The following is a 461373-nucleotide window of genomic DNA, read 5'->3' on the forward strand; positions in this document are numbered from 1 at the left end:
TAAGAAACCAGTAGCTCAGAAAGCTCAGGCTGCTAAAAAGCACCACAAAGCCGCTAAGAAACCAGTAGCTCAGAAAGCTCAGGCTGCTAAAAAGCACCACAAAGCTGCCAAGAAAGCCGCTGCTCCTAAAGCGTAATTTTTGCAGACGGGCGGACAGCCGCCCGAAACAAGATCCTTAACTCAAACACCCGGATAATCCGGGTGTTTCTTTCCCGGAGTCTCGGATGATGGTGCGCCGCTATTTATTCGAAATTATTCTGGTTGTGATGATCCTTTGCGGTGTGATTGCCGCCAGCTTCTACATCTGAACCCTGTAGCGTGCTGATATTCCAAATTAATCTCCCTTTTTAAGCGCTATCCGTCTATAGTTACTGCATTAGCGTAATCACCTTTAATGCTTCTCCAGCCCGAGAGAAATATGCGCCTGACTGCTGTGTTATTAATGGGTTTCCTCTCCTTTTCGTTCTGTACTCACGCCGATGATGATGCCCAAAGTGAAGCCGACACCAAGACGCTGTTTTTTGGTAAAGATGACCGTCTGCCGGTCAGCAATACCGCCAGCCAGCCGTGGGAAGCGATCGGACAGCTTGAAACGGCCAGTGGCAATTTGTGTAGTGCTACGCTGATCTCCCCTCACCTTGCCCTGACCGCCGGCCACTGCCTGCTGGCACCGCCGGGTAAACTGGATAAAGCTATCGCACTGCGTTTTGTCGCCGGCAATAACGGTAAATGGCGCTATGAAATTCACGATATTGAAGGCCGGGTGAATCCAACGCTGGGGAAAAAACTGAAGGCCGATGGCGATGGCTGGATTGTTCCGGCTTCTGCCGCGCCCTACGATTTCGGGCTGATTATTTTACGTAATCCTCCATCAGGTATTGTGCCGCTGCCGCTGTTTGCCGGTACACGCAGTGAAATGACCGCAGCGCTGAAGGCGACCGGTCGCAAAGTGACTCAGGCGGGTTATCCGGAAGATCACCTGGATACGCTTTATTCGCATAACGACTGCCTGATCACCGGCTGGGCGCAGAAAACGGTGCTGTCGCACCAGTGCGATACGCTGCCGGGAGACAGCGGCTCCCCGCTGCTGCTGAAGGTTAACGGCGACTGGCAGCTGATCGCGGTGCAAAGCTCTGCTCCTGCGCCGAAAGATCGCTATCTGGCCGATAACCGCGCTATTGCCGTAACGGCATTTCGCGATAGCCTGGAAGAACTGGCAAAATAGGCGATGAAGCCCCGGAATTTTTGCAAGCCTCCGCATCACCTGGACTGTTGAAATTTCAGCAGGACCGCAGGGAAAATGTACAGACCGTCAATTGGGGCGAGCGTTAAACTGGCCCCAATATCCGATTCCTTTCTGCGCTGTAAGTATCCCGCTAAAACGTCCCATTCACTTTTAGAGATCTTCCGGCATACTGATAACGTTGCCCCGAGGAGATCGCCATGCGAAAGGCCCGGTTTACTGAGCACCAGATCATCACAGTCCTGAAATCGGTTGAAGCAGGACGTACCGTTAAGGACGTCTGTCGTGAGGCCGGTATTTCTGAAGCCAGCTATTACAACTGGAAGGCGAAGTACGGTGGCATGGAAGCCGCTGATATTAAAAAACTTAAAGACCTTGAAGATGAAAATCGCAGGCTGAAGCAGATGTTCGCCGACCTCAGCCTGGAAAATCGCGCTCTGAAAAACGTCATTGAAAAAAAGCTTTAAAACCAGCGATAAAGCGTGAGCTCGTTAACTGGCTGACAGAACACTTTGCCATGAGCATACGCCATGCATGCAGGACGTTATCGCTGAGCAGGACGGTTTACCATTACCAGCCCGACACCCGGCGTGACGAACCGGTAATAAATGCGCTGACTGAGGCCGCTGAACGCTATCCGCGATACGGCTTCAAAAAGCTCTTTCAGGTGCTCCGCAGGCGGGGAAATGTATGGAATCACAAGCGTGTTCACCGGATTTACTGCCTTCTAAAACTGAATTTCAGGCGTAAGGGAAAACAACGTCTTCCTGTACGAAATCCGGCTCCGCTGGCAACCCCGTCGCGGATAAATCAGAGCTGGTCAGTGGATTTTATGCATGATGCGCTGATATGTGGCCGACGTTTTCGTACATTTAACGTGGTGGATGATTTTAATCGTGAAGCCATAGCGATTGAAATCGATCTGAATATCCCGGCCCAGCGGGTTATACGCGTGTTGGACAGGATCGTCGCTAACCGTGGATATCCGCTGCAGCTGCGCATGGACAATGGCCCGGAATTTATCTCGCTGGCTCTTGCGCAATGGGCAGAAGATCATGGCGTGGCCCTGGAATTTATCAGTCCGGGAAAACCCACGCAGAATGCGTTTATCGAACGTTTTAATCGTACGTACCGGACAGAAATACTGGACTTTTATCTGTTCAGAACGCTGAACGAAGTAAGGGAAATCACAGAGCGCTGGCTGGTCGAATATAACTGCGAATGCCCTCATGAATCCCTGAACAACCTGACGCCGGACGAGTACCGGTTGATGGCGGAAAATACGGAAATCTCAAAAAGTGCCTGGAACTAAATCCGGTCTACTTACAGCAGCAGCGGGAAGGTCTGTAAGCTGTCGGCCCGTAAGCAGCGGCAGGTGACGGAGTTGATCGAGGTGATCAGTAAGCCGCAGGCCAGAACCGGTAACTAACTGAACGACAGATAAAAAATCCCGGCCGGTGGACTACACTTTACTAAGTTAGATATTCAACTTTTGGAGTGTAGCCCATCGCTGGCCGGGATTTATTGGAACGGGCCCTCATAGTCGCGTCTGGATGTTTTTATCATCGTTCAACTTTAATCAGTGAGTCATAGTTACCAAACTCAGGGAAGTGATCATAATTTCCTGATACATCAACCATCGTCTGACTCTCTTCTAAAAGATGGGGGTTGAACTGTTCTTCCCGTACTACAGTATCCCCATCTTCATTAAAAATGTAGGTAGTTCCTCGCGATACATTAAATATACCAGCGCCTTCACCTTCATTTTCAGCGAACTCTCGATAGACAGCCATTGATAAGAAGAGAGCATTATCATTCATTATCTTGAAGCTATATAGAAGATACTCTCTTAACTCCTTGTCCAGAAAACTTACACTAACCCAGCCAGCATTCTTCGTTACATTGATAAAACATGACGGGCTGGAATCGGAACCTACCAACACAGTGTAAGGCTCGCCACTCTCATGTTTTTTAAGCGCTTTACTTTCACTCCATAAATCAATCGGTTTTTTCTTTGCTCTAAACCATGACTTACAGTAAAAGATATTCTTATTCATTGATAAACTTTCCCATTAGTATCTTTGATAGTCACCCCAGCCTTATCTGCCGCTTCTAAAACATTTTTGGGAATAGGCTTAACCTGAGGAGGAACTTCCAAAATATTGATACCTTCTAACTGACTTCCGGCCAGTTTTCCACTTGAAGGTACATCAGCTATAGTCGCACCGCGGATATTTCTTCACTACTTCACCGATATAGTTGCTAGCAGTAACCTCAGTTCTATCAGAGAACTGCGTGAACTTCTGCGACACTATCTCACCTGTTGTTGGGTTATATGAATCAACACGATAATAACCACTTCCATTTGGTTTGTTTACATACTACTCGTTTTATGGATAATAATACGAAAAAATGGTGAATTGGTGATCGGTGGTAGTTGGCTCACCGAGTCCGACATCAGAGGTGTGGAACAACTAAAGATTACCACCGTTCTGGGGATGTTTCAGTTTCAGCAGCGAGGAGAAAAAGTTTTCAAAGACTCGGACAAAGATCCCGACACAAGGTCGGGATCTCAAGTCTATTCATTAGTCTGGACTACCTTTGATATATATTGCCCGACTCTTAGGGGGAATTTCATTTCCCCACCCCATGACATGTAAAATATCTTCAGCCAATCTTCTCATTATATCCCACTCTTTGCCATGGCAAAGAGCTTCATTATTCCAATGTTGAATATTAGCTGGACCACTTATTGATAACATATAATCATCTAACGCTTTAATAGCCTGCTTTTGCTTATCCGTTAGTAACACGTCATCGAACCCTTCTAAAGCCACTTCCCATTCTACAGCTAATTCATCGGCTACATTTGCGAAGTCTGGAAACAAGCTTTTTTGCACTTCACTTGGCTGCGCAAAATACTGCACAATCATTCTGATTTCATCCATATTTTCTACCCTTTAGGCTTATCGATAATTGTAGCCTTTTCCCCTGGAGTAGGCTTGTAGGAACTCGGATCTACGACTTTAATCGTACCTTGTGTTGTAGTTGATACTTTATAGTAACTACCTCCATGACGTCCGCCACCGGGATGATACAGAATTTGACTGATTTGAGGGTGACCTTTGACTTCAATAATGACAGCCTGGCCAGAACCTCTTGTAGAGTTCCGGACATTAACTTGATAGCCCGCAGCCTGGAAGTCTTTAACAATATCATCCGTTGAACGCCCCCAGATAGATTGAGGCGTTTTGGTAAAATCATTCGCTATATTTACTGGTTTTGTTGTGTTCTGAGGAAGTTCAACAGCATTACCAGGCTTAACTGTTTGCCCAGGCTTCGGCAAACTCCCCGCCCCCAACGCGCCATAGACCAGGTTACCTAGCCCATCAGCGCCAGTTTTCAACAACGACGCTTCCAGCCAGCCACACTTCCCGGCGCACTGATCTATGATATCAGCATACCATTGAGCCGAAATTTCATAAGCGTTGCCAGCCATATTATCCTGCTGACGCAGATCTGTATAAGTCTTATCATCCAGTTCTATTTTCGCACGTGTATCTGCAACACAGGCGGCGTTACCTGAATCCCAGCACGATTTCAGCTTCTGAATGTTCTCCGCTGATTCTTTCGCCATATCCTTACGGATATTCTGTTCACAACCTGCATTTCCGTTACACGCCTTGTACTTTTCAGCGTATTCCTGTGGATGCCCCTGGCTCAGAAAGTTATTCTCAGTCGAATTCTTACCCGCCTGCGCCCCGGCCATTCCATCTGCAGCACTGCCGCCCGTTATACCGCCCGCCAGGCCCGCAGCCAGAGTGCCCAGCACACTGACCGTCTGCTTCTCCGTTTCCGTCAGATCACTGACCTGTTTGCCGGGGTACAGCTTATTCATCACCAGCTGCGCCATCAGCTCACCGCTGACCGCTCCGGCTGCGCCCGCTGCCGCACTGTTTCCTGCTTCGTACGACACGATGGCACCCACCACCGCGTGCGCCATGGCACGGCTCGCTTCATCCGGGGCCAGTTTGTGGATCTGCTCTGCCAGATACGGCGCAGCTGCACCGGACAGCAGTTGTCCCACATTGCCGCCCGCAAGCCCCTGTATCGCCGCCGTTGCTGCCTGGATACCCTGCTGGATCGCGCTCCCCGTTCCCCATTCCGCCTGCGCGGTTTTGTAGCCGGACGTTTCCTTCAGCGCCCGGTTGTAAGTCGCTGTCTCGTCTTTCGTGGCATTCGGGCCGGGTTCCCTGATACCTTTTGCAGCCAGCTCAGCCTTCCCTGCTTTTGTTGCCGCAATCTCCCCCTGCGTCCTTGCAATATCACCAACCTGCGAACCAATCTCCCCGATAATCTGCGCTTCCTGCAGCCGCTTCTGCTCTTTCTCCTTATCAAAGATCGGGCTCAGGCCGTTTGCGGCGTGCTCCGTATCGCGGTCCAGCGTTGCCACATCCTGCTGCTGTTTGTCTTTGTCGCGGATAATGATCGTGCCGTCTTCCACCGCCGCGTGCGTGGTGGAGCTGTCGTGCCCGCTGCCGTTGGCACCGACCAGCGTGTTGTTCGCCATATTGCCGACAAACTGCCCGCCCACGCTGCCGCCTGAGCTGATACCCGCGCCCTGATGCGAAACGTCCCAGTCGGCTTTGTTATGGATATCGCTCCAGCCCAGTGTCCCGGTATCCAGCCGGTTTTTCTCTTTCTCCGCCGTGCTGGCTATCACCCCGCCGTCCAGCTGCGTGTGGCTGCCCACGGTGATATCAAATCCGCCTTTCCCGGCGAACAGCCCCGACTGCTCCTTCACGCTGGCGAAGTCGCTGTTCATCTTATCCCGGCTGCCGCTCAGGCTGGCCGATCCGCCGATACCCGCGCCCCCGATGACACTGCCGCCGACGCTGCTGCCGGTCTGCTTCATGTCGTAGTGGTCGCGGTCCTGCTCGCTGGCTATGAGCAGATCGCGCCCGATGTCGGCTTTCACCGACTCCCCGCTGACCTGCGCGCCCTGCAGCAGCGCGTCACGGCCACTGTTCAGCGTCAGGTTCCGCCCGGCGTCCGCCGTTGTCTCCGTATGGGTCAGGCTGCTGCCGTTCTCATGGCCCCGGCTCTGACTGGCACTTGCCGAGAGGCTCAGCCCCGCCGCACCGCCGCCCACCGACAGCCCTGCGCCCACGCTACCGCCGTGGCTGCTGCTGTGCCCACTGCTCTGCGTGCTGTTTTTACCCGAGGTCAGGCTGATGTCCCGGCTGGCCGACAGCGCCATATCCTGCCCGGCCTTCAGCTGCGCACCTTCCACATTCAGGTCACCCGCCGTCGCCGTGATATGCATATCCCGACCCGCCTGCAGCTGACTGCCTGAACTGCTGTGCTCTTCCTGCCGCTGCTCCGAGGTCGATTTCTGCTTACCGTAGCTCAGCGTCAGTCCGGCGATGTTGCCGTCGCTGCTGTTGCCCGTGGCTTCCGCCGCCAGCTGCGCCGCCTGGGCGGCCTGATAGCCGGTCAGCGCCGCCAGCGTGCCCTTCAGCGCCGCCAGACGACCGCTCTCCTCTTTTTTCGCCGCCTTCACCTGATGCACCGCGGTGTTCAGCGCACTGCCCACCGTACCGGATAACCCCACCGTCAGGCCACGGCTTTCTGATTCGCTTTTCGTCAGCGAGGTGTGGCTGTTCTCCGCCGACGTGATGCTGACGTTTTTACCCTGCACCGTCAGATCCTGACCGGCCACCAGGTCGCTGCCGTGCACGGTCGCCGCGTTCCCCGCCTGCAGCGTCAGGCTCCCTGCGCTGCTGCCCGCCACGCTGCCTTTCTGCACGTTGCTGCTTTCATCGTGAGTCAGTTTCTGCGACGAATTCCCCAGCGAGAAGCCTATCCCGCCGCTGCCGCTGAAGCCGGATTTTTTCTTCTGCTCAACCGAGGCAGAGTGATCGGACTCGGCGGCGGTGGTCAGCGTCAGGTTGTTGCCCGCACTCAGCGTCACATCGTTTGTGCCCAGCAGATTACTGCCCGATGAGGTCAGGTCGTTACCCGCCATCACCTTCAGCGTGTCGCCGGAAACGGTACTGCCGATAGCAGTATTCTGGTGCACCTCACTCTGGATTTTCGTGGTGGTTTTCGACAGGAAACCGTGTTTTTCCACTTCGCGCTGGAAGACTGATCCCAGCTCTCTTCCCCGCTTGTCAGATTCAGGTTATTGCCCGCCAGCAGCGTGGCGTCGCCGGTCGCCGTCACATCCGCCGCGCGCAGGTTCATATCGCGCCCCGCCTGCATCAGCAGGCTGCCCCCGGCGCTGACAACGGAACCGATATCACGGCTTTCCAGCGTGCGGTCGTAATTCTCACTGTTGCGGGTGTAGTCGGTGGCGTGAGAGGTCTTCGCCGTGTCCAGGGTGATATCGTTGCCCGCAGTCAGCCTGGTGGTGCTGTCGCGGCCCTGACTGCTCACCACGCTGGCCGTCAGCTGAATATCATGTTTTCAGCTGATCTTGATTATAGAAACCGCACATATTTGAGCAGTTACCGGCTGTCATGCTAAAGGGTAACTGGCTGAGGTGTGATTGACTGGCACCCCACTGGATGTACGGATGAGTACGGATGATGCCGGCCTGTGTGATACTGACGGCACGTGAACCGTTAGCGCCGTCCAAACCGGAGATTATGCAGGCACTAAGGAAGGTCGGTAAGCTGTCGCCTCGCAAGAAGCGGCAGGTGACGAAGCAGATCGAGGTGATTAACCGACCAAAGGTCTGGAGCGGTAACCAAATGAATTACAGACAAAAATCCCGGATCAATTGCCGGGATTTTTTTAGACACTGATCTTTTCCAGTGGGCGATCAAACTGCCTGAGTTCTTCAGAAATTTTAAGACCTTTGCCAGTTAGTTAACCATAGCTTGCAAATATTTTGCGCCCATAAAATAACCTGCTTTTGATCTTGAGTTGAACATATCAAAATCAGAAAATTACACAATCTCGTATATAGGCTCGTTAGCAAGCATAAGGAACCTGATGAGAACCTTCCAACCCATTATATAGATCAATGGCTTCTTGGCCTTCAGCTATAAGCTCTACATTTATTGGTTCAGGTGGATTGTAGCGGTCTTTATAAATCCCCTCCAAACAATCCTTATATTTCCTCAATATAAATAAAAGTTGTTCTTTATTAATAAGAACCTGTTGCCCCTCAACATATTCTGTACCAATAAAAACATAGTTATTAGTAACCAATACCCAATGTGCATTACCTATACCAAACATACCATTTGGCGACCGACTATTTTCCAAGTCTGTCAAGTTATTAATCCAGACATTTACTGAATCAATTCCTGTTGGAAGATCTGTCGCTAACCAAGCAGCTATTTCACATATACCATAACCCTGTTTTGGCACATTCCTGATATCTTCATCTTCAGTTGTTCCTGAAAGAATATATTTCCCCTCGTGCCATATAAAATACATTTTTTTATTAATCATTAATTCTTACCCCCTTGATAAACAGGCCATGCAGTTGCTCCAGCCCCATCAGGTTTTTTATAATACCCTTCAATTTTCAAACCACTAGAGGATATTCCTTGCCACATTTCTTTTTTTCGCGGATCAGTATGAGGCTTTGAATTTTCAAAAGCACTCTTAATTTCCATCTCAGTCTGACGTTTAGACCAATTTTCAGGGAAAAACGTTGTTTCAGCCTGTTTTTTATACCCTTTTCCGGTTGCAGGATCTCTAACTGATATATATCCTGCTTTTACTCCATTAGCATCCGCTGCACCAGACCATTTATCAACTTTAATATTTTGATCTTTGAGATAATGCCCACCAACAGCAACCTTCGTACCATTAGCATAAGTTTTAATCTCACCATTTAAAATATGCTCAGTATTGATTGTTACCTGAGTGCCTTTACCAGCTTGTTGCTGGACTAATTCTGCCGGTGTAGGAGATGGTTTAAAGTCCTCAAGATATTCTCCTGCCTTACTACTCCCTGTACCCGTCGCCCCTTTTCCAGCACTTCCTACTGAACCAACCGCTTTCTCTCCCGGTATTCGGTTTGCCACCCCGATGCCACCGATTGTTCCACCGACTATCGCTATTACATCGCGTGTTGCTGTAAAACGATCATACTTTGCATATGCCTGTTCCAGTGAAATTGTCTTGTCCTTCTTCGCAAGACTATGCGCCACGGCATCCCGTATCGCCAACTGATCCTGCGTTTTCTGGGAAGTTACATTCAGAATATCCTGAATATGCTGGTATTCATCCGGATAGGCATATTTGTATTGACTGTTATACGGACCTTTTTCATATCCCATCTGTGCCAGTACCGCTTCAGCACGTTTATGTTTACAGTCATCACTGGCCGCTGCCGGGCCACTGCAAGCGGCCATCACACCCTTATCGCGTTCGACACTCCGGGCTACAAGCTGTTCTTCTTCTTCACGGGCTTTAGCCCTTTCCTCTGGGTTTTTACTGTTAAGTTTATCTCTTGCAGCCTCCAGTGCTGATTTCTCTTCAGCATGAAGCCAGTTGTTGTCAACCGTCGTCTTACCCGCCTGCGCCCCCGATACCGCCGACTCTGTACTCCCTCCTGCCAGTCCGCCCGCAAGCCCTGCTGCCAGCGTGCTCAGCGTGCTCACCGTCTGCTTCTGCGTCTCGCTCAGGTTGTTCGCGTCCCAGCCCAGACTCGCGATAATCGCCGGAACCATCATTTCCGCTGTCGCGGCTCCCGCTGCACCTGCCAGCGCATTATTTCCCTGCGCTTTCGCCAGAGCCGCATTCACCGCCGCATGCGCCATCGTCCGCGCAGCCAGTGCATCCGCACTTCCCCCGGAATGGCTTTCGCAATCACCGTCGCGATATACGGTGGGGCACCACCGGCTATCGCCGCCTTCAGGTCACTGCCCGCAAGCCCCTGTATCGCCGCCGTTGCAGCCTGGATTGCCTGCTGGATGGCACTGCCTCTTCCCCGCTGTTGCCAGGCCGTTTTATTATATATTTCACTCTTCCAGCATTTTTATGTCCATTCCAGGCTACCGTCACTCAGCACCCATACAGCACCTCCAGGACAAATCTCATCGAAAAACCAGATGCCATCTTCCATCTCTATTTCCGTTTGAGGGAAAACCTGTCGAAAACTTTCCACCTGTTCCTCAATACTCCCTTCGAGAAACTTACCATGCTTGGCAAGTTTTAATCGGCCATCACATAAAAGACGTTCTAACGCCCATAAGAATATTTCCCTTCTATCGGAAAAACTAAACTCTGGTGGGCATAAGTCTGGCATTGAATAGCATAAAACCGCATCAAGAGTTTGGCCTTCAGCGGCATCAGCCAACTCGTTATATTCATTTTCACTTAACACTCTAATCATTTAAACTTAATCTCCACGCGCGAATATTTATTCCCCAACTCAGTTAGCCTTTGACTATTACGTATATCCACTGTCCATCGAGCCCCAGTTTTCGCTTCAGATGTTGATACATTCCTCAGTGTTATGACAGAACCATCCGATAAATTTGCTGTATATATTCCCGACCTAACTTCTTTAAGGGGTGTTTCTCCTGCAAGCTGCTGTGCATACTTCTGGATTTGTTGATCGGTTAAGCTCTGGCTCTCAAACACTTTAGTTGTACCATAATTATTACTCACTTCACCCTGACGGATTGTTTGACCATCTATATTAAGATCCTGTATTGGGTTACTTTTGTCATAAAGTTTGCTCAGCTCATCAAAATGATTTTTCTGCTGTTGCTTAACGGATTCATTGTTTCGAGCATTTTCCTCATCTTCCGGCCCCCAGCCTCCAGGTGTACCCGACCCGGCACCACCCAGCTCTGCCTTGTCTTTATCCGTCAGGTCTTTACCGACGTTTGGCTGACTATCCTTATCATCATCACCTCCGGTTGCCAGCGCACCCGCAGCGCCAGCGCCTCCGGCCCCCACAGGCCCCAGGCCTCCTCCACCGGTTGTGAGCAGGTCTTTTTTACCCACGCAAAGTGGGTCTGACAAGCCTGAACAACCAAACACATTATTCTCAGTCGAGTTTTTTCCCGCCTGCGCCCCGGCCATTCCATCCGCAGTGCTACCTCCCGTTATACCTCCCGCAAGGCCTCCAGCCAGTGTGCCCAGCACGCTGACCGTCTGTTTCTCCGTTTCAGTCAGATCACTGACCTGTTTGCCGGGGTACAGCTGATTCATCACCAGCTGCGCCATCAGCTCGCCGCTGACCGCTCCGGCTGCTCCCGCTGCCGCGCTGTTTCCTGCCTCGTACGACACGATGGCGCCCACCACCGCGTGCGCCATGGCACGGCTCGCTTCGTCCGGGGCGAGTTTGTGGATCTGCTCTGCCAGATACGGCGCAGCCGCGCCGGACAGCGCTTGCCCAAGATCATGACCCGCAAGCCCCTGTATCGCCGCCGTTGCAGCCTGGATACCCTGCTGTAATGCACTTCCCGTACCGTACGGGGCCATGGCGGTATTACGTATCTGGTCGCTCAGCTGCTGTTCTGTCGGGGCGGTGATCCCCTTCGCAGCCAGCGTTTCTCGTGCTGCCTGAACTGCCGCCGGATCTTTCTGGGCTTTCTGCGCCGCAATCTCCCCCTGCGTCCTGGCAATATCACCAACCTGTGAACCGATCTCCCCAATCACCTGCGCTTCCTGCAGCCGCTTCTGCTCTTTCTCCTTATCAAATATCGGGCTCAGGCCGTTGGCGGCGTGCTCCGTATCGCGGTCCAGCGTCGCCACATCCTGCTGCTGTCTGTCTTTGTCGCGGATAATGATCGTGCCGTCTTCCACCGCTGCGTGCGTGGTGCTGCTGTCGTGCCCGCTGCCGTTGGCACCGACCAGCATGCTGTTCGCCATATTGCCGACAAACTGCTCGCCCACGCTGCCGCCTGAGCTGATACCTGCGCCCTGATGCGAGACGTCGTAGTCGGCTTTGTTATGGATATCGCTCCAGCCCAGCGTTCCGGTATCCAGCCGGTTCTTCTCTTTCTCCGCCGTGCTGGCTATCACCCCGCCGTCCAGCTGCGTGTGATTCCCAACGGTGATATCAAACCCGCCTTTCCCGGCGAACAGCCCCGACTGCTCTTTCACGCTGGCGAAGTCGCTGTTCATCTTATCCCGGCTGCCGCTCAGGCTGGCCGAGCCGCCGATACCCGCGCCCCCGATGACACTGCCGCCGGCGCTGCTGCCGGTCTGCTTCATGTCGTAGCGATCGCGGTCCTGCTCGCTGGCGATCAGCAGGTCGCGCCCGATGTCGGCTTTCACCGACTCGCCGCTGGCCTGCGCGCCCTGCAGCAGCGTGTCGTGCCCGCTGTTCAGCGTCAGATTCCGGCCCGCATCCGCCGTCGTCTCACTGTGGGTCAGGCTGCTGCCGTTCTCGTGGCCCCGGCTCTGATTTGCGCTCGCCGAGAGGCTCAGCCCCGCCGCACCGCCGCCCACCGACAGCCCTGCGCCCACGCTACCGCCGTGGCTGCTGCTGTGCCCACTGCTCTGCGTGCTGTTTTTACCCGACGTCAGGCTGATGTCCCGGCTGGCCGACAGCGCCATATCCTGCCCGGCTTTAAGCTGCGCGCCCTCCACATTCAGGTCGCCCGCCGTCGCCGCGATATGCATGTCACGCCCCGCCTGCAGCTGACTGCCGGAAGCACTGTGCTCTTCCTGCCGCTGCTCCGAGGTCGACTTCTGCTTACCGTAGCTCAGCGTCAGCCCGGCGATGTTGCCGTCGCTGCTGTTGCCCGTGGCTCCCGCCGCCAGCTGCGCCGCCTGGGCGGCCTGATAGCCGGTCAGCGCCGCCTGCGTGCCCTTCAGCGCCGCCAGACGGCCGCTCTCCTCTTTTTTCGCGGCCTTCACCTGATGCACCGCGGTGTTCAGCGCGCTGCCCACCGTACCGGATAACCCCACCGTCAGGCCACTGCTTTTCGACTCGCTTTTCGTCAGCGAGGTGTGGCTGTTCTCCGCCGCACTGATGCTGACGTTTTTACCCTGCACCGTCAGATCCTGACCGGCCACCAGATCACTGCCGTGAACGGTCGCCGCGTTCCCCGCCTGCAGCGTCAGGCTCCCCGCGCTGCTGCCCGCCACGCTGCCTTTCTGCACGTTGCTGCTGTCGTCGCGGGTCAGTTTCTGCGACGAATGCCCCAGCGAGAAGCCTATCCCGCCGCTGCCGCTGAAGCCGGATTTTTTCTTCTGCTCAACCGAGGCGGAGTGATCGGACTCAGCGGCGGTGGTCAGCGTCAGGTTGTTGCCCGCGCTCAGCGTCACATCGTTTGTGCCCAGCAGGTTGCTGCCCGAGGCGGTCAGATCGTTCCCCGCCATCACCTTCAGCGTGTCGCCGGAGACGGTGCTGCCGATCGCGCTCTGCTGATGCGTCTCGCTCTGGATCTTCGTGGTGGTCTTCGACATCAGACCGTGTTTTTTCCACTTCGCGCTGGTTGACTGATCCCAGCTCTCTTCCCCGCTTGTCAGGTTCAGGTTATTGCCCGCCAGCAGCGTGGCGTCGCCGGTCGCCGTCACATCCGCCGCGCGCAGGTTCATATCGCGCCCCGCCTGCATCAGCAGGCTGCCCCCGGCGCTGACAACGGAACCGATCTCACGACTTTCCAGCGTACGGTCGTAGTTCTCGCTGTTGCGGGTGTAGTCGGTGGCGTGAGAGGTCTTCGCCGTGTCCAGGGTGATATCGTTGCCCGCAGTCAGCCGGGTGGTGCTGTCGCGGCCCTGGCTGCTCACCACGCTGGCCGTCAGCTGAATATCATGGCCCGCGTTCAGCGACAGCAGGCCACCGTCGTTCGTCACTCCGATCCCCGCCTGGCGGCCCAGCCAGCTCTCGCTGCCCCGCTGTTCGCTGCCGGTCAGGCTGAGAATATCATTCCCGGCCTGCAGGGTGAGCTGGTCGCCGCCTTTCAGCTGCCCGCCCCGGTTGACGATATCCCCGGTCGCCACCAGCTGCGTGATGTTGCCGCTGATATCGCCGGTGTTCAGCAGGCTGCCCGCCGAAACAGCGGTCAGCTCGCGCCCGTTAATGCTGCCGCTGTTAATCACCCTGTCGGCGGTGTTGATACGTACGGTGTTACCCGCCAGCAGGGTGCCGTTGCCCTGCAGATCGCCGGGCTGCACGCGGGCATACAGCTTCGGCACGCTGACCACCTGCGTGGTTCTGTCCGGCAGGGTGACCGTCTGGTTCACCATCAGCACCATATCAGCGGTCACCTGCGCCATCTGTTCCGCAGTGAGGTCCGCGCCCGGAGAAATGGTAAAGCGTTCGGTGAAGGATTTGCCGCTGCTGAGCAGCGCCCGGTACTGGCTTTCATCGTCGCTGTAGCCGGAAAGATAGCGCTGGCCGGTGGCCTTCATCACCTGATCCCGCACCAGCGACTGCTCGTAGAAACCGTCCCCGAGCCGCTTTTGCAGCTGGTCCTGGCTGTAGAAGGCACTGCTGCTCAGCGCCTGTTTACCGTCGGTAAAGCGCGGATCGGTTTCAACCAGGTAATGGCTGTCAGAGCCGGGATGCAGGTTGAACAGGCTGTTATCCGGCAGTTTCACCGGCCCGGTCACGCTGCGCAGCACCCAGTTATCCTGCGAAGGAGACGTCACCGGCAGCCCGCTGTGCGTATCATCAATCTGAGCGCCGTCCTGCGTGCTGCCGGTATTGCCCGCAGAGGTAGCCGTCAGGTCCGTCGCGCCGGTGAGCGCGGCTTCCGCCATGCCGTCCGAGGTTTTCCGCATTTGCAGATCGGCAGCGCCGCTGCCGTCGGAAAGCGCGTCCGACACGGGTTTCAGCTGTGTATCCCCGGACGGCCCGGACGGCAGCGGCACCTCACTCACCAGCGTCTGCTGCCCGAGCTGGGCCAGAGTTTCAGCGCCGTTCAGCCCCGATGCCTGCCCGCCCGCACCGGAGGTTGACTGCTGTTGGGCGATCGTCCGGCCTTCACCCGCTCCCTGCCCCTGTTGCTGAACAGTCAGATGCAGCGGCAGATCCGTTTCCTGCACCGGTGCCTGATTAACGCCTTGCCCCTCAAAGTGGGTCTGCTTGTGACTCTTGCGTTTACCCGCTCTGACCACCACGCCGTCTTTGGTGATTTCCTGCCGGACGGTGGTTTCATCATTATCGACGCTGCCGTTAATCAGCAGATCCTGCCCGGCCACCACCTGGCTGTCTTTATTGTGCAGATCGCCGTTCAGCGTTAAATCGCCGCCGCTGCGGATCACCGCGCTGTCCTGGCCGCTGACCTGCTGCTCTTTAACGCTCTGGGTGTAGGAGAAAATATCGAATCGACGCCCGTCGCTGCTCACGCCCGGCAGGTTAAAGCGGATGATATCCTTATTGTTGTCCTGCCAGAGCCAGATGTACTGCGGTTTGCCGTTAACGTCGACGGTGATACGGTTACCCTGTTCATCCAGCGCGTAGCTGCGCCCGTCCTGGTCGAAGTCAAAGGCAACGGGGCTGGTTTCATCCTGATTAAACTCAACCAGATGCCCGTCAAAACGGTAGTGCTGGCCATCCGTCCTGCCGCAGCCCTCGGTCCATTTTTCCCCGGTGCACAGCTCAACTTCCAGCACGTTCGGGGTCACGGAGACGGTTTTCAGATCGCTGCTGACCGTTAAGTGGATGTCGCGGTTTTCCGTCTTCGCGGCGTCAATGCGCAGATCGCCCATCGCCTCAATGGTGGCGCTCAGGTTCTCAACCTGCGATGCCTGGCCGGTCAGTTCGCCCGTCTCGTTCAGCCTGCCGCCAATGCTCAGCCCGCCGTTACTGTAGATCAGGCCGTGATCCTGATTGCTCAGCCGATCGGTGGCGATCGTCAGATCGTCGCGGGCGGCAATCGTCGCAGCCTTTTCTCCGGACTTATCATTCAGCAGCGTGCGCGCATCAATTACCAGCCGGTCACCGTACAGTCGCCCCGTTCCGGTGTTGTGCAGCGTGTCGGTGCGCAACAGCACATCGCCACCGTCGATCAGCCCCTGATTGAGGATGCCGGAAGCATTGATGTGGGTCGTGCCCGCATTGATGTCGCCGCTCTGCTGATTGTTCAGCTGTCCGGTGGTCAGCGTCAGCTGCTTGCCCGCGCTCAGCGCGCCGCTGTTGGTCAGTGCGTTGCCGTGGGTATTGAAAGTCAGATCGTCACCCGCGGCCAGCGTCCCGCTCTGGTTTACAGCGGAAGTAATATCCAGGCCAAGACTGCCGCCGCTGACGATCCTCCCGGCACCGTCAAACGCCCCAAGCCACAGGCTGGATTCGCCGTTGGCAACGATGTCGCCGCCCGCGTTGCTCAGCACCAGTTTTGAGCCCGGCTGGCCTACGCTCAGGCTGTTCTGCGACGAAATCAGGCCGTTCTGGTTATTGAGCTGCTCGCGCACGCTGGCCTGCAACGTATCGCCCGCACGCAGGGCACCGTCCTGATTGTTGAGGCTGCCGACACTCAGCGTCAGACCCTTCGCCTCAATGCCCTGTTTGCTGCCGCGCGTATGCTGATTGTCAATCTGGCTGGCGCTCAGAATCAGCGCCTGGCCGGCTTTGATCAGCCCCTGTTGGTTTTGTACGTTCTGCCGGACCGCCAGCTGCGCATCCCCGGCGGCAAACAGCAGGCCATCGGTGTTGTTCAGCGAATCCACGCTGGCCGTCAGATCCGCGCCCGAAAGCATCTGGCCGTGCTGATTATCAACGCGGCTCCCCTGCACAGACAGGCCAGCGCCACCCTGGATCAGGCCCTGCTGGTTACTCAGGCTGCCGCTGTTGATGGCAAGCGATCCGTCGGCCAGCAGTTTTCCCTGCTGGTTATGCAGATCGGCACCGTGCGTATCCAGGCTGAGGTCGCCGCCGGACTGGATCGCGCCATTCTGATTATCCAGCGCGCCGCTGGCGATCTTGCTGCCTTCAGCGCTTCCGATAGCACCCGCGCGGTTATTCAGGCTCCTGAGGTTAAGATCCAGCAGTTTCCCGGCAATCAGCCCGGCCTGGTTGATCACATCGCCCGCGCTCAGATTCAGCGCACCGCCGCTGCGTAGCCCGGTTTTCTCACCGTTAGTGTCGCTGTTGTCGAGCTGCTGACCGTGGGTATCAATACGCAGGCTATCGCTGCCCTGAATTAATCCCGCCTGGTTAGTTAACCGCTGGCTGCTCAGATCGAGGGAATCCGCCAACAGCACCCCTTTGCGGTTATCGATATCGCCGCTGTTCAGGGTCAGCGCCCCGCTGGCGACAATGCTGCCCAGCTGGTTGTCCACCGAACCAGCGATCGTCAGCAGCCCGTCTCCCTGAGTGGACTGAATGGTTCCGCGCGCGTTGGTCAGGCTGAGCGTATCAAGTGACAGATCGCCGCTGCTTTGCAGCGTTCCGTCGCTATTGTCCAGGTTCTTCCCGCCGTGAACCGTCAGCGTTTCGTCAACGGCGGTCACTGTCCCCTGCTGATTAATCAGCCCGTCGGCGCTCAGCGTCACGTTTTTACGGGCGGCAATGCGGCCCTGCTGATTGTTCAGGCTCTGCGCGGTGCTGACCGTCAGCGATTCGTTTGCCGAGAGAATTGATGCCTCACGGTTGTCGAGACTGGTACTGCTAATCTGTACCGGTCCGGCGGCTTCCAGCGATCCCCGCTGGTTATCGATCGCGCCGTTAACCTTAACCTCGAGCGCGCCGTTTTTACTGCTGACGGCACCGTCCTGGTTGCTCAGCGATGCGGTGTGCAGCTCGGTCGCCCCGCCGCTGACAATCTGCCCCTGCGCATTATTCAGCTCGTTGCGTACGGTAATCTGATTTTTCCCTGCCACGGCCAGCACTTTACCGCTGCGGTTATCCAGCGATGCGCCGGTAAGCGTGACGCTATTTCCGCTTTGCAGCACGCCGTGCTGGTTATCAATCCCCGCATCCAGCCGGGCATTCAGCGCACCGTCCACACTGGTGATGGTCCCTTCACGGTTATCCAGCGATTGAGCGCCAATCTGCACATCCTTCTGCGCCGCCAGGCTGCCGAGCCGATTGTTCAGGGTTCCGGCTGAGAGGGTTAACGATCCGCTGGTGGATACCATCTGGCCGTTACCGTTATCAATGTTGCCAGCGTTGAGCAGCAGATCGTCCTTCGCCAGCAGTTTCCCCTGCTGGTTAGTCAACGCGTTCTGCACCTTCACGCTGGCGCTGCCGCCCGCCGCCAGCAGAGAACCGCTGGTGTTATTGAGCGCGGCGGCCGTAACGTTCAGGCCCTGGCTGCTCTGCATCGTGCCTTGCTGATTATCAAGGCTCTGGCTCAGCGATATTGTCAGGTCACCGTCTCCGGCGCTAATCAGCCCCTGGCCGTTACCGATCGTGGTTCCGCTCAGGCTCAGCGCATGCAGGCTGTCGATCTCCCCGGCAAGGTTGTTCCACGCCAGACCCTGGCCTGCGAACGTATCGCCGCTGATTAAACCGTTATGGTTATCCACGTTTCCTGCGCTCAGCGTCAACGCACCGCCAGCGCGAATTCCGCCGGTTTCGGTGAGCGTATCAGCGTTAATCAGCGCCCCGCCGTGGGTGTTAATATCCAGTGCCTCGCTGGCCTGGATCAGCCCGCCCGCGTTGTTCATCTCGCGGGTGGAAATCTGCATCGCGTCACCGGCCAGAAGCTGGCCCTGGCTGTTTTTTACGCTCGCGGCATCAAGGGTTAAGCGCTGGCTGCTTTCAATATCGCCGCCCTCGTTATTAATCTGGCCCGCCGTATTCAGGGAGCTGTCTCCGTTGGTAGCAGCAATAACCCCGTTCCGGTTATCAACCGATCCGGCATGCAGCTCCAGCGAGGTGCCTGCCAGCAGGTTTCCCGCCAGGTTAGTCAGCGCGCCGCTGAGCTGGCCGATAATCTGCGCCGTGGCAGACAGCACGGTGCCGCCGTTGTTATCAAGCGAGGCGGCCTGAAGAGTCAGCGCCTGCTGGCTTTGCAGCGTACCCAGCCGGTTGATCATCTCGCCGGACAGCGCCAGCGATGCCGCCCCGTTATCGGCACTCACCATACCCTGCGTATTATTCAGCGAGCTGCCTTTCAGGTTCAGCCGGTCGCTGGCCGCCAGTACACCCGACTGGTTATCGATGTGAGCGGCGGAGAGATCCAGGCTCTGCGCCTGTAGCTTGCCCTGCCGGTTATTGAGGTCGCCGGTGTTAAGCGCCAGCGCCTTTCCGCTGAGAATGCCCAGCCCGTCGGCGTTAGTTTGTGCGTTAATCAGCTCACCGCCGCGCAGATCGAGGCGGATAGCTCCCGGTGTAGCGATACGCCCGGCGGTGTTATCCAGCGAGGAAGCCGCCAGCGTCAGCCCGCTTCCCCCTTCCAGAGTTCCCCCGCGATTGTCCAGCGCGCCCGAGAGGTCCAGCCTGCCCTCGCCGGAAACGGCACCGATCGCGCCCTGCTGGTTGTTAAGATCGGCAGCCTGTATCGCCAGCTGCTGCGCAATAAATTTACCGCTACGGTTATCTACGCTGCCGCTGAAATCCCCCTGAAGCCTGCCGTCGGCCGCCAGCACTCTGCCGTCCTGGTTAGCCAGCTGCGCCGCGCTGAGGTGCAGATTTTTCGCGCTTTGCAGGTTTCCGCCACGGTTGTCGATCTCCCCGCTGACGGACAGATTCGCATCACCGCTATCGGCGCTGATAAAGCCCTGCTGGCTGTCCAGTGAACCGGCGGTAATATTGAGCGACTGAAGCGCTTCCAGCGTGCCTTCGCGGTTGTTCAGCGCGTCCGCGCGGACGTCAAGATGCTCGCCAAGCAGCGTTCCTGAAGCGTTATTAAGATTACCGGTCGCCACCCGCAGCGCATTGTTGCTGGCAATGCGTCCCAGGCTATTGTCCAGGCTGGCCGCACGCAGATCGATGGCTCCCGCACTCTCAATCACGCCCTCGCGAGCGTGAAGATCGCCGGTCGCCTTTATCTGCATCTCGCCCTTACCGGTTTGCAGTAGCTGGCCGTTCTGTATCGACAGCGACGTTCCCTGTAGGCGAACCTGCCGCCCCTGCGTCAGACCGCCGTCCAGCAGGATCTGCTGACCGCCAATCGTCAGGTCCTTAGCCGCAAGAATTTTGCCCTGCGCGCCGCTGATATCATCGCTTTGGATCGCAACACTGCCGTTTTCGGAGCCCAGCTCGCCGCCGGTATTGTCCAGAGAATGGCTGCTGAGGGAAAAATCCCCGGCGCTGGCCAGCGTGCCGCCACGGTTATCTATCCGCTGGCTGTTCAACGCCAGGCCCCGATCGCCGCGTGAAATCAGCGTTCCGCGCGTGTTATCGATCTTTTCAGCCGCATGGATGTTCAGCTGGTCCGCAGCGATAGCGCTCCGCCGCGTGGTTAAGGTATGCGCCGTACTCAGCGTGGCCTGCCGCGCGTCAATCAACGTATCGTCAGCGTTGATATCCCCTTCAAGGGCGGTCACGGTAACCGTTGCTGCCCGGCTCTGACTACCGGAGAGATCCACTTCGCGACCGGAGGCGATAAAGCCGTCGTGGCTCAGATGTGTGCCGTGGCTGGCAAGACGCTGTTCCGCCTTGACCGTCAACTGCCCGGTGCGCGTTGCTTTTCCGCTGCTGTCGACTCCTGCCCCCATCGCACTGCCTGCATCCGCTTCTATACTGCGGGCCGTCACGGTGGCGTTACCGCCCGCCGTCAGCGCCGATCCGGCCTGGCTGTACAGCCTTCCGCCGCTGTCCAGCTGCAGATGACCGTCGGCACTCAGCGCCCCCTTATTCGTCACATCACCCTGGCTGGCAATCTGCAGGTTGCTGCCGGTCGAGATATGCCCCTGGTTATCGAGCTGGGATGCTTTCAGCGCCAGATCTTGCTGCGCATAAAGCGTGCCGCTGTTGGCGATTTTCCCCTGCGCATTGAGCGTGAATTTTCCCTGCATCGCGCCGATTTCTCCGGCGTTGCGCACCCCCACGCCGCGCTCGGTTCCCACCAGCGTGATGCGCCTGCCGTACATGCCGCCCAGCGATGAGGTATCCACCGCAAACTGCGGCCGCCCTTCAGGATCGTCAGCTTTCACTACCACGACGTTGCCGTTGGCATCCGTCTGATTGCGGCCGGTGGTCACCTGCAAATCGCCGGTCTGTAATCGGGCGTTCACCTCCACCGCGCGGGCAATCAGGTGGGTATAATCCTGACGGCTGCCGTCCATACCGCCGCCGCTGATGGTGATCCGCCCGCGATCGACGTCATAGCCTGCCACCTGGCCGTTTTTCACCTGTACGCGCCCGGCCGCCAGGGTGTTGTGCCCGGCGTTAATAAAACCGCATCCACTACAGGTGATCCCCGCCGGGTTAGCGATAATCACATCCGCTTTCTTGCCCGCTACCTCAACAAAACCGTGGAGCTGGCTGGGGTTCATACTGTTGACTTCGTTGAGAATAACTTTGGCCGATCCCTTCGCCAGCCACGGGTTACCCGCTACCTGACCGGCCAGCTGGGTCTGGGTACTGTGCTGGCTGTTATTTAAAATCGCCCCCCGCTCGCCAACGTCAAACTGGCTGTATTTATTGTGGGAAAGCCCCTGGCCGTTAGGGGTTTGAATGTTGATCTGCGGCAGACCGTTGCCGGTTTGCAGTACGGTTGGTCGCTGCCCGCCTGGCGCACCGCGATCGGCGGTAATCGTGCCCGCCTGCGCGGCGCTGACCACTCCCCCGGCCAGCCATAACGCCACGGTAAGAGGCCTCAGAACGGCCACGCAGGAAGCAATGCCACCCGGGCCTCGAGCCGAATCGCCAGCGCGGCAGCGGGCCAGTTCGGAAACGACCATCAGCATGCGACGGGCGCGATTAAAAATGATGCGGTAACAGTGTTTGTTCATGATTCATCCCTGTATCAATACTGCCAGCTGACGCTGAAGCCAAAGGTCACCGGGTCGGTTTTAAAACCCTGTGGCTTATAGATCGGTATGCCGCTAAAGGCGTCGTAGCTGGCCCCGAGCGCGGAGATACTGCCGCGCAGACCTGCCACACCGCCCGCCAGCTGGTGCCCCAGCAGCGTCGAACCGTCGCTGCGCCCGCTCACTTCGCCGTAGTCTGCGCCGAGATAAAACTCCTGGTGCGGCAGCGGTGTACGCCATGCCAGCGTATTTTGGACATACCAGCCGCGACTGGCGCTGAGGGTGCGTTCACCGTCAAAGCCGCGCACCGTCCAGCGGTTACCAATAGCGATTTGATCGGGCGAGGTCAGCGGGGTGGAGCTGGCCTGCTGAAGGTAGTTAACCTGATAAGAAAAGTTTTGATTTCCCAATGTAAACGGCCAGTTCAGGCCCGCCGTCAGGGTGACAATTTTACTTTTTTCGGTGGCATCGTAGCCGTCTTCATAGTGCTCTTCATAAGCGGGCAGCGCGCCAAACCAGCGGGTACCGCGCTGGAAGCTGACGCCGCCGTCAACGGTCACGTCGCCAAAGTAATGACGATGATCGAGCCCAAGCAGCCAGGCGCTGGTGCGCCGACGCTGAACCTCAATTTCGGTACCATCGATGTAGTTACGGATCTCGCGAACCAGCACGCTGCCGCGCATCGTCGTTTTGCCGCTGGCGTTGCGCTGAATAACCCGGCTCAGGCCAACGTTCAGGTTTTTACTCTTACCCGAATAGCGAATGTCGCCATTGAACCCCGCCACATTCTGCACGTAGTTGTACTGCCCGGCGTTGACCTCAAACAGCCAGTAGCCCAGCGGCAGCGAGTAGTGGCCGTTAATATTTTTGCTCTGTTCGTGGCTTTTGAAACCGAGATCGTGGCTGGCGGAAACATACAGCAGATCGCTGAGGGCGAACGGATTATCCAGCGCCAGCATGGCACCGCCCTGATAGCGCCCGGTGCTCTTCGTGCCGGAGTCATCGGCCCACAGATTAACCCGCCAGATTTTGCTCTGCTGTCGGCTGATGATCACATCGCTTTCGCCGGGATTATCGCCGGGGACAATTTCCATATTGTCCTGCACCGTCGGCAGGCGCTGCTGATTCTCCAGCCCCTGCTCAATATCGCGCAGATCCAGCAGTGCGCCTTCACGGGCGGGAATCGAGGTATAGAGTACGGCGCGTTTATCGGAGCCGTCGGCATAACGAACATGGCGAATCATGCCCGGAACAAGGGCAACAATTAGCGTTCCGCTGCTGAGATCCTGCTCGGGGATCAGCACCCGCGACGTTACCCAGCCGCGATCGACCAGCCGGTTTTGCAGCCGGCTCATCAGCTGGTTGATGCCCATCACGCCGAGGCAGTGCCCTTTCGCACCGTCGGCCACCCGCTGTGCCGGAAACCAGTGTGGAAAGGCCTCTCTGCCCATCAGCTGAACGTGGTTGATCGGAAAACAGGGCGTTTCCTGCGGAAACGGACCTTCGGCGTCGGGCTGCGGCTGTTCAGTCAGGGTAATATCCGGCGCATCCGGGGTTAACTGCGCCTCTTTCGCCGACTGCTGGGTTTTAATGTGCTGCTGCTGCTGATCGATAAACGGGGCAGCCTGAGCGGTGAAGTGAAAACAGGTAATAACAGAAAGCGTCGCCAGAATAATATGGCGACACCGGGGGGCATTTGCGATCCTTGCCAAAAGTTACAGCTCCATTGAGTACAAACAAACTTAAACAAATATTAATGTATTTAGGTTTATGAAGCCTGAACGGAACGCAAAATAGCCATAAAATCGTAATTTATCTATAAGCCAGACAACTGGATGACACTCGTTTGCATCAGTCGTCTCGCACACGGTCCTACGGCGCAAAGCATGATTAAACCCGGCAAACGTTTCGAGAGCGATCGCCGGAACGACCGCTCTCTTTTTATGACTAAATGACCAGCTGTTCCATCGCCTGGGTAATCCGCTTTTCCGAAACGGGATACGGCGTGCCCAACTGCTGCGCAAAGAAGCTGACGCGCAGTTCTTCAATCATCCAGCGAATATCCTGCACGTCGTCATCGTCGCGCCGCTGCGGCGGCAGTTTGTTGAACCAGGTGTTCCACGCCTGCTCAACGTTCTGCACCTTGATCATCCTGGCGCGGTCGCTGTGGGGGTCCACCGCCAGCTTCTCCATGCGCCGTTCAATCGCCTGCAAATAGCGCAGCGTGTCCGCCAGCTTTTTCCAGCCGTTGCCGGTGACAAAGCCGCGATAAACCAGCCCGCCCATCTGCGCTTTGATATCCGAAAGCGCCAGCGCCATGGTCATATCTACGCGCCCTTTTAGCCGCTTGTTGATGTTAAACACCGCGGTGAGGATCTGCTCGACCATTTTGGCGATCTCCACCACCGTGTCGTTCAGCTCGGCGCGCACCACATCGTGCAGCCGGGTGTAGCCGGATTCCTGCCAGCTCGGGCCGCCGTGTTCGGCAATCAGTTTATCAATGCCGCAGGCGATGCAGTCGTCAATCAGATCCAGCACCTTGCCGTACGGGTTAAAGTACAGCCCCAGCTTGGCCTTATTCGGCAGCTTTTCATGCAGGTACTTGATCGGCGACGGCACGTTCAGCAGCAGCAGGCGGCGCTGGCCGCGCCACATCGCTTTCTGCTGTTCGTGCTGCGAGTCAAACAGCCGGATGGCCACGCTGTCTTTTTCATCCACCAGCGCCGGCCAGGCTTTCACGCTGTAGCTACCACGCTTTTGCTCGAAGTGGTCCGGCAAATCGCCGAAGCTCCAGATATGCAGACCGCTCTGCTCAAGGCCGTCGTCGGCCACCTGCGATAGCGTTTCCTGCACCTTGCCCTTCAGCTGTAGTTTCAGCGCATCGAGGTCTTTGCCTTCCGCCAGCTTACGGTTGTTTTCATCGATCACCCGGAAGGTGATTTTAAGATGATCGGGCACCTGATCCCACTGCCAGGCTTCGCGGTCCAGCGTCACGCCGGACATGCGGCGGAATTCGCGCTCCAGTGATTCCAGCAGCGGCAGCGCCAGCGGTTCGGCGCGGCCAAGAAACGCTTCCGCGTAGTTTGGCGCGGGAACAAAGTTACGGCGTAACGGCTTCGGCAGGGATTTGATTAGCGCGATAACCAGCTCGCGGCGGATGCCGGGGATCTGCCACTCAAAACCTTTTTCTTCCACCTGATTCAGCAGCGGCAGCGGCACGTGGACGGTCACGCCGTCGGCGTCCGCGCCCGGTTCAAACTGATAGCTGAGCTTGAGTTTCAGGTTGCCCTGATGCCAGAAGTTCGGGTAATCCAGCTTGCTGACGTTCTCCGCGCCCTGGCGGATCAGCATCTCTTTGGCGAAATTCAGCCGCTCCGGCTCCGTACGGCTGGCATTTTTCCACCAGCTGTCGAAATGGCGGGCGGATACCACGTCGTGCGGAATACGCTGGTCGTAGAATTCGAACAGGATCTCGTCATCCACCAGAATGTCGCGGCGGCGGGATTTATGTTCCAGCTCCTCCACTTCTTCGCGCAGCTTAAGGTTGGCCTTGAAGAAGCCGTGACGCGTCTGCCAGTCGCCCTCCACCAGCGCATGGCGGATAAACAGTTCGCGCGACAGCACCGGGGCAATCTGGCTGTAGTTCACCTTGCGCGCCGCGACGATCGGCAGGCCGTAAAGCGTCACCTTCTCGACGGCGATAACCGCGCCCTGCGCTTTCTCCCAGTGCGGCTCGCTGTAACTGCGCTTCAGCAAATGCTGCGCCAGCGGTTCAATCCATTCCGGTTCTATGCGCGCGGCAATGCGCCCCCACAGGCGGCTGGTTTCCACCAGCTCGGCCACCATCGTCCACTTCGGCGGTTTTTTAAACAGTCCGGAACCGGGGAAGATGGCGAAGCGGGCATTGCGCGCGCCGGTGTACTCCTGCTTGTCGCTGTCTTTCTGGCCGATATGCGACAGCAGGCCGGTCAGCAGCGCGGTATGCACTTCGCGGAACGGGGCCGGTTCGCTATTTACCGGCAGCCCCTGTTCACGTACCACCTGGCGCAGTTGGGTATAGATATCCTGCCACTCGCGCACGCGCAGATAGTTAAGATAGTCCAGCTTGCACTGGCGGCGGAACTGGCTGGATGACAGCGCTTTCTGCTGCTCCTGAAGATAGTTCCACAGATTAACAAAGGCGTTGAAATCCGACTCTTTGTCAGCAAATCGCTGGTGTTTCTCGTCCGATGCCTGCTTTTTCTCGGCCGGGCGCTCGCGCGGGTCCTGAATCGACAGCGCGGAGGTAATAATCATCGCCTCGCGCACGCAGCCGTATTTCTGCGCTTCCAGCACCATTTTTGCCAGGCGCGGGTCCACCGGCAGCTGAGCCAGCGATCGGCCGGATGAGGTCAGTTTATAGTGCTGGTTATCATCCAGGGTAATCGCACCCAGCTCTTCCAGCAGGCGCACGCCGTCCTGAATATTGCGCTGGTCCGGTGCTTCCACAAACGGGAAGGCGGCAATATCTCCCAGCCCGAGCGAGGTCATCTGCAGAATGACCGAGGCCAGGTTGGTGCGCAGGATCTCCGGGTCGGTAAACTGCGGGCGGCTGAGGAAATCATCTTCGGAGTACAGACGAATACAGATCCCTTCGGAGACGCGGCCGCAGCGCCCTTTACGCTGGTTGGCTGACGCCTGCGATACCGGTTCAATCGGCAAGCGCTGCACCTTGGTGCGGAAGCTGTAGCGGCTGATGCGCGCGGTGCCCGGGTCGATCACGTATTTGATGCCCGGCACGGTCAGCGAGGTTTCCGCCACGTTGGTTGCCAGCACGATGCGCCGCCCGACGTGTGACTGGAAGACGCGATTCTGCTCGGCGTTCGACAGTCGCGCGTAGAGCGGCAGCACCTCGGTATGCGGCAGATCGCGCTTCATCAGCGCATCGGCGGTGTCGCGAATTTCACGCTCGCCGCTCATAAAGATCAGAATATCGCCACGGCTCTCCTGACCCAGTTCATCCACCGCGTCGAAGATCGCCTGGAGCTGGTCGCGCTCGGTATCGTCGGCATCTTCCACCACCGGGCGATAACGTACTTCTACCGGATAGGTGCGGCCCGAAACTTCAATCACCGGCGCATTGTTGAAATGGCGCGAGAAACGCTGCGGATCGATGGTCGCCGAGGTGATGATGACTTTCAGATCGGGGCGCTTTGGCAGCAGCTCGCGCAGGTAGCCGAGCAGGAAATCGATGTTCAGGCTGCGTTCGTGGGCCTCATCGATAATAATGGTGTCGTACTGCATCAGCAGACGGTCCTGCTGGATTTCCGCCAGCAGGATACCGTCGGTCATCAGCTTCACCTGGGTGGTGTCACCGACCTGATCGTTAAAACGAACTTTGTAGCCCACGCAGCCGCCCAGCGAGGTTTCCAGCTCGGCGGCAATACGATCGGCAACGGTGCGCGCGGCCAGGCGGCGCGGCTGGGTGTGGCCGATCAGGCCGCGAATGCCACGGCCCAGCTCCATGCAGATTTTCGGCAGCTGGGTGGTTTTCCCCGAGCCGGTTTCACCGGCGACAATCACCACCTGGTGGTCGCGGATGGCATTGGCGATGTCCTGCTTCTTCTGGCTGACCGGCAGATTTTCAGGATAGTTAATGGTCGGTACGGCGGCGCGGCGCTGGGAGATTCGCAGCTCGGCGGCGGTAAAATCCTGGTTTAGCTCTTCGGTAATCGCCTGGAGTGCGGCCGGGCTTTTAACTTTTTTTGCCCCGTGCAGACGACGCTGCAGGCGCTGGCTGTCGCGCAGCATCAGCGAGTCCAGGCGCGGCCAGAACGCGGTCAGGGCAGATTGTGGTGTATCAGACATAAGTCAAACTCACTTTGTTGCGCGGTTAACCGACAACATGGATGTATTGTGATAAAAAATTTTGCGTATAGTAGCACAGACAAGAACTTAGCGTTTTACCTGCACGGCTATCCTTATTCAATATTTTCGAACATAGATAACAAAAACTCGCACTTACACTCATCGGCATATCGCAGTAGAGTGTTTCACATCAGGCGGACAGCATTCCGCGACTCAACAGGAAATGAAGACATGAGCAAAGTACTCGTTTTGAAATCAAGCATCCTCGCCGGTTATTCTCAGTCAGGCCAACTGGCCGATCATCTGGTTTCAGAGTGGAAAGCCGCTCATCCTGGTGATGAAGTCACCATCCGCGATTTAGCTGCAAACCCAATTCCGGTGCTGGACGGTGAGCTGGTTGGCGCACTGCGCCCTTCCGACGCTGAACTGACTGCCCGTCAGCAGGACGCGCTGGCGCTGTCCAACGAGCTGATTGAAGAACTGCAGGCGCACGACACCATCGTTATCGCTGCACCGATGTACAACTTCAACATCCCAACTCAGCTGAAAAACTACTTCGACCTGGTTGCCCGTGCAGGCATCACTTTCCGCTACACCGAAAACGGTCCTGAAGGCCTGGTGAAAGGTAAAAAAGTGGTGGTTCTGACCAGCCGTGGCGGCATCCATAAAGATACCCCGAACGATCTGCTGACGCCGTACCTGACCATCTTCCTGGGCTTCCTGGGGATGACCGACGTACAGTTCGTGTTTGCTGAAGGTATCGGTTACGGTCCGGAAGTGGCACAGAAAGCCGCTAACGATGCAAAAGACGCTATCTCTAAAATCGTTGCAGCCTGATTTTAATCACCGGTGGCAAATCGCTGCCGGAACGTAATAACAACGCGATGCCCGCTGCATCGCGTTTTTTTTAGGCCATAGCAATACTTTTCGCTACGGTCATACTTTTCGCTACGGCTGTTTTTTCAGCCACTGACCGTTGATCCCGCGCACGTACTCACCCGGTTTTGCCCGCGTCACCAGTTTTTGTCCGGCGATTCTGGCCACCTCGGCCGCCGTCATATTATTCTGCTCCGCCAGCAGCTGATACTGCCTGCTGCGGCCTTCGTTGATCTGTTTTACCAGCGCCTGAGTTTCCGCATCAGTCTGTCTGGGGGCAATATAGCCGTTAAGCGTTTCGCCCACCCGGCCCTGCTGCCTCGCTTCGTCAAGCGTCAGCGCCATGGCACCGGAAGATATCATCAGACAGCCCAGCAGGAGTGCTCTGTTCAGTAGTTTCATTGTTTTATCCTCAGAACAGGCCGCTCTGGTTTTTTAACAGCGCTTCCACGTCTTTATCGACCTTGATATGGATCTCGTGCTCGATTTTGACGTTCATATTGATGGTGATCGGTTCTTTCGGCGCCGCCACTTCAATGCGCGGAATACATCCGCTCAGCGACAGCATCGCGCCAGCCATCAGCAGGCTATTCAGGGCTTTCATCACGTTTTTCCTTCTGCGACGGCAGGGTGGCGTTATCTTCCACCCAGGATTGCAGGTTATCGCCAAAGCGCAGGCTGCGCCAGAGTTGAAACAGGTTTTCCCGCTGGGAGTAATTCAGCGCAACGCGCTGATCGCGGTCGCTAAATCGACTGGTGCCGTCAACTTTTGCCGTCAGGCTCATCCAGCCAAGGTTATCAAGGTCGAGCGTCGCCCAGCTGCGCGAAATTTCCATATAGCGCAGCCAGTCGATGGCCGCACCGGCAGCAATATTATTGCTGCTGATGGCATCGGCCATATCTTTATCCATCCGTACGGTCAGAGACCCGCTGTTGGCGATCCAGCCGTCCTTCACCAGCCACTGGCTGTTATTGAGGAACAGCGGCAGCTCGCCGTTGATATGGCCGGACAGCGCAATCTGCTTGAGCTTCATCGCCGTAATCAGCTGCGACAGCGCAAGATGCTGCACGCGGATTTTTGCCGCCTCGGTCTGCGGCATCTGTAAACGGTCAAGACTCAGCGTACCGCCCAGCATATCCAGACTGACGTTAGTCAAGCTGAGCGGTTCAGCTTCACTCCACGGATACCAGCCGCGCAGATCGGCGGTGACATTCTGCATGGCAAACTGGTTTTTGATCTCGCCGATGCGCAGCGAAACCGGGCCGTGGGTACCGAAGTACCAGCGGTGGGATTGCAGACGGAACGGCAGCGAGAAATCCACGCCGTTGAATTCATTATCCGGCAGCAGCGCGCGGCCGTTACGTACCAGCCAGTGGCCACCGGCCTCCAGTCCCTGATCGGCCGCGGCTGAAAATGCCACCTGCGCCTTCAGCGTGCCGCTCTGGATCGACAGTTTGAGGTCCGGGCTGAGCAGCGGCTGAAAGACCCGCAGCGACTGTTCCGGCCACCAGGCCTGGCCGCGCAGGCGTTCGCCGTCCCAGCGCCCACGCACCTGAACCGGACCGATTTTTTGCGCCTGGAGTGCACCGTTAAACAGAAACGCGGCCGGATCGCGGCCCTTTACCACCAGGGTTAACGTTGAGGGCGGCAGATAGCCCCCGGCGCTGAAACGGGTTTCCCGCGCTTTTAACGCCAGCTCGCCGTCGAAGGATGGATTCTGCTCATCGCGCTGCCAGCTGACGGGTTTCACCAGTGTGAGGCGCGGCGCAGCCATGTTCACGCTGCCGTAACTGATGCGATCGAAGCCGGTGGAAAGCGTGGAGAGTTCAATCAGCGAATCCTGCCAGCGCCCGGTGCCCGTCACATCCCATTTCGCCGCCAGCGGCTTCAGACGCCCGTCGCCCCAGTAGCGCCAGCGCCATTCACCTTTATCCGGCCAGAAGTCGCTGGCCCGTCCGTCAAGGTGCAGGCGGAAATTGCCCATCTGCGGATCGTGAGCGCTGAGTATCGCCTGCAGGCGGCCGTCGATCCCCGCTGAAGAGATCTTCACCCCGGCCAGCGGCCAGCGGGCTTCATCGACTTCCAGCGTCGACAGCAGGCGGCCTTTCATTCGCAGCAGCGCGCCGGGCAGCATTGCCAGCTGCGGATCGGCCAGCGGCCCGCGAAGTTCGCCCACCAGGCTGGCGTAAAACTGCAGCGCATCGAGTTTGCTTTCGCCGTAAAGGCGCAGCGGCAGGCTGCTTTCCTGCCAGTCAAGATGCCCCGGTCCCACCGACAGCACCACGTTGCCTTTACCACCGCGCCCGGAGGTTAGCAGGTTAAGACGGCCGCTAAGCTGAGTGGCGGTCAGCCCCTTCTGCCAGTCCTCGGCCAGCAGCGAAACCCCGCCGGAAAGCGGCTGGGTGCCCCACGGCCAGCTCCAGCTGCCCTGCTGTATCTGAATATTCTGCGGAGTGATCTGCCACGGCAGGTCCAGCAGCGGCTGCGGCTGATTTGCTGCACTGACGCGTAAGGTGCCGCTCTGCTGCTGCCAGTCAAGCTGCACATTGAGCGGCTCCGCAATGCCGTCCAGCGCCAGATTGCCATGCAGCACGCCGCTCTGCGGCAGCGCATCAGGAATGCGCGGCAGCGTCAGCGTACCGTCAAGCGTGACCGGCTGAGCGATACCCGGTGCCAGTACGGTCAGGGTTTTGAGCGTCAGCTGCTGCTGCCGCAGTTCAGCCTCAAGAGAGAGATTGTCACCTTTATAGTGCAGTTGCTGGCTGTCGGGTTCGAAATCAAGCTGGAGCTGCCCCGCCCACTGCGGCCAGGGTTTGAGGGTCAGCTGGCGGATGGTCACGCTGGCACCGGGCAGCATCTGCTGCCATTCGGCCAGCGTGCGGGGAGCATCCTGGCTGTCACTGGCCGGGAGTTTGGCCGCGCACTCGCTGTCGATAATCACGCTTTCTGCGTCGGCCACCCAGCGCTGGTGGCGGTAGCTGAGCGAGACGTTTTTCACCGTCGCCAGTTCGCAGTCGCCGATAGTGTAGTGGACGCCGGGCAGGCTCAGCGCGCCGTGCTGCCAGCGCGGCCCGCCATCAAGGGAAATGAAGGTATCATTCGGCAGCCACAGCCCTACCAGCCTCGGTAGCCACTGGGTTACCGTGAGTAAAAGTCCTGTCAGCAGCAGGATCGCTGCCAGCAGCGCGGCAAGCGCGCGTTTCCAGCCCCTGTTCATGGCAGCAAAATCCTGTTCGGTCCGTGATTATCAACGAAATGATGGCACGGAATCGCTTCATCGTGAAGTTTTTCACCGTTTTACGGTGGATTCGATGCTTTTTGCAGCAGTAGCCACCATCAGGTTCTCGCTCGCTGAGAATAGTTGATAAACTGAAGCTATTCATTCTGCAGCGGTAAAAGGACCTATAACGATGAAACTTGCGGTGTACAGTACCAAACAGTATGACCGGAAATACCTGGAACAGGTGAATCAGGATTTCGGTTTCGAACTGGAATTTTTCGACTTCCTGCTGACCGAACGTACCGCGAAGAACGCCACGGGATGTGACGGCGTGTGTATTTTCGTCAACGACGACGGCAGCCGTAAGGTGCTGGAAGAGCTGGCGGAACTCGGGGTGAAGTTTATCGCGCTGCGCTGCGCCGGGTTTAACAACGTCGATCTTGATGCGGCCAAAGAGCTGGGAATGCAGGTGGTTCGCGTGCCGGCCTATTCGCCCGAAGCGGTGGCTGAGCATGCCGTAGGGATGATGATGACGCTGAACCGCCGCATTCACCGCGCGTATCAGCGCACCCGCGATGCCAACTTTTCGCTGGAAGGCCTGATCGGTTTTAACATGCATGGCCGTACCGCTGGCGTCATCGGCACCGGTAAGATCGGCATCGCCACCCTGCGCATCCTGAAGGGTTTCGGCATGCGCCTGCTGGTTTCCGATCCCTATCCTAATCCACTGGCGCTGGAGCTGGGTGCGGAATATGTGGATGTGAAAACGCTGTTTGCCCAGTCGGACGTGATCAGCCTGCACTGCCCGCTGACCCCGGAGAATCATCATTTGCTCAACGAGAGTGCCTTCGCTCAGATGAAAGATGGCGTGATGATTATTAATACCAGCCGCGGCGGCCTGATCGATTCGCAGGCAGCCATCGACGCGCTGAAAAAGCAGAAGATTGGCGCACTGGGGATGGATGTTTACGAGAACGAGCGGGATTTATTCTTTGAGGATAAGTCGAACGACGTGATTCAGGACGACGTTTTCCGCCGTCTGTCAGCCTGCCACAACGTGCTGTTTACCGGCCATCAGGCGTTTCTTACCGCCGAAGCGCTGACCAGCATCGCACAGACCACGCTGCAGAATCTGCGGCAGCTGGAAAAAGGCGAACCCTGCGCTAACCAGCTCTGACACCACCACCGCCCCCTGCTGCAACGCGGGGGGTTTAACGGGCGCAGGTGCCGTTAAGTAATGCACTTTCGCCGCAGCGACGGCCGTTCGCCAGCTGACACATCCCTACCGAAGATCCATCCAGCTGACGTGAAAGCGCCAGCGTTCCTCCTGCATTTTCACAATTACTCGCTGCCAGATCGGCCATTTGTACTCTTGCCGGGACGTGTGCGGCGGTTGCCTGCTGCGGCGGTTCGTTGTCGCTGCTACAGGCCGACAGCACCAGCGTTGCCGCTGCAAGCAAAAAAGTGGCTGCTTTCATTGTGTAAACTCCGATCGGTGAAGGGTCAAAGGCGCCAGCCAGCATATGCCAGGTTTTGCGACAGGTCGATAGCTGTCATCCAATTTTACAAAATCAAAATTGATAAAATATCAATACCCTCAGGTCTTAATTTACCATCAATAAGAAGAAATCAAGGAAAATCTCTAAAATACAGGAGGATAGAGAGTGGTCTTCGACTTATTACTGCGCATCGCGCTTGCCGGTGCGCTTGGCGGTCTGATCGGCATGGAGCGGCAGCTGCGATCCAAAGAAGCCGGGCTGCGCACCCACGTGCTGGTGGGGATTGGCAGCGCGATGTTTATGATCGTGTCTAAGTATGGCTTTAGCGATATCCTGGGAGCCTCGCATATTGAGCTGGACCCCAGCAGGATCGCTGCTCAGGTCGTCAGCGGCATGGGTTTCCTTGGTGCCGGTACTATCATCATTCAAAAACAGATGGTCAAGGGGCTGACCACCGCCGCCGGGCTGTGGGTCACGGCGGCTATCGGGCTGGTTGTCGGAAGCGGCATGTATGAGATCGGCATTTACGGCACCCTGCTGGCACTGGTGGTGCTGGAAACCTTCCGCCGCATCAGCTACCGATTTATCGGCCGTAATCTTACCCTGATCTTCCAGCTCAAGCCGAAAAGCGTGCCGCTGGTGCTGATTGCCCTACAGCGTCGGGAAGTACGCACCGGCAAAGTCATCCTCGCCCACCGCGACGCTGAAACCGGACTGTGTGAAATGATGGTGGATGTGACATTGTCACGAAAGGTGGTACCGGAAAAAATGTATGACGTACTGCTGGAGATAAACGGCGTACAGTCGCTGGAAATTCATTAGCCATAAATGCTCATGGCAAAAAAAGCCGAAACGGTTACTCTTACAGCCAGGCCTTTTTGTGTCTGGCCCTGCGCCAGCAACGTTTTTTAAATGGAGATTATAATGTCTGAGAAATCCGTACTGATTATCGCCACATTTTCGGCTAAGCCGGGCAAAGGCGATGCGCTGTTTGACGTGCTGAACCCCTGTGTGGCCCCGAGCCGCCTTGAGGCAGGCAACGTACATTACGATTTGTACCGTAGCGTTGAAAACCCGGATTCGTTCCTGTTCCACGAAACGTGGAAAAGTCATGCGGCTATCGAAGAACATGAAAAGCAGCCGCATTTCCTGAAACTGATTGCCGGCGTTGAATCCCTGCTCGCCGCGCCGCCGGTGATTACCAAAATTTAATCGCCCTTGCGATCGGATAAAAAACGGCCCCCGGATTTCACCCCGGGGGCCGTTTTATTTTGTGCGGCTGACGGCTTTACTTGACGATGCGGGCGCGGCAGGTTTTCCCTTTAATTTTCACCTGCGTAAGCTGCTGCATCACCTTGCGTACCAGCTCCTGGCGAATTGCCACGTAGGCCAGCGTAGGCGCGATATCAATTTTACCCACCTGATCGCCGCTCAGCCCGCCGTCACCGGTCAGCGCCCCCAGGATATCACCCGGACGGATCTTGGCTTTACGCCCGCCGTCGAGGCTGATGGTGGTCATCTCCGCGCGCAGCGGTTTTGGTGCCACGGACTTCAGCTCGCTGACGTTACGCCACGCCAGGCGCTGCTGCAGGAAATCTTCCAGCGCGTGGGCGCGCTGCATTTCATCCGGCGCAACGAAGCTGACCGCACAGCCCTCTGCGCCTGCGCGGGCAGTACGACCAATGCGGTGGACGTGAACTTCCGGATCGAACGACAGCTGGTAGTTCACTACCATCGCCAGCGATTTGATATCCAGCCCGCGCGCCGCAACGTCGGTCGCCACCAGCACCCGGCAGCTGCCGTTGGCAAAGCGCACCAGAACGCGATCGCGCTCGGCCTGTTCCAGATCGCCGTGCAGCGCCAGCGCGCTGATCTGCGCATCTCCCAGCGAGGCAGCAATGTCATCACATTCGCGTTTAGTGTTGCAGAACACCACGCAGGAGGCGGGCTGGCGGTCGCTGAGCAGGCCGATCAGCGCGCTCATTTTCTCACGCGCGCTGGCTTCATAGAAAGTCTGCTCAATGGAGGGCAGATCGGAAACGTCGCCGGTTTCCACCGTCAGCGGATCGCGCTGCACGCGCTGACTGATGCGGGCGATGTCCTCAGGCCAGGTAGCGGAGAACAGCAGCGTCTGGCGCTGCTGAGGGCAGTAGCTGATTATCGCGTCGATATCATCGCGGAAGCCCATCTCCAGCATCCGGTCGGCCTCGTCCAGCACCAGCGTAGCCACGCCGTCCAGCTTCAGGGTTTCACGCTTGAGGTGCTCCAGGATACGCCCCGGCGTACCGACGACCACATGCGGTGCATGCAGTAGCGAATCGCGCTGCGCGTTCATCGGCTGGCCACCGCACAGCGTCAGGATTTTGATATTGGCGGTAAAACGCGCCAGCCGGCGCAGCTCTTTCGACACCTGATCGGCCAGTTCACGGGTCGGGCACAGCACCAGCGACTGAGTGACATACTGGCTGACGTCCAGCCGGTGCATCACACCCAGACCAAACGCAGCCGTTTTGCCGCTGCCGGTTTTCGCCTGCGCGCGTACGTCACGCCCTTCCAGGATCGCCGGCAGCGATGCGGCCTGTACCGGCGTCATGGCCAGATAGCCAAGTTCATTAAGGTTTTCAATCTGGCTGGCGGGCAGCAGGTTCAGGGTAGAAAAAGCAGTCACGGGTATAATCTCTGATAAATCGGGCGGGAATTTTGCCGCTGATTGTAGCAGATAATCCGCTGGAAACGTTACTTTCAGGGGCAAGGCTGCGCAGCGGCAGGGTTTGAGGCTTCGCACAGTTATTATTGCGTAAAGTTTGTACAATACACATGTAAAACAAGCTGGCATTCGTCGCCGGAATCCGTACCATAGCACGCCAGTCAGTTTTCATGCCGGGCCTGCCGATGTTCTCGCCCACTTCTGCAATACGAGATAGCTAATAAATGCAACCGAATCCGGAAACCAGTAAAAAAGAGCAATACAACCTCAACAAGCTGCAGAAGCGTCTGCGCCGTAACGTCGGTCAGGCGATTGCTGACTTTAATATGATCGAAGAGGGTGACCGGATTATGGTGTGCCTTTCCGGCGGCAAGGACAGCTACACCATGCTGGAAATTCTGCGCAACCTGCAGCAGAGCGCGCCGGTTTCCTTCTCGCTGGTGGCGGTGAACCTCGATCAAAAGCAGCCGGGTTTCCCGGGGCATATTCTGCCGGAATATCTGGAAGCCCAGGGCGTGGAATATAAGATCGTCGAAGAAGACACTTACGCCATCGTTAAAGATAAGATCCCGGAAGGCAAAACCACCTGCTCGCTCTGCTCCCGTCTGCGCCGCGGCATTCTGTACCGCACGGCAACCGAGCTGGGCTGCACTAAGATCGCGCTGGGACATCACCGTGACGATATCGTGCAGACGCTGTTCCTCAATATGTTCTACGGCGGGAAGATGAAAGGCATGCCGCCGAAGCTGATGAGCGACGACGGTAAGCACATCGTGATCCGCCCGCTGGCCTACTGCCGCGAGAAGGACATTGAGCGTTTTGCCATCGCCCGCGAATATCCGATTATTCCGTGCAACCTGTGCGGTTCGCAGCCTAACCTGCAGCGTCAGGTGATTGGCGATATGCTGCGCGACTGGGATAAACGCTATCCTGGCCGCATCGAAACCCTGTTCAGCGCCATGCAGAACGTGGTGCCTTCGCATCTTGCTGATACCGAACTGTTCGACTTCAAAGGCATCGTCCACGGCAGCGAAGTTATTGGCGGTGGCGATCTGGCATTCGATCGCGAAACCCTGCCGATGCAGCCCGCCGGCTGGCAGCCGGAAGATGAAGACGACGCGCCCGTGCGTCTTAATGTCCTTCAGGTAGGCTAAGCTCACCGTTTCACGGAGGAAGTGTGTCGCGATCGCAACGTCTGCTGGATCTGCTGCAGCTACTGCGCAATCACCGCTTCCCCGTTCCCGGCGCTCAGCTCGCTGCCACGCTCGGTATCAGCCTGCGTACGCTTTACCGTGATATCGCCACGCTGCAACAGCAGGGAGCGGATATCGCCGGAGAGCCGGGTATGGGCTACGTGTTAAAACCCGGCTTCACCCTGCCCCCGCTGATGTTCAGCGAAGAGGAGATTGAAGCGCTGGTGCTCGGCTCGCGCTGGGTTGCCAGCCGCACCGACACCGGGCTGAGCCAGTCGGCCAAAAGCGCCTTGAGCAAAATCGCCGCCGTGCTTCCCACCGAGCTGCGCCACAGTCTGGACAGCAACGGCCTGATGGCCGCCCCCTCTGCCAGTCCGCTGGTTGAAAACGTCGATTTTGTCGCCATCCGGCGGGCGATCAGGCAGGAGCTGACGGCGACCCTCACCTATCGCGACGGCAGGGATTGCTCCACCCGGCGCGTGATCTGGCCGTTTCTGCTGGGCTATTTCGATAACCTGCATATTCTCGGCGCGTGGTGCGAGCTGCGCGGCGACTTCCGCCATTTCCGCACCGACCGTATTATCTCCCTGGAATTGAACGCAACCCGCTATCCACGCCGCCGTGCCGTGCTGATCAAGCAGTGGCGCGAGCAGCAGTTCCCGGACAGGCCCGCTCAATAGTCAGACGTTAATAATGCGCAGGTGGATCGATAATCGGATCGGGGTCGACCGGCGGCGGATCGGGCATGGGCTGCGGCGTGGGTATCGGCCCGGGAACGGGTACGGGATCGCTCAGTGGTTCAGAACCGCGAATAGCATCAGGCTGCTTAGTCATTTTGCTGTCCCCTCTGTTTTCAACGCGTGAACGTTAAGCGTAGGACATCCTGGCGAGCTGGCAAACGGGCAAAAAAAAGCCGGCTCGGAGCCGGCGTCGTACGAATTAAATGTGCTATGCATTAATTCTAAAAATGAAGTAAGACAATTATGGAGCGCAACGCCCATCGCTTGACGTTGCATTCACCTGCGAGAGAGAGTTTGCCCTTAACACCGTCGCCAGTTATTGACGTCGATCAGTTTTAAACGCCTTTACCCCACAATAATTTGCCCTCTTCACAACCATTTACGCCGCTTTAACCACCACGCAACGCCCAGCACCAGGACAGCTAACAACAGGCAGAACAGGCCAAAGCCAAAACGCCAGCTGCCGCCCGGAATACCACCAAGGTTGACGCCGAACAGCCCGGTCAGGAAGGTGGTCGGCAGGAACACCACCGCCATCAGCGACATGGTATAGGTGCGGCGGTTCATCGCCTCGGCCATCACCGAGCTGATTTCATCGGACAGCACCCCGGTCCTCGCCACGCTGGCATCCAGATCGTCCAGCCCACGCCCCAGTCGGTCGGCAATATCCTGCATACGACGGCGGTCATCATCGCTCATCCACGGCAGCCGCTCGCTGGCCAGCCGCGAGAACACATCCCGCTGTGGCGCCATATAGCGGCGCATAATAATCAATTGTTTACGAATTAAAGCCAGCTCACCGCGCGGCGGCACCTGCTGGTCGACAACGGCATCCTCCAGCTCGATGATTTTATCGTGCAGATCCTCAATAAACTCGCTGGTGTGGTCGGTCAGGGAGTCGCAAACGTCCACCAGCCAGCTGCCGCCGTTATGCGGACCGTTGCCGTTTTGCAGGTCGGTCAGCACTTCATCGATGGCAAATACCTTGCGCCGCCGGGTTGAAACAATCAACCGGTCGTTGATAAACACCCGGATCACCACCAGCTGGTCGGGCCGCGATTCGCTGTTCAGATTGACGCTGCGCAGGGTGATCATCGTACCGTCACCCAGACGGCTGACGCGCGGCCGCATACTGTCACCGCCGAGCGCATCGCGCACGTTGTCCGGCAGCAGCGGCGTGGTGGTCAACCATTCGGCGCTTTCGGGATGGGTGTAATTCAGGTGCAACCAGCATGGATGGTCACACGTGAGGACTTCACTGTCGGCAATCGGGATCATCCCGCCGTGGCCATCCAGCTGACACGAGATAATCGCATCCGATACCTGTAAGGATTTACCTGCTATAGCGTCCACCTTTTTCCCCGCTTTCAACATAATCAATACGATACAGTCTAGCGTGCGGACCAGCAGTTGCAAAATGTTGCACGCAGAGACAATGGTTAGAAAACGTGACTGCGGCAATGTCTTCCGCGACCCGACGCGACCCGCCTTCGCCGCGCTGGCACTTCTGGCACACCCTCTGTCCGCCATAGCATAGCCAGCTTTGTCGCCCTGATTTACGTTGGTGATCAGCATATTGTCTGCTTTCGCAGGCATCATTCCCTTCAGGAGACCAGCCCACGATGAAAAACCTGCATTATAAAAGCTTGCTGGAAACAGGCCGACTGATTCAGTCGAAAGAGATTGCTTCCGTTGAAGTGACCACCGTTCTGCTGGATCGCATTGCCTCGCTGGATGCCGATTTTCACAGCTATTTTTACGTGATGCGCGACAGTGCCCTGCAACAGGCGGCAGAAGCCGACCAGGAAATCGCGCAGGGGATCATCCGCGGCCCGCTGCACGGCGTGCCCATCGCGCTGAAGGATCTGATCTGGACCAAAGATGCCCCTACCAGCCACGGCATGCTGATCCACCAGTCGCATTATCCCACGGAGGATTCCTCCATCGTCACGCGCTTCCGCGCCGCCGGGGCGGTGATCCTCGGCAAACTAAAACAAACCGAAAGCGCCTTTGCCGATCATCACCCGGAAGTTGTTCGCCCGGTTAACCCGTGGGGTTCCGCGCTGTGGACCGGCGTCTCTTCCAGCGGTTCCGGCGTTGCCACTGCGGCCGGGCTGTGCTTTGGCGCTATTGGCACCGATACCGGCGGCTCGATCCGCTTCCCCTCCAATGCCAACGGTCTGACCGGTATTAAGCCAACCTGGGGGCGCGTCACCCGCCACGGTGCTTTCGAGCTGGCGGCCTCCCTCGATCATATCGGCCCGATGGCGCGATCCGCCGCCGATGCCGCGGCCATGCTGCAGACGATCGCCGGTCGCGATGAGCAGGACCCCACCTCCAGCATCGAGCCGGTGCCCGATTACCTTGCCCTGATGACAAGCGGTATAGGCAAAATGCGCATCGGTCTGGATAAAAACTGGGCGCTGGAAAAAGTGGATGAAGATACCCGCCGGGTGCTGCAGGAGGCGATCGCCACCCTGAGCAAGCTGGGTGCGACCTTCGTGGATATCACCATGCCGGACACCGAGCAGGCGGCCGAAGAGTGGAGCCCGCTGTGTGCGGTGGAAACGGCCTTCGCGCATCAGCAGACCTACCCCTCGCAAAAAGAGCAATACGGGCCAGGACTGGCGGGCCTGCTGGATCTCGGCCACAGCGTCACCGCCCTGGAATTCCAGCAGTTACTGCTGAACCGCGCGGCGCTGCGCGGCACGATTTCTGCCCTGTTCGGCCAGGTTGACCTGATTATCGCCCCGGCCACCGCCTATGCCGGATTAACCTGGGACACCATGACCCGCTTTGGTACCGATAAGGCACTGTTTAATGGCGTGCTGCGCTATACCAGTGCATTCGACTCCAGCGGCCATCCGACCATTACGCTGCCCGGCGGCAAAACCGCCGCCGGTGCGCCGGTTGGCTTCCAGCTGGTTGCCGCGCATTTTGATGAAGTCAGTATGATTCAGGCGGCCTGGGCCTATCAGCAGGTCACCGACTGGCATCAGCAGCACCCCGCGCTGTAACCCCCATCCTTTACCGCCCCTGCGTCAGGGGCGGTTCTCCGGCAGGAATGGTCTGGAGTTTGCATGTTTTCTGCTGATTTCACCTTTTACGCCACGTCCGGGGGATCTGACGATGAGAGAAAATTTCACCACGGAGCATTTAGAGAACCGGCACCGCTTCGACGCCTGGCGAGATGCCGTCTGTTCTCGCCTGATCAAGGCAGAGGCAAAGCAGGTGCAGGCGGGCATGTTTTCCGGCCGCTTCAGCTACGGCATGCTGGGCCAGTTCGACATCGCCAATCACGTCTCGCAGGCGTCGATGATGTGGCAGAGGACGCCCGAATGCATTCGCCGCCACCCGAACCCCGATTTTTATCTCGGCTATATTTGCGAAGGCAGCGGCCGTCTGCGGCAAAATAATAATGAAACGCAGGTCAGCGCCGGGGATATGGTGATCTACGACGCCAGCTCGCCGTTCCATTTCGCCATGGAAAACGTGTCGATGAACATCATCCATCTGCCGCGCCATCTGATTGAAAAAGAAGCCCCGGCGATTGCGGCGATGTCCGGGACCTCGCTGGATCTCTCCCGACCGGGCATGGTCGCGCTCAGGCATATGATTGATGAGGCCTTCCGTTTTAATGCCGCCGAAGAAGGCAGCTGCCTGACCGAGCAGTTCGCCAATACGCTGTTTACCGTGATTTCCGTCGGCCTGAATCTGCAAAAAAGCGACGAGGGATTAAAACCCACCCTCTATTCCCGCGTGATGAGCTATATGCGCAAGCATTTACAGGATCACGATCTGTCCGTGGCGCAGATCGCCAACGCCCACCATGTTTCTCCGCGCACCCTCAGCCGGGTATTTGCGGCCAACGGCACCACGCCAATGAACTGCGTCTGGCACGAACGCCTGCTGGCCTGCCATAAAGCGCTGGCGGAAGGCAAAGCGCGAAACATCACCCAGGTGGCGCTCGATCACGGCTTCAGCGATATGTCCCATTTCAGCCTCGCCTTTCGCAAGGCCTTTGGCTATACGCCAAGCAGCCTGCTGCATCCGGCCAGCGGCCAGCCCGGCAGCTGATTACTTTTGCAGACTATTGAGCACCCGTTCCGCAGTGAATTCCAGGCTGCTGCGGGTGTTCATCGCCTCTTTACGCATAAATCCGTAGGCCCCCGACTCATCCAGCCCGAAAGTTTGCATCAGCACGCCTTTCGCCTGCGCCAGACTGTCCTGCCGAGCCCTGGCCTGCTGTTGCTTATGCAGTCGGTCTCGCAGCGTCTGCTGTTCCTGCGCCGCATGCAGCCTGGCTACGATCTGAATAATCAGCGAGAACGGGTCGGCCTCGCGCGCTGAAATCGCATCCGGCTCCAGCGTCAGCAGCAGCGGAAACAGCTGCCCGTCGTGGCAGTCGGCCAGGGCAAGCACCGGGGTCTGTACGCTGCGGTAGTGCCGGAACAGCGGTGCGACCGACGCCTGCTGGTGGCGATCGACGGCAATAATCGCCAGGTCAGCTTCAGGAGGAAGGCTCGCAGGGATCGGCCAGTCGTGCCGCACGTGGCAGCCAAGCTGGGTCAGCGAGGTACAAAAGGCCCGCATACCCTGGGTATGAGGATGGAAAAGATGCAGCCGAACGCCGGAAAGCGCGGCAAGTAAGGATTGCTCAATCATGAATCACCCTGTCTTGTCCGGGATAGTGATGCTTCACAATAAGCAACCCGACAGGCCAGCGCTTTGTTTGCTCTGCCTGCCGCTGTGTCGTTTGGGACAGCGGCAGGCTGCCGATCAGCCAGAAGGATGGCCACCGGCAGCAGCCGACTCAGGCATTAAACCCCAGATATTGTTCCGCTACCCGGGCGCTGGGCGTGGTTGCCGGGTCGATCTGGCGGACGATTTGCCCCTTTTCAATCACGTGAATACGATCGGAAAGCGCGTAGAGGAACTCGATGTCCTGCTCAACCAGGATAATCGAGATATCCATTTCATGGCGCAGCCGCTGGAGCGTGTCGATAATTTCTTCGCAGATATTCGGCTGTATCCCTTCCGTCGGTTCGTCCAGCAGCACCAGCTGCGGCCTGCCGCACAGGCAGCGGGCCAGCGCCAGCAGCTGCTGTTCACCGCCTGACAGTGCGCCGCCCGGCTGCGCCAGCAGCCGCTTCAGGCGCGGGAAAATATCCAGCATCTGCCCGATGATCTCTTCAGCCCGCGAGAACTGCTTAACGCATCCCATACGCAGGTTTTCCTCTACGGTCAGCTGCGGAAAGATTTGCCGCCCCTGCGGAACGAAGCCGATGCCCGCCGCCGCCCGCTGATGCGGCTGGTAGCCGGTGATATCGATACCGTTTAGCGCGATGGTGCCCTGCCAGGCGGGCAGCTCCCCCATGATGGTGCGCAGCAGCGTGGTTTTACCCATACCGTTGCGACCCAGCACGCCGGTAAAGGATTTGGCACCGATAAACAGTTCGGACAGGTGCAGCACCGGAATTTTATTGTAGCCGGAGACCGTTTGTTTCATTTCAAGCATGTTTAATCTCCAGATTGCCAAGGTAGGCTTCTTTGACGCGCGCATCCTGAGTAACCTGGCTGAAGGTGCCTTCAGCCAGTACCTCGCCCTGGTTAAATACCGTCACCTGCTGCGCGATCATGCCGATGAAATCCATATCGTGCTCAACCACCACCACCGTACTCTGCTGGTTAATCCGCTGGATCAGCGCGGCGGTTATACGCACTTCGTGGTGGGTCATTCCGGCGGCAGGCTCATCCAGCAGCACCAGCTGCGGGCGCGAAATCAGGATCATCCCCAGCTCCACCCACTGCCGCTGGCCGTGGGCCATTTCGGAGAGGATGTCATTCTGCCGATCGCTGAGGCCGATATCCTCCAGCACCCGATCGACTTCGCCCGCGACCGCCGCTTTATCCATCTTGTTCGCGGCGGCGAGCCACAGGTTTTCCGCCACGCTCAACCCTTCAAACACGCTGGGGACCTGAGTTTTGATGCCGATACCCAGCCGGGCGATTTCCCACGGCCGTTTACCGGAAATGACCCGATCGCGATAGCGGCACTCCCCGCGCGTGGGCGTCACCTGGCCGCTGAGCATTTTAAAAAAGGTGCTTTTCCCCGCGCCGTTAGGGCCGATCAGGCAGCGCAGTTCGCCCTCGTTCAGAGTGAAGTCCACGGCTTTTACCGCATGAACACCACCAAAGCTGACGCCCATTTGGTGCGTCTGAAGTAATACGGTCATGGTTTCACCTCTTTCACCTGTACGGAGGAAGCCGGCGCGGCAGGCCGACGCGTGCGCCGCCAGATCCGCTGCAGGCCGGGCAGAATGCCGCCGGGAATTAACAGCACGAACAGGGCGAGGATCACGCCAAGGACCAGATTGACATCAACCGTTTGCTGCGCGCCCAGCCGGGTCACCATCCACTGCAGCAGCATGCAGCTGATCACCGGGCCGAGCAGCGTTCCGCGACCGCCGACGATCACCCAGATAATGATCTGCGCTGACTGGCTGATGCTGAACACGCCGGGGCTGACAAACGCCCCCCAGTTAACGTACAGACACCCTGCCAGCCCAGCGACGGCGGCACCGATGGCAAAGGTCACCAGCTTGCGGGCCGGAACGTTATAGCCCAGCAGGCCCGCCCGCTGTTCGTTTTCGCGGATCGCGACCACCGTTTTGCCAAAGCGACTGAGCAGCACGAACTTCAGTAGCGCGTAGCACAGTGCCAGGCAGGCTGCGGTGACAATAAACAACGCTTCCGGGGACAAGATAGCGTCCGGCTGGAACGGGACGTTGAGCGTCGGCACCGAGGGAATGCCGTTAAAGCCGCCCAGCAGCGCCTCACCGATATGGTATTCACTGCCCGACGTGGAGTTGACCCAGTTGAACAGCACCAGGCTTACCGCCAGGGTGATCGCTCCCAGATAAACGTCGCTGACGCCGCCGTAAAAAATCACATAGCCCAGCAGCACGGAGAACAGCGTTGGCAACAGCACCGCCATCACCACAGCCCAGGTCGAATCCCCCCAGTTGATGGCGCAGACCGCATAGGTATAGGCCCCGATACCAAAGAACGCCGCCTGGCCAAAGCACAGAATGCCGCCGTATCCCCAGATAAAGGCCAGGCTTAGCGACAGCAGCCCCATCACCAGAAACACGGTGAGGGACAGCAGCGTGTAAAGCTCAATCACTCCCGACAGCCAGAACGCAGCCAGCACCACCAGCAGCGCGGTCACCACGATCTGTAGCTTTTCAGCAAGCATTTTCATTACAGCGATCTCCTGAAGAAACGACCGGTGATGCCCTGCGGCAACAGGCGCAGCAGCACAATGGCGCTGAGCAGCAGCGCTACGGCACCAAACACCGGCGTGGAGAGATAGGTCACCAGCTGCGAAATGGTGCCAAACAGCGTGGAAGAGGAGAGCGTACCGGCAATAATCGCGCTACCGCCGCCAATCACGGTGATAAAGGCTTTGGCGATAAAGCTGACGCCGATGGTTGGGATCACCCCGGTGATCGGTGCCAGCAGCGCGCCGCCCAGTCCCGAGAGTGCCGCGCCCAGCCCAAACGTCAGGCTGTAAATTTTGCCGGGGTTACTGCCCAGCGCGGCGGCCATTCGCGCGTTTTGCATGGTGGCTCGGGCGCAGAGCCCGAGGGTGGTAAACCGCAACAGCAGCCACAGGGCACCAATCAGGCACAGCGCGAAAAGAATGATAAACAGCGAATAGCCGCTGGTGGTGTAGCTGCCCACGCTCACCGCCGGCAGCGGTGCGCTGATCCCCAACGTCGTGTTACCAAACGCCATCGTCGCCGCGCCAATCAGCGCCAGGCTCAGCCCCCAGGTGGCCAGCATGGTATCGATCATCCGGCCATAAAGATGGCGGATGATAATGCGCTCGATGACGATACCGAAGATGCCCACCGTCAACGGAGCGACCACCAGCATGGACAGCCAGATTGGAACACCAAGGTGGTTGGTGGCCAGAATCGCGCTGTAGCCGCCGAGCATCATAAATTCGCCGTGGGCCATATTGACGATTTTCATCATGCCAAACACCACCGCCAGCCCCAGGCTCATCACCACCAGCACGGCAATGGCATTGAGAACTTCAATGCCGTAGATAATCAACAAATCCATAGCCGTTCTCCTTACAACTCAATCTGATACTGCCTGGTATCACGCGGATTTTTCTTCAAGTCGCAGACCATGGCGGTATCGACCGGTGCCTGGTGGGTGAAGGTTTCAAGAATCTTCATCTGATGATTTTCCACTTCGGCAATATGCACATCCAGCGTGCAGTGATGGGTCACCGGATCGACGATCAGCTGGCCACTCGGCGAGGTTAATGAAATGCCGGATTCCAGCGCTTCAATCACCTTCATGCGGTCGATATCCCCGGCCTTTCTCACCCCTTCCGCCCAGATCAGCATGCCCTGATAGGCTCCCATCGCCAGATCGCTGATGTACGGCACGCTGCTGCCGTAGCGGGCCTGGAATTTTTCCACAAAGGCTTTGTTTTCCGGGGTCGGAATTTCCTGCATATAGTTGGCGCAGACCAGAATGCCGTTGCTTTCCTCCGGCGACAGGATGATATGTTCGTTGCCGCCGCCAAACACGGTAGAAGCAATCGGGATCTTGCCGCTCATGCCCGAGGCGTGCCACTGGCGGTAGAATGAGATATGGGCCCCACCGACCAGCGCAGACCAGACCATATCCGGTTTGGCGCTCTGGATTTTTGAAATGGCGGCACCGAAATCCGTGACGTCCAGCGGGAAGAACTCCACGGCAACGGTTTCACCGTCGTTTTCTTTAACGAATTTTTTCACCCACGCCGAGACGATCTGCCCGTAGTTGTAATCCGCGGCGAGGATATAGACTTTTTTCCCCCACTTTTTCATCGCGTAGGGCACCAGTTTTTCCACGGTTTGCGCAGGCGTTGAGGCGGAAGAGAAATAGTTGCGGTCGCAGACGCCGCCCTCATACTGCGCGGGATAGAAGTAAAGAGAACGGAAACGGTCCAGCACCGGGCGGATCACTTCACGAGACGCTGAGGTAATGCCGCCGTGGACCACCGCGACTTTATCTTTTAATGCCGCCTGCTGGGCATACTGCGCATAAAGCTGCATGTTGGACTGCGCATCGTAATTAATAATCTGTACCGGACGCCCCAGTAATCCGCCTGCCGCGTTAATTTCTTCGGCCGCAAGATTAATGGCATCCGACATCGGTTTACCGTAGATATCAAGACCGCCGGACAGGTCCAGAATACTGGCGACTTTAATCGCCTCTTTCCCGTCAGCCGCCAGGCTGAATTTTGGCGCAATGCCTGCTGCCATGCCCAACGCAGATAATGCAGATCCCTGAATAAATGAACGACGACTAATAGCCATAGCACCCTCGAAGTGAAGTAGTTATGTTAATAAGAAGATTTCCGGGTTACGGACAGAAGCAATCAGAGACACGCAGACGGCGCTGTCTGCACAGGTTTGAAAGGCGGGCCACATCTTTGGGGCCGATGGTATCAAGCAATTAGCGGGCCATATTTTTACGTTTCATGACAAACGCAGCTATTCCGCGGTTGGATCTCACCTGAAAATAAATTATTTAACTGCGAAATTAAAAATGCGCACCAATAAACGACAATCGGCACCAAATCGGTGCATAAATATCGTTATCAATGGATTTTTATACTGGCACTTATAACAAAGTATGTGGCTTGGACAACAAAGAAAATATCATCACCACACCAGACAAAAACAATGAAACCGTTTTAATTCCTGCCATTTTTATCAACGAAGCCTATTCGTTTATATTAATAAAATAACTCAATGACGCTGCCGCCTGTCGTTCGTCAGCATCGCGGGTTGACCAACAACGGCTCAGACTGGAAAAAGGTGAGCCCGCTCACGAAATCCAGTTTTTGCCGTTTCCCCCCCTTGTCAGCCTGCCGTAACTGAGGAACTATTTGCGTCAACAAATCAGGATTGCTACTGAATTTCAGGCAAAACCTAAACAGCTTTTCATGGACCGTGGTCCGTCTGAAGCTGTTTAGGTTTTTTTTTGGCCTGAATTCAGTAACGGCCCGTGACAAGATGTCAGAACCAGGAGCATACGATGAAGTACCAGGCGTTATCAGAAGAGATCCTGCAAGGGGTTGGCGGCAAGGCAAATATCAGTTCGGTGATACATTGCGCAACCCGCCTGCGTTTTAAACTGAAGGACAGCAGTAAAGCCGATACCGCCGGGCTGAAGAACAACCCGGGCGTGATTATGGTCGTGGAAAGCGGCGGCCAGTATCAGGTGGTGATCGGCAATCACGTCGGTGACGTCTATCAGTCCCTGCTCTCCGTGGCGGGCCTGGGTGACGGGAGTGGCGACGGTAGCGATGAGCAGAAAGGATCGCTGCTTGCCCGTCTGATTGACGTCATCTCCGGTATTTTCACCCCGTTTATCGGCGTGATGGCCGCCTCCGGTATTCTGAAGGGATTACTCTCCCTGGCGCTGGCGCTAAACCTGATTAGCGAAGAGTCAGGCCTGTACAAAATTCTGTTTGTCGCCAGCGACGCGCTGTTCTACTTCCTGCCGGTGGTGCTGGGCTACTGCGCCGGTAAAAAATTCGGCGGCAACGCCTTCACCACGATGATTATCGGCGCGGCGCTGGTGCATCCGCTGATGCTGGCCGCGCTTACCGCCGAGCAAAGCGGTGCCGCACCGCTGCACGTCTTCGGCGTACCGGTCATTCTGATCAACTACAGCTCGTCGGTGATCCCGATTATTTTTGCCGCCTGGCTGTCGTGCCTGGTGGAACGCACGGTGCATACCCGCCTGCCGGGCGCGATTCGTAACTTCACCACCCCGCTGCTGTGCCTGGTGATCACCATCCCGCTGACCTTTATGGTGATTGGCCCGGCGGCCACATGGCTCAGCCATCTGCTGGCCGACGGCTATCTGGCAATCTATCAGTTCAGCCCGACTTTCGCCGGTGCCTTTATTGGGGCGTTCTGGCAGGTCTGTGTGATCTTCGGCCTGCACTGGAGCCTGGTGCCGATCATGATCAACAACCTCAGCGTGATCGGTTCAGATACCCTGCTGCCGCTGCTGATGCCTGCCGTGCTGGGCCAGGCCGGTGCCACTCTCGGCGTGATGCTGCGCACTCGTGATGCCAAAACCAAAGGCATCGCCGCCTCCGCCTTCAGCGCCAGCCTGTTTGGGATTACCGAACCGGCGGTGTACGGCATCACCCTGCCGAATCGCCGTCCGTTTATCTTCGGCTGCATCGGCGGCGCGATGGGTGCCGCCGTGCTGGGCTTCTGGCACACCACCTCTTACTCATTCGGCATGCCGTCAATCTTCACCTTCAGTCAGGTAGTGCCGAAAACCGGTTTTGACGCCAGCGTGGTGGCCTCGTTTGCCGGTGCGGTCATTGCCCTAGTGTTTGCCGCCGTTGCCACCTGGCTGTTTGGCCTGCCCGCTGTGAAGGCAGAAGAGGCACCGGCCCCGGTGCCGCAGGCAGTGGTCAACCCTGACCTGCTGGCGAAAACCCAGATCGCCAGCCCGATGACCGGCGCGGTGGTGGCGCTGGTGCAGGTGCCGGATGAAACCTTCGCCAGCGGCCTGCTGGGAAAAGGCGTCGGCATTCAGCCCACCGTGGGCCGCGTGCTGTCACCGGTTAACGGCACCGTGGCCTCGCTGTTCCGTACCCGTCATGCGATTGGCCTTGAAGCCGATAACGGTGCGGAAGTGCTGATCCACGTGGGCATCGACACGGTAAAACTCGACGGTCTGCACTTTACCGCACACGTCAGCCAGGACGACCGCGTCAGCGTCGGCGATCTGCTGCTGGAGTTTGATATCGACGCGATCCGCGCCGCCGGATATGACCTGACCACGCCGGTGCTGGTGAGCAACAGTGATGACTATATCGACGTGCTGGTTGCCAGCCAGCAAAGCGAAGTGACCGCAGGCGATCCCCTGCTGGCGCTGATTAAATAATTTTTCAAAAGGAGAACCATCATGACTCAACGTTTCCCACAAGATTTCCTCTGGGGCGGCGCGGTTGCCGCTAACCAGGTTGAAGGTGCCTGGCAGACCGATGGTAAAGGCCTGTCGACCTCGGATCTTCAGCCACAGGGTATTTTCGGCGAGCGCATGGAACGCCAGGCTGGCGACTCAGGCATTAAAGATGTGGCCATCGACTTCTATCACCGCTATCCGGAAGACATCAAACTGTTCGCAGAGATGGGTTTCACCGTCCTGCGCACGTCGATCGCCTGGACCCGTATCTTCCCGGAAGGCGACGAGTCGCAGCCGAACGAAGCCGGACTGGCCTATTATGATCGTCTGTTTGACGAGATGGCGAAATACAACATTCAGCCTCTGGTGACACTGTCACACTACGAGATGCCGTACGGCCTGATCAAAAAGTACGGCGGCTGGGGCAGCCGTACCACCATCGCCTGCTTCGTGAAGTATGCGGAAACGGTGTTCGAGCGCTTTAAGCATAAGGTTAAGCACTGGCTGACCTTCAACGAAATCAATATGTCGCTGCATGCGCCGTTTACCGGCGTCGGTCTGCCGGAAGAGAGCAACAAACAGGCGGTGTATCAGGCCATCCACCATCAGCTGGTGGCCAGCGCGCTGGCGGTTAAAGCCTGCCATCAGATCGTCCCGGAAGGGAAAATCGGTAACATGCTGCTGGGCGCGATGCTCTATCCGCTGACGCCAAACCCGGCCGACGTGATGGAAACGCTGCAGCAGAACCGCGACTGGCTGTTCTTCGGCGATGTGCAGACCCGCGGCTATTACCCGTCTTATATGACCCGCTTCTTCCGGGAAAACGGTATTACGCTGGATATTACCGAGCAGGACAAAATCGACCTGCGCCAGCCGGTCGACTTTATCTCCTTCAGCTACTACATGACTGGCTGCGTCACCACTGACGAAGAGCTGAACCAGAAAGAGCGTGGAAACATTCTCAATATGGTGCCGAACCCGCATCTGGCGAGTTCCGAATGGGGCTGGCAGATCGACCCGGAAGGCCTGCGCTATCTGCTGAACGTGCTGTACGACCGTTATCAGAAGCCGCTGTTTATCGTTGAAAACGGCCTGGGTGCCCGCGATACCGTGGAAGCCGACGGTTCTATCAACGATGACTACCGCATCGCCTACCTTAACGATCACCTGGTTCAGGTGCGCGAAGCGATCGATGACGGCGTAGAAGTGCTGGGCTACACCTGCTGGGGGCCTATCGACCTGGTCAGCGCGTCAAAAGCCGAGTTCTCCAAGCGCTACGGTTTTATCTACGTCGATCGCGATGACCAGGGTAACGGCACCCTCACCCGCACCCGTAAGAAAAGTTTCTTCTGGTATCAGGACGTGATTAAAACTCACGGCGAATCACTGAAATAAACTATCCGGGCAGTGATGCTGCCCGATTAATTAACGCCCCATAAAAAACTGTTCCGCAATAACGGGAACAGGGGGCGTTGTCGTGCCCTAACCCTTCAGAATGAATATAAAAAATGAACAATATCTCTCTGCGTTTAAATAATAAGAACCGCCTGGCGCTGATCGCGCTCGCCGTTGGAATGAGTACTTCAGCCGCGTACGCGCAGGAGTGGAACGGCACCGCGCTGGGCTTCCAGGCCCCGCAGGAAGGGCTGCTGGGCGATATGCTGGGGATTCGCCCAATTCTGGAAGATAACGGCTTCCATTATAATTTAGGTTATTTAAGCCAGGTCTCCTATAACACCGGTGGCGGATATAATCACGATAAGCATGCCGCCTATATCGACCAGTTCTCTTTAACTTTCGCTCAGGATTTAGAAAAGCTGACCGGTATTCCCGATGCTAAAATTGAAGGAAATATCGTTAATCGTAACCACAACGACAGCCTGACCAATAAGCGCTTAAAAGACGACCGGGTTAATTTCAACGATATTTCACAGGAAAGCTACGGCGGCCAGTCCATTACCCGTCTGGGCTGGCTGACCTTCTCGCGTACCTTTGACGATCGCCGCCTGCAGTGGCGTATCGGTATGATGAATAAAAACCAGGACTTCGACCAGATTATCCCGTGCGACTTCCAGCTGCTTTCGCAGTGCGGCGGCAAATCCGCTAACTCGATGACCTGGTATAACTGGAATGCCCACTACTGGGGAACCACCCTGCAATATAAGCTGACCGACGAGCTGACGATCAAGGGGGGCATCATGGAACAGAACCCTGATGCCACCGCCCGCAGTCACGCGTGGAGCTGGTCAACCAAAGGCAGCAAGGGAATGCTGCTGCCGCTTGAACTGGAGCTGAAAACCCACGTCAACGACCTGCCGGGGATCTATAACGTCGGCGTGCTGTTTACCAATGCGAAGCAGTACGATCTGTCCGAAGGGAAATCGCAGTCGCGCGGTGCCGATGACCCGGAAGGCTACCGCAGCTATAACCGCACGTGGTTCCTCTACACCGGCTTTAATCAGCAGCTTACCCGCCACGCCGATGACGCCACGCGCGGGCTGAGCACCTCATGGAGCCTCGGCCTGAGCGACCAGCGCAGCAACTACATGCATGCCACGCTGGCCGGTTCCCTGCGCTATCACGGTCTGTTCGACGCGCGCCCGGATGACTGGATTGGTTTTGGTGCCAGCTATATCAAAATGAGCGATCACTATCGCGACAATCAGCAGGCGCTGAACGACATTCAGGGCGTGGATGACTACGGCAACCCGCTCTACAGCCCGCTGCCTGGCCACTCGGTGAACGCCGAGCTGTACTATTGTCTGCGCGTGACCTCCTGGCTGGAGCTGCAGCCCGCACTGCAGTACTGGCATCGCCCCGGCGGCCTGAAAGAAACTCAGGATGCGTGGGTCACCGGGCTGAAAACGGTGGTCACCTTCTGATCGACCCGGTCCGTATCTGAGACATAAAAAAGGGTGCTGGCATGATTGCCAGCACCCTTTTTCGTTTCGCCGCTGATATCAGGCTTCGTCGTCGCTCTCACCCAGCGCCAGCGTCTCTTTGCGCACCCGTTCAATATGAATGGTCAGGAACATGCGCTCCTCACTGCCCAGCTTGTACTGATAGTTTTTAATGATGTGGCGATCGATTTTATCCACGCACTTATACGCCTGCGGATAGCGATCGCGAACGACATCGTGCAGAGACTCATCGTCGCTGTAAACGCCCTGCTTACCGAGCATACGCTGGGAAAAAAATTTCAGGTGGGTAACAAAGCGGTTGTAGCTGAGGGAGTCGGTCTGGTAGTCCAGCTGCAGCTGGTATTTCACAATGTGCAGGATCTCCTGCATAAATTTGGTGATATGCATCACCGCCGGCATTTCGCTGTCCAGCTGCGCGTTAACCAGGTGTAGCGCTATAAAACCCGCTTCATCGTCGCTCATCCTTACCTTCAGGCGCTTCTCGATAATATCCAGCGCGGCCAGGCCGATGCCGTACTCCTTCGGATACAGGCTACGGATCTCCCACTGCAGCACGTTGCGGATGGGCAGATTCTGCTGATGGCGGACCAGCGCAAAATGAATATGATCGGTCAACGCAATCGCCACCTGCCCTTCATGCAGTGCGGTCCCCAGCTGCTGACGCGCCAGTGCGATCACACATTCGCTGGTGATGACCACTTCAATGGGGATCTCAGACAGCAGTTCGCTTAAACGGCCGGTCAGCTCGCGGCTTTTCAGGGCGAAGGTTTTCTCCACCAGCTGCGGGTCCAGTTCGTCGTTCGCGCGTTTTTTAAACGCCAGACCGCGCCCCATCACCACCTGTTCATTGCCGTGTTCGTCGTGAACGATCACCACGTTATTATTTAACACTTTCGCTATTTTCATTTCCCGGCCCGAAAACAAAAAAACCTGACCGCCGGAAAATCCGACAATCAGGTTTTGCCTGTATGATTACAGTAACAATCCAATCCCGCTACGATAATGGATAGATTTCGACTCACAAGTTCCTGGCCACCGAATTGTGATGTAACTCCCGATTTAGCGAGTCGGTATTGAATCGTATGCGTGTTCGCAGGTCAATCAGGCGAGGCCTCACCCCACTTGCGATTCGCCCATTTTTGGGTACTATTACCAGATTGGTAACACCTTGCGGGGCGTGACTAACCAACTTATACCCAATGTTCTTCGCAGGATCGGTTCTGACAGGGCACTGGAGGTTTTAAATGAAAATTGCATCTATCATCAAATTTCCTAAATCATTCAACGTGAATGTCTGCCACGATGCAGATGAAGGCGTTTGGGTGGCGGAGTGTGAAGAACTCGGTCTCGTTACTGAGGCCCCCACCTACGAAGAGCTAACCCAGCGTGTATGGGATATAGCCCCAGACCTTTATCGGATGAACGGTCTTGGAGAAAATCCTGAGCATCTCCGCCTGTCGTTCAATCATCAACAATCTTATTCGGAAAGAATTGCTCTCTGAACAATGGGAACGGGACTGTATCCAAAGCTAACGGAACTGCTATCGGCTGCCGGTTGTTTCTTTGACCGGCAGGGCAAGGGTAGCCATGAAATATGGTACAGCCCTGTTACACAGAAAAAATTCTCTGTGCCGTTTACCATCGTTTCGAAACATACTGCAAATGGCATTTTGAAACAGGCAGGTCTGGAAAAAGCTTTTTGACATTAACTCGTTAAAAACCGATCTACCCGTCACCCGTCTGCCACCACTTCTTGCTTTACTTCTTCATCTCTCCAGACATTCGAACCACAAGGATCTGACACCAGCCATTACAGCGGCCAAGGGGATTATGCCGACACCTGTATAGAAAGCCATCCAGCGAAGGTCACATCCTGGAAAACGTTCATTGTCCATAACGCGGAATAATCTACGAGAAAGGCCACCAGCAAATGCTGATGGCCTCTGAGTATTTAAATCGTTGCCGATCGTCTTTGAAGGCTGGTTAATTACTAGTGCTTCAGAATATACATCGTGCGGCTGTAAGCGACGTCTTCCGGGTTGGTAATCGGATAGCCCTTCACGTACGGTTTTATCAGTCGTCCGTTGGTGTACTGATAAATCGGTGCAATCGGCGCGCGTTCGGCAATCATCTGCTCGGCGCGGTTATAGTCGTCGTTGCGTGCTTTCGCGCTGGTTTCCCGGCTGGCTTTATCCATCAGCGCATCATATTCCGGGCTTTTAAAGCGGGCGATATTGCCGCTGTGCGCCGAAGTCAGCAGGCTGAGGAAGGTAGACGGCTCGTTATAATCGCCGACCCAGGAGGCGCGGATAATATCGAAGTTGCCGCTGTTGCGGCTGTCGATGTAGGTTTTCCACTCCTGGTTTTGTAGCTTAACGTTAACGCCCAGATTCTTCTTCCACATCGACGCGACGGCGATAGCGATTTTCTGGTGCGTTTCCGATGAGTTATACAGCAGGGTCAGGTCCAGCGGCTTCGATGGTCCGTAACCCGCCGCCGCCAGCAGAGATTTTGCCTGCGCATTGAGATCCGCCTGGCTGTGTTGCTGCAGGAAGCTTTCCTTCGGCGTAAACCCGGCGGTCACGTCCGGCGTGAAGTGCCAGGCCGGTTTTTCCCCGGTGCCCAGTACCTTTCCAGCGATGATTTTACGATCGATACTCCACGAAAGCGCCTGACGCACGCGCACGTCGGCGGTCGGCCCCTTCTGGGTATTGAAGGCATAATAGTACGTACCCAGCTGATCCGGGGTATACACCTCGCCCGGCAGCTGTTTTTTCAGCAGGCCGTACAGCTCTTTTGGGAAGGATTCGGTGATATCGATATCACCGGCGCGATAGCGTTTGGTGGCGCTCGACTCCTCGCTGATCGGCACAAAGGTGACCTTATTCAGCACCGAGTGGGCGTTGTCCCAGTAGTTCGGATTACGCACCAGAACCAGCTTTTCATTTACCACGCGGCTTTCCAGCTGATACGCGCCGTTGCCGACCAGGTTGCCGGGGCGAGTCCATTGGTCGCCAAACTGTTCGACGACTTTTTTCGGTACCGGGAACAGGCTGAAGTTGGCGGTCAGGCTGACAAAGTACGGCACCGGTTTATCCAGCGTCACTTTCAGGTGAGTGGCGTCGGTTGCCGTCACCCCCAGTTTGTCCGGCGTCATGGTGCCTTTGACGATAGCACCGGCGTTTTCAATACCTGCCAGTTCGGCAAACCACGCGAAAGTTGAGGTGTTTTTCGGATCGACCAGCCGCTGCCAGCTGTAGACGAAATCGTCGGCGGTAACCGGATCGCCGTTGGACCAGCGGGCGTCCTTACGCAGGGTGAAAATCCAGGTTTTGTTATCGTTGCTTTGCCAGCCGGTGGCGACGCCGGGGATGATTTTGCCGCTGGCATCCTGATTAGTCAGCCCTTCAAACAGATCGCGGATCACCGGGATTTCCGGCAGTCCCACGGCCTTGACCGGGTCCAGCGACGCCGGTTCATCTTTAATATGGCGCACAATTTCCTGGCTGGCCGCCAGCTGGGTCCCGGGCGGCACGTCGGCAGCGCGCGCGGCAGAGGAGATACACAGCGCCAGAACGGCGAGCGCGGGAACGGAAAAAGCCTTCTTCATAAAGACATCCTTAGCTGTCAGCAGCAGACGATAAGCGGCGGGTCTGAAATATTGCAGAAACTGTAGCGCAGTTTGTCGCGGAACAGGCATATTTTTCAACGGGCTGTGTCAAAAGCCTCACTTTTTTCTTTTACTGCCTGCCACCCACTCTCTGCTACGCTGATTTGAGTATAGTGTCAGCATGACGCCTTTTTTCTGGAGCCAATTATGTCGTTACTTCACCCCCGCCCGCTGCGTGGCCGCCTGGATACCAACGGAAAACAGTACGGACAGTCGCTGCTCGGCGCACCGCTGCTGTGGTTTCCTGCCCCGGCCGCCGATGAGGAAAGCGGGTTAATTCTTGCCGGCACTCACGGTGACGAAACCGCCGCCGTGGTCACCCTTTCCTGCGCCATGCGTTCTTTGCAGGACCAGTATCGCCGCCATCACGTGGTGCTGGCGGTGAATCCGGACGGCTGCCAGCTGGGGCTACGCGCCAATGCCAATGGCGTTGACCTTATCCGCAATTTCCCGGCGGCCAACTGGCAAAATGGCGACACGGTTTATCGCTGGAACAGCGCGGCGGAAGAACGGGACGTGCTGCTATCCACCGGAGATCGCGCCGGTTCAGAACCTGAAACTCAGGCGCTGTGCCAGCTCATCCATCAGTTGAAGCCACAGTGGATCGTCACCTTCCACGAACCGCTGGCCTGCATTGAAGATCCACATGAAAGCCCGCTGGGGCAGTGGCTGGCGGAGCAGACCGAACTGCCGCTGGTGACCAGTGTCGGCTATGCCACCCCCGGTTCGTTCGGCAGCTGGTGCGCCGACCTTAACCTGCCTTGTATTACCGCCGAACTGCCGCCGATTTCAGCCGATGAAGCCACCGAACGTTATCTGGCGGCGATGGTGGCGCTACTTCGCTGGCACCGCTGACAGCGTGATGCGCCCGCAGCTGAACGGCAGCGTGGGCTCTGCATCCACCGCCAGCCACGTCGGGCCGTCGAGATCCACAAACCGCGCCTTAGGTGCCAGCGGCAGCGCGGCGCGAATGGCGCGTGAGGTACAGAGCATGCAGCCGAGCATAATATCAAAGCCCTGCTGGCGCGCGTCCCCAGCCAGCGCCAGTGCTTCGGTCAGGCCGCCGGTTTTGTCCAGCTTGATATTGACCATCTCATAGCGGCCGCGCAGCCCCGGAAGATCCTGCCGCGTATGGCAGCTCTCATCGGCGCAGATCGGCAGCGGATGAATAAAGTTTTCCAGCGCCGCGTCTTCGCCTGCGGGCAGCGGCTGCTCCAGCATCGCCACCCCGAGATCGGCCAGCAGCTGGCAGCGCGCAGCCAGGCCTTCGGCATGCCAGGACTCATTGGCGTCAATAATCAGCGTGGCCTGAGGTACCGCCGCGCAAATGGCGACCAGGCGCTCGGCAATCAGATGATTATCCAGTTTAATTTTTAACAGCCTTGCCCCGTTTTGCCACAGGGCCAGCGCGCTGCTGGCCATCATTTCCGGCACGTCGATGCTGACGGTCTGCGCCATAGCGATAACCTGCGGTTCCGGCTCGGCGGTCAGCTGCCACAGACTGTGCTGGGTGAGCTGTGATTCCAGCTGCCACAGCGCGCTGTCGACGGCGTTGCGCGCCGCGCCTGCGGGCAGCGCCTGCTGAAGCTGCTCGCGGGTCATACCCTGCTCAAGCTGCGGGATGATGCCGCTAATCAGCGCCAGCACCGATGCTTCACTTTCGCCGTAGCGCGCATAGGGCGAACACTCACCCTGCACCCTGACGCCCTGCTCTTCCAGTTCAACGACCACCACCCCCACCTCATTGCGGGTGCCGCGGGCGATCACAAACGGCGTATGCAACGGCCAGCTTTCCGGGTACACCTTAACTGCTCTCATGCTCATGTCCTTATATGCCCTGGGCTTTTAATTTTGTTATCGTTTTTTACTGTCTCATAGCTTCAGCATGACATACACTGAAAGCGTTTAAACACCATTAACATTAAAAGGATAGTCTATGTCTCAGACCGTACATTTTCAGGGTAACCCGGTTTCCGTTGACGGCCAAATCCCTGGTCCAGGCCAGAGCGCGAAACCCTTTACCCTGGTCGCGAAAGACCTTGCCGATGTCTCTCTTTCGCAGTACGCAGGTAAACGTAAGGTGCTGAATATCTTCCCAAGTATTGATACCGGCGTTTGCGCGGCGTCAGTGCGTAAATTCAACCAGCTGGCTAACGACCTGGACAACACCGTGGTGCTGTGCATTTCTGCCGATCTGCCGTTCGCTCAGTCCCGCTTCTGCGGTTCTGACGGCCTGAGCAACGTGGTGACTCTGTCCACCCTGCGCGGCGGCGAGTTCAAGAAAGACTACGGTGTGGCAATTGCTGAAGGTCCGCTGGCCGGTCTGACTGCCCGTGCGGTAGTGGTGCTGGATGAGCAGGACAACGTGCTGTACAGCGAGCTGGTGAATGAAATCACCACCGAGCCAGACTACGATGCGGCGCTGGCTGCACTGAAGTAACTGTGTTGCAGGCCAGCCGTCCGGCTGGCCTTCTTGTTGTTTCCCGACTACTCGCTGTCCGTTTTCTTCTGGCTCAGGCCATATTCACGCAGTTTATTGGCAATCGCGGTGTGCGATACGCCCAGCCTTTTCGCCAGCTTGCGCGTGCTGGGATAGGAGAGATAAAGACGGGTCAGCACCGAGCGCTCAAAGCGGCTGGTAATTTCATCCAGCGAGCCTTCAATCGCATCATCACCCAGCGGCATTTCCATCGCATACTCCGGCAGCGCAATATCCTGTGGCCGCAGTTCATAGCCCTCCAGCTGGGCCAGCGCGCGGTACAGCGCATTTTTCAGCTGACGCACATTTCCCGGCCAGGTATAACGCGTCAGGAACCCGTTCAGCTGCGGCGACAGTTTCGGCCTTGCCATGCCCTGTTCATCCGCAAAGCGGGCAACGAACATTTCAGTGAGCGGCAGGATATCCTGCGGGCGGTCGCGCAGCGGCGGCAGATTCAGCGTCAGCACGTTCAGCCGGTAAAACAGATCTTCACGGAATTCCCCGCGCTGAACCAGCTCCATCAGGTTACGCTGGGTGGCGCAGATCACCCGCACATCCACGTGTACCTCATGTTCTTCGCCCACGCGGCGGAAGGTGCCGTCGTTCAGGAAGCGCAGCAGTTTGGTTTGCATACGCGGTGACATTTCACCGATCTCATCCAACAGCACCGAACCGCCGCTGGCCTGCTCGAAGAAGCCTTTTTTCCCTTCCAGCGCGTTCGGATAGGCACCGGCCGCGTGACCAAACAGCTCGCTTTCAGCCACATCGTCCGGCAGCGACGCACAGTTCAGCGCCAGAAACGGCTTTTTACCGCGAGCGCTGCGCAGATGGCAGGCGCGGGCCAGCATATCCTTACCGGTGCCGGTATCGCCAACAATCAGCAGCGGTGCGTCCAGCATCGCCAGCTTGCGCGCCTGATCGATGACCTGGCGCATTTTGCTGCTGACGGCAACAATATGCTGGAATTCGCTGTCATCATTCACCGCCAGGTTTTGCAGCTGCTGCCCCATGCGGGCTGTCGATTTCAGCAGAACCACCGCACCGGCAGGCGTGGTGGCATTATTTTCATCGTCACGGGCATAGATCGGCGTCACTTCCATCAGGAAGTCTCGCCCCTGTAGCACGACATGGTGCGCCTGCGCCTCAATGCGCTCACTTTCCAGCCAGCGCTGGAAGTTAAAGCCGGGGATAAGTGCACCCGCGCTGTAATTACGCATTTTCTCTTCATTGAGATCGAATAACGACTGCGCCGCCGGGTTTGCCAGCTCAACCTTGCTTTTTAAATCAATGGAGAATACCGGCTCGGGCAGAGCAACAAGCAGCGCGCTCAGTGCTCGATGCTCGCGCTCGGAAGGCAGAAATGCGACCGTACGCACGTCGGTCACACCAGGGATGCGGCGAATTTCCGCCATCAGCTGACTGAACTGTTCAAAGCTGATGGTGGAAAAATTCAGGTAGATGCGGCCAATAGCGGCAATTTCGATACCGCGTAGATCGATGCTGCGTTCTACCAGCAGATCCAGCAGTTCACGGGTCAGACCAATTCGGTCCTGGCAAAATACTTCGAGACGCATGGATGTAAACCCTTATTGTTGCGGTGTCTGGCACTGTCACAATAATACGCTATCCCGCGGCCACTCAGAAGCATTCTGTCAGGAAAAGTTGACAGCGACTGTAATCAGCCGTGTCATTTTTCGCGATCGGGCGACCGCTTCAGGCTTTCTTTTAGCTGGCCTATCAGTTCACGGCGGAAATCGCCCAGGCGCGGCTTATCATCTTCCAGCCAGGGAAGCGGGCGGCAAAGCTCCATGGCTTTAATACCGAGGCGCGCGGTCAGCAGCCCCGCACCAATGCCCTGTGCGGCACGCGCTGACAGCCGGGCTGCCAGATCCTGCGACATCCAGTCCATACCCACTTCCCGCACCAGCTCCGATGCCCCGGCGAATGCAATATTCAGCAGCACCAGTTTAAACAGGCGCAGACGACTGAGATAACCCAGCTCAATGCCGTACAGCTGGGCGATACGGTTCACCAGCCGCAGATTGCGCCAGGCAATAAAGGCCATATCCACCAGAGCCAGCGGGCTGACGGCAATCATCAGCGTCGATTCAGCAGCGCAGCGGCTGATTTCTCGCCGCGCCTGGCGATCCAGCTGCGGCTGCACCAGCCGGGCATAGAGCGCCACCACTTCGCTATCGTTGTGTGTTTCGTGCAGCGAAGCCTGCCAGCGCTGTAACGCCGGGTTGCCAGTGTCCAGCCCGGCCTGCTGTGCCAGCTTTTCGCAGAAAGCGCGAGCTTTACCCATTCCGTGACTGTGCAGCAATTCGCGGCCGATATCGCGCTCGGTCGCCCGCTCGCGCAGGCGGTAAAGCCGACGCCACTCCACGATGAGCGAACCGGCACCGGCGGCAACAATCAGCCCGCCGGCCACGCTGCCACCGAGGGCAATCCAGTCCTGCGCAATCCACGCCTGATGAGTCCACTGCACGCCCTGCGCCACCACGCTGATACCAAACAGGCCCAACCCGGCGGTAACCATTTTACGCCACAGGCTGCGTTTTGGCCGCAGCGCGGCTTCCACCGCCAGCTCTCCCGCGCTCTCTTCCTGCACGTCAACTTCCGCCTCTACCGCAATAAACCGATCCTGCTGTTCAGCAAATTCCTGCTGCTGCCGCAGGACCGTCGCCTGCTCTTTGGCCAGCGGTTCGGCAAAATCCATGCGCGGTTTAATCGGTGTATTCATCGCAGCTTATCTCCCAGTAAAAATTCCAGCGCGGCATCCATACGGATATGCGGCAGCGGTCTGTCGATATCCAGCGCATGCGGACGGAACTGCTCAAAATGAAAACCCTGCTGCTGCCAGAAGGCGCTGCCGGGTAGACGGGGCGGTACTTCGCCCGGATAGACGGTTAACGGAACACCGTCGGTCAGCCGGTGACCGCGTAATGCCGGGATGCTTTCGCCCTGATGCTCAACGTAGCCGCTCTGCGTCGCCTGCACCGAGGCCAGCCCCACGCAGTCCATGGTGATGCCTTCAAACGCCGCGTTTTGCCAGGCGTCCTGCACCAGCTGCTGCAACAGCGACACCAGGTTGGCGTGCTGATCGGCGGTAACGTGATCGGACTTGGTAGCGGCGAACAGCAGCTTATCAATCACCGGGGAGAACATCCGGCGGAACAGCGTGCGCTGGCCGTAGGAGAAGCTTTGCATCAGTTGAGTCAGCGCCAGCCGCATGTCGTTAAACGCCTGCGGGCCGCTGTTCAGCGGCTGTAAACAGTCAACCAGCACAATCTGGCGGTCAAAGCGCAGAAAATGATTTTTGTAGAAATCTTTCACCACGTGCTGGCAGTAGTATTGATAACGCGCGCGCAGCATGCCGATATTGCTGGCGGCATCCGCCTGCGCCAGCCGGGTTTCACCGCCCTCTGCGACGTCCGGCCAAGGGAAAAACTGTAGCGCAGGGGCACCGGCCATTTCGCCGGGCAGCACAAAGCGGCCGGGCTGAATAAAGTGCAGCCCTTCCTGTTTGCAGCGCTGAAGATATTCGGTCCACGCTGCGGCGATCTCCGCCAGCCGGTTTTCGTCCGCCGGGGCCAGCGGGTCCAAACCGCTGCACAGCTGCTGCCATTTCTGCGACCACAAGGCACGGTCGCCCTGTAACAGCCCGGTCATCTGCCGTGACCAGCTAAGGTAATCCTGCGCCAGCATCGGCAGATCGAGCAGCCATTCGCCGGGATAGTCGACGATTTCAAGGTACAGCGTGGAGGCATCGGTAAAATGGCGCAACAGCGAATCGCGCGAGCGGTAGCGCAGCGCCAGGCGCATTTCGCTGACCCCGCGGGTAGGCGTCGGCCAGTCCGGCGGCGTGCCGTGCAGCTGCGCCAGCCCTTCATCATAGGTAAAGCGGGGAATGCCCAGATCGCGCTGCGGCACGCGCTTCACGCCCAGCAGCCGCTGCTCGCGCACGGCGGTAAACAGCGGCAGTCGGGCGTCGGTATTCACATTCAGAAGCTGGTTAACCAGCGAGGTGATAAAAGCGGTTTTACCGCTGCGGCTCAGGCCGGTAACGGCGAGGCGCAGATGGCGATCCACGCCGCGATTCACCAGCGACATCAATTCATTTTGCAGTCGTTTCATCAGGGGCCAGCTTACCTCAGGTGTTTGATTGTCCTTAGTTTAACACACTGGCGCTAGCGGGCCGATTTCACCCATTTTGCTACAGCTCCACGCATCACGCGGCGGAGCAGCGGTTCCAGCGCCCACGCCAGTAGAATTTTCAGCGGTTTACGCGCCACGGATTTTACCGCCCAGCCACTCAGGCCTGCCGGGCCGTAGGTGATGGCGCTAATCAGAATAAATTTCCCCACCTTTTTTAGCGCGGGTGCGGCCTGATGACGCAGGGTCGATTTCCCGTGACGCATAGTTTTCTCCACGTGAGTAGACACGATCAAAGCTGGCTGAAGCGGCTGCGCACGGTAAAGGTTTCTGACGTGACGTAGCGCTCCACCTCACGCAGCTGCTGCTCGCCGCCGCGCAGTTCGCGGCTAAGCTCATCCAGCAGCTGAGAGGCATTCAGCGGCGGCTGGTTGTCCAGTTCGCTCTGCGGCATTTCATCCAGCACCAGAGCCAGTGCGGCATAGGCCACCAGGGTAAAGACAAACAGCCCGAAGAACATCGACAACACCACAATCACCCGTACCAGCCGCACCGGAATATCCAGATAGTTGGCAATCCCGGCGCAGACGCCCTTTAACTTGCCCTGCTGCGGAATACGGTAAAGCTTATGGCGGTGGTTCATGGCTGCCTCCAGTTCGGATGCTCGGCGTCGAGAATCGCTTCCAGCGCCTGAATGCGCTCACGCATTTTTTTCGCATCGCCGGTCAGCTGTTGCAGTCGTTGCAGATCGCCCTGCGACAGGTCGCCGCCGCGGTTTTGCCGGTTGCTGTAGTGCAGCCACAGCCAGATCGGCGCGACGAACAGCACAAAAATAGTTAACGGTATGGCAAGAAATAACGCGCTCATTGATTCTCCTTAATACAGGCCCGTTGACGGTTGGCTTACTCGCTGCGGTTCATTTTAGCTTTCAGGGCCGCCAGCTGCTGGCTGATTTCATCGTCCGCCTGCAGTTCAGCGAACTGCTGGTCGAGCGTTTTCTTTTTACCAAAGCTGTGGCTTTCGGCTTCCGCTTCCATATGGTCGATGCGGCGTTCGAATGACTCAAAACGCGCCATCGCTTCATCAATTTTACCGCTGTCCAGCTGGCGACGAACGTCGCGAGAAGAAGAAGCCGCCTGATGACGCAGGGTCAACGCCTGCTGGCGCGCGCGGGTTTCATTCAGTTTGTTTTCCAGTTCACCAATCTCGCCTTTCATGCGGGTCAGGCTCTCTTCCACCTGGCCGGATTCCTGATTCAGCACGGCGATCAGGTCGGTGAGTTTTTGCTTCTCAATCAGCGCGGCGCGCGCCAGATCTTCTTTATCTTTGCTCAGTGCAAGCTCGGCTTTATCCTGCCATTCCGCCTGCTGGGTTTCCGCCTGGTCAATGCGGCGCAGCAGCTGTTTCTTTTCGGCCAGCGCGCGGGCGGAGGTGGTACGCACTTCCACCAGCGTATCTTCCATTTCCTGAATCATCAGGCGAACCAGCTTCTGTGGATCTTCGGCCTTTTCCAGCAGCGCGTTAATGTTGGCGTTCACGATGTCGGCGAAACGAGAAAAAATTCCCATAATAAAATCCTCTTCAATAAGATCCCGGCGTCTGCCGTTTAAACACGTTGATCGTGCGGTACGGGGATACACTATTCAAAAGGCGTGCCAGTTTTTATGTTATTGATTTTTAATGCCCAGGCGTATTTACAGCCGCCAGGCTAAACTTTAGATTGGTTAATCTCGCTAAATCCTGGTGAATTTCATTATGAGCGATCGTTCCGATACCCTGCTGGGTGAGTCAAACAACTTTCTGGAAGTGCTGGAGCAGGTATCCAGACTCGCACCGCTGAATAAACCGGTGCTGGTGGTGGGAGAACGCGGCACGGGGAAAGAGCTGATAGCCAGCCGCCTGCACTATCTGTCAGCCCGCTGGCAGGGGCCGTTTATTTCACTGAACTGCGCGGCGCTGAATGAAAATCTGCTGGACTCCGAGCTGTTCGGCCACGAGGCCGGTGCGTTTACCGGCGCGCAGAAGCGCCATCTGGGACGCTTTGAGCGCGCCGACGGCGGCACGCTGTTTCTGGATGAGCTGGCGACGGCACCCATGCTGGTGCAGGAAAAACTGCTGCGGGTCATTGAATACGGCCATCTTGAGCGCGTTGGCGGCAGTCAGCCGCTGCAGGTCAGCGTGAGGCTGGTGTGCGCAACCAACGACGACCTTCCTCAGCTGGCGCAGGAGGGGAAATTCCGTGCGGATCTGCTCGACCGGCTGGCGTTTGACGTCGTGCAGCTGCCGCCGCTGCGCGAGCGCCGCAGCGATATTCTGGTGATGGCGCAGCACTTCGCTATGCAGATGTGCCGCGAACTCGGCCTGCCGCTGTTCCCCGGTTTTTCCTCCGGCGCGCAGCAGGAGCTGCTGGCTTACGGCTGGCCCGGCAACGTACGCGAACTAAAAAACGTAGTGGAACGTTCGGTGTATCGCCATGCGGACAGCGAACGGCTGCTGGATAGCATCATTATCAACCCGTTCAGTAAAACAACGCCGGTGGATCAGCTTGCAGCAAGCGAAGGCGATGCCCTGCCCGACCTGCCTTTTGACCTGCGTCACTGGCAGCTGCGCCAGGAGCGCGCGCTGGTTGAAAAAAGCCTGGCTCAGGCGCGCTTCAACCAGCGCCGGGCGGCAGAGCTGCTGGGGGTCAGCTACCATCAGCTGCGTGCAATGCTGAAGAAGCACGCCATCAGCGGGGATGAATAACGGACAAAAAAAAGCCCACTCAAGGTGGGCTGAAAAATACTGGAAGCAATGTGAGCAATGTCGTGCTCTTCTCCGGTAGAGCCACCGGTGAAGCGCAGGGCAATAATAATCATTCTCACTTCTTTCTGTAAAGCACTTTGTTGAGAATTTTTCTCATTACCGCAGTGATATTGGGTGTATTTTGAACGCCCCTGATAACAGTATGCTCTTTTGCTGGCGAATTAGCCGTCAGTTATCCTGCCGGGCTGTAGCCTTACGACGAGAGTGCGGTACACTCTGCTTATGCCTTAAATATCAGACGAATTATGCGCAAACTATTTTCCACCCTCTTACTCAGCCTCGGCGTTTTCAGTGCCCAGGCGTGGTCGGCAACGCCCGGCGATATCCGCCAGAGCGGGTTTGTCTACTGCGTTAACGGCGTGATGAACACCTTTAATCCGCAGATGGCCAGCGGCGGGCTGGTGGTGGACACGCTGGCCGCGCAGTTTTACGACCGCCTGCTGGATGTTGATCCTTATACCTATCGGCTCATCCCCGAGCTGGCCGAAAGCTGGGAAGTGCTGGATAACGGCGCGACCTATCGCTTCCACCTGCGCCAGAAGGTCGACTTCCAGAAAACCGCCTGGTTTACGCCAACAAGGCCGATGAACGCCGATGATGTGGTCTTCAGTTTCGATCGTGTGTTCAATCGCCAGCACCCCTGGCATAACATTAACGGCGGCAGCTATCCCTACTTCGACAGTCTGCAATTTTCCGACGCGGTACAAAGCGTAAAAAAACTGGATAAAAATACCGTTGAGATCCGCCTGAACAGCCCGGATGCTTCGTTTCTGTGGCACCTCGCCACCCACTATGCGCCCGTCCTTTCGGCGGAATACGCCGATAAGCTGACCAAAAGCGATCGCCAGGAGCAGATGGACCGCGAGCCGGTCGGCACCGGGCCGTTTATGCTCAGCGAGTATCGCGCCGGGCAGTACATTCGCCTGCAGCGTAACGAAAAATACTGGAAAGGCACCCCGCGCATGTCGCAGGTGGTGATCGATCTCGGCGCTGGCGGCACCGGCCGCCTGTCCAAGCTGCTGACCGGCGAGTGTGATGTGCTGGCCTATCCCGCCGCCAGCCAGCTTTCCATTCTGCGTGACGATCCGCGTCTGCGCCTGACGCTGCGCCCGGGGATGAATACCGCCTATCTGGCCTTCAATACCCGCAAGCCGCCGCTCGATCGCCCTGAAGTGCGCCAGGCGCTGGCGCTGGGGATTAATAATGAACGCCTGATGGAGTCGATTTTTTACGGTACGGCGGAAACCGCCGCCTCGATTTTGCCGCGCGCCTCCTGGGCCTATGACACCGATGCGCGCATTACCCCCTACAACCCGCAAAAGGCCCGCGAAGCGCTGAAAGCGTTGGGGATCGAAAATCTGCATCTCAATCTGTGGGTGCCTTCCGCATCGCAGGCGTGGAACCCCAGCCCGATGAAAACGGCGGAACTGCTACAGGCCGATCTGGCGCAGATTGGCGTGCGGGTCACCATTGTTCAGGTTGATGGCCGCTTCCAGGAAGCACGCCTGATGGAGATGAACCACGATCTGACCCTCACAGGCTGGTCTACCGACAGTAACGATCCCGACAGCTTCTTCCGGCCGCTGCTGAGCTGTGCGGCTATCGCATCGCAAACCAACTACGCTCACTGGTGCAATCCTGAGTTCGACGATCTGGTGCACCGGGCGCTGCTTTCCCAGCAGCTCGCCACCCGTATCGACTACTACGATCGCGCCCAGGCGCTGCTGGCAAAAGAGCTGCCGGTGCTGCCGCTGGCCTATTCACTCCGCCTGCAGGCCTATCGTTATGATATTAAAGGACTGGTACTCAGTCCGTTTGGCAATGCGTCATTCGCCGGCGTCCATCGCGACAACGGTGAGGAGACTTCACCGTGATAATTTATACGCTGCGCCGGCTGGTGCTGTTTATTGTGACTCTGTTTATGCTGACGCTGATCGGCTTCAGCCTGAGCTATTTTACCCCCCATGCCCCGCTGCAGGGCGCATCGCTGATCGATGCCTGGACCTTCTGGTTTAAAGGCATTCTGCATCTGGATTTTGGCGTTTCCAGCATTAACGGCCAGTCGATTAACCAGCAGCTGCGTGAGGTGTTTCCCGCCACGCTGGAACTGTGTTTTATGGCCTTTGCGCTGGCCATGCTGATAGGTATCCCATTGGGTATTGTTGCCGGTGTGATGCGTAACAAATGGCAGGACAAGCTGTTGAGCGCCCTTGCGCTGCTGGGTTTCTCCCTGCCGGTGTTCTGGCTGGCGCTGTTGCTGACGCTGTTTTTCTCGCTCAATCTCGGCTGGCTGCCGGTGTCCGGGCGTTTCGATCTGCTTTACCCGGTGAAAAATATTACCGGCTTCGCGCTGATTGATGCGTTTCTTTCGGATTCACCATGGCGACATGAGATGATTGTCAGCGCCCTCACCCATATGATCCTGCCGGTTGCCGCACTGTCAGTTGCTCCCACCACCGAGGTGATCCGCCTGCTGCGCATCAGTACCCGCGAAGTGATGGAGCAGAACTACGTTAAGGCAGCCGCCACGCGAGGGCTGTCGCTGTTCACCATTATTCGCCGCCACGTATTGCATAACGCCGTACCGCCGGTGATCCCGCGTCTCGGGCTGCAGTTCTCTACTATGCTGACGCTGGCGATGATCACCGAGATGGTCTTCAGCTGGCCTGGCCTGGGCCGCTGGCTGATTAACGCCATTCGGCAGCAGGATTACGCGGCGATCTCCGCCGGGGTGATGGTGGTCGGCGCGCTGGTGATCGCGGTGAACGTGCTGGCCGATATCCTCGGGGCGATGACCAACCCGCTGAAGCATAAGGAATGGTATGCCCTCAGATAATATCTATTCAGAGAAGCGCCCACCCAGCCCGCTGCGCCACACGTGGCGGCTGTTCTATCATGACACCACGGCGATGATTGGCCTGTACAGTTTTGGTGCCGTGCTGCTGCTGTGCATCTTTGGCAATCTGATTGCGCCTTACGGCATCGACCAGCAGTTCCTCGGCTATCAGCTGCTGCCGCCGTCCTGGTCGCGCTACGGCGATGTCTCCTTCTTCCTCGGCACCGACGATTTGGGTCGTGATTTGCTCAGCCGCATGCTGAGCGGCGCGGCGCCCACCGTGGGATCGGCGATTGTCATTACCCTGGCCGCCGCAGTGTGCGCCATGCTGCTTGGGGTACTGGCGGGGTTAACGCACGGCCTGCGTTCGGCGGTGATGAACCACGTGCTGGATACCCTGCTCTCCATACCTTCACTGCTGTTGGCGATCATCGTCGTCGCGTTTATGGGACCAAGGCTGGAACATGCCATGCTGGCGGTGTTTCTGGCGATCCTGCCGAGGCTGGTACGCGCTATTTACAGCGCGGTACACGATGAGCTGGAAAAAGAGTACGTGGTGGCATCCCGGCTCGACGGAGCCAGCAACCTGGATATTCTGTGGCACGCGATTTTACCGAATATTCTTGCGCTGCTGGTGAGCGAGTTTACCCGCGCGCTGTCGATGACCATCCTTGATATTGCTGCACTGGGCTTTCTCGACCTCGGCGCACAGCTGCCTTCGCCGGAATGGGGAGCAATGCTGGGGGATTCCCTCGAATTGATTTATGTTGCGCCCTGGACCGTGATGTTACCCGGCGCAGCGATTATGCTTTGTGTACTGATCGTCAACCTGTTGGGTGACGGCGTACGCCGGGCCATCGTTGCGGGAGTCGAATAATGCCGCTGCTCGATATTCGAAATCTGACCATTGAATTTATGACCGCAGATGGCCCGGTCAAGGCTGTCGACCGCGTCAGCATCACGCTGACCGAAGGCGAAATTCGCGGGCTGGTGGGCGAATCCGGCTCGGGTAAAAGCCTGATTGCGAAAGCTATCTGCGGCGTAACCAAGGATAACTGGCGGATTACCGCTGACCGTATGCGCTTCGATGATATCGATCTGCTGCATCTCTCCCCCCGCGAGCGGCGTAAAATCGTTGGCCAGAACGTGTCGATGATTTTTCAGGAACCGCAGTCCTGTCTCGATCCGTCGGAGAGCATTGGCACCCAGCTCAAGCAGGCTATTCCCGGTTCAACCTGGAAAGGCCGCTGGTATCAGCGTTTTCGCTGGCGTCACTACAGGGCGATTGAGCTGCTGCACCGGGTCGGTATTAAAGATCATAAAGATATTATGCGCAGCTTCCCCTACGAGCTGACCGACGGCGAGTGTCAGAAGGTGATGATCGCCATCGCGCTTGCCAACCAGCCGCGCCTGCTGATTGCCGACGAACCCACTAACGCCATGGAGCCAACCACCCAGGCGCAGATTTTCCGCCTGCTCTCCAGGTTGAATCAGAATAACAACACCACCATTCTGCTCATCAGCCACGACCTGCAGATGCTGAGCCACTGGGCCGATAAGATTAACGTGATGTACTGCGGCCAGACGGTGGAAACGGCGGTCAGCGAAGAGCTGATTAGCGCGCCGCACCATCCGTATACCCAAGCGCTGATCCGCGCGATGCCGGACTTTGGCCGCTCGCTACCGCACAAAAGCCGGTTGAATACGCTGCCGGGTGCCATTCCGTCGCTGGAGCATCTGCCGATTGGCTGCCGTCTTGGCCCGCGCTGCCCCTACGCGCAGCGTACCTGTATTGAAACCCCGCGGCTGAGCGGCTCAAAGAATCATCTGTACGCCTGCCACTTCCCGCTGAATACGGAGCAACAGTAATGGACGAAACGCTGCTGGAAGTGCGCAACCTCAGTAAAACCTACCGCTATCGCACCGGGCTGTTTCGCCGTCAGCACGTTGAGGCAGTGAAAGACGTCAGCTTTACCGTGCGCGAGGGCCAGACGCTGGCGGTTATCGGTGAAAACGGATCGGGTAAGTCAACGCTGGCTAAAATGCTGAGCGGGATGATTGAACCCTCCTCCGGCGAAATGATGATTGACGATCATGCCCTGGAATACGGCGATTACGGCTATCGCAGTCAGCGTATACGCATGATATTCCAGGACCCGTCTAACTCGCTGAATCCTCGTCAGCGCATCAGCCAGATTCTGGATTTGCCCCTGCGGCTCAATACCGAACTGAATGCCGAAGAGCGGGAGAGGCGAATTATTGCCACGCTGCGCCAGGTCGGACTGCTGCGCGATCACGCCGCCTACTACCCGCATATGCTGGCCCCGGGACAGAAGCAGCGTATCGGCCTGGCCCGCGCGCTGATCCTACAGCCCCGGGTGATTATTGCCGATGAGGCGCTGGCCTCGCTGGATATGTCGATGCGTTCGCAGTTGATTAATCTGATGCTGGAACTGCAGGACCGGCATCGCATCGCCTACATCTATGTAACTCAGCACCTCGGCATGATGAAACACATCAGCGATCAGGTATTGGTAATGCATCAGGGGGAAGTGGTTGAGCGCGGCAGCACCGCCGACGTGCTGGCCTGCCCGCTGCATGAACTGACTAAGCGTCTTATCACCAGCCATTTTGGTGAGCCACTGACCGCTGACGCCTGGCGCAAAGATCGTTAAGTCTTCATCTTCCCTTTCATAAAAGACGTTTCGGACGCGCGCGGTGGGCCTGCCGCGCCGCTCCGGTGTCCCTGCTGTTTCTAAGCCCTTATATCTTCCAGCTATTTAATAGCACCGATCATTATTTTGCTCGCCACAGCGCTTACGTCAGGATATTCATGCCCTTCAGATCGGCGGTGTGTTTGACCTTAACGGCACCGACGGTCAGTTAACTTGAAAAGGAATGACCATGGAACAACGCCGTTTTCCCGGCAACAGCCACTGGTATCATGAAACCCAGACCAGTCTGCCCGCTCAGCGTAGCGCGCTGGTGCCTGAGGCCGCCGATATTACAGACCGTTTTTTACTTGGTCTGACCCAGCAGGCGGAAGGAGAATTAAAGACTATCGTGCAGCGCGCGCAACCGCTGCATCTGGCGTCACGCGATCTGTATCAGCTGCTGTTTCCCAGCCAGCTGTCCACCAGCCTGACGCATACCCTGACGCTGTACGATCGCATCAGTACCGCGCTGACCGTCGCGCAGGTGACGGGCATTCAGCGCCTGTGCAACCACTATGCGGCGCGCCTGAATCCGCTGCCTGGGCCGGATTCATCACGCGAAAGCAATCGTCGCTTAACGCAGATCACAGAATACGCCCGCCAGCTTGCCGGGCAGCCGACGCTGATTGATTCTGCGGCGCTTCAGCGCCTGGATGAGGTGGGATTAACCGCACCCGACATCATTACCTTCAGCCAGATTATCGGCTTCGTCAGCTACCAGGCGCGGGTCGTGGCGGGTATTCACGCGCTGATGGCGCTGCCGGTACGCTGGATGCCGGGTGTTAGCGTACCGCCCGACGCGGCTTCGCTTCCATCCGGAGCATGGCAGCCCGCGCTAGCGCCGCTGGAACCGCGCTACGCTGCCGCCGATCAGCTGGAAGCGCTGACCTTCTGTCTACCGTTGATTAAGCCTGAAAGCTTTGTCTGGCTGCTGGCGCAGGATGGCGATGTGCTGAACGGCTGGGGGCATCTGCTGTCGGCGCTGGAAAAACAGCACGCGTCGGACGATACCGCCCTTGCCGCCGCGGTCACTGCACGTATCAACGGCAGCAGCATTTGCTTTGCTCACTATCCGGCAGGAAAACTGCGCGATGCGCTGTGGGAAAATGTCGACCAGGCATCAAGCATCGCCACTGAGCGGCAGAAAGCGATCATTCTGCTGGCCACCCAGCTGACGCGCGTTCCCGAACGTTTTAGCGCGGCGCATTTGCAGCCGCTGCGCGAGGCCGGTTTATCGACCGCTGAGATTTTCGATGTGATCCTGAGCGTGGCCGCCGCCAGCTGGTCAAACCGCCTGATGCAGAGCCTGGGCACGGTCAGCGTTGAGAATCATTAATATCTCAGAGGATTGATGCAGGTCTGATGGCGATCGTTGTGTTCAACCGCAGATACCGCAGACCTGATATCCGTACCGAAGCTCAGCAGGAGACATTTCCGGGCTGATAGCACGCTGAAGTCCAGTAAGCGATGTTACCGGCCTGCTGTCAGTTGACCAGCAGGTGCCTGACCTCATCAAAGAAATGCTGCGCCAGCGGCGTGGCGCGTCCAGGCTCAGCGATGACCACCGCGCCGTGGCGCGACATCGGCGGCATCAGCAGCGGACGTCGGCACAGTTCACCAATACTTTCCGGGATCAGATGCCCGACCGGGGAAATCAGGCAGCCCAGCCCCACCTGCACGCCCTGAATTAACTGGAAGATAGAGGTTGTTTCCATTACCACACGCAGATTCAGCCCCGCAGCAAGGAAATGGCTGTCCAGATAGCGGCGGAAATAGCGCGTGCGGTCGGCCAGACACAACGGCAGAGAACCCATCTCTTCCAGAGCCAGCGGTGTGTCTCCGGCCAACTGCGGGAAGTGCTGCGGATGCCAGATCACCTCAACCCCGCGATCGTCGAGCATCTCTGCCTGGAAGTGCAGTTCACGCAGCGTGGCCAGCTCAAAGAAACCGATACCGACATCCACCGTATGGCTGTTCAGCGCTTCCAGCAGCTGGTCGGCGCTGAGCACCGCGATGCGATAATCGAGCTGGGGATAACGATCGGAAACCGCCTTCAGCAGCTGTGGCAGGGAAATACTGCACTGCGGCACCACGCCGATGCGCAGCGTACCGCTGACACCGTGCTTCAGCGATTCCACTTCCAGCTTCAGCCCCTGATAAACCGAAACGATTTCCCGCGCCCACGAGAGCACACGCTCGCCCTCTGGCGTAAAACCGTCAAAGTTATTGCTGCGGTTGATCAGCGAAAGACCCAGCTCGCGCTCCAGATTTTTCAGGCGCATTGAAAGGGTCGGCTGGCTGACAAAACTGGCCTCGGCAGCGCGACCAAAGTGGCGTTCGCGCTCCAGATTACAGAGGTAAATTAACTGCTTAATGTCTATTTTTTCTATTCCACAAAGAGTTAAGACTAAATATTATTCGAAATTATAACGAGGTCATATTCCAGGTACAAACACAACCTTTCCGGTTAATGACGTCTGAGTTTCAGGCGATGCCCAGCGCGCTCTTCACCTCTCCGGCAATTTTCTCCACCTGCGGGCCATAGATCACCTGCACATCCGTATCGCTGACGCGGTTTACGCCGTTCGCCCCGGTGCTCATCAGCGTGGCATCCACCACCTCTTTCATCGTTTTTACCCGAACGCGCAGGCGGGTAAAGCAGCAGTCTACATCCTCAATATTTTCCGCACCGCCCAGACCGCTGATAATCACTTTGATCCGCTCTGCGGCTTCCACCTGCGGCGTCGCGTCCTCTTCTTCCGTTTCACGCCCCGGGGTTTCTACCCGCATGCGCTGAATAATAAAGCGGAAGCTGTAGTAATAGACCGGTATGTAAATCAGCCCCAGCGCGATGCTCCACCACCAGGCGGTTTTTTTGCCGCCGAGGATACCGAACACCACCAGGTCGATCGCCCCGCCCTGCACGTTACCAATCATCAGATGGAACAGCGACATCAGCATAAACGACAGGCCGCTGAGCAGCGCATGCAGGATGTAGAGCACCGGTGAAACGAAGATAAAGCAGAACTCCAGCGGCTCGGTGATGCCGGTGGTGAAGGATGTCAGCGCGGCGGCCAGCATCAGCGCCTTGACGCGCTGCTTATGTTCAGGCCGTGCCGCATGGTAAATCGCCAGCGCGGCAGCGGGCAGGCCAAACATCATTACCGGGATTTTGCCCTGGGCAAGAAAACGCGTAGCTTCCCGCACCGTTTCATCGGGCACGCTGCCGGGATGGGTCAGCGAGGCGTTAAAGATATTCAACGCTCCCACCAGCGTCTGGCCGTCAACGGTGGCAATGCCGCCAATCGGCGTAAAACGCACGGTTTCGTTCAGGATGTGGTGCAGCCCGGTCGGGATCAGCAAGCGCTCGCTGGTGCCGTAAAGAAACGCGCCGTACTGCCCGCTTTTGCCGATCAGTTCACCGACCCATGCAATGCCAAGTCCAATGGTTGGCCAGATCGCCGCCAACAGCACGCCCACCAGCGGCAGCACCAGTACAGTAACAATCGGCACAAAGCGCCGCCCGCCGAAGAAGCTGATGGCCGTGGGCAGCTGAACGGTGTAGCAGCGGTTATGGATCACCGCAGTGAGCAGCCCGGCAATCACCCCGCCCAGCACGCTCATGTTGTAGGTGAAAATGCCCAGCATCTGGATATATTCCGCCGCCGTCATCATCGCCTGAGTCTGGTCCATACCCTGCGCCTGTAGCGCCTGGGCGGTCGTGGTGGTGGCAGTCAGTCCTTTCGCCGCCAGCGTAGCGCTGACGCCAACGTGCATCGTAATAAAGCCAATCGTCGCGGCAAACGCCGCCGTGGGTTTTTCCGCTTTTGCCAGGCCAATCGCGCTGGCAACGGCAAAAAGCAGTGGCAGGTTGGCGAATAGCGCGCCCGCGACCTTGCGGATAAAACCGATAATCAGCTGCGGCACCTGCATCGCGGCAAACGCTTCACCGGTAATCGCCGGATTCTGCATCGCCGCCGCCACGCCAAGGAAAATCCCGGCGGCTGCAATGACCGAAATCGGCATCATCAGCGCTTTACCAAAGGCATGTACGCTGCTGGCAAACTTTTTCATCTGGCCTCTCCCGCGCGGCTTGGTGAACGCTAAGTATTAGACGACAGCGGAGGGAACGCCGTGCATGAAGGAAAAATCGGCGGTTAATATTTGAACAGCATCACAGTTTTAACAATTTCGCGATAAATACTAACTATCGCTCCATCGCTGCAATCAATTAGACAATTCCCACACTGGCTATCACACTAATGCAAAAGGAGTCATAACTTCTTAACATCATTCCAACATAAGCCTGCATATCATGAAATTTAAAGAAGCGATTAAACCCTACCAGGCTGCGGCCGGTGGTTGGGGTTCACTGGAAGCCACCACCCGTTTTGTCTTCGACAGCAAACAAGTATTAAAAAACATGCGCAACCTGATGCGCATGAACAAGGCAAAAGGCTTCGACTGCCCCGGCTGCGCCTGGGGTGATGATAATAAAAGTACCTTCAGCTTCTGCGAAAACGGGGCCAAAGCGGTCACCTGGGAAGCCACCCGCCGCAATATTGGTGCCGACTTCTTCGCGCAATACAGCGTGACTTCGCTGTATCAGCAGAGCGACTATTTCCTCGAGTACCAGGGTCGCCTGACCGAACCCCTGCGCTATAACCGTCAGACCGACCACTACGAGCCAATAAGCTGGGACGATGCGTTCGCCCTGATCGCCCGCCACATCAAGGCAATGGACAATCCACACCAGATGGAGCTTTACACCTCTGGCCGCGCCAGCAATGAAGCGTCCTGGCTTTATCAGCTGTTTGGCCGCATGAACGGTAGTAACAATTTCCCCGACTGTTCAAATATGTGCCACGAGGCCAGCGGCAGCGGCCTGAAGCGTAGCATCGGTGTCGGTAAAGGTACGATTCGCCTTGATGATTTCGATCATGCCGATGCGATTTTCGTCTTTGGCCAGAATCCGGGAACCAACCACCCGCGTATGCTGCACAGCCTGCGCCACGCCGCCGATCACGGCGCTAAAATTGTCACCTTCAATACCCTGCGCGAGCGTGGGCTGGAACGTTTTGCCGACCCGCAGAAACCGCTGGAAGTGGTGACCAGTATTGCCGGACAGATCAGTTCTACCTACTATCAGCCGAATCTGGGCGGAGATATGGCCGCCGTTCGCGGTATGGTGAAAGTACTGGCGGAAAATCACCGCGCGCTGGTTGCCGCCGGTGAAAAAGGCCTGTTTGACGAAGCGTTTATCAATGCCAAAACCGAAGGCGTTGAGGCCTATCTGGCCGAAGTGGATGCCACCGAATGGTCGCAGATCGTCCAGCAGTCAGGTCTCAGCGAGCAGCAGATCCGCGAAGCGGCGGCGATTTATCAGAGCGCCGACCGGGTGATTTGTACCTGGGCGATGGGTATCACTCAGCACAAACACTCCGTGGATACGGTGCGTGAAATCGTTAACCTGCAGCTGCTGTTTGGTCAGCTGGGTAAAAAAGGTGCGGGCCTTTGCCCGGTGCGCGGACACAGTAACGTGCAGGGCAACCGCACAATGGGCATTGACGAGAAGCCGCCTAAGGCATTCCTCGACAGCCTGGGCCAGCATTTCAGCTTCGAGCCACCGCGTGAAATCGGCCACAACACCGTTGAAGCGCTGGAAGCGATGCTGCGCGATGAAATCAAGGTACTGATCGCCCTGGGCGGTAACCTGGCGGCCGCCGCGCCGGACAGCCCGCGTACCGAAGAAGCGCTGCGCCGCTGTGGCCTGACCGTGCAGATCAGTACTAAGCTCAACCGCAGCCACCTCTGCCCGGGCGCGGTAGACGCGCTGATCCTGCCTACGCTGGGCCGTACCGAGCAGGATATTCAGGCAACTGGTCCACAGTTTATTACCGTGGAAGATTCGTTCAGCATGGTGCATGCCTCTGAAGGCGTGGGCAAGCCGATTGCCGATACCCAGCGTTCTGAGACCTGGATTGTCGCCGGTATCGCTAACGCGGTGCTGGGCAACGAGAAGGTCGACTGGCTGGGTCTGGCGGCGGATTACAATCTGATCCGCGACCATATCGCTGCCACCATTCCGGGCTTCGCGGATTTCAACGCGAAATGCGATATCAAGGGCGGCTTCTATCTCGGTAACGCCGCGGCGGAACTGCGGTTTAATACCCTGCATGAGAAGGCGCAGTTCAGCAACGCAGCGCTGCCCGTCTCCCTGTTCCCTGAGCTGGATGACGAGGTGCCGTTCACGCTGCAAACTCTGCGTTCGCACGATCAGTACAACACCACTATTTACGGTCTGGACGATCGTTATCGCGGCGTTTACGGCCAGCGCGAGGTGCTGTTTATCAATGCGCAGGATATGGAAAAACTGGGCTTTGCCGCCGGTGATAATGTCGATATCGAAACCGTGTGGAACGACGGCATCACCCGTAAAGTGCATGGCTTCAAGCTGGTGCCGTACAATATTCCTGCCGGGAATCTGGCCGCCTACTATCCGGAAACTAACCCGCTGGTGCCGTTATCCAGCTTCGGCGACATCAGCGGCACGCCAACCTCGAAGTCGGTGCCGGTGAAAATTTCTCTGTCACCGATCAAGCACGAATTGCGGATTGCGTAAGTGCGGGGGCGGCCGGAAAAATGGCCGCCCTTTTCATACCGGACTTGCCGCGAAGCGGTTAATCGCGTAAAACTGTCTGCCGCTCTTAGGCCACGAAAACTGTTGAAATTATGTTCCAGGATAACCCGCTGCTCGCGCAGCTTAAAGAGAAACTCCACTCCCAGACACCTCGCGTTGAGGGTGTGGTAAAAGGCACGGAAAAAGGCTTTGGCTTCCTGGAAGTCGATGCTCAGAAAAGCTACTTTATCCCGCCGCCGTTCATGAAAAAAGTGATGCACGGTGACCGCGTTTCAGCGGTACTGCAAACCGATAAAGATCGTGAAGTGGCCGATCCGGAAACGCTGATCGAGCCGTTCCTCACCCGCTTTGTTGGCCGGGTGCAGCGGAAGGACAAAGACGACCGTCTGTCCATTATTCCCGATCATCCTCTGCTCAAGGATGCTATCCAGTGTCGCGCTGATCGTAGCGTGAAACATGATTTCCAGAACGGTGACTGGGCTGTGGCCGAGATGCGCCGCCACCCGCTGAAAGGCGACCGCACTTTCTACGCCGAGCTGACCGAATTTATCACTACCGGTGATGACCATCTCGCCCCGTGGTGGGTGACACTGTCACGCCACAATCTGGAGCGTGAAGCACCGGATGTCGCCACGCCGGAAGAGATGCTGGATGAAAAGCTGGAACGTGAAGATCTTACCGCCCTGAATTTCGTCACCATCGACAGCGCCAGCACCGAAGATATGGACGATGCGCTGTACGTGGAAGAAACCACCGATGGCGAACTGCTGCTGACCATTGCTATTGCCGATCCAACGGCCTATGTGCTGCCGGGCAGCAAGCTGGATAAAATCGCCGCCGAACGTTCGTTCACTAACTATCTGCCGGGCTTCAATATCCCGATGCTGCCGCGCCAGCTGTCGGACAACATCTGCTCGCTGCGCCCGAACGAACGCCGCCCGGTGCTGGCCTGCCGCGTGAAAATTGCCGCAGACGGTACGCCTGCCAGCGACATTCAGTTCTTCGCCGCCTGGATCGAATCCAAAGCCAAGCTGGCTTACGATAACGTTTCCGACTGGCTGGAAAACGACGGTGCCGGTGAATGGCAGCCGGAGAGTGAAGCGATTGCTCAGCAGATCCGTCTGCTGCATCGTCTGTGCCTGGCACGCAGTGAATGGCGTCAGAGCCATGCGCTGGTGTTCAAGGATCGCCCTGACTTCCGCTTCCTGCTGGGGGAAAAAGGCGAAGTGCTGGATATCATCGCTGAACATCGTCGCATCGCTAACCGCATCGTTGAAGAGTCCATGATTCTGGCCAATATCTGCGCTGCGACCGTGCTGCGCGATAATCTGGGCTTCGGCGTCTACAACGTGCATTTAGGCTTCGATCTGGTTAACGCCGAGCAGGCCGCTGCCGTGCTGGCCAACCACGGCATTACCGCCGACCCGGCGGCGATTGCCACGCTGGAAGGCTTCCGCGAGTTGCGTCGCGAGCTGGATGCCCTGCCTACCCAGTTCCTGGACAGCCGTATTCGCCGCTTCCAGTCGTTTGCCGAAGTCAGCATTGAACCCGGCCCGCATTTTGGTCTGGGTCTTGAGGCATATGCAACCTGGACTTCACCGATCCGTAAGTTCGGCGATATGATCAACCATCGCCTGCTGAAAGCGATTATTAAAGGTGAAGCAGCTGAGCGCCCTGCTGATGAGCTAACGGTGAAAATGGCCGAACGCCGCCGCCAGAACCGCATGGCAGAACGTGATGTCGGCGACTGGCTCTATTCTCGCTTCCTGCAAAAGGCGGCGGGTACTGACCAGCGCTTCAGCGCCGAGATCATCGATGTTTCACGCGGCGGCATGCGTGTTCGCCTGCTGGACAACGGCGCGGTCGCCTTTATCCCGGCTCCGTTTATTCACGCGGTGCGTGATGAGCTGGTGTGCAGCAATGAAAACGGCTCCGTGATGATCAAAGGCGAAGTGGCTTATCGCGTTACCGACGTTATTGAGGTCACCATCGCCGAAGTGCGCATGGAAACCCGCAGCGTGGTAGCTCGCCCGGCAGCATAAAACTTAATGCGGGATAACTAATCAGGTTATCCCGCATTATTTCTCTCTACTTCCCTGCGTAAAAAATCCCCGACAGTTCACACTTCCTGACTGATTACCTTCCTATTACATTTCATTACACTATTTTTAACTTGCTGATTCCTTCTCCCCTTTGCGGTTCTTACAAGGAGTAATGTGATGAAAAACGTCAAGGCAAGTTTGATCTGGATTGCCGTGGCCATCGTTGGTGCCTGCGCGTTTGCGATGCTGGCATTGAATCGAGGCGAACCGGTTAACGCACTGTGGCTGGTAGTGGCTGCCGTTGCCTGCTACAGCATTGCTTATCGATTCTACAGTCTGTTTATTGCCCGCAATATTTTTGAGCTGGACGATCGGCGTATGACGCCCGCCGAGCGTAAAAATGACGGTCTGGACTACGTTCCCACCAACAAATGGGTACTCTTCGGGCATCACTTTGCCGCTATCGCCGGTGCCGGGCCGCTGGTCGGACCGATCCTTGCCGCCCAGATGGGCTTCCTGCCCGGAACACTGTGGATCTTGATCGGCGTAATGCTAGCCGGCGCGGTACAGGACTTCTTGATCCTGTTTATCTCCACCCGCCGCGACGGGCGCTCGCTGGGGGAAATGGCTCGCCAGGAACTCGGTGCTTTCGCCGGGGTGATCACCATGCTCGGTGCGCTGGGCGTAATGATAATTATCCTTTCTGCGCTGGCGCTGGTGGTGGTGAAAGCGCTGACCAACAGCCCGTGGGGCATGTTCTCCATTGCCGCCACCCTGCCGATTGCTTTGTTTATGGGTATCTATATGCGCTTCCTCCGCCCCGGCCATATTGCGGAGGTGTCGCTGATCGGCTTCGTGCTGATGATGGCGGCGATTATTTACGGCGGTGATATTGCTCTTCATCCCTTCTGGGGACCGTTCTTTACCCTGAAGGGCACCACCCTGACGCTGGTGCTGGTGATCTACGGCTTCGTGGCTTCAGTATTGCCGGTGTGGTTGCTGCTGGCACCGCGCGATTATCTGTCTACTTTCCTGAAAATCGGGGTGATCGTCGGTCTGGCGGTGGGTATTGTTTTTGCCATGCCGGAAATGAAAATGCCGGCGGTGACGCGTTTTATTGACGGCAGCGGGCCGGTGTTCTCCGGCGGCCTTTTCCCGTTCCTGTTTATTACCATTGCCTGCGGTGCCATTTCAGGCTTCCACGCGCTGGTTTCGAGTGGCACAACGCCGAAACTGGTGGAACGCGAAAGCCACATTCGTATGCTCGGCTACGGCGCGATGCTGATGGAATCCTTCGTCGCCATTATGGCGCTGATCTGCGCCTCGGTGCTGGACCCGGGGATCTACTTTGCGATGAATGCCCCGGCGGCGCTGATTGGCACCACGGTAGAAAGCGCCGCGCAGGCGATTAACGGCTGGGGCTTTGTCATCACGCCGGAGGTACTGACCGCTATTGCCCGCGACGTGGGGGAAACCTCGATTCTTTCCCGCGCAGGTGGCGCTCCGACCTTTGCCGTTGGCATGGCGCATATCATCACCGAGGTATTTAACAGTCGGGCGATGATGGCCTTCTGGTATCACTTTGCCATTCTCTTTGAGGCGCTGTTTATCCTGACGGCGGTTGATGCCGGTACACGCGCCTGCCGGTTTATGGTGCAGGACCTGGCGGGTACCGCTATCCCGGCGCTGGCGAATAACCGTTCCTGGTTCGGCAATATTATCGGGACAGCGGTGGCCGTTTCCGGCTGGGGCTTCTTCGTCTACCAGGGCGTCATCGATCCATTAGGCGGGATTAATACCCTGTGGCCGCTGTTCGGCATCGGCAACCAGATGCTGGCTTCGATGGCGCTGATTCTGGGTACCGTGGTGCTGTTTAAGATGAAAAAACAGCGCTACGCATGGGTGACGATTTTGCCGACTGCCTGGCTATTCGTGACCTCAATGACGGCCGGATGGCAGAAAATCTTCCACGAAAAACCGTCGATCGGTTTCCTCGCCCAGGCGAAGAAATTCTCCACCGGTATCGATCAGGGCGTGGTGATTGCCCCGGCAAAAAGCATCGCGGATATGCAGACCATCGTGATGAGTAACCAGATTAACGCAGCGCTATGCGGCTTCTTTATGCTGGTTGCTGTCACTATGTTGATTTCGTCTTTCTTCGTGATCCGCCGCGCTCTGCAAAGCAGCCAGCCAACCACGCACGAAAGCGAGATTGTCCTGCGCGGTGAAACAGCACAGAGTACGGCGAATCGTCTCTGACTTTAGCGGCTAACACGCTGTCCATGCCCGGCACTTGATGCATTATTTTTCTGAGGGCATGTTACACAATCCAACAATTGCGTTATTGTTACTAATGAGTCTCCTCGATCGAACGGTCGGGGAGATTTTTTATTTATCCTGATTTAATCAGTCTGGATTAATTGCTATTGTGTCTCGGGATTCTGCAACCGGCTAATACTGTTGCTAAAATAAGAAGATACCATCTGCACTGCATCACCAAGGAGAAAGAATAAATGACCGATGAACAGGGGCAAACGCTGCTATACGCCTGGTTTGGCACCAGTAGCCCTTATTGGCATTTACGCTCCGACAGCGATGCACTGCACTTCGCTCAGGAAGAGAATGGTGAAACCAATATCGCCGTACCGCTGAATGCCGCACAGGCCAGAATGGTTCGCGAGATGACGGTGGTCACGTCCAGTATTAACCTCTCGCTGTCGCTTTACGGCACCCCGATCTCAATGCATCTGGTTGGCCGTAAAATCAGCCTGACTGACTGGGCAGGTACCGCTTCAGCCTGGGGAGATACCTCCGCAGTTGCGCGTGACTTAGCCTTAGGACTTTCTTTTGCCGAGCAGGTGGTTTCCGAAGCCAACTCGGTGATCGTTATCCTCGATCAGCACGGTAATATTCAGCGCTTTAACCGCCTGAGCGAAGAATATACCGGCCTGAAAGAGCAGGAAGTGATTGGTCGCAATGTGTACCAGCTGTTTATGACTCGACAGGAAGCGGCATCCTCTCGTCGCAATATCAGCACCTTCTTCCGTGAAGGCAGTTCGTATGAAGTTGAACGCTGGATCAAAACGAAGATGGGACAGCGTCTTTTCCTGTTCCGCAATAAATTTGTTCACAGCGGCAGCGGTAAAAATGAAATTTATCTGATCTGTTCGGGCACGGATATTACTGAAGAGCGCCGCGCTCAGGAACGGCTGAGAGTACTGGCTAATACCGATACGATTACCGGACTTCCCAACCGTGCCGCAATTAATGATCGCATCGCCGAGGTACTGGAAACCCGCGACACCGAGCAGGTCGGCGTCGTTTATCTGGATCTGGATAACTTCAAAAAAGTTAACGACGCTTACGGCCATATGTTTGGCGATCAGCTGTTGCAGGCCGTCTCGCTGGCGATCCTGAGCTGCCTGGAGAAAAATCAAACGCTGGCGCGCCTCGGCGGTGATGAGTTTATCGTGCTGGCAGAAGATACGTCTCAGGCCGCGCTGGAAGCGATGGCCTCCCGCATTATCGACCGGCTGAAGCAGACCTTCCGTATCGGTCTGATTGAGGTGTATTCCGGCTGTTCAATCGGTATCGCCATTGCCCCACAGCACGGCGAGGATCGCGACAGCCTGATCCGCAACGCCGACACGGCGATGTATACCGCGAAAGAAAACGGTCGCGGCCAGTTCAGCGTATTCTCTACCGAAATGAACCAGCGAGTTTTTGAATACCTCTGGCTGGACACGAACCTGCGCAAGGCGCTGGAGCTGAGCCAGTTAGTCATTCACTATCAGCCAAAACTGGACGTTGACGGCACCGTCAGCAGCGTTGAGGCGCTGGTCCGCTGGCTATCTCCGGAACGCGGCCTGCTTCGCCCCGATCGTTTTATCTCCTACGCCGAGGAATCGGGGTTAATTGTTCCGCTGGGCCGCTGGGTGATGCTGACCGTGCTGGAACAGATCCTGGAATGGCGCAAACGTGGGATTTTCCTGCGTGTGGCGGTCAACGTCTCCGCGCGGCAGCTCATCGATCAAAGTATTTATACCGACCTCAAGCTGGCGCTGGATGAAGCCGGGCTGGAAAGCTGCCCGATTGATATCGAACTGACCGAAAGTTGCCTGATGGAAAATGAAAGCCAGGCACTGGTGCTGATGGGCGAATTCCAGCAGTTAGGTGCATCTGTGCATCTTGATGACTTCGGCACCGGCTATTCTTCGCTGTCGCAGCTGGCGCGCGTGCCGATTGATGCCATTAAACTCGATCAGAGCTTCATTCGTAACGTCGACGAAAAAGCCGTTTCGCAATCGCTGGTACGGGCCATTGTTGCCGTTGCCCGGGCGCTGGATTTACAGGTGATTGCCGAAGGAATTGAAACCGAAGAAGAAGAGGCGTTCGCACTGGCCTGCGGGGTAGACGTGCGCCAGGGCTATCTGTATGCGAAGCCAATGCCCGTTGATGAGCTTGAGCACTGGCTTGCGCACTACCTTGTTAAAGCCTGATTATGGTTGATTAACGCACTTAACCCGCTTTCAGCAAGGTTTGAGCACTGTGGCGGTTTTGTAAGTTAACCAGACGCTCCATATAGGCGATGTCCTTGGGCTCCAGACTGAAGGCGAAATCAACCCAGTCTTCGGTGATGTCCATCAGTTCAGCGCGGGTCAGCTGAAGCACGCGCTGGCGTGCTTTCAGCATCGCCCGCACGCCGTTCAGCTTCGGTCGCAGCGTATCAATAAAGGTACGCGTACTGTGGTAAGCCTCGTCCGGCTGGAAAAGACGATCAACCAGCCCACGCGTTTCAAACCACTCTGCGGTGTGTGATTCACCTTCGCAAATCAGCTCCTCTGCCAGCTTCATACCTGCCCGTCGGGCAACCAGCGAATAGCCGCCCATCCCGGGGAACAGGTTAAAAGCAATTTCCGGGAAGCCCATCCGCGCGGTGTTCTGCGCCAAAATAAAGTGATGTGCCAGTGCCGCTTCAAATCCGCCCCCCAGCGCACTGCCCTCGACCATCGCAATGGTTACCGCACCGGTATCAAATCCTCTTGCCGCCGCGTGAATGCAGTCCACGCAGGCACGAGCATAAGCCCGCAGCGCCTCGCGGCGGCCGTTTTTGATCGACTCCACAAAGAAGCTGAGATCGCCTCCGGCATTAAACATGCCGGGGACCAGTGAGCCGGTAACCCAAAAATCGATAGCCAGCCCCGACCGCTGTGCCGCATAGCTGAGATTCATGATCTCCTCTATCAGCTGGTGGTTGAAGCTCGGGCGCGGCTGCGCACGCAGCAGCATCCACATGGTCCGGCGCTCCTCCTCATAGTATGCGGAGAGCTGGGTCATCTGTCCGGCTTCACTGAACAGTCTGCAGGTAGTCTGGTTTACAACGGTCATATTATTATCCTCGATTAGTCATGCGTTCAGTACGCAGCTCCAGCCTAATCGACAGGATGTTTACACTAAATGGCTGTTTGATTATTAAAGCAAATTAGTAAATTTTCAGACAAAAAGTGACAATAAACACCCGGATAAAATGGCCGCCGACGGTAAGAAACTCCCGACGTTAAAAATCACTTCTGGCCGTAGTAGGCTCCGGCACCGTGCTTACGCAAATAGTGTTTATCCAGCAAGGTTTGCTGCATCACCGGCAGCTCGGGCGCAAGTTGTTGACTGAAGATGCCCATATAGGCCACTTCTTCCAGCACAACGGCACTGTGTACGGCATCGTCTGCGCTTTTACCCCAGCAGAAAGGACCGTGCGAGTTAACCAGTACAGCGGGAATAGCCAGCGGGTCGATTTCCCGGTCGCGCAGGGTTTCAATAATGACCTGCCCGGTTTCCCATTCGTACCGTTCTTTGATTTCAGCATCAGTCATCTTACGCGTGCAGGGTACGGCACCGTAGAAGTCATCGGCATGCGTTGTCCCCCAGGCGGGAATGTCCCGGCCGGCCTGTGCCCAGATTGTAGCGTGGCGAGAATGTGTATGGACAATTCCACCGATATCTGGCCAGGCCAGATATAAAGCGCGGTGAGTATCGGTGTCTGAAGATGGCCGTTTAGCACCTTCCACCACCCTGCCGCTTTCCAGCTCCACCACCACCATATCGTCACGCTGCATCTGCTCGTAGCTCACCCCGGAAGGTTTAATCACCACCAGTCCCTGCTGGCGATCGATGGCACTGACGTTGCCCCAGGTGAACGTAACCAGGCCGTAGTGCGGTAGCGCGAGATTAGCTTCCAGTACCTGCTGTTTCAGTTGTTCAAGCATCGTTGACTCTCCGATTAGATCCGTGAGTCATTGTCGGCGCAGGCGATAAATGCGGGTATGGAGACAATAGCTGGATAAAGGCAGTTTCCGGCTGTCCACGGCGTTCTGTGCTGCCGGTCCGCGCTAATATTCGGAATTTTTACCTGGGCAGTACAGCTGTAGCTTCTAAAATTAAAGTAGATAGTAAATTTTCGTGATAGTCAGCGGCCTAACTGTTGGCTGTAGCGCTGGAAAAACAGACAGTTTCAGGCCGAAAATCCGGGTATCCACTATACTTAACCGGGTAATCAGTCGCTGCAATTGAGGAGTACTCACTATGACAAACACTGCAAAACGCCTTACCGCTGCAATGCTGGCGGCAACACTGGTTCTTTCCCTCAGTGCCTGTTCAAACTGGTCTAAACGCGACCGTAATACGGCAATCGGTGCCGGTGCGGGGGCAATAGGTGGTTCGATTCTGACTAACGGTAGCGGATTAGGTACCGTGGGCGGTGCTGCCGTCGGGGGTATTATCGGGCATCAGGTTGATTAATATATTTAGCTGTTGATATCTCTGGTCACCTGAGCACATTCAGGAAACATTTGAGGCCGCTTATAGCGGCCTCAAATTTGCTGACTCAGTCTGATTACTGAACTCATGCGGCGGGCTACGCAGACGGGAAGACGATGTATCCTGCACAGGCTACATTTCAGCCTCCGGCGAGTTTAACCTTATGGCCTTTGGCCTCCAGCAGCGTTTTCAGCAAATCGCGCTTGTCGCCCTGAATTTCAATCACGCCGTCTTTTACCGCACCGCCGCAGCCGCATTTTTTCTTCAGCTCGGCAGCCAGCTTTTCCAGTTCGCCATCGTCCATATCAATCCCCGAGATCAGGCACACGCCCTTCCCCTTACGGCCGCTGGTCTGGCGCTGGATTCGAACAATTCCGTCACCTTTAGGGCGCTGCGGTTTCTCTTTAACTTCGTCGATGCGACCACTGGCGGTTGAATAGACCAGCCTGCTGTTATCGTCTGCCATTATGCCTCCCGGATTGAGGTAAGGATGTCTTGCAGCGTCGCCGCAGGATTAGCCGACTGGGTAATAGGACGCCCGATCACCATATAATCAACGCCGGCCTGTGCCGCCTGCTGCGGAGTCATAATACGGCGCTGGTCACCTACATCGCTGCCAGCCGGTCGTATTCCCGGAGTAACTAACTTAAATTCCTGGCCAATAACCTGCTTAAAGCGGCTGGCTTCCTGCGCTGAACACACCACGCCATCCAGCCCGCACTGATGTGTCAGCCGCGCCAGGCGTTCGGCCTGATCGGCAGGAGATAACTCGATCCCCAGACCGCGAAGGTCGTCCGCATCCATGCTGGTCAGCACGGTGACGGCGATCAGCAGAGGGGCGTCTTTACCAAACGGCACCAGCGCCTCGCGGGCCGCGTTCATCATCCGTGCTCCGCCGCTGGCGTGGACATTCACCATCCACACGCCCAAATCAGCCGCTGCGGCCACCGCATGTGCCGTGGTGTTCGGGATATCATGAAACTTGAGATCAAGGAAGACGTCGAAACCGCGCTGTTGCAAATCGCGCACCAGCTGCGGGCCGAACAGGGTAAACATCTCTTTCCCTACTTTCAGGCGGCAGCTGCCGGGTTCAATCTGGTCGACAAAAGCCAGTGCAAGGTCGCGATCGGCATAATCTAACGCTACCACAATCGGTGAGCCGGTAAGCTGAGGTGAATGCATCAATAAACCCTCTTTAGGTGGAGCACCGCATGGCGCAAACGGAATAGTCGCAGGAATTCAGCCAGGCGTCACAGGCCGTTGGCTGAAACGGAAAGCGGAAACGGCAGGCATTTTACCTGCGGATGGCGCAAATTCACAGTTAACCCGTTGAGAATTATTAGCGATGAGCGGTGGATGCCCATTCTTCCCTGCGAGGCCTTACGACTGGGATGCTGCTGGCATCGTACAGTTAAAAAAAACAATTAGTATGTTGTAACTAAGTCGAAACGGAAATGGACAATAAATCGGCGCGGATGCCGGGATTATTGTCCGTCCAGACCACGAATCGGCTTTACCGAAGACCAGGCGCGGCACGACGGGCAGTGCCAGTAAAGCGCATGGGCGGTAAAACCGCATTTGTGGCAGCGATAGCGCGGCTTGGTGCGAATTTGCTCGCCCACCATATCGCGCAGCACCATCAGGCTCTCTTTCGCCCTCCCGTCTTCGGCTTCCTGCAGGTTGAAGTCCATCAGCCGGTGGAATACGCGCATGGTAGGATGTCGCTGTAGCTGGCGGGTGATATAGGTCTGCGCCACGTCCGCCCCTTCGTCGCGGTCCAGAATACCGGCAAGGTAGAGTTCGGCGGCCGCACCCGTATTCTCCTCCACGCAGCGCTTGAGATAATCGCGCCATGCCTTTGGCTGATTCAGGTGTTCGAAGCAGGTTTCCAGCATTTCCAGCGTCTCGCTGACCAGTTCCCTATCCTGTTCAATGACCCGCTGCAGGTGCACTACGGCTTTGGCATAATCGCCTTTCGCCATAAAAATCCGCCCCATCATAATAGAGATGCGGGCGCTGTTGCGATCGGCGGCTTCGCCCTTCTTCAGCAGGTTCATTGCGCGATCAAGATCGTCACTGCCCATGGCCTGCAGCGCCAGCTCACAGTAGAAATGGGCGATTTCCATTTTCTTCTGCTCTTTGCCCAGCTTCACCAGCCGTTCCGCGACTTCGATCGCATTTGGCCAGTCGCTGGTGGACTGATGAATAATCAGCAGCTGCTGGAGTGCGCCAATGCGAAAGTCGGTTTCTTCAACCAGTTGCCCGAACATCTGTTCAGCACGATCGTATAAACCGGCCACCATGTAATCGCGCCCCAGCTGCTGGATTGCAAGCAGCCGCTGATCGTAGGTCAGAGAAGCACTTTCCATCAGGGCCTGGTGGATGCGGATGGCGCGGTCAACTTCACCACGGGAACGAAACAGGTTGCCCAGCGTCAGGTGAGCCTCAACCGTACCGCTGTCTTCTTTAAGCATGTCTAGAAACAGGTCGACGGCTTTGTCCTGTTGATTCGAAAGCAGGAAGTTCACCCCGGCCACGTAATCGCGTGACAGGCGGCTCGCTTCCTGTTGCTTATCCTGTTGCGCACTTCTGCGCCCCATATACCAGCCGTAGGCGGCGGCTACGGGGAGTAACAGAAACAGCAGTTCCAACATAAATGATTATTCCTTGACGGCTGGCGTTCTTGACGCCGTCCCGGCAGCATCCGTCTGCCCGATCTGATGCTGCAATCGCTTAAGCTTACGCTGGCTGTTAGCCAGTGCAACGCGAACACGTAGCCAAAACAGACCACATATTGCCCATCCCAGCAGAAAGCCCACGGCAAACAGCGAAGCCAGCAGTGTAGAGATACGGAATTCACCCTGCGCCAGCAGATAGTTGAAGGTGACGACCTGATCGTTGTGCGCACCCAAAGTGACTGAAATGACGAAGATCGCCAGAACCACTAAAAAAATCAGCAAATATTTCACAGTTCATCCCGTAATCTGATGTTAATCAGATGAATTATGCCAAAAAAAACGCCCTGATGCTTGTGTTGATACTCGCAGATTTCAGGCGCCGCACTAATTCCCTGCCCCCATCACGCCATTATGCAAAGTCGTTGATAGTTATGGGGGCAAAAAATTGACTTACAATCGACATCACTCATTTTCTCGCTGGTTGATTTCCTTCTGTTCCTGCGGCAGCACGCTCAGCGGACCGCAGAAACGCTGGGCGAGCCAGGTTGCCAGGGTTATAAACAGCCAGCTCAACAACGTAGATACGATAAGATCCTGCGGCCAGTGCATGCCCAGCATCAGTCGGCTGCCCATCACCAGCGAGGCCCAGCATAGCAGCAGAATAATTGTGGCATAGCGCCGACGCGGCCACAGCAATCCTACACCAAGCAGCGCCCAGCTGGCAGCAAACATGGTGTGTCCTGAAGGGAATGAAAATCCGGTTTCAAACGCCCAGTGCCGTTTCAGCCAGCCGGGCAGCTGCGTATTATCTTCTACCGCCTCTTCGACCAGGTGACTGCGCTGTTTGCGTTTTAATTCATAAAAGTACTCATTACTGACACCCTCGGCTTTTTCCAGCCACAAAACGTATGGGCGAGGCTCCTGCACCCGATCTTTAATCAGGCTTTTGGTGTACTGGCCGACAAGGATAGTGCCAACCAGAATGGCCAGCAAAAATACCGCCGGTTTGAAGCGGAAACGTAAACACCAGAGGAACCAACCGCACAACACCACGCTGGTAATAACGCCCCACGGACGGGTGACCGTCTCGGTAAACCAGAACAGGATCAGATATCCCCAGCCCATTTCACCAGGCTGCCACTGCCAGCCAGAAAGCGCGATCAGCACGGGCATTGTCAACAGGAGGAGCATCCCGATCGTGGTTCGTCTGAGAATTTCAGGCATCTTTCTTCCTTAAAAAGTTCGGTTATTTCTCTGGATTGATATAACAATAGTAATAAAAATAATAACATATACGTTGAGATGGTGATAATTGTGCGTTATCACTGGATAGCTCAAACATGTTAACCTTCGCACCGCGGGTTATGGCAAAATAGCACGCATTGTTAGCCGTCAGGCAACTGACACTGCGCCATCTGATGATAGCGTACACCTGAAGTTTCTGGAGAGTCACATGCAGCTTAAACGGGTGGCAGAAGCCAACCTGCCCACGCCCTGGGGCGATTTCCTCATGGTCGGTTTTGAAGAACTGGCAACCGGGCACGATCATGTTGCGCTGGTTTATGGTGATGTTTCTAACAGCGAACCGGTACTGGCGCGCGTTCATTCCGAATGCCTCACCGGTGATGCGCTGTTCAGCCTGCGCTGCGATTGCGGTTTCCAGCTGGAAGCGGCGCTGACGCACATCGCCGAGCAGGGCCGCGGGATTCTGCTTTATCATCGGCAGGAAGGACGCGGAATTGGGCTGCTGAATAAAATTCGCGCCTACGCGTTGCAGGACAAAGGCTATGACACGGTAGAAGCCAACCATCAGTTGGGATTTGCCGCCGATGAGCGCGACTTTACCCTGTGCGCCGATATGTTCAAACTGCTTGGCGTTGACGAAGTGCGTCTGTTGACCAACAATCCGCGCAAGGTAGAGATTCTTACTGAAGCGGGCATCAATATCGTTGAACGCGTTCCGCTGATTGTGGGCCGTAATCCGAATAATGCGCACTACCTCGATACCAAAGCCGAAAAAATGGGCCATCTGCTGTCGAAGTAATACCCGATACGGAGCACATTGCTCCTGAAGACGTAAAAAGCCGCTACTTTTGATAGCGGCTTTGTTCTTTTCCCGGCAGTCGATATGGCCAGGGAACTGCGAACAGTCAGTCGTGCAGCATATTACGGATCACGTAATGCAGAATGCCGTCATTTTGGTAGTAGGTCAGCTCGTTGCCGGTATCAATACGGCAGCGTGTATCCAAAACGTCTTTACTGCCGTCCGCTCGCGTTAGTGTCACTTTTACCGTCGTTCCCGGTTTCAATTGCTGGAGATCCGCAACATCAATCAGCTCATCGCCGGTGAGTTTCAATGTTTTCCGGGTTACGCCCTGCGGAAACTCCAGTGGCAGAATCCCCATACCGATCAGATTGGAACGGTGAATGCGTTCAAATGACTCGGCAATCACGACCCGAACGCCCTGCAAACGCGGCCCCTTCGCCGCCCAGTCGCGGCTGGAGCCGGAACCGTACTCTTTCCCGGCAATGATGGCCAGCGGGATGCCTTCTTCCCGGTAACGCATTGCAGCGTCGTAAATCGCCAGTTGTTCATTGCTGGGGATATGCCGCGTAATCCCCCCTTCCACTCCCGGCACCATTTCGTTGCGGATGCGAATGTTAGCGAAGGTTCCACGCATCATCACTTCATGATTACCGCGCCGCGAGCCATAGGAGTTGAAGTCGGTGCGTTCAACACCGCGATCCAACAGATAACGCCCCGCCGGACTTTCGGCCTTGATGCTGCCCGCGGGAGAGATATGGTCGGTGGTGACCGAATCGCCGAGCATCGCCAGAATACGCGCGCCTTTGATATCTTCTACCGGCTCCGGTTCTTTTGCCATCGTGTCAAAGAACGGTGAAAGACGGATATAGGTCGAGTCGTTATCCCACGAATAGGTTGCCGCCTCGCTGACCTGAATTTGCTGCCACTCAGGCGTCCCGGCAAACACTTCGGCATACTCTTTGTGGAACATTTCGGTCGACACCATCTGCACCGCAGCGGCTATTTCTTCCGGCGACGGCCAGATATCCTTCAGATAAATCGGCCTGCCGCTGGCATCTTCACCGAGCGGATCGGTTTGCAGGTTCAATTTCATATTGCCGGACAGCGCGTAGGCTACCACCAGCGGCGGTGACGCCAGCCAGTTGGTTTTCACATACGGATGGATACGTCCTTCAAAGTTACGGTTACCCGACAGCACGGCACCGACGGTCAGATCGCCCTGACGGATGGCACTTTCAATCTCATCCGGTAACGGTCCTGAGTTACCGATGCAGGTCGTACACCCGTAACCCACCAGGTTGAATCCCAGGCGATCGAGGTAAGGCGTCAGGCGGGCGGCAGCAAGGTAGTCAGAAACCACTTTCGATCCCGGTGCCAGAGAGGCTTTGACCCAGGGCTTGCGCTGTAGCCCAAGCTCGGCGGCCTTTTTCGCCAGCAGTCCGGCGGCCATTAGCACGCTGGGGTTTGAGGTATTGGTGCAGGAGGTGATGGCGGCAATGACCACCGCCCCGTCCTCCAGCTGATACTGCTGTCCGCTGCGGGCATCGCGATAGGTGACGGCCTGATGGTCTTTCTGCGCGTGATTAACCTCCAGCTCGTTGCTGGCGCGGAAGGCAGCGGGAACGTCGCCCAGCGCCACACGATCCTGAGGACGTTTAGGACCTGCCAGACTTGATTCCACTTCACCCATGTCGAGAGACAGGCTGCTGGTAAACACCGGTTCGTCGCCGGTATGTCGCCACATCCCCTGCGCGCGGGCATAGGCTTCTACCAGCGCCACCTGCTGGTCGCTGCGGCCGGTCAGCTTCATATACTCCAGCGTTACGCTATCAACCGGGAAGAAGCCGCAGGTTGCACCGTATTCCGGTGCCATATTGGCGATGGTCGCCCGGTCCGCCAGCGGCAGATCCTTCAGGCCATCACCGTAGAACTCAACGAACTTACCCACTACGCCGTGCTTACGCAGCATCTGGGTTACGGTCAATACCAGATCGGTGGCGGTGATGCCGGGTTTGAGCTTGCCGGTCAGCTTGAATCCGACCACGTCCGGGATCAGCATCGAAACGGGCTGCCCCAGCATCGCGGCTTCGGCTTCTATACCGCCCACACCCCAGCCCAGCACGCCAAGAGCGTTAATCATGGTGGTGTGGGAATCCGTGCCGACCAGCGTATCAGGGAACGCGACCTCCCTGCCGTTTTGGTCCTCGTGCCAGACAGACTTGCCAAGGTACTCAAGATTCACCTGATGACAGATCCCGGTCCCCGGCGGCACCACGCTGAAGCGGTTAAAGGCTTTCTGCCCCCAGCGCAGGAAAACGTAGCGCTCGTGGTTGCGCTCCATTTCAAGCTGCACGTTATCTTCGAAAGCATCGTCATCGCCAAAGCGGTCGACGGTAACGGAATGGTCGATAACCAGATCGACGGGCGATAGCGGGTTAACCTTCGCCACATCGCCCCCCAGACGCTTCACCGCTTCACGCATCGCGGCCAGGTCCACCACCGCCGGTACGCCGGTAAAGTCCTGCATCAGAACGCGTGCCGGACGATAGGCAATTTCGCGATCGGCATGCGCGTCCTTCAGCCAGTCAGCAATGGCGTGGATATCTTCCTCGGTAACGGAGTCTCCATCCTGCCAGCGCAGCAGATTCTCCAGCAGAACCTTCATTGACTTAGGCAAGCGGTCGATATCGCCCAGTTTAGCGGCGGCTTTGACCAGACTGAAGATGTGATACGGTTGGCCGTTAACGTTCAGCGTATCCTGGCTGATTTCACGTAGGGTGCTCGACATTGCTCCTCCTTTCTTATTTTGTTCGCTCTCCCTGCCGCATAACCGGACTAAGTGCAGGGTTTGCTTTAAAGATAGTACAAAAAGGAGTTAACAGTTTGATTACAACACAAAATGCCACATTGAAAAACGCAAAACGCCCCGCCAACGTTGTCAGCAGGGCTTCAGGTTAATCACTCAGGTTATTTATATTGATGCGATTATTCTGCATCAGCATGCAGACAGGCGGCGTATTATGATAAGAATTCATAATTCGAATTAAACGCTAATTACGGATAATCATACTGGAATTATTGAGCCATATTCATCTTTGTTGATAACGGTATCTCACGTTATCATTTACACAAAAACCATCTATTTACCGGCAGGTAAAAATACTTCCCAAAGTAATTACATTTCACCTTAAATGTTTACCAGAAGTTACTATTGATAATTAGAATCACTCAGGAAGGCAGAAGCCGGATATGAAATTTCTCATTACCCGGCTTGATTTAGTTGGCTTTTCCATCTTCAATAATTGATTGGATAAATTTTAGCTGCATCTCATTCAGACACCAGGCTGCGGGAATAATCACCTGGGAAATCTTCTCATCATTGCCAAAATCGTCATCGACTTCGGCAATGCGGTTAACGTTCAGCTTGCCGTTCAGGAGCTGCATAGTTAGTTCCAGAGGTTCCAGACCATTGTAACGACCAGTACCCAAAACAGGAAAGAGCCTGCGAAGAGCGCCAGCCAGGCGTTACGCTTGAGGTTGTCGCTGCCGCTATGCTCAGCATCCTGTGGCTCGTGACCGAAGTTGGACTGTACAGATAATCTAGTAGCCATAATTGATACTCACTCTCATTAACACAATGTTTCAACCAGTAATTGGCACAAATCCTAATCAGCCGGTTGCCCAAGATCCAGTCATTTTCATTAAACTAAACGCTTAAAAACATTAGTAAGTCACTGAAGAACTTTAATAAGGTGTTTTAAGTTAATCATTCAGCATAAAAACTTTATCACTCTGGTATGTACCCTGCGTCAACTCGGCAGTGTCAGATATCAGAGCCCCCTTTACCTGGCTAACCAACGCAATCCTCTGCTCGTTGGCGTTGGATATATTATGGGAATAGTCTTAATTTTTCGCAAAGATTAGCGACGAAAAATGTGTACTATTTCTCACTTCATCAATAAGAATGGAAGAACATGTGATAGAGATTTCATTTATTACACAGAAATGAAAGAAACTAACTATGGCAGTGAAAGGCGGGAGCTTTCATTAAGTTCAGACCCGTTACAATCTGAACTTATGATAATTAGAAACAAAGGTAATTATTTGGCCGGCAATTTAATATCTTTAAACATTGCCTCAATATCTTCATTTGAGCGCAGTCCAACGGCGGTGTCGACCACGTCACGCGTCAGATGCGGAGCAAAGCGCTGTATAAAGTCATACATATAGCTGCGCAGGAAGGTACTGCGGCGGAAGCCGATTTTTGTGGTGCTGTAGGTGAACACGTCGGTTGCTTCAATTCGCACCAGATCGGGATCGGATACCGGGTCCACCGCCATGCTGGCGATAACGCCCACCCCCAGCCCCAGACGCACATAGGTTTTGATCACGTCGGCATCGGTCGCGGTGAAAACGATGCGCGGCGTCAGACCAGCACGGTTAAATGCCGTATCCAGTTCGGAACGCCCGGTGAAGCCAAAGGTGTAGGTGACCAGCGGGTATTCTGCCAGCTCTTCAATCGACACTTTCGATTTACCGGCCAGCGGGTGATCCGGCGTGACCACGATTGCACGATTCCAGTGATAGCACGGCAGCATAATCAGATCGTCGTAAAGGTGTAGCGCCTCGGTGGCAATGGCAAAATCCGCATTGCCCTTAGATACGGCTTCAGCAATCTGAGTCGGCGACCCCTGGTGCATATGTAACGAAACGCGGGGATAGCGTTCAATAAAGCCTTTGATCACATTGGGCAGTGCGTAACGTGCCTGTGTGTGGGTGGTGGCAACGTACAGTGAACCTTTGTCCGGCCAGGTATGCTCGCCGGCAACCGATTTAATCGCATCGACTTTTGACAACACTTCGCGGGCAATACGGATGATTTCCTGCCCGGCGGGTGTCACCTGAGTCAGGTGCTTACCGCTTCGGGCAAAGATTTGAATGCCCAGTTCATCCTCCAGCATACGAACCTGCTTACTGATGCCGGGTTGAGAGGTGTACAGCCCTTCGGCCGTTGAAGAGACATTGAGGTTGTGGTTAACCACCTCAACGATGTACCGCAGCTGCTGCAATTTCATTTTTCATTCCGTCCAGGGTCTGAAGCAACGTGCCGAAAACCCTACAGAAGAAGACACCAGAAATCTGGTCAGCGTCAGGTTAGCGGTCTAATGCGATTTAATAATAAGAAGAGGGATATCTATAACAACTATATCAAAAATGTGGGATATGTATAGCGTCAGCAGGGAAACATTCATCAACAATCGGTTAGATTATCAGCAAAGTGACCATTCAGGGACAAACCGCAACGGCCTGCCCCTGAATGGGAGAAATCAGCGTGGATTACTTCTTGCTAACTTCCCATTTTCCATCAACGAAGAAGGCCGACCAGCCGGTAGCTTTGCCGTCTTTTTCTGTGCTGACGTACTGCTGTTTGGTTTTACGGCTAAAGCGAACGACGGCCTTGTTGCCTTCATCGTCCGTCGCTGGCGCATCGGCCAGATAGCGCAGCTTTTCAGGCAGACGGTCGCGGAAGCGCTGCAGCTCTTCAACCTGAGGCGCACGGGTTTCGCGCGATTTAGGGAAGGTGTTGGCTGCCAGGAATACGCCCGCCGCACCATCGCGCAGAACGAAGTAAGCATCTGATTTTTCGCACGGCAGCTCCGGCAGCGGAACCGGATCTTCCTTCGGCGGCGCAACTTCACCATTACGCAGAATTTTGCGCGTGTTCTTACAGTCGTCATTGGTACAGGCCATGTACTTACCGAAGCGCCCCATTTTCAGGTGCATTTCGGAACCACATTTCTCGCACTCCACGATCGGGCCATCATAGCCTTTGATGCGGAATTCGCCCTGTTCAATTTCGTAACCGTCACACTCCGGGTTGCTACCGCAAACGTGCAGCTTACGCTGATTATCAATCAGATAGCTGTCCATCGCCGTGCCGCATTTCCGGCAGCGGCGACGCGCACGCAGCGCGTTAGTTTCCGCATCGTCACCCTCAAGAATATTTAACACTTCATTCTCAGGGATCAAATTAATGGTCTGCTTGCAGCGCTCTTTCGGCGGCAGAGCATAGCCGGAACAGCCGAGGAACACGCCTGTACTGGCAGTACGGATACCCATCTGGCGCGAACAGGTCGGGCACTCGATCGAAGTCAGCACCATCTGGTTGGGCTGCATGCCGCCCTCTTCCGGGTCCTTTTCCGCCTGCTCGAGCTGCTGGCTGAAATCGCTGAAGAACTTATCCAGAACGGCCTTCCACTGCGCCTCGTTATTCGCCACCTTGTCGAGGTTATCTTCCATGTTGGCGGTGAAATCATAGTTCATCAGTTCGCGGAAGTTCTCTTCCAGACGATCGGTAACGATTTCTCCCATCTTCTCAGCATAGAAACGACGGCTTTCCACTTTAACGTAGCCGCGATCCTGAATGGTTGAGATGATCGAGGCATAGGTAGAAGGACGACCAATACCGCGCTTTTCCAACTCGCGCACCAGCGAGGCTTCGCTGAAACGTGCCGGTGGTTTGGTGAAGTGCTGGCTTGGCGTCAGCTGCTGCAGGTTCAGCTCGCTACTCACGTCAACCGGAGGCAGGGTGCGATCTTCATCGCCCTTACGCAGCGCCGGCATCACCCGGGTCCAGCCGTCGAAACGAAGCGTGCGGCCCTTAGCTTTCAGTTTGAAATCGCCGGCCGCTACGGTCAGGGTGGTAGAGTCATACTGCGCAGGCATCATCTGACAGGCCACGAACTGGCGCCAGATCAACTGGTACAGTTTCTGCGCATCCGCTTCCATGTCTTTCAGTTGTTCAGACTGAATGTTCACGTCGGAAGGACGAATCGCTTCGTGCGCCTCCTGCGAGTTGTCTTTGCTGGTATAAACGACAGGAGCTTTTGGCAGATACTTCGCGCCAAATTCTTTTTCGATATAGCCGCAAACCATGCTTACCGCATCCTGACTCAGATTCGTCGAGTCGGTACGCATATAGGTGATATGGCCCGCTTCATACAGGCGCTGAGCCATCATCATGGTTTTTTTAACGCCGAAACCAAGACGAGTACTTGCCGCCTGCTGCAGCGTTGAGGTGATAAACGGGGCACCAGGCTTACTGCTGGTTGGTTTGTCTTCACGATCGGCAACAACATAGCGCGCTTTTTCCAGAAGGCTGACAGCTGCCTGAGTTTGCTCACCGTTCACCGGACGGAAGGGTTTATCACCCTGATGCGTGACCTGCATTGGCAAGTCCGCGCCTTTCGGCGTGGTCAGCGCGGCATTCAGTTCCCAGTACTCTTCCGGAACGAAGGCTTTAATTTCACGCTCACGCTCCACTACCAGACGCACGGCAACGGACTGAACGCGGCCGGCAGACAGGCCACGAGCGACTTTCTTCCACAGCAGTGGTGAAACCATATAACCCACCACGCGGTCCATAAAGCGCCGCGCCTGTTGGGCATTTACCCGATCGATATTCAGCTCGCCAGGCTTTTCGAACGCCTGACGAATTGCATTCTTGGTAATTTCGTTAAACACCACGCGGCTATAGCGTGAATCATCGCCACCGATCACTTCCCGCAGGTGCCATGCAATGGCCTCTCCTTCGCGGTCAAGGTCCGTTGCGAGATAGATGTGGTCAGCGTTCTGCGCCAGTGATTTCAGTTCAGCAACCACTTTTTCCTTGCCCGGCAGGATTTGATAATTTGCCTCCCAGCCGTGATAAGGATCGACGCCCATGCGGTTTACCAACGCCGCCTTTTCGTCTTTTTTGACCTTTTTCGCTGTTTTACTGGTTGTAGAGTCAGCGCTCTTTTTAACCGTTGATCCACTCGTCGGCAAATCGCGGATATGACCGACGCTGGATTTAACCACGTAGTCATTGCCGAGATATTTATTGATAGTTTTGGCTTTTGCCGGGGACTCAACTATTACGAGAGCTTTTCCCATAGTTACCTTTACCTGATTAAAACATCCGAGAGTAAGTAGTGCCGTCCAGGCCTGCGCTGCACATTGAAGATAGAGCTATCGGGAGAATGATACCGATCCCGGATAACTTTTTATCAATTTTCGTGCCATTACAAGTCTTTTAACACATTGATAAACGGTACTATTTACTACCTGTTAAGCGAATCTCTAACAAAGCGTAAACTCACTTTTACGCCCGGAACCCGAAACGCCCACACTCTACCTGATAAAATCTGTTACGCAACTTAATTAGCATCAAGCGCAGATTTCCGCCAGAAAAGGCTGTAAAAAGAGACAGTTTTCTATACCACCACCATGATTGCGGATTTATCAGCCAGGCGTACAATACCCGGCAGCGGAATCACTATAAAGGAGGGAATATGGATCTGGACCAGCAAACTATCGATCGCAGCAGCCTGCTGGCAATCGCCAATCAGATGATTGCCGAGCACAAAGACTTTTTTGACGGCATGGCCACAACGGGCGTTGAGCAAAAGGGTGAAGTGCTGATTTTTAGCGGTGACTACTTCCTGGATGAACAGGGCCTGCCCGGTCCCCACAGTACTGCCGTATTTAATGTGTTCAAATTTTTAGCGGTCGAGCTTTCGCCGAAATACCGACTCGACGAATAACGCCCGCCTGAACGGGCGCTGTCTGACGAATTACAGCAGGGGTTTTTCGCCGCGCTGCCAGAGGCGGAGCAGCAGACGTTCAGCGCTGGCCATCGCACTTTGTGTAAAACGATCCATCATGCGTTTACGTTGAGCAAAACGCACGCCGATGACCTGGCGCTTCTCGATGTGTTCCAGCAGCAGATCGTCACTGGTACCAATGGCATCAACCAACCCTTTCTCCAGTGCCTGGCTGCCGTACCAGTGTTCACCCGTGGCCACGCTGTCAATATCCAGCGACGGGCGCATCTGATGAACAAAATCCTTGAACAGCTGATGAGTTTCGTTGAGATCCTGGCGGAATTTTTCGCGACCGGCGTCGGTATTTTCCCCCAGCATGGTCAGCGTCCGCTTATATTCCCCGGCGGTATGCAGTTCAAGGTCAATATCATTGCGCTTCAGCAGTCGGTTGAAGTTAGGGATCTGCGCCACTACGCCAATCGAACCGATAATCGAGAACGGCGCGGCGACGATACGTTCTGCCACACAGGCCATCATGTAACCGCCGCTGGCCGCCACTTTATCGACAGCAACGGTCAGGGGGATTCCCTTATCGCGCAGGCGCTGCAGCTGCGATGCCGCCAGGCCATAACCGTGTACCACGCCGCCGGGGCTCTCCAGGCGCAGAAGCACTTCATCGCCGCTGCGGGCTACGGCAACCACCGCAGAGATCTCTTCGCGCAAAGAGGTGACTTCTCCGGCGTCCATACTGCCTTTGAAGTCGAGCACAAACAGCGTCGGTTTGCTTTCCGTCTTCAGACCGCCCTGTTTTATCTGCTGCTTAGCCAGCTTGTGCTTCAGTTTTTCTGCCTTCTTTCGTTCCTTGATCCACTGCTTCTGCTGCTCTGGCTCGACCTTAGCCAGTTGCATGTCGTCACGCATTTCGCGGTAACGGTCGCTCAGATGCGTCAGCCGGAGCTGGCCGGTCTGGCTTCGCTTGCGGGCTGCAAGATTGGCAATAACCAATGCAATGGCGGCAATAGCCACCACTACGGTGACGGTTTTCGCTAAAAAGAGTCCATAATAAGAGAGTAGTTCCACTCAATCCGCCTTAATTAACATTGTATTAGTGTTGATCCAGTGTAACCGACTCTCGACGATTGGTCGCCTGCAACCCGGTAACATGGCATTAACGGGCAGGTCCAGGATTGCACTCGCCCCATTTTTCAGGCATAAAGCATTTAATTCTATGTTCTGCAAGAACTTACGCTGGCCCTACTGCCGGCGACGCTGCGGACACTTCATCGCCAGAGGATTCTATCGTGCATTATCAACCGAAAAGCGATCTGCTCAACAACCGAATTATTCTTGTCACCGGTGCCAATACCGGCATCGGTCGCGAAGCCGCTCTCACCTACGCCCGCTATGGCGCACAGGTCCTCCTGTTGGGCCGCAATACAGAACAGCTCCAGCAGGTTTGCGATGAGATTAATCAGCATAACCTTCAGCCTGCTTGCTGGTTCGCGTTAGATTTGGAAACGGCCACGCCGGAAAGCTGCCAACATTTGGCTGAGGATATTGCGCGCGTGGTGCCGCGACTGGACGGCGTGCTGCATAACGCCGGACTGCTCGGCGAAGTGGTGCCGATGACCGAACAAAACCCGGCCGTCTGGCAGCAGGTGATGCGAGTCAATATTGACGGCACCTTTTTCCTGACTCAGGCGTTGATCCCGCTGCTGCTGAAATCCGCGTCGGCTTCACTGGTGTTCACTTCATCCAGCGTCGGCCGCCAGGGCCGTGCCGGATGGGGGGCTTATTCCGTCTCTAAATTCGCCACCGAAGGTATGATGCAGGTTCTGGCGGAAGAGTACGACAGCCGCCAGCTCCGCGTTAACTGCATCAATCCGGGTGGAACCCGCACCCGCATGCGCGCCAGCGCCTTCCCGCAGGAAGATGCGATGAAGCTGAAAACGCCTGCAGATATTATGCCGTTATATCTGTGGCTGATGGGCGACGACAGCAAGCGCAAAACCGGCATCAGCTTTGACGCCCAGCCGGGGCGAAAACCAGGGGCGGCAGAATAATGTCGGAAGAACGCCACCAGCAGCGCCAGCAGCGGCTGAAAGAACAGGTCGATGCGCGGATTGCCGCCGCCACGGAAACACGTGGCATCCTGATGGTCTTCACCGGCAACGGCAAAGGGAAAACCACTGCCGCTTTCGGTACAGCCTCTCGCGCCGTCGGGCATCAGAAACGTGTCGGCGTGATCCAGTTTATTAAAGGTGAATGGCCTAACGGCGAGCGTAATCTTCTTGAGCCACACGGCGTTGAATTTCAGGTCATGGCGACCGGATTCACCTGGGACACGCAAAACCGCGCCACCGACACGGAGGCCTGTCTGAAGGTCTGGCAGCATGGCAGGCGGATGTTGCAGGATGCAACGTTGGATCTGGTGCTTCTGGATGAGTTGACCTATATGGTCAGCTTTGATTACCTGCCTCTCCAGGAGGTGATTGATGCACTACAGCAACGGCCTGCCCATCAGAGCGTCATTATTACCGGGCGAGGTTGCCATCGCGAACTGCTTGAGCTGGCGGATACGGTCAGTGAAATGCGCCCGGTTAAACATGCATTTGATGCCGGAATTCAGGCTCAGCAGGGAATTGACTGGTAAATATAGTGCATAAAAAAGGGCCCTCAGGCCCTTTTTATTCGCGAGACAGCTTACGGCTTGCCCTGCTGACGCTTTGAACCCGGACGGCGGCTGCCGCCGGGCTTCGCAGCTTTGGTGGTGGTCGTATGGCGTTTCACCGCACGACGGATCTGATTCGCTTTGGTACGGCGGCGATCTTTCTCAAGCGGTACTTTGCTGACGGTTTCTGCTTCCAGCCCGACCAGCTCGCGCAGATAGTTGGTTGGCTGCAGATCCAGCTCGGTGTAACCCCCGCGCGGCAGGCCTTTTGGCAGATCGATATCGCCGTAGCGGACGCGGATCAGACGGCTCACCTGCACACCCACCGCTTCCCACAGGCGACGAACCTCACGGTTGCGTCCTTCCGTCAGGGTAACGTTGTACCACTGGTTAATACCTTCACCGCCGGTAAATTTCAGGGTCTTAAATGCTGCCGGACCGTCTTCCAGCTGCACGCCACGGCTCAGCTGTTTGATTTTCTCGTCATCCACCTGGCCGAAAACGCGTACCGCATATTCACGCTCAACTTCGCGGCTCGGGTGCATCAGGCGATTTGCCAGCTCACCGTCAGTGGTGAACAGCAGCAGGCCGCAGGTGTTTACATCCAGACGGCCGACGGCAATCCAGCGCGCGCCACGCAGCTTAGGCAGACGATCGAACACCGTTGGGCGACCTTCCGGATCGCTGCGGGTGCACAGCTCGCCTTCCGGTTTGTAGTAGGCCAGAACGCGGCAAACTTCAGTAATGGATTCACTGACCGGCACAACGTGCCCGTCAATACGAATTTTCAGGGAACTGCTTGGCTCAACGCGGTCACCCAGCGTGGCCAGCTTGCCGTCAACGCTGACGCGTCCGGCGGAGATCATGGTTTCGATTTCACGACGGGAACCGTGCCCGGCACGTGCTAAAACTTTCTGTAACTTCTCGCTCATGGAGCTGCCTCTTTGTCGCCTTCCCAGGCGTCATGGTGAAAGCAAAATTTCTTTTGTTTTCAATAACTTATATTTAAATTCGGAGGATATTATACAGACTTTTACCCCCGCTGTAACCTGTTTGTTCGCAGGATGATGCCCTAATTTTAGCCTGGCTGAGCGGGAATTGCAGAAACGATCGCTCGCCATATTAAAAAATTTATTTACCGGCGCGCGATAAAGTTAAATCCCTTCACATAAAGATAAATAAAAAAACAGCCTTCAGGGTTTACCCCTCCGCTGAGATCTTATTTCCCTGCGTAAACCCCCTTAATTTAAGTCATTATTTATCGCCGGGAAAATAACGCTACAACCCACAAAATAAAAAACACTTAGTCATTTAAAAACATAAACATACAAGAAAAATTGCATTCAAATAAAAATTAAAAACAGTCTTAATGCCATGTTTGTTATTAGATATCATTGTTTTAAGAATGAATAATTACCCTTTAAAACACTTCAGCGAATAAGATTTTTCCAGGAAACAAACAGGTAGTCCCGTGATTTTCGTTTATCTCATCCTTGTTTCCCCTCCCTCGCAGAAATGATAGCGCGCTGACGTCGTTATTTCGTTTGTTATTAATCCGTCGGGTCATCACCCGGCACAGGACCACCCATGTCTTTAACGCGTAAAGGCGATAAACGACGTGGCTGACATGTGAATAAAATGGATATTAAAAAGTGTCTGCTGGCGCTGTCGCTGCTGGCGTTAACCGGTTGCTCCGTGGGTAGCTACAGCTACAGTCGCGAAGCGATGAAGCGGGTCGATATGAATTTTGTCGGCATCCCCACCATTCTTGGCGTCGGTGCGCTTGGTACCAGCATTCCGATTACGCCGGAATACAGCCTTACGGCAGCCCACGTGGCGCGCTGGACAATGCATCTGGTGAAGGCTTATCACCCTTACTGCGATCTGGCGATCATCCATCATAAAAATAACATGAAGAAGCTACCGGAGTTTCGCACCACCAAAGTGGGCGAACCAGTACGGATGTATGGTTACAGCTTCTTCTCAGCCATGCCGGTTGAATCATCCGGCAACAATCTGGCGATCACAGCAATCCGCAACGGCTGGAATAAAAAGCCCTGCGTAGCCATGGCATCGAACGCCGGGGCCGTTCAGGGCATGTCAGGGGGTGCGGTTTATCACAGTGATGACAGCATTGGCGGCGTGCTGGTCGGTTACAGCAGCGAAGTTAAAAACACCGCAACGCAGGAGACAAAATTGAAAGACGTGTCTCTCTATATCCCCTATCAGGTATTCCAGAAGTGGCTGGAGGAATCAACATCTTAACGCCTCCCGGAGAGAGGCAGGACAGGATTAACATCCTGCCTCAACGCTGCTAAAGGAATGGCTGAATATCACCCACACCTTCACGAACAACCACCGGTGAATCATCGGTCAGATCAATCACGGTTGTCGGCTGCTGTCCCAGGTAGCCACCGTGAATAATTAAATCGACCAGTTTGCCAATTTCATCCTGAATGGCTTCCGGGTCCGACTCGGTAAAATCATTGCCCGGGAGCATGAGCGAGGTCGACATCATCGGCTCGTTCAGCGCTTCCAGCAGGGCCAGCGCAATCGGATTCGACGGTACGCGCAGGCCGATGGTTTTACGTTTTTCACTCATCAGGCGGCGCGGAACTTCTTTCGTCGCCTTGAGGATAAAGGTGTAGTTGCCCGGCGTGTTGTTTTTGATTAGCCGAAACGCGGTGTTGTCGACGTGCGCATAGGTCGACAGTTCGGACAGATCGCGGCACATCAGGGTGAAGTTATGGTTGCCATCGAGTTGGCGAATGCGGCAGATACGCTCCATCGCATTCTTATCTTCCAGCTTACAGCCCAGCGCATAGCCGGAATCCGTTGGATAGACGATCACGCTGCCTTTATTCAACATCTCTACCGCCTGCTTGATCAGTCGCGGCTGCGGATTATCCGGGTGAATATAGAAAAACTGACTCATAGAAACCTCTTATCCGTACATCAGCAATGACATTGACGTCGCCTGCTTCAGGCTATTGCTTAACGATTTCTGGAAAACGCTGCCACACGGCATCAACACCGCCGGGTAGCCATAATTTTTTTCCCAACTCAATCCACGCGCAGGGCTGATGAAAATCAGACCCCTGCGATCCCGCCAGTTGATACTCCTGCGCGTATCGCGCCAGCTGCGTTCGTTCCTGCGGAGCCTGCTGACACTGCGCGACCTCCATCGCTTCACCGCCCTGTTCGCTGAAGTGGGCAATCAGGCGTTTCAGCCACTTGGCAGACAGCCCGTAGCGGCCCGGATGGGCCAGTACCGCACGACCACCAGAATCATGAATCGCATCAACGGCTTGTTTAATTGTACACCACTGCGGCGGAACGTAGCCGGTTTTACCGCGAGCCAGATAGTTTTTAAACACCTTCTGCATCGTGTCGGCTTTACCGGCGGCGATGAGAAAACGGGCAAAATGTCCGCGCGTCACCGCGCCGCCCTGAGCCAGCTCAAGGGCGGCTTCCAGTGCACCGGGTATCCCTGCTTTTTCCAGACGCTCAGCGATCATCCGCGCACGCGCCATCCGTCGTTCACCCTGTTCTGCCAGGAAGGTCACCAGTCCCGGATGGGTGATATCCACCCCCAGGCCAACAATATGGATCTCATGGTTCTCCCACAGCGACGACACCTCAACGCCAGCAATCAGCTGCAGCGGCAGCTGATGACGCTCAATAGCCTCACGCGCGGGCTGAACGCCGTCGGTGGTGTCATGGTCGGTGACGGCCAGCACGCCGACGCGATGTTCTACCGCGCGCAGCACCAGCTGCTCCGGGGTAAGTAACCCGTCAGATGCGGTGGTGTGACTGTGAAGATCGAAGATAGGAAAAGAACTGGTTGGTGTGGCTGCTACTGTCAAAACGGCTCCGGCATTGGCGGGAATATCGCAGCATGATAACGTCATTCCTTGCTAAGGGAAAAAGAGTATTGACTTTTTTTCCGCGTTCCAGTTAACTAGTACGCAAGTTCACGAACATAAGGTATCTGTATCATGTCATATTCACTCTCTCTGATGACTGGTTGGTGGCGCACTTCTCCCTGAACGGGCGATGTCGTCGTGCACGGTTACTACGTTGTGCAGATACTCAGGCCCGCTAAATGCGGGCTTTTTTTTGAGCAAAAAACAGAGATCAAACCATGTCGAATGCCAAACCTACAGTGAAGTTGATTACCGGCAATGCACCCTACCGCGAAGATCCAGCCGCCGTCTTCCACCAGCTCTGCGGCGCACGCTCCGAAACGCTGCTGCTGGAATCAGCGGATGTTGACAGCAAGCGTAACCTGAAAAGCCTGCTGATTGTCGACAGCGCCCTGCGCATCAGCGCGCTGGATAAAACCGTGCAGATTCAGGCTCTGTCTGAAAACGGCCGCGCCCTGCTGACGCTGCTGGATGCGGCTCTGCCTTCATCAGTGCAGAATCACGTTCGCCCCGATGGCCGTGAACTGGTCTTCCCGCACAATACCGAAATTCAGGATGAAGACTCTAACCTGCGTGCCCTGTCGGTGTTCGATGCCCTGCGCCTGATCCCGCAGCTGATCAACGTCCCGGCAGAAAATCGTGAAGCCATGCTGCTCGGCGGGCTGTTCGCCTACGACCTGGTCGCGGGCTTCGAATCGCTGCCGGCATTAAAGAACGAGCAGCGCTGCCCGGACTATTGCTTCTACCTGGCCGAGACGCTGCTGGTGATTGACCATCAGCAGCAAACCGCCCGCCTGCAGGCCAGCCTGTTTACCTCTTCTCCGGCCGAATTCATTCGCTTGCAGAGCCGCATCGAACAGCTGCACAGCCAGATGCTTCAGCCAGCACCGGCACTTCCGGTGCAGACCGTTGACGGCATGGCGCTGAGCGTCAGCCAGAGCGATGAAGACTACTGCCAGGTGGTTCGCCAGATGCAGGAAGCCATTCGCATTGGTGAAATCTTCCAGGTGGTGCCGTCACGCCGCTTCTCGCTGCCGTGCCCTTCACCACTGGCCGCCTACGATACGCTGAAAAACAGCAACCCCAGCCCGTACATGTTCTTTATGCAGGACCGCGATTTCAGCCTGTTCGGCGCATCGCCGGAAAGCTCACTGAAGTACGACGCGGAAAGCCGCCAGATTGAAATCTATCCGATTGCCGGTACGCGCCCACGCGGCCGCCACGCAGACGGTTCACTGGATCGCGATCTCGACAGCCGCATTGAGCTGGAAATGCGTACCGACCACAAAGAGCTGGCCGAACATCTGATGCTGGTGGACCTGGCACGTAACGATCTGGCACGCATCTGCGAACCCGGCAGCCGCTACGTGGCGGATTTGACCAAAGTGGACCGCTACACCTTCGTGATGCATCTGGTTTCTCGCGTCGTCGGCAAACTGCGTGGCGATATTGATGTGCTGCACGCCTACCGCGCCTGCATGAATATGGGCACCCTGAGCGGCGCGCCGAAAGTACGTGCCATGCAGCTGATTGCCAAAGCCGAGGGCACCCGTCGCGGCAGCTACGGCGGCGCGGTCGGCTACTTCACCGCCAGCGGCGACCTGGATACCTGCATTGTTATCCGCTCCGCGTGGGTGGAAGACGGCGTTGCTACCGTGCAGGCCGGTGCCGGTGTGGTTCTGGACTCGAACCCGCAGGCAGAAGCTGACGAAAGCCGTAATAAAGCCCGCGCCGTTCTGCGTGCGATTGCCACCGCTCACCACTGCCAGGAGATTTTCTGATGGCCGATATTCTGCTGCTCGATAACTTCGACTCCTTTACTTATAACCTCGTCGATCAGTTACGCACCTTTGGCCATCACGTGGTGGTTTATCGTAACAACGTTCCTGCCGCCACGCTGATTGCGCGCCTGCAGGAGATGGAAAACCCGGTATTGATGCTGTCACCCGGCCCTGGCGCACCGTCTGAAGCGGGCTGCATGCCGGAACTGCTGCAACAGCTGCGCGGACGCCTGCCGATCATCGGCATCTGTCTGGGCCACCAGGCGATTGTGGAAGCTTACGGCGGCCACGTCGGCCAGGCCGGTGAGATCCTGCATGGCAAAGCCTCGGCGATTACCCACGATAACGAAGGTATGTTCGCCGGTCTGAGCAACCCGCTGCCGGTGGCCCGCTACCACTCGCTGGTGGGCAGCAATATTCCTGACGGACTGACGGTTAACGCCACCTTTAATGGCATGGTGATGGCCGTTCGTGACGACGCACAGCGCGTCTGCGGCTTCCAGTTCCACCCTGAATCCATTCTCACCACCCAGGGGGCTCGCCTGCTGGAACAAACCCTTGCATGGGCGCTGGCGTAACCGAGGAGAAGCCTAATGAACACTATTCTGGAAAAATTATTTCAGGCCGAGATCCTGACTCAGGCGGAGAGCCACCAGCTGTTTTCCGCGATTATCACCGGACAGCTGGAACCGACTCAGCTGGCAGGCGCGCTGATTGCGATGAAGGTTCGCGGTGAGCATCCGCAGGAAATCGCCGGTGCAGCGACCGCCCTGCTGGAAGATGCCAAACCGTTCCCGCGCCCGGACTATGACTTTGCCGATATCGTCGGCACCGGCGGCGACGGCAGCAACAGCATTAATATCTCCACCGCCAGCGCCTTCGTGGCTGCAGCCTGTGGACTGAAGGTGGCCAAACACGGCAACCGCAGCGTGTCCAGTAAGTCGGGGTCCTCCGATCTGCTGGCCGCGTTCGGCATCAGTCTGGATTTGCCTGCGGAACAGGCACGCCAGGCGCTGGATGAACTTAACGTGTGCTTCCTGTTTGCACCGCAGTATCACAGCGGATTCCGCCACGCGATGCCGGTACGCCAGCAGCTGAAAACCCGCACCATCTTCAACGTGCTTGGTCCGCTGATTAACCCGGCACGGCCTCCGCTGGCGGTGATCGGCGTGTACAGCCCGGAGCTGGTGCTGCCGATTGCTCAGGCGCTGAAAGTATTAGGCTATCGCCGTGCGGCAGTGGTGCACGGCGGCGGCATGGATGAAGTGGCGCTGCACAGCGTCACCCACGTAGCCGAACTGCGTGAAGGTGAAATCACCAGCTACCAGCTGACCCCGGATGACTTTGGCCTGAGCTATCATCCGCAGGAGGCGCTGGCGGGGGGTTCCCCGGAAGAAAACCGTGACATTCTGGCGCGTTTACTCCAGGGTAAAGGCGAGCTGGCTCATGAAGAAGCCGTGGCGGCCAATGTCGCCCTGTTACTGAAGATTTTTGGCCATGAAGATTTGCGACAGAACGCTCAGCAGGCGCTGGAAACCATCCGCAGCGGCCAGGCTTATAAACATGTGGTCGCACTGGCAGCAAGAGGATAATCATGCAGCAGGAAACCGTACTGAATAAGATTGTTGCGGACAAAGCCATCTGGCTTGCCGCCCGTCAGCAGCAGCAGCCGCTGGCCTCATTCCAGAATGATATCGTTCCGTCTACCCGCAGCTTTTATGATGCGCTGAGCGGCACGCGCACGGTGTTCATTCTCGAATGTAAGAAAGCATCGCCATCTAAAGGGCTGATCCGCGATGATTTCGACCCGGCCACCATCGCCGGCGTCTATAAAGACTATGCCTCCGCCATTTCGGTGCTGACCGACGAGAAGTATTTCCAGGGCAGCTTTGATTTCCTGCCGATCGTCAGTTCGGTCGTGACCCAGCCGGTACTGTGCAAAGATTTTATTATCGACCCTTACCAGATTTACCTGGCCCGTTACCATCAGGCAGATGCCATTTTACTGATGCTTTCGGTGGTCAGCGATGAGCAGTATCGCCAGCTTTCCGCCGTGGCGCACAGTCTGAATATGGGCGTGCTGACCGAAGTGATCAGCGATGAAGAGCTGGAGCGCGCCACCGCTCTGGGGGCGAAAGTGGTGGGAATTAACAACCGCGACCTGCGCGATCTCTCGATTGATCTCGACCGCACCCGCCGCCTGGCGCCGAAAGTGGCGCACGGTGTGACGGTTATCAGCGAATCCGGAATTAACAGCTATGCCCAGGTGCGAGAGCTGAGCCATTTTGCTAACGGCTTCCTGATTGGCTCTGCGCTAATGGAAGAGGCCGATCTGGCCGCAGCGGTGCGCCGGGTGATTATCGGTGATAATAAAGTGTGCGGTCTGACCCGGCCACAGGACGCGCAAAGCGCGCTGGCAGCGGGGGCGATTTACGGTGGACTCATTTTTGCTGAAGGCTCACCGCGCAAAGTAGACCTGACCGTTGCGCGATCGGTGATTGCCGCTGCCGCACTGAAATATGTTGGCGTGTTCCGCAATCAGGCAGTGAGTGACGTTGTCACTACCGCCGGTGAACTGGGGCTGACAGCGGTACAGCTGCACGGCGACGAAGACCGTCAGTACGTCAGCCAGCTGCGCGACGCGCTGCCTGCCGAAGTGCAGATCTGGAAGGCATTCAGCATTCGCGACAGCCTGCCGCAGCGCGACTGGCCGCACGTTGATCGCTACGTGTTCGATCACGGTAACGGCGGCAGCGGTCAGTCATTCGACTGGTCACTGCTGCAGGGCCAGACGCTGAAAAACGTGCTGCTGGCCGGTGGACTGAGTGCTGATAACAGCGTTGAAGCTTCCCGCCTCGGCTGCGCCGGTCTGGACTTCAACTCCGGGGTAGAAAGCGCCCCCGGTATTAAAGATGCCGATAAAATCGCCTCGGTGTTTCAGACGCTGAAAGCCTACTGAAATAGCGAAATACTCAGGCCGGCACAATCATTTTTCGTCGGGCGCGATCCACGCCCGCGCAGAGAGAGAATAAAGAGACGCGATATGACCAAATTAAATCCCTATTTTGGCGAGTTTGGCGGCATGTATGTGCCGCAGATCCTGATGCCCGCACTGCGACAGCTGGAAGACGCTTTTATCAGCGCCCAGAGCGACCCGGAATTCCAGGCTGAATTTACCGGCCTGCTGAAAAACTATGCCGGTCGCCCTACCGCGCTGACGCTGTGTAACAACCTGACCAAAGGTACGAAAACTCGCCTGTACCTGAAGCGCGAAGACCTGCTGCACGGCGGCGCGCACAAAACCAACCAGGTGCTGGGCCAGGCTCTGCTGGCCAAGCGCATGGGTAAAAAAGAAATTATTGCTGAAACCGGCGCCGGACAGCACGGTGTGGCTTCAGCGCTGGCCAGCGCCCTGCTCGGCCTGAAGTGCCGCATCTACATGGGTGCAAAGGACATTGAGCGCCAGTCGCCGAACGTTTTCCGCATGCGTCTGATGGGTGCAGAAGTGATCCCGGTGCACAGCGGTTCGTCGACGCTGAAAGATGCCTGTAACGAGGCGCTGCGCGACTGGTCCGGCAGCTATGAAACCGCTCACTATATGTTGGGCACCGCGGCCGGTCCGCATCCGTTCCCGACTATCGTTCGCGAGTTCCAGCGCATGATTGGCGAAGAGACCAAAGCGCAGATTCTGGAGCAGGAAGGTCGCCTGCCGGATGCAGTGATTGCCTGCGTCGGCGGCGGTTCGAATGCGATTGGGATGTTTGCCGACTTTATTGATGAAACCAGCGTGGGTCTGATCGGCGTGGAACCGGCAGGTCACGGCATTGAATCCGGCGAGCACGGCGCGCCACTGAAGCATGGCCGCGTAGGCATCTATTTCGGCATGAAAGCGCCAATGATGCAAACCGAAGACGGCCAGATTGAGGAGTCCTACTCCATTTCTGCCGGGCTGGATTTCCCATCCGTCGGGCCTCAGCATGCCTATCTGAACAGCATTGGTCGCGCGGATTATGTTTCGATTACCGACGATGAAGCGCTGGAGGCTTTCCAGGCCCTCTGCCGCAATGAGGGGATTATCCCGGCTCTGGAATCGTCACACGCCCTCGCCCATGCCTTAAAAATGATCCGCGAGAACCCGGAGAAAGAGCAGTTGCTGGTAGTGAACCTCTCCGGCCGCGGCGACAAAGACATATTCACCGTACATGACATTTTCAGCGCCAGGGGAGAAATCTGATGGAACGTTACGATCGTTGTTTTAAGCGCCTGGCAGAACGTAAAGAGGGTGCATTTGTTCCCTTCGTCACGCTGGGCGATCCCACCCCGGAGCTGTCGCTGCAAATTATTGACGCCCTGGTTGCCGGCGGTGCGGATGCGCTTGAGCTGGGTATCCCGTTCTCCGATCCGCTGGCCGACGGCCCGACGATTCAGAACGCCACCCTGCGTGCCTTTGCCGCAGGGGTAACGCCAGCGCAGTGTTTTGAGATGCTGGCGGCCATCCGTCAGAAATACCCGGAGCTGCCGATCGGCCTGCTGATGTATGCCAACCTGGTATTTTCCAACGGCATCGATAACTTCTATGCCCGCTGCCAGGAAGTGGGCGTTGATTCAGTACTGGTCGCGGATGTACCGATTGAAGAATCTGCGCCGTTCCGCCAGTCCGCCATGCGTCACAACGTCGCGCCGATCTTTATCTGCCCGCCAAACGCTGAAGACGATCTGCTGCGTGAAATCGCTTCACACGGCCGGGGCTATACCTACCTGCTATCCCGCGCCGGAGTCACCGGTTCTGAAACCCGTGCGAATCTGCCGCTGAAGCATTTGATCGACAAGCTGAAAGAGTATCATGCTGCCCCACCGCTGCAGGGGTTTGGTATTTCAGAAGCGTCGCAGGTTGAGGAAGCGATTCGTGCCGGGGCTGCCGGGGCGATTTCTGGTTCAGCTATCGTCAAAATTATCGAACAGCACCACAAAAACCCGTCGGTGATGCTGACCGAACTGACCGCTTTTGTCAGTAAACTGAAAGCCGGAACGCGCCAGTAATCCTTTCCTGAAACGGTGCCTTATCTGACGGATAAGGCATTATTTCCTTTCTATTTTTAACATTCTGAACTTGCAGAAACATCATCCGTACCTAAGAATTAGTTATCGCCGCCTTTTCAGCGGTTTAAACCTGGACAGGGAGAAATGCAATGAAGCTGTTGAAAACGATATCAGGAACGATTGCCGCTGCCGTAGTTGCACTGAGCGTTAGCGCCTGCGCACCGACCGCAACGCAGGAGGGAACCGGTGGCTATATTGACGATACGGTGATTACCACCAAGGTGAAGGGCGAACTGCTGCACGACCAGTCTCTGAAATCCACCGCTATCAGCGTGGAAACCTTCAAGGGGCGTGTACAGCTGAGTGGCTTTATCAGCTCGCCGCAGATGGCAAACCGGGCGGTTGAAATCACGCGCGGCGTGGCAGGTGTGAAATCAGTAGTGAATAACCTGCAAATTAAGTAACGGTGCAGAGAGCGAAAAAAGGCGCGAGATTCGCGCCTTTTTTCGTTGAGCGGGCTTAGAAGCGGTAGCCAGCGCCAAAGAAGAACACGAACGGGTTAACGTGGGTGTCAATGCTCTGACGCTCTTCCCCGGCGTTAAAGCGTACTTTGGTGTTGATGTCGATGTACCACAGTGAGGCGTTAAGCATCCAGTCCGGGGTCAGCTGGTAGTCGAGGCCAACCTGACCCGCAACGCCCCAGGTATTTTTCACGCTAAGATTGCTCAGGCCCGCATCGCGACCGGTCTGATTGAAATCGGTGTTGTAAAACATCGTGTAGTTCACACCCACGCCGGCATAAGGCTGCCATTTGCTGGTGTTACCCATAAAGTACCACTGTGCCATCAGCGTTGGCGGCAGCTGGTGCACGGTCGCCAGTGTACCGGTGGCACGCAGCCCGACTTTGTGGCGGAACGGCGTCGCACCGAGAAGCTCAATACCGATATGGTCAGTAGCCATATAGGTAAAGGTCAGCCCCAGCTGCGTGTTGTTGTTAATGTCGAATTCGCCAAGGCCCAGGACGTTATCGGAACCGCCTGTAGGCCGCACGGTGGCGGAACCCGCGCGCATAAAGAAATCCCCTGCTTCATGTGCCGATGCGGCGACCGGTAACAAGGTGACGACAGCCAGCGCTAATGCTCTCAGTTTCATGACCACTCCTTTTAAATTTAAAATTGTGTGTAAACATCTGTGTCCTACTGCGAGGACTTGTGCGATATCAGGACACATATTTACGCTGATTTACTGGAAAGGTCATGCGAATCATTTTTTTCATTCTTCTTATAAAACAATGGCTTGATTTAGATCAATTTCCCACGATTTCGGTATTCGAAAAATCCGATTGACCATTTTTTTTGGAAGCCTTAGCTTTCTATTCTCCTTCAATGTGATTTTGGTTCGAAGCCTCAGGAGGGGCGGGTAATCAGATGAGCGATACTCTTAATCCTTGTGTCAGTTGCGGCGCGTGCTGCGGTACGTTTCGCGTTTCATTTTACTGGTCAGAAGCTGAAGACGGCGGCGGCGTTGTGCCGGTTGATCTGACCGAACCCCTCAACCTTTTTATGCGCAATATGCGCGGTACCAACGATCGCGCTCCTCGCTGCGTGGCTTTACAGGGCGAGATTGGCAGCTGCGTCTCCTGCGGTATTTATGAGCAGCGGCCGACACCCTGCCGGGAGTTTGATATGTCCGGTGAAAATGGCATTTATAATGAAGCCTGTGACCGTGCGCGGGCAAAATATGGCCTGCCGCCCCTGTTTACCCCGGTAAAACCTTCTTTAATCGAAAGTTATGTCAATCTGAGTGCCAGCACCCTACAGGAACATGTACAATCTCCCGGTCTATAAAATCGGCTTTTCAAGGAGTTTACATGTCTATCACGGCGGCTTCGCTATACCGTGACACGGGGAATTTTTTCCGCCATCAGATCCTGACCATTGTGCTGATGGCACTGCTGACCTCGTTTATTTCCGTGCTGATAGGTCACGGGCTGACGCCGGATGCCGATCAGATGTCGATCCTGAATGATGGTGCAGCCGGTTCAGCCACCAGCCTGATGGAGATGGTGCAGAATATGTCGCCGGAGCAGCAGCAGGTTCTGCTGCGGGCTTCTGCGGCAGGAACGTTTGCAGCGCTGATTGGCAATACCCTGCTACTGGGTGGAATGCTGAGTCTGATCCCGATGGCATCTGCCGGCCAGCACGTCAGCGCCCTGCGCGCTATTGGTGCGTCCGCGCCGAAGCTGCTGTCGCTGCTGCTGCTGACGTTCTTAATGACGCTGGTTATCCAGCTGGGCTTTATGGTGCTGGTGGTGCCGGGTTTATTGCTGGCAGTGACGCTTTCACTGTCGCCGATGCTGCTGGTGAATGAGAAGGTTGGCGTGTTTGGCGCCATGCGCGGCAGTATGCGCCTGGCCTGGGGGCATATGAAGCTGGTCGCTCCGGCGGTGCTTTTGTGGATCGTTGCCAAGCTGATCGTGCTGCTGATGGCATCATCCATGACCGTGCTGCCGGCAAACGTTGCCTCGGTGCTGCTAAACGGGTTGAGCAACCTTGTTTCAGCGCTGTTGATTATTTACCTGTCCCGCTTATATATGTTGTTACGCTAATTAACCATGAATGCCTCGACAGAGGCATTCACTGGATGATTTCATTACGTACTGGTCTGATACTGGAAGCCGCTATGAAGCAGTTACTCGACTTTCTTCCCCTCGTGGTCTTTTTCGTTTTTTATAAACTGTACGATATTTTTGTCGCCTCCGGCGCGCTGATCGTCGCCTCTGCCGTCGCCCTGGCCGCAGGCTGGGTTATCTACCGTAAAGTAGAAAAAATGAGCCTGGTGACCTTTGCGCTGGTCGCGGTGTTCGGAACATTAACGATTGCTCTGCATAATCCTGACTTCATCAAGTGGAAAGTGACGATTATCTACGGTCTGTTCACCCTTGCCCTGCTGTTCAGCCAGTGGTTTATGGAAAAACCGTTAATCCAGAGAATGCTGGGCAAAGAGATCCAGCTGCCTGCATTCGCATGGCGTCGTCTGAATATTGCCTGGGCGCTGTTCTTCTTCGTCTGCGGCCTGGCAAATATCTACGTTGCCTTCTGGCTTTCTCAGGACACCTGGATGAACTTTAAAGTGTTTGGCCTGAGTGCGTTGACCCTGCTGTTTACGCTGCTGAGCGGCATCTATATCTACCGTCTGATGCCGCAGCAGGAAGAAAAATAACGGAAGCAAAACAATGAGCGAACAACAACGCGTGCCGCAGGGCGAGATGGTGCTGCGCACCCTCGCTATGCCTGCGGATACTAACGCCAACGGCGATATTTTCGGCGGCTGGCTGATGTCGCAGATGGATATGGGCGGTGCTATTCTGGCGAAGGAGATCGCCGAAGGTCGCGTGGTAACGGTACGCGCGGACGGAATGACCTTTTTAAAACCGGTAGCCGTGGGTGACGTGGTGAGCTGCCACGCCCGCTGCATCCGTACCGGCACCAGTTCCATCACCATAAACATCGAAGTGTGGATTAAAAAGGTCTCTTCAGAGCCGATTGGTCAGCGCTACTGCACCACTGAAGCGGTATTTATCTACGTTGCGGTTGATCCGGAAGGTAAACCTCGGCCGCTTCCTGCAGATAAAATCAACTTCACCGCAGAAGGCTGATTTATCTCCTGCCGTCCCGGAGCGGGCCTGAACCGGCTCACTTCCCGGGCAGGGGATTTAACTTGATAAAAAAAGGGCTTTCGCCCTTTTTTTATTCGATGCTACTGCCGCCGTCGATTTTGAACACGATGTTCATGGTGACATCTTTGCCCGGCTTGTTCGGCTCATAGCGCCATCTGCGCATCGCCTGTTTGACTTCACGCTCAAACATGTTGCGCGGCTCGGCGGAAAGAATACGCACGTTATCGACCTGGCCTGAACTGTCAACATCAAACTGTACGCGAACGCGTCCTTCTACACGCAGGGCAAAGGCACGCTGCGGATAGGCCGGCTTGCTCTGGTTTAGCGCGCGTGGACCGCTGGAAACGGCCGTAGACGGCGCCTGAGACAGCTTCGGCGCGGTGGACGGCTTAGGCGGCTGCGGATTGGTTACCGGCTGAGCCTGGCGCGTCTCCTGTGGCTTAACCTCTTTCTTCGGCTTCACCACCTCTTTCTTCACCGGCTTCGGTTTAGGTTTAGGTTTCGGCTTTGGTTCAGGCTTAGGAATCGGCACCGGTTCAGGAATCGGCGGCTCCGGAACGGGTTCAGGCTCCGGTTCTGGCTCCGGTTCCGGCTCAACCTGCGGCGGCACCGGTTCAGGTTCTGGCTGCACTTCCGGTGCGACCAGCGAGACACTGATAGGCTGAGACGCTTTTGGCATATCAACCACCTGGTGAAATGAAGCGTAAAGCAGAGCTGCGATAACCGAGCCGTGCAGTACAACTGAAATCAGCAGAGGCAAAGGAGCGCGGCGTGGTAGTGATGTTGTCAGCGTCGTCATAATCTTTCTGGTCAAAATGTGAAGCACCGAGTTTAAATGCAAATAGCAATCAGTTTCAACAACCTCTCACGGCTTATCCGCGATTTCCCGCTTATAGTTTAACAAACTGACCTTTATCAAGGGCGAATTATCTTTTAATTGCACAAAAGTTAACGATCACTTAACGTGATGCCCGAATCTCAATTCCCGACAGGAGTGCTTAAAGGTGCTTTATGTAATTTACGCTGAAGATCACGCGGATTCTCTGGAAAAACGCACGGCGGTTCGCCCTGCCCACCTCGCTCGTTTGCAGCTTTTACGTGATGAAGGACGTTTGATCGTTGCCGGTCCGATGCCGGCTGTAGACAGCAATGAACCCGGCGTGGCTGGCTTTACCGGCTCAACGGTGATTGCCGAATTTCCTTCGCTGGAAGCGGCACAGTCCTGGGCTCAGGATGACCCTTATATCGCCGCCGGCGTGTATAAGCAGGTTACCGTTAAACCATTCAAAAAAGTGTTCTGATTAAAATCATAATTATTTTATTTCAATAACTTACATTTACACCAGAGAGCAGATTTAAGGTTGTAGTACTTAAATGAGTACACATGATTTTTTCTGCTCACATTCATAGTCGCAATAAGTGTTAGACAGTACGGGCCATAATGGCTGCGAAATCCGCATCCATGGGAAGCTGTAACCGTATAATCTCAATCTCGTCCGTTGCAAGATTCGCCTACTAACTCCTGCAACAAAAGACAAAAACTTACAGAACCGCTCTTTGTATACCAGTAATGATTGTTTATCATCAGCGAGTCTGCTCCTTACTGGCCCACTATGCGTAATCGTCAACGTCTTGCTAAATGGTTTCTGATTATAACCTGTCTGTCGCTGGCTATTTGCCTCGTACAGCGTGTTGTATATCTTCACCATTTTTTTCATCCCGTCGATTACCTGACCACAACATCACTGGTTGCCGATACCGGTAAGGACGTGTCAGAAAGCCAGCTTGGCCCTTCCCCCTGTCAACTCAGTGGCTGTTCACTGCTGAATGCTCAGCCCTTGTTCTTTGACGGTGCTTTACCCGCAGTAATTCTGTTCCTTGCCCTGCTGCAACTGTTTATTGAGCTTCGCCATCTGGCGTTCAGAGACGAACCTGTTCGGGCACCCCCGCTACGTATCCATCTCATAAACTGCGTTTTCCGGGAATAAAAAAACCGTTACCCAACGGAAAATTTTTTTATTTTTGGAGAAAAAACATGCTTAACCTCTTCAGGGGATCTCTCTTCCTGTTGTTGTCGTTTATGGGCGTAGCTCAGGCGGCGGATACAGGATGGCTGAGCTCCCCACAAAACGATCATGCCCGGGTGCGATTCCAGGCACAAAAACAGAACGGTCATATCAATGCACTGCTGTTTATCGATTTGCAACCCGGCTGGAAGACCTACTGGCGATCGCCAGGGGAAGGCGGCGTCGCCCCCGTTATCAACTGGCAGAATGGCGTACAGGCACGCTGGTACTGGCCTGTACCATCACGCTTTGAGGTATCAGGGCTAACCACCCAGGGATATCATCAGCAGGTCATTATTCCGCTTGTCATCAACGGCGATAAGCAGGACATACTGGACGGCACGCTTACTTTATCGACCTGTAGCAACGTTTGCCTGCTGACTGATTACCGGCTGCATGTTGATTTCATTCAGCCTGACGATGCAGATTTCCAGCAGAACTTCAGCCGGGCCATGGACACGATTCCCTCTGAAAAGGGAATTACAGGCAATGTATCCGCTTATCAGGAGAACGGCTCGCTGGTTATCACCGCGACCCGGCAGAATGGCTGGGAAAAACCGGATCTCTTTTTCGACCCGCTGGAAGGCGGCTTTCTGCCCGGTAATCCCACCATTCAAAGTGTGGATAAAACCCTTAAAGTCGTGGTTCCGGTGACTGATGAGTGGGGGGATACGCCAAAGAGTCTGGCAGGAAGGAGGCTGTCTTTCGTACTGACCAACGGCGATAAAGCGCAGCAGGTCACTCTGAACGTCGGTTCTGGCCAACCGCCATCCAGTCTAAAGGACAACGCCGCGCCCGAAAAAAACAGAGCAGCCACGTACAGGATGATCGTTTTCGCGTTCATTGGCGGTCTGATACTCAACCTGATGCCCTGCGTGCTGCCGGTCATGGGGATGAAGCTGAATTCCTTACTTCACCATCAGCATGCTCCAGGTCAGACCCGGCTGCGCTTTCTGGCCACCAGCGCCGGTATTATGACATCGTTTGCCCTACTCGCTGCCATGCTGACGCTGCTCAGGATCACCGGCTCTTCACTGGGCTGGGGGATACAGTTTCAAAATCCCTGGTTTATCGGCATGATGGTGACTGTGACCTTTATCTTCTCACTGAATTTGTTCGGTATTTTCGAGCTGCTGCTGCCCTCATCAGTCGTTAACCGTATGGCCTCAGCAGGAGGCAATGGGCCGATCGGGAGTTTCTTTGAGGGGGTATTCGCAACGCTACTTGCTACGCCCTGCTCCGCACCGTTTTTGGGAACGGCAGTGGCATTCGCGCTGGGAGCGCCTCTGCAACAGCTCTGGTTGATATTCATGGTACTGGGGCTGGGGATGAGCCTGCCCTGGGTGCTGGTTGCCCTGATCCCTGCCACGCTGAAATGGCTTCCACGCCCTGGCCGCTGGATGAATACGCTTAAAAATCTGCTGGGTGTGATGATGCTGGCTTCGAGCCTCTGGCTGGCCTCACTACTCAGTGTTCATCTTGGAGAAGGCATCAGTACGGCTCTTACTCTGCTACTGACGGCTATTGCAATGGGCATCATGCTGCGAGCAAGCCGGGGATGCCTGTCGGCGTACTGGTTGGTCAGCATCGCGCTGGCGATTTTTGCCGGATATCAGATTCATACTCTGTTGCTCAGGGAACCACGCACGGCCACAGAAAGCACTGACGGATATATTCACTGGCAGCCGCTTAGCGAAGAGACCCTTCAACAATCGCTCGCTGAAGGTAAGCGGGTGTTTGTTGATATTTCCGCCGACTGGTGTGTCACCTGCAAGGTCAATGAGCATCGCGTACTGAATCAACCCGAGATTATCACTGCGTTAAATCAGTCAGATGTGGTAGCTCTTCGCGGCGACTGGAGCAAACCCTCCGAGCTAATTTCCACGTTCCTGCATCAAAGAAACAGCTATGCCATCCCCTTCAATCAGGTCTATGGCCCTTCCATGGTCAAGGGGGAAATTCTTCCGCCTCTGCTGGATAAAGCCACGGTTCTCAATACTCTGAATAATGCAAAAGGTTAATTTTCAATGAAAAAGACACTTCTTACTTTGATACTACTGGCGGCTTCACTGCAGGCTAGTGCCGCACCGGCATTTAATGCAGATCAGGAAGCCCGCATACAGCAGCTGGTCAAGGAAACACTGCTGAATCATCCTGAGATCCTTGCCGAAGTAGCTGAAAAACTCGATAGGCAAAATGCCCGTACCAGCCAACAGCAGATGGAGCAGGTTATTGCCGATAATAAAGAGTTCCTTTTCAACGATCCCAATTCACCCCGTATTGGCGCAAAACATCCCAAACTGACGCTGGTCGTTTTTACGGATTACAACTGCCCGTATTGCAAAAAATTTGATCCCTATATGGAGCAGATCGTCAAAAAGTATCCGGATGTCGCCGTAGTGATGAAGTTTCTTCCTTACCGTTCTGAAAGTTCGGTCACTGCCGCGCGGGATGCCTTGACGTTATGGCGTACTCATCCTGAACAGTTCTTGAAATTCAACGATATTCTGATGGCTAAAAAAGGGTATCACGATGATAAAAGTATCGAACAAGCTAAACAGAAAGCCGGAGTGACAGTTACCGAAGCAGACGCTGAAAGTATGGAAACCATCAAGCAAAGCCTGTCTGTGGCTGCGAAACTGGATATTCAGGGAACACCCGCTACCTTGATTGGCCACCAAATGCTTTCCGGATGGGTTCCCTTCTAACAGCTTGACGTGATGGTCAGCGATGCGCTGAAAGAACACTAATCCCAAGGGGTCGCGAGGCCCCGTTAATGAGGTATAGCAATGAAATATTGGACTTTTCTTTCAATGTGGATTCTTCCTGGCCTGGCTTATTCTGCCGAAGCACTGCCGCCGGTGGTCAAAACCTTCAGCGACCAGCAGGGCATCAAAATCGTCAAAAAGATCGACGCCCCCGGCGGCCTACAGGGCTGGGTGGGCCAGTATCAGGATATGGGTGTATCGCTGTTTCTGACGCCCGACGGTAAGCACGTTATTTCCGGTTATCTGTATGACGACAAGGGGAAAAACCTCAGCGAAGGCTATTTCCAGCAGGCGATCTACGTTCCTATGGGCCGCGAGATGTGGAAAACGCTGAACGCGGCGCATCCGATCAAAGAAGGACCGGATTCCGCAGCCAGAAAAGTGATTGTTTTCGCCGATCCGTTCTGCCCTTACTGTAAGCAGTTCTGGTCTGCGGCTCAGCCGTGGGTGGATGCCGGTAAGGTGCAGCTGAATACGCTGCTGGTGGCGTTCCTCAACCCGCAGAGCGGCAGATATGCCACGGCGATACTCAACGCGGCGGACCCGGTACAGGCGTGGAAGGAGTACGAGCTGTCCGGTGGTAAAAAGCTGCCGAAGTTTGACGGTGCCACACCGCGTGAGACGTTTAATTTGCTCCAGCGACATCAGAAGCTGATGGACGATCTCGGTGCCAGCGCTACCCCGGCCATTTATTATATGAATGATAAAAATGAGCTACAGCAGGTTGTGGGTATGCCTGATGAGAAACAGATGGCGGAGATGTTCGGGCCCAAACCCTGACGAGAGTGCGCGTTCGGGCAACCCGGGATAAGTCTGTGCCGGGTTGCCCGCTAAGCCGGAGGTGGGCCTGGCCTCACACGGTGTTCAACAGATGATGAACGGGAGAATCGCGCAAACGGCTTCACGCTGACAACCTGGCGTGAAGCATACCCCTATTGCCGGGATATGCTCTCTGGCAACAGGCCCCCCGGTCAGGGAATCTGGGTGATAAACAGAATTGAGCGGCGCTGCTGCTGGCTCACCTGGTGACGGAAGGAGTGCATACGCCCGTAGCGGCGCGACTGTCCTTCTAACCAGCGCGCCCTGCGACGCTGAACCTGACGCATCATGCGCCAGCGCGCAACTTCATTTCTGCTCCGTTTCATTACACCCTCGGTCTGATATCTGTCGCTTCAAATGTAGCCAAAAATCTCGCGCAGTATTATAGACCTTTCTGTTCCCCGACCAGGTCCGATCTCTTTGCTGTTGAAAATTTCCTTAAAGGTTTCCAGAGTTGCCATCAACACGTAAACTTCCTCTTAACTCGAGCGTGAACAGGACTTCCACTTAATGACCACTTTTTACACCGTGATGAGCTGGCTGCTGGTTTTTGGATACTGGTTACTGATTGCCAGCGTCACGCTGCGCATTCTGATGAAGCGTCGCGCGGTGCCCTCTGCGATGGCATGGCTGCTGATTATTTATATCCTGCCGCTGGTCGGGATTATTGCCTACCTCTCATTTGGTGAACTGCATCTTGGCAAGCGCCGCGCTGAACGGGCACGAACCATGTGGCCATCAACCGCACGCTGGCTGAAAGAATTGAAGTCCAGTCAGCATATTTTCGCCGACAGCAACAGTGACGTTGCGCGATCGCTGTTTCAGCTGTGTGAAAATCGCCAGGGTATTGCCGGGGTAAAAGGCAATCAGCTTCAGCTGCTGACCAACAGTGACGACACGATGAAGGCGCTGATCCGCGATATTCAGCTGGCCCGCCACAATATCGAGATGGTGTTTTATATCTGGCAGCCCGGCGGTATGGCGGATGAAGTGGCAGAATCACTGATGGCCGCCGCGCGACGTGGCGTACACTGCCGGCTGATGCTCGATTCCGCCGGCAGCGTGGCCTTTTTCCGCAGCCCGTGGGTGGCAATGATGCGCAACGCCGGGATCGATGTGGTGGAAGCGCTCAAGGTCAGCCTGCTGCGCGTATTCCTGCGCCGTATGGACCTGCGCCAGCATCGTAAAGTGGTGCTGATTGATAACTATATTGCCTATACCGGCAGCATGAACCTCGTCGATCCTCGCTTCTTTAAGCAGGATGCCGGAGTCGGTCAATGGGTGGACCTGATGGCGCGCATGGAGGGACCGGTGGCGACCACCATGGGCATCGTCTACTCCTGCGACTGGGAGATTGAAACCGGCAAGCGTATTCTGCCGCCGCCGCCGGACGGCAATATCATGCCGTTTGAGCAGGAGAGCGGCCACACCATTCAGGTTGTCGCTTCCGGCCCAGGCTTTCCTGAGGATATGATCCACCAGGCGCTGCTGACCGCTATTTATTCAGCGCGGGAGCAGCTGGTGATGACCACGCCTTATCTGGTGCCCAGCGACGACCTGCTGCACGCCATCTGCACCGCCGCGTTTCGCGGGGTTGACGTCAGTATTATCGTTCCGCGCCACAACGATTCGATGCTGGTTGGCTGGGCGAGCCGCTCTTTCTTTAGCGAACTGCTGGAAGCGGGCGTTAAAATTTACCAGTTTGAAGGTGGGCTGCTGCATACCAAAAGCGTGCTGGTTGACGGTCAGCTAAGCCTGGTTGGCACGGTTAATCTGGATATGCGCAGCCTGTGGCTGAATTTTGAAATCACGCTGGTGATCGATGACGACGGTTTCGGCGGCGATCTGGCTCGCGTACAGGACGATTATATCGCCCGCTCCCGCCTGGTTGATGCCCAGCGCTGGTCGCGCCGTGCTTACTGGAAGCGTATCGTTGAACGACTGTTTTACTTCTTCAGTCCATTGCTGTAAAACGAGCGGAATTGAAATACGACATCGCCCGTCGGCGGAACAGGAAATAGTATGGATTTAAATAACCGTCTTACCGAAGATGAAACTCTGGAACAGGCTTATGATATTTTCCTTGAGCTGGCCGTGGATAATCTCGACCAGGCCGATGTGATTTTATTTAACCTGCAGTTTGAGGAACGCGGCGGCGCGGAGCTGTACGATCCTGCCGAAGACTGGGCTGAACACGTCGATTTTGACCTCAATCCTGACTTCTTCTCTGAGGTGGTGATCGGTCTTGGCGACGCTGATGGTGAACCGATTACTGACGTTTTCGCCCGCGTGCTGCTCTGCCGGGAGAAAGACCACAAGCTCTGCCACATTCTGTGGAAAGAGTAATACCGTCAAACGGCCCGATTTAATCGGGCTTTTTTTCGTCCCGATCTGCCGGCAGGTCCGAGCCACAGTTTTTGCAAAAATGCGCATCATTTTCATGCCCGGACTCCTTACAGTGCGAGCATATACGTTGTTTTCGCCGCCGCTGCATCACTTCGGTCATGTAAGAGCTCATCACCCCGGTCGGAATAGCGATCAGCGAGTAGCCCAGCAGGATCAATATCGATGAAACGATGCGGCCCAGTCCGGTATGCGGCGTGATATCCCCGTAGCCAACGGTGGTTAGCGTGACGGTCGCCCAGTAGAGCGAGACCGGCAGGCTGGTGAATCCGTGTTCAGGTCCTTCAATCACATACATCAGCCCACCAAACAGGCACAGCAGGATTATCAGCACGCCAAAAAACAGCATCAGCTTTTTACGTGCGCTGTACAGGCTGTCCCACATGACGCTGGCAGAGCCGATATAGCGCAGCAGTTTGATTAATCGCAACAGCCGCAGCACGCGAAGCAGGCGCAGGGCCATCATGTATTGCAGGGCGATTCCCGGCCATAAAAAGTAGATGTACAGCGGCAGCGCGGTAATCAAATCAACAACGCCAAAAAAACTGAACGCGTAGCGCAGCGGATGGCGTGAGGTTATCAGGCGCAGCAGATATTCGAGGCTAAAAATGGCGGTAAAGAGATACTCGAGCAGCATGAACAGTGAGATTTCAGCATCAGTCTTGACTATCACATCGGGTGTCCCGGACTCCACAAACACCAGTATCACGCTAATCAACGATGATAAAATCCAAAAACGTTCAGCGTAGTGACCGCTGCGGGTATGACTATCGAACAGCGCCGCATAAATTCGACCGCGCAATCCCTGGCAGTAATCCGGCACACAACCTCCTGCAATCCTTTACGATGCGCTATTACTAGGGTCCTCCAGAGATAAGATCAAGCATTAACCCAGGGCGTAAAAAAAACCCGCATTGAAAGTTCAAAACGGGTTTTGGTATGCAGAGCTCGGCGATCCCTTACATCGGATCAACCTTCAGACAGGACACCGCATGGCGGAAACTGCCCTCAAGCAGCGGCCGGGTTTGGGCACACTCCGGCCCGGCAATCGGGCAGCGGGTGCGGAATACACAGCCCGAAGGCGGATTGATCGGCGACGGCAGCTCGCCGTCCAGCAGCTGGATGACTTTGTTTTTCTCCAGATCGGGATCGGGGATCGGTACGGCAGACATCAGCGCGCGGGTGTAGGGGTGCTGCGGATTCTGATAAACCTGGTCGTAGGTACCCAGCTCAACCGCGTGCCCTAAATACATCACCAGTACGCGATCGGAGATGTGTTTCACCACCGCCAGATCGTGAGCAATAAAGATCAACGACAGTCCCATTTCTCGCTGCAGCTGTTGCAGCAGGTTAACCACCTGCGCCTGAATTGACACATCCAGTGCCGATACCGGCTCGTCGCAAATTATCAGCTTCGGCTCAAGGATCAGTGCACGGGCAATACCGATACGCTGGCACTGACCGCCGGAGAACTCGTGCGGGTAGCGGTTAATCAGGTTAGGCAGCAGCCCCACCTTCAGCATCATCGCCTTAACGCGATCCTTCACTTCCTGCCGCGCCATTTTCGGGTGATAGGTGCGCAGCGGCTCAGCGATAATTTCGCCGATGGTCATACGGGGATTCAGCGAGGCCAGCGGGTCCTGGAATATCATCTGAATGTCGCTGCGTGCTGCGCGCCATTCATCCGCCGTTTGCCCCAACAGGTCACGGCCCAGCCAGGCTACGCGGCCTTCGGTGGCTTTCACCAGCCCGATAATTGCCCGCGCCAGCGTCGATTTCCCGCAGCCTGACTCACCCACTACGCCGAGGGTTTCCCCTTCGTACAGCCGCAGGCTAACGCCATCCACCGCCTTCAGCGTTTTTGGCGGCTGCCAGAACCATTGACGCCCATCTTTGATGTCGAAGTGCACCTTCAGATCGGCGATTTCCAGCAGAACTTTCTTTTCAGCAACCGTTGTCATACCAGCTCCTCCACCGGTTTGAAGCAGGCGCGCAGGCGCCCTTCACCAAATCCCGTCAGCGGCGGCGCAGTGCGGCAGATTTCCATCGCATGCGGGCAGCGAGGCTGGAACGGGCAGCCCTTTGGCAGGCGCAGCAGATTAGGTGGATTGCCAGGAATAGTCATCAGGGTATCGCCCTCTTCGCCATCGAGGCGCGGAACGGCATTCAGCAAACCAATCGAGTAAGGATGAGAAGGATGATAGAAGACATCGCGCGCGTTGCCGTATTCCATCGTGCGCCCGGCGTACATCACCAGTACCCGATCGCAGATCCCGGCCACCACGCCCAGATCGTGGGTGATCATAATAATCGCGGTATTAAACTCCCGCTTCAGCTCGTTTAACAGCGTCATGATCTGCGCCTGCACGGTCACATCCAGCGCGGTGGTTGGTTCATCTGCGATGAGCAGTTTTGGCCGGCACAGCAGCGCCATGGCAATCATCACGCGCTGGCGCATCCCACCGGAAAACTCATGCGGAAACATCTTCATACGCTTGCGCGCTTCCGGCATTTTTACCGCATCCAGCATCCGTACCGACTCTTCAAACGCCTGAGCGCTGCTCATGCCTTTATGCAACTGTAACACTTCCATCAGCTGTTCACCCACGCGCATATACGGGTTCAGCGAGGTCATCGGGTCCTGAAATATCATCGCAATCTGCTCGGCGCGCAGCCGGTTCAGCTTCTTCTCCGGCAGATTGAGGATTTCATTACCGTCGAAGCACGCCGATCCGCCGATCCGACCATTGCTGGCCAGCAGCCCCATCAGGGCAAATGCGGTCTGCGATTTACCCGACCCGGACTCACCCACGATACCCAGCGTTTCTCCCGCGCGCAGCGAGAAATTAAGATCGTTGACCGCCGTAACATCGCCGTCCGGCGTGTTGAAGGTAACCCGAAGATCCTTAACGTCCAGCAGTGCTTCGCTCTGTCTGGCGGATGTTCTGACCGTTTCCAGTTCAATTACGCTCATTGTTATCTCCTTAGCGGTCTTTCGGGTCGAGGGCGTCACGCAGGCCATCGCCGATAAAGTTAAAACAGAACAGGGTGATCACCAGAAAACCGGCCGGATACAGCAGCAGCCACGGAGAAACCTCCATGGAGTTAGCACCGTCGCTCAGCAACGCGCCCCAGCTGCTCAGCGGTTCCTGAGTCCCCAGCCCGAGGAAGCTAAGGAACGATTCGAACAGGATCATGCTCGGCACCAGCAGCGAGGCGTACACCACCACCACGCCCAGCACGTTGGGGACGATATGACGCAATACAATATTCATGGTCGATACACCGCCGACCTGGGCCGCTTCAATAAACTCTTTGCGCTTCAAGCTGAGCGTCTGCCCGCGTACGATACGCGCCATATCCAGCCAGGAAACCATGCCGATGGCGACAAAAATCAGCAAAATATTCTGGCCGAACAGCGTCACCAGTAGGATCACGAAGAACATAAACGGGAAGGAGTTGAGGATTTCCAGCAGGCGCATCATTACCGAGTCGGTTTTTCCGCCAAGGTAGCCCGCCAGCGTGCCGTAAAGCGTGCCGACCACCACCGCTACCAGCGCCGCGGCAATACCGACCATCAGAGAAATTCGCCCGCCGATGGCCACGCGCACCAGCAGATCGCGCCCCGAGGAGTCGGTACCAAAATAGTGGCCGCTGCTGAACTCCGGGGCCGCGGACATCATCGCCCAGTCGGTATCATCGTAGGTAAACTGCGACAGCATGGGCGCGAAGGTGACGAACAGCGCGATCAGCACCAGCACAAACAGGCTGGCTACCGCCGCACGGTTATGAATAAAGCGACGACGGGCATCCTGCCACAGGCTGCGCCCTTCGATTTCCAGCTTTTCAGTGAAATTTTCCAGAGCTTCGCTGTTTTTCTTACTTAAAATCATTTTCAGCCCCTGCTCAGTAACGAATTTTCGGATCGATAACGGCATACAGCACGTCAACAATCGCGTTAAACAGAATCGTCAGCGCACCGACCAGAATAGTCAGGCTCAATACCAGCGAATAATCGCGGTTTAAGGCACCATTAACGAACAGCTGGCCGATACCCGGCAGCCCGTAAATCGTTTCAATGACCATTGAACCGGTGATGATGCCGACAAACGCCGGGCCAAGGTATGAAAGTACGGGCAGCAGCGCGGGCTTCAGCGCGTGGCGCAGAATAATCCGACGCATCGGCAGGCCTTTGGCTCGGGCCGTGCGAATAAAGTTTGAGTGGAGAACTTCAATCATCGACCCGCGGGTGATACGGGCGATGCTGGCGATATAGGCCAGCGACAGTGCGACCATCGGCAGGATCATATATTGCAGCGCCCCGCCGTTCCAGCCACCTCCGGGCAGCCACTTCAGGGTTATTGAAAACAGCAGTACTAACAGCGGAGCCACCACGAAGCTGGGAATAACAATACCGGTCATCGCCACCCCCATCACGGCGTAATCCCATTTACTGTTCTGCTTCAGCGCCGCAATGACGCCCGCGGTCACGCCAAAGACCAGCGCCAGCAAAAATGCCGCTGCGCCCAGCTTGGCCGAAACCGGGAATGAAGAAGCCACCAGATCGTTAACGGTGTAATCCTTATATTTAAAGGAAGGACCGAAATCGCCGTGCGCCAGCTGCTGAAGATAGTTGAGATACTGCTTCCACATCGGGTCGTTGAGGTGATATTTGGCTTCGATATTCGCCATGACTTCCGGTGTTAATGCGCGCTCGCCGGTAAACGGACTGCCGGGGGCAAGGCGCATCATAAAGAATGAGATGGTGATCAAAATAAACAGCGTTGGTATCGCTTCAAGGAAGCGACGGAAGATAAATTTTAACATTGCCCGTACCTGCTGGCTCTAAGCCGCAGAGGCGAACCTCTGCGGTGACATTGCTTTAAATGGGCAGCAGAACTGCCCGTCGTACTTAGTGTTTAATAATGTAGAGGTCTTTATCGTGGCTGTTATCCAGCGGATCTTTGCCGGTGTAGCCGCCCACATAAGGCTTAACTAACCGCAGATTTTTATAGTAATAGACCGGAACAATAGCGGAGTCGGCATCGAGGATTTTCTCAGCCTGCGCGTAAACTTCGGCGCGTTTGCCCTCATCCCCGGCAGCCAGCGCCTGTGCCATCGCCTTATCAAACTCAGGATTCTTATAATGTGAGGTGTTGTTGCTACTGTCCGACAGCATGGTATTCAGGAAGCTGGTCGGTTCATTATAGTCCGCACACCAGGCCGCGCGTGCCACGTCGAAAGTACCCTGATGGCGAGTATCCAGGAAGGTTTTCCACTCCTGGTTTTGCAGTTTCACGTTAACGCCCAGATTCTTCTTCCAGATGGATGCCGCGGCAATTGCCAGCTTTTTATGCAGATCGGAGGTGTTGTACAGCAGGTCAAAGGTCAGGGGCTTATCTGCCGTGTAGCCCGCTTCGGCCAGCAGTTTTTTCGCTTCTTCGTTACGTTTTTCCTGCGACCAGCCGAACCACTCCGGCGGCGTCAGCTTGATGCCATCGGTAAACGGCGGGGTGTAGCTGTAGGCCGGGTCTTCATCCTGCGCCTTCACTTTATTCACCATGATGTCGCGATCCAGACCGAGTTTCAGTGCGGCGCGCACGCGGGGATCGTTAAACGGTGGCTTCTGGTTGTTGATTTCGTAGTAGTAGGTGCAGAGGTACGGATCGGCGTGAATTTCGCCCGGGATCTCTTTTTTCAGCTTCTGGTACAGTTCAATCGGCAGATAGTTATAGGTCATATCGCTGCCGCCGCTGCGGTAGCGGTTGGTGTCGGTCACTTCGGAAGAGATCGGCAGGAACGTGACCTGGTTCAGAATGGTATGGGCGTTATCCCAGTACTGCGGGTTACGTTCAACGACGATTCGCTCGTTAACCACCCACTCTTTCAGCTTGAAGGCGCCGTTGCCAACAAAGTTGGCGGGCTGGGTCCACTTATCACCAAATTTTTCTACCACCGGCTTATAAACCGGGGACATGGATGGGTGGATCAGCAGCTTGTAGAAATAAGGAACGGCATCGCTGAGGGTGACCTCCAGCGTATGATCGTCAATGGCTTTTACGCCCAGGGTGTCGGCAGGTTTTTTACCGTCGATGATGTCATCAACATTGAGTAAATGACCGTATTGCAGGTAACTGGCATAAGGTGAGGCAGTTTTCGGATCGGCCAGGCGCTGCCAGCTGTAGACGAAGTCCTGCGCGGTGACCGGCTCGCCGTTTGACCATTTGGCGTTATTGCGCAGGTGGAAGACCCACACTTTGCCACCCTCTTTGCTTTCCCATTTTTCCGCTACGCCGGGGATAATTTTGCCATCGGCGTCGTTAATCACCAGCCCTTCCAGCACGTCACGGTTAACGTTAGATTCCGGCACGCCTTCAATTTTGTGCGGGTCAAGGGATTGCAGTTCTGCGCCGTTACCGCGGATCAATTCCTGCTTGTCGGCCAGCTGCACACCGGCGGGAACATTTGCCGCGAAGGCAGTACTGAGTGTCAGTGACCCCATAGCGGCCATGACGCCCAGGGCGATGAGACTTTTCTTCGTGATGTTGGTCATTATTTACCTACTCCAGTTTTTAATATTACCTGCGGATCTTCGGCCCGCGGCGATAGCCCTGTCTTCGGGAAACCTTGCCAAATGGCGGAACGACGCCTATTGGTTTGTTGATAAATCGGTACTTCTTTCTGCTACCGCTTTACGAAGCACTCCTGCGTTACCGCTCAGTCAGTCGGGCTGACGATCAGAACATCACATTGGCAATCTGCTGCTGTTCAGTTAAACCCTGCTGCCATCCCTCAAAGTTACGGCGTAATACACTGCACATCCGGTGCCAGTTTTTAACGTGTCACCTGAAAAATTATCAGAAGGGGTAAGTTTGCGCTAAAGCTAAATAGCAAAAATGTTAACCATTTCTACTTTATCATGATAAATCGCAAGGGTAATGAGTTATTACACATCAATAAATAATGAATAACTTACTGATTAATATAAACAAATAATAAAAACAGATGCGAACGGGCGATAAACTGCGCAACGCCTGTAAAAATCAATTTTATGTCGCAAAAAACCATCACTACAGCAACAAATACTGCTATCAGTTACCAGTTAAGCAGTACATAAAACTGGATATGATAAAAATTTAAGGCAGATACAAATGTAATAAAAGTCACACCTGTAATCGCAATACGTCGATAAAAATCCGTTTGCAGTAATTACATTAATAATTTGCACATCGATGTAAGCTAAATGAATAAATGCCGTAAAATGGGGCGAAAAAGAACGAAAACGCACCAAACTAGTGCACCTGTTTTATCTAACACGTAAAAAAAGCGCACAATGTGCGCCTTAATGTTTTTATTTCAGGATGAAATCATCTCAGACGATTCAGCTGGTTAAACCCGGGAACAGTGACCGGATACCGGTAACCACAAACTCAATGCCCAGCGCCATCAATAACAGGCCCATGATACGTGTGACCACGTTAATGCCGGTCTGGCCCAGTACACGAACCATGATCGGTGCAGCGCGAAATAACAGCCAACAGCAGAAGGCGAACAGCGCAATCGCCAGCGAGAAGCCCAGCAGATTCTGCCAACTGTGATAGCGGGTGCTCCAGACGATAGTAGAGCTGATCGCACCAGGCCCTGCCATCAGCGGCAGCGCCAGCGGGACTACGCCGATGCTTTCCCGGTTGGCCGTTTCGGATTTCTCCTGCTTGTTCTGCTTATCTTCCCCCAGCTTACCGCTGATCATCGACATGGCGATGGTGACGACCAGGATGCCGCCCGCGATACGGAATGAATCGATGGAAATGCCGAAAATATGCAGTATACCGTCGCCTAAAAACAGCGCGGTCCACAGAATAATCGCTACGGAGACGTTGGCAGTAAGATTGGTTTTATTCCTTGCCGCAGCAACCTGATAACTCGTCATGCTAATAAACACCGGGATGATGCCGATGGGATTGACCAGCGCAAACAGGCCGACAAAGAATTTGATGTAACCTGACAGATCTAATAGTGCTGAATTCACCCTGCTCTCCTGTGGGCGTCATGATGGCGCTAATGTAATAGAATTCATCCGCACTGACCATCCTGCCTCTCGTGATAATCACCCGAAGTTCTCGTTAAAATCGGGTGAATAAACTCGCTGTTACCGGAATGTTTAGAGCATTATTTCATTGTTAAATCTTGTCATAACTTAATGCGCATAAGTTGAGGAAAAGCACAATTCCACACAAGCTGAAAGGTGTCAGCTTGCAGAAAAGATGATCTAAATCATCATTTTCCTTAGCGACTCCCGTTATGCTCAATGTCATCAGAAGGAGCTGATAACGCACCGAAAGTGACAGTCTGTTTTAAGATGCATTGAGACTCTGTCAGTAAACCATTAGAACGTTTTTCGCATTATCGCAAGCCCGCGTCCGGCAGCAGCAGCGTCGATGACTATACTTGCAAGTTCTGACTTGTTTACTAATAGAGTTTAACTTCCTCAGGAGAGCATTTATGGCCGTTACTAATGTTGCTGAACTTAACGCACTGGTTGAACGTGTTAAAAAGGCACAGCGTGAATACGCCAATTTCACTCAAGAACAAGTAGACAAAATCTTCCGCGCTGCCGCCCTGGCCGCTGCCGATGCCCGAATTCCACTGGCTAAAATGGCCGTCGCGGAATCCGGTATGGGTATCGTTGAAGATAAGGTGATTAAAAACCACTTCGCTTCCGAATATATCTATAACGCCTACAAAGATGAAAAAACCTGCGGCGTTCTGGCTACCGACGACACCTTCGGCACCATCACCATCGCTGAACCTATCGGCATTATCTGCGGTATCGTTCCAACCACTAACCCAACTTCTACTGCGATTTTCAAAGCGCTGATTAGTCTGAAAACCCGCAACGGTATTATCTTCTCCCCGCATCCACGCGCCAAAGACGCCACCAACAAAGCCGCCGATATCGTTCTGCAAGCCGCCATTGCCGCCGGTGCGCCAAAAGACATTATCGGCTGGATCGACGCCCCTTCCGTCGACCTGTCAAATCAGCTGATGCATCACCCGGATATCAACCTGATTCTGGCTACCGGTGGTCCGGGCATGGTGAAAGCGGCCTACAGCTCCGGTAAACCCGCTATCGGCGTGGGTGCCGGTAATACACCGGTCGTGGTTGATGAAACGGCAGATATTAAACGTGCGGTTGCATCAATTTTAATGTCAAAAACCTTCGATAACGGCGTGATCTGCGCATCTGAACAGTCGGTGATTGTCGTTGACAGCGTTTATGATGCGGTTCGCGAGCGTTTCGCCAGCCACGGCGGCTACCTGTTGCAGGGTAAAGAACTGAAGGCCGTGCAGGACATGATCCTGAAAAACGGCGCGCTTAACGCGGCAATCGTCGGCCAGCCCGCGGTGAAAATTGCCGAGATGGCCGGCTTAACCGTTCCGGCGAGCACCAAAATTCTGATTGGTGAAGTCAAACTGGTTGACGAGTCTGAACCGTTTGCCCACGAAAAACTGTCACCTACGCTGGCCATGTACCGGGCAAAAGACTTCGCCGATGCGGTTGATAAAGCCGAGAAACTGGTCGCCATGGGCGGTATCGGCCACACCTCCTGTCTGTATACCGACCAGGACAACCAGTCTGAACGCGTCAGTTACTTTGGCGATAAAATGAAAACCGCGCGTATTCTGATTAACACGCCGGCTTCACAGGGCGGTATCGGTGACCTGTATAACTTCAAACTGGCACCGTCGCTCACGCTGGGCTGCGGCTCATGGGGTGGTAACTCCATTTCTGAAAACGTCGGACCTAAACATCTGATTAACAAGAAAACCGTGGCCAAGCGAGCTGAAAATATGTTGTGGCATAAACTTCCTAAGTCTATCTACTTCCGCCGCGGCTCACTGCCTATTGCGCTGGAAGAAGTGGCCACCGACGGCTACAAACGCGCCTTTATCGTCACCGACCGCTTCCTGTTCAATAACGGTTATGCTGACCAGATCATCCGCGTGCTGAAGTCCCACGGCGTGGAAACCGACGTCTTCTTCGAAGTTGAAGCCGACCCAACGCTGAGCATCGTGCGTAAAGGCGCTGAGAAGATGAACTCCTTCAAACCTGACGTGATTATCGCGCTGGGCGGCGGTTCACCGATGGATGCGGCGAAGATTATGTGGGTGATGTACGAACATCCGGAAACCCACTTCGAAGAGCTGGCGCTGCGCTTTATGGATATCCGTAAACGCATCTACAAGTTCCCGAAAATGGGCGTCAAAGCCAAAATGGTGGCGATCACCACCACATCGGGTACCGGTTCAGAAGTCACGCCGTTCGCCGTCGTAACCGACGATGCCACCGGCCAGAAATATCCACTGGCGGACTACGCCCTCACCCCGGATATGGCGATTGTTGATGCTAACCTGGTGATGGATATGCCGAAATCACTTTGTGCCTTCGGTGGACTGGATGCCGTGACCCACTCGCTGGAAGCGTATGTTTCCGTCATGGCGAACGAATTCTCCGACGGTCAGGCGCTGCAGGCACTGAAACTGCTGCAGGAAAACCTGCCGGCCAGCTATCGTGACGGGGCCAAAAACCCGGTAGCGCGTGAACGCGTTCACAACGCCGCCACCATCGCCGGTATCGCCTTCGCCAACGCCTTCCTTGGGGTCTGTCACTCAATGGCTCACAAGCTGGGCTCGGAGTTCCACATTCCACACGGTCTGGCCAATGCGCTGCTGATTTGTAATGTGATTCGCTATAACGCCAACGATAACCCAACCAAACAGACGGCCTTCAGCCAGTACGACCGTCCGCAGGCACGCCGCCGCTACGCGGAAATTGCCGACCATCTGGGCCTCAGCGCAGCGGGCGACCGTACCGCGCAGAAAATTGAGAAACTGTTGGCCTGGCTGGAAGAGATGAAAGCCGCCCTGGGCATTCCGAAGTCAATTCGCGAAGCCGGCGTTCAGGAAGCCGATTTCCTGGCGAAAGTGGATAAACTGGCCGAAGATGCTTTTGATGACCAGTGTACCGGCGCTAACCCACGCTATCCGTTAATTGCTGAGTTGAAGCATATTATGATGGATACATTCTACGGCCGCGCATTTACTGAGTCTGAAAATGTAGCCACCGAAGCCGCGCAGGAAACAGAAATCAAAAAGGTTGAAAAACGCGCAAAGAAGTAACAGCTAGCTAACGGGTATAGCACTACGGTAAGAAACAATGCCGGTTACTCAACGTAACCGGCATTTTTTTGCCGTCATGAAAAGTATTCTAAACAAAACGGTTAACCTGACTTAACCTCGCCCAGGAATCTTCTCAAGTCGGAAAATTAATCGGGTTTATCCTTCTGTGCCATGCTGATTACCAAAAATAGCACGAGAGGAACCGGTTTCCAGCGCTTCGTAGTAGTGCTTGCGGCAGACGGAAACATAACTTTCATTTCCTCCTACCTGTACCTGCGCGCCCTCTTTAAACGGCTTGCCTTGTTCATTAAGGCGCAGGACCATTCCGGCTTTTCTGCCGCAGTGGCAGACGGTTTTTAATTCCACCAGCTTATCAGCCCATGCCAGCAGGTACTGGCTGCCGCTGAACAATTCACCCTGAAAATCAGTACGTAACCCGTAGCAAAGCACGGGGATATCCAGCAGGTCGACAACGTCGGCCAGCTCTTTGACCTGGGCACGGGTAAGAAACTGGCTTTCATCCAGCAGGACGCAATGAACGGGTTCAAGAAGACTCTCAGCCTTAATTTCACTAAATAGTGAAGTCTCGTTACTATAAAGTCTGGCTGGTGCAGAAAGGCCAATTCGTGAGCCAATCCGCCCCGTACCGAAACGATTATCAAATTCAGCGGTATACACCATCGTACGCATTCCGCGCTCTTGATAATTATAAGAAGACTGCAACAAAGCCGTGGATTTACCGGCGTTCATCGCCGAATAATAGAAATAAAGTTGAGCCATCGGCCCTTACTCCGCAGGTCATAAATGATGCGCGAAGTGTAGCATAATCTTTGCGTTTTGATGGTGATAAGCTAATTATTATTAGGGGTTTAACTGTAACACCCGCCTGTTGGTTTGATAGCCGATATCGATGTTATTTTTGCCATAATCGATAATCACCCGGCTTTAAACTGTGTAATATGTGTCTATTAGTTGTTTTCTATTCCTCGGACAATTAGCTATTGCAGTTAGCTATCGTCACCACTATTATTATCGGGCAAGAAGTATTCCTATCAATATAAATTAGAGAAGTGGACAATGAGCGAAGCACTTAAAATTCTGAACAACATCCGTACGCTGCGTGCGCAGGCAAGAGAATGCAGCCTGGAAACTCTGGAAGAAATGCTGGAGAAACTGGAAGTTGTGGTTAATGAACGCCGCGACGAAGAAAATCAGGCGCAGGCCGAAGTTGAAGAGCGTACTCGCAAACTGCAGCAATATCGCGATATGCTGATCGCTGACGGTATTGACCCGAACGAATTACTGTCCAGCCTTGCTGCGGCCAAAGCACCCGGTAAATCTAAGCGTGCGGCGCGTCCGGCTAAATATCAGTATGTTGAAGAAAACGGCGAAACGAAAACCTGGACCGGCCAGGGCCGCACTCCGGCAGTAATCAAGAAAGCAATCGAAGAACAAGGTAAGCAGCTGGACGACTTCCTGCTGTAATTACTCTTAGAGTCCGCCTCTAATACCGCACAGTGTGTGCGTTTATTTAGTTTTATTTTTTATCACCAGGCATCAGTAAAAAAGGAAGCGTAAGCTTCCTTTTTTTATTCATCATCAGACCTGATAAAAGTCTCTGTACCACGCGACAAAGTGCGCGACACCCTCCGCCACTGCGGTCTGAGGCTTATAGCCAATTGCCTTGTACAGCGCGCTGGTATCCGCACTGGTATCCAGCACATCACCCGGCTGCATCGGCAGCATGTTCTTCGTTGCCGTCTGCCCGAGCGCATTCTCCAGCGCTTTTATATAGTCCATTAACATCACAGGATGGCTGTTGCCGATATTGTAGACCCGATAAGGTGCGGAACTGCTGGCCGGGGTTCCTGTTTCAACCGTCCAGTTTTCATCGCGCTGGGGAATAATGTCCTGCAGGCGCAGGATAGATTCGGCAATATCGTCGATGTAGGTAAAGTCCCGACGCATTTCGCCATTATTATAAACGTCGATACTTTCACCCGCGAGAATAGCGCGAGTAAACTTAAACAACGCCATATCCGGACGTCCCCAGGGGCCATAGACGGTAAAGAAACGCAGTCCGGTGGTAGGAATACCGTACAGATGGGAATAGGTATGGGACATCAGCTCATTGGCTTTTTTGGTTGCCGCATACAGCGATACCGGATGGTCAACGGAATCATCCGTAGAGAATGGCAGTTTACGATTCAGGCCATATACCGAGCTGGAAGAGGCATACAGTAAATGCTCAACCTGGTTATGGCGACAGCCTTCAAGAATATTTAAATGACCGATAAGATTCGCGTCTGCGTACGCCAGGGGATTTTCCAGTGAATAACGCACGCCGGCCTGGGCGGCAAGGTGAATTACGCGCTGGAAATGCTGCTCACGAAACAGACTGGCAATACCTTCCCTGTCGGCAAGATCAATTTTTATAAAGGTAAATTCGGGATGGTTGTTAACCAGTTCGAGGCGGGCTTTTTTCAGATTAACATCGTAATAATCATTCAGGTTATCGATACCGATAACCTGGTGACCGGCATCAAGCAGGCGTTGAGTGACATGAAAGCCAATAAATCCTGCTGCGCCGGTAACCAGATATTTCATACTTGCCTCTTCAATTATGCAATGTTTAGAGATGCTCCGCGGCCGATTGCATAATAGACAAAACCGCGTTTGCTGATTCTTTCTGGATCATACAGGTTACGACCATCAAAAATCACGGCTTCTTTCAGGGCATCTTTAATCACATCAAAATCAGGTGCGCGGAAGTTCTGCCACTCGGTGCAGATGACCAGGCCATCAGCACCCTGCAACGCCGCTTCTTTGGTTCCCATCAGCTTCAGATCGCTGCGGTGACCGTAGATGCGCTGTGCTTCATCCATCGCTTCCGGGTCGAACGCCTGCACGGTCGCCCCTGCCTGCCACAGTGCTTCCATCAGCACGCGGCTTGACGCTTCACGCATATCATCGGTGTTAGGCTTAAATGACAGGCCCCACAGAGCGAAGGTTTTGCCCTCAAGGTTGTCACCGAAGTGATGCTTAATAAAGGTCGGCAGCTTGTTCTTCTGCGAATCGTTCACGTCCTCTACCGCCTGCAGCAGACGCGGCGTGTAGCCAATCTGCTCAGCAGTACGGATCAGCGCCTGAACATCTTTCGGGAAGCAGGAACCACCATAGCCGCAGCCAGGATAGATGAAGGAGTAACCGATACGTGAATCAGAACCAATCCCCTGACGTACTTTCTCAACGTCTGCGCCCAGACGCTCGGCCAGGTTGGAGATTTCATTCATAAAGCTGATTTTGGTTGCCAGCATGCAGTTTGCCGCATACTTGGTCAGCTCAGCACTGCGAATATCCATCAGGATCATACGGTCATGGTTGCGGTTGAATGGCTCATAGAGCTCACGCAGCAGCTCAACAACTTCATCGTTGTCGGTACCAATAACAATACGCTCAGGACGCATACAGTCGTTGACTGCCGCACCCTCTTTCAGGAATTCCGGGTTAGACACGACATCAAAGGTCAGTTCAACACCGCGTCCTTTCAGCGTTTCTTCCATTACCTGACGCACGCGGTCGGCGGTGCCTACCGGTACGGTGGATTTATCCAGCACCACTTTGTGTGAAGTCATGTGCTGGGCGATAGTCCGCGCCACGGCAGTGACATACTTCAGGTCGGCAGAACCGTCTTCATCCGGCGGCGTTCCCACGGCGATAAACTGCATCACACCGTGATTCACCCCTTCCTCGGCGTTCGTGGAGAACTTCAGGCGACCGGCCTCATAGTTCTGCATCACCAGCGGAGTCAGCCCTGGCTCAAAAATTGGAATCTGACCTTTCTTAAGATTCTCGACCTTATTTGCGTCAACATCGATGCAGAGAACGTCATGTCCAACTTCTGCCAGAACAGCAGCCTGCACCAGTCCGACGTAACCGATACCAAATACGGTGACTTTCATTGTGTTGTCCCGGTTAAAATGAAATTATTTTTTACTGCCTACGGTGCTTTCCAGCCACGCTTTGAAATCACTGCCCAGCGTGTTGTGGCGAACACCGTACTCAACGAAGGCCTGCATGTAACCCAGTTTGTTACCGCAGTCATGGCTGACGCCTTTCAGGTGATAGGCTTCAACGGTTTCTTTTTCCATCAGCATAGCGATAGAGTCGGTCAGCTGGATCTCATCACCGGCACCCGGAGGGGTTTTCGCCAGCAGCGGCCAGATGTCCGCAGACAGCACGTAACGACCCACTACCGCCAGATTAGACGGTGCCTGATCGGCTTTCGGTTTCTCAACCACGCCTACCATCGGCGCGCTCTCACCGGCTTTCAGTTCCGCACCTTTGCAGTCAACAACACCGTAGGCGGTCACGTCAGCAACCGGTTCAACCATAATCTGGCTGTGGCCGGTTTCATCGAAGCGGCGGATCATATCGGCCAGGTTATCCTTAGACAGATCGGATTCGTACTCGTCCAGAATCACGTCCGGCAGGATCACCGCAACCGGCTCGTTGCCCACCACTGGCCATGCGCACATCACCGCATGTCCCAGACCTTTTGCCAGACCCTGACGAACCTGCATAATGGTCACGTGCGGTGGGCAAATTGACTGAATCTCTTCCAGCAGCTGGCGCTTAACGCGTTTTTCCAGCATGGCTTCCAATTCAAAACTGGTGTCAAAGTGGTTTTCAATGGAGTTCTTAGAAGAGTGCGTAACCAGCACAATTTCATTAATTCCTGCTGCGATACACTCGTTAACGACATACTGAATTAACGGCTTATCAACCAGCGGCAGCATCTCTTTAGGGATCGCTTTGGTTGCTGGCAACATACGTGTTCCCAAACCCGCAACCGGGATTACCGCTTTCTTGACTTTAGAATTATGGGCAGACATCAAAGTACCTCTCATTTAGGCCGTTCAAGTTATTACTTGATATGTCGAGTTTAAAAACAGAGTGAGTATACCAGTTAGACCCGCGCGGATTTATCCTGGTAAATTCATTTATGCAAAAATTAAGACTATTACCCAAGTGTAAAGCTTATCGATGCCTCTGTCTTGCCGGGCGAATAGAAAGGAGCGTGACTGGTCAATCCGTACTCAGCATTAATCTCAGCCGGCCACCAGCGCCCCACACCTGGCACTGCCAGGCATCACAACGCTGGCTGATTTGATTAAGATGCGTACTGCCCAGCGTACCGAGCGGTACGCCGTTACTGAGTTGAATTTGCTGGCTGTGGATACTGAGCGCGGCATTCAGTCCGGCGGAGACCAGAATCAGATTTTTCAGGTCGCGGTTATAATAACCAACCAGTAAAGGAAATTGTCCTTCCAGATTAACCTGTCGTAATAATTGATTAACCTGAGTAAGCAATCCGCTTAACTCCGGCAAGCGTTGAGACTGACCGGACAATTGCTCCTGAAGCAGGCCATTAAATAATGCACGTAATAACAGTGCGGCCAGCACACCATTATCTCCGGCACGGGTCACATCCAGACAATAAAATGCCAGATCTTTCTCCGATAGTGCCGCCACATCAAGAACCAGACCCGGCTGTTCGGCCATCGTCAGCTGCCGATAGTTTATGCGGCAGTGGGCAATGGTTTGCTGGACCGGCGGCTGCAGCTGCTGCAAAAGTTTAGCTGCGGCAGAAGGGTCACGAACCAGCGCATCCCAGTCCTGGAACAGCTGTTCATCTTCTTCGACTTTCGAGGAAAACATTGAGGGATAAAGGCACTCAAAAACCACTTCGCGCAGTCGGGCCAGATCTTTAACCGGCTTCAGCAACACATCCTGCACGCCCAGCCGCAGTACTTTGGCAATATCTGACATGTTCTCCGTGGCGGAAATCACCAGAATTGGCAGCGTCTGGCCTTTACTACGCAGTTGGCTAACCAGCGTCAGGCCATCCATATGCGGCATGGCAAGGTCACAAATCATCATATCAGGCGTGCTGCGTTGCAGATGTTCCAGAGCCTGAACGCCGTCATCTGCCAGGCTTATTTGCGCGCCGAGTGAGCTGAGGAAGTTATCAAGCAGGGAGCGGAAAACAACTTCGTCCTCAACGATGAGAATGCGTTTTCCACTTAACGGTTTTTCCATTGTTCTCCCCAGCAAAACAGATACCTCAATAGTGGTCTATAAATCGCAGATTTGCCTCTCTGAAATGGCTCTCTCCGCACGATAAATCGATTACGCTATTGTCTGTCGCGGACAAGTGGCAGTAATTCATCCATTTTCTTTTCTACCGACAATCTTCCCGCCTCAATGGCTTCATCAGCGCGATGAAAATCCAGCGTAGAGATTTGTGGGCAAAATGGCTGTAGCAGCACATCCGGCGGGTCACCCGCCATACGGTTACGCTTCAGGCGATTCTCCAGCACCTGTATCGAGGTGGACATAATTTCCATCGCACTGGGTGAATGGTTGACTTTTCTTTGCACCAACCGCCCCAGCCCCTGACGCAGCCGCCCGCCCCAGCTGTGCGGCTGGCTTGCCTCGCTGCCCTCCGGCTGCGGCGTAACGGAAAACAGATCCTGCTGCATCAGATGTGCGTCATGCTGCAGATCGACAGCAATGACAATATCGGCCCCCAGCGCCCGGGTTAACGAAACAGGTACCGGATTCACCACTGCACCGTCAACCAGCCAGTAGCCGTTCCAGGCCACCGGCGACAGCAGACCGGGCATACTGCAGGATGCTCTGACCGCCTGATGGAGATCGCCTTCGGTCAGCCACAGTTCTCGTCCGGTACTTAAATTCGTGGTCACTGCACCGAAAGGCAGGCTGCACTGTTCAATATTGTCATTGGCTATCAGTCGTTTAACGTGGCTAAACACCCGTTCCCCGCGCAGCAGGCCGCCGCGCTGCCACGAAAGATCCATCAGACGAAGAACCTGCCAGTAGCTGAACGACCGCACCCAGGATTCCATCAGCGGCAGCCTTCGACTGGCGTAGGCAGCCCCTACCAGCGCGCCAACGGAACAGCCCGCGACAACATCAATACGAATGCCCGCTCGTTCGAGTGCGTTAATCACACCAATATGCGACCAGCCCTTCGCCGCTCCTGAGCCCAGCGCCAGCCCGATTTTAATTTTTCTCATTACACCTCTGGCAAGAATACCTGTATCCGTTTTACTGCCACACCCTGGCGATAAAGAGACTCAACGAAGGGGTCAGAACGATCAAAATGGCATCGCTGCCTCTGGTCGGTTACCATCAGCGCACAAATTCTGAATTAACCGTCTTGAACGAGCTGGAGCCAACGTGTCTGAACCTTGTCCTTGCGGTAGCGGAATGCAGTATAGCTTATGTTGCGAATCGTATCTAAAAGGTGCGTCACTCCCTGCAACACCAGAAGTATTAATGCGTTCCCGCTACTGTGCCTACGTCAAACGTAATACCCGCTATTTGATCGATAGCTGGCATCCTTCCTGTCATGCGGAGCGTTTTGCAGAGAGTATCGAAGAGAGCTACATCGCCACACAATGGCTTGGACTTAACGTCATTAGCAGTGAAATCATGGCAGATTCCGCTCAGGGATATGTCACGTTTTTTGCGCGCTTTACGGAAAATCAGCGCGAAAGCTTTATTCATGAACGTTCGCGCTTTCTTCGTGAGGAGCAACGCTGGTACTATATCGACGGAACCTTCCCGCCAATCGGGCGCAACGATCAGTGCCCCTGTGGCTCTGGCAAAAAATACAAGAAATGCTGCGGTCAGAACTGACCCTGATTTCCCTTTTGTATCGACAGGATTACCATCGTAATGCAAGCGCAAACACTGCAACGAAAAGTTTTACGCACCATCTGCCCGGATGCTAAAGGGCTGATCGCGAAAATTACCAACATCTGTTACAAACACGAACTGAATATCGTCCAGAACAATGAGTTCGTCGATCACCGCACCGGGCGCTTCTTTATGCGTACCGAACTGGAAGGCATCTTTAACGACACCACCCTGCTGGCCGATCTCGACAGCGCACTTCCTACCGGATCGGTACGCGAATTGCAGCCAGCCGGTCGCCGCCGCATTGTTATTCTGGTGACCAAAGAAGCCCACTGCCTCGGCGATCTGCTGATGAAAAGCGCCTACGGCGGGCTGGATGTCGAAATCGCTGCCGTTATCGGCAACCACGAAACGCTGCGTACGCTGGTTGAACGCTTTGATGTGCCGTTCGCGCTGGTCAGCCACGAAGGACTGACGCGTGAAGAGCACGACAATAATATGGCGGCGGTCATCGATCGCTATCAGCCGGACTACGTGGTGCTGGCGAAATATATGCGTGTGCTGACCCCGGCGTTTGTTCAGCGTTATCCGAACCAGATTATCAATATTCACCACTCGTTCCTGCCGGCCTTTATTGGTGCCCGTCCTTATCACCAGGCCTATGAGCGCGGCGTGAAAATCATCGGCGCAACCGCGCACTACGTGAACGATAACCTGGATGAAGGCCCGATTATCATGCAGGACGTGATCCACGTGGACCACACCTACACCGCCGAAGATATGATGCGCGCGGGCCGTGACGTAGAGAAAAATGCCTTGAGCCGTGCGCTGTATCAGGTGCTGGCACAGCGCGTATTTGTCTACGGCAACCGCACGATTATTTTGTGATGCCGATACTGCTGTTTTGCCTTACAAAACAGCAGTTCGGGCAAAAAATCGGCGAACGCGCTCTTTTATGAATAACGGGGCTTTACAGCGTCAGTTCATTTGATATGATGCGCTCCGCTTAACAAGCGCAGTAGCAAGGCCAGTGGTGGGGTTCCCGAGCGGCCAAAGGGAGCAGACTGTAAATCTGCCGTCATCGACTTCGAAGGTTCGAATCCTTCCCCCACCACCATTTCAACCAGGTTTTTGGCTGAAACTAGGCTTCATTCTTTCTGCGACTGCAGATAGCGATGAGAAAATGAGATCCGTTTTGTTTTCGTTGTACTGTGAATTGTTAACACGCTTCCCCTGGTGGGGTTCCCGAGCGGCCAAAGGGAGCAGACTGTAAATCTGCCGTCATCGACTTCGAAGGTTCGAATCCTTCCCCCACCACCATTTCAAGCATCCTCTCTCTCTATCTTTTTTAACTTCACAACCTGATTTTCAAATACGCCATTGAGTCGATTTTGCCGCACGTTTCATTTCGGCAACAGATGACATTTCTGCCAGACTTCTGCTACCATTCTGTCATCTTTTCGCCACGAAATGGCCCACGCTATGAAATTTGTCTCCTTTAATATCAATGGGCTACGCGCTCGCCCTCACCAGCTCGCCGCGATTGTTGAACAGCATCAACCGGACGTTATCGGCCTGCAGGAAACTAAGGTTCACGATGATATGTTTCCGCTGGAAGAGGTCGCAAAGCTCGACTACAACGTGTTCTATCACGGCCAGAAGGGCCACTACGGCGTTGCCCTGCTCTGCAAAGCCGCGCCGGTTGCCGTCCGCCGTGGTTTCCCCGGTGATGATGAAGACGCACAGCGCCGTATTATTATGGCTGATATCGAAACGCCAGCAGGCCTGCTGACGGTCATTAACGGCTACTTCCCGCAGGGGGAAAGCCGCGACCATCCAATCAAGTTTCCGGCGAAGGAAAAATTCTACCGCGACCTGCAAAACTATCTGGAACAGAATCAAAGCCCGGCAAATCCGGTGCTGATCATGGGCGATATGAACATCAGCAGTAGCGATCTGGATATCGGCATTGGTGAAGACAACCGCAAGCGCTGGCTGCGCACCGGGAAATGTTCGTTCCTGCCGGAAGAACGTGAATGGATGGATCGTTTAATGAACTGGGGTCTGGTAGACACCTGGCGCGCGCAAAATAGCGAAGTTAACGACCGCTTCTCCTGGTTCGACTACCGTTCTAAAGGCTTCGATGACAATCGCGGTCTGCGCATTGACCTGCTGCTGGCCAGCCAAACGCTGGCTGAACGCTGCACGGCAACCGGTATTGATTACGATATTCGCGGCATGGAAAAACCGTCCGACCACGCGCCGATTTGGGCGCAGTTCGCCTTCTGATGTCCAACACTAACGAGCTGGAAGTCGTAGCCGCAATGATTGTGCGAGAGGGTATGCTCCTGCTGGCCCAGCGTGGTCCGCAGGGCGACCAGTCCGGATTGTGGGAATTTCCCGGCGGCAAAGTTGACGCCGGTGAAAGCCAGCCGCAGGCGCTAAAACGTGAGCTGATGGAAGAACTGGCGATCGATGCCGTCATTGGTGATTACATCGCCAGCGAAAGCCGGGTTGTTGGGGAACGCAAAATCAATCTCCATGCCTGGCTGGTGACAGATTTCACGGGTGAACCGACGGCACTCTGCCATCAGTCCCTCGTCTGGGCGGAGCCGCCGGAGGCATTCAGCTTTGCACTGGCTCCCGCTGATATCCCACTACTTGAAGCATTTTTGCAGCGCTAAGCTTTACGGCACGATACTCCTGATTGCCTGATTGCCTGATTGCCTGATTGCCTGATTGCCTGATTGCCTGATTGCCTGATTGCGGGAGTTTATCGCGAATATCCCCCAATGGAATGCCGAAAGGTCAGACTTGATCCTGGCCAGAGTCCACATTGCCCGACCGCCCAGCCTTGCCGCTTCCCGCCTTTGACGAAGCCGCTTTACGACGCGGCTTCTTCGCCTGACCTGACGACGGCGCGGGCAGCCCGCGGAAGGCATGTGCCGCAGGCTGCTGGCGAGCCTGATGAATCAGCGAGTACAGCGTATCCACCAGCGGCTGCATAAAGTCCTGATAGCGGCACTGTTTTTCACTGATTTTCGTTAGCGTGGATTCCCAGTGCGCGGTCATATCCGGGCGGGCGGCCATTTCAGGTAATGAGTGAATCAGCGCCCTTCCCGCCGGGCTGGAGTGAATATAGCGCCCTTTCTTAAACAGGAAAGTGCGTTTGAACAGCAGCTCGATAATACCCGCCCTCGTCGCCTCGGTGCCCAGACCGTCGGTGGCGCGTAGCACCTTCTTCAGATCTTTATCCTGCACAAAACGCGCGATTCCGGTCATCGCCGACAGCAGTGTGGCATCGGTAAAAGGGCGCGGTGGCTGCGTCTGTTTCTCTACCACTTCGCCGCGCTCGCACAGCAGCTCATCACCTTTCGCGACCACCGGCAGCGGCGTACCGTCGTTTTCCTCATCGCGTTCCTTGCTGCCCAGCAGCGCGCGCCAACCGGCCTCCGCCAGGAAACGCGCTTTCGCAATAAATTTTCCTCCCGCGATATCCAGTTCAATCACACATTTGCGGTAAACCGCATCAGGACAGAACTGCATCAGATACTGGGTGGCAATCAAACGATAAATTCGCTGCTCATTTTCATTCAGCGACACCCGACTGCTGCGCGCGGTCGGTACTATCGCGTGGTGGGCATCCACCTTTTTGTCATCCCAGCAGCGGTTACGAATATCGCTGTTAAAATCGGCGGGCGGTGTCAGATCCGGCTGATGGCTGTTAATCGCATTGAGGACTGCGTGCCTGCCGGAGAAATGTTCATCAGGCAAATAGCGGCTGTCCGAACGCGGATAGGTAATCAGCTTGTGGGTTTCATACAGCCGCTGGCAGGTATCCAGCACCATCTGGGCACTCAGGCCAAACCGCTTACCGGCTTCAATTTGCAGGCTGGAAAGTGAAAACGGCAGCGGCGCGGTGTCATTTTCACGTTTGTCGTTATAACTGGTGACCAGCGCTGGCTGACCGCCGATGCGCGCGACCACGTGATCGGCCAGTGGGCGATGCAGCAGACGCCCTTCTTCATCCTGATACGGTTCGCAGGATTCACTGGGCTGCCACAGAGCAACGAAACGCTCATCCTGCGGGGTGACGATGTGCGCTTTCACTTCAAAGAAATCTTTCGGCACAAAGTTTTCAATTTCTTCATCTCGCCGCACTACGAGCCCCAGCACCGGGGTTTGTACCCGGCCGACCGACAGCACGCCGTCATAGCCCGCATTGCGCCCCAGCAGCGTGTAGGCGCGTGTCATATTAATGCCGTAGAGCCAGTCAGCGCGCGAACGCGCCAGCGCCGAGACGCACAGCGGAATAAATTCCCGATTCTGCCGCAGCCGGCCAATGGAACGCTCCACCGCCTGCGGATTAAGATCGTTAATCAGGCAGCGCTGCACGGCGGCACGTTTCTCTGTCGGTAGGGTCAGATAATCCAGTACTTCATCCACCAGCAGCTGACCTTCACGGTCCGGGTCTCCGGCGTGAACCACTTCGCTGGCTTCACCGAGCAACTTTTTTATCACGTTGAGCTGCTTCGCCACCGACGGGCGCGGCTGCAGCTGCCACTTTTCTGGCACAATGGGTAAATCAGCCAGCGACCAGCGGGCAAAGCGGCTGTTATAGCTGTCGGGCTGCGCCTGCTCTAACAGGTGCCCCACGCACCAGGTGACGACCTGATCGTCACCGCAGGCGATGAAACCATCGCCACGGCGGTGAGGTTTCGGCAGGACATCCGCAATCGCGCGGGCAAGGCTGGGTTTTTCGGCAATAAACAGACGCATCCGGGACTCAATTCCTGCTCAGGGTTTAATTTCAATCATGGCTCGTCCGGTTTGAGCCTTTTTCAGTTCACCAATTGCGGTCAGTGAAACCGCATGTTTTTCTGCGGCGGCGTGCAGTGCCGCTTCCGCCTCGGGTAATACCGCTATCAGCAAGCCACCCGACGTTTGCGGATCGCACAACAGCCTGCGCTGTGTCTCGGTCATCTCACCGATCAGCTGGCCATAGCTGGCAAAATTGCGCGCCGTTCCCCCCGGCACACAGCCCAGCTCGATGTAGTCATCAACGCCGGGCAGCCGCGGGATCGCGCTGAACTGCACGTCGGCCTGCAGGCCCGCGCCTTGACACATCTCGCTGAGATGGCCAAGCAGGCCAAAACCGGTGACGTCGGTCATTGCACAAACGCCGGCGATCCCTGCCGCTTCGGCGCCAAGCAGGTTAAGCTGACACATCACCTCCGTCGCCAGTCCCTGATGTTCAGGGCGCAGTAGCGATTTCTTTTCGGCGGTGGTCAGTACGCCAATACCGAGCGGCTTACTGAGCCACAGGCGGCAGCCCGCCTGCGCCTCGCTGTTCTTTTTCACCTGGTGCGTCTCGACCACACCGGTGACGGCAAGGCCGAAGATCGGCTCCGGGGCGTCAATCGAGTGCCCACCGGCCAGGCTAATCCCGGCCTGTTCGCAGACGCTGCGCCCGCCTTCAATCACCCGCCGCGCAACTTCCGGTGATAAAACGTTCACCGGCCAGCCCAGAATGGCAATCGCCATAATCGGTTTTCCGCCCATCGCCCAGATATCGCTGATTGCGTTAGTAGCGGCAATACGTCCGAAATCATAGGGGTCATCAACGATCGGCATAAAGAAATCGGTGGTGCTGACCACCGCAGTACCGTTGCCCAGATCGTACACGGCCGCATCATCCCGGGTTTCATTGCCAACCAGCAGATTAGGATCGCGTCGGAGCGGATGGTCGCTGTGCAGAATGGTATCTAAAACCTGGGGGGAGATTTTGCAGCCGCAGCCAGCACCATGGCTGTACTGCGTCAGGCGGATCGTATTCTGATTCATGAAGAAGGTCCCTTTTAGCTTCACCAGATATTATGGTAGCGGATCGGGCAGACGGGTGTAAGTCTGCCGACCTTAATCGCGGACCATTCGCTTATTATCCCGGCGAATTGCAGGGCCGCTCACAACCCTGACGGTAAAAAGGACCTGATTCAATCAGAAATAGCTGACAAACGGCGCGCTGTCGACCGGTAATACGGTGGTCGCCGCTTTCAGCTGCGGCGTGCCCAGATAGAGGAAGCCGACGATGGCATCCTGAGGACGGCAGCCGAAGGCCTGGCGGACGGATTCATCTTCGGTCCAGGCACCGCTTCGCCAGATGCCGTTGAAGCCCTGAGCAGCGGCAGCCATCTGCATAGCCATCACTGCACAGCCCGCCGAAACAACCTGTTCCCAGCGCGGCACTTTGGGATGGTCCTCGCAACGGGCAACGACGGTGATAATCAGCGGTGCGCGATACGGTGCCTGTTTCGCTTTCTCAATCGCTTTATCATCCAGGCTGGCTTCACGTGACACTTTTTCCAGCAGCGCACTGAGGCGATCACGCCCCTCATTTTCGACGATAATAAAGCGCCACGGCTGAAGCGTGCCGTGATCGGGCGCGCGCATACCGGCACGCAGAATATTGTCCAGTGCACCGCCCGCCGGAGCGGGATCGGCCAGGCGCGAGGCCGAGCGTCGATTAACCAGTAAGTCCAGAGCGTCCATAATTTCCTCCTGATGGGGGCGTAAAGTGGACTGAAACTAGCACAGGATGATGTTTTGTTACAGCATTGTCCTTTTTCATGCTGACAATTCAGCCCCTGCTATTTAGGATGTTGAACGTTACTGTCCGTTAAGGGGCGCGTTAACTTTAACCCTGTACCCTGACGGGCATTTGTTGCGATTACGGAGAGTCTATGCGCATGTTGTGGCGAGCTATCGCTGGTATTTTTAAGTGGACGTGGCGGGGTTTGAACTTTGTCCGCGAATTTATCCTCAATCTGTTTTTGATCCTGCTGATCCTGGTCGGTGCCGGGATCTGGTTCCAGATGAACAGCAGCTCTGCCCCGGCAGAAGTGAAGAAAGGTGCACTGATTGTCGATCTCAGCGGCGTGGTCGTGGATAAACCTTCCGTCAGCAACAAATTCAGTAAGCTGGGCCGCCAGCTGATCGGGGCCAGCAGCGATCGCCTGAAAGAGAATTCACTGTTTGACGTGGTGGATGCCATCCGTCAGGCAAAAGATGATAGCCGTATTACCGGTATTGTGTTGGATCTGCGCAGTTTTGCCGGCGGCGATCAGCCTTCGCTACAGTACATCGGTAAGGCCCTGCGCGAGTTCCGCGACAGCGGCAAGCCGATCTTTGCAACGGGTGACAGCTACAGCCAGTCGCAGTACTACCTCGCCAGCTTCGCCAACAAAATTTATCTCTCCCCGCAGGGAACGGTCGACCTGCACGGCTTCGCTACCAACAGCCTGTACTATAAAACCCTGCTGGATAAGCTGAAGGTGAATTCCCATGTTTTCCGCGTCGGCACCTATAAATCGGCGGTCGAGCCTTTCCTGCGTGATGATATGTCACCGGCCGCTCGCGACGCCGACAGCCGCTGGGTAGGCGAACTGTGGCAAAACTACCTCAACACGCTGGCCGCTAACCGCCAGATTACCGCCGATCAGGTCTTCCCTGGCGCTCGCGGCGTGCTGGACGCTCTGCAAAAAGTGGGTGGTGATACTGCGCAGTACGCTAAAGAGAGCAAGCTGGTCGATGAGCTGGCGTCACCTTCAGTAGTGGATCAGCATCTGGTGAAAACCTTCGGCTGGGATAAAGAGGCGAAGGATTATACCGGCATCAGTATTTATGACTATCCGCTGAACAATACTGAAACCACCGAAAGCAACAGCAAAGGCAACATTGCGGTTATCGTTGCTAACGGCGCGATTATGGACGGTGAAGAAACGCCTGGCAGCGTGGGCGGCGACACCACCGCCAATGAAATTCGCCAGGCACGTCTGGATGACAACATCAAAGCCATCGTGTTCCGCGTGAACAGCCCGGGCGGCAGCGTTACCGCGTCTGAAACCATCCGTGAAGAGCTGGCAGCGGCCAAAGCAGCGGGTAAACCGGTAGTGGTTTCCATGGGCGGCATGGCTGCGTCCGGCGGCTACTGGGTATCCACACCGGCCAACTATATTATCGCCAGCCCGAACACACTGACCGGCTCTATCGGCATCTTTGGCGTGATCAACACGGTGGAAAATTCGCTGGACAGCATTGGCGTTCACACCGACGGGGTTGCCACCTCACCGCTCGCCGATGTCACGCTGACCAAAGCGCTGCCGCCTGAAGTGCAGGAAATGATGCAGTTGAGCATTGAGTACGGTTACAAAAACTTCATCGGACTGGTGGCGAAATCACGTAACAAGACGCCTGAGCAGGTTGACCAAATCGCCCAGGGCCACGTCTGGACCGGCAGCGATGCCAAAGCCAACGGTCTGGTCGATGCGCTGGGTGATTTTGACGATGCCGTGGCTAAAGCTGCCGAACTGGCAAAAGTGAAGCAGCCACAGCTGGACTGGTATCAGGAAGAGCCGGGGCTGCTGAATACATTGTTCAGCCAGATGGACGTTCGCGCCTCGCTGCCAGCGTCGCTGAAAGCGCTGCTACCGGCCCCGCTGCTTGACGTGGTTTCCGCCATGAAAAAACAGCCGGGTCTGATGGGCGATCTTAACGATCCGCAAAATCGCTACGCGTTCTGTCTGAACTGTGGTGATGTGAAGTAGTTCACTAATCAGCCCGACCGTCACCGGTCGGGCTGCTTTTCCCCGGCTTTCCCCTTATACTGCGCGTTTTCGGCAAGTCTGAGTTTACCCATGCAAAAAAAATCGATTTATGTCGCCTATACCGGCGGAACCATCGGCATGCAGCGTTCTGAGCACGGCTACATTCCCGTCTCAGGCCACCTGCAAACCCAACTGGCGAACATGCCCGAGTTCCATCGTGCTGAGATGCCCGACTTCACCATCCACGAGTATCAGCCGCTGATTGACTCGTCGGACATGACACCGGAAGACTGGCAATCGATTGCTGACGACATTCAGAAGAACTACGATCGCTACGATGGCTTCGTCATCCTGCACGGCACCGACACCATGGCATTCACCGCCTCCGCGCTGTCGTTTATGCTGGAAAATCTGGCCAAGCCGGTGATTGTGACCGGGTCACAAATTCCGCTGGCGGAACTGCGTTCTGACGGGCAGCAGAATCTGCTCAACTCGCTGTTCGTTGCCGCTAACTACCCGATTAACGAAGTGGCGTTATTCTTCAACAATACGCTGTATCGCGGCAACCGTACCACCAAAGCCCACGCCGACGGTTTCAGCGCCTTTGCCTCACCTAACCTTGCGCCCCTGCTGGAAGCCGGCATTCATATTCGTCGACTGAACACCCCTCCCGCTCCGGCCGGTAACGGTGAACTGATCGTTCACCCGATTACGCCGCAGCCGATCGGTGTGGTAACGATTTATCCCGGCATCTCCGCTGAAGTAGTGCGCAACTTCCTGCGCCAGCCGGTAAAAGCGCTGATCCTCCGTTCTTACGGGGTGGGTAACGCTCCGCAAAATAAAGAGTTCCTTGAAGAGCTGAAAGCCGCGTCCGATCGCGGTATTGTGGTGGTCAACCTCACGCAGTGCATGTCCGGCAAAGTGAATATGGACGGCTATGCCACCGGTAACGCACTGGCGCACGCCGGTGTCATTAGCGGGGCCGACCTGACCGTAGAAGCGACGTTGACCAAACTGCACTATCTGCTCAGCCAGGATTTGACCAGCGATGAAATGCGTCAACTGATGCAGCAGAACCTGCGCGGTGAGCTGACCGAGGACTAACCGGAGAGAAAAGCATGAGCGCACGCCAGGCACTGGTATTAATCGATTTACAAAATGACTTTTGCCCCGGTGGCGCACTGGCGGTGGCAGAGGGCGATGCGACGATAGCTGTGGCTAACCGACTGGCAGCGGAGTTTCGGCAGCGCGGTGAACCGGTTATTGCCACGTTTGACTGGCATCCTGTCGGCCACGGCAGCTTTGCTTCTACCTGCGGAAACAAACCCGGCAGCTGCGGGGAACTGGACGGTCTGCCGCAGGTCTGGTGGCCGGATCACTGCATTCAGCACAGTGCCGGAGCAGAACTGCACCCGGCACTGGAGCAGTCCGCTATCACACTGCGCGTCTACAAGGGTGAAAATCCACAGGTGGACAGCTACAGCGCCTTTTTCGATAACGGCCGACGCCAGGCAACTATTCTGGAAGGCTGGCTGAAGCAGGAAGGTATTACCTCGCTGACGATAATGGGGCTGGCAACCGACTACTGCGTCAAATACAGCGTGCTGGATGCCCTCTCGCTGGGCTTTGATGTCACGGTAGTAGCTGAGGGGTGTCGCGGCGTGAATTTGCAGCCAGATGACAGCGCTGAGGCGCTGAAAGCGATGCAAAATGCCGGTGCACTGATTCTGTAAGCCAAAAAATTTAGGCAGATGTGCTGAACGCACAACTGCCTATTCTTTGAACGAATTATTCTTGCAGGAATAATTACTGTAATTGGATGCGCGTCACGTCTTCATCGCTGATACCGAACTCTTCTTTCAGCTGTTTTTTACTCTTCATTACGATTTCCCCGCCCTTCGCTACGCTCATATGCTGGGGGTCATCGTTATGCTTAGCCTGCCACAGCAGCACCAGCTGCAGGCTGTTTTCCTTCTGCTCCGGCGTCAGGGCGACACCGTCCGCCCATTTACCGGTTTCAACCGCAGTTGCCAGTCGCTGATAAATTTCCGGAGTCATACCGGCAATGATTTCATCGAGTTCCATTACAGTTCCGTTAACCTTTGGTGATGTTACCGTCATCGTCCGTAAAACTCAGCGATGCGGAATTAACGCAGTAACGTTCGCCGGTTGGCTGCGGGCCGTCCGGGAACACATGGCCCAGGTGAGCGTCGCAGCTGCCACAGCGAATCTCAATACGCTGCATTCCATGAGTATTATCATCAAGATAGCGAATGGCCTCGTCGCTGTAAGGCTCGTAAAAACTTGGCCAGCCGCAGCCTGAATCGTACTTAGACGTGGACAGAAACAGTGGAGCCTGACACACCAGGCAGTGATACAGACCTTGCTCTTTGTTATGCAACAGTTTACCCGAATACGGTGGCTCAGTACCACGCTGCTGGGTCACGTAACGTTGCATTTCGTTCAGTTCATTTTCGGGTGAAATAGGGGATTTCTCATTAGCCATGGTAGACTCTCTGGCAGTGTTATTATGAAGACTTCGCTTAGCATTCTAACAAATACTTAACAAGATCAGGTGAATTTTTCTCTCGCAGTGCGAGAGGAGAATCGTTCAGAGACATAATTGTGACTCAGATCACCTTTTACAATATGACCCCGTTTATATTCGGGTTAAGTGCCTTAAGATCACGGCTGTGTCGGCGTCAAGAAATGGACTTTTTTTTGAATAATTCCTGGTCATGAGTTTGACCTATAGCAATAATTGACACGATTCCGCTTGACGCCTGGTAAGCTTTTTGTAATTTTACTGCCAACCTTTTATTCACTATCAACTAGCTGGTGGAATATATGACTATCAAAGTAGGTATCAACGGTTTTGGCCGTATCGGTCGCATCGTTTTCCGTGCTGCTCAGGAACGTTCTGATGTAGAAATCGTTGCGATCAACGATCTGCTGGACGCAGAGTACATGGCTTACATGCTGAAGTATGACTCAACTCACGGTCGCTTCAACGGCACTGTAGAAGTCAAAGACGGTCAACTGGTTGTTAACGGTAAAACCATCCGTGTTACCGCTGAGCGCGATCCTGCTAACCTGAAGTGGGACGAAGTAGGCGTTGACGTTGTTGCAGAAGCGACCGGTATCTTCCTGACCGACGAAACTGCACGTAAACACATCCAGGCTGGCGCCAAGAAAGTTGTACTGACTGGCCCATCTAAAGATGACACCCCAATGTTCGTTATGGGTGTAAACCACAAGTCTTACGCTGGCCAGGACATCGTTTCTAACGCTTCCTGTACCACTAACTGCCTGGCACCGCTGGCTAAAGTAATCAACGACAAGTTCGGTATCGTTGAAGCACTGATGACCACCGTGCACGCAACTACCGCAACTCAGAAAACCGTTGATGGCCCGTCTCACAAAGACTGGCGCGGCGGCCGCGGCGCAGCTCAGAACATCATCCCTTCATCTACCGGTGCTGCAAAAGCCGTAGGTAAAGTGATCCCTGAGCTGAACGGCAAACTGACCGGTATGGCGTTCCGCGTTCCTACCCCGAACGTTTCCGTCGTTGACCTGACTGCACGTCTGGCTAAGCCTGCTTCTTACAAAGAAATTTGTGATGCAATCAAAGCCGCGTCTGAAGGCGAACTGAAAGGCGTTCTGGGCTACACCGAAGACGAAGTGGTTTCTACCGATTTCAACGGTGAAAAACTGACTTCAGTATTCGATGCTAAAGCCGGTATCGCGCTGAGCGACACCTTTGTTAAACTGGTTTCCTGGTACGACAACGAAACTGGTTACTCTAACAAGGTACTGGACCTGGTTGCTCACATCGCCAAATAAGGCCTGTTGACACAGAACCAGAAAAGTAAGGGCGACTCAGGTCGCCCTTTTTTTATCTCTCAATTTCAGAAGGACCGCTCATGAACGAAAAACTCTTCTCGCTGCCGGTGCTTAACCAGATCTCCCCGTATATTACTCAGCGCCAGATTGGCGAACTGCCGGTGGTGGTCATCACCCACCCTAAGGTCCGCGCAGCCGTCACGCTGCAGGGGGCGCACCTGGTAGCATGGCAGCCTGCGGGTGAAAAGCCGGTTGTCTGGCTGAGTGAGAAAACGGCCTGGACCCCGGGTAAAGCTATCCGCGGCGGCGTGCCAATCTGCTGGCCATGGTTTGGCCCGGCAGGTGAGCCGGCACATGGATTTGCCCGCAATCTGCCGTGGACGCTCTCGGCGCATGATGAAAATGAGCAGAGCGTGATGCTAACTTTCGTTCTGGAAAGCAACGAGCAGACCAAAAAACTCTGGCCGCATGACTTTACCCTGTTCGCTCGTTTCCGCTTCAGCGATACCTGCGAAATTGAACTTGAGGCCCACGGTGATTTCGAGGCAACGGCAGCCCTTCACAGCTACTTTAGCGTTGCCGATAATGCCTCGGTAACAGTCAGCGGCCTGGGGCCGGACTATATCGATCAGGTACTGAAAGGCGCTACCGGCCAGTTGCCTGACGGCAAGCAAACCTACGAACAGCGCGTTGACCGTATTCATACCCAGCCTGCTGAATGCAGCGTGCTGGAAGACCGTGCCGGCAAACGGGTGATTGAAGTGCATCATCACTATCAAAGTGACGTTGTCACATGGAATCCGGGAGCTGAATTGTCATGCAGCATGGGAGATATGGCAAACGAAGGTTATAAAACGATGGTGTGTGTGGAAACCGCGCGCATTTCCCGTCCGCTGATCAGTTCTGGCGAACAGCCTGCCCGGCTGGCAGTAACCTTACGTATTCAGAAGTAATCTGGGCCTGTGCGACCGGTCAACAACCCGGTCGCCTGCTGTGGTCATTAAAGCTATGACTACCCTGCCATTGGCTACACAACATCCAACGGCATTTTAGTCGACGGCGGAGGGAAGGCCTGGTTAATCAGCATCAGATCTTCGCTGCTCAGCGTCACCGCCAGCGCAGCTGCGTTTTCCTCTACGTGAGCAATCGAACTGGCTTTCGGGATAGCTATCACCCCTTCCTTGCGGATTACCCAAGCCAGCAGCAGCTGCGCCACGCTGATGCGCTTGTGTTGTGCAATCTGGCTGAGTACCGGATGTTCCATCAGCTCACGGCGCAGTCGCCCTGCCTGAGCTAGCGGACAGTAGGCCATCACCGGCATTGCCAGCTGCTGACACTGCGGCAGTAAATCATACTCAATGCCGCGTGAAGCGAGATGATAGAGCACCTGATTAGTTGCGCAGTCTTCCCCCCCTTCTTCCTGCAACAGTTCGCTGAGGTCATCGGTATCGAAGTTGGACACGCCCCAGCGACGAATTTTCCCCTGCTGCTGCAGGTTTTGCATCGCGCGCAGCGTCTCTTCCAGCGGAATATTGCCCCGCCAGTGAAGCAGATAGAGATCGAGATAATCGGTTTTCAGGCGGCGCAGGCTTCGTTCACAGGCTTCAACGGCATCCACTTCGCTGGCATTCCAGGGATAGACTTTTGAGACCAGCCAGGCGCGCTCCCGCCTCCCCACCAGCGCTTCGCCAACAATCTGCTCCGCACCGCCATCCGCGTACATTTCCGCCGTATCGATCAGCGTCAGGCCTGCATCAATTCCGCACTGTAATGCGGCGATCTCCTGGTTGCGTAATGCAGGATCTTCGCCCATATACCAGGTCCCCTGCCCGATAGCTGACAGGAGGCTTCCATCAGAAAAGGTCACTGTCCGACTCATTGCTCTCTCCCTGCATCATTATCGCGCCCCGAAATAGCACAAAAGGGCGCACAGCGCCCTTCTTTGGTGCAGATCGCGGCATCAGAAGGTGTAGCTAATACCGCTCCACAGCAGAACCTGAGAACTTTTATCGACCATCGGGCTGTCTTTAATTTCATCACCCAGACGGACATAGCGCCCGGAAACGGTGGCGTTCCAGCTGTCGCTGATTTTCCAGCCACCGGTCAGCTCCAGGTACGGGCTCCAGCTGTCATCCGGATCGTAGCGAGTAAGCCCACTGCGATCGGACTCAGCAGAAGAAATACCATAGTAGTATTTGTTCTGGTTTGAGCTGTTCCATAGCGCACCAATACCCGGCGTCAGGCTGAACTGGCCAAATTCGAAGCGGTAAAGATAGGTCAGATCCCAGATGATACCGTTGCTGTTATCCAGCACGTCGCCAGCCAGGGTAGTACGTACAATCCCCCAGTCGGCCGTATGGCGATAGGATAACCCGCCCATCAGCGTCATATGGCGCTTGTTCAACGATTTCATATCACCGTCGTCGGCATCGTCAGGATCGTAATTCTGCGGTGAACCCAATACCGTCAGCGACAGCTGATCCTGGCTGTCCTTCCACAGGTAATAACCTGCTTGCAGGGTGTTCAGATAGAAACTGTCACCGTCATAGTTAACGATAGGCACAGGATAGTATCGGTCCTGACCGCTTTTGTACGGGCTCTGGCTGTAAATAACGGATGCACCCAGCGTCAGCGGGTTAGCCTGTGCGACAGGGGCCGCAAAATACAGAGGCAAAAATGCGGCAAGCGCGGTAAGTTTGAAATGGTTCACAAATTAATCGTTCCGTAAATATAACAATCAGGTTGATTAGTTTAACCATGATATCCACGGGCGATCATAAATTTACATAACTTGTAGCACTCATAATCAATTTTTAAGCACGAAATATCCGCCTCTTTTCCGCAGCGTTATTTTCCCCAGCGGTGTCGGGCGGGGCTGGAAAAGTGTGCTGCTTAGCGCTTTTCTGACTTTGTTATTGAAATTTCATCGAAAATGCCAGACGGCTCAGGAAATTTTTTACCAAGCGTTCTACGCTTAATCGTAAGATCAAAATTTTAACGAGCAGAGTAACCAAAGAATTGTGTTTCCCGATAAAAAAAGTCAGGTTGGCATAAGGGTTGCTGTACTCATTAATAAGTTCCTTCAGGGGCTATCGCGTTAGGCTCCTGGTACCTGTGCTAAAAACGAAAGGACGGGCATCGCTATGAATATATTCGATCACTATCGTCAGCGTTATGAAGCTGCCAAGGACGAAGAGTTCACATTGCAGGAATTTCTTACCATTTGTCGGCAGGATCGCAGTGCATACGCCAACGCGGCGGAACGATTGCTGATGGCAATCGGTGAACCCGTAATGGTCGACACCGCTCAGGAGCCTCGCCTTTCCCGGCTGTTCTCTAACCGTGTGATTGCTCGCTACCCGGCGTTTGAAGAGTTTTACGGTATGGAAGAAGCGATTGAACAAATCGTCTCCTACCTGAAACACGCCGCGCAGGGTCTGGAAGAGAAAAAACAGATCCTGTATCTGCTGGGGCCAGTTGGTGGCGGTAAATCCTCGCTTGCGGAACGTCTGAAATCCCTGATGCAGCGCGTGCCTATCTACGTGCTGAGCGCGGATGGTGAACGCAGCCCGGTTAACGATCATCCGCTGTGCCTGTTTAACCCGCAGGAGGACGCCAACATTCTGGATAAGGAGTACGGCGTTCCTCGTCGCTACCTGGGTACAATCATGTCGCCGTGGGCAGCGAAACGCCTGCATGAGTTTGGCGGAGATATCACCCGCTTCAAGGTCGTTAAGGTCTGGCCGTCAATTCTGGAACAGATTGCGATTGCCAAAACCGAACCGGGTGATGAAAACAACCAGGACATCTCCGCGCTGGTGGGTAAAGTGGATATCCGTAAGCTGGAGAATCACGCCCAGAACGATCCTGATGCCTATGGTTATTCCGGCGCGCTGTGCCGGGCGAACCAGGGGATCATGGAATTCGTTGAGATGTTCAAAGCGCCGATTAAAGTGCTGCACCCGCTGCTGACCGCCACGCAGGAGGGCAACTATAACGGCACCGAAGGCATCTCTGCCCTGCCGTTTAACGGTATTATTCTGGCGCACTCTAACGAATCTGAGTGGGTCACCTTCCGCAACAACAAGAACAACGAAGCGTTCCTCGACCGCGTGTACATCGTCAAGGTTCCATACTGCCTGCGGGTTTCCGAAGAGATTAAGATCTACGAGAAACTGCTGGTGAATAGCGAACTGACACATGCACCGTGCGCACCGGGCACGCTGGAAACGCTGGCCCGTTTCTCGATCCTTTCGCGTCTGAAAGAGCCGGAAAACTCCAGCAGCTACTCGAAAATGCGGGTCTACGACGGTGAAAGCCTGAAAGATACCGATCCGAAAGCCAAGTCGTACCAGGAGTACCGTGATTACGCCGGTGTGGATGAGGGAATGAACGGGTTATCTACCCGCTTTGCCTTTAAAATCCTCTCCCGCGTGTTTAACTTCGACCATGTTGAAGTGGCGGCGAACCCGGTTCACCTGTTCTATGTTCTGGAACAGCAGATAGATCGCGAACAGTTCCCGCAGGAACAGGCTGAGAAGTACCTTGAGCACCTGAAAGGCTATCTGATCCCGAAATACGCCGAATTTATCGGCAAAGAGATCCAGACCGCCTACCTGGAATCTTACTCCGAATACGGTCAGAATATTTTTGACCGCTACGTGACCTACGCTGATTTCTGGATACAGGATCAGGAATACCGTGACCCGGACACCGGACAGCTGTTCGATCGTGAATCACTGAACGCCGAGCTGGAAAAAATCGAGAAGCCCGCCGGGATCAGCAACCCGAAAGACTTCCGTAATGAAATCGTCAACTTTGTGCTGCGCGCCCGGGCACACAATAATGGCCGTAACCCGAACTGGACCAGCTATGAGAAGCTGCGCACCGTGATCGAGAAGAAAATGTTCTCCAACACGGAAGAGCTGCTGCCGGTCATTTCGTTTAACGCCAAAACATCCACCGATGAGCAGAAAAAACACGACGATTTCGTCGACCGCATGATGGAGAAAGGCTATACCCGTAAACAGGTTCGCCTGCTGTGCGAATGGTATCTGCGCGTAAGGAAGTCATCCTGACGTTTGCGTAAGTGCTTAACCCAGTGGGTCCGACAGAGGTTGCTCTGTCCGGGCCCACAACGGCAGCAAAATCGCAACGAGTGCATCAGCGCGGGTTAAGGCCCGTCTGCAACGTAGTATGGGGGAGCTATGGCCTATTTTATCGATCGGCGTCTTAACGGCAAAAATAAGAGCGCGGTAAACCGCCAGCGCTTTTTGCGCCGCTATAAGTCGCAAATCAAACAGTCGATCTCCGAGGCCATCAACAAGCGTTCGGTTACCGACGTAGAAAGCGGCGAATCCGTCTCAATTCCCGTTGAAGATATCAACGAACCGGCTTTCCATCAGGGACGCGGCGGCCTGCGTCACCGTGTGCATCCAGGCAACGATCACTTTGTGCAGAACGACCGCGTTGAACGCCCTCAGGGTGGCGGTGGTGGCAGCGGCAGTGGCCAGGGTAATGCCAGCCAGGACGGTGAGGGGCAGGATGAGTTCGTTTTCAATATCTCAAAAGATGAGTACCTTGATCTGCTATTCGAAGACCTGGCCCTGCCGAATCTGAAAAGGAATCAGCATCGTCAGCTCAATGAGTATAAAACCCATCGCGCCGGTTATACCGCCAACGGCGTTCCGGCCAATATCAGCGTCGTCCGCTCGCTGCAAAATTCTCTGGCACGCCGCACGGCGATGACCGCCAGCAAACGCCGCACGCTGGCCGAACTGGAAGAAACGCTGAAAACAGTGGAGAAAAGTGAACCGGCTCAACTGCTGGAAGAGGAACAGCTGCGCAAGGAGATCGCTGAACTTCGCGCACGCATCAAGCGCGTGCCGTTTATCGATACCTTTGATTTACGCTACAAGAATTTTGAAAAGCGCCCTGAGCCTTCCAGCCAGGCGGTGATGTTCTGCCTGATGGACGTTTCAGGTTCAATGGATCAGGCCACTAAGGATATGGCAAAACGCTTTTATATTCTGCTGTATCTGTTCCTCAGCCGAACCTATAAAAACGTGGATGTGGTTTACATTCGACACCATACGCAGGCGAAAGAAGTCGATGAGCAGGAGTTCTTCTATTCGCAGGAAACCGGCGGTACGATTGTTTCCAGTGCATTAAAACTGATGGATGAGGTGGTCAAAGAGCGTTACGACCCGGCGCAGTGGAATATCTATGCCGCGCAGGCATCCGATGGCGACAACTGGGCTGATGACTCCCCGCTTTGTCATGAGCTGCTGGCAAAAAATATTCTGCCGGTGGTGCGTTACTACAGCTATATCGAGATCACCCGGCGTGCTCATCAGACCCTGTGGCGCGAGTACGAGAATCTGCAAACCCGCTTCGACAACTTTGCTATTCAGCACATACGTGAACCCGAGGATATCTATCCGGTGTTCCGTGCCCTGTTCCAGAAGCAGGTTGAGGAAAATTACTAAACCCGCATGCGCCGGTAGCGCCCTGCTACCGGCGTAAAACCCCGGGTACGACTGTTCTTTTTGCCCGATTACGGCCTTAATGCGTGCCAGTCAGCAGAAAAATTCCCTTTAGCGCACTCCGCGGTATTCACCGGAGCCGTTTTTACGCTATTTTATCCCCTGAATTCAATCGAGTGAGATCGATTCTAAATTTCTTGCTCTGTCATGCACACTCTGTAAAAAAGTATTTTAATCTGTTGGGAGAAACGCCTTTTGGAAGCCAGCGCGATTTACAATTTATTCATCATTGGTTCAGTGCTGGTTGCCGCAAGCATTCTGCTGAGTTCCTTTTCCTCCCGTCTGGGTATTCCTATTCTGGTTATCTTCCTCGCGCTCGGCATGCTGGCGGGCGTTGACGGCATCGGCGGTATTGTTTTTAACAACTATCCGGCGGCCTATCTGGTCAGTAACCTGGCCCTGGCAGTGATCCTGCTGGATGGCGGTATGCGTACCCAGGCCAGCTCATTTAAGGTGGCACTTGGACCGGCGCTGTCGCTGGCGACGGTGGGCGTGCTGATCACCGCCGGTCTGACCGGTATGGCCGCCGCCTGGCTGTTTGATTTAAATATGATGAACGGCTTCCTGATTGGGGCGATTATTGGCTCGACGGATGCGGCAGCGGTCTTTTCGCTGCTCGGCGGTAAAGGGCTGAATGAGCGCGTCAGCGCTACGCTGGAAATTGAATCTGGCAGCAATGACCCGATGGCGGTGTTTCTGACCATAACCCTGATTGATATGATTCTGAAGGGGCAGTCAGGGCTGGATATGATGTTCTTTGTGCATCTGATCCAGGAATTTGGTCTTGGCATTGCACTGGGGATTGGCGGCGGTTGGGGCCTGCTACAGCTCATCAACCGTATTTCTCTGCCGGCCGGGATGTACCCGCTACTGGCGCTAAGCGGCGGTATCCTGGTGTTTTCCTTGACCACCGCGCTGGAAGGCAGCGGTATTTTGGCCGTGTATCTCTGCGGTTTTGTCCTTGGCAACCGGCCGATCCGCAGCCGCCACGGTATTCTGCAAACTTTTGACGGCATGGCCTGGCTTAGCCAGATCGGTATGTTCCTGGTACTGGGTCTGCTGGTCAATCCGCTCGACCTCTGGCATATCGCCGTACCGGCAATGTTGCTGTCACTGTGGCTGATACTGTTGGCGCGCCCGCTTTCGGTTTTCGTCGGACTGCTGCCATTTCGCGGCTTTAATATCCGTGAACGCTTCTTTATCAGTTGGGTTGGGCTGCGTGGCGCGGTACCGATTATTCTTGCCGTCTTCCCGATGATGGCGGGCCTGCCCCACGCTTCGCTGTTCTTTAATATCGCCTTCTTTGTTGTGCTGGTATCGCTGATCGTTCAGGGAACCTCTCTGGGCTTTGCTGCCCGTAAAGCCAGGGTGATCGTGCCACCGACGGCCTCCCCGATTTCGCGTATTGGGCTGGATATTCATCCCGAAAATCCGTGGGAGCATTTTGTTTACCAGCTCAGCGCCGATAAGTGGTGCGTCGGGGCTGCCCTGCGGGACCTGCATATGCCGCGAGAAACGCGCATCGCCGCCCTGTTCCGCAGCAATCAGCTGCTGCACCCGACGGGCAACACGCGCCTGCGCGAAGGGGATATTCTGTGTGTGATTGGGCGCGAGCGGGATCTGCCCGCCTTGGGCAAATTGTTCAGCCAGTCACCGCCGGTCGATCTCGATCAGCGATTCTTCGGCGACTTTATTCTTCAGGCCGATGCGCGGCTGCAGGATGTTTCTGAAATCTACGGCATCGACCTGGATGAAGAACATGACAGACAGCAAACGCTCGGGCAGCTGGTTTCCGACATCATTGGCGGTGCCCCGGTCGTAGGCGATCAGGTTGAGTGGAAAAATCTGATCTGGACCGTGGCGGAAAAAGAAGACAACACAATTATTAAAGTTGGGGTTCGCGTACAGCAGGATAAAGAGTAATTCTGCGGTGTAAGGAGATAAATCCCTGTCTCCTTACACTTTATGCTTTTCTTTTCCGTGGGTAATCTCTACCCTGTACGGCTTGCTTTAATTTGGATCTTACTTCTGTCATGCAAAAATTCACCCTGCTGTTGCTCAGCCTGGTTCTGCTTGCTCCGCTGGGCATCGATTTGTACCTGCCTACTCTGCCGGACATTGCCGTTGGATTAAATACCCCCGTGGCCAATATCCAGACCACAATCCCCCTGTTCCTGCTGGTGATGGGCCTTGGGCAGATTGTCGCCGGGCCACTGGTCGATAATCTGGGGCGCAAACCGATCGCCATCATCGGCCTGCTGCTCTACGTTGCCGGTAGCGTACTGGCAGCCACCGCTGACGTCTGGCTGCAGTTCCTTGCCGCACGTGTTATCCAGGGCTGCGCCGTGTGCTGTACGGCGGTGGTGGCCTTTAGCGGCGTACGCGATCGTCTGAACGGCGATGATGCCGCCCGCGCCTACGGTTTCCTTAACGGCGCGTTGAATATCGTTCCGGCGCTGGCCCCGCTGCTGGGTGGTCTGCTGGCTGAAGCCTTTAACTGGCGCGCGCCATTCTGGTTCCTGACTCTCTACGCACTGTTTATTGGCCTGCTGGTGGTGTTCTTCCTGCCGGAAACGCGCCCGGCGGATACACAAAAAGTGAAAGGGCTGCCGCTGCGCCAGTACTGGCAGATCCTGCGCCAGCCGCGCTTCCTGGCCTTTGCTTTCGCTAACGCCGGTGCGCTGGGTATGGTGCTGACCTACGTTTCACTGGCACCTAACGTATTGATGACCGAAGGCCGCCTGTCTGCTCTGCAGTTCTCAATTGCGTTCGGTGCGAACGGCTTCTGGATTATGCTGGTCAGCGTGCTGGTCAATAAGGTGATTCGCAAGCTGGGTCGTCCGATCTGTCTGGCGATTGGCGCACTGGCAATGACCACGGGAGCCGTGATGCTGACAGCCGGCATGTGGCTGCTGCCCGAGGCATGGCAGACGCACTGGGCACTGTATATGCTGCCTGTTGCTGTGTCGGTTGCCGGTCTGGCCTTTACCGTGGGTCCGGCCACCAGCTATGCGCTGGAGCCTTACCAGCAGCAGGCCGGTGTAGCTTCCGCGCTGGCGGGCTTTATTCAGATGGCTGGCGGATCGTCAGCGGGATTATTGATGATGGCTCTGCCGCTGGCAGAAAAATCAGCGCTGGCGCTGATGATGGTAGCGGGTGCGCTGCTGGCATTTATCGCCTGGCGCTTCAGTAAAAAAGTGCGCGGCACGCTGACCGCGCTCTGATTTCAGATTATCACACCACAACAACCGGCACTCTCGGTGCGAGCGCACACATCAGCTCATACCCGACGGTGCCGGATGCCGCTGCAACATCATCTATCTTGACGTGATTACCCCACAGCTCCACCGCGCTACCGATGCCGGCCTGCGGGCAGGGCGTTAAATCAACGGTAATCATATCCATGGAAACGCGGCCAACGATGCGGGTCATGACGCCATCAACCATCACCGGCGTACCGGTTGGTGATATGCGCGGATAGCCGTCAGCGTAGCCGCAGGCAACCACACCAATACGCTGTTCCTCACTGGCACGATACAGGCCGCCGTAACCGACCCGTGCCCCTGGCCCCAGCTGCTGCACGCCAATAATTTCACTGGTTAAAGTCATCACCGGCTTCAATCCGTTACCGGCGATGTCCTGCCACTGCCCGCTGGGTGACGCACCATAGAGAATAATACCAGGGCGAACCCAGTCGTGGTGAGTTTGTGGATGCCACAGTGTCGCGGCTGAGTTAGCGAGGCTGCGCGGGCAATCCAGCCCTTCAGCCGCCTGCTCAATGCGTTGCAGAGGCTCTGCAATGCCTTCCGCCGTTTCCGCTTCGGCGAAGTGCGCCATCAGCGTAATTTCACCCACGTTAGGCAGTGAACGCAGTTTCTGCCATGCGTTATGTACCTGCTCCGGCTGGAAGCCAAGCCGGTTCATACCGCTGTTCATCTTGAGGTAAATATCCAGCGGTGCGGAAAGTTTGGCCTTTGCCAGCGCCTGAATCTGCCAGTTGCTGTGCACGCTGGTGGTCAGGCGATAGCGATCGAGTATGTCAAGATCCTCCGGGTGGAAAAATCCTTCCAGCAGCAGGATAGGTTTCTTCCATCCGCGTTCGCGCAGCAGGATCGCCTCTTCAAGATCCAACAGCCCAAAACCGTCGGTTTCCTGCAGGCTCTGCCAGACGCGCTCAATGCCGTGCCCGTAGGCATTAGCTTTAACCACTGACCACAGGCGCGAGCCGCCTGCGGCCTTGCGGGCAACGGCCAGGTTTTGCCGCAACGCGGCGGTATCGATCGTTGCGACAATCGGACGCGACATACTCTCTCCTTAAACTTTCAATACGGTAAGTTAACGGATACTGGCACCGTGTAATGAGCGGGCCGGTGTTGGCGTATAGCCCGGTAAATAGCGCATTACCGACAGATCTTCCGCCATAATTGCCGGCGTTTTACCCGTAAGAATATCCGCCAGAAGCTGACCGGAGCCGCAGGCCATCGTCCAGCCCAGAGTACCATGACCGGTATTAAGATACAGGTTTTTCAATGGGGTACGGCCCACGATCGGTGTACCGTCCGGGGTCATCGGCCGCAGCCCGCTCCAGAATGTTGCCTCTGCAACATTACCCCCGTGCGGGAACAGATCGCGCACCACCATTTCCAGGGTTCCGCGGCGTGCCGGTAATAATTTTGTATTATAGCCAACTATTTCCGCCATTCCGCCGACGCGGATACGATTATCAAACCGTGTGATCGCCACCTTATAAGTCTCATCCAGTACGGTGGAAACCGGCGCTGCGCTCTCGTCGGTAATCGGTACGGTCAGCGAGTAGCCTTTCAACGGATAGACCGGGATTTTGACGATGTCGTGCAACAACGCGGTGGAGAACGATCCGAAAGCCACCACGTAGGCATCTGCGGTAATGATTTCCTCGCCGCACTTCACGCCGCGGATCTGGTTTCCTTCCTGCAGCAGTGCATCCACCTGCATGTTGAAACGGAAGTTCACCCCCGCTTCCGCCGCCATTTTGGCCAGACGTTGAGTAAAGAGCTGGCAGTCACCGGTTTCATCATTCGGCAGGCGCAGACCGCCAGTGAGTTTATGCTGCGTGGTAGCCAGCGCAGGTTCGACCCGAGCCAAATCGGCGGCTTCCAGCAGTTCATAGGGCACGCCCGCGTCTTTCAGCACGGCAATATCCTTCGCCGCGCTCTCATACTGCTGCGCGGTACGGAACAGCTGTAACGTGCCGCCCTGGCGGCCTTCATACGCGATGCCGGTATCCTGACGCAGCGCTTTCAGGCAGTCACGGCTGTATTCGGACAGGCGAACCATACGGCTTTTATTCTGCTGGTAATGGCTCATGTCGCAGTTGCGCAGCATTTTCCACATCCACTCGAGCTGGAAGCGGCTGCCGTCAAGGCGAATCGCCAACGGCGCGTGGCGCTGAAACATCCATTTAACCGCTTTCAGCGGCACGCCAGGTGCTGCCCACGGTGCGGCATAGCCCGGAGATATCTGCCCGGCGTTGCCGGCACTGGTTTCCAGCGCCGCATCCGGCTGGCGATCGATAACCGTAACCTCGTGGCCCGCCTGCGCCAGGTACCACGCACTGGCCACGCCGACCACCCCACTACCGAGAATGACAACACGCATACCGAACCCCACCTGGCTTTCAAAAGAACATTACACTACGTGAGAGCTTTTATTACCGAGTAAACCACCAGGAAAAGCACTCACTCTCCGCTGACAAATTTCACATATTTTTCACCCAGCCAGCGAATAAAAACAAGATATCACTACGAATACAGTTAAAAATTCTTCATTTTTCATAATGACAGCATCTTAAAAACATTTTTTGGAATAAAACGCCTGTTAACAGCACAAACCTTTCACATCATATCTTTTGGTTATAAACAGGATTTAATTCTGAAAAATAGTTACTTTTGGGCATTTCCCATCACGGAAAAATCTTTTTTTAAATCGCGCTCTATTTTTTGTCGAAGATTTCATTTGTTTTCACGAGAGGGATAAGAGACAGTGAACTATCATTGAGATATTGGCTTTTATTCCAGGCTTATCAACGCGGCACGAATGCGGGGGTGAGTTGACATGAAAACGGACATTTTGTCGCTACGTGCTGTATCGCCAGAAACCGGTTTTATAAAAAGGGGTGCGCTATGACAACGATCTTTGACGTTCCAATTACGGACAGCAAACGACTCAATGATGGACCAGACTGGACGTTCGACCTGCTTGATGTGTATCTGAAAGAGATCGATCGCGTTGCCAAATCCTACCGGCTGGATACCTACCCTCATCAGATAGAGGTCATTACCTCAGAGCAGATGATGGATGCTTACTCCAGCGTGGGGATGCCAATCAACTATGCGCACTGGTCGTTCGGCAAAAAATTTATCGAAACCGAACAGCGCTACAAGCACGGTCAGCAGGGGCTGGCCTATGAAATTGTTATCAACTCTAACCCCTGCATCGCCTACCTGATGGAAGAGAACACCATGACCATGCAGGCGCTGGTGATGGCGCATGCCTGCTATGGTCACAACTCCTTCTTTAAAAATAACTATCTGTTCCGTAGCTGGACCGATGCCAGCTCCATTGTTGACTATCTGATTTTCGCCCGTAACTACATCAGCGAATGTGAAGAACGCTACGGGCTTGAACAAGTTGAGCGGCTGCTGGATTCCTGCCATGCGCTGATGAACTACGGCGTTGATCGCTACAAACGACCGCAAAAGATTTCGCTACAGGAAGAGAAAGCACGACAGAAGAGCCGCGAGGAGTATCTGCAAAGCCAGGTCAATATGCTGTGGCGTACCCTGCCGCGCCGTGAGCGCGAGGAAACACAGTATTCAGCCGCCCGCTATCCGTCTGAGCCGCAGGAAAATCTGCTGTACTTTATGGAGAAAAACGCGCCACTGCTGGAACCCTGGCAGCGTGAGTGCCTGCGTATCGTCAGAAAAGTCAGCCAGTACTTTTACCCGCAAAAGCAAACTCAGGTAATGAATGAAGGCTGGGCAACGTTCTGGCACTACACCATCCTGAATCATCTGTATGACGAAGGAAAAGTCTCTGAGCGCTTTATGCTGGAGTTTCTGCACAGCCATACTAACGTGGTGTATCAACCGCCGTATAACAGCCAGTGGTACAACGGTATTAACCCTTATGCTCTTGGCTTTGCTATGTTCCAGGATATTCAGCGCATCTGCCAGCATCCGACAGAGGAGGACCGCTACTGGTTCCCCGATATTGCCGGTAAGGACTGGCTGGAAACACTGCATTTTGCCATGCGCGAGTTTAAGGACGAGAGCTTTATCAGCCAGTTCCTGTCACCGAAGGTGATGCGAGATTTCCGCCTGTTCACCGTAATGGATGACGATCGCAACAATTATCTGGAGATTGCCGCAATTCATGATGAGGCGGGTTATCGGGCCATTCGGCAGCAGCTTTCCGCGCAGTACAATCTGAGCAATCTGGAGCCTAACATTCAGGTTTATGATGTAGACCTGCGCGGTGACCGTTCGCTGACGCTGCGCTACGTGCCGCAACATCGCGCTCCTCTGGATAAAAGTCGCCGCGAGGTTCTCAAGCACGTCCATCGGCTTTGGGGCTTTGACGTCACGCTTGAACAGCAGAATGAAGATGGTAGCACTGAAATTCTTGACCGCTGCCCACCGCGCCCGAGTACCCCGCTCTGACGACGTTTTTTCTGACGCCTGTTTAACTAAAAACGCCCCCGAAGAATAGATTTCATTCGGGGGCGTTTTATTTTGAGCTGACCGTTAGCGGCGCGGCGGGGGCAGTTCCGTCGGCATACTAGTCTGCATAGCATGCCAGATTTCACCGCTGCGGCGACCGTAGTCACGTACGATGTCGGCGATCTGTTCGTGCTCGTGAGAATGACAGATATGCAGCAGGTGCTGATAAAAATCCTGCGCTACGCGGCGGGCTTCAGGGTTGGAGAAATAGTGGCGTCCAACCCGGGTGTACAGCCCTCTTAGCCCATTGAGTATTAAACCGTAAATCGGATTACCGGAAGCAAAGGCAAGACCACGGAAGATACTGTAATCCAGCTCGGTGTAGGCTTCCGCGTGGTCGTCAATATCGCGGGCGGTTTCCAGCACTTCTTTTGCCTTTTCAGGATAACTGCGAATGGCCCGTCGAATAAAGATGGAGGAAATATCGGTACGCACGGAGAGCAGATTATCAATCAGCTGAGGCACGCTGTCATGATCAAGCCGGGCGAGCGTTTCAAGAATGCTCAGACCGGAGGTTTCCCAGAAGTTATTCACTCGCGTCGGTTTGCCGTGCTGAATTGTCAGCCAGCCATCGCGGGCCAGACGCTGCAACACTTCACGAAGCGTGGTGCGCGTAACGCCAATTAACTCAGAGAGTTCACGTTCAGCAGGCAGTATCGAGCCAGGGGGAAAACGGTTATTCCAGATACTTTCTATTATATATTCTTCCGCGAAACCGGCAGGGCTCTGTGCCTTGATGACCATAAGCTTTTTGTTTCCATTGCGTTCATAACTGCAAAAATTCATCTCATCATACCAGAGGCCCCAGGCTACACATAGCTCATGGCAAGAGGAAAATGTCGATCGCCAGCAAAAAAATAAGCTTTATCCTGGTCTTTATCCGGCGTTTTTTCACTTTTGTCCGTTCGGATTGAACACGTGTCTTCGCCAGCGTCTTTTTTCGTACCCGTTTTAATTTAAGTCATTTTACTGCCTAAATTTTTCTTGCCACGAGGCTGGAATACGGCGGCATTTGGTTTACACTGCCGAATCAACGCTTACTACACGGATAGACTTATGTTGAGATACCTGAATCGCTGTTCATATGGCCGGGGTGCCTGGCTGTTAATGGCGTTTACTGCTTTTGCCCTCGAATTGACGGCGCTCTATTTTCAGCATGTGATGTTGCTTAAACCCTGCGTAATGTGCATTTACGAACGTTGCGCGCTGTTCGGTATTATGGGTGCCGGTCTCGTTGGCGCTATCGCACCAAAAACGCCGCTGCGCTGGGTGGCGATTCTGATCTGGCTGTACAGTGCGTGGGAAGGTGTTCGTCTGGCCTGGGAACACACGATGCTGCAGTTGCATCCGTCACCCTTCGTGACCTGCGACTTTGCGGCACGTTTCCCGTCCTGGCTGCCGCTGGATAAATGGCTGCCTTCGGTATTCGTTGCCAGCGGCGACTGTGCGGAACGTTCATGGACGCTGCTGAATATGAGTATGCCGCAGTGGCTGGTAGGCATTTTTGCTGCCTATCTATTAGTGGCCGTACTGGTGCTGATTGCCCAGGCGTTTAAACCGAAAAAACGCGATTTGTTCTCGCGCTAAATGATAAGGCCAGCAAATATGCTGGCCTTATTCTCTTTACGCGACTGACTGATACTCAGTTGCCGTATCCACGTGGACGATTGATGATGTGCTCTTCCCAGTCCACCACTTCACTTTCATGTACTGCAATATGGCGCACTGAGATCCTTGCTGCGTGCATTGCCGCACGCGATCCCTTACGTAAAGGATGCCAGACCGGCAGCGTTTTGCCTTCTGCCAGCACGCGGTAGGCACAGCTTGGCGGCAGCCACGAAAAGGTCGGCAAATTCTCACGCGTCAGCTTAATGCAGTCCTCTTCCAGCTCAAAGCGGTGCTCATAGTTTCGGCACTGGCAGGTTTTGATATTCAGTTGGTTACAGGCGACATTGGTAAAGTAAATTTCATCCGTGTCGGCATCCTGCAGCTTGTTCAGGCAGCACTGACCACAGCCATCGCACAGGGATTCCCATTCCTCATCGCTCATCTGCTCCAGCGTTTTTTGCTGCCAGAAAGGGTTATCAGTCATGTCGGTGTCCGGTAAAAGTAAAAACCCGCACCTTATAAAGGGTTTGGGCTGAGTATGCAAGTTTTACAGTACTCGGGTAGCAATACCGTGGCCGCCGAGAGACAGTTCCAGCTTATCGCCAGAGACCATCGGTCCAACGCCTTCTGGCGTACCGGTCAGGATCACATCGCCAGCGCGCAGGGTGAAAAACTTGCTCATATAGGCAATCAGCGGCAGGATTTGGTGGATCATATCGGCGGTACTGCCGTGCTGGCGAACTTCGCCGTTGACGATCAGTTTAAGCTCAACGTTCTGCGGATCGGCAGTAAATTCACTGCGCGGGATGAAACCGGAGATTGGGCAGGAGTTATCAAACCCTTTCGCTTTCTCCCACGGCTGACCGGCCTTCTTACAGCCCGCCTGGACATCACGCAGGGTTAAATCCAGCGCTACGCCGTAGCCTGCAATGGCCTGAGCCACATGCTCTTCGCTGGCATGTTTTAACGTGGCACCAATCAGCACCGCCAGTTCCACTTCATGATGTACGGCACCGAGACCCTGCGGGATGGATAGCGGCTGACGGATATCGCACAGTGCGGTTTCCGGTTTGATAAACAGTACAGGTTCGGTCGGGGTCGCGCTGCCCATCTCTTTTATATGTTTGGCGTAGTTACTGCCAACGCAAACCACTTTATTGACCGGAAAATCTAACAATGCGCCTTGCCAGTTGTGATGCTGATACATGTTTTTCCCCTGCTTTGTTGAACGGCAGCCTCGACTCTAAACCGCGACCACCCCGTTTTACTGTGCGATAGCATCGGCCATCATGCCAATACTAATGGCAAAATAATAAGATCGATTCCAGTGCATTAGCGTACGGAAATTGTCATAAACCATAAATGAACGACCGTCACCATCTTCAGGCGTGATGATCCACGCACGTCCAGGTGCATTTCCCTGCGATGCCGCTTTGACGGTGACGCCAAGCTGCTGCCACTGTAACGGCGTTTTCGCCTGTGCGTTTTTCAGACCGCTTAATTCGGTATCAAATCCCTGCGGCAAGGTGACTTCCGTTCCCCATCCCTGCCCGGCTTTCCAGCCTTCTTTCTGCAGATAGTTGGCGATGGAGGCAAATACGTCGTCAACGTTACTCCAGATATCTATTTTACCGTCGCCGTCGCCGTCCTTACCGTAGTTCAGGAACGAGCTGGGCATAAACTGGCTTTGCCCCATCGCACCCGCCCACGATCCCTTCAGCTCATCTGCTGTCATGCCCTGCTGCTGAATGATTTTCAACGCGGCCATCAGCTCTTTTGTGAAGAACGCTTCACGACGCCCCTCAAAGGCTAAGGTAGCGAGTGCGGAAATCACGTCCTCTTTGCCCTGAATGGTGCCGAACTGGCTCTCCATTGCCCACAGCGCAACAATATACGAAGGCGAAACACCCGACGCTGCCGCAACGCTATCCAGCTGTGCACGATACGCAGTGAGCCTGTCACGCCCCTTTTCAATTTTGCCCAGGGTCAGTACGCGGCTGAGATAATCGTTAAGCGTCACTTTATGTTCGAGCTGGCTGCGATCGGATTTTATCGCACGGTCAACAAAATGAATGCCGGTGAAGGCGGTATCGATCGTCGCCTGGTTGAAACCCTGCAGGCGAGCGGTGGCTTTAAGCTGTTCAACATAGCCGGGGAACTGTGCGGGATCGCGCCCCTGCTGTGACAGCGTAGTACTGCCCGAAGAAGATAATGCGACAGGTGGGATTGCAGCATAACTTAAACTCATGCTGCTCGAAATAGACAACAAAGTTAACAGCGTGGTAAGGAGTGGCAATTTCATGCATGCATCCTTTAATCACTTCACCCGCGCCGGATTTAAATGCTCAACCCGGCGCCGGTGATATATTTACAGACGATTCCTAGTTAAACTTTTTTATGATTTTCCAGATGCATCTTCAGCAGACTTTCCGGCGGCGGCGGCATTTGTAAATAAAAGCCTTCATCACGTAATGCAGCTTTAACTTTTTCGATATCAGCGCCCACCAGCTTCTTGCTGCCGTCCAGCGGCAGCAGCATCGCCAGCTGTGGTTTGCCAAAGCCATTCATCAGAGCTTCAGGGACCCGGGAAAAATCGTCTTTTTTTTCGACATAAAGATAAGTCTGGTCGCGTTTAGTACTTCGATAGATCACACAAAACATATTTTTTACTCGAATTAACCTGGAAGGTAGCTTGCCTGGATATTACAGTAACTATAACATGCTTGCAGAACTTCGGAATATTGTCCTGATTTGATTAACCAGCACAATGTGCGGCTATTTTAGACGGGATGATAAATAACAGGACTGAACGGGACAGATGCCACAATCGCCAATTGAGTTAAAGGGCAGCAGTTTTACACTTTCTGTCCTACATTTGCACCATACCGATCCTGCCACCGTCCGTAAGGCGCTGGCGGAAAAGGTCAGCCAGGCTCCGGCCTTTCTGAGAAATGCGCCCGTCGTTGTCAATGTTTCAGCGTTAACCCGCGATGTTAACTGGCGGCAGATGCAGCAGGCCATTGTGGGTTCAGGCCTGCATATCGTCGGCGTCAGCGGCTGTAAAGACGAACAGTTAAAGCGCACGATTTCACGTTCAGGGCTGCCATTATTAACCGAAGGTAAAGAAAAAAAACCTGCGGGTGATGTGCAACCCGACGTTCCGGTTGTCGCACCCACAGTCGCTGTAGCAGCGGCTGAACCCTCGGTCGAGAGAACCCGGGTGATTTCCACGCCTGTACGTTCCGGGCAACAAATCTATGCCAAAAACTGCGATCTCATCGTCACGAATAATGTCAGTGCGGGTGCCGAACTGATTGCGGATGGCAATATTCATATTTATGGCATGATGCGCGGCCGCGCCCTCGCCGGAGCCGGTGGCGACAAAGGCAGCCAGATTTTTTGCACTAATTTATCAGCGGAGCTGGTTTCCATAGGCGGTGTGTACTGGATTATGGACCAGATACCGAACGAGTTTTTCGGAAAAGCCTCGCGTCTTTGTCTCAAAGACGGTGAGCTGACCATCCAGACACTGAACTGAGCCATGCTCGCAAGCCCTTTCTTTTCTAAGGAAATTACTATATGGCACGCATAATTGTTGTTACATCGGGTAAAGGAGGCGTTGGTAAAACCACGTCCAGCGCGGCCATCGCTACCGGTTTAGCGCAAAAAGGAAAAAAGACGGTTGTTATCGACTTTGATATCGGCCTGCGTAACCTCGATTTGATAATGGGCTGTGAGCGCCGCGTTGTTTATGACTTCGTCAACGTGATCCAGGGTGATGCCACGCTGAATCAGGCGTTAATCAAAGATAAGCGCACTGAAAATTTGTTTATTTTGCCCGCATCACAAACCCGTGATAAAGACGCACTGACCCGCGAAGGCGTGGAAAAAGTGCTGAACGATCTCGCCGCTATGGAGTTCGACTTTGTCATTTGTGATTCACCGGCAGGTATTGAAACCGGCGCGCTGATGGCGCTCTATTTCGCTGATGAAGCGGTGATCACCACTAACCCGGAAGTCTCTTCCGTGCGTGACTCCGACCGTATCCTCGGTATTCTGTCGTCGAAGTCTCGCCGGGCGGAAAATTCGCAGGATGCGATCAAAGAGCATTTGCTGCTGACCCGCTACAACCCGGGCCGCGTGAGCCGTGGCGATATGCTGAGCATGGAAGACGTGCTGGAAATTCTGCGCATTCCTCTGGTCGGTGTCATCCCTGAGGATCAGTCCGTACTGCGCGCCTCAAACCAGGGTGAACCTGTCATCCTCGATACCGAATCCGATGCAGGCAAAGCCTATGCTGATACCGTTGACCGCCTTCTTGGAGAAGAACGCCCCTTCCGCTTCATTGAAGAAGAGAAGAAGGGATTCCTGAAACGCCTGTTTGGGGGATAAACCATGGCCTTACTCGACTTCTTTTTATCCCGAAAAAAGAGCACTGCTAACATAGCCAAGGAACGGCTGCAGATTATCGTGGCAGAACGCAGAAGGGGGGACAGTGAGCCCCAATATCTGCCTCAGTTAAAGAAGGATCTTCTGGAAGTCATTTGCAGATACGTAAAAATCGATCCAGAGATGCTGAGCGTCAAGCTGGATCAAAAAGAGGGTGATATTTCCATTCTGGAGCTGAACGTCACGCTGCCTGAGTCGGAAGAACCCGATAAATGACCCTTCCCTGTCCATAATCTTCCCCTGCGCTAATGCAGGGGAAAATTGTTTGCGATCAGTCCGCGCTGAGGATTTCGTTAATTCCCGCCTCCAGAAGCGTGCCCCGCCAGCCATCAATCAGCTCCGGTTTACGATCCCGCGGTTTTAATTTCCAGTACCAGCTCAGTAGCTGATTAATCTGACGGCGTGATGCCAGCAGCTCCTGGCTGACACCATGCTGTTCCGCCGCACTGGCCACCAGCGCTTTAATCGCTTTGAATACCGACTTATAGCGCGGATGGTCAATCAGGTTAGCAACCGGTTCCGGCAGTTCGCTCTCGTCCAGCGCTTCGGCTTTCGCCACCATTGCCAGCAGCGCCCGTCCGTGGAAGCGGATCTCCTGCCCCGGCACGCCGAGATGTTCCAGCTCGCCCAGCGAGCCCGGCAGGTAGCGCGCAATTTTCCATAAATTCTCTTCACGCACCACGAAATTCACCGCCATATCCTTTTCGCGCGCCGTCTCCAGACGCCAGGCGGCCATCAGACGTAACGCGGCCAGCTGGCGCGGTCGCAGCTGCCAGGCGTTGGTAATTTCACGATAAGCTTCCTGCGGGTCGAGCTGTGCGGTACGACGCTGGCACAGCAGGCGGCATTCATCCAGTGCCGCAGCCATCTGCCCGGCGGCTTCCGTTTCAACCATCAGCTTCTGCGCGATAGGCAGCAGATAGAAAACGTCCGCAGCAGCGTACTGACACTGTTTTTCCGTCAGCGGGCGCGCCATCCAGTCAGTACGAGATTCGCTCTTGTCCAGGGCGATACCGGTAAAGGATTCCACGATAGTGGCAAAGCCGCAGGAAAGGGGGCGACCGGAAAATGCAGCAAGAATCTGAGTATCAATCATCGGGTCGGGAAGTACGCCAAACTCATGCAGGAACACTTCCAGGTCTTCGCTCCCGGCGTGCAGGAACTTAACGATTTCACGATCCTGCAACAGGTCACGGAAGGGTTTCCAGTCTCCGATGGTCAGCGGATCGATTAGCGAAATCGTCTCACCGTCGAAAAGCTGGATCAGGCCCAAACGGGGATAATAAGTGCGCGTGCGAACAAATTCGGTGTCCAGCGCCAGTGCCGAAACCTGACGGGCACGCTGGCAAATCTCGGCCAGCGCTTCGTTGCTGGTAATCATGGTGTAATTCAAAATAACAGTCTCTTGTCGCAGGCTGCATCGCGGCCTGCCTGTGCAGGTGTTAGAAATAATAATGCCGGGTGCATCCCGGCATTTTTGTCCCCGTCGCCCCGACCACAACGATGATGCAGCCGGATAGCAACGGAGTATCGATATCGCGCAGTCGTTCCCTCAGACAGCCGTTTTTTGCGCCGCCTTAATCGCTTCATCGCGCAGTTCCCGGCGCAGAATTTTTCCGACGTTGGTCTTCGGCAGCTCTTCACGGAACTCCACAATTTTCGGAACTTTATATCCCGTCAGATACTTTTTACAGTGCGCAATCAGCTCTTCTTTGGTCAGGGAAGCATCCTTCTTCACCACGCATATTTTCACCGACTCGCCGGCTACGTCGTTGGGAACGCCGATTGCAGCCGCTTCCCGGACTTTCGGATGCAGCATCAGCACATCTTCGATTTCATTGGGATAAACATTAAACCCGGAAACCAGAATCATGTCTTTTTTGCGGTCAACGATGCGAAGAAAGCCTTCATGATCAACGGTAACAATATCGCCGCTGCGAAGCCATCCATTTTTTAAAACTTCATCCGTCGCATCAGGCCGCTGCCAGTAGCCCAGCATCACCTGCGGTCCTTTAATACACAGCTCGCCCGGTTCACCCGGCGCGACCTCATTGCCCTCATCGTCAACCAGCTTCACATCGGTCGACGGCACCGGCAGGCCGATACTGCCGTTGTGGCACTGGATATCGTACGGGTTGACCGAAACCAGCGGCGAGCACTCCGTCAGGCCGTAACCCTCCAGCAGATAGTGCCCGGTCAGTTTTTCCCAGCGCTCAGCAACGGACTTCTGTACCGCCATCCCGCCCCCTGCCGAAAGACTGAGGCTGGAGAAATCCAGCTTGTTGAAGCCTTCATCGTTCAGCAGCGCGTTGAACAGCGTGTTAACGCCGGTAATGGCGGTGAAGGGGTATTTTGCCAGCTCCTTAACCAGGCCCGGAATATCACGCGGGTTGGTGATCAGCAGGTTGGCACCGCCAAGATCGATAAACAGCAGGCAGTTAACCGTCAGCGCAAAGATATGGTACAGCGGCAGTGCCGTGACCACCGTCTCCTGCCCTTCTTTCAACAAAGAACCGTAGGTGGCACGGGTCTGTTCAAGGTTGGCCTGCATATTACGGTGGGTGAGCATCGCTCCCTTCGCCACGCCGGTGGTGCCACCGGTGTACTGCAGAAACGCCAGGTCATCATTAATGACGTCCGGCTTGGTGTAATCCAGACTCGCCCCGCGCTGCAGAGCCTGACGGAATGAAATCGCTCCGGGCAGATGATACTTGGGCACCATCTTTTTGATGTACTTCACCACGAAGTTGACCAGCGTGCCCTTTGCCGTTGACAGCTGATCGCCAAGCCGGGTGAGGATCACATGCTTAACCTGCGTTTTCGCGACAACTTTTTCCAGCGTGTGGGCAAAGTTGGAGACAATCACAATAGCGCTGGCACCGCTGTCATTCAGCTGATGTTCTAATTCTCGCGGGGTATAAAGCGGGTTAACGTTGACCACCGTCATTCCCGCTCGCAGTATGCCAAACAGGGCGATGGGATATTGCAGCAGGTTGGGCATCATCAGCGCCACACGGTCGCCTTTCTTCAGCCCCAGTTCCTGTTGCAGATAGGCGGCAAACGCCCGGCTGCGAATATCAAGCTGTCGGTAAGACAGGCTCTGCCCCATATTGATGAACGCCGTCTGTTCGGCATAACGCAGTACCGCGTGTTCAAACAGGTCAATGAGAGAGCGGTAACGGTCCGCATTAATTTCTGCCGGAACATCGGCCGGATAACGGTTAAGCCAGACCTTTTGCAAGGAGTCACCTCGAAAATGAGTATTAGTAGTCATCGCAGCTCAGCCTCTGATTTCTGTTAACATTATTTTAACTCAGCGTACCAGTTTGCTCAGCTCTCCGTTTTGAGGTTGCGAAGCCCATCACTAAAAATTTCTCACCGGGAGAAAAGTAAACAAAAAAAAGGCATACCCGCTGAAACACAGCGGATATGCCGTGAAAATTTCGCTACAGCACAACTACTCGGTCAGGATTGTCTGAACCTGCGCCGGTGCCGGGGAGTAATAGCCCCAGGGCGGTGGGCCCCAGTATCCACCGTGGCGGCGACCATGACCGGGACCATACCAGATCCACGGGTCAATCGGCTGCGGCGCCGAAACAACTTGCTGCACCCTATGCCAGCGCTGGTAACCTGTTACTTTCACTACAACAAAGTTGTAGTCAGCATCACCAATTTTGCCTTTTTCAATCCCGGCGATAGGCCCGACAACGGTGACCATTTGATTATTGAAGTTAATCGGATCGACAAAGCCGTTGACGTCAGCGAACACGCGACCAATCGTCGCCGACCCTAAAATCGGGCGTGCTGTATCATCCAGACGCATAGCGGCAATCTCAAGACGGGTCACGCCGTTCTTGTTACTGACGCTAATCACTTTACCGCCGAAGCGCGATTCCTGCCCGACATAGAGCTGTGGCGCATTAAGCACTCGCACCAGATCCTGCTGCGGCATTGCCGACGTTCCCTTAACTGAATCAGGCACGGTCACGCAACCTGAAAGCAATAAGGACGTTAATAACAAACCACTCAACTGCCAAAAACGAGATTTACGCATAAGATTCTCCCAGGTACTGTTGATTTGACTGCACCGTGGTGAAATAGTTGCTGCGACTCACTCGCGGCCCGGTAATTTTTTCCATGTCACTTCATTACGCAAATAAGTCGGTTCTGCATGCTCCGGAGCGACAGTTTCCCCCGCAGCCAGCGCCTGCGAGGCAAGAATCAGCATGTCCTCAGCGGCAGGCAATTCCACCTCACTGACAGTTAACACCAGTTGGCTGTTTTCAACCAGTTCAGGCCATGCTTTCCAGCCGGTCCCCACACAGGACCACTCTCCGCTTAATGCGGCCATACGTTCACTTGCCGCCTGAGGACTGAGCACGGCTTCGCTCTCTTCGCCACGCCAGATGCCCTGTTCATCGCGCTGGTACTCAGCCCAGTAAACTTCGCCCATACGGGCATCAATGGCGGCCAGCACTCGCGTTGCTCCGCTCAGTCGCCAGGCGCCCTGTGCCATCGTTTTCAGCGTGGAAACGCCAATCAGCGGCAGCTCCGCACCAAGCGACAGCCCCTGCGCAATGCCGATGCCGATGCGAACGCCGGTGAAACTGCCCGGCCCACGACCAAAAGCCAGGGCATCCAGATCCTTCAGCGCCACGCCACCCTGCTGTAGGATGTCCTGCACCATAGGGAGAATGCGCTGGGTATGTTCCCGCGGGCAGAGTTCAAAATGGGCCAGTCGTTGCTGGTTATTCAACAGAGCAACCGAGCAGGCTTCCGTGGCCGTATCAATGGCTAAAATTCGCGTGGACATTGCAACCTCAGGGATAAAAATTTCGGCGCGAATAATAGCACAAAGCGCGCCGAATTGATGACTGTCGCGTTATGGCTTGAGAAACGCCGCCGCCCGGCTGATATCTCGTGTGCGCGGTGTAGGCGGTAAGCTGTTCAAAAACACCGCACCGTAGGGCCGCATCACCAGCCGATTATCACAAATCACCAGCACGCCGCGATCGTCAACGTCGCGGATCAGGCGGCCAACGCCCTGCTTTAGCGTGATAACGGCATCCGGAAGCTGTACCTGATCGAACGGGTCGCCGCCGCGCAGTTTGCAGTCTTCCATTCTCGCTTTAAGTAATGGATCGTCGGGCGAAGTGAACGGTAGCTTATCGATAATGACCAGCGACAGCGTATCGCCCCGCACATCAACCCCTTCCCAGAAGCTGCTGGTGGCGACCAGCAGCGCATTACCCGCGGCAATGAACTGCTTCAATAGCTGGCCTTTACTGGTTTCCCCCTGAAGCAGCACCGGCAAGGTTAGCGTTGCGCGAAACTCCGCGGCCAGATCGCGCATCACCTGATGAGAGGTACAGAGGAAAAAGCAGCGACCATTGTTGGCTTCGATCAGCGGACGCAGCATGCGCGCCAGCTGGCGAGCTCCACCGGGTTGATTAGGCGAAGGCAGATTACGCGGAACACACAGCAGCGCCTGGCGGGAATAGTCAAACGGGCTGTCGAGGATCAGCGTTTCGGCCTTTTCCACGCCCAGGCGCTCAACGAAATGGGTAACCTGTTCGTTCACCGCCAGCGTGGCAGAGGTGAAGATCCAGCTGGCCGGGCGCTCTTCCATCACCTCGCGGAAACGATCCGAGACGGAAAGCGGCGTCAGCGCCAGGATAAAGTGGCGAGAGTTGCATTCATACCAGTAGCTGAAGCCAGGCTGCGAAACATCTTTCAGCCGTTTCAGCCTTCCACGATAGAGCGCCGCGCGCTCAAATGCCGCATCCAGCAGCGCCGAACGCCCCAGCGACAGCTTCGCCACGTCATAACACAGCTCCAGCGCGTCATCAAGCAACAGTAGCGCTCGCTGCACATGGGGATCGCTAAGCAGCTCGCGCAGGTTGCCACGAAACCCCGGATCGCCTAGAGCCAGGCGAAAATCCTGCGCGCTTTGCGCCAGCCGGTCGGCTGACTTTTGCAGCTGCTGCACATCGCGGATCTCGGTACGGTAGGCAATGGTGATGTCTTTGGCCAGATCCAGTAGCTGGCGGCTGGAGAGCTGCTGGCCGAAATACTGGCTGGCGATATCCGGCACCTGATGTGCCTCATCGAAGATCATCACGTCTGCTTCAGGGATCAGTTCGGCAAAACCGCTCTCTTTTACCACCATATCGGCCAGGAACAGGTGGTGGTTAACCACCACCACGTCAGCATCCATCGCCTTGCGGCGCGCCCTGACCACGAAGCAGTCTTTGTACTGCGGGCAGTCGCTGCCCAGACAGTTATCGTTAGTGCTGGTGACAAGCGGCCAGATGGTGCTGTCCTCCGCCACGCCGCCGCAGGTACTGATATCGCCATCAACGGTTTCGCTGGACCAGCCGCGCAGATGGACCAGATCGCTCATCGCCTGCACGGCGAGTTCCCCCCCGGCCATCGACTGCTGCTCAAGCCGTTCAAGGCACAGATAGTTAGAGCGCCCTTTAAGCAGCGCCAGCGTACCTTTGAATTTTAACGCCTTTGCCACCGTGGGTAGATCGCGGCTGTAGAGCTGATCCTGCAGGGCTTTCGAACCGGTGGAAACAATCACTTTCTTCCCGGAGCGGAGGGCGGGTGCCAGATAGGCATAGGTTTTACCGGTGCCGGTACCGGCCTCAACGACCAGTTCACCGCGCATATCGATGGCTTTCGCCACCGCGGCGGCCATTACCCGCTGCGGTTCACGCGGTTTAAAACCGGGGATCGCCTGCGCCAAAGCGCCGTCCACTGCAAAATCGTCTGCCACAAATCCTCACTACCGGAGAGAAACCACTGTGATTATATCAGTATTAGGGGGGTGATACAAAAACCCAACAAGTGGAGTTTGTGAGGATGCGCAATGCCTCACAGCAGGTGACTCCCGCAGTGGTTTATGCCAGGCTAGCGCCGGTTAATTTAATGTGTAAAAAGGAAAACTCATGACCATTGAACGTATCGATCCAGAACATCGTATGTCGGAAGCCGTCATCCATAATGACGTGGTGTACTACACCAGCGTGCCGGAAAATCTGGATGAGGATGCTGAGGCACAGACGGCGAATGCGCTGGCGGTAATCGATCGCATTCTGACGCGCGTAGGTTCGGACAAGAGCCGCATCCTGGATGCCACTATTTTTCTGGTCAATAAAGATGATTTTGCCGCGATGAACCGCGCATGGGATGCGTGGGTGTCGCCGGGAAATGCGCCGGTTCGCTGTACCGTTCACGCCGGGCTGATGAATCCAAAGTATCTGGTTGAAATCAAAGTCGTGGCGGCAAGATGAGTAGCGCCCCTGCCCTGGCGGCAGGGGGCTTTATATCAGTAATCTTCGTCTTCTTCTTCGTCGTCTTCATCATCCTGACTATCGGCATGATGCTCGTCGTCTTCATCATCAAACATCACCGCAACGTGGCCGCCGGTGTGCGTGCTGCGGATTTCTTCCGCCACCATGGCAATGGCCTGGCCGCTGGTCAAACCTTCTGACATCAGCTGGTGAATGCGTTCTACGGCCTGCTGCTGCTGTTCATGTGTCAGCGCGGGTAATCCTGTAAACATAGTGGCTCCTGAGTGCTCGTGCGGCGCGGATTATTTCACGGGTGACAAAGAGATGCCAGCGGCAGAAAAATATGCCAGGCTTGCACCCCTGTAACGGATCACCCTGCTGAAGAATTATGCTGCCTGTTCTACATTCACTGAAGTATACGCCGGATGCCGTCGAGCATCAGTTTGCCGCTCTGGCACATCTGCCTTGGGCAATGCTGCTGCACTCCGGCTTTGCCGATCACAGCGACAACCGCTTCGATATTCTGGTAGCCGATCCGTTCTGTACGCTGACAACTCGCGGTGAGCAGACCGCCATCGATGAAAACGGCACAGTTAACCATTCCGTTGAGGACCCGCTCACCCTGCTTGCTGCGAAACTGGGGCGTGCTGCGATGCAGGCCACACCGCGTGATGATTTACCGTTCCAGGGCGGTGCACTCGGACTTTTCGGCTATGACCTTGGCCGCCGGTTCGAAACGCTTCCCGAACTCGCCGAGAGTCAGTTAACCACACCGGATATGGCCGTTGGGATCTATGACTGGGCGCTGATCGCCGATCATCATCTGCAAAGGCTGACGCTGGTCGCTTACGGTGATATCAGGCAGCGCCTTGGCTGGCTTAAGGCTCAACGCCCCGCAGCGGCAGAACCGTTCCGGCTGACCGGCGGCTGGCAGACGAATATGTCGCGCGAAGAGTACGGTGAGAAATTCCGCCGGGTGCAGCAGTGGCTGCTTTCGGGGGACTGCTACCAGGTGAATCTGGCGCAGCGCTTCCAGGCCCGCTATCAGGGCAGTGAATGGCAGGCATTTGTCCGCCTTTGCCGCGCTAATCGCGCGCCGTTCAGCGCCTTTATTCGCCTGCCAGACAGCGCGATTCTCAGCCTGTCGCCCGAGCGTTTTATCCGTCTGCAGGACGGTGATATTCAAACCCGTCCAATCAAAGGCACGCTGCCGCGTCTTCCTGACGAACAGGCAGACCATGAACAGGCGATCAGGCTGGCCAACTCCCCGAAGGATCGCAGTGAAAATCTGATGATCGTTGATTTACTGCGCAATGATATTGGCCGGGTTGCGGTGCCGGGCAGTGTCAAGGTGCCCGAACTGTTTGTAGTGGAGCCGTTCCCGGCGGTGCATCATCTTGTGAGTACCATTACCGCACGGTTGAAAGCGGGGCTGTCAGCCTGCGATCTGCTGCGTGCCAGCTTCCCTGGCGGTTCGATAACCGGGGCACCAAAAGTTCGCGCAATGGAAATTATCGAAGAGCTTGAACCACAGCGTCGTAACGCCTGGTGCGGCAGTATTGGCTACCTCAGCGCCTGTGGAAATATGGATACCAGCATCACTATCCGCACGCTGATTGCCGAACAGGGAAATCTCTACTGTGCAGCAGGTGGCGGTGTGGTAGCGGACAGTGACGAAGCAGCGGAGTACCAGGAAACCTTCGATAAGGTCAACCGTATTTTGCCCTGTCTGGAGGAGCCATTGAATGAGCAGCAGTAACCCTCACCTGCAACGCTTTTTGTCGCGCTTTATTCTGCAACCGCCGCCATCAGAAAATATAGCCCTGCCGCGCCGTCAGGCGGCAGTGCTGGTGCCGATCGTCGCTCATCCCAATCCGACCCTGCTGCTTACGCGACGTGCCGCCACGCTGCGTAAACACGCCGGTCAGGTTGCCTTCCCCGGCGGTATGCGTGATGCCGAGGATGAATCGCTGGTGATCACCGCACTGCGCGAAGCCGAAGAGGAGGTCGCGATCCCGCCGAAGGCCGTTGAGGTTATCGGGGTACTGCCGCCGGTCACCAGCAGCACCGGATTCCAGGTCACGCCGGTGGTGGGCATTATCCAGCCCGGCCTGCGCTGGCAGCCTAACGAGGGGGAAGTTGAATCGGTGTTCGAAATGCCGCTGGAAGAAGCGCTGCGTTTGAGTCGCTATACCCCACTGGACGTGCATCGTCACGGGTTTCATCACCGCGTCTGGCTCTCCTGGTTTGATGACTATTTTATCTGGGGGATGACCGCCGGAATTATTCGCCGCCTGAGTCTTCAGGTGGAAAAAACCACACAAATCGACTAAAATACAGCCTCATATCGGTCTGAAATTCATCTTTGCCTTATTTTTAACTGCTTTTTTGCAGGATGACGATCCAAATCACTGCAAGGCGGCGGCTTTTCATTTATATTTCACCCAATTCATCTTATTTGTGAGCATCGTCCAGTGAGTAATCTTGTTAAGGAGCGTATAGCGTGATTAGCGTTTTCGACATGTTTAAGATCGGCATCGGCCCGTCGAGTTCCCATACGGTTGGTCCAATGAAAGCCGGCAAACAGTTTGTCGACGATCTGCTGGCCAGTCGCCAGCTATCCTCCGTTACTCGCATTGCGGTGGACGTCTACGGATCGCTGTCGCTGACCGGAAAAGGTCACCATACCGATATCGCCATTATCATGGGGCTGTCGGGTGCTTCACCGGAAAGCGTCGATATTGACAGCATTCCGGCGTTTATTCGTGATGTGGAAGATCGTCAGCGTCTGTTGCTGGCTAACGGTGCCCACGAAGTTGATTTCCCACGCGAAGGCGGCATGGTGTTCCGCAGCGACAACCTGTCGCTGCACGAAAACGGTATGAGTATCCATGCTTATGCTGGCGATCTGAAAATCTACAGCAAAACCTACTACTCGGTGGGTGGCGGCTTTATCGTTGATGAAGAGAGCTTCGGCAAAACTGCGCTGAATGAAGTATCAGTACCCTACCCGTTTAACTCAGCCAAAGAGATGTTAAACCACTGCCAGCAGACCGGCCTTTCCCTCTCTGGAATGGTGCTGAAAAACGAACTGGCAATCCACTCCCGCGCGGACATCGAACGCTATTTCTCCGATGTCTGGCAAACCATGCGCGACTGTATCGATCGTGGTCTGAATACCGAGGGCGTGCTGCCGGGTCCGCTGCGCGTTCCGCGCCGTGCCTCCGCGCTGCGCCGTCTGCTTGTTTCTTCCGACAAGCTTTCCAGCGATCCGATGAACGTCATCGACTGGGTGAATATGTTTGCTCTTGCGGTTAACGAAGAGAACGCTGCCGGTGGACGTGTGGTAACCGCACCCACCAACGGTGCCTGTGGCATCGTCCCTGCGGTGCTGGCCTATTACGATCATTTCATTGAGTCGGTCAGCCCGGATATCTTCACCCGCTACTTTATGGCCGCCGGGGCGATCGGCATTCTGTATAAGATGAATGCCTCGATTTCCGGTGCCGAAGTCGGTTGCCAGGGGGAAGTTGGCGTCGCCTGCTCCATGGCGGCAGCCGGTCTTGCCGAACTGCTGGGTGCAAGCCCGGAGCAGGTGTGCGTAGCGGCGGAAATTGGTATGGAACACAACCTGGGTCTGACCTGCGATCCGGTTGCCGGCCAGGTTCAGGTGCCGTGCATCGAGCGTAACGCCATCGCCTCGGTCAAAGCCATTAACTCTGCCCGCATGGCGATGCGCCGAACCAGTGAAGCCCGCGTGTCGCTGGATAAAGTGATCGAAACCATGTACGAAACCGGCAAAGACATGAATGCCAAGTATCGCGAGACCTCACGTGGCGGCCTGGCAATCAAAGTTCAGTGCGACTAATCAAATCTGACGTAAGTGTTTGAGAACCTGTCCTGATTCGCTTTTTCGTCAAGTGCCAAAATTAGTACCAAAATTAACTAAGCGCCATCTACCGGATGGCGCTTTTTCTTTCCTATACTTCAAAATAGTTTAGCTGGCGGCTATCCCCAGATTCAGGAAACGGCTAGAGTGTCTCGGCGCGTTCTGTGAGAGTAAGTTCCTGTTTTTGAGACATTCCGCTTTTCTCTTCAGTGCTACTAAACTAAATGTCTGTTTTGCCCATTAACGGTGTTCAATCTCTGTATACGCGACTGGCTTATAGGATGGTTACTAATGCAAATGTCCCAGGAAGTCTTAGGACAGTTTCGCCGCAAGCGATTGCTTATCGCGGCGGTCGTTGCAGCACTGGTGCTCATTCTGACCTTAACCTTCAGGTTTGTGGAAGAAAAGAACCGCATAGAGCAGCAATCTCACAGCTTTGCTAATAACGCCATTCAGCGCTTTGACCGCATGTTTTCCCCTCTGGATGTTGCCGCCGATAACGCCCTTGCCTGGGTCGGTACCGACTGCGGACTTATCCGTTTTAAACTAATTGAGAAACTGGCCGTCCTGCAAACTGTCAGGTCGATCCTGCTGGTTGATAACGATCGTATCTACTGCTCAAGTATCTTCGGTCCGTCAGATCTCGCTTTCAGCAGCAATTACCCCGAACTTTTGGTCAAAAATCAGCGAATGCAGCTGGCCGTAGATGAACATTTGCTTAAGGGTTCACCGATTCTGCTGCTGTGGACGCCGAGTAATGAAGACAACCGCGCGGGTGTTTTACAGGTCATTAATATTGAACTGATGACCAGCTATCTGCTGGAACCCACATTACCCTGGGTTGAGCGGGCAATACTGAACGTCGGCGGTCAGAGCCTTGAATACGGCAACCCGCTGATTGAACCCGCCACGCCTGCCGAAGACCAGGTCACTATCGTTGAATCCTCCCTACGCTATCCTTATTCAATTACTCTTTTCGGGCCCTCGCCTTCGCGGCTGGCGCTGATAACCGTGCCGTCACAGCTGCCGCTCGCGCTGCTACTGAGCCTGCTGATGGGCTATATCGTCTGGCTGGCCACCGCAAACCGTATGAGTCTGTCCTGGCAGATTAGCTATGGCATTACCGCGCGGGAATTTATGGTTTACTGCCAGCCGCTGATTAATGCCCGTAACGGCCAGTGCGACGGCATTGAAATGCTGCTGCGCTGGCACAATCCGCGCCAGGGATGGATACCGCCGGACGTTTTCATTCCACTGGCCGAACGCCAGAATCTGATCGCTCCGCTGACCCGATTTGTAATCAGTGAAACGGTCAGACATTTGCCCGACCTGCCGATGCGTTCCTCATTCCATATTGCGATTAACGTCGCCGCCAGCCACTTTCGCGAGCGGGCGATTATTGACGATTTACAACGCCTGTGGTGGCCAGCGAATCCCCAGCCGCAGCTGGTGGTGGAGTTGACCGAGCGCGATTCCCTGCCGGTTGTCGACCAGCGGGTGGTTTCTCATCTGCATAAGGTCGGGGTTAAGCTGGCGATTGATGATTTCGGTACCGGGCACAGCTCACTGTCCTATCTGAAAACACTGAGCCCTGACGTGCTGAAAATCGACAAGGTCTTTACTGCGGCCATCGGCACCGATGCAATAAACGCCACGGTGACCGATATGGTGATTTCACTGGCCCAGCAGCTGAATATCGGACTGGTAGCCGAAGGTGTTGAAACGGCGGAACAGGCAGAGTACCTGCGCGAACGCGGAGTGGATGCATTGCAGGGGTATTACTATGCACGGCCGATGCCATTAGGGGATTTCCCGGCCTGGCTGGCTAACCACAAAGCTTTCTGCCCGGCATAAAAAAGGCCGGGTTTCCCCGGCCTGTTCAACGTTAACTTTCTTCTTCGTCGTGCTCGTTGCGTTCACGCGTCACGCGCACCAGGTCAACGCGGTAATCTGTCGCTTCGATAATCTGGAAACGCAGCGGCGGCATCTCGAATACCTCACCCGCTTTTGGCAGCTGTCCCTTCTGGGCAATCAGCAGACCCGCCAGCGAGGCATGGTCATCTTCCGGACGAACCAGTTCCTGAGTATCGAACAGCTGCTGAAGAGAGTGCAGATCGGTACCGCCCTTGACCAGCCAGCCGTCACCATCGGCGATAATATCCGGGGTTTCATCTTCATCCGGGAATTCACCGGCAATCGCTTCCAGCACGTCCAGCGGCGTCACCAGCCCCTGTACCACACCAAACTCGCTGGTGACCACGACAAAGCTGCCTTTGGCACGGCGCAACACGCTCAGCAGGTTGAGCGGGTCCAGCGTTTCCGGAATGATAATCGGCGGCGTTGCGGAGGCAAACGTGGCCACATCCACACCGTGGTCCAGCGCCACCAGCAGTTCTTTCGCCCTGACTACGCCAACAATTTCATCCAGTTCGCCGCGACATACGGGGAACAGGCTGTGTGGCGTATCCAACAGCTGCATGCGGATTTCTTCCAGCGGGCGTTCAATATCAACCCACGAAATGTCACCGCGCGGCGTCATAATGCTGCGAATGGAACGGGAGGCCAGAGTCAGAACGCCGTTGATCATATAGCGTTCTTCATCTTTAAATGCTTCCTGCGGCATGATCGCTGCCACTTCACTGCTTTCGCTACCGCTGTTCTCAGTACTATTACGACGGCCACCCATCAGACGCTGTATCGCCTCAGCGGTACGCTCGCGCATCGGCCTTCTGGCCTGATGACGCATAAAGTTATGGCGTGCTATCTGGTTAAACAGCTCAATCAGAATCGAGAAGCCAATCGCCGCGTACAGGTAGCCTTTCGGAATATGGAAACCAAAGCCTTCCGCCACCAGGCTGAGACCAATCATCAGCAGGAAGCTCAGACACAGCACCACCACCGTCGGGTGCGCGTTAACGAAGTTAGTTAACGGCTTGGAGGCCAGCAGCATCACGCCCATGGCGATAATCACCGCCGTCATCATCACCGCCAGGTTATTGACCATGCCCACAGCGGTGATCACCGCATCGAGGGAGAAGACGGCATCAAGAATAACGATCTGTACCACAACCGCCCAGAAACTGGCGTATCCCCGGTTTCCACCGTCATTATGCTCGCGGTTTTCCAGCCGTTCATGAAGCTCCATCGTGGCCTTGAACAACAGGAACAGTCCCCCGAACAGCAGAATCAAATCCCGTCCCGAGAAACTAAACTCACCGATACTGAACAGCGGACGCGTCAGCGTCACTATCCACGAGATCAGCGACAGCAGGCCCAGGCGCATAATCAGCGCCAGCGACAGTCCGATCAAACGCGCTTTGTCACGCTGCTTAGGCGGCAGCTTGTCGGCCAGGATGGCAATGAACACCAGGTTATCAATGCCCAGTACGATTTCAAGAACAACCAGCGTGAGCAGACCCGCCCAGATCGAGGGGTCTAAAAGAAATTCCATGACAGACTCCGGAAAAAGGAACGAGAAAACGCAGCAGACGTTCGGCTGAGCGTGCGGCATGAATTACGGCGAGTAAAGGCAGAGATGACGTCAGAAGACGTTGAAAGCGATACCGGATAGCCCGGCGGCATGATTAAGCAACTTCGGTGACAGTCCATAGGGAGGGCTGAGGCCCGTTACTCCTGTATTAGAAAAGGATCACTACTCTAGCAGCAGAAACATTGCCGTCAAAATGGTTTCTTACACTTGGCTGGCATCCTTGCAGAACTTTACGCTTTGCTGACCGCGCGTATTTATCAATTACGGTCTAAATTACTGAGCAAGGTCACATAATTTATTTTTTCACGTACTAAAATAAATCGCGTTAACTGGTGTGTTAAGCGTGCCATTGCAAGTTTACCGGCACGAAGTAGAAAAATAAGTGTGACCTCTTTCATGCTGAATCACGCAAATACCTTAAGTATCCGACGTTGGCGAAGATTAAATTTCGGATAGTCAGGGTATTGATCGGCTGAGCCTCGCGCGGCTTGAACTCCAGAGAGCCGTCGTCAACTGGATAAGGAGTAGCAAGTGACTATTGCTATCATCATCGGCACACACGGCTGGGCAGCGGAACAGCTGCTGAAAACGGCCGAAATGCTCCTGGGTGAGCAGGATAACGTCGGTTGGATCGACTTTGTCCCGGGGGAAAATGCAGAAACGTTAATCGAAAAGTATCAGGCGCGAATACACGACCTCGACGTGAGTCAGGGTGTGCTGTTCCTGGTTGATACCTGGGGCGGTAGCCCGTTTAACGCCGCCAGTCGTCTGGTGGTTGATAAAGAACATCACGAAGTCGTTGCCGGGGTGAATATCCCGATGCTGGTCGAAGTGCTGATGGCCCGCGATGACAATCCGTCCTTCGACGAACTGGTAGCGCTGGCGGTTGAAACCGGCCGTGAAGGCGTCAAGGCGCTCAAAGCCAAACCGCCTCAGCCAGCCCCTGCCCCCGCAGTTAAAACCTCAGCGCCTCCATCTGCCCCACTTAAACCCGGCGAACATATGGTGATTGGCCTGGCGCGTATTGATGACCGCCTGATTCACGGCCAGGTCGCCACCCGCTGGACCAAGGAAACCAACGTCACGCGCATCATTGTGGTCAGTGACGAAGTGGCCGCCGATAACGTGCGTAAAACGCTGCTGACCCAGGTTGCTCCTCCCGGTGTGACTGCGCACGTGGTGGATGTCGCGAAGATGGTCCGCGTGTGGAACAACCCGAAATATGCCGGTGAAAAAGTGATGCTGCTGTTTACCAACCCGACCGATGTCGAAAGGCTGGTGGAAGACGGTGTTGGCATTACCAGCGTCAATATCGGCGGAATGGCGTTCCGCCAGGGGAAAACCCAGGTGAACAATGCCGTATCGGTGGATGCAAAAGATATTGAGGCGTTTAACAAACTCAACGCGCGCGGAATAGAACTGGAAGTGCGTAAAGTTTCCAGCGATCAGAAACTGAAAATGATGGACCTGATCGCCCGTCTGAATCAGTAGCCCGTGGCCTGAAAGTTCAGGTTGAACTCCGTTCTGTATCTAAGAGGAAAAGTGTAATGGAGATTACCACGCTGCAAATTGTTCTGATATTTATCGTCGCCTGTATTGCGGGCATGGGCTCGATCCTCGATGAATTTCAGTTTCACCGGCCCCTGGTGGCCTGTACATTAATCGGTGCGGTTTTGGGTGATATCAAAACCGGGATCATCATCGGCGGTACGCTGGAGATGATCGCTCTGGGCTGGATGAACATTGGTGCTGCGGTTGCACCGGATGCGGCTCTGGCTTCCATCATCTCAACCATCCTGGTCATTGCCGGTGGACAAAGCGTCGGAGCCGGTATTGCGCTGGCGATTCCGCTGGCTGCGGCAGGCCAGGTGCTGACCATTATCGTTCGTACCATCACCGTCGCTTTCCAGCACGCAGCGGATAAAGCCGCGGAAAAAGGCAATCTCACCGCCATATCCTGGATACACGTTTCGGCACTGGTCCTGCAGGCAATGCGTATCGCCATTCCGGCATTGATTGTGGCGATTTCGGTCGGCACCAGCGTGGTCCACGACCTGCTGAGCTCAATTCCTGAGGTGGTGACCAACGGCCTGAACATCGCCGGGGGCATGATCGTCGTTGTAGGTTACGCGATGGTGATTAACATGATGCGCGCGGGCTACCTGATGCCGTTCTTCTACCTTGGCTTCGTAACGGCCGCATTCACCAACTTCAACCTGGTGGCACTGGGCGTTATCGGCGTGGTCATGGCCATCCTGTATATCCAGCTGGCACCAAAATATAACCGCGTTGCCGGTGCGCAGGCTGCGGGCCCGGTAAATAACGACCTTGATAACGAACTCGATTAAGGAAAGGTGAGAAAAATGGTTGAGACAACAACACAAAAGAAACTGACCCCCGGTGATATCCGCGGGGTGTTCTTACGCTCAAACCTGTTCCAGGGTTCGTGGAACTTCGAACGTATGCAGGCGCTGGGCTTCTGCTTCTCGATGGTGCCGGTGATTCGCCGCCTCTATCCCGAGAATAATGATGACCGCAAACAGGCGATTAAACGCCATCTGGAGTTCTTCAACACCCATCCATACGTAGCGGCTCCGGTGCTGGGCGTAACCATGGCGATGGAAGAGCAGCGAGCCAACGGTGCGCCGATTGACGATGCGGCCATCAACGGCATCAAAGTTGGCCTGATGGGACCGCTGGCAGGCGTCGGCGATCCGATTTTCTGGGGCACCGTTCGCCCGGTATTCGCGGCGCTTGGTGCAGGGATCGCCATGAGCGGCAGTCTGCTGGGTCCGGTACTTTTCTTTGTCCTGTTTAACCTGGCTCGTCTGCTGGTGCGCTACTACGGTGTGGCCTACGGCTATCGCAAAGGGGTGGATATCGTCAGCGATATGGGCGGTGGCTTCCTGCAGAAACTGACGGAGGGCGCGTCGATACTCGGCCTGTTTGTGATGGGGGCGCTGGTTAACAAGTGGACGCATGTTAACGTGCCGCTGGTGGTGTCGCGAATCACCGATCAGACCGGTAAAACCACCGTCACTACGGTGCAGTCAATCCTCGACCAGCTGATGCCTGGGCTGATCCCGCTGCTGCTGACCTTCGGCTGCATGTGGCTGCTGCGCCGTAAGGTGAACGCGCTGTGGATTATTATGGGCTTCTTTGTTATTGGTATCTTTGGCTACTGGGTTGGCCTGCTCGGCGTCTGAGCCTGAACTTCAGCACCATTAACTTCGAGGGCCAGCACAGTCTGGCCCTTTTTTTCGGACGGGATTATGCAACTGACTGATTATCTGATTTTGCTGTTTATTGTTCTGATTTTGCTCTATGCCATTTACGACGAGCTAATCATGCCGCGCCTGAATGGGCCAACGCAGCTGAAAATTCTGCTTCAGCGGCGTACCAAGCTCGACAGCGTAATATTCATCGGCCTGCTGGCTATCCTGCTGTATCAGAATTTACGCGTGCAGGGCCCTCAGCTGACAACGCTGCTGCTGATGGCGCTGGGTGCAATGGCGATATGGCTGTTTTGGGTCCGCGCGCCGAAGCTGCTGCTAAAGGAGCACGGATTCTTTTTTGCTAACGTTTTTATCACCTGGGACCGTATCAGCGCGATAAATTTGTCTGAGGATGGCGTGCTGGTAATTACGCTGGAAAATCGCCGCCTGCTGATCTATGTCCGCAAGCTGGACGATCTGGAGACAATCTACAAATTTATGCTGGAGAGTCGCTAACGGCGGTTTCCCCATCATCCTGCCGCTGCCACAGCCGCAGGGTGAAATCCGTCTCGCAGGCAAACTCAGTGGTGGTGGCGAGTATCCCCCACACCTCAGGCCGGGCGCGCCACGCAAACGGCGTCATTTGCAGCAGCGCTGCGGACTCTTCACTGTTTAGCGTCATCGAATACCCCAGCGACTGCTCCTCGACAAGCGTAAATCCAGGCATCTCTTCCGGCGTGTTGTCATGCAGTTTCACATCCTGATAGATCAGTGCTTTAAACTGCATTAAGTGACGCGGGCCTGGCGTCACGGTCAGCACGTATCCCTGCGGCTTAACGACTCTTGCCAGTTCAGCCGCTTTACAGGGCGCATAAATGCGCAGCACCGCATCAAACTGATTGTTACCGAACGGCAGACGGTGGCTGGACGCTACGCAGAACTCGACGTTGCCGTAACGCTTAGCACCGTAGCGGATGGCAATTTTCGCCACATCCAGTCCGTAAACCAATGCCTGCTCGCGTTCTTCCTGCAGCCGGGTGGCGACTGCCTGAGTGTAATAGCCTTCGCCACAGCCAATATCCAGCACGCTCAGGGTGCTGTTCGGTAATGCTGCATCCAGCATATCACACACGCGCTGTTGCAGCGGCTGGTAGTGCCCCGCATCAAGGAAGTTACGCCTTGCCTGCATCATCTCAGCGCTGTCACCGGGCTGTTTCGAACGCTTGTGCTGCACCGGCAGCAGATTGATATACCCCTCTTTTGCCAGGTCGAACTGATGCTGGTTCTCGCAGCGCAAAACGCGTTGCTGAGCGAGTAAAGGCTGTTGGCAAAGGGGACACAGGTAGGACATAACAACTCTCCGCTATCAAGGACGGCGGCAGTGTACTTGAAAGTGTGCCGCAGCGGCAGTACTTCTTGCCGCAAACAAAAAAGCTCTGCCATTGCTGACAGAGCTTTAGTATTCAGATTTCAGACTGCACTACGCAATAGGGCGTTGGTGACAGCCTCAAATCGAAATCAGATAGCGGTAACGTTCACAGCAGCAGGGCCTTTCTGGCCGTCCTGAATTTCGAACTCAACGTTCTGGCCTTCAGCCAGAGTTTTGAAGCCGTTACCCTGGATTGCAGAGAAGTGTACGAACACGTCTTTGCTGCCGTCAGCAGGAGTAATGAAACCAAAACCTTTAGACTCGTTGAACCACTTAACCTGACCTTTAATCTTTGCCATTTTGCAAATTCCTTAGAGTGTTTATTAGCCCGTAGGCCTGACGTACAGAAAAACCAGAGACATTACTGCATGAGGCATTAATTAAGGCTCGGCAAGGAAGCGGTATTCAACGTCAACGTCTTTACTCAGAACTTCTTTACTGAAGATGCCACACATAAACAGAACTGTACCTCGTTTTACTCAAATGCGTTTATCACATATCCGCTAATTAATGGCAAGTTATTTTTAGGCAAGCATTGATATGTCGCACACAATTGAAACAGCAAACGAGGTAAATGTCACTTTTATGCCAGCACACCCGTCAATGCTGCACATATTTTCATCCCCAGTAAACCCAGAGGCAGCATGGGCTTCAGCCACATAAAACGCTGCCAAATAGCGGGCATAATACGATAATAAACTGCAAGTATTACGTAATTATGGCAAAGTATTGTTAAATAAAATCTATGGGCCTCAATGACTTTTTCACCACAGCAGCCCTGATGTCGACTTACAATGTACCACTTGTTTCATCCCATAATTAGGCTGCACCAAAAACAGGAGATTCGCGACAACCCTGCCCCATTTAAAGGCATTTCAACAAGTTTTTAAATTAACCTTATTTTTTCAATTTAATTACGCTATTAGACGCGGCTCTCATTATTAGCTATTACATATAGAAAAATACATTAGGATTAATCTTGACATATATTGTTGAGCAATACTCGGGAGCCTATTCGCCACGCCTGAAAACGCTCTGCCGTCAACCCAGCTTGCGCTAATGCCTGCTGCAAAACCTGCGGCGGTTCATCCAGTGACTCATCAGCCAGTTCAAATACGCCCCAGTGTATCGCTACAGTCTGCGGCTGCCCCATCGCCTGATGAAGTGAAACGGCCTGATCGGGGTCCATGTGCTGCCCCCGCATGAACCATTTTGGTGCATAAGCCCCAATGGGCAACGCCGCCAGATTAAAGGGCCCCAGCCTGTTGGGGATCTCAAGCAGACGATCGGAGTATCCACTGTCGCCGCTGAACCAGAAGTTCAGTCGCGGATGGGTCACCACCCAGCCACACCACAAAGAGCGGTTGCGGTCACACAGCGAGCGCATACTCCAGTGGCGGGCGGGGACGGCATGGACGGTGACTTCTCCCAAACGGGTGCTTTGCCACCAGTCAAGCTCCTCAACGTGAGCCGCCCCAAGGCGTGTAAACCATTTCGCCAGCCCCAGCGGCACCACAAATCGTACATCAGGAAAGCGACGAAGAATTTTTTTGATGGTAGGTCGATCAAGATGATCGTAATGGTTATGGGAAATCAGCACGCTATCCAGCGAGGGCAAATCATCAATCGCCAGCGCAGGGGGCGTTTTACGCTGCGGCCCGGCAAACGGCAGCGGCGAAGCGCGCGACGAGAGTGCCGGATCGATCAGCGTATAGCGCCCATCAAGGCGCAACAGCAAACAGGCATGCCCCAGCCACCATACGGCATCTTCGCTGCCGCTGAGATCGGCTGGCTGCCACCACTGGCGTGTAAACTGTTCATATCCCGCTGCCGGCGGCTTAGGCAAGCCCTGCGCCTTTCTCTCACGTTGCCAGCGTTGCAAGTCCCCCGGCTGTCGCAGTTCGGGTTCCGGATTACAAAAACCGTCGGGGGTATGGTGAGAAAGAGCAGGATCGTACCATGGATTTTTCCAGGCCATTGCGTTCACCTTATTGCTGCAGAATTAACGCTCCGGGATCATACGGATAAAGTCTTTTTCGGCATCATCTTCCGGTGCCGGCTCCGGCTGCGCCTTGTCTGCGGCATTCTCGGTGAGTTTGCGCAGCAATGCGTTCTGGCGTTTCTGCTCTTCAAGTAACGCTTCCAGCAGCTGAATCTGCTGATTAGCTCGCACGCTGGCGCGATTGACAAAAAACCACACCACCAGACCGATGATAACCAGTGCCATGATCAGCGCAGTCGATGTCAGACCCTGCACGTCATTTACCATTTCGTTCATACCAACCTCAAAACTGAATTTACGCCGCCGATTATCCAGCGACACTGCGGCTGTAGATTCTACCCGCTGCCACGCCAATTGATAGCTACCTCACAAAATTTACGCAGCCGCTGCGCAGAATAAGACGAGTTGTTTCAGTATCCTCTTATCGCTTTGTGAGGCATGTCGCGGCATGCTGAATAAGCAGCGCCCTGATGTCCGGGCCAGGCTGCTGATAAACAACAATAAAGGGGATAGCATGAAAGTATTGACGCGACTCATTGCTCTACTGGTGATTATCTGGCTGGCCATGCTGGTTACCGGCTATGGCGTATTAACCGGCAGCAATAAGAACGTGGCGGGAATGGGCCTGCAGTGCCAGTATCTGACGGCGCGCGGCGTCGTGATTGCGCAGTATCTGCACACCGACAGCGGAATCATCGGCGTGACCGATTGCCCTCTGCTCAGAAAAAGTATCGAAGTCGTCGACAACTGAAATCAGACGGGCCGACCTGTCGTCGGCCCGCAACTCAACATACCGCAGCTTAAAATGGATAGTCGTGATACCCCAGCTGGGAAGAAATCGTCTTAGCCGCCCGGTGCAGCATTGAGACATAGTGCTGCTTATTCTCTTCTGCAAAGCGAATCGTCGGGAAGGAGATGCTCAGCCCGGCGATAACCACGCCAAAGCGGTCAAAGACCGGCACAGCGATACAGCGAATCCCTTCTTCCTGCTCTTCATTATCTTCGCCAAAGCCCTGCGATCTGACGCGATCGAGTGCGGATAGCAGCTCATCCACCCCGTTCAGCGTCTTAGTCGTACTGAGAACGAACTCCACATCGGCGAGGATTTCGCGCACCTCATCATAATTTCGCCACGCCAACAGCACTTTGCCAATGGCCGTGCTGTAGAGCGGGTTGCGTCGGCCAATACGCGAGTACATCCGCAGATTGTAAAGCGAGTCAATCTTATGGATATAGACAATACTATCCTCTTCCAGCGCGCCCAGGTGGATAGTTTCCCGGGTAAGGCGGGAAATCTCACGCATCTGAATATCGGCGCTGCGGATCAGATCGACGTTTTGCAGCGCTTTTGCTCCCAGCTCAAACAGTTTCAGCGTCAGGGCATATTTTTCCGTTTCGCCTTCCTGCGACACATAGCCCAGCGTTTTCATGGTCTGCAAAAAGCGGTATACGGTGCTTTTCGACATCATCACCCGCTGGGACAGCTCGGTAATACCGTTTTCCCGCTCTTCTCCCAGCGCCTGCAAAATACCAAACACTTTCATCACCGAAGAGACGGCATCCGGTTGCTTATCTGAATCGGTACTGGCCATTGCGCTTTACCTTTGTGTTTTATAAAAAATGGAACGCTATTTCCAGTATACGTACCGCCCCACGGTGCCGCAACGGCAGTCGCCGGGATGCCGACACATCCGGTGATAGTTTTCAGTCGTTTACCTCTGGCAAAAATCACAAAAAGCATTAGCATGGTAATATTCACCTCTTACATTACTTCCTCTCTATGTCTGCAATTTCTGTTAACGACGGGCTTCCCGTTCCGCAGCGTTACGGTGCGATTTTGGCTATTGCACTGGGCATCACCGTCGCCGTGCTGGATGGTGCGATTGCCAACGTCGCACTGCCTACCATTGCTCGCGAACTTAATGCCAGCCCGGCAGAGTCAATCTGGATTGTGAACGCCTACCAGCTGGCAATCATTATCTCTCTGCTTTCACTGTCTTTTATCGGCGATATGATCGGCTATCGCCGCGTCTATCAGTGTGGTCTGGTGCTGTTTACCTGTACTTCCGTGTTTTGCGCGCTGTCCGACTCGCTGACCATGCTAACCATTGCACGCGTGCTACAGGGCTTCGGCGGCGCTGCGCTAATGAGCGTCAATACCGCGTTAATTCGCATTATTTATCCTCAGCGGCACCTGGGCCGCGGCATGGGCATTAACTCGCTTATTGTGGCGGTTTCCAGTGCAGCCGGTCCTACGGTAGCCGCTGCGATTCTTTCCGTCGCCTCGTGGAAATGGCTGTTTCTGATTAACGTACCGGTCGGTATCGCCGCGTTATGCCTCGCCCTACGCTTCCTGCCAGACAATCCACAGAAATCCCAGGGCCAGCGCTTTGATATCCCCAGCGCGGTAATGAACGCCCTCACCTTTGGCCTGCTGATCTCGCTGCTGAGCGGCTTTGCCCAGGGGCAGAACGGCACGCTGTTGCTGGTGGAACTGGTGCTGCTGCTGATTATCGGCACGCTGTTTATTCGCCGTCAGCTGCGCCTGCCGTTCCCGCTCCTGCCGGTCGATCTGCTGCGCATCCCGATTTTTGCGCTGTCCCTCGGGACCTCTATCTGCTCCTTCTGCGCGCAGATGTTGGCAATGGTTTCGCTCCCGTTTTATCTGCAAAACGTGCTGGGCCGTAGTGAAGTGTCAACCGGACTGTTGCTGACGCCCTGGCCTCTGGCAACGATGGTGATGGCACCGATTGCCGGACGACTAATTGAGCGGGTGCATGCCGGCCTGCTCGGCGCAATTGGCCTGGCGATGTTTGCCAGCGGTCTGTTTGCGCTGGCGCTGCTGCCCACCGCGCCTGCGGATGCCGACGTGGTGTGGCGGATGATGCTGTGCGGAGCGGGCTTTGGGCTGTTCCAGTCGCCGAACAATCACACCATTATCTCTTCCGCACCGCGCAACCGCAGCGGCGGAGCCAGTGGGATGCTGGGCACCGCTCGCCTGCTTGGGCAAACCAGCGGCGCGGCGCTGGTCGCGCTGATGTTTAATCTGTTCGCCAACCACGGAACGCATTTTTCACTGTTGTTGGCGGGCAGCTTTGCCACCGTTGCCGCGGTGGTCAGTGCACTGCGTATTCGTCAGCCGCGCAGCGTTCACGGATAAAACTGCGCAAACCCGATACCAGCGTTCAAAAATGACCCGACGACACGTCGTTTGGCCATAAAAAAAGCCACTGTCGTATGAACTGCCCCCTTGACGTTGGATGTCCAACTTTCAGAGAGCAGTGCAATACAGACGGTGGCTTTTTTACTCACTTAGCAGCGCGACCGAAAGGGCCAGTGCTGCCGGAGAATTACTTCAGATATTCACCGGTGCGCAGCGCTTCAATGCGCTTATCCAGCGGTGGATGCGACATAAACAGCTCGCTCAGCGACTTGGATTTGCCGTTGATGCAGAAGGCCATCATGCTGCTGGCTTCCTGCGGCTCATAGCTGGTTTTCAGACGCTGTAGCGCAGCAATCATCTTCTCGCGGCCGGCCAGACGCGCCGCACCGGCATCGGCATGGAACTCACGATGACGGGAGAACCACATAGTGATAATGCTGGCAACAATACCGAACACCAGTTCCAGCACCATCGATACGGCAAAATAGACCAGCGGGTTACCGTTGCTGCTTTCCTCATTGTCGCGACTCCCGGAGAGGAATCCGGCTGCCAGCTGGGCCAAAATGCGCGAAATAAAGATCACAAAGGTGTTCACGATGCCCTGGATCAGCGTCATGGTCACCATGTCACCGTTGGCAATATGGCTCACTTCGTGGGCCAGAACCGCTTCGGCCTCATCGCGGCTCATGTTCTGCAACAGCCCGGTAGAAACGGCAACCAGCGAAGCATCGCGGCGCGCGCCCGTAGCAAAGGCGTTAATGTCCGGCGCGTGGTAAACGGCAACCTGCGGCATGGCAATACCGACCTGCTGCGCCTGGTGGGCAATGGTGTCAATCAGCCAGCGTTCAGTTTCGTTGCGCGGCTGCTCAATCACTTCACCACCTACGGAACGAAGCGCAATCCATTTCGACATCAGCAATGAAACGAACGCACCGCCGAAGCCAAACAGACCCGCCATAATCATCAGGCCCATTACACTGCTTGACTGGATCCCTGTCAGGCTGAGGATCAGCCCGAAAACCACCATAACGCCCAGGTTGGTTAACAGGAAAAGAGCAATACGCATCATATGATTTAATCTTCCTCGGTTATTTACTCACTGTACACAGGGGTACAAAGGTGTATCGATATCGTAAGGTCAACGCAGCACATTTCAAGCCCCGCGCGCGGTTAAGTGTTTAAAAAAACATAACTTTACATTATTGGCAGGTTTTAAATGCAGTTACTGACGCAGAGTATACACGGATAAAAAAAGGCACAGCATTTGCTGTGCCTGTTGGTCTTAGTTGACCGCTGCCGGTGTGACCGCGGGCTGCTGTTTTTCCAGCTGGGCCAGGTCATTGGCAATTTTGACCGTTTCATCAAGATACGGGTCGGGTTCTTTATAATCCTTAGGCAAATCGTCCAGCTTAGCCAGCGGTTTTTTACCTTCCGCTTTCAGTCTGGCGTTGATCCGCTCGAGGCGCAGCGCATCATCTTCACGGTTCTCTTTTTCGCGCTCGGCCAGATTAAGCGAAATAATATTACGCTTATCCTTATTGGCATTGAAGCGCGCGATATCCTTGATGATGTACTGGAACTCAGCATCTTTCGCAATGCGGTCCTGGTGATCTTTCAACAGCTGCGGTTCCAGCGGCTTCAAATCGCCAATTTTGGTGTAGGTTGCGGCATTCACGCTATCCCACGGCAGCGCGTTGTCCTCAAACTTCTCACCGGTCTCGATGGCTTCCACACCGGTAGGCATCAGCAGGTCAGGCGTCACGCCTTTACGCTGCGTACTGCCGCCATTGATACGGTAGAACTTCTGAATAGTGTACTGCACGGAACCCAGCGCAGGCCATTCAGGGCGCAGCATCTGATCGTAAATGCGATTCAGAGAACGGTACTGCTGTACGGTGCCCTTACCGAAGGTCGGTTCGCCGACAATCAGTGCACGACCGTAGTCCTGCATTGCCGCAGCAAAGATTTCCGACGCAGAGGCGCTGAAGCGGTCAACCAGCACCACCAGCGGCCCTTTGTAATAGGTAATACCGTCGTTATCGCTGTCTTCACGCACCTTGCCGTTATTGTCACGAACCTGGACTACCGGACCGCCTGGAATAAACAGACCAGAGAGCGAAACCGCTTCGGTCAGTGCACCGCCGCCGTTGGTACGCAGATCAATCACGATGCTGTCAACGTTCTGCTTTTGCAGTTTTTGCAGCTGCACCTTCACGTCGTCGGTCAGGCCCACATAGAAGCCCGGAATATCCAGCACGCCGACTTTCTCTTTACCGACGTTGTGCACGGACATTTTCACCGCACGATCTTCAAGGCGGATTTTCTCACGCGTCAGGGTGATGATTCGGGTTTTTGTCCCCTTACCTGCCGGCAGCACTTCCAGGCGAACTTTACTGCCCTTCGGTCCTTTGATCTGCGCAACAACGTCGTCCAGACGCCATCCGATAACGTCCACGATCGGTTTACCCGGCTGACCTACACCAACGATACGATCGCCAACGGTGATAGCTTTACTTTTCGCCGCCGGGCCACCGGCCACCATGGAGTTGATTACCGTATAATCATCGTCCATTTGCAGCACCGCACCGATACCTTCCAGAGAAAGGCTCATCTCGGTGTTAAACTGTTCGGTATTGCGCGGGGAGAGATAGTTGGTGTGCGGATCGATTTCATGAGCAAAGGCGGTCATCGCCAGCTGGAAAACGTCTTCGCTGTTGCTTTGCGCCAGGCGACGCTCGGCAAACTGATAACGCTTGGTGAGAACCTCACGGATCTCTTTATCATCTTTACCGGTCAGCTTCAGGCTCAGCTCATCATATTTGACCTTGGCATCCCACAGCGCATTGAGTTCGTCGGTGGTTTTCGGCCAGGCGGCCTTACTGCGGTCAATATCGATTGTGTCGTTACCGGTGAAGCTCATCGGCTTATTAAGTACCGACAACGCATATTGATAACGCTCAAAGCGGCGTTTCTGGGTCAGATTATATAAATCGTAAAAGACAGAAAGCTGGCCGGTTTTTAATTCTTCACCCAGTGTTGTTTTTTTATCCGCGTACTGTGCAATGTCAGACGCTAACAACACGTTGTGGCTGTAGTCGAGCAGATTCAGATAGCGATCGAAGATTTTTGCTGAAAAATCTTTATCCAGATCGAACTGACGATAGTGGGAACGGGTAAAGCGGGAAGTCACGCGTTCACTAACGGTCGCGTGTTGGGCTTCCTGATGCAGCTGCGGGATCTGATCGGCGCGGGTGATATTGTCCGCGGCGTAGAGGTTACCTGCAAACAACAGGCCCGCAATGATGGTGCTTTTAAAAAGAGTGTTCATGCCCTGATTAGCCTCCGTATCAGAACTGCAAGTGTTCTGCGCGTACTATCATTGCCAGGCCGGAAGCCAGTTGAACCCGAACGCCATCTTTACTGATTTCAAGAATGGTCGCGTCCATGGCATTTTTGCCCGCGGTTACTTTAATGCTCTGGCCAACTTGCAATGCTGAGGTGTCGGTAACGGGTTTGCTACGCGACGGCTGAGGCTCTTCACGTGCAGCTGCTGCTGCCGGAGCGCGCTCGGTATGCGGACGGGCAGGCTTGCTGCGCGGTTTGCGCGGCTGCTCACCTTCGGCTGCAGGTTTGCGGGCAGGCTTGCGTGGGCGACGCGGCGCGGTTTCTTCACCGGCTTCACGTTTTTTCGCCTGCTGCTGCTCGCGCTGTGCCTGAACGCGTGCTTTTGCTTCTTCAAGCTGTTTGCGGGCATGTTCAACATGCTGCTCATCGAGCTTGCCACAGGCGTTACCGTCCAGATCTACGCGGTCGGCACCGGCTTTAATGCCGTACAGATAACGCCAGCTGGAGGTATAAAGACGCAGTGCAGAGCGAAGCTGGGTTTTACTCAGCCCCATTTCGCCCTGTACGCGGTCAACTAAATCCTGAAAGATCCCAATCTTTAATGGTCGCGCTTCGCCTTCAGCGCTAAAGCACTGAGGGAAACGCTCTGCCAGAAAGGCAATGACTTCTTTAGTGCTATTCAACTTAGGTTGATTTTCCATGAAATTTCCTGATTACAACGGGTTTGCCAATCAGCGCAGGCATGAACAGGCGTCATTATAATGACCCCATCGACAATTGCTACGTGATCCAGCGCTTTAGGTGCGTTTCATGCGAATAAATTTTTCCACATCTGTGCCGGCCAGCACCTCGCATAGCCCGTCAGTTAAGGCTTTCAGCCCAATTTCATCCTCAATATCGAAACGGTTATACTCCACGCTATCGATATCTAACACGCCAATAACGCTACCGTTAACCACCAGAGGCAGCACGATTTCAGCATTGCTGGCGGCATCACAGGCGATATGACCGGGGAAAAGATGCACATCATCAACGCGCTGCACGGCGTTTTCCGCTACCGCCGTTCCGCAAACGCCACGCCCCACGGGAATGCGCACGCAGGCGATTTTTCCCTGGAAGGGACCCAGCACGAGGGTATTTTCTTCCGTTAACAGATAGAAACCGGCCCAGTTAACCCCATCAAGACGTTCAAACAGGAGTGCGCTACAGTTACCCATGGCGGCCAGGAAGCTGGTTTCACCCGTCAATAAGGCACGCATATCCCGGTTCAGGTCGGTATAGAATTCTGTTTTTGTCATTGTTTAACCATTATTAAATCTGTCGCGAAGCCCGCAGACGCTTCGTTGAATAAAATTGTGATAAATGCCAGCGAGACAGGATGATTCATGTCGTTAGTTAATATAACCTTAGAGTTGTGTGAAGCGATCTGCACGATTCAAACGAGTCACGCGACTTGCCTAAATCTGCCCTGCACCTGCGCTGTTTGGGCCTAAGCACGACCAGGAATATGAAAATACACGTCATCAGTCATGCTCTGCCACAGGCACGTTATCAGCGATGTCCGCAATGCGATACCCTTTTTTCCTTACCAGATGTGAAATCCAGACAGTCCGCGCACTGCCCGTGCTGTAACGCTCGCATTCTGAACGGACGCGACTGGTCGATGACCCGTCTGACGGCGATGGCGGTGACCATGATGCTGCTGATGCCTTTCGCCTTCAGCGTACCGTTAATGACCGTCCACCTGCTCGGGACCAATATTCGCGCCAGCCTGCTGGGCGGCATCATGCAGATGGCACAGCAGGGCGACGTGATTACCGCCTCCATGGTCGCCTTCTGCACGATTGGTGCACCCGTGACGCTGGTGGCCTCGATCAGCTACCTCTACTTTGGCGAAAAGCTGGGGATGAACCTGCGTCCGGTCCTGCTGATGCTCGACAGACTAAAAGAGTGGGTGATGCTGGATATTTATCTGGTTGGCGTCGCCGTTGCTTCAATTAAAGTGCAGGATTATGCCTCGATTGACCCCGGCAGCGGGCTGGTGGCGTTTATTTCGCTGACCCTACTCAGTCTGCTGACGCTGATCCACCTTAATGTAGAACAGCTGTGGCATCGTTTTTATCCGCAGCCGGCACAGCATGCACCCCCGGCTTCGCTACGCGTCTGCCTGAGCTGCCACCATACCGGCGTGGCCGATGACCGCGGCCGCTGCCCTCGCTGCCATACGCCGCTGCCCTTTCGCCGCCACTTCAGCCTGCAAAAATCCTGGTCAGCGCTGATTGCATCGATTGTATTGCTGATCCCCGCAAACCTGCTGCCGATTTCGATTATCTATCTGAACGGTGCACGTCAGGAGGACACCATTCTTTCGGGCATCATGTCGCTCGCGTCGGGCAATATTCCCGTGGCGGCGGTGGTGTTTATTGCCAGTATCCTCGTACCGTTTACTAAGGTTATCGTGCTGTTCAGCCTGCTGCTCAGCATCCATTTCAACTGCGAACAGGGGCTGAAAACCCGCATCCGCCTGCTGCGCGTGGTGAAGTGGGTGGGCCGCTGGTCAATGCTGGATTTATTCGTTATTTCACTGACCATGTCGCTGGTTAATCGTGACCAGCTTCTGGCTTTTACTATGGGACCGGCAGCCTTCTACTTTGGCTCTGCGGTTATACTGACTATTCTTGCCGTTGAGTGGCTTGATAGCCGTTTACTTTGGGATGCTCATGCAACAGGAAACGCCGACTACACCGACTAGCGCACGCGTCGTCAACCGGCGAAAAATTTCGCCGTTCTGGCTGCTGCCGTTTATTGCTTTACTGATAGCGGGCTGGCTGATCTGGACTAACTACCAGGAACGCGGAACCACGGTGACCATCGATTTTGCCACCGCTGACGGTATTGTTCCCGGCCGCACGCCGGTTCGCTACCAGGGCGTTGAAGTCGGTCTGGTGCAGGGGATCAGCATGACTGAAGATCTGCGCACCATCAAAATCAAAGCCAGTATCAAAAGCGATATGCGGGATGCGCTGCGTGAAGATACCCAGTTCTGGCTGGTCACGCCGAAAGCCTCACTGGCGGGGGTGTCCGGGCTGGATGCGCTGGTAGGCGGTAACTATATCGGTATGATGCCTGGCAAAGGCGAACCGAGGGAAAACTTCGTGGCGCTGGATACCCAGCCGAAGTATCGCGTTAACACCGGCGAAATGATGATCCACCTGCACGCACCGGATCTTGGCTCACTGAACAGCGGTTCGCTGGTCTATTTCCGTAAAATACCGGTGGGCCGCGTTTATGATTACAGCATCAATCCCGGCAATCACAACGTCACCATTGATGTGCTGATTGAGCGCCGCTTCACTAATCTGGTGAAGAAAGACAGCCGCTTCTGGAACGTCTCCGGCGTGAAGGCCGATGTGGGGCTGAGTGGTGCAAAAGTCGAACTGGAAAGCGTCGCGGCGCTGGTCAACGGGGCGGTAGCCTTCGATTCGCCGGAATCCTCTGAGAATGCGAAGAGTGACGATAGCTACACCCTGTATCCTGACCTTGCACACAGTCAGCGCGGCGTGGCGATTACCCTCGATCTGCCGGATGGTAAAAATCTGAAGGAAGGCAGTACTCCGCTGATCTATCAGGGTCTGGAGGTCGGCACGTTGACCAAACTCACCCTGCTTGACGGCGGTAAAGTTTCCGGCGAACTGACGCTGGACCCGTCGGTAACCGGGCTGATGCGCAACGGAACCCGTATTGAGATGCACAGCCCGAAAATCAGTCTGAACGACAGTTCGTTAAGCAGTTTGCTGACCGGTAACACGCTGGAGCTGGTTCCCGGTGAAGGCGAACCGCAAAGCCACTTCGTGGTGCTGCCGGATAACGAATCATTGTTGCAGCAGGCTAATACGCTGGTCCTGAAACTTAGCGCACCGGAAAGCTACGGCATTGATGCCGGGCAGCCGCTGATGCTACACGGCATGCGTATCGGCCAGGTACTGAGCCGTACCCTGACGGAAAAAGGTGTGAACTTCAGCCTCGCGGTGATGCCGGAATACCGGCAGCTGGTACACGGCGACAGCAAATTTATTATCAACAGCCGCCTGGACGTGAAGCTCGGTATTGACGGGATGGAAGTGCTGGGTGCCAGCGCCCGCGAATGGGTTGACGGCGGAATTCGGCTCGATCCCGGCAGCAAAGGCGAGGTGAAAGAGGTCTATCCGCTTTACGCCAACAGTGAAAAAGCGCAGGAGGGGATCACCGGCGATCAACTGCCGACCACGCTAACGCTGGTGGCCAACAGCCTGCCGGATATTCAGGCTGGTTCCGTGGTGCTCTACCGTAAGTTCCAGGTGGGTGAAATTATTAACGTTACCCCGCGCGCCGATGCGTTTGACGTTAGTGTGCATATTAAACCGGAGTACCGCCGCCTGCTGACGCAGAACAGCGTGTTCTGGGCCGAAGGTGGCGCACGCGTGCAGCTGAACGGTAGCGGCCTGACCGTGCAGGCGTCGCCACTGAACCGGGCGCTGAAAGGGGCGATCAGTTTCGATAATCTCAGCGGAGCCGGCGCGGGCCTGACGCGCGGTGATAAACGCATTCTGTACGATTCAGAAACCGCTGCACGCGCGGTAGGCAGCCAGATCACTCTGCGAACCTATGATGCCAGCAAGCTGGCAGCAGGCATGCCGATCCGCTATCTGGGTATCACTATCGGCCAGCTGGAGTCTCTGGCGCTGGGTGCCGATAATAATCAGGTGATAGCTAAAGCAGTGCTGTATCCGGAATATGTCGAAAACTTTGCCCGCCTCGGCAGCCGCTTCTCGGTTGTTTCCCCGCAGATCTCTGCGGCAGGAGTCAACCATCTGGAAACGCTGTTACAGCCTTATATCAACGTCGACCCCGGTAAAGGCCGTGCGCAGCGGACTTTCGAACTGCAGGAGTCAACCATCACCGATGCGCGCTATCTCGATGGCCTTAACGTGGTGGTGGATGCGCCGGAAGGCGGTTCGCTCTCGGTCGGTACACCGGTACTGTTCCGCGGTATTGAAGTGGGTACCGTCACCGGAACGGCGCTGGGTAGCATGGCCGATCGCGTGCAGATCACCCTGCGCATCAGTAAGAAATACCAGCATCTGGTACGCAACAACTCGGTGTTCTGGCTGGCATCCGGCTATAACCTGAAGTTCGGACTGATTGGTGGCGTGGTGAAAACCGGTACCTTCCAGCAGTTTATTCAGGGCGGAATTGCTTTTGCCACCCCACCAACGGTTCCTCTTGCGCCTCGCGCAACCCCTGGCAAGCACTTCCTGCTGGAAGAGGAAGAGCCGAAGGACTGGCGGAAATGGGGCACCGCAATGCCGCAGTAAACGCACTATCGGGCAGCCCAGGCTGCCCGTTTTTTTAGAACCATTGACCTGCGTTTCTGGCATTCACAAGAAAAGTCTGTGTTAAACTGCGTCCACTTTTATTTAGTGGACCCTGCCCGTGCCTGACTCTTCCCGCGTCTATTTTCCGCCTGCGTTTCTCAGCCTGATGCAGCAGATGCTGCCTGATCGTGCAGAATTCGACCAGTTTATTGCCATAAGCCAGCAGCCACTGCGCCGCAGCCTGCGTGTTAACACCCTGAAAATCAGCGTTGCGGATTTTCTCACGCTGGTCGCGCCAATGGAGTGGTCGCTGACGCCGATCCCCTGGTGCCCTGAAGGCTTCTGGATCAGTCGCGACGACGGCGATGCCCTGCCGCTGGGCAGTACAGCTGAACACCTTGCCGGGCTGTTTTATATTCAGGAAGCCAGCTCAATGCTGCCGGTAACGGCGCTGTTCGACGGCTGCCCGTCACCACAGCGAGTGATGGATGTGGCCGCGGCCCCGGGCTCAAAAACCACCCAGATTGCCGCCCGCATGCATAACGGCGGTGCGATTCTGGCCAACGAATATTCGGCCAGCCGGGTGAAAGTGCTGCACGCTAACCTCAGCCGCTGCGGAGTCAGCAATACGGCGATGACTCACTTTGATGGCCGCGTCTTTGGCGCGGCGCTGCCGGAATCGTTTGACGCTATCCTGCTGGACGCCCCCTGTTCGGGTGAAGGCGTGGTCCGCAAAGATGCCGACGCGCTGCGCAACTGGTCCGTAGCCAGCAATGCAGAGATCGCCGCCACTCAGCGCGAGCTGATTGACAGCGCCTTCCATGCGCTGTGCCCCGGAGGCACGCTGATTTATTCCACCTGCACCCTGAATCATGATGAGAATCAGCAGGTTATTGCCTGGCTGCTGGCGCGTTATCCGGATGCGGTAGAGGTTGAGCCCCTCGACCAGCTGTTTGCCGGAGCGGAAAAAGCCGCTACCGCCGAAGGCTACCTGCACGTTTTTCCGCAGATCTTTGACAGCGAGGGATTCTTCGTTGCCCGCCTGCGTAAGAAGACCAGCATCCCCGCTCTGCCACAGCCGGGCTATAAACTCGGCAAGCTGCCATTTAGCCCAATGAGCCGCGCCCAGCAGCAGGAAGTGGCCACAGCGGCAGCGAAGTGCGGACTGCACTGGGATGATCAACATACGCTGTGGCAGCGCGATAAAGAGATCTGGCTATTCCCGGTGGAGATTGAACCACTGCTGTCCCGCGTTCGCTTCTCGCGCATCGGCCTGAAGCTGGCGGAAACTTTCCCGAAAGGCTATCGCTGGCAGCATGAAGCGGCAATTGCGCTGGCCGACCCGCTGGCAGTCAATGCGGTTGAGTTGAGCAGCGCCGAAGCTGAAGAATGGTATCGCGGGCGCGATATCTACCCGGAACGCGATCTTCCGTCCGGAGAGCTGATTATCTGCCACCAGCGACAGCCGATCGGCATTGCTAAAACCGTGGGATTGCGCATCAAAAATAACTACCCCCGCGATCTGGTACGCGACGGCAAACTGTTTAACGCATTAAGCGATCTGGCCCGGTAACGGGCCATTTAACGCACAAATTCATTAGTTTCGGAAAGTATTGAACTCCGGTTTAGACGATATGGTCTACATTGCTTCACTGACCTTCTCGCTGCAGGGATTCAGCATCCATGAAAAACCGTTATCAGTTCTACTTTACGCTGGCCTTAATCACCATCGGCAGCCTGCTTATTATTGAAGTGCTGGCCCGCCTGGTGCATCTGATCGTCGTCGGCTAGTTTTTTTTAACTACTTCATTGCCCGCGGATTTTTACGCAGTGAACCTGCCCAACTAAAGTCTTTCACTTCGCTCTCTTTTGCCGCCGACGGTTTACGCGGTTTTTTCACTTTGACCACCTGGGTACTTTCACGCACTACCCGCTCCTTCATTACCAGCCGCTTTGCCTCTTTCAGGATCTCTTTTTCTTCTTTCTTACTGGCGATATGACCGAGTTTCGCGGTGAGGGTCTTTACCCGTAGTTCAACCAGCACTTTCTCTTCTGCCGTGAACTGGTCGATCGAAATCTCTTTATCATTTTTCATCGTTCGAGCTCCTTGCCAGCGGCACCGCAAACGGATATCCGCTGCGGTGGGGCAGCTTTTATCGTAAAGTGCGCAAGCACAGCGCACAAGCATAGATAGCGGAAAACGTCCTCCCCGACCTTCCCTTGCCGATCGCGTGCCTGCGTTCATCCGCTGTGCTACCCTCGCGGTGCGCGCTCTGCCGCGAGGAATACCCCGACGGCAGCCATTTTCGTCAACCGTATAAAAGGAGTTCATATGACTGACGTGGAGCAGGCCAGCTCTGTTTCGATATTTCGTATTCGTGGCGATATTGTCACCAGTGCCAGCGACGAGCATGGGCAGATTACGGTGATCGAGAATAAAATTTACCGCATCCTCACTTTCGACCGCATGTGCGAACAGAGCAAAATGCAGAAGAGCGATCCAGCACTGCCGGTACACAATTATATCCGTGCCATGCTGATGGCCGTGGCGCTGAAATCTCCGCAAAAAGCGCTGATCCTTGGACTGGGCGGCGGCTGCCTGCCAAGAGCGATCGCGGCCCGCGATGCCGCCTGCGCGATGGATATTGTTGAGCTTCGCCCTGCGGTGATCGACGTTGCGCGGCAGCACTTTTCCCTGCCTGAAGGCGAGCATATTCACTATCACGCCGTCGATGCCGACAAATTTCTTGCCTCGGCAACAGGCAATCTCTATGACCTGATTTTCTCCGACCTGTACGCCGCCGATACCATGTCGCCGCTACAAGAGATGGAAACCTTCCTCCAGCACGCTAAACGTACGCTAAAAACGGATGGCTGGCTGGTACTGAACTATCCACAGCGCCCTGCTGCCAACGGCCCGCTGCTTCAGGCACTACAACGGCAGTTTTCCACCCTGCTGCGCTGTGTGGTGCCCAGCGGCAACGTGGTGATTTATGCCAGCAATGTGACGTTTGACCTGCCTTTACGTGAACTGCAACGCATCGCTATTCGTGCGGGCAACGAGTTTGGCACTGATTTCTCCAGCCTCACCCCGAAACTGGCGGTTTTAAGCGGCAGGCAACCTTAACGCGATCTCAGCCGTTTTTTTAGTTGTTTAGTTGCCGGTTTACCGATGCTGTGCCAGGTTTACTCCGTTATTCAGGACGTTAAACAAAGAGAACAAAGCATGATGATTAAAGGTATTGGTAAGGGATTCTTTATTTTGATCCTGGCGGTAACCACGCTGGGTTTCTTCCACATTCTGGGGCCGTATTTTTCCGCCATCCTGTGGGCTGCCATTCTGGCGGTGATATTCCATCCGCTTAAAACGCGCATCCGGAAACAGCTCAACGATAAAAACGGCATTTCAGCACTGATCACGCTGCTGATCATCTGCCTGATCGTCTTCATACCCCTTGCCATAGTGGCCTCGTCACTGGCGGTGGAGTGCAACGCGCTGTACAACCGGCTGCAAAACAACCAGACCGAACTGGCTACGGTGGTCAGCGGTGTGGTCAATCACCTGCCTGAATGGGCACGCCACTTCCTGGCGGAAAACGATCTGAATAATGCCGACCAAATCCAGCAGCAGCTGTCCGGTGCGGCAATGAAAGGCGGTCAGTTCTTCGCCGGCAGCATCATGCTGATTGGTAAGAGTACTTTCAGCTTCACCATCGGTTTTGGCGTGATGATGTACCTGCTGTTCTTCCTGCTGAAAGATGGCGCCTATCTGGTTGGATTGATTTTCACCGCCGTGCCGTTGTCGGATCACGTAAAACATCATCTGTTTGTGAAGTTTGCTGCGGTATCTCGCGCTACGGTGAAAGGCACCGTCGTGGTTGCCGTCGTTCAGGGAGCACTTGGCGGCATTGCATTTTACTTCGCCGATATCCAGGGCAGCATTCTCTGGGGCTCGCTGATGGCTTTCCTGTCGCTGATCCCGGCGGTTGGTTCCGCGATCATCTGGCTGCCGGTAGTGCTCTTCTTCCTGTTCTCTGGTGCTGTCGTAAAAGGTCTGGTGCTGGCCTTCTTCTTTGTGGTGGTTATCGGGATGATTGATAACATTCTGCGCCCGCTGCTGGTCGGCAAAGACACCAAAATGCCGGACTACCTGATCCTGATTACCACACTCGGCGGCATGGAAATCTACGGCATTAACGGCTTTGTGATTGGTCCTTTGATTGCCGCACTGTTTATTGCCAGCTGGAACCTGTTCTCCGGTAAAGAACATCGGGGCAATACTGAAGAGATCGACCCGGAATTTATTGAAGAAGGCCTCAATCATCCAGAAAAGAGTGAATAACGCTGGCATAGCCGGGCCAACTATCATGGCCCGGCTTTTTTATGCCTGTTGGTCGGCCTTCTTCTCATTCTCGATCAGCCTGATCAACGTACCGTCGGGATCGACCAGCGCGCCCATCTTTAGCCCCCACGGTTGCATTTTGGGCGGATGGATACGCGGGAAGTCAGTGCATTTTTCCGGAATCCCTGCCGCCTGCAACAGGCGGTAAAACGCCTCAACATCATCCAGCCGTAGACAACAGCTGAACCAGCTGCCGTAGGGGTCCAGCTCGGGATGCGGGAAAAACTCCAGCACCACACTACCGGAGACCATAATCATCCAGTGCTCATCCTGCCAGGTGGTAGTAAAACCCAGTGCGGCATAAAACTGCTGGGTGGCGCTGAAACTGCGTGAAGGCAGATTGGGGGTGGCATGGTCGGTCATGGCGGCGGCTCCGAAGCAAAATAGGCAGATTGGCTTTTTTGCACATTATTGCAGGTAAAGGTCGCCTTTTCTGCCGGACTCACGGCTTTATTGCGTCAGTAAGGGGCATGATTTCTGTCAGTCATTCGCTTTTAAAGCATCGGACAGGAGAGTCACATACCCCCCTATCTGCACTGGCAACGCTGGCTACCACGGTCATAAACGCTTTTTTCCTACGAGAAGCGACTTTTAGCTGTTTTTTATTCACCAGGTCCAGTGAAAAATGTAGAGCAAAGCACCCTCTTTAAAAGCCGAATCCCTTCAGCCACGCTCATGATTCAATACTGAAATGGCATGTTATTCAATCTTAAGACATTAGGTCTGATGGGTGGCACTAAGGCTTTTTTTGTAACTTAATTGGATAGTTTCTGATTGGTACTATGCAGTTTATTGATCATTATTTACACTAAATTGAATTAATATGTACTTTCATTACAAATCACTAAAAAATGTAAAGGTGAAAAATGAATACGCCTAATTCTCTGTTAACGCACTGTTTTATTTGCCTGATTACCACAGCCTGCACCACGCAAAAAGCAATGAAGGAAACCAAACGCCAGTTCGATAACGGCGAATATGGCTGGGCGCTTTATACCGGAACCGTTGGCGTGACAGTGGCGGCCATTGCAGATGTTTTCACCCTCGGCGGCACCAGCGATGTCAACACCGGAACCAGCACACTCTCTTCCGCCGCCAATACCGCCGCCCCAAATTCAAGCGCGGCAAAAGCACTGTCATCAATGGCCTCAGCAGCGCCGACGACTTCCTCGTTCAGCGGTCAATCGGGCACAACGCAAACGGCACAGGCATCCGATAGCGCGGAGCTACCGCCTGTTGATGTCAGCACGTTTAATACCAAAGACTACCTGCCGAAAAATGGCCAGTGCGCGAAGAACCTCTCCTACCTCAGCGATCGACTGCCAGTAGTGGAAAATCCCACCGTCGCACAGATCCGCCAGCAGGTTCTGACAGGGGATATGCAGGAAATTATGCGTAACATCAATAAAGAAGGGAAAACGCCGGACGAGGGTATACAACTCTCACTCCAGCAGGCCGAAGCCTACGATAGGACGGTCGCAGATGCTTTACAAACCGCAGAACAGACCGATGGCCAGGGTATTACCGCCGCGCAGTTTGCACAGCAGATAAAGGCGGGAACGTTGAAAATTGACGTTTGCGACGGTATCCGCAACTCATCACTTTGTGTTGCGATTATAAATACTTATGGTGCAATCGACTCACGTGCAGTAGCGGCCAACCTTCAGTGCTACAAGCGGAGCAACCAGTGGCCGAAGGCGTAGCTGCATCGCTTTTATCCACAGCTCTGATGCTCTAGTTAAGTCCCACCGGGCTGTCTCAAGCTCGATACCTGCATCGCAATGAACTTCAGGAGATAACGATGACGATCGAAGCGCAATTTCCGGAATTAGCAAACTATCTCGACCCTTCGGATAACTATGAAATCTTCACCGAGGAGAAACAAATTAGTGATGGTCAGTACCTTATCGTGACGCAACGCGGAGAAAATGAGTCCGACGTTATGCTCTTTAAAATCGCACCAGATGGACTTCAGTTGCAGCATGATGGCGTATTCGCCTTTAGAGAGAACGGCCTCCAACCAAGGTCGTTTAGTAAAAACCTCGTCTGCGGGATCAGCTCACCTGGCGATCATCAATCTCTGTTTAATTTCGCAATGCAAAGCGTCAACAAATTTTCGTCACTCGATGGACCAGACGGCGGCAATCTCGCCTGCTGCTGGGCGGTACGCCAGCTTGCCTATGCAGCGCTTGGTCGCTGGATCACCCATACGGACAGTACAACGGTTTTTGCTGAGGAATTAGGGAGATGTTTCAATACGACTTTAGCGTTGGATAACGCCCCTGCCGGTTGCATCGTTATTTCACCCACCTCGATAATTGGCGGTAAACGCTATATCGGACACGTTGGTCTGTTGGGCGACGGCCAGGGCACCGGCCGACTAATTTACTCGAACTCCAGCAGCCACAGCCGCTGGGAGCAAAACTACAGTCTGGAAAGCTGGATAAAACGCTACCATCAAGCTAAAGGGCTGCCGGTCTATTTATATCCAATCCCGAGCTATGAGATAGCGGGCGCGGCCGGTGGTTAACCACGAAAAACTGGCTACAAGGGAGTCAAAAAAAGACCGAATACTATTTTAGGTCTTATATTTCATGAGTTTAAATATCATAATGGCGATAAAATGACTACTCATGATAGCTCAACTGCTACTCTACAATCTCTATAGCCTTGATTTTCTGAATTGTGGCAACAATCTCATCGGGATCGCAATTTGATGCATCGATTTCTTTAATTTTATTTCCATCAAAAACAATCCGCACCTTTTTACCTCGATTGACAAAAGCTACAATCACCCCGGCCACCCCACCAACAAGAGCGGTTGCTATCGGTAAAGCAATATTTATGTACTCTAGATTGCCTACCGAGAAACATAATGGCCCCCTTTCATTTTTCTGCCCTAATTTGTCGAGTTCATTCTTAATCTCGTCTATAATGTTCCATCTTGCCCGACAATGGATGAATTCAATGAAATTGTTCATATTTACTAATAAACTCCCTTTTATTAAAAGACTTAAATTTGCTGCTATTTTCTTCAACAGTGGATTGACTATCATGACTGGTAAAAATCTTTCACTCTCATTCCAAACAACCCCAACTGAAAAGATTAGTATCTTTGGTACAGATGTTTATCAACAAAGCTTACCGAATAATGAAACCACAATTCTACTATCAGGTGATGACGGTACGCTCAAAAAAACCACCATTCCCTTAATATAATTTATCAAAACTCTTTATTTTGATGAAGTGGGATATTTCACTACCCGCCCTGTAAATCTAGACTTGATAATACTTTAATAGATAAAATTTTAACTGAGAGATAGTCATACTTAGCTATATGAGGAGCTTTTTTTGGCGTCCAGTATCGACCATGAGCAAGCCAGTTTCGATAATCTATAGCTCTTATTAACTCATTAATTTCCTTTTCGCAACCAGAAGTATTCTTTCTACGAAGATTCAACAATTCATCGACTAAAGAAGTTCTATATTCCTTTATACGATGTAGTCGCCTAAAATCTCTTGATAAATTATCTTTCAATCTTTTTCTTACCCTATGAATATAATCAATTCTTATTCTAGCTTCGAGTACTGCCAATAACTCTAATGAACACATGCGTTCTAACTTTAGTAAGCTCTCTGCTCTTTCTTTTTCTACTTCATCTTTAGTAAGACCAAATAGGACAGCAGGTATATCTTCACGCCCACCTGACGAAATAGAATAAAAATCATATAAAGCACTATTACTTACGTTGTAATATTTTTCGACTTCTTCCAATGTGCTGTGTTCATTTGACAACGAAATACCAGGCATATTAGGACCCCATAACCTCAATCAAGGCTGAAATAAAATTATCCTCATTAAATTCATCAAACTCAATTTTGTTACCACCACGCCGCACTATTTTCCAATCCCATTCTATTTCATTTTTCTTAGCGCTATCATCACCATTACTATCAACCACTTCACCGTTTACAGTGTGAATTTTAACTGTAAATTTTACACCTGAGCTTTTTTTGTCTGCTAGAATAAATTGTACTTTTCCGGATAAACCTTTCATATCTATCCTACCCTTTGTCCCAATTAATAAGGTACCGACTGGGACAAGCTCAACCTCCTTCCTAGCCACCTTGATGACCATTTTTTCCAAATCGTAGCTCCCAATAAAATCCTCTTTGAGATTTACCTTACTAAAGCTTACAACAATTGAGCCATCATCGATTAATGGTTTTAACCATGATTTTATTTTCACATAAAAATCATTAACAAAATCGAGCCAATCTTTCTTCTGCTTATCCCAATTGATCTCAACCTCATCCTCTGTTATTTTTTTGTTTTCACTATCGATGAAAATTTTCAATTCTTTTATACTCATACAACCCTCCAAAAAGTAGTTTATAAATCTATCAAAATCAAATGACAACCTAAAAAATCAAATCAAAATAGTTAAACATTCAAAAATCAAATTGTAAAGTTAACATAACCTTACCAACTGTGGTAACTTCATCAGCACCGCAAATGAAATTACTTAATTTACTAGCTACACTTATATTACGACCAGGCAAAAGAGTAATGTCATAGATGTCGTACTTATTATCAATACCTAGCAACCAGCGACCATTACTGATCTCTGAAATGCTTGTGTCAACAATCCATGCCCCAGAATTACTGGAAATAAAAACCGCCTCATTAACAGTGGGTGAAATGAAATTCAAATCCCCCTCCCAAATTCCGGCCTCATGGAGGACACCTGCAGTAAGGTTTTTACGCGGAATTATTCTACTAATACATTCTTTATTGCTAATGTTTGTTTGTGCACCCTTCCCCGTAGCCAGCCACTCCAAAGATACCCCAGTATCGAGAGCACAAGTCACAACTAAATCGCCTGGAAAGTAATTTCTACGTATCCAAGTACTTACAGTACCGGATGATATCCCCAGCAAATCACAAAGTTGTTTTTGCAGGGTAAAGCCGTAGGCATCCATGATGCGACGCAAAACCGGCTTTCCGCCGTTTGAGATAATTTCCTTGTAAAGGACTGCACCTTTCGGGGAAACGGTAGACGCTTCTAAGTTTGCATTTGCAAGCTTTCCACTGGTAAGCCAATGGAGATCACTCCCAGTATCTAAAGCGCACTTTACAAACGCGCTGCCAGGAACACTATCGCGCTGCACCCAATTGCTAACGTTTGCGGCAGGCACACCCAGGCTTTCTGCCAAGGCTTTCTGCGTCAGAACGCCATAAGCAGACGCCAGACGTTCAATGATCTCTGAAGCCGTCCCATCGCTAAAATCCATAAGCCACCAAATAAATAAACATTTGTTGTTTACTAGACAACATTTGATGATCTAGGATGTATCACACCACATGAAACACCGTAGAACACAACGACCCAACGGAGATACTGCGATATGCATACTGAAAATGCAAACGCTCAGCACGCATTTGACTTAGCTCAGTCACCCGATCTTCTAACCACTATCACAACAGCACTGTTACCGGCACTAAGTGCTGTGATTAACGACGCCGTTAATCGCGCTGTCATTTTCAATACCTCCCCCACTATGTCTAAAGATGACTTCGCCATGATCAACGGTATCAGCAAGTCACTGCTGGAAAAATGGATTCGCGATGGCGTGGTTTTATTAGCCCCAACGCCGACTACCACTGTTGTTCGTAACTCCACCTGTCGTAAGACCGGAAAACCGCGTACTGACGTGATGGAAAAACACGGCAACGCCCTGATTAATGTCGCGGCATGGCGTGAGAAAAATCGTCAACACGCGCTTCATTGCCGATACATCAAACCATAACTTGATTTTGCAAGTTTCAAGGATCTGAATCATGTTTGATTATCAAGTGTCCAAACACCCGCATCTCGATAATGCCTGCCGTCAGTTTGCGCATAAGCACAACCTAAGCCAGCTGGCTGGCAAAATCGAGATGAAGCCACAGGTGCTGCGTAACAAGCTCAATCCCGATCAACCGCATCTGCTAACGCTAACCGAGGTACTGCTGCTGACTGATATCACCGAAGACTCAGCACTGGTTGACGGCTTGCTTGCACAGCTGCATTGCTTACCTTCTGTGCCCATTAACGAGCTGGCCGCAGATAACCTCAGTGCCTACGTCATGAATGCCACCGCCGCCGTCGGCCAAGTCGCAGCTGGCGTGGTTTCCACGGAGCGCATGACTCAGTCACGCAAAAACGCTTTTGTCGATAGTGTGAACTCAGGTATTCGCTGTTTAACCCTTGCAGCAATGGCCGTTCATGCCCGGATTCACTGCAATCCCACGATGTGTTCAACGCTCGATGCTGTCAGTGGTATCGGCGCTTCCATCGGCCTGAGCTGAGGTGACTATGCCAGTATCAATCGCACCACTGCTAAAAAGGCAAAGCCAGTCACCTTCCTATGGGCATGGCTGGATTATGGGAAAAGATGGCAAACGTTGGCACCCATGCCACTGTCAGAAAGCGCTTTTACGTGATCTGTCCACACGTAAGCCAACGCGGTTCAAATCATTCTGCAATCGGTTTGGGGATTAATATGACCAGTCTCGTAAACAAAACATCTGACAACAGCGCTACCGCATTCAGTGATGTTCATCTTATCCATGCTCGTGTGGATCAGGTCAAATCGATGACATTCCGGGAATTTCAGCAGCGCTGGCGACAGATGCGTAAAAACAATGAAAACCCTGCCCTGCGCTATTTCAATCGCCAGAGTGATGAATTCAAGTTCTGCGTGCTGACACTGGCGAACCGCGAACAGCTAGGCGCTTTTAAACTGGAGGAGATCGGCAAACCGTTTGAAAGCTTCGATGTACTACGCCGCGAGCTGATTATTAAAGCGATGAATAAAATGTCACGCTGGAGCGAAATGCTTCCGCGTCGATTCTCAATATCAGACTGTTTTCTCTCTGACTAAATAACCTCAATCCCAAAATCAGGCGTCAACCCGCCGGGCATTCTATTGCCAAAAATAAGGAAAACTGTATGCGTAATGTTCAATCCAAACCGTTCATTATCGGAGCCGACTTCAACACTGAGGCACTGCTAAAAGCAGCGCGTAATGAGGAACGTAAAGATAAGGCGCTGGCCGTTTCTATCCGTCTTGAGGCGTTAGCCATTCATATCACTCGCAACGAAATGAACGGCATTGAAGCGGCTGAATTACTGCGCCAGGAAGCCCTGCGTTTTGAGAACGAATCACAGGAGCTGCACTAATGGCTGACAATATTGATATCGCACAGCAACGTGAAGCCGAGAACCTGGCGCGCGCGCTTGCGAATATTACTCACCGACCGGGCGGCGTCAGCGCCTATTTCTGTGAAGAGTGTGACGATCCTATTCCCGAAGCGCGCCGTAAGGCGTTGCCGGGTGTGATAACTTGCGTTCACTGCAAAACCATCGGAGAGCTTAAAGCCGCTCATTACGGTAAACAGCAGTGACTATCCAGTATGCCTACCCGTGGAATAAACCACGGGCGGCTATTGCCAGCCCTTATCTCACCTATGAACAAATCCGCCGCCGCGATCAAATGATTGCGGCGTTGTCGCATGCAAACGACCTGCTGGATAAGCAGCCGCAACTGGTACAACGTGATGTTAAGCATCGTTTTATCCAGCTTGAAAAAACACAGGGTTTAGCCCGTGCCAATGCGTACTTATCAAAGACATTTGTTGAGCGCACATTGCCACGCGTTGAAAAAGTCAACGAGCAGTACCGCTTAAACGCAATGGAACCGGGCACATTCAGCATTCTAGCGGGCAACGAATCAGGTAATGCCGAAAAACTTGTCGCACCGGAAAACCTCTGGCGACTCATCCGGCGATTTAACCGTTTGCCGGATATGGCCCGTGCCGATGTTGATCTGCTGGCCGGTGATATCGCCAGTTTTATCATGGCTGAAATTGTCCAGGCGCATGAACATATCGGAGCTGAGTCCGATTACCGGTACACCCATCATATTTACATGACTGCCGCCACGATAACCCGCCAGTTGGGACAACTGCCGCCGCTCTGGGATACCGTCAATTCGCGTTTTTTTAATCCCGAAGATGTCACGCCGGCGATCCATCGGATGAAAAATGATAAGTGGTGGAAAGGACGCTTACGCCGCGTCGCGTCAACGTGGCGCGAGCATCTCCAGATTGCGCTGGCTAACGTCAGCAAAAAGCACAGTCCGTACGCCAGTAAATTTTGCGTCAATGAATGGCGTGAACAGAAACGTCGTACCCGTGAGTTTCTCAAGGGACTTGAACTGGAAGATGAGGAAGGCAACCGCATCAGCCTTATCGATAAGTATGATGGAAGCGTAGCGAACCCGGCGATACGCCGCTGTGAGTTGATGACGCGTATTCGCGGCTTCGAAAATATCTGCAACGAAATGGGATACGTCGGCGAGTTCTATACCCTGACTGCCCCGGCCCGTTATCACGCCACAATTAAAACCGGACACCGGAACCGCAAGTGGAACGGCGCGAGTCCCTCAGATACGCAGCGTTATCTCTGTAATATCTGGCAGAAAATCCGCGCCAAACTCCACCGCGAAGAGATCCGCATTTTTGGTATCCGCGTGGCCGAACCACATCATGATGGCACCCCGCACTGGCATATGCTGATGTTTATGCTGCCTGAAAGCGTCGATCGCGTGCGTGAGATACTGCGTGATTATGCTCATCAGCAGGATAGCGGTGAACTGACAACCGACAAAGCCAGAAAAGCACGTTTCCATGCCGAAGCTATCGATCCGGAGAAAGGCAGCGCCACCGGTTATGTGGCGAAATATATCTCGAAGAATATCGACGGCTACGCGCTGGACGGTGAGCTGGACGATGAAAGCGGCCAGGAGCTGAAAGAAACCGCACCGGCAGTTTCAGCCTGGGCTGCACGTTGGCATATCCGCCAGTTCCAGTTTGTCGGCGGTGCGCCAGTCACTGTTTATCGTGAACTGCGTCGTATGGCTGACGGTGAAACCGCGCAGGGATTAAGCGTGGAATTTGCTGCTGCGCATGACGCAGCAGATGCCGGTGACTGGGCAGCATACGTTAACGCTCAGGGTGGCCCTTTTGTTCGTCGTGACGATCTGGCGGTGCGCACCTGGTATCAGGCGGGTAACGAGCTTAACGAGTACGGTGAAGAAACTGTCAGCATCAAGGGAGTTTATGCAACCTCCGTTGGCGATGACACGCCGATTTTAACGCGCCTGACACAGTGGAAAATTGTGCCGAAGCGCGCCGTTGATTTGGCCGTTGACCTCAAGGGCGCGACCGCGCCCTCTCGGAGTTCTGTCAATAACTGTACGGAGCAACGGATAACAGATTTCTCCAAACCACCATCACGCGCAGAACGAAGACGAATGCTTGCACGAATACGTGCGGAGGAAGCACCAGAAAAGGTTAAAACGCCGTTTAAGTACCCAGGCAACCCCGATACCAGGCTAAACCTGCGGCAAAACGTTAAAGAGGTATCTGGTGAAGATCTCACAGAGATGGAGATCAGCAGAATGATGGCTGGAGGAAAGGTGATTATTCAGGGCCGGACGTATCGAAGTGGAACCCGGGGGATTCTCTACGGCGGTAACAAGGCACGTCCGAACCTGCGGGCGCGCTTTGACGCGTTAGCAAGCAACGTTATGAAAGGGACAATCCGCATAAAAAACAGTCACTCGGACGAATCTTAGTGATACGAATCTTTACGCTTAGTTAACAGCATGATACTGTTTATATATACAGTATTAATATTTAACCAAGGGGTAAGGGACTGATGGAGTTAGATAAATTAAACGTCACAATTGCACGTATACAGTTCATCGCTGATGTGGCGCTCATCGCACAATGTGAAGCGGAAGAACTCAAGCTGGCTATGTCTATGATTAGTGACCTCAGCCGTGAAATCGATACTTCACAGCTTCAGGACCGGATTTTCTACCAGGCCGAGTGATGTTTTGCACCACATCTGGTGCCTTAGAAATCGGACGTAACCCAGCCGTCTTGCAGGACGGCTTTCTCTTATCTGAAAACGCATTCTGATGCATTGGATCGCATGATCCAGATTAGTTCCCCTTCCCTACGTCACACCAGAGTTGGCGCGGATTCGCGTACCGCATGCGTCTGCATGAAAAACGATGCGAAAAGCGGGCAGGCGAGGCGGGGATAGCATTGCGCGCTAGGAGAAATTTCAGATATCGAGTTTCCCCCTGGCTGCAAAAAATCAAGCAGCCTTTATCGGCATTTCTTGAAATCACTTGCAATACTTTTAACAGTTAAGATAAGTTTATTCCTATTGCTTAGCTGATAACTTACGAATCCTTGCATATTATCGGTGTATCTATATGAAATACATCAACTTTAGGTGGTGAAATGATAGGTCATACTCCTGCAGTTCTTTCAGATTCAGAACTAAAATCTGTCTTAACATTAACTGAACGGCTTAGCTGGAATGTAGCTAGACCGATTGTTGGTTCGTTAGGGTTACCAACAGGAAAAGGCCGGGAGGCCACAACTGATAAGGTCGTTGAAGCATTATTAGAGCTAAAAAAAATAGATCCAAATAAATTTAATACAACAATTGGCACTATTAATGATGTACTTGATGGTCAAATAATGTTTGGAGAAAAAGCATTATTTAGCCTTACAGTTGATAAATTAATTATTGATGATTTAAAGAGTAAATTTTTAACCAAATGGAATGCAAATAAAAAACCAAACAGTCTATCAGAAACATTACTTGATGAAGCGCAGGTTAATTCTCTTGTAAAAAACAAACCTGAATTAGTATTTCACTCATCTCATAACAATATAAGCATTGTTCTTTTCTCATCAATAAGAGAACAGGTCATCCGTGAAAAAATACCAACTCAAGCATTACCTCAATTCAATAATTATGATGAGATAATAGCTAAGAGGAAAGAAAAGAAACAGTGTTATGATGTATGCATTTTTAGTGGTGATAAAATTCACATTTTAATCGACACTGCAGGAAATGCAATTGGCGAGAGCATACTTTTTTCTAAAGGAAATATTGTTAGCGAGCTATATCTTGAGTATGGGAGTAATTTCAAGGCGAATGAAAAGGACTTTTACCCTCTAATTGAACCAATATTCAACCAAAATTCCTTACCTTACTCGAACCTAGATTACAAGGTGTTCGATTTATCGTTTCTAACAAATGAAGGGACCACACATAAAGAAAAGAAAAACACTGCAAATAAAGATTTGAGGGATGATATTTTCAATAAGGAAGGTATCAAGGCGGTAGGAAACATTGGCCTTTATCGTATTGGCATCCGAGTGGAAAGGAATAATCCTCAGTTGCAGCTTGCAGACAACCTTGAACTAATCATTCCAGGAACACTGAGGAGGCATCTTGGTGGAAGCAGCACTTCACCTGTGAGCTATGCTCTATTGAGCAAATGTATCTGTAAAGACGATTTCGAAACTCTAACTAAGCTGATACTATAGGACAATTGAGTATGGGGGGTAAAAAAATGTCTAATCAAATCATGGAACTATGCAAAGATACTCCTGAAGTGGGTGTCCTAGCATGTTTTCTGTATGATGAGATTGAATGTTATGCGAAAAAAGCCCCCAATATGCTTTTAAGTTATAACGATATTTTTTCTATAACTAAAAAACACTATAAAGCTAAAGCTTACAAAAAGGTTGAAGAAATCTCCATCAATGCTGTTCAAGTACTTTGCAACCCATGTATTGATTTCTTAAAGCTAAAATATTACTTCATTGATGATTACAATGATCCTATTGAAATCGATTTAAAAGATGTTTTTGAAGCCAATTTCAGTAAAAGTATTGAACACCCGTATACCGGTGAACTGGTTTACGATTACAAAAGATATGTATTCCCTTTTTTTACTGTTGATGAATTCGAATTGGGGCGTAGCTAAATGTCATTCCCTTCTCAACCAATGTCCTTAGCCCAGCTAGACCAAAATGCATTCCTCACTAAATTTCACTACTCTATTGAAAGAGTTAAATTCGCCTTGCAGTCTTATGATAATTTTAAACAGTTTGTTCGCATTGAACTTGACGAAGCTATAAAATACATCGAGCAGAATGTCAATAAAATCAGCTTTGATTTAACAGAAGACCAATTAACACTTTTCTTGTTATCTAACATCAAAAATTCACATGTGGGAATTGAGGCTTACCATGAAAACAATCAGCGCGGACATTGTGACATAACAATTAAGGTTCACAATTTCATTTGGCATGGGGAAGCCAAAAAACACACTTCTGCTTACAGCTATTTATTTAAAGGGTATGCTCAACTTACAGAACGATATAGTTCAGGGACTGTGGATAGTTGTAGCGGAGGTCTGATAATCTATTCAAAAAATATCAAATGTAAAGCCATGATGGATTCTTGGTCAAAGCATCTTGCTAAATGTGCACCTCGCATCCACTCGTGTCGTTCAGTTAACATCACGCCATGCGCAAAAAATCCTCTCGTATTTTACAGTAAACATACACATAAGACTAGCGGGCTCCTTTATGAAGTAACCCACTATCCTATAAATTTTTATCACGACCCAGCGGACCCAAATCTTTAGGTTCTAAAATTACTGAGCTCATATTCTCTAAATGCGATAGTTTCAAGTCCTATCCATTCATTTATCTGCTTCATTCGTTCTTGCAGCGGTGTCAATTCATTACGAACAAACACCGTCGCCGCCTTTTCCACATCACCAAACCCACCCGCATTATCAGGAACAATCCCCATCATCTGAGGCGGCACGCGGTGCGCACTAAGTAGGTCATCACGGCTCGCTTTTTTGATATTGAAGAAATCATCCCGCGTAGCCACTTCACTGAGCGGCAGTATCTTAATACCGTCCGGCTTCCCATTTGGCGCATACATAAACAGATTACGAAAGTTCCCGATCCCTTTCGTATCCCTCATAGCCTGCCGCATCCGATCAATATCGCTGCTGCTCTGCGCCGCATCGGTCATATACAGGATGTAACCCGCGTGCGCACCGTTCTGATAATACTTGCGCCGAAACAGCGTAGCCGACTCATTTAGCCAGGCGGAGTTAAGCGCGCTCAGGTATTCCGGCAGACCATACAGCTCCTGATTGATATCCGGCTCAATCAAATGGAAAACGCTGTCCTTTGCAAACTGGTGCGGCGTTTTGCTGTCGCTGACAAACCAGTAAGTCCCCTCTTCTACTCCCCGGCGGGTATATTTGGCCGGTGAAACCTCAAGTTTCCACGGTTCACCCAGACCATTACGACGCAGCTCAAGAAAGCCATTGCCGAACACCAGAAAGTCTAACGCCAGCTTGCTGAACTCCAGCTGGCTGAGCATTGGATGAGGCACAAAGGTTGATGCCAGAATATTCCGCTTCACGTATAGCGGCGAGCTGTGATGCACTGCCGATCGCATACTTTTCGCGAGGCCGTGGAAGCTGACCGGCGGCTCATACCAGCGGCCGTTACTCACACACTCGGCATAATCCATAATATCCCGCTTATCAAGTACAGCGGTTGGCTCTCCGAAAGAGAACGCCTCAAACGGCTGTGCGGACTGGCTGACTGCTGTCTGATGCGGAGCAGTGAACGATTTACGGCCTTTGCGTTTACTCATCAGTAAAATTCCATGAAAGAAGGGTTAACGCCGCCGCTGGCAGCGGTTAGCGGTTCGTTTAGCAGTGCGTGCATGATTGCCCAGGCGACATCGGCATGGCTGGCATCTTCGCTGCGGCTGGCTTCATAGGTGGAGCGATTGCCGCTGGCCGTCATGGTTTTGCGGATCGCCATAAAGGACTGTGTGATGTCGGTATGTCCTGCGTCGTACTCCAGACGGCCGCTGCCGATGGTGTCCTTCGCTTTCAGCACCATTGCGGTTTTCACTTCAGGGCTGTACTTAATTTCACGCGCTGCCGGGAAGAACTGGCGAACCAGTTGGAAAACACCCTGGCCGATACCGGTGGCATCCACACCGATATACTCCACGACATATTTATCAGTCAGCTCCTTAATCGACTGCGCCTGTGCAGCAAAATCCATGCCGCGCCACTGATGGCGCTCCAGCACGCGAAACTTACCGCCGGGAACCAGTGGCGGCGCGATGACAGCACAACCGGCACTGTCGCCGGTGTGTGACGGGTCGTAACCAATCCAGACCGGGCGATACTCGAATGGCCTCAGTGCGTAAGGGTTAAAATCTTCCCATTCTTCCAGACTGTCGATCATGCAGGTCTGCAACTCGGCGAACGGGAACACGCTGGCCTCGTCGTCAACAAATTCGCACATCAGCAGGTTCTGGTATTCCGAGGGGCTGTATTCAAGCGACAGCTGATCCAGGTCAAATAGGGTACAGCCGCCGGTAAGCGCATCTTCCACGGTGACAATCTGCCGCCACTGGCCATCGGCACAAAGCGAACCGGCTGCAAGATGGCTGTGGCTTAAATCCAGCTCGATACGATCGGCGCGGTTGCGTCGGCCCTTGTTAAACAGCTCACCGGACCAGAACGGATAGGCACTGTGCGACAGGCTGGACGGCGTGGAGAAATAGGTGGTGCGCCACTTTTTGTGCAGCGACATGCCGCTGGCGACTTTGCGCAGCTCCTGGAATTTGGGTATCCAGAAATATTCATCCAGATACAGATTCCCGGTGTAGCTCTGCGCAGTACGGACGTTGGTGCCGAGGAAAATCAGACGTGCGCCGTTTGGCAGCACAATCGGATCGCCTTTCAGGTCAACATCAACCTCACGGGCAAAATCGATGATGTAGTTTTTAAAAACGTGGGCCTGGGCCTTACTGGCAGACAGGAAAATTTGATTGCGTCCGGTAGTCAGCGCGTCGATAAGCGCCTCTCGAGCGAAATAGAACGTCGCGCCAATCTGGCGAGATTTAAGGATGTTGCGGATACGGTGTGTCAGCCCTGCGTTATGCCAGTGCAGCTGATACGCAAAGCAGCCGCTCATAAACATATCAGTGAGTTTTTCGGTCTGCTCCTCGCTGAAGACGTTTTTAATTACCGGCTGGCGTTCGCCCTTGTTGCGGTTGCGCACGTTGGGATTGAGATCGGCCTCATTGCCGCTGTTGCGATAGCGTTCCACACGGGCCAGCCTCTCAATCTGGCGGCCCAGCGCGTCTATCTCCTTGTAATCACCATTACCTTTCACCTCTTTCATAATGAGCTGGATCAACCGCGCTTCCATGCTGAACTCAACGCGGCTGATGGGCGTGACGTCTTCCCACGCATCGCGCAGTTTCCAGCTCTGTACGGTTGGCGTTTTGATACTGAGCGTTTCCGCTATCTGCCGCACGGATAAGCCCTGCCAGTAAAGCAGTGCAGCCTGACGGCGCGGATCGCTGATGAGGGTGCCGGGTGTCGTGTTCATGCCAGCAAGGCTACCGGGGCGAAAAACAGCGCGCCTGTTGTCCCTGTCCGGTGACGGCTGGGCGGGCTGGCATTCGTTGAGGGTTGAGTGGTGTGCGGGGAAACTGACCCCGAACCGAACCCGCCCACAACCGGAGCCTGATTAATGGCAGCTATCAAAGCAAAGCGTTTTCGTATCGCCGTCGAGGGTGCTACCACTGACGGCCGCGAGATTTCCAGCGAATGGATCTCGCAGATGGCCGCGAGCTATAACCCGTCCGTGTACGGTGCCCGTATCAATATGGAGCACATCAAGGGCTATTACCCCGACAGTCCGTTCCGCCGCTATGGCGACGTTACCGCCGTCACGGCAGAGGAAATCACCGAGGGGCCACTGAAAGGCAAGCTGGCGCTGTATGGGGAAATCAGCCCTACCCCGGAGCTGGTCGAGCTGACCAGGGCACGCCAGAAAATCTATACCTCGATCGAGGTTAACCCCAAGTTCGCCGACACCGGCGCGGCCTATCTTATTGGCCTGGCTGTAACCGATGATCCCGCCAGCCTTGGCACGGAATATCTGGCATTCAGCGCTAAGGCCAAGGCCAGCCCGCTGGCATCCCGCAAGCTGCACGCCGACAACCTGTTTACTGCAGCGGAAGAGACGCTGATCGAGTTTATCGAAGAAGCCGATCCTACCCCCTCGCTAATGGCCCGCGTAACGGCGCTATTTTCCAGCAAAAAGAAAACCGATGACGAACGTTTCGGTGATGTCAGTGCCGCCGTGACTGCCGTCGCGGAGCAGGTACAGACCAACGCAGAAAGCCATGCGCAGGCACTTTCTGCTGCTGAATCCCGCTTTACTCAGCGCCTCGGTGAGCTGGAAACCCAGGCAAAAAAAGATCGTGAGGCCATCACCAGCCTGACCGAGAGCCTTGCCTCAACGGATGGGAGCTTCAGCCGTCGCCCACAGGCCACCGGCGGTGATACCGGTTCAGCACTGCAAACGGACTGCTGATAACTCTGGCCTTAGTGAACTGAACAACCGAACCGAATAAACAGGAGCGCCAATGCGCCAGAAGACCCGCTTTAAATTTAATGCTTTTATGTCCCGCCTTGCTGAACTGAACGGCGTTGAAACCGGTGATATGGATAAGAAATTCACCGTTGAACCGTCGGTGTCTCAAACGCTAATGACCCGCGTACAGGAGTCGTCCGAGTTTCTGACCCGCATCAACATCGTGCCGGTTGAAGAGATGAAAGGCGCGAAAATCGGTATCGGCGTATCCGGTTCCATTGCCAGTACTGCCGATACCGCCGGTGGTGATGAGCGTGAAACCGCTGATTTCTCCGCGCTGGACAGCGAAGGTTATGAATGTGCTCAGATTAACTATGACTTCCATATCCGCTACAACCAGCTGGACCTGTGGGCGCGTTATGAAGATTTCCAGGCCCGTCTGCGTGATGCCATCGTCAAGCGTCAGTCACTTGACCGCATCATGATCGGCTTTAACGGCACGCATCGCGCCAAAACGTCAAACCGCCAGGCTAACCCGATGTTGCAGGATGTCGCCACCGGCTGGCTGCAGAAGTACCGCAACCATGCACCGGCCCGAGTGATGAGCAAAGTCATGGGGGAAGATGGTGCCGTTATCTCTGAAAAAATCCGCGTGGGTGCCGGTGGTGACTATGCCAACCTCGACGCGCTGGTGATGGATGCCACCAACACGCTGATTGCGCCGTGGTATCAGGAAGATCCTGAACTGGTGGTGATCTGTGGCCGCCAGCTGCTGGCTGACAAATACTTCCCGCTGGTCAATCAGTCGCAGCCCAACACCGAACAGCTCGCCGCCGACATGATTATCAGTCAGAAGCGTATCGGCAATCTGCCCGCCGTGCGCGTGCCGTACTTCCCGGCAGATGCGCTGATGGTTACCCGACTCGATAACCTGTCGATTTACTGGCAGGAAGGAACCCACCGCCGCCTGATTCTGGAAGTGGCAAAACGCGATCGCATCGAAAATTACGAGTCAGTCAACGAAGACTACGTGATCGAAGATTATGACGCGGGCTGTCTGATTGAAAACATCCAGATGGTTGCCGCAAAAGCTGACGGGAACGGAGAGTAACGCATGTTAAGCCCTGCCCGACGTCATCAGATGCGCCAGCAGGCGGTTGAAGCCTCGCAGCAGCTGGCAACAAATCCGCTGCGCCATGCCAACGGTTACGAGTTGATGCTACTGAAGCTCAACGAAGATAAGCGGCAGCTGAAGAAGGTGCGCTCTGTGGAACGTAAAGCCGAAATGAAACGGCTAATGCTGCCGGGTTATCTGCCGTGGGTAGCCGGAGTGCTGGAAAGCGGCAAAGGCGCACAGGATGCCATCCTGATGACCGTCATGGTCTGGCGGCTTGATGCCGGTGACGTGCCCGGTGCGCTGGAGATTGCCCGTTATGCGTTGCTGCATGGTCTGGTGCCGACTGACACCTACAAGCGCAACAGCACCGCGTATCTTCTGGCTGAGGAAGTGGCCGACGCGGCAACCCGGGCATGGACGGCCAAAGCGGGCGTTGATGTTGCCCCGCTGCTGGCAACGCTTGAACTGACGAGATCCGAAGATATGCCGGATGAAGTGCGCGCCAAGCTGCACAAAATCACCGGCTACGTGCTTCGCGATACGGGCAGGGCTTTGGATGCGATGGAACACCTGAAACGCGCGCTGCAGCTTCACCAGGGCAGCGGCGTTAAAAAGGACATTGAGCGGCTGGCTACTCAGCTGAAACAGCAGACATTAGCCGGTCGCTAACCGAACGCGCCCCCGCGCCGGGCGGCAGGATGACAATGGACCTTACAGGTTTCTGCGTCACCCTCCACCGCCCACCTATTCAGAGGCCCACTATGACAACGGTAGTAATCACCGAACCGCGACCGGCTGTAAATGCCGAGCCGCCGGTAAAGAATACCTTTTTCTGGCCTGATGTGGACCTGCAACGGCTGCGTGCCGCTTTGCGATTTGAGGGAACCGTCACCGCTGACCGGCTGCGTCTGGCAGTCAAAACGGCAATTTCTGAGGTTAACGCCGAGCTGTACGACTGGCGCGCAGCACAGATGAGCGCTGGCTTTGCCACCCTGGCAGATGTACCGGCGGAAGTTATCGACGGCGAAAGCGAGAAAGCCACGCACTATTTCGCCGCCGTCGGCGCGTTGACCGCTGCCGAAATTACCGAGCGCTATCGCGGCTACGACGCTGGCGGCGGTAAGAAGTCGGCAGATATCGAGGCCACTGCGGATGAGTTCTGGCGCGATGCGCGGTTCAGCATCAGCCGGATTGCCGATAAACCGGCCTGTATCATCGGGCTGCTGTGATGAAAGTCCGGGCGATGCAGGGCGATACCGTTGATGAGATTTGCCACCGGCATTACGGCCGCGCGCAGCAGGCCGTTGAGCTGGTCTATGTGGCTAATCCCGGACTGGCAGATCACGGCCCGGTTTTGCCGCACGGCTATGAGCTGTTGCTGCCGGACCTCCCGGCGGCTTCAACGGGTGAGACGGTTAACCTTTGGGATTAGCAGATGGATAAAAACAGTTCAGTTATCAGCTACATCATCGGCCTGATCATGATGTGGTTCAGTCGTCACACCATTCAGGATATCGCCTTTACGGTTGGTGCCTTTGTGGCGGTAGTGACACTTTGCATCAACGTGGCAACGTTCTTTATCAACTGGCACTACCGCCGCAAAACCTACGAGCTGCAACGCCAACAGGGGGTGAGCCTTGAACCAGATCGCTAAACGCTGTGCCGTGTTGGCTGTGCTGGCGATTGCCGCGCTGCTGCCGCAGTTCAAAACGCTGAAGGTATCCGGCGAGGGATTGCAGCTGATCGCGGATGCCGAAGGATGCCGCACCACGCCTTACCAGTGCAGTGCCGGTGTATGGACGAACGGTATCGGCCACACGGAGGGGGTGACGCCGTCCAGCGTGGTAAGTGAACGACAGGCGGCAGTAAATCTGGTTTATGACGTCATGCGCGTTGAACGGGCGCTGGAAATCTGCGTGCCTGTCGATATGCCCTCGCAGGTGTATGACGCGCTGGTATCGTTCGCCTTTAACGTTGGCACCGGCGCAGCCTGTCGGTCAACGCTGGTCAGTTTTATCAAACGACATCAGTGGTGGCAGGCGTGCGATCAGCTCCGGCGATGGGTGTATGTTGGCGGCGTGAAGAGTACCGGACTGGAAAACCGCCGGGCCAGGGAAATCGCATGGTGTATGAAAGGGGCGGGAGCATGACGCGGCTGATGATAATGCTACTGGCCGGGATGATTGTCGCGATGATTTATACCGGCTGGCGGCTCAGGGATGCCGAAAGCGATCTTGGTGCAGCACAGCGCGTCATCGGCACGTTATCTGCGGGTATCGACAGCCGCGACAAGGCGATTGCCCGACTTCAACAACAAGCCGCTGACAGTAGCCGGAGAGAGACGCAGCTCAGGCTGATGCAGGGCCGCGCTGCCGGTGGCGCACTGCAACGGGAAATCACTATCCAGGGGGAAATTAATGCCAATGAAACGCTGCGCAACTGGTCCGCTACTGCTCTGCCTGGTGATGTTATCCGGCTGCACGCCAGACCGGCATTCAGTAACGCCAGAGATTATGTGGATTGGCTGTCCACGCGTGGTCAGTTGTCTGATGCCGGGCAACAACCTCAGCGATCAGGGCAGTCTGGCGGCAGATAATCGACAGTTAGAGGCTGCGCTTGCATCATGCGGGTTGCAGGTGGAAACCATCAAAGAGTGCCAGGAACATCACGATGCTGAAACCAAAACAGCTGCGCGAGGCGCTGACCCGCAGCGTGCCCCTGCTGCAACGCAACCCTGACAGTCTGAACATGTTCGTTGATAACGGGCGCATCGTCAGCACGCTGGCCGCATCGCTCTCCTTTGAGTATCAGTATCAGCTTAACCTGGTGATCACCGACTATGGCGGCGATATCGATCTGGTGATGGTGCCGGTACTGGCCTGGCTGCGTGAAAATCAGCCCGACATTATGGCGACGGAAGAAAAACGCCGAAGCGGCTTCACGTTTAAGGCTGACGTTCTCAGCGATACGCTGTGCGATCTGAGTATCGACCTGCAGCTCACCGAGCGGGTGATTGTCCGGGAGGAAAACGGCGCGCTGCACGTTACTCATGCCGGAGAGCCACCGCTGCCGGATAATATCCCACGTCCGCGTCGGCAGTTTGCTGGCGGCGAGCTGGTCAGCGAGTGGCAACCATGAGTGAACTGGATGATTATTCCGCCCGCCTGATGGCGCTGATTGGCAACCTGACGCCCGCTGCGCGTAAGTCGATGGCAAGCGATATTGCTAAACGGCTGCGCGCACGGCAGCAGACCAGCATCAAACGCCAGCAAGCTCCAGACGGAACGCCGTTCAAGCCTCGTAAAGCTCAATCGCTTCGTGGGAAAAAGGGACGGGTAAAGCGTGAGATGTTCGCAAAGCTGCGCACCGCTAAATACATGAAGGCGAAAGGCACCGGGGATGGTGCCCTGGTTGAGCTGACCGGCAGCGTGCAGCGCATGGCGCGGGTGCATCATTATGGGCTGCACGACAGGCCGACAAAAAGCGCAAAAGCGGTGCCGTATGAACCGCGCCCGCTGCTGGGGATTACTGATGCTGACAGGCAGATGATTGAGGATATGATTATTTCCTCATTAATGCATAACCTTCATATTAGCAAATAGGTTTTTTTCTGCTTGTTATGGAAATTAGCAGGTAATCAACTAGAGGCTAAGTAAGCAGCCCCTAGCTGTTAGATTTTAATTATTCCAAGAGAATGTACTGATGAATTGGTATAATGTTTTGATGATACCTGCGGCTTTAATTGATGATTCAGCTGTAGCAGAGGCTGAAGTCACTACAGCATTGATATCATCCAGAGTGCTTTTTGTCTGACTCAAAACTCGCTTAGCATCTGTCGTTGATTTCGAACTCACTGCAGCATCTATCGATGCTATTAACTCTTTAATCTCATTCTCTTTATCTAAAACTAATTCTTGCAACTCACCAACACTCTCCCTGAGTTCAGCAAGGTCTTTCTCCTTAACTATTGCTTCTCGGCGGTCATTGTAATCAAGACACTCACATTGTTGTTTTATACAAACAGGACAACCTTTAGAATAGTAGTCAATTAATGCATCCTTTAAAGATTTTTTTGGGTTTTTTATTTCCCAAGCTGAAAACAACCAAGCAGTAAAGTCCGCTATTTCTTCTTCAAGGTTAATTTTCCTGGAAGCATCTAAACAGTATGCTGCATAGGCTTCATGAATTTCACCTAGCTCTTCAAAAACTCTCGTAAAATGATAAAAACTTCCATATATTGACCATACTGATTGATTTGAAGGATATATCGAGTGTGTGTTTTTAACTAGTAGATCCAGACTCAATTTTTCCCCGACATAAAACCCAATCATACTCTCATATTTCTCCCTCAGTATTTCACTGATTTTATATGCAGGCATTGATATTGAAGGTTGCTTGTGAGTTTGAAGGCAAGTGCAGGGAGTTGCTGTACAATATGGACAAATTCCGGGGAATTTTTTTAAAAAACCATCCTCTAAATTTATTTCTAATTTTGTTGAAAAAGCAAAAAGCCAAGACAGAGTTTTGATGAAAAACCCGTTTACATCCCCTTCTCTCAAAACACTTCTTGAAAGATATGATGAGTTCCTAGTTAAATAGGAAAAAATATATTCAGGAGTACGGGATGAGTTTTTACCTCCATAAATATTATCTAGTTTCTCTTGAAAATCTCTGACTCTAACCGCCTTTAAAATATCCATTTTTCCTCTTGTAATGTTAGGGTTTGGCTAGCTTTTTACTAAGTAACTTAGTCATCATTATTATATTTATACTGGGCCATGAAATATTAACACTTAACGAACTACAGTTTTCCCTGCAATAATAATCTCACTATAACGCCCTGTGATGTGTGAGTAAACTACAAAAAATTGAGTAAAGAATGACACTAATGCAAGGTTAGTGCATGAATGAACAACTCACTGAAATCCTGCGTTTACTGCGCAACATTATCCGTATCGGAACCGTGTCCGCCGTAAATCTGGACGGCGGGTTATGCCGCGTGGAGACTGGGAATAACACCACTGGCTGGCTGAACTGGCTGACCGCACGCGCTGGTAATACCCGTTCATGGAGCGCGCCGTCAGTCGGTGAGCAGGTGCTCGTTTTGTGCCTGGGCGGCGAACTGGATACCGGCTTTGTACTACCGGGGATTTTCTCCGATAACAACCCGGCACCGTCGGCATCCAGTGACGCGGTTCACTGGTCGTTCCCGGATGGCGCGGTGATTGAGTATGAGCCGGAAACCAGCGCGTTGACTGCAACCGGTATTCAGTCAGCAACCATTCGGGCAGCGGTAAAAATCCTGCTGGATGCGCCAGAGGTTGAATGCACTCAGCACCTGAAAACCGCATCGCTGGAAGTCAGCAGCGGCGGCACGATGAAAGGTAATGTCACCCACACTGACGGCAGACTCAGCTCTAACGGCGTGGTGGTGGACAAACATGCGCACGGCGGCGTGCAACGCGGCGGCAGTGATACGGATGGCCCGAAATGAGCGGTGAGAAATATATCGGCATGAACCGGGATACGGGCGAAACCATCACCGAGATTGAGCATATCCGCCAGTCAATCCGCGACATTCTTGTCACCCCGCAGGGAACACGGATCATGCGCCGCGAATATGGTTCGCTGCTGTCTGCCCTGATTGACCAACCGCAAAATCCGGCACTGCGCCTCAAGATAATGTCGGCCTGTTATATGGCGATCCTGCGCTGGGAACCGCGTGTCACGCTGACCACGATTAACTATAAACCGGCATTCAACGGCGGCGCGGTGGTGGAAATCACCGGTAGTCGGGCAGATACCGGCACCGATTTCTCCTTAACCGTTTCTGTGAGCTGATATGGCAACAATCGACCTGAGCCAGCTGCCCGCGCCCCTTGTGGTGGAAGAGCTGGACTATGAAACCCTGCTGGCTGAGCGTAAGTCCACGCTGGTTTCGCTCTATCCGGCGGATCAGCAGAGCGCCATAGCAGCCACCCTCGCGCTGGAATCTGAACCGATTGTGAAGGTGCTGCAGGAGAATGCCTATCGCGAGGTCATTCTGCGCCAGCGCGTTAACGAAGCGGCGCAGGCTGTCATGGTGGCTTATGCAAACGGTAACGATCTCGACCAGCTCGCGGCTAACAACAACGTTCAGCGACTGATTACCACGCCAGCAGACGACACTGTTACGCCGCCGGTACTGGCTGAGTATGAGAACGATACCGAGCTGCGCCAGCGCATACCCGCTGCGTTTGAAGGAATGAGCGTAGCCGGTCCGGTTGGAGCGTATGAATATCACGCGACCAGTGCCGATGGCCGTGTGGCAGATGCATCAGCGGTCAGTCCATCACCTGCCGTTGTGGTAGTCAGTGTGCTCTCACGTGATGGCACAGGCACTGCACCCGCTGACCTGCTGGCAGTCGTGGCTGCGGCGCTGAATGATGAAAGCGTGCGGCCCGTTGGCGATCGTGTAACGGTGCAGTCCGCACAGATTGTGGATTACCGGATTGAGGCCATGCTCTACACCTATCCGGGACCAGCCGTAGAGCCTATTTTTGCCGATGCCACGGCACGCCTGAAAGCGTATATCAACGAGCAGCGCCGGTTAGGGCGTGATATCCGCCGCTCCGCAATTTATGCCGCCCTGCACACTCAGGGCGTGCAACGGGTTGAGCTCGCCGCCCCGCTTGCTGATGTCGTGCTGGATAAGACCCAGGCCGCAAACTGCACTGACTACATCATCCTGTCCGGTGGTTCTGATGAATAGCTTAGTGCCACCGGGATCGGCACTGCTGGAGCAGCGCGCCGCGCAGGTCTGTAGTCGTATTGGCGATCTGAATGTACCACTGCGCTACCTGTGGAATCCCGATAACTGCCCGGCTCAGTTTCTGCCGTATCTCGCCTGGGCGTTTTCGGTTGACCGGTGGGATGAAGGTTGGACAGAGACCGCTAAGCGGCAGGCTGTAAAAGACTCCTTCTGGCTTCACCGGCGAAAGGGAACGCGCGCGGCAGTACGCCGAGTTATTGAATATATGAATTTTACGCCGTCATTTTTGGAATGGTTCGAGATCGGTGATGAACCAGGTACATTTCGGCTTGAGGTTGATGTTAATAGCGTTGGCCTCACCCCTAAAACACTGGATGAATTAAACCGACTCATTGATGAAGTAAAGCCAGTAAGCAGGCATCTTGCTCAGATGAACATAGCAACAAAATCCGGCGGGTTGATTCACACCGCCGCAGCAATGTATTGCGGCGATATCGTCACGGTTTATGCGCAGGGGTATAAGCCGGACGACAGTATCAGATATAACGGCGTTGTGGATTTCGGCGGCGCTTATTACTACTCCGGGGATTAATATGTCGAATCTGACAGCATGCAAAGACTGGGTGGATGAAGTCTACCAGATTAAACGCGGTGACATAGTTTCCGGGGGCGCAAACGGGACGGCCAATATCCAGGCTCGTCAGCTGACGTCCAGAACCAATTATCTCAAAGATTCGTTGGAAGGGCTGCGGCTGGGTGAGCGCCCGTATCTCAGCATCAGTGAGGCGCAGGCAGCTGCTGACCGTGGGGAAATACCCGAAGGTGCGATCATCACCTCCCGTACAGATAATGCCGATTTCTGGTTTATCGAATGTGAAAATATCGGCGGAGTTATTCAGCCTACAGGCAAAACACTTTTTTCCGGTGAGCTGGTTTCCTATTTATCCAGCGTAATACGCTCAACACTTTCTGAGTCCGAAGATTCGGTGATTGATTTTGTCGCAAAAAACGGCGTCCGGGCATTCCGTATTCGCGATGATATGAAAACTGAACTGACTGAAATTGTCAGACTGATGACCGGCGACAGCGGGCTGACTTTTTCCGGCCACGCCATCGACAACTATGCGCCATCAGGCTGGCTTTTTGCTATTCACTCAACGAACGGTCTGGTCATAGCGGGCGTGAAAGAAGATGGTACGGTTGTCGGCTTTGGTGGCAATGGGGGCGGAAGTGGTGGCGGGCAGTCCGGTGAAATCATCCCCGGCGATACCGCTGCAACATATGACGCTATCCGCCAGTACAGCGGTCCTGCGACAGTAAAAGATGTTGTGGGTAACCGTATTGCAGGTCGTTTTGTTGTGGATGCCAGCGACACGAGCTCGCCTGACGATGGCGGCGGCTGTCTGGTTGATGTGCTGGGGCGGCGATGGATCAGGCAGGCTGACTATGTGTCGTGGGATATGTTCGGTGCGCCGCGCGTGCCCGGTGCCACTTACCTGGCATTTGCCGTTAAAGCCGCTACCGGCGATCGTTCAGGTGCCGCCGCACTCATGAACGACCAGACGCCTGCGGATGACCGGATTGCCGCCTGTTTTGATTTTGCCAAAAAGATGAATATTCCGGTCAGGCAGAATGACGGCGTGTTTCTGTGGAAAAACACCGAGTGGAATGTCTACACCTGCACAAATCTGAACGGTTCGACCATCGTCACCACGGATATCTCCGGGGTAGCCGAGGACCGCTGGGGACCTATCCCCGGACTGGATGATGATGCACCGGAGCCGGTGCGTATGTTCATCATCCGCAGCCGGAAAGCGCGTATTCAGCTGACAGCTGCGCAGATTGCTGCGCTGAACACCACTTATGCAAAGTATCTGAAATCGGGAAGCTGCCAGCTCCCTATGCCGGACCTGTATCCGTATCGCGGCGGGCTGCTGTTCGTGCGCTCCAGTGCGGTCAAATACTCCCGTAACGGGCTTGTCGATGTGCCGCGCCAGCAGGTGCTGTACCGTGATTTCGCCCGTATCGGTAAGAACGGCGCGCTGACGGATATGATGGTGGAGAACATCCCTGACGGGTCGGTAGCCGAGGCGTTTATCGTTCCGAAAGAAGACAGCTATCTTACTTTCGAGCCGCCGCACTTCCATGAGTCCGGCAACAGTCGCCGGTTTTATAACATCGAAATTTACCGCCCGATGACCATTATCGGGAAAATGTCGCTGCGCACAGATGCATATGGTTCAGCACCTGCCTGGGTGAAGATTTCCGCGCACGAGGTATTTGACGTGGAATACAAAGGGGGGCAGTGCGACGGGTCATTCCAGTACGCGGGGGCTTACGTGCTGTCGTTCCGCGACTGCATCGACATGGAGGTCAAACGGTTCACGGGCATGTATGGCTGGGGCGTTAACGGCCATCACGGCACCAAGGAAATCACGTTCCGTGACTGCATGATGAACCGCATTGACTGGCATACTTTCGGGTATAACGTTCGCGGATACAATGTCACGCTGAAAGGCAATGGTATTAATGCGCACGGCGGAGGGGTCTGGAAGTTTAAAGACCTGACGCACATTATTCCGGTTAACAGTCAGAATACTCGCGGCGAAGCGAAACAAAACTATCTGGTGCAGGCACGGGAAAATTATGCCTGCGACTGTGACGGCGTATTAGAAATTGACGGGCTGCTTATTAAGTTTGACACAACGGATATTCCGTTTACTGCCTCAACCATTGGTTATGACATTGTTCGCCCTGTAGGTACCCAAACAACGAATGACCGTCACGATACCAAATGCTTTAACCGAATCTCGGTTAAGAATGTCGTGGTTGACTGCCAGAACGCTCTTAACTTTGCTGCGACGCCAGGGAACTTCAGTTTCACGGCCGTTCGCTTTATTCGCAGTGAGCGTATCGATACTGCAACTACCGGGTACAAAACGTACCTGCCGGAGATGATCAGTGTTGACGGCATGACCGCGATCAACGTGCCGAAAGAATACAATGTTCATATGAACCTGATCCGTTTTGCTGATGATTTGTATAAAAATACATTTGGCTCCCGCCGTAAAAAACGCCCGGACGGAACTAACGCAGAGGTTATCGGACGCGATATTGTCAGTGTAATTAATAATCCCACCGTAGAGTTAGATACCAACAATACGGTGTGGTTGCCAGGGACTTCAGCAAACTGGACGGATGAATACAAAACATCCCCGTATTCATGGATACCCAAAATTACGCTGGATAACTGCCCTAATGCGGTTGTTGATACTCGCGGTGCAATCAGTACTGTTCACGTTACAGGTGGTTCGCTTGCCCGTTACCTGAACGGTAATGCAGAGAGTCGAATGCGCATTAACGGTTCAGATATTCAGTTGATGCCTAATCTGGCCGGTAATCTTTATTTTGACAGCGCGCACGCTGTTGCCTTTGGCTGCACCTGGCTTAATCCGGCTGGCGGCGTGTCATACGATGGTTCACTTCGTGGCGCATCTAACGAAAACCGGGGGGATGTCACCAAAGCCCCGAATATCCCTTCTTCTGTTTTTATCTGAGGTCACCATGAACGGTCTTCGTATTTTTTGTAAAAAATTTATCCCTCTGGACAGCTGGGATCATGATTTTGTCGTGGTGAAATCACCACTGGTAGAGGATATCCCTCTGCCCTGCCTGGCATCGTTCGATCTGTTTAATCCACTGGATAACAGCGGGCATGGATGGAAAGTCACCAAGGGCGGGGGAATAATTAAAAACTACGGGCTGGATTTCACCCGACAGGGTGGCGGTGCCAGTACGGATTTTATCGTCAGTAAAGACGCTATCTCTGTATTGTGCGCGGTAAAACCGAACTCATTCGACGCCTTTTCAACGTTCCTGGACTGTCGGCAGATGACCGAGGGTAGCGGCAGCGGCTTCTGTGTCGATTTTTCACCGAATGATAAAACCATGCGAGTGCAGGTCGTTTATCCGTCGGGAACCGGCGTCAGCTACCGCTCACCCACTTTCGTTGAAAATGAATGGAATATCCTGTGTATCACGCTGTCTGCTCAATCCCTTCGCATGGAAAACCAGCACGGCGATGTCGTTCCGAATGAGTTTACTTCGCCGATTAATATCACCCACTGGGTGCGCCCACTGATTATCGGTCAGGGGGTTTCGGGCGGTACGTGCGACGGTTCGGTTGGATTTGTTGCTATTTATGATGGTTTTCTGACACCGGCCCAGCGCAAGGCCGCCATCAGAACAGGAATTGAAGTCATCAATTCGCGCGAGGGGTGAGCATGACTGCAAATCCGTTTTATGTCGTTACGACTGTTGCCGGTAATGAAAAAATAGCCCGCGCCGCTGTCACCGGCCAGCCCGTTGAAATAACGTCTATGGCTGTCGGGGATGGCCTGGGAAATCTGCCGAGGCCAGAGCCTGAGTGGAAAGGGCTGGTTAATGAAGTCTACCGGGGCACCCTGAACCGGCTGGATATAACAGACAGTAACGCCAGTGTTATCGAAGCCGAGATGATTATCCCCCCGCAGGCCGGGGGGTTCTGGTTGCGCGAAATGGCCGTGTTTACTGATGACGGAACATGCGTTGCGGTGGGAAACATGCCGGAAACCTATAAGCCATTACTGGCGGAAGGTTCAGGGCGGTTTCAGGTTATCAGGATGCAACTGAGGGTAAGCAGTACAGGTGCGGTGGAGTTGATTGCCGATCCATCAGTCGTGCTGGCGACAGTCAAGAGCGTCACCGACGCAGAAAACGCCGCTAAAGACTATACCGACGAGACAGTCGGCGAGCTTGATAAAGCCCTGAAAGAGTTTATTAACAACAGCATTGAAGAAGCGGTCAAGACTGCACGGCGTGATTTCTGGGAGGAAGAAAACCCCGTTGGCACGGTGCGGTTTTACGCGAAAAAGGTGGACCCGAACACGCTTTACCCCTGGTCAACGTGGGTTTATACCGGCGAAAATAAATCTATCCGTGTCGGTAAAGCTGACGGCAGTAACGTCGGCCAGAACGGCGGCAGCGATACCGCGACAATCAAGCGTGAAAACCTGCCAGCTGAAAAAATCAACGTGTCCGGTAAAGCGGAATCTGCTGAACTGAACAATGTGGAAACCACGGAGGCAGGAAGCGCAGAGTTTAACGTTTACCGATTCGGTGCTGACGGACGGGAGAACAGCAAAGGCCGCTTTTCACTGGACGATGTGGAAATGGGTGATGTCCCTGTACCCTTGGAGATTCAGCCCCATAAACACACCATCAGCCTGACGGTCCCGGAGCGCTCCGTTAGCGGCGAGACTGCCGCACTCGGTGAAGGTAAAACGTTAAGCATCGTTGAGGCACACACCCTGCTGATGTGCTGGGCCAGAACCGCTTAATAACATCCCCTGCCGGGCCGTTTGTCCGGTCACTGACCAGCAAGCCGTCACAGAATGCACCCTGCCCCCTGAGCTGACAATCTGAGCGCACCCTTATAATGGAGTGCATCAGATGTCTGATTATCATCACGGTGTCCGTGTCGTCGAAATCAACGACGGCACGCGCACTATCTCCACCGTATCCACAGCGATTGTCGGTATGGTCTGTACCGCCGAGGATGCCGACGCTACCGCGTTTCCCCTGAATACCCCCGTTTTGTTAACCAACGTACAGGCAGCGATCGCCAGGGCAGGAAAGAAAGGCACCCTGGCCGCATCCCTTCAGGCGATTGCCGACCAGTCAAAGCCAGTCACCGTGGTTGTTCGCGTGAAAGAAGGGGCGACAGAAGCGGAAACGGTTTCGAATCTCATCGGTGGCACGGATGAGAACGGTCGTTACACCGGCATGAAAGCGCTGTTGTCAGCTCCGACTCAGCTTGGCGTTAAGCCGCGCATCCTCGGCGTGCCGGGCCTCGACTCGCTGGAAGTCGCGACCGCGCTCGCCAGCATCTGCCAGCAGCTGCGCGGCTTTGGCTACGTCACCGCGTGGAACTGCAAAACCATCTCGGATGCCATTGCCTATCGCGAGAACTTCAGCCAGCGCGAGTTGATGGTTATCTGGCCGGACTTTATCGCCTGGAATACCACGGCCAACGCATCAGAAACCGCATGGGCAACGGCCCGCGCACTGGGGCTGCGTGCCAAAATCGACAACGATACCGGCTGGCATAAAACCCTGTCTAACGTTGGTGTGAACGGCGTAACCGGCGTTTCGGCGTCGGTTTTCTGGGATCTGCAGCAGACCGGCACCGATGCCGATTTGCTCAATGAGGCGTGCGTAACCACGCTTATTCGTAAAGATGGTTTCCGCTTCTGGGGGAACCGCTCGTGCAGCGATGACCCACTCTTTGCTTTTGAGAACTACACCCGCACTGCGCAGGTACTGGCCGATACGATGGCCGAGGCGCATATGTGGGCCAACGATAAGCCACTGACCCCGACGCTGGTACGCGACATTATCGCGGGTATCAACGCGAAATTCCGCGAGCTGGTTAATGCCGGTTATCTGCTGGGTGCATCGTGCTGGTATGACGAAAGCGCCAACGATACGGCCACCCTGAAAGCGGGCAAGCTGTTTATTGATTACGACTATACCCCCGTCCCGCCGCTGGAAGATTTAACCCTGCGCCAGCGCATCACCGATACCTATCTGGCGAACTTTGCCGCGTCGGTTAACAGCTAAGGAGCCGGATAAATGGCATTGCCAAAAAAACTGAAGTACCTGAATTTATTTGCCGACGGTAACAGCTTCCAGGGTGAAGTCACTGCCATCACCCTGCCGAAGCTGTCCCGCAAGCTGGACCCGTTCCGGGGTGGTGGTATGAACGGCGCGGCTCATATCGATAACGGCCTGGACGATGACGCGCTGGATGTTGAGTGGACCATTGGCGGCATTAACGAACTGGTGCTGTCGCAGTGGGGGGCGTCAGCTGTACCGCTCCGCTACACCGGTTCCTATCAGCGCGATGACACTGCCGAGATTGTCGCTGTTGAGATTGAGCTGCGCGGTAAGCATCAGGCATTTGATTTCGGTGAAGGTAAACAGGGTGAAGACACTGAAACCAAAATCACCACCAAATGCACCTACTACAAACTCACCTGGAACGGTAAAGAGCTGATTGAGATCGATACCGTGAACATGGTGGAGAAGGTCAACGGCGTTGACCGGCTGGAACAGCACCGCAAAAACATCGGTCTGGTTTAACCCTCCCTGCAGCCAGCGCCCGGCGCTGGCACTCACTGAATAACGAGAACTGAAAAATGGAACTGAAAGAAAACATCATTATTCTGGAAACCCCGCTGAAGCGCGGCGAAACCGAGATTACCGAGTTGGAAGTTATCAAGCCAACGGCGGGCGCGCTACGCGGTGTTCGCCTTGCAGATTTGTGTTCATCGGATGTGGATTCGCTGATGGTAGTCCTGCCGCGCATCACTGTCCCTTCACTGACTAAAGCTGAGTGTATGCTGCTCGACCCGGTGGATCTGATCGGCCTCAGCGGGCAGGTGATTGGTTTTTTATCGCCGAAGTCGGCCGGGTAAGCTGGCCCCGCAGCATGACCGTCGGCGATCTGATGGCGGATGTTGCCACCATCTTTCACTGGCCCCCTTCTGAGATGTATCACATGCCGCTGGCCGAGCTGCTCGACTGGCGGTATCAGGCGATGATCCGCAGCGGAGTAAAACCGGATGAGTAACAATCTCAGGTTGCAGGTACTGCTGAGAGCGGTAGATCAGGCCAGCCGTCCCTTTAAAGCCGTGCAGAATGCGACCAGACAGACATCACAGGGCATCCGCCAGGCGCAGGCTGCACTGACCGCGCTTGATGCCAAAGTGGCGCGTATCGACGGTTTCCGCAAAACCAGTGCCCAGTTGGCTGTCACTCAACAGAAACTGAAAGAGGCCAAAGACGAAGCCCAGCGGCTGGCCGTCCAGTTTCATAATACCGCCCGACCCACGGCGGCGCAGGCGCGCGAGCTGGATAAGGCCCGTGCCGCCGCCAGTGCCTTACAGGTGAAGACAAACAACCTGCGCCTTTCCGTACAGCAACAGCGCGAAGCGTTAAACGCATCAGGCATCTCGACGCGCCGCCTGAGCAGTGAACAGCAGCGGTTGAGAACCGAGGCCGCGCAGGTGACGGCTAACCTTGCCCGCCAGCGCGCCGAGCTGCAACGGCTTAACCAGCACCAGGAACGGCTAAACCGAACAACTGAACGTTACCGGCGCGGCCAGGAGATATCCGGGAAAGTGCGTAACGGAGGTGCGGCCGCGTTTGCCGGGGGTTCTGCCGCACTGATTGCCGGTGGTGCGCTGCTGGCTTCAGGAGTGGAGTTTGACGCGCAGATGTCTGAAACACAGGCGCTGCTTGACGTCAGCAAGGCCGATCCGAAACTGACGGCAATCCGTAATCAGGCACGGGTAATTGGTGGCAGTACAGCGTTTTCCCCGACCGACGTGGCGCGCACGCAGAGTACGCTGGCGCGTTCTGGCTACGACGCCGATGCGGTACTGGCCTCCACTGAGTCCACGGTAAACCTGTCTCTGGCGTCCAAGGTCGATATTGCCGAGGCGGCGGATATCGTCACCAATATGCAGACCGCATTTAAAATCCCGATGTCGGAGATCCAGCGCGTTGCGGATGTGATGACGAAGGGCTTCACCAAATCCAATACCTCGTTGCTGGAACTGGGCGAGGCGATGAAATATGCTGCGCCGATTGCGCGTGCAGCCGGAGCCAGTATCGAAGAAACCACGGCGATGCTCGGCATCATGGCCGACAACGGCATTAAGGGATCGATGGCCGGAACCGGCGGTAGCGCAATATTCAGCCGTCTTCAGGCACCGGTGGGCCAGGCTCCCGCCGCGCTTAACGAGCTGGGGATTAAGACACGGGATAACAAAGGCAACATGCTGCCGGTGTTCGGTATCCTGAAAGCCATTGATGCGTCATTCAAGAAAAACCGCCTGGGTACGGCTCAGCAGGCTGAATACATCAAGACGATCTTCGGTGAAGAGGCGGCGAAAAGCGTTATCAACCTGATCGACGCCGCCGGTGACGGCAAGCTCGATGCCAAGTATGCGCTGCTGATGGATTCGAAAGGCGCAGCAGAACGCGTGGCGAATATACAGGTCGATAACCTGTCGGGTGATTTAAAAAACCTGTCGTCTGCCTGGGAAGATATCCGTATTGAGGTGTTCGACCAGCAGAACTCAGCGCTGCGAAAACTCACCGTAACGGCCAATGACTGGTTGATTAAGGCCGGTGAGTGGGTAAAGGCCAACCCTGAGCTGACCAATAAAATTGTGATGGTTACCGGTGCGGTAACTGCGCTGGTTGCCGGGCTGGGGCTGGTTGGGTTAATCGCATGGCCGGTAGTGGCCGGGCTGAATATGATTATTGCCGGTGCCGGACTACTGGCCACGGGATTTAGCCTGGTGAGTGGTACGGTAATCGCGGCGTTGAGTGCTATCACGCTGCCGGTGGTAGCCGTCGCAGCGGCTATCGTGGCTGGTGCGCTGCTGGTGCGCAAATACTGGGAACCTGTCAGCGCGTTTATCTCCGGTTTTGCCGAGGGGTTTGTAGCAGCGATGGGGCCGATCGGAGATTCATTCAGCTGGCTTAAACCGGTTTTCAACTGGGTAACGGAGAAAATAAAAGCGCTGTGGGACTGGTTCGGCAAGCTACTTGAGCCGGTGAAGTCCACGCAGACTGAACTGAAGGCGGCTGGGGATATGGGGAAAAAGTTCGGCAACATGCTGGCTGATGCGCTCAAAATTCCCGGTGAGGCCCTAAAGCAGCTGCGATCCGGCATTGACTGGGTGCTGGAAAAGCTCGGCGTTATTGATAAAAAGTCAGAGGACTTAAGCGATAAGGTTCCCGGCCCGGATTCGGTGGCTACCGGCGGCGCAGGCTGGTCGGGAGATGGCCTCCAATATAACTTTGCCACCGGTGGTGCAGGGTATCAGCCTGTTAGCGCCCCTGCATCCAAAGGCAGTTTTACCGACAGCAGCGTTAATCACTATCAATACGATATCAACATGCAGCCGGGCATGACCAAAGATGATGCCCTGGCGCTGATGGCGCAACACCAGGAACGTGAACAGCGTAATCGGGCGGCACAGCAGCGCAGCAAATTAGGCTGGGAGGACTAACCGATGATGATGATCTATGGTCTGCTGCCTTTTATGCGCCAGACGTTGCCCTATTCAGAGCTTCAGCACAGTGCTGACTATCGCTGGCCGACTAACAGCCGCGTCGGCCAGCGTGCATCAGCTCAGTTTCTCGGTCCGGGTGATGAGAAAATTACCCTGTCAGGCGAGCTACGCCCGGAAATAACCGGCGGTGCGCTGTCGATGCTGACCTTTAAACTGCTGGCCGATGAGGGACGGGCATGGCCGCTCATTGGTGGCAACGGCACGATTTACGGCATGTACGTTGTAGAGAACTATTCCGCGACACAAAGCGAGTTCTACTCCGACGGCAGCGCCAGGAAAATTACATTTTCATTCAGTCTGCTGCGCGTAGACGAGTCGCTGACCTCAATGTTTGGCGATCTTCGCGCCCAGGCTGATGAAACAATTGCGGGCATCGGTAACCTGCCGGGGCAGATCACGGCGGCGATGGATAAAGTTAAGACCGCTGCCGGCAGCGTAATTTCTACCGTGGTAGGGCTGGCCTGATGGTGGGGATCAGTAACTTTAAAATGTCGGCCGGTGCTAACCTCAGTCCAGACTTTCTGCTTTCGGTAAACAACCAGGACGTGACGGCCAATATCAAGCCGCGTCTGCTATCGCTTACCATGACCGATAACCGCGGCTTCGAAGCGGACCAGCTCGATATTGAACTGGATGATGCCGACGGCAAGCTGGTAATGCCGGTGCGCGGTGCATTGGTGACGCTGTTTCTCGGCTGGCAGGGCCAAGCGCTGGTGAGTAAGGGGCAGTTTACCGTTGATGAAGTGGAACATCACGGCGCGCCCGACACAATGACTATCCGCGCGCGTAGCGTCGATTTCCGGGGAACGTTTAACAGCCGCCGGGAAGTGTCTTACCATGATACGACCCTGGGTGATATCGTTCTTCAGGTGGCTGAACGTAATAAGCTGGCCGCGACGCTGGCGCAGGGACTGGCGAGTATAGCCGTTTCACATATCGATCAGACGCAGGAGAGCGATGCCAAATTTCTAACCCGCCTGGCTGCGCTGTATGGGGCGGTAGTCGCAATCAAAGCCGGTAAATTGATGTTCATTCGGCCAGGTAACGGTGTGACGGCCAGTGGAAAGCCTATTCCTCAGATGACAATCACCCGGGCTGACGGTGACAGGCACTCGTTCAGCATTGCCGATCGCGGGGCTTATACCGGCGTTACTGCCAGCTGGTTACATACCAAAGACCCCAAACCTAAAAAAGTGAAACTCCAGCGCAAACCTAAAGTGCAGAATCTCAGGGCGCTGCAGCATCCTGCGGCGAAGAAAGTAACGGCAAAGCCGGTGAAAGCGGTGGAGGCGAAAGAGGGAGAATATCTGGTAGGTTCTGAGGAGAACGTGTTCGCACTCACCACGGTATACAGCACCAAAGCAGCCGCAATGGGTGCAGCGCGGGCAAAGTGGGAAAAGCTTCAGCGCGGCGTTGCAGAGTTCTCGCTCACTTTAGCAAAAGGCCGTGCCGATCTCTTTCCTGAAACCCCCGTGCGGGTGACAGGTTTCAAGTCGGTTATTGATGCGCAAGCCTGGACGATAAGCAAGGTTACCCATAATCTCGGTAGCAGTGGATACACCACAAACCTTAATTTTGAAGTGCTTTTAACAAACATAGATTATCAGGTAGAACAGGAAGATAACTAAAAAAAATAACTTTAGTTTGTATTTGCCAATCATAACTCGCATATGCAAAATGCAATCATTCTCCCCTACCCTGCCAGGTAACAAAGACATGATGCATTGCCCGTTATGCCAGACCGCTGCACACGCAAAAAGTAGCCGCTATATCTCTCGTGAGACAAAAGAGCGTTACCATCAGTGTCAGAATATCAACTGCAGCTGTACCTTCAAAACCTATGAGTCGATAGAACAGATCATCGTTTCACCGGGCACGATTAAGCAAGTTCCACTGCATACAGCGCAGGGACAACAGCCCTCACTTCTCCATTAAGACTACCCGCGAAAGCGGGTTTTTTACATGTTTAGAAAACCTGAAACAAACATTGAACACTGTTTTTATATACAGTATTTTATCGCTTTTTTTACAGGGCGATATTATGGCTATCAGGAAACAGACCGACGGTAAGTGGCTTTGCGATTTTTACCCAAATGGACGTGATGGTAAACGCATTAGGAAAAGCTTCAAAACCCGTGCAGAGGCTATTTCCTATGAGCACTATTTAGCCGAAGAGTTTAAAGCAAAACCCTGGCTCGGAGAGAAAGAAGACCGTAGAAAACTCGGTGAGATAATCAGCTTATGGTACAAGCTGCATGGCTGCGCGCTGGGTGATAAGAAAGGTCGCTTAGGTAAACTGCACATTATCTGCCGGGGGTTAGGCGACCCGATAGCATCCAGCATTACGGCTAAGGACTGGGCGCATTACCGCGAACGTCGGCTAAGTGGTCTCATTGAAAATGGTTACAAGACAAGCGAGAAATCACTTAAAGTCAGCGTTGGAACGGTGAACCGTGAACATGCGTTTTTACGCGCCGTTTTTAATGAGCTGGAGCGTCTTGGCGAGATCACCTACCCCAATCCTCTCAAAAATATTCGCGAGTTCGATGAGCCAGAAAAGGAGATGGCCTGGCTGACCGAAACGCAAATTTTGCGCCTACTCGAGGCTTGCGATCGGCATGGTAATCCAGAGCTGACTTTGATTGTTCGCATCTGCCTTTCAACCGGTTCACGCTGGAGTGAAGCCGCCGGACTAAAGTCCAGCCAGATATCACCCAACAAAATCACTTTCATTAACACCAAAGGTAAACGCAATCGCACGGTGCCGATCGGCGATGAACTGTATAACGATCTCAAAGACAAAGAAGGCGCATTCTTTTCTGAATGCTATCGGCAGTTTTATCGGGTAATCCGTCTGGCGGGAATCAAGCTACCCGAAGGGCAAATGAGCCATGTTTTACGCCACAGCTTTGCCAGTCACTTTATGATGGCCGGAGGAAACATTATCGTCCTCCAGCGTATTCTCGGGCACTCAGATATACGCGTTACCATGCGCTATGCACACTTCGCGCCTGACCATCTGCAAGAGGCTGTTAGCAACAATCCGTTGGCAAGAATGGGCCACAAAAAATGACTACAAAGTGTCTACACAGCTTCAAATAGGGTGTAATTCAGTGTAATGAGGTTGGTTGTAACACGTTGATTCTTAACTAAGTTATTGTTTTAGAACACCTTCCAAAAAAAGACCGAAGACGATTCCTGTCTTCGGTCCAGGGAAATGGCTCTTCTCAGAGCCGTGCGCTAAAAGTTGGCATTAATGCAGGCTTGTTGCCTGACTCTTAAAAGATAGACGAAATGCAGGGGATTGCCAGACCGCATGTTGCAAAGTAGTTACGGATTGTTAGCATTGTGATCAACGTGGCAGAAACGGCAGGTTACCGCGGAATACGCGGGCTGATGCGGAGATAAGGGATGCGCCAGGGCTGTGCCAGCGCATCCATCAGATATCAGTTACAGAGCTTCTCGGCTCGGGCAATAATCGGTGCCAGGCTTTTTTTATGCCCCGGATTGGCCGGATCGTCAGCCAGCATATTATCGATGGGAACACCCTTAATGCGACCGGCTTTAATACTCTCTTCCGCCGCCGCATTGAGCGGGTACTGAACCAGCGTACCGTCGTTAATCGCTAACAGCACGTTGCCTTTTTCGCAGCTGAGCATCATCTCTTCACGGGTGAAAGGCCAGTTGTCTTTACCCATATCAAAACGGCTGACGGTTTCAATCCCGGCCAGCGCACTGGTGCTGACGCTCAATACGGCAAACATTAATGCCAGTTTTTTCATGACTTTTCATACCTTCAAACAGTGCTTTAAACAGTACACCGGCGCTGGCTGCCGATCAGGCAGGTTCCAGCGTGGCAAACAGGCTGACTGAGAGCAACGCCAGCGCCGCCAACGCCACTTCCACCAGCGTGGCGATGACGAAATTATGCTGAGCCCCCTCTCCACTGCGCTGAAAGCGCGGCACCAGCCAGTAGCGGTTAAACAGTGCGATGGCGACCATCGCGGCAACCAGCAGCGTTTTCAGCAACAGCAGCTGGCTATAAAGCTGGAAGCTGACAAGGGGCCATCCCAGCAGCAGCAGAGCGGCTACCATGCCGCTGACGATCGCCAGCGCCACGGCAAGATGGCCGTAGCGCGAATAGCGCATCATGGTTTTAATTGCCTCGTAGCGCCAGGCAGCATCGCGAGCTTCTCGCATCAACAGCGCCACCGGCCACAGACCACCCGCCCAGAATGCTGCGGCCAGCAAATGGACGATCTGGTTGCCGCGCTGCAGTGCTCCCAGCCAACCGTCAAGGATCGCAGCGTGGCCGACAAATGCCAGTCCAGCAAGCTGCAGTAGTGCACATAGCAACATCATTTGCTGACGAAGCCTGCCCCGCAGCAACAGCATCAGGCAGCCGAGCATTGCCAGCACGCACTGCAACTGCCAGATACGGCCAAATCCGGTTTGTAACACGGCAGCCCAGACGTCGGCATTGATCATATCTCGCCAGCCATCACCCATCAGCCCGGTTTGGGCACTCAGCAGCAGTAGCGTGGTGAACAGCGTCAGCCAGCAGGATATCTGTATCAGCGGACGGAAGCGGTCGCTGAGACGCGCACGGTATCGTGCCGGCGCTAAAAGCGTGGTAAAGATCCCCGCTCCTGCCAGCGACATCAGCGCGCCAAAATGCAGCCAGCGGCAGAAAATATAGAAGCCGGTTAGCGACATATTACTTCAGGCTGTTGTTACGCATCGTGCTCAATCATCCTTGCGAGTAGCGGCGTCGGGCGACCAGAGGCCGAAAGAATACCCCGCCTGAATAGCAGTGTCGAGGTGATAACGACTATCGGTTAGCCGGTAAACTTGCTAATCCGTGCCTTCTGCATTATTTTTGCGGCAAACTGTCTGGAGAACACCATGAGCACTAACCTGGCCACGCTGCCGCAGGAAGAAAAAGATAAAATCAACGTCGATCTGGCTGCCGCCGGGGTGGCGTTTAAAGAACGCTATAATATGCCGGTGATTGCCGAAATGGTCGAACGTGAACAGCCGGAGGCTCTGCGTGACTGGTTCCGCCAGCGGCTGGCACACTATCGCCAGCTGTCACTTTCCCTTTCGCGGCTGCCGTACGAACCCAAGCAAAAATAAGGGCTTGTCATTTTGCCGGGCATCGGTTGAGATAATCAGCAGAGCATTACTGCACCTAATCTCAACCATGGGAGTCATTATGTCCGGCTGGAACGTTGCTGCTGCACAGTCAGGGTCCCGCCCTGGCGATATCACCTGGAATATCCAACACCATCTTGAGTTTGTCCGCCTTGCTGCCTCCCGGCACGTTGATTTACTGATGTTTCCCGAACTGTCACTCACCGGTTATGAACTGCCGCTGATGGGAGAACTGGCCCTGTCCCTCGACGATCCCCGACTGCAGGTATTTGCCGAGGCCGCCGTAGAATATCAGATGGGTATCAGCATCGGGCTGCCGCTGATCGGTGAAAATAACGTACGGCTGTCAGCGGCAACGTTCCTGCCCGACGGCACCCGTTTCGCCTACAGCAAACGCAATCTGTATGGTGAAGAAAAGCAGATTTTTGTCCAGGGCGTGGCCGTGCCGATGTTTGGCCATCAGCGCCACAACGTGGTGATGGCGATTTGCGCCGACATCAGCGTAGAGAAATTTGCCCAGGATGCTGCACGCCAGGGTGCCGATCTCTATGCGACCAGCGTACTGGTGTCCGAACAGGGCTATCAGCAGGACTGTGATTATCTTGCGCGCTGGTCGCGGGACTACAGGATGGCGGTGATGATGGCCAATCACGCCTGGCCGACAGGTGGCTATCAAAGTGCAGGAAAAAGCGCTTTCTGGGGGCCGGACGGGCGTCAGGTAGTACAAGGCGGGAGCGGAGAACAGCTGATTATTGCCCGCCGCAGCGGTAATCATTGGCAGGGGGAGGTTCATCCGTTACCCTGCACCTCGGTTCTGTAAAAGGGAGAGAGTATGTTACGTGTAATTGACACGGAAACCTGTGGCCTGCAGGGTGGTATTGTCGAAGTGGCATCGGTGGATGTGGTCGATGGACAGATCATAAATCCGATGAGCGATCTGATCTCCCCGGATCGGCCTATCAGCCGGCAGGCAATGGCTATTCATCGGATCACCGAAGAGATGGTGCTCGGTAAACCCACCATTGAGCAGGCGGTGGGGCGTTATCAGGGCAGCGCGTACTATGTGGCGCACAATGCCAGCTTCGATCGCCGGATGCTGCCGGAAATGCACGGTGAGTGGATTTGCACCATGACGCTTGCCCGTCGCCTGTGGCCCGGCCTCAAGTACGGCAATCAGGCGCTGCGCGATGCGCTGAATCTTGAGGTGATTACCCCACCCGGTCTGCATGCGCACCGGGCGCTGTATGACTGCTACATCACCGCTGCGCTGCTGGTTCATATTATGGATGCCAGCGGCTGGGACGCTGCGGAAATGGTCCGCAGGATGCAGACGAAAGGACTGGAAAGCACCTTCCCGTTCGGTAAGTATCGCGGTCAGGCCATTGATTCCGTGGCAAAGAAAGATCCGGGATATCTGCACTGGATGCTGAAAAACATCCCGGACCTGAAGCCCAATCTGCGTATTACCATGCAGCGGGCCTTAGGCATAGATGATTAGTGAGCAGAGCTGCTGGTGAGCGTGCCGTTCGCCAGCCCAATCAGAAACGCATACTCCAGCGCCACTTCTTCCCACACTTTATAACGGCCAGATTTGCCGCCGTGGCCGGCATCCATATCGGTATGCAGCACCAGCAGGTTCGAATCGGTTTTCAGCTCGCGCAGCTTAGCCACCCATTTGGCCGGTTCCCAGTACTGTACCTGAGAGTCGTGCAGGCCGGTCGTGACCAGCAAATGCGGATAATCCTGCGCAATAACCTGATCGTACGGGCTGTACTGCTTGATGTAGCGATAATACTGCTCGTCGTTGGGATTGCCCCACTCATCATACTCACCGGTGGTCAGCGGAATACTTTCGTCCAGCATGGTGGTCACCACATCAACAAAAGGCACCTGCGCTACCACCCCGTGGAAGCGTTCCGGCACCATGTTGATTACCGCGCCCATCAATAAGCCACCGGCGCTGCCGCCCATGGCGTAGAGCTTAGCCGGATCGCCATAGCCCTTTTCCACCAGCGCATCGGTGATATCAATAAAGTCGTGGAAGGTGTTCATCTTATTCAGCAGGCGGCCATCGTCGTACCACTGCTGACCCATTTCACCGCCGCCGCGAATGTGGGTTAAGGCGAAGACGAAGCCACGGTCCAGCAGGCTGAGCCGGCTGGCGCTGAAATCCGGGTCCATGCTGCTGCCGTAGGAACCATAACCGTAGACCAGCAGCGGATTGCTGCCGGGGCGATAGCTGTCCTTGCGATACACCAGCGATACCGGCACATCAACTCCGTCACGCACGGTGATCCAATGGCGTTCACTGCGATAATGACCGGCATCAAACCCTTTTACCGCGGTCTGCTTCAGCACCTGACGCTCGCCGCTGTCCATATCCAGTTCGTACAGCGTGTCCGGTGTGGTCATTGAGGAATAACCGTAGCGCAGCTTGCTGGTCTCCGGCTCCGGGTTATGGCCCAGCCAGGTGACATAGGTTGGATCGTCAAAGGCAATCGCCCGTTCTTCCCCATTCTGCCAGCTAATCTGCCGCAGACGGGTAAGGCCGCGCTGACGCTCTTCCACTACCAGCCAGTCGCGGAACAGCGAGTAGCCCTCAAGTACGATATCGGCACGCGGCGCGATAATCGCCTGCCAGTCGTCCTGCCCGATGCTGTCGGTACGATAGAGGCCGAAGTTCTTACCATCGCGATTCGATCGCAGGTAAAAATGGCCCTTGTAGTGATCGACGCTGTATTCATGGTCTTTGCGGCGCGGACTGAACATCACCGGTTCGGCATCCGGCACATTCGCATCCAGCAACAGGATTTCACTGGTGGTGCTGCTGTTGAGTGAAATAGCAATAAACTGCTCGGAGGTGGTTTTATACAGGCCGACATAGAAGGTGTCGTCCAGCTCCTCGTAGACCAGCCGATCGCTTTCCTGCGCGGTGCCCAGCGTATGCCGCCAGACCTGGTAAGGTAGCAGCGTCTTCGGATGCTTGCGCACGTAGTAGAGCATTTGCGAGTCATTCGCCCAGGTCATGCCGGCCGTCACACCTTCCAGGACCTCGTCAAAGCTGCGCTCGTCCTGCAGGTGGCGGAAATGAATGCTGTAGATGCGGCGAGAGAGAAAATCTTCGGCCAGAGCCAGGATCTGGTTATCACGGGTAATCGCCAGGCTGCCAAGCGCATAAAACTCACTTTCCGCCGCGCGCTGGTTGGCATCGACCAGCGTTTCCCACTGCTCGGGTGTAGCGGTTTCCGCAGGCTGACGGCTGTAGATGGCATACTCGTTGCCCTCTTCATAGCGGCTCTGGTAGCGATAGCCATTTTTTACGTAGGGAACCGACTGGTCGCGCGGAGGGATGCGATCGATGATCTCCTGCAGCAGTTCCGCCTGTAACGCTTTTTGCGGCTCCAGCAGGCTGTCGCCGTACTCATTTTCTGCTTTGAGCCAGGCGATAATTTCCGGATCTTCCCGTTGGTCATCGCGCAGCCAATAATAGTTGTCGCAGCGCGTGTCACCGTGCTGAGTCATCACATGAGGGACTTTCTTTGCTTTAGGTGGTGTCATGATATTTTCACGGTTGCTGTGCCTGCCTGTAAGACTGGCAGCAAGATGCCTGATTGCCAATAGCCGAAGGCACAACCGGTGTAAAATTAGCCACCACCTTTTACGCTACGCCCGGAAATCACACCGCGCGCAGTTTACCGTCAGCTTCGGCTGTTTCATCTTCTGATGCGGCCGCCTCTTCCGGCATTTTACCGGTTCGCAGAATGTGCTGCAGTGCATCTTTGTTTTCTGCCAGATACAGGCCCAGTGCTTCACCCTGCTGCTCATCAAGCGCCAGCGGACTGGTGGTCAGCCATTCAGAAAAAACTTCGGCCATATCGAGCATTTTGTCGTAGGCATCGGCTTCTTTTTTGCTGGCAAACGTCATCTTTTCCTCACCTTTTCTGACGACTACGTATTGAATTTCAACAGCCATAATTTTCTTCTCGCTATACTGTGTTTATATACAGTCTATCACCGAAGCGGATTTGACTCAAGTTTAGCGTTCAGGATGAATACGCAAACGTTTTCGTTTATACTGCGCGCGTTTTTTCCATTCAATCAGGTAGAGATTATGACGACTCTTGGAACCGCGCTGCGCCCACAGGCGACTCGCGTAATGCTGTTAGGATCAGGTGAACTGGGTAAGGAAGTGGCGCTGGAATGTCAGCGTCTTGGCGTGGAAGTGATCGCCGTTGATCGCTACGCCGATGCCCCTGCCATGCACGTTGCCCACCGCAGCCATGTGATCAATATGCTGGACGGTGCCGCGCTGGCTGCTTTAATAGCCCAGGAAAAACCGGACTTCGTCGTACCGGAAATCGAAGCCATCGCCACCGACATGCTGGTTGAATTGGAAAAACAGGGTCAGCACGTTGTCCCCACCGCGCGTGCGGCAAAGCTGACCATGAACCGCGAAGGCATTCGTCGCCTCGCCGCCGAAGAGCTGTCGTTGCCGACTTCCACCTACCGCTTCGCCGATAGCCGTGAAGCCTTCTTTGCCGCCGCCGATGAAATTGGCTTCCCGTGCATCGTTAAGCCGGTAATGAGTTCTTCCGGCAAAGGCCAGAGCTTTATCCGAGAAGCTTCGCTGCTGGAAGCAGCCTGGGAATATGCCCAGCAGGGTGGCCGCGCCGGTGCGGGCCGTGTGATTGTTGAAGGCGTGGTGAAATTCGATTTTGAAATCACGCTGCTGACCATCAGCGCCGTTGACGGCGTTCATTTCTGTGCTCCAATCGGTCACCGTCAGGAAGATGGCGATTACCGTGAGTCCTGGCAGCCGCAGCAGATGAGCGATTTGGCTCTACAGCGCGCACAGGATATCGCCCGCAATGTGGTTGAAGCCCTCGGCGGACGCGGCCTGTTTGGCGTTGAGCTGTTTGTTTGCGGTGATGAAGTGGTGTTCAGCGAGGTTTCCCCTCGCCCACACGATACCGGGATGGTGACGCTGATTTCTCAGGACGTTTCCGAGTTTGCCCTGCACGTTCGCGCGTTCCTCGGCCTGCCAGTTGGGGGGATTCGTCAGTATGGTCCGTCGGCCTCTGCCGTTATTCTGCCACAGCTGGATAGTGATAACGTTCAGTTTGGCAATTTGCAGGCGGCTGTCGGTGCCGGTTTGCAGGTTCGTCTGTTCGGTAAGCCGGAGATCCGCGGTCAGCGCCGTCTGGGTGTAGCACTGGCGACCGGTACGGATATTGATGACGCGGTACAGCGTGCGGTTGCTGCGGCGGCTAGCGTCAAAGTTAGCGGGTAATTACTGGGGTCGTATTGCCTGAAGCAACGGTGCTCGCTCTGGCTGGTGGCTCCCCCCTCTGGGGAACCACCAGCCCGCTGTTAGATCTGGCACCTTCTGGCTGAAAAACAAATTTCTATAACTGAATTTTCTGAAAATTAACCCTTTTATGGCTGTAAAGCCTCTTAGTTTTCTCTTACCAACTCAGGAAGGGGCGCCACAGCCACAGCCAGGTAACATTTTTACCGCCCATAAAAAAACCGCCATCCCAAAGAGACAGCGGCCTTAAATTCTTAAACCGTGGTCAGATAAACGACTCGCTTACCGCCACTAACCGTCACGCATCAGCGCGCGCCAGCCACCGCTTCCTGCGCCAGACGAGTAATACGATCGTAATCACCCGCTTCCAGCGCATCGGCTGGGACCAGCCATGAACCGCCAATACACAGCACGCTTTTCAGCGCCAGATAGTCACGGTAGTTCGCCGGAGAAATCCCCCCAGTCGGGCAGAAACGCACCTGCGGGAACGGTCCACCAATAGCCTGTAGCGCTTTCACGCCGCCGTTGGCTTCGGCCGGGAAGAACTTAAACTCGCGCAGGCCGTAATCCAGACCGGTCATCAGTTCAGAAACGGTGCTGATGCCCGGAATCAACGGCACCGGGCCGTCGACAGCGGCACGCAACAGCGGCTCGGTCAGCCCCGGGCTGATAATAAACTGCGCACCGGCATCGGTGACTTCTTTCAGCTGCTGGGCGTTGAGCACCGTACCGGCACCCACAATAGCTTCCGGAACTTCTCTCACCATCGCTTTCAGCGCATCAAGTGCACACGGAGTACGCAGGGTCACTTCCAGCACGCGCACGCCACCGGCAACCAGCGCTTTAGCCATCGGCACCGCATGTTCGAGTTTGTTAACGACAATCACCGGGACAACCGGGCCGGTGGTCAGGATCTGTTCTGCGCTTGTTTTCCAGTTACTCATTAACAACCTTCTCCTGTCTGGCCTGCTTTCCCTGTTTGAGATAGCAGGCAAATATTATGCGGTGGTTCCGAAACGGTGACTTACCTTACAACAGTGCGGGAGTATCGTCTATCGCTCTCCGCTATTTTTGAAACACAGGTTCAAAAATATTTTTTATATTGTGTCATTTTCAAAATATCAGGCAAAAAAAACGGCCCGCACTTTTCAGTGAAGGCCGCTTATCTACGAGATGACGTCAGAAAATCTTACTCGATTTCATTCCAGGAACGGCCATCGCGCGTAATCATCGCCACGGAGGCAACCGGTCCCCACGTACCCGCCTGATACGGCTTAGGTGCGTCTTTATCCGCAGCCCAGGCATCCATGATGGAGTCAACCCATTTCCAGGCCTCTTCCACTTCATCACGGCGCACAAACAGCGCCTGAATACCGCGCATGGTTTCTAACAGCAGGCGCTCATAGGCATCCGCCAGATGTGACTGGTTGAAGGTTTCAGAGAAGCTCAGATCCAGCTGGGTGGTTTGCAGGTTGTGTTTGTGATCCAGGCCCGGAACCTTGTTCAGGATCTCGATTTCCACACCCTCATCCGGCTGCAGGCGAATAGTCAGTTTGTTCTGCGGCAGTTCAGGCCAGGTATCTTTAAACAGATTCAGCGCAGGGTTTTTGAAGTACACCACCACTTCGGAACACTTGGTCGGCAGACGTTTACCGGTACGCAGGTAGAACGGAACACCAGCCCAACGCCAGTCGTCAATATCCACGCGAATGGAAACGAAAGTTTCAGTGCTGCTCTGCTTGTTCGCGCCCTCTTCTTCCAGGTAGCCAGGCACTTTTTTGCCCTGTACGAAACCAGCAGTGTACTGACCACGTACGGTCTTCTCACGCACGTTAGTCTGATCGATGCGGCGCAGGGAACGCAGAACTTTCACTTTCTCATCGCGGATACGGTCAGCGGACAGATCGGCAGGCGGTGACATGGCGATCATGGTCAGAACCTGCAGCAGGTGGTTCTGGATCATATCGCGCATCTGGCCCGCTTTATCGAAGTAGCCCCAACGGCCTTCGATACCCACTTCTTCCGACACGGTGATCTGCACGCTGTCGATGGTGCGGTTATCCCAGTTGGACGCAAACAGGGAGTTGGCGAAGCGCAGAGCCAGCAGGTTCAGAACCGTTTCTTTACCCAGATAGTGGTCGATGCGGAAAACCTGGCTTTCTTCGAAATATTCGCCAACCTGGTCGTTGATCTCCTGAGAGGTCACCAGCGAGGTACCCAACGGTTTTTCCATGACCACGCGAGCAGGCTTGGCGTTAAGTTTCGCCTGGCCCAGACCCTGACAGATTGCACCAAAGGTGCTTGGCGGCATAGCGAAGTAGTTGATGGTCACGCGTTTTTTCTGGTCAAGCATTTTGCCCAGACGCGGGAAATGGCTGCTGTCATTAACATCCAGGTTGCAGAAATCAAGTCGGCTACTGAGTTTATCCCACAGCGCTTCGTCAATTTTTTCCTTCATGAAGGTTTCCAGCGCTTCACGCACCACTTTGGTATAGGCAGCTTTGTCCCATTCCGCACGGCCTACGCCGATGATGCGTGATTCTTCATGGATCTGGCCCGCTTTTTCTAACTGGTACAGAGAGGGCAACAGTTTCCGGCGCGCCAGGTCGCCTTTGGCGCCGAAAATCACCAGATCGCATGCCTGGGCTGTTTGTGTAACCGCCATTTCATTCTCCTCGTTGCAGGATTAGACTGTCCATGTAGGTTCCGTAGTTGGACAGATCTTATTGTAATTTTATTTCAACACACTGTACTTCGTTTGCCCGGCCCGCGTAAACCAGGTGAGGTAACTCTGGCACAATGTATTCAATTCGATGATTAAATAACTGGCAAAAACGGTCGATCTGCGTCTACGCTTTGCGTAATAAACCATCAGTTCTGATGTTGTTATTACCAATCTGAAAACCTGACACAGCTCAAACTATGGTAAAAAATGTAAAGTTTTCTCATCATGCTACTGCCGTCTCTGCCGTAGCGCATTGTATATTCTCTACAAAATGACATCGATTTCTCCTTTGATTGAAATCGTCAGAATGTATGAGTGGTTAGTCCTATGAATATGCTGGAAAAAATTCAATCCTGCCTGGAAAATTTGAGCAAATCCGAGCGCAAAGTTGCCGTCGTTATCCTTGATTCCCCGACTACCGCGATGCATTCCAGTATTGCACTGCTGGCAAAAGCAGCAGGCGTTAGCGAACCTACCGTAAACCGCTTCTGCCATCGACTGAATACCAAAGGCTTCCCGGACTTTAAGCTCCAGCTGGCGCAAAGTCTGGCCAACGGTACGCCGTATGTCAGCCGCAATGTCGAACAGGAAGATAGCGTAGAGTCCTATTCCGGTAAAATTTTCGAGTCGGCGATGGCCGGGCTGGATCGGGTAAAACAGAGCCTGGATACCAGCGCCGTCAATCGTGCCGTCGATCTGCTGACCCAGTCAAAGAAAATCGCCTTTTTTGGTTTGGGTGCCTCGGCCGCCGTGGCGCATGACGCAATGAATAAATTTTTTCGCTTCAATGTGCCAGTGATCTATTCCGATGATATTGTGATGCAGCGCATGAGCTGTATGAACAGCAACGAGGGAGATGTGATGGTACTGATCTCCCATACCGGGCGCACAAAATCAATGGTTGAGCTGGCAAGGCTGGCGCGGGAAAATGATGCTACGGTCGTGGCGATTACCTCGCCAGACTCCCCGCTGGCGCGGGAAGCGACGCTGGCGCTGACCCTTGATGTACCGGAAGACACCGATATTTATATGCCGATGGTTTCACGCCTCGCGCAGCTGACGCTGATCGATGTGCTGGCCACCGGTTTTACCCTGCGGCGCGGCGCGAAGTTTCGCGATAATCTGAAGCGGGTTAAGGATGCACTGAAAGAGTCGCGTCTGGAAAAGGAAGGCCAGGTTAACATCAGTCATTAGCAGTTTTACTTAGTAACGACGATGAAGGTTCGGGATTATCCGTTCCTTATCATATACCCAGAGATAAAACCTGGTAGTGCTTGCACTTGCAACACCACACTAAAAGTCAACGGAGTTATACATGTCAAGACGTCTCAGAAGAACCAAGATTGTAACCACACTGGGGCCTGCCACGGATCGCGATAATAACCTTGAAAAGATCATCGCAGCAGGTGCCAATGTTGTTCGTCTGAACTTCTCACATGGCACAGCGGAAGATCACCAGAAACGCGCAGACAGCGTTCGCGCTATTGCCGCTAAACTGGGCCGTCACGTTGCCATCCTGGGTGACCTGCAGGGACCAAAAATCCGCGTATCTACGTTTAAAGAAGGCAAAGTCTTCCTGAATATCGGTGAGCGCTTCCTGCTGGATGCCAGCCTAGGTAAAGGTGAAGGCGATAAAGAAAAAGTCGGCATCGATTACAAAGGCCTGCCTGCTGACGTGGTACCTGGCGATATCCTGCTGCTGGACGACGGCCGCGTACAGCTGAAAGTGCTGGAAGTTCAGGGAATGAAAGTCTTCACCGAGGTGACCGTCGGTGGCCCGCTTTCCAACAATAAAGGCATTAACAAGCTGGGCGGCGGTCTGTCAGCCGAAGCGCTGACCGAAAAAGACAAAGCCGACATCCTGACAGCGGCACAGATCCGCGTGGATTACCTGGCAGTCTCCTTCCCTCGCTGTGGCGAAGACCTGAACTACGCTCGTCGCCTGGCGCGCGAAGCAGGCTGTGAGGCGAAAATCGTCTCTAAAGTTGAGCGTGCTGAAGCGGTTGCCACTCAGGAAGCGATGGATGACATCATCCTCGCCTCGGACGTGGTAATGGTGGCAAGGGGCGACCTGGGCGTTGAAATTGGCGATCCGGAGCTGGTCGGTATTCAGAAAGCACTGATCAGCCGTGCGCGTCAGCTGAACCGTTCGGTGATCACCGCCACCCAGATGATGGAATCGATGATCACCAACCCGATGCCAACTCGCGCTGAAGTGATGGACGTGGCTAACGCCGTGCTCGACGGCACCGATGCAGTGATGCTGTCAGCCGAAACCGCTGCGGGCCAGTACCCGGCTGAAACGGTAACGGCGATGGCGAAAGTGTGTCTGGGCGCAGAGAAAGTACCAAGCATCAACGTCTCTAAGCACCGTCTGGACGTGCAGTTCGATAACATCGAAGAAGCGATCGCCATGTCCGCGATGTACGCCGCTAACCACCTGCAGGGCGTTACGGCGATTATTACCATGACCGAGTCCGGCCGTACCGCGCTGATGACCTCACGCATTACTTCAGGTCTGCCAATCTTCGCCATGTCTCGCCACGAAAGCACCCTGAATCTGACCGCTCTGTATCGCGGCGTGACCCCGGTGTTCTTCGACAGCCACAACGACGGCGTGGCGGCAGCGCACGACGCTATCAACCTGCTGCGCGAGAAAGGTTTCCTGGTGTCCGGCGATCTGGTTATCGTTACCCAGGGCGACGTGATGAGCACCACCGGCACCACCAACACCAGCCGCGTGCTGCGCGTAGAGTAATTTCCCGCTCGCTATTGATGAATGAATGGGCCAGGCAACAGGCCCTTTTTTATTCGCGAACCGCTCAGGCGGTTTTCGCATTTTCAACTTACTGGAAGGAGCCAGCATGGCGTCATTTACGCCTCTGTCGAGTCTGACCCCGCGGTACTTGATTTTTCCTCTGTCGCTGGTGCTGTTTGAATTCGCCACCTATATCGCTCATGACATGATCCAGCCGGGTATGCTGCTGGTCACCGAAGAATTTGGCGTCGGTCCGGAATGGGTCTCCGCGTCGTTAACCGCCTATCTTATTGGCGGCATTATGCTGCAGTGGCTGCTCGGTCCGCTGTCGGATAAGTTTGGCCGCCGGCCGGTGATCCTCGGCGGCGTAGCGTTCTTTATGCTGACCTGTATGGCCACACACTGGGTGCAGAGCATCGAGCAGTTTGTGCTACTGCGATTCCTTCAGGGCACCAGCCTGTGCTTCATCGGCGCGGTAGGCTATGCGGCCATCCAGGAAGCCTTCGATGAAGCGCTGAGCGTGAAAATGATGGCGCTGATGGCCAACGTTGCCCTGCTGGCTCCGCTGGCTGGCCCGCTGGCGGGGGCGGCATTTCTTGAATTCAGCGACTGGCGCACCATGTTCTGGCTGTTTGGCGCGCTGACGGCACTCGCTTTGGTAGGATTATGGCTGACGATGCCGGAAACCTCCGGCAACCCGCAGATGTCACTGTCGCTGCCATCGCTGGCTAAGGGCTATGCGGTACTGGTGAAAGACCGCCAGGTGATGAGTGGTTCACTGGCTATCGGCCTGGTTACCATTCCCTGCCTGGCCTGGGTGGCGCTGTCACCGGTTATTCTGATCCACGACGAGGGGCTGACGCGGATGGATTACGCGCTGCTACAGCTGCCGGTATTTATAGCGATGATTATCGGCAACCTGACGCTGGGCAAGCTGGCATCTCGCCTTCCGATCGATAAGCCGCTGCGGCTGGGTGCCTGGCCTATTTTGCTGGGGTTAGCGATTTCCACCATTGCCACGCTGATCGATAACCACAGTTATCTGTGGCTGACCGCCGGTTTAAGTATTTATGGATTCGGCACCGGGCTGGTCAATGCCGGTTTATACCGACTGACGCTGTTCTCCAACGAGTCAGGTAAAGGCAGCGTGGCGGCGATGCTCGGCATGGTCAGCATTCTGGTGTTCGCACTGGGCATTGAGCTGGCGAAATTTGCCTACTTCAGCGACGGGTCGCGGGCGTTCAGCCTGGTAAATCTGGCATGTGGCGTTATCTGGTTCCTGCTGGTGCACGCCTTCCTGCGTGAGTGGCAACGCCGCTCCACGTTGATCGCGCACTGATTCATCACCTTTAGTGCAGCCCGCCGCTTAAAGCTTGCGGGCTGGCGCATAAAAAAAGCCGCGCCCCACAGAGGATTGCGGCTTTTTTATGCCAGTCAAACGCAGCCAGGGCGCTATTTCTTTGGATACAGTTCCTGGCGATCGTAAGGTTCAGTCTCACCCGGTCTGCGGGTTTTCAGCAGCTTAAGAATCCAGGTGTATTGCTCCGGATTCGGGCGAACAAAAATTTCCACTTCCTCATTCATACGCCGCGCCAGCGTGACATCGTCCGCATCCAGCAGATCGTCCATTGGCGGACGCAGATGAATGGTCAGACTGTGGCTTTTGCTGTCATACACGGGAAACAGCGGCACAACTTTCGCACGGCACACCTTCATCAGGCGACCAACGGCAGGCAGCGTGGCTTTGTAAGTCGCGAAGAAATCGACGAACTCACTGTGCTCCGCGCCGTGATCCTGATCCGGCAAGTAATAACCCCAGTAGCCCTGTCGAACCGAGCTGATAAACGGTTTGATCCCGTCGTTGCGCGCGTGCATACGGCCACCAAAACGGCGGCGCACGCGATTCCACACGTAATCCATCACCGGGTTACGCTGATTGTGGAACATCGCAGCCATCTTCTGCCCTTCCGAAGCCAGCACCATCGCCGGGATATCCACCGCCCAGCCGTGCGGCACAAGGAAAATCACATTCTGCTGTGCTTCTCGCAGCTGGTCGATCAGCTCGCGGCCCTGCCAGTGAATACGCGGCTGGACCTTATGCGGACGTAGCGCCAGCTCAGCCATCATCACCATCGATTGCGGTGCGGTCGCGAACATCTCATCAATTATTTTCTCCCGCTCTTCCTCCGGAGCCTCCGGCAGGCAGTAAAGCAGGTTAATTTGCGCACGGCGGCGTGCGCTGCGGGCCAGTTTACCGGCCATACGGCCCAGCGATCCCAGAACCGGATCACGTAAACGGGGAGGAACGAAAGCAATAGCAGCAAAGGCACCTACCGCCAGCCAGCTGCCCCAGTAGCGAGGATGTAAAAAGGATTTCTTAAAAACGGGAATAAACTCAACGTGACTTTTTTTTATGTTTTCCATGCACCGGCCTCTACAATAACGGGCTAATGATAGTGCTGGCAGGTAATTTTGCAATGCATTAACCTGGATTTTTCCGGTAAACGGCCAGTCTTTAGACCCGTCTCACCCGGATTTCGTGCACTCTGGCAATAAAAAAGCCGACGGGCTGAGTGCTCCATCGGCTCTGTTATCAGCGGCAGCGAATTACTTGAATCGCAGCTGCGGTACGACTTCCCGGACCTGAGCCAGATAGTCGCTGCGCTCTTTACCCGCCAGGCCTTCCATCCGCGGCAACTTGGCCGTTAATGGGTTAACCGCCTGGTTGTTGATCCAGATTTCATAATGCAGGTGCGGACCGGTTGAACGGCCGGTACTGCCGGAAAGCGCAATGCGATCACCACGTTTCACTTTCTGACCCGGTTTGACCAGCAGTTTCTTCAGGTGCATATAGCGGGTCATATACTGGCGACCGTGACGAATCGCGACGTAGTTGCCAGCCCCACCGCTGCGCTTGGCGACGATAACTTCACCATCACCCACCGCCAGTACCGGTGTACCCAACGGGATAGCGAAGTCGACACCTTTATGTGGCGCAACACGCCCGGTCACCGGGTTCAGGCGACGCGGGTTAAAGTTAGAGGAAACACGATACTGCTTAACGGTTGGGAAGCGCATAAAGCCACGCGCCAGCCCGGAGCCGCTGCGATCGTAAAACTTACCATCTTCGGCGCGGATGGCGTAATAATCTTTGTCGCCACTGCGCATGCGCACACCCAGCAGCTGGCTTTGCTCACTCTTGCCGTCCAGCATTTCGCGGGACATCAGCACAGAGAACTGGTCGCCCTTGCGCAACTTGCGGAAATCCATCTGCCACTGTAGCGACTTGATCACCGCACTGATTTCTGCGCTGGTTAACCCGGCCGCTTTGGCACTGGTCACGAAACTACCGTTGACTTCGCCACTCAGAACGTTGTTTTTCCATTCCCCTTTCTGCATTTCAGCGGAGGATTTAAAACTATCGCCTGAGCGATCGTACGTTCGGGTTTCACGGCGGGAGACTTCCCAGGTCAGACGCTGCAGCTGCCCGTCATCGGTCAGCGTCCATGAAAGCTGCTGACCAATTTGCAGGTTGCGCAGGTCTTTATCGCTTTTCACCAGCTGCGTAATATCCGACATATCAATGCCGTACTGGTTAAGAACGCTGCTGAGGGTGTCGCCGGTGGAGACCACGTAATCATGCGTCCCGGCTTCATCCGGTACGTCCTGATCGATCTCATCTTTTGGCGTGTCATCATCCGGAGAAGGGGTATCCTGGTCGATGGGTTCACTGGCTTCGGGAAGCAGCGTACGCAGTTCGTTTTTATCCAGTTCGATTGTTTTAACAATCGGGCTTTCACTACCGGGATGATAAATGTAAGGCCGCCAGACGGTGACGGCCAGTGTAACGACGGTAAGTGACCCCAGCATGATGCGGTGAGGTCGGGGTAAGTTGTTGAACGCCATGGCGACAGCGCGGGCTATCTGCTGCAATTAAGTCTTCCTCTATTCTCCTTTCAGGCAGCTCGTATACTGGCTGGACAACTGTGAGAGGAATTTCACATAGCTGTCTCGTGCTGGAGTGATGTCAGTACCAAGAGGATCGAGGGTGCCCGAACGCACGCTGGTTCCTCTGGCAACCGCATCGATCACGGCTGGCCTGAATTGTGGTTCAGCAAAGACGCATGTGGCCTTCTGCTCAACCAACTGTGTTCGTATTTGATGTAAACGCTGCGCGCCGGGTTGGATCTCAGGATTTACGGTAAAATGACCCAATGGAGTCAGTCCGTAGTGTTTTTCAAAGTAGGTGTAAGCATCGTGAAAAACGAAATATCCTTTCCCTTTAACCGGGGCCAGCTGATTACCAATTTTCGCATCGACTGACGCCAATTCTGACTCAAAATGCTGCAGGTTGGCGTCTAGTTTGTCCTTGCTTTGCGGCATAAGTTCCAATAATTTTGCGTGAATTGCAACCGCAGTTTTCTTAGCAATCTCCGGCGACATCCACAGGTGCATATTGTACTCGCCGTGATGATGATGATCGTGGTCATCAGCCGCGCCGTGAGCATGCTCTTCATGCTCCTCTTCTTCGTCTTCCCCGCCTTTCAGCAGCAGCGCGTGTACACCGTCAATACGGTCCATTTCCAGGTTCTTTTGCGGCGGTAATCCGGCCGCCATTTTAGCCATAAAGGCTTCCATTTCAGGGCCAACCCAAACCACTAAATCCGCGCCCTGCAAGCGTTTTATATCCGATGGACGTAATGCATAATCATGCTCTGATGCACCATCCGGTAGCAGAATTTCTACAGGTGTGACACCATCTGCAATCGCGGACGCAATAAAGCCGACTGGCTTAACGGAAGCCACAACGGCAGCCTGTGCAGGAAACGCGAAAGTGGCAGCAACGCCGACGCCGGCAAGTGCTGCAAAGAGACGTGATTTTTTATGTAACATAATGATTCAATCCATCGTGATAAGCTGATGGGCTGTGATATTATAACATTATAGAACTTCTGCAACCGTAATCGACATGTCATCCTTGATCTCCCTTGAAAATGTAGCTGTGAACTTTGGTCAACGCCGGGTACTTTCCGATGTGTCGCTGAAGCTGGAACCCGGGCGCATTCTGACCCTGCTCGGCCCAAACGGCGCAGGTAAATCAACGCTGGTACGAGTGGTGCTCGGCCTGATCGCCCCTACGTCCGGTTCGGTAAATAAACCTGCGGATCTGCGCATCGGTTATGTGCCACAAAAAATCCATCTTGATGTCACTCTGCCGCTGACGGTCGATCGCTTTATGCGCCTGCGCCCTGGAGTAAAGCGTGAAGACATATTGCCCGCGTTAAAACGCGTACAGGCTTCGCATCTGCTGAACTATCCGCTGCAAAAGCTTTCCGGTGGTGAAACGCAGCGCGTGCTGCTGGCCAGGGCACTGCTCAATCAGCCACAGCTGCTGGTGCTGGATGAGCCGACACAGGGCGTGGACGTCAACGGTCAGGTGGCGCTGTACGATCTCATTGACCAGCTGCGTCGCGAGCTGAACTGCGGCGTACTGATGGTGTCCCACGATTTGCATCTGGTGATGGCCAAGACCGATGAAGTACTGTGCCTTAACCACCATATCTGCTGCTCCGGCACCCCCGAAGCCGTTTCAAAGCACCCGGAATTTATCTCCATGTTTGGCCCGCGCGGCGCTGAACAGTTGGCTATCTATCGGCACCACCATAATCATCGTCACGACTTAAAGGGACGAATCATTTTACGTAAGGGACCCGGTCGTCATGATTGAACTGTTGTTACCCGGCTGGCTGGCGGGCATTTTACTGGCGCTGGCGGCCGGGCCGCTTGGATCGTTTGTCGTCTGGCGCCGCATGTCTTATTTCGGCGATACCCTGGCCCATGCTTCTCTGCTCGGCGTCGCTTTTGGCCTGCTGCTCAATGTCAGTCCGTTTTATGCCGTCATTGCAGTGACGCTGATCCTGTCGTTGGTGCTGGTCTGGCTGGAACGGCGGCCGCATCTGGCGATCGATACCCTGCTGGGCATTATGGCGCACAGCGCGCTGTCTCTTGGTATGGTGGTTGTCAGCCTGATGTCCGACGTGCGCGTGGATCTGATGGCCTATCTGTTTGGCGATCTGCTGGCGGTGACTCCGGCCGATTTATGGACCATTGCCATCGGCGTGGCGATCGTGCTGATTGTACTGGCCTGGCAGTGGCGCGCCCTGCTGTCGATGACCATCAGCCCGGAAATGGCCCAGGTCGATGGCGTCAACATTCAGCGCAGTAAGCTAATCCTGATGCTGGTGACCGCGCTAACCATCGGCGTGGCGATGAAGTTTGTCGGTGCGCTGATTATCACCTCTCTTCTGATTATTCCTGCCGCAACGGCTCGCCGTTTCGCTCGTTCGCCGGAACAGATGGCTGCGTTTGCCATCGTGGTTGGAATGCTGGCTGTCACCGCCGGGCTGACCTTTTCAGCGTTTTACGATACGCCTGCCGGTCCGTCGGTAGTATTGGGTGCGGCGGCGATGTTTATCCTGAGCATGGTAAAAAAACCGGCGATCTGATTATCCGCTGAAGACGTCTCACAGTCCTCAAATCCCGCCTTTACAGTCTTTAAAAAAACAGCCCCGGAATGGATGACATTCCGGGGCTGTTGCGATCTGTGCGCAGGCGAGCCTGCATCAGACGGTTTTCTCAGGCTTCGCGGTCAATGCCGAAATGCTTATAGGCGTGCTGAGTGGCCATACGGCCGCGTGGGGTGCGTTGAATAAAGCCCTGTTGGATCAGATAGGGTTCCAGCACGTCCTCAATGGTTTCACGCTCTTCACCAATGGCGGCGGCCAGGTTATCCAGCCCGACCGGCCCCCCGGTAAATTTATCGATAATCGCCAGCAGCAACTTACGGTCCATATAGTCAAAGCCTTCGCTGTCCACGCTCAGCATATCCAGCGCGCGGGCAGAGACTTCACCGGTCATCTCGCCGTCGGCTTTGACTTCGGCGAAGTCGCGCACCCGGCGCAGCAGGCGGTTAGCAATACGCGGCGTGCCTCGCGCGCGGCGGGCGATCTCCAGCGCACCTTCGGCGCTGAGCGGCAGTCCAAGACAGCCCGCGCTGCGGCTGACAATGTGCTGCAGATCCTCAACGCGATAAAATTCCAGGCGCTGAACGATACCGAAGCGATCGCGCAGGGGCGACGTCAGCGATCCTGCGCGAGTCGTTGCGCCGATCAGGGTAAAGGGCGGCAGATCCAGCTTGATCGAACGTGCGGCCGGGCCCTCGCCAATCATAATATCCAGCTGATAGTCTTCCATCGCCGGATACAGCACCTCTTCCACCACCGGAGACAGGCGATGGATCTCATCGATAAACAGCACGTCATGCGGTTCAAGGTTGGTGAGCATCGCGGCCAGATCGCCCGCCTTTTCCAGCACCGGGCCGGAAGTGGTGCGCAGATTCACGCCCATCTCATTGGCAACGATATTGGCGAGTGTGGTTTTACCCAGCCCCGGCGGGCCGAAGATCAGCAGATGATCAAGCGCATCGCCGCGCATCTTCGCGGCCTTGATGAAAATCTCCATCTGCTCGCGCACGACCGGCTGCCCGACGTATTCGTCAAGCAGCTTGGGGCGGATAGCGCGGTCAATGACCTCTTCTTCGGTGATAACCCCGGCGGAGACCAGGCGATCGGCTTCAATCATGCTCTACCTCAAATAGCTGCGCGCAGCGCTTCGCGGATCAGGGTTTCGCAGTCAGCATCAGGTTTGCCCACTTTGCTGACCATGCGGCTGGCTTCCTGAGGTTTATACCCCAGCGCCACCAGCGCGGCAACCGCTTCGCCCTCTGCATCATTGACCGCCGCACTCTGCACCTCGCTGGTCAGCGCAAACGGCGCATCGGTAGCGAACAGATCGCCGTGCATACCCTTGAAGCGGTCCTTCATCTCGACAACCAGACGCTCGGCGGTTTTCTTGCCGACGCCGGGCAGTTTCACCAGCGCGGCAATCTCTTCACGCTCAACGGCTGTGACAAACTGCTGCGCCGACATGCCCGAAAGAATGGCCAACGCCAGCTTTGGCCCCACGCCGTTCACTTTAATCAGTTCACGAAACAGCGCACGTTCCTGCTTGCTGTTAAAGCCGAACAGCAGCTGGGCATCTTCACGCACCACAAAGTGGGTGAAGATAATCGCTTCATGATTCAGTTCAGGAAGCTCATAAAAACAGGTCATTGGCATTTGCACCTCATAGCCAACTCCGCTGGCTTCAATCAGCACCACAGGCGGCTGTTTTTCCAGAATGATGCCTCTCAGACGACCTATCACATTAGCTTCCTTCAGATAAGAATAGTGGGGATGAGTACCGGGATGAACGTTATAGCATAAAAAAGGCTGGATGGATATCCAGCCTAGGAGCGCAGTCGACCGCGTGCCAGGGTAAGTTTGCCTTCTGCAATTCGCGCAACGTTTTGGCTCAAATGGCAGTGGGTAATGGCGATGGCTAACGCATCGGCCGCATCGGCCTGCGGGTTCGCGGGCAGTTTCAGCAGCGTGCGCACCATGTGCTGCACCTGGCTTTTTTCGGCGCTGCCGATGCCAACCACGGTCTGCTTGACCTGGCGGGCGGCATACTCAAACACCGGCAGATCGTGATTCACCGCGGCGACGATAGCCACCCCGCGCGCCTGGCCCAGCTTCAGCGCCGAGTCGGCATTTTTCGCCATAAACACCTGTTCAATGGCGAAATAGTCCGGCTGAAACTGAGTAATAATTTCAGACACGCCGGCGTAAATCAGCTTCAGGCGCGGCGGCAGATCGGTGGAACTGGTGCGAATACAACCGCTGCCCAGATAGGTAATCTGCCGCCCAACCTGACGAACCACACCATAACCCGTAACGCGCGAACCGGGATCGATACCCAGTATAACCGTCATATCGCGTTCTCCGGGTTGATGGTGTTTTTACGATAACTCACAGCATACAGGATGCGGTGAGAAATCATAAGGTCGCCGCAACCTCATCAGAGATTTCACCGTTATGGTAAACTTCCTGAACATCGTCGCAGTCTTCCAGCATGTCGATCAGGCGCAGCAGCTTCGGTGCAGTTTCCGCATCCAGCTCGGCCTTGGTCGATGGGATCATGGTGACTTCCGCACCTTCCGATTTCAGGCCGGTAGCATCCAGCGCATCTTTAACCTGGCCCAGTACTTCCCAGGCGGTGAAAACATCAATTGCGCCGTCATCGTAGGTCACTACGTCGTCAGCACCGGCTTCCAGCGCCGCGTCCATGACCGCATCTTCTTCCAGGCCCGGAGCGTAAGAGATCACCCCTTTCTTGGTGAACAGATAAGCCACGGAGCCGTCGGTTCCCAGGTTGCCGCCGGTTTTGGTGAAGGCGTGACGCACTTCTGAAACGGTACGGTTACGGTTATCACTCAGGCACTCGATCATCACCGCGCTGCCGCCAGGACCGTAACCTTCATAAATGATGGTTTCCATGTTGCTGTCGTCATCGCCGCCCACGCCGCGGGCAATCGCACGGTTCATGGTGTCGCGCGTCATATTGTTTGCCAGCGCCTTATCCATCGCAGCACGCAGACGCGGGTTAGAGCCTGCATCACCGCCGCCCAGTTTGGCAGCCGTTACCAGCTCACGAATAATTTTGGTGAAGATTTTACCGCGTTTAGCATCCTGAGCAGCCTTGCGGTGCTTGGTGTTCGCCCACTTACTATGTCCTGCCATGTATTCTTGTCTCCAAAATTAGACTACAAATTCTTCAATTGCCTGGCGATTACTCCAGGACTTGGTGAGCGCAGCTGCTTCGGCCGCATCCAGCCAGCGGAAGGCCAGATGCTCGCTCAACACAATGTCTCTTTCGGTCGGCAGCGCCAGGGTAAACCAGTGTTCCCGGTTATGGGTGGTCCCCGGCGCGTAGCGGTGGCGGAAGTGCGCAAAGATTTCGAATTCTATATGACGCTGGCAATCCACTAATGTGAACTGCCCGGCGTTAATATCAATTCCCGTCTCTTCCCACACTTCCCGCCGCGCGGTGTCTTCCCGGCTTTCGTCCGGCTCCTGACTGCCGGTCACCGACTGCCAGAAATCCACATCATCGCGCCGCTGCAGCATCAGCACCCGTCCGGTGTCCTGCGCATAAATCACTACCAGCACCGAAACCGGATGCTTAAACGTCATTATTCGCTCTCAGCCGGTTTTTCTTTTTTCACCACGTCAATGCCCAACTCGGCGAGTGACGCCGGGTTAGCAAAGCTTGGCGCTTCGGTCATCAGACAGGCCGCTGCGGTGGTTTTCGGGAAGGCGATAACATCACGGATATTTTCGGTGCCGGTCAGCAGCATAGTCAGGCGATCGAGACCGAAAGCCAGACCGGCATGCGGTGGCGTACCGAACTTCAGGGCGTCCAGCAGGAAGCCAAACTTCTCGCGCTGTTCCTGCTCGGTAATGCCCAGAATGGCAAACACGGTCTGCTGCATCTGACCATTGTGGATACGCACGGAACCGCCGCCCACTTCGTAACCGTTGATCACCATATCGTAGGCGTTGGCGATGGCCGTTTCCGGTGCCGCTTTCAGCTCGTCCGGGGTCATCTCTTTCGGCGCGGTGAACGGATGGTGCATCGCGCTCAGGCCGCCCTCGCCGTCTTCTTCGAACATCGGGAAGTCAATAACCCACAGCGGTTTCCACGCGGCTTCATCGGTAATGTTCAGGTCGCGGCCCAGCTTCAGGCGCAGCGCACCCAGCGCATCAGTGACCACTTTGGCACTGTCGGCACCGAAGAAGATCATATCGCCGTCGCCGGCCTGAGTACGATCCAGAATGGCTTCAACGATCTCAGCGGTCAGGAACTTAGCAACCGGGCTGGTAATACCTTCCAGGCCTTTAGCACGTTCGTTGACCTTGAAGTAGGCCAGGCCTTTCGCGCCGTAGATTTCGATAAACTTACCGTATTCGTCAATCTGTTTGCGGCTCAGCTGAGCGCCGCCCGGCACGCGCAGTGCGGCAACGCGGCCTTTAGCATCGTTAGCCGGGCCGGAGAAGACTTTGAACTCCACGTCTTTCAGCAGGTCAGCAACGTCCACCAGCTCCATCGGGTTGCGCAGATCGGGCTTATCTGAACCGTAGCGACGCATCGCTTCCGCGAAGGTCATCTGCGGGAATTCACCCAAATCAACGGACTTCACGTCCTGCCACATATCACGAACCAGACGCTCCATGATCTCACGCACCTGCGGCGCGGTCATAAAGGAGGTTTCGACGTCGATCTGGGTAAATTCCGGCTGACGGTCAGCGCGCAGATCCTCATCACGGAAGCATTTCACGATCTGATAGTAACGGTCGAAGCCGGACATCATCAGCAGCTGCTTAAACAGCTGCGGCGACTGCGGCAGCGCGTAGAATTTACCTTTATGCACGCGGCTTGGCACCAGATAGTCACGCGCACCTTCCGGCGTGGCTTTGGTCAGCATCGGCGTTTCAATATCCAGGAAGCCGTGGTCGTCCATAAAGCGGCGAACGAAGCTGGTGATCTTCGCGCGGGTTTTCAGGCGGTTTGCCATATCCGGGCGGCGCAAATCCAGATAGCGATACTTCAGGCGCGCTTCTTCGCTGTTAGTCTGGTTGGAATCCAGCGGCAGCGGCTCAGAACGGTTGATGATAGTCAGATCGGTGGCGAAGACTTCGATCTCACCGGTAGCCATATCGCTGTTTTTGTTTTTTTCGTCACGCGCACGCACGGTGCCGGTGATCTGAATACAGAATTCATTACGCAGCTCGGAAGCCTGGCGGAACGCGTCCTGACGATCCGGGTCGAAGAACACCTGAACGATGCCTTCACGGTCACGCATATCAATAAAGATCAGGCTACCCAGATCGCGGCGGCGATTAACCCAACCGCACAGTGTCACCTGCTGCCCTACATGAGACAGGTTGATCTGTCCACAATACTTAGTACGCATAACGATATCCTTTTAACTTCACCGCTGCGGGCGCGGCATTTTAAAGAAAACCCGACCCGGAGGGGCTGCTGCCGCGAAAAATGGCGGCCATTATAATGGAAAACGGCGCACAGGATAAGTGCTGTCGAGAGGGCAAAGCGGCAGAAAAACGGCAAGATGCGTTCATCCCGGCTTTAGCGGTCAACAAAACAACGGTCACCGCGTTTAGGCGAAGAATCTTCGTGCTGAAATATCGTCATTCGCCTCAGTCGATGACATACACGTTAACAAATTCCCCCACGCTCCCGACACAGTTATCGTCGCGTCACAGGGACATTGCTTTGTATTCTCTCTGGTTTCCCCCACTCTTCCGGAGAATTACGATGTTTAAACTTAACCCACAGACTACCGCGCTGGTACTTATCGATCTTCAGGAAGGCATTCTGCCCTTCGCCGGAGGCCCGCATACTGCCGGTGATGTGGTGAAAAAAGCCGCCGTGCTGGCTGAAAAGTTCCGCGCGCTGAACGCACCGGTCGTGCTGGTGCGCGTTGGCTGGTCGGCCGATTTTGCCGAAGCGCTGAAGCAGCCGGTGGATGCCGCTCACCCAGGCGGCGCGCTGCCGGAAAACTGGTGGACCTTCCCGTCTGAGCTGGGCGCACAGCCTGATGACATTCAGGTGACCAAACGCCAGTGGGGCGCATTCTACGGCACCGATCTTGAACTCCAGCTGCGTCGTCGCGGTATCGATACCATCGTGCTGGGCGGTATCTCCACCAATATCGGCGTGGAATCTACCGCACGTAACGCCTGGGAGCTGGGCTTCAATCTGGTGATCGCTGAAGACATTTGTAGCGCAGGCAGCAGCGAGCAGCACCGCAGCAGTGTTGAATGGATCTTCCCGCGTATCGCCCGCGTACGCCAGTCTGATGAAGTGATCGCCGCACTGTAAAAAAACCAGGGCCGGAGGGACCCGGTCCTGCCAGATTTGCACTCCGCCCGCCGCACCGCTACAGTCGCTCAATCAAAATGTAACAGGATTTATGATGACGCCGCTCTATCTTGGGCTGCCGCAGTGGCAGCATCCGCAGTGGAAAAAGCTGGGTATGTCTACGCTGGAAGATTACGCCCGCTATTTTAACTGCGTGGAGGGAAATACCACGCTGTACGCCCTGCCGCGCCCGGAGGTGGTTCAACGCTGGCGCGCAATGACTCATGATGATTTCCGCTTCTGTTTTAAGTTTCCCGCCACCATCAGCCATCAGGCGGCGCTCAGGCAGTGCGGTGACCTGACCGCGGAATTCTTTGCGCTGATGGAACCGTTGGCCGGCCGCCTGGGTCAGTACTGGCTACAGCTGCCCGCCGCCTTCTCGCCTGCCGATTTGCCCGCACTGTGGGCCTTCCTGGATTCGCTGCCTACGGAGTTTCATTACGGCGTGGAGGTGCGGCATGCGGAATTTTTTGCCAAAGGTGACGCTGAACGTGCGCTGAACCGGGGGCTGCATCAGCGCGGCGTCAACCGGGTGATTCTGGATACCCGAGCGGTGCATGCGGCGAAGCCTACAACCCCTGCTATCGTTGACGCACAGCGGAAAAAACCGAAGCTCCCGGTTCACGCGGTGATCACTGCCAGCGAGCCCATGATCCGCTTTATCGGCGGCGACAATCCGCAGGCGAATCTGCACGACTTCCGCGCCTGGCTTTCCCGCCTGCCCGAATGGTGCCAAACCACCCGTCCGTGGCTGTTTATTCACACTCCGGATATTGCCTTCGCCCCGGAACTGGTGCGCTATCTCTGGCCCGATCTACAAAAAGCGCTGCCGCAGCTGGGGGATGTTCCCGACTGGCCGCAGCAGGAAACGTTATTCTGAGCAATCGGATAGCGGACGGGAAGACAGTCTTAAGATTGCCCGCTATGATAGCCGCAAGATAATTCTTACATCATGGAGTGAGTCATGGTCAGCGCTCTCTACGTCGTTTTTGGCGCGTTGTTGATTATTAAATTTTCACTGGATGTGGTGCGATTGCGCAGGCAGTACCGCATTTCGATTGGCGACGGCGGAGTCTCGGATTTACAGCTGGCTATTCGCATTCACGGTAACGCCGTGGAGTACATTCCGCTGGCGGTGCTGCTGCTGGTCGTGATGGAGATGAACGGCGCTGATATCTGGCTGATCCATCTGCTGGGGCTGTTTTTCTTCTTTGGCCGCCTGCTGCATGCCTGGGGACTACGCAGCCGTACGATGCTGTGGCGCCGCAATGGCATGATCCTGACCTTACTGACTCTGCTGGTGATGATTATCGTCAATCTGATCTTCCTGCCGTGGGATCTGGTACTGACTCTGCATTAACGATTTAACACGCCGCTGGCAGAAAAGATGCAGCCCGCATCGCTTTCTGCCAGAATATGCGCTTTCCGTTAGCTTCCTCCGGACTTACCACTATGACTAACCGCGATACGCTGTTCTCAGCGCCCGTTGCCAAACTCGGCGACTGGACCTTTGACGAACGCGTTGCTGAAGTCTTTCCAGACATGATTCAGCGTTCCGTTCCCGGCTACTCCAACATTATTTCGATGATTGGCATGTTGGCCGAGCGATTTGTTCAGCCCGACTCCCACGTCTACGATCTGGGCTGCTCGCTGGGCGCTGCCACGCTGTCAGTACGGCGTAATATTCAGGTTCCCGGCTGCAAAATTATTGCCGTCGACAACTCCCCGGCGATGGTTGAGCGTTGCCGCCGCCATATCGATGCTTTCCGCGCCGATACGCCGGTTGAGGTGATTGAAGCCGATATCCGCCAGATCCCGCTAGAAAATGCCTCGCTGGTGGTGCTGAATTTCACCCTGCAGTTCCTGGCACCGGAAGAGCGCCAGCAGCTGTTAAACACCATTTATCAGGGGCTGAAGCCCGGCGGTGCGCTGGTGCTGTCGGAGAAGTTCAGCTTTGAAGATGCCGACGTCGGCGAACTGCTGTTCAACATGCATCACGACTTCAAACGCGCCAACGGCTACAGCGAACTGGAAATCAGCCAGAAGCGCAGCATGCTGGAAAACGTCATGCTGACCGACAGCGTGGAAACCCATAAAGCGCGCCTGCGTCAGGCCGGTTTCCAGCACGCCGAAGTCTGGTTCCAGTGCTTTAACTTTGGCTCGCTGGTCGCACTGAAGGCGGGTGATGCCTGATGGATTTCGGAAATTTTTATCAGCTTATCGCCAAAGGCCCGCTGGCACCGTGGCTGGAAACCCTGCCCGCGCAGATCGCCGCCTGGCAACGCGAGTCGCTGCACGGCCACTTTAAAAACTGGGATCGCTCGGTTGAGTATCTGCCTTCGCTGACGCCGGAAACGCTGGATCTGTTGCACAGCGTCAGCGCCGACAGCAGTCAGCTGACCGAGCGCCAGCGCGGTGGAATTGAAAAGCTGCTGCGCAATCTGATGCCGTGGCGCAAAGGCCCGTACTCGCTGTACGGCGTGAATATTGATACCGAATGGCGTTCGGACTGGAAGTGGGAGCGCGTATTGCCGCATATTTCCCCACTGGCCGGCCGCACGGTGCTGGACGTCGGCTGCGGCAGCGGCTACCACATGTGGCGCATGATTGGTGCCGGCGCACATCTGGTGGTCGGCATCGACCCGATGCAGCTGTTCCTCTGCCAGTTCGAGGCGGTGCGCAAGCTGCTGGGTGGCGATCAGCGCGCGCACCTGTTGCCGCTCGGTATCGAACAGCTCCCCGAGCTGAAGGCGTTTGATACCGTGTTTTCAATGGGCGTGCTGTACCATCGCCGATCTCCACTCGATCATCTCTATCAGCTGAAAAACCAGCTGGTCAGCGGCGGCGAGCTGGTGCTGGAAACGCTGGTGATTGAAGGCGATGACCAGCAGGTTCTGGTTCCCGGTGAACGCTATGCTCAGATGCGTAACGTCTACTTCATTCCGACCACCGGCGCGTTGAAAAACTGGCTGGAAAAGTGCGGTTTTACTGACGTGCGCATTGCCGATTATTCGGTAACCAGTACCGACGAACAGCGCCGCACCAGCTGGATGACCAGCGAATCGCTGGCCGAGTTCCTCGACCCGAACGATCCCACCAAAACCGTTGAAGGCTATCCGGCTCCGCTGCGCGCGGTGCTGGTGGCGACTAAGCCCTGATTTGCGGTTAGCAGACAGGCCCTCGGGCCTGTCTCAGCACGCAGCATCGTTTTCGGCAATCCCTTCCCGCATTGACTCTGATCTGGCTCAATGCGAATGATAACTTTATCGGAAAGCACATTTTTCAATAACATTACGATTGCCAAAACGTTACGGTAGTGGACAGAAACAATTTCATTCACCTGAACGGAGTATCTGGTATGAGTAAATTTGTTTTTTCTTCCCCGCGTAAATATATCCAGGGCGCAGGCATGATTACCCAGCTGGGTGAGAATCTTGCCGACCTCGGCAGCAGCGCGTTTATCGTCGCCGATAAGATTGTCTGGGGGCTGATTGGCAAGCAGGTTCGGGAATCCCTGACCGCCAGCCATGTGGAGTTTCACTATGAAGAGTTCAACGGCGAAGCCTCCAGCAACGAAATCACCCGCCTCGCCAAACTGGCTAAAAGCAGCGGCACCGCCGTGGTCGTCGGTCTTGGCGGCGGTAAAACCCTCGATACCGTGAAAGCCGTCGCTGATGAGTTGAAACAGCCCGTCGCCATTGTGCCCACCGTCGCCTCTACAGACGCGCCGTGCAGCGCGCTGTCGGTCATCTACTCCGACAGTGGCGTATTCGAAAGCTACCGTTTTTACAGTAAAAACCCGGATCTGGTGCTGATAGATACCCAGGTCTGTGCACGTGCGCCGGTGCGCCTGTTCGCATCCGGTATTGCGGATGGTCTGGCCACCTGGGTTGAAGCACAGGCGGTCAAGCGCTCGCACAGCAAATCCATGGTGAACGGCGATCCGACCATTGCCGGCCTGGCGATTGCGGAAGCCTGTGAGAAAACGCTGCTGACCTACGGCCTGAGCGCCTATGAAGCGGTAGCGAAACAGCTGGTGACGCCTGCAGTGGAAGCGGTGGTAGAAGCCAACACCCTGCTGTCCGGTCTGGGCTTTGAAAATGCGGGTCTGGCGGGGGCGCATGCCATCCACAACGGCTTCACCGCCGTTGACGGTGATATTCACCATCTGACGCACGGTGAGAAAGTCGCCTACGGCACGCTGACCCAGATGGTGCTGGAACAGCGCCCTGATGAAGAGATTGCGCGCTACGTGCGCTTCTATCGCGCCATTAAAATGCCGACCACGCTAAAAGAGCTGCATCTGGAAAATGCCAGCTGGGAAAGCCTGTTAAAAATCGGTGAGCTGGCCAACAGCGACGGCGATACGCTGAAAAATCTTAACCCGAACCTCAGCGCCGAAGATATCGCCAACGCCATCCTGGCCGTTGATACGTTCAGCCAGTCGGTGAAATAATCCCGCCCGGGACCGGCCCTACGGCTGGTCCCAGTATTCATAACGGCTGGCGGCGGCGATATTGCGCCGGAACATACCCACCGCCGACACTTCCATCTCCCGTGAATAGCTCAACGTGCAGTTTCCACGCTCGTCCCACAGCTGGCATTCGTCCTGCGTTGTCGTGGCGCTGAACGGGTTATATTCGCGGATATTGACCCCCAGCTCACGGCCCTGCTTATCATAATTCCACTGAATCGTGCTGCGCTCCGATCCTGAGGACAGCAGCTGGTTTTTATCATTCCAGCGATAGAAATATTCGCCGTTGCTGGTGTTGTCTGAGCCACGGGCAACGCTGCGGATCAGCCGATTGCGGCGGTCGTAATCGTTCACGGTCTCCGTGAAGCCCTCCTCCCCCTGCATAACAAACTGCTCGGATGCGCTGGTAATACTGCCGTTACGCCCGGCAAAATAGAGCGTGGTGCCCTGTTTATGGTGCAGTACCGCTTCGGCATCATCACGCAGTGCGAAAACGGTAATTTCGTAGCGCGCCTGCCAGCCAACGCTGACCCGTTCAATTTTCATGTCGAGCTTGAGTCGGGTATTGGCGTCCTGCTTGTCATAGCTGATATCGGCCTGAGTCAGCACGCCGCAGCGATCAAACTTTCCCAGCATGCGCTTTTGCTGATCGACATCTTTACCGAACTCACCAACAATAAACTGCTTCATCGGCCCTTTTGCAGTACCGCCCAGCAGCAGCAGATTATTGTTATCGTTGATCTGCTGCTGATTAACCGCGCAGCGGGGAGGCTGAACTTTCGCTTTGTTTGTCGCCGCAGCGGCCGTTTGAATAACCAGTAAACCTGACATTAAGACCAGGACACAGCTCGTCTTCCTCGTTCTCATCACGACTCTCGCAACAGTCTGAAAATCCATAGGGATAAGTGTATAAGCAACCGCCTTATGTCGGCATTGCCATGATGCTTAAACGGCAAAAAAAACCCCAACAAATCATGCTGGGGTCTGGTACTTGCAAACATCACGTCAGGGTTCGGCGTGCTGCGCGGCAAAATCTTTTGTCATCAGGCGACTCGTATTGGTGAACCCAGAGTAATAACGCTTTTCATCGCTTCCACCACGTCCCCGTCAACCACGCTACGGCTAAACTCATCGTTTTCAGCCTCGGAACACATGGAGACTCCGGCCTTACGGTAGCGCATTGGAGATGAAATTCGCTGGCTGGCGGAGCTGTGTAATTCCGTAATACCCGCATCAATAAACTTCTGGAGATTGCTTAAGCGCACTCCCGCACCTGCCATAATTTTTGGACCGCGAGTAATACGAGTTAGTTCCCTTAATAACGGCAATCCGCTTTCGGCACTCTGCTGCTGACCAGAAGTCAGTATCCTCGCCACACCCAAATCCGTTAGCTGTTCCAGCGCCATCAGCGGGCTGTGGCAGAGATCGAATGCGCGGTGGAAGGTCACCTCCATGCCGGCGCACAAAGGCATTATTTGCAACATGCGCGGAAGATCGATATGGCCATCCAGGTCTAAAAGGCCAACCACTACGCCGGGGAATCCCAGCTCACGAACAAAAGCGATATCCGACTTAATTTGCTCAAATTCGGTGACACTGTAACAAAAATCCCCACTCCGCGGACGGACGATCGGATGAACCGGTATGGACACGTGCTCTCTGGCGGCCATCAGTGTTCCCGCAGACGGCGTTAATCCGCCTTCAGCAGGTGAGGCGCAAAGCTCAATTCGATCGGCACCGGCTTGCTCCGCCACCCGTGCGCAATCCACCCCATAGCAGCATACTTCCAGTTTTTGCATTCCATTCTCCTGTTAATTACTGCTGGCTGGTTGTTTATTCACAGACAGATCTCTAGTCTGATTAGTGATAAAAATGAGCACACCGTAACAACCCGTCAACCCGCTACAATAGCCAGCCTGCGAAATGTACGCGCCACTCCTTCAGCTATTTTATGACGTTTTGTGTCAGCCCTCTGGCACAAATTTGTCACACCTCGGCCCAACTCACACTTCATGTTAGTTAATGCTTATGAAACTCGAAGGTAGTCACATCGTTGAACGAAAAAGCTCACAACCTCTAAATTTTCTGCTGCCTTGTGTAGGTGCTCAAAGTGCTGAACCTTGGGGCCATGCTTTGTATTGAACTTTGACACCAAGGACTGAAGTTGTTCATGCATACCTGCTCGCAGGTCATATAGTTTTGAAACTAACTGCAAGTATGTGCCATTTGCTGGCTCAAGCCGGCCATCATGGGCGCATCAACCACCTTAAGAGATTGTCGGATCATGCTCGGCACGTTTTCCATAGTTGACACAGGGGTTTGGTAAATTGTAAAACATTAATACCAGTTATTTCTGGTACTTAGCTACGCTTACAAACAAATAACAAACATCAGTTTTTTCATGTAGTTAAGTAAAGCAAACAAATCAGCATCAGGGCTGATAAAACTGGAGCATTCACAACAGGGATGTTCAATTCATAAGCATAGTTGGTGAAAAAATGGATCTTTATGACTGGCTTTACGCGATAGGTGTGACTTTGTTAAGTATCTGTTGCATAGGAATTTATGCAAGATTTGATAGAGTTTTTTACAAGGGTAAATCGAAAAAGAGATAGCTATGAAAATTGGATACTTATTTCCTGCTGCTTGTGGGATTGCCGGGATAATTCTTCTTATTTGGTTTATAGCCAGCGGAGCCTGGATGCCTGGTGCTTAGTGAAAGACAGCCAAAGACTAAATTGAATTTCATTAAATATTTTTATAAATCCACTGTGCCATCAGGCTGATGTGGATGTATGATGCCATCTCAGCTTTTAGCTGATATGGACCCCTTATTTTTTTATTGTTCAAATTTATGCCCGAGTAACGCGGGCTTTTTTGTAAAAAAATTGATTGAAATAATTGATGTTATCGATTTAATTTTTTCTTGCCAGATTATTACACATTTATTGATTTATACTATTCTTTAATTTGACGCCATGCGTCACTCTCCTCTAACTCCTTTGCTTTATTAGCCTTTTACTGCCCGTACTTATGCGGGCTTTATTAGCCTTTTACTGCCCGTACTTATGCGGGCTTTTTTTTATGGAAATTAGTAGGCTCAGTAGAGAGTGAATCAAAGAACGCAGGGGGGAGAATTCAAAGGGGAACAGAATGCTATCAAGGAGTTTATTAAAAATAATATGCATAAGCCCAGGTTCACGACAACTTATGCAAAAAACATCTTAAGTTAATTCGCGACCCAGGAAAATGGCCTGTACAACACGGCTCAGGCCAAGAATATCAACGAGAAGTTGATGTGGTGGTAGTTGTGGAAGTACCGGTATTAGAACCATTACCACCGCTACCAGCAGCGCCAATAGCAATACCAGCCAGCGCAGCTACCGCACCAACACCGATCGCATCAGTAGCACCTTGTGAGAGTCCGAAAGCACCCTCACCAGCTGCCCCACCTTCTACCGGTGCAGCTTGCACACCAGCAGCAAGTGAAGACAGTACCAAAAATACTGCAATTTTTGCCTTCATGAATCTGCCTCTCAATTACTCAATACTTAAAGACCAAACATTCCATCCAGGAAAGTGCAAAGATAATTTAGCATATGAATTTTATATTTCAATATCATTTAGCAGGGGGTTAAGAAAAATATTATCGCCGTGGGATTTGCAATTGAATGAATCGAAACGAGTTAGAAAACTGAACGTCCGCAAAGCTTATGATTTTATTAGCATTGTTTAAATTATGAAATTTTGGTTATCTAAACTTCGCCTACTTTCATTAGCGCTCTTTACAAAAAAAAAGAACAAGAACTTCTGAGCTTATTAAGCTTAATAACTTCCAATAAAATCCAATAAAGGATAAGTATGCTGTCTAACCATATGAATTATAATTAAATAAATAATAGCAACACTAAGAATTCATAGTCAGTACTCTGCATGGTTACTTCATTCACAAATCTTGGCCAAACTTCCAAATCAAAAATGTCCGGTATAGATATCTTTTTAGAGGTTGTTTACCCTTTTAAGGGGAAGGATGCATTGATAACTTACTCAAAAATGGCACCTCTATTTTAGCGACCAGTGATACTCGAGTACTACCTGCTTTGATAATCAGAATAGTGCAAACTACGCGCCGGCCACCAGGCTCATGAACGATGCTGTTTCTGAAAGCGATGGGGATTTCGTAGTAGCGCGGCATTATGCCCTCCCGTCAAAAAATACTGTATATAAGAACAGCATTATGATTTTTGGGGAGGGATCACGTGTTATTCCTGACTTATGCACGACTGGCCATGATTTCCTTTCCCACAGCGATGGCTGACTTACGCTGGGCTGGTGTCATATATCCATCATAAACCGAGAAAAATCCGACAGAACCGTCGCACGTTCCGCCTGAAACCCCCTGCCCCATAAGCATCGGGATAGCCCAACGTGTGATATTAATGGGGGAGGTGAACTCGTTCGGAACGACATCGCCGTGCTGATTCTCAATCCGTAATGACGCTGATGACAGAGTGATACACAGGATGTTCCATTCGTTTTCGACAAAAGTCGGCGATCGGTAACTTACTCCGGTCCCTGACGGATAGACAACCTGTACACGTACCGCTCTGTCATTCGGTGAAAAATCGATGCAGAAACCGCTTCCACTTCCCGCTGTCACGTTCCTGCAGTCAAGGAATGTCGAGAAAGCGTCGTATGTATTTGGCTTCACTGCGCACAGCACAGAGACAGCATCTTTGCTTGCGATGAAATCCGTACTGCCCCCACCCCCTGTGCGCGTAAAATCCAGCCCGTAATTCCTGATGACACCCCCTCCTTTTGTGGCCTTCCAGCCATGCCCGCTGTTATCAAGCGGGTTTAACAAATCAAAGGCAGCCAGGCACGGCAGCGGGATATCATCCACCAGCCGTGAGTTTACAACGACGAAATCATGATCCCACGATGTAAGCGGGATGAATTTATTACTGACAAGGCGAAGGCCAGACATTTATATACCTCAGGATCAGAAAAATACAGAAGAGGGGATATTCGGTGCTTTAGACGTGTCGCCACGATTTTCATTAGATGCGCCACGAAGACTACCGTTGTAAGTTGCACCACCAGCCGGATTGAGCCAGGTGCAGCCAACGGCAACAGCGTGCGCGCTGTCAAAATAAAGATTGCCGGCCAGATTCGGCATCAACTGAATATCTGAACCGTTAATGCGCATTCGACTTTCTGCGTTACCGTTCAGGTATCGGGCAAGCGAGCCACCTGTAACGTGAACGGTACTGATTGCACCGCGAGTATCAACAACCGCATTAGGGCAGTTATCCAGCGTAATTTTGGGTATCCATGAATACGGGGATGTTTTGTATTCATCCGTCCAGTTTGCTGAAGTTCCCGGCAACCACACCGTGTTGTTGGTATCTAACTCTACGGTGGGATTATTAATTACACTGACAATATCGCGGCCGATAACTTCTGCGTTAGTTCCGTCCGGGCGTTTTTTACGGCGGGAGCCGAACGTATTTTTATACAAATCATCGGCAAAACGGATCAGGTTCATATGAACATTGTATTCAGTCGGCACGTTGATTGCTGTCATGCCTTCAACACTGATCATCTCCGGCAGGTACGTCTTATACCCGGTGGTTGCGGTATCGATACGCTCACTGCGAACAAAACGAACAGCCGTGAAACTGAAGTTCCCTGGCGTCGCAGCAAAGTTAAGGGCGTTCTGGCAGTCAACCACGACATTCTTAACCGAGATCCGGTTAAAGCATTTGGTATCGTGGCGGTCATTCGTTGTTTGCGTACCTACCGGGCGAACTATGTCATAACCGATGGTGGAGGCAGTAAACGGAATATCCGTTGTGTCGAACTTAATAAGCAGCCCGTCAATTTCTAATACGCCGTCACAGTCGCAGGCATAATCTTCCCGTGCCTGCACCAGATAGTTTTGTTTTGCTTCGCCGCGGGTATTCTGACTGTTAACCGGAATAATGTGCGTCAGGTCTTTAAACTTCCAGACCCCTCCGCCGTGCGCATTAATACCATTGCCTTTCAGCGTGACATTATATCCGCGAACGTTATACCCGAAAGTATGCCAGTCGATGCGGTTCATCATGCAGTCGCGGAACGTGATTTCCTTGGTGCCGTGATGACCGTTGACACCCCAGCCATACATGCCCGTGAAGTCACGAACCTGCATGTTAATGCAGTCGCGGAAGGACAGCACGTAAGCCCCCGCATACTGGAATGATCCATCGCACTGACCGCCTTTGTATTTAACATCGAACACCTCGTGCGCGGAAATCTTCACCCAGGCAGGTGCTGAGCCGTAGGCATCTGTGCGCAGCGACATTTCCCCGATAATGGTCATCGGACGGTAAATTTCGATGTTGTAAAACCGCCGACTGTTGCCGGACTCATGGAAGTGCGGCGGCTCGAAAGTAAGATAGCTGTCTTCCTTCGGAACGATAAACGCCTCTGCCACCGACCCGTCAGGGATGTTCTCCACCATCATATCCGTCAGCGCGCCGTTCTTGCCGATACGGGCGAAATCACGGTACAGCACCTGCTGGCGCGGCACATCGACAAGCCCGTTACGGGAGTACTTGACCGCACTGGAGCGCACGAACAGCAGCCCGCCGCGATACGGATACAGGTCCGGCATAGGGAGCTGGCAGCTTCCCGCTTTCAGATACTTTGCATAGGTGGTGTTCAGCGCAGTAATCTGCGCAGCTGTCAGCGGAATACGCGCTTTCCGGCTGCGGATGATGAACATACGCACCGGCTCCGGCGCATCATCATCCAGTCCGGGAATGGGGCCCCAGCGATCCTCTGCAACCCCGGAGATATCCGTGGTAACAATGGTCGAACCGTTCAGATTTGTGTAGGTATAAACATTCCACTCGGTGTTTTTCCACAAAAAGACGCCGTCATTCTGCCTGACCGGAATATTCATCTTTTTGGCAAAATCAAAACAGGCGGCAATCCGGTCATCCGCAGGTGTCTGGTCAGCCATGAGCGCGGCAGCGCCAGCGCGGTCGCCGGTAGCGGCTTTGACAGCGAATGCCAGATAAGTGGCACCGGGCACGCGTGGCGCACCGAACATATCCCACGACACATAATCGGCCTGTCTGATCCAGCGCCGCCCCAGCACATCAACCAGACAGCCGCCGTTATCGTCAGGCGAGCTCGTGTCGCTGGCATCCACAACAAAACGACCGGCAATACGGTTACCCACAACGTCTTTGACCGTCGCAGGACCACTGTACTGGCGGATAGCGTCGTAGGTCGCCGCCGTATCGCCGGGAATGATTTCACCCGACTGCCCGCCGCTGCTCCCTCCGCCGCCGAAACCAACTACGGTGCCATCATCTTTTACGCCCGCAATAACCAGGCCATTTGTGGAATGAATTACGAATGCCCAGCCCGGAGGAGCATTATTATCAATTGCATTACCTGAGAAAGTTAACCCACTGTCGCCAGTCTGGAGGGAAACAACTTCTGTCAGCTCGGTTTTAAGATCTTCCCGAATGCGAAAAACCCGAAGACCGTTGTTCGTTGCAATATCAAACACAGAATCTTCAGTCTCATCCAGCGACTCAGTTTTCTTAATTAGCCCGGTTACATCAGAAGAAATCGCTTCAACTTTATCGGAGCTTACAACTGATGTGATTTCGACAGCAGCATCATCAATATTTCGATAATAAACAAAAGCGATATCATCGCCTGAGCCGATTATTTTTCTGAAGTATTGCCCGTTAGATGTCGCAGCCAGGCCGGAAGCCTCATCAGGAACAGTGATAACTCCGGCGCTGTCTAGCGATGATACAATTTCATCAAACCCGCTCTCAATTGCAGCCCATGTCTTCCGGGATGTCCCTTTGCGATCTGTATAACTTTTTTCCGGAGAGCTGACTATCAGATCCATTTTTTCCGCATTGAACTTTAAGTCCTGCGGCGCGGTGCTTGGAACCGGGTTATTAGTCGGGATGGTCGCCATAATTATTCCAATAAAAAACCCGGCGCGGTGGCCGGGTTGTTGGTAGATGAAAGCTGTTAGGGATAAATCAGATCGCTGTACTCGGACAGCGTGAAAGCGGTCGTTCCGTCGCTGTTTGGCTTCTTCTCATCGACACGCCACAGAGTGGCGTCCATTTCCTCCTGAGTGGCGATGACATAGCGCGACGGCGACTGAACCTCGTATCCGTCCCAGATATTCAGTGCGATGGCCGGCAGAGCCGCGGTGAAGCCGAAACGCGTATCCGCCCGGACGGTTGCCGGGTAGCGCGCCGACGTCCTGCCCAGGCTGTCAGTAACCGTGACAAACATCGCGCCGGCGAAGTCGATAGCCTCGCTGGTATCGAAGTTATTGCCGGTGCGCTTCACGATGTATCCGGACTGCTGATTGACGTCGTACGTGTCCGGCACCTGCACAACATCACCGACAGAAACATACTGCCCGTCGGCCAGAGTGGTGCAGGTCATCTTCCCGCGGGAGTAGACGAGCCGGTTCACTTCCAGCAGCGCCCTGTCGCGCGCCTGGTACTCATTACGGCAGCCAAGCAGCTTAATCTTCAGCGGCGACTCAGCGGCCTGTTCAGTGATGCCGGTTGCGGTGATCCGGTAGCGGATATACGTCTTCTTGTTCGTTACCGGGCTGACATACTCAATTTCCACCCCGTCATAGCCACCGGGCATGGTCATTTCGTACGTGATTTTGTACTCGTCGGAGGTCATGTTCGATCGGTTGAACGTCGTGGCGGGATACAGCACGCGCTCATCGCGCACGAAAGACAGCACGCCATCTTCCCAGAACGCTATCACCCTAGCCGCATCACAGATGCTCTGCGCCCTGCTGCCCAGCGATATATCCTCGTCGTCAAACGTGTAATCGAAATATCCCAGGGGCGCATCCGGGAGGCTGGCGGCGATCTCATAGAGGCCGTACAGGTCGATGGTGCCGGGTGCCTCTTTGCCGATCACCAGCCACTCATGCGCCAGCGCATCGGCGAACGAGCGTGACGGACGCAGCGTGTAATCAACCTGGCGCGTCGTCATGTTGTAGCTGATGGTGTGCCGGGTGATCAGCGCGTTGTATTTGCGCTCACGAACGCCGGTGGCTTGCTCTGTCGCGCGGATGGTGACACGTACCAGCGTATCGTCCGGATGGACCTCGTTAGTGCGTATGCGTACAGAGTGAATTTCTGTCAGCTGCAGCACGCTGGTATCGTTGCTGTTGTTCGTGCGGACAATCTGCACCGCATAGCGGCCATAGCCTGCCGCCGGCGTTATCTTGTCGGTGCGATACAACGTGTCGCTGCCGCCGCTGCTGTTCGACAGGCCGCCGCTGAAGGTCTGAACGGTGCCGGGTATCTGATTATTGTCATCGTCAATTTTCCAGATGGTGCCGGTGTAGTTCGCCCAGTTGTCATTCGCCAATTGGGCCTGAAAATGCACCCACAGCTGGTCGCCCTCGAGCGGCGCGAAGAACGGGCCGCTCACCAGTGGCTGATTGTCGTTCAGTACAAATTTGGTGGTGTTGATCGTCGCATCAGCCGGGATATCCTGCGCATCACCGCCGCTGAGCGCGTCGAAATAGAAAGTGTAATACCGTTCAGGATCCACAAGCTCGCCGTCATCAGTCAGCGTTGCGTTGAACAGATTGGCGTTCAGCGTTACGTCACGTGTCACACTGCCGCTGGCCGTGTTGTAGGTCACGTTGATAACGAACGTCACGGCGTGCGGGAATGCCAGGCTGTAGAAGTAATCGAACTCGACCTGCTTGAGGATCTTCATCGCTATCTCACCGCCAGCCAGCTCGCCGGAAATAACGGTCGTGGCGGTGGCGGTATAAGCCGGGAAGTCTTCACTTTCATTCGGTCCGGGAAGCTCCTGCCCGTCCACGTCGTCGAACTCGAACCCTTCATAAATCACCGGTATCACCTGTCCTGGTTCGAATACCTGATAGCTGGCCCCGGCCAGTGAGCCGAGGTTCGATTCTGAGTAGCGCACGCTGTCCACGGTGTAGCGCCCGATCCCGAAATTCATCCACTCGGTGACGTATTTCACGTTGTCGATAAACTCGAATATCGACTCCTGAATCAGGTCCGGATACGAACGCACCTGGCCGTAAACGTCTGGCCTGGCCTGATAGGTTCGGGCCACATTGGTCTGCCCGGTCAGCTTGTTGTTCGGGCTTTCTTTGCTGTTGTTATCCGCGACAAAGAACGACGACTTCGGCGCGAGAAAGGAGAAGATTTTAGAGATGACTTTGAATACCGGATTAAGCACCTGGCCGATCACGCCCTTTGGCTGATCGAACACCTGCACCCGATCGCTATCTACCAGCGCAAATCCCACCTCATCGTCCAGCCCCAGTTCGCGGCCATTCACGACGACAACCACATCCGCGTGAATGTCGGCGCTGAGCAGCCAGTCGGCCAGCACGGTACCGGTCGGAACGTCGATCCGTTCCTTCGGCGCGCCGGGCACCCGCTGCAGTTCAATTACCGGCATAAATCATGTACTCCAGTTTTGTGAAAACCTTCTCGACCGCTGACAGGCGATCGCTGCGCACTGCGCCATTTTCTCCGCGGCTGTGCAGCGCCCTGCCATCGATGATTAAACCGACGTGCGCCTGCTGATTGCCGTCGTAGCCGATGAAGATGCCGCCCTCCTGCGGCACCGGCACCGGCTGCCAGAACACGACCTCCTCACGGAAACAGGTCACGAAGTCGCCGGCAGCTTCGTAGCCCGGCGAGTGGTGGATCTCCACTCCCGCAACGTGCCGGTAGTACAGCACCACCAGCCCCCAGCAGTCGCACGCCTGCAATGAGCAAGCCCGGTTCGACCACGGCACGCCGATCATCGCCCGGGCGAAGTCACTACCCGTTAACCAATCCGGGCCATTCAGCTGGGTCATAGAGAAGCCCTACGTTTTTGTTGAGGGGGTTAGTCATCGACAGAGACACATTCACATCAGACTCATCAAGATTGCAGTCACTCACGTACAGCACCCACGATTTCAGCAGCGTCACCTGATCCGCGTCGTACAGCGCAAACGTGGCGGTTATCGGCGTGATTCGGGAATAGCCGCGCCACGCTTTGAGCTTCTGCTTAAAGTCGCTGGCCATCCGGCTGAATTTCAGGGTGCTGTCGATCACGGGGGTATTGCTCTGCTGGCTTTCCGTCAGTTCGAACCGGCAAGGCTCGAACGTGGTGCCGCCCAGCTGCTTGGCGAAAATCTGGTTATTCACCAGGCGCACATACCCGAACGTTGAGTGATGAAAGGTGATGGTTTCGAACTGAATGCGATTGGGCCTCTGCGCTCTGATTTCGCGCAGTGTTGGCATTATACCTCCGGGATTATTTCGGTTATGACCTCGTCCAGAATACTGCCCCACGGAGGCGGCAGCTCGATCATCAGGTCGCCGTAGTCGTCGTCGGCGTTCGGCAACTTCCGGCAGATAACGTCGCCGGACCAGGTGTATACCGAGCCGCTCTGGCTCCACGTAGGATAAGCAGTAAAATGCAGCTCCAGCACCTCAATCCCGGCGTCGCCCGTTCCGGTACCGACACGCATCGTGAACCACTGGTTGCCGTTGTCGAGGTAGTCCGGGTGGCGCAACCACTGCATAAACACCCGGTGCTGGTACTCGGTGAAAATCCACGTCAGGGAAAACGAAGTTTTCAGGTCGTCGGTGAGTTTCTGGAAGATTGGCGCGCCTACCTGTGGCTGATCGGTGCGAAATCCGGTGTCCGTCTTCGGGTTTTTGTTGGACTTCTGCGCCAGCGGCAGCCAGTCGGGGTATGGGATAGCCATGGTAGCTCCAAAATAATAAATCCGCCGAAGCGGATGGTAATTACAGTGGCTCTACTACTTCAGCCTGAATCTTCAATGCCATCATCTGTGAAGCAAAAAAGACATTGAATTCTTGTCGTTGAGTTAATTTCCCGACACTTTCGTAAAATACTGAATTAATTGATGCGTGCACTTCGGCAGCTGAACTATAAATCGCACTGAGCCTGTCCTTTACATCACTTTCACTTAACGAAGTTTTATAGATGCTGTGGGCAAACTCATTTCTTAATTTACGGAAGATGGTCAATGTGTTGCGTACACTTTCATTAATTGAACCGATTCGATAAGCAATTTCGATTTTTGCTCCGAATGTCGACAGTGGTGAACCTTCCCCGCCGAACAATGGGTCTTTTTTAGTTGTTGAGGGGTAAAGGCTCTTGATTATAATTTCTTGCAATGCTTCTTCAAAAAGACCAGATGCAATAAGAACTGCACCTTTATCGCTCTCTTTATCGAGCATTTGATAGTATTTCTCAAACAAAGTAGATCCCAATCCACTTGACATAGCTTCGCTAAATTTTTCGCTCATAATAATCTCTATAGTGGTTTTAAAGGCATTCCCATCTTTCTGGATAATGCTTGCGAGGCAGGTCCGGAGGCTTGGGCGTCCTGAATTATGATTCGGATTACATCATCACCATTGATGCCCTTCTCAGTTTGCCGATCAACAATCTGCTGCGGGGTGCCGTAGCTTTCCAGTGCAATGCTGACATTAACCGATGCTCCCTGTCCGTTGCCAGTGGACCTTGAGGTGTTTCTCGGCGCTTCAGTCGCCTGGGCGCTTCCGGTGGATGCTTTCCTGATCGCTGGAGAACCGCCGCTAACATCACTATTGCTGAACACCCGACCATTGTTACCCGGTAGCATGTAGCTTTTGCCGCCCATCTGCAGGACTTCAGGCAGGTTACCTTCACCGAACTCATACAGGCCGCCAGCGGAGACCGGACCACCGTTTTTACGCTTACCGGCAATGCCCATTGCCAGCGCTCCGAGCACAGCACCGATACCGATGGCTGCTGCACCTCCAAACGAGCCAATTGACGCTACAATCGCTGCTGGCGTCCATGCAGCTGTTGTTGTGGCCGCCGCGGCGGTACTGGCCGCCGTTGACGTAGCAGTACCGGCGACCGATGCCGCCGTTGTGGCCGCGATTCCTGCCTGCTGCGCTGCTGACCCCATCATCGCCGATTTCACCCACTCCACACCCATCTGCACGAACGTATTGACCAGGCTGTTGAGAACGGTAGAACCCAGGGAGCGCATCGCTTCACTGGCGCTCATGCTGCCGGTAATCATGCCTGTCAGTGCGTTGGAGGCGTTGCCGGCCAGAGCGTCGAATGATGCCGCCAGCGCCTCGTTGCCAGTGCTCTGGTTGCGCCAGATTTCCCACTGCGCTGCGATACGTTGCTGCTAGAACTGCCTTTCAGCAGCGTTACGCAATTCAAGAGCCCGCTCATGCGTCAGCGTGCTGTTATCCTCAAATTGTTGTATTAGCGCTAATTTACGGGCGTTCTCGTTTGCCAATTCCTGAACAGGATCAATTGTTCCTGCAGCGCTTTGTTGCGGTGTAACAGCTCTGGCCGAGTTAGCTTGCGCTATTTGCTGGGAATAAATTGCTGCAATCTCAGCACGCCGCTTCTGACTTTGCTCAAAACTAATATCTCCAGCCACCAATTGCCTTTGCACCTGCAACAAATCTTGACGTCGCTGGCGCTCAGCATTCTCAAAGGAATCCTGCTCAAGCGCTGCTTTTTTATCAACAGATCGCTGTTGAATGTCAAAAATCTCTCCAGCTTGCTTTGAGGCCTGTTCGATCTGCGATGCTGTAGCACCAACCCCTAAATCCTGCACTGCAGCAAGTTGCGCTGCTTCTCGGTTTAATCCCCTGTACTTGAGTTCAGCAACCGCCATTTCATTGTTAAGATCGCTGAGGGATTTTAAGCGCCGCTTTTCCGCCTGTTCTGCCTGACTTTCAATTTTGGTTGATGCTTTCGCAGTAGAAGTTCGCGCAGCTTCTGCGGCTTGCAAGTCATATTGCGCTCCGGCCAGTTCGCCAGCAGTGTTAATCTGGTTCTGGTTACCATCCTTTGCGGCCGCTTCCATCCGCGCTTTGGTGACTGCGCGTAGCCTCTTGTCTGTGATTGCAAGTAATGTGTTCTCGTTCTCAAGATCCTTATTGTAATCATCGGCCTTTTCACTGCGAGGTATTTGCAGGCTTGTAGAATTAAACTTCTCTTTAGTCCGACCTGCGAAATCAATAGCATTACCTAATTGGTTAATCAGACCAGCAGCTACCCCAGCCTCATGACCGTCCCTTTTCAGTAGGTCTATGCCCTGGACAAATGTACCGTTCATCTGCGCCTGAAGAATTCCAGTTTTGCTTATTGTCTGGCTTAGTTTGTTCCTTTGAGCCTCAACCTGTGCAGTTAGCTGAATAGACTTACTTTCAAGCCCATTCACATTAGCCAATGCGTCATAATAAAGAATATTTTCTTTGCCGAGACTTTTAAGAGAAGCTTTTCCTTTTTCAATTTGTGTATTTAATAAAGCCAATGATGCTTCATTTTTAGATAGCTCTTCGCTTTGAACTTTAATTGATTTATTGGCGCTATCTATTTCGGCAGCAAGTTGTACTTGCCCCATAGTTTTCATTTTTGATATGACACCATCCAGCTTATCGGCAAAATCAATACTTTCTTGTTTCGCTTGCTGCATCTTCTGATAGAAATAGAAAATTCCCGCAGCTGCAATAACAGCAAAGCCAACCGGCCCCCCTATCAAAGCCAGCGCGTTTCGCGCCAGACCACCAATGGTAGTAGTGGCAGCTGCGGACGCCGCCGCCGCTGTTCGCGTCGCTGCGGCTTCAGCTAACTGCGCCTCTGCATAAGTTGCCGACCTCTGGATAGCAACTGACTTTACAGCGATGAGGTTATCAAGTGCTAAAGCCTCAGCTGCAGATCCTCGCGCCACGGCATACTCTGTCTGCGCTACTGCAAGATTAGATAGAGCCATTTCTTTATCTAATCCAGCCTTAATAGTAATAACCTTGGCGGCGTTAGCTGTCGCAGCCGCCGCATCGGCCGTGGCCACTGATTGAGCTCTTGCGGCAATTGCGTCACTTACGCGACCCTTAACAGACATCGCCAGCGCGCCAGCGAATCGTCCACCCATTATGGCCGCTGCGGCCATGAGCGCGGTGCTCAGTAGATCCATATTGCTACTAATGGCAATTACAGAATCTCTGAAAGCTGCAGAGAAAGCCTTAACGGTCGAATTTTCACCAAAGAATTTGGTGATATTATTGCCTGCTACAAGAAGCCCCTGCGAAATGGTAACTGTAGTTTTGGCAAACTCCTTGCCGATTGCATCTCCTTGAGAGAGCAAGCCGTTCACAATGACTTCATTCGTAAGCTTACCCTGCGCAGCCATGGCTCGCAGCTCACCCAGCGATACACCTAGCGAATCGGCCAGGGCGATCATTAATCGGCTGCCCTGCTCTGACACCGAGTTAAATTCCTCGCCACGCAATGCGCCAGCAGCGAGGCCTTGCGACAACTGAAAGATAGCGTTTTCTGCTTCCTGAGTGGTTGCACCAGAGATAGCAAAGCCCTGATTGATAATGGTCGTTAACTTGGCAAGATCAGCGGAACTGGTGTTCAACAACCGCGTGCCGCGCTCCAGCCGCGCGTATAGCGTTGCAGTCCCGTTCAGGCTGGACTGTGTTGCCTGTGAAATATCAAAGACTCGTTGCATAACTTCAGCCTGCTGCTCCCCTTGCTTAACGGAGTTGGCGACCTTGTTATTCAGAACGGTCCAGGCATCAGCATAAGCACCAACCTGCTGTATTGAGAGCGCAGCAACCAGACCACTAGCAACCGCGCCGAGTTTGGACATACTGCGGCTGGCTGAATCAGCGGCACGCTCCGTGCGGTTAACATTGGCTTCAAGGCGGCCCATATTACCGCCCATACCATTCAGGGCAGCATCAACATCGCGGCGAGCTTGCAGCAGCTTGGCCGTATCCATATCAACTTCATAAATAATGCTGCCTGCGTTAACGGTTCCTGCCATTTGATATTCTCCGAGCATAAAAAAACCCCGCCGTAGCGAGGTTATTTATCAGTTTAAATCAATTGCAATTTATTGATCTGCCCACGAAAATCATATTTCCATAAGCTTCATTAGTGTTCTTAATTCTCAATACCTTGTTGTCCCTTAAGAAAACCCAGTACAACTCCTTTCCAGTATATCCACCATAAGAGTTCTTAGCATTGACGTATAAACACGTTGAATATCCGTATACAAAGCTTCCATTTTCAACCATTACTTCCTTACGAGGATTGGTAAAGGATGAGAACTTTGCAGAATCAGGATCTTTTAGCTGTTCTCGGATTGCTTCTTCGACTATTGATTTATAATCTGAAGGCTTATTACCAGCATTAGCAGTTTCCAAATTGATATTTTTTACTGCTTGCGAAAATTCCGCATCTTTTTTTCTGGCATCTTGCATTTGCTGACTGGGCGCACACCCTACAACCAATGATGTTGATATTGCTAATGCCATTATTGCGATTAACTTCCTCACATCCCTATCCCCATTAGTAACAAGTCGCCAAATCGTAGCGGGCAGCGGCGGCAAAGGGAAGCAAGAACGAACCTTGAGTGCGCTCAAAAATCAACCAATCGATAAAAAAGACCGCATTCTGTCCTCATTGTTACTCATAGATAAAGCCGTGTGGCCATTATGATCGCACCTGCCAACCAGTCCGGTAAGGTAATTTTTGAGGTTATAGTAATGAAATGTATGAAAAAACTAGTTAAAGACAACAAGTTTCAGCGTATGTGCGCCTGTCTTGGTGCGATGGTTGCCGTCGGCGGCGATCATGGTGCAGGGTTGTTGCTGGTAGCGATCGCCATGGGGTTCTCGCTGGTGATTACCCACACCCGGTGAGCCAGATAGCAAAAACCCGCCGGCAGGCGGGTTATAAACTCATTTGGTGCTACCAACCTTAGATGTTTTCCATGCATTGATTTCTATCAGTACCGCGCCATCACCGTCATCATTCCAGACAGCACTTTTCAACCCCCAATAACGGAAGTAAATTGTACTACCATTATCCTGTTTCTTCGTTGAAGACTGTCCTTCTTTAGTAAAAAGAACTATCACATCGCCTGGTTTCAAATCAGCTGGCAAAAACCAATGAGAATGTCGATTTTTGTTTGAAATTTTCCCATCATTTGTGAACGTGGTATCTAAAATCATATAGAAGTCAGCGTTACATTCTTTGATAACATCCAAGATCACGTACTCTTCAGATGCCTTGCCATGCCCATGTATGGTTCTTATTTTTAATTTCATTTCATGACCCCTTGCTGTGTAGGAGTCATGATTTTACCAATCAGATGCAACAAAAAGTAACCAAATTATAAGAAAGACTGATATTTCAGATAAGTATCGAGGACAATCACCAACTGTAAAGCATGTTAGTTTTCCTTTTCCTTAGCCCGACGGCGCGCACGCCGCGCAAAGAAGTCATCCGCCTCAGCATCGTACTCTTCCCGGGTGTAGCCCTTCTGATCCGGATACTTGGCCGCCAACATCAGGGTGAATTCGGTCATAGACAACTGCTGCGCTTCATCGCGGCTAATACCGAACTGATTGCGGGCGGCGCTGATGTACTCGAATGCGCGAAACTCAGTGGTAGCCTGGCCGGTTTCATGCCGCTGCAATTGGCGAATCTTGGCTTTACCGATGATGCCGTGGGTAATCAGCGCCTGCGCGACCGCCACCATATCAAACGGAGTCATGGCACCCGGGCGGTATTTGAACGTTCGCCCTGCCTTCGCCGGTCGCAATTCACCCGTCAGCCGTGACACGTCACGCTCGCAGCAGGCAGCGATTACGGCCATTGCCGCCGATATAGATGCTTTAGCTATCTGCTGGCCATCGATGTAGCTCACCAGCCACTCTGGCACCTTGCCGTAAGCATCGACCGCGCGCTGCAATAGCGGCGTCACTTCGTCATTGTGCAGGTCATAGAACGCCTGCACGATTTCGCGTGGTTCCCCGATCCGCGTCATCGCCAGGAACGACGGCCGGAAGAAATATTCCTCGTCGCCGACAGTAATCAGGCATTCGCCGATTTCTTTAACTGGTGTCATAAGTCCCCCGTAAGCAAAAGCAAGGGCAGGCTCGCTGCCCTTTGGTTTGATTACGCTGCGGTGACCGTCACGGTGTGCGTGGCGGTGTACTGACCGTCGACCGATTTAACCGTGATGACTGCGGTACCAGCGGTAGCACCGGATGGCGCTGACACGGTGACCGTATTGCCAGCGAATGCCGCCGTAGCGCGAGCCGGAACGGATGAGGTGACTGTAAACAGCTTATTATCAGCGTCGGCAGGGTTAACCGTTACCGCGAAAGTGGTACTGGCCCCTACGGCAATATTGCTGGTCGTCGGCAGAACGGTGACGCCGGTCACGGGCACATCGCCATCTGCTTCAATCAACTGGAAGGTGTTGCCATCGTTCAGTTTGAACTCGAAACTGTAGGTGACGATCTCCTTCACGCCGCCGCCGTCGCTTGCACCTGACGGCACCATGTAGCCGATGTGGTAGTAATCACCCCACTGGAGGCGCATCCACACAGTTGGCTGGCGGCGCGCGCGGACTTCATCGACAATGTATTTAATGAACTGCTGGATACCGAACTCATCGGTACGATCTTTAACTCGCACCTCACCTTCGACTGAGTAGGTCGGGTCCAGGCTGACGATCATGCTGGCGCTGAAACCGCCGTTATCAGCATCCGACGTCAGCGCCTCCGGACTTAAATCCCAGTTTGCGGACGTTGGCAGGCCCAGCAGTTTCCAGTCGGCCTCCCCCGGCACATGGTCCGGGCAGCCATACGCCAGTTCCAGCGTTTTGGCGCGGCCAATGAGCTGGCCATTGTTTGTGGAGCAGCCTTGCATAGTTGCTTACCTCATTTCAGATAATAAAAAAGGCCGCTCCGGGCGACCTTGTTCGAATTGTTGGTGATCACCCGCTGTACAAGCAGACGAACTGTAGACGCCACACCATGCGCCCCTCGGTAGTGAGAACCGGCGATGGTATGCCGCCCATGTTGGTTATTTGGCCGATGCAGGGGTTAAGCGGGTTTTGCTGCACATAGTCGATGATGGCCTGTACGTCGTTTTCCGATCGCGAGTAATCGCCCGGCGACGTGCCGGTGATGACGTCGACCATCACGTAATAGTCGGAGGCCATATCCCGGTCGATTGGCGAGCCGCCGTTGGGCCGGACCACGATGTAACGCGCCTTTTTATCGCCGCTGTCCTGCCAGATAAGCCACTGGACCTCATACCCTGCTGTCAGCCCGGCATTCTCCAGCATATCGCTGACGCGTTGGTAGATGGGCGGGGTCACAACAACATCTCCTTCTCAATAGTTGTGCGAATCAGCGATGCCGTATCTTCGAAACCTTTGGTAAGGAACTCTTTCTGAGCAGTTGCCCGCCTGAAGTTCTGCTTCACATTCGGGTCATGTACGTAGACGGCATAATTCGCCGTATATCCTACTCGGCCGGTAACCCGCGTCCCGGTGACCACGATTTCGCGAAACTGGCTGTTGATGAGAACTGAGGTATCGATCGGGGTGTAGATAGCGGCCTGGCCCGCCCCGATAACCATCGCGCTGGTCAGCGCCCTGACAATTTTGCGGTCCTGGCTGTCGAACGTCCGGTTGACGTTACGGGTGACCTGTTTAATGCCCTTCACTTTCACGCCCATGGCTAAACTCCCGTCAAAATGGCCCAGTCATCAGTTGTGCGCTCGAACGTGTCGGCGTACTGAATCGACTGCATCACTTCATCAGCACCGGCTGCAATCGGGTCAGAGTTATCGGATTCGCCGATAAGAATGTAATCGCCCGCTTTAGCTTCGGCGTATTCGGTCCAAAACGTATTCTTAACTACCTGCTCAAAGCCTATATCTCCCAGCCGCTTTGACAGTCCGCCCTGATAGTCCGCCATGATGACCAGCGGTGCAGACCAGCCGAGAGACTGACCGTAACGGTCTTTACCCAGTGGCTTCCAGATGGTGCATGGCGTGGTGTAGCTCCAGTTGGCTAAACTGCTCACAGTGGATACTCCAGATGCTGATCGGGGCAACCGGGGCAGTCCGGGCACTTCTCGCAGTCCGGCTTTTCTTCCGGCTCGTCTTTCGGTTCGGACATTACTTACCTCCACACATGCAGCCACCTTTGCCGATCCAGATGCCAGCAAAAGCCTGTTGAGTCGGGTCCGAAGGGATGAGGCTTGTTGCACACCCCTTTTTATCCAGGCCACGCAACAACCCCAGCGAGCCTTTCCAGCGATCGGCAAACGAGCCATAACGAAATGAACGGGATGCGCCGGAAGGTGCTGACTGCGAGCTTATGTACTTATCTCCCTGCCCCAGCCCCATGAGACCGAGCAGGTACATCTGGATAAGTAGCGCTGTAGCTGGCGAATAGTGAGCATCCAGACACTCCTGAATACCGTTTGCCTGCTCAACCAGCGCGCCAAGAATGAAGTCAGGCAAAGTAATGCCCTGGCTCTCCAGATACTGTTTTGCCTGTTCCTGGGTGACCATGAAAACCTCGCAGCCCTGCCGAAACAGGGCATAAAAAAACCGCCAGGGCGGCGGTCATTATTCAGTGGGGAAAAGCTTTTCCAGCTCACCATCCGGCAGCAGCTCCGCGAGCTTCTCAGCCCCCAAGTTGCCTTTGAACTCAATCCCGAGTTCAGTCAGGCGATTGGCGATGGCCAGTTTACGGGCCAGCTTCTCGCTCGTCCCGTCCGGCGTGGCAGGAGCAAAACCGGATGCAGCGCTATCGGACAGCTTAAGCACGTGGGACTTGAGTGACGGGTGGAGCTTCTCCAGTTCCACAACATCTCCAACAGCCACGCCATGCCACGCCTTCGTTACCTGGTATTTTTCAGTCATGATTTTCCCCTTATGCCAGGTTAGCACCGTAGACCACGCCGGACAGGCCTTCGCCGTCCTTCTTGATCTGCAGACCTTCAGCAGACATGATCTGGAAGTTGTAGTTGCTCTGCGGCATCAGGCGCGGCAGCGGAACAACGCCAACGGCCATACCAACCAGAGGGGTGATCACGTCCTGTCGGCGCTGGTAAGCGAAGAATTCGTTACCGGTCAGCGCGTAGGTCGGCTTGATTTCTTTTGCCGGAATGAATTTCGAAATCGCATCCAGCACAGTGCCGCTCACCATCGCATTAGCACCGCCCCCAACCTCGATCAGGTATGGCTTAGCCATATTTGCCCAGATTTCGTCGCTGACCCAGAGCACATCGTAGACCGTGACTTTGTTCGCGCGTGCAGTCAGTCCGAAAGCGCCGGTCGGGCCAAAGAAAGCAAGTAACTGAGCCGGGGTGGCAGTAGTCAGATTGATGTTAACGCCACCGGCACCTGAACCGAGGTTGATCTTGGCCGTGTTGCGGTGTGTGCGGATACCCTGAGACTTGAGGCCATCAACTGACACTGTGGCATTACCGTCCAGATAGCCTTTTACGCGGCGTTTGTGGAATTTGCGCATCTTCGCGGATTGCGCGTCGAGCGCGGCATCAATGCCTACAGAACTGAGTCCTGCTGCATGACGCCAGTTCACACCGTATCCCGCGGTGTAAACCGGGATCGGGTCACCGTCGCTGTCATAGTCGGTGTGGTCGAAGGAGTACGGAGCCTGACCATCAATGCTCACCGAAACGTCATCGGCAATATCGCCGGCTACGGTGTAGAGCTTTGCCGTTTTGCCGATCGATAGCACGGTTTGCACCGCCATCAGGTCATTGATGATTTCCATCCCGACTTCCTGATCGCGCATCTGGATGACCTGGCGGTCAATCTCGGCCCAGAACTCGCGAGTAAAGCCCCCTACGGCGTTCGCCGCCAGCATTTCAGGCGTCATGCCACTACGGTAAGCATTGACCATCAAGTTATGCTGGGTATTGAAGATATCACGGTTGGCCCACAGTTCGCCCCAATGGGCGCGCAGGCGGCTGTTTGCAGCCAGTGTTTCAGCGGTAAAGTACATTGTATTCTCCTGATTACGCGCCTGAGGCTACGGTACCGACGCGCATACGCACGCGGATAAAGTCGGTGGTGCTGGCAGCGATCGTCGCTTCGTCCTGGCTGTAACCAATCACCGTGTCGGTGTCAGAGGTGGCCAGTGTGAACTGGCCATTTGAGCCAAGTTTGATCGGACTGTCCTTCTTGTAGGTGCCGGGCACGCAGAGGAGCGCCAGTTCGCGTCCCTCTTCGACATAATTCCCAACAGCAGAATCACCCGCTGGCACCGGTTCGGTGATTTTAAGCCCCTGGTGATAAGCGACATCGATGATGTACAGGCGACCAGTTGCCCCTGTGGCCTGCGCGAACTGGTCACTGCTGTTAATCACAGCTGCTGTACCAGGAAGAATTGCAGCGACGGCCACGCGGGTTTCAGTCTTATAGAGTGACTGACCGTCAATATTTACTCGACGATAACGGGCCATTATGCGGCACCTCCGTTAAAGTAGGTTTTGTAGTCAGGTGCGCCAGTAGGTGCCTGGTTGGTTGCGGAATTAGCCCCCAGCGGTGCGGCAGCGCCCAGTGACTTAAACATGGCATCTAGCGCTTCACCGGACAGCGCGTTCGCCACGATCTCACCATGAACAGCAGCAACGGCAGTACGCTTGGTTGTCTCTTCAGCGCGAGTATTGGCTGTGAGCGCGTCGGTGATCTGCGTCTGATTAGTCTGCAGTTGCTGGATTTGCTCGGTTACCGGTTTCAGCGCGTCAGCGAGATTGGCGGCCAGGCCTTTACCGATTTCCGTGATCAGCTCTTGTTTCTCTTCAGTAGTTAAAGGCATCTCGCCCTCCGTTCGGTGGTTTGTTGCAGGGGCATCCTGCAGAGTAAAAAAGGATTTGAACTTGTTAGCAGCAATCGCCACCCATGACTCCTGACGGGTTACCTTTGTGCCATCGGCTTCAAACGTAATTTTTCCGCCATCAGAGGTGTAGCCGAAGACCTGAGCATCTCCTCCGTTGCGGATAATGATCGCCTGCGAGTCAGTGAAATCCGCCACCCAGGCATAATCGTCCGGTCCGGTCGCAAACTGGTCGCGCGCTGCTTTTTCGAGGCGTCTTTCACGCTCGCGGTAGGACTCACCCACCAGCACGCCAGAGTTAACCTGCAACGGCCTGGCCAGATCGGCATTCACCATCAGGCCCACTCCCTGCTCAGGTGTCGCAGCGCCTACTTCGTGCAACAGAATTGCGTCATGATCCATCGCGTGGATCTTCACTACGTACTCAGCTCCCATTGCTTTCTGTTCGGCGCTGGCCGGAAGCTGATCACGGAACACAGCAACACTGGTATGGATCGGTGGAACATTTTCACCACGCTCAATAGCTTCCACTCTCTCTATAAGCTCCCTGCCGCCAGCGCTTTCATTGGCTTTCAGCACATCCACCCACTTCTCAACGTAAATGCGGTTACCCGACTTCTTCACGTTGCGGTTCCAGGCACCGGCATAGCCAACGTTGATACCCTCAGGAGAGAAGGCAGAAACAAACTGCCCGTTCACCGTCGGGTGTCCAAGTGGCGCAAGCGTGCCTTCCAGCCCCTGATAATGGGCGTCTATCTCCGAGTCCGGATAAAGTTCGTTGTTCATGATGACATTAGCCGGCAGCGTATAGCTTGGGATAACGATGTGATCGCGACCGTTATAAACCTCACGGCGAATAGACTGACTATTCACCCGCGTGGTGACGTTGACTTGCATTGGCATGGGTTAACCTCAGGCTGCCTTTGCGCAGCAATGACATAGTGATTTGTTGGCGGCCAGTTTTTGCCACTGGGTTTCGAACTCTTCACGGGACAGCTCGATCACCTTCGGATTTAGCGGATTCCCTTTCTCGTCAACCAGCGTCTCCACCTGCGAGCATTTGCAGTTAATGGCGTTTGCCCCTATGGAGTACCACTCTCGCACCGCTTCGACGGTGTAGAGATGAGAATGGCGGATAGCATGGCTCTGACGGGTTGTGGGGCTTAGTGCTGAGTAATGCAGGAGCATGATCCGCAGGCCGAGTGCCTCGCGAGCTTCGGTTGCTTCATCCCACCGTGCCCGGCGTAGCGCCCCCGTCATTTCGGTTCGGGCAATGGTGTTGGCTCTGCGCGTTTCAATACCCACCTGCTCGCGCAGATTACGAGCCACTTCGCGGGGATTAAGTCCGCGGCCAATACCATCAGTCAGCACGCGCGCCATGTTGCGCTTCGTCGTAGCGGTCAGCCCCTTCATTTCCTCGAACGTCCGGGCATACACCAACTCCATCCGGCGCTGGTATGGTTCGCTCATCAGCAAGGCCTGAAGCGATTCACGATCGGCCGCATAAACTGAAGACTGCTGCGTCAGATTTGCGAAGGTTTGAGCTGTACCGCGAATTACGGCTGTTTCGACATAAAGTTCGGTGAACCAGTTGTTGCTCTGATCTCCTTCCAGTAGAACGGCATCGACCAGGATACTGGCGTCGTTAAGCGTCATCGTCAGAAGGACTGGATCAAGCTGGTATTCGTACCGGGCGTTTACTGCGAGTGTGGCGGGGATTCTTTCAAGTGCTGCTGCATAAGCGTTTCCGACTTTTTTCATGCGCCTGGCGAATTCTTTCATCGCACCACGCTCAAGCCGGTCAATACCAGTCGGGTCTTTATTGTTTCCCGGTAGTATTGGTGGTTTCGGTGTCTTCTTCGTCATCCGTTTCTCCTAACGGCTCCGGAGAACCTTCATGACCAGCTGCCACACGAATCTCTTCACCACTAAATGCCTGCTCTCCGGTGGCGACCAGTGCCGCGTTGATCTGCGCCATCTTCAGGGCGCTATCAAGCTTTTCCGATGCTGTCTGCGCGTTAAGGTCATCCCAAATCACGGCCTTCTGAGCCACTGCATCGATAATTTTCAGATCGGCCAGCTTGTCGCAGAAGTCTTCGATATCAAATGACAGGTCACCACGGCGAGACTGGCAGCGCGCATTGAAATAACGCTGGTCTTCGGTGCTCGCGCGCTCACCCGTCTGCATGCCGACCAGTATCTTTGTCGGGATGTCCAGCGCGGCGGCAGCAGTCTGCAGGTTCACGTTATAGGTCGGCCCTGGATCGGCAACGGAAGTTACCAGCGGTGTTACCGTTGCTCCCTGAGTTGTCAGCGTGACGTCGTTACCCCGGTTCACCTCCACGGCGGTTTCGTTGAACTTGTCCTGCAGTTCCTCAACGCTCACGCCATAAAGTGACGCGAGGTTGCCGAAGTCGATCTCTTTCTCAAAGTTGATATTGAGCTGGCGCGCTGCGTTCTTCAGGAAGGATTCCCCGGACCCGCCCTCAACCTTTTCCAGGCTGACGAAGGCGTTATAGGCTGGCTCCAGGAAGCCGATCGCATCGTCGGTATAATCACCGAGGATAAATACACGGTCTGGATGAACATCTACCCTGCGCTGCTGGCCGCCAGGCGAGTGCTCCACGTACTCCCAGATTTTAGGCTGGCCGTACGTTCGCGAGTTAAGCCCGTTGTCCCACTCCTTGACGGTTAATGCGCCAGCCCAGGCTACAGTGATTTTCTCCAGACCTGCGCCACGTGTGGCAGCCTGGTTCCAGTCTTTGTTGTCTCGAATATGCAGCAGAATGCCGGAGTAGCGACCGACCAGCCTGCGCATATCAGCCTCAGCGAAGGCACGCCAGAATCGGTGAGTAAATACGGCTTTGGCCTTACGCTCCCAGGCCGTCACTGCGCTGGTTTCATCCTTCTCCTCTCCTTCGATAATCTCCGGGTTGGTCTGCCAGCATGCACCGGCCAGCTTCCGCACAGCACCATGCGCAATACCACCACGCCGGAACAGGCTGTACAGATCATCGAAGCAGATATCCTCTTTAAATCCGTACTCACACCAGGCACTGCTGCGCTTCGAATCCAGACCCATGGTCGGTGACAGCATTCCCAAGCGGGCGCGAGCCATCCGGGCGTCGTTCAACGCATGGTTGACGGCCAGTTGAAGGTTTTTGTTCATGCTGTTTCCAGTGAATTTGTTTTACCTGCCACGCAGGCGCTTTGGAATCATCATCCCTGCTGACTGTGGCTTGTGCTTGATATAGCCATCGAGGCCATAACGAGCGGCGTCCCAGCAGTGGTTGTGCTTATCCTCAATGACAGGGAGCACCTCACCGGTGATGCGGTCAGTTTTGTACGAATAGAGCCGGGCCTCTTTGGCTGTCTCTTTGCAGCGGGTGTGGATGACGATCTGCTTAAAGCCGCGCAGGCAGGTAATACCGTCTTCGACGCTTCCCTGCCACTTCTGAGCGGAAGCAATATTGAACCCTAGACTCTTAATGTGGCTTATCGTCTCTGGCCGCGAGTTGTCAGCCTTAATAGGCCATTTGCGGGACTGAGGAATGCCGGGGTATTTCGCTTCGTCAGTGACCTTCCATTCCTCCAGTTGCTTAGGCCTGGCCTCTTCTTTGCCAGCGTAAAACTTCCACATATCATCCAGCTCAACGCCAGTCCCGTAGGCCTCGTACTCGATGTACAGGCTGTTATCGAGGATGAACATGCGCAACAGTGTGCTGGGGTCTTTGGCGAAACCGAAGTCAGCGCCAAACAGCAGGCGATCTGCTTTTTGCCAGAGGTCGGAAGCAAAGTCCTGAACCACGTAGCGATTGGCCAGCACCTGCTTATCGGAGTTTTCGAGATAAGCCCCTTCCCAGATCCACGCGTAATCGGCGTAATCGAGGTTTCTCAGGTCTTCCTGTCGCTCTTCTTCGAGCACGTCAGGGAACCATGGATTATCACCGTAGTTCATCTCGACAATCATCGAGCTTTGCGGCGGGTTCTTCCTGAATAGCTTGTCGGTGGCACTGCCATCTTTTTCCGGGTTCCAGGTTACCCAGATTTCTGAGCCTTTCTCACGCACGGTTGGGCGTAGCTTCTTCCATGCCGTGGCGGAAACGGATTCGGCCTCATCAACCCATGCGACGAGAATCCGCGCTTTGGATTTGATGCTGTCGAGGTTATGCCGCAGGCCACAGAACACATAACCAACCCGACGATTTTTGGTTCTGATGTACTTCTCGCCGATGTCGAAATAGTCATCGAGCCAGGGGACCGAACGGATCGCCTGCTTTATTTCCTCCATCGAGGATTCTTCCAGCGAGTTCATATACTCGCGGGCGCAGAGGATCACGCCGCTCAGCCCGCTCTCTGCGGCCTGATACGCTTTGACCGCACTCATCAGGGCAAAGGTGCGGGTCTTCGCCGAGCCACGTCCACCAAATGCGCCGCGATAGCGCACGCCTTCGGTCGCAAATACCGGTACCAGCTTTGCGGGGATAGGCAGATCAACCTGGCTTTCCATCTTTTGGCTCTACCCCTATCAGTCGAATTGTTGTCGGCCTCGGGGTCATGGTGCCGTCAGGGCTGGTATGCTCCACCTTCTGTTTATTGCTGTACGCGTCCCCCACCTCTTTAGCCGCCTGTTCCATCAGCTGGGCGGTCATCGCGAGGTTCTTCATGCCCTCCGCACGCGTTGCCATGCGGTCGAGCACGCGCAGCCGGTAGGCTTTGTTGGCGATCGGGATATCGGCGATTTCGTTCTGGAAACGGGCGCGGGTGGCGTTGAACATGTCGACCCAGCGCGCCGCGAGCGCTTTGCCGCTGGCCTTCGTCGGGTCGTAGGATTCGACCTGCTGCCGGGTCACTTTCACCCGAAATTCCACCTGGACAGACTCTACCACCTGAGAGGGGCTGTCGAAGCACGCAAGCGATTGAACTATGTACGCTTTTACGTCATTTTTAAGCGCCGCCATAATTCACCATCCGTCCAGGTCAGTCCAGGTAATCACGCCAGTTTCATGAGGCAAGTGCCGCACGCCCTGGCTATGTCTAATTTCGCTACCTCCGGCCGCTCCGCTGCGGCGTCGATCAGCTGTTGCACGTCGTCGCTGGCACCGTAGCGCCGCACCACGCCCACAAACTCTTCCACATCATGCCCGCGCATCGTCAGCTTCGGCTGGCCCTCACGGGTAAATGCTGGCGCGCCGAACTCATCAACCTGCTGCGCGATGTGGTACAGCTCATGTTCAACCAGTGCGCAGAACTCCAGATCCGTGCACTGAGCGCAAAAGTCAGCAGCCAGGGTGATGATGAACTTCGGCACCTCGCCGAACCACTCATACATCTGTTGCTCCATCCGCGCTTTCTGCCAGCCACCGGCACGCATCATCACTGATTCCGCTTGGCCGAGCACGGTACGCCCCTGTTTCGCAAACGCGCTGGAGGCCCACATAAATCGCAGATCAGCGTCAATCAGGTGACCGTGGTCTGGGTTATGCAGATTGCCGTCTACAGACAGTATCTGGCTCTGCACCCACTCCCCGATTTCTGGTGCGGGGATCAGCCTGGTGTATGCGTGAAACTCATTAAGCAGGCTGCCGGGCGGCATGGGTCGGGAATACTCGCACTCTTCATTCGACATAGAAAATCCCGGTTTCGTCTACCATCGCACCGGATAGCGACCATGAGTGAACGACCCTGCGTGAATTCAGGGGTAGCACGGTATTGGCGTTTTTGATTCTCTCTGCGCGCTAACGGTCAGGAGTTACCGATCAACGCTGACGCGGGGAGACGGCGACGGCCTGCGCCCGGGCGGTGAGGTTATTCGGTAGCTGCAGTAATCTCGCTCAGCACGGTGATCGCTTCCACCGATTCCTGCACAGCTTTTGTTGCGCGCGCAACGATATCAGTTTCGCTATAGACACGACTGTACTGCTGGATAAACAGGCGATGCTTGAACGGGTCGTTCTGGATGAAAGCAACAGCCACCATTGTTGCTGCGGTGTCATAACCCAGCGTGGCCAGTAGTTCCAGTTGGTTGCTCTGTTCAGTAGTGATTTCAGGCATGGTAATCCTCTTTTCAAGTTTGAAATTATGATTTTGATATGTTGGTAAGCACTGGGTCATAAAAAATAAGTGTGATAAACATCAAGATTTCGAAAAAACGCTTAACTCATCGGACCTTTGAGACTATTCTTATTGATATCAAACACTGAAATCCAAGGAAATACCATGTCAATTATTAATTTATTTTGTAGATCTTGCGGACATGATAGATTCCATATTGTTGCCATCGCAGATAGAGGAGATCAAATTACTCAGATGCAATGTAAGCGTTGCAATTGCGCGGTAGATATAAATGATGTTGTATCTTATAAAGAAAACTATGTTATCGCTCGCTCCGATACAAAAGATGAGCAAGAAATAAACGCGCAACCCTTCATAATTCTTCCTGGGTCGTAAATTTTATTTAAGACTTTGCGGACCTCAACCATACACTTTAACTAATCAATTGATGCCTAATGTAAATTACAGTACATGGGCTTTAATTATTACCACCTCTGAAGTAGATTAAAAAACCAACAACATTATCTATCCATATTTTTCATAATGGCTTTTGAGGTGTCGTATGAAAGAGTGGCTGCTTCTCACTTTTGCAATTTTATTATTAGCAATTTCCATTTATTGCTTAATTTCTTATCTTCGGGAACGGAAATCGAGTAAATTTCCGTCTAACCGAAAAAATCGCTAACTCGTTAATCTCATAGTTTTGAATCAAAAATGAGCTCTTTTTAACGCATTCACATCAGACAACGATAAATCTTTTGGTTTAATGTGTGCCAGTTTCCCGGGCTCTCTCAATCTTTCGGATGCCATCAAGCTGGCTGTTAGCCTGATCTATCGCTGTCAGTAGCGGGTCTATCCACAGTACGGCCTGACAATATGTCAGTGTGCCGGTGGCAGCGGTGTAAGCACCGGTGCTGTCAGTGATGCCGGAATTGGCGTGCATTGCGCTGGCACGTAAACTGTTCGCGTACTCGAGCAACCGGCCAGAAACGCCAGCAGGCACAGCGAGAGCACAGGTCGGCTCAATTTTGAGGATCGTCCGGTATTCAATCTGCTTCTCCTGGGATGATGCCGTGATTCGTGCGTCGTACTGCTGGACAGCAGCGGCTATTTGGTTAAAGCGGTTGAACTGCAGGGAGTGTGTAGCAATAAGACTGCTCTGTCGCTCGTTATCCATCTTCAATTGCTGGTTAGCAGTTTGCTGATCGCTGTATTCACCGTGATAGTAGACCGCAGCGCCGCCCAACCCAATCAGCATAAGCAGGAACAACGCGACCAGAACCAGAGTTATTTTGGTGTCTTTCATTGGTCCAGCCCCCAGCACGCCAGAGCAGATTCCTGATCCCGCCGCTCAACCTGACCGTAGCAGCCAGTTGCCTGCCCTTTCGTTAAACGGCAGTCACGACCTTTGTCATGCACCCACCAGCGTATCGCCTCACACGCACCTTTACGGTCACCAGCATTCAGTCGTTTGTAGAACGTAGAAGGGAGGCAATTACCGGGGCCGATGTTGTACGGGCAGAATGAGGCGATACCTGCTTTCTGCGGCTCAGTCAGTGGCACTTTGATGTTGTTCTTCACCCAGGCAAGCGCCTTGCGCTCCTCGATAGCGTTCACATCAGCGCATTTCTCAGCGGTCAGGCGCATGCCCTTCACCACCGCTTTACCATCAATTCGGGTCACACCTCGGCAGATAGTCCAGATTCCGGAGCTGTCGAGATAGGCCACCAGTCGATTACCTTCTTTCTCATTAAGGAAAGCATCCAGAATCGCAGAGGCGGACGCGCCAGCCAGAATCAGGCCAATCACTGCGGCGCTGAGCTTTGACTTCAGATTAGCCATCAATCACCCCGTGCTATTTTTCGGCGGTCCTCTTTCACCTTGAAATACAGGTTTGCCAGAAACGTCAGAAAGCCAAAGACCAGACTTCCGATAACACCGATAGCCGCCCACTGTGACGGGCTAACTTTGTCGAGTAATTGCAGGCCCCAGTAGCCGGCATTGCCGACTGAAGCGCCATAGGCAACGCCTGTTGTTAGTTTGTCCATGCGATACATACTCTCACCCCCGGCAATGCCGTGGCGCTGTTCAATTAGGAGGATGAAAAAGGAATGACATAAAGTGAAAAACTTTACGTTATAGCTATGCTGTTCTAAGGTTGATGTACTTGTTTGTGAATGGATTTTCAAATAACCCAAAGAGACAATGATTTTTTTAATTAAAATTATTATTAATGATTCTTAGAAATCAATTAAGAGGAAATTTAAAAATGAACTTACAACAATACATCGACATTTATTTTTCTGGTAACCAGGCAGAATTCGCTCGATATGTGGGAGTACGCCCCCAACAAGTTACACAATGGATCAATGGAGGCTTCATAATGTTTGGTGGGAAATTATACAGCCCACGAAGAACTATTAAGCCTTTACCATAGGAAATTCAAACCGTTACTGCTTACGAAAGTCATTACTTCTTGCACTAATCATGCTTGCAAGATGCAAGAAAGGCCCACCGAAGTGAGCCTTGATTTAGTTGCTGAAAATTGTGACATCATGAAGTTTCGGTGCCGGGTGCCTCCCGGTAAATCAGAAAAGACAGAACCTGATTCGCTTCCTGGCAACAGGATATGTTGACCTGTCTTAGCCCCTCCGCTTAGGGGGATTCACCGTAACCTGCGCGATTCTAAACAAGATAAAATCAGAGTCAAAGCCGAGCTCTGTTCTGAGTATGAATCCCGTATAGATTCAGATTAATCAGAGATGAATCGCCATTCCGGTAGGAGCGACTCAAAATTTAGGACTAAAAAAAGGCCCTGCATTAGCAGAGCCTAAGATTTGGTGCGCCTGTATATCATCACTGATTAAATGTCACTCCTTCGGACGGGAGGCGCATAGAGTTGTCATCAATTTGAAGATAGTAGATTGACAGAAAAAAGCTAATAAAAATGCCCCGCATTTGCGCAGCCTCTGTATTCGTTTAAGTACCTGTGGGCATTGAAATCCCACGATGAGAGATATAATTGGCCAAAGTTATGCAAAATGCAACCACTTTCGATGCATAAATTCGTATTATCGCGTCACTTTATTGAAAATCGAATCAGCCTGGCTTTCCTCAGCTTCGCATTTAACGATCAGCCCGTCATAGAATGGCTTCCAGTTACGCGACCATGACGATTGCGTCAGTTCAGGCACCAACGCCCGGATCGCTTTAAACGCTACCGTCGAAGGCTGCCGCCTGAAGCCCAGCCCATCACATCGATCGCAATCCTTCTCAACTGGCACGCCGAGCAGTTTCGACCGCTTCAGATCCCGGACCTTGCCGGAACCGCCGCAACGGCAGCGCGCTGACAACTTTCCCTTTCCGTGACATGTCACACACTGATTTTCCCCCAGTTGCATCTGATACGTTGGAGCCGTTTTTTCTCCACAACCGGGATGCGTCATCACTCTGGCCAGCGTGTTAGTCACTCCCCTGCCCGCGCAGTCAGGACAATCATGCGTATCGGCAGCAGAACGCGCGTAATCGTCATAGGCGAATTTTGCCAGCACAGCAAGGCACTGAATTACTTTTCCAGCAGCGGCCTTCCTGAGAAGCGCTGGTGCTGTTTTACGGGCATATGCGAGCAGGTACTGTACTGCCTTATCCCGATCCTGCTGGCTGATGCCTGCTTTTCCCAAATATGCACTCATGCCGAAAGCAGCTTTAGCCTGGCACATGCCGATCGCGGCCATGACGTGTGTGCCGTCGATATTCTCCGAGCTGGTAGCGCCGGGGCTGTCGGTGATCATCATCGTTTTCGGGCTGAAATGTTTTAATGCGGCTTCGATTCTCACGTGTATCCCCTCTGGTATGTTCTTGTTATCCGGTACGGCAGGTGGCCAGCGGCCAGGTGTTAAACGTCCACCAGCACTTTCAGCGCACGCGAGCAGCGCGGCTTACTGTAGAGCCCGCCCTTTTTCACCAGCGCTTTAATGTGCGCTTCAGCGGCGTTAGCGGACTTCCAGCCAAAGTGAGTGGCTATCTCCACACGTGTTGGCGCGCAGCCATTCTCAGCAGCGTACTGCCGGATAAAGCGGCACATGTTTTTCTGGATCTCGGTCAGTCCTTTCACGTTTTATTCTCCTGACTGGTGCGCCGACGGCGCGATGCTGGCGATCCGGATACTGCCGGTTTCGCCCCATATTTTTGATACGCGGAAATCCCACACGCTGCTGTCATCGGCAAACAAGGCATCCATCAGCGCTTTCATCAGGTTGTCCACGTCCGGTTTTTGCTGATGCGGCTGACCAATACTGGCGCTGCGCTTTTTCTTGCTCCAGCTGGCTGGCATTGGCAGCACGAAAGTAACGTGGCAGCCGCTGACCGGCAGCTGCAGGCGCTTTAATCGCACCTCGTCGCAGTAAGCGCGGTACCGGAGAACCACCGGGCGTTTAGCCCAACGGTCTCTCTGCGTCATGCGGGGTTTCGGCAACGGACAGATGTCATAGACCTGCATCAGAACTCCCTCTGTCGCTGTCCGGCTGAAGCCTTCTCGGTGCAGATGCGCCGCGCCTCATCCTGGTTGGTGTCGTGGAAATGGCCGTTGCGGAACTCTTGGTACACGGTCCCCAGCTCGCCGAAACGGTTCTTCGTTACGATGATTTCGGCGAAGCGCGCCGCCAGGCTGTTCTCGTTGTAGACGGCATCGCGGTACAGCATGATGATGCTGTCTGCATCCTGCTCAATGCTGCCGCCGTCGCGCAGATCCGCATTTACCGGACGTTTGTTCGGGCGCTTCTCAACGTCACGTGACAGCTGGCTGAGCGACAGAACCGGCGTTTTCAGTTCCTTAGCCATGTTCTTCAGGCCACCGGAGATAACTGCGATCGCCAGGTCGTTACGTTCTGCTCGAGGCTTTTTAATCAGGCCCAGATAATCGACAAGGATCAGCGACAGGCCGGGGAACTTGCGCTTGTGGCGTTCTGCGATAGAGCGGATCTGCTCAATGGTCAGGTTTGCCGCATCGACGAGCCAGACATCAAGGCCTGTCAGACGCTGAATCCCCATCGAAACCCGACCCCAATCCTCGTCGTGCATACGGGACGGCTTGCGCAGGCTGGATACCGGCATGTTCGACGCGCCGGCGATCTGACGCTCAATCACCTGCTGGTTGCTCATTTCCATGGTGAAAATCAGCACACCGCGGCGAACCTTGTGATCCCCCATTACACGCTCACTCGAGGCAACTCCCTCGGCCACTTTCAGCGCGAACTCGGTTTTCCCCATTCCCGGTCGAGCAGCCACAACAACGAAATCTTCATCGTTCATGCCGCCAGTAATTTCGTCCAGTTCGTAGATCCCGGTCTTCAGCGTGTCCGACTCCTCTCCATTGGTTACCCGCCGCTCCAGCACATCAACGTAAGCACCCATCAGCTCATCGATGTGAACCGGCACGACCTCATCGTCAGGCCGGCCAATGGTGAGCACCTGGCTGGTGAATGCACGGATATTTTCCAGTGCCTGATCGTGGTTGTTCGCCAGGGTTATGCTGTCGTAATTGGCCTCCATCAGCGCGACAAAACTGCGGATCATAAATTTCTCACCAAGGCTTTTGGCATAGCCTTTGAGGTTTGCCGAACTTGGCACGACTTTCGCCGTTTCCATCACGTCGGCGAATACGCCGGGACCGTCACCCATTGCATCCGCAACCAGCAGCGCGTCGATCATCTTGCGCTGAATGGCCTGGCGCTTAATTTCTCCGTATAGCTTGAAGTAAAACGGATTGGTGAACGCTGCAGGGTCCAGTGTGTTCAGCACATCGCTGGCGTCAGGTGTCAGACCGGCATTCAGCAGTGCGCCGATAACGCTGGCTTCGAGATACAGCTCGCTCATAGCGCACGCTCCCGCACTTTGCGAAGCGTATCGGGCTTCATCAGGAAATCGAAGTTGGCACGCCAGCCAGACGGATTCTCGCCGAAGTAATGCGGCCTGGCTTCAGTCACAAACGCCTTGAAATAAGCCCGAACCGCATCGATATTTTTGTGGGTCATGTGAGTGATCAGGTCACGGATCGCTTTCTCACGGTCATCGTCCAGCTCAGCCAGAGGCAGACGGTCACCGGCAATCTCGTTGTAAGCCTCAACTACAGCTGCGCAGTCAATCTCAACGTAGCTGGAAGCCCAGGCAGCAGCGTCAGCAAGGTAACCGTCGAAACGGTTCACCCGGCAGATGTTCGTCGGCTTAGCAACCGTGCCATTGCGGCGTTTCCAGGTCAGCACCACCCAGCGCACCACCAGCTGCAGGTCGTCCACGGTGTAGGCGGTACGGGCTGAACGTGGCGTAAGCAGAACAGCAAAGACTTCTGCAGAGCGGCAGGTGGTTCCTGTGAGCCTGTTGTAATACTCCAGGACCTGTTTTGCCTGTGAGATTACCTCCTCCGAAAATTCCCCCTTGGGGGCTTTAGGGGGATCTGTTTTTATTGTCTTTGGAATAATGTCTTTGGTGTCCCCCTGTTTTGAGGGATGGTCATCCCCTAATTTGAGGGATAATTTCTCCCCTGATTTGAGGGATAATCCCTCGTTTTGAGGGGTACGCCATTCTGAGACATTTTTATTGGGACCAAACTGACGTCCCTGCTGGATAAGAATATTCATTTCAACCAGTTGCAACTTCGCCTCATTGCAGCGCTTCACCGGCAGTCGAGCGATCTCCGAAATCTGTGAATCACTGATTCGGTCCATAGTTTTGTTCCAGCCGTAAGTGAGCCGCAACACGGCAAGCAGCACCTTGAATTGGCGCTTCGTCAGATCCGCGCCTGCATATTCCTCCAGCAGCATGTTAGCCAGCCGGGTATACCCATCATCGGTATCGGCCACGCGCTGCTCCTCACGCTCTGTACGAGCGCGGAAATTGATGATCTCGGCGGTGTTACTCATCCCCTTCCCTCGCACGCTTATTCTGCTCGAGTAGCTGGCGCAACTTGTGCGCCGCGTCAGGGGTAAACTCCCGGGCTAACTGCTCCCAGGACATGTCTTTATGTACAGTGTTTTTTGGTTGCATCTTCCGGCGTTTCTGTCGCATAATTGACCTCGCTTGACCAAAGCAATGCAGTACCCGGCTGTTCAGGTGCAACTGTTCAGCCTTCGCTTTACCCTTCAAACTTCCTGAAATACTTCTCGAAATACCATTTCGGCACGCAGCATGGATGCGGGTAATCTGGCCGCATAAAAATGATTCTTCGCTCCTGCCGGTCATACCGGGTAACCCGCACGACAACGCCGCGTCGATCGTGGTATTGCTGATCGGTATCAACGAAACGCTCGTCATCCACCAGTTCCCCCTGCCGGTTGCCGTATGTGCTCCAGCAGCGAAAGCAACTTCCGCGCCTCTTCACCGGTCAGCACCACGTTCTGCTCACACCCTGGCGCCGCGATGCAGCCAGCAGGCAGTCCCAGCTGCAAAATCAGCTTGCAGGCCAGGCCAACCAGCCCGACCTTTTTGCGGCTTAGTCCCGAAGGATGAATACCCATATCCAGCGCCAGAGGTTTGTTACCGCGAGCGATAGCTTCCCTGTGAAAATAACTCTCCAGCGCTTCTGCTTTGCAGGTGATATTTACTGAATTGCTGGTTGTTGCTACTGATTCCATTGATAATTTCCGTTTTCAAAATAGTGTTTAGGCAGCATTACCTTGCTTGACTCCATGTTGGAGCCAGGCTGGGTCACACTGCAGTGCATGGGCAATCTCAATCAAAAACCGCGGGCGCTTCGTCAAACCAGCTTCGATCTGTTGGATGGACTGCTGTTTAACTCCAGCCTTACTGGCTAATTCAGCCTGCGTCAGGTTGAGCTCCGCCCGTTTTTGTTTGAGGCGGTCCGAGATAGTTTGCATAAAGCCTCCTTTGACAAACTTTCTTGTATATTAATTACAATATAGTTTGTTTGTCAATTACAGCTTTTCTTGTAAATATCTCTTGATTGGATTGAGAGGTGACTTAATGACGATCGCGGCGCGTGTCCTTGCGAAAAGAAATGAGCTTGGATTAACGCAAACAGAACTGGCAGAAAGAGCCGGCACAACTCAACAAGCGATTGTTCAGTTGGAGAGTGGTAAAACTAAACGTCCCCGCTACCTCCCTGAGCTGGCGAAAGCTCTCGGCTGCGAGATCGAATGGCTCCTTGATGGTAAAGACGTTGTGACGGGCGATAATTTTTCTGGTTTTCGCCCATACTCTCCTGGCCGAAAATATCCTGTCCTGAGCAAGGTCCAGGCAGGTGCCTGGGGAGAGGCCATTGAGGCCTATACGGTAAAGGATATCGATCTCTGGTTAGAGTCAGACGCACATGTACAGGGTGAGTCATTTTGGTTGGAAGTTGACGGCGATTCGATGACCGCACCGATGGGCTTGAGTATCCCGGAAGGTACGTTCGTGCTTTTCGATACTGGGCGTGAGGCGGTGAATGGCAGCCTGGTAGTTGCAAAGCTGATCGACGATAACGAAGCCACGTTCAAAAAGCTGGTGATCGACGGTAGCCAAAAGTACCTGAAAGGGCTTAACCCTCAGTGGCCAATGGTGCCGATCAACGGTAACTGCCGGATTATCGGTGTGGCGATTGAAACTAAGCTTCGGCTGGTATAATCCCCCTGCATACGGAAGAAACGTTTAGTTAAGGAAGTGCATGTCAGTTTACACAAAGATAGCAGTACCTATGTTTTGCGTAGCGTTCGCCATGTTCTACCTGGCTCGCAAGAAGCGCGACAAAAACTTCCTGATACCGGGACTGGCATTGCTTTTGGCTGGCTTCGTTAACTTATTGCTAGGTCTGACTCTGGGTTAGTGGTCGGAAGAGGCCTTCAGTTAAAAGGGATAACAATGAAAAAAATACTGATTACAGCACTACCAGTGCTTATCGCCTCGTGTGCAGCGCACAACGAGCAGCCGAAGATGATTGGCATGGCTAACCCGGCCTCGGTGTACTGCAAGAAAATCGGCGGCAAGCTGGAGATCGTTAAGGAACCCGCTGGAGAGGTAGGCTACTGCACCCTCCCAGGCGGCGAACGGATTGAAGAGTGGACTCTTTACAGGCGCGATAACAAATAAAACGGCGCTGTTACGTATTGCAATTTTTAAACACAGATCAGCATCAGGGCTGGTTAGGGCTGGAGAAGACAGGCAGGGATGCCCTCATAATAAAAACTCAGGCGGTAAAAATGAAGATCGGCTATCTGTTCCCAGCTGCCTGCGGCATAGCAGGCGTAGTGCTTCTGGTTTGGTTTATCGCGAGTGGTGCTTGGATGCCTGGCGGTTAATGCGCGGTTAGAGGTCAAAGAAATCTACCTCTTGCTCTTCACCCTTTTTTTTGAAAAAACAACAAGAGCCCGCTTAACGCGGGCTTTTTGTGGACAGTCAATCCCTCTTATCTAATCAGAATTGCCTCCCTTAAAGTGCCCTTCCCGTTCACAACTAATTTGATAAACCTTCAACCAAGATACTTTTGACTCTCGTCGTTTAATTTATGTTCGAAAACCATGTTGCCAATCACTTCAGCCATGATTGCTGTTCACTATCCACACCTCGATTCCGGCAAAACTCAAACTTCGCTCAAAAGGCCTGAGCGCTTTGTTTAAACGATCAATTCAAGAAAATAAATCACTTTAAAAAACAAATAAATGAGTAAAAAACCAATGAAATTACAATATTTATTGTTTACCTATTACAAACTTTATTGTAATTTTCTCTCATCAGCACAACGCAGCCCACCGCCAAGCGCTGACCCGCTCTTTAACAATCTGGCAGTCGCGCACCGGGTACTCAATCGCATCCCTGGCAAACTGAAATAGCGGCCACCCCTAACTGACCTGGGCTGAGCCAAAGAGGTGCAATGCGAGCGACGGATCGGTGCATGGGCCAGCGACATATGTCGGCCCCATTAACAACAGGAGATAAGCCAATGAAGCATTAAAGGCATCGCGAAGACGGCGTGTACGGTCTGGCTCCCACGGCGACGTAGTGAGGGAGAGGAGGCGAAAGCGTCACTGAGTTTACGGTTGGCGCCCGGTTTAACGCACTAAGCAGCCTCAAATGATGACCGGGAAACCGGCGCTGGCCACTGCGAGAGTGTGGCGAAGTTTTCTTCGAGCTGCGCCAGCTCCAGCGAGGCAGTCATAGCCGGTCCGGTTGACCGGGACTTAGGCTGATATCGTAGCTTGCGCAGCATCAAAGAAAATCAGGGGCAACGAAGTAAGGAGTGAGCGTGGATTTGGCCATTTATGCAGTTAAGTCTGCTTTTCTAATTTTCGTGACGATGCTTGCGGTAGCAGCAGGCATCAATTTATTTGATAAGCATCGTCTGCCATGGTCACAAATCATGGGGATCGTTGTGCGTGTCTTTGCTGCCATCATGTTGGCGTCAGTAATTGCCGTCGCAGTTTATTACCTACTTTTTGTTGTTTTTTAGCCCTTACGCCAGTTACAGCGAGAACGGTAGCCAAACCAGCGCATGTGAACTGCGAGGAGCACCGGCCGCCACAACCCCATCATCGCTGTGTGTAGTCGTTTGCCCCCTTCTCCGGGGGCTTTTTTTCGCCCTCAAAACGGAGGTAAGCATGCACCCAATCCCCAAATTAACCGCCCAGCGCCTGGCCGAGTTGCCGCCGGGAACGCCGATCCGCATCGGCGCTCAGCTGGTCACATTCAACGGCTGCAGCATACGCCCGAACTTTAAGGGCGAAGAGCAAACGTTCGTTGATTACACGCTGCCAGACGGCACTCCCGGTTCGCATTTCGAGTACACGGTGCTGGATGCCGGTACAGAGCACCTGGAATCAGTGCGATGCCGCTACTGCGGCCGGTTCCGCCATCCTGAAGATGTGGTGAAGAGCACCGTTAAACACTGGGATCGTAGCGAGCGGGATGACTTCTGCGCTGACAGGGAGTGCGCCCTGCGTTACCAGCAAAGCATCCGGGTGCCGTCACATAAACGCGCTGCAGGATTGCGCATTCGAGGTAATCGCTAATGAGCCAGCTCTACAAATCTCAGTTCCTGCACCGCCTGACCGGTGCCGACTTCCACCCGCGGCGCCGCAGCTGGTTATTGCCGGTTATCGGCGCTGCGCTGATTGCTGCGGGGATGTTTATCGGATGGATGTAACACTGATCCCCACGCCGCTGGCAATAAACGAATGGATGCGTGAGGCCACTGTCGACGCAATCCTTCAGATCTGCCAACAGAATCAGTTCGGCCCGGCTGACCTGATTCAAATCGCCCACCAGCTGGCGCAGCGAGAAGCCGCTGCCGATGCCCTTACGGAACAACCTGATGACCATTTTGCGTGTAATTGATACGGAGACCACCAGCCTCGAAGGTGGTGTGTGTGAAATCGCGAGTGTCGATATTGTCGATGGCGTTATCTGCAACCCGATGAGCGACTACGTGAAGCCGCCGGAGCCAATCAGCATCGGATCAATGGCGCTTCACCACATCACTAACGAGGATGTGGCGGATTCGCCGCCCATCGAGGCAGTGATTGGCCGTTACCTAGGTGCTGATGTGTATGTGGCGCACAACGCTAAATTCGACCGCAGCAAACTGCCGCAGATCGCCGCGCCGTGGATCTGCACAATGAAGCTGTCCCGCAAGCTCTGGCCGGAGCTGGAGAGCCACGGCAACCAGTTCATGCGCTATCACCTCGGCGTCAATGCCAACGTGCCGGAGGGCCTGCACGCTCACCGCGCGCTTTACGACTGCTATGTGACGGCGGCGGTGCTGATCGAAATTAACCGTCACGCCCGCTTCACCATCGCGCAGATGCGCGAAATAACCTCACTGCCTTCCCTGCTTCACACCATGCGTTTCGGTAAGCACAAGGGCACGACGTTCGAGAAAATTGGCGCGACTGACCGCGGCTATCTGAAATGGTGCCTGGCAAATATGGACCTCGACGAGGACCAGAAATTCACGATGCAGCATTACCTGCAGGGAGATTGATATGGGTATCCCGGTGCTTATCCTGGGGGATTCAGGCTCCGGAAAATCGGCCAGCATGATGAACCTTAACCCCGAAAATGGGTTTCTCATTAACCCGGAAAATAAGCGACTGCCGTTTAAGTCGAAGGGCTGGAAGGCGCGCGACTTTGCAGCGAAAACAGGCAACGTTTTCCACACCGACCTCGCTGCGGATCTCGTTATGGTTATCAACTTTGCCCGCCGCGCGGGTAAGAAGTACGTGGTTATCGACGATTTTCAGTACGTTATGGGCAATTCGTTCATGCGGCGTCGCAGTGAGAAATCGTTCGAGAAATTCACGGAGATCGGTGGCGGTGCGTGGGATGTGGTTAAGGCCGCCCAGCAGGCAGAAGACGACCTGATCGTTTACTTCCTGGCTCACACGGAAGAAACCGCCGCCGGCCGCATCAAGATGAAAACCATCGGCAAGATGCTGGACGAGAAAATCACCGTTGAGGGCATGTTCACCATCGCCCTGCGCACTCAGGTCACTGATGGGCGCTACCAGTTTACCACGCAGTCAGACGGCACCGACCCGGTTAAATCGCCGATCGGGCTGTTTGAAAGCTTCCAGATAGACAACGACCTGAACGCCGTCGACACGGCGATCCGGGACTACTACGAATTGAATTAAGGAGTTAAACCATTATGCAGCCAATTTTCACCTTCAATCAGGAAGACGCTAAAAAGGCCGGACCGTCCGGCGCGTCAGAGTCCGGGGCGTATGCCGGAATAATCCGTACCGCACTGTTCAGCACTTCACGCGATCCCGACTCCAAATCTGAGTCCATGGAGTTCTCAATGGATGCTGACGTTGGTGCGATTAATTTCCTTCGTGTGTCCTATGTCGGTCGTGATGGCAATCCATTGCAGGGCGGCAATGCCATGATTCAGGCGATTATGGGCCTGACTGGCGTCAAGGCTCTCCATGCTACCGAAGTGGTAAACGCTCAGGGTGAAATTGAGTATCACTCCAAGGAACTGGAAGGCAAGCCGATCGGATTTGTGCTTCAGAAAGTGCTCTACACGAAGAACTCCGGCGGTGATGGCTACCGCTTCGAGATCCGCCAGGCGTACAGTGCCAAATCCCGCAAAACGTACAAAGAAGGCATTGAAGGGTTACCTGCTGAGACGGTCGATAAACTGGTGGCCTCGCTCAGCGACAAAGACGAGCGCCAACCAGCTGGAACTGGCCCTGCAGGCGGTCCGGCATCCAATCAGCAGCGCTCGATGCTGGGTGGGCAGCAGAATAACCAGACGCAATCACGCCTGCAGCAGAACGCTGGCTCCCGAAATGTTGGGCAGAATCAGCCGCCGGCGCAGGACTTCGACGACGACATTCCCTTTTGACGCCACCCAATCAGCCCCGCCCGGGGCTTTCTGGAGTATCTATGCCACTGCCAAATAGCTCAGCACAATCAGCAGCGCAGAAAGAGCGCGACGGCCTTTTCGCTGATGCCGCTCATCACTGGTTGCAAGCCTCACGCCATGCAACTGGCAACAATATCACCTGGTACCAGCTGCGCGCAGAGTTCTGCGCTGGCATGGCCCGCCGCGCAGCAATTAAGGATCAGCAGCAATGACCTGGATTAACACACTTTCCGGCAAGCACTTCAGTTTTTCCGAAACCGACCCGGCAACGATTAGCATCGAGGATATTGCCGGGGCGCTGTCGAATCTTTGCCGCTTTACCGGCCACGTGCAGGACTTCTACAGCGTGGCGCAGCATTCGGTGTACGTCAGTCGCCTTGTGCCGCCAGAAATGGCATTAGAGGCGCTGCTGCACGACGCAGCAGAGGCTTACTGCGGTGATGTAAGTTCACCACTGAAAGCGTTTCTACCTGACTATCAGGTGATTGAGCACCGTGTCGATCAGTTCATCCGGGACAAGTTCAATCTGCCAGCTGCAATGTCTGCGCAGGTTAAGCGTGCGGACCTGATTATGCTGGCCACCGAGCGCCGCGATTTCGATATGGACGACGGCACGCCGTGGCTGCTGCTTGAGGGCATCGAGTGCGCCGATTTCATGATCTATCCGCTGACGCCACGACAGGCGCGTGTCCAGTTTCTTCAGCGTTACAACGAGCTGAAACACACCATTTAACCACCCTTTCCGCCTCCTGACCGCCAGCCAACGTCGCCGTATTCGGTGCGGTGCGCCTGCGTGCGGCCACCAGTTGCGGATCTAAGGCCACAACAATGATGAATTCACTGGGAATTTACCTTTTTGGCATGCTTATCGGCTGCGCAATGACGCTGCTGGCTATGGCAATTTTGGGCTGACTGCGGTCGGCGGGAGAGAGATATGGGAAGAGTATTTATTACAGAAGGTGTTCGCACTGGTCCAGACGGAAGCGGCTATTCATGCGAAGACGATGATGAAAGAGCTGATTCGTGGGATGTCGTCGATTCGGATAGTGGTGCCAAATATTTTGGCTCTGAAGACTACAGCACGGCTACCAGGGTGAGTGGTGTGCTGAATGCGATCTGTCGTGAACACGCCGCAGAGGTTGCGCGGTTGAATGAGCAAATGCGGGCGCTGGCGGCAGAGGGGAAAACCTATCAGGGAGTTGTTTTTCGGCTGATCAGCATACTGAGCCTTTCTGGTTATACGGCGGCGCAGGACTCGTTGAATCCCGCCGAGGCGCTACTCTTTGATGCGGAAAAATCTTTGGACTCGCCAGTCACCGATGCCATCCTGCGCGATTTTGCCATTGAAGAACTTCGCCATAAAGCTGCCATTAGACGCGCCGGGGGGATGCCAGATGCGTGAACGCGGAATTATCTTCAACGCAGAAATGGTACGCGCCATTTTATCCGGGCGTAAGACTCAGACTCGTCGGATTATGAAAGCTAATTGCATGGATGTGGCCGAAATGGATGACGGCTCGCTATGGCCTTGGCGGGAGAATGGCGAGACTGGTGAGGACTACTGGTATCCGTGCCCGTTCGGGGTGGTTGGTGATCGCCTGTGGGTGCGTGAGACGTGGCAGGCTATTCATGACTATTGCGATGAAAACGGCAACGTCGACGAACGCCGATACCCGCGAAGCATTCCGAAGCAGCGCGGTAACTACTGGCATCCAGTCTACGCAGAATCTTGGGGCAATGAATGCCGCGAGGACCGCCAATTTCCATGGCGACCAGCAATCCACATGCCGCGCTGGGCCAGCTGTATAACGCTGGAGATTACCGGCGTTCGGGTGGAACGGTTGAATAGTGTTAGCGAAGAGGATGCCCAGCGTGAAGGCGTTCAGCCATTACAAGGAGGCTACTGGAAGCACTACCAGCCGAATGAGTGGACTCAATTTCAATTGAGCGCGAGAGGCTCATTGGCAACTCTCTGGAATTCGATTTATGGCGATGACAGTTGGTGGGCTAACCCGTGGGTGTGGGTCGTTGAGTTTAAGCGCGTGGAGCATCAGCCATGACAAAAAGCATCCTCGATATGTGTTGCGGCAGCCGCATGTTCTGGTTCGACCGCGCAGATCCGCGCGTAATGTTCTGTGATATCCGTCGGGAACAGCACACCCTGTGCGACGGTCGCGGGCTGGACATCAATCCGGATATGATCGCCGACTTCCGCGCTCTGCCGTTCGAACATGAGTCCTTCAACCTGGTGGTTTTCGATCCTCCGCACCTGGAGTATGCCGGGGAAACCAGCTGGCTACGCGCAAAATACGGCGTGCTGAACAAAGCAACTTGGCGAGATGACCTCGCGGCTGGCTTCCGTGAGGCATTCCGCGTACTGCGCCCGGGTGGCACGCTCATCTTCAAGTGGAACGAAACGCAGATCGCTACGCGGGAAATACTGGCGCTGACGCCGGAGAAGCCCGCATTCGGTCATCCGTCCGGCAAGCGAGCCAATACCCACTGGATTGCTTTCATGAAGGAGCTGGCCGCATGAGCACTATCACCTTCGTATTCCTGATCCTCGAATCCCCGGTACGCGACGGCAGCGCATGGAGCATCACCCCGATGCCATCCCTGGAGGTATGCGAGCAGGTGCTGGCTGATGTTCGTTCCCATGGTGGCTGGGGCGACGATTTCCCCGCCGTGCCAGACGGCGCTCACTGTAAAGAGGTCAAACAGTGAAGAAACTAATTGAGATGTTCACTCGCGAGAGACTAATGCAAATGGCCGACGAAAATACTATTTGCAAATTATCTCTGGAGGAAAGAGTAGCATTAGCTAGGTTAGCTCTCATGGTTAATGAACCATCAGGGGTGATTTACCAAATCCGACAAAACAACGGGAGCCCTGAGTGGGAACAATGGTCGGAGGTCAGCGCTGAAGAATTTTATGCCGACGTCGAAAGTAAAGGCTGGGAATTTCGAACATTGTATGTTCTTAGTTGAACTTTCGTGACTCAACTGCAGGGTTTCGCAAAAAAACATCATAATCCTTTAACTTCATGAGTTTTTATGAAATTTTTTCGGACTAATTATCAACCACATTAAAACCCTTCAAAGAGCAATAATTGCACAGCAAAAGTTTATCTTTCTGACATCTGGTTACTACCAGACCAGATTCAAAAACTACCGACCTAAAAACTTTAAGCTTTTTCCTAATTTTTCTTTTCGCTATTGCACCAAAATTCACTTTGAGGTTTTGATAATACTAAGCTTTAAATCTTTTATTGAGAAAGCAATGAATGTACAGTTTTTTTTATGAATTGATGGCTAGGAGGTGATCGTGAAAGTCGATTACATCAATGATAAGAAAAAATTCACATATAGGACAATGGGCTACTGGGTTTTAATTCTAAAAGTTAATGAGTATATTATTTTTGAAAAAGCCTTGCTTGGTATACCTTTAAAAAAAGCGCAGGCGTATATTCATAATTTCACGTATCTAGGAGAGCACAGATACAGGTCTCGGATCATTGATGGCAATAAGTTGCTGGTTCGCAGAATCCCGGACAACGATGCCACCATATGAATACCATGTTAATTAAATTGTTTAATAGACACCGATTAACCAATATATTCTCCCACTCTCTGTCTTAAATAGTTTATAGCCACTCCCTTTAAGATATCGAGACAATAACCGCCAATCGGCGGTTTTTTTACGCCCTCTCCCCATGAAAAACACAATCCGGCGCCACCTCGCGCGCCACCATATTTTCTATGCCAGCATCCGCCCGGCGGCTGTGCTGATCCTGCTGCTTATCGCGGCGTTAACTGCGGAGCTATTTCTAAAGTGAACTCCTATCAATTACATGTTGGTCGTTGCGAAGCCGTTCTGAAGACGATGCCGGATAACTCAGTGGATGCGATTGTCACCGATCCACCCTACGGCCTGAGCTTTATGGGGCACAAATGGGATTATCAGGTACCGACGGTTGAGCAATGGGCAGAATGTCTACGCGTGCTTAAGCCAGGCGGGCATCTGTTGGCGTCTGGTGGTTCCCGAACCTATCACCGCTTGGTCGTAAAAGTCGAAGACGCAGGCTTTGAAATCCGTGACATGATCGAGTGGTTATACGGCACCGGCTTCCCGAAATCTCACAATCTCGATGGAGAGTTTGACGGCTGGGGAACGGGCCTTAAGCCCGCCCATGAGCCAATCGTTATGGCCCGTAAGCCGTTCAAGACGACGGTGGCTAATAACATGGAGCAGTATCATACCGGAGCGCTGAACATCACCGCCTGCCGTATTTTCACCGATGACGAGCTGACTGGCGGTAAAGGCGCACTACTATCGCATCAGCGGGACAGCACTGAACCCGCCAGCAACTACCAGCAGACACCTGAGGGGCGCTGGCCAGCAAACCTGATCCACGACGGCAGCGATGAAGCAATCGCCATATTCCCGGCAAACGCTGGCGCAGCATCACCGGTAAGAGGTACTGAGCCATCAGCCGCCGGGACAGGAAACATTCTCGGTATGAGAAAGCGTGTCGCGACACATCATCATGGTGACAGCGGTAGCGCCGCGCGCTTCTTCTACTGCGCGAAGGTGACGCCAGCAGAGCGCGACGAAGGCATGGAACGCTTTATCGCTTTCTCCGCATCGGAAATGACTGGTGGCCGCAAAGAGGGTAGCGCGGGCCTTAACGATCCTCGCGCCGGTGCCGGACGCAACAACGGTGCGAAGAACCCGCACCCGACCGTGAAGCCGATTGCGCTGATGAAATACCTCTGCCGCCTTATCACTCCACCAGGCGGAATTGTTCTCGACCCATTTACAGGCAGCGGCAGTACCGGCCGCGCGGCGATTGAAGAGGGATTTTCTTTCATCGGCATCGAGTTAGATCCGGACAACATCGTAACCGCCAGCGCCCGCATCGGTTATTCCTACAAGCAAATGTCTGCGCCAGCAGCGCCAGCAGCGCCAGCAGCGCCAGCAGCGCCAGCAGCGCCAGCAGCGGAGAATGACGTGTGGCCGGTCGAAGTCAACCGCCTGGCAGACCAAATCGAGCATCTTGCCGATCTGGAGTCGGAGCACCAGCGCAAGGTGAAACACCACATCAACACCCTGCTGCTTGAGCGCGAGCCAGCAGGCGTAATCATCGCAACGGCACAAGCCCTCACCAAAACATTCGGGAACATTCCAGCATGAGAGAAATCATAGTCGACAACTTTGCCGGCGGCGGCGGAGCCAGCACCGGTATTGAAATGGCCACCGGCCGCAGCGTGGACATCGCCATCAACCACGACCCGAATGCGATCGCTATGCACACGACAAACCACCCGGACACGCTGCATTATTGCGAATCGGTATTCGATATCGACCCGGTGGTGGCGACCGCCGGCGCACCGGTTGGCCTGGCGTGGTTTAGCCCGGACTGCCGCCACTTCAGCAAAGCCAAAGGCAGCACGCCGGTTAAAAAAGAGATTCGTGGACTGGCGTGGATCGTACTGCGCTGGGCGCTGGCCACCCGCCCCAGAGTCATGATGCTGGAAAACGTGGAGGAATTTAAAACATGGGGGCCGCTGCTTATTGGTGAGGAACGTCCAGACCCGGCACGAACCGGCGAAACCTTCGCGGCGTTCGTTGGCATGCTCAGCACTGGCGTGGCAGCCGACCACCCGGCGCTGGATGAGGTCTGCGAATCGCTGCAGATTGACCGGCACGGACCGGAAGCGCTACGGCTGACCGCCGGACTCGGCTACATCGTCGAACACCGCGAACTTAGGGCCTGTGATTACGGCGCGCCGACGATCCGCAAGCGTTTCTTCATGGTGATGCGCTGCGACGGGCAGCCTGTAGCATGGCCGGAAGCCACCCACGGCGATCCGAAGTCTGTCGCCGTGCTGGCGGGCAAACTGGCACCCTGGCGCACCGCGGCGGAGTGTATCGACTGGAGCATTCCCTGCCCGTCGATTTTCGGTCGCAAGAAGTCGCTGGCGGAAAACACACTGCGTCGCATCGCCCGCGGCATTCAGCGGTTCGTGATCGACAACCCGACGCCGTTCATCGTGAAGTGCAACCACACTAGCACCCGTACAAAATACGACTGTTTCCGGGGACAGGAGCTGGAGTCGCCTCTGCACACGATAACCAAGACACATGGTTTTGCGGTCGTTACGCCTCACATCACTAAATTCCGCACCGGGGCCACCGGGCAGGAAGTTACTGAGCCACTGCCGACGGTCACCGCCGGTACTTCAGCGCGCCCCGGCGGCAACGGCCACGCGTTGGGAATGGTGGAGGCTCAACTTTCGCCGTTCCTGGCAGGTGCAGGCGGATCAGAATACCAGGGCAAACCGCGTTCCTGCGAGAAGCCCATACACACCATTCTGAAGGAGTCGCGCAGCTGCGTTATCGCACCAGTGATCGCCCGACAGTTCGGCAGCAGCATCGGTCACCCTGTTGATCAACCGAGCGGAACGGTTACGGCCGGTGGCGGCGGAAAAAGCCAACTGGTGTGCCCGACGATGATCCAGATGGGCTAAGGCGAACGACCGGGGCAGGCACCACGTGTCCTCGATATGCAGAAGCCTGTCGGCACGGTCACCGCCGGCGGCAATACGTTTGCTATCGCCAGCGCGTTTCTGGCCAAACATTTCGGCGGCAACTATACCGGACCCGGCGCACCGGTGGACGGTCCGACCCACACAGTCACCACTACAGATCACCACGCGCTGGTAACGGCGCAGCTGCTGGTGAATAACACTGGCCACCCGGGCGGCGCTGCTGACCAGCCAGTGCATACGGTTACTACCGGAAATCACCACGCGCTGGTTACGTCCAACCTGGTGAAGCTGCGCGGCACCTGCAAAGACGGACAGCTAATTAACCGGCCGATGCCAACCATCACGGCAGGCGGCCAGCACGTTGGTGAAGTGCGCACCAGCCTGGCGGTCGAGCATTACAACGAAGCGCGCGCGGCAGTGACGGCCGAGTTTCTGCATCAGCACGGCCTGAGCGAGTTTGTTCGGGTAGAGGGAGTTACTTACCGGATCGTCGATATCGGCATGCGAATGCTGCAGCCGCGGGAACTGTATAACGCCCAGGGCTTCCCGGCGTGGTACGTCATCGACCGTGACTATCGTGGCAACAAGTACGCGAAAGACAAGCAGGTAGCACGCTGTGGCAACGCCGTGCCGCCGCCGTTCGCTGAAGCACTTGTACGCGCCAACCTGCCAGAACTCTGCACCACACGCGATCAGCAAGTGGCTTAAAAATTTACACGAGAGGTGAGTATGCCCACTGCGGAAATACTTATGACCGTAAAAGAACTGGCCGCTACTCTGCAGGTTTCGGCCACCACCATTTATCGCAATCCTCGCAAATATCACATGTTTCGCGTTGGTAATAACTGGCGCGCCAACTCCGAAAGTTTGAAAAAGTTTGCCGAAGCGCCTGGTACGGATAACAATGTTTTCCGGCTGGGTGTTGTGGGCGGTAAGGAGAGAAAAAAATGCCGATCTACAAAAGGGGTCACACGTACTGGATCGATATCTCAGCGCCAGATGGCACGCGAGTTAGACGCTCTGCTGGCACCGAGGAAAAAGCAAAAGCCCAACAGCTTCACGATAAGTTGAAACATGAATTATGGGCTGTTGCAAATCTTGATAAAAGACCTGAACGAAGTTTTGAAGAACTGATAGTTCTGGCATTACAGGATGCTGAAGGTCAGGCCTGTTTTAGTGACAAACAAACACAGGCACGCTATTGGTTGGGATGCTTTCAGGGTAGGTTAATATCATCGATTACCAGTGAAGACATTACTAACAACCTCCCAACTCATGGTTTGCTTTCCAGAAAACGGCTGGCGAATGCTACAAAAAACCGTTATCGGGCTCTGATAATGCGAGGATTCTCTCTAGCATATAGAAATGGCTGGATTGATAAAATTCCTTATTCTCGATCATTGCGTGAGCCCAAGGTCCGGGTAAGGTGGATATACAAAAACGAAGCCAGATCTCTTATCGATAATCTTGAACACGAATGGATGAAGCAACTGTGCTCTTTCGCTCTACTTACAGGTGCCAGATTAAGAGAAATGCTTTCGTTGACATGGAAGAATGTAGATCTGAGCAGGCGAGTAGCTGTTGTAACTGCAGATAGAGCTAAATCAGGAAGAGCGAGACCTCTCCCCCTCAATGATGAGGCTGTAGCATTGATCAGAAAGATATCTCGTAAAAAGGAATTCTTGTTTTCTTCGGATGGCACGATGCAAGGCGATTTCAACCGTACAGATTTTAAGAGATCCTTGTCATTAAGCGGTATCGTTGATTTTAGATTCCATGATCTGAGGCATACCTGGGCAAGTTGGCACGCCCAGAACGGTACCCCACTAATGGTGCTAAAAGAAATGGGTGGATGGGAGACTCTTGAGATGGTCAATAAGTACGCGCACCTGAGTGGCGAACATTTAAGCAAATACAGCAACACTGTCACATTTATGGCACAGGACGATATCTCACGAAGTTCTAATGAGGCAATGTCACTTGTAAGTTAATGAATTTAATGGACAAAAAACATTAACGCATTACGAAATAATTCCAGCTCATCAGATCTCTAGTCTGGCGTGAAGCATTACTGATTTATATTTTAACGGGAATCATTAGCATGGCATTCGATTTTGACCAACGGATAGACCGCCGTCACAGCGATAGTCTTAAATGGCGAAAATATGGTGATCGGGATATCCTTCCGCTGTGGGTGGCCGATACCGATTTTCGTTCGGCAGACTGCATTACGGCAGCACTTCAGCAGCGTGTTGCCCATGGCGTGTTCGGTTACGGTTTTCCGTCGGAAGCGCTGATCGAAGTCGTTGTTGAGCGTATGGCTCAACGCTATGGCTGGCAGATCCAGCCTGAATGGCTGGTATTTTTACCCGGCGTGGTTTGCGGCCTTAATCTGTGCGTGCGGGCCTTTACCTCACCGCAGGAAAGTACCCTCGCCCCGACGCCAATCTATCCCCCATTCCGCCAGGCGGCGAAACTCGCCGACCGCGCGCAGCTGAATGTTCCTCTGCGGTTGCAAGAACAGCGCTGGGTGCTGGATCTGGACGGACAGGAATCGCAGCTGGACGGCAGCGAAAAACTGCTGATGCTCTGCAACCCACAAAACCCCGGCGGCACGGTTTATCGCCGCGAAGAGCTGGAAGCCCAGTTGCGTTTCGCACAGCGCCACGATCTGATCGTTTGTTCAGATGAAATCCACTGCGATCTGCTGCTGGAACCCGGCGTGAAGCACATTCCCTTTGCCAGCCTGAGTGAAGATGCCGCACAGCGATCCATCACCCTCATGTCGCCGTCAAAAACATTTAATATCGCCGGGCTGGGCGCGTCGTTGGCGATCATTCCCAATCGCGAATTGCGCGAGCGTTTTTCCCGCGAGCGTAAAGGCATGGTGCCGGATGTTGACGTGCTGGCCTACGTCGCTGCTACCGCCGCCTGGCGCGACGGACAGCCGTGGCTTGACGAACTGCTGGCTTATCTGAAGCGTAACCGCGATACGCTGGTCAATCACATTAACACCCTGCCGTCGCTAAGTATGGTATCGCCGGAAGGTAGCTATCTCGGCTGGATCGATGCCGGAAGGCTGGGCGTCGCCAACCCGCAGCAGTTCTTTGAACGCCACGGGCTGGGATTCTCAGCCGGAAGTGATTTTGGTGACGATCGTTTTGTTCGCATCAATTTCGGCTGCCATCGACTGCTGCTTGACGAGGCACTGCGCCGCATCACGCTGGCGGTGTCTTCGCACAGCCAGGCGGACTGGTAAAACAGAGAGGCGGGCTGATGAACCGGAAACGTCATCGCCTCAGGTTAAGTCATGCTGCCCGCGATTGATTGCATCATGTGACCGGCCGGTTAACCCGATCGGTTTCAACTGATTTCACTGGCGACGATCTCTTTCAGGCTCCACGGATGGAACTTGATGGTTACCTGGCCGTCTGTCACTGCCAGCGTCGGATTCGGCAGGCGTTCACCTTCCCCTTTCGGCGCGCTGCTTTTCACTGAAATACCCTGCTGGATGAGCCCTTCATCCGCCATCAGCGCCAGCGCACGTGAACCCAGCTGTGCCTCATCGCCGCGCAGCACGATCTCAACGTGCTCCCAGCCTTCGTGACGATACAGTTTCGCCCCCGGCCACGGCAGTTCAACAACGTCGATCTGCCACGGTCCTACGCTCAGCGGCGTATGCAGTTCGAACAGGGCAATCGGTCTGCCGGCAATCTCTTTTTCGGAAAACAGCGCGCCGCACTGCAAAAGTCCCTGCTTCCAACGCTCGGCAGTGGTGTTCTGATGGCAGCGGACCGCAATGTGATCGGCCTCCAGTGCGGTCAGATCCAGACCAAGGCGATCAGCCAGATGGCTAAGAGCGTTAACGAAACGCGCCAAATCCGCGCTTAAATCCTGCAGTTCGGGCTGAGTAGTGATATCGGTCATCTGAAAAAATCCTGGTTACGGCTCCGGCCACGCCGTAAAGGCATCTGGCGCGGAATGCGCTTTCTGTCGTTGCGGCGTATGTTACCCGAAAAGACAGCAAAAACTCACCCCGTCATCGCGTTAAGGTTCCTGGAAAAACAGGCGCTAAATGCAGTATACTTCCCCCCTTGTTTTTTTAACGACGCAAGCGGCGGGTGCTTTTTCCTCACCGGCGGCGTTACGATCGCGGCGCGCACCCTTTGCGTGCGGGCATCATCAGCATAATTAAGGTAACTCGGTGAATATTCAGGCCCTTCTCTCAGAAAAAGTCAGTCAGGCGATGATCGCAGTGGGTGCTCCAGCGGACTGCGAGCCTCAGGTGCGTCAGTCAGCCAAAGTGCAGTTTGGTGATTATCAGGCAAACGGCATGATGGCCGTGGCGAAATCACTGGGCATGCCGCCGCGACAACTGGCAGAAAAGGTTCTGGAACAGCTGGACCTGAACGGCATTGCCCGTAAGGTTGAAATTGCCGGTCCCGGCTTTATCAATATTTTCCTCGAACCCGCCTGGCTGGCACAGCAGGTGGACAGCGTGCTGGCTGCGCCAAAGCTGGGTGTGGCTGACGTTAAGCCGCAGACCATCGTTATCGACTATTCCGCGCCAAACGTGGCGAAAGAGATGCACGTCGGCCACGTGCGTTCCACCATCATTGGTGATGCCGCGGTGCGTACGCTGGAGTTCCTCGGCCACAATGTGATCCGCGCTAACCACGTGGGTGACTGGGGTACGCAGTTCGGCATGCTGATCGCCTTCCTGGAAAAACAGCAGAACGAACATCATGAAGACATCGCGCTGGCCGATCTTGAAGCCTTCTACCGCGAAGCGAAACGTACCTATGACGAAGACCCGGCCTTTGCCGAGCGCGCGCGTGGCTACGTGGTAAAACTGCAGGGCGGCGACGAGTACTGCCGGGCCATGTGGAAAAAACTGGTCGACATCACCATGTCGCAGAACCAGCTGATTTATGACCGCATGAACGTGACCCTGACGCGTAACGATGTCATGGGTGAAAGCCTGTACAACGACATGCTGCCGGGCATTGTGGCCGACCTGAAGGCCAAAGGCATGGCGGTAGAGAGTGAAGGTGCCACCGTCGTATTCCTTGATGAGTATAAAAACAAGGAAGGCGAACCGATGGGCGTGATCATCCAGAAAAAAGATGGCGGCTATCTGTACACCACCACCGACATCGCCTGCGCCAAATACCGTTATGAAACCCTGCATGCCGACCGTGTGCTGTACTACATCGACTCCCGTCAGCATCAGCACCTGATGCAGGCCTGGACCATCGTGCGTAAAGCGGGCTACGTGCCGAATTCCGTACCGCTGGAACACCATATGTTCGGCATGATGCTGGGCAAAGACGGCAAGCCGTTTAAAACCCGTGCGGGCGGCACCATCAAGCTTTCCGATCTGCTGGATGAAGCCGTGGATCGCGCCACTAAACTGGTTGCGGAAAAGAACCCGGACATGCCGGCCGATGAGTTGGACAATCTGGCGAACATCGTCGGTATCGGCGCGGTAAAATACGCGGATCTGTCGAAAAGCCGCACCACCGACTACATCTTCGACTGGGACAACATGCTGGCGTTCGAGGGTAATACTGCGCCGTACATGCAGTATGCCTACACCCGCGTACTCTCGGTGTTCCGCAAAGCTGGGATTGATGAAAACGGCATCAGCGGCTCAACGCGAATCGCTGAAGATCGCGAAGCCGCGCTGGCTGTTCGCCTGCTACAGTTCGAAGAGACCATTACCCAGGTTGCCCGCGATGGTACGCCACATGTGATGTGCGCCTATCTGTACGATCTGGCCGGTCTGTTCTCAGGCTTCTACGAACACTGCCCGATCCTCAGCGCGGAAGATGAAGCCACTAAGCAGAGTCGTCTGCGCCTGGCGCTGCTGACGGCGAAAACGCTGAAGCAGGGTCTGGATACGCTGGGTATTGAAACCGTAGAACGTATGTAATTCGTGCACGAAGGCAGGTTCGTTACACCTGCCGTCCTGCAGTAAAAACCCCAGCCGGGTATGAATCCGGCTGGGGTTTTTTAAGGCTTATCGATCAGGCAAGACGGGTGAAGCTCACCACCTTCTTTTCTTCGTTCTCCTGCTTGCTGCGCGGTTTCAACGCCTGGAGATCCTGCAGATAGCTTTGACGCCAGTGGGCAATGTCATTTTGCCGCAGTACCGCCATCATGTCGTTGTACCGCGAAATGCGTTCGGTGCGCGACATCGTTAAGGCGCGATCCAGCGCTGCTGCCACTTCATCACGATCGTACGGGTTAACGATCAGCGCCGACGTCAGCTCGTTGGCCGCACCGGCAAAACGCGACAGCACCAGTACACCGGGGTCGTCCGGGTCCTGTGCGGCAACATACTCTTTTGCCACCAGATTCATGCCGTCACGCAGTGGCGTTACCAGCCCGATATCGGTCAGGCGGAAGATTTTCATTAGTAAACGGCGATCAAAATGCTGATTGAGATAGTAAAGCGGCGTCCAGCCGAGAGTGCCATATTTACCGTTAATCCGCCCCGCCTCGGTCTCCAGCTGGTGGCGAATATCCTGATAGGCCTCCACGTCGCCGCGCGAAGTGGGTGCTATCTGCGAGTAACGGATTTTCCCACGGTGCTGCGGGAAGTTTTCCAGCAGCGCTTCATAGGCGAGGAAACGCTCCGGCAGCCCTTTGGAATAATCCAGGCGTTCGCAGGCAATGATGTTCTGTGCATCGCCCAGATCCCTCTTCATCGCCACCATCTTCGGCGGCAGCGGGCCTTCAGCCATCTCTTTAATACTGTCCGGCTCTATCCCGATAGGATACACCTCGGTAGCAAAGCGATTGCCGAAGGCACGATGCTGTTTCCCCTCGGTTTGTAGCGATGTCAGCAGAGAGACACACTCCAGAAACGCAATACGGTCGCTTTCAGTCTGGAAGCCCAGCAGATCGTAGTCGCACATCATCTCCAGCAGTTCGGCATGGGGCGGCAGCGCGTTGAAAATTTCCGGTGTCGGGAAGGGAATGTGCAGGAAGAAGCCAATACGGTTAGTCACGCCCAGTTCACGGAGTTCGGCGGCAAATGGCAGCAGATGATAGTCGTGAATCCACAGTACGTCATCCGGCTTCAGCAGCGGCAGCAGGCGCTGTGCCAGCAGCTTATTCACCCGGCTGTAGCCTTCCCAGGCTTCACGCTGAAAATTAACCAGATCCAGACGATAGTGAAAGGCAGGCCACAGCACCGCGTTGGAAAATTGCAGATAGTAGAGATCGTAATCATTTTGATTCAGACCAAAGGAGGCGTAGGTGATACCGTCCTGCTCCAGCATCGACAGCTCGTCATCATCTTCTCCGATCTCGTTAATATTACCGTTCCATCCGTACCAGACGCCGCCGGTGGTTTTCAGTGCATCAACAATACCCACCGTTAATCCACCAGCGCTGACCTTGCTGCCATCGGGAACAGCAATACGATTCGATACGACCACTAAACGACTCATAACGTTTCACTCCTTACCGACGCCTGCGCGCCCTGATCTAATTTTAATATTGTGAGTTCCAGCCAGTGCCAGACCGCACTAACATCCGGCAAATAGCCGCGTGCTTCACTGGTGCCTGCACCCACCTTCACGGAAACGCCCTCCATTGCGTTAACAACCTTAAATCCGGCCTCATCGGTTAAATCATCCCCGACAAAAACCGGGATGCGCCCTGAGAACGGGGGCTGTTTCATAAAGTATTTAATCGCCGCGCCTTTGCTGACGCCGTCCGGTTTCAGCTCAATCACGCATTTTCCCGGCTGCTGAACCAGTTCGGGAAAGCGGGCAACCAGCCCATCCGCGAGCTGTTGAATCGCCTGCTGATGCTGCGGTGCGCGACGGTAGTGCAGCGCAAACGCCATGCCTTTACTCTCCAACTGGGTACCGGGCAGCGCGGCGATTGCCGGTTCCAGTTCGGCGGTCAGCGAACGCACCGTTTCAGGGGATAAGGCAATGCGGTCAATGTTTCCCTGTCCGTCGCGCCGTTCGGCACCGTGTACACCCGCCAGCGCCAGTGAAAGTGGCTCCACCAGCTCATCAAGCTCACGCATTGGCCGCCCGGAAACCAACGCCAGCGCCCCATCGCTGTAAGCGGCAAGGCGCGCCAGGTTGTCGCGAACGGCAGGCGGGATACTGACTTCCTCGGGGCGTGACTTAATCGCCGCCAGCGTACCGTCGACATCGAAAAAAAACGCATAACGTGCCGGTTCCAGCGGGGGAACGAATTCTGTTTTGCTCACACATTCCTCCTGATTAGACATAGGCAAACTCTCCGCGCAATAAGGGGAACACTCAGTGAAATCGCGGTTGTCGGGCAGGATAAGAAAGGGCTGAATGGGGGGAATTCTTGACTACAATGTTGCTCTCCCTGATCAAAATCAGACTCTGTGCGATGGAGTACTACCCTCATACCCGACGCCCCTCAATGCGCATAACGTCAGCATTCAGTATAGTCAGGGATCGGGGAGCTGCCAGGTTTAGTGAAAAATCAGAGAGTTCACGACATAAGTGCCCTGAGTGCGTTTGGCAGGACTCATCCCGCTAATCCGACCCCGTACGCAACGGGTATACTCGCCCTCTTCAGATATGACTTATTACCAAAACCAGAGGATTTCCCGGTGATTAAATTCAGCGTGCTTTACCCCAACCGTAGCGATGCCCACTTCGACCATGACTACTACCGCGATGTGCATCTGCCGCTGATCAAAACACGGATGGGTGACGCCTGCCTCTCTTATGAGATTGATAAACCCTTAGGTGAAGATGCGCCGTTTATCGCCGCCTGCCACATTTACTGCGCAAGCCTCGAGGCGTTCCAGCAGGTGATGGCCCCGCACGCGGAAGAATTTACCGCCGACGTGGCGAATTTTACCAACGTGACGTCGGTTAAATTTATCTCAGACGTAGTGGTTAAGGGCTAACCGCGTTTGCGGGCAGGAGCAGAAGCAGAAGCAGAAGCAGAAGCAGAAGCAGAAGCAGAAGCAGAAGCAGAAAGTTAATCACACGTCAGGCGACACATTCCAGCCCCTAAAATAAACAGGCGGACCAGAGAGGCCCGCCTGATACGTCAACGGCCGTGATGACAGCCGTTACAGCAGTTTTCTTTCCGCCAGATCCAGCGCGAAGTAGCTGAAAATAAGATCCGCACCGGCACGCTTAATGGCGCCGAGGCTTTCCAGCACCACGTCGGTTTCACTGATAGCGCCAGCCTGCGCGGCAAACTTAATCATCGCGTACTCACCGCTCACCTGATAGGCGGCCAGCGGCAGACGGCTGTGCTCGCGCACGTCGCGCAGAATATCCAGATAGGCGCCCGCCGGTTTGACCATCAGCGCGTCGGCGCCTTCCGCTTCATCGATCAGCGACTCGCGAATGGCTTCGCGACGGTTCATCGGGTTCATCTGATAAGTTTTACGATCGCCCTTCAGCGAGGTCCCGGCTGCTTCACGGAATGGGCCATAGAAGGATGACGCGAACTTGGTGGAGTAAGACATGATCGCCGTGTCGGTGAAACCGGCTGCATCCAGCGCAGCGCGGATCGCCGCAACCTGGCCGTCCATCGCCGCAGACGGTGCGATAAAGTCGGCTCCGGCCTGGGCGGCAACCACCGCCTGCTTGCCGAGGTTAATCAGCGTTGCATCGTTATCCACACCGTGATCGTGCAGCACGCCGCAGTGGCCGTGGCTGGTGTATTCACAGAAGCAGGTATCGGACATCACAATCATCTCCGGCACAGTGTCTTTGCAGATGCGCGACATGCGCGCCACCAGGCCATTCTCATTCCAGGTATCGCTGCCGGTGGCGTCGGTATGATGTGAAATACCAAAGGTCATCACCGACCGCACGCCGGCTTTAGCAATTCGTTCGATCTCATAGGCCAGGCGCTTTTCAGGGATGCGCATCACGCCCGGCATAGCAGCGATCGGCTTATAGTCATCCAGCTCTTCTTCCACGAAGATTGGCAGCGCCAGATCGTTCAGACTCAGGCTGGATTCCTGGAACAGCGAGCGAAGAGAAGCGGACTGGCGTAAGCGTCTTGGACGCTGGATGAGAGAATTCGTAGACAAAACAACCTCGGTTTAACGACTCAGTCACCGGCAAAATCACGCGGCGGTGATGATAAAAGTGAATAGTGCGCTAACACTATACCTCCGGGCGGCAGATGACAATATTTGTGGAAATTACCTGCGCCTTAACGGCACAGAGTGCTTTGTTAGCTACAGAAAATTCACATTTTTTCCCCCTTCCCTTCACAGAGGCTGGTATTCTGCTTCGGCTCCTGCCGTTTTGACTTTCATTCTGAACATCAAAGGGAATCAAACATGTCTGACGTACGTCCGCTTAAATTCGTTACCCTGCTTGGCAGCCTGCGTAAAGCTTCGCTGAACGCCATTGTTGCTAACAGCCTGCCTGAACTGGCGCCTTCTGGCGTGGAAATCAGTCCGCTTGGCTCAGTGGCCGACTTCCCCCATTATGATGCCGATATTCAGGCGGAAGGTTTTCCTGAAGCCGTGCTGGCAATGGGTGCTGCGATTGCCGCCGCTGACGGGGTGATTGTTGTTACGCCGGAATATAACTACTCGGTTCCCGGTGCGCTGAAAAACGCCATCGACTGGCTGTCGCGCCTGCCGGACAGTCCGCTGTCGGGTAAGCCACTGGCGATTCAGACCGTCTCTCCTGGTGCTATCGGCGGCGCGCGCGCGCAGTATCATCTTCGCCAGAGTCTGGTGTTCCTCAACGCCAACGTGATTAATAAACCGGAAATCATGATCGGCCGGGCGGGCAGCCGCATCGACGCGGAAAAAGGCACGGTCAGCGATGAGAGCACCCGCCATCATCTGACGGCGCAGCTGGACGCGCTGGCAGCGCTGGCTTACCGCGCGGGTTAACCCCCACCGGCATCAGCCCCTGCGGAGCGTCGTGGCGTTGGCTCAACGCACGGGCTTGCCCCTACCGCAGTAGCGGCTGTATCGCTCTATTATGGCGATCCCGCAGCCAGCATAGCGGTCCGTCGGTCAGACAGGCGTTTTTGAGCCACAAAAAAAGCCGGGAAAGTCCCGGCTTTAAAAACGCTAGACGATCAGAAGAAGCCGAGCGGCTGCACGCTGTAGCTGACCAGCAGGTTTTTGGTCTGCTGATAGTGATCGAGCATCATTTTGTGCGTTTCGCGGCCAATCCCGGATTTCTTATAGCCACCAAACGCCGCATGTGCCGGATAGAGGTGGTAACAGTTGGTCCACACGCGTCCGGCCTTGATCGCCCGGCCAACGCGGTAGGCACGGTTGATATCACGGGTCCAGACCCCCGCCCCCAACCCGTAGATCGAGTCATTGGCAATGGCAATCGCCTCAGCTTCATCTTTAAAGGTGGTAATGCCCACCACCGGCCCGAAGATCTCCTCCTGGAAGACGCGCATACTGTTGTTGCCCTTCAGCAACGTCGGCTGGATGTAATAGCCGCCGTTGAGGTCACCTTCGAGTTTCTCCACCCCGCCGCCGGTCAGCACTTCAGCACCCTCTTTCTGCGCGATGTCCAGATAGGAGAGAATTTTATCAAACTGCTGCTGCGACGCCTGCGCGCCGACCATGGTATCGGTATCCATCGGATCGCCGCGCCGGATGGTTTTCACTCGCTTCATCACCGCCGCCATAAAGGGTTCATAGATGGATTCCTGTACCAGCGCGCGGGAAGGACAGGTACACACCTCGCCCTGGTTGAGGAAGCCGAGCACCACGCCCTCCGCCGCTTTTTCGATAAACGACGCTTCGGCCTGCATGATGTCTTCGAAGAAGATATTCGGTGATTTACCGCCCAGCTCAACGGTGGACGGGATCAGGTTTTTCGCCGCCAGTTCCAGAATATGGCCGCCGGTAGCGGTTGAACCGGTAAAGGCCACCTTGGCGATACGCGGATTAGAGGCCAGCGCTTCACCGGCCTCCTTGCCGTAGCCGTGGATCACGTTGAGCACGCCGTTCGGTAGCAGGTCGGCAATGACCTCCACAAACAGCGTGATGGAAAGCGGCGTCTGTTCAGCCGGTTTCAGTACCACGCAGTTGCCCGCCGCCAGCGCCGGGGCCAGCTTCCAGGCCGCCATCAGCAGCGGGAAGTTCCAGGGAATAATCTGCGCCACCACGCCCAGCGGCTCGTGGAAATGATAGGCGGCGGTGAATTCATCAATTTCCGCGGCGGTGCCCTCCTGCGCGCGCAGGCAGCCGGCGAAGTAGCGGAAGTGGTCCACCGCCAGCGGCATATCGGCGGCCAGCGTTTCACGCACCGGCTTACCGTTATCCCAGGTTTCATTCACGGCAAGGTATTCCAGCTTCTCTTCCAGTCGGTCAGCGATTTTCAGCAGAGTCAGAGAACGCGCCTGTACCGAGGTTTTACCCCAGGCATCGGCGGCGGCGTGGGCTGCATCCAGCGCTTTTTCCACATCGTCTTTATCGGAGCGCGGAAACTGGCCGATGTCCGAACCGTTGACCGGTGAGGTATTGGTAAAATACTGGCCGTTGACCGGTGGCACAAACTCACCGTTGATGAAGTTGCCATACTGCGGTTTAAGCACGATCAGGGAATCTTTACTGCCCGGATAAGCGTAGCGCATCATCGTTCTCCTGTTGAAATTCACATCGTTCGGCGGCATTAATTTAACAATGAAATAACCAATTATTAACATTGTTGATAAAGATGAGAATGTCAGATCGCACCAGTGGAAACTGTGACGAAGCCAGAAGGAAATGTGGATTTTACGGATCGGATGTGAGGTGGCTCACGAAGAGCCACCCGATGAATCGTCGCTAAACTAGGCGCGTTTTGCCGCAGGCTGTAACTGCTGCCAGAAATCCTGCAGCAGCTGGCGTGGCCATTCCGGCTCCGGCTGGTTGTGCATCAGTTTTTTAGCCTGCTCATCGCCAAGACTGTTATGCAGGCAGGCCGTCATAATTTCTGCGGTAAATTCAGGATGGAACTGCACCGACAGCGCCTGCGGGGAATAGCGGATAATCTGGCAGGGTTCCAGAGCAGAGCGGGCAAGTACCTGCGCGCCCGACGGCGGTGCCAGCACCGACTGACGATGGGATAGCCAGGCCGAAAAATGCTGCGGCAGCGAGGCCAGCAGCGGGTCCTGATGCCTTGTCGCGCTGGATTCCAGCTGCTGTAATCCGCGCTCCCAGCCGTTGGGGTTATCACCGACTTTCCCCCCCAGCGCGTAAGCCATCAGTTGATGACCGTAGCAGACACCGAGCAGCGGCAGCTTTTCCGCCACCAGATGGCGCACCCACGCGGCGGTCCGCTCGCTCCAGTCGGCATGATCGGTCACCATCGCCCAGGAGCCGCTGAGAATGGCGGCGGAAATAGTTGCCGGGTCGGGCAACGTCTCGCCGAGGTCCGGGCGTACAACAATATACTCACCGGCCGACAGGCCAAGCGCCTGCACAAACCACAGCTGCTGATCGCCCACCAGCTCACTGACCGGCAGCGGCGGCGTTTCAAGTTGGATAATGGCTAACGGTAGCTTCACGCTTATCTCTCCTGGCTGAGTACAATTCCCAGTCTCTTATCCTGACACTTTGCTTGCTAACTGTCTTATAACTTTTCTGGCAAATTGTAAACAAAGCATCAGCTTAAGCCGCTGCGTTTTTCGCGCTTTTAGCGCGATGGCGTGCTGAAAAAAAGTGGCACTTTAGCGCTTCATTCGCTGCATTTCATGCCATGATATTCAGGAGTGAAACGTTATTTTAAGGATTGTGCGGTGGCGCTGCGGCATTTTTTTCTGATACTTCTGGTGGTATCAATCTGGGCATTCAACAATATCGCCATTAAATGGGGCCTGATGGACCTTCCCCCGTTGATGATCACCACCCTGCGGTTTGTGGTGGTGGCGCTGATTCTGGTGCCGTTCACCCGCGTAAATCTTCAGCAGCTGCGTTATCTTATCGTCCTGGCCTTTACCTTCGGCTTTATGCACTTCTCGTTACTCTTTATCAGCCTCAACAACACCGATGCCGGAACGGCGGCGGTGATCGTCCAGCTGGGTACGCCAATCGCGATGCTGTTAGCGATGGTCATCCTGAAAGAGAAACTGCGCCTGGTACAGCTACTGGGAATTGCCATTTCGCTCAGCGGGGTGGTGGTGCTGTCCGGTAGCCCGACAATCCCCAACTGGTGGGTGTTGGTTCTGCTGCTCCTGAGTGCGCTGGGCTGGGCAATCAGCAATATGATTGTGAAAAAATCGCCGCCGATCAGTCCGCTGACGATGACCGGCTGGCTGTCATTTCTGGCGATACCCATCGTCGGCTGCGCGTCCTGGCTGACCGAATCCGACCAGCTGACGCTGCTGGTTAACTCTTCCTGGCGCGGCTGGTTCGGTATCCTGTTTAGCGCTATTGGTTCGTCGATTGTTGCCTACTCTTTATGGTACAGCCTGCTGAAGCACTACAACGTTAATCTGATCATGCCTTACTCTCTGCTGACGCCGGTACTGGCGGTGATCATGGGCGTGCTGGTGCTTGGCGATGAGATGAATGGTTTCAAGGCTGCGGGTTCGCTACTGGTCATTCTTGGAACGGCAATTGCGGTGATCAACCTGCGCAATCTGCGTATGCATGCAAAACTGGCGCGGTTCCGCTATGCGGGGCGCAGCAAACGGCATTAAACATTTCTGGAGGGCGTGATGAACGATCGGATAACCACTGAACTCTGGCAGCAGCTGTGGCAGGGGTTACGGAATTCATTATCTGCTCCGCCCGCACTGACGATAACCGGCCGACAGGCCCTGGTGTCCGCTTATCCGGTCAGTGAACTGGCCACCAGCAGCGTTGCGCTGGCCGCACAGGCCGTAGCCAGCCTGATAGACAGTCCCGAGCCGCTGCACGTTGACTGTGCCCTTGCTTCCCGCTGGTTCCAGCACGCCCTTCGTCCGATTAATCGCCCGCCTGCCTCTCTGTGGGACCCGTTTGCCGGTGATTACGCCTGCGCTGACGGCTGGGTTCGCCTGCATACCAATGCGCCGCATCACCGAGAAGCGATGGAGCGCGTGCTCGGCAGGCACGATAACCGTCAGGCGCTGGCCGCCACGGTCACGGGATGGGATCGTTTCACGCTCGAACAGGCCGTGGTGGATGCCGGTGGATGCGCGGCCGCGTTACGCAGCCGCGAGGAGTGGCAGCAGCATCCGCAGGGGCAAAGCGTCAGTCGTGAAGCGCTAATTGAGCAAAGCCTGCAACCCTGCGGACCACCTCCTGAATGGTCGCTACTTCCTGCTCGCCCGCTGCACGGCGTACGGGTGCTGGACCTGACGCGAATTATTGCCGGGCCGGTCGCCACACGCTTCCTGGCCGGGCTGGGCGCGGAGGTGCTGCGCATCGATCCGCCAGGCTGGCAGGAACCGTCTTTAGAAGAAGAGATTACTCTGGGAAAACGCTGCGCACGGCTGGACCTGAAATCAGCCGAAGGGCGGCGTCAGTTCGACATCCTGCTGGGTCAGAGCGATGTGCTGGTGCACGGCTACCGAGCCGATGCGCTGATTAATCTGGGCTACGACCAGGAGATGCTGCAAAAGCTGAAACCCGGTCTGATCGACGTCAGCCTGAACGCATGGGGATGGACAGGGCCGTGGCGAAACCGGCGCGGTTTTGACAGCCTGGTGCAAATGGCCTGCGGCATTGCCGATCGCGGGCGTCAATGGCAGGGGGGCGATGCGCCGGTGCCGCTGCCGGTCCAGGCGCTGGATCACGCAACCGGCTATCTGATGGCGGCGGCGGTGCTGGAAGGAATGCGCCAGCGGCGACTGCACAGTACCGGGTTTGCCGCCCGCCTGTCGCTCGCACGTACCGCCAGCCTGCTGTCAGACTTCCCTTACTCTGTCGATGAGCAGCCTGCCGGGCTGGGTGCCAGACAGCCGCAGGATGAAGAACAGGAAACGGTGATTTCCCACTGGGGGATTGCGGCCCAGCTTCGCGCGCCGTTCCGGCTGCCCGGAACACCGCTGCTGTGGTCACGATCGCCATCGCCGCTGGGTTCAGCCACAGCAGAATGGCTGGCGGTGAGTGAACAGCGTTAGCCCGTAAGCGATTAGAAAAGCACGGCAAGAGCGTGCCTGAAGCAAACACACAACCCGCCACAGCACGACAGCGCCTGAAGAAAAAACACGCCGCAGCCACAGTAAAAAAGCAACTGAAGAATTACGCGCAGCCAGCAACAGGAAAGATAACGCCCGGACAGGCTGCGCTGCAACGTGGTGCTTACTCGGCTTCGCCGCCCTGCTGCTCTTCCAGCTCGGCCAGCTCATCGCGCATCGTCTGTACGGCTTCACGGCTGATTGCCGCCAACGTGCGGTAAAACGCCGTTGAGGCGTGAGCCTCCACCTTGCCGAGAAACGCGCCGCACCACGGCATCAGGAACTCATCAAACAGAGTGACCTGTGCCAGGAACTCATCGGCCTCAGACTGATCTTCCAGCCAGGAAGAAGCCAACAGCAGTGCGCCAAAATGATCCGCCGGTCCTTCGCCCAGCGGCATGCCACGGCTGGTCAGAAAAGCGCGAACCTCCTCTTCCTTCGGCCCCTGCGGCCACTGCGAGCCGTACGGCGGCACCTTGCACTCGCTGCCAACAAACAGCGCGTTATAGTCAGCTGCCAGCAGCTGCGGATCGCTGTTTTCCTGCAGGCGGGTCAGTAGCTCATCCTGCTCCAGCGGCCAGTGCTGTTGCAGCTTACCTGACTGAAGCAGTGTAAACAGCGGCACCAGCAGCGGGTCCTGCGGCTGGCGGTTATACAGCGAGCCAAGGATGCGGCAGATGATAGAAAACTCATTCATTAGTTCGATTCCAAAAGTATGTCAGGGCTGAATCATACTATAGATCCGGCGGCGGCTGGGGGTGAAAGCGGAACTGCCGTTAGCGGATTCACTCGCAATCGCAGCCACTCCCCCTCACAACCAAACTAAAACTCAGCAAACTCTTCTATCGTTTTGCCGGTGCGCAGCGCGAGGAAATCGAGCAGGCGGCGCGGCGTCACGTTCAGCACGCGGTCTTCCGGGAAATCGACCTCACGCATGATGCGCAGGCAGTGCTCAAAGTTGCCGAGGGTAAAAGCGGTATGGGAATCGGAACCCAGCGCCAGCCAGCCGCCCGCCTCTTTTACCGCTGCGGCAACCGCGCGGCAGTTCGGTTCGCTGCCCTTGCGGGAGGTAGTAAAGGAGGAGTTGTTCAGCTCCAACGCCACGTTATATTTCGCCGCTGCTTCCGCGACCGCCTGAATGTCGATGGGATACTTCGGGTTGCCGGGATGGCTGATGATATGCACCAGTCCGTTGGCCATAGTGGCAATCATCGCTTTAGTATTATGTTCTTTATCCTGCGGTTGCAGCACCGGCTCGTGGAAGCCTGCAACGATAATGTCGATCGCTTCCAGCATAGGCCCGCTGCAATCAATCTCACCTTCGTTGTTTTTAATGTTCGCTTCAATGCCGCGCAAAATACCCACGCCGTCAATCACCCGCGGCCAAACTCTCATATTCACGAAGTGCCAGTAGTGCGGTGCATCGGCCATATCCGGGCCGTGGTCGGTGATCGCCAGCAGCTTAACGCCGCAGGTTTGTGCCTGAAGCACGTAGTCACGCAGCGTACTGTAGGCATGGGTGCTGGCAACGGTGTGCATATGAAGGTCAACGGGATACATGATTTACTCCTTAATGTTCAGGGCCGCACCGCTCACTGGGCGGCCCTTATCGTTTAGTAACCGCGTTCTAAATCAACGCGGCCTTCCGGCATCTGATTGTTTTCACACTGGGCAATCGCCCCTGCGATATAGTCCATAGCTTCCTCGGGTAAGGTTACAGCCGCATTATGCGGCGTCATGGCGATATCAGGATGCGACCAGAAAGGATGATCGGCAGGTAAAGGTTCAACGTTGAACACGTCCAGCGCGGCGGCCTTGACTTCCCCCGCCGCCAGCGCCGCCAGCAGATCGTCGTCCACGACGTGCGGCCCACGGGCCAGGTTAATCAGGAACGCACCCGGCTTCAGCTGGCTTAGCAGCTGCCGGTTAATGATACCGACGGTCTGCGGCGTATTCGGCAGCAGGTTAATCAGTACCTGCGTCCCCGAGAGGAACTCGCCCAGCTGATCCTGACCGTGGAAGCTGGTGACGCCGTCGATCTGCTTCGGCGAGCGGCTCCAGCAGCGCACCGGGAAGCCCCAGTCCAGCAGGCTTTTCGCCACGCTGCCGCCCAGCACACCGGCCCCCAGCAGCCCGATGGAGAAGGCATCGCGCTGATTGTTTTCCAGATGCTGCCAGCGGGCTTCACGCTTCAGCTGCTGGTATTCATTAAAACGGCGGAACCAGCCCAGCACGTGGTAGACGGCATATTCCTGCATCTGGCGGCCCATGCCGGTATCTTCCAGGCGGAACAACGGCACCCCGGGTGCCAGCATCTCAGGATGCCGCTTTAACTGGCCGAGAATATCATCCACCCCGGCACCCAGCGCGAACACCCCTTTCAGCTGGCGTCCCTGCAGCATAGCGACGGGCGGTTCACGCACCAGCGCATAATCAGCAGGAAGATCGTCGCCCGGCTGCCACAGTCGGACCCGCGCACCCGGCAGACGGCGCTGAACCCCGTCAATCCAGGCCTGAGCGTTAAAAGAGGGGTGGTAATAGATGATGTCCACGTTTTTTCTCCTGTTTTTCTTTAAGGCTCGGGTAAAACGCCACAGCTGGCAAGAAAAAAATGGTCGCGAATTCGTATTTTTAGGCTGGTTTGGCCTCTCTCCTGCCGTTTTTATCGGCAAAGTGATTTAAAACTGATTAAACGCACGCAAAAGCGTTGAAAGTCAGTTGACCGCAGCGAGGCTTTTCCCTACATTAGCGCCCGTCGACAACGCAGTTGCGATAACAATATGGTGAGGTGTCCGAGTGGCTGAAGGAGCACGCCTGGAAAGTGTGTATACGGCAACGTATCGAGGGTTCGAATCCCTCCCTCACCACCATATTTAAAGAGAGAGCCTGAACGAAAGTTCAGGCTTTTTTTTATGCCTGTTTCTCAGCGAGAGAGGGGCGAGAAGCCTCGACAAGGTTCGACAAAACGGCAGGAAAGACGTTTTGCACCACTTTTCAGCTTCGCATCACTCTTAGTTTTGTACACACATCAACGTTGGTGAATAAACCCCCTGTAACACAAACGCATTCCCTAACTCTTTAATCTTTATGTAGCGGCCGTGATCGAGATCGGGGCTGATCAGTACTTTGCTCATCACTTCATCAGCCGCGCTGTCTGCCTTCCGCTTAGACATGGTGATATCGGTCAGGTGATAAATGCCGTCCTTTTGACGCTGGTAGCTAAAGCCATACGAGCGTTCAACGTGATAGGTAACGGTGTTCGATGTCACCGTACCGGAGACGTTAAAATAGCCTTTATTATCCTTGCCCATCAGCAGATAAGAGTTGAGCCCGGCTGAGAAGTTGAAAGCATCAGAATCCACGATCAGGTAGCCGGTGCAGTCAAAACCGCTCTTGTTAGTCGAAGAGAAGACCCTGTACCCTAAAATTAATATGGCCACGACCACCGCAGTGGAAAGCATGTAAATTAATTTTCCCTGGAATTTAGCGCGTGATTTCATAGTCTGCTCTGTAATAATTTTCGCACGATGAGAATTTCTTACGTTTGTCGTCAACATAGTTGCAGCGGGAGATAAAAATCCGGCCTTTTTTATCGGTCAACACGGGCTCAGAAACGCGAACAAAGAAAATGCTGTTACCGGAACACAACATGCCCTTCGTTGCGATGACATTTTGCAGAACGGCAAGAGACTTTTCTGATTCATGTGGATTAAAACTTCTTACCGGGCAATTATCTATATTACCTAAAGACCAGGTCATCTCTTCCTGCCTGCCGCTATCCCCCATGACATATAAAGCAACAATACCTGCGACCAATACTGTCAAAACGATAGAAAGCAGCACGACCTTTACTTGCATGAAGGAAGGTTTAACCAGAATAGACTCTTCTGCTCGGACTTTCTCTGCAACGGTATTTTCGCGATGTGTATTTTCGAGGAATTGAGATTCAGTTGAATGACTTTCGTTAATTTCAGATTCTACAGCAGCGTCTTCAGCACTGTTATTGTTTACACTCCGCGCCCTATCAGGCTCTGATGCTGGGCGGGTATTGAGCTCAACCAGCGGCTCAATAACGGATTCAATGATTGTTCCACCCGCGGGTTCGCCGTCATCAAGCCTCTCCACACGAACAGATTTAGCAATCATGAAACCCAATTTGGGTACGGTAACAATGATTTCATCCGTACAGCCAAGCTTTTTAAACACCGCTCTTAAATCTGAGATGTACTTGTAAAGGCTATTGCTTGACGTTGATAAACCATAAGCATCCCATACATTTTCAAGCAGTTCATCTTTCGATATCACATTACCTTTGTGCTGCAGGAGATACGCCAGCAGTCGGCCCGTCGTGGCAGTCAAAATTACGCGGGTATCGTCATCTGTCCACACTCGCCCGTCATCATTCCTGAAAAAAATCGACTCCTGAATCCTGTAGATCATGCCTCAGCCTTTGATTTATTTAAGTGCCAGATCTCTAAAGTAAAAATACACCATAACGCAGCAGTTATTTTGACTAAAAAAACTTATAATTTAATTTATAATCAGCACAAAAACCCAAATAAGCGGAAATAACAAATACAAATAACCAATCTGGATTCACGGTGATAGTCTTTACCCCATCGAAACGAGATGCACGCAGCAGCCTTAAAGCAACACTGATTAAAGCGCTTGCCTGCAGACGTGAATCCTTAAACAGCGTGAATTGATGAGGAACATAAACGACAGAAAATGGGCACAGAGCAGAGCAACGGTCTGAACGCCGATTTCAACAGCAGATAAACGAAAAATATCCAGATATAGAAAAAGATACGGGCAGAGAGCGGAAATATCGTAGTGTTAGAAAATTCTTAAACAACATGATCTTAAACGTTGTTCGGTACGACAGGTGATTAACATATAAGCCTGGTGAAACAGTAACGTAAAACGTTAAAAAATAGTGTTGTGTAGAGGAATACTACCTAAGAAAATTCCAATACAAAGAATGCGCCTATTATTTTCTAGTTAAACGATAATCATAACCTATCAATCCGGGAGTGAATTATCCTTAAAGTAATGAACTAAATGAACTTAAACATTATTAAAAAACAATAATTGTGGAATTAAAACCCACAAAAAACAAATCAAGCAGATAAAACAACTGCTTTTGACCTAATGAGGTAGCTGAAGATTTTTAAGGTGGTAAATTATTGCGGAGTTATTGATATGTCGGGCACACAGGGAATAAGGGTCGATATCATGGAATTGAATTCAGGCATTAAACCGTCAAGGAATGTGTTATCACACGACCAATATTTTATCCTTGGCCTACTGGAACTGCTCGGCACAGATTTTATTGAAGCATTTTACCAGGTTGTTGACCTGGATTTTAATGACATAAATGAATGTAAGGACCTGCCTGCTTCCAGAAAAAAAACGGTGGCTTTCGCTTCCAGCGACCTGGCCTATTACAACTCCGAACTTTATAAGGAAGTAGCCGTTTTAGATAAAGGAAGCAGCCTGAAAGAAATTATTTCTTTCTTTGCGAGTGAAGACACACCAGGGAATTACCATATTAAATTTAACTTAACGCATCGTGAAAAACAGATGCTCAACATGTTAAGAAAGGGAGAAAGCAATAAGGAAATAGCTTTAAAACTTGGCGTAAAGCTAAAAACAATTTACTCACACCGGCGGAATTTAATGATGAAGCTGGGATGTGAAAACAGAATTATGTTCCATAAATTATTTTTAAAAAACCGGCTTATTACATCTGAGTAATAGCCTCACCAATATGATAAAGGAAATATATCATGAAAAAATTAGCGATTGTTGTTCTGTCTGCCCTGTCTCTGACCTCTACTGCTGCTCTGGCTGCAACCACGACGGTGAATGGCGGTACGGTTCACTTTAAAGGTGAAGTGGTCAACGCAGCCTGTGCAGTCGATGCCGGCTCAATGGACCAGACCGTAACGTTAGGCCAGGTTCGTTCAGCTAAGCTCGCCGCTTTAGGTGATACCAGCTCGGCGGTCGGTTTTAACATCCAGCTGAACGACTGTGATACCTCCGTTGCGACCAAGGCAGCCGTTGCCTTCTCAGGAACGGCCATTGATAACGCTAACCCGGATGTACTGGCGCTGCAAAGCTCCGCTGCGGGCAGCGCAACCAACGTTGGCGTACAGATCCTCGACAGAACCGGCACGCCACTGAAACTGGATGGTGCTGACTTCAGCAATGCAACCGTCCTGAACGATGGCACCAACGTGATTCCATTCCAGGCGCGCTACTTCGCTACCGATGCTGCAACCGCAGGTACCGCGAACGCCGACGCCACCTTCAAAGTTCAGTACGAGTAAGACACTCATCACGCAGGGAAGCGAATCGGGCCAGGATGGCCCGCTATCCGCAACGGGACTGGGATGAACAAAATGCAAAGGATGAAATCGGGTCTGTTGATGTTGCTGTTGCTGTTACCCCCGCTGGCACTGGCGGGAAATCAGTGGCACGTCACCTTACCCGGCGGAAGTATGCGTTTCCAGGGGATCGTTATCGCCGAATCCTGTCGCGTTGAAGCCGGTGACCGGCAAATGACAGTCAGGATGGGGCAAATCAGTAGTAACCGTTTTCATGCCGCAGGGGAAGATGCCAATCCCGTTCCCTTCGACATTCAGCTGCAGGAATGCAGCACGGCAGTCAGTCAGCACGTGGGCGTGACTTTTCACGGCGTCGCTGATGGTAAAAACCCCGAGGTTCTCTCCGTCGGAGAAGGCCCAGGGATCGCAACCGGAATTGGTGTTGCACTGTTCGACAAAGATGACCAGTTGATCAGTCCAAATTCACCTCCCGCTTCATGGACGCGAATTTATACCGGGCTGAACACATTACATTTCGTCGCAAAATATCGGGCAACGGGCAATCAGGTTACCGGCGGCATTGCGAATGCGCAGGCCTGGTTCTCCCTGACCTATCAGTAATTAACAGCATAGATACCGCCAACAGAACATACGGTGAATGCTAAAGGAGACAACATGAAAAAAACACTTAACTTCACTCGGGGCCTGTTGGCTGGCTTATTTATGGTTGCCACTGCGGGCTTGATTCCGCAGGCAGAAGCCGGCGTTGCACTGGGCGCAACCCGGGTCATTTATCCCGCCGGGCAAAAACAGGTTCAGCTGGCTGTCACCAATAATGACGACAGCAGTACCTATCTTATCCAGTCATGGGTTGAGAATAAGGATGGCGTGAAGGACGGCCGTTTCGTTATCACGCCTCCGCTGTTTGCCATGCAGGGTAAAAAAGAGAATACCCTGCGCATCGTGGATGCCACCAACAATCAGCTGCCGCAGGATCGCGAAAGTCTGTTCTGGATGAATGTTAAAGCGATCCCATCAATGGAGAAATCAAAGCTCAGCGAAAATACGCTACAGCTGGCCATTATCAGCCGCATCAAGCTTTACTATCGTCCGGCTAATCTCGCCATGCCGCCAGAGCAGGCCGCAGAAAAGATTAAGTTTCGTCGCAGCGCGGGGACTCTCACGCTGATTAATCCAACGCCGTATTACCAGACTCTCACCGAGATCAACGCCGGTACCCGAATTCTGGAAAATGCACTCGTGCCGCCAATGGGCGAAGTCAGCATCAAACTTCCTGCGGATGCAGGCAGTGATATCTCCTGGCGCACCATTAATGATTACGGTGCTTTAACCCCGCGCATGAAAGGCACGATGCAGTAAATCGATGGGGAGAAACGCTCTCCCCTTCCCCCAATTAACGAAAAGAAATGACTGCCGGGCGACTTCGGACCGGAGGGACTATGTCACATCTGAAATATGGACTCGACCGTTTGGCTTTCCGACGCGCACTGAGCAATGAATCACGATCTTCCGGCAAATTAGCCCGCATTCCGCTCGCGATTTTACTGGCCTCCCAGACCTTTTCTACACAGGCTGACATTTACTTTAACCCGCGTTTTCTGGCAGACGATCCCGCCGCAGTCGCGGACCTTTCTAATTTTGAAAAAGGACAGGAAGTTCCGGCGGGTACGTACCGCGTTGATATTTATCTCAACGACGGTTACATGACGACTCATGACGTCAGCTTTAATCCGGGTGAAGACGGTCAGGGTTTGATTCCCTGCCTGACGCGCGGTCAGCTGAGCGATATGGGTGTGAACACCTCATCAATCGCCGGAATGGAGCTGCTGGGAAATGATGCCTGCGTAGCGCTCGCTCAGATGATTCCCGATGCCACCAGCCGCTTTGACGTAGGTCAGCAGCGTTTACACCTGACCATTCCTCAGGCTTTTATGGGCGGACATGCTCGCGGCTATATTCCACCTGAAATGTGGGATAACGGTATTAATGCCGGTTTGCTGAATTACAACTTCACCGGTAACAGCGTTCACAACACGAACGGCGGCAACAGCAATTATGCTTATCTTAACCTGCAAAGCGGGCTGAATATCGGTGCCTGGCGCCTGCGCGATAACACCACCTGGAGTTACAGCAGCAGCGGCAGCTCCAACAGCAATGAAAATAAATGGCAGCACGTGAACACCTGGCTGGAGCGCGACATCACTTCATGGCGTTCACGCCTGACGCTGGGCGACAGCTACAGCAACAGCGATATCTTCGACGGCATCAACTTCCGCGGCCTCCAGCTGGCTTCCGATGACAATATGCTGCCGGACAGTCAGCGAGGATTTGCGCCGTCCGTTCACGGTATTGCGCGCGGTACGGCACAGGTATCGATCAAACAAAACGGCTACGAGATCTATCACAGTACCGTGCCACCGGGCCCGTTCACCATCAACGATCTCTACGCAGCAGGAAGCGGCGGCGATCTGCAGGTCACCATTAAAGAAGCGGACGGCAGCAGCCAGGTTTTCACCGTGCCCTACTCTTCTGTACCGATCCTGCAGCGTGAAGGCCGTACCCGCTACTCATTTACCGCCGGGGAATACCGCAGCGGTAACGATCAGCAGGAAAACCCCCATTTTGTCCAGGGCACCCTGCTACACGGACTGGCCTCGGGTTTTACGATTTACGGCGGCGCACAGCTGGCAGATCGCTATCGTGCATTTAATTTCGGCGTAGGTAAAAACATGGGCGAGTTCGGCGCGCTGTCGCTTGACGTGACCCAGGCCAACGCCACCCTGCCCGATGACAGCGATCGTCAGGGGCAGTCGATACGCTTTCTGTATAACAAATCGCTCAGTGAAACAGGCACCAATTTTCAGCTGGTGGGTTATCGCTACTCTACCCGCGGCTTTTTTAGCTTTGCCGATACCACCTATAACCGCATGAGCGGCTACAACGTGGAAACGCAGGATGGCATCGTCGAGATGAAACCGGTCTTCAGTGACTACTATAACCTCGCTTACAGCAAGCGCGGCAAAGTGCAGGCCAGCATCACCCAGCAGTTAGGACGCACTGCGACCGCCTATCTGAGCGGCAGTCATCAGACCTACTGGGGAACCGATGGCGCCGATGAGCAGCTGCAGCTCGGCGTGAACACCGCCGTTGATGACATTAACTGGACGCTGAGTTACAGCCTGACCAAAAACGCCTGGCAGCAGGGCCGCGACCAGATGCTGGCGCTGAACGTCTCGATTCCGTTCAGCCACTGGATGCGCTCCGACAGTCAATCCGCGTGGCGTAATGCCAGCGCAAGCTACAGCATGTCGAACGATCTCAATGGACGGACGACCAGCCTGGCCGGGCTTTACGGTACCGTGCTGGAAGACAATAACCTGAGCTACAGCATGCAAACCGGCTATGCAGGCGGTGGCAACGGCAGCAGCGGCAGTAACGGGTATGCGGCACTGAACTACCGTGGTGGCCATGCTAACGCTAACGTCGGCTACAGCCGCAGTGAAAATATTGATCAGGTTTATTACGGCATGAGCGGCGGTGTACTGGCGCATGCTAACGGCGTGACGCTAAGCCAGCCAATGAACGATACGGTCGTGCTGATTAAGGCACCCGGTGCAGGAAATGTAAAAGTAGAAAACCAGACCGGCGTTCGCACCGACAGCCGCGGCTACGCCGTACTGCCTTACGCCACTGATTATCGCGAAAACCGCATCGCGCTGAATACCAACAGTCTGGCGGACAACATTGAACTGAATGACGCCGTTGCCACCGTGGTGCCGACACACGGCGCGATTGTTCGTGCCGAGTTTAAGGCCCAGGTCGGCATGAAGCTACTGATGACCCTGACTTACAAAGGTAAACCCGTGCCGTTTGGTGCCATGGCGTCTTCTGCCGACGGCCAGAATAGCAGCATCGTCGCCGACGGTGGCCAGGTGTATCTCAGCGGCATGCAGGCGGCCGGTAAGGTGCTGGTGAAATGGGGAGACGGGGCGGACGCCAGTTGCCAGGCCGATTACCGCGTGGCGAAAGAAGATCAGGATCAGGCATTAAGCCAGCTGTCAGCGGTGTGCCGCTAAGGAAGCCATGATGAAAAAAACACTTTATCTGCTGGGCGCATACCTGCTGCTGGCGTCTAACGGAGCCGCTGCGGCAGACAGCACGATTACCATCAGCGGCTACGTGCGGGATAACGCCTGCACCGTAGCCACTGAATCAAAAGACTTCACCGTCGATCTGATGAATAACGCGGCCCGACAGTTTCACGCGGTGGGCAGTACCACACCTCCGGTTCCGTTCCGTATCCTGCTGTCGCCCTGTGGTAGTTCGGTGACGGCGGTCAAAGTCGGCTTCACCGGCGTGGCGGATAACGATAATACCGCGCTGCTGAAGCTCAATACCGGTGCAGCATCGGCGGCTGGAATGGGGATTCAAATCCTTAACGCGCAGCAGGCAATGCTGCCACTGAACGCCACCTCCGCCAGTATTCCCTGGACCACGCTAACGCCGGGCCAGGCTAATACGCTGAACTTTTATGCTCAGCTGATGACCACCCGCATCCCGGTTACCGCCGGGCACGTGAATGCCACTGCGACATTCACCCTTGAATTTCTGTAACGGGAGAATGAAATGAAATTGACCCGGAACGGATGGCTGCTGGCGCTGATGCTGTCAGTTGCCTCCCCGACGATGCAGGCCGCTGACGTGACTATCACCGTCAACGGCAAAGTGGTAGCGCAACCCTGTGCGGTTTCGACCAAAAACGCCGCGGTGGAACTTGGCGATCTCTACACCTTCAGCCTGGTTTCAGCGGGTTCTTCGTCCGCCTGGCAGGATGCGACGCTGAATCTGAGCAACTGCCCTGCCGGAACTTCACGCGTAACGGCCAGCTTTAGCGGCACGGCAGACGCCACGGGCTACTACAAGAATCAGGGCACGGCGGGCAGCATCCAGCTTGAACTACAGGATGATGCGGGCGCCACCCTCAATACCGGCACCAAAAAATCGGTACAGGTCGATGGGACTACACAGTCCGCTACGTTCCCGCTGAAAGTCAGAGCGCTAACAGTCAACGGTGGTGCCACTCAGGGCACTATCCAGGCGGTGATCAGCGTCACCTATACCTACGCCTGAACCCGGAGAAATTATTAATGAAAAAGATAATCACATTGCTGACCGCCCTGCTGCTGATGAGCTGGTCTGCCAACGTTCTGGCGTTTGCCTGCCGAACCGCCAACGGTGCAACCATTCCGATCGGCGGCGGCGCAGCCAGCGTCTACGTTAACCTTACACCTGCCGTCAGCGTCGGGCAGAACCTGGTGGTCGATCTGTCGTCGCAGATTTTCTGCCATAACGACTATCCGGAAACCATGATCGACTACGTTACCCTGCAGCGTGGATCGGCCTACGGCGGTGCGCTGGCCAACTTTACCGGTACCGTAAGATACAATAGCGCCAGCTATCCCTTTCCAACCACCAGGGAAACTGCACCGGTGACCTATACCTCAAAAGCCGACAAGGGATGGCCAACCGTGCTATATCTGACCCCCATCAGCACGGCTGGTGGTGTCACGATCAAAGCCGGATCGCTGGTCGCCGTGCTGATCCTGCACCAAACCAACAATAAAGATAACGACTCCTTCCAGTTCGTGTGGAATATTTATGCCAACAATGATGTGGTGGTGCCCACCGGTGGCTGCGACGTCTCTTCGCGTAACGTGACGGTGACGCTGCCGGACTATCCCGCCTCTGCCGCCGTACCGCTGAACATCCGGTGTGCGCAGAACCAGCAGATCAGCTACTACCTCTCAGGCACCACGGAAGATGCCGGGAACTCTATTTTCACCAACAGCGCCTCGGCGTTGCCAGCTCAGGGTATCGGAGTGCAGATGACACGCAGCGGCACTGTTGTTCCGGCTAACGACCCGGTTTCACTGGGAACCGTTGGTCCAGCCGCGCGCGATCTGGGATTGACCGCCAACTACGCGCGCACCAGCGGAGATCTGACGGCAGGCAACGTGCAGTCGATCATCGGCGTCACCTTTACCTATCAGTGACGCATCAGACATCGCGCCAGCCTAAGCCAGATTACGGCGGCGCGAGAGGCTCTCCCACCCGGCCACGATCACCATCACGACCGTGGTCAGCCCGTTAACCATCAGGCGATCGGTGGTAAAGGCTATCGGGATGAGCACCGCCAACGCCACCAGCCCGCCGATATGCGACAGAGGGAAACGGCGGTACACCAGAAACTTATAGATGGCGTTGGCCAGCAGATAGGCAGCCGGGCCCAACAGCAGTACCGCCGCATCCGCAACGGTGATATGACCATCCGGGTGGACGATCACCAGCTCGTTGGCCACCGCACAAACAATAATCGCCCCCACCAGCACCACGTGAACATAATGAAAACGCGCCCCCATCTGCCCGGGGTTATCCGCCTTCTGGATCGCATGGCTGCCCGCCTTGCTGCTGGTATCGAAGTACACCCACCACATCGCCAGACTGCCGACGAATGCCACCAGCGACGCAATGACGATCGGCATACTCCAGACTTCCAGCTCGCTCAGCGTGGCACCGGTAATCAAAATGGTTTCCCCCAGCGCCACAATCACAAACAGCTGGCAGCGCTCCGCCAGATGATGGCCGTCAATGGTCCATTCGCGGCTGCTGTCCGAGCGGCCCAGCCCGGGCAGCGGGAAGCCAAGCATGGGGGAAAAATAGATGCAGCAGACGCCAATCGCCCATATCACCATCCTCTCCGCGCCCTCAAAGAAGCAGCCCAGTATCCAGAATACGGCGGAGATGCACATCCAGCCGAGAATGCGCTGGAAATTACGCAGCAGCAGATGCCCTTTCGGCAACAGCCATAGCGTCACCGCGCTGCGGCCCACCTGGAGCGCCACATAGCACAGGGCAAACATCCAGCCGCGCTCACCAAACGCCTGCGGCATCGCCGAGGAAGCAAACAGGCCAAGCAGCATCAGGACAAACAGCAGCAGACGGATCTGGCGGGTTTCCGGATCGAACCAGTTGGTAACCCAGGTGGTGTACTGCCAGCCCAGCCAGACGGCGAACCACAGCAGCAGGGTTTCCAGCGCGCCGACCAGCGTCAGATGATGCAGAAGATAGTGTGAGAGTTGCGTAACGGCAAAAACGTAAATCAGATCAAACAGCAGTTCGGAAAAGGTGACCGTAGCACCGTGACCATCACGGGTGCGCAGCAGGCTTTGCGGCATAGGAAGATTCCTGAAAGGGAGCGTCGCTTAAATAGTAGCGAAGCTCCCCAGACAGGTGAATATTTACTTAATATCCAGCGCCGATTTCATGGTGTAGAACAGATCGGTCTGGTCGGTCAGACCCACCACGTTCGCCGCATGTGGCCCGAAGGCGGCAATACGCAACTGGGTACCGGTGTGCCCCTGCGAATCTTCTTCTGAGTTACCGTAGCTGATGGTCATCAGCCCGCCTTCGCGGGTGTTCAGCGTCTGCGTCAGGCCCGGTGCCTTACTGTCATTGGCAATAATCTGGCTGGAGTGGGCATGGTCGGCGGTAACAATCACCAGCGTGTTGCCGTCTTTGGCCGCGAACTCCAGCGCTTTTTGCACGGCTTCATCCAGATCCACGGTTTCGCCGATCTGGCCACACGGATTCGCCGCATGATCCTGCTTATCGATCGATGCACCTTCCACCTGCAGGAAGAAGCCCTGCGGCTTATCCGCTAACAGCTGGATCGCCTTCTCGGTCATCTGCGCCAGCGTTGGCGTTGAGGCCGGGCGTTCGGCATTCACTTCACAGGTCACCGGCTTACCATCAAGGTTACCGTGATAAGTTGCCTTTGGCCCCTTCCAGCGCACCGGCATATTGCCGTCGGCGAACAGGCCCAGCACCGGTTTGCTGTCATCGGCCACGGTCAGAGCATTCAAGCCGTCCAGATCGTTAACCAGCTGATAGCCGCGCAGTTTAGCCTGCTCCAGCAGCGTTTTACCCTGCCACTCACCGGCTTTCGCCGCTTCACCGAAGGTTTTACCGCCGCCGCCCAACGTAACGTCGGCACGCGCGTTCAGCAGCTGCTCGGCAATTGAGCCTTTACCGCCTTTCTCCAGCGCGTTGCTCTGGCACAGCTCGCTGGTTTTCTCCGGGCCGTAACACTTACGTGAGGTGACGTGCGCGATCTGTGCCGCCGGAGTCGCATCTTCCAGCTCGGCGGTAGAGACGTTACCGGTGGCCTTACCGGCGGCTTTTGCCAGTTCCAGCAGTGATGGATGGTCCTTGCCGTTCACATCAACGCCAATCGCACCATTATAGGATTTTACGCCGGTCGCCCAGGCGGTAGCGGAGGCGGCGGAGTCGGTCACGTAGTCCGGCTTGTGGCTCTTTTTATCCAGCGCATAGTGGGTGTACTGGCCGGTCAGCGGCAGCGCATCAATTCCCTTAAAGAAACCGCCCGCTCCTTCGGCATAGTTACGCGCGGCGGTAATTTCAGAATCGCCCATGCCATCCCCGATCAGCAAAATCACGTTTTTCGCGGTCTTATTGCTCAGCGAGGCTCTAATAGCTTCGGTCTGATCGCCGGTCAGTCGGCGCGCACCGCCCGGTTCGGTAATATCACCCTGTGCGGCGCGGTTCCATGTGGCAAGGTCCGCTGTAGCGGTAGAGCACACCAGCGCGGTCAGCAACGAGAGGGCAAAGGCTTTCTGTTTCATTGTTACGATCTCCATGAATAAATTTTTCTAAAGATTTCAGGGAGCCAGTCTGCGACACAACAATGTCAGTTTTGTGTCTGCCAGGTGACGATAAAATGACAACGGCAGCGCCAAAGGTGATGAGGTAAACCAGCTGCTCAGGAGTTAACCGAACGGAAGCACAGGGAAAAATACTGCTTGACCGGTAACAGCTGACTGCCTATAGTAGCGCCCCGTTGCCCCCTGCGGGTGATGAGATTGACAATATGGTGAGGTGTCCGAGTGGCTGAAGGAGCACGCCTGGAAAGTGTGTATACGGCAACGTATCGAGGGTTCGAATCCCTCCCTCACCACCATATTTAAAGAGAGAGCCTGAGCGAAAGTTCAGGCTTTTTTTTATGCCTGTTTCTCAGCGAGAGAAGGGTCAGAAGCCCCGACAGGGTTCGACAGAACGACAGGAATGACGTTTTGCACGGTATTTAAGAAAGCGCCTCACGTTAAGGCGCTTTTTTGTTTTCTCCACCCGAGCCACGATCGCTTCTGCACCCGGCCCTGCGCACTGAAGCGACGATTTGCCGCATTGGCCAGGATATCCAGCGACAGGCAGAAGATAAAATAGACCAGCGCCACAAACAGGAACACCTCCATCGGGTAAACCATGCTGCGGTTGTTCACCTGAGTCGCCAGAAAGGTCAGCTCCCCCACCCCAACAATATAGGCCAGCGAGGTGTCTTTGATCAGCGAGATCCACTGGTTAATAAAGGAAGGCACCATCATCCGCAGCGCCTGCGGCAGAACAATCATTCGCAGCGTCTGCCAGCGGGTCAGCCCCAGTGAAAGCCCTGCCTGCCACTGCCCGGCAGGAATCGCCGCAATACCGGCCTTAACCGCATGGGCCAGATAGGCCGATGCGATCAGCGCCAGCGCGCACACCACCGTGGTGATTTCCGGGATCTCAACGCCAAACACCATTGGCAGCAGGAAGTAGGTCCAGAAGATCAGCATAATCACCGGGATCGCGCGGAAGAAACCCAGCACCGCCGCCAGCAGCCCGGCGGCCACGCCGCGAGACATCGCCAGCGCCACGCCGAGCACCGTGCCAAGTACCGCCGAGGCCACTCCGGCCATCAGGCTGATTGCCAGGGTCAGCGCTGCCCCGCCCAGCGGCCCGTCTGGCCAGGTGCCCCACAGCATATAGCCCAGATTATCGCGAATAATACTGAAATCCATTTTAGTGCCCTCCCAGCGGCTTACGCTGCTGCCGCCACATTCCCCAGCCTTCCAGCAGCGCAATAACGGCGATGTACAATACCGTGGCCACGCCGAATGCCTGGAAAGTTCGCAGAGTTTCGGTTTCCACCTGGCGGGAAGCATAAGACAGTTCGGCCACACCAATCGCCATGGTCAGTGACGAGTTCTTAATCACATTCATGTACTGGCCCAGCAGCGGCGGCAGCGCAATTTTCAGCGCCTGCGGCAGCACCACGTAGCGCATCGCCTGCCAGCCAGTCAGCCCCATTGCCAGCGCAGCAGCCTTCTGTCCGGTCGCGACGCCGCGAATCCCGGAGCGGATCTCTTCAGCAATAAAGGCGGAGGAATACACGGTCAGTCCAAAGAAACCGGCAAGAAATTCGAACGATGGCCACGTAAAAGGGCCTGCCTGATGTGAACTGTTGAGCCAGTCCATCGCCGCGCCCGGCAGGACCTGCCCGGCGGCAAAGTACCAGAAGAACAGCTGCACCAGCAGCGGAGTATTACGAAAAAGGGAACTGTAGCCCATCGCCAGCCAGCGCAGCGGTTCCAGGCTGCTGTCGCGCATTGCGGCCAGTACAAATCCCAACAGCGTGGCGGCCAGTCCCGCACAGGCCGAAAGCCACAGAGTGAGCAAAAAACCGTGCCACAGCCAGTCAAGGTACTGCGGTGCCAGCAGCCAGTCCAGGTTCATGATCTGTCCTTGTTTTATAAAATGCATCAGGGGCGCAGCAAGCTGCGCCCCTCTTATCCGTTACCGGCGAACCGCCCGTCAGGCTTTCGGTTGTTGATCCAGCGGCCCGATTTTGAAGTCGCCGCGCGGCTGTGCAGCGTTGGTTTGCGGCCCGAACCAGCGGTCGTAAATTTTAACCGCCTCGCCGTCTTTTTCGAGTTTGATCAGCGTGTCGTTTACCGCGTCGGTCAGGCGATCCTCACCTTTTGGAATACCGACGCCCTGATACTCTTTGGTCAGGCTGAACGGAGAAATTTCAAATTCCGCCTTCTGCGCCGCCGGCAGGTTGCCGAGCAGGCCGACCAGTTTGGCATCGTCCTGAGTAATCGCCTGCACGTTGCGGTTACGCAGCGCCACGAAAGCCAGCGGGGTGTCATCGTAGGAGATCACTTTGGCGGTAGGATAGCGCTCACGCAGGGTTATCTCCTGCACCGTGCCTTTGTCCGCGCCGATGCGCAGGGTTTTAATGTCATCCGGGGTTTTCAGCACGCCTTTGCGGGCGATAAATTTCTGACCGGTGGCGAAGTACGGTACGCTGAAATTCACTTCTTTGGCGCGCTCGTCGGTGATGGTGAAGTTGGCGGCGATCAGATCCACCTTCTTCGAGACCAGCAGCGGAATGCGGTTAGCCGGGTTGGTAGCGCGGAGTTCCACTTTCACGCCCAGCGCCTTGCCGATAGCATCGGCGAAGTCCACATCATAGCCCACCAGCTTTTTGCTTTGCGGATCGATATAGCCAAACGGCGGGTTGCTGTCGAACACGGCAATACGCACTACACCGGCCTGCTTGATATCATCAAGCTTGTCGGCCTGGGCGGCACCGGCAGCGAGGCCGGTCAGACTGGCGAGCAACGTTAAGGCCAAAGCGCGATGTTTCATTGAAAGCTCCTGAATGGTTGAATTCCTGCACGCAGATAAGCTAACAAGGGCCACTCGGCTCAGGAAATAATATAAAGGACTATGTTTATGTTTTTTATCTATTTGTCATATCTGGACATATCATGGTGAGCAGGGTGCAGGCAGTTAAGATTTCATCCACTGACATTGAGGGTAAAAATGTGATCCCAGGCACAAAGTGGCAAACCGTGCTGTTCTGCGTCGGTTATCTTCGCGTTTTTATTAATTACCCAGGTTGATTATTAATGAACAGCACAACCCAGATTTTAAAAAGCCACCGCAGCGATCGTAGCTACCTTAGCAAACCCATCGACGACAGCATTCTTGATGACATTATCGAATGCGCATGGCTGGCTCCAACCTCGGTCAACTCCCAGCAGGTTTCCGTGATCGTCACCCGCGATGCTGCAACACGTGCTCGTATTGCCGAACTGGCCGGTGGGCAGCCGTGGATCGCCCAGGCTCCGGTGTTTATCACCTTCGTGCTGGATATGCATAAAAGCCAGCTGGCGATCGCCGCCGAAGGCAAAGAGCAGATCGCCCATCAGAGCCTGGAAAGTATTGTTTCAGGCGCAACCGACGTCGGTATCGCGCTGGAAGCGGTAATGACCGCCGCCCGCTCACACGGCCTGGGCGTAGTGCCGATTGGCGGCATTCGCCGCGATCCAACGGCGCTGATTGAACTGTTACAGCTGCCAGAGCTGACCTTCCCGGTCGCGGGCGTAGTGCTGGGCTATGTCGATGGGCAGGCCCCGCAAAAACCGCGTATGCCGATGGCGGGCTTCCGTCATGAAGAACATTATCGCCAGGACGTGCTGCCGGAAACCATCCGCAGCTATAACCAGACGATAGTGGAACACTGGCAGCAGACCGGCCGTACCGACGGCGATAACTGGGGCAACAACACCGCCAGCTACTACCAGCATATCTACTTCCCTGCCGTGCAGCCCGCCATCCTGCGTCAGGGTTTTGGCATCGACAAATAGGCAAAAAAAAGCCCGGCAGGTGCCGGGCTTTGAACGTTTAAATCCTGTTAACCATAGGCGAGCAGCGTACGCTGGCACAGCTGAGAACGTACACAGTCTTCTGCGGTAAACCGCACCACCCCAATCATTTCATCTTCCTCAAAGCGGGCCATGGCATCGCTGAGGCCGGACTTAACGTGGGCAGGCAGGTCGCACTGGGTGATATCGCCGTTAACGATAACGGTGACGTTTTCCCCCAGGCGCGTTAAGAACATTTTCATCTGCGCGGCGGTGACGTTTTGCGCCTCATCGAGGATCACTACCGCATTTTCAAAGGTACGGCCACGCATATAGGCAAAGGGAGCAATCTCAACTTTACCGATTTCGGGACGCAGACAGTACTGCATAAAGGAAGAGCCGAGACGTTTAACCAGAACGTCATAGACCGGGCGGAAATACGGGGCGAATTTTTCTGAGATATCCCCGGGAAGGAATCCCAGATCCTCATCCGCCTGTAGCACCGGTCGGGTCACTATGATCCTTTCCACATCCTTATGAATCAGAGCCTCCGCCGCTTTCGCGGCACTAATCCAGGTTTTACCACACCCGGCTTCACCAGTAGCAAAGATCAGTTGTTTGGTTTCTATGGCGTTGAGATAGTGCGCCTGAGCTTCATTTCTGGCGGCAATCGGGGAATGGTCGCGGGTATCACGCGCCATGCCAATTGCATCCAGCCCACCCATTTGCACCAGCGAGGTGACCGATTCTTCTTCACGCTGACGGTGACTGCGCGAATCGCTACGAAGCACACGTTTTGCTTCACGACGAGCTTTGATCACTGCTTTCTGTCTTCCCATAGTGGCACCTTACAGTTGGTTTCATTTCCCGCATCAGGACGGCGATGCGATTACGTGAACGCTTTAGAGGTTTTGGCTTCCTTTTAAGCCGTGTCTGGCCGTTGCAACAGATGCAAAGCCGCGCCGGGGCGCAGAGTGCACCGGAAAGCAATTAACAGGGTTGATGGAGCGATAAATTGTTAAAGAAGAGAATGCTGTAGAGGAAATGAACGCCTCGCGTTTTACGGCGATGGTCGACTTTCTGATTACGGGTCCATTAGAGGACTTGGGCATTCGCTATCTCCGTAGTGGGATACTTAATGCGAAAAGATACTACAATTTCATTCCAGCATATCGGTGCGAAATTGCAACATATTTTTTACTGTTATTATTTATAAAAAAATAAAACCAATAAATTCAGAATATTAAATTAAATACTTATTTAACATTACTGTCATAATTAAAGTGAATAGTGCGTTTTTTAATCAGCAAGGACGCAGGAAATTGAAAATAAAGACGCCAGCGACATTACGTAAAATAGCGGGCGCGCGGCACCCGCTATTATTAATCAGGCCTCAAGCAGACCCTGTGCGAGATAGTGTTGAGCATCCACTACGCCCGGCAGAACGAAGAAATATCCTCCGCCGATCGGCTTGATATACTCCTCCAGCGCTTCGCCGTCTAAACGCTTTTGCACGGTCAGAAAGCCTTTTTCTAAATCGTGCTGATAGCAGACAAATAGCAGCCCCATTTCCAGCTGGCCCGATTTCGACACGCCGAGGGAATAACTGTAGCCACGGCGTAACATCAGGTTACTTTGCGTTTCCGCCGTACGCGGATTCGCCAGGCGAATATGCGCATCCAGCGGGATCACCTTCCCTTCCGGGTCGCTGACGTAGTCCGGTACATCGTGCTCGTTTTCCATCCCCAGCGGGGCACCGCTGTGTTTCACCCGGCCAAAGATCGTCTGCTGCTCGCCGAGCGGCGTACGGTCCCAGAACTCCACGTGAAACTGGATGATCCTCGCGGCCTGATAGCTGCCGTTCAGCGCCCAGGCGGGTTCGCCCTGCTCTTTGCTCACCCACAGGATATTATCCATCAGTGAAGCATCGCCGGTATCCGGGTTGGCCGTGCCGTCCTTGAAGCCCAGCAGGTTAATCGGCGTTTCTTTGCCTTTACTGCGCGCGGCGTGATCGGAAATAAACCCTTCGCGGCGCCAGCGCACGCTCAGCAGATCCGGCGAGTGCTTGATAATATCGCGCAGCGCGTGGATTGCCGTATCGTTGGTATTGGCGCAGATTTGCAGCAGCAGATCGCCATGGCACAGACTGGCATCGAGCGCATCATTAGGGAAACGGGTCATCCGCTGTAGCTTCAGCGGCTTTTGCGCCTGCAGGCCGAAACGTTCATCAAACAGCGATGCACCGACGGAAACGGTGATGGTCAGGTTGTCGGGATAAATATCATCGCCGAGAATACCGGAGTCCATCGGCGGCAGCTGCGGATTGGTGACCAGCGGCGCTTTACCGCCGGTGGTCAGAAACGCAATGCGGTCGGTCAGCAGCTTAAACAGGCGCACCAGATCGTCTTTATCCGCAGCCAGCACGTCAAACGAGACCAGCATCATCGCCGCCTGCTGCGGCGTGACGATACCGGACTGACGCAGCCCAAAGAACGGCTGGCTTTCGGTGCGGGCGGATGGAGAAACGGTACCCGGCGACGAGACTTTCCCGTCACCGGCTGCATGGACCGGACAGCCGCCGGTCACGGCGAGGGCACCGCCAAGGATGCCCACACCTTTCAACAAACGACGACGTGAACTTGACGCCACGTCATCAACGGGTTTTGCCATATCTGATTAATCCAGCCCCAGCGTTCCACGCAGCAGGGAAAGGTCTTCGGCCAGCGCCGTAATCGGGCCTTTCAGAGCGTTGCGGTCAGCATCGGTCAATTTATCGTAAGATTCATAGCCGTCTTTGGTACGGTACTTCGCCAGAATGGTATCCACTTTTTTGAAGTTGCCGTCCACTTTCGCCAGCAGATCCGGATTCTCTTTTTTCAGCAACGGACGCAGCAGGTTCACAATCTTCTGTGCGCCGTCAACGTTCGCCTGGAAGTCCCACAGGTCAGTACGGCTGTAGCGATCTTCCTCACCGGAAATCTTGCTGGAAGCGACTTCCTCAATCAGACCTGCCGCCCCGCCAACCACCTTGCTCGGAGGGAAAGCCAGTTCGCTGATACGGGTTTGCAGATCCTGCACATCTTTGTACAGCTGGTCGGCAAATTTATCCATACCTTTTGTAGTGTTATCAGCAAATAAGACTTTTTCCAGACGGTGGAAACCGGTGAAGTGCGGATCTTCTGCTTTCTTCTCGAAGTCGTCCTCGCGGGCATCGATGGCACCGTCGAGATCGGAGAACAACTCGGCGATCGGTTCAATACGCTCGTAGTGCTGGCGGGTTGGCGCGAAAAGCGCTTTGGCTTTTTCCAGATCGCCTGCTTTCACCGCATCGGTGAAGGCTTTCGTTCCGGCAACCAGCTGCTCGACTTCTTTCATCACGTAGACTTTATAGTCGGCAATCGGCCCGACCAGCTGCAGCACGTCCGGCTTGCCGTCGTTCACTTTGCTGCCGTTGGCTTTCACAATCAGCTTGCCTTTCGGGTTGCTCAGCAGGCCACAGGTAATATCGTATTCGCCCGCTTCCAGATTGGCGGTCAGCTTCTGGGTAAAGGATGGGGCGATATTTTCACGCTCTTCCACCACCATCACCCCTTTCAGGATCTCCCACTCCAGCGCTTTCTGGCTGTCGTTTTTGATGATGAACTGGGTTTTACCGGCATCCACCGTCAGGGTCATCGGTTCGCACTGCTTGTCGTTGACGCTAACCTTGACCTGCGGAATATCAGCAGCCAGCGCCGCCCCCGAGGAGGTCAGAACGGCCAGCAGAGCGGCATTCAGTGCGTGGCGGCGAAAGTGTGTAGTCATAGTGTAATCCCTGTCAAAGAGTTGAACCGGCAGACGGCTGCCTGCCCGGTCAGTTTCAGCGCGTGCTGCGCGCCGCAGAGGTGGATGCGCGTGCCGGCAGCATAAACAGCAGCAGCGCAGGAATCAGATAAATCAGCCAGACCGCCACTTCGCTTACGCTCGGGGCTTCCTGGTAGCCAAGCATGCCTTCCATCAGCGTACCGAATACGCTGTGGGTGGAGAGCACATTGCTAAAATCGAACGCAACGTCCTGGAAATGGTTCCACAGCCCCGCTTCGTGGAAGGCGCGGATCGCCCCCGCCGCCAGGCCCGCGGCAACAAAAATAATGAACAGGCTGGTCCACTTAAAGAAGCTCGCCAGGTTGAGACGCACGCCGCCCCAGTAGATCAGCATCCCCAGCACCACCGCAGTGCCGAGACCCAGCATCGCACCCAGCGGCGGCCCATAGCCCACGTCCTGCTGGAAAGCGGCCAGCAGGAAGAACACCGACTCCAGCCCCTCACGGGCGACGGCAAGAAACACCATCATCACCAGCGCCCAGCCGCTGCTGTTGCCCTTCTTCAGCGCGTTATCCACCGCATCTTCCAGCTGAGCCTTCACGTTGCGCGACACGTTGCGCATCCAGAACACCATCCAGGTCAGGATCACCACGGCGATAACCGCCACCAGTCCCTCAAACAGCTCCTGTTGCTTCTGCGGGAATTCGCCGGTGGTTTCATTGATGAACCAGCCGAGCGCCAGGCAAAGTGCGGCGGCGATAACAACGCCTGCCCACATGGCGCCAAACCACTGGCTGCGCTGGGTGCGCTTCAGATAGCTGGCAATCAGGCTGACAATCAGCGCCGCCTCCAGCCCTTCACGCAGCATAATCAGAAAAGGAACAAACATGCCGACACCCTCGGAAGTGTTAAATACGGTCAAGTGCGGTAAAGAAAAGTAAAATACAAACGATATCGATTATCATTATCGGACAAGGAATTACAAGCGTTTCAGGTGAAATATTGCTGATTTGCGAGCGGGAATTATTTAAGTAAATGTAACGGTGGGAAACTTGTTTCGTTCAACCTGAAAAGATGCTTGCTGAAAGATGAAACGTGGAAATCTGGCGACTGTAACCTTCATTAACGCAAAGATCGGCCATTCAGATTCAGGCCGCTATGAGCGCACTTTTGGGCCGCGTTTACCGTAAAGGATATGTGGCAAACGGGGTTCCCCATATCGAGGAGCCCCATCAGGAAGAGGAGAGCCATCCCGCTACACGGCAGAATGGCTCAGGCGGTTATCAGCGGCGGTATTCCGCTTCCGCTGCGTCAAAGCGCTGCTGCGCGGCAGCGGAAGGGCCTTTACCGATCAGGCTGAAGACAACAATAGCAATACTGGCGAACAGGAAGCCAGGAATGATTTCGTACAGCTCCGTCCAGCCGTAGTCTTTCCACAGCAGTACAGTTGCCGCACCGACGACCATTCCGGCCAGCGCCCCGTTACGGGTCATACGGCGCCAGATCAGTGAGAACAGCACCACCGGTCCAAACGCGGCACCGAAGCCCGCCCAGGCATAGCTGACCAGGCCCAGCACGCGGTTGTTCGGGTTAGCGGCCAGGGCGATAGCAATCACGGCCACCAGCAGCACCATCAGACGCCCTACCCACACCAGCTCACGCTGGCTGGCTTTTTTACGCAGGAAGTTCTTATACAGATCTTCGGTCAGCGCGCTGGAGCAGACCAGCAGCTGACAGCTCAGCGTTGACATCACCGCAGCCAGAATCGCCGACAGCAGCACGCCGGCAATCCACGGGTTAAACAGAATACGCGCCAGCTCAATAAAGATGCGCTCGCCGTTTTCGTTCACCCCGGCAGCCAGTTCCGGATGGTTCTGGAAGAAGGCAATGCCGAAGAAGCCGACCGCCACCGCACCGGCCAGGCACAGGATCATCCAGGCCATACCGATGCGGCGGGCCGTGCGGATGGAACGGTGGGAATCCGCCGCCATAAAGCGGGCAAGGATATGCGGCTGGCCGAAGTAACCCAAACCCCAGCCCAGTAGTGAAATCACCGCCACAAAGTTCAGATTCTTCAGCATATCAATATTTTCAATGCTTTTAGCTTCAATCACCTGCAGTGAATCACCCAAACCGCCGACCGCGATTATCACCATCACCGGCGTGAGGATCAGGGCGAAAATCATCAGGCTGGCCTGCACGGTATCGGTCCAGCTTACCGCCAGGAATCCGCCAATAAAGGTATAGGCAATGGTCGCCGCGGCCCCGGCCCAGAGCGCAGTTTCGTAGCTCATGCCGAAGGTGCTTTCAAACAGGCGGGCACCGGCTACAATGCCGGAAGCACAGTAAATGGTGAAGAAGATCAGGATAACCAGCGCGGAGATCACCCGCAGCAGCTTGCTGGTGTCTTCAAAACGGCTGGAGAAATAGTCCGGCAGGGTTAAGGCATTATCATGATGCTCGGTCTGCACGCGCAGGCGTCCGGCAACAATTTTCCAGTTCAGCCAGGCACCGAGCGTCAGCCCGATAGCGATCCAGCTTTCGGAGATACCGGAGATGAAAATCGCTCCCGGCAGGCCCATCAGCAGCCAGCCGCTCATATCGGATGCACCGGCAGACAGCGCGGTCACCACGCTGCCGAGACTGCGCCCGCCCAGAATATAGTCGTCAAAGTTTTTTGTTGAACGGTAGGCAAAAAATCCGATCAGCACCATGCCGAAAATATAAACACAAAAGGTCACCATCATCGGTGTACTTACAGTCATTCAGGTTCTCCACTTATTATTCGAATCCGCAGCCTGTATTGCTGCATCACGCCTGCTGCCGGAACGGGGCAGTAACTACGGCGCTAGAGGATGGCTTCCTGCCGGGGGCGGGTATCCTGCCGCAAACGGCTTTTTCACACAATCGATTTAACACACTTCACACAGTCATTTCACCCGGTAGTAACCAGCAAATGTCAGCAGGTTGCACTGCATCACATTTAACCGGGTTGCACCACACAACAACCTCACGCAAACCAGGGATTATGCGGCATCCATACCTGGCGGGATTCTTGCAGCAATAACCATGCCGCTTTTTTTAGCGTTAACAAAAGACCGATTTTAAAGAGTGAGGAAAAGGTCACATTTAACGAGGTTGCACAAAGTTGCAACATCAGTGATATTGCTCGCTATCGTTTATTCTCTCTGATTCAGGAGCTTTCAGGCATGGGCACAACCACCATGGGCGTAAAACTGGATGACGCCACACGCGACCGCATTAAACAGGCCGCTCAGCGTATTGACCGCACGCCACACTGGCTAATTAAGCAGGCCATTTTTAACTATCTGGAGCAGGTTGAGCAGGGACAGTCGCTACCTGAACTGGTGGCCGGTCAGACTGCCGCCGAGGAAGAAGACCGCCCGCAGGAAGAGACACACCAGCCATTCCTCGACTTTGCCGAAAGCGTATTGCCCCAGTCGGTTGCCCGTGCCGCCATCACCTCGGCCTGGCGTCGTCCGGAAACCGAAGCGGTGCCGATGCTGCTGGAACAGGCACGCCTGCCGGCCGCGCAGGCAACGGCCACCCATAAGCTCGCCTACCAGCTGGCGGACAAACTTCGGCACCAAAAGAGTGCAGGCGGGCGCGCCGGAATGGTGCAAAACCTGCTGCAGGAGTTCTCCCTCTCCTCTCAGGAGGGCGTGGCGCTGATGTGCCTGGCCGAAGCGCTACTGCGAATTCCCGATAAGCCCACTCGCGACGCGCTGATCCGCGATAAAATCAGCAACGGCAACTGGCATTCACATCTGGGCCGCAGCCCGTCGATGTTCGTGAATGCCGCCACATGGGGCCTGCTGTTTACCGGCCGCCTGGTGTCGACCCACAATGAAGCTAACCTTTCCCGCTCGCTGAACCGCATTATCGGCAGAAGCGGCGAGCCGCTGATCCGTAAAGGCGTGGATATGGCAATGCGGCTGATGGGCGAACAGTTCGTCACCGGTGAAACCATCGCCGAGGCGCTGGCTAACGCCCGCAAGCTGGAAGAGAAAGGCTTCCGCTACTCCTACGACATGCTCGGAGAAGCGGCCCTGACCGCCCGCGATGCCAAAGCCTACCTGCTCTCCTATCAGCAGGCGATCCACGCCATCGGTAAGGCCTCGAACGGTCGCGGCATTTATGAAGGCCCGGGTATTTCAATCAAGCTGTCTGCGCTGCATCCGCGCTACAGCCGCGCGCAGTACGAGCGAGTGATGGACGAACTGTACCCGGTGCTGAAATCCCTCACCCTGCTGGCGCGTTCCTACGACATCGGCATTAATATCGACGCTGAAGAGGCCGACCGGCTGGAGCTGTCGCTCGATCTGCTGGAAAAACTGTGCTTTGAGACGGAACTGGAAGGCTGGAACGGTATCGGCTTTGTCATTCAGGCCTATCAGAAACGCTGCCCGATGGTAATCGATGCGCTGACCGATCTGGCGCAGCGCAGCCGTCGCCGTCTGATGATCCGTCTGGTCAAAGGCGCTTACTGGGACAGCGAAATCAAACGAGCCCAGGTCGACGGACTGGAAGGCTATCCGGTTTACACCCGTAAGGTGTACACCGACATCGCCTATATCGCCTGCGCCCGCAAGCTGCTGGCAGTGCCCAATCTGATTTATCCGCAGTTCGCCACCCATAACGCCCACACGCTGGCGGCCATCTATCAGCTGGCGGGCAACAACTACTATCCGGGGCAGTACGAGTTCCAGTGCCTGCACGGTATGGGCGAACCGCTGTACGAACAGGTCGTGGGGAAAGTGGCGGACGGTAAGCTGAATCGCCCCTGTCGTATCTATGCCCCGGTCGGCACCCATGAAACCCTGCTGGCCTATCTGGTGCGCCGCCTGCTGGAAAACGGCGCGAACACCTCCTTTGTTAACCGTATTGCCGATACCAGTCTGCCGCTGGATGAGCTGGTTGCCGATCCGGTCGAGGCGGTGGAAAAACTGGCGCAGGCCGAAGGTGCCGTGGGACTGCCGCATCCGAAAATCCCTCTGCCGCGCGAGCTGTACGGCACCCAGCGGCAGAACTCCGCCGGGCTGGACCTGGCCAACGAACACCGCCTGGCCTCGCTTTCCAGCGCCCTGCTGAACAGTGCCAGCGAGAACTGGCAGGCCGCACCGCTAATCGACGCGCCGCTGGAAACCGGCGACAGCCTGCCGGTCATAAACCCCGCCGAGCCGCTGGATGTTGTCGGCCACGTGCGTCATGCCACGCCGGGAGAAGTCTCTGCCGCGCTGGATGCGGCGGTCAACGTCGGTCCGATCTGGTTCGCCACCCCGCCGCAGGAGCGCGCGGCGATCCTCGAACGTGCGGCGATCCTGATGGAAGGCCAGATGCAGACGCTGATCGGTATTCTGGTACGTGAAGCCGGGAAAACCTTCAGCAATGCCATCGCCGAAGTGCGCGAGGCGGTGGATTTCCTGCACTACTATGCCGGTCAGGTACGCGACGATTTCGACAATGAAACCCACCGCCCGCTGGGTCCGGTGGTGTGCATCAGCCCGTGGAACTTCCCACTGGCTATCTTCAGCGGGCAAATTGCCGCCGCGCTGGCCGCAGGCAACAGCGTGCTGGCCAAACCGGCCGAGCAAACGCCGCTGATCGCCGCCCGTGCAGTGGCGATCCTGCATGAAGCGGGCGTGCCACAGGGTGCGCTGCAGCTGCTGCCGGGCACAGGTGAAACGGTCGGCGCACAGCTGACTCAGGATACCCGTGTGCGCGGCGTGATGTTTACCGGCTCGACCGCCGTTGCCACCCTGCTACAGCGCGGGCTGGCGGGACGCCTCGATCCGCAGGGCCGCCCGACGCCGCTGATTGCCGAAACCGGCGGTATGAATGCGATGATCGTCGACTCTTCAGCACTGACCGAGCAGGTGGTCACCGATATCGTTGCCTCCGCCTTTGACAGCGCCGGGCAGCGTTGCTCCGCACTGCGTCTGCTCTGCGTGCAGGAAGATGTTGCCGATCACACCCTGACCATGCTGCGCGGCGCGATGGCCGAATGCCGTATGGGCAACCCTGAACGCTTCTCCACCGACATCGGCCCGGTGATCGATGCCGAGGCGAAAGCCAACATCGACCAGCATATTCAGTCGATGCGCAACAAAGGCTTTACCGTATTCCAGTCAGCCCAGCAGCAGGTGCAGGATAGCCGCGAATGGCAGACCGGGACCTTTGTTCAGCCCACGCTGATTGAGCTGGGCAGCGTGGCCGATTTGACGCGTGAGATCTTCGGCCCGGTGCTGCACGTGGTGCGTTTCGCCCGCAACACCCTGCCGCAAGTCATCGAACAGATTAACGCCTCCGGCTACGGCCTGACGTTGGGCGTGCATACCCGCATCGATGAAACCATCGGTCAGGTGACGCAGAAGGCGCACGTCGGCAACCTCTACGTTAACCGTAATATGGTCGGCGCGGTGGTCGGCGTACAGCCGTTCGGCGGTGAAGGTCTGTCCGGCACCGGACCGAAAGCCGGTGGGCCGCTGTATCTGTATCGCCTGCTGTCGTACCGCCCGGACGATGCGCTGCAAACCACGCTTAACCGCCAGGACCGCCTCAGCCCGCCGGATACGCAGCTGCGCCCGATGCTGCAGACCGCGCATCAGGCACTAAGCGAATGGGCGGCGGACCGCGACGAGCTGGCAGCCCTGTGCGCGCGCTACGCCGAACTGGGCCAGGGCGGCACCGTTCGCCTGCTGCCGGGGCCAACCGGCGAGCGCAACACCTTTACCCTGCTGCCGCGCGAACGGGTGCTGTGTATTGCCGACAATGAGCAGGATGCGCTGGTCCAGCTGGCAGCGGTTACCGCCGTTGGCAGCCAGGCGCTGTGGCAGGATGACGAACTGCATCGCGCGCTGTGGCAGCAGCTTCCTGCGGCGGTGCAGCAGCGGATTACGCTGGCTGAGCGACCGCTGGAACAGGGGGAGTATGATGCGGCGATCTATCACGGCGATGCCGACCAGCTGCGTACGCTCTGCGAGGCCATTGCCGCGCGGGACGGCGCGATTGTGTCGGTTCAGGGCTTTGCGCGTGGAGAAACCAATCTGCTGCTGGAACGACTGCTGCACGAGCGCTCGCTGAGTGTGAATACAGCCGCTGCCGGGGGTAACGCCAGCCTGATGACTATCGGCTAATCACTGCCGATTGAAAAAAAACCGGCACGGTCTTTACGGACCGTGCCGGTTTTCAACAGCAGGTTTGACGTCAGGCGAAAGACGCTACAGGTTTAAAACGGATGATAGGCAAACAGCGCCGGAGAACCGCCGGTATGCACAAAAACAATGGGTCCTTCACGACGGAAACGATTCTGAGCGATGCCGTCAATCAGACCGGCCATCGCCTTGCCGGTGTACACCGGATCAAGGAAAATTCCCTCCAGCCGCGCCAGCAGCTTCACCGCTTCCATCCCTTCTTCATTCGGTACGCCATACTTAGGGGCAAAATAGTCATCCCACAGGGTAATTTCCGCACTGCTGTTCAGCTCCAGCGACTGCGCCACCTGCTGACGAAGTAATTCCACTTTTGGCAGCTGAGCGGCAGCTTTACGGGAAACCGTGACGCCAACCAGTTCGGTATCCGGCAGCAGCTGCTCCAGCCCGACCGCCAGCCCGGCATGGGTCCCGGCGCTGCCGGATGCCACTACTACCGCCGCAAAATCCACTACGCCTTCGCTCTGGTGGGCAATTTCCTGCGCACATTCAACGTAGCCCAGCGCACCCAGTGCGCTCGAACCGCCGACCGGAATGCTGTACGGACGGAATCCCTGAGCCTCCAGCAGCGTGGCCTGCTCTTCCAGCTGCGCGTCGGGATCGTGCAGCGCATCCACCATCACCACTTCCGTATTCATTAATTCCAGCAGCAGACGGTTACCGTTGCTGAGATAGTTTTCTGCACGGGTATCGATGGGATTTTCCAGCAGCGCCACACATTTCAAACCCAGTTTTGCCGCCACTGCCGCCGTCTGGCGAACGTGGTTAGACTGTATAGCGCCGGCGGTAACCAGCACGTCAGCGCCATTGCGCAGCGCATCGGCGGCCAGAAATTCCAGCTTTCTGAGCTTGTTGCCCCCCAGCGCCACTGGCGTAACGTCATCACGTTTGATGAAAATATCGCGCCCCAGATAGTCTGAAAGACGGGGTAAATGCTCCAACGGCGTTGGAGCGCCCAGCAGCTCAACACGGGGAAAATTAACAAGATTATGTAAGGACAACGCGGCCTCCGCGAGATGTGCGTTCGAATTATTCCTTAGTGTTGCAGAAGATAGCGATCGGGTCATCTTTCATTTGGTGATAACTCAATGCCAGGCTGAATAACGGTGAAAAAAAATTACAGCTCAGATCACACTTTTCACAACGGCTGCTCCATAATTCAGATCCCGAACTGATGAAAAATGGAACAAGGATATGCGCAATCCCACGCTGTTGCAGTTTTTTCACTGGTACTATCCCGATGGCGGCAAGCTGTGGCCTGAAGTGGCCGAGAAGGCCGCCAGTCTGGCTGAAATAGGCATTACTGATGTCTGGCTACCCCCGGCGTACAAAGGCGAGTCCGGCGGTTATTCCGTTGGCTACGATACTTACGATCTGTTCGACTTAGGCGAATTTGAGCAGAAAGGTTCAAGAGCCACTAAGTACGGTGATAAAGAGCAGCTGCTGGCCGCCACCGAAGCGCTGAAGTCCCATGGGATAGGGGTCATTCTGGATGTGGTGCTTAACCACAAAATGGGTGCGGATGAAAAGGAACGGGTGCAGATCAACCGCGTGAATCCGGACAATCGCGATGAGATTGATGATGAGGTGATCGAAGCCGAAGCATGGACCCGCTTCACCTTCCCGGTTCGTAAGGGCAAATATTCAAAATTTGTCTGGGATTACAAATGCTTTAGCGGCGTCGATCATATTGAAAACCCCGATGAGAACGGCGTATTCAAGATTGTGAACGACTATACCGGCGAGGGCTGGAACGAACAGGTCGACGATGAGCTGGGCAACTTTGACTATTTGATGGGTGCCAATATCGACTTTCGCAACCATGCGGTGACCGAGGAGCTGAAGTACTGGGCGCGCTGGGTAATGGAGCAAATCCCTGCCACTACCGGCTTCCGGCTGGATGCGGTGAAGCATATTCCGGCCTGGTTCTACAAAGAGTGGATTGAGCACGTCCAGGAGGTCAACGACGAGCCGCTGTTTATCGTTGCCGAATACTGGTCGCACGAGCTGGATAAGCTGCAGCAGTATATTGATCAGGTGGACGGTAAGACGATGCTGTTTGATGCACCATTGCAGATGAATTTCCACACCGCCTCGAAACAGGGGGCCGACTACGATCTGAGTCAGATTTTCAATGACACGCTGGTTGCCGCCGACCCCTGGCATGCGGTAACGATTGTCGCCAACCATGATACGCAGCCGCTGCAGGCGCTGGAAGCGCCGGTCGATCCCTGGTTTAAACCGCTGGCCTACGCGCTGATTTTGCTGCGGGAAAACGGCGTCCCTGCCCTGTTTTATCCCGATCTTTACGGTGCCAGCTATCGGGACGAGGGCGATGACGGCGAGCAGTATGAAATCAATATGCCGGTGGTTGCAGAGCTGGAAGCGCTGATCCGCGCCCGCCAGCTGTATGCGCACGGCGTGCAGACGGAGTGGTTCGATCACGCCAACTGCGTTGCCTTTGCGCGCAGCGGCACGGAGGAACTGCCGGGATGCGTTGTGATCATGTCCAACGGGGATGAGGGGGAGAAAGTGCTGGAGCTGGGTGAGAATTTTGCCGGTAAGCGCTGGTTTGATTATCTCGGCCACCGCGAGGAGCAGGTTGAAAGTGACGAGAGCGGTGTCGCGACGTTCCGCTGTAATCCGGGCAGCGTGAGCGTGTGGGTACTGGAATAGTGTAGCGGCTGGCTGTGAGCTGGGGTTCAGCCTCTGCTGCTGCTTCAGGGCGGTCCTCGCGCCGCGTTGCGGTACCCTCGGTTACGCCATTGCGCCGAACGGATCGGCCAGGATTGAACGTCCCTGTTCAAACCCGGCCTGACGCCAGCATCCCTGCTGTCGTCTCCTGGCGCAATGGCTCCACCTCAGCGCTGCGGATGCCCTTACGCAGCAGCAGAGGCTGTCCCCTTTCAGAATTTCATCGCTTTTGGATTTGGACAAAAGCCTGCCCCAATAACAAAGTGTGATGCCACATGAATTCAGCTCAAAGAGCAAATAATCAAATCACATCCGCCACAGAGTAAAAGCCATCTCGCTGCATAGGTGGCAATAGATTCAAACCATTTTTTTCAGGCAACGCGAATGTTGGACAGCAGGCTGGCCGTGCCCCCGAGAGGGCAATCCACAGCGCTGAACGCAGAGAGGAAGCCAGGATTTGGCCACACGGACGTGGCCGAAAGTCACAGCCGCGCAGGACGCGCGTCTGTGACGGTCCGATCGGCTGACGAACAAAGTAAAGGAACCGCAACGCGGCGCGAGGACCGCCCGAACGGGGGCACGGCCAGCCAGCGCTAACTCCCAGCGCGGCAAACAACACAGCACTGGCACACTATCTCAGCAAGCACCAGGCTCAAGCCGGATCAGTTCGCCCGATTAAACACACCGCTGTAGTGCTTACCACTCTTCGTGGCAGTTGGTTCAGCCGCAGCCTGTGCAGCAGGCGGAGCAGCATTATCCGCCAGCGCCTTCTGGCACTCCGCGGTCGGCTGATTCACCTTGCTCAACGTCAGCTTATCGTAATGCAAAACGCTGCCTTCCAGCTCCAGCGGCATCACCCGGGACTGACTATTGATGTTCACCCAGTCACCATCAAGCAGAGTGGTCTTGCCCGGTTTGGCAATCACCCGCTGCCACTGACGGCAGTCAAGCGTATCGCCCGCGGCGGTAATAATCAGGCTGGCACGCGCTTCGGGGCTGACCAGCCCTTTCTGCGGGCCCATCGTCTGCCAGTTACCCACCAGCGATGCCGGCGGTGGGGTTTTCACCGCGCTGCTGTAACCTTCCAGCTGCGCACAACCGCTCAACGCGGTAACGGCCAGCCCTGCAATAATCCAGTTTTTCATGTTTTTCCCTGCTTTATGAATCTCGCGCTACGTTATAATTAATTCCCGCTGTGCCGCAAGCCCGATCGCCAGTTCACGACCGATTTCTGCCCTTTTCACCCTGCCTGCACCCGCACCGCACCTTTCCTTTTCCCGCTTGCCCCGTGTACACTGGCGGCCGAAATTACCCAGGCAGGACCGCTATGAAAACCGTTGAAGAATATTACGCCATTGCTAAAGATCTGTTCCTTGAGGCACATCCGGAACTGAAATCAGGCATTGAAAACCTTACAGCAGAGCAGGCGGCAAGCGTTGGTATGAGCATCGAGCAGCTTCAGGCGCTGCAAAAAGATCGCGCCTACGCGGCCTACGTGCGCGAGAAAAAACTGGACGGCGTGCTGTTTGCCATTCAACTGGCCGAGCCGGATAAAGCCGTGATGGTGGAAGCGATTGAAACCTATCTGCGCTCGCATGCTGAAGCGCTGGGATTAAGCTGGGAAGAGTTTTGTATTCAGAACGAACTGTGATCGGTCGATCCTCCCGAACAGACGTGCCAACACGCCTGTTCGGGGGTCGTAGCGCTTAACCGGCCAGACGAGAACCTGACGTTGCCGCCAGTTCATCCTCGCGGAATGCTTCTCGCCTTACGCTAAAACCATCGTACCAACGACATTCAACCATACCGCTGGCAACACCCGTCACAATCATCACGGGTCCACCATCCTTGTGCTGCACTTCATTACTGATTATAAACATCACAAAGCACCTCCCTTCCGGTTAAAAGACAGAATAGTTATAGCATCTTGTTGATTTCGATGCTGTTAACTGGAGGTAAACAAATTGTTAAATGCAAATAAGCAGTTAAAAACTCGATAAATAAAAAAATCGCATAAGTTTTGCAGGTTTCGTTTATGTGAACCAGCTCTCACTTACACTTAGATTTTGCAACCTTCACAGTCAGCTTCATCGCCTAAGTCGGCCGGCAATTCTGCGGCTTTTTTCTCTGCGTTGGCTTCCGCCTGCTCCAGCTGAGCATCAATATCAAATTCAAAAATATCGTCTTTCATCACATTGCTCCCACATTGGTAAAAAAAACGGACCCGCCGGGCGAGTCCGCAAGCCGCACGTTATACCGATTAGCCGCGCACTCTGGCAATCAAATTTACCAGCGACAGCACAATCGACCCCACGATAAACCCGATCACCAGGTTGGCCCCGTTAGACACCAGGGCCGCAACCAGCGTACCCAATCCGGCGCTAAATCCTTCGATAGGATGATGCAGGAACGGCAGACCGTGCACGATAATGCCGCCGCCGACCAGGAACATCGCCACGGTTCCGACAACGGTCAGAATCTTCATCAGCCACGGGGCCGTGGCCAGCAGTACACCGCCCACCGATTTCGCCAGCGCCGAACTTTTTTTCTGCAGCCAGTAGCCAAGGTCGTCAATTTTCACAATCGCCGCCACAATACCGTAAACGCCGACGGTGACCAGAATCGCAATCCCGGACAAAATCAAAACCTGATTCAGCAGCGGAGCTTCCGAGACGATCCCTAAGGTGATCGCCACAATTTCCGCAGAGAGAATAAAGTCGGTGCGGATAGCCCCCTGCACCTTTTTCTTCTCGAAGGCCGCCGGGTCCTGCTGCGCCACCTTCAGCAAACGCTGCTCTCGGGCCTCCGGGGTTTCATCACTTTTGCTTTTGTGCAGGCTGTGCAGCACCTTTTCCACCCCTTCATAACAGAGGTAGGCACCGCCAATCATCAGCAGCGGCGTAATTGCCCAGGGCGCAAAAGCGCTGATCACCAGCGCCAGCGGCACCAGGATCAGCTTATTGAGGAATGAGCCTTTGGCCACCCCCCACACCACCGGGAGCTCACGATTGGCTTTCACCCCGCTAACCTGCTGCGCATTAAGAGACAGGTCGTCCCCCAGTACACCCGCGGTTTTCTTTGCCGCCACTTTTCCCATTACCGAAATATCATCAAGCAGCGTGGCAATATCATCCAGCAAGCTCAGTAAGCTACTTCCCGCCAAAGTCTCGTTCCTTATTCATGTTCATCATGTTGACAGCAGGGGCACCGCTCAATCTCCAGCACCGCCATATCGGCAATGCCTTCGCAGTCCCACTCAACGCGCACCGGCTGGCCCTGCAGCTCGGTGTGGTGCAGATACTTGCTCACCGGGCTTTCGGTCATCCCGGTAATTTCCTCCGTGGCAATCAGTCGATCGCCGACGAAAATACGCGCCGTCGCCCGGGTGTTGACCATCCGTTCGCCGCTTAGTTGATATAAACGCTTTACCGTCAGTTTGACACTGGCCATATTTCGCCCTGCGCTTCGCCGTAGAAAGTGGGGGTGATCTAAACAATTATGCGTAACAAGTGCAAATTTTGTAAAAAATTTCCCGGTTGTGAAGAAAAACATTTCCCTATTCCGCGTTAAAAAACGAGAATTTAGCGCTGCAATTACTCAACCGGACTGAGCTATTAACATGAAGTTGCGTCGTATTCCTGCCTGGCTGCCGCTGCTGGCGGCACTGTTTTCTCTCTATTTTATCTGGGGTTCAACCTATCTGGTTATCCGTATCGGCGTGGAAAGCTGGCCGCCAATGATGATGGCCGGGCTGCGATTCCTGCTGGCGGGCGTTGTGCTGCTGGCGATTCTGCTGCTGCGCGGGGAAAAACTGCCGTCGCTGAAAGCCACAAAAAATGCGGCGATTATCGGCGTTTTACTGCTAGCAATGGGTAACGGCGCGGTCACCGTGGCCGAACATCAGCACGTTCCTTCCGGACTGGCAGCAGTCATGGTGGCGACCGTGCCGCTGTTCGCGATGTGCTTTAGCCGCATGTTTGGCATTCAGACCCGCTGGATTGAATGGGTGGGGATCGGCGTGGGGCTGGTGGGGATACTACTGCTCAACAGCGGCGGACACATGGCCGGCAATCCGTGGGGAGCCTTGATGATTCTTGCGGGTTCAATGACCTGGGCATTCGGTTCCGTTTGGGGCTCACGCATTGAGCTGCCGCAGGGAATGATGGCAGGAGCCGTTGAGATGCTGTCGGCGGGAATTGTGCTGCTGATTGCCAGCACGCTGAGCGGTGAGCATCTGACCGGAACGCCTACACTTCCGGGCATTCTGGCGCTGGGCTATCTCAGCCTGTTTGGTTCGATTATCGCCATCAACGCCTATATGTTCCTGATCCGCAATGTCACCCCGGCAGTGGCGACCAGCTATGCCTATGTTAATCCGGTGGTGGCGGTGCTGTTGGGGATTGGCTTTGCCGGGGAAACGCTCTCTTCTCGTGAATGGCTGGCGCTGGCGATCATCGTATTTGCGGTGGTGCTGGTCACGTTGGGAAAATACCTGTTCCCGGCAAAACCCGTGATCAAACCCATCAGCCGGGATTAACCGTTAAAGCTGATGAATACCTTTTTCATCGATCTCGCCGTTGCCTTCAGCGGCGCAGATCCACTCTTCAAGTCGGGCGCTCAGCGCCTGCTCTTCCAGCCGCGTTTTACCGCGCAGCGAACACTCCCAGACCAGCAGCACCTTCCAGCCGCCGTCGGTCAGTTCAGCAATATAGCGTTTATCGCGCGCCACGTTACTGTCTATTTTCCCCATCCAGAACGCCGTGCGCGTGGCGGGCATCTTGAACAAGTGGCAATGATGATGATGCCAGAAGCAGCCGTGAACAAAAATAATTGCCCGGTAGTCCGGCAAAACAAAATCGGGCCTGCCGGGCAGCGACTTATCCTGCGCGCGAAAAGTGATGTCCAGCTCGCCCAGCAGCTCAGCCACACGCTGTTCAATCGCGGTATCGCGGGTTCGAATCGCTCGCATATTTTTACTACGCACGTCGGGTTTATGTACGTCAGCCATCCTGATCTTCCTTTGGCAACAACGTTTGAGTATAGCGCTTTATTGTCGCGCAGGATGCCTCTACACTTAGCCAAAATTCCAGTTAATATGGACCTGATTTAATGAGCACTGTTGAACGAGATAAACTCACCTTGCCGAAAGGCGCGAATAAACTGCTGCTGCATTCCTGCTGCGCCCCCTGCTCTGGTGAAGTGATGGAAGCCCTGCAGGCATCGGGAATTGATTACACCATCTTCTTCTACAACCCGAATATTCATCCTCAGAAAGAGTACCTGCTGCGCAAAGAGGAAAATATCCGCTTTGCCGAGCAGCACGGTATTCCGTTTGTCGATGCCGATTACGACACCGACAACTGGTTTGCGCGGGCAAAAGGCATGGAGTGGGAACCGGAGCGCGGTGTGCGCTGCACCATGTGTTTTGATATGCGTTTTGAGCGCACCGCGCTTTACGCTTATGAGAACGGTTTTCCGGTTATCTCCAGTTCGCTGGGTATTTCACGCTGGAAGAACATGCAGCAGATTAACGACTGCGGTGACCGCGCGGCAGCGCCCTACGAAGGTATCAGCTACTGGGATTACAACTGGCGCAAGAAAGGCGGCTCGGCGCGCATGATCGAAATCAGCAAGCGCGAGCGGTTTTACCAGCAGGAATACTGCGGCTGCGTTTATTCGCTGCGCGACAGCAACCTGCATCGCAAAAGCCAGGGCCGTCCATTAATTAAACTGGGCGTATTGTATTACGGTGATGAAGACGCAGAGGGGAAATCGTAAATTATCGCCTGATGACGATAATCGCTGTGGGAGTGAGACAGGCGCCGCAGTAAAAGCGTTGTCAGTGACAGCGGTGAGGCAATCGCCGGGTGAGTGGCACAGGACAGCGACAAACCGTCGGTGCATGAATTGTCAAAACACTGGAATAGAGATAAGCGTAACGCCCCTCACGACGAGGGGCGTTAATCGCAGCGGATACGCGAAACGTACTCAGCGCTTATTTTTTCTTTTTACTCTTTTTCAGCAGCGCACGAACCTGCTTCAGTTCTGCTGCGCTCAGCTGTTCTGACAGTTCTTCAGCCGTATCCTGATTGTCCACTTCCGGTTCTTTTGCCCCTTCAAGCGTGATCAGCAGACGGCGGGTCACTTCCTGACTGACCGAAGTCTGGTTTTCCAGCGCAATGGCTTTCAGTGTTTCTTTTAATACAGGATCGATCTTTAACGTCAGGCTTACTGTCTCAGTCATTGTTGAATCTCCTGATAAATTTACACATCAAATTAGCCTGTTAAGCTAAATTTAACCATACTGTCATAAAAATTTAATATATTAGTGGCTAACCGCAAATTCAGCCAGTACCTGCCGATCCGTGCCGCAAAAATCGCCCTGCAGTTCCGCACAGAGTTTTGCCATATAGGCCACTAAGAAATCAGCATTGATTTCTGCAAGACGTTTGCCTTCGGCGGTCTGCATAGTTTGCGGCAGCTTAAGCAGCTTTTTCTGGAAATGATCCAGCGCCCATTCGGCATCATCCAGCGGCCTTTCACGGGCCAGGGGATCATGACTGTCAAACAACGAACGCCCCAGCGCACCGGAGACATAAAACACCCGCGCCAGGCCAATAGCGCCCAGAGATTCCAGCCGATCCGCATCCTGTACGATTTTTGCTTCCAGCGTTTCAGGCGTCACGGCGGCGCTAAAGCTATGGGCGTGAACCGCGTGCATTACGGCGGCAATTTTTTCTGAAGGAAAGTCCGGAAACTCCGTCAGCAGAACCCGCCGGGCTTCTTCCGCCGCCTGGGCAGAAGCCAGATGACGCTCCGGATGATTTTTCGGTAAGTTAACAATGTCGTGAAAATAGCAGCTGGTCAAAACCACCAGCGGGTCGGCCTCGCTTCCCTGCATAATGCGCTGTGCGGTTTGCCATACGCGTGCCAGATGAGCCACATCATGCGCTTTATCTTCTTTCTGCCAGCTCTGATGCAGCCACTGCTCGAAGCGCGATTGCCAGGTGTTCAGCATAATAGACTCTCCTTCATTCTTTGGACTTGTTGAGATCTCAGCGGCAATAAGCCACTGCAACGTGCTGCGTCAACGCGATAAAAATGCGACCCTCATCACTATATAGTGCATGTATTCATTATGTTACAGCCTGAATGCAGGCTGATGTATTCTGCTGCTAATTCATACTGATTAAAAATCACTCAAATCATTAAGCAGTCATAATACAGGCCAAAGGTAACGAAACGTTTCACCTGCCATCGTGTGCGGAGGATTATCGTTTGCGTTGTGCTGGTCTCTCCAGGTATGCTCCACACTTTTCTGAATATTTTAAAAATGCCGCTACGCTTTAAGACATTGTAATTAAGCAACATGTAAAATATGTTACGCTGCAAAAATGACGTCGGGTCGCTACCCGAATACGGCAATTCAACTGCCAGCATAGCGTCATCAGCGGCGTTTTATCTTTCCGTTTTTTTTATTAAATTTTACTGATGTTTTACCAAAAAATGCCCCTGATTGGTGTTAAAGGTTTAAGTTAGGAGTTCTCCGCATTGTGTTTTCATTTTAACTATGTAGCTGGTTTGGTTGAGAAAGATATAGAGGTTATCCCATGAAAGAACGCCCGATTCTGTTCAGCGATCAACGGGTGCGCGCCCTGCTATCTGGTCGTCAAAGCCAGACCCGGCGCATCATGAAATCCCAACCTTTCGGACCGGTTCAGGATAATCATGAAGGCTGTTACGGCATTGATGTAAAGCGTAACCACCTGCAAGGAAACCTGGTAATGAGCATGGAGAACATCAGCCACCACAGCCCGCACGGCCAGCCGGGCGATCGGTTATGGGTGCGGGAAACCTGGCGCGGGCCGGTTATTGCCCCCGAAGACGTTGCACGCTATCAACAGGACCCGGCGGCGTTCAGGGACCGCAAGTATTGCCGCTACCGGGCCGATACCAGCGCCTGGGGCAGTGAAGATGGCGTAGGCCATCCCGGCTGGCAGGCTGGTATTCATATGCCGCGCTGGGCCAGCCGTATTGACCTGCTGATCACTCGCCTGCGCGTGGAAAAAATCCAGGACATCAGTGACGATGACATCATCGCTGAAGGCGTACAGTTCGACAGCCATTTTTTAAATAACTTTTTTACCATGCAGAGCGAAACCGACTCACCAAAAGAGGCCTACCGCAAAGCATGGACCGCGCAGTATGGCGGTACCAGCTGGGAAGTGAATCCCTGGGTCTGGGTCATCGACTTTGAACGAATCTGACCGTTGTGAATGATGCGCGACGCTGAAGTTTTTCAGCGTCGTTTGCGCTTCATCACAGACAATTCCTAATATAACTGGTTGAATATCCCCCTCAATTTGCCATCATTTTTGGCAACTTTCATCAGCATCGCACCCGTCAGCCGCTCAAATTTCATGCAATGTGTATTAACCCGTTGCAGCATTTGTGCGGCTGCGGCATGGTGTAAGAGGAATTCATTACCGCATGGGGGCAATATCAGCATGATCAAATGGCCGTGGAAAAGCGATGATGACGCAGCGATCAGTGGATTACCCTGGCAACAGGCGCTTGAGATCCCCCTGCTGGCTCCGCTCAATGAAGATGAACGCCAGACACTGATCGCGCTCGCCGCACGCTTTTTGCGCCAGAAACGTATTCTTGGCTTACAGAATCTTGAACTGGACGAGTTGAAACGCTGTCGTCTGGCACTGTTGTTTTGCCTTCCCGTGCTCAACCTCGGCTACGACTGGCTGGATGGCTTTCTGGAAGTGCTGGTTTACCCTACCCCTTTTATGGTTGATGACGAATGGCAGGATGAGTTTGGCCTGGTTCACCGCGAACGCATGGTACAGTCCGGACAGAGTTGGGAACAGGGTCCGATCGTCCTTAACTGGCTGGATATTCAGGATTCTTTTGACCGCTCCGGTTATAACCTGGTGATCCACGAGGTGGCACACAAGCTGGACGCACACGGCAGCGGCGAGTCAACCGGTATTCCGGCCATGGCACTCCGTGACGTCGCCGGTTGGGAGCGCGATATGCTGGCAGCGATGAATGCGATTCAGGATGAGGTCGATCTGGTTGGAGAAAACGCCGCGACCATTGATGCCTATGCCGCCAGCGATCCGGCTGAATGCTTCGCCGTGCTGTCTGAGTATTTCTTCAGCGCCCCGGAACTGCTGCTGGTGAGATTCCCGCAGGTTTACGAGCGGCTGCGCCAGTTTTATCGCCAGGACCCCTATCAGCGTTTGGAACTCACGTTAGAACAGCAAAACCCGGATGGAATTGTGCATTAAAACAACGGACTGCTGCAAACTGCGCCATTCAGATTGCAGCGCTACTTTTGCTGTTGACAGGCAACAGGCAGATCGCTAATATGCGCCTCGTTCACACGATTCCTCTGTAGTTCAGTCGGTAGAACGGCGGACTGTTAATCCGTATGTCACTGGTTCGAGTCCAGTCAGAGGAGCCATATTTAGAGAAGCCCGCTTAAGGAAACTTAAGCGGGCTTTTTGCTATGCGCGAAACAACCGACTGGATGCTGTTCGCAGTTATGATACCGACGCACAAACTCAACGTGAGCCCCCATCAGTGAACTGTACGCGGCCAGCGCGTAGGGTTTTTGCTGTGGGCAGCGCCACAACCCTTCACAGTTTGTCCATTCCATCACTTTTTCTTAAAATGAGATCAAGATCGCTTACCCCTCCCCCTGCCGACGATATAATCGCCGTAAATTCAATTAAGGACTCTTGCGGAGACCCGTCATGCACCAGACAGATGATATTTTAGAAAGCCTGAAATTTATTCAAGAACACACCGACCTCAAGCCCACCGTCGGTATTATTTTAGGGTCCGGTCTGGGTCCATTTGCAGACACGCTGCAAAATGCCGTACGTATTCCTTACAGCGCGATCCCGCACTTTGCGAAGTCAGAAGCGGTTGGGCACGCCAATGAAATGGTTATCGGCACCATAGACGATAAAACCGTTGTGGCAATGAAGGGGCGTTTCCATTATTACGAAGGGTTTTCGCTGGAACAGGTCACCTTCCCGGTGCGGGTCATGAAAGCGTTAGGCGTTGAAAAATTAATCATCACCAATGCCTGCGGTGCGGTCAATAAGGCGTTTAATCCTGGCGACCTGATGCTGATCACCGACCATATTAATTTAACGGCGGCGAATCCACTGATGGGGCCGAATAACCCGGAACTGGGAACCCGATTCTTAGACGTTAGCGAGGTGTATAACAAACAGCTTCGCCAGACAATTAAGGATGTCGCTCAGGAGCAAGGGGTATCACTTCGTGAAGGCGTTTATGCCTGGTGGACCGGCCCCACGTATGAAACACCGGCAGAGATCCGCATGATCAGAACGCTCGGCGCAGATGCAGTAGGAATGTCAACGGTGCCAGAGGCACTGGTTGCGCATCATTCCCAGATTAAGACGGTGGGGATTTCGTGCCTGACCAATATGGCATGCGGAATTTTGGATCAGCCACTGAGCCATGATGAGGTGATTGAAACAGCAGAAAGAGTGAAATCAACCTTCCTGAATCTGGTCACTGAGGTCATTAAGCGATTCTGACCCTGACGGCAGTTTATTAATTAATCCACAGGTGCTAACGGCGCCAAATATACAGCACCTGTGGTCATTTCATTATGATGATTGAGTTAATCAATCATCCATCAAAATACATAGCGCACTGTCCCGGCCGGAGCTTTTATGGACATTAGATACCGTTTAAAAGTAATGTTATTCATGCAGTATTTTATCTGGGGATGCTGGCTGGTGACGCTGGGTGCCTATATGATGAGAACGCTAAACTTCTCCGGTGCAGAAGTGGGGATCGTATACAGCTCAAAAGGCATCGCTGCTATCTTGATGCCGGGGATTATAGGCATTATCGCCGACAAATATATCCCGGCAAATCGATTATATATGATTTGCCATCTGGTTTGCGCGGGTACGCTGTTTTACGCGGCAACGGTAACCGACCCGACGGTGATGTTCCTGGTCATGATGATCAATGCGATGGCATTTATGCCGACCATCGCTCTGTCAAACTCAATCAGCTACTCTTCGCTGTCCCAGTATCAGCTCGACTCCGTAACGAACTTTCCCCCGGTCCGCGTCTACGGCACGGTCGGTTTTATCATTGCCATGTGGCTGATCAGCCTGTTGAAGTTCGAATTAAGCAGCAATCAGCTGTACATTGCTGGCGGTTGCTCTTTGTTACTCGCTGTCTATTCCCTGACGCTCCCGCACATCCCCGTGGTAAAAAAAGCCATCACCTCCGGCTTAGGCAGCAAGTTAGGTTTGGATGCCCTGGTGTTGTTTAAGCAACCCATTATGGTGGTGTTCTTCCTTTTTTCCCTACTGTTAGGTGCGGTTTTACAGATTACCAATACGTTTGGCAGCCCGTTCCTGCATGACTTCGCCCGGAACCCTGAGTATCAGGACAGCCTGATTGTTCAGTACCCTTCTCTGCTGCTGTCGATTTCACAAATGGCAGAAGTCTGTTTTATCCTGGCGATTCCCTTTGTTTTAAAACGCTACGGCATTAAAACAGTCATGTTGCTCAGCATGCTCGCGTGGACGCTACGATTTGGCTTCTTCGCCTTAGGCGATCCTTCAACGATTGGCTTACTGTTTTTAATTCTGTCGATGATTGTGTATGGCTGCGCTTTTGATTTCTTCAACATCTCAGGCTCTATTTTTATCGAAAAAACCGTCGATACCCGCATGAGGGCCAGCGCACAAGGGCTCTTTATGACTATGGTGAATGGCGTTGGCGCTTACTTTGGCGCGATACTGAGCGGGCGGGTCGTTGACTATTTCAGTATTGATGGCGTGAAGGACTGGCCGACAATTTGGCTGGTTTTCGCAGCTTACACTGCCGTTCTGTCCGTTATTTTTTACTTTACCTTCCACTACCATCACAAAGAAGAAGCACCTGCCTGCTAATAGAAAAGACTCAGACAGATACCTGCACCTCCCGCAGTTATCTGTCAGTTTAATCCCAATGGATAGCGTTCTTTATTCTTCAAGATACTTTTCTAATACTGCCCCACCCGCCCCCTGAGCAACAATTTCATAAGAATCACTGGCAGAGAATATGCGGGTCTTAATATGCGGAAAAGCAGATATCTTTCTTTCTATCGTTTCTTTAGTCAGCGCAAAAAAGTTATTTTTCGGCGTTAACGTCCCGCCACAGACAACCACATCGGGCTGGAATATCAGCACCGCGTTGGCAATTGCCACACCATAATAGCGGGCCGCTTCGGCTAAAACAGACTGGCAGAGAGGGTCATCCATAGCCAGTGCCTGAAAAATGACATGATAATCAATTTCGCTTTCGTCTTTAACCAACGTATTAATCACTGATTTTTTATCCAGCCGGAGCTGCTGTATAACCTGATTTTTTATTGCCGCCAATGAGCTGTACTGCTTCAGGCAACCTTCAGAACCACATTCACAATGAAGCCCATTGATATCTATTGTCGTGTGCCCAAAGGACTGGGCGGTGCTGATGGGCAGGCGAGAAAGTACGCTGTCGATAATAGTGCAGCTGCGGATTTCAGTATCGCAGGTGGTAAATAAAAATCGCTGACTTTGTGATTTATACCGCAACCGATACTCCGCTAAAGCCGCAAAATTTATTCCGCTGCCGATAGTCACCAGGCAGCCGACTCTGCTTGCGATAACATTTTGAATTTCTGAAATTTCAGACTCATAGCGATCGGGTGGGGTTTTATCCCGCTCAAGAATGTGGTCCAGCGCAATACCGATGCCTAAAATATCCTTCGTCGTCAAATTATGTTCCGACAAAAGCGCATCAACTTCAATCAGTAAACCATCAATCATCCGATCTATAGGCTCAACACGTTTATTCTGAACTTTCACCATACCTAAAATATCGAGCTTCAGATTCAGTAATAGTACGGTGGAGTAGATATCACTAATCTCGATGCCAATAACATAGCCATCCGCTGAATTGATCTGGTAAAGAATGGGTTTACGGCCGCCCGTAGACTCACCAAGTTCGGCGGTCGAAATCAGGCCGTTTTTACTTAATTCATCCAGTAATCTTGCACAGGTTGCCGACTGGATATGGGCCAGTGACGATAATGTCTCTGCCCTTATTGGCCCGTGATTCAGTATCAATCTGTACAGTGTTTTAAGCTTGCGCGTTTTTGAATTTTTAGACTCACGAAATTCATGCAGTAGATTGAGTAACACGTCGCCACCTATGATGATTCACCGATATTAAATGCAAAATATCAGTTTTTATCTCAACGCACGACACAGCGCCTGCGTAACCATGATCCGTACCATAATAATATATTCCATGGGGTAAAAGAGGTTGATTTTCACACCAAACCTCTATTCGACATCGTTATATTTTTAGCCTACACCGGCATTGGCCCATCTTTTACCACGGTCTTCATCACCAGCGTTGAAGTCAGTCTTCGGACTCCGGGCATTCCGCTTAACTGCTCATCATAGAGCCGCTGGAAGGCTTCCAAATCCTCAGTAATCACATGCAGGATGTAATCCGGATCGCCGAACAGTCGCTGTGCCAGCGTCACATTCTTTACCTGCTGTACCGCAGACTCAAACGCCGCAACGGCCTGACGATCGCCCTCTTTTAGCGTCACGAACACGATGGCAAAAAAGGTCAGCCCCAGCCGTTCCGGTTGAATGTGGGCACGGTAGCCGCTTATGACCCCGGATTCTTCCAGCGCACGAACCCGCCGATGGCAGGGGGAAAGGCTTAATCCTACACGGTCGGCCAGATCGGTTAATGACAACCGACCGTCTGATTGCAGCTCAGCAAGAATCTTCCTGTCTATTCTGTCCATTTGGAAAAATTTACCCAATAAGGCCGAAAGTAACCACAGGTATGGAAGCACATTTCAACGATGAAAGGATAATCTTTTCTTCCCGATTTCATCATCAGACGAGAACAACGCTGTATGAACCCTTTTCAGGCAATAAGCAAAATACCGTGGTGCCTGCGGCTCAAATTCATCGCTTAATTCGCTGTAAAACATAAACACCCACCCTTTTAAATCAGAGAGATAGAAAAATGTCCCTGCATCTCTTCATTGCCTTCTGGGCCGTGTCCGCACTGTTTATCATCACGCCGGGTGCAGACTGGGCCTATGCCATTTCCGCCGGTTTGCGTGGCCGGGCGATCATTCCTGCCATTGCAGGGCTGCTGTCAGGACATTTACTCGCCACGATCGTTGTGGCCATCGGCACAGGCGCACTTATCGCCAGCATGCATTCGGCAATGGCCGTTCTTACCGTGGCGGGAGCGGGTTACCTTCTCTGGCTGGGTACAGGCATGCTGCGACATCCCTCTGTGCCTGAGGTGGCGGCAGATGCAGAACACAGCTCCGGATGGCAGTGGGCACTGAGGGGGTTGTGCGTCAGCGGCCTGAATCCAAAGGTGTTTCTGTTGTTCCTCGCCCTGCTGCCGCAGTTCACCGACCCGCAGGGATCGTGGCCCTTATCCGTGCAGATGGCCGCACTCGGCCTGCTGCATATTGTTAGCTGTTCCGTGGTTTACCTGCTGGTGGGTTACGGCTCCAGGGCCATACTGCAGACGCGTCCCAACGCCGCCCGGCTGGTCAGCCGCACCTCCGGCGTACTGATGATCGTTATCGCGCTCATTTTGATTACCGAACAGCTTATTCGCCTACTCCACTAAAACGCTATTTTGCAGCAGAAAATTGACGATGGCTGGCGCGACGTCGCTCAAACTGGGCGGCGGTACGATTCAGGCGGCCATTGCCCTGACTATATTAATTTTTATGATGATGTTGTGATTTATTCGCTCAAGCCCGCGTATTGATTGCCGCGAGGCTTGCTGATAACGTCTCTCCATTAACTTTAAATAATGCCAACACTTTTCAATCCAATATTTAAAATACAAACATCACTCTTAATCCCTGATTCACGGGATGGGTTACTGCGAAAAAATATGATAGCCATAGAAAAAATAACGAAAAGCTTTTCCGGGGAACGGATATTAAAGGGTGTATCACTTTCTATTGAGGCCGGAGAGATAATTTGTATTATTGGCCCCAGCGGCTCGGGAAAAACCACTCTGCTACGCACACTCAATTTTCTTGAACCTGCCGATACGGGAACCATCGCTATTGATAATGTCGCGGTAAACTGCGAGCGCGCCGGTAAAAAGGAAATTGAGAAGCTGCGTGCTAAAACCGCGATGGTATTCCAGTCCTGGAATCTTTTTCATAATCTTACCGCCCTGCAGAATATCACCGAAGGGCTGATCTACGCGCAAAAGCGTCCGCGCCATGAAGCCATCGCCACCGCTGAACGTTTGTTGAAGCTGGTGGGCCTGCTGCATAAAAAAGACAGCTACCCCAACAGTCTTTCCGGTGGGCAGAAACAGCGCATCGGCATTGCGCGCGCGCTGGCGATCCGTCCCGCCGTCCTGCTGTTGGATGAACCGACCTCCGCGCTGGACCCGGAAAAAGTTGGCGAGATCCTGGCGCTGATTCAGGACATTGCGGCACGCGGGCAAACCATGATTATCGTCACCCATGAGATGGAGTTTGCCCGTCAGGTTGCATCACGCGTGGTATTTATGGACCAGGGAGAAATCGTTGAGCAGGGCCCGCCGGAGCATATTTTTGGTGCGGCCCGCCATCAGCGGACGCAGTCTTTCCTCGCTCGCCTGCGTTATCACGCCTGAGGAGTCGATCAATGACCGCACCTTCGCTGATGACGTTTGCCGACCTGACGCTGATTGTTCCTAAACTGCTGGAAAACCTGACGGTCACGCTGGGTATTACGCTGGCCTCTCTGCTGCTGGGACTGGGTCTTGCCCTGATCCTCACCGTGTCAGGCTACAGTCGTTCCACAGCGTTGCGGATAATGGTGAAAACCGTGACCGACGTGCTGCGCGGTGCGCCGCTGGCGCTGCTGATCCTGCTGTTTTTCTTTGGCGGCAAGCTGATACTTTCTTCGCTGGCTCTTCCAGCCGCGTTAATTAGCGATACGACCTTTGCGATTCTGGCGCTCTCGGTGGGCATCAGCCCGTATTTTGCCGAAATGATGCGCTCCGCGTGGGAAGCGGTGGATATCGGGCAGAAAGAAGCGCTGAAAAGCCTGAATATTCCCTATTCGATCGGCATAGCGCGAGTCATTTTTCCACAGGGCTTAATTATTGCCATTCCCAATTTCGGTAATTTATTAATCAACCTGGTTAAAATGACTTCACTGGTTAATATTATCGGCATTGTCGATATATTTGGCCGTGCGCAAAAAATTTCGCAGAACAGTTATGGCGCTAAACAGGTAGCAGCATTTGTTAGCGTTATTCTTGTTTATTGGTTACTTAACCTGATCATCTTTTATCTCACCTCACGGATAGAGAAAAAGTATCACTATTTACTGGAGTAACCTCACTGATGTTTAGTGTTGAATTTATTCGCGATAACATCTTTTTTATTCTCAGTGCGTTGCCCATCACACTGGCGATTACGCTGCTATCGCTGTTGTTCTCTACGCTTTTAGGCGGCCTGCTGGCGTGGGTAATCATTCGTCGGATACCGGTGCTGCACTCTTTCGCCCAGATAATGATCTCATTTGGTCGATCGGTCCCCATGTTGGTGATGCTCTATTTCGTCTTTTACGTCTGGCCGTGGATAGCCAGCGCATGGTTTGGCAGCCCGCAACAGCCGATGTATGGCTACAAGCTGGCTCCGCTGAGCGCGGCGGTTATCGCCTTTTCGGTAGTATTCAGCGCCTATTTCGCCGAGACCTTTCGCTCGGCATGGAATGCGGTAGAAAAAAGCCAGCGTGAAGCGGCCTGGTCAGTTGGCCTGACCGGCTTTACTCAGTTTCGCCGCATTATTCTGCCGCAGGCGGCCGTTTCTGCCCTGCCCAACTACACCAGCGTGGTTATCGATCTGATTAAGGACACGTCGCTGGTTTACACCATCACGGTGATTGATGTGATGGCGAAAGCCAATATCGCCGCCGCGCGCGGGTTTCACTATGTCGAAGCTTACTGCGTGGTGCTGGTGATTTATATCGCGCTCTGTCTGGTAGTCGCCCGGGCACTGCGCAGCCTGGAGCTGTTTCTTAGCCGTCGATGGAAGAACCACGCGCATAACGTGGTGCCGTCTTACTCTTTTTGGGGGAAATATGTTGAAAAGTAAATTACTGCTGGCGAGCGCTATACTGCTGGCGTTGAATATCAGCCCGGTAATGGCGGTGGATAAAAGCCCGAATGCCGAAACCGTTGAGGTGGTCGTCAATGCGAACGGTTTCCCGTTCAGCTTCGTTGATGACAATAACAACATCACCGGCTACGACGGTGACCTGTTAAAGGTGCTGGACGCACGGCTGAAAGACTATAAGTTCCACTATAACGCGGTATCGCGCGATGCGATGATTGTCGGATTATCGACCGGGGCCTATACGCTGGCTGCGGACCACTTTTATCTGACCAAAGAGCGCGCGGCAAAGTACGCCTGGTCCGCTGAACCTTCCGGCCTCAGCGATCTGCGTTTAATCGTACGGGAAAACGAGAACGATATTCATAACCTGGGCGACCTTGCCGGCGGCAGGAAAAAGCTGGTGCCGATCCACACTTCAGATGCTCGCTACACGGTGATCGATAACTACAACCAAAAGCATCCCACTCAGCAGATCAACCTGCAGCCTAACGGCGAGCAGTCTGCTGCCGATATCTTTAAAGCGGTGGCCTCTGGGGAATACGATGCGGCAATCTATCCTATTGGCGCGCTGCTGGCGTTAAATAAAGCGCTAAACCTGAATCTTAAGGCCTCAGATTCCGTCGGTCTGTTCCCGAACGTCTATCTGTATAAAAAGAACGCCGATCCGAAGCTTATCAAAGCGGTGGACAGCGAACTCGCCGCACTGAAGAAAGACGGGACGCTCGCTGAGCTGTCACGCAAGTGGTACAACGAAGACGTGTATGCGCTGCCTGGTGCCAACGACGTTAAGGTAAATACCGACTGGGAATAACGTGACAGCGGGCGGCTTCAGCCCGTTTATCGTATCTGGAGATAAAACTATGCGCAGGAATAAAACGTTACTCATTGCCGGGCTGCTGTCAGTAGCTGGCGTTTGCGGTAGCTCAGCCGCCATCGCCGCCGGGCCGTCATCCCACATCGCCTGGAGCGAGCGCTGGCAGCAGCTACCGAATACGCCTGCTCCGGTCGCCGCGCTCAAACCCCACTATGCCAGTATTAACGGTATCCAGCTTTACTATGCGACGGCTGGCAAAGGCTCGCCGGTAGTACTGTTACACGGCGGGCTGGCAAACTCAGATTACTGGGGCGAGCAAGTTGCGGCGCTGGCAAAGCATCATCAGGTCATTGTGGTAGACAGCCGTGGACACGGGCGCAGCACGCGGGACAGCCGACCCTACAGCTACGATCTGATGAGCGATGATGTCGTCGCCCTGCTGGATGTACTTAAAATTCAGAAAGCAGACATCGTTGGCTGGAGCGATGGTGGCATTATCGGCATCGATCTGGCCATTCGACATCCAACTCGGGTCAATAAGATTTTCGCTTTTGCGCCAAACACGAAAACCAGCGGCGTGAAGCCGGATACCGATAAAAACCCGGTGTTCGCAAACTATATCAAACGCGCCGGTGGGGAATATCGCCGACTGTCTAAAACACCCGACCAGTACGATGCCTTTGTTGAGCAGATTAGCCATATGTGGGCTTCGCAGCCAAACTGGAGCGACAGCGAACTGCAAAAAATTCACACGCCGGTGCTGATTGTTGACGGCGATCGGGACGAGGCCATTGTTCGCCAGCATCTGGAATATATCGCCGACACCATACCCGGAGCAGGACTGCTGATTCTGCCCAATACCAGTCACTTCGCCTTTATTCAGGCACCGGAAGAATTTAACCAGGCCATTATTAACTTTATTGACTATAAATAAGTAATATTAGATTTCGGGGTGCACTCCCCCGATATTTATTAATATAAATGATAAAATCGATGGGATTTTTCGGATTAACAGCACAAAAAATGATATTCATATCTTCAACCCACTTTCAATAATAGCCAGCCCCCTCTTCCTGGTGTATAAAAATACCTTCGATTCGAACAGGATGCCCGAGGAAGATGTCCAGACCGACAAAACTCTATGTTCCCCATATTCTGGATGCAGCGGATATTCCACCCGATGAACGCTATCAGAGAATATCGCAGAATATCAGCTGCTATGGCATCGACGTCGTTGACGATCGCCGCCCGGAAGAAATTATCGCGCAGCATAAAACCATTTCCGGTGCAAAAGGCGATTTTTGCAGCGCTTATGGCTCGCGAAATATTACCGTTTTCGATCCGCATAAAACCGCACAGTCATCGCTGTACTTCTCGCTTTTACTGGAAGGATCGCAAATCATCAGCGGCAGGAAGAAATCCATCGCTACGGAGGTGACCTCCGGCTCGCTAATGGTGCACGAGCGCAATGATTACTACACCTATCGCAGCGATGACGTGCGGCAGCTGTATCTGATCCCGGATATTGAAGCCGTAAAGGAGATTTTTGACGGAAAACTACCCGGCCCGATGCTCTCTATGGAAAACCATCACCTGATGGCGTTTATGAAATCGCATATGATGCTGCTGCACAGCCATTCCGCCTCGCTGAATGCGAAATCAACCTCGTTAATCCTTGATGGCCTGCACGATATGGCCTTATTGATGCTGGCGGATGTCGCTAAGGAAACCGGACTGATTTCTACCGGGAGTCTTTGCCACGTTTATAATGCCGCCCGATCGTATATCGCGCAGAATTATTCCAATCCGGCCTTATCCCCCGACCATATATCGCTGGAATTGCGCTATTCCCGTTCCAGCCTGGATCGCGCGTTCAAAGAGCAAAGAACGACGGTGATGGCGATAATTAAGGAAATACGTCTGATTAAAGCGCGTGAAATATTGGAAACCGATATCCATCTCAGAATTGAACAGGTTGCCTGGCGCTGCGGATTCAGCAGCGCATTTATTTTTAGTAAAAACTTTCGCGATAAATATAAAGTCCCCCCCACGGTATGGCGTGATAACTTTAATAAGTCGGCTTAATATGACCTCCCCTCATCACTGCGCAGCCCGCATAAACGCCTGCCGCAACCAGCGTTTAAATGCCGCAATATCTTCACGATCTGCCTTACCGGGGCTGGTCACAAAGTAGTATTTCCCGCCAGGCAGACTGCCCGGTAGTGCAATATGCAGCAGCTTCTGCGCCAAAGCGTGCTGCACCAGCAGTTCACTGGCCAGCAACACGCCCTGTCCGGCGATCGCGGCCTGAATCGCATGCATCTCATCATCAAAATGAAGACCGGACTTCACTAACAACTCGTCGGGGCCAAAAGCGTCCTTCCAATGCTGCCAGCTGGGTTCGTGGGTGGGTATCAGTCGATTTTCAATATGAAACAGCGTCTGCCCGATCAGGTCTTTCGGCTGTTTAATACCCAGCGTCGGGCTGGCTATCAGCACAAAACGATCCTCATACAGCAGCGTGTTATCCAGCGTATCGTCCGGACGCATACTATAGCGAATCGCACAGTCGGCTTTATCACCGCGTACATCCATCAGCTCGGTTCCGCTATGCAGACGAAGTTCCAGCTCCGGCAGCTCGGCGTTCAGCTGCGGCAGGCGGGGCACCAGCCAGTTGGTTAAAAAGTTCGAGGTGGTGCTCAGCGTCATCGCAGCCGATCGGTCTGCCCCGCTAAGGGTGTCAACGGCTTCGCGCAGAGTAGCAAAGATGTTGCCGGAGGCGCGAAACAGGATCTCTCCGGCGGGAGTCACGGCGACCGATCGCGCCGAGCGAATAAACAGCCGTTGGCCGAGCGACTCCTCCAGTACGCGGATTTGATGGCTGATAGCGGTTGGCGTAACGCCAATTTCCTCTGCCGCCAGTTTAAAGCTGGCGTGGCGGGCAACGGCATCAAAAGCGCGGATGGCGGTAAGCGGTGGCAGTCGGCGTGACTTCATAGTTGAAAATAGCTCATTTATGGCTGAATAATATGACTTTGATTGTGCCATAACACAGGAATTAATCTGTTATCTGTCGCAGAAAAAGATGAATTAAATTCATCAAAAGACTCAACAGGAACAGCTTATGACCGATATACACCCCGACTCTATCCGCGCCCGAACGGATTTCCCTTACCGCGCGCTGCTGGCACCCGGCATCGCCCAGGCGCTGATCGCCCTGGATTACGCCATTGTTTACGTTGCCCTGCCCACGCTGGCGCAGCGGCTTCATCTTTCAGCCAGCGAGATGCAGTGGGTGGTATCACTGTACGGCCTGACGTTTGCCGCCCTGCTGCTGAGCGGTGGCGCACTCTGCGATCGGCTGGGGGCCAGGCGGATGTTTATCGCCGGCATGGGGCTGTTTTTATTCGCCTCGCTGCTGGGTGGTCTGGCACAGAGCGGTGTTCTGTTACTGGCCGCACGCGGTGGTCAGGGGATCGCCGCCGCACTGCTGCAACCAACGGTGCTGGCGCTGATGGCTCAGCGTTTTAGCGGTGAGTCTCATCGCCGCGCGCTGGCGATCTGGAGCGCTATCGGCGCATCCGGGCTGGTTGCCGGTGTTATCCTCGGTGGTGCGCTGACCGCATTGAGCTGGCGGGCGATTTTCTTTATCAACCTGCCGCCGGGACTGCTGGCGCTGTGGCTGGTCAAACGACATTTTCTGGCTGCTGGCAAGCAGACAAGCCTGTCGGACTTAAAGATGGGGCCGGGCGTCACCTCAAGCGGTCATTCAGCAGGAAAAATACACAGGCCGATCTTCCGCTTGCTCCATAGCAGCGCTGCGGTTATCGGCTGCGCGGCGGCCGGTACGCTGGTGTGGGCACTCATGCGTTATGCGGAAAGCGGGGAGGCGGATTTCCTCGCCAATCGCCTGGCGGCGGCGGCGATCCTGCTGTTTATTCTGCACGAACGCTATGCGGCACAGCCGCTGCTGCCGCGATCGCTGCGGATTCTGCCCGGTCTGCAAACGGGATGGCTCAGCAGCGCCTGCTATATGGCCAGCGTCGGCAGCCAGTTTTTCGCCATGACCCTGCTGTGGCAGCAGAGCCAGCATCTTGATGCCGTCACCACCGGGCTGCTGTTTACCCCGCTGGCGCTGCTGATCGTGCTCGGCAACGCGTTGTACAGCAGGCTGAGCGTCCGCTTTGCCGGTTCCTGTCTGTTAATAGTGGGCTTTGCCGCCGCCGGGCTGGGGCTGTGGCTGCTGGCCGTTAATCTGACCGATCCACTTTCGCCTTCGTTTATTAGCGGGATTGTGCTCAGCGGGCTGGGGCACGGGCTGATTTATCCGGCGATGTTTGCCGTCGGGCTGGCGGCCGTCTCCGAACCGCAACAGGGCCGCGCCAGCGCGCTGATCGTCACCAGCCAGTATATTGCCGGGGCGATAACGCTGGCGGTCATCGCAGTGCTGCTCGGCACGCAGCCGGAGATTGCCGCCTGGCAGGAAGTATTCCGCGGGCTGAGCGGCGCGGCACTGGTCGGGATGCTGATTGCGCTCTGCGCCGATCGCTCCGCCGGCAGCAGTTAACCCGGCGTTGTGCCTTCAACGGCGCGATTTGCACCCAGTGACAAAATCATGAATGAAGCGATAAGCAACAAACACGCAGCCCAGATGCGATGCCCGATCAATCGTCTGAAACGCCAGCCAGGCATTTCCGGATCGGGCGACTAATTCACCCAGCGCGCGGCAGCAGATAATCTCATCTTCCTCGGCGGCCAGTATCAGTGTGGCAATCGGTAATGCAGCCAGCTGCTTGCCCGGATGGCGCGGCGTCAGGGCATTCGCCATATTAACGCTGTAGTGGCGGACCAGACCCGCAGGTGGTTCAGGCACCGCCGCAGGGAACAGCAGGCTGACGCCCTGCGACTGCCCCATCAGCCTGCCACCGCTAAGCGCATTGACCACAAACGGCCACTGCCGCACGCGGGCAAACGGTGCTGACGTCTTCTTCGCCGTGGCGGAAAACGGCCCCAGCTCCGGTGCCAGCAAAATCAGGCTGTCCGCCCGTTCGGTGAAGGGAAAACGCGTGAGGAAGTTCAGCAGCATGCCGGCTCCGCTGGAGTGCCCCAGCAAATGACGACGTGCGTTGGGAAAAAGACGGCGCATTTCGGCCAGCAGCAGATCAACATCCTGCCAGATGCGGTCAGGTCGAGCGACCGTGCCGCGCTCACCCGTAGAAAAACCGTGCCCGCGAATATCGACCACGCAGGCCGCGACAGGCCTTTCGGCGCAGAGCTGGCGGGCAATAACGTCGTAGCCGGCATCGCCGCTTACGCCGCCGCCATGATAAATCACCACCACATCCTCAGGCTCTTCGCGCTGCCTGAAAAGCCGGAAGTGCAGCCCTTCCACCTGGCCAGTGCTTAACACCGCTGTATCGGGCAGAGCTGTACGTAACGAATCGGTTTGTGCAATATAGTCTTTAAAATCAATCACGCGGCAGCTTCCTGGCGATCTGTCCATTTTCGCCGTCAGCATGGCAGATGCCGAAGCCAGCGTAAACCGCCGGGTGACTGCCCGCTTCAAAATCCTTCTGAAACAGACAGCCCCGCGGAGCCTGCCGCGCCCGTGGCTGGCAGATAACTCCGCATCTTCTTCATGATCCCGCGTGCTTAAGCCGCGTTCCGGCGCTGGCTTAAGGCATAGAACAGCACCACCACGAAGCACAGCAGCGGCAGACCGTATGAGACAGCGGTGCTGAGCTTGTCGGAAATCAGCCCCATAAAGTAAGGCATGATCGCCCCGCCGACGATGGCCATAATCATAAACGAGCTGGCCTGTTTGGTGGCGTTACCGAGGTTTTTCACCCCCATGGCGAAAATGGTCGGGAACATGGTGGACATAAAGAAGAAGATCGCCACCAGCGCCACCACCGAGACATCGCCCAGACCAAGCATCACCACGCCGCAGAGCACGATATTGATTGCCGCATAGCTGGCGAGGATCAGCGCCGGTGCCACGCGGCCCATCAGCCAGGTGGAGAAGAAGCGGCCCAGCATAAAGCAGATCATCGCCACCGAGAGCATGTAGGATGCACTCTGGTTGGTCACGCCGTGCCAGTGCTCAGTGGCATAGTTGATAAAGAAAGCCCCGACGCCAACCTGCGCCGCCACGTAGAAGAACTGCGCGACCACGCCGCCAACAAAGTGCTTCTGCTGCCACAGTGAAGTATTACCGTGCTGCGCCGCCGCTTCTTCCGACTCGCGGATATCCGGCAGCGCGGTGCGCTTGAACAGGAAGGCGATGCCGATCACCACGCAGGCAATCGCCACATAGGTCATTTTCACCGTATCCTGCGCTTCATCCGCCGTGGTCTGCGAGAAGAACAGCGTGCCGCCGATCATCGGCCCGACAAACTGGCCCAGGCCGTTAAACGACTGCGCCAGGTTAAGGCGGCGTTCCGCGCCATTCGGGTCACCCAGCACGGTGGCGTAAGGGTTCGCCGCCGTCTCCAGGCAGCCCAGCCCACAGGCCAGTACGAACAGCGCAAACAGGAACATCATAAAGTTATTCACCATCGCCGCAGGCACAAACAGCAGCGCGCCGACGGCGTACAGCATCAAACCGGCCAGAATACCGGCTTTGTAGCCCCGGCGGCTCATAAAGTAGCCCGCCGGCATTGCCACCAGGAAGTAAGCACCAAAGTAGGCCCCCTGTAACAGGCCGGACTGCGCTTTGGTCACGTGCAGCGTTTCCTGGAAATGCTTGTTCAGGACGTCAAGCAGGCCGTATGACACGCCCCACATAAAAAACAGCGTGGTGATCAGCATAAACGCCCAGCGTACACTGACGCTCCCGCCGCTCCCGATGCTTGATGACATCCGGATTCGTTCTGTAGACATAGTTATATCCTCATAGCGTACTTGTAGGGTGGTAAGAGTTTTTTATTGGTCCTGCAAAGAGAATATTCGCGCCATCGCCACCCATTTTTCGCCGCTGGCGGTCCACGGGGTGGGCTTCTGGTATTGCCACATCTGTTCTTCCCAGCGCTGAATGATCGGGTTGTTCAGCGCTGCCTGATTAAAACGTTCTCCGTCAAAGCGTTCGTCCACCTCCAGAATCATAAAAAGCCGGGTGCCGAGGCGATAAATCTCCATATCGACCACGCCGTGCTGCCGGATATGCGCCGCCACCTCCGGCCAGATGCGCTGATGCAGTCGCTGGTATTCGGCGATTTTTTCTTCGCTGTCTACCAGGTCCAGCGCCTGACAGAACCGCTGCGTCCGGCCGCTCACAGCAGCGCCCGGTCAAGATGCAGATAGCCGCCGTCCACGCTCAGCCACTCGCCGGTGGTGTGCGAGGCGCGCGGCGACAGCAGGAATACCACGGTGTTGGCAATTTCTTCCGGGGTAGTCATGCGCTTGCCGAGCGGAATGCGTTCATTGATTTTCTCCAGCTGGGTCGTGGGATCGTCAAAGCTGGCGATCCACTGTTCATACAGCGGGGTCATCACCTCGGCCGGAACCACCGCATTCACCCGCACGCCGCTTTCACGCAGGGACACCGCCCATTCTCGAGTCAGCGACAGGATCGCTCCCTTCGCCGCACAGTAGCCGCTGGTGCCGCCCTGCCCGCTCAGCGCGGTTTTTGAGGCGATATTCACCACCGCACCCCGGCTGTTTTCCAGCGCCCGCTGGCAGAAATGGGTCATCTGGTAGTAATGAAGCAGGTTTTTCTCCAGCGAGGAAACAAACGCTGCCCGCCCGGCCTCCAGCCCGACGCCGTCGTTTACCCCGGCGTTATTCACCAGCGCATCCACCCGGCCAAAGCGCTTCATCACCTGTTCAACCGCCGTGCGGCAGTTCTCTTCATCACAAAGATCGGCGATCACCGTTTCCACCGCGGGCTGCAAGCGCCGCACATCCGCCAGCCAGATCTCGTCCGGCATGCGGTTGGTGACAATCACCGGGATCGCCCCTTCCTCCGCCAGCAGTTTTGATATCGCCGCCCCGATCCCGGAGCCACCGCCGGTGACAATCACCACTTTATCTTTTAAAAACAGATCCACTTTCGCCTCCTGTCAGGCCATACACGCTGGCCGCGGTTGTTCCCCAAATCTGCGCCTGCTCATCCGCCGTGAGGGCGTCTGTTGCGTCCTCCAGCAGCTGGCTGACCTCGTCGTAGTTCGCCGCCAGCAGGCACACAGGCCAGTCGGAGCCGAACATCAGGCGCTGCGGGCCAAACCGCGCCAGCGCTTCCTCAACAAACGGGCGCAGCTGTGCCGCACTCCACCGCCCCTCGGGGGCTTCCGTCACCAGCCCGGACAGCTTGCAGACCACGTGCGGCATCGCTGCCAGCTCGGCGACCTGCTCGCCCCAGGCCGTTGCGCCACGCGCGATATCGGGTTTCCCCAGATGATCCAGCACCAGCCAGCCCGCATCGTGCCGCGCGGCAAATGCGGTTAACTCCGGCAGATGCCGCCAGGTCACCAGCATGTCCCAGGCGTAGCCCTGCCGCTGTAGCTCACTCATCCCGGCAGCGACCGCAGGCTGATGCAGCCAGCGGGCCGGGTCCGGTTCATCCTGCACCAGGTGCCGGAAGCCGCGCAGGCGCGGGTGGCGCAGCGTTTCCAGCTGACGGGCCAGATCGGCGGCGGTGATATCCACCCAGCCAACCACCGCATCCGCCTTGCCGCGCGACTCCGCCCACTGCAACAGCTGCGCCGTCTCGTCCAGGCTTTGCCGCGCCTGAACGGTAATCGCGCCGTCAAAATCCCGCCCCACCAGCAGCGGCGTCAGATCAACCGGCAAAAAGTCCTGTCGCAGCTGCACCATCTGCTCGTCAATCCACGGAAAATCCGCCGCCAGATAGCGCCAGTAGTGCTGATGGGCATCAATACGCACCGTTATGCTCCCTCGCCCTGAAAGCGGTACTGCGCCAGCGAGGCGGGATACATTTCGATGGAGAAACCGGGTGCCGTCGGCGGCATATAGGCCGCACCGCGAATGTCGCACGGATGCAGGAAGTGCTCGTGAAGATGGTCGACAAACTCGATCACCCGCCCTTCGTGCGTCCCGGCGATGCAGACGAAATCAATCATCGACAGGTGCTGAACGTATTCACACAGCCCAACGCCGCCTGCGTGCGGGCAAACAGGCAGGCCGTATTTTGCCGCCATCAGCATCACCGCCAGCACCTCATTGACGCCCCCGAGGCGGCAGGCATCGATCTGCACCACATCGATGGCTTCACGCATAATGAACTGCTTAAAAAGAATGCGGTTTTGGCACATTTCGCCGGTGGCGACCTTAATCGGATGTACCCCTTCGCGGATTCGGCGATGGCCCTCCACGTCGTCGGGGCTGGTTGGCTCTTCGATAAACCATGGCTCGGCAAACGCCAGCTCCTTCACCCAGTCCACCGCGTCGTTGACCTCCCACACCTGATTGGCATCGATCATCAGCTGGCGGTGCGGGCCGAGCACGTCGCGGGCAATCGCCACGCGGCGCTTGTCGTCGGCCAGGTCGCGGCCCACCTTGAGTTTGATATGCGAAAAGCCCGCATCCACCGCTTCCTGGCACAGACGACGCAGCTTGTCGTCGTCGTAGCCCAGCCAGCCCGCCGAGGTGGTGTAGCAGGGATAACCGTTTACCTGCAGATCGGCGATGCGCTGCGCTTTCCCGGCCTCACGAGTGGCCAGCAGATCCAGCGCCTCGGCTGGAGTGATGCAGTCGGTCAGATAGCGGAAATCGATGCAGCGCACCAGCTCCTGCGGTGACATATCGGCCACCAGCCGCCACAGCGGTTTGCCTGCCGACTTGGCCCACAGATCCCACACGGCATTGACCACCGCGCCGGTCGCCAGATGCATCGCGCCCTTATCCGGGCCGATCCAGCGCAGCTGACTGTCGCCGGTGATCTCCCGCCAGAACTGCCCCATGTCGGCGGTGATATCCGCCAGTCGCCGCCCCACCAGCAGATGCTGCATGGCGCGGATCGCCGCACAGCAAATCTCGTTGCCGCGCCCGATGGTGAAAGTCAGTCCGTGGCCGCTCAGCGCCGGGTTATCGGTTTCGATAATCACATAGGCGGCGGAGTAGTCCGGGTCCGGGTTCATCGCGTCCGAGCCGTCGAGATGCTGCGAAGTCGGGAAACGGATATCTTCAACGCGCAGGGCGGTTAATGTAGTCACAGTGATTCTCCAACGGTGGTTTGACGCTGTTCACCCAGCCCTTCGATACCCAGACGCATGGTCTGGCCCGCACGTAAATAAACCGGCGGGGTCTGACCCAGCCCGACGCCCGGCGGCGTGCCGGTGGAAATCACGTCACCCGGCTGCAGGCTCATAAAGCGGCTGAGATAGCTGATAATCTGCGCCACGGTGAAGATCATCGTGCGCGTGTTGCCGTTCTGATAGCGATGGCCGTCCACTTCCAGCCAGAGATTAAGCTGCTGCGGATCGGCAATTTCATCGGCGGTGACCAGCCACGGGCCGATCGGGCCGAAGGTGTCGCATCCTTTGCCTTTGTCCCAGGTGCCGCCGCGTTCAAGCTGGTATTCCCGTTCGGAGATATCGTTAATCACGCAGTAGCCCGCAACGTGATCCAGGGCATCGTCCTCGCTGATGTAGCTGCCGCCCTTGCCGATCACCACGCCCAGCTCGACTTCCCAGTCGGTTTTTACCGAGCCGCGTGGAATGCGCACTGCATCGTTCGGCCCGACCACCGAGCTGGTCCACTTGCTGAACACCACCGGCTCGGCGGGAATCGCTGCCCCGGTTTCCGCCGCGTGATCGGCGTAGTTCAGGCCGATGCAGATGAACTTACCGATGCGGCCCACGCAGGCCCCAATTCGCGGGGTGCCGTCAATTTTCGGCAGGGTATGAACGGGCAGATGACGCAGCTTTTCCAGCGACTGCGGCAGCAGAACCTCCCCGGCAATATCGTCGACATAGCCGGAGATATCGCGCAGCGCGCCGGTTTCATCAACGATAGCCGGACGCTCCTGGCCAGGTTCACCAATACGAACTAATTTCATGCCGTGCTCCTTAATTAATTGCTCCAGCCGCCATCGATAATCTGTGCGGTGCCGGTGGTGTAAGCGCTGGCGTCAGAGGCCAGATAGGCGGCCAGCGCGGCGATCTCTTCGGCAGTGCCGATGCGGCCAATGGGCTGACGGGCCACGAAGGCGCGATAGACTTCCTCTTCGCTTTTCCCTTCGGCCTGGGCCTGCGTGGCAATACGCTGGCGCAGCGAAGGCGAATCGACGGTGCCGGGGCAGATGGCGTTACAGCGGATGCCGTCGCCGATAAAATCCGCCGCTACCGAGCGCGTCAGGCCGATCACCGCCGCCTTGGTGGTGCTGTAGGCGAACCGGTTAGCCACGCCCTTCACGCTGGAAGCCACCGACGACATGTTGATAATCGACCCTTTTTTCTGCGCCAGCATGGCCGGCAAAAATGCCTGAATCATGTGGAACATGGCGGTCACGTTGAGATCCAGGGCGAACTGCCACTCCTTCTCGCTGCACGCCAGCAGGCTGCCGCTGTGCACCACGCCCGCGCAGTTGAACAGCACGTCCAGCGTGCCAATTTCTTCTGCCGCCCGGGCAATTGCCTGTCGGTCGGTCACGTCCAGCTGATAGGGCGTAATGCCCGGCAGATCGTGCAGCGCTGAAAGCTGAATATCGCTGGCGATCACCTCGGCTCCGAGTTCGGCGAAGTGGCGAGCGGTAGCCAGCCCAATCCCCTGCCCGGCGGCGGTGATCAGCACGCGTTTCCCCTGTAAGTTCATTGCAACTCCTTTGGTATAATGATCTAATGGTCAGGCCATTAAAGGTGAACTTTTCCCTCACATTGAGGAGCGTAAAAGTACCGAGATGGCCGCAGAAGAATTACTTTTTATTGACATTTATGTAACATTGGCAAGTGTGATGTTGCTTTTTTGTGCACGCAGTCACTTAAATTTAATTTTCAGGTAAGCGCGATATGCCGATAAAAAAGATGGAAAACCCAAGACTTTACAGGCAGATAGCCGATCAATTAATCAAGCTGATCGACAATAACGAATTTCCGCCCGGCAGCCGCCTCCCCGCCGAGCGAGAACTGGCCGAACAGCTACAGGTCAGTCGGGCATCGGTGCGCGAGGCGCTGATTGCACTTGAGGTGATCGGCCTGGTCGATGTGAAGGTTGGCAACGGCGTGATCGTCAAGGCACGGCGCAGCAATGCGGAGCCGGTGATGGCCGAAGCCGGACGCGATCAGTGGCACGAACCGGACGACGAGCTGGGGATTAATCTGGACTTCTCCACCGAGCTGCCGCCCTTCTCGCTGTTACAGGCCCGCCTGCTGATTGAGCCGGAAGCCGCCGCGCTGGCCGCGCTGCACGCCAGCGATGCCGAGCTGGAGGCGATCCGCGCAGCCTATAAACAAAACTGTGAAGATAACCGGGCGAATTCACACACCCATCCCGGCGATAGGTTATTCCATATCCGCATCGCCCAGGCCAGCGGCAATCCCGCTTATGGATTTATCATTGGCCACCTGCTTGGGCACCGCTACGGCAGCATGTTCCGCATGTTGCAGGCGCACTTCACGCCGAGCGATATGCCCAACGTTTCAGAGCATGAGCATCTTGCCATTCTGAACGCACTGGAAAAACGCAATGCGAAAGCCGCCAGGCAGGCGATGAAACTGCATATCGAGCGGGTGATTTCCACCTTTGGTGGGGTGCAGGAATAGGTCGCTGCACCAGAGATTTTTCAACTCAGCAACGTAACGTCGGCCCGTCTTTGAGGGCTGCGGCGGCCCTCTGCGCCTGGAAAACTGCTATCTGAACAACTATACCTAAGAATGAAATTTTTATTCTGAAGTGGAGAGGTATGGGATATCTGGCGTGGACGGCAGCTGCGGGCGGCCTGTTACTTTTAATGTCGCTGTCATATGGCTGGATCAGCCGCGCGCCGATCCCGGTATTCGGGCTTTATCTGCTGGTGGGCATCGGCTGCGGCCCCTGGGGGCTGGATACCGTCAATCTCGATATCGTGGAACACGCCTCGCTTACCAGTCGGATAACTGAGATAGCCATGGCGGCATCGCTGTTTATTACCGGCCTGAAAATCCGCCTGCCGCTCACCTCGCCCTACTGGAGAACGGGCATCATGCTGGCCCTGCCCGGCATGTTACTGACCATCGCCGGTATTATGATTGCCGCCCACTATCTGACGGGGCTATCCTGGCCGCTGTCACTGGCGCTGGCTGCTATTCTGGCGCCGACCGATCCGGTGTTGGCAAGCCTGGTTTCGATTAACGATGCGCGCGACGGTGACCGTTTACGCATCGCACTTTCCAGCGAAGCGGGCCTGAATGACGGCACGGCGCTACCCTTTCTGATGCTGGCATTGATCTGGTATCACGCCGGCGAAACGCCCGGCACGGAGGAGTGGTTAACCTGGCTGAGTGTGGATCTGGTCTGGGCGCTGGCGGGTGGACTGCTGATTGGTTTTGCACTGGGCCGAATTATTGGCCTGATCGCCACCCGTTCCCGCCATGCGCAGGGGGATATGGCACCCAGTGATTTCGTTGCACTGGCGCTGATCTGCCTGAGCTTTTCCCTGGCGATGTCTCTCAGTGCATCGGGCTTTCTGGCTGCTTTTGCCGCAGGTATCGGGCTACGCAGCGCTGAAATCAGCGTGCAGAAAAGGCACGCTGACAGAGAGGAAGATATTCACGATTTTCCGGCAGAGATGCAGATTAACCCGCACACGCGCCACGGCATTGAGGAGCGCACGCCGATTAAATCAGTCGGCCTGGTGATCGGCGATGCGCTCTCCTTTGGCGATACCGTAGAGCGGCTGCTGGCCGCCGGGCTGATCATTGTGCTGGGCGTAACGCTCTCCGGCCACTGGAATGCGCCCGCCCTGCTGCTGGCGCTGCTGATCTTTATGGTGATCCGTCCGCTGGCCGTATTTATTGTCACCTGGCGTTCCGGCACCACGCTGCTGCATCGCGCCAGTCTTGGCTGGCTGGGCATTCGCGGCATCGGCAGCCTGAACTATATCGCTTACGCCTGGGTCCACGGTATGCAGGGCGCGGATGCCACCCGGGTCATCGACATCGCCCTGACCATTGTCACCGCCAGCGTGCTGGTACACGGCATTTCGGTCACGCCGCTAATGGCGATGCTTCAGCGGAAAGAGGGCTAATCATCTATGAATCCGTTTCATAACCCCTGCCTGCCTGACGCCATTATCTTATCCCGACACTGAGCTACTCTGATGGCAACTCTCCGACACATACCGGCCGCCACCGCGTGTGCCGGGCCGATTTCATCCCGGATAAGCCAGCCAGAGGAAGCCCGACATGCATGATAAACCCGATCCCACTCGCCGCATGCTGCTCTCCGCCATGGCCGGACTGACGCTGGCAAATGTTCCGCTGTCAGCGGCGGCTCCCGGCCCCAATGCGGTTCGCAACAACAGCCGTAGCCTGGTAGCGTACTTTTCACGCAGCGGCAACACGCGGGTGATTGCCGGGGTAATTCACCGACAGCTGAAGACGGACCTGTTTGAAATCGAACCCGCCGCCCCTTACCCCGCAGACTATTTTCAGACGGTTGAACAGGCGAAAAATCAGCGCGAAAACGGCATCAGACCCGCATTAAAAAACAGCATCGCGGATATCGATCGCTACCAGACGGTTTATTTAGGCTTTCCCATCTGGGGCACCAGCATCCCGCCGGTGGTGCAAACCTTTCTCGCCAGCCACAGCCTGGCGGGTAAGCTGCTGATCCCCTTTATCACCCACGGCGGCTTCGGACTGGGCGACAGCGAGGACGTGCTTGCCGCGCTTGCGCCAGCGGCTCGCCGGGATAAGCCGCTGGTCATGGAGTGTGACCAGGAAAGGAGGACCACCGAAACGGTCAACGGCTGGCTGGAGGCGGTGCGAAGCTGAGCTGCCTGAGCAAGGCTGAGCTAAGCCGAGCCGAGCAATTATTTATGAATTTAAATCATAAACCTTAGCGAATTTACCCCGCTAATCACATCAATCACTCCGGGTTATGCTTTCCACTCTGACCACCGCTGAGGGAAATCGTGATGCACTCGGTAACACTTAACAACGGCATTGAAATGCCCCTGCTGGGCTTTGGCGTATTCCAGATGACGGACCCCGCCGAATGCGAGCGCGCCGTGATTGATGCGCTTGATGTCGGCTATCGCCTTATCGATACCGCCGCGTCCTACCAGAATGAAACCCAGGTCGGGAATGCGCTTAAACAAAGCGGCATCGCGCGCAGCGAGCTGTTCATCACCACCAAACTGTGGCTGCAGGATGCCAGCTATGACGGCGCGAAAGCCCAGTTTGAACGCTCGCTGAATAGGCTACAGTTGGACTATGTTGACCTCTATCTGATTCATCAGCCGTATGGCGACGTCCACTGTGCCTGGCGAGCGATGCAGGAACTGTATCAGGCCGGGAAAATCCGGGCGATCGGCGTCAGCAATTTTCATCCGGACCGTCTTGCCGATCTCATCGCTTTTAACACGGTCGTTCCCGCCGTTAATCAGATTGAAGTTAACCCTTTCAACCAGCAGCTGCACCCGGTGCCGTGGATGCTGAGCCGTGAGATCCAGCCTGAAGCCTGGGCACCCTTTGCCGAAGGCCGAAACGGCCTGTTCCAGCATCCACTGTTAACCGCCATCGGTGAGCAGTACGGTAAAAGCGTGGGCCAGGTTGTGCTGCGCTGGATTTTCCAGCGTGACATCGTCTCGCTGGCCAAGACCGTACAACGGGCGCGGATGGCAGAGAACATGAACATCCTCGACTTCACGCTCAGCCCGCAGGATATGCAGCAAATTACCGCGCTGGATACCGCCACCAGCGCGTTCTTCTCACACCGCGACCCGGCGAGAATTGAATGGCTGACCGGCCGTAAACTTGATGTTTAACATCCTGACAAATAAGGAGTTACGTGATGCAAAAACGTTATCTTGGTCATTCCGGACTGGAAGTCTCTGCTCTGGGCCTGGGCTGTATGGGCCTGAGCCACGGCTACGGCCCCGCAACGGATACCCGTCAGGCCATCGAACTGATCCGCGCCGCCGTAGAACGCGGTGTCACCTTCTTTGATACCGCGGAAGTGTACGGCCCGTATCTCAACGAGGAAGTCGTTGGCGAGGCGTTAAAACCGTTGCGCGACCGGGTGGTCATCGCCACCAAATTCGGCTTTACCTTCGGTGATGACAATAAACAGCAGATCTTAAACAGCCGCCCGGAACACATCCGCAAGGCGGTGGAAGGATCGTTGCGTCGGCTGAATACCGAGGTTATCGACCTGCTCTATCAGCACCGCGTCGATCCGGATGTGCCGATTGAAGACGTTGCCGGGGTGGTGAAGGATCTGATTGCCGAAGGCAAGGTGAAGCACTTCGGCCTGTCGGAAGCCGGTGCGCAGACCATTCGCCGCGCGCATGCCGTGCAGCCGGTCGCCGCGCTGCAAAGCGAGTACTCCCTGTGGTGGCGTGAACCCGAGCAGGAAATCCTGCCGCTGCTGGAAGAGCTGGGCATCGGGTTTGTTCCGTTCAGCCCGCTGGGCAAAGGCTTCCTGACCGGGGCAATTAAAGCAGGAACCACCTTTGGCGATGACGATTTCCGCAGTAAGGTTCCGCGCTTTGCCGCCGACGCGCTGGAAGCGAATGAACAGCTGCGGGTTCTGCTGGCCGGCATCGCGGCAGAAAAAGGCGTCACGCCTGCGCAGATCGCGCTGGCATGGCTGCTGGCGCAGAAGCCGTGGATTGTGCCCATCCCGGGGACGACGAAGCTGCACCGTCTGGATGAAAACCTGGCGGCGGTGGATGTCGTTCTCAATCAGCGCGATCTGAGCCAGATCGCACAGGCGCTGGAAACGGTGAAAATCACCGGCGAACGCTATCCTGCTGCACTGGCGGCCCGGGTCGGGCGCTAAAATTCAGCGACAGCAGCGTTGTCGTAGCGCAACGTTAACGATTCGCACGCCTTAAACCTATGAACTCTTCAGCCATTTTCTTCAAAGGGGTCTCCTGCAGGCCCCGTTTTCGCCCCTACACAATCCTGTTTTTTACGATAGTATGGTTAGATTATTTGACCAGGAAAGGTAATGCTGATGATAGTCAGGACATGGCACGGCTGTGTGCCGCTGAAACACGCTGAGGGTTTTGCTCAGCACCTTGAGGAAACCGGCGTGGAACACTCAAAAAGCGTGCCGGGGAACCGCGGAGCGCTGGTGCGCCGGGAAACTCAGGCAGACTGGGAACATTTTTTCCTGGCGACATACTGGCAGGATCTTGCTGCGGTGAAAGCCTTTGCCGGTGAAGACTACCACGTCGCCGTCACCTACCCGGACGATGAAGCCTTTGAACTGCTGTCCGATCCCTACGTTTTCCAGCATGAAGTGGACAGCGTGACGCCACTGTAATCAGGGAAGAGAATCCGATATGGGTTAGCAACGGACGCGGCTAGCCCAAACGGTTGTTGCGCATTGTTTCAGCAGGAATAGCATCCACACTGAATAATCCTGCTGCTGCACTGTGAATTGCTTCGAATGCCGGGCTTTTAAATTTACTTTTCGTCGTCATGGCAAATCTCCACCAGTTCTTTACTTACAACCAATGCCAAAATTTTCTTATCAACAAGCGTACCCTTGTGCCTCGCCAGTTTGCTCACTACCTTCAACCCACATTCGCCGCATCATAAGCCGCCTGCGCCGCCAGTACCGCATTCATATTCTTTTCCGCCCAGTGCATCAGTACCGAAACGGTTTTAGTCAGCGTCTGGCCCAGCGGGGTGATGCTGTATTCCACCGTAACCGGCACGGTAGCAAAAACCTGGCGGGCGATCAGGCCGTCGCGCTCCAGCTTGCGCAACGTCTGGGTTAATACCTTCTGTGAAATGCCCTGCACGTCGCGGCGCAGGTTGTTAAAACGTACCGGGCCACTTTCCAGCCGGCCCAGAATCAGCAGCGCCCATTTGTCCGCCAGCCTGGCCAGCACCTCACGAGTCGGGCACTGATTGCTGTACACATTCCAGTCTAAATGCTCTTTATTCATATGCTTATTCCTCTAATGCCGGTTTCCTTTTGGAAACGTAGTGGCGATAAGGTGCCTTCTTCCGCGCTGTAAACAACGCTGGTATAACTTGCACGTGGTTTCTATTGGATACTAAGGCGCAAGAAATAGCAAAGCCATACGCGAACGCGCTGAATTCAGAAAGTGTTGTGGATGAGGTTTCTGGCCGGGGCTTAAACGCTCACGGGCCGGACCGAATAACGATTGTTAATCAAGGGGATCTATCATGAGTATCGCAGTGGTTTATTTTTCCGGCTACGGACACACCAAACTGGTGGCAGAGAAAGTGGCCGAGGGCGCACAGGCTGAACTGATTGCCGTTGACCAGAATGGCGATATCCAGGAGAGCGACTGGCAGAAACTGAACGAGGCCAAAGCGATCATCTTTGGCGCACCAACCTATATGGGCAGCGTGCCGTGGCAGTTCAAAAAGTTCGCCGATGCTTCATCCAAAATCTGGTTCACCCGCGGCTGGCAGGATAAGATTTTCGCCGGCTTCAGCAACAGCGCCAGCCTGAACGGCGACAAGCAGGTCTCCCTGCAGTACCTGCAAACGCTGGCATCGCAGCACGGCGGGATCTGGGTCAGCCTCGGCTTCCCTCCGGCCAATACCCTGGCCTCAACGCGCGAAGACGTGAACAACCTCGGCGGCTCCGTGGGCCTGCTGGTGCAGTCGCCTTCAGACGCGGGCGCGGATAAGATTGCCTCCGGCGATCTGGAAACCGCAGTGAAATTCGGTGAGCGCGTGGCCTCTGTTGCCCGGCGTTTTAACTGATAAGCAGTGCCCCGCCGCGTTAAGCAGGCGGGGCATTCTTCACTTACCCGCCAGGCAGATTCGATGCTGCGGCAAGCATCAGCATCAGCATCAGCATCAGCATCAGCATCAGCATCAGCATCAGCATCGAATTAAATCCTGCGCACCTTACCCTTACTACAACGTCTTCAGCGGCAGATAAATATCCGTCACCAGCTCATGCTCCGGCACCTCATGCACAAAATTCATATAGTGCATGTACAGCGGAAAATCGCGCAGCTCTTCGCCGCTGGCGGGCAGCCAGTCGCGATACAGCTGCTGTGCCAGCTCGGTTAATGCATCGTGCGATCCACAGTGGCGCAGCACCGCGCAGCGACCGCCGGGGATCGTGCCGTTCACCACACCAAATGAATTATCTTCCGGAATCGGCTCAGTTACCGATCCGCAGATATGAAACTGAAATACCTCTGGATCGGTGGTGGCCGGATCGTCCGGCGCAATGCCGAACGTCTGGCTGGTGAGCACCGGCGACAATCCGGTAGTTTTACGCCAGGCAATAAAGCGCGCCGCCGTTTCGTTAATCCGCTCGTGCTGCCCGCGATGGGTCAGCATAGCGATCTGCGTTGCCGGAAATGTTTTAATTTCAACGGGCATTTTCTCTCTCCGTCTCAGATTTAGCTGTGGCATACGCTGGTGCCAGGTTACCCAGGCAGGCTGCAGGCGAAATTCACTCGGGGTCATGCCAAACATCTGCTTAAATGCCCGGCTGAACGACTCCGAATGCTGGAAGCCCGCATCCAGCGCGATATCAGTGATTTTTTCCGCAGAGTTGAATGCCAGCCGGTACGAAGCATGCTTCAGCCGCATCAGCTGAATATATCGCCACGGCGTCACCCCACAGCAGGCGGCGAACTGCCGGTGAAAGTGATACGGCGAAAAATGCGCCACCGCACTCAGCTTTGCAAGCAGCAGCACATCGTCAAGATGGCGCTCAATATAGGCAAACACACCGTCAAAGCGGCGGCGATACTCTTCAATTTTATCGTCTGGCATCACATTCTCCTTGAGCAACCACTATTCCACAGCCAGCGGGCGGTCAGCCTGACGGATCTTGCTGACATTGCGCCGGGAGCTGTTGCTGCTGAAGCTGCCACGCGGCCACTTCCTCATCCAGCCAGGCATTGAACAGCGCCACTTCCGCCGGTTTCTCAGCGTGCAGCGGCGTAACCCGCCAGTATGACCAGGGGTAATCGCCACGAAAACGGGTCAGCTGGACCAGTTCACCACGCAGCAGTGCATCCTGCACCAGCGTGCGCCTCTCCAGCGCAATGCCCTGCCCGCGCCTTACCGCCTCCAGTACCAGATTGGAGTCATTAATGCACAACCCCGCAGGCAGGATTTCAGCCCCCAGCCCGGCACTGCTGCACCATGTTTTCCATGACTCCGACGAGAAAATAATCTGACTTTCCGCCACGTCTTCCGGCGTGGCGGGCAGCCGTCCGCCGTTAAATGTCGGTGAAGCCACCACAATCAGTTCGTCGCCAAAAAGATACCGGCACTCCACGCCCTGCCAGTCGCCGTTGCCCATACGAATAACAATATCACTGGGATGCTCAGCGAGATCGTTAACGGCCAGGCTGACCGTCAGGCGCAGAGTGATATGCGGGTGCAGCTGGCGAAAACGCTGTAGCCTTGGCGTGAGCCAGTGGTTGCCAAATGACGGCACGGTGGCGATGGTCAGTTCGGATTTTCGCGGATTCACCTGCACCAAGCGGGTGGCATCACTGATGCGGCTCAGCGCATCGCGAATATGCAGTGCATACAGCCGCCCTGCCTCATTGATCTGTAATCCACGACCGTGACGGATAAACAGCCTCACGCCGATCAGCTCCTCGAGCTGTTTGATCTGCTGGCTGATGGCCGAATGCGTCACGCAAAGCTCTTTTGCTGCCCGGGTCACGCTGCCCAAACGGGCAACGGCTTCCAGGCTGCGCAAACTGGCAATGGGGGGAAAACCTGACATCGGCAACTCCTGAATGATGATCCGGCAATACGGGTTAACTTATCATGCACCCCAAATTTTCAACAGGTTATCGGCGACTACCCCGCCGCCTGGATGTAACCAAAACTGACCAAAGCCGTTAGAAAGCGCTGATTATCGCCCGGAAAAATTTACGGTAAGTTAGGGGTCTTAGCGAATGTGTAAACCCGGAGCGGTAATGAAACTGATTGGTATGATGGATTCCCCATATGTGCGGCGCGTCGCCGTTTCACTGGCGCTGTACGACATTGAATTTGAAAGCCAGACGCTTTCGGTATTCAGCACCTTTGAGGAATTTTCGCAGCAGAACCCGGTGGTGAAAGCGCCAACCCTGGTGCTCGACGACGGCACCGCGCTGATGGATTCCACGCTGATTCTTCACTATTTTGAAACGGTTGCCGACGCCTCGCACAAACTGCTGCCGCAGCGACCGCAGGCTCTGGCAGAGGACTTACGGCTGCTCGGGTTGATCCTGGCGGCCAGCGAGAAAGCCGTGCAGCATGTGTATGAGCATCATCTTCGCCCGTCGGAGAAACAGCATCAGCCGTGGATTGAACGGGTGACCCGGCAGCTGCTGGCCGCCTGCCGGGAATGGGATTGTGCACTTGAAAAACGTCAGCTCGGTGAAAAAGCCGATCAGGTGGCCATCAGCAGCACGGTGGTCTGGACCTTTATTCAGCAGATGATCCCTGCGGTGGTCGCAGCCGCTGAATTCCCGTACATTCAGCGGGTCAACGCACGTTTTGAAACACAACCCGCGTTTCAACGCTATCCTCACGGCTGATCCCGCGCAGATACGGTGGCAAAGGTTTCATCCGCCGTTATCTGCCTTTTGCCGTACCGCGCAGAATCGCCTGTGCCAGCGCTTCCGGGTGGGTGAGCGCGATCATATGCGGTGCATCGGCGATAACCTCCATGCTGGCTCCGGGGATTGCCAGCATCCCCTGCATCAACTCGGACGGCGTGGAGGCATCCCGCTCCCCGGCAATGATATGTGCAGGCACAGCAATTTCCGCGAGCCGGGTGCCGGTTTCAATAGCGGCCAGCGCCAGCCAGCCCGCATTCCAGTCGGCCACAAAGGCGCGCTGAACGCAGTCCCGGGCATAACGCACTGCCCAGCTATTTACCGCTAAATCGTCCGGGCGGAACCAGCGCGTCAGGCTGGGTGCCACCTGGGCATCCATCCCCTGCTCTTCTGCTGCGCCGGCACGCTGGCGGAAAGCGTCAAACGCCCAGGCGGTGGCAGCGATAATAGTCAGCGTCAGGAAGCGTTCCGGTGTCATTAAGGCCAGCTGTTGGGCAATCGAGCCGCCCAGCGACAAACCGGCGATATGCGCCTGGCGGATGCCAAGCCGATCCAGAACGGCGGCCAGATCCCGCGCATAATCCTGCAGACCGTTCGCGACAGGTGCCGCCGCCGCCGCACCGAAGCCCCGCAGATCGTAGGCAACCACCCGGAAACGCTCGGTAAGGAGTGGAATGACCTCCCGCCACATCCGCCAGTCCAGACCCAGGGCATGAACCAGTACCAGAACGGGTCGGTCGCCGCCGCTGTCATAAAGTCGGGTCTGGTGATCGTCCAGCGTAAATTTACCGGCGGTCAGCGGCTGAAAGCGGTCCATTTCGGTTAACACCGTGCGCGTGGCGTTCAGCAGGTTCAGCGCGCGAGGATAGCCGACATACACCGAGGCATGTTCCGCCAGGGCAATCAGTTCGTCAGGATCGGCCCCCACGCGCAGCGCTGCCTCAAGGTGAATGCGCAGCTGCGGCTCCGCTCCCCCAATCGCGCCGAGCATCCCCAGAGTCACCAGTTCCCGATCCCGACGCGAAAGCGTAGAGGCGGCAAACACCGTACCAAAAGCATGTTCAATCAGCGTTTCCGCAATGATCGCTGAGGTTTCACTGACCCTGCTGACCGTCTGCTCGCCGCGAGGGCCATCAATGGCGGTTAATTCCTTCCAGCCGATTTGTTGATAATTCATCGTCGTATCCCCTGTTGTCATTCCGTGTACAGAGAGTGTATCTTTGCAAAATTGGTAAATGTACGGGCAAAAAACGATGATGAATTTCGAAAATTCGAAAATGGCAGGCTGGAAGGAAATTCCCGTTTTTCTTGCGCTGGCACGCCTGGGTACGCTGACGGCGGCCGCACAGGTGCTGCACATCGCCCCTTCCTCCGTGGCCCGGCACATCGAGCAGCTGGAACAGGATCTCGGCACCGTACTGTTTCAGCGCAGCCCGCAGGGCTATGTCCTTACCGAAGCCGCACAAGCCATACTGATCCATGCAGAGCGTGCCGAATCCGCAATGAACGACGCATTCAGGCAGAGTTCCAGCTTCGCGCAGGAAGTATCAGGCACGGTGCGTATTGCACTGCCGGAGAATTTTGCCAACCATCTGCTGATCCCCGCGCTGCCCGATTTCCAGCGCCGCTATCCACAACTGCGCATAGAGCTGGCGACCAGCATGCGGATTGCTAACCTCACCCGGCGGGAGGCGGATATTGCCATTCGCCTTTCCCGGCCGCAGCACGGCCAGTTTATCGTCTCACGTATCGGCCAGATGACCACCCGCCTGTATGCCAGCGCCGCCTATCTGGCCGGGCACCCGACAGAAATAACGGCACAGGGTGCAGACCATCAGGTGATTGGCTGGGATGATACGCTCCAGGATATGCCGCTGCCGCAGTGGCTTCTGGGCCAGCTGCCATCCGCGCATTCTCCTTTTACCGCTTCAACGCTGCAGGGGCATGCCGAAGCCGCGATGGCCGGTGCAGGATTAACGGCGCTGCCCGATTTTCTTGCGGGTCAATTGATTCCGGTCGGCAAAGAGCGGCTCATTCAGGATATTTATCTGATTACCCACAGCGATATTCGGCGCGTCCCGCGTATTGATGTGACCATGCTATTTATCCGGGATTTATTTGCAGAGTGGCATGAAAGATTATTTATCGATAAAAATTAAACTGGCTGTTAATTCCCTGTAATCAGCAGGCCAATAACCCTGCATCAGGGTTCAGGAATCCACATTCACCGTGTTTCTATTACCCACTGGTACTAATGTACAACGTCGGTTAAACATATATTTACATTTAGCTTTAACCGCGATTGATTTTCTGTACAATGACGCCGAATCTCTGACTCAGTCAACGTAATAACCTAATTTCACCAGACTAATTCAAAGATCGGGCATACCCCTCACTACGAGAAAACGCATTAAGGAGAACCCATTACATTTACGTGGTTTAAGTGAAAGCCTGCCGCGCAACCACTTTGCACAATTAAAATACAATCCAAAACATTTCAATAATACCTTTTCTGCCTTCAGGTAGCGGGATATTTCCGCTCGCCTTAAGGCCGGGAATTTTATGGACGATACGCAGTTTTATTGAAGAGACGTCATTATTTATGAAAATTTTTTCTGTTTTAATCCTTAGCTTTTTACTGTGTTCTTGCTCGCTGAAATTGGGGAATGAAAAGAAAGGCGGTGCAATTGAATATTTTGAAAAAAATTACAGTACCCAAACCCGCATGCCGTTTCCGGGCGGTGGCGTTTACCTGAATATGGAGCGCTATCTCTATCCGATGGTGGTGAAGTATTGCTACAACCAGAACGCGCGGCTGATCGAAAACTGGTGCGTTGACCAGAATCAAAAGCCGCTGTTCCGCCTTACCAACACCCCGAGCGGCACGGTGCCGGTCTATGTAAACGGCACCTCGTTCAACACTCCAATGGCCAGCTTCCTTGTCATTATTGAGCGAAGTGACTCAATGACCGATGCAGAATGGCTGGCGGCAGCGATCAATAAATACGAATTCGATCCCCAGAAAATCGCCGCCGGCATTCAGGCGCAGAAGGAATAACCCGCGTTTGATTATCCCGTGTGCAGCAGTCTGGCAAGCCGCTGCTGCACATCAACACAGCCCGTCAGCACCAGGTTTCCATTCAGCAGGCCGTTGTCTTCAAGAAACGCATTACTTTTCCCTCCCGCTTCTTCAATCAGCAGCATTCCCGCCAGCGCATCCCAGCTGTTCATATGCTCTTCGTAGTAGGCATGTACCTGCCCGGCGGCGACATGTGCCAGCATCAGCGCCCCCGCCCCGAAGCGACGATACTCAATGCCAGCGTTAAGCAGCACGTCAATGGTGCGGCTGTAGCTTTCCACCGGCGCGCGGCTGGAGCGACTCAGCCCCACGACCACCGCCTCTGCATCCGGCTCACGCAGGCGCAATCGTTTCTCATTGAGGAAAGCGCCCTGCCCGCGGCGGGAGAAGAAAAACTCATCGCGATCCGGCGCGTAAATAATCCCCATCTCGATGACATTCTTGCGGACGTAAGCCAGTGAGATGCACCAGTAATCCATACCAAGAATATAGTTAGTGGTGCCGTCAATCGGATCGATTACCCAGATCCCCTGTTCCCCGCCCTGCAGGCCGCTCTCTTCACCGAGAAAACCGTCTTCAGGCCGATGCGCCTGCAGCCACCCTTTGATTTCCTCTTCCACAAACAGATCCGCATGGGAAACAAAATCCTGGCGGGCCTTTTTGTCAACTTTTAGCCCCGCATCCCGCAGCACCTGCGCCTGCTTACCCAGTTGTCGAATCAACGTACACAATGACTGTTGCTGCTCTTCGGTCATGCCTTGCCCTTATATGATGGATGGCGACGTGCGCCGGTGAATAAGTGCCACCTTCACCCAGAGGGTACGTGAAGGTCGTTGTGGGTCGCTGGCTCTTTCCAGCAGACAGGCGAGAGCCTGATGGGCAATTTCAGCGACGTCCTGATGCAGTGTGGTGAGCTGATAACTAAACTGCGCGGTCTGCGGCGTGTTGTCGAAACCGATCAGCTGAAAATCTTCCGGGGCCTGCCTGCCACGCTGTTTCATACCGTCAAGAAAACCCAGCGCCAGCTGCGCGTTCGCGCAAAAGACACCCAGTGAGTCAACGTCCTGCCCTGCAGCTGCCCGCAACCCACCGTCATAGCCCTCTTCCGGCGCGATCAGCGGCAGTAAATCACATTCGGTATCAATGCCCAGATCGGCCAGTGCCAGCCGGAATGCTTCACCGCGCATCCTGCCCGCCCAGGTGGAATCCTGATTATTTAACCAGCCAAATCGTCGGCAACCGGCCCGATACAGCTGTTCCGCCGCAAGGATTGCGCCCGCAGCGTTATCCGAGCAAACGTAATCCACAAACGGGATATCCGGCTGGCGGTTAATGCCCACCACCGGGATCTGTTGTTCGACGCATTCATTCACCAGCGCTTCCGGCGGCTTACCGGAAGTGACGATCACGCCTGATACCCGAAACTGCGTGAAGCGGCGCAGCGTTTCGGCCAGATCCGCTTCACTGCGGATTTCGGCCACCAGCGCCTGAAAGCCGCGCCGCTGAATTTCACTGAGCAGCCCGTCCAGCAGGCTGCTGCGAAACGGATCGCCAATGCGCGAAACAATCACCCCGATCAGATGGCTGCGTCGCCGGTTCAGCCCCTGAGCCAGAAAATTCACCTGATAGCCTAGCTCTTCTGCGGCGCGCAGCACCCGTTCCCTGGCTTCCGGCGAGATACTGCCGTTGTTGCTCAACGCGCGGGAAACCACCGCACGCGAAACACCCGCGCGGCGGGCAACGTCCTGAGCGGTAACGCTCTGCTTACGTAACGACGGTGTCAAAACGGGTTCCCTCGCAAAAAAGTTTTCGCCCTTAATTAAATTGTCACAAAGACACGACAAAGTAGGCTCACATAATGTCGAGCCAACATTGCATTTTTTTTACATCAAGATGAACACGTGTTCACAGAAGCAAAAAAATGCCAGCAAACAGAGATTGCGGAAACGGACATGAGTTATTTAAACATCTCCCGGCTGAAAATCAGCTACGGTGAAAAAGTGGTGCTGCATAATATCGATCTGGCCGTAGAGAAAGGCGAAATGATTGCCCTGCTCGGCCCGTCCGGCTGCGGTAAAACCACCTTATTAAATGCGCTGTGTGGATTTATTAACGTGAATTCTGGCGATATTTCGATTGCCGGCAGAGATATTACCCACAGCGCCCCGGAACAGCGCAATATCACCATGGTGTTTCAAAGCTATGCGCTTTGGCCGCATCTGACGGTAGCAAAAAATATCGGCTACGGCCTGAAACTGCGGAAATGGCGGCGTGATGATATTGACCGCCGGGTCAACGAACTGCTGCACATCGTGAATTTAAGCGGCCTGGCGGAGATGAAAGTGACCGAACTGTCCGGCGGCCAGCGGCAGCGCGTGGCACTGGCACGGGCGCTGGCCATTGAACCGGACGTGCTGGTGCTGGACGAACCGTTATCCAATCTGGATGCCAAAGTCCGCCTTAACGTGCGCCATGAAATAAAAGCGCTGCAAAAGAAACTGGGCTTTACCTCATTAATTGTCACCCACGATCAGCAGGAAGCGCTGGTGATGGCCGACCGCATCGCGGTATTAAATCAGGGAAAAATTGAACAAATTGGTACGCCGGAAGATATTTATCAACGCCCCGCGACACCGTTCGTCGCCGATTTTATGGGTGCCGATAACAAATTATCCTTCAACGATATTCAGGCCAGTGCAGACATGGCTCTGCATATTAACGGCAATGATTTATCGGCCTCCAGTCAGCAGCAAACCGTTTATTTCCGCAGTGCCGATGCCGGTCTGTCTGAATTAAATTGCACGCCGCAAGACAGCGGGCTGACCGTTGAGGGCGTCGTTGAGCAAAGCGCGTTCCTGGGCAATTTATATCGCCACAGCGTGCGCTGTAATAACCATCTGCTGCTGGCAGATGCCGGTATCTGCTGGCCGCCGCAAACGCCGGTCAGACTGCACGTTCCGGCTTCGGCACTGCACGTTTTTACTTCATCTCATGTTCGTTAATTCCATCGTTTTCATCCTGGGGAAAAACCATGTTTACTAAAAGCAAAGCGGCCGTTGTTGTTGCCCTGTTTTTGAGCTACGGCGCACAGGCAGACACCATCCTGAACGTTGCCACCGCGGGCGATCAGAATATGGTGGACTACGTTAAAACCTGGCTGGGGCCGAAGTTCGAAGCCGCGCATCCGGGGGTTAAGGTTCAGGTTGTGGGGACTGGTCCTGGCGATGCCGGATCGAACAAAATCATTGAAAAGCTGAGCGCACAGAAAGAAAGCGGCGCGAAAACCTGGGATATCGACGTTGCCGTGGTGCATCAAAAAGCCGGTGGCGAACTGGTGGAAAAAGGGCTGCTGGAGAAATATCGCCAGCAGATTAAAACCGGCTCGATGGTGACCGCCGACAACGCTAAGAACGCGCTGGGTGTCAACGTGGACGGCTACGTCATGCCAATGTTCTTAAGCCAGACCGCCATCGCCTGGAACAGCGACACGGTGAAAACGCCACCGGCATCCTACGATGAGCTGGTTGCCTGGGCGGCAAAAAATCCGCAGGCGTTCGGCTATAACGGTATTAAAAACGGCATGTCCGGCGTCAGCTTTGTCGCAGGCTGGATTTACGCCTACGGCACCGATGCGCAGCGCCTCTCCTCCCTGCCTTACGACAAAGGCGTGGAGAAAAACTGGGGAGAAGCCTGGCAGAAGCTGAAGGCGTTTAACAAAAACGTGACCTTTACACCGGGCAACGCGGGAACGCTGGATATGCTGAGCCGTGGTGAAATCAGCATGGGCCCGGTGTGGGTGGATATGTTCTACAGCTGGAAAGATCAGGGCAAGCTGCCACCGTCCATCAAGCTTTCCCTGCTGGCACCGGGTATGCCGGGGCAGCCGATGTACTACGTCACGCCAGCAAAAGCGGCACAGCCGCAGCTGGCTCGGGAATTTATCGAACTGGCCACCAGTCCGGAAATCCAGGCGGAAGGCATTGTGAAGCAGTTTAACTGGTATCCGGGCATTGATGCCGAGCACGTAAAACCGAAGCTGGATGCGGCCACGTGGCAGAAGCTGTTTGCTGAAATCTCCCCGCAGGCGCTGGCAGAATACGGTAAGAGCTTCCCTATCACCCCGTATTTTGACGACATCAAAGAAGGCTATGAGAGCCAGGTTTCTAACTGATTGACTTCTGATGCTCAGGTGCGGCCTGCCGCCCTGGGCTTTTCTATTTGCTGATGTCAGGTTTGCTATGCGTATTTCGCTGAAATATTTGCTGCTGGTCGCCCCGGCGGCGCTGATGATTGCCGTGCTGTTTCTCTATCCGCTCGGTTTTTCGCTGATTGCCGCCTTTACCCGTGATGCACACGAATTCACCTTCGACCATTTCCGTAAGGTTTACTCGCTCTATTCCGGCGATATTCTGTTTACGCTGATTATCGTGCTGATTTCCGTCGCCCTGCTGGCGCTGATCTCCATCACGCTGTCGGCGGTGATTACTTTATCGCCCTGCCGCCCGATTGTGCGCACGCTGGCGTTTTTATACCGCCTGCCGCTGTTTATACCCTTTATCGTTGCCGCGCAGATGATGCGCACCTTCCTGGCAAAGAACGGTCTGATGAACAATGCGCTGGTTTCCGCCGACCTGCTGACCCCGCTGGAAACCGTCTCCTGGCTGGGATGGAAGGGCATTATTATTACCTTTGTCTGGAAGCAACTGGCGTTTGCCACTCTGCTGATTTGCGGCGCGATGGCCGCACTGGATCAGCCGCAAATTCTGGCGGCACGCAATCTGGGCGCTTCCCGCCCGCGTATTCTGTTTGACATTATTCTGCCGCAGGTGCTGCCGGCTATTGGCGTGGCGCTGGTACTGTCCACCGTCACCATGATGTCGGTGCTTTCCGTTCCAATGATGATCGGCACCGGCACGCCGACGATGATCACCGTGGATATGGCCTTCCGGGTGAATTCCTACAGTGACTACGCCGTGGCTAACGCGCTGGGCGTGGTATCGCTGCTGATCTGCGGCGCGCTGTCCTGGTTTTATCTGCGCCACAGCCTGCGCCAGAAAGGAGGCGAAGCATGAAAGACGTTATCCTGAAAGATGCAGCAATTCCGTTGAAAAAACGCAGGCGATTTGGCCTCAGCCTGCCGCTGCAAACGCTGCTGCTGGTATTTATGCTGCTGATTATGGCTGGGCCGCTGCTTAACCTGCTGATCTGGACGGTGGCGGAAAGCTGGTTCTTCCCGCACAGCCTGCCCAGCCAGTGGGGACTGAAATACTGGCATCAGGTGTTCAGCCCGTACAGCGATGTTTCGGGATCGCTGCTGACCAGCGTGTTTATTGCCGTGCTGTCAGTACTGGTGTGCCTGCTGATTTCTATTCCGGCTGGCTATGCGCTCTCGCGCCGGGCGATGCCGCTGCGGGTGGCGTTTATGCTGCTGTTCCTGATCCCTCAGGCTTTCCCCAATCTGACGGTGTATATGAATATCGCGCGGCTGTTCTATCAGTGGGGACTGAACGGGACGATTGCGGGCGTAGTGCTGGTACACAGCGTTCACGGTCTGATGTATTCGGTGTGGATCTGCGTAGCGGCCTTTGCCGCCGTTGATCCGCTGCTGGCTCGCGCCTCGCGTAATCTGGGTGCCGGACCCGTTTACACCTTCTGGCATATCGTGCTGCCGCAGGCGGCACCGGGGATTATCGCCGCCAGCATTTTTGTTTTCCTTGAATCGCTGGATGAGTTTACCGGCACCTTTTTTGTTGGTGCGCCGGATATCTCCACCCTGCCGCTGCTGCTGTTTAACGCCAGCATGTCGGGCAACTACCAGATATCGTCGATTACCGCGCTGATTCTGCTGGTGCCGTCTTTACTGTTTATGCTGGTTATCCACAAATTTATGCGGCCGGAAATGCTGTCGAAGATAGGTAAATAGCAGGCGGGATAACACATCGCCCCGGCGGAACAGTTCCCGACCGGGGCGAAAAATTTATTCTGAACGCTGAACGCTGAACGCTGAACGCTGAACCAGCGTGTATTTTCTGCCGGGCCGTTGCAAGCCCGGCAATCAACGTTATTACGCTCTCCAGCCCAGGCCCGGCGCAACGTGCTTCAGAATCGACTCAATCACGTGCACGTTATAGTTCACGCCAAGCTGGTTTGGCACGGTCAGCAACAGCGTGTCTGCTTCGGCAATCGCCTCATCCTTCTCAAGCAGCTTGATCAGTTTGTCCGGCTCGGCGGCATAGCTGCGGCCAAAGATCGCCCGGGTTTTCTCATCCAGATAGCCCACTTTGTCGCCCTCTGCACCGCTGTTACCGAAGTAGGCGCGGTCCATATCGTTAATAAGCGCAAAGATGCTGCGGCTGACCGACACGCGCGGCTCGCGGGTGTGCCCTGCCGCCTTCCACGCTTCACGGTAGGCGCGGATCTGTTTCGCCTGCTGGATATGGAACGGTTCGCCGGTTTCATCATCCTTCAGCGTTGAGCTTTGCAGGTTCATGCCCAGCTTTGCCGCCCAGACGGCGGTAGCGTTAGAGCCTGCGCCCCACCAGATGCGCTCGCGCAGCCCTTCAGAGTAAGGTTCCAGCCGCAGCAGTCCCGGTGGGTTCGGGAACATTGGCTGTGGGTTCGGCTTACCGAAGCCTTCACCGCGCAGCACGTCCAGCAGCTCTTCGGTATGGCGGCGCGCCATATCCGCTTCGGTTTCACCTTCGCCGGGCTGGAAGCCAAAATAGCGCCAGCCGTCAACGACCTGCTCAGGGGACCCACGGCTGATGCCCAGCTGCAGGCGTCCGCCGGAGATTAAATCGGCCGCACCGGCATCTTCCGCCATATACAGCGGGTTCTCATAGCGCATATCGATCACGCCAGTACCAATTTCAATTTTTTTGGTTTTGGCACCCACAGCGGCCAGCAGCGGGAACGGCGCGCTCAACTGACGGGCAAAGTGATGCACGCGGAAGTAAGCACCGTCGGCACCCAGCTCTTCAGCTGCGACCGCCAGGTCGATGGATTGCAGCAGCGCATCAGCGGCCGAACGGGTTCCGGACTGAGGTGAAGGTGTCCAGTGACCAAATGACAGGAATCCAATCTTTTTCATAATCGTTACCTTCCGCGTGAAATTTAAGATGCTGTATCAATGTATGCATTGATAATAAATCTCATGCAGCACGCAGCGCAAACCGTCATTTTTCGTCATCAACAACAAAAAATTTCAACAAGTGGAAAATGTCGCCGCCGCGACTCCGGTTGATGTCCGGGAAGGAAGGAGCCCAGGAACAAAGCGCGGATTGCCGCGAACCCGATCGGCTGTCTTACTTTTCCCACAGCTCACGCAAGCGCGCACCCAGAGCGTTGAAATCCTGTTGATGAGCGTCAGGAAAACGACTGGTTGACGTTTCGATGTTATGCATTAAGGCCGCCTCGCAGGTGGCATCATCGTTACGACAGGCCCGCTCGTTCCCGTCTTCGTTATCTTTATAACTTGAAGCGTAAACAATGAACGTCTTCAATAATGGGCGCACTTTGATTTTGGCAATATTTTCAACGGAGATGGTTTTCGCTTTCAGCAACGGATTGCCAATGAGATTGAGAGTAAAATTATTAAAGACTTCTGGCCGGAACATGGATGATGTCAAAAAACACTTGCTCATTGACGGTATCCCCAACGTATAGGTGCCCACCTGGCAAATGGCATCAATACGGTCGCCTTTACCTAACTCCAGGTAAACAGGATCGTTTTTATTGATCTGCAAATGGATTCCCTCAAGGGCACTCACTTGCGACACACTATCAACGGCAACGATATAGCCATTGCCAAAGGCATTTTCATTGATGGAGCTAATCTCCCCTTTAATACGAATACTGTGATTGGTGTATTTCTTCTTAGCGGCCAGTTCGTTACGTTCGTATGCGGCGCGGATCTCGCTGGGTTTCAGCGGGCCGATAAAGTAGGCGTCGAAAGCGGAGGGTTTATCATGTTTAAACAACTCGGCCTCAAAGCGGGCGGCCTGCAACATATAATTATCGAATGCGTCGTTATTGCGGGGTTTGAGAAAGTCCGATTCATCTGCACTGGCAAAACCCGAGCAGATTAACAGCAGGGGGAACGCTAACTTCTTTAGCATGAGATCATCCCGGAAGGTAATTAGGTCAATAAAACGTATTGTTTTTAATATTAAAAAAGGCCCGCACATTGCTGTACGAGCCTGTATATATTGCCTGAAAAAATTACTTCAGACGATAAGCAACAACGCTGTCACCCTGCTGGGTGCCCAGCGAACCGTGACCACCCGCAGCGATAACGACGTACTGTTTGTTATCGCTACCCATATAGGTAGCAGGCGTTGCCTGGCCACCGGCCGGCAGCTCGGTCTGCCACAGCAGTTCACCGGTGTTGATGTCGTAGGCGCGGAAGAAGTTATCCGCCGTTGCGCCATGGAACACCACATCACCAGCCGTGATCAGTGGACCACCGTGCGCCACCATGCCCATCGGGAAACCGATTGGGAAGCGGCCCGGCAGGAAGGTGGTGTTCAGGTTTTTAGTGGTGCCGACACGGCGCAGCCATTCGGTTTTACCCGTCGTCAGATCCACACCGACCATGCGGCCCCACGGTGGAGCAATACACGGAATGCCCAGGCTTGAAGAGAGCTGCTGGATATGAATCGCGTAGTCACCCTGGAAGTTCTCGTTCCAGTACGGCGTACCGTCTTTGGTGAACAGGCGCTTGTCGGCCGTTTCTGGCGTACGTTTGATCAGGTTGTACTTATAGGCCAGACGAACCGGTGAAGCAATCAGGATCTGTCGCTCAGGATCGACCGCCACAGAACCCCAGTTGAACACGCCAATATTGCCCGGGAAGACGATTGAACCGCGTTCGGTCGCTGGCGTCCACGGATTACCGTCATAGCGCAGCGATTTGAAATCAATACGGCAGGCCATCTGATCGAACGGCGTCAGGCCCCACATCGCTTTTTCAGTCAGCGGGTCCGGAATGAAGTTCAGTTTTGACACTGGCTGAGTGGCAGAGAATTTCTCGCCTGGCACACCGCCTTCCGTAGACACATCCACCTGATTAATCGGATACACCGGCTGGCCGGTCAGGCGATTAAGGACAAACAGGTTGCCGGTTTTCGTCGGCAGGATCACGACAGGCTGTTTCTGGCCCTGATAGTCGATATCCAACAGCGAAGGCTGAGACGGGTTATCGCGGTCCCAGAGATCGTGTTTAGAGGACTGGAAGCGCCATTTGAACTCACCGGTTTTCAGATCCAGCGCCACCAGGGTATCGCGGAACTTCTCGGTGTTACTGTCGGCGTTACGCTCAATACCCAGCTCATCCGGGGACGCGTTACCAAACGGCACGTAGACCAGACCGTTTTTCAGGTCGGCGCTCAGCGTGCCCCAGGCAACAGGCGTATCCTGCGGATAGGTTGCGTCAGCAGCGATCGGCTGGGTCAGCTCCGGGTTAGCCGGGTCAAAGTTCCACACCAGACGGCCAGTAACTACGTCATAGGCGCGGATCACGCCTGACGGGTTGCCGCTGTTGTAGCCGTTGTCCATCACGGAACCGCCAACAATCACCAGATTACCCGCTACCAGCGGTGCTGCCGTCTGCATCAGCGCGTGTGGACGGATGGTGCCCATGTTTGCACGCAGATCCACCACGCCACCGTTGCCGAAGTCAGCACACAGCTTGCCGGTATCCGCATCCAGCGCCACCAGACGTGCGTCCGTGGTCGCATTGAAGATACGTTTACGGCAGATTGCCGGGCTGGCTGCGGTGGTATCGGCCGGGGCCACAGAACCATCGTAGTAGCTCACGCCGCGACAGGTCTGGTGCTGCTGCAGATATGATGGATCTTTCGCCGGCTGATATTTCCACTTCAGCTCGCCCGTTTCCGGATTAAGCGCATGGACTTCGTTATGCGGCGTACAAAGATACAGTGCGCCATTCACCTTCAGCGGCGTCGCCTCGAAGGTGTATTCGCTGGCGTCCTGGGCCGGATCGCGCAGGTCACCGGTGTGATAGGTCCAGGCCACGTCCAGTTTATTAACGTTATCTTTGGTGATCTGGTTTAACTGGGAAAAACGCAGGCCGTCGGTCGTACCGCCGTAGGCTGACCAGTCATTTTTTGCCAGCTCGGTCTGCACAGGTTTGCGCTCGTTGGTGATATCACCCGCTTTCGGCAGCGGATCGTAGAACATCATGCCGACGACCAGGGCCACGATCAGAATCAGGGTGGTCCCCAGGAAAGGATGGAAACCGCGGGCGCGGCTGCCCTGCTGTGCTTTATACAGCGGGCGAACCACCCACGGCATCGCCAGCCACAGACCAATCAGGCCAATGATGTCGCCGCGTGGAATCCACTGCCACTTATCAAAGCCCACTTCATAAATCATCCATGCAAGGACAATCCACATCAGTACGGCATAGATAGACAGCGCGATTTTTTTATTCAAAAACAGTGTTACTGCGGTCAGCAACAGTCCCAGCGCCATAATGACGTAGAACGGCGTTCCCCCGACCATCAGCAACTGACTTCCCATGTACAGCATGGCGATCCCGACGATCGCGATGACTATACTGGTTAGCTTATTAACCATGATAATCCCTCAATGTGTTGCGAAAGCACTCAATAAAATTTACGTAGACTTACAGTAAACGCACATTAATTTAACTAAAAAAATAAGATAAAAAAACAATTTAATTTTAGTAATACCCGTAAACAATTCCGCAACGGAATTATTTTTATCAAAAGAGCAGTTTTAAATATTACCCAGAAGTTTATTTTTGGAATTTAAATCCAAAAACTTCGCCATACGTTGCAGGCTTTACCTGGGTTTTGCGAACGGCCTCGATTGTTAACAATTTATGTCAAAACCAGCGCGCTTCATTCCCCCTCCTCCCGTTATCCTCGCCCTGAACAATATTGACTCAGCACACTTGCAAGTACGACAGATTACGTACATAATAGGAACCGAAAGATGCGATTCAGGGACGTCAAACGCAAAGCAATCAACTGCCTCATCGAGGGAACATACGATCATCAAATCCGGGGCAATATTGATGTCAAAAATCTGTTTGCTACCGGGCAAATTAGCGAAGAATGGGTCATCGAATTAATCACCCATACTTCCGGGGACCAGTACCAGTGCTCACCCCATCATCAGGACAGCAGTATTGATGTTCACGTTCTGAAGCCATGGCGGCTGGGCTATCACTGGTATGTGAAATTCTTTTTTATAGAACCGGACATCATTTTTATTAGCGTACATATCTGCACAGCAGGAGAACGATCATGAAGATTGTGAAAGAAGGCGATACACGGAGCGTCCTGTGCCACAACTGCGGTAAATCAACGGCGACCTACCTGCTGCGCGACGTGGATTTTAGCGATCGCAACGGCGCAGTAAAAAATATTCTTGCCGCCGTTTGTGACGGCTGCCAGCAGGTAGTTTCCGTCCCGGCACAGTGCACGCCGCAGATCAAACAGGCGTTTGATCAAAGCCGGCAGCCGCTGGAGGTCAGACTACCGGCCCATTTTCTGGATATTCTTAACGTCGCTACGCAGAAGATCGACGAATCCCTTAGCGAGGAGTTTAGCAAGACGCTGATCCTCTACTATCTGCATGCGCTGACCCGCGGCCGCTACGCGCAAGAGGAGCTGAAATCGCTGTTAAGCAGCGAACTGGCGCAGGCCAAAGCGTCAAAACGCCTGTCGATGAAGATCAGCCCGCGACAAATGGCAGAGCTGACGGCCCTGATGCAGCAGCAAAATTTCAGCAAAGTCTCGGACGTGGTGAAAGCGGTGATCCTGAAAATCAATCAGGATCTGGTGCAGGGAAAAAACCTCAGCGGCCTTGCGGAACTGCGCAACGTGGCCGCCGCGTTTTGCTGAGAAAACCAGGTGCAGAAAAGCTGGTCGAACCGACATCGTTAACTGCCCTGCTGCTTTATTTCACCGCAGATTGATGTGCTTGCAAACTGACTTTTCTGCAACCGCACGGCAACGCCAGAATACTATACCGCGCCGCGCCACGCTTTCAGCGGCGGCAGTTCCAGACTGCTGCGGAAGTCGTCACCGCAATAGTCTTCGTCCAGCAGTTTCCTTTTGCGCAGTTCGGGAAGCAGGCCATTCAGCAATAAATCCTGCTGGTCCGGCTGGCCCAGACCGTGCAGTGAAATCACATCCAGTACCCCGGCGCGATAGCGCTCCTCTATCGCATCGGCCAGCGATTCCGGCGTTCCTGCGACAAACCAGTGCCCGGTTTCCTCAGCGGCAATAATCAGCTGGCGCAGAGTCTGCCCTTCGCGGGCAAAGCGGGTGAAAATCTCCGCCCGTCCGCGACGCCGGTTAACACTGGCCAGATCGGGCAGCAGATGGGGCGGAATCGCACTATCCAGCGGCAAATTATGTAGATCGACGTTGCCACCTAGCATATCTGCCAGCCGCAGTCTCCCACGCTGATAATCGATGCGCTGGTGCTTTTCCTCCAGCCTGCGCGCCACGTCCGCCGGATTTTCACCGATGATCGAATGGAATGAGTTCATAATCAACGGCGCTGAAAGTCGTTCAAAACCCTGCGCCCGCTGTCGAACGTCGCTGACAAAAGCCTGTGCGGCACTCAGCGTAGGCTGCGAAGTGTAAATGACCTCAGCATAGCGCGCACCCAGTGTGATCCCGGCCTCCGACTGTCCGGCCTGGAACTGTACCGGTCGGCCCTGCGGCGGCGGCGGCACGTTTAGTGGCCCGGCCACCTGGAAGAAATCACCGCGATAGTTCGCCGGATGCAGCCTGGTGTGATCAACTTTCGCACCGCCGCTGGACAGTCTGCTAACGGCAGCCGGATCATTAGCGTCAAAAAGCGCGTTGATCACTTCAATAAATTCGGTGGCGCGCGCGTAGCGGCTTTCCGGCGAGGGCAGTTCACCGCCGCCAAAATTTTCCTCGCCGACAGATGAGGTGACGGCGTTCCAGCCTGCACGACCGCCACTGATATGATCCAGCGTGCCAATTAATCGGGCAAGATTGTAAGGGTGCTGAAAGGTGGTGGTCACGGTGGCAATCAGGCCAATCTGTCGCGTCACCTGGCTTAGCGCCGCCAGGACGACTATCGGGTCCTGGCTACCGGTGATCCCCGCCAGCCCGGCAGGATCGCTTTGAAGCAGATCGGCGGTAAACAGCCCGGTGATTTTTTCGCGTTCGGCAATTTTTGCCAGCGCCACGGCGCGATCGATGCCGTAAGTCACCGGTGAATCGGCAGCGGCATAAATCGCACTGCTCGCGCCCACCAGCGTTTTTAACCGTCTTTTCTCTCCACCAGCCACCGTCTTCCCCTTATTTATCACCCTGTTCAGAGGGTTAAAACATAGCGGGATGGTATTTTAGCGCCACCAAGAAAAATGAATGTCGATGGGCGAAATTCAGCTAAAGGTACGCTATCCGCGCAGGGATTTTGGCGAAACACCAAATTTTTTGCGAAAGGCGACGGAAAAATGCGCCGGGGTGTAGCCCACGCTGTAAGCCGCCGTGGATACGCTGACTTCCCCTTCGGTCAGCATCCGCCACGCGGTATCCAGCCGCAGATTTTGCAGATACTCAAACACGCTTTCACCGAACTGACAGCGGAAGCCGACGGTCAGCTTACGGGTGTTGAACCCTACGCTCAGCGCCAGTTCGGCCAGCGTCGGCGGATTCAGCATGCGTTCCGCCAGCAGCTTTCTCGCCAGATGCAGCTTGTCGATATCGCTGTTCGACAGACGCAGCGAACCTGCTTCCTGTACCGGCCGTGAGATCAAAGAATCCAGCGCATGGGCCATAATTTCCAGCGCCTTACCGGAAAGAAACAGCGCTCGGGACAATCCCTGCATCGGGCAGGTCGCCACCTGGGCATGCAGCGATTTGATGGTGGCGGACGCCTCCAGCACCAGCAGGCGCGGCCCGCTGAAGCGCCGGGACTGAAAAGACGCCTCCAGCTGCTGTTGAAATTCACTGTCGATATGGCTGGCGACGGCGGCGGGCGTCAGGGCGATGGTGGTGTAATCCAGCTGTCGGCCAGGCTCGAAGCGCTGGCGGCTCTCCCCTTCCTGCTGATTCCACACCGCGCAAACGCAGGGACCGGTGATGTGCTGCCTGCCGGAGCCGGGCAGATCGCAAAGCAGCTCCCCGCGATCGACGACGATAAGCTTCAAACCCGGTACTAGCTGTTCCTGTAACCATTCGTCTTTCTCAGGTCGTAGCGAACCGCTGCTCATGGCAATGGTGCCGTCAAACATGGCGTGGCTTGCAGGTAGAGGAAGCGCGCTTTCAGGCACGCTGTCGCTGAACTTGTTCATGGCACTGTCCGTTAATTTAGGCGGGTTTTCACCAGGCGTGGCAATCAACTAATGAAATCGATTCTCATTCTCACATTACCAGCCTCACCGCGTGTCGTCCACCTCAGGACGAAAGTCTTTTTTTGGTAACCTTATAATTAACATGCCTTTATTGACCATCACCACGATCAAAAATCGAAAGAAATAATCGCGCCAGCGAAAGCCTCCGGCGTTGCCGAAAATCCCCCGCTGGCGAGAATAGTCAGCGCTTATTTCACAGGAAAAGCCGGGGAGGCTCTGGTGTCTGACCATAACAAACATAAATTTTCAACGATCGCCGCCTGCGTGGCCCTTGCCACGCTCGGTTTGTCAGCGACACTTCGGGCGCAGCAGCCCGCCGATGAACAAACGCTGACGGTGACCGCCGACGACAGCGCAAAGCCGAACGAAGGCTATGTGGCAAAACAGAGCCGAACCGGCAGCCGTACCAACAGCTCGGTGGTCGCCACACCGCAGTCGCTGAGCGTGATCGGTCGCGATGAGCTGACCGACCGTAATGTGCAAACCACCACCGAAGCGCTGCGCTACACACCCGGCGTTTTTACCTCCACGTCGGCCATCAACTCTCGTTTTGACTACTTCAGCATTCGCGGCTTTGATGCCACGCTGAACGGCGCACTGCTGGACGGCCTGCGATCCACTTCAGCACAGTCCTACGTTCGCTATCAGCCCTACGGTATGGAAAGCATCGACGTGCTGCGCGGCCCGGCCGGGTTCATGTACGGCAGCGGTTCACCCGGTGGCGTGGTCAACGCCGTCAGCAAACGCCCCACCGAAGATTCTCGCCACGAAGTGGGCGTTCAGGTGGGCAATCATGGCCGCTATCAGGGGCAGTTTGATGTCGCCGGTCCGGTGACCGATGATAAATCCGTGCTCTATCGCGTCGTTGGCGTCGGCCGCGACAGCAATACCCAGTTCAACAACGTGCCGGACGACACGATGTATCTGGCACCGTCACTGAGCTGGAAGCCAAACACCGATACCTCGCTGACGCTGCTCTCCTCATTCAGCCGCGACACCTTTGGCCCGCCGCGCAGCTACACGCCGATTTACGGTACGCTGCTGAACAACCCGAACGGAAAAATCCCGCGCAACCAGTACCTCGACGGCAGTAACCTCGACAACCACATTACCCAGTTCAACGTCGGCTATGAGCTGGATCACCGCTTCGATAATATCTGGTCGGCGCATTCCGCCGCGCGCTACAGCTATACCGACCTGCTGACACAGACGTATTCCGGCGCGGGCCTGGATACGGATATGCGCACGCTGAAACGCAGTGCCTACCAGTTCGGCATTATTGGCAAGATTCTGGCGACGGATAACAACCTTAAGGCCGAATGGGATGCGGGCCCGGTGCGCGGCACCTCGGTGGTGGGTGTGTCCTATCGCCGCACCGGCGAGGATTACTACCTGAACTACGGGGCAGCGCCATCAGTTGATATCTACAACCCGACCTACGGCGGGCGCTTCACCACGCCAGCGACCACGTTCACCAGCACCTATCAGACCGCCGATGAAACCGGGGTGTATCTCAGTAATACGCTGGCACTGGCCGAAAGACTGATGCTCGACCTCTCCGCCCGCGAGGACTGGGCGTCGGTCCATACGGCTAACCGGGTGAGCAACACCAGCACCGATCAGAACGATCATCACTTCACCTGGCGTGCGGGACTGACGTGGCTGACCGATATCGGCGTGGCCCCGTACGTCAGCTACACCACCTCATTCGCGCCGGTACTGGGCACCAATAAGCTGACCGGAGCCACCTTTAAGCCGACCACCGGTAAACAAATTGAAGCCGGGGTGAAGTATCAACCGGAAAGCTTCGACGGCCTGTTTACCCTCGCCTGGTTCGATCTGGAGCAGAACAACGTCTCCACCACTGACCCGAATAACGCCCTAAACACCGTCCAGACCGGACAGGTAACATCGAAAGGTATCGAGGCATCCGCCAGCGCCAATATCACACCGGCGTTTAAAGTGATTGCCAGCTACACATGGAACGATCTGGAAAACAGCAAATCTGCCAACGAGAGTTTAGTGGGTAAAACCCCGACCGGACTGCCGGAACAGATGGCATCGCTGTGGGGCGACTACAGCATCCAGCAGGGGCCGCTGGCCAGCCTCGGCATCGGCGCGGGCGTGCGCTACGTGGACAAAACCTGGGCCGATTCCGCTAACACAATCCGCGTGCCGTCCTACACCGTGGTGGATGCCGCCGTGCACTACGATCTCGGCCAGCTGAACAGCTCGCTGAAAGGGGTCAGCGCCGCAGTCAACGTCAACAACCTGTTCGACAAAGACTATTACTCAACCTGCTCTTCCACCTCGTGCAATCAGGGCACCGATCGCACCGTCGTGGGCAGCGTCAGCTACCGCTGGTAAGGATATAACATGATGATGTTACTTCGGGCAGGCTCCCCTGCCCGCGGTACGTTCAACGTACTGCTAATGGTATTTCTGCTTGCAGCCTGCGCGCTGTTCACCACCGCCCGCGCCGCTGAAAACAGCAGCGTCACGGTGACCGACATGCTTAACCGCACCGTAACCCTGCCTGCGCCCGCGAAGCGCATCGTGCTGGCCGAAAGCCGCCACATCATGACGCTGGCGCTGCTGGATAACGATCCGCTGTCCAGTGTGGTAGCCTGGGGCACCGATCTGCAACGCTATTCGCCCGCCACCTGGCAGGCGCTGAAGCAGCGCTTCCCGCAGGCGGCATCGATCCCTGAGATTGGCGATCTGAACAGCGGAACGTTCTCAATGGAGGCGGCCATTGCAGCAAAACCCGACCTGGTGGTGTTTACGCTTTATGGCCCGATCCCGGACGGCCTGAGCAAACTGGATGCGGCGCATGTGCCTTATGTTTTTGTAGACTTCTTCCGTCATCCTCTGACCAAAACCGTTCCCAGCATGCGCATGCTCGGCAGGCTGACCGACCACGAAAAGCAGGCCGAGGCCTTTATCGCCTTTTACCAACAGCATATGGACGAAATAGCGAAGCGGGTGGCGAAAGAAACCACGCGGCCAACGGTATTCTTCCACCTTAACCCCGGCGGTGAAGAGTGCTGCTTTACCTCCGGCAAGGGCAATATGAGCGACTTTATTGCCGTGGCGGGCGGTGAAAACCTCGGTGTGAAAACGCTGAATCAGGCGATTGGCAAACTGAATCTGGAATACGTGCTGGCGCAGAAGCCGGACTTCTATCTGGCCGGCGGCGGTTCCAGCGTCAGCCGTCAGGGGCTGAACGTCGGGCCTGGCGTCTCAACAGCAGAAAGTGCCCGCTCGCTGAAGGCGATTGTCTCGAATCCGTCGCTCGCCAGCCTGTCGGCGATCCGCAACCACCAGGGCGCGGGGATCTGGCTGTTCTTCTTCGATAATCCGCTGTTCTTTATCGGCGTGGAGGAGATGGCGAAAATGCTACACCCGGCGGCCTTTGCCGATATCGACCCGGCAAAAACCTTCGACGAACTGAACCAGCGCTTCCTTGCCTTCCCGCTACAGGGTTCATTCTGGACCACGCTGAACGGCCAGGAGTAAAAAATGCAAAAGCCAGTTGCCGGTCTGACTGGCCCTTTACTGCCTCATCTGCTGCTCAATGGGATGATTCATCTGCTGATAATTGCCTGCTACGGTGCGCAGGCGTGGCTGACCGCCGATGCGCTTTACATGCTGATGCAGCAGGGGCTGGCCGCCGACATCGCTCCACCGCTGGTGATGCTGGCGGTGACGATCCTGCTGCGGGCACTGCTGCTGTGGCTGAGTGAGTATACCGCTCAGCGTATTGCGCTGGCCTGTAAGGTTCATCTGCGGGAGAGGCTGCTGAATCAGCTGGTGCGCTTTGGCCCCGGCCTCACGCTGCTGCATCCCGGCAGCGATATTCAGGGTACGGTTAACGGCGGCGTAGAAGCGATGGAAAGCTATTACAGTCGCTACCTCCCCGCCCTGTTGAGCGCGCTGTCTGGCTGTAGCCTGATTGTGCTGACGCTGGCCGTTGTCGACTGGCGGTCTGCCCTGCTGCTGGGATTTTTCACCCTGGCCTTTCCGCTACTCGACGAGCTGTGGATGCGCTGGCAGATGCCGAAAGCCAGTGGCGTATTTACTGCGATGGGCGCTTTTGCCGCCACGCTGCTGGATGCGCTACAGGGTCTGCTAACGCTGAAGGCATTCGGTGCGGTAACGGCGTGGCGCGCCCGGCTCGCCGGGCAGGCATCGGATTTGCGCAAGGCGTCGATGGCCACGCTGAAGGTGATCCTGATGCGCGGCGGCATTACCCGACTGGTCAGCCTGAGCGGCATGGCGCTGGTGCTGGTTTTCAATGCCTGGCGCGTGGTGGAAAACGATTTATCACCGTTTGTCCTGCTGCTGACGCTATTCCTCGCCCGGGAAGCGTTTCGCCCGCTTATCCGGCTGGAAAACGCCTTTCACACCGCCTGGGCGGCGGGCGGTGCCTTCGGCCCGATCAACGATCTGCTGACGTTGACGACGCCGGTCGATGAACCGCCGGTGCCAAAGGCAAAGCCGCAGCGCCATGATATTCGCATCGAACACCTCAGCTTTCGCTATCCACAGGGCAACCTGGCGCTGTCGGATGTCTCGCTGACGGTCGCCGAGGGGCAGTTCGTGGCTCTCGTTGGCCCCTCGGGTGCCGGTAAATCCACCTTCGTTACCCTGCTGCTGCGCTGCTTTGATGCCAATGCCGGTGCGATCCTCGTCGGCGGCGTTGATATCCGCCAGCTGTCGCTGCACAGCCTGCGGGAAATGATCGGCGTCGTTTCGCAGGAGGTGTTTCTGTTCCACGGCACGCTGGCTGAAAATCTGCGCATGGCTAAGCCGGGCGCCCGCGTTGATGAACTGATGGCTGCCGCCGAGGCCGCGCAGCTGGGTGAGTTTATTGCCGGGCTGCCGCTGGGTATGGATACGCCGATTGGTGAGCGCGGCGCGAACCTCTCCGGCGGGCAGCGCCAGCGGGTGGCTATCGCCAGGGCATTGCTGAAGGATGCCCCTATTTTAATCCTTGATGAAGCCACCTCCAGCCTGGATGCCGCCAGCGAACGAGCGCTGCGCGATGCCCTGGCCCGGCTGCGCAAACACCGAACAACAATCGCCATCGCCCACCGGCTGGAAACCATTCAGGACGCCGACCGCATTCTGGTATTCGACCAGGGTAAGCTGGTGGAACAGGGCAACCATCATCAGCTGAATGCTGCAGGTGGCCGCTACGCGCAGCTGATGGCCGCCCAGGGAGAAGCACCATGAAACAGCGCGTGCGCGGCGGCATCACCGGACTGCTGCGCATGATGCGTGGCCGGTATCGGCTGCTGACCATGGCGGTCATCTCCGGCGTGCTGGCTCAGGGTGGCACGCTGGCCTGCATGGCAATAAGCGGCTGGATTGTCGGTATCGCCGTAAGCGGCGAGACGGCCTTACTGCCCCGGGCATGCGGCTGGCTGGGAGTGCTGGTGCTGTTCACCGCCGCCGTCCGCTGGTGGCAGGCGTGGGTTTCCCACGATCTGGCCTTTGCGCTGATCGAGAAGCTACAAATGGCGATTTTCGACGGGCTGGAACGTTCCGCACCGGATAGCGCCAGCGGCCAGCGACTGGGCGATCTGGCGACCGTTGCCACCGCCGATGCCGAACTGATGGAGCGTTTTTACGCCCACACGCTGGCGGATTACGTCGGCGCGATTGTAGTGCCGCTGGCCGCACTGATCGCGCTGTGGCAGCTCGACCCGCTGCTGGCTGGCGTAATGCTGCCGTTTTTACTGCTGGTCGCGACCGTGCCGGTCTGGCTGGCGCACCGTGCTGCCTTACAGGGCCAGCAGATGATGCACGAGCAGGGGCAGCTGAATGCCGACACCGCTGAGTTTATCCACGGTCAGCGCGAGCTGGCGGCGTTTGGTCAGTCAGCCGCCTTTATGCAGCGCCTGCTGAAACGCTCCCGCCGAGTGGGCAGTATGCAGCAGCGCTACGGCTCCCGCAGCGGGCTGGAATTTGCGGCGGTGGATGCGCTAAGCGCGGGGGCGGTGCTGGCGCTGATTGCTGCCGCCAGCACGCTACTGCACGCGGACAGCCTCTCACCGCTGTGGCTGCCGCTGGTACTGGTGCTCGGTGTGGGTGCGCTGCTGCCGATTGTTGATGTGACGCAGACCGCCAGCCAGCTCGGTGAACTGCGGGCCGGTGCCGCCCGGATTATGCGTATTGTCGATTATCCCGCGCGGGTGAAAGACAGCGGTAGCGCACCGTCACCGGAGCGACACGATCTGGCCTTCAGTGCAGTGCGGTTTGGCTATGCCGCACAGCGCCCGGTTCTCCGGGGGCTGTCGGCGTCGATTCAACCCGGTGAAATTGTGGCGCTGGCGGGCCGCTCCGGCGCGGGAAAAAGTACACTGGTTCATCTGCTGCTGCGCTTTTATGACGTGGATGACGGCGGAGCAATAACTCTTGGCGGCACCGATATCCGTTCAATGCCGCTAACCGCTTTACGCCAGCTAATCAGCTGGGTGCCGCAGGAGGTGTATCTGTTTAACGGCACCGTTGCCGATAATATCCGCCTGGGCCGCCCCGATGCCAGCACACAGCAGATCGAAGAGGCCGCGAAGATGGCACAGGCACACGGCTTTATCAGCGCCCTGCCCGACGGCTATGACAGCGACTGCGGCGATCGCGGCAGTCGCTTTTCCGGCGGCCAGCGGCAGCGTATCGCCATTGCCCGTGCCCTGCTGACCGGTGCACCCGTTCTGATCCTTGATGAAGCCTCCGCCAGCCTGGATAACGAGAACGAGCAGGCCTTTCACCGGGCGCTAAACCGCCTGCGGGAAAAACGGACTATTCTGCTGATCGCCCATCGCCCGGCCACCCTGCGCCAGGCCGATCGGATATTGCTGCTCGAAAACGGGGTCATTGCCGAGAACGGCACGCATGATGCGCTGCTGGCGTCAGGAGGGAAATACGCCGCGCTGATAAAAAAGGTTGCCGCTGACTGACCCTCGCAGGCATCATGCTGCCCTCAGTCGCGGAGCTACCCGTACTCCGTTTGTCGTATTGCCGAAGACTCACCATGACCAATCGCTTTTTCCCGACCGCCGTCGGGTTGTATCTGAATTATCTGGTTCACGGTATGGGCGTGTTGCTGATCACCCTGAACATGCCGCACCTTGAGCAGCAGTGGCATACCGATGCCGCAGGCGTTTCGGTGGTGATTGCCTCACTGGGCTTTGGCCGCCTGATGGTGCTGTTTGTTTCCGGTATGCTTTCCGATAAATTTGGCCGCCGGCCGTTTATCCTGCTCGGTATCCTGTGCTACGTCGGCTTTTTCTTCGGCATTGTTTCGGCACAAAGCGTGGTTACCGCCTTTGCCTGCGGACTGCTGGCCGGGGTAGCCAACAGTTTCCTGGATGCCGGTACCTACCCGGCGCTGATGGAAGCGTTTCCTCATTCTCCCGGTACGGCCACCATTCTGATTAAAGCCTTTGTCTCTGCGGGCCAGTTTCTGCTGCCGTTTATCATCTGGGGGCTGATGCTGAGCCATAGCTGGTTCGGCTGGTCGTTTATGGTTGCCGCCGCCATTATGCTGGTTAACGGAATTTTCCTGCTGCGGCGGCCGTTCCCCGCTCACCGACCGCCACAGGCAGCCAGCCCCGGCGGCAAAAGTCTGATACTGGAAGACAGGCGCGCACTGGCCGACATCATCTGCTTTACGCTGTTTGGCTATATTTCAATGGCTACCTTCTACCTCGTCAGCCAGTGGCTGGCGCAGTTTGCGGAATTTGTCATTTTAATGCCGTATTCGGCCTCTATTCAGCTGCTCAGCGTCTATACCGTGGGGTCACTGAGCGGCGTATTTATCACCGCGCTGCTGGTAAACCGGCTGGTCAACTCGCTGCTTCTGTTGCGTATTTATACCCTTATCTCCCTGCTGGCGCTGCTGGCGATCAGCCTTTATCCCAGTGCGCGGATTATCGCGCTGTTCGCCTTTGTCATCGGCTTTTCGGCGGCGGGCGGCGTAGTGCAGCTGGGACTGACGGTGATGGCAATGAAGTTCCCGCAGGCCAAGGGAAAGGCCACCGGGATTTACTACAGTGCAGGCAGCCTCGCCACGTTTACTGTCCCGCTGATCACCGCCCGCCTGTCGCAGCACAGCATTGCCAGCATTATGTGGTTTGACGTCGGCATGGCCGGTGCAGGGTTTGCGCTGACCCTGTTAATCGGCGGGCGACGCCGCCTGATGCTAAGCGCGCGAAGAGTAAGTTAAGCCGAAATCCGGCAGAACCCAGAACAGGGTAAGCGCCAGCGCCAGGACATACAGCGGTACGGTCATCGCCAGCGCCAGATGCATGCCGTGCAGGGAAAACGTGCTGTTGCCTAAAAAGCTGCCCAGTATCGCCACCCCCATCACGCTTCCGCTCTGTCGGGCAGCGTTGATGATCCCTGACGTCACCCCGCCCTGACCGGGCAGCGCCGATGACATACAGACCGCCACCGTGGCCGGTGCCGTCGCCGACATACCAAAGCCAACCAGCAGCATGGGGATAAGCACCGCCGTGTAGGAGCTGGTTGAGTGGGTAAACATCAGCCAGATAAGCCCGGTTAAGGTCGTGCTCAATCCCACCATCATCGGCACGCCCGGTCCGGTTTTGGCTACCGCACGGCCACAGTAAAAGGCCGTCACCGCCATCACCACCGCCTGCGGCAGCAGCGCAAACCCTGTCGTGATGGTCGAGTAGGCTTTAACCTGTTGGAAGTAGAGGCTGATAACAAACAGCTGGCCGTAGAAACCTAAATTAATAATTAAGCCGACAGTCGTTGCCGCCGTAAACGCTCTGATGCGGAAAATCCCTTTTGGCAGCATCGGCGAAGCGGAAACCGCCTCGAGCAGAACAAATCCGGCTGCCGCTAAGGCACATAAAATAGCAGAGGTCATAACGCGCGATGAATGCCAGCCCACGGTGCCCGCGGTTATAAAGGTCCAGGCCAGCGCCCCCAGCGCGAAGGCAATCAGCAGCTGTGCCAGCGGCTTGATTTGGCGCGGCGTCACCTTCATTTCCGGGATAGTTTTCAGCGCCGCCCAGAGCGCGAAAATACCAAACGGCAGGTTAATATAGAAAGCGGAAGGCCAGCCAAAGGCGGCAATAAGTATCCCGCCAAGGACAGGACCGGTGGCGATGGCAACACCCCCGACGCCACCCCAAACGCCGAATGCCCTGGCGCGCTCGGCGGGCTGGGTAAAAATGCCCTGCAGCAGCGATAAAGAGTTAGCGACCTGTAGCGCCGCGCCGATCCCCTGAAGTACTCTGGCAAACACTAAGAATGGCAGCGACTGCGCCATGCCACAGAGCAGAGAGGCAACGGTAAAAAGCAAAACGCCAGTACAAAAAACCTTTTTGGGTCCGAAACGATCGCCCAGCGCCCCGGCGCTTAATAGCACGGCGGCAAAGGCGATGGTATAAGACGCAATCGCCCACTGTAACCCGCTAAGATTAACCCCCAGGCTCATTTTCAAACTGCTTAACGCCACATTGACCACGGTGGCATCCAGAGTGACCATAAAGAAACCCATTGAAACGATCGTTAATGCCGCCATGCGGTTTATTTCTCTGTTTTCCATTTTACCTGCTTTTTTATAACTGCCTGAATTGACATTGATTGACAGGAGTAACGTGCAACGATGACCATTGCCCCTACGTCCGACCTTATCGCGCACTCCCAGGCATGAAAAACGAGTTTTTGACACCTCAGCTTGATCGAATGTTATTCTTGCAGTTCATTTCCCGATTGCAGGTTTCCCTCTTTGAGAAGAACACTCCCCGGTATTTCGGCGCTGATCGCCTTTGAAGCCAGCGCCCGCCACAACAGTTTTTCACGGGCCGCAGCGGAACTGTTTATTTCAGAAGGGGCCGTCAGCCGGCAGATAGCGCGGCTGGAAGCGCAGCTTGGCAGTACGCTGTTCGTACGTCGGGGCAACCGCGTTGAGCTTTCCCGGCAGGGCCAAAGCTACGCGGCGCAGGTGCGTGAAATTCTGGGCAGGCTGGAACAGGAAAGCCTGCGGCTGGTCGCACAGCCCGACGATGGCGGTATCCTGGAACTGGCGGTGATCCCGACTTTTGCCAGCCGCTGGCTGATCCCGAGGCTGGATCGATTTCAAAAACGCTATCCGAATATCATCCTCAACCTGTCGGAGCGAACGAAGCCCTTCCCGATGTCCGGCAGTGGATTTGATGTGGTTGTGCATTTTACTCATCCTGCCTGGGTCGGCCATGTGGTCCAGCCGCTGTTCGCAGAAAACCTGGTGCCGGTTTGCCGCCCCGACCTGCTCAAGGGGCATATCAGCGGTGATGCCCCGCTGGTTCTGCTGCACAAACGCGGCACGCCGAATGCCTGGCGCGATTACGTTAACGCCAGCGGCCTGCCTGTTGCCAACGCCATCGCCGGTCCGCGATTTGATCTGTTCTCGTTGCTGATCGACGCGGCGATTGCCGGGCTGGGCGTGGCGCTGGTGCCGGGGATTTTTGTTGAGTCGGAGCTGGCAGCCGGTGCGCTGTGCATACCGTGGCAGCGGGTTGAAAGGGGCAATACGCTGGCGGTAATCACGCTGAACGATACCGCGGCCGATCCTAACCGCGATCGTTTTGTACAGTGGCTGGTGGACGAAGCGCAGCAGTTCTGCGCTGGCGATACCTCTCCATAATTCCGACAGGGCTGCCGTTTTCGGCTTTCGGGGGGGACAATCGCCAACGCGTCGGCAAGCGAGGAGAATGGCACCGTGGTTTCAGGTCCACGGCACCGGGCTCTTACTGTACCTCCGCCATTTGCAGCAGCGCACTGCGCAGGGAGGCGGGGAACATCTCTCCGTGGCGCAGCCCCGGAAACAGCTGCCAGGTCACGCCGACACCGTTATCGCTAAGCTCCGCGACGGCGACGCGTACGGCGGCAAGCGCGTCCGGCCGGTGCTCTTCGCCAGGGCGCGGCAGATCCCCGTCGCCCTCCAGCAGGTGCAGCCTCCTGCCCTTCGCTTCATCTTTGGTGACCGCGCCCAGCCGCTTGAGCAGCACGAAATCATCCTGCGCCACCGACGGGCTGGCGGCGAAGTAATCGTTAAATGATGGCGCGGAGAGAAAGCTGTCGAGCACCAGCAGCCCGCCGTAAGAATGGCCCCACAGCCCTCGCCGCTGCGCGTCAATCGGCAGCCCTTTTTCCACCTGCGGCGCGATGGTCTGCGTCAGCAGCTGGCGAAATGCGGAGCTGCCGCCGCCTTCCCGGCCGCCCCGATTCTGCCGATCGCGCCAGTGCGCCGGGGTGTAGTCATAAGCGCGGGCCAGCTGATCGAACGGCAGATCGGTCTGATATCCGACGGCCACCAGCACCGGCGGCGTTCCTGCCGACAGCTGCCGCAGCAGATCGTCGGAAAGTTTGTCCATTGCCGCGTTGCCGTCCAGCAGATACAGCAGCGGATAGCCCGAGGCGGGCGGTGCTTTGTCCGGGATCGCCGTCCACACTTTGTAATGGCGGCGACCGTCGGCGGAGTCAAACTGGCGGACGGTGAAATGGTAATACGCCGATCCCCGGTCGGCGATATTCGGCCCCAGCGGGGTGAGATTCGGTCGGGCAAAGCTGTTACCTGCACCAAGCAGCATAATCGTGAATACTCCCAGCCGCGCAATGACGCGGCATATTTGCCGGTGATCCGGTCGATGATTCATTGTTTCTGTTCCCTGAAAAAGCACGCGGTGCCCGGATGAGGACGCCGCGTGCGGTGCGTCAGAAGTGCAGGCCCAGCTGCATATAGTAAGTCCGGCCCGATTCGTTATAGGTACGTGCCCCGGCGCCATAGGCGTAGGTGCCGTTCGCCCCGGAGGTTAACGCATTACCTTCACGGAAGTGCCGCTTGTCGAACAGATTATCCACCCCGGCGGTGACGTCCACCGCTTTATTCACGCTGTACACCGCGCTCATGCCCAACACCGCATAGGGTGACACCTGCCATTTTTCACTGCCTGAGGTGGCTTCACCCTGCGAGTTATATTGCTGCGGTTTCTGCCTGCCGTACCAGGTCAACGTCCCCTGTAACGACAGGTCGTTAGTCGCCTGCCAGTCCAGCGTCGAATTAATGGTGTATTTCGGAATGATTGACAGGTAATCGCCGGTGGTTTTGTTTTTATTTTCGATGATATAGGTGAAATTGTTATTCATCTTCAGGCTGTCGCTAATCGGGAAGTTCAGCGTTCCCTCCAGCCCCTGCACCAGCGCGTCGGGCACGTTTTCCCATTTATAGACGTTAGAGGTGCCGTTGAAATAATCCGCCGTGTAGCCCGCCTCGATCTTGTTGTGGTAGTCATTGCGATACCAGGTCAGTCCGGCCTGTACGTCGTCATGGTGATACTCAATGCCGATCTCTTTGTTGACGCTGGTTTCCGCCTTCAGATCGCGGTTGCCCTGCAGATAGCAGCTGGTGGTGCTGGCGTAGCAGCCGTTACCGCTGCTGTAGAGCAGATAGTTGGGGTTAGTCTGGTACAGGTTTGGGGCTTTCCAGGCGCGGGCGATCCCCAGCTTGAGGGTAAAGTCATCGCCCAGCTCCTGCGACAGGTTCAGCGACGGGCTGAGGTTGCTGCCGGTAACCGACTGATAGTTATAACGCAGTCCCGGCGTCAGGCGGGTTGAATCGGTCAGATCGATATTATCTTCACTGTAGACGCCATAGATATCCGCCGAGCTGTAGCTGCTGCGGTCGGTACTGGACACGCCGTTGACCTCAGAAGTGGTGGTCACAATATTGGAAGTGGGATCTTTCATCGTCTGATGATTCATTTCGGCCCCGAAGGTCACGGTCTGACTGACGCCGAAATCAAACGGAATATTTACCTCGGAGTGCAGGTTGGTATCGTTCAGATTGATGGTGGAGAACCCTTCGCTGGTGGTGCTGAACAGCCCCTCCAGCCCGCCGGACAACCCTTCATTCAGGCGGGTATTGCGCGTTTTCTCAAACTGAACGTAGTTACTGGTGGTAACGCCGTTATCCCAGGCTCCGGTGTATTTCAGCGCCAGCGTCTGGCGATAGATGATATTGGTTTCCTTGCCGTAGTTGGCTTTCACCAGCGTGCTGCTGTTGGTGTTTTGCGTATCCCCGGCGTAAAGGTTGCCCTGACGGCTGAACCCGGCATCCAGCTCCAGCGCCTGCCTCGGCAGAAATTCCCAGCGCAGCACGCCGTTGATGTTTTTATTGATCGCGCCTTCGCGCCCCGCTGGCACCATCCCGGCATATTTGCCGCTGCGTTCCGCCGTATGACCGTCGTTAATATTCTGCCCGTCGGCCTGGGTTTTGCTCCAGTTACCGTATATGCGCATCGTCAGATTATCCGCCAGCGCGCCGCTCAGATTGGCGTTATAGCGGTGGGTAGCCCCTTCTGATTTATGCTCGGGAACGTTGTAATAGCTGTTAAAACTGCCGTGCCAGTCGTTGCCCGCCGGTTTGGTAATGATATTCACCACCCCGCCCATCGCGCCGTTTCCGTACAGCGCCGCCGCCGGTCCACGGATCACTTCAATACGATCGATCATTTCTGGCGGCACCCAGTTGCTATCGCCCCGAGTATCGCGCTCGCCGCGCCAGCCGTAGCGCACCGAGTTGCGGCTGCTGACCGGCATGCCGTCGATCAGGATCAGCGTGTTCTCCGGTCCCATGCCGCGAATATCGATCTGACGGTTATTACCACGCTGGCCGCTGCTGGAGTTTCCGGTAAGGTTGACCCCGGGCATGGTGCGTATCAGCTCAGAGACATCGCGCTGGATGGGATGCTTTTTGATCGCCTCGCTGTCGATAATCGACACGCCGGGTGCCTGTAGCGTTTGCTCTCTGGCTGTCACCACCAGGGTGTTATCGCCCTGGCTGCTCTCCTCACCAATGGTTAGCTTGTCTTCTTTATTGGTCGAGTCTTTCTGGTTCCGATCCGGCGTTTTTTCAGCGGTGGATTGCTCAGCCTGTACCGCAGGCACGGCAATAGCGAGGGCAACAAGCGAGCTTAACAGCGAAAACTTCAGGGATTTTTTCATAGTGACGTGTCTTACAAACGAGCGAGGAAGGAAAAGGGAGCAATTAATCTAATGAGAATGATTATTGATTTCAATAAAAGATGTGATTTTTTGTGGGATATTGTTTAGCAATGTGAATGTATCATTACTGACTGAAAAAATAACGTCGCGTGATCGGCAGCGTGCGGGCCTTGCTGACCGGCAGCCGCAGAAATGAGCATAAAAAAAGAGGCGAAGATAACTTCGCCTCTTTTTCGGTCAGTCTGGCACTGATAGCGATTAGCGCACAATCAGCCCTAACAGGATACCAACCGCACCAAAGTCAGAGTCGCTGAAGGTGGTGTTGGCCAGGCCGATGCTGCCCAGTACCGGCAGCAGGAACACCGGGATAAAGGTGATCAGCAGACCGTTAGTGAAGGCACCGAGGATTGCACCACGACGGCCGCCAGTGGCGTTACCGAACACGCCCGCTGCGGCACCGACGAAGAAGTGCGGCACCACGCCCGGAATAATCACCGTCATGTTCAGCGCATACAGCAGGAACATGCCCAGAACACCGGCTACGAAGCTGCTGAGGAAGCCAACCAGCACCGCGTTTGGCGCGTAAGGGAACACCACCGGGCAGTCGAGCGCCGGTTTGGCATTTGGCACCAGCTTGTCGGAGATGCCTTTGAACGCCGGAACGATTTCGGCAATCACCATACGCACGCCCTGCAGAACGATATACACACCGGCGGCGAAGGTAATCGACTGCATCAGGGAGAACATGAACCAGTTTTTACCCCCGGCGTTCATCTCTTTCACCGCCGACGGACCGGCCACCAGACAGGTGAAAATAAAGATAAAGAACATGGTGAAGGCAATAGCAACCGGGGTGTCGCGCAGGAACAGCAGGCTTTTCGGGACCTGCATGTCCTCGGTGGACTTCTCTTTATTACCGAACTTGCTGCCGATAAACGCGGACAGCAGCTGGGAGATTGAGGAGAAGTGGCCGAAAGCAACATCGTCCGAACCGGTGACTTTTTTCATGTACGGATGAATAATCGCCGGGAAGAACACCATCGAAACGCCCACCACCAGCGAACCGACCGCAATCAGGCTGGCACCGCGCATGCCGGCGGTAGACAGGATCACTGCCACCATCATCGACATAAACAGCGTGTGGTGACCGGTCAGGAAGATATATTTCCACGGGGTAAAGCGGGCAATCGCGATGTTAATCACCATGGCGAAGAACATAATCATCGCCATCTCTGTACCGAAGCTTTTCTGCGCCACGGCCACAATCGCTTCGTTGTTCGGCACCACGCCCGGAATACCGAAGGCATGATGGAAGATCGCCGCAAAATCACCCAGCGAAGAAACAATCAGCCCGGCACCGGCACCGAGGATCAGGAAGCCCATCACGGTTTTCACCGTTCCCTTGATCACTTCAGTTGCGGGTTTCTTCTGTGCAACCAAACCAATCAGCGCAATCAGGCCAACCAGTATCGACGGCTCGGAGAGCACGTCACTCATTAAGAAACGGAAGAATTCCATTATGGCTCCTGATTATAACGCGCCGAGTTCCGACAGCGCGGCGGAGATACGCTCTTTCATCGCCGCTTTGTCTACCATGTTTTGCAGAGAGACGATTTTGCCGCCCACCTGCTGTGCAATCAGCTGCTCAGCAATATCGCTGGTGCCAACAAAGATATCGCTGGCGGTGCCTTTTGCTGAACCCAGGTCCACGTGATCGACTTCCGCCGCAACGCCCAGATCCTTCACGATATTTTTAATGCTCATTTCCATCATCAGGCTGGTGCCCAGGCCATTGCCGCATACCACGGTAATTTTCATTTGTTGTTCCTCTGGTCGTTTAATAACGTGAAATAATGGATAAAATCTGTTCAACGCGGGTGGCAGCCATCAGCGCGTCGGTATCTTCAGGCGTGTCAAACAGCCCGGCGAGCGCGGTGATAATGCCGATATGGCTGTTGCTGTCGGTCGCCGCCAGCACAAACAGCAGCTTCACCGGGTCATTACCCTCGGAATCAAAGTTCACGCCCTGCTGCACCAGCGTCAGGCTGATGCCCAGTTTATTCGCGCCTTCTTCCGGGCGAGCGTGGGGCATGGCAATACCGGGGCCAACGACATAGTACGGGCCAATCGCTTCATGCGAACGGTAGATAGCCTCAACATAGCGGGCTTCGATCGTACCGTTGTCACGTAATGGCTGGCAGGACAGCGCAACTGCGTGACGCCAGTCTTCACAGGCTGGTACAATCTGCACAACGTCAGCAGTCAGGAGTTCTTTCAACATTTATCAGTCACCTCTCTCTTTTCGCCCGAGCAGAGTAGTGTCGAACCGCCTGGAATAATGTGATAGAGATCTAAAAAGTTAACGCTAACTGTTAAAGCTATCAGTAACTGTGATCGGCATATCATTTGCTGGTTAACCAGTTGTTGTCTTTTATCCGGAACGGCACACTGTCAGCAGGGTAAATCATTGCGCGGCAGCGCCGCGTAACAGAGCGTTCAGGAGAACCAGGATGCGAAAGCGTCGTAGTAGTGGTCGCGTGACGCTACAGGATGTTGCTGACTATGTTGGCGTTGGCGTTATGACGGTGTCGCGAGTGATGCGCACGCCGGAGCTGGTGTCAGACAAAGTCCGCAGTGAAGTTGAAAAAGCCGCCCGCGCACTGGGTTATGAAGCCAGCGCGCCCGCCGCCGAGCTGGCCGCCACTCCGCAGCAGCGCGTCACCCTACAGGACGTGGCCCGCCACGCCGGGGTTGGGCAGATGACCGCATCGCGCGCGCTGCGTGACCCGTCGCAGGTCTCTGAAGCCTCATTGAGGAAAGTGGAACAGGCGGTGCGCGAGCTGGGCTACGTAACCAACCAGGCCGCCGCCGCGCTGGCTTCCCAGCAGTCGCATACCGTAGCGGTGCTCTATCCTTTTCAGCACGATCGTGCCAGCACCCGCTTCGTGCAGGCGCTACAGCACACCCTCAGCAATCAGCCGTTTCAGCTGATCATGGCCTGCCACGAATATCATCAGTACGGCGAAACGCCGCTGGTGGAAAAACTGCTGCAGCACCGCCCTTCCGCGCTGGTGCTGTTCGCCGCCCAGCTGTCACCGAAAACCTGCGAGATGCTGGAGTCATCGGAAGTGGTGACGGTCAACGTCTGCGGAGCCGGGCAGTTTTCCGCCGATCTGACGCTGAATATTGCCTTCAGCGACGCCGCCGAACGGCTGACCCGCACGCTGCTGGAAAAAGGCTATCGCCGCATTGCCTTTATCGGCGCGCAGACCGATAACCGCCTGCATAAGCAGCAGCTGAACGGCTGGCACAGAGCGATGCTGGCGCACTACCAGAACGCCGACCTGATGATCACCGTGCCGGATGCACCGAGCCTGCAGTTTGGCCGCTTTGCGCTCGGTCAGCTGCTGCAAAACCAGCCGGATCTGGACGCGATTATTTGCAGCCACGAAGAGATCGCCATCGGCGTGCTGGCCGAATGCCAGCGGCGGCTGCTGAAGGTGCCTTACGATATGGCGGTGGCCTGCCTGGACGGTTCGACCGACTGCGATCACACCTTCCCGTCGCTGACCTCGATGCGGCTGAACTATGAAAAACTCGGTCAGCAGGTAGGACAGCGGCTGATGGCGATGCTCGACGACGCCCCGCAGCCGCTGGAAGAACAGATTAAATTTGCCTTCGAGCCGGGTGACAGCAGCTGAGAAGAATAAATAATTCCGGCATCCCCTCCTTTTGTCGTTATCTTCAGTTAGGCTGTTGGCAATACGGGAAAACGATGTAAGGAGATTGAATGACTTATTCTCAGAACCAGTCGCTGTCGGTTACCGAAGCGCTGGACAAGCTGGAAGCGCAGTACGATGCCGCCGTCGCCGCCCTGCGCGATGCCATTACTGCCTTTATTGCCGACGGCAGCCTGCCGGACGCCGCAGCCCGCGCCAGCGGGCTGTTTGTTTATCCGCAGCTGCGCGTCAGCTGGGACGGCGTGGCCCCCAGCCAGCGTCTGATTCGCGCCTTTGGCCGCTTTACCCGCGCCGGATGCTACAGTACTACCGTCACCCGCCCGGCGCTGGCCCGCCACTATCTGAGCGAGCAGCTGGAGCTGCTGAGCAGCGAATACAGCGTATCCATTGAGGTACTGCCGTCGCAGCAGGAGATCCCCTTCCCTTACGTGATTGACGGCTCCGGCCTGGCACTGGATCGCAGCATGAGCGCGGGTATTGCCCAGCACTTCCCGACCACCGAACTGTCGCAGATTGGCGATGAAAACGCCGACGGCCTGCTGGCTATAGGTGAAACCTTCCCGCTGTCGCACTTCGATGCGCTGCGCACCGACTTTTCGCTGGCGCGCCTACGCCACTACACCGGCACGCCGGTCGAGGATTTCCAGCCCTACGTGCTGTTTACCAACTACACCCGCTACGTTGATGAATTCGTGCTGTGGGCCTGCGAGCAGATCGCCGATCCCGAATCGCCGTATCAGGCGCTGTCCTGCGCCGGTGGCATCACCATCACCCACGATACGCCGCACCCGGAGCAGACCGTTTCCGATCTGGCCTGGAAAAAGCACCAGATGCCCGCCTGGCATCTGATCGCCAAAAACGGCCAGGGGATCACCCTGGTGAATATTGGCGTTGGTCCGTCGAATGCCAAAACCATCTGCGATCACCTGGCGGTTCTGCGTCCGCACGCCTGGCTGATGATTGGCCACTGTGGTGGGCTGCGCGAAAGCCAGACCATCGGCGACTACGTGCTGGCGCACGCCTATCTGCGCGACGATCACGTGCTGGATGCGGTGCTGCCGCCGGATATCCCGATCCCGAGCATTGCCGAAGTGCAGCGCGCGCTGTACGACGCCACCAAGCTGGTCAGCGGCATGCCGGGCGAAGAGGTCAAGCAGCGGCTGCGTACCGGTACGGTGGTGACCACCGACGATCGCAACTGGGAGCTGCGCTATTCAGCCTCCGCGCTGCGCTTTAACCTCAGCCGCGCGGTGGCAGTGGATATGGAAAGTGCGACCATTGCCGCGCAGGGCTATCGCTTCCGCGTGCCGTACGGCACGCTGCTGTGCGTCTCCGATAAGCCGCTGCACGGGGAGATTAAGCTGCCTGGCCAGGCGAACCGCTTCTACGAAGGAGCGATTTCCGAGCATCTGCAAATCGGTATCCGCGCGATCGATCTGCTGCGCGCCGAGGGCGATCGCCTGCACTCACGCAAGCTGCGTACCTTTAACGAACCGCCGTTCCGTTAAGCATTAGCCGGGCGTCTGCCCGGTGCGATTAAAGGCTGGAGAGTGAATCGTGCTCTCCGCCTTCCTCTGAAGACGTTACACCTGTAACGGTGCACCTGTTACACCCGTCCATATCGTTACACCCACAACGCCACAGCATCACTTTTAACGTGATGAATTTTATGATTTTTATTTTAATCATATTTTTTGGCACGCCTTTCGCATTCTCCAGCGCGAGTACCTGCTCCGGCCCTGCTGACACCACGGCAATGGACAGGTTTAAAGCCAATCTCAGGGGAATAACTATGAAAGCAGCACGTTGGTATCAGGCTCGCGACATCCGTATTGATGATATTGAGGAACCGACGGTTTCCGCAGGGAAGGTAAAAATCAAAGTCGCGTGGACCGGGATCTGCGGCAGCGATCTGCACGAATATCTTGCCGGCCCGATTTTTGTGCCGGTAGAAAAGCCGCATAAAATCAGCGGCGATATCGCACCTATCGTGATGGGCCATGAATTTTCGGGTGAAGTGGTAGAAGTGGGCAGCGGCGTTACCAAATTCAAAGCCGGTGACCGCGTGGTGGTTGAGCCGATCCTCTCCTGTCAGGAGTGCGAAGCCTGCCGCGAAGGCAAATACAACCTGTGTGGCGATCTGGGCTTCCACGGCCTGTCCGGCGGCGGCGGTGGTTTCTCCTCCTTCACCGTGGTTGCTGAGCACATGGTTCACCGTATGCCAGACGCCCTTTCCTACGAGCAGGGTGCACTGGTTGAGCCTGCGGCCGTTGCGCTGCACGCGGTGCGCATGAGCAAGCTGAAAGCCGGTGATAAAGCGGTGGTGTTCGGCGCGGGTCCGATTGGCCTGCTGGTGATCGAAGCGCTGCGCGCAGCCGGTGCGGCAGAGATCTACGTGGTTGAGCTGTCGCCGCAGCGTTCAGAGAAAGCGCGCGAGCTGGGCGCACGTCTGGTTATCGATCCGAGCAAAGAAGATGCGGTTGCCCGCATCCGCGAGCTGACCAACGGCGGCGTGGACGTGTCGTTCGAAGTGACCGGCGTGCCGGTGGTGCTGAAGCAGTGTATCGACAGCACCCGCTACGAAGGCGAAACCATTATTGTGTCTATCTGGGAAGGCGAAGCGTCATTCCATCCGAACAAGGTGGTGCTGGCCGAGCGCAACATTAAGGGCATTATCGCCTACCGTCATATTTTCCCGGCGGTGATGGATCTGATGACTCAGGGTTATTTCCAGGCGGACAAGCTGGTGACCAAGCGTATCGATTTGGCCGATCTGGTTGAGCAAGGTTTTGATGCGCTGGTGAAAGAAAAGCAGCAGGTTAAGATTCTGGTGCGTCCACCGCAGTAAATTTTTGTTAGTCCACCGTTTGGTGGGTTGAAGAGCTGATAAAGCCACTGTCATTGCGACGGTGGCTTTTTTTATGTGGTAAGGCTGTGGGTGGGTAGACAGTCTGTGCGGTTGGCGGCCGTGTGGGATTCGCGTTGATATTGCTGGTCGGGAGGTAGTCTGTGCGGCAAACTATTGGCTGTTTTCACGGAGAAAAGCCAAAAGCATCACTCATTCAGCTCTCAGCAGGCGACACCCGTATCAAAGCGCAGACCGGCGGGTCCCGCGATCGGGCAATCCACAGCGCTGAACGCAGTAAGGAAGCCAGGATTCACCCGCATGGACGCGGGGGAAAGCCACAGCCGGGCCAGGACGGCCCGTCTGTGGCGGTCCGACAGGCTGACGCACGAAGTGAAGGCACCGCAGCGCGGCGCGAGGACCGCCCGACCGCGGGACCCGCCGGTCAGCGCGATCCCCGCTCCACCAGCGAACCAGCAACCCAGCAACCCAGCAACCCAGCAACCGATTATTACCCCTAACGCTGCCGCGGAACACCCGCGCGACCAATCGCCGCCAGCAGCGCATCCACCATCTCCTCGCGCAAATACATATCCGCATCCGACAGCATCTGCGCCACACTCACCGTCTTCGACGCCTGATAAAAACGCCCGCTGCCCAGCGCCGCTTCAAACCGATTGGCATACTGATGCGCCTGCGCCAAATCCACATCCACCAGCAGCACCGCATGCGCCAGCACCACATGACAACGCGGCCCGTCGACGGGCTGATTCGCCACCGACTGCCAGTACTGCGCCGTACCGGCAATCTTACGAGCAGCATCGCCCTCGCCGCAGGCCAGATTGTACCGCCCATCGCAGAACGACCCTTCCACCGCCTGCCAACCGGTCGGCACACCCAAATCCAGCAGCGCATCGCTCAGCATATCGCAGAGATGTTCGTACACCCCCTCCGCCGCCTCGCCCAGCGTGCGCCACATCGGATAGGCCAGACTGATGTTGATAATCCCCGGCCCCTGCGGCACCAGCCCGCCGCCGGACTTGCGCAAAAACACCGGGCAACCGGCATCAGCAAACTGCGCCCTCACCTCATCCAGCCCGGTGAAGCGCTTATAGCTGCCCGGTACTACCAGCGACGGCGGCGAATGCCACAGCAGCGCCACCGCTTCACCAGCCGCAGCGCGGGCGTACAGCCCGGCCTCGGCCAGCGTCGGATCGGCGCAAAACATCAGCCGTGGGGAAAGCAGAGAAAACGAGCCGCCGAAATCGGCGGCCGGGGAAGCATCCTTCATCTGGTACCTTTATTCACTACCCGTATGCTGCTGTAACAGCCGGTTCACCTCCGCCGCTTTCTCCATCTGCGGCATATGCCCGGCCCCGCTAATCCGCTCGACCCGACTGCCCGCTGGGGCATTATCGGCATGCTGCGCCGGGATAATCGCATCGTCTTCACCCCATATCAGCAGCAGCGGCGCGCCGCCGTTGAGCTGCTGACCCGGCTGTGAAGACTGCTTCCCGCCAGCGAACAGGCTGTCCTGCAGCTGTTGCAGACAATCGCTGACGCCATCAAGCCGCTTGTATTTAAGCAAATCATCCAGCATCTGGCGACTGACTAATTCCGTATCGGCAAACAGTAATTCCACAACCGGTTTGAGATCGCGCCGCGACTGGGCATCAATAAAGCCTTGAGTGTAGGCTTCATTCACCTCTTCACCAAAGCCACCGCTGCCGATCAGCGACAGCGAACGTACGCGCTGCGGCGCATCCAGCGCCAGCTGTGCAGCAATCGCACCGCCGAGCGAATGCCCGACCAGATGTGCGGCGGGCAGGTCCAGCACCTGCATAAAGTCAGCGACAAACGCCGCCAGATCGCTCAGGCTGCTGCCGGTCAGCCGGGTTTCCGTCTGGCCGTGCGCGGGTAGATCCAGCGCCACCACCGTCGATTCCGGGAAGGCATCGAGGTTGAACAGCCAGTTATTCAAATCGCCGCCGAAGCCGTGAATAAACAGCACCGTCTTATCACCTTCCCCCTGGCGGATGTAGCGCACCCGCAGGCCGTTTACCTCAATATAACGGTCGGATGAAACCTGCTCGTCTTCGTCATCATCCGCCGCCGGAACCACCCAGCCTGCAATAAACGCGTCGATCTGCGCATCGCTGACCGCCTCCGGTGCCATTACGCCGAGCAGCGCCTTCACCGGCAGCACGTCGCCCTCTTCCGCCACCTTGCGCCGCAGAATACCGGCATCGGTGGCCTCGACCGCGTTGGCGATTTTATCGGTTTCCACGTTAAGAATCGGCATACCGGTGACGATCTCATCGCCCTCCTCCACCAGCCACTCGTTAACCGTACCTTCGCGCATCGACAGCCCCCACTTGGGCATCACCACCGGGGTAATTGTTGTTTCGCTCATCACTGTTTTCCTCTGTAGCCCAGGGTACGTTTCACCGCTTCAATAATCCGCTCTGCGCTGGGGAGGTAGCGATCCTCCAGCGAGGGCGAGAACGGCACCGGCGTATGCGGCGCGCAGACCATCTCGATCGGCGCTTTCAGCGCGCTAAATGCCTGCTGGCTCACCAGCGCGGAGATATCGGTGGCGATATTGCAGCGCGGATGGGCTTCATCCACCACCACCAGCCGCCCGGTGTTTTCCACCGTTTCAATCACCGTATCGACATCCAGCGGCGACAGCGACCGCAGATCCACCACTTCCACGTCGATGCCCTGTTTCGCCAGCTGCTGTGCCGCATCCAGCGCACGGTGCACCATCAGGCCGTAGGTGATAATCGATACGTCGCTGCCATCGCGCACGATGCTGGCTTCGCCAAACGGAATGGCATAGGGTTTTTCCGGCACTTCGCCTTCCAGCCCGTAGAGGTTTTTATGCTCACAGAAGATCACCGGATCGTTATCGCGAATGGCCTGAATCAGCATGCCTTTGGTGTCATAGGGCGTGCTCGGGCAGACCACTTTCAGGCCGGGAATATGGGTAAAGATCGGCGTCAGCATCTGCGAGTGCTGAGCAGCAGCGCGGAATCCGGCCCCGACCATTGCGCGGATCACTACCGGGGTTTCGGCCTTGCCGCCGAACATATAGCGGAACTTGGCCGCCTGGTTGAAGATCTGATCAAAGCAGACGCCCATAAAATCGATAAACATCAGCTCGGCAATAGGACGCATGCCGCAGGCCGCCGCGCCCACCGCCGCGCCCACATAGGCCGATTCCGACAGCGGCGTATCCAGCAGCCGGTCGCCGTGTTTGGCATACAGCCCCTTGGTCACCCCCAGCACGCCGCCCCAGGCATCTTTTTCGCCGTCGCCGCCCATGCCGCCGACGATATCCTCACCCAGCATAATCACGCTCGGATCGCGAGCCATTTCCTGATCGATCGCTTCG

447 protein-coding genes, 5 tRNA genes, 5 pseudogenes and 1 other annotated feature (1 of these 458 only partly in view) are annotated in these 461373 nt (G+C 54.9%); of the genes and pseudogenes, 231 read left to right on the plus strand and 226 right to left on the minus strand.

Annotated elements, in window-relative coordinates; translation table 11 throughout:
* The first annotated feature begins 418 nt into the window (after positions 1 to 418).
* The gene (locus tag IBT46_RS02140) at positions 419 to 1225 is read left to right on the plus strand and encodes a serine protease (RefSeq protein ID WP_200543611.1); all 807 of its coding nucleotides are present in this window, start codon (positions 419 to 421) and stop codon (positions 1223 to 1225) included.
* Positions 1226 to 1443: 218 nt separating this feature from the next.
* A protein-coding gene (locus tag IBT46_RS02145) for an IS3 family transposase (RefSeq protein WP_200543613.1) occupies positions 1444 to 2555 on the plus strand; the annotation gives its coding sequence in 2 pieces (ribosomal slippage) (positions 1444 to 1705 and positions 1705 to 2555; 1113 coding nt in all).
* A 250-nt stretch (positions 2556 to 2805) separates the two neighbouring features.
* Here the strand turns inward: IBT46_RS02145 and IBT46_RS02150 are convergent.
* The 10 genes from IBT46_RS02150 to hrpA form a co-directional block, all read right to left on the minus strand.
* Positions 2806 to 3300 (minus strand): hypothetical protein, encoded by a 495-nt coding sequence (locus IBT46_RS02150; RefSeq protein WP_200543615.1) that lies wholly within the window; start codon positions 3298 to 3300, stop codon positions 2806 to 2808.
* 528 nt (positions 3301 to 3828) lie between these two features.
* Complete coding sequence (locus tag IBT46_RS02155; protein WP_200543616.1) at positions 3829 to 4191, minus strand: hypothetical protein; 363 nt, start codon at positions 4189 to 4191, stop codon at positions 3829 to 3831.
* 5 nt (positions 4192 to 4196) lie between these two features.
* The gene (locus IBT46_RS02160) at positions 4197 to 7325 is read right to left on the minus strand and encodes a hemagglutinin repeat-containing protein (protein WP_200543618.1); all 3129 of its coding nucleotides are present in this window, start codon (positions 7323 to 7325) and stop codon (positions 4197 to 4199) included.
* The gene (locus tag IBT46_RS02165) at positions 7277 to 7684 is read right to left on the minus strand and encodes a hemagglutinin repeat-containing protein (protein WP_200543621.1); all 408 of its coding nucleotides are present in this window, start codon (positions 7682 to 7684) and stop codon (positions 7277 to 7279) included. Before IBT46_RS02165 ends, IBT46_RS02160 begins: the two co-directional genes overlap by 49 nt.
* A gap of 537 nt (positions 7685 to 8221) precedes the next feature.
* Complete coding sequence (locus IBT46_RS02170; protein ID WP_200543637.1) at positions 8222 to 8707, minus strand: hypothetical protein; 486 nt, start codon at positions 8705 to 8707, stop codon at positions 8222 to 8224.
* Positions 8707 to 10026: a VENN motif pre-toxin domain-containing protein gene (locus IBT46_RS27650; protein ID WP_305038801.1), complete on the minus strand. Its 1320-nt coding sequence runs from the start codon at positions 10024 to 10026 to the stop codon at positions 8707 to 8709. The genes IBT46_RS02170 and IBT46_RS27650 overlap by 1 nt, the downstream gene beginning before the upstream one ends.
* 218 nt (positions 10027 to 10244) lie before the next feature.
* Positions 10245 to 10601 carry a DUF596 domain-containing protein gene (locus IBT46_RS02185; RefSeq protein WP_200543639.1) on the minus strand — a complete coding sequence of 119 codons (357 nt, stop codon included), beginning with the start codon at positions 10599 to 10601 and terminating at the stop codon, positions 10245 to 10247.
* Positions 10598 to 22018, minus strand: a complete 11421-nt coding sequence (locus IBT46_RS02190) for a hemagglutinin repeat-containing protein (protein WP_200543641.1) — start codon at positions 22016 to 22018, stop codon at positions 10598 to 10600. Before IBT46_RS02190 ends, IBT46_RS02185 begins: the two co-directional genes overlap by 4 nt.
* Positions 22019 to 22032: 14 nt before the next feature.
* Positions 22033 to 23748: a ShlB/FhaC/HecB family hemolysin secretion/activation protein gene (locus tag IBT46_RS02195; RefSeq protein ID WP_234479918.1), complete on the minus strand. Its 1716-nt coding sequence runs from the start codon at positions 23746 to 23748 to the stop codon at positions 22033 to 22035.
* A gap of 235 nt (positions 23749 to 23983) precedes the next feature.
* Positions 23984 to 27883, minus strand: coding sequence for an ATP-dependent RNA helicase HrpA (gene hrpA / locus IBT46_RS02200; RefSeq protein WP_200543643.1), 3900 nt, complete (start codon positions 27881 to 27883; stop codon positions 23984 to 23986).
* Positions 27884 to 28114: 231 nt separating this feature from the next.
* Between hrpA and IBT46_RS02205 the strand changes: the two genes are divergently transcribed.
* The gene (locus tag IBT46_RS02205; protein WP_105594672.1) at positions 28115 to 28720 is read left to right on the plus strand and encodes an FMN-dependent NADH-azoreductase; all 606 of its coding nucleotides are present in this window, start codon (positions 28115 to 28117) and stop codon (positions 28718 to 28720) included.
* Positions 28721 to 28831: 111 nt separating this feature from the next.
* On the opposite strand, the gene IBT46_RS02210 is transcribed toward IBT46_RS02205, so the two are convergent.
* From IBT46_RS02210 to IBT46_RS02220, 3 genes are read right to left on the minus strand one after another with little or no spacing between them, the layout of a single operon-like run.
* Entirely contained in the window at positions 28832 to 29161 is a 330-nt protein-coding gene (locus IBT46_RS02210; protein WP_105594673.1) for a YdbL family protein, read from the minus strand.
* A 10-nt stretch (positions 29162 to 29171) separates the two neighbouring features.
* Positions 29172 to 29363, minus strand: coding sequence for a YnbE family lipoprotein (locus IBT46_RS02215; protein WP_123329751.1), 192 nt, complete (start codon positions 29361 to 29363; stop codon positions 29172 to 29174).
* Entirely contained in the window at positions 29347 to 31977 is a 2631-nt protein-coding gene (locus IBT46_RS02220; RefSeq protein ID WP_200543645.1) for a YdbH family protein, read from the minus strand. Before IBT46_RS02220 ends, IBT46_RS02215 begins: the two co-directional genes overlap by 17 nt.
* Before the next feature lie 193 nt (positions 31978 to 32170).
* Between IBT46_RS02220 and IBT46_RS02225 the strand changes: the two genes are divergently transcribed.
* Positions 32171 to 33157, plus strand: coding sequence for a 2-hydroxyacid dehydrogenase (locus IBT46_RS02225; RefSeq protein ID WP_200543647.1), 987 nt, complete (start codon positions 32171 to 32173; stop codon positions 33155 to 33157).
* Positions 33158 to 33191: 34 nt separating this feature from the next.
* On the opposite strand, the gene IBT46_RS02230 is transcribed toward IBT46_RS02225, so the two are convergent.
* On the minus strand, positions 33192 to 33458 hold the full coding sequence (locus IBT46_RS02230; protein WP_105594738.1) for a DUF333 domain-containing protein: 267 nt from the start codon (positions 33456 to 33458) through the stop codon (positions 33192 to 33194).
* A gap of 186 nt (positions 33459 to 33644) precedes the next feature.
* Between IBT46_RS02230 and IBT46_RS02235 the strand changes: the two genes are divergently transcribed.
* Entirely contained in the window at positions 33645 to 34301 is a 657-nt protein-coding gene (locus IBT46_RS02235) for an MgtC/SapB family protein (protein ID WP_105594677.1), read from the plus strand.
* Positions 34302 to 34403: 102 nt separating this feature from the next.
* Positions 34404 to 34691, plus strand: a complete 288-nt coding sequence (locus IBT46_RS02240) for a putative quinol monooxygenase (RefSeq protein WP_200543649.1) — start codon at positions 34404 to 34406, stop codon at positions 34689 to 34691.
* A 76-nt stretch (positions 34692 to 34767) separates the two neighbouring features.
* Here the strand turns inward: IBT46_RS02240 and dbpA are convergent, their stop codons facing one another.
* Complete coding sequence (gene dbpA / locus IBT46_RS02245; RefSeq protein WP_200543650.1) at positions 34768 to 36147, minus strand: ATP-dependent RNA helicase DbpA; 1380 nt, start codon at positions 36145 to 36147, stop codon at positions 34768 to 34770.
* Complete coding sequence (locus IBT46_RS02250; protein WP_200543652.1) at positions 36101 to 36358, minus strand: hypothetical protein; 258 nt, start codon at positions 36356 to 36358, stop codon at positions 36101 to 36103. The genes dbpA and IBT46_RS02250 overlap by 47 nt, the downstream gene beginning before the upstream one ends.
* A 52-nt stretch (positions 36359 to 36410) precedes the next feature.
* On the opposite strand from IBT46_RS02250, the gene ttcA reads away from it, so the two are divergent.
* Together ttcA and IBT46_RS02260 are read left to right on the plus strand one after the other, a co-directional pair.
* On the plus strand, positions 36411 to 37340 hold the full coding sequence (gene ttcA, locus IBT46_RS02255; RefSeq protein ID WP_200543654.1) for a tRNA 2-thiocytidine(32) synthetase TtcA: 930 nt from the start codon (positions 36411 to 36413) through the stop codon (positions 37338 to 37340).
* Positions 37341 to 37363: 23 nt separating this feature from the next.
* Positions 37364 to 38059 carry a YafY family protein gene (locus IBT46_RS02260; protein ID WP_200543656.1) on the plus strand — a complete coding sequence of 232 codons (696 nt, stop codon included), beginning with the start codon at positions 37364 to 37366 and terminating at the stop codon, positions 38057 to 38059.
* 7 nt (positions 38060 to 38066) lie between these two features.
* On the opposite strand, the gene IBT46_RS02265 is transcribed toward IBT46_RS02260, so the two are convergent.
* Positions 38067 to 38213, minus strand: coding sequence for a hypothetical protein (locus IBT46_RS02265; RefSeq protein ID WP_200543658.1), 147 nt, complete (start codon positions 38211 to 38213; stop codon positions 38067 to 38069).
* Positions 38214 to 38488: 275 nt separating this feature from the next.
* A complete protein-coding gene (gene zntB, locus IBT46_RS02270; protein ID WP_200544342.1) occupies positions 38489 to 39472 on the minus strand; it encodes a zinc transporter ZntB in 984 nt (327 codons plus the stop codon).
* 269 nt (positions 39473 to 39741) lie between these two features.
* Between zntB and IBT46_RS02275 the strand changes: the two genes are divergently transcribed.
* Together IBT46_RS02275 and IBT46_RS02280 are read left to right on the plus strand one after the other, a co-directional pair.
* Positions 39742 to 41136, plus strand: a complete 1395-nt coding sequence (locus IBT46_RS02275; protein WP_200543660.1) for an amidase — start codon at positions 39742 to 39744, stop codon at positions 41134 to 41136.
* Between the two features lie 112 nt (positions 41137 to 41248).
* Positions 41249 to 42196, plus strand: coding sequence for a helix-turn-helix domain-containing protein (locus IBT46_RS02280; protein WP_200543662.1), 948 nt, complete (start codon positions 41249 to 41251; stop codon positions 42194 to 42196).
* Here IBT46_RS02280 and IBT46_RS02285 read toward each other — a convergent pair whose 3' ends face one another.
* The 6 genes from IBT46_RS02285 to IBT46_RS02310 all read right to left on the minus strand — a co-directional run bounded on the left by IBT46_RS02285 (position 42197) and on the right by IBT46_RS02310 (position 47505).
* Positions 42197 to 42784 carry an ANTAR domain-containing response regulator gene (locus IBT46_RS02285; protein WP_200543664.1) on the minus strand — a complete coding sequence of 196 codons (588 nt, stop codon included), beginning with the start codon at positions 42782 to 42784 and terminating at the stop codon, positions 42197 to 42199. It abuts the gene before it with no gap.
* 148 nt (positions 42785 to 42932) lie between these two features.
* The gene (locus IBT46_RS02290) at positions 42933 to 43637 is read right to left on the minus strand and encodes an ABC transporter ATP-binding protein (protein WP_105594685.1); all 705 of its coding nucleotides are present in this window, start codon (positions 43635 to 43637) and stop codon (positions 42933 to 42935) included.
* On the minus strand, positions 43630 to 44355 hold the full coding sequence (locus tag IBT46_RS02295) for an ATP-binding cassette domain-containing protein (protein WP_200543666.1): 726 nt from the start codon (positions 44353 to 44355) through the stop codon (positions 43630 to 43632). The genes IBT46_RS02290 and IBT46_RS02295 overlap by 8 nt, the downstream gene beginning before the upstream one ends.
* Positions 44352 to 45383 carry a branched-chain amino acid ABC transporter permease gene (locus IBT46_RS02300; RefSeq protein ID WP_200543668.1) on the minus strand — a complete coding sequence of 344 codons (1032 nt, stop codon included), beginning with the start codon at positions 45381 to 45383 and terminating at the stop codon, positions 44352 to 44354. Before IBT46_RS02300 ends, IBT46_RS02295 begins: the two co-directional genes overlap by 4 nt.
* The gene (locus IBT46_RS02305) at positions 45383 to 46252 is read right to left on the minus strand and encodes a branched-chain amino acid ABC transporter permease (protein ID WP_200543670.1); all 870 of its coding nucleotides are present in this window, start codon (positions 46250 to 46252) and stop codon (positions 45383 to 45385) included. Before IBT46_RS02305 ends, IBT46_RS02300 begins: the two co-directional genes overlap by 1 nt.
* A gap of 11 nt (positions 46253 to 46263) precedes the next feature.
* The gene (locus IBT46_RS02310) at positions 46264 to 47505 is read right to left on the minus strand and encodes an ABC transporter substrate-binding protein (protein WP_200543672.1); all 1242 of its coding nucleotides are present in this window, start codon (positions 47503 to 47505) and stop codon (positions 46264 to 46266) included.
* Positions 47506 to 48229: 724 nt separating this feature from the next.
* Here IBT46_RS02310 and bglF point away from each other — a divergent pair.
* From bglF to IBT46_RS02325, 3 genes are all read left to right on the plus strand, one after another.
* On the plus strand, positions 48230 to 50107 hold the full coding sequence (gene bglF, locus IBT46_RS02315) for a PTS beta-glucoside transporter subunit IIABC (RefSeq protein WP_200543674.1): 1878 nt from the start codon (positions 48230 to 48232) through the stop codon (positions 50105 to 50107).
* Positions 50108 to 50128: 21 nt separating this feature from the next.
* Positions 50129 to 51523: a glycoside hydrolase family 1 protein gene (locus IBT46_RS02320; RefSeq protein WP_200543676.1), complete on the plus strand. Its 1395-nt coding sequence runs from the start codon at positions 50129 to 50131 to the stop codon at positions 51521 to 51523.
* A gap of 179 nt (positions 51524 to 51702) precedes the next feature.
* Positions 51703 to 53010 carry a carbohydrate porin gene (locus IBT46_RS02325; protein WP_234479938.1) on the plus strand — a complete coding sequence of 436 codons (1308 nt, stop codon included), beginning with the start codon at positions 51703 to 51705 and terminating at the stop codon, positions 53008 to 53010.
* Positions 53011 to 53088: 78 nt separating this feature from the next.
* Here the strand turns inward: IBT46_RS02325 and licT are convergent, their stop codons facing one another.
* Complete coding sequence (gene licT / locus IBT46_RS02330) at positions 53089 to 53955, minus strand: BglG family transcription antiterminator LicT (RefSeq protein ID WP_200543680.1); 867 nt, start codon at positions 53953 to 53955, stop codon at positions 53089 to 53091.
* A 338-nt stretch (positions 53956 to 54293) separates the two neighbouring features.
* On the opposite strand from licT, the gene IBT46_RS02335 reads away from it, so the two are divergent.
* The gene (locus tag IBT46_RS02335) at positions 54294 to 54551 is read left to right on the plus strand and encodes a DUF1902 domain-containing protein (protein ID WP_105594694.1); all 258 of its coding nucleotides are present in this window, start codon (positions 54294 to 54296) and stop codon (positions 54549 to 54551) included.
* Between the two features lie 3 nt (positions 54552 to 54554).
* Complete coding sequence (locus IBT46_RS02340) at positions 54555 to 54752, plus strand: type II toxin-antitoxin system HicA family toxin (RefSeq protein WP_200543682.1); 198 nt, start codon at positions 54555 to 54557, stop codon at positions 54750 to 54752.
* A 287-nt stretch (positions 54753 to 55039) separates the two neighbouring features.
* Here IBT46_RS02340 and IBT46_RS02345 read toward each other — a convergent pair whose 3' ends face one another.
* Positions 55040 to 56659 carry an ABC transporter substrate-binding protein gene (locus IBT46_RS02345; protein ID WP_200543684.1) on the minus strand — a complete coding sequence of 540 codons (1620 nt, stop codon included), beginning with the start codon at positions 56657 to 56659 and terminating at the stop codon, positions 55040 to 55042.
* A gap of 207 nt (positions 56660 to 56866) precedes the next feature.
* On the opposite strand from IBT46_RS02345, the gene mpaA reads away from it, so the two are divergent.
* Positions 56867 to 57574, plus strand: coding sequence for a murein tripeptide amidase MpaA (gene mpaA / locus IBT46_RS02350; protein WP_200543686.1), 708 nt, complete (start codon positions 56867 to 56869; stop codon positions 57572 to 57574).
* Here the strand turns inward: mpaA and ycjG are convergent.
* Complete coding sequence (gene ycjG / locus IBT46_RS02355; protein WP_200543688.1) at positions 57554 to 58537, minus strand: L-Ala-D/L-Glu epimerase; 984 nt, start codon at positions 58535 to 58537, stop codon at positions 57554 to 57556. The two genes, mpaA and ycjG, sit on opposite strands and share 21 nt — an antisense overlap.
* Before the next feature lie 118 nt (positions 58538 to 58655).
* On the opposite strand from ycjG, the gene tpx reads away from it, so the two are divergent.
* Positions 58656 to 59159 carry a thiol peroxidase gene (gene tpx, locus IBT46_RS02360; RefSeq protein WP_200543691.1) on the plus strand — a complete coding sequence of 168 codons (504 nt, stop codon included), beginning with the start codon at positions 58656 to 58658 and terminating at the stop codon, positions 59157 to 59159.
* Positions 59160 to 59206: 47 nt separating this feature from the next.
* Here the strand turns inward: tpx and tyrR are convergent, their stop codons facing one another.
* The 7 genes from tyrR to pspA all read right to left on the minus strand — a co-directional run bounded on the left by tyrR (position 59207) and on the right by pspA (position 64921).
* Positions 59207 to 60772: a transcriptional regulator TyrR gene (gene tyrR, locus IBT46_RS02365; RefSeq protein ID WP_200543693.1), complete on the minus strand. Its 1566-nt coding sequence runs from the start codon at positions 60770 to 60772 to the stop codon at positions 59207 to 59209.
* Between the two features lie 113 nt (positions 60773 to 60885).
* Positions 60886 to 61941, minus strand: a complete 1056-nt coding sequence (locus IBT46_RS02370) for a YcjF family protein (RefSeq protein WP_200543695.1) — start codon at positions 61939 to 61941, stop codon at positions 60886 to 60888.
* Complete coding sequence (locus tag IBT46_RS02375) at positions 61938 to 63335, minus strand: YcjX family protein (RefSeq protein WP_200543697.1); 1398 nt, start codon at positions 63333 to 63335, stop codon at positions 61938 to 61940. Before IBT46_RS02375 ends, IBT46_RS02370 begins: the two co-directional genes overlap by 4 nt.
* A 53-nt stretch (positions 63336 to 63388) precedes the next feature.
* Complete coding sequence (gene pspD, locus IBT46_RS02380) at positions 63389 to 63619, minus strand: phage shock protein PspD (RefSeq protein ID WP_200543699.1); 231 nt, start codon at positions 63617 to 63619, stop codon at positions 63389 to 63391.
* A 26-nt stretch (positions 63620 to 63645) separates the two neighbouring features.
* Positions 63646 to 63996 carry an envelope stress response membrane protein PspC gene (gene pspC, locus IBT46_RS02385; RefSeq protein WP_105594711.1) on the minus strand — a complete coding sequence of 117 codons (351 nt, stop codon included), beginning with the start codon at positions 63994 to 63996 and terminating at the stop codon, positions 63646 to 63648.
* Positions 63993 to 64220 (minus strand): envelope stress response membrane protein PspB, encoded by a 228-nt coding sequence (pspB, locus tag IBT46_RS02390; RefSeq protein WP_105594712.1) that lies wholly within the window; start codon positions 64218 to 64220, stop codon positions 63993 to 63995. The genes pspC and pspB overlap by 4 nt, the downstream gene beginning before the upstream one ends.
* Before the next feature lie 35 nt (positions 64221 to 64255).
* Entirely contained in the window at positions 64256 to 64921 is a 666-nt protein-coding gene (pspA, locus tag IBT46_RS02395) for a phage shock protein PspA (protein WP_200543701.1), read from the minus strand.
* 187 nt (positions 64922 to 65108) lie between these two features.
* Here pspA and pspF point away from each other — a divergent pair, with 187 nt between their 5' ends.
* From pspF to IBT46_RS02430, 7 genes are all read left to right on the plus strand, one after another.
* On the plus strand, positions 65109 to 66098 hold the full coding sequence (gene pspF / locus IBT46_RS02400; protein WP_200543702.1) for a phage shock protein operon transcriptional activator: 990 nt from the start codon (positions 65109 to 65111) through the stop codon (positions 66096 to 66098).
* Between the two features lie 305 nt (positions 66099 to 66403).
* On the plus strand, positions 66404 to 68032 hold the full coding sequence (gene sapA / locus IBT46_RS02405) for an ABC transporter substrate-binding protein SapA (protein ID WP_200543704.1): 1629 nt from the start codon (positions 66404 to 66406) through the stop codon (positions 68030 to 68032).
* The gene (gene sapB / locus IBT46_RS02410) at positions 68029 to 68994 is read left to right on the plus strand and encodes a putrescine export ABC transporter permease SapB (RefSeq protein ID WP_105594715.1); all 966 of its coding nucleotides are present in this window, start codon (positions 68029 to 68031) and stop codon (positions 68992 to 68994) included. Before sapA ends, sapB begins: the two co-directional genes overlap by 4 nt.
* A complete protein-coding gene (gene sapC / locus IBT46_RS02415) occupies positions 68981 to 69871 on the plus strand; it encodes a putrescine export ABC transporter permease SapC (RefSeq protein ID WP_200543705.1) in 891 nt (296 codons plus the stop codon). Before sapB ends, sapC begins: the two co-directional genes overlap by 14 nt.
* Positions 69871 to 70863, plus strand: a complete 993-nt coding sequence (gene sapD / locus IBT46_RS02420) for a putrescine export ABC transporter ATP-binding protein SapD (protein ID WP_200543708.1) — start codon at positions 69871 to 69873, stop codon at positions 70861 to 70863. The genes sapC and sapD overlap by 1 nt, the downstream gene beginning before the upstream one ends.
* Positions 70863 to 71669: a putrescine export ABC transporter ATP-binding protein SapF gene (gene sapF / locus IBT46_RS02425; protein WP_200543710.1), complete on the plus strand. Its 807-nt coding sequence runs from the start codon at positions 70863 to 70865 to the stop codon at positions 71667 to 71669. Before sapD ends, sapF begins: the two co-directional genes overlap by 1 nt.
* A gap of 229 nt (positions 71670 to 71898) precedes the next feature.
* Complete coding sequence (locus IBT46_RS02430) at positions 71899 to 73044, plus strand: oxidoreductase (RefSeq protein WP_200543712.1); 1146 nt, start codon at positions 71899 to 71901, stop codon at positions 73042 to 73044.
* Positions 73045 to 73192: 148 nt separating this feature from the next.
* Here the strand turns inward: IBT46_RS02430 and IBT46_RS02435 are convergent, their stop codons facing one another.
* Entirely contained in the window at positions 73193 to 74089 is an 897-nt protein-coding gene (locus tag IBT46_RS02435) for a LysR family transcriptional regulator (RefSeq protein ID WP_200544344.1), read from the minus strand.
* A 103-nt stretch (positions 74090 to 74192) separates the two neighbouring features.
* Entirely contained in the window at positions 74193 to 75782 is a 1590-nt protein-coding gene (locus IBT46_RS02440; protein WP_200543714.1) for a PTS transporter subunit EIIC, read from the minus strand.
* Between the two features lie 241 nt (positions 75783 to 76023).
* On the opposite strand from IBT46_RS02440, the gene IBT46_RS02445 reads away from it, so the two are divergent.
* The 4 genes from IBT46_RS02445 (at position 76024) to pdeR (ending at position 84889) form a co-directional block, all read left to right on the plus strand.
* Positions 76024 to 78330 (plus strand): FdhF/YdeP family oxidoreductase, encoded by a 2307-nt coding sequence (locus IBT46_RS02445; RefSeq protein WP_200543716.1) that lies wholly within the window; start codon positions 76024 to 76026, stop codon positions 78328 to 78330.
* A 110-nt stretch (positions 78331 to 78440) separates the two neighbouring features.
* Positions 78441 to 80390, plus strand: coding sequence for an exoribonuclease II (locus tag IBT46_RS02450; RefSeq protein WP_200543718.1), 1950 nt, complete (start codon positions 78441 to 78443; stop codon positions 80388 to 80390).
* A 177-nt stretch (positions 80391 to 80567) separates the two neighbouring features.
* The gene (locus tag IBT46_RS02455; RefSeq protein WP_200543720.1) at positions 80568 to 82649 is read left to right on the plus strand and encodes a carbon starvation CstA family protein; all 2082 of its coding nucleotides are present in this window, start codon (positions 80568 to 80570) and stop codon (positions 82647 to 82649) included.
* A gap of 254 nt (positions 82650 to 82903) precedes the next feature.
* Positions 82904 to 84889, plus strand: a complete 1986-nt coding sequence (pdeR, locus tag IBT46_RS02460; protein ID WP_200543722.1) for a cyclic di-GMP phosphodiesterase — start codon at positions 82904 to 82906, stop codon at positions 84887 to 84889.
* Between the two features lie 19 nt (positions 84890 to 84908).
* Here the strand turns inward: pdeR and IBT46_RS02465 are convergent, their stop codons facing one another.
* Positions 84909 to 85778, minus strand: a complete 870-nt coding sequence (locus IBT46_RS02465; RefSeq protein WP_105594726.1) for a crotonase/enoyl-CoA hydratase family protein — start codon at positions 85776 to 85778, stop codon at positions 84909 to 84911.
* 176 nt (positions 85779 to 85954) lie between these two features.
* Positions 85955 to 86653, minus strand: a complete 699-nt coding sequence (gene araD, locus IBT46_RS02470) for an L-ribulose-5-phosphate 4-epimerase (protein ID WP_200543725.1) — start codon at positions 86651 to 86653, stop codon at positions 85955 to 85957.
* Between the two features lie 316 nt (positions 86654 to 86969).
* On the opposite strand from araD, the gene osmB reads away from it, so the two are divergent.
* Complete coding sequence (gene osmB, locus IBT46_RS02475; protein ID WP_105594728.1) at positions 86970 to 87185, plus strand: osmotically-inducible lipoprotein OsmB; 216 nt, start codon at positions 86970 to 86972, stop codon at positions 87183 to 87185.
* Positions 87186 to 87342: 157 nt separating this feature from the next.
* On the opposite strand, the gene yciH is transcribed toward osmB, so the two are convergent.
* The 5 genes from yciH to pgpB form a co-directional block, all read right to left on the minus strand.
* A complete protein-coding gene (gene yciH / locus IBT46_RS02480; RefSeq protein WP_200543727.1) occupies positions 87343 to 87669 on the minus strand; it encodes a stress response translation initiation inhibitor YciH in 327 nt (108 codons plus the stop codon).
* Complete coding sequence (gene pyrF / locus IBT46_RS02485) at positions 87669 to 88385, minus strand: orotidine-5'-phosphate decarboxylase (protein ID WP_200543729.1); 717 nt, start codon at positions 88383 to 88385, stop codon at positions 87669 to 87671. The genes yciH and pyrF overlap by 1 nt, the downstream gene beginning before the upstream one ends.
* 302 nt (positions 88386 to 88687) lie before the next feature.
* On the minus strand, positions 88688 to 89857 hold the full coding sequence (gene lapB, locus IBT46_RS02490; RefSeq protein ID WP_200543731.1) for a lipopolysaccharide assembly protein LapB: 1170 nt from the start codon (positions 89855 to 89857) through the stop codon (positions 88688 to 88690).
* Positions 89858 to 89863: 6 nt separating this feature from the next.
* A complete protein-coding gene (locus IBT46_RS02495; RefSeq protein WP_105594732.1) occupies positions 89864 to 90172 on the minus strand; it encodes a LapA family protein in 309 nt (102 codons plus the stop codon).
* A gap of 171 nt (positions 90173 to 90343) precedes the next feature.
* Positions 90344 to 91105: a phosphatidylglycerophosphatase B gene (gene pgpB, locus IBT46_RS02500; protein ID WP_200543733.1), complete on the minus strand. Its 762-nt coding sequence runs from the start codon at positions 91103 to 91105 to the stop codon at positions 90344 to 90346.
* 229 nt (positions 91106 to 91334) lie between these two features.
* Between pgpB and ribA the strand changes: the two genes are divergently transcribed.
* Positions 91335 to 91925, plus strand: a complete 591-nt coding sequence (gene ribA, locus IBT46_RS02505) for a GTP cyclohydrolase II (RefSeq protein WP_105594734.1) — start codon at positions 91335 to 91337, stop codon at positions 91923 to 91925.
* A 106-nt stretch (positions 91926 to 92031) separates the two neighbouring features.
* Here the strand turns inward: ribA and acnA are convergent, their stop codons facing one another.
* From acnA to topA, 5 genes are all read right to left on the minus strand, one after another.
* The gene (acnA, locus tag IBT46_RS02510) at positions 92032 to 94716 is read right to left on the minus strand and encodes an aconitate hydratase AcnA (RefSeq protein ID WP_200543735.1); all 2685 of its coding nucleotides are present in this window, start codon (positions 94714 to 94716) and stop codon (positions 92032 to 92034) included.
* A 488-nt stretch (positions 94717 to 95204) separates the two neighbouring features.
* Positions 95205 to 95372 (minus strand): hypothetical protein, encoded by a 168-nt coding sequence (locus tag IBT46_RS02515; protein WP_200543737.1) that lies wholly within the window; start codon positions 95370 to 95372, stop codon positions 95205 to 95207.
* Between the two features lie 2 nt (positions 95373 to 95374).
* A complete protein-coding gene (locus IBT46_RS02520) occupies positions 95375 to 95539 on the minus strand; it encodes a YmiA family putative membrane protein (RefSeq protein ID WP_200543739.1) in 165 nt (54 codons plus the stop codon).
* A gap of 489 nt (positions 95540 to 96028) precedes the next feature.
* A complete protein-coding gene (cysB, locus tag IBT46_RS02525) occupies positions 96029 to 97003 on the minus strand; it encodes an HTH-type transcriptional regulator CysB (protein ID WP_105595191.1) in 975 nt (324 codons plus the stop codon).
* A 262-nt stretch (positions 97004 to 97265) separates the two neighbouring features.
* Positions 97266 to 99863: a type I DNA topoisomerase gene (topA, locus tag IBT46_RS02530; protein ID WP_200543741.1), complete on the minus strand. Its 2598-nt coding sequence runs from the start codon at positions 99861 to 99863 to the stop codon at positions 97266 to 97268.
* A gap of 398 nt (positions 99864 to 100261) precedes the next feature.
* Here topA and IBT46_RS02535 point away from each other — a divergent pair, with 398 nt between their 5' ends.
* On the plus strand, positions 100262 to 100513 hold the full coding sequence (locus IBT46_RS02535; RefSeq protein ID WP_200543743.1) for a DUF2498 family protein: 252 nt from the start codon (positions 100262 to 100264) through the stop codon (positions 100511 to 100513).
* Between the two features lie 30 nt (positions 100514 to 100543).
* Here IBT46_RS02535 and sohB read toward each other — a convergent pair whose 3' ends face one another.
* Positions 100544 to 101593, minus strand: coding sequence for a protease SohB (gene sohB / locus IBT46_RS02540; protein ID WP_200543745.1), 1050 nt, complete (start codon positions 101591 to 101593; stop codon positions 100544 to 100546).
* A gap of 221 nt (positions 101594 to 101814) precedes the next feature.
* Here sohB and IBT46_RS02545 point away from each other — a divergent pair, with 221 nt between their 5' ends.
* Together IBT46_RS02545 and cobO are read left to right on the plus strand one after the other, a co-directional pair.
* Complete coding sequence (locus tag IBT46_RS02545) at positions 101815 to 102576, plus strand: YciK family oxidoreductase (RefSeq protein ID WP_200543747.1); 762 nt, start codon at positions 101815 to 101817, stop codon at positions 102574 to 102576.
* On the plus strand, positions 102576 to 103166 hold the full coding sequence (gene cobO / locus IBT46_RS02550) for a cob(I)yrinic acid a,c-diamide adenosyltransferase (protein ID WP_200543749.1): 591 nt from the start codon (positions 102576 to 102578) through the stop codon (positions 103164 to 103166). Before IBT46_RS02545 ends, cobO begins: the two co-directional genes overlap by 1 nt.
* Before the next feature lie 50 nt (positions 103167 to 103216).
* Here the strand turns inward: cobO and rluB are convergent, their stop codons facing one another.
* A complete protein-coding gene (gene rluB, locus IBT46_RS02555; protein WP_200543751.1) occupies positions 103217 to 104116 on the minus strand; it encodes a 23S rRNA pseudouridine(2605) synthase RluB in 900 nt (299 codons plus the stop codon).
* Between the two features lie 706 nt (positions 104117 to 104822).
* Between rluB and IBT46_RS02560 the strand changes: the two genes are divergently transcribed.
* Complete coding sequence (locus IBT46_RS02560; RefSeq protein WP_200543752.1) at positions 104823 to 105449, plus strand: serine protease; 627 nt, start codon at positions 104823 to 104825, stop codon at positions 105447 to 105449.
* 49 nt (positions 105450 to 105498) lie between these two features.
* Here the strand turns inward: IBT46_RS02560 and IBT46_RS02565 are convergent, their stop codons facing one another.
* Positions 105499 to 106119, minus strand: coding sequence for an L-threonylcarbamoyladenylate synthase (locus IBT46_RS02565; RefSeq protein ID WP_200543754.1), 621 nt, complete (start codon positions 106117 to 106119; stop codon positions 105499 to 105501).
* A gap of 52 nt (positions 106120 to 106171) precedes the next feature.
* The gene (locus IBT46_RS02570; protein WP_234479919.1) at positions 106172 to 107050 is read right to left on the minus strand and encodes a PHP domain-containing protein; all 879 of its coding nucleotides are present in this window, start codon (positions 107048 to 107050) and stop codon (positions 106172 to 106174) included.
* A 156-nt stretch (positions 107051 to 107206) separates the two neighbouring features.
* Positions 107207 to 107305, plus strand: a sequence feature (Trp leader region).
* A 23-nt stretch (positions 107306 to 107328) separates the two neighbouring features.
* Between IBT46_RS02570 and IBT46_RS02575 the strand changes: the two genes are divergently transcribed.
* The 6 genes and pseudogenes from IBT46_RS02575 to IBT46_RS02605 all read left to right on the plus strand — a co-directional run bounded on the left by IBT46_RS02575 (position 107329) and on the right by IBT46_RS02605 (position 114395).
* Positions 107329 to 108891 (plus strand): anthranilate synthase component 1, encoded by a 1563-nt coding sequence (locus tag IBT46_RS02575; RefSeq protein ID WP_105595201.1) that lies wholly within the window; start codon positions 107329 to 107331, stop codon positions 108889 to 108891.
* Positions 108891 to 110483, plus strand: a pseudogene (trpD, locus tag IBT46_RS27170) (bifunctional anthranilate synthase glutamate amidotransferase component TrpG/anthranilate phosphoribosyltransferase TrpD). Before IBT46_RS02575 ends, trpD begins: the two are co-directional and overlap by 1 nt.
* A 2-nt stretch (positions 110484 to 110485) precedes the next feature.
* Complete coding sequence (gene trpCF / locus IBT46_RS02590) at positions 110486 to 111850, plus strand: bifunctional indole-3-glycerol-phosphate synthase TrpC/phosphoribosylanthranilate isomerase TrpF (RefSeq protein ID WP_200543760.1); 1365 nt, start codon at positions 110486 to 110488, stop codon at positions 111848 to 111850.
* Positions 111851 to 111934: 84 nt separating this feature from the next.
* The gene (gene trpB / locus IBT46_RS02595; RefSeq protein WP_200543762.1) at positions 111935 to 113125 is read left to right on the plus strand and encodes a tryptophan synthase subunit beta; all 1191 of its coding nucleotides are present in this window, start codon (positions 111935 to 111937) and stop codon (positions 113123 to 113125) included.
* Entirely contained in the window at positions 113125 to 113931 is an 807-nt protein-coding gene (gene trpA, locus IBT46_RS02600; protein ID WP_200543764.1) for a tryptophan synthase subunit alpha, read from the plus strand. Before trpB ends, trpA begins: the two co-directional genes overlap by 1 nt.
* 149 nt (positions 113932 to 114080) lie before the next feature.
* Positions 114081 to 114395, plus strand: coding sequence for a BON domain-containing protein (locus tag IBT46_RS02605; RefSeq protein ID WP_200543766.1), 315 nt, complete (start codon positions 114081 to 114083; stop codon positions 114393 to 114395).
* A 55-nt stretch (positions 114396 to 114450) separates the two neighbouring features.
* Here IBT46_RS02605 and ompW read toward each other — a convergent pair whose 3' ends face one another.
* Positions 114451 to 115083 (minus strand): outer membrane protein OmpW, encoded by a 633-nt coding sequence (ompW, locus tag IBT46_RS02610; protein ID WP_200543768.1) that lies wholly within the window; start codon positions 115081 to 115083, stop codon positions 114451 to 114453.
* A 275-nt stretch (positions 115084 to 115358) separates the two neighbouring features.
* On the opposite strand from ompW, the gene IBT46_RS02615 reads away from it, so the two are divergent.
* From IBT46_RS02615 to yciA, 4 genes are all read left to right on the plus strand, one after another.
* Positions 115359 to 115778 (plus strand): YkgJ family cysteine cluster protein, encoded by a 420-nt coding sequence (locus IBT46_RS02615; protein ID WP_200543770.1) that lies wholly within the window; start codon positions 115359 to 115361, stop codon positions 115776 to 115778.
* Positions 115779 to 115801: 23 nt separating this feature from the next.
* On the plus strand, positions 115802 to 116539 hold the full coding sequence (locus IBT46_RS02620) for a YciC family protein (protein ID WP_200543772.1): 738 nt from the start codon (positions 115802 to 115804) through the stop codon (positions 116537 to 116539).
* Positions 116540 to 116613: 74 nt separating this feature from the next.
* The gene (locus IBT46_RS02625) at positions 116614 to 117153 is read left to right on the plus strand and encodes a septation protein A (RefSeq protein ID WP_200543774.1); all 540 of its coding nucleotides are present in this window, start codon (positions 116614 to 116616) and stop codon (positions 117151 to 117153) included.
* 13 nt (positions 117154 to 117166) lie between these two features.
* Positions 117167 to 117589, plus strand: coding sequence for an acyl-CoA thioester hydrolase YciA (gene yciA, locus IBT46_RS02630; RefSeq protein WP_105595212.1), 423 nt, complete (start codon positions 117167 to 117169; stop codon positions 117587 to 117589).
* Between the two features lie 91 nt (positions 117590 to 117680).
* Here yciA and tonB read toward each other — a convergent pair whose 3' ends face one another.
* Positions 117681 to 118409 carry a TonB system transport protein TonB gene (gene tonB / locus IBT46_RS02635; protein WP_200543776.1) on the minus strand — a complete coding sequence of 243 codons (729 nt, stop codon included), beginning with the start codon at positions 118407 to 118409 and terminating at the stop codon, positions 117681 to 117683.
* 205 nt (positions 118410 to 118614) lie between these two features.
* On the opposite strand from tonB, the gene IBT46_RS02640 reads away from it, so the two are divergent.
* From IBT46_RS02640 to dsbG, 5 genes are all read left to right on the plus strand, one after another.
* Positions 118615 to 118911 (plus strand): YciI family protein, encoded by a 297-nt coding sequence (locus IBT46_RS02640; RefSeq protein WP_200543778.1) that lies wholly within the window; start codon positions 118615 to 118617, stop codon positions 118909 to 118911.
* A 312-nt stretch (positions 118912 to 119223) separates the two neighbouring features.
* Positions 119224 to 119598, plus strand: coding sequence for a hypothetical protein (locus IBT46_RS02645; RefSeq protein WP_200543780.1), 375 nt, complete (start codon positions 119224 to 119226; stop codon positions 119596 to 119598).
* A 47-nt stretch (positions 119599 to 119645) separates the two neighbouring features.
* Positions 119646 to 121697, plus strand: coding sequence for a protein-disulfide reductase DsbD (locus tag IBT46_RS02650; RefSeq protein WP_200543782.1), 2052 nt, complete (start codon positions 119646 to 119648; stop codon positions 121695 to 121697).
* Between the two features lie 6 nt (positions 121698 to 121703).
* Positions 121704 to 122384 (plus strand): DsbA family protein, encoded by a 681-nt coding sequence (locus IBT46_RS02655; RefSeq protein ID WP_200543784.1) that lies wholly within the window; start codon positions 121704 to 121706, stop codon positions 122382 to 122384.
* Positions 122385 to 122465: 81 nt separating this feature from the next.
* Complete coding sequence (dsbG, locus tag IBT46_RS02660) at positions 122466 to 123224, plus strand: thiol:disulfide interchange protein DsbG (protein WP_200543786.1); 759 nt, start codon at positions 122466 to 122468, stop codon at positions 123222 to 123224.
* A 191-nt stretch (positions 123225 to 123415) separates the two neighbouring features.
* Here dsbG and IBT46_RS02665 read toward each other — a convergent pair whose 3' ends face one another.
* Positions 123416 to 123589 carry a YciY family protein gene (locus IBT46_RS02665; RefSeq protein ID WP_146114199.1) on the minus strand — a complete coding sequence of 58 codons (174 nt, stop codon included), beginning with the start codon at positions 123587 to 123589 and terminating at the stop codon, positions 123416 to 123418.
* A gap of 184 nt (positions 123590 to 123773) precedes the next feature.
* Here IBT46_RS02665 and cls point away from each other — a divergent pair, with 184 nt between their 5' ends.
* Positions 123774 to 125234, plus strand: a complete 1461-nt coding sequence (cls, locus tag IBT46_RS02670; protein WP_200543788.1) for a cardiolipin synthase — start codon at positions 123774 to 123776, stop codon at positions 125232 to 125234.
* A 51-nt stretch (positions 125235 to 125285) separates the two neighbouring features.
* Positions 125286 to 125609 (plus strand): HI1450 family dsDNA-mimic protein, encoded by a 324-nt coding sequence (locus IBT46_RS02675; protein WP_105595217.1) that lies wholly within the window; start codon positions 125286 to 125288, stop codon positions 125607 to 125609.
* 19 nt (positions 125610 to 125628) lie between these two features.
* On the opposite strand, the gene IBT46_RS02680 is transcribed toward IBT46_RS02675, so the two are convergent.
* From IBT46_RS02680 to IBT46_RS02710, 7 genes are all read right to left on the minus strand, one after another.
* The gene (locus IBT46_RS02680) at positions 125629 to 126489 is read right to left on the minus strand and encodes an ion transporter (RefSeq protein ID WP_200543790.1); all 861 of its coding nucleotides are present in this window, start codon (positions 126487 to 126489) and stop codon (positions 125629 to 125631) included.
* A gap of 136 nt (positions 126490 to 126625) precedes the next feature.
* Positions 126626 to 127627, minus strand: a complete 1002-nt coding sequence (gene oppF, locus IBT46_RS02685; RefSeq protein WP_200543792.1) for a murein tripeptide/oligopeptide ABC transporter ATP binding protein OppF — start codon at positions 127625 to 127627, stop codon at positions 126626 to 126628.
* On the minus strand, positions 127624 to 128640 hold the full coding sequence (locus IBT46_RS02690) for an ABC transporter ATP-binding protein (protein ID WP_200543794.1): 1017 nt from the start codon (positions 128638 to 128640) through the stop codon (positions 127624 to 127626). The genes oppF and IBT46_RS02690 overlap by 4 nt, the downstream gene beginning before the upstream one ends.
* Positions 128641 to 128650: 10 nt before the next feature.
* Entirely contained in the window at positions 128651 to 129559 is a 909-nt protein-coding gene (gene oppC, locus IBT46_RS02695; RefSeq protein WP_105595221.1) for an oligopeptide ABC transporter permease OppC, read from the minus strand.
* Between the two features lie 13 nt (positions 129560 to 129572).
* Positions 129573 to 130493, minus strand: a complete 921-nt coding sequence (gene oppB / locus IBT46_RS02700) for an oligopeptide ABC transporter permease OppB (protein ID WP_105595222.1) — start codon at positions 130491 to 130493, stop codon at positions 129573 to 129575.
* 85 nt (positions 130494 to 130578) lie between these two features.
* Positions 130579 to 132219: an oligopeptide ABC transporter substrate-binding protein OppA gene (gene oppA / locus IBT46_RS02705; protein WP_200543796.1), complete on the minus strand. Its 1641-nt coding sequence runs from the start codon at positions 132217 to 132219 to the stop codon at positions 130579 to 130581.
* 828 nt (positions 132220 to 133047) lie between these two features.
* Positions 133048 to 133695, minus strand: coding sequence for a YchE family NAAT transporter (locus IBT46_RS02710; RefSeq protein WP_105595224.1), 648 nt, complete (start codon positions 133693 to 133695; stop codon positions 133048 to 133050).
* Between the two features lie 473 nt (positions 133696 to 134168).
* Here IBT46_RS02710 and adhE point away from each other — a divergent pair, with 473 nt between their 5' ends.
* Positions 134169 to 136847 (plus strand): bifunctional acetaldehyde-CoA/alcohol dehydrogenase, encoded by a 2679-nt coding sequence (adhE, locus tag IBT46_RS02715; RefSeq protein ID WP_200543798.1) that lies wholly within the window; start codon positions 134169 to 134171, stop codon positions 136845 to 136847.
* A 156-nt stretch (positions 136848 to 137003) separates the two neighbouring features.
* Here adhE and IBT46_RS02720 read toward each other — a convergent pair whose 3' ends face one another.
* Entirely contained in the window at positions 137004 to 137627 is a 624-nt protein-coding gene (locus IBT46_RS02720) for a thymidine kinase (protein ID WP_200543800.1), read from the minus strand.
* Between the two features lie 297 nt (positions 137628 to 137924).
* Here IBT46_RS02720 and hns point away from each other — a divergent pair, with 297 nt between their 5' ends.
* Positions 137925 to 138332 (plus strand): histone-like nucleoid-structuring protein H-NS, encoded by a 408-nt coding sequence (hns, locus tag IBT46_RS02725; protein ID WP_105595227.1) that lies wholly within the window; start codon positions 137925 to 137927, stop codon positions 138330 to 138332.
* A 114-nt stretch (positions 138333 to 138446) separates the two neighbouring features.
* Here the strand turns inward: hns and IBT46_RS02730 are convergent, their stop codons facing one another.
* The 5 genes from IBT46_RS02730 to rssA form a co-directional block, all read right to left on the minus strand.
* Positions 138447 to 139454: an NAD-dependent epimerase gene (locus IBT46_RS02730; protein WP_200543802.1), complete on the minus strand. Its 1008-nt coding sequence runs from the start codon at positions 139452 to 139454 to the stop codon at positions 138447 to 138449.
* A 14-nt stretch (positions 139455 to 139468) separates the two neighbouring features.
* Positions 139469 to 140809: a UDP-glucose/GDP-mannose dehydrogenase family protein gene (locus tag IBT46_RS02735; RefSeq protein WP_200543804.1), complete on the minus strand. Its 1341-nt coding sequence runs from the start codon at positions 140807 to 140809 to the stop codon at positions 139469 to 139471.
* A 24-nt stretch (positions 140810 to 140833) separates the two neighbouring features.
* Positions 140834 to 141742 (minus strand): UTP--glucose-1-phosphate uridylyltransferase GalU, encoded by a 909-nt coding sequence (galU, locus tag IBT46_RS02740; RefSeq protein WP_105595230.1) that lies wholly within the window; start codon positions 141740 to 141742, stop codon positions 140834 to 140836.
* Between the two features lie 193 nt (positions 141743 to 141935).
* The gene (gene rssB / locus IBT46_RS02745; protein WP_200543806.1) at positions 141936 to 142949 is read right to left on the minus strand and encodes a two-component system response regulator RssB; all 1014 of its coding nucleotides are present in this window, start codon (positions 142947 to 142949) and stop codon (positions 141936 to 141938) included.
* Positions 142950 to 143044: 95 nt separating this feature from the next.
* The gene (gene rssA / locus IBT46_RS02750; protein WP_200543808.1) at positions 143045 to 143950 is read right to left on the minus strand and encodes a patatin-like phospholipase RssA; all 906 of its coding nucleotides are present in this window, start codon (positions 143948 to 143950) and stop codon (positions 143045 to 143047) included.
* Positions 143951 to 144113: 163 nt separating this feature from the next.
* On the opposite strand from rssA, the gene IBT46_RS02755 reads away from it, so the two are divergent.
* The 6 genes from IBT46_RS02755 (at position 144114) to IBT46_RS02780 (ending at position 147259) form a co-directional block, all read left to right on the plus strand.
* Positions 144114 to 144575, plus strand: a complete 462-nt coding sequence (locus IBT46_RS02755; RefSeq protein WP_200543811.1) for a YchJ family protein — start codon at positions 144114 to 144116, stop codon at positions 144573 to 144575.
* A gap of 39 nt (positions 144576 to 144614) precedes the next feature.
* A complete protein-coding gene (gene purU, locus IBT46_RS02760) occupies positions 144615 to 145463 on the plus strand; it encodes a formyltetrahydrofolate deformylase (protein ID WP_105595234.1) in 849 nt (282 codons plus the stop codon).
* 144 nt (positions 145464 to 145607) lie between these two features.
* Positions 145608 to 145692: transfer RNA gene (locus IBT46_RS02765), tRNA-Tyr, on the plus strand.
* Between the two features lie 118 nt (positions 145693 to 145810).
* Positions 145811 to 145895, plus strand: a tRNA-Tyr gene (locus IBT46_RS02770).
* A gap of 162 nt (positions 145896 to 146057) precedes the next feature.
* Positions 146058 to 146864 (plus strand): exodeoxyribonuclease III, encoded by an 807-nt coding sequence (gene xthA / locus IBT46_RS02775; RefSeq protein ID WP_200543813.1) that lies wholly within the window; start codon positions 146058 to 146060, stop codon positions 146862 to 146864.
* Positions 146864 to 147259, plus strand: a complete 396-nt coding sequence (locus IBT46_RS02780) for a pyrimidine (deoxy)nucleoside triphosphate diphosphatase (protein WP_200543815.1) — start codon at positions 146864 to 146866, stop codon at positions 147257 to 147259. Before xthA ends, IBT46_RS02780 begins: the two co-directional genes overlap by 1 nt.
* A gap of 124 nt (positions 147260 to 147383) precedes the next feature.
* Here the strand turns inward: IBT46_RS02780 and IBT46_RS02785 are convergent, their stop codons facing one another.
* The 3 genes from IBT46_RS02785 to IBT46_RS02795 form a co-directional block, all read right to left on the minus strand.
* Positions 147384 to 149354, minus strand: coding sequence for a DNA topoisomerase III (locus IBT46_RS02785; RefSeq protein ID WP_200543817.1), 1971 nt, complete (start codon positions 149352 to 149354; stop codon positions 147384 to 147386).
* An 18-nt stretch (positions 149355 to 149372) separates the two neighbouring features.
* Positions 149373 to 150419 carry a selenide, water dikinase SelD gene (selD, locus tag IBT46_RS02790; RefSeq protein WP_200543819.1) on the minus strand — a complete coding sequence of 349 codons (1047 nt, stop codon included), beginning with the start codon at positions 150417 to 150419 and terminating at the stop codon, positions 149373 to 149375.
* Positions 150420 to 150572: 153 nt separating this feature from the next.
* Positions 150573 to 151124, minus strand: a complete 552-nt coding sequence (locus IBT46_RS02795; RefSeq protein WP_200543821.1) for an NAD(P)H nitroreductase — start codon at positions 151122 to 151124, stop codon at positions 150573 to 150575.
* Positions 151125 to 151315: 191 nt separating this feature from the next.
* Between IBT46_RS02795 and sppA the strand changes: the two genes are divergently transcribed.
* The 3 genes from sppA to pncA all read left to right on the plus strand — a co-directional run bounded on the left by sppA (position 151316) and on the right by pncA (position 154911).
* Positions 151316 to 153178, plus strand: a complete 1863-nt coding sequence (gene sppA / locus IBT46_RS02800; protein ID WP_200543823.1) for a signal peptide peptidase SppA — start codon at positions 151316 to 151318, stop codon at positions 153176 to 153178.
* A gap of 90 nt (positions 153179 to 153268) precedes the next feature.
* The gene (ansA, locus tag IBT46_RS02805) at positions 153269 to 154282 is read left to right on the plus strand and encodes an asparaginase (RefSeq protein ID WP_105595241.1); all 1014 of its coding nucleotides are present in this window, start codon (positions 153269 to 153271) and stop codon (positions 154280 to 154282) included.
* A gap of 14 nt (positions 154283 to 154296) precedes the next feature.
* Complete coding sequence (pncA, locus tag IBT46_RS02810; RefSeq protein WP_200543825.1) at positions 154297 to 154911, plus strand: bifunctional nicotinamidase/pyrazinamidase; 615 nt, start codon at positions 154297 to 154299, stop codon at positions 154909 to 154911.
* A gap of 73 nt (positions 154912 to 154984) precedes the next feature.
* Here pncA and IBT46_RS02815 read toward each other — a convergent pair whose 3' ends face one another.
* Complete coding sequence (locus tag IBT46_RS02815) at positions 154985 to 155263, minus strand: YeaC family protein (protein WP_123329494.1); 279 nt, start codon at positions 155261 to 155263, stop codon at positions 154985 to 154987.
* 10 nt (positions 155264 to 155273) lie between these two features.
* Positions 155274 to 155684, minus strand: a complete 411-nt coding sequence (gene msrB, locus IBT46_RS02820) for a peptide-methionine (R)-S-oxide reductase MsrB (RefSeq protein WP_200543827.1) — start codon at positions 155682 to 155684, stop codon at positions 155274 to 155276.
* A 341-nt stretch (positions 155685 to 156025) separates the two neighbouring features.
* On the opposite strand from msrB, the gene gapA reads away from it, so the two are divergent.
* Together gapA and IBT46_RS02830 are read left to right on the plus strand one after the other, a co-directional pair.
* On the plus strand, positions 156026 to 157021 hold the full coding sequence (gapA, locus tag IBT46_RS02825) for a glyceraldehyde-3-phosphate dehydrogenase (protein ID WP_172606669.1): 996 nt from the start codon (positions 156026 to 156028) through the stop codon (positions 157019 to 157021).
* A gap of 80 nt (positions 157022 to 157101) precedes the next feature.
* On the plus strand, positions 157102 to 157974 hold the full coding sequence (locus IBT46_RS02830; RefSeq protein WP_200543829.1) for a D-hexose-6-phosphate mutarotase: 873 nt from the start codon (positions 157102 to 157104) through the stop codon (positions 157972 to 157974).
* Positions 157975 to 158048: 74 nt separating this feature from the next.
* On the opposite strand, the gene IBT46_RS02835 is transcribed toward IBT46_RS02830, so the two are convergent.
* The gene (locus IBT46_RS02835) at positions 158049 to 158900 is read right to left on the minus strand and encodes an aldo/keto reductase (RefSeq protein ID WP_200543831.1); all 852 of its coding nucleotides are present in this window, start codon (positions 158898 to 158900) and stop codon (positions 158049 to 158051) included.
* Between the two features lie 81 nt (positions 158901 to 158981).
* On the minus strand, positions 158982 to 159731 hold the full coding sequence (locus tag IBT46_RS02840) for a MipA/OmpV family protein (RefSeq protein ID WP_200543833.1): 750 nt from the start codon (positions 159729 to 159731) through the stop codon (positions 158982 to 158984).
* 433 nt (positions 159732 to 160164) lie between these two features.
* On the opposite strand from IBT46_RS02840, the gene yeaG reads away from it, so the two are divergent.
* The 4 genes from yeaG (at position 160165) to IBT46_RS02860 (ending at position 166790) form a co-directional block, all read left to right on the plus strand.
* The gene (gene yeaG, locus IBT46_RS02845; RefSeq protein WP_105595249.1) at positions 160165 to 162099 is read left to right on the plus strand and encodes a protein kinase YeaG; all 1935 of its coding nucleotides are present in this window, start codon (positions 160165 to 160167) and stop codon (positions 162097 to 162099) included.
* 129 nt (positions 162100 to 162228) lie between these two features.
* Positions 162229 to 163509, plus strand: a complete 1281-nt coding sequence (locus IBT46_RS02850; RefSeq protein ID WP_200543835.1) for a YeaH/YhbH family protein — start codon at positions 162229 to 162231, stop codon at positions 163507 to 163509.
* Positions 163510 to 163761: 252 nt separating this feature from the next.
* A complete protein-coding gene (locus tag IBT46_RS02855) occupies positions 163762 to 165489 on the plus strand; it encodes a potassium/proton antiporter (protein WP_200543838.1) in 1728 nt (575 codons plus the stop codon).
* Between the two features lie 110 nt (positions 165490 to 165599).
* Entirely contained in the window at positions 165600 to 166790 is a 1191-nt protein-coding gene (locus tag IBT46_RS02860) for a multidrug effflux MFS transporter (protein ID WP_200543840.1), read from the plus strand.
* Positions 166791 to 166800: 10 nt separating this feature from the next.
* Here the strand turns inward: IBT46_RS02860 and dadX are convergent, their stop codons facing one another.
* Together dadX and IBT46_RS02870 are read right to left on the minus strand one after the other, a co-directional pair.
* Positions 166801 to 167871: a catabolic alanine racemase DadX gene (gene dadX, locus IBT46_RS02865; RefSeq protein ID WP_200543841.1), complete on the minus strand. Its 1071-nt coding sequence runs from the start codon at positions 167869 to 167871 to the stop codon at positions 166801 to 166803.
* Positions 167872 to 167901: 30 nt separating this feature from the next.
* Positions 167902 to 169203: a D-amino acid dehydrogenase gene (locus IBT46_RS02870; RefSeq protein ID WP_200543843.1), complete on the minus strand. Its 1302-nt coding sequence runs from the start codon at positions 169201 to 169203 to the stop codon at positions 167902 to 167904.
* Between the two features lie 524 nt (positions 169204 to 169727).
* Here IBT46_RS02870 and IBT46_RS02875 point away from each other — a divergent pair.
* Positions 169728 to 171266 (plus strand): SpoVR family protein, encoded by a 1539-nt coding sequence (locus IBT46_RS02875; protein WP_200543844.1) that lies wholly within the window; start codon positions 169728 to 169730, stop codon positions 171264 to 171266.
* 84 nt (positions 171267 to 171350) lie between these two features.
* Here the strand turns inward: IBT46_RS02875 and fadR are convergent, their stop codons facing one another.
* The gene (gene fadR, locus IBT46_RS02880) at positions 171351 to 172070 is read right to left on the minus strand and encodes a fatty acid metabolism transcriptional regulator FadR (RefSeq protein WP_200543846.1); all 720 of its coding nucleotides are present in this window, start codon (positions 172068 to 172070) and stop codon (positions 171351 to 171353) included.
* Positions 172071 to 172382: 312 nt separating this feature from the next.
* Here fadR and dsbB point away from each other — a divergent pair, with 312 nt between their 5' ends.
* A complete protein-coding gene (dsbB, locus tag IBT46_RS02885; RefSeq protein ID WP_105595256.1) occupies positions 172383 to 172913 on the plus strand; it encodes a disulfide bond formation protein DsbB in 531 nt (176 codons plus the stop codon).
* A gap of 55 nt (positions 172914 to 172968) precedes the next feature.
* Here dsbB and IBT46_RS02890 read toward each other — a convergent pair whose 3' ends face one another.
* The 4 genes from IBT46_RS02890 to IBT46_RS02905 all read right to left on the minus strand — a co-directional run bounded on the left by IBT46_RS02890 (position 172969) and on the right by IBT46_RS02905 (position 175595).
* A complete protein-coding gene (locus IBT46_RS02890; RefSeq protein WP_200543848.1) occupies positions 172969 to 173418 on the minus strand; it encodes a YcgN family cysteine cluster protein in 450 nt (149 codons plus the stop codon).
* Between the two features lie 63 nt (positions 173419 to 173481).
* On the minus strand, positions 173482 to 174141 hold the full coding sequence (locus tag IBT46_RS02895) for a fumarylacetoacetate hydrolase family protein (RefSeq protein ID WP_105595258.1): 660 nt from the start codon (positions 174139 to 174141) through the stop codon (positions 173482 to 173484).
* Positions 174142 to 174198: 57 nt separating this feature from the next.
* Positions 174199 to 175236: a lytic murein transglycosylase gene (locus IBT46_RS02900; RefSeq protein ID WP_200543850.1), complete on the minus strand. Its 1038-nt coding sequence runs from the start codon at positions 175234 to 175236 to the stop codon at positions 174199 to 174201.
* Between the two features lie 83 nt (positions 175237 to 175319).
* Positions 175320 to 175595, minus strand: coding sequence for a YcgL domain-containing protein (locus IBT46_RS02905; RefSeq protein WP_105595260.1), 276 nt, complete (start codon positions 175593 to 175595; stop codon positions 175320 to 175322).
* Positions 175596 to 175752: 157 nt separating this feature from the next.
* Here IBT46_RS02905 and minC point away from each other — a divergent pair, with 157 nt between their 5' ends.
* Genes minC through minE form a run of 3 tightly spaced genes read left to right on the plus strand, consistent with a single transcriptional unit; the run spans position 175753 to position 177599 of the window.
* Entirely contained in the window at positions 175753 to 176472 is a 720-nt protein-coding gene (minC, locus tag IBT46_RS02910) for a septum site-determining protein MinC (RefSeq protein ID WP_200543852.1), read from the plus strand.
* A gap of 41 nt (positions 176473 to 176513) precedes the next feature.
* Entirely contained in the window at positions 176514 to 177326 is an 813-nt protein-coding gene (gene minD / locus IBT46_RS02915; protein WP_200543854.1) for a septum site-determining protein MinD, read from the plus strand.
* A 3-nt stretch (positions 177327 to 177329) separates the two neighbouring features.
* The gene (gene minE / locus IBT46_RS02920; RefSeq protein ID WP_200543856.1) at positions 177330 to 177599 is read left to right on the plus strand and encodes a cell division topological specificity factor MinE; all 270 of its coding nucleotides are present in this window, start codon (positions 177330 to 177332) and stop codon (positions 177597 to 177599) included.
* Positions 177600 to 177654: 55 nt separating this feature from the next.
* On the opposite strand, the gene rnd is transcribed toward minE, so the two are convergent.
* The 5 genes from rnd to IBT46_RS02945 all read right to left on the minus strand — a co-directional run bounded on the left by rnd (position 177655) and on the right by IBT46_RS02945 (position 184164).
* A complete protein-coding gene (gene rnd, locus IBT46_RS02925) occupies positions 177655 to 178764 on the minus strand; it encodes a ribonuclease D (protein WP_200543858.1) in 1110 nt (369 codons plus the stop codon).
* Positions 178765 to 178935: 171 nt separating this feature from the next.
* Entirely contained in the window at positions 178936 to 180624 is a 1689-nt protein-coding gene (gene fadD / locus IBT46_RS02930) for a long-chain-fatty-acid--CoA ligase FadD (RefSeq protein ID WP_200543860.1), read from the minus strand.
* 216 nt (positions 180625 to 180840) lie between these two features.
* Entirely contained in the window at positions 180841 to 181437 is a 597-nt protein-coding gene (locus tag IBT46_RS02935; RefSeq protein WP_200543861.1) for a Slp family lipoprotein, read from the minus strand.
* A 57-nt stretch (positions 181438 to 181494) separates the two neighbouring features.
* On the minus strand, positions 181495 to 182196 hold the full coding sequence (gene tsaB / locus IBT46_RS02940; protein WP_200543863.1) for a tRNA (adenosine(37)-N6)-threonylcarbamoyltransferase complex dimerization subunit type 1 TsaB: 702 nt from the start codon (positions 182194 to 182196) through the stop codon (positions 181495 to 181497).
* Between the two features lie 69 nt (positions 182197 to 182265).
* On the minus strand, positions 182266 to 184164 hold the full coding sequence (locus IBT46_RS02945; RefSeq protein WP_105594143.1) for an ATP-dependent DNA helicase: 1899 nt from the start codon (positions 184162 to 184164) through the stop codon (positions 182266 to 182268).
* Between the two features lie 172 nt (positions 184165 to 184336).
* Between IBT46_RS02945 and IBT46_RS02950 the strand changes: the two genes are divergently transcribed.
* The gene (locus IBT46_RS02950; RefSeq protein WP_200543865.1) at positions 184337 to 184681 is read left to right on the plus strand and encodes a RidA family protein; all 345 of its coding nucleotides are present in this window, start codon (positions 184337 to 184339) and stop codon (positions 184679 to 184681) included.
* Positions 184682 to 184716: 35 nt separating this feature from the next.
* Here the strand turns inward: IBT46_RS02950 and IBT46_RS02955 are convergent, their stop codons facing one another.
* Positions 184717 to 184953 (minus strand): YoaH family protein, encoded by a 237-nt coding sequence (locus IBT46_RS02955; RefSeq protein WP_105594148.1) that lies wholly within the window; start codon positions 184951 to 184953, stop codon positions 184717 to 184719.
* A 116-nt stretch (positions 184954 to 185069) separates the two neighbouring features.
* On the opposite strand from IBT46_RS02955, the gene pabB reads away from it, so the two are divergent.
* The 4 genes from pabB (at position 185070) to IBT46_RS02975 (ending at position 190424) form a co-directional block, all read left to right on the plus strand.
* Positions 185070 to 186440: an aminodeoxychorismate synthase component 1 gene (pabB, locus tag IBT46_RS02960; protein WP_200543867.1), complete on the plus strand. Its 1371-nt coding sequence runs from the start codon at positions 185070 to 185072 to the stop codon at positions 186438 to 186440.
* Complete coding sequence (locus IBT46_RS02965) at positions 186427 to 187014, plus strand: CoA pyrophosphatase (protein WP_200543869.1); 588 nt, start codon at positions 186427 to 186429, stop codon at positions 187012 to 187014. The genes pabB and IBT46_RS02965 overlap by 14 nt, the downstream gene beginning before the upstream one ends.
* Before the next feature lie 170 nt (positions 187015 to 187184).
* Entirely contained in the window at positions 187185 to 188549 is a 1365-nt protein-coding gene (gene sdaA, locus IBT46_RS02970; RefSeq protein WP_200543871.1) for an L-serine ammonia-lyase, read from the plus strand.
* A 312-nt stretch (positions 188550 to 188861) separates the two neighbouring features.
* Positions 188862 to 190424 (plus strand): EAL domain-containing protein, encoded by a 1563-nt coding sequence (locus IBT46_RS02975; RefSeq protein ID WP_200543873.1) that lies wholly within the window; start codon positions 188862 to 188864, stop codon positions 190422 to 190424.
* Positions 190425 to 190455: 31 nt separating this feature from the next.
* On the opposite strand, the gene IBT46_RS02980 is transcribed toward IBT46_RS02975, so the two are convergent.
* On the minus strand, positions 190456 to 192021 hold the full coding sequence (locus tag IBT46_RS02980; protein WP_200543875.1) for a TerC family protein: 1566 nt from the start codon (positions 192019 to 192021) through the stop codon (positions 190456 to 190458).
* Between the two features lie 570 nt (positions 192022 to 192591).
* On the opposite strand from IBT46_RS02980, the gene manX reads away from it, so the two are divergent.
* From manX to IBT46_RS03000, 4 genes are all read left to right on the plus strand, one after another.
* On the plus strand, positions 192592 to 193551 hold the full coding sequence (gene manX, locus IBT46_RS02985; protein WP_200543877.1) for a PTS mannose transporter subunit IIAB: 960 nt from the start codon (positions 192592 to 192594) through the stop codon (positions 193549 to 193551).
* Between the two features lie 56 nt (positions 193552 to 193607).
* A complete protein-coding gene (locus IBT46_RS02990; protein WP_200543879.1) occupies positions 193608 to 194408 on the plus strand; it encodes a PTS mannose/fructose/sorbose transporter subunit IIC in 801 nt (266 codons plus the stop codon).
* 15 nt (positions 194409 to 194423) lie between these two features.
* Positions 194424 to 195266 carry a PTS mannose transporter subunit IID gene (locus IBT46_RS02995; protein WP_105594156.1) on the plus strand — a complete coding sequence of 281 codons (843 nt, stop codon included), beginning with the start codon at positions 194424 to 194426 and terminating at the stop codon, positions 195264 to 195266.
* Between the two features lie 66 nt (positions 195267 to 195332).
* Positions 195333 to 195791 (plus strand): DUF986 family protein, encoded by a 459-nt coding sequence (locus IBT46_RS03000; protein ID WP_105594157.1) that lies wholly within the window; start codon positions 195333 to 195335, stop codon positions 195789 to 195791.
* Here the strand turns inward: IBT46_RS03000 and rlmA are convergent.
* The 5 genes and pseudogenes from rlmA to IBT46_RS03025 all read right to left on the minus strand — a co-directional run bounded on the left by rlmA (position 195772) and on the right by IBT46_RS03025 (position 198982).
* Positions 195772 to 196626 carry a 23S rRNA (guanine(745)-N(1))-methyltransferase gene (rlmA, locus tag IBT46_RS03005; RefSeq protein WP_200543881.1) on the minus strand — a complete coding sequence of 285 codons (855 nt, stop codon included), beginning with the start codon at positions 196624 to 196626 and terminating at the stop codon, positions 195772 to 195774. The two genes, IBT46_RS03000 and rlmA, sit on opposite strands and share 20 nt — an antisense overlap.
* A 167-nt stretch (positions 196627 to 196793) precedes the next feature.
* Positions 196794 to 197003, minus strand: coding sequence for a transcription antiterminator/RNA stability regulator CspE (gene cspE, locus IBT46_RS03010; protein ID WP_001062678.1), 210 nt, complete (start codon positions 197001 to 197003; stop codon positions 196794 to 196796).
* Positions 196990 to 197159 (minus strand): annotated as a pseudogene (locus IBT46_RS03015) (DUF2627 domain-containing protein). Before IBT46_RS03015 ends, cspE begins: the two are co-directional and overlap by 14 nt.
* 518 nt (positions 197160 to 197677) lie before the next feature.
* Positions 197678 to 198682: an MBL fold metallo-hydrolase gene (locus IBT46_RS03020; protein WP_200543883.1), complete on the minus strand. Its 1005-nt coding sequence runs from the start codon at positions 198680 to 198682 to the stop codon at positions 197678 to 197680.
* Between the two features lie 24 nt (positions 198683 to 198706).
* Positions 198707 to 198982, minus strand: coding sequence for a YebO family protein (locus tag IBT46_RS03025; RefSeq protein WP_200543885.1), 276 nt, complete (start codon positions 198980 to 198982; stop codon positions 198707 to 198709).
* Between the two features lie 238 nt (positions 198983 to 199220).
* On the opposite strand from IBT46_RS03025, the gene IBT46_RS03030 reads away from it, so the two are divergent.
* Complete coding sequence (locus IBT46_RS03030) at positions 199221 to 199457, plus strand: YobH family protein (RefSeq protein ID WP_200543887.1); 237 nt, start codon at positions 199221 to 199223, stop codon at positions 199455 to 199457.
* 49 nt (positions 199458 to 199506) lie between these two features.
* Here IBT46_RS03030 and kdgR read toward each other — a convergent pair whose 3' ends face one another.
* Positions 199507 to 200298, minus strand: coding sequence for a DNA-binding transcriptional regulator KdgR (gene kdgR / locus IBT46_RS03035; protein WP_200543889.1), 792 nt, complete (start codon positions 200296 to 200298; stop codon positions 199507 to 199509).
* Positions 200299 to 200486: 188 nt separating this feature from the next.
* Here kdgR and IBT46_RS03040 point away from each other — a divergent pair, with 188 nt between their 5' ends.
* On the plus strand, positions 200487 to 201866 hold the full coding sequence (locus tag IBT46_RS03040; RefSeq protein ID WP_200543891.1) for an MFS transporter: 1380 nt from the start codon (positions 200487 to 200489) through the stop codon (positions 201864 to 201866).
* Between the two features lie 190 nt (positions 201867 to 202056).
* Here the strand turns inward: IBT46_RS03040 and htpX are convergent, their stop codons facing one another.
* The 4 genes from htpX to IBT46_RS03060 form a co-directional block, all read right to left on the minus strand.
* Complete coding sequence (htpX, locus tag IBT46_RS03045) at positions 202057 to 202938, minus strand: protease HtpX (RefSeq protein WP_200543893.1); 882 nt, start codon at positions 202936 to 202938, stop codon at positions 202057 to 202059.
* 213 nt (positions 202939 to 203151) lie between these two features.
* Complete coding sequence (gene prc / locus IBT46_RS03050; RefSeq protein WP_200543895.1) at positions 203152 to 205197, minus strand: carboxy terminal-processing peptidase; 2046 nt, start codon at positions 205195 to 205197, stop codon at positions 203152 to 203154.
* Between the two features lie 19 nt (positions 205198 to 205216).
* The gene (gene proQ / locus IBT46_RS03055) at positions 205217 to 205915 is read right to left on the minus strand and encodes an RNA chaperone ProQ (RefSeq protein WP_200543897.1); all 699 of its coding nucleotides are present in this window, start codon (positions 205913 to 205915) and stop codon (positions 205217 to 205219) included.
* A 96-nt stretch (positions 205916 to 206011) separates the two neighbouring features.
* Entirely contained in the window at positions 206012 to 206512 is a 501-nt protein-coding gene (locus tag IBT46_RS03060) for a GAF domain-containing protein (RefSeq protein ID WP_200543899.1), read from the minus strand.
* A 209-nt stretch (positions 206513 to 206721) separates the two neighbouring features.
* Here IBT46_RS03060 and yebS point away from each other — a divergent pair, with 209 nt between their 5' ends.
* The 3 genes from yebS (at position 206722) to rsmF (ending at position 212141) form a co-directional block, all read left to right on the plus strand.
* Positions 206722 to 207966 carry a membrane integrity lipid transport subunit YebS gene (gene yebS / locus IBT46_RS03065; RefSeq protein WP_200543901.1) on the plus strand — a complete coding sequence of 415 codons (1245 nt, stop codon included), beginning with the start codon at positions 206722 to 206724 and terminating at the stop codon, positions 207964 to 207966.
* Complete coding sequence (locus IBT46_RS03070; protein ID WP_200543903.1) at positions 207935 to 210568, plus strand: PqiB family protein; 2634 nt, start codon at positions 207935 to 207937, stop codon at positions 210566 to 210568. Before yebS ends, IBT46_RS03070 begins: the two co-directional genes overlap by 32 nt.
* 118 nt (positions 210569 to 210686) lie before the next feature.
* A complete protein-coding gene (gene rsmF / locus IBT46_RS03075) occupies positions 210687 to 212141 on the plus strand; it encodes a 16S rRNA (cytosine(1407)-C(5))-methyltransferase RsmF (protein ID WP_200543904.1) in 1455 nt (484 codons plus the stop codon).
* A 228-nt stretch (positions 212142 to 212369) separates the two neighbouring features.
* Here rsmF and IBT46_RS03080 read toward each other — a convergent pair whose 3' ends face one another.
* The gene (locus IBT46_RS03080) at positions 212370 to 212663 is read right to left on the minus strand and encodes a hypothetical protein (protein ID WP_200543906.1); all 294 of its coding nucleotides are present in this window, start codon (positions 212661 to 212663) and stop codon (positions 212370 to 212372) included.
* Positions 212664 to 212900: 237 nt separating this feature from the next.
* Between IBT46_RS03080 and IBT46_RS03085 the strand changes: the two genes are divergently transcribed.
* Entirely contained in the window at positions 212901 to 213695 is a 795-nt protein-coding gene (locus tag IBT46_RS03085; protein WP_200543908.1) for a fused MFS/spermidine synthase, read from the plus strand.
* Between the two features lie 99 nt (positions 213696 to 213794).
* Entirely contained in the window at positions 213795 to 214910 is a 1116-nt protein-coding gene (locus IBT46_RS03090) for an AI-2E family transporter (RefSeq protein ID WP_200543910.1), read from the plus strand.
* Positions 214911 to 214949: 39 nt separating this feature from the next.
* Here IBT46_RS03090 and IBT46_RS03095 read toward each other — a convergent pair whose 3' ends face one another.
* Entirely contained in the window at positions 214950 to 215333 is a 384-nt protein-coding gene (locus IBT46_RS03095; protein ID WP_200543912.1) for a bleomycin resistance protein, read from the minus strand.
* A gap of 503 nt (positions 215334 to 215836) precedes the next feature.
* Between IBT46_RS03095 and IBT46_RS03100 the strand changes: the two genes are divergently transcribed.
* Together IBT46_RS03100 and IBT46_RS03105 are read left to right on the plus strand one after the other, a co-directional pair.
* On the plus strand, positions 215837 to 216673 hold the full coding sequence (locus tag IBT46_RS03100; protein WP_200543914.1) for a hypothetical protein: 837 nt from the start codon (positions 215837 to 215839) through the stop codon (positions 216671 to 216673).
* Between the two features lie 98 nt (positions 216674 to 216771).
* Complete coding sequence (locus tag IBT46_RS03105; protein WP_200543916.1) at positions 216772 to 217500, plus strand: hypothetical protein; 729 nt, start codon at positions 216772 to 216774, stop codon at positions 217498 to 217500.
* 118 nt (positions 217501 to 217618) lie between these two features.
* Here the strand turns inward: IBT46_RS03105 and IBT46_RS03110 are convergent, their stop codons facing one another.
* Entirely contained in the window at positions 217619 to 217951 is a 333-nt protein-coding gene (locus IBT46_RS03110) for a hypothetical protein (protein ID WP_200543918.1), read from the minus strand.
* Here IBT46_RS03110 and IBT46_RS03115 point away from each other — a divergent pair.
* The gene (locus IBT46_RS03115) at positions 217938 to 218189 is read left to right on the plus strand and encodes a hypothetical protein (protein ID WP_200543920.1); all 252 of its coding nucleotides are present in this window, start codon (positions 217938 to 217940) and stop codon (positions 218187 to 218189) included. The genes IBT46_RS03110 and IBT46_RS03115 overlap by 14 nt on opposite strands.
* Before the next feature lie 40 nt (positions 218190 to 218229).
* Here IBT46_RS03115 and IBT46_RS03120 read toward each other — a convergent pair whose 3' ends face one another.
* The 3 genes from IBT46_RS03120 to IBT46_RS03130 all read right to left on the minus strand — a co-directional run bounded on the left by IBT46_RS03120 (position 218230) and on the right by IBT46_RS03130 (position 220265).
* A complete protein-coding gene (locus IBT46_RS03120; RefSeq protein WP_200543922.1) occupies positions 218230 to 218781 on the minus strand; it encodes a hypothetical protein in 552 nt (183 codons plus the stop codon).
* Between the two features lies 1 nt (position 218782).
* Positions 218783 to 219343 carry a hypothetical protein gene (locus tag IBT46_RS03125; protein WP_200543924.1) on the minus strand — a complete coding sequence of 187 codons (561 nt, stop codon included), beginning with the start codon at positions 219341 to 219343 and terminating at the stop codon, positions 218783 to 218785.
* A gap of 79 nt (positions 219344 to 219422) precedes the next feature.
* Complete coding sequence (locus tag IBT46_RS03130; protein WP_200543926.1) at positions 219423 to 220265, minus strand: phage repressor protein CI; 843 nt, start codon at positions 220263 to 220265, stop codon at positions 219423 to 219425.
* Positions 220266 to 220379: 114 nt separating this feature from the next.
* Here IBT46_RS03130 and IBT46_RS03135 point away from each other — a divergent pair, with 114 nt between their 5' ends.
* The 11 genes from IBT46_RS03135 to IBT46_RS03185 all read left to right on the plus strand — a co-directional run bounded on the left by IBT46_RS03135 (position 220380) and on the right by IBT46_RS03185 (position 227543).
* Entirely contained in the window at positions 220380 to 220781 is a 402-nt protein-coding gene (locus IBT46_RS03135; RefSeq protein WP_200543928.1) for a hypothetical protein, read from the plus strand.
* A 31-nt stretch (positions 220782 to 220812) separates the two neighbouring features.
* On the plus strand, positions 220813 to 221322 hold the full coding sequence (locus tag IBT46_RS03140; protein ID WP_200543930.1) for a phage regulatory CII family protein: 510 nt from the start codon (positions 220813 to 220815) through the stop codon (positions 221320 to 221322).
* A 7-nt stretch (positions 221323 to 221329) separates the two neighbouring features.
* Positions 221330 to 221515, plus strand: coding sequence for a phage filamentation protein Fil family protein (locus IBT46_RS03145; protein WP_200543932.1), 186 nt, complete (start codon positions 221330 to 221332; stop codon positions 221513 to 221515).
* A gap of 1 nt (position 221516) precedes the next feature.
* Positions 221517 to 221897, plus strand: a complete 381-nt coding sequence (locus tag IBT46_RS03150) for a hypothetical protein (protein ID WP_234479920.1) — start codon at positions 221517 to 221519, stop codon at positions 221895 to 221897.
* A 68-nt stretch (positions 221898 to 221965) separates the two neighbouring features.
* A complete protein-coding gene (locus IBT46_RS03155) occupies positions 221966 to 222196 on the plus strand; it encodes a DUF2732 family protein (RefSeq protein WP_200543934.1) in 231 nt (76 codons plus the stop codon).
* On the plus strand, positions 222196 to 222420 hold the full coding sequence (locus IBT46_RS03160) for a TraR/DksA family transcriptional regulator (RefSeq protein ID WP_200543936.1): 225 nt from the start codon (positions 222196 to 222198) through the stop codon (positions 222418 to 222420). The genes IBT46_RS03155 and IBT46_RS03160 overlap by 1 nt, the downstream gene beginning before the upstream one ends.
* Positions 222417 to 224654: a replication endonuclease gene (locus tag IBT46_RS03165; protein WP_200543938.1), complete on the plus strand. Its 2238-nt coding sequence runs from the start codon at positions 222417 to 222419 to the stop codon at positions 224652 to 224654. Before IBT46_RS03160 ends, IBT46_RS03165 begins: the two co-directional genes overlap by 4 nt.
* An 83-nt stretch (positions 224655 to 224737) precedes the next feature.
* Entirely contained in the window at positions 224738 to 224914 is a 177-nt protein-coding gene (locus tag IBT46_RS03170) for a hypothetical protein (RefSeq protein ID WP_200543940.1), read from the plus strand.
* 419 nt (positions 224915 to 225333) lie between these two features.
* On the plus strand, positions 225334 to 226434 hold the full coding sequence (locus IBT46_RS03175; RefSeq protein ID WP_200543942.1) for a hypothetical protein: 1101 nt from the start codon (positions 225334 to 225336) through the stop codon (positions 226432 to 226434).
* A 26-nt stretch (positions 226435 to 226460) separates the two neighbouring features.
* Positions 226461 to 226877, plus strand: a complete 417-nt coding sequence (locus IBT46_RS03180; RefSeq protein WP_200543944.1) for a hypothetical protein — start codon at positions 226461 to 226463, stop codon at positions 226875 to 226877.
* Positions 226878 to 227543: a hypothetical protein gene (locus IBT46_RS03185; RefSeq protein WP_200543946.1), complete on the plus strand. Its 666-nt coding sequence runs from the start codon at positions 226878 to 226880 to the stop codon at positions 227541 to 227543.
* On the opposite strand, the gene IBT46_RS03190 is transcribed toward IBT46_RS03185, so the two are convergent.
* Positions 227540 to 228580 (minus strand): phage portal protein, encoded by a 1041-nt coding sequence (locus IBT46_RS03190; RefSeq protein ID WP_200543948.1) that lies wholly within the window; start codon positions 228578 to 228580, stop codon positions 227540 to 227542. The genes IBT46_RS03185 and IBT46_RS03190 overlap by 4 nt on opposite strands.
* Positions 228580 to 230343 (minus strand): terminase ATPase subunit family protein, encoded by a 1764-nt coding sequence (locus IBT46_RS03195; protein ID WP_200543950.1) that lies wholly within the window; start codon positions 230341 to 230343, stop codon positions 228580 to 228582. Before IBT46_RS03195 ends, IBT46_RS03190 begins: the two co-directional genes overlap by 1 nt.
* Positions 230344 to 230487: 144 nt before the next feature.
* Here IBT46_RS03195 and IBT46_RS03200 point away from each other — a divergent pair, with 144 nt between their 5' ends.
* The 11 genes and pseudogenes from IBT46_RS03200 to IBT46_RS03245 all read left to right on the plus strand — a co-directional run bounded on the left by IBT46_RS03200 (position 230488) and on the right by IBT46_RS03245 (position 236055).
* Positions 230488 to 231336, plus strand: a complete 849-nt coding sequence (locus IBT46_RS03200; RefSeq protein ID WP_200543952.1) for a GPO family capsid scaffolding protein — start codon at positions 230488 to 230490, stop codon at positions 231334 to 231336.
* A 52-nt stretch (positions 231337 to 231388) separates the two neighbouring features.
* Positions 231389 to 232447, plus strand: coding sequence for a phage major capsid protein, P2 family (locus IBT46_RS03205; protein WP_200543954.1), 1059 nt, complete (start codon positions 231389 to 231391; stop codon positions 232445 to 232447).
* A gap of 3 nt (positions 232448 to 232450) precedes the next feature.
* The gene (gene gpM / locus IBT46_RS03210; protein WP_200543956.1) at positions 232451 to 233122 is read left to right on the plus strand and encodes a phage terminase small subunit; all 672 of its coding nucleotides are present in this window, start codon (positions 232451 to 232453) and stop codon (positions 233120 to 233122) included.
* A gap of 92 nt (positions 233123 to 233214) precedes the next feature.
* Positions 233215 to 233682 carry a head completion/stabilization protein gene (locus IBT46_RS03215; RefSeq protein ID WP_200543958.1) on the plus strand — a complete coding sequence of 156 codons (468 nt, stop codon included), beginning with the start codon at positions 233215 to 233217 and terminating at the stop codon, positions 233680 to 233682.
* Complete coding sequence (locus IBT46_RS03220) at positions 233682 to 233885, plus strand: tail protein X (protein ID WP_200544348.1); 204 nt, start codon at positions 233682 to 233684, stop codon at positions 233883 to 233885. Before IBT46_RS03215 ends, IBT46_RS03220 begins: the two co-directional genes overlap by 1 nt.
* 3 nt (positions 233886 to 233888) lie before the next feature.
* A complete protein-coding gene (locus IBT46_RS03225; protein WP_200543959.1) occupies positions 233889 to 234107 on the plus strand; it encodes a hypothetical protein in 219 nt (72 codons plus the stop codon).
* Positions 234091 to 234603 (plus strand): lysozyme, encoded by a 513-nt coding sequence (locus IBT46_RS03230; protein WP_200543961.1) that lies wholly within the window; start codon positions 234091 to 234093, stop codon positions 234601 to 234603. The genes IBT46_RS03225 and IBT46_RS03230 overlap by 17 nt, the downstream gene beginning before the upstream one ends.
* Before the next feature lie 41 nt (positions 234604 to 234644).
* Positions 234645 to 234950, plus strand: a pseudogene (locus IBT46_RS03235) (LysB family phage lysis regulatory protein); the annotation flags it as partial.
* Entirely contained in the window at positions 234871 to 235191 is a 321-nt protein-coding gene (gene lysC / locus IBT46_RS27175) for an Rz1-like lysis system protein LysC (protein WP_234479921.1), read from the plus strand. The pseudogene IBT46_RS03235 and the gene lysC, both read left to right, overlap by 80 nt.
* Positions 235124 to 235591 (plus strand): phage tail protein, encoded by a 468-nt coding sequence (locus IBT46_RS03240; protein WP_200543965.1) that lies wholly within the window; start codon positions 235124 to 235126, stop codon positions 235589 to 235591. The genes lysC and IBT46_RS03240 overlap by 68 nt, the downstream gene beginning before the upstream one ends.
* Positions 235588 to 236055: a phage virion morphogenesis protein gene (locus IBT46_RS03245; RefSeq protein ID WP_200543967.1), complete on the plus strand. Its 468-nt coding sequence runs from the start codon at positions 235588 to 235590 to the stop codon at positions 236053 to 236055. The genes IBT46_RS03240 and IBT46_RS03245 overlap by 4 nt, the downstream gene beginning before the upstream one ends.
* A gap of 75 nt (positions 236056 to 236130) precedes the next feature.
* On the opposite strand, the gene IBT46_RS03250 is transcribed toward IBT46_RS03245, so the two are convergent.
* Positions 236131 to 237153: a hypothetical protein gene (locus IBT46_RS03250; RefSeq protein WP_200543969.1), complete on the minus strand. Its 1023-nt coding sequence runs from the start codon at positions 237151 to 237153 to the stop codon at positions 236131 to 236133.
* 203 nt (positions 237154 to 237356) lie between these two features.
* Between IBT46_RS03250 and IBT46_RS03255 the strand changes: the two genes are divergently transcribed.
* From IBT46_RS03255 to IBT46_RS03330, 16 genes are all read left to right on the plus strand, one after another.
* Entirely contained in the window at positions 237357 to 237947 is a 591-nt protein-coding gene (locus tag IBT46_RS03255) for a phage baseplate assembly protein V (protein WP_200543971.1), read from the plus strand.
* Positions 237944 to 238294 (plus strand): GPW/gp25 family protein, encoded by a 351-nt coding sequence (locus tag IBT46_RS03260; RefSeq protein ID WP_200543973.1) that lies wholly within the window; start codon positions 237944 to 237946, stop codon positions 238292 to 238294. Before IBT46_RS03255 ends, IBT46_RS03260 begins: the two co-directional genes overlap by 4 nt.
* Position 238295: 1 nt before the next feature.
* A complete protein-coding gene (locus IBT46_RS03265; RefSeq protein WP_200543975.1) occupies positions 238296 to 239204 on the plus strand; it encodes a baseplate J/gp47 family protein in 909 nt (302 codons plus the stop codon).
* Positions 239194 to 239796, plus strand: coding sequence for a phage tail protein I (locus tag IBT46_RS03270; protein WP_234479949.1), 603 nt, complete (start codon positions 239194 to 239196; stop codon positions 239794 to 239796). The genes IBT46_RS03265 and IBT46_RS03270 overlap by 11 nt, the downstream gene beginning before the upstream one ends.
* Before the next feature lies 1 nt (position 239797).
* A complete protein-coding gene (locus tag IBT46_RS27180) occupies positions 239798 to 242761 on the plus strand; it encodes a hypothetical protein (RefSeq protein ID WP_234479922.1) in 2964 nt (987 codons plus the stop codon).
* A 7-nt stretch (positions 242762 to 242768) separates the two neighbouring features.
* Positions 242769 to 243485, plus strand: a complete 717-nt coding sequence (locus tag IBT46_RS03280; protein WP_200543978.1) for a LamG-like jellyroll fold domain-containing protein — start codon at positions 242769 to 242771, stop codon at positions 243483 to 243485.
* 2 nt (positions 243486 to 243487) lie between these two features.
* Entirely contained in the window at positions 243488 to 244582 is a 1095-nt protein-coding gene (locus IBT46_RS03285) for a phage tail protein (RefSeq protein ID WP_200543980.1), read from the plus strand.
* A 112-nt stretch (positions 244583 to 244694) separates the two neighbouring features.
* Positions 244695 to 245864 carry a phage tail sheath protein gene (locus IBT46_RS03290; RefSeq protein ID WP_200543982.1) on the plus strand — a complete coding sequence of 390 codons (1170 nt, stop codon included), beginning with the start codon at positions 244695 to 244697 and terminating at the stop codon, positions 245862 to 245864.
* A 12-nt stretch (positions 245865 to 245876) separates the two neighbouring features.
* Positions 245877 to 246386, plus strand: coding sequence for a phage major tail tube protein (locus tag IBT46_RS03295; RefSeq protein ID WP_200543984.1), 510 nt, complete (start codon positions 245877 to 245879; stop codon positions 246384 to 246386).
* 56 nt (positions 246387 to 246442) lie between these two features.
* Positions 246443 to 246721 carry a phage tail assembly protein gene (locus IBT46_RS03300; protein WP_200543986.1) on the plus strand — a complete coding sequence of 93 codons (279 nt, stop codon included), beginning with the start codon at positions 246443 to 246445 and terminating at the stop codon, positions 246719 to 246721.
* 14 nt (positions 246722 to 246735) lie between these two features.
* Positions 246736 to 246876: a GpE family phage tail protein gene (locus IBT46_RS03305; protein WP_234479923.1), complete on the plus strand. Its 141-nt coding sequence runs from the start codon at positions 246736 to 246738 to the stop codon at positions 246874 to 246876.
* Entirely contained in the window at positions 246869 to 249331 is a 2463-nt protein-coding gene (locus tag IBT46_RS03310; protein WP_200543988.1) for a phage tail tape measure protein, read from the plus strand. Before IBT46_RS03305 ends, IBT46_RS03310 begins: the two co-directional genes overlap by 8 nt.
* Before the next feature lie 3 nt (positions 249332 to 249334).
* Complete coding sequence (locus IBT46_RS03315) at positions 249335 to 249859, plus strand: phage tail protein (protein ID WP_200543990.1); 525 nt, start codon at positions 249335 to 249337, stop codon at positions 249857 to 249859.
* Positions 249859 to 251022 carry a phage late control D family protein gene (locus IBT46_RS03320; RefSeq protein ID WP_200543992.1) on the plus strand — a complete coding sequence of 388 codons (1164 nt, stop codon included), beginning with the start codon at positions 249859 to 249861 and terminating at the stop codon, positions 251020 to 251022. The genes IBT46_RS03315 and IBT46_RS03320 overlap by 1 nt, the downstream gene beginning before the upstream one ends.
* Positions 251023 to 251110: 88 nt before the next feature.
* The gene (locus IBT46_RS03325) at positions 251111 to 251329 is read left to right on the plus strand and encodes a DNA-binding transcriptional regulator (protein ID WP_200544355.1); all 219 of its coding nucleotides are present in this window, start codon (positions 251111 to 251113) and stop codon (positions 251327 to 251329) included.
* Between the two features lie 106 nt (positions 251330 to 251435).
* Positions 251436 to 252467 (plus strand): tyrosine-type recombinase/integrase, encoded by a 1032-nt coding sequence (locus IBT46_RS03330; RefSeq protein ID WP_200543994.1) that lies wholly within the window; start codon positions 251436 to 251438, stop codon positions 252465 to 252467.
* A gap of 373 nt (positions 252468 to 252840) precedes the next feature.
* On the opposite strand, the gene IBT46_RS03335 is transcribed toward IBT46_RS03330, so the two are convergent.
* The gene (locus IBT46_RS03335) at positions 252841 to 253176 is read right to left on the minus strand and encodes a YebY family protein (RefSeq protein ID WP_200543996.1); all 336 of its coding nucleotides are present in this window, start codon (positions 253174 to 253176) and stop codon (positions 252841 to 252843) included.
* A gap of 55 nt (positions 253177 to 253231) precedes the next feature.
* The gene (copD, locus tag IBT46_RS03340) at positions 253232 to 254110 is read right to left on the minus strand and encodes a copper homeostasis membrane protein CopD (RefSeq protein WP_200543998.1); all 879 of its coding nucleotides are present in this window, start codon (positions 254108 to 254110) and stop codon (positions 253232 to 253234) included.
* A gap of 189 nt (positions 254111 to 254299) precedes the next feature.
* Between copD and IBT46_RS03345 the strand changes: the two genes are divergently transcribed.
* From IBT46_RS03345 to exoX (IBT46_RS03355), 3 genes are all read left to right on the plus strand, one after another.
* Complete coding sequence (locus IBT46_RS03345) at positions 254300 to 254530, plus strand: DNA polymerase III subunit theta (RefSeq protein ID WP_105594244.1); 231 nt, start codon at positions 254300 to 254302, stop codon at positions 254528 to 254530.
* Between the two features lie 79 nt (positions 254531 to 254609).
* Positions 254610 to 255368, plus strand: a complete 759-nt coding sequence (locus IBT46_RS03350; RefSeq protein ID WP_200544000.1) for a carbon-nitrogen hydrolase family protein — start codon at positions 254610 to 254612, stop codon at positions 255366 to 255368.
* Between the two features lie 12 nt (positions 255369 to 255380).
* The gene (gene exoX / locus IBT46_RS03355) at positions 255381 to 256046 is read left to right on the plus strand and encodes an exodeoxyribonuclease X (protein ID WP_200544002.1); all 666 of its coding nucleotides are present in this window, start codon (positions 255381 to 255383) and stop codon (positions 256044 to 256046) included.
* Here exoX (IBT46_RS03355) and IBT46_RS03360 read toward each other — a convergent pair.
* Entirely contained in the window at positions 256043 to 258106 is a 2064-nt protein-coding gene (locus IBT46_RS03360) for a S9 family peptidase (RefSeq protein ID WP_200544004.1), read from the minus strand. The genes exoX (IBT46_RS03355) and IBT46_RS03360 overlap by 4 nt on opposite strands.
* A gap of 118 nt (positions 258107 to 258224) precedes the next feature.
* Complete coding sequence (locus IBT46_RS03365) at positions 258225 to 258521, minus strand: YebG family protein (RefSeq protein ID WP_200544006.1); 297 nt, start codon at positions 258519 to 258521, stop codon at positions 258225 to 258227.
* Positions 258522 to 258659: 138 nt separating this feature from the next.
* Between IBT46_RS03365 and purT the strand changes: the two genes are divergently transcribed.
* Positions 258660 to 259838, plus strand: coding sequence for a formate-dependent phosphoribosylglycinamide formyltransferase (purT, locus tag IBT46_RS03370; protein WP_200544008.1), 1179 nt, complete (start codon positions 258660 to 258662; stop codon positions 259836 to 259838).
* Positions 259839 to 260161: 323 nt separating this feature from the next.
* Here the strand turns inward: purT and IBT46_RS03375 are convergent, their stop codons facing one another.
* Positions 260162 to 260800 carry a bifunctional 4-hydroxy-2-oxoglutarate aldolase/2-dehydro-3-deoxy-phosphogluconate aldolase gene (locus IBT46_RS03375; RefSeq protein WP_200544010.1) on the minus strand — a complete coding sequence of 213 codons (639 nt, stop codon included), beginning with the start codon at positions 260798 to 260800 and terminating at the stop codon, positions 260162 to 260164.
* A 245-nt stretch (positions 260801 to 261045) separates the two neighbouring features.
* On the minus strand, positions 261046 to 262521 hold the full coding sequence (gene zwf / locus IBT46_RS03380; RefSeq protein WP_105594252.1) for a glucose-6-phosphate dehydrogenase: 1476 nt from the start codon (positions 262519 to 262521) through the stop codon (positions 261046 to 261048).
* 387 nt (positions 262522 to 262908) lie between these two features.
* On the opposite strand from zwf, the gene IBT46_RS03385 reads away from it, so the two are divergent.
* The 3 genes from IBT46_RS03385 (at position 262909) to IBT46_RS03395 (ending at position 266678) form a co-directional block, all read left to right on the plus strand.
* Positions 262909 to 263775, plus strand: coding sequence for a MurR/RpiR family transcriptional regulator (locus IBT46_RS03385; protein WP_105594253.1), 867 nt, complete (start codon positions 262909 to 262911; stop codon positions 263773 to 263775).
* Between the two features lie 121 nt (positions 263776 to 263896).
* The gene (pyk, locus tag IBT46_RS03390) at positions 263897 to 265339 is read left to right on the plus strand and encodes a pyruvate kinase (RefSeq protein ID WP_200544012.1); all 1443 of its coding nucleotides are present in this window, start codon (positions 263897 to 263899) and stop codon (positions 265337 to 265339) included.
* A 106-nt stretch (positions 265340 to 265445) separates the two neighbouring features.
* Positions 265446 to 266678 (plus strand): MFS transporter, encoded by a 1233-nt coding sequence (locus tag IBT46_RS03395; protein WP_200544014.1) that lies wholly within the window; start codon positions 265446 to 265448, stop codon positions 266676 to 266678.
* Positions 266679 to 266791: 113 nt separating this feature from the next.
* On the opposite strand, the gene lpxM is transcribed toward IBT46_RS03395, so the two are convergent.
* From lpxM to znuA, 3 genes are all read right to left on the minus strand, one after another.
* Positions 266792 to 267763 carry a lauroyl-Kdo(2)-lipid IV(A) myristoyltransferase gene (gene lpxM / locus IBT46_RS03400; protein WP_200544016.1) on the minus strand — a complete coding sequence of 324 codons (972 nt, stop codon included), beginning with the start codon at positions 267761 to 267763 and terminating at the stop codon, positions 266792 to 266794.
* Positions 267764 to 267946: 183 nt separating this feature from the next.
* Positions 267947 to 269272, minus strand: a complete 1326-nt coding sequence (gene mepM / locus IBT46_RS03405; protein WP_105594256.1) for a murein DD-endopeptidase MepM — start codon at positions 269270 to 269272, stop codon at positions 267947 to 267949.
* A 12-nt stretch (positions 269273 to 269284) separates the two neighbouring features.
* A complete protein-coding gene (znuA, locus tag IBT46_RS03410) occupies positions 269285 to 270232 on the minus strand; it encodes a zinc ABC transporter substrate-binding protein ZnuA (protein WP_200544018.1) in 948 nt (315 codons plus the stop codon).
* 76 nt (positions 270233 to 270308) lie between these two features.
* Between znuA and znuC the strand changes: the two genes are divergently transcribed.
* Together znuC and znuB are read left to right on the plus strand one after the other, a co-directional pair.
* A complete protein-coding gene (znuC, locus tag IBT46_RS03415) occupies positions 270309 to 271067 on the plus strand; it encodes a zinc ABC transporter ATP-binding protein ZnuC (protein ID WP_200544020.1) in 759 nt (252 codons plus the stop codon).
* Positions 271060 to 271845, plus strand: coding sequence for a zinc ABC transporter permease subunit ZnuB (gene znuB / locus IBT46_RS03420; protein ID WP_200544022.1), 786 nt, complete (start codon positions 271060 to 271062; stop codon positions 271843 to 271845). The genes znuC and znuB overlap by 8 nt, the downstream gene beginning before the upstream one ends.
* A 130-nt stretch (positions 271846 to 271975) precedes the next feature.
* On the opposite strand, the gene ruvB is transcribed toward znuB, so the two are convergent.
* The 6 genes from ruvB to aspS form a co-directional block, all read right to left on the minus strand.
* Positions 271976 to 272980, minus strand: coding sequence for a Holliday junction branch migration DNA helicase RuvB (gene ruvB, locus IBT46_RS03425; protein WP_200544024.1), 1005 nt, complete (start codon positions 272978 to 272980; stop codon positions 271976 to 271978).
* Positions 272981 to 272988: 8 nt separating this feature from the next.
* On the minus strand, positions 272989 to 273603 hold the full coding sequence (gene ruvA / locus IBT46_RS03430) for a Holliday junction branch migration protein RuvA (protein WP_200544026.1): 615 nt from the start codon (positions 273601 to 273603) through the stop codon (positions 272989 to 272991).
* A gap of 83 nt (positions 273604 to 273686) precedes the next feature.
* Positions 273687 to 274211: a crossover junction endodeoxyribonuclease RuvC gene (ruvC, locus tag IBT46_RS03435; RefSeq protein WP_105594262.1), complete on the minus strand. Its 525-nt coding sequence runs from the start codon at positions 274209 to 274211 to the stop codon at positions 273687 to 273689.
* A gap of 64 nt (positions 274212 to 274275) precedes the next feature.
* Positions 274276 to 275019, minus strand: coding sequence for a YebC/PmpR family DNA-binding transcriptional regulator (locus IBT46_RS03440; protein ID WP_200544028.1), 744 nt, complete (start codon positions 275017 to 275019; stop codon positions 274276 to 274278).
* A gap of 18 nt (positions 275020 to 275037) precedes the next feature.
* Positions 275038 to 275472: a dihydroneopterin triphosphate diphosphatase gene (gene nudB / locus IBT46_RS03445; RefSeq protein WP_200544029.1), complete on the minus strand. Its 435-nt coding sequence runs from the start codon at positions 275470 to 275472 to the stop codon at positions 275038 to 275040.
* A complete protein-coding gene (gene aspS / locus IBT46_RS03450) occupies positions 275472 to 277253 on the minus strand; it encodes an aspartate--tRNA ligase (RefSeq protein WP_200544031.1) in 1782 nt (593 codons plus the stop codon). The genes nudB and aspS overlap by 1 nt, the downstream gene beginning before the upstream one ends.
* Before the next feature lie 362 nt (positions 277254 to 277615).
* Here aspS and IBT46_RS03455 point away from each other — a divergent pair, with 362 nt between their 5' ends.
* The 6 genes from IBT46_RS03455 to IBT46_RS03480 all read left to right on the plus strand — a co-directional run bounded on the left by IBT46_RS03455 (position 277616) and on the right by IBT46_RS03480 (position 282677).
* Positions 277616 to 278182: a hydrolase gene (locus IBT46_RS03455; RefSeq protein WP_200544033.1), complete on the plus strand. Its 567-nt coding sequence runs from the start codon at positions 277616 to 277618 to the stop codon at positions 278180 to 278182.
* Positions 278183 to 278276: 94 nt separating this feature from the next.
* A complete protein-coding gene (locus IBT46_RS03460; RefSeq protein WP_200544357.1) occupies positions 278277 to 279101 on the plus strand; it encodes a DUF72 domain-containing protein in 825 nt (274 codons plus the stop codon).
* 84 nt (positions 279102 to 279185) lie between these two features.
* On the plus strand, positions 279186 to 279581 hold the full coding sequence (locus tag IBT46_RS03465) for an MAPEG family protein (protein WP_200544035.1): 396 nt from the start codon (positions 279186 to 279188) through the stop codon (positions 279579 to 279581).
* 92 nt (positions 279582 to 279673) lie between these two features.
* Positions 279674 to 280414, plus strand: a complete 741-nt coding sequence (gene cmoA / locus IBT46_RS03470; RefSeq protein WP_200544037.1) for a carboxy-S-adenosyl-L-methionine synthase CmoA — start codon at positions 279674 to 279676, stop codon at positions 280412 to 280414.
* The gene (cmoB, locus tag IBT46_RS03475) at positions 280414 to 281379 is read left to right on the plus strand and encodes a tRNA 5-methoxyuridine(34)/uridine 5-oxyacetic acid(34) synthase CmoB (RefSeq protein ID WP_200544039.1); all 966 of its coding nucleotides are present in this window, start codon (positions 280414 to 280416) and stop codon (positions 281377 to 281379) included. The genes cmoA and cmoB overlap by 1 nt, the downstream gene beginning before the upstream one ends.
* Before the next feature lie 200 nt (positions 281380 to 281579).
* On the plus strand, positions 281580 to 282677 hold the full coding sequence (locus tag IBT46_RS03480) for a glycerol dehydrogenase (RefSeq protein WP_200544041.1): 1098 nt from the start codon (positions 281580 to 281582) through the stop codon (positions 282675 to 282677).
* Positions 282678 to 282695: 18 nt separating this feature from the next.
* Here the strand turns inward: IBT46_RS03480 and IBT46_RS03485 are convergent, their stop codons facing one another.
* Positions 282696 to 283526, minus strand: a complete 831-nt coding sequence (locus IBT46_RS03485) for a hypothetical protein (RefSeq protein ID WP_200544043.1) — start codon at positions 283524 to 283526, stop codon at positions 282696 to 282698.
* A gap of 212 nt (positions 283527 to 283738) precedes the next feature.
* A complete protein-coding gene (gene cutC / locus IBT46_RS03490; RefSeq protein ID WP_200544045.1) occupies positions 283739 to 284494 on the minus strand; it encodes a copper homeostasis protein CutC in 756 nt (251 codons plus the stop codon).
* 818 nt (positions 284495 to 285312) lie between these two features.
* Between cutC and IBT46_RS03495 the strand changes: the two genes are divergently transcribed.
* Positions 285313 to 285411: a YoaK family small membrane protein gene (locus IBT46_RS03495; RefSeq protein ID WP_146114171.1), complete on the plus strand. Its 99-nt coding sequence runs from the start codon at positions 285313 to 285315 to the stop codon at positions 285409 to 285411.
* A 566-nt stretch (positions 285412 to 285977) separates the two neighbouring features.
* On the opposite strand, the gene yjbE is transcribed toward IBT46_RS03495, so the two are convergent.
* The 11 genes from yjbE to IBT46_RS03550 all read right to left on the minus strand — a co-directional run bounded on the left by yjbE (position 285978) and on the right by IBT46_RS03550 (position 299134).
* The gene (gene yjbE, locus IBT46_RS03500) at positions 285978 to 286220 is read right to left on the minus strand and encodes an exopolysaccharide production protein YjbE (RefSeq protein ID WP_105594275.1); all 243 of its coding nucleotides are present in this window, start codon (positions 286218 to 286220) and stop codon (positions 285978 to 285980) included.
* A gap of 748 nt (positions 286221 to 286968) precedes the next feature.
* Positions 286969 to 287682 (minus strand): hypothetical protein, encoded by a 714-nt coding sequence (locus tag IBT46_RS03505; RefSeq protein WP_200544047.1) that lies wholly within the window; start codon positions 287680 to 287682, stop codon positions 286969 to 286971.
* A 15-nt stretch (positions 287683 to 287697) separates the two neighbouring features.
* Complete coding sequence (locus IBT46_RS27185; protein ID WP_234479924.1) at positions 287698 to 290688, minus strand: hypothetical protein; 2991 nt, start codon at positions 290686 to 290688, stop codon at positions 287698 to 287700.
* Between the two features lie 56 nt (positions 290689 to 290744).
* Positions 290745 to 293204 (minus strand): host specificity factor TipJ family phage tail protein, encoded by a 2460-nt coding sequence (locus IBT46_RS03515; protein ID WP_200544049.1) that lies wholly within the window; start codon positions 293202 to 293204, stop codon positions 290745 to 290747.
* Complete coding sequence (locus IBT46_RS03520) at positions 293191 to 293610, minus strand: NlpC/P60 family protein (protein WP_200544051.1); 420 nt, start codon at positions 293608 to 293610, stop codon at positions 293191 to 293193. The genes IBT46_RS03515 and IBT46_RS03520 overlap by 14 nt, the downstream gene beginning before the upstream one ends.
* A complete protein-coding gene (locus IBT46_RS03525; protein ID WP_200544053.1) occupies positions 293573 to 294040 on the minus strand; it encodes a hypothetical protein in 468 nt (155 codons plus the stop codon). Before IBT46_RS03525 ends, IBT46_RS03520 begins: the two co-directional genes overlap by 38 nt.
* Complete coding sequence (locus IBT46_RS03530) at positions 294040 to 294510, minus strand: hypothetical protein (RefSeq protein WP_200544055.1); 471 nt, start codon at positions 294508 to 294510, stop codon at positions 294040 to 294042. The genes IBT46_RS03525 and IBT46_RS03530 overlap by 1 nt, the downstream gene beginning before the upstream one ends.
* Before the next feature lie 40 nt (positions 294511 to 294550).
* The gene (locus IBT46_RS03535; RefSeq protein ID WP_200544057.1) at positions 294551 to 295078 is read right to left on the minus strand and encodes a hypothetical protein; all 528 of its coding nucleotides are present in this window, start codon (positions 295076 to 295078) and stop codon (positions 294551 to 294553) included.
* Positions 295079 to 295086: 8 nt separating this feature from the next.
* The gene (locus IBT46_RS03540) at positions 295087 to 295830 is read right to left on the minus strand and encodes a hypothetical protein (protein WP_200544059.1); all 744 of its coding nucleotides are present in this window, start codon (positions 295828 to 295830) and stop codon (positions 295087 to 295089) included.
* Positions 295831 to 295959: 129 nt separating this feature from the next.
* The gene (locus IBT46_RS03545; protein WP_200544061.1) at positions 295960 to 298620 is read right to left on the minus strand and encodes a tape measure protein; all 2661 of its coding nucleotides are present in this window, start codon (positions 298618 to 298620) and stop codon (positions 295960 to 295962) included.
* Positions 298621 to 298678: 58 nt separating this feature from the next.
* Positions 298679 to 299134 carry a hypothetical protein gene (locus tag IBT46_RS03550; protein WP_200544063.1) on the minus strand — a complete coding sequence of 152 codons (456 nt, stop codon included), beginning with the start codon at positions 299132 to 299134 and terminating at the stop codon, positions 298679 to 298681.
* 219 nt (positions 299135 to 299353) lie between these two features.
* On the opposite strand from IBT46_RS03550, the gene IBT46_RS03555 reads away from it, so the two are divergent.
* Positions 299354 to 299500 (plus strand): hypothetical protein, encoded by a 147-nt coding sequence (locus IBT46_RS03555; RefSeq protein ID WP_200544065.1) that lies wholly within the window; start codon positions 299354 to 299356, stop codon positions 299498 to 299500.
* 39 nt (positions 299501 to 299539) lie between these two features.
* Here IBT46_RS03555 and IBT46_RS03560 read toward each other — a convergent pair whose 3' ends face one another.
* The 17 genes from IBT46_RS03560 to IBT46_RS03640 all read right to left on the minus strand — a co-directional run bounded on the left by IBT46_RS03560 (position 299540) and on the right by IBT46_RS03640 (position 311529).
* Positions 299540 to 299908 (minus strand): hypothetical protein, encoded by a 369-nt coding sequence (locus IBT46_RS03560; RefSeq protein ID WP_200544067.1) that lies wholly within the window; start codon positions 299906 to 299908, stop codon positions 299540 to 299542.
* A gap of 125 nt (positions 299909 to 300033) precedes the next feature.
* Positions 300034 to 300711, minus strand: coding sequence for a DUF6246 family protein (locus tag IBT46_RS03565; protein ID WP_200544069.1), 678 nt, complete (start codon positions 300709 to 300711; stop codon positions 300034 to 300036).
* Between the two features lie 50 nt (positions 300712 to 300761).
* On the minus strand, positions 300762 to 301520 hold the full coding sequence (locus tag IBT46_RS03570) for an Ig-like domain-containing protein (RefSeq protein ID WP_200544071.1): 759 nt from the start codon (positions 301518 to 301520) through the stop codon (positions 300762 to 300764).
* Between the two features lie 67 nt (positions 301521 to 301587).
* Positions 301588 to 301974 carry a hypothetical protein gene (locus IBT46_RS03575; protein ID WP_200544073.1) on the minus strand — a complete coding sequence of 129 codons (387 nt, stop codon included), beginning with the start codon at positions 301972 to 301974 and terminating at the stop codon, positions 301588 to 301590.
* The gene (locus tag IBT46_RS03580) at positions 301971 to 302336 is read right to left on the minus strand and encodes an HK97 gp10 family phage protein (protein WP_200544075.1); all 366 of its coding nucleotides are present in this window, start codon (positions 302334 to 302336) and stop codon (positions 301971 to 301973) included. The genes IBT46_RS03575 and IBT46_RS03580 overlap by 4 nt, the downstream gene beginning before the upstream one ends.
* Before the next feature lie 2 nt (positions 302337 to 302338).
* Complete coding sequence (locus tag IBT46_RS03585) at positions 302339 to 302686, minus strand: hypothetical protein (RefSeq protein WP_200544077.1); 348 nt, start codon at positions 302684 to 302686, stop codon at positions 302339 to 302341.
* Positions 302687 to 302780: 94 nt separating this feature from the next.
* Positions 302781 to 303179, minus strand: a complete 399-nt coding sequence (locus IBT46_RS03590) for a hypothetical protein (RefSeq protein ID WP_200544079.1) — start codon at positions 303177 to 303179, stop codon at positions 302781 to 302783.
* A gap of 57 nt (positions 303180 to 303236) precedes the next feature.
* The gene (locus IBT46_RS03595; RefSeq protein WP_200544081.1) at positions 303237 to 303533 is read right to left on the minus strand and encodes a hypothetical protein; all 297 of its coding nucleotides are present in this window, start codon (positions 303531 to 303533) and stop codon (positions 303237 to 303239) included.
* Positions 303534 to 303543: 10 nt separating this feature from the next.
* Entirely contained in the window at positions 303544 to 304641 is a 1098-nt protein-coding gene (locus IBT46_RS03600; protein WP_200544083.1) for a major capsid protein, read from the minus strand.
* Positions 304642 to 304654: 13 nt separating this feature from the next.
* A complete protein-coding gene (locus tag IBT46_RS03605) occupies positions 304655 to 305101 on the minus strand; it encodes a hypothetical protein (protein WP_200544085.1) in 447 nt (148 codons plus the stop codon).
* The gene (locus IBT46_RS03610; protein WP_200544087.1) at positions 305101 to 306378 is read right to left on the minus strand and encodes a hypothetical protein; all 1278 of its coding nucleotides are present in this window, start codon (positions 306376 to 306378) and stop codon (positions 305101 to 305103) included. The genes IBT46_RS03605 and IBT46_RS03610 overlap by 1 nt, the downstream gene beginning before the upstream one ends.
* A 9-nt stretch (positions 306379 to 306387) precedes the next feature.
* A complete protein-coding gene (locus IBT46_RS03615; RefSeq protein ID WP_200544089.1) occupies positions 306388 to 307341 on the minus strand; it encodes a phage minor head protein in 954 nt (317 codons plus the stop codon).
* Positions 307295 to 308644, minus strand: a complete 1350-nt coding sequence (locus IBT46_RS03620; protein ID WP_200544091.1) for an anti-CBASS protein Acb1 family protein — start codon at positions 308642 to 308644, stop codon at positions 307295 to 307297. Before IBT46_RS03620 ends, IBT46_RS03615 begins: the two co-directional genes overlap by 47 nt.
* Before the next feature lie 21 nt (positions 308645 to 308665).
* Positions 308666 to 309985 (minus strand): PBSX family phage terminase large subunit, encoded by a 1320-nt coding sequence (locus tag IBT46_RS03625; protein WP_200544093.1) that lies wholly within the window; start codon positions 309983 to 309985, stop codon positions 308666 to 308668.
* Entirely contained in the window at positions 309969 to 310436 is a 468-nt protein-coding gene (locus tag IBT46_RS03630) for a DUF2280 domain-containing protein (RefSeq protein ID WP_200544095.1), read from the minus strand. Before IBT46_RS03630 ends, IBT46_RS03625 begins: the two co-directional genes overlap by 17 nt.
* A 32-nt stretch (positions 310437 to 310468) precedes the next feature.
* Positions 310469 to 311104, minus strand: coding sequence for a putative metallopeptidase (locus tag IBT46_RS03635; RefSeq protein WP_200544097.1), 636 nt, complete (start codon positions 311102 to 311104; stop codon positions 310469 to 310471).
* 179 nt (positions 311105 to 311283) lie between these two features.
* Positions 311284 to 311529 (minus strand): DUF2560 family protein, encoded by a 246-nt coding sequence (locus IBT46_RS03640; protein WP_200544099.1) that lies wholly within the window; start codon positions 311527 to 311529, stop codon positions 311284 to 311286.
* Positions 311530 to 311694: 165 nt separating this feature from the next.
* Here IBT46_RS03640 and IBT46_RS03645 point away from each other — a divergent pair, with 165 nt between their 5' ends.
* Together IBT46_RS03645 and IBT46_RS03650 are read left to right on the plus strand one after the other, a co-directional pair.
* On the plus strand, positions 311695 to 311925 hold the full coding sequence (locus tag IBT46_RS03645) for a hypothetical protein (protein WP_146114192.1): 231 nt from the start codon (positions 311695 to 311697) through the stop codon (positions 311923 to 311925).
* Between the two features lie 166 nt (positions 311926 to 312091).
* Positions 312092 to 312214, plus strand: coding sequence for a small membrane protein (locus tag IBT46_RS03650; RefSeq protein WP_146114193.1), 123 nt, complete (start codon positions 312092 to 312094; stop codon positions 312212 to 312214).
* 78 nt (positions 312215 to 312292) lie between these two features.
* Here IBT46_RS03650 and IBT46_RS03655 read toward each other — a convergent pair whose 3' ends face one another.
* The 11 genes from IBT46_RS03655 to IBT46_RS03705 all read right to left on the minus strand — a co-directional run bounded on the left by IBT46_RS03655 (position 312293) and on the right by IBT46_RS03705 (position 319400).
* Positions 312293 to 312835 (minus strand): hypothetical protein, encoded by a 543-nt coding sequence (locus IBT46_RS03655; protein ID WP_200544101.1) that lies wholly within the window; start codon positions 312833 to 312835, stop codon positions 312293 to 312295.
* Complete coding sequence (locus IBT46_RS03660; RefSeq protein ID WP_200544102.1) at positions 312832 to 313371, minus strand: lysozyme; 540 nt, start codon at positions 313369 to 313371, stop codon at positions 312832 to 312834. Before IBT46_RS03660 ends, IBT46_RS03655 begins: the two co-directional genes overlap by 4 nt.
* On the minus strand, positions 313371 to 313586 hold the full coding sequence (locus tag IBT46_RS03665; RefSeq protein ID WP_105595037.1) for a class II holin family protein: 216 nt from the start codon (positions 313584 to 313586) through the stop codon (positions 313371 to 313373). Before IBT46_RS03665 ends, IBT46_RS03660 begins: the two co-directional genes overlap by 1 nt.
* 1014 nt (positions 313587 to 314600) lie before the next feature.
* Complete coding sequence (locus IBT46_RS03670; RefSeq protein ID WP_200544104.1) at positions 314601 to 315365, minus strand: antitermination protein; 765 nt, start codon at positions 315363 to 315365, stop codon at positions 314601 to 314603.
* 59 nt (positions 315366 to 315424) lie between these two features.
* Positions 315425 to 315643, minus strand: a complete 219-nt coding sequence (locus tag IBT46_RS03675; protein ID WP_200544106.1) for a LexA family transcriptional regulator — start codon at positions 315641 to 315643, stop codon at positions 315425 to 315427.
* Positions 315644 to 315646: 3 nt separating this feature from the next.
* Complete coding sequence (locus IBT46_RS03680; RefSeq protein ID WP_105595040.1) at positions 315647 to 316027, minus strand: RusA family crossover junction endodeoxyribonuclease; 381 nt, start codon at positions 316025 to 316027, stop codon at positions 315647 to 315649.
* Entirely contained in the window at positions 316027 to 317403 is a 1377-nt protein-coding gene (locus IBT46_RS03685) for a replicative DNA helicase (RefSeq protein ID WP_200544108.1), read from the minus strand. The genes IBT46_RS03680 and IBT46_RS03685 overlap by 1 nt, the downstream gene beginning before the upstream one ends.
* On the minus strand, positions 317400 to 318446 hold the full coding sequence (locus IBT46_RS27675; protein WP_200544110.1) for a replication protein: 1047 nt from the start codon (positions 318444 to 318446) through the stop codon (positions 317400 to 317402). The genes IBT46_RS03685 and IBT46_RS27675 overlap by 4 nt, the downstream gene beginning before the upstream one ends.
* Before the next feature lie 212 nt (positions 318447 to 318658).
* Positions 318659 to 318904: a DUF4222 domain-containing protein gene (locus IBT46_RS03695; protein ID WP_370569381.1), complete on the minus strand. Its 246-nt coding sequence runs from the start codon at positions 318902 to 318904 to the stop codon at positions 318659 to 318661.
* Positions 318834 to 319157 carry a hypothetical protein gene (locus IBT46_RS03700; protein WP_105595045.1) on the minus strand — a complete coding sequence of 108 codons (324 nt, stop codon included), beginning with the start codon at positions 319155 to 319157 and terminating at the stop codon, positions 318834 to 318836. Before IBT46_RS03700 ends, IBT46_RS03695 begins: the two co-directional genes overlap by 71 nt.
* A 27-nt stretch (positions 319158 to 319184) precedes the next feature.
* The gene (locus IBT46_RS03705) at positions 319185 to 319400 is read right to left on the minus strand and encodes a helix-turn-helix domain-containing protein (RefSeq protein WP_105595046.1); all 216 of its coding nucleotides are present in this window, start codon (positions 319398 to 319400) and stop codon (positions 319185 to 319187) included.
* Positions 319401 to 319506: 106 nt separating this feature from the next.
* On the opposite strand from IBT46_RS03705, the gene IBT46_RS03710 reads away from it, so the two are divergent.
* The 22 genes and pseudogenes from IBT46_RS03710 (at position 319507) to IBT46_RS03805 (ending at position 334696) form a co-directional block, all read left to right on the plus strand.
* Positions 319507 to 320148, plus strand: coding sequence for a LexA family transcriptional regulator (locus tag IBT46_RS03710; RefSeq protein ID WP_200544114.1), 642 nt, complete (start codon positions 319507 to 319509; stop codon positions 320146 to 320148).
* A gap of 234 nt (positions 320149 to 320382) precedes the next feature.
* The gene (locus IBT46_RS03715; protein WP_200544116.1) at positions 320383 to 320610 is read left to right on the plus strand and encodes a DUF333 domain-containing protein; all 228 of its coding nucleotides are present in this window, start codon (positions 320383 to 320385) and stop codon (positions 320608 to 320610) included.
* Positions 320611 to 320720: 110 nt separating this feature from the next.
* Positions 320721 to 320819, plus strand: a complete 99-nt coding sequence (locus IBT46_RS03720) for a YoaK family small membrane protein (RefSeq protein ID WP_146114196.1) — start codon at positions 320721 to 320723, stop codon at positions 320817 to 320819.
* A 944-nt stretch (positions 320820 to 321763) separates the two neighbouring features.
* Complete coding sequence (locus IBT46_RS03725; protein ID WP_200544118.1) at positions 321764 to 321967, plus strand: hypothetical protein; 204 nt, start codon at positions 321764 to 321766, stop codon at positions 321965 to 321967.
* A gap of 148 nt (positions 321968 to 322115) precedes the next feature.
* Positions 322116 to 322526 carry a hypothetical protein gene (locus tag IBT46_RS03730; protein ID WP_200544120.1) on the plus strand — a complete coding sequence of 137 codons (411 nt, stop codon included), beginning with the start codon at positions 322116 to 322118 and terminating at the stop codon, positions 322524 to 322526.
* Positions 322526 to 322660 (plus strand): hypothetical protein, encoded by a 135-nt coding sequence (locus tag IBT46_RS27545; RefSeq protein WP_255567164.1) that lies wholly within the window; start codon positions 322526 to 322528, stop codon positions 322658 to 322660. Before IBT46_RS03730 ends, IBT46_RS27545 begins: the two co-directional genes overlap by 1 nt.
* Positions 322651 to 322851: a hypothetical protein gene (locus IBT46_RS03735; RefSeq protein WP_200544123.1), complete on the plus strand. Its 201-nt coding sequence runs from the start codon at positions 322651 to 322653 to the stop codon at positions 322849 to 322851. Before IBT46_RS27545 ends, IBT46_RS03735 begins: the two co-directional genes overlap by 10 nt.
* Positions 322829 to 323497 (plus strand): exodeoxyribonuclease X, encoded by a 669-nt coding sequence (exoX, locus tag IBT46_RS03740; protein ID WP_200544125.1) that lies wholly within the window; start codon positions 322829 to 322831, stop codon positions 323495 to 323497. The genes IBT46_RS03735 and exoX (IBT46_RS03740) overlap by 23 nt, the downstream gene beginning before the upstream one ends.
* Before the next feature lies 1 nt (position 323498).
* A complete protein-coding gene (locus IBT46_RS03745) occupies positions 323499 to 324149 on the plus strand; it encodes an ATP-binding protein (RefSeq protein ID WP_200544127.1) in 651 nt (216 codons plus the stop codon).
* A gap of 14 nt (positions 324150 to 324163) precedes the next feature.
* Entirely contained in the window at positions 324164 to 324865 is a 702-nt protein-coding gene (locus IBT46_RS03750; protein ID WP_200544128.1) for a hypothetical protein, read from the plus strand.
* Between the two features lie 41 nt (positions 324866 to 324906).
* Entirely contained in the window at positions 324907 to 325098 is a 192-nt protein-coding gene (locus IBT46_RS03755) for an ANR family transcriptional regulator (RefSeq protein ID WP_200544130.1), read from the plus strand.
* Positions 325095 to 325619, plus strand: a complete 525-nt coding sequence (locus tag IBT46_RS03760) for an HD family hydrolase (RefSeq protein ID WP_200544133.1) — start codon at positions 325095 to 325097, stop codon at positions 325617 to 325619. The genes IBT46_RS03755 and IBT46_RS03760 overlap by 4 nt, the downstream gene beginning before the upstream one ends.
* Before the next feature lie 201 nt (positions 325620 to 325820).
* On the plus strand, positions 325821 to 326288 hold the full coding sequence (locus tag IBT46_RS03765; protein WP_200544135.1) for a hypothetical protein: 468 nt from the start codon (positions 325821 to 325823) through the stop codon (positions 326286 to 326288).
* Positions 326281 to 326946 (plus strand): hypothetical protein, encoded by a 666-nt coding sequence (locus tag IBT46_RS03770; protein WP_200544136.1) that lies wholly within the window; start codon positions 326281 to 326283, stop codon positions 326944 to 326946. The genes IBT46_RS03765 and IBT46_RS03770 overlap by 8 nt, the downstream gene beginning before the upstream one ends.
* Positions 326943 to 327422 carry a class I SAM-dependent methyltransferase gene (locus IBT46_RS03775; protein ID WP_200544138.1) on the plus strand — a complete coding sequence of 160 codons (480 nt, stop codon included), beginning with the start codon at positions 326943 to 326945 and terminating at the stop codon, positions 327420 to 327422. The genes IBT46_RS03770 and IBT46_RS03775 overlap by 4 nt, the downstream gene beginning before the upstream one ends.
* On the plus strand, positions 327419 to 327610 hold the full coding sequence (locus IBT46_RS03780) for a hypothetical protein (protein ID WP_200544140.1): 192 nt from the start codon (positions 327419 to 327421) through the stop codon (positions 327608 to 327610). The genes IBT46_RS03775 and IBT46_RS03780 overlap by 4 nt, the downstream gene beginning before the upstream one ends.
* A gap of 600 nt (positions 327611 to 328210) precedes the next feature.
* Entirely contained in the window at positions 328211 to 328456 is a 246-nt protein-coding gene (locus tag IBT46_RS03785; RefSeq protein WP_146114195.1) for a hypothetical protein, read from the plus strand.
* Between the two features lie 261 nt (positions 328457 to 328717).
* On the plus strand, positions 328718 to 330079 hold the full coding sequence (locus IBT46_RS03790; protein ID WP_370569382.1) for a site-specific DNA-methyltransferase: 1362 nt from the start codon (positions 328718 to 328720) through the stop codon (positions 330077 to 330079).
* Positions 330076 to 332145: pseudogene (locus IBT46_RS03795) on the plus strand (DNA cytosine methyltransferase). The gene IBT46_RS03790 and the pseudogene IBT46_RS03795 overlap by 4 nt, the downstream one beginning before the upstream one ends.
* Positions 332146 to 332187: 42 nt before the next feature.
* Positions 332188 to 332508: a helix-turn-helix domain-containing protein gene (locus tag IBT46_RS27200; protein WP_234479925.1), complete on the plus strand. Its 321-nt coding sequence runs from the start codon at positions 332188 to 332190 to the stop codon at positions 332506 to 332508.
* Positions 332505 to 333428 carry a site-specific integrase gene (locus IBT46_RS03800; RefSeq protein ID WP_234479926.1) on the plus strand — a complete coding sequence of 308 codons (924 nt, stop codon included), beginning with the start codon at positions 332505 to 332507 and terminating at the stop codon, positions 333426 to 333428. Before IBT46_RS27200 ends, IBT46_RS03800 begins: the two co-directional genes overlap by 4 nt.
* A gap of 110 nt (positions 333429 to 333538) precedes the next feature.
* Entirely contained in the window at positions 333539 to 334696 is a 1158-nt protein-coding gene (locus tag IBT46_RS03805) for a MalY/PatB family protein (protein ID WP_200544144.1), read from the plus strand.
* A 104-nt stretch (positions 334697 to 334800) separates the two neighbouring features.
* Here the strand turns inward: IBT46_RS03805 and IBT46_RS03810 are convergent, their stop codons facing one another.
* Entirely contained in the window at positions 334801 to 335364 is a 564-nt protein-coding gene (locus IBT46_RS03810; protein WP_200544146.1) for a VOC family protein, read from the minus strand.
* Positions 335365 to 335641: 277 nt separating this feature from the next.
* Between IBT46_RS03810 and argS the strand changes: the two genes are divergently transcribed.
* On the plus strand, positions 335642 to 337372 hold the full coding sequence (gene argS, locus IBT46_RS03815; RefSeq protein WP_200544148.1) for an arginine--tRNA ligase: 1731 nt from the start codon (positions 335642 to 335644) through the stop codon (positions 337370 to 337372).
* A gap of 94 nt (positions 337373 to 337466) precedes the next feature.
* On the opposite strand, the gene otsA is transcribed toward argS, so the two are convergent.
* Positions 337467 to 338897: an alpha,alpha-trehalose-phosphate synthase gene (otsA, locus tag IBT46_RS03820; protein WP_200544150.1), complete on the minus strand. Its 1431-nt coding sequence runs from the start codon at positions 338895 to 338897 to the stop codon at positions 337467 to 337469.
* On the minus strand, positions 338894 to 339697 hold the full coding sequence (gene otsB / locus IBT46_RS03825; RefSeq protein WP_200544152.1) for a trehalose-phosphatase: 804 nt from the start codon (positions 339695 to 339697) through the stop codon (positions 338894 to 338896). The genes otsA and otsB overlap by 4 nt, the downstream gene beginning before the upstream one ends.
* Positions 339698 to 340054: 357 nt before the next feature.
* Between otsB and IBT46_RS03830 the strand changes: the two genes are divergently transcribed.
* Positions 340055 to 340357, plus strand: a complete 303-nt coding sequence (locus tag IBT46_RS03830) for an EthD family reductase (RefSeq protein ID WP_105595069.1) — start codon at positions 340055 to 340057, stop codon at positions 340355 to 340357.
* A gap of 168 nt (positions 340358 to 340525) precedes the next feature.
* Here IBT46_RS03830 and hemB read toward each other — a convergent pair whose 3' ends face one another.
* Complete coding sequence (gene hemB / locus IBT46_RS03835) at positions 340526 to 341503, minus strand: porphobilinogen synthase (protein WP_200544154.1); 978 nt, start codon at positions 341501 to 341503, stop codon at positions 340526 to 340528.
* Between the two features lie 255 nt (positions 341504 to 341758).
* Here hemB and IBT46_RS03840 point away from each other — a divergent pair, with 255 nt between their 5' ends.
* Positions 341759 to 342325, plus strand: coding sequence for an NADPH-dependent FMN reductase (locus IBT46_RS03840; protein ID WP_200544156.1), 567 nt, complete (start codon positions 341759 to 341761; stop codon positions 342323 to 342325).
* Between the two features lie 191 nt (positions 342326 to 342516).
* Here IBT46_RS03840 and IBT46_RS03845 read toward each other — a convergent pair whose 3' ends face one another.
* Positions 342517 to 344037 carry an aldehyde dehydrogenase family protein gene (locus IBT46_RS03845; protein ID WP_200544361.1) on the minus strand — a complete coding sequence of 507 codons (1521 nt, stop codon included), beginning with the start codon at positions 344035 to 344037 and terminating at the stop codon, positions 342517 to 342519.
* A gap of 198 nt (positions 344038 to 344235) precedes the next feature.
* On the minus strand, positions 344236 to 344958 hold the full coding sequence (locus IBT46_RS03850; RefSeq protein ID WP_200544364.1) for a glutamine amidotransferase: 723 nt from the start codon (positions 344956 to 344958) through the stop codon (positions 344236 to 344238).
* Positions 344959 to 345183: 225 nt separating this feature from the next.
* Here IBT46_RS03850 and IBT46_RS03855 point away from each other — a divergent pair, with 225 nt between their 5' ends.
* Entirely contained in the window at positions 345184 to 346086 is a 903-nt protein-coding gene (locus IBT46_RS03855) for an EamA family transporter (protein WP_200544366.1), read from the plus strand.
* Between the two features lie 18 nt (positions 346087 to 346104).
* Positions 346105 to 347493 carry a CoA transferase gene (locus IBT46_RS03860; RefSeq protein ID WP_200544158.1) on the plus strand — a complete coding sequence of 463 codons (1389 nt, stop codon included), beginning with the start codon at positions 346105 to 346107 and terminating at the stop codon, positions 347491 to 347493.
* 181 nt (positions 347494 to 347674) lie between these two features.
* Here the strand turns inward: IBT46_RS03860 and IBT46_RS03865 are convergent, their stop codons facing one another.
* The 3 genes from IBT46_RS03865 to ghrA form a co-directional block, all read right to left on the minus strand.
* Complete coding sequence (locus IBT46_RS03865) at positions 347675 to 348247, minus strand: molecular chaperone (protein WP_200544160.1); 573 nt, start codon at positions 348245 to 348247, stop codon at positions 347675 to 347677.
* 125 nt (positions 348248 to 348372) lie between these two features.
* Positions 348373 to 349110 (minus strand): phosphatase, encoded by a 738-nt coding sequence (locus tag IBT46_RS03870; RefSeq protein WP_200544162.1) that lies wholly within the window; start codon positions 349108 to 349110, stop codon positions 348373 to 348375.
* A gap of 53 nt (positions 349111 to 349163) precedes the next feature.
* Positions 349164 to 350102, minus strand: coding sequence for a glyoxylate/hydroxypyruvate reductase GhrA (ghrA, locus tag IBT46_RS03875; protein ID WP_200544164.1), 939 nt, complete (start codon positions 350100 to 350102; stop codon positions 349164 to 349166).
* Positions 350103 to 350332: 230 nt separating this feature from the next.
* Between ghrA and IBT46_RS03880 the strand changes: the two genes are divergently transcribed.
* Positions 350333 to 350420, plus strand: a tRNA-Ser gene (locus IBT46_RS03880).
* A gap of 141 nt (positions 350421 to 350561) precedes the next feature.
* Here IBT46_RS03880 and IBT46_RS03885 read toward each other — a convergent pair.
* Positions 350562 to 351050: a hypothetical protein gene (locus IBT46_RS03885; protein ID WP_200544166.1), complete on the minus strand. Its 489-nt coding sequence runs from the start codon at positions 351048 to 351050 to the stop codon at positions 350562 to 350564.
* Positions 351034 to 351990 (minus strand): helix-turn-helix domain-containing protein, encoded by a 957-nt coding sequence (locus IBT46_RS03890; protein ID WP_200544168.1) that lies wholly within the window; start codon positions 351988 to 351990, stop codon positions 351034 to 351036. Before IBT46_RS03890 ends, IBT46_RS03885 begins: the two co-directional genes overlap by 17 nt.
* Positions 351991 to 352752: 762 nt before the next feature.
* Between IBT46_RS03890 and IBT46_RS03895 the strand changes: the two genes are divergently transcribed.
* From IBT46_RS03895 to IBT46_RS03930, 8 genes are all read left to right on the plus strand, one after another.
* Entirely contained in the window at positions 352753 to 353307 is a 555-nt protein-coding gene (locus tag IBT46_RS03895; protein ID WP_234479927.1) for a LuxR family transcriptional regulator, read from the plus strand.
* A 32-nt stretch (positions 353308 to 353339) separates the two neighbouring features.
* Positions 353340 to 353882: a type 1 fimbrial major subunit FimA gene (fimA, locus tag IBT46_RS03900; protein ID WP_200544170.1), complete on the plus strand. Its 543-nt coding sequence runs from the start codon at positions 353340 to 353342 to the stop codon at positions 353880 to 353882.
* A 72-nt stretch (positions 353883 to 353954) separates the two neighbouring features.
* Positions 353955 to 354500, plus strand: coding sequence for a fimbrial protein (locus IBT46_RS03905; protein ID WP_200544172.1), 546 nt, complete (start codon positions 353955 to 353957; stop codon positions 354498 to 354500).
* A gap of 54 nt (positions 354501 to 354554) precedes the next feature.
* On the plus strand, positions 354555 to 355259 hold the full coding sequence (locus tag IBT46_RS03910; RefSeq protein WP_234479928.1) for a fimbria/pilus periplasmic chaperone: 705 nt from the start codon (positions 354555 to 354557) through the stop codon (positions 355257 to 355259).
* A gap of 80 nt (positions 355260 to 355339) precedes the next feature.
* A complete protein-coding gene (locus IBT46_RS03915; RefSeq protein ID WP_200544176.1) occupies positions 355340 to 357976 on the plus strand; it encodes a fimbrial biogenesis usher protein in 2637 nt (878 codons plus the stop codon).
* Positions 357977 to 357983: 7 nt separating this feature from the next.
* A complete protein-coding gene (locus IBT46_RS03920; protein ID WP_200544178.1) occupies positions 357984 to 358514 on the plus strand; it encodes a fimbrial protein in 531 nt (176 codons plus the stop codon).
* A 12-nt stretch (positions 358515 to 358526) separates the two neighbouring features.
* A complete protein-coding gene (locus IBT46_RS03925) occupies positions 358527 to 359030 on the plus strand; it encodes a fimbrial protein (RefSeq protein WP_200544180.1) in 504 nt (167 codons plus the stop codon).
* A gap of 17 nt (positions 359031 to 359047) precedes the next feature.
* Positions 359048 to 359953 (plus strand): fimbrial protein, encoded by a 906-nt coding sequence (locus IBT46_RS03930; RefSeq protein WP_200544182.1) that lies wholly within the window; start codon positions 359048 to 359050, stop codon positions 359951 to 359953.
* Between the two features lie 21 nt (positions 359954 to 359974).
* Here IBT46_RS03930 and IBT46_RS03935 read toward each other — a convergent pair whose 3' ends face one another.
* Positions 359975 to 361135 carry a low temperature requirement protein A gene (locus tag IBT46_RS03935; RefSeq protein ID WP_200544184.1) on the minus strand — a complete coding sequence of 387 codons (1161 nt, stop codon included), beginning with the start codon at positions 361133 to 361135 and terminating at the stop codon, positions 359975 to 359977.
* Positions 361136 to 361198: 63 nt separating this feature from the next.
* Complete coding sequence (phoA, locus tag IBT46_RS03940) at positions 361199 to 362602, minus strand: alkaline phosphatase (protein ID WP_200544186.1); 1404 nt, start codon at positions 362600 to 362602, stop codon at positions 361199 to 361201.
* 247 nt (positions 362603 to 362849) lie between these two features.
* Here phoA and IBT46_RS03945 point away from each other — a divergent pair.
* A tRNA-Ser gene (locus tag IBT46_RS03945) sits at positions 362850 to 362937 on the plus strand.
* A gap of 136 nt (positions 362938 to 363073) precedes the next feature.
* On the opposite strand, the gene IBT46_RS03950 is transcribed toward IBT46_RS03945, so the two are convergent.
* The 3 genes from IBT46_RS03950 to IBT46_RS03960 form a co-directional block, all read right to left on the minus strand.
* Entirely contained in the window at positions 363074 to 363811 is a 738-nt protein-coding gene (locus IBT46_RS03950; protein WP_200544188.1) for an amino acid ABC transporter permease, read from the minus strand.
* A 1-nt stretch (position 363812) separates the two neighbouring features.
* A complete protein-coding gene (locus IBT46_RS03955; RefSeq protein ID WP_105595090.1) occupies positions 363813 to 364526 on the minus strand; it encodes an amino acid ABC transporter permease in 714 nt (237 codons plus the stop codon).
* Between the two features lie 78 nt (positions 364527 to 364604).
* Positions 364605 to 365444: an ABC transporter substrate-binding protein gene (locus IBT46_RS03960; RefSeq protein WP_105595091.1), complete on the minus strand. Its 840-nt coding sequence runs from the start codon at positions 365442 to 365444 to the stop codon at positions 364605 to 364607.
* Positions 365445 to 365707: 263 nt separating this feature from the next.
* On the opposite strand from IBT46_RS03960, the gene IBT46_RS03965 reads away from it, so the two are divergent.
* Complete coding sequence (locus IBT46_RS03965) at positions 365708 to 366448, plus strand: nitroreductase family protein (RefSeq protein ID WP_200544190.1); 741 nt, start codon at positions 365708 to 365710, stop codon at positions 366446 to 366448.
* A gap of 47 nt (positions 366449 to 366495) precedes the next feature.
* Here the strand turns inward: IBT46_RS03965 and phoH are convergent, their stop codons facing one another.
* The 5 genes from phoH to putP all read right to left on the minus strand — a co-directional run bounded on the left by phoH (position 366496) and on the right by putP (position 373014).
* Positions 366496 to 367284 carry a phosphate starvation-inducible protein PhoH gene (gene phoH / locus IBT46_RS03970; RefSeq protein WP_123329080.1) on the minus strand — a complete coding sequence of 263 codons (789 nt, stop codon included), beginning with the start codon at positions 367282 to 367284 and terminating at the stop codon, positions 366496 to 366498.
* Between the two features lie 547 nt (positions 367285 to 367831).
* Positions 367832 to 369115, minus strand: coding sequence for an iron uptake transporter deferrochelatase/peroxidase subunit (gene efeB, locus IBT46_RS03975; protein WP_200544192.1), 1284 nt, complete (start codon positions 369113 to 369115; stop codon positions 367832 to 367834).
* 6 nt (positions 369116 to 369121) lie between these two features.
* The gene (efeO, locus tag IBT46_RS03980) at positions 369122 to 370249 is read right to left on the minus strand and encodes an iron uptake system protein EfeO (protein WP_200544194.1); all 1128 of its coding nucleotides are present in this window, start codon (positions 370247 to 370249) and stop codon (positions 369122 to 369124) included.
* 55 nt (positions 370250 to 370304) lie between these two features.
* Positions 370305 to 371138, minus strand: coding sequence for an iron uptake transporter permease EfeU (gene efeU, locus IBT46_RS03985; RefSeq protein ID WP_200544196.1), 834 nt, complete (start codon positions 371136 to 371138; stop codon positions 370305 to 370307).
* A gap of 394 nt (positions 371139 to 371532) precedes the next feature.
* Positions 371533 to 373014, minus strand: coding sequence for a sodium/proline symporter PutP (gene putP, locus IBT46_RS03990; RefSeq protein ID WP_200544198.1), 1482 nt, complete (start codon positions 373012 to 373014; stop codon positions 371533 to 371535).
* Positions 373015 to 373458: 444 nt separating this feature from the next.
* On the opposite strand from putP, the gene putA reads away from it, so the two are divergent.
* The gene (gene putA, locus IBT46_RS03995) at positions 373459 to 377406 is read left to right on the plus strand and encodes a trifunctional transcriptional regulator/proline dehydrogenase/L-glutamate gamma-semialdehyde dehydrogenase (RefSeq protein WP_200544200.1); all 3948 of its coding nucleotides are present in this window, start codon (positions 373459 to 373461) and stop codon (positions 377404 to 377406) included.
* A 92-nt stretch (positions 377407 to 377498) separates the two neighbouring features.
* Here putA and IBT46_RS04000 read toward each other — a convergent pair whose 3' ends face one another.
* Positions 377499 to 378482 carry a D-cysteine desulfhydrase gene (locus IBT46_RS04000; protein ID WP_200544201.1) on the minus strand — a complete coding sequence of 328 codons (984 nt, stop codon included), beginning with the start codon at positions 378480 to 378482 and terminating at the stop codon, positions 377499 to 377501.
* Positions 378483 to 378675: 193 nt separating this feature from the next.
* Here IBT46_RS04000 and amyA point away from each other — a divergent pair, with 193 nt between their 5' ends.
* Positions 378676 to 380157: an alpha-amylase gene (gene amyA, locus IBT46_RS04005; protein ID WP_200544203.1), complete on the plus strand. Its 1482-nt coding sequence runs from the start codon at positions 378676 to 378678 to the stop codon at positions 380155 to 380157.
* A gap of 680 nt (positions 380158 to 380837) precedes the next feature.
* Here amyA and yedD read toward each other — a convergent pair.
* The gene (gene yedD, locus IBT46_RS04010) at positions 380838 to 381320 is read right to left on the minus strand and encodes a lipoprotein YedD (RefSeq protein WP_200544205.1); all 483 of its coding nucleotides are present in this window, start codon (positions 381318 to 381320) and stop codon (positions 380838 to 380840) included.
* A 182-nt stretch (positions 381321 to 381502) separates the two neighbouring features.
* Here yedD and IBT46_RS04015 point away from each other — a divergent pair, with 182 nt between their 5' ends.
* A complete protein-coding gene (locus tag IBT46_RS04015) occupies positions 381503 to 381826 on the plus strand; it encodes a DUF6388 family protein (protein WP_105591609.1) in 324 nt (107 codons plus the stop codon).
* A gap of 55 nt (positions 381827 to 381881) precedes the next feature.
* Here the strand turns inward: IBT46_RS04015 and IBT46_RS04020 are convergent, their stop codons facing one another.
* The 4 genes from IBT46_RS04020 to IBT46_RS04030 all read right to left on the minus strand — a co-directional run bounded on the left by IBT46_RS04020 (position 381882) and on the right by IBT46_RS04030 (position 383625).
* Positions 381882 to 382055, minus strand: a complete 174-nt coding sequence (locus IBT46_RS04020) for a YodC family protein (RefSeq protein WP_234471717.1) — start codon at positions 382053 to 382055, stop codon at positions 381882 to 381884.
* Positions 382056 to 382234: 179 nt separating this feature from the next.
* On the minus strand, positions 382235 to 382366 hold the full coding sequence (locus IBT46_RS27550) for a hypothetical protein (protein WP_255416823.1): 132 nt from the start codon (positions 382364 to 382366) through the stop codon (positions 382235 to 382237).
* Between the two features lie 69 nt (positions 382367 to 382435).
* Positions 382436 to 383338: a DUF808 domain-containing protein gene (locus tag IBT46_RS04025; protein ID WP_200544207.1), complete on the minus strand. Its 903-nt coding sequence runs from the start codon at positions 383336 to 383338 to the stop codon at positions 382436 to 382438.
* An 11-nt stretch (positions 383339 to 383349) separates the two neighbouring features.
* A complete protein-coding gene (locus tag IBT46_RS04030; protein WP_200544209.1) occupies positions 383350 to 383625 on the minus strand; it encodes a hypothetical protein in 276 nt (91 codons plus the stop codon).
* 169 nt (positions 383626 to 383794) lie between these two features.
* Here IBT46_RS04030 and yedA point away from each other — a divergent pair, with 169 nt between their 5' ends.
* Positions 383795 to 384712: a drug/metabolite exporter YedA gene (gene yedA / locus IBT46_RS04035; protein ID WP_200544211.1), complete on the plus strand. Its 918-nt coding sequence runs from the start codon at positions 383795 to 383797 to the stop codon at positions 384710 to 384712.
* Between the two features lie 3 nt (positions 384713 to 384715).
* Here yedA and IBT46_RS04040 read toward each other — a convergent pair whose 3' ends face one another.
* Positions 384716 to 385183 (minus strand): very short patch repair endonuclease, encoded by a 468-nt coding sequence (locus IBT46_RS04040; RefSeq protein ID WP_105591604.1) that lies wholly within the window; start codon positions 385181 to 385183, stop codon positions 384716 to 384718.
* A 101-nt stretch (positions 385184 to 385284) separates the two neighbouring features.
* Here IBT46_RS04040 and IBT46_RS04045 point away from each other — a divergent pair, with 101 nt between their 5' ends.
* On the plus strand, positions 385285 to 385953 hold the full coding sequence (locus tag IBT46_RS04045; protein WP_200544213.1) for an epoxyqueuosine reductase QueH: 669 nt from the start codon (positions 385285 to 385287) through the stop codon (positions 385951 to 385953).
* A gap of 217 nt (positions 385954 to 386170) precedes the next feature.
* Here the strand turns inward: IBT46_RS04045 and IBT46_RS04050 are convergent, their stop codons facing one another.
* On the minus strand, positions 386171 to 386419 hold the full coding sequence (locus IBT46_RS04050) for a hypothetical protein (protein WP_105591602.1): 249 nt from the start codon (positions 386417 to 386419) through the stop codon (positions 386171 to 386173).
* An 81-nt stretch (positions 386420 to 386500) separates the two neighbouring features.
* Positions 386501 to 387196: a phosphohydrolase gene (locus tag IBT46_RS04055; RefSeq protein WP_105591639.1), complete on the minus strand. Its 696-nt coding sequence runs from the start codon at positions 387194 to 387196 to the stop codon at positions 386501 to 386503.
* Between the two features lie 589 nt (positions 387197 to 387785).
* Between IBT46_RS04055 and IBT46_RS04060 the strand changes: the two genes are divergently transcribed.
* The 5 genes from IBT46_RS04060 (at position 387786) to IBT46_RS04080 (ending at position 392144) form a co-directional block, all read left to right on the plus strand.
* Positions 387786 to 388442 carry a hypothetical protein gene (locus IBT46_RS04060; RefSeq protein WP_200544215.1) on the plus strand — a complete coding sequence of 219 codons (657 nt, stop codon included), beginning with the start codon at positions 387786 to 387788 and terminating at the stop codon, positions 388440 to 388442.
* Positions 388443 to 388682: 240 nt separating this feature from the next.
* Complete coding sequence (gene mtfA / locus IBT46_RS04065) at positions 388683 to 389477, plus strand: DgsA anti-repressor MtfA (protein ID WP_200544217.1); 795 nt, start codon at positions 388683 to 388685, stop codon at positions 389475 to 389477.
* Between the two features lie 100 nt (positions 389478 to 389577).
* Positions 389578 to 389653: transfer RNA gene (locus tag IBT46_RS04070), tRNA-Asn, on the plus strand.
* A 292-nt stretch (positions 389654 to 389945) separates the two neighbouring features.
* Positions 389946 to 390764 carry a purine-nucleoside phosphorylase gene (locus IBT46_RS04075; RefSeq protein WP_200544219.1) on the plus strand — a complete coding sequence of 273 codons (819 nt, stop codon included), beginning with the start codon at positions 389946 to 389948 and terminating at the stop codon, positions 390762 to 390764.
* Between the two features lie 138 nt (positions 390765 to 390902).
* Positions 390903 to 392144, plus strand: a complete 1242-nt coding sequence (locus tag IBT46_RS04080; RefSeq protein WP_200544221.1) for a nucleoside permease — start codon at positions 390903 to 390905, stop codon at positions 392142 to 392144.
* A 72-nt stretch (positions 392145 to 392216) separates the two neighbouring features.
* Here the strand turns inward: IBT46_RS04080 and IBT46_RS04085 are convergent, their stop codons facing one another.
* Together IBT46_RS04085 and IBT46_RS04090 are read right to left on the minus strand one after the other, a co-directional pair.
* Positions 392217 to 393419, minus strand: coding sequence for an ROK family transcriptional regulator (locus tag IBT46_RS04085; protein ID WP_200544223.1), 1203 nt, complete (start codon positions 393417 to 393419; stop codon positions 392217 to 392219).
* Between the two features lie 170 nt (positions 393420 to 393589).
* Complete coding sequence (locus IBT46_RS04090) at positions 393590 to 394042, minus strand: Lrp/AsnC family transcriptional regulator (RefSeq protein WP_105591638.1); 453 nt, start codon at positions 394040 to 394042, stop codon at positions 393590 to 393592.
* Positions 394043 to 394269: 227 nt separating this feature from the next.
* Here IBT46_RS04090 and IBT46_RS04095 point away from each other — a divergent pair, with 227 nt between their 5' ends.
* From IBT46_RS04095 to IBT46_RS04125, 7 genes are all read left to right on the plus strand, one after another.
* Entirely contained in the window at positions 394270 to 394896 is a 627-nt protein-coding gene (locus IBT46_RS04095; protein ID WP_200544225.1) for a LysE family translocator, read from the plus strand.
* Positions 394897 to 395169: 273 nt separating this feature from the next.
* Entirely contained in the window at positions 395170 to 395910 is a 741-nt protein-coding gene (locus IBT46_RS04100; RefSeq protein WP_200544227.1) for an amino acid ABC transporter ATP-binding protein, read from the plus strand.
* 11 nt (positions 395911 to 395921) lie between these two features.
* A complete protein-coding gene (locus IBT46_RS04105; RefSeq protein WP_200544229.1) occupies positions 395922 to 396620 on the plus strand; it encodes an ABC transporter permease subunit in 699 nt (232 codons plus the stop codon).
* A gap of 8 nt (positions 396621 to 396628) precedes the next feature.
* On the plus strand, positions 396629 to 397381 hold the full coding sequence (locus IBT46_RS04110; RefSeq protein ID WP_200544231.1) for an amino acid ABC transporter permease: 753 nt from the start codon (positions 396629 to 396631) through the stop codon (positions 397379 to 397381).
* Positions 397371 to 398213 (plus strand): transporter substrate-binding domain-containing protein, encoded by an 843-nt coding sequence (locus tag IBT46_RS04115; protein WP_200544370.1) that lies wholly within the window; start codon positions 397371 to 397373, stop codon positions 398211 to 398213. Before IBT46_RS04110 ends, IBT46_RS04115 begins: the two co-directional genes overlap by 11 nt.
* A gap of 49 nt (positions 398214 to 398262) precedes the next feature.
* A complete protein-coding gene (locus IBT46_RS04120) occupies positions 398263 to 399150 on the plus strand; it encodes an alpha/beta fold hydrolase (RefSeq protein WP_200544233.1) in 888 nt (295 codons plus the stop codon).
* Positions 399151 to 399335: 185 nt separating this feature from the next.
* Complete coding sequence (locus IBT46_RS04125; protein WP_200544235.1) at positions 399336 to 400301, plus strand: helix-turn-helix domain-containing protein; 966 nt, start codon at positions 399336 to 399338, stop codon at positions 400299 to 400301.
* A gap of 15 nt (positions 400302 to 400316) precedes the next feature.
* On the opposite strand, the gene IBT46_RS04130 is transcribed toward IBT46_RS04125, so the two are convergent.
* Positions 400317 to 401213, minus strand: a complete 897-nt coding sequence (locus IBT46_RS04130) for a LysR substrate-binding domain-containing protein (RefSeq protein ID WP_200544237.1) — start codon at positions 401211 to 401213, stop codon at positions 400317 to 400319.
* A gap of 127 nt (positions 401214 to 401340) precedes the next feature.
* Between IBT46_RS04130 and IBT46_RS04135 the strand changes: the two genes are divergently transcribed.
* A complete protein-coding gene (locus tag IBT46_RS04135) occupies positions 401341 to 402783 on the plus strand; it encodes an MFS transporter (protein ID WP_200544239.1) in 1443 nt (480 codons plus the stop codon).
* 15 nt (positions 402784 to 402798) lie between these two features.
* Here IBT46_RS04135 and IBT46_RS04140 read toward each other — a convergent pair whose 3' ends face one another.
* The 8 genes from IBT46_RS04140 to IBT46_RS04175 form a co-directional block, all read right to left on the minus strand.
* On the minus strand, positions 402799 to 403692 hold the full coding sequence (locus IBT46_RS04140) for an alpha/beta hydrolase (protein WP_370569383.1): 894 nt from the start codon (positions 403690 to 403692) through the stop codon (positions 402799 to 402801).
* Positions 403693 to 403868: 176 nt separating this feature from the next.
* Entirely contained in the window at positions 403869 to 405098 is a 1230-nt protein-coding gene (fucP, locus tag IBT46_RS04145) for an L-fucose:H+ symporter permease (protein ID WP_200544241.1), read from the minus strand.
* Positions 405099 to 405140: 42 nt separating this feature from the next.
* The gene (locus IBT46_RS04150) at positions 405141 to 405491 is read right to left on the minus strand and encodes an L-rhamnose mutarotase (RefSeq protein ID WP_200544244.1); all 351 of its coding nucleotides are present in this window, start codon (positions 405489 to 405491) and stop codon (positions 405141 to 405143) included.
* Positions 405488 to 406264, minus strand: coding sequence for an SDR family oxidoreductase (locus tag IBT46_RS04155; protein WP_200544246.1), 777 nt, complete (start codon positions 406262 to 406264; stop codon positions 405488 to 405490). Before IBT46_RS04155 ends, IBT46_RS04150 begins: the two co-directional genes overlap by 4 nt.
* Positions 406242 to 407099, minus strand: coding sequence for an amidohydrolase family protein (locus IBT46_RS04160; protein WP_200544248.1), 858 nt, complete (start codon positions 407097 to 407099; stop codon positions 406242 to 406244). The genes IBT46_RS04155 and IBT46_RS04160 overlap by 23 nt, the downstream gene beginning before the upstream one ends.
* Positions 407100 to 407101: 2 nt before the next feature.
* The gene (locus IBT46_RS04165; RefSeq protein ID WP_200544251.1) at positions 407102 to 408388 is read right to left on the minus strand and encodes an L-fuconate dehydratase; all 1287 of its coding nucleotides are present in this window, start codon (positions 408386 to 408388) and stop codon (positions 407102 to 407104) included.
* On the minus strand, positions 408385 to 409233 hold the full coding sequence (locus IBT46_RS04170; RefSeq protein ID WP_200544253.1) for a fumarylacetoacetate hydrolase family protein: 849 nt from the start codon (positions 409231 to 409233) through the stop codon (positions 408385 to 408387). Before IBT46_RS04170 ends, IBT46_RS04165 begins: the two co-directional genes overlap by 4 nt.
* A gap of 14 nt (positions 409234 to 409247) precedes the next feature.
* The gene (locus IBT46_RS04175; protein WP_200544254.1) at positions 409248 to 409988 is read right to left on the minus strand and encodes an SDR family oxidoreductase; all 741 of its coding nucleotides are present in this window, start codon (positions 409986 to 409988) and stop codon (positions 409248 to 409250) included.
* 194 nt (positions 409989 to 410182) lie between these two features.
* On the opposite strand from IBT46_RS04175, the gene IBT46_RS04180 reads away from it, so the two are divergent.
* From IBT46_RS04180 to IBT46_RS04205, 6 genes are all read left to right on the plus strand, one after another.
* Positions 410183 to 410935, plus strand: coding sequence for a FadR/GntR family transcriptional regulator (locus IBT46_RS04180; protein WP_200544256.1), 753 nt, complete (start codon positions 410183 to 410185; stop codon positions 410933 to 410935).
* Positions 410936 to 411075: 140 nt separating this feature from the next.
* Complete coding sequence (locus tag IBT46_RS04185; RefSeq protein WP_200544258.1) at positions 411076 to 412398, plus strand: sodium:proton antiporter; 1323 nt, start codon at positions 411076 to 411078, stop codon at positions 412396 to 412398.
* 157 nt (positions 412399 to 412555) lie between these two features.
* Positions 412556 to 413146, plus strand: coding sequence for a flavodoxin (locus IBT46_RS04190; RefSeq protein ID WP_200544260.1), 591 nt, complete (start codon positions 412556 to 412558; stop codon positions 413144 to 413146).
* Between the two features lie 143 nt (positions 413147 to 413289).
* Complete coding sequence (locus IBT46_RS04195; RefSeq protein ID WP_200544263.1) at positions 413290 to 414141, plus strand: aldo/keto reductase; 852 nt, start codon at positions 413290 to 413292, stop codon at positions 414139 to 414141.
* A 26-nt stretch (positions 414142 to 414167) separates the two neighbouring features.
* A complete protein-coding gene (locus IBT46_RS04200) occupies positions 414168 to 415157 on the plus strand; it encodes an aldo/keto reductase (protein ID WP_200544265.1) in 990 nt (329 codons plus the stop codon).
* Between the two features lie 177 nt (positions 415158 to 415334).
* Positions 415335 to 415646, plus strand: a complete 312-nt coding sequence (locus IBT46_RS04205; protein WP_200544375.1) for an antibiotic biosynthesis monooxygenase — start codon at positions 415335 to 415337, stop codon at positions 415644 to 415646.
* Between the two features lie 55 nt (positions 415647 to 415701).
* On the opposite strand, the pseudogene IBT46_RS04210 reads toward IBT46_RS04205, so the two are convergent.
* A pseudogene (locus IBT46_RS04210) lies at positions 415702 to 415806 on the minus strand (transcriptional regulator); the annotation flags it as partial.
* 93 nt (positions 415807 to 415899) lie between these two features.
* Positions 415900 to 416277 (minus strand): helix-turn-helix domain-containing protein, encoded by a 378-nt coding sequence (locus IBT46_RS04215; RefSeq protein ID WP_200544266.1) that lies wholly within the window; start codon positions 416275 to 416277, stop codon positions 415900 to 415902.
* Between the two features lie 244 nt (positions 416278 to 416521).
* Here IBT46_RS04215 and IBT46_RS04220 point away from each other — a divergent pair, with 244 nt between their 5' ends.
* Entirely contained in the window at positions 416522 to 417070 is a 549-nt protein-coding gene (locus IBT46_RS04220; protein WP_234479929.1) for a flavodoxin family protein, read from the plus strand.
* A 156-nt stretch (positions 417071 to 417226) separates the two neighbouring features.
* Here IBT46_RS04220 and IBT46_RS04225 read toward each other — a convergent pair whose 3' ends face one another.
* A complete protein-coding gene (locus tag IBT46_RS04225; protein ID WP_200544268.1) occupies positions 417227 to 418102 on the minus strand; it encodes a GyrI-like domain-containing protein in 876 nt (291 codons plus the stop codon).
* A gap of 43 nt (positions 418103 to 418145) precedes the next feature.
* Positions 418146 to 419072: a LysR substrate-binding domain-containing protein gene (locus tag IBT46_RS04230; RefSeq protein ID WP_200544270.1), complete on the minus strand. Its 927-nt coding sequence runs from the start codon at positions 419070 to 419072 to the stop codon at positions 418146 to 418148.
* Positions 419073 to 419268: 196 nt separating this feature from the next.
* Here IBT46_RS04230 and IBT46_RS04235 point away from each other — a divergent pair, with 196 nt between their 5' ends.
* A complete protein-coding gene (locus IBT46_RS04235; RefSeq protein WP_200544272.1) occupies positions 419269 to 419874 on the plus strand; it encodes a glutathione S-transferase family protein in 606 nt (201 codons plus the stop codon).
* A gap of 37 nt (positions 419875 to 419911) precedes the next feature.
* Here the strand turns inward: IBT46_RS04235 and IBT46_RS04240 are convergent, their stop codons facing one another.
* Positions 419912 to 421072: an alpha/beta fold hydrolase gene (locus IBT46_RS04240; protein ID WP_200544274.1), complete on the minus strand. Its 1161-nt coding sequence runs from the start codon at positions 421070 to 421072 to the stop codon at positions 419912 to 419914.
* Positions 421073 to 421148: 76 nt separating this feature from the next.
* Between IBT46_RS04240 and IBT46_RS04245 the strand changes: the two genes are divergently transcribed.
* A complete protein-coding gene (locus tag IBT46_RS04245) occupies positions 421149 to 422054 on the plus strand; it encodes a LysR family transcriptional regulator (protein WP_234479930.1) in 906 nt (301 codons plus the stop codon).
* A 566-nt stretch (positions 422055 to 422620) separates the two neighbouring features.
* Positions 422621 to 422953, plus strand: a complete 333-nt coding sequence (locus IBT46_RS04250) for a hypothetical protein (RefSeq protein ID WP_200544276.1) — start codon at positions 422621 to 422623, stop codon at positions 422951 to 422953.
* Between the two features lie 11 nt (positions 422954 to 422964).
* Here the strand turns inward: IBT46_RS04250 and IBT46_RS04255 are convergent, their stop codons facing one another.
* Positions 422965 to 423729, minus strand: a complete 765-nt coding sequence (locus IBT46_RS04255; protein WP_200544278.1) for an inositol monophosphatase — start codon at positions 423727 to 423729, stop codon at positions 422965 to 422967.
* A gap of 9 nt (positions 423730 to 423738) precedes the next feature.
* Positions 423739 to 424758 carry a LacI family DNA-binding transcriptional regulator gene (locus IBT46_RS04260; RefSeq protein ID WP_200544280.1) on the minus strand — a complete coding sequence of 340 codons (1020 nt, stop codon included), beginning with the start codon at positions 424756 to 424758 and terminating at the stop codon, positions 423739 to 423741.
* A gap of 168 nt (positions 424759 to 424926) precedes the next feature.
* On the opposite strand from IBT46_RS04260, the gene IBT46_RS04265 reads away from it, so the two are divergent.
* The 4 genes from IBT46_RS04265 (at position 424927) to IBT46_RS04280 (ending at position 428897) form a co-directional block, all read left to right on the plus strand.
* Positions 424927 to 425976, plus strand: coding sequence for an ABC transporter ATP-binding protein (locus tag IBT46_RS04265; RefSeq protein ID WP_200544282.1), 1050 nt, complete (start codon positions 424927 to 424929; stop codon positions 425974 to 425976).
* A gap of 29 nt (positions 425977 to 426005) precedes the next feature.
* Positions 426006 to 427145, plus strand: a complete 1140-nt coding sequence (locus IBT46_RS04270) for an extracellular solute-binding protein (protein WP_200544283.1) — start codon at positions 426006 to 426008, stop codon at positions 427143 to 427145.
* A 67-nt stretch (positions 427146 to 427212) separates the two neighbouring features.
* Positions 427213 to 428046 (plus strand): ABC transporter permease, encoded by an 834-nt coding sequence (locus tag IBT46_RS04275; protein WP_200544286.1) that lies wholly within the window; start codon positions 427213 to 427215, stop codon positions 428044 to 428046.
* Entirely contained in the window at positions 428043 to 428897 is an 855-nt protein-coding gene (locus tag IBT46_RS04280; protein ID WP_200544288.1) for an ABC transporter permease, read from the plus strand. Before IBT46_RS04275 ends, IBT46_RS04280 begins: the two co-directional genes overlap by 4 nt.
* A 141-nt stretch (positions 428898 to 429038) precedes the next feature.
* Here IBT46_RS04280 and IBT46_RS04285 read toward each other — a convergent pair whose 3' ends face one another.
* The 3 genes from IBT46_RS04285 to IBT46_RS04295 form a co-directional block, all read right to left on the minus strand.
* A complete protein-coding gene (locus IBT46_RS04285; protein ID WP_200544290.1) occupies positions 429039 to 430064 on the minus strand; it encodes an LLM class flavin-dependent oxidoreductase in 1026 nt (341 codons plus the stop codon).
* Positions 430065 to 430278: 214 nt separating this feature from the next.
* Positions 430279 to 431091 (minus strand): hypothetical protein, encoded by an 813-nt coding sequence (locus IBT46_RS04290; RefSeq protein ID WP_200544292.1) that lies wholly within the window; start codon positions 431089 to 431091, stop codon positions 430279 to 430281.
* A 103-nt stretch (positions 431092 to 431194) separates the two neighbouring features.
* Positions 431195 to 433573: a membrane-bound PQQ-dependent dehydrogenase, glucose/quinate/shikimate family gene (locus tag IBT46_RS04295; RefSeq protein ID WP_200544293.1), complete on the minus strand. Its 2379-nt coding sequence runs from the start codon at positions 433571 to 433573 to the stop codon at positions 431195 to 431197.
* 381 nt (positions 433574 to 433954) lie between these two features.
* Here IBT46_RS04295 and IBT46_RS04300 point away from each other — a divergent pair, with 381 nt between their 5' ends.
* Together IBT46_RS04300 and IBT46_RS04305 are read left to right on the plus strand one after the other, a co-directional pair.
* On the plus strand, positions 433955 to 434272 hold the full coding sequence (locus IBT46_RS04300; protein WP_200544295.1) for a hypothetical protein: 318 nt from the start codon (positions 433955 to 433957) through the stop codon (positions 434270 to 434272).
* Positions 434269 to 434868 carry a hypothetical protein gene (locus tag IBT46_RS04305; protein WP_200544297.1) on the plus strand — a complete coding sequence of 200 codons (600 nt, stop codon included), beginning with the start codon at positions 434269 to 434271 and terminating at the stop codon, positions 434866 to 434868. The genes IBT46_RS04300 and IBT46_RS04305 overlap by 4 nt, the downstream gene beginning before the upstream one ends.
* Before the next feature lie 122 nt (positions 434869 to 434990).
* On the opposite strand, the gene IBT46_RS04310 is transcribed toward IBT46_RS04305, so the two are convergent.
* Both IBT46_RS04310 and IBT46_RS04315 read right to left on the minus strand, forming a co-directional pair.
* The gene (locus tag IBT46_RS04310; protein WP_200544299.1) at positions 434991 to 436298 is read right to left on the minus strand and encodes an NtaA/DmoA family FMN-dependent monooxygenase; all 1308 of its coding nucleotides are present in this window, start codon (positions 436296 to 436298) and stop codon (positions 434991 to 434993) included.
* Positions 436299 to 436409: 111 nt separating this feature from the next.
* Positions 436410 to 437306: an AraC family transcriptional regulator gene (locus IBT46_RS04315; RefSeq protein WP_200544300.1), complete on the minus strand. Its 897-nt coding sequence runs from the start codon at positions 437304 to 437306 to the stop codon at positions 436410 to 436412.
* Positions 437307 to 437585: 279 nt separating this feature from the next.
* Here IBT46_RS04315 and IBT46_RS04320 point away from each other — a divergent pair, with 279 nt between their 5' ends.
* The 5 genes from IBT46_RS04320 (at position 437586) to IBT46_RS04340 (ending at position 445599) form a co-directional block, all read left to right on the plus strand.
* Positions 437586 to 439733: a TonB-dependent siderophore receptor gene (locus IBT46_RS04320; RefSeq protein ID WP_200544302.1), complete on the plus strand. Its 2148-nt coding sequence runs from the start codon at positions 437586 to 437588 to the stop codon at positions 439731 to 439733.
* 9 nt (positions 439734 to 439742) lie between these two features.
* A complete protein-coding gene (locus IBT46_RS04325; protein ID WP_200544304.1) occupies positions 439743 to 440885 on the plus strand; it encodes an ABC transporter substrate-binding protein in 1143 nt (380 codons plus the stop codon).
* A 3-nt stretch (positions 440886 to 440888) separates the two neighbouring features.
* Entirely contained in the window at positions 440889 to 442604 is a 1716-nt protein-coding gene (locus IBT46_RS04330) for an ABC transporter ATP-binding protein (protein WP_200544306.1), read from the plus strand.
* Entirely contained in the window at positions 442601 to 444331 is a 1731-nt protein-coding gene (locus tag IBT46_RS04335; protein WP_200544307.1) for an ABC transporter ATP-binding protein, read from the plus strand. Before IBT46_RS04330 ends, IBT46_RS04335 begins: the two co-directional genes overlap by 4 nt.
* A 74-nt stretch (positions 444332 to 444405) precedes the next feature.
* A complete protein-coding gene (locus IBT46_RS04340) occupies positions 444406 to 445599 on the plus strand; it encodes an MFS transporter (protein WP_200544309.1) in 1194 nt (397 codons plus the stop codon).
* Here the strand turns inward: IBT46_RS04340 and IBT46_RS04345 are convergent.
* On the minus strand, positions 445576 to 446952 hold the full coding sequence (locus tag IBT46_RS04345; RefSeq protein WP_200544311.1) for an MFS transporter: 1377 nt from the start codon (positions 446950 to 446952) through the stop codon (positions 445576 to 445578). The two genes, IBT46_RS04340 and IBT46_RS04345, sit on opposite strands and share 24 nt — an antisense overlap.
* Positions 446953 to 447135: 183 nt before the next feature.
* Here IBT46_RS04345 and IBT46_RS04350 point away from each other — a divergent pair, with 183 nt between their 5' ends.
* Positions 447136 to 448032 carry a LysR substrate-binding domain-containing protein gene (locus tag IBT46_RS04350; protein WP_200544313.1) on the plus strand — a complete coding sequence of 299 codons (897 nt, stop codon included), beginning with the start codon at positions 447136 to 447138 and terminating at the stop codon, positions 448030 to 448032.
* Positions 448033 to 448135: 103 nt separating this feature from the next.
* On the opposite strand, the gene IBT46_RS04355 is transcribed toward IBT46_RS04350, so the two are convergent.
* The 5 genes from IBT46_RS04355 to IBT46_RS04375 form a co-directional block, all read right to left on the minus strand.
* On the minus strand, positions 448136 to 449044 hold the full coding sequence (locus tag IBT46_RS04355; protein ID WP_200544315.1) for an alpha/beta hydrolase: 909 nt from the start codon (positions 449042 to 449044) through the stop codon (positions 448136 to 448138).
* Between the two features lie 58 nt (positions 449045 to 449102).
* Complete coding sequence (locus tag IBT46_RS04360) at positions 449103 to 451391, minus strand: TonB-dependent siderophore receptor (RefSeq protein WP_200544317.1); 2289 nt, start codon at positions 451389 to 451391, stop codon at positions 449103 to 449105.
* 258 nt (positions 451392 to 451649) lie between these two features.
* Positions 451650 to 452909 carry a PTS ascorbate transporter subunit IIC gene (locus IBT46_RS04365; protein WP_105591550.1) on the minus strand — a complete coding sequence of 420 codons (1260 nt, stop codon included), beginning with the start codon at positions 452907 to 452909 and terminating at the stop codon, positions 451650 to 451652.
* Between the two features lie 12 nt (positions 452910 to 452921).
* Positions 452922 to 453209 carry a PTS sugar transporter subunit IIB gene (locus IBT46_RS04370; RefSeq protein WP_105591549.1) on the minus strand — a complete coding sequence of 96 codons (288 nt, stop codon included), beginning with the start codon at positions 453207 to 453209 and terminating at the stop codon, positions 452922 to 452924.
* A gap of 19 nt (positions 453210 to 453228) precedes the next feature.
* Entirely contained in the window at positions 453229 to 453672 is a 444-nt protein-coding gene (locus tag IBT46_RS04375; RefSeq protein ID WP_200544319.1) for a PTS sugar transporter subunit IIA, read from the minus strand.
* 229 nt (positions 453673 to 453901) lie between these two features.
* Between IBT46_RS04375 and IBT46_RS04380 the strand changes: the two genes are divergently transcribed.
* From IBT46_RS04380 to IBT46_RS04395, 4 genes are all read left to right on the plus strand, one after another.
* Positions 453902 to 455092 (plus strand): LacI family DNA-binding transcriptional regulator, encoded by a 1191-nt coding sequence (locus IBT46_RS04380; protein ID WP_200544321.1) that lies wholly within the window; start codon positions 453902 to 453904, stop codon positions 455090 to 455092.
* An 89-nt stretch (positions 455093 to 455181) separates the two neighbouring features.
* A complete protein-coding gene (locus IBT46_RS04385; protein ID WP_200544323.1) occupies positions 455182 to 456639 on the plus strand; it encodes an AMP nucleosidase in 1458 nt (485 codons plus the stop codon).
* A 284-nt stretch (positions 456640 to 456923) separates the two neighbouring features.
* Positions 456924 to 457979 (plus strand): 2,3-butanediol dehydrogenase, encoded by a 1056-nt coding sequence (locus tag IBT46_RS04390; RefSeq protein ID WP_200544325.1) that lies wholly within the window; start codon positions 456924 to 456926, stop codon positions 457977 to 457979.
* Positions 457980 to 458140: 161 nt separating this feature from the next.
* Complete coding sequence (locus IBT46_RS04395) at positions 458141 to 458497, plus strand: hypothetical protein (RefSeq protein ID WP_200544327.1); 357 nt, start codon at positions 458141 to 458143, stop codon at positions 458495 to 458497.
* On the opposite strand, the gene IBT46_RS04400 is transcribed toward IBT46_RS04395, so the two are convergent.
* The 3 genes in view from IBT46_RS04400 to IBT46_RS04410 are tightly spaced (at most 9 nt apart) and all read right to left on the minus strand, a layout consistent with a single transcriptional unit that may run on beyond the window.
* Positions 458494 to 459267, minus strand: a complete 774-nt coding sequence (locus tag IBT46_RS04400; protein ID WP_200544329.1) for a lipoate--protein ligase family protein — start codon at positions 459265 to 459267, stop codon at positions 458494 to 458496. The genes IBT46_RS04395 and IBT46_RS04400 overlap by 4 nt on opposite strands.
* Positions 459268 to 459276: 9 nt before the next feature.
* The gene (locus IBT46_RS04405) at positions 459277 to 460389 is read right to left on the minus strand and encodes an acetoin dehydrogenase dihydrolipoyllysine-residue acetyltransferase subunit (RefSeq protein WP_200544331.1); all 1113 of its coding nucleotides are present in this window, start codon (positions 460387 to 460389) and stop codon (positions 459277 to 459279) included.
* Positions 460389 to 461373 carry the 3' portion of an alpha-ketoacid dehydrogenase subunit beta gene (locus tag IBT46_RS04410; protein ID WP_200544333.1) on the minus strand. 35 nt of this gene lie beyond the right edge of the window, so the window shows 985 of its 1020 coding nt (coding positions 36-1020); its start codon lies off the right edge, out of view; its stop codon occupies positions 460389 to 460391. The genes IBT46_RS04405 and IBT46_RS04410 overlap by 1 nt, the downstream gene beginning before the upstream one ends.

Source organism: Erwinia sp. S38, assembly GCF_016624545.1.
Lineage (GTDB): Bacteria > Pseudomonadota > Gammaproteobacteria > Enterobacterales > Enterobacteriaceae > Erwinia > Erwinia coffeiphila.

Excerpts from the sequence above, each read along its gene's own strand:
- IBT46_RS02140 (WP_200543611.1), top strand. The coding sequence starts at position 419 with ATGCGCCTGACTGCTGTGTTATTAATGGGTTTCCTCTCCTTTTCGTTC.
- IBT46_RS02150 (WP_200543615.1), bottom strand. The coding sequence starts at position 3,300 with ATGAATAAGAATATCTTTTACTGTAAGTCATGGTTTAGAGCAAAGAAA.
- IBT46_RS02155 (WP_200543616.1), bottom strand. The coding sequence starts at position 4,191 with ATGGATGAAATCAGAATGATTGTGCAGTATTTTGCGCAGCCAAGTGAA.
- IBT46_RS02170 (WP_200543637.1), bottom strand. The coding sequence starts at position 8,707 with ATGATTAATAAAAAAATGTATTTTATATGGCACGAGGGGAAATATATT.
- IBT46_RS27650 (WP_305038801.1), bottom strand. The coding sequence starts at position 10,026 with ATGGCGCATGCGGCGGTGAATGCGGCTCTGGCGAAAGCGCAGGGAAAT.
- IBT46_RS02185 (WP_200543639.1), bottom strand. The coding sequence starts at position 10,601 with ATGATTAGAGTGTTAAGTGAAAATGAATATAACGAGTTGGCTGATGCC.
- IBT46_RS02190 (WP_200543641.1), bottom strand. The coding sequence starts at position 22,018 with ATGAACAAACACTGTTACCGCATCATTTTTAATCGCGCCCGTCGCATG.
- hrpA (WP_200543643.1), bottom strand. The coding sequence starts at position 27,883 with ATGTCTGATACACCACAATCTGCCCTGACCGCGTTCTGGCCGCGCCTG.
- IBT46_RS02205 (WP_105594672.1), top strand. The coding sequence starts at position 28,115 with ATGAGCAAAGTACTCGTTTTGAAATCAAGCATCCTCGCCGGTTATTCT.
- IBT46_RS02210 (WP_105594673.1), bottom strand. The coding sequence starts at position 29,161 with ATGAAACTACTGAACAGAGCACTCCTGCTGGGCTGTCTGATGATATCT.
- IBT46_RS02215 (WP_123329751.1), bottom strand. The coding sequence starts at position 29,363 with ATGAAAGCCCTGAATAGCCTGCTGATGGCTGGCGCGATGCTGTCGCTG.
- IBT46_RS02220 (WP_200543645.1), bottom strand. The coding sequence starts at position 31,977 with ATGAACAGGGGCTGGAAACGCGCGCTTGCCGCGCTGCTGGCAGCGATC.
- IBT46_RS02225 (WP_200543647.1), top strand. The coding sequence starts at position 32,171 with ATGAAACTTGCGGTGTACAGTACCAAACAGTATGACCGGAAATACCTG.
- IBT46_RS02230 (WP_105594738.1), bottom strand. The coding sequence starts at position 33,458 with ATGAAAGCAGCCACTTTTTTGCTTGCAGCGGCAACGCTGGTGCTGTCG.
- IBT46_RS02240 (WP_200543649.1), top strand. The coding sequence starts at position 34,404 with ATGTCTGAGAAATCCGTACTGATTATCGCCACATTTTCGGCTAAGCCG.
- IBT46_RS02250 (WP_200543652.1), bottom strand. The coding sequence starts at position 36,358 with ATGAAAACTGACTGGCGTGCTATGGTACGGATTCCGGCGACGAATGCC.
- ttcA (WP_200543654.1), top strand. The coding sequence starts at position 36,411 with ATGCAACCGAATCCGGAAACCAGTAAAAAAGAGCAATACAACCTCAAC.
- IBT46_RS02265 (WP_200543658.1), bottom strand. The coding sequence starts at position 38,213 with ATGACTAAGCAGCCTGATGCTATTCGCGGTTCTGAACCACTGAGCGAT.
- IBT46_RS02275 (WP_200543660.1), top strand. The coding sequence starts at position 39,742 with ATGAAAAACCTGCATTATAAAAGCTTGCTGGAAACAGGCCGACTGATT.
- IBT46_RS02280 (WP_200543662.1), top strand. The coding sequence starts at position 41,249 with ATGAGAGAAAATTTCACCACGGAGCATTTAGAGAACCGGCACCGCTTC.
- IBT46_RS02285 (WP_200543664.1), bottom strand. The coding sequence starts at position 42,784 with ATGATTGAGCAATCCTTACTTGCCGCGCTTTCCGGCGTTCGGCTGCAT.
- IBT46_RS02290 (WP_105594685.1), bottom strand. The coding sequence starts at position 43,637 with ATGCTTGAAATGAAACAAACGGTCTCCGGCTACAATAAAATTCCGGTG.
- IBT46_RS02295 (WP_200543666.1), bottom strand. The coding sequence starts at position 44,355 with ATGACCGTATTACTTCAGACGCACCAAATGGGCGTCAGCTTTGGTGGT.
- IBT46_RS02300 (WP_200543668.1), bottom strand. The coding sequence starts at position 45,383 with ATGAAAATGCTTGCTGAAAAGCTACAGATCGTGGTGACCGCGCTGCTG.
- IBT46_RS02305 (WP_200543670.1), bottom strand. The coding sequence starts at position 46,252 with ATGGATTTGTTGATTATCTACGGCATTGAAGTTCTCAATGCCATTGCC.
- IBT46_RS02310 (WP_200543672.1), bottom strand. The coding sequence starts at position 47,505 with ATGGCTATTAGTCGTCGTTCATTTATTCAGGGATCTGCATTATCTGCG.
- bglF (WP_200543674.1), top strand. The coding sequence starts at position 48,230 with ATGAAGTACCAGGCGTTATCAGAAGAGATCCTGCAAGGGGTTGGCGGC.
- IBT46_RS02320 (WP_200543676.1), top strand. The coding sequence starts at position 50,129 with ATGACTCAACGTTTCCCACAAGATTTCCTCTGGGGCGGCGCGGTTGCC.
- IBT46_RS02325 (WP_234479938.1), top strand. The coding sequence starts at position 51,703 with ATGAGTACTTCAGCCGCGTACGCGCAGGAGTGGAACGGCACCGCGCTG.
- licT (WP_200543680.1), bottom strand. The coding sequence starts at position 53,955 with ATGAAAATAGCGAAAGTGTTAAATAATAACGTGGTGATCGTTCACGAC.
- IBT46_RS02335 (WP_105594694.1), top strand. The coding sequence starts at position 54,294 with ATGAAAATTGCATCTATCATCAAATTTCCTAAATCATTCAACGTGAAT.
- IBT46_RS02340 (WP_200543682.1), top strand. The coding sequence starts at position 54,555 with ATGGGAACGGGACTGTATCCAAAGCTAACGGAACTGCTATCGGCTGCC.
- IBT46_RS02345 (WP_200543684.1), bottom strand. The coding sequence starts at position 56,659 with ATGAAGAAGGCTTTTTCCGTTCCCGCGCTCGCCGTTCTGGCGCTGTGT.
- mpaA (WP_200543686.1), top strand. The coding sequence starts at position 56,867 with ATGTCGTTACTTCACCCCCGCCCGCTGCGTGGCCGCCTGGATACCAAC.
- ycjG (WP_200543688.1), bottom strand. The coding sequence starts at position 58,537 with ATGAGAGCAGTTAAGGTGTACCCGGAAAGCTGGCCGTTGCATACGCCG.
- tpx (WP_200543691.1), top strand. The coding sequence starts at position 58,656 with ATGTCTCAGACCGTACATTTTCAGGGTAACCCGGTTTCCGTTGACGGC.
- tyrR (WP_200543693.1), bottom strand. The coding sequence starts at position 60,772 with ATGCGTCTCGAAGTATTTTGCCAGGACCGAATTGGTCTGACCCGTGAA.
- IBT46_RS02370 (WP_200543695.1), bottom strand. The coding sequence starts at position 61,941 with ATGAATACACCGATTAAACCGCGCATGGATTTTGCCGAACCGCTGGCC.
- IBT46_RS02375 (WP_200543697.1), bottom strand. The coding sequence starts at position 63,335 with ATGAAACGACTGCAAAATGAATTGATGTCGCTGGTGAATCGCGGCGTG.
- pspD (WP_200543699.1), bottom strand. The coding sequence starts at position 63,619 with ATGCGTCACGGGAAATCGACCCTGCGTCATCAGGCCGCACCCGCGCTA.
- pspC (WP_105594711.1), bottom strand. The coding sequence starts at position 63,996 with ATGAACCACCGCCATAAGCTTTACCGTATTCCGCAGCAGGGCAAGTTA.
- pspB (WP_105594712.1), bottom strand. The coding sequence starts at position 64,220 with ATGAGCGCGTTATTTCTTGCCATACCGTTAACTATTTTTGTGCTGTTC.
- pspA (WP_200543701.1), bottom strand. The coding sequence starts at position 64,921 with ATGGGAATTTTTTCTCGTTTCGCCGACATCGTGAACGCCAACATTAAC.
- pspF (WP_200543702.1), top strand. The coding sequence starts at position 65,109 with ATGAGCGATCGTTCCGATACCCTGCTGGGTGAGTCAAACAACTTTCTG.
- sapA (WP_200543704.1), top strand. The coding sequence starts at position 66,404 with ATGCGCAAACTATTTTCCACCCTCTTACTCAGCCTCGGCGTTTTCAGT.
- sapC (WP_200543705.1), top strand. The coding sequence starts at position 68,981 with ATGCCCTCAGATAATATCTATTCAGAGAAGCGCCCACCCAGCCCGCTG.
- sapD (WP_200543708.1), top strand. The coding sequence starts at position 69,871 with ATGCCGCTGCTCGATATTCGAAATCTGACCATTGAATTTATGACCGCA.
- sapF (WP_200543710.1), top strand. The coding sequence starts at position 70,863 with ATGGACGAAACGCTGCTGGAAGTGCGCAACCTCAGTAAAACCTACCGC.
- IBT46_RS02430 (WP_200543712.1), top strand. The coding sequence starts at position 71,899 with ATGGAACAACGCCGTTTTCCCGGCAACAGCCACTGGTATCATGAAACC.
- IBT46_RS02440 (WP_200543714.1), bottom strand. The coding sequence starts at position 75,782 with ATGAAAAAGTTTGCCAGCAGCGTACATGCCTTTGGTAAAGCGCTGATG.
- IBT46_RS02445 (WP_200543716.1), top strand. The coding sequence starts at position 76,024 with ATGAAATTTAAAGAAGCGATTAAACCCTACCAGGCTGCGGCCGGTGGT.
- IBT46_RS02450 (WP_200543718.1), top strand. The coding sequence starts at position 78,441 with ATGTTCCAGGATAACCCGCTGCTCGCGCAGCTTAAAGAGAAACTCCAC.
- IBT46_RS02455 (WP_200543720.1), top strand. The coding sequence starts at position 80,568 with ATGAAAAACGTCAAGGCAAGTTTGATCTGGATTGCCGTGGCCATCGTT.
- pdeR (WP_200543722.1), top strand. The coding sequence starts at position 82,904 with ATGACCGATGAACAGGGGCAAACGCTGCTATACGCCTGGTTTGGCACC.
- IBT46_RS02465 (WP_105594726.1), bottom strand. The coding sequence starts at position 85,778 with ATGACCGTTGTAAACCAGACTACCTGCAGACTGTTCAGTGAAGCCGGA.
- araD (WP_200543725.1), bottom strand. The coding sequence starts at position 86,653 with ATGCTTGAACAACTGAAACAGCAGGTACTGGAAGCTAATCTCGCGCTA.
- osmB (WP_105594728.1), top strand. The coding sequence starts at position 86,970 with ATGACAAACACTGCAAAACGCCTTACCGCTGCAATGCTGGCGGCAACA.
- yciH (WP_200543727.1), bottom strand. The coding sequence starts at position 87,669 with ATGGCAGACGATAACAGCAGGCTGGTCTATTCAACCGCCAGTGGTCGC.
- pyrF (WP_200543729.1), bottom strand. The coding sequence starts at position 88,385 with ATGCATTCACCTCAGCTTACCGGCTCACCGATTGTGGTAGCGTTAGAT.
- lapB (WP_200543731.1), bottom strand. The coding sequence starts at position 89,857 with ATGTTGGAACTGCTGTTTCTGTTACTCCCCGTAGCCGCCGCCTACGGC.
- pgpB (WP_200543733.1), bottom strand. The coding sequence starts at position 91,105 with ATGCCTGAAATTCTCAGACGAACCACGATCGGGATGCTCCTCCTGTTG.
- ribA (WP_105594734.1), top strand. The coding sequence starts at position 91,335 with ATGCAGCTTAAACGGGTGGCAGAAGCCAACCTGCCCACGCCCTGGGGC.
- acnA (WP_200543735.1), bottom strand. The coding sequence starts at position 94,716 with ATGTCGAGCACCCTACGTGAAATCAGCCAGGATACGCTGAACGTTAAC.
- IBT46_RS02515 (WP_200543737.1), bottom strand. The coding sequence starts at position 95,372 with ATGCAGCTCCTGAACGGCAAGCTGAACGTTAACCGCATTGCCGAAGTC.
- IBT46_RS02520 (WP_200543739.1), bottom strand. The coding sequence starts at position 95,539 with ATGGCTACTAGATTATCTGTACAGTCCAACTTCGGTCACGAGCCACAG.
- cysB (WP_105595191.1), bottom strand. The coding sequence starts at position 97,003 with ATGAAATTGCAGCAGCTGCGGTACATCGTTGAGGTGGTTAACCACAAC.
- topA (WP_200543741.1), bottom strand. The coding sequence starts at position 99,863 with ATGGGAAAAGCTCTCGTAATAGTTGAGTCCCCGGCAAAAGCCAAAACT.
- IBT46_RS02535 (WP_200543743.1), top strand. The coding sequence starts at position 100,262 with ATGGATCTGGACCAGCAAACTATCGATCGCAGCAGCCTGCTGGCAATC.
- cobO (WP_200543749.1), top strand. The coding sequence starts at position 102,576 with ATGTCGGAAGAACGCCACCAGCAGCGCCAGCAGCGGCTGAAAGAACAG.
- rluB (WP_200543751.1), bottom strand. The coding sequence starts at position 104,116 with ATGAGCGAGAAGTTACAGAAAGTTTTAGCACGTGCCGGGCACGGTTCC.
- IBT46_RS02560 (WP_200543752.1), top strand. The coding sequence starts at position 104,823 with ATGGATATTAAAAAGTGTCTGCTGGCGCTGTCGCTGCTGGCGTTAACC.
- IBT46_RS02565 (WP_200543754.1), bottom strand. The coding sequence starts at position 106,119 with ATGAGTCAGTTTTTCTATATTCACCCGGATAATCCGCAGCCGCGACTG.
- IBT46_RS02575 (WP_105595201.1), top strand. The coding sequence starts at position 107,329 with ATGTCGAATGCCAAACCTACAGTGAAGTTGATTACCGGCAATGCACCC.
- trpCF (WP_200543760.1), top strand. The coding sequence starts at position 110,486 with ATGCAGCAGGAAACCGTACTGAATAAGATTGTTGCGGACAAAGCCATC.
- trpB (WP_200543762.1), top strand. The coding sequence starts at position 111,935 with ATGACCAAATTAAATCCCTATTTTGGCGAGTTTGGCGGCATGTATGTG.
- trpA (WP_200543764.1), top strand. The coding sequence starts at position 113,125 with ATGGAACGTTACGATCGTTGTTTTAAGCGCCTGGCAGAACGTAAAGAG.
- IBT46_RS02605 (WP_200543766.1), top strand. The coding sequence starts at position 114,081 with ATGAAGCTGTTGAAAACGATATCAGGAACGATTGCCGCTGCCGTAGTT.
- ompW (WP_200543768.1), bottom strand. The coding sequence starts at position 115,083 with ATGAAACTGAGAGCATTAGCGCTGGCTGTCGTCACCTTGTTACCGGTC.
- IBT46_RS02615 (WP_200543770.1), top strand. The coding sequence starts at position 115,359 with ATGAGCGATACTCTTAATCCTTGTGTCAGTTGCGGCGCGTGCTGCGGT.
- IBT46_RS02620 (WP_200543772.1), top strand. The coding sequence starts at position 115,802 with ATGTCTATCACGGCGGCTTCGCTATACCGTGACACGGGGAATTTTTTC.
- IBT46_RS02625 (WP_200543774.1), top strand. The coding sequence starts at position 116,614 with ATGAAGCAGTTACTCGACTTTCTTCCCCTCGTGGTCTTTTTCGTTTTT.
- yciA (WP_105595212.1), top strand. The coding sequence starts at position 117,167 with ATGAGCGAACAACAACGCGTGCCGCAGGGCGAGATGGTGCTGCGCACC.
- tonB (WP_200543776.1), bottom strand. The coding sequence starts at position 118,409 with ATGACGACGCTGACAACATCACTACCACGCCGCGCTCCTTTGCCTCTG.
- IBT46_RS02645 (WP_200543780.1), top strand. The coding sequence starts at position 119,224 with ATGCGTAATCGTCAACGTCTTGCTAAATGGTTTCTGATTATAACCTGT.
- IBT46_RS02650 (WP_200543782.1), top strand. The coding sequence starts at position 119,646 with ATGCTTAACCTCTTCAGGGGATCTCTCTTCCTGTTGTTGTCGTTTATG.
- IBT46_RS02655 (WP_200543784.1), top strand. The coding sequence starts at position 121,704 with ATGAAAAAGACACTTCTTACTTTGATACTACTGGCGGCTTCACTGCAG.
- dsbG (WP_200543786.1), top strand. The coding sequence starts at position 122,466 with ATGAAATATTGGACTTTTCTTTCAATGTGGATTCTTCCTGGCCTGGCT.
- IBT46_RS02665 (WP_146114199.1), bottom strand. The coding sequence starts at position 123,589 with ATGAAACGGAGCAGAAATGAAGTTGCGCGCTGGCGCATGATGCGTCAG.
- cls (WP_200543788.1), top strand. The coding sequence starts at position 123,774 with ATGACCACTTTTTACACCGTGATGAGCTGGCTGCTGGTTTTTGGATAC.
- IBT46_RS02675 (WP_105595217.1), top strand. The coding sequence starts at position 125,286 with ATGGATTTAAATAACCGTCTTACCGAAGATGAAACTCTGGAACAGGCT.
- oppF (WP_200543792.1), bottom strand. The coding sequence starts at position 127,627 with ATGACAACGGTTGCTGAAAAGAAAGTTCTGCTGGAAATCGCCGATCTG.
- IBT46_RS02690 (WP_200543794.1), bottom strand. The coding sequence starts at position 128,640 with ATGAGCGTAATTGAACTGGAAACGGTCAGAACATCCGCCAGACAGAGC.
- oppC (WP_105595221.1), bottom strand. The coding sequence starts at position 129,559 with ATGATTTTAAGTAAGAAAAACAGCGAAGCTCTGGAAAATTTCACTGAA.
- oppB (WP_105595222.1), bottom strand. The coding sequence starts at position 130,493 with ATGTTAAAATTTATCTTCCGTCGCTTCCTTGAAGCGATACCAACGCTG.
- oppA (WP_200543796.1), bottom strand. The coding sequence starts at position 132,219 with ATGACCAACATCACGAAGAAAAGTCTCATCGCCCTGGGCGTCATGGCC.
- adhE (WP_200543798.1), top strand. The coding sequence starts at position 134,169 with ATGGCCGTTACTAATGTTGCTGAACTTAACGCACTGGTTGAACGTGTT.
- IBT46_RS02720 (WP_200543800.1), bottom strand. The coding sequence starts at position 137,627 with ATGGCTCAACTTTATTTCTATTATTCGGCGATGAACGCCGGTAAATCC.
- hns (WP_105595227.1), top strand. The coding sequence starts at position 137,925 with ATGAGCGAAGCACTTAAAATTCTGAACAACATCCGTACGCTGCGTGCG.
- IBT46_RS02730 (WP_200543802.1), bottom strand. The coding sequence starts at position 139,454 with ATGAAATATCTGGTTACCGGCGCAGCAGGATTTATTGGCTTTCATGTC.
- IBT46_RS02735 (WP_200543804.1), bottom strand. The coding sequence starts at position 140,809 with ATGAAAGTCACCGTATTTGGTATCGGTTACGTCGGACTGGTGCAGGCT.
- galU (WP_105595230.1), bottom strand. The coding sequence starts at position 141,742 with ATGTCTGCCCATAATTCTAAAGTCAAGAAAGCGGTAATCCCGGTTGCG.
- rssB (WP_200543806.1), bottom strand. The coding sequence starts at position 142,949 with ATGGAAAAACCGTTAAGTGGAAAACGCATTCTCATCGTTGAGGACGAA.
- rssA (WP_200543808.1), bottom strand. The coding sequence starts at position 143,950 with ATGAGAAAAATTAAAATCGGGCTGGCGCTGGGCTCAGGAGCGGCGAAG.
- purU (WP_105595234.1), top strand. The coding sequence starts at position 144,615 with ATGCAAGCGCAAACACTGCAACGAAAAGTTTTACGCACCATCTGCCCG.
- xthA (WP_200543813.1), top strand. The coding sequence starts at position 146,058 with ATGAAATTTGTCTCCTTTAATATCAATGGGCTACGCGCTCGCCCTCAC.
- IBT46_RS02780 (WP_200543815.1), top strand. The coding sequence starts at position 146,864 with ATGTCCAACACTAACGAGCTGGAAGTCGTAGCCGCAATGATTGTGCGA.
- IBT46_RS02785 (WP_200543817.1), bottom strand. The coding sequence starts at position 149,354 with ATGCGTCTGTTTATTGCCGAAAAACCCAGCCTTGCCCGCGCGATTGCG.
- selD (WP_200543819.1), bottom strand. The coding sequence starts at position 150,419 with ATGAATCAGAATACGATCCGCCTGACGCAGTACAGCCATGGTGCTGGC.
- IBT46_RS02795 (WP_200543821.1), bottom strand. The coding sequence starts at position 151,124 with ATGGACGCTCTGGACTTACTGGTTAATCGACGCTCGGCCTCGCGCCTG.
- sppA (WP_200543823.1), top strand. The coding sequence starts at position 151,316 with ATGCGCATGTTGTGGCGAGCTATCGCTGGTATTTTTAAGTGGACGTGG.
- ansA (WP_105595241.1), top strand. The coding sequence starts at position 153,269 with ATGCAAAAAAAATCGATTTATGTCGCCTATACCGGCGGAACCATCGGC.
- pncA (WP_200543825.1), top strand. The coding sequence starts at position 154,297 with ATGAGCGCACGCCAGGCACTGGTATTAATCGATTTACAAAATGACTTT.
- IBT46_RS02815 (WP_123329494.1), bottom strand. The coding sequence starts at position 155,263 with ATGGAACTCGATGAAATCATTGCCGGTATGACTCCGGAAATTTATCAG.
- msrB (WP_200543827.1), bottom strand. The coding sequence starts at position 155,684 with ATGGCTAATGAGAAATCCCCTATTTCACCCGAAAATGAACTGAACGAA.
- gapA (WP_172606669.1), top strand. The coding sequence starts at position 156,026 with ATGACTATCAAAGTAGGTATCAACGGTTTTGGCCGTATCGGTCGCATC.
- IBT46_RS02830 (WP_200543829.1), top strand. The coding sequence starts at position 157,102 with ATGAACGAAAAACTCTTCTCGCTGCCGGTGCTTAACCAGATCTCCCCG.
- IBT46_RS02835 (WP_200543831.1), bottom strand. The coding sequence starts at position 158,900 with ATGAGTCGGACAGTGACCTTTTCTGATGGAAGCCTCCTGTCAGCTATC.
- yeaG (WP_105595249.1), top strand. The coding sequence starts at position 160,165 with ATGAATATATTCGATCACTATCGTCAGCGTTATGAAGCTGCCAAGGAC.
- IBT46_RS02850 (WP_200543835.1), top strand. The coding sequence starts at position 162,229 with ATGGCCTATTTTATCGATCGGCGTCTTAACGGCAAAAATAAGAGCGCG.
- IBT46_RS02860 (WP_200543840.1), top strand. The coding sequence starts at position 165,600 with ATGCAAAAATTCACCCTGCTGTTGCTCAGCCTGGTTCTGCTTGCTCCG.
- dadX (WP_200543841.1), bottom strand. The coding sequence starts at position 167,871 with ATGTCGCGTCCGATTGTCGCAACGATCGATACCGCCGCGTTGCGGCAA.
- IBT46_RS02870 (WP_200543843.1), bottom strand. The coding sequence starts at position 169,203 with ATGCGTGTTGTCATTCTCGGTAGTGGGGTGGTCGGCGTGGCCAGTGCG.
- IBT46_RS02875 (WP_200543844.1), top strand. The coding sequence starts at position 169,728 with ATGACAACGATCTTTGACGTTCCAATTACGGACAGCAAACGACTCAAT.
- fadR (WP_200543846.1), bottom strand. The coding sequence starts at position 172,070 with ATGGTCATCAAGGCACAGAGCCCTGCCGGTTTCGCGGAAGAATATATA.
- dsbB (WP_105595256.1), top strand. The coding sequence starts at position 172,383 with ATGTTGAGATACCTGAATCGCTGTTCATATGGCCGGGGTGCCTGGCTG.
- IBT46_RS02890 (WP_200543848.1), bottom strand. The coding sequence starts at position 173,418 with ATGACTGATAACCCTTTCTGGCAGCAAAAAACGCTGGAGCAGATGAGC.
- IBT46_RS02895 (WP_105595258.1), bottom strand. The coding sequence starts at position 174,141 with ATGTATCAGCATCACAACTGGCAAGGCGCATTGTTAGATTTTCCGGTC.
- IBT46_RS02900 (WP_200543850.1), bottom strand. The coding sequence starts at position 175,236 with ATGAAATTGCCACTCCTTACCACGCTGTTAACTTTGTTGTCTATTTCG.
- IBT46_RS02905 (WP_105595260.1), bottom strand. The coding sequence starts at position 175,595 with ATGTTTTGTGTGATCTATCGAAGTACTAAACGCGACCAGACTTATCTT.
- minC (WP_200543852.1), top strand. The coding sequence starts at position 175,753 with ATGCCACAATCGCCAATTGAGTTAAAGGGCAGCAGTTTTACACTTTCT.
- minD (WP_200543854.1), top strand. The coding sequence starts at position 176,514 with ATGGCACGCATAATTGTTGTTACATCGGGTAAAGGAGGCGTTGGTAAA.
- minE (WP_200543856.1), top strand. The coding sequence starts at position 177,330 with ATGGCCTTACTCGACTTCTTTTTATCCCGAAAAAAGAGCACTGCTAAC.
- rnd (WP_200543858.1), bottom strand. The coding sequence starts at position 178,764 with ATGATTACCAGCAACGAAGCGCTGGCCGAGATTTGCCAGCGTGCCCGT.
- IBT46_RS02935 (WP_200543861.1), bottom strand. The coding sequence starts at position 181,437 with ATGCGTAAATCTCGTTTTTGGCAGTTGAGTGGTTTGTTATTAACGTCC.
- tsaB (WP_200543863.1), bottom strand. The coding sequence starts at position 182,196 with ATGTCCACGCGAATTTTAGCCATTGATACGGCCACGGAAGCCTGCTCG.
- IBT46_RS02950 (WP_200543865.1), top strand. The coding sequence starts at position 184,337 with ATGACCATTGAACGTATCGATCCAGAACATCGTATGTCGGAAGCCGTC.
- IBT46_RS02955 (WP_105594148.1), bottom strand. The coding sequence starts at position 184,953 with ATGTTTACAGGATTACCCGCGCTGACACATGAACAGCAGCAGCAGGCC.
- pabB (WP_200543867.1), top strand. The coding sequence starts at position 185,070 with ATGCTGCCTGTTCTACATTCACTGAAGTATACGCCGGATGCCGTCGAG.
- IBT46_RS02965 (WP_200543869.1), top strand. The coding sequence starts at position 186,427 with ATGAGCAGCAGTAACCCTCACCTGCAACGCTTTTTGTCGCGCTTTATT.
- IBT46_RS02975 (WP_200543873.1), top strand. The coding sequence starts at position 188,862 with ATGCAAATGTCCCAGGAAGTCTTAGGACAGTTTCGCCGCAAGCGATTG.
- IBT46_RS02980 (WP_200543875.1), bottom strand. The coding sequence starts at position 192,021 with ATGGAATTTCTTTTAGACCCCTCGATCTGGGCGGGTCTGCTCACGCTG.
- IBT46_RS02990 (WP_200543879.1), top strand. The coding sequence starts at position 193,608 with ATGGAGATTACCACGCTGCAAATTGTTCTGATATTTATCGTCGCCTGT.
- IBT46_RS02995 (WP_105594156.1), top strand. The coding sequence starts at position 194,424 with ATGGTTGAGACAACAACACAAAAGAAACTGACCCCCGGTGATATCCGC.
- IBT46_RS03000 (WP_105594157.1), top strand. The coding sequence starts at position 195,333 with ATGCAACTGACTGATTATCTGATTTTGCTGTTTATTGTTCTGATTTTG.
- rlmA (WP_200543881.1), bottom strand. The coding sequence starts at position 196,626 with ATGTCCTACCTGTGTCCCCTTTGCCAACAGCCTTTACTCGCTCAGCAA.
- cspE (WP_001062678.1), bottom strand. The coding sequence starts at position 197,003 with ATGGCAAAGATTAAAGGTCAGGTTAAGTGGTTCAACGAGTCTAAAGGT.
- IBT46_RS03020 (WP_200543883.1), bottom strand. The coding sequence starts at position 198,682 with ATGGCCTGGAAAAATCCATGGTACGATCCTGCTCTTTCTCACCATACC.
- IBT46_RS03025 (WP_200543885.1), bottom strand. The coding sequence starts at position 198,982 with ATGAACGAAATGGTAAATGACGTGCAGGGTCTGACATCGACTGCGCTG.
- IBT46_RS03030 (WP_200543887.1), top strand. The coding sequence starts at position 199,221 with ATGAAAGTATTGACGCGACTCATTGCTCTACTGGTGATTATCTGGCTG.
- kdgR (WP_200543889.1), bottom strand. The coding sequence starts at position 200,298 with ATGGCCAGTACCGATTCAGATAAGCAACCGGATGCCGTCTCTTCGGTG.
- IBT46_RS03040 (WP_200543891.1), top strand. The coding sequence starts at position 200,487 with ATGTCTGCAATTTCTGTTAACGACGGGCTTCCCGTTCCGCAGCGTTAC.
- htpX (WP_200543893.1), bottom strand. The coding sequence starts at position 202,938 with ATGATGCGTATTGCTCTTTTCCTGTTAACCAACCTGGGCGTTATGGTG.
- prc (WP_200543895.1), bottom strand. The coding sequence starts at position 205,197 with ATGAACACTCTTTTTAAAAGCACCATCATTGCGGGCCTGTTGTTTGCA.
- proQ (WP_200543897.1), bottom strand. The coding sequence starts at position 205,915 with ATGGAAAATCAACCTAAGTTGAATAGCACTAAAGAAGTCATTGCCTTT.
- IBT46_RS03060 (WP_200543899.1), bottom strand. The coding sequence starts at position 206,512 with ATGACAAAAACAGAATTCTATACCGACCTGAACCGGGATATGCGTGCC.
- yebS (WP_200543901.1), top strand. The coding sequence starts at position 206,722 with ATGAAAATACACGTCATCAGTCATGCTCTGCCACAGGCACGTTATCAG.
- IBT46_RS03070 (WP_200543903.1), top strand. The coding sequence starts at position 207,935 with ATGCAACAGGAAACGCCGACTACACCGACTAGCGCACGCGTCGTCAAC.
- IBT46_RS03080 (WP_200543906.1), bottom strand. The coding sequence starts at position 212,663 with ATGAAAAATGATAAAGAGATTTCGATCGACCAGTTCACGGCAGAAGAG.
- IBT46_RS03085 (WP_200543908.1), top strand. The coding sequence starts at position 212,901 with ATGACTGACGTGGAGCAGGCCAGCTCTGTTTCGATATTTCGTATTCGT.
- IBT46_RS03090 (WP_200543910.1), top strand. The coding sequence starts at position 213,795 with ATGATGATTAAAGGTATTGGTAAGGGATTCTTTATTTTGATCCTGGCG.
- IBT46_RS03095 (WP_200543912.1), bottom strand. The coding sequence starts at position 215,333 with ATGACCGACCATGCCACCCCCAATCTGCCTTCACGCAGTTTCAGCGCC.
- IBT46_RS03100 (WP_200543914.1), top strand. The coding sequence starts at position 215,837 with ATGAATACGCCTAATTCTCTGTTAACGCACTGTTTTATTTGCCTGATT.
- IBT46_RS03105 (WP_200543916.1), top strand. The coding sequence starts at position 216,772 with ATGACGATCGAAGCGCAATTTCCGGAATTAGCAAACTATCTCGACCCT.
- IBT46_RS03115 (WP_200543920.1), top strand. The coding sequence starts at position 217,938 with ATGAAATTGTTCATATTTACTAATAAACTCCCTTTTATTAAAAGACTT.
- IBT46_RS03110 (WP_200543918.1), bottom strand. The coding sequence starts at position 217,951 with ATGAACAATTTCATTGAATTCATCCATTGTCGGGCAAGATGGAACATT.
- IBT46_RS03120 (WP_200543922.1), bottom strand. The coding sequence starts at position 218,781 with ATGCCTGGTATTTCGTTGTCAAATGAACACAGCACATTGGAAGAAGTC.
- IBT46_RS03125 (WP_200543924.1), bottom strand. The coding sequence starts at position 219,343 with ATGAGTATAAAAGAATTGAAAATTTTCATCGATAGTGAAAACAAAAAA.
- IBT46_RS03130 (WP_200543926.1), bottom strand. The coding sequence starts at position 220,265 with ATGGATTTTAGCGATGGGACGGCTTCAGAGATCATTGAACGTCTGGCG.
- IBT46_RS03135 (WP_200543928.1), top strand. The coding sequence starts at position 220,380 with ATGCATACTGAAAATGCAAACGCTCAGCACGCATTTGACTTAGCTCAG.
- IBT46_RS03140 (WP_200543930.1), top strand. The coding sequence starts at position 220,813 with ATGTTTGATTATCAAGTGTCCAAACACCCGCATCTCGATAATGCCTGC.
- IBT46_RS03145 (WP_200543932.1), top strand. The coding sequence starts at position 221,330 with ATGCCAGTATCAATCGCACCACTGCTAAAAAGGCAAAGCCAGTCACCT.
- IBT46_RS03150 (WP_234479920.1), top strand. The coding sequence starts at position 221,517 with ATGACCAGTCTCGTAAACAAAACATCTGACAACAGCGCTACCGCATTC.
- IBT46_RS03155 (WP_200543934.1), top strand. The coding sequence starts at position 221,966 with ATGCGTAATGTTCAATCCAAACCGTTCATTATCGGAGCCGACTTCAAC.
- IBT46_RS03160 (WP_200543936.1), top strand. The coding sequence starts at position 222,196 with ATGGCTGACAATATTGATATCGCACAGCAACGTGAAGCCGAGAACCTG.
- IBT46_RS03170 (WP_200543940.1), top strand. The coding sequence starts at position 224,738 with ATGGAGTTAGATAAATTAAACGTCACAATTGCACGTATACAGTTCATC.
- IBT46_RS03175 (WP_200543942.1), top strand. The coding sequence starts at position 225,334 with ATGATAGGTCATACTCCTGCAGTTCTTTCAGATTCAGAACTAAAATCT.
- IBT46_RS03180 (WP_200543944.1), top strand. The coding sequence starts at position 226,461 with ATGTCTAATCAAATCATGGAACTATGCAAAGATACTCCTGAAGTGGGT.
- IBT46_RS03185 (WP_200543946.1), top strand. The coding sequence starts at position 226,878 with ATGTCATTCCCTTCTCAACCAATGTCCTTAGCCCAGCTAGACCAAAAT.
- IBT46_RS03190 (WP_200543948.1), bottom strand. The coding sequence starts at position 228,580 with ATGAGTAAACGCAAAGGCCGTAAATCGTTCACTGCTCCGCATCAGACA.
- IBT46_RS03195 (WP_200543950.1), bottom strand. The coding sequence starts at position 230,343 with ATGAACACGACACCCGGCACCCTCATCAGCGATCCGCGCCGTCAGGCT.
- IBT46_RS03200 (WP_200543952.1), top strand. The coding sequence starts at position 230,488 with ATGGCAGCTATCAAAGCAAAGCGTTTTCGTATCGCCGTCGAGGGTGCT.
- IBT46_RS03205 (WP_200543954.1), top strand. The coding sequence starts at position 231,389 with ATGCGCCAGAAGACCCGCTTTAAATTTAATGCTTTTATGTCCCGCCTT.
- gpM (WP_200543956.1), top strand. The coding sequence starts at position 232,451 with ATGTTAAGCCCTGCCCGACGTCATCAGATGCGCCAGCAGGCGGTTGAA.
- IBT46_RS03215 (WP_200543958.1), top strand. The coding sequence starts at position 233,215 with ATGACAACGGTAGTAATCACCGAACCGCGACCGGCTGTAAATGCCGAG.
- IBT46_RS03220 (WP_200544348.1), top strand. The coding sequence starts at position 233,682 with ATGAAAGTCCGGGCGATGCAGGGCGATACCGTTGATGAGATTTGCCAC.
- IBT46_RS03225 (WP_200543959.1), top strand. The coding sequence starts at position 233,889 with ATGGATAAAAACAGTTCAGTTATCAGCTACATCATCGGCCTGATCATG.
- lysC (WP_234479921.1), top strand. The coding sequence starts at position 234,871 with ATGCCAATGAAACGCTGCGCAACTGGTCCGCTACTGCTCTGCCTGGTG.
- IBT46_RS03240 (WP_200543965.1), top strand. The coding sequence starts at position 235,124 with ATGCTGAAACCAAAACAGCTGCGCGAGGCGCTGACCCGCAGCGTGCCC.
- IBT46_RS03245 (WP_200543967.1), top strand. The coding sequence starts at position 235,588 with ATGAGTGAACTGGATGATTATTCCGCCCGCCTGATGGCGCTGATTGGC.
- IBT46_RS03250 (WP_200543969.1), bottom strand. The coding sequence starts at position 237,153 with ATGGATATTTTAAAGGCGGTTAGAGTCAGAGATTTTCAAGAGAAACTA.
- IBT46_RS03255 (WP_200543971.1), top strand. The coding sequence starts at position 237,357 with ATGAATGAACAACTCACTGAAATCCTGCGTTTACTGCGCAACATTATC.
- IBT46_RS03260 (WP_200543973.1), top strand. The coding sequence starts at position 237,944 with ATGAGCGGTGAGAAATATATCGGCATGAACCGGGATACGGGCGAAACC.
- IBT46_RS03265 (WP_200543975.1), top strand. The coding sequence starts at position 238,296 with ATGGCAACAATCGACCTGAGCCAGCTGCCCGCGCCCCTTGTGGTGGAA.
- IBT46_RS27180 (WP_234479922.1), top strand. The coding sequence starts at position 239,798 with ATGTCGAATCTGACAGCATGCAAAGACTGGGTGGATGAAGTCTACCAG.
- IBT46_RS03280 (WP_200543978.1), top strand. The coding sequence starts at position 242,769 with ATGAACGGTCTTCGTATTTTTTGTAAAAAATTTATCCCTCTGGACAGC.
- IBT46_RS03285 (WP_200543980.1), top strand. The coding sequence starts at position 243,488 with ATGACTGCAAATCCGTTTTATGTCGTTACGACTGTTGCCGGTAATGAA.
- IBT46_RS03290 (WP_200543982.1), top strand. The coding sequence starts at position 244,695 with ATGTCTGATTATCATCACGGTGTCCGTGTCGTCGAAATCAACGACGGC.
- IBT46_RS03295 (WP_200543984.1), top strand. The coding sequence starts at position 245,877 with ATGGCATTGCCAAAAAAACTGAAGTACCTGAATTTATTTGCCGACGGT.
- IBT46_RS03300 (WP_200543986.1), top strand. The coding sequence starts at position 246,443 with ATGGAACTGAAAGAAAACATCATTATTCTGGAAACCCCGCTGAAGCGC.
- IBT46_RS03305 (WP_234479923.1), top strand. The coding sequence starts at position 246,736 with ATGACCGTCGGCGATCTGATGGCGGATGTTGCCACCATCTTTCACTGG.
- IBT46_RS03310 (WP_200543988.1), top strand. The coding sequence starts at position 246,869 with ATGAGTAACAATCTCAGGTTGCAGGTACTGCTGAGAGCGGTAGATCAG.
- IBT46_RS03315 (WP_200543990.1), top strand. The coding sequence starts at position 249,335 with ATGATGATGATCTATGGTCTGCTGCCTTTTATGCGCCAGACGTTGCCC.
- IBT46_RS03320 (WP_200543992.1), top strand. The coding sequence starts at position 249,859 with ATGGTGGGGATCAGTAACTTTAAAATGTCGGCCGGTGCTAACCTCAGT.
- IBT46_RS03325 (WP_200544355.1), top strand. The coding sequence starts at position 251,111 with ATGATGCATTGCCCGTTATGCCAGACCGCTGCACACGCAAAAAGTAGC.
- IBT46_RS03330 (WP_200543994.1), top strand. The coding sequence starts at position 251,436 with ATGGCTATCAGGAAACAGACCGACGGTAAGTGGCTTTGCGATTTTTAC.
- IBT46_RS03335 (WP_200543996.1), bottom strand. The coding sequence starts at position 253,176 with ATGAAAAAACTGGCATTAATGTTTGCCGTATTGAGCGTCAGCACCAGT.
- copD (WP_200543998.1), bottom strand. The coding sequence starts at position 254,110 with ATGTCGCTAACCGGCTTCTATATTTTCTGCCGCTGGCTGCATTTTGGC.
- IBT46_RS03345 (WP_105594244.1), top strand. The coding sequence starts at position 254,300 with ATGAGCACTAACCTGGCCACGCTGCCGCAGGAAGAAAAAGATAAAATC.
- IBT46_RS03350 (WP_200544000.1), top strand. The coding sequence starts at position 254,610 with ATGTCCGGCTGGAACGTTGCTGCTGCACAGTCAGGGTCCCGCCCTGGC.
- exoX (WP_200544002.1), top strand. The coding sequence starts at position 255,381 with ATGTTACGTGTAATTGACACGGAAACCTGTGGCCTGCAGGGTGGTATT.
- IBT46_RS03360 (WP_200544004.1), bottom strand. The coding sequence starts at position 258,106 with ATGACACCACCTAAAGCAAAGAAAGTCCCTCATGTGATGACTCAGCAC.
- IBT46_RS03365 (WP_200544006.1), bottom strand. The coding sequence starts at position 258,521 with ATGGCTGTTGAAATTCAATACGTAGTCGTCAGAAAAGGTGAGGAAAAG.
- purT (WP_200544008.1), top strand. The coding sequence starts at position 258,660 with ATGACGACTCTTGGAACCGCGCTGCGCCCACAGGCGACTCGCGTAATG.
- IBT46_RS03375 (WP_200544010.1), bottom strand. The coding sequence starts at position 260,800 with ATGAGTAACTGGAAAACAAGCGCAGAACAGATCCTGACCACCGGCCCG.
- zwf (WP_105594252.1), bottom strand. The coding sequence starts at position 262,521 with ATGGCGGTTACACAAACAGCCCAGGCATGCGATCTGGTGATTTTCGGC.
- IBT46_RS03385 (WP_105594253.1), top strand. The coding sequence starts at position 262,909 with ATGAATATGCTGGAAAAAATTCAATCCTGCCTGGAAAATTTGAGCAAA.
- pyk (WP_200544012.1), top strand. The coding sequence starts at position 263,897 with ATGTCAAGACGTCTCAGAAGAACCAAGATTGTAACCACACTGGGGCCT.
- IBT46_RS03395 (WP_200544014.1), top strand. The coding sequence starts at position 265,446 with ATGGCGTCATTTACGCCTCTGTCGAGTCTGACCCCGCGGTACTTGATT.
- lpxM (WP_200544016.1), bottom strand. The coding sequence starts at position 267,763 with ATGGAAAACATAAAAAAAAGTCACGTTGAGTTTATTCCCGTTTTTAAG.
- znuA (WP_200544018.1), bottom strand. The coding sequence starts at position 270,232 with ATGTTACATAAAAAATCACGTCTCTTTGCAGCACTTGCCGGCGTCGGC.
- znuC (WP_200544020.1), top strand. The coding sequence starts at position 270,309 with ATGTCATCCTTGATCTCCCTTGAAAATGTAGCTGTGAACTTTGGTCAA.
- znuB (WP_200544022.1), top strand. The coding sequence starts at position 271,060 with ATGATTGAACTGTTGTTACCCGGCTGGCTGGCGGGCATTTTACTGGCG.
- ruvB (WP_200544024.1), bottom strand. The coding sequence starts at position 272,980 with ATGATTGAAGCCGATCGCCTGGTCTCCGCCGGGGTTATCACCGAAGAA.
- ruvC (WP_105594262.1), bottom strand. The coding sequence starts at position 274,211 with ATGACGGTTATACTGGGTATCGATCCCGGTTCGCGCGTTACGGGTTAT.
- IBT46_RS03440 (WP_200544028.1), bottom strand. The coding sequence starts at position 275,019 with ATGGCAGGACATAGTAAGTGGGCGAACACCAAGCACCGCAAGGCTGCT.
- nudB (WP_200544029.1), bottom strand. The coding sequence starts at position 275,472 with ATGACGTTTAAGCATCCGGTTTCGGTGCTGGTAGTGATTTATGCGCAG.
- aspS (WP_200544031.1), bottom strand. The coding sequence starts at position 277,253 with ATGCGTACTAAGTATTGTGGACAGATCAACCTGTCTCATGTAGGGCAG.
- IBT46_RS03455 (WP_200544033.1), top strand. The coding sequence starts at position 277,616 with ATGTTTAAACTTAACCCACAGACTACCGCGCTGGTACTTATCGATCTT.
- IBT46_RS03460 (WP_200544357.1), top strand. The coding sequence starts at position 278,277 with ATGACGCCGCTCTATCTTGGGCTGCCGCAGTGGCAGCATCCGCAGTGG.
- IBT46_RS03465 (WP_200544035.1), top strand. The coding sequence starts at position 279,186 with ATGGTCAGCGCTCTCTACGTCGTTTTTGGCGCGTTGTTGATTATTAAA.
- cmoA (WP_200544037.1), top strand. The coding sequence starts at position 279,674 with ATGACTAACCGCGATACGCTGTTCTCAGCGCCCGTTGCCAAACTCGGC.
- cmoB (WP_200544039.1), top strand. The coding sequence starts at position 280,414 with ATGGATTTCGGAAATTTTTATCAGCTTATCGCCAAAGGCCCGCTGGCA.
- IBT46_RS03480 (WP_200544041.1), top strand. The coding sequence starts at position 281,580 with ATGAGTAAATTTGTTTTTTCTTCCCCGCGTAAATATATCCAGGGCGCA.
- IBT46_RS03485 (WP_200544043.1), bottom strand. The coding sequence starts at position 283,526 with ATGTCAGGTTTACTGGTTATTCAAACGGCCGCTGCGGCGACAAACAAA.
- cutC (WP_200544045.1), bottom strand. The coding sequence starts at position 284,494 with ATGCAAAAACTGGAAGTATGCTGCTATGGGGTGGATTGCGCACGGGTG.
- IBT46_RS03495 (WP_146114171.1), top strand. The coding sequence starts at position 285,313 with ATGAAAATTGGATACTTATTTCCTGCTGCTTGTGGGATTGCCGGGATA.
- yjbE (WP_105594275.1), bottom strand. The coding sequence starts at position 286,220 with ATGAAGGCAAAAATTGCAGTATTTTTGGTACTGTCTTCACTTGCTGCT.
- IBT46_RS03505 (WP_200544047.1), bottom strand. The coding sequence starts at position 287,682 with ATGTCTGGCCTTCGCCTTGTCAGTAATAAATTCATCCCGCTTACATCG.
- IBT46_RS27185 (WP_234479924.1), bottom strand. The coding sequence starts at position 290,688 with ATGGCGACCATCCCGACTAATAACCCGGTTCCAAGCACCGCGCCGCAG.
- IBT46_RS03515 (WP_200544049.1), bottom strand. The coding sequence starts at position 293,204 with ATGCCGGTAATTGAACTGCAGCGGGTGCCCGGCGCGCCGAAGGAACGG.
- IBT46_RS03520 (WP_200544051.1), bottom strand. The coding sequence starts at position 293,610 with ATGACCCAGCTGAATGGCCCGGATTGGTTAACGGGTAGTGACTTCGCC.
- IBT46_RS03525 (WP_200544053.1), bottom strand. The coding sequence starts at position 294,040 with ATGCCAACACTGCGCGAAATCAGAGCGCAGAGGCCCAATCGCATTCAG.
- IBT46_RS03530 (WP_200544055.1), bottom strand. The coding sequence starts at position 294,510 with ATGGCTATCCCATACCCCGACTGGCTGCCGCTGGCGCAGAAGTCCAAC.
- IBT46_RS03535 (WP_200544057.1), bottom strand. The coding sequence starts at position 295,078 with ATGAGCGAAAAATTTAGCGAAGCTATGTCAAGTGGATTGGGATCTACT.
- IBT46_RS03540 (WP_200544059.1), bottom strand. The coding sequence starts at position 295,830 with ATGAGCGCCAGTGAAGCGATGCGCTCCCTGGGTTCTACCGTTCTCAAC.
- IBT46_RS03545 (WP_200544061.1), bottom strand. The coding sequence starts at position 298,620 with ATGGCAGGAACCGTTAACGCAGGCAGCATTATTTATGAAGTTGATATG.
- IBT46_RS03555 (WP_200544065.1), top strand. The coding sequence starts at position 299,354 with ATGAAAAAACTAGTTAAAGACAACAAGTTTCAGCGTATGTGCGCCTGT.
- IBT46_RS03560 (WP_200544067.1), bottom strand. The coding sequence starts at position 299,908 with ATGAAATTAAAAATAAGAACCATACATGGGCATGGCAAGGCATCTGAA.
- IBT46_RS03565 (WP_200544069.1), bottom strand. The coding sequence starts at position 300,711 with ATGACACCAGTTAAAGAAATCGGCGAATGCCTGATTACTGTCGGCGAC.
- IBT46_RS03570 (WP_200544071.1), bottom strand. The coding sequence starts at position 301,520 with ATGCAAGGCTGCTCCACAAACAATGGCCAGCTCATTGGCCGCGCCAAA.
- IBT46_RS03580 (WP_200544075.1), bottom strand. The coding sequence starts at position 302,336 with ATGGGCGTGAAAGTGAAGGGCATTAAACAGGTCACCCGTAACGTCAAC.
- IBT46_RS03590 (WP_200544079.1), bottom strand. The coding sequence starts at position 303,179 with ATGGTCACCCAGGAACAGGCAAAACAGTATCTGGAGAGCCAGGGCATT.
- IBT46_RS03595 (WP_200544081.1), bottom strand. The coding sequence starts at position 303,533 with ATGACTGAAAAATACCAGGTAACGAAGGCGTGGCATGGCGTGGCTGTT.
- IBT46_RS03600 (WP_200544083.1), bottom strand. The coding sequence starts at position 304,641 with ATGTACTTTACCGCTGAAACACTGGCTGCAAACAGCCGCCTGCGCGCC.
- IBT46_RS03605 (WP_200544085.1), bottom strand. The coding sequence starts at position 305,101 with ATGGCCCGTTATCGTCGAGTAAATATTGACGGTCAGTCACTCTATAAG.
- IBT46_RS03610 (WP_200544087.1), bottom strand. The coding sequence starts at position 306,378 with ATGCCAATGCAAGTCAACGTCACCACGCGGGTGAATAGTCAGTCTATT.
- IBT46_RS03615 (WP_200544089.1), bottom strand. The coding sequence starts at position 307,341 with ATGACGAAGAAGACACCGAAACCACCAATACTACCGGGAAACAATAAA.
- IBT46_RS03620 (WP_200544091.1), bottom strand. The coding sequence starts at position 308,644 with ATGAACAAAAACCTTCAACTGGCCGTCAACCATGCGTTGAACGACGCC.
- IBT46_RS03625 (WP_200544093.1), bottom strand. The coding sequence starts at position 309,985 with ATGGAAAGCCAGGTTGATCTGCCTATCCCCGCAAAGCTGGTACCGGTA.
- IBT46_RS03630 (WP_200544095.1), bottom strand. The coding sequence starts at position 310,436 with ATGGCGGCGCTTAAAAATGACGTAAAAGCGTACATAGTTCAATCGCTT.
- IBT46_RS03635 (WP_200544097.1), bottom strand. The coding sequence starts at position 311,104 with ATGTCGAATGAAGAGTGCGAGTATTCCCGACCCATGCCGCCCGGCAGC.
- IBT46_RS03640 (WP_200544099.1), bottom strand. The coding sequence starts at position 311,529 with ATGCCTGAAATCACTACTGAACAGAGCAACCAACTGGAACTACTGGCC.
- IBT46_RS03645 (WP_146114192.1), top strand. The coding sequence starts at position 311,695 with ATGTCAATTATTAATTTATTTTGTAGATCTTGCGGACATGATAGATTC.
- IBT46_RS03650 (WP_146114193.1), top strand. The coding sequence starts at position 312,092 with ATGAAAGAGTGGCTGCTTCTCACTTTTGCAATTTTATTATTAGCAATT.
- IBT46_RS03655 (WP_200544101.1), bottom strand. The coding sequence starts at position 312,835 with ATGAAAGACACCAAAATAACTCTGGTTCTGGTCGCGTTGTTCCTGCTT.
- IBT46_RS03660 (WP_200544102.1), bottom strand. The coding sequence starts at position 313,371 with ATGGCTAATCTGAAGTCAAAGCTCAGCGCCGCAGTGATTGGCCTGATT.
- IBT46_RS03665 (WP_105595037.1), bottom strand. The coding sequence starts at position 313,586 with ATGTATCGCATGGACAAACTAACAACAGGCGTTGCCTATGGCGCTTCA.
- IBT46_RS03680 (WP_105595040.1), bottom strand. The coding sequence starts at position 316,027 with ATGCAGGTCTATGACATCTGTCCGTTGCCGAAACCCCGCATGACGCAG.
- IBT46_RS03685 (WP_200544108.1), bottom strand. The coding sequence starts at position 317,403 with ATGAGCGAGCTGTATCTCGAAGCCAGCGTTATCGGCGCACTGCTGAAT.
- IBT46_RS27675 (WP_200544110.1), bottom strand. The coding sequence starts at position 318,446 with ATGAGTAACACCGCCGAGATCATCAATTTCCGCGCTCGTACAGAGCGT.
- IBT46_RS03700 (WP_105595045.1), bottom strand. The coding sequence starts at position 319,157 with ATGGAATCAGTAGCAACAACCAGCAATTCAGTAAATATCACCTGCAAA.
- IBT46_RS03705 (WP_105595046.1), bottom strand. The coding sequence starts at position 319,400 with ATGCAAACTATCTCGGACCGCCTCAAACAAAAACGGGCGGAGCTCAAC.
- IBT46_RS03710 (WP_200544114.1), top strand. The coding sequence starts at position 319,507 with ATGACGATCGCGGCGCGTGTCCTTGCGAAAAGAAATGAGCTTGGATTA.
- IBT46_RS03715 (WP_200544116.1), top strand. The coding sequence starts at position 320,383 with ATGAAAAAAATACTGATTACAGCACTACCAGTGCTTATCGCCTCGTGT.
- IBT46_RS03720 (WP_146114196.1), top strand. The coding sequence starts at position 320,721 with ATGAAGATCGGCTATCTGTTCCCAGCTGCCTGCGGCATAGCAGGCGTA.
- IBT46_RS03730 (WP_200544120.1), top strand. The coding sequence starts at position 322,116 with ATGCACCCAATCCCCAAATTAACCGCCCAGCGCCTGGCCGAGTTGCCG.
- IBT46_RS27545 (WP_255567164.1), top strand. The coding sequence starts at position 322,526 with ATGAGCCAGCTCTACAAATCTCAGTTCCTGCACCGCCTGACCGGTGCC.
- IBT46_RS03735 (WP_200544123.1), top strand. The coding sequence starts at position 322,651 with ATGGATGTAACACTGATCCCCACGCCGCTGGCAATAAACGAATGGATG.
- exoX (WP_200544125.1), top strand. The coding sequence starts at position 322,829 with ATGACCATTTTGCGTGTAATTGATACGGAGACCACCAGCCTCGAAGGT.
- IBT46_RS03745 (WP_200544127.1), top strand. The coding sequence starts at position 323,499 with ATGGGTATCCCGGTGCTTATCCTGGGGGATTCAGGCTCCGGAAAATCG.
- IBT46_RS03750 (WP_200544128.1), top strand. The coding sequence starts at position 324,164 with ATGCAGCCAATTTTCACCTTCAATCAGGAAGACGCTAAAAAGGCCGGA.
- IBT46_RS03755 (WP_200544130.1), top strand. The coding sequence starts at position 324,907 with ATGCCACTGCCAAATAGCTCAGCACAATCAGCAGCGCAGAAAGAGCGC.
- IBT46_RS03760 (WP_200544133.1), top strand. The coding sequence starts at position 325,095 with ATGACCTGGATTAACACACTTTCCGGCAAGCACTTCAGTTTTTCCGAA.
- IBT46_RS03765 (WP_200544135.1), top strand. The coding sequence starts at position 325,821 with ATGGGAAGAGTATTTATTACAGAAGGTGTTCGCACTGGTCCAGACGGA.
- IBT46_RS03770 (WP_200544136.1), top strand. The coding sequence starts at position 326,281 with ATGCGTGAACGCGGAATTATCTTCAACGCAGAAATGGTACGCGCCATT.
- IBT46_RS03775 (WP_200544138.1), top strand. The coding sequence starts at position 326,943 with ATGACAAAAAGCATCCTCGATATGTGTTGCGGCAGCCGCATGTTCTGG.
- IBT46_RS03780 (WP_200544140.1), top strand. The coding sequence starts at position 327,419 with ATGAGCACTATCACCTTCGTATTCCTGATCCTCGAATCCCCGGTACGC.
- IBT46_RS27200 (WP_234479925.1), top strand. The coding sequence starts at position 332,188 with ATGACCGTAAAAGAACTGGCCGCTACTCTGCAGGTTTCGGCCACCACC.
- IBT46_RS03805 (WP_200544144.1), top strand. The coding sequence starts at position 333,539 with ATGGCATTCGATTTTGACCAACGGATAGACCGCCGTCACAGCGATAGT.
- IBT46_RS03810 (WP_200544146.1), bottom strand. The coding sequence starts at position 335,364 with ATGACCGATATCACTACTCAGCCCGAACTGCAGGATTTAAGCGCGGAT.
- otsA (WP_200544150.1), bottom strand. The coding sequence starts at position 338,897 with ATGAGTCGTTTAGTGGTCGTATCGAATCGTATTGCTGTTCCCGATGGC.
- otsB (WP_200544152.1), bottom strand. The coding sequence starts at position 339,697 with ATGTCTAATCAGGAGGAATGTGTGAGCAAAACAGAATTCGTTCCCCCG.
- IBT46_RS03840 (WP_200544156.1), top strand. The coding sequence starts at position 341,759 with ATGTCTGACGTACGTCCGCTTAAATTCGTTACCCTGCTTGGCAGCCTG.
- IBT46_RS03845 (WP_200544361.1), bottom strand. The coding sequence starts at position 344,037 with ATGCGCTACGCTTATCCGGGCAGTAAAGATTCCCTGATCGTGCTTAAA.
- IBT46_RS03860 (WP_200544158.1), top strand. The coding sequence starts at position 346,105 with ATGAACGATCGGATAACCACTGAACTCTGGCAGCAGCTGTGGCAGGGG.
- IBT46_RS03865 (WP_200544160.1), bottom strand. The coding sequence starts at position 348,247 with ATGAATGAGTTTTCTATCATCTGCCGCATCCTTGGCTCGCTGTATAAC.
- IBT46_RS03870 (WP_200544162.1), bottom strand. The coding sequence starts at position 349,110 with ATGTATCCCGTTGACCTTCATATGCACACCGTTGCCAGCACCCATGCC.
- IBT46_RS03885 (WP_200544166.1), bottom strand. The coding sequence starts at position 351,050 with ATGAAATCACGCGCTAAATTCCAGGGAAAATTAATTTACATGCTTTCC.
- IBT46_RS03890 (WP_200544168.1), bottom strand. The coding sequence starts at position 351,990 with ATGATCTACAGGATTCAGGAGTCGATTTTTTTCAGGAATGATGACGGG.
- IBT46_RS03895 (WP_234479927.1), top strand. The coding sequence starts at position 352,753 with ATGTCGGGCACACAGGGAATAAGGGTCGATATCATGGAATTGAATTCA.
- fimA (WP_200544170.1), top strand. The coding sequence starts at position 353,340 with ATGAAAAAATTAGCGATTGTTGTTCTGTCTGCCCTGTCTCTGACCTCT.
- IBT46_RS03905 (WP_200544172.1), top strand. The coding sequence starts at position 353,955 with ATGCAAAGGATGAAATCGGGTCTGTTGATGTTGCTGTTGCTGTTACCC.
- IBT46_RS03910 (WP_234479928.1), top strand. The coding sequence starts at position 354,555 with ATGAAAAAAACACTTAACTTCACTCGGGGCCTGTTGGCTGGCTTATTT.
- IBT46_RS03915 (WP_200544176.1), top strand. The coding sequence starts at position 355,340 with ATGTCACATCTGAAATATGGACTCGACCGTTTGGCTTTCCGACGCGCA.
- IBT46_RS03920 (WP_200544178.1), top strand. The coding sequence starts at position 357,984 with ATGATGAAAAAAACACTTTATCTGCTGGGCGCATACCTGCTGCTGGCG.
- IBT46_RS03925 (WP_200544180.1), top strand. The coding sequence starts at position 358,527 with ATGAAATTGACCCGGAACGGATGGCTGCTGGCGCTGATGCTGTCAGTT.
- IBT46_RS03930 (WP_200544182.1), top strand. The coding sequence starts at position 359,048 with ATGAAAAAGATAATCACATTGCTGACCGCCCTGCTGCTGATGAGCTGG.
- IBT46_RS03935 (WP_200544184.1), bottom strand. The coding sequence starts at position 361,135 with ATGCCGCAAAGCCTGCTGCGCACCCGTGATGGTCACGGTGCTACGGTC.
- phoA (WP_200544186.1), bottom strand. The coding sequence starts at position 362,602 with ATGAAACAGAAAGCCTTTGCCCTCTCGTTGCTGACCGCGCTGGTGTGC.
- IBT46_RS03950 (WP_200544188.1), bottom strand. The coding sequence starts at position 363,811 with ATGGATTTCAGTATTATTCGCGATAATCTGGGCTATATGCTGTGGGGC.
- IBT46_RS03955 (WP_105595090.1), bottom strand. The coding sequence starts at position 364,526 with ATGAACCTGGACTGGCTGCTGGCACCGCAGTACCTTGACTGGCTGTGG.
- IBT46_RS03960 (WP_105595091.1), bottom strand. The coding sequence starts at position 365,444 with ATGAAACATCGCGCTTTGGCCTTAACGTTGCTCGCCAGTCTGACCGGC.
- IBT46_RS03965 (WP_200544190.1), top strand. The coding sequence starts at position 365,708 with ATGAACAGCACAACCCAGATTTTAAAAAGCCACCGCAGCGATCGTAGC.
- phoH (WP_123329080.1), bottom strand. The coding sequence starts at position 367,284 with ATGGGAAGACAGAAAGCAGTGATCAAAGCTCGTCGTGAAGCAAAACGT.
- efeB (WP_200544192.1), bottom strand. The coding sequence starts at position 369,115 with ATGGCAAAACCCGTTGATGACGTGGCGTCAAGTTCACGTCGTCGTTTG.
- efeO (WP_200544194.1), bottom strand. The coding sequence starts at position 370,249 with ATGACTACACACTTTCGCCGCCACGCACTGAATGCCGCTCTGCTGGCC.
- efeU (WP_200544196.1), bottom strand. The coding sequence starts at position 371,138 with ATGTTTGTTCCTTTTCTGATTATGCTGCGTGAAGGGCTGGAGGCGGCG.
- putP (WP_200544198.1), bottom strand. The coding sequence starts at position 373,014 with ATGACTGTAAGTACACCGATGATGGTGACCTTTTGTGTTTATATTTTC.
- putA (WP_200544200.1), top strand. The coding sequence starts at position 373,459 with ATGGGCACAACCACCATGGGCGTAAAACTGGATGACGCCACACGCGAC.
- amyA (WP_200544203.1), top strand. The coding sequence starts at position 378,676 with ATGCGCAATCCCACGCTGTTGCAGTTTTTTCACTGGTACTATCCCGAT.
- yedD (WP_200544205.1), bottom strand. The coding sequence starts at position 381,320 with ATGAAAAACTGGATTATTGCAGGGCTGGCCGTTACCGCGTTGAGCGGT.
- IBT46_RS04015 (WP_105591609.1), top strand. The coding sequence starts at position 381,503 with ATGAAAACCGTTGAAGAATATTACGCCATTGCTAAAGATCTGTTCCTT.
- IBT46_RS04020 (WP_234471717.1), bottom strand. The coding sequence starts at position 382,055 with ATGTTTATAATCAGTAATGAAGTGCAGCACAAGGATGGTGGACCCGTG.
- IBT46_RS27550 (WP_255416823.1), bottom strand. The coding sequence starts at position 382,366 with ATGAAAGACGATATTTTTGAATTTGATATTGATGCTCAGCTGGAGCAG.
- IBT46_RS04030 (WP_200544209.1), bottom strand. The coding sequence starts at position 383,625 with ATGGCCAGTGTCAAACTGACGGTAAAGCGTTTATATCAACTAAGCGGC.
- yedA (WP_200544211.1), top strand. The coding sequence starts at position 383,795 with ATGAAGTTGCGTCGTATTCCTGCCTGGCTGCCGCTGCTGGCGGCACTG.
- IBT46_RS04040 (WP_105591604.1), bottom strand. The coding sequence starts at position 385,183 with ATGGCTGACGTACATAAACCCGACGTGCGTAGTAAAAATATGCGAGCG.
- IBT46_RS04045 (WP_200544213.1), top strand. The coding sequence starts at position 385,285 with ATGAGCACTGTTGAACGAGATAAACTCACCTTGCCGAAAGGCGCGAAT.
- IBT46_RS04050 (WP_105591602.1), bottom strand. The coding sequence starts at position 386,419 with ATGACTGAGACAGTAAGCCTGACGTTAAAGATCGATCCTGTATTAAAA.
- IBT46_RS04060 (WP_200544215.1), top strand. The coding sequence starts at position 387,786 with ATGAAAGAACGCCCGATTCTGTTCAGCGATCAACGGGTGCGCGCCCTG.
- mtfA (WP_200544217.1), top strand. The coding sequence starts at position 388,683 with ATGATCAAATGGCCGTGGAAAAGCGATGATGACGCAGCGATCAGTGGA.
- IBT46_RS04075 (WP_200544219.1), top strand. The coding sequence starts at position 389,946 with ATGCACCAGACAGATGATATTTTAGAAAGCCTGAAATTTATTCAAGAA.
- IBT46_RS04080 (WP_200544221.1), top strand. The coding sequence starts at position 390,903 with ATGGACATTAGATACCGTTTAAAAGTAATGTTATTCATGCAGTATTTT.
- IBT46_RS04090 (WP_105591638.1), bottom strand. The coding sequence starts at position 394,042 with ATGGACAGAATAGACAGGAAGATTCTTGCTGAGCTGCAATCAGACGGT.
- IBT46_RS04095 (WP_200544225.1), top strand. The coding sequence starts at position 394,270 with ATGTCCCTGCATCTCTTCATTGCCTTCTGGGCCGTGTCCGCACTGTTT.
- IBT46_RS04100 (WP_200544227.1), top strand. The coding sequence starts at position 395,170 with ATGATAGCCATAGAAAAAATAACGAAAAGCTTTTCCGGGGAACGGATA.
- IBT46_RS04105 (WP_200544229.1), top strand. The coding sequence starts at position 395,922 with ATGACCGCACCTTCGCTGATGACGTTTGCCGACCTGACGCTGATTGTT.
- IBT46_RS04110 (WP_200544231.1), top strand. The coding sequence starts at position 396,629 with ATGTTTAGTGTTGAATTTATTCGCGATAACATCTTTTTTATTCTCAGT.
- IBT46_RS04120 (WP_200544233.1), top strand. The coding sequence starts at position 398,263 with ATGCGCAGGAATAAAACGTTACTCATTGCCGGGCTGCTGTCAGTAGCT.
- IBT46_RS04125 (WP_200544235.1), top strand. The coding sequence starts at position 399,336 with ATGTCCAGACCGACAAAACTCTATGTTCCCCATATTCTGGATGCAGCG.
- IBT46_RS04130 (WP_200544237.1), bottom strand. The coding sequence starts at position 401,213 with ATGAAGTCACGCCGACTGCCACCGCTTACCGCCATCCGCGCTTTTGAT.
- IBT46_RS04135 (WP_200544239.1), top strand. The coding sequence starts at position 401,341 with ATGACCGATATACACCCCGACTCTATCCGCGCCCGAACGGATTTCCCT.
- fucP (WP_200544241.1), bottom strand. The coding sequence starts at position 405,098 with ATGTCTACAGAACGAATCCGGATGTCATCAAGCATCGGGAGCGGCGGG.
- IBT46_RS04170 (WP_200544253.1), bottom strand. The coding sequence starts at position 409,233 with ATGAAATTAGTTCGTATTGGTGAACCTGGCCAGGAGCGTCCGGCTATC.
- IBT46_RS04175 (WP_200544254.1), bottom strand. The coding sequence starts at position 409,988 with ATGAACTTACAGGGGAAACGCGTGCTGATCACCGCCGCCGGGCAGGGG.
- IBT46_RS04180 (WP_200544256.1), top strand. The coding sequence starts at position 410,183 with ATGCCGATAAAAAAGATGGAAAACCCAAGACTTTACAGGCAGATAGCC.
- IBT46_RS04185 (WP_200544258.1), top strand. The coding sequence starts at position 411,076 with ATGGGATATCTGGCGTGGACGGCAGCTGCGGGCGGCCTGTTACTTTTA.
- IBT46_RS04190 (WP_200544260.1), top strand. The coding sequence starts at position 412,556 with ATGCATGATAAACCCGATCCCACTCGCCGCATGCTGCTCTCCGCCATG.
- IBT46_RS04195 (WP_200544263.1), top strand. The coding sequence starts at position 413,290 with ATGCACTCGGTAACACTTAACAACGGCATTGAAATGCCCCTGCTGGGC.
- IBT46_RS04200 (WP_200544265.1), top strand. The coding sequence starts at position 414,168 with ATGCAAAAACGTTATCTTGGTCATTCCGGACTGGAAGTCTCTGCTCTG.
- IBT46_RS04205 (WP_200544375.1), top strand. The coding sequence starts at position 415,335 with ATGATAGTCAGGACATGGCACGGCTGTGTGCCGCTGAAACACGCTGAG.
- IBT46_RS04215 (WP_200544266.1), bottom strand. The coding sequence starts at position 416,277 with ATGAATAAAGAGCATTTAGACTGGAATGTGTACAGCAATCAGTGCCCG.
- IBT46_RS04220 (WP_234479929.1), top strand. The coding sequence starts at position 416,522 with ATGAGTATCGCAGTGGTTTATTTTTCCGGCTACGGACACACCAAACTG.
- IBT46_RS04225 (WP_200544268.1), bottom strand. The coding sequence starts at position 418,102 with ATGCCAGACGATAAAATTGAAGAGTATCGCCGCCGCTTTGACGGTGTG.
- IBT46_RS04230 (WP_200544270.1), bottom strand. The coding sequence starts at position 419,072 with ATGTCAGGTTTTCCCCCCATTGCCAGTTTGCGCAGCCTGGAAGCCGTT.
- IBT46_RS04235 (WP_200544272.1), top strand. The coding sequence starts at position 419,269 with ATGAAACTGATTGGTATGATGGATTCCCCATATGTGCGGCGCGTCGCC.
- IBT46_RS04240 (WP_200544274.1), bottom strand. The coding sequence starts at position 421,072 with ATGAATTATCAACAAATCGGCTGGAAGGAATTAACCGCCATTGATGGC.
- IBT46_RS04245 (WP_234479930.1), top strand. The coding sequence starts at position 421,149 with ATGATGAATTTCGAAAATTCGAAAATGGCAGGCTGGAAGGAAATTCCC.
- IBT46_RS04250 (WP_200544276.1), top strand. The coding sequence starts at position 422,621 with ATGCCGTTTCCGGGCGGTGGCGTTTACCTGAATATGGAGCGCTATCTC.
- IBT46_RS04255 (WP_200544278.1), bottom strand. The coding sequence starts at position 423,729 with ATGACCGAAGAGCAGCAACAGTCATTGTGTACGTTGATTCGACAACTG.
- IBT46_RS04265 (WP_200544282.1), top strand. The coding sequence starts at position 424,927 with ATGAGTTATTTAAACATCTCCCGGCTGAAAATCAGCTACGGTGAAAAA.
- IBT46_RS04270 (WP_200544283.1), top strand. The coding sequence starts at position 426,006 with ATGTTTACTAAAAGCAAAGCGGCCGTTGTTGTTGCCCTGTTTTTGAGC.
- IBT46_RS04275 (WP_200544286.1), top strand. The coding sequence starts at position 427,213 with ATGCGTATTTCGCTGAAATATTTGCTGCTGGTCGCCCCGGCGGCGCTG.
- IBT46_RS04280 (WP_200544288.1), top strand. The coding sequence starts at position 428,043 with ATGAAAGACGTTATCCTGAAAGATGCAGCAATTCCGTTGAAAAAACGC.
- IBT46_RS04285 (WP_200544290.1), bottom strand. The coding sequence starts at position 430,064 with ATGAAAAAGATTGGATTCCTGTCATTTGGTCACTGGACACCTTCACCT.
- IBT46_RS04290 (WP_200544292.1), bottom strand. The coding sequence starts at position 431,091 with ATGCTAAAGAAGTTAGCGTTCCCCCTGCTGTTAATCTGCTCGGGTTTT.
- IBT46_RS04295 (WP_200544293.1), bottom strand. The coding sequence starts at position 433,573 with ATGGTTAATAAGCTAACCAGTATAGTCATCGCGATCGTCGGGATCGCC.
- IBT46_RS04300 (WP_200544295.1), top strand. The coding sequence starts at position 433,955 with ATGCGATTCAGGGACGTCAAACGCAAAGCAATCAACTGCCTCATCGAG.
- IBT46_RS04305 (WP_200544297.1), top strand. The coding sequence starts at position 434,269 with ATGAAGATTGTGAAAGAAGGCGATACACGGAGCGTCCTGTGCCACAAC.
- IBT46_RS04315 (WP_200544300.1), bottom strand. The coding sequence starts at position 437,306 with ATGAACAAGTTCAGCGACAGCGTGCCTGAAAGCGCGCTTCCTCTACCT.
- IBT46_RS04325 (WP_200544304.1), top strand. The coding sequence starts at position 439,743 with ATGATGATGTTACTTCGGGCAGGCTCCCCTGCCCGCGGTACGTTCAAC.
- IBT46_RS04330 (WP_200544306.1), top strand. The coding sequence starts at position 440,889 with ATGCAAAAGCCAGTTGCCGGTCTGACTGGCCCTTTACTGCCTCATCTG.
- IBT46_RS04335 (WP_200544307.1), top strand. The coding sequence starts at position 442,601 with ATGAAACAGCGCGTGCGCGGCGGCATCACCGGACTGCTGCGCATGATG.
- IBT46_RS04340 (WP_200544309.1), top strand. The coding sequence starts at position 444,406 with ATGACCAATCGCTTTTTCCCGACCGCCGTCGGGTTGTATCTGAATTAT.
- IBT46_RS04345 (WP_200544311.1), bottom strand. The coding sequence starts at position 446,952 with ATGGAAAACAGAGAAATAAACCGCATGGCGGCATTAACGATCGTTTCA.
- IBT46_RS04355 (WP_200544315.1), bottom strand. The coding sequence starts at position 449,044 with ATGAATCATCGACCGGATCACCGGCAAATATGCCGCGTCATTGCGCGG.
- IBT46_RS04360 (WP_200544317.1), bottom strand. The coding sequence starts at position 451,391 with ATGAAAAAATCCCTGAAGTTTTCGCTGTTAAGCTCGCTTGTTGCCCTC.
- IBT46_RS04365 (WP_105591550.1), bottom strand. The coding sequence starts at position 452,909 with ATGGAATTCTTCCGTTTCTTAATGAGTGACGTGCTCTCCGAGCCGTCG.
- IBT46_RS04370 (WP_105591549.1), bottom strand. The coding sequence starts at position 453,209 with ATGAAAATTACCGTGGTATGCGGCAATGGCCTGGGCACCAGCCTGATG.
- IBT46_RS04375 (WP_200544319.1), bottom strand. The coding sequence starts at position 453,672 with ATGTTGAAAGAACTCCTGACTGCTGACGTTGTGCAGATTGTACCAGCC.
- IBT46_RS04380 (WP_200544321.1), top strand. The coding sequence starts at position 453,902 with ATGCGAAAGCGTCGTAGTAGTGGTCGCGTGACGCTACAGGATGTTGCT.
- IBT46_RS04385 (WP_200544323.1), top strand. The coding sequence starts at position 455,182 with ATGACTTATTCTCAGAACCAGTCGCTGTCGGTTACCGAAGCGCTGGAC.
- IBT46_RS04390 (WP_200544325.1), top strand. The coding sequence starts at position 456,924 with ATGAAAGCAGCACGTTGGTATCAGGCTCGCGACATCCGTATTGATGAT.
- IBT46_RS04400 (WP_200544329.1), bottom strand. The coding sequence starts at position 459,267 with ATGAAGGATGCTTCCCCGGCCGCCGATTTCGGCGGCTCGTTTTCTCTG.
- IBT46_RS04405 (WP_200544331.1), bottom strand. The coding sequence starts at position 460,389 with ATGAGCGAAACAACAATTACCCCGGTGGTGATGCCCAAGTGGGGGCTG.